Annotated in this window: 441 protein-coding genes, 15 tRNA genes, 9 rRNA genes, 7 pseudogenes, 1 CRISPR repeat array and 2 riboswitches (1 of these 475 only partly in view); of the genes and pseudogenes, 242 read left to right on the top strand and 230 right to left on the bottom strand. The window is 46.6% G+C overall.

Annotation, left to right across the window (positions count from 1 at the left end; all coding sequences use genetic code 11):
• Positions 1-1,724: direct repeats of the CRISPR family, unit length 28 nt; unit sequence GTTCCCGACCGCATAGGTCGCTTAGAAA (it extends 1,616 nt beyond the left edge of the window).
• Positions 1,725-1,948: 224 nt separating this feature from the next.
• From H3L97_RS02325 to lldD, 6 genes are all read right to left on the bottom strand, one after another.
• Complete coding sequence (locus tag H3L97_RS02325; RefSeq protein ID WP_097114704.1) at positions 1,949-3,388, bottom strand: LutB/LldF family L-lactate oxidation iron-sulfur protein; 1,440 nt, start codon at positions 3,386-3,388, stop codon at positions 1,949-1,951.
• Between the two features lie 74 nt (positions 3,389-3,462).
• Positions 3,463-4,029: a hypothetical protein gene (locus tag H3L97_RS02320; protein ID WP_097114703.1), complete on the bottom strand. Its 567-nt coding sequence runs from the start codon at positions 4,027-4,029 to the stop codon at positions 3,463-3,465.
• 127 nt (positions 4,030-4,156) lie between these two features.
• Positions 4,157-4,327, bottom strand: coding sequence for a hypothetical protein (locus H3L97_RS02315; RefSeq protein WP_179655863.1), 171 nt, complete (start codon positions 4,325-4,327; stop codon positions 4,157-4,159).
• Between the two features lie 129 nt (positions 4,328-4,456).
• The gene (locus H3L97_RS02310) at positions 4,457-5,155 is read right to left on the bottom strand and encodes a LutC/YkgG family protein (RefSeq protein ID WP_097114702.1); all 699 of its coding nucleotides are present in this window, start codon (positions 5,153-5,155) and stop codon (positions 4,457-4,459) included.
• Positions 5,152-5,895 (bottom strand): (Fe-S)-binding protein, encoded by a 744-nt coding sequence (locus tag H3L97_RS02305; RefSeq protein ID WP_097114701.1) that lies wholly within the window; start codon positions 5,893-5,895, stop codon positions 5,152-5,154. Before H3L97_RS02305 ends, H3L97_RS02310 begins: the two co-directional genes overlap by 4 nt.
• Before the next feature lie 570 nt (positions 5,896-6,465).
• Complete coding sequence (gene lldD, locus H3L97_RS02300; protein ID WP_097114700.1) at positions 6,466-7,620, bottom strand: FMN-dependent L-lactate dehydrogenase LldD; 1,155 nt, start codon at positions 7,618-7,620, stop codon at positions 6,466-6,468.
• Positions 7,621-7,752: 132 nt separating this feature from the next.
• Here lldD and ruvC point away from each other — a divergent pair, with 132 nt between their 5' ends.
• The gene (gene ruvC / locus H3L97_RS02295) at positions 7,753-8,283 is read left to right on the top strand and encodes a crossover junction endodeoxyribonuclease RuvC (RefSeq protein ID WP_097114699.1); all 531 of its coding nucleotides are present in this window, start codon (positions 7,753-7,755) and stop codon (positions 8,281-8,283) included.
• An 881-nt stretch (positions 8,284-9,164) separates the two neighbouring features.
• Positions 9,165-10,220, top strand: coding sequence for an NAD(P)H-dependent flavin oxidoreductase (locus H3L97_RS02290; protein ID WP_097114697.1), 1,056 nt, complete (start codon positions 9,165-9,167; stop codon positions 10,218-10,220).
• Positions 10,221-10,337: 117 nt separating this feature from the next.
• Here H3L97_RS02290 and H3L97_RS02285 read toward each other — a convergent pair whose 3' ends face one another.
• Positions 10,338-10,973 (bottom strand): YdcF family protein, encoded by a 636-nt coding sequence (locus H3L97_RS02285; protein ID WP_097114696.1) that lies wholly within the window; start codon positions 10,971-10,973, stop codon positions 10,338-10,340.
• 289 nt (positions 10,974-11,262) lie between these two features.
• On the opposite strand from H3L97_RS02285, the gene ampD reads away from it, so the two are divergent.
• The 10 genes from ampD (at position 11,263) to H3L97_RS02240 (ending at position 21,894) form a co-directional block, all read left to right on the top strand.
• Positions 11,263-11,829 carry a 1,6-anhydro-N-acetylmuramyl-L-alanine amidase AmpD gene (gene ampD / locus H3L97_RS02280; RefSeq protein WP_097114695.1) on the top strand — a complete coding sequence of 189 codons (567 nt, stop codon included), beginning with the start codon at positions 11,263-11,265 and terminating at the stop codon, positions 11,827-11,829.
• Positions 11,830-11,985: 156 nt separating this feature from the next.
• Positions 11,986-13,431: a cell division protein ZipA C-terminal FtsZ-binding domain-containing protein gene (locus H3L97_RS02275; RefSeq protein ID WP_097114694.1), complete on the top strand. Its 1,446-nt coding sequence runs from the start codon at positions 11,986-11,988 to the stop codon at positions 13,429-13,431.
• Positions 13,432-13,532: 101 nt separating this feature from the next.
• Entirely contained in the window at positions 13,533-13,655 is a 123-nt protein-coding gene (locus tag H3L97_RS12005) for a hypothetical protein (RefSeq protein ID WP_257011015.1), read from the top strand.
• A 293-nt stretch (positions 13,656-13,948) separates the two neighbouring features.
• Positions 13,949-15,487: ribosomal RNA gene (locus H3L97_RS02270) — 16S ribosomal RNA — on the top strand.
• A gap of 161 nt (positions 15,488-15,648) precedes the next feature.
• Positions 15,649-15,725 (top strand) — tRNA-Ile (locus H3L97_RS02265).
• Positions 15,726-15,746: 21 nt separating this feature from the next.
• Positions 15,747-15,822, top strand: a tRNA-Ala gene (locus tag H3L97_RS02260).
• Between the two features lie 483 nt (positions 15,823-16,305).
• A 23S ribosomal RNA gene (locus H3L97_RS02255) occupies positions 16,306-19,193 on the top strand.
• Positions 19,194-19,327: 134 nt separating this feature from the next.
• Positions 19,328-19,439 (top strand): 5S ribosomal RNA (gene rrf / locus H3L97_RS02250).
• The 16S, 23S and 5S rRNA genes sit together here with 2 tRNA genes alongside, the layout of an rRNA operon.
• Before the next feature lie 121 nt (positions 19,440-19,560).
• Positions 19,561-20,019: a ComEA family DNA-binding protein gene (locus tag H3L97_RS02245; protein WP_097115211.1), complete on the top strand. Its 459-nt coding sequence runs from the start codon at positions 19,561-19,563 to the stop codon at positions 20,017-20,019.
• 72 nt (positions 20,020-20,091) lie between these two features.
• Positions 20,092-21,894, top strand: a complete 1,803-nt coding sequence (locus H3L97_RS02240; protein ID WP_097115210.1) for an aminopeptidase P family protein — start codon at positions 20,092-20,094, stop codon at positions 21,892-21,894.
• Between the two features lie 43 nt (positions 21,895-21,937).
• On the opposite strand, the gene H3L97_RS02235 is transcribed toward H3L97_RS02240, so the two are convergent.
• Complete coding sequence (locus tag H3L97_RS02235) at positions 21,938-22,303, bottom strand: rhodanese-like domain-containing protein (RefSeq protein WP_097115209.1); 366 nt, start codon at positions 22,301-22,303, stop codon at positions 21,938-21,940.
• Positions 22,304-22,453: 150 nt separating this feature from the next.
• On the opposite strand from H3L97_RS02235, the gene H3L97_RS02230 reads away from it, so the two are divergent.
• Together H3L97_RS02230 and H3L97_RS02225 are read left to right on the top strand one after the other, a co-directional pair.
• Positions 22,454-23,428, top strand: a complete 975-nt coding sequence (locus H3L97_RS02230; RefSeq protein WP_097115208.1) for a putative transporter — start codon at positions 22,454-22,456, stop codon at positions 23,426-23,428.
• 200 nt (positions 23,429-23,628) lie between these two features.
• The gene (locus H3L97_RS02225; protein WP_097115207.1) at positions 23,629-24,168 is read left to right on the top strand and encodes a Spy/CpxP family protein refolding chaperone; all 540 of its coding nucleotides are present in this window, start codon (positions 23,629-23,631) and stop codon (positions 24,166-24,168) included.
• A gap of 56 nt (positions 24,169-24,224) precedes the next feature.
• Here H3L97_RS02225 and frr read toward each other — a convergent pair whose 3' ends face one another.
• Complete coding sequence (gene frr, locus H3L97_RS02220) at positions 24,225-24,782, bottom strand: ribosome recycling factor (protein WP_097115206.1); 558 nt, start codon at positions 24,780-24,782, stop codon at positions 24,225-24,227.
• Between the two features lie 136 nt (positions 24,783-24,918).
• Between frr and H3L97_RS02215 the strand changes: the two genes are divergently transcribed.
• Positions 24,919-25,356, top strand: coding sequence for a DUF4189 domain-containing protein (locus tag H3L97_RS02215; RefSeq protein WP_097115205.1), 438 nt, complete (start codon positions 24,919-24,921; stop codon positions 25,354-25,356).
• Positions 25,357-25,516: 160 nt separating this feature from the next.
• Here the strand turns inward: H3L97_RS02215 and H3L97_RS02210 are convergent, their stop codons facing one another.
• On the bottom strand, positions 25,517-26,347 hold the full coding sequence (locus H3L97_RS02210; RefSeq protein WP_097115204.1) for a helix-turn-helix transcriptional regulator: 831 nt from the start codon (positions 26,345-26,347) through the stop codon (positions 25,517-25,519).
• 117 nt (positions 26,348-26,464) lie between these two features.
• On the opposite strand from H3L97_RS02210, the gene H3L97_RS02205 reads away from it, so the two are divergent.
• Positions 26,465-27,301, top strand: a complete 837-nt coding sequence (locus H3L97_RS02205) for a cysteine hydrolase family protein (protein WP_097115203.1) — start codon at positions 26,465-26,467, stop codon at positions 27,299-27,301.
• 557 nt (positions 27,302-27,858) lie between these two features.
• Here H3L97_RS02205 and H3L97_RS11895 read toward each other — a convergent pair.
• From H3L97_RS11895 to fumC, 4 genes are all read right to left on the bottom strand, one after another.
• Positions 27,859-28,674 (bottom strand): hypothetical protein, encoded by an 816-nt coding sequence (locus tag H3L97_RS11895; RefSeq protein ID WP_224446326.1) that lies wholly within the window; start codon positions 28,672-28,674, stop codon positions 27,859-27,861.
• A 122-nt stretch (positions 28,675-28,796) separates the two neighbouring features.
• Positions 28,797-29,663: a DMT family transporter gene (locus H3L97_RS02190; protein WP_097115201.1), complete on the bottom strand. Its 867-nt coding sequence runs from the start codon at positions 29,661-29,663 to the stop codon at positions 28,797-28,799.
• A 2-nt stretch (positions 29,664-29,665) separates the two neighbouring features.
• Positions 29,666-30,109: a DMP19 family protein gene (locus tag H3L97_RS02185; protein ID WP_097115200.1), complete on the bottom strand. Its 444-nt coding sequence runs from the start codon at positions 30,107-30,109 to the stop codon at positions 29,666-29,668.
• Positions 30,110-30,204: 95 nt separating this feature from the next.
• A complete protein-coding gene (fumC, locus tag H3L97_RS02180) occupies positions 30,205-31,596 on the bottom strand; it encodes a class II fumarate hydratase (RefSeq protein ID WP_097115199.1) in 1,392 nt (463 codons plus the stop codon).
• A gap of 585 nt (positions 31,597-32,181) precedes the next feature.
• Here fumC and H3L97_RS02175 point away from each other — a divergent pair.
• The 11 genes from H3L97_RS02175 (at position 32,182) to H3L97_RS02125 (ending at position 47,725) form a co-directional block, all read left to right on the top strand.
• A 16S ribosomal RNA gene (locus H3L97_RS02175) occupies positions 32,182-33,720 on the top strand.
• A gap of 161 nt (positions 33,721-33,881) precedes the next feature.
• A tRNA-Ile gene (locus H3L97_RS02170) sits at positions 33,882-33,958 on the top strand.
• A 21-nt stretch (positions 33,959-33,979) separates the two neighbouring features.
• A tRNA-Ala gene (locus tag H3L97_RS02165) sits at positions 33,980-34,055 on the top strand.
• Between the two features lie 483 nt (positions 34,056-34,538).
• Positions 34,539-37,426: ribosomal RNA gene (locus H3L97_RS02160) — 23S ribosomal RNA — on the top strand.
• A gap of 134 nt (positions 37,427-37,560) precedes the next feature.
• Positions 37,561-37,672 (top strand): 5S ribosomal RNA (rrf, locus tag H3L97_RS02155).
• A 184-nt stretch (positions 37,673-37,856) separates the two neighbouring features.
• Positions 37,857-39,002: a CAP domain-containing protein gene (locus tag H3L97_RS02150; RefSeq protein WP_179655846.1), complete on the top strand. Its 1,146-nt coding sequence runs from the start codon at positions 37,857-37,859 to the stop codon at positions 39,000-39,002.
• Between the two features lie 82 nt (positions 39,003-39,084).
• Positions 39,085-41,064, top strand: a complete 1,980-nt coding sequence (locus H3L97_RS02145) for an autotransporter assembly complex protein TamA (RefSeq protein ID WP_097114502.1) — start codon at positions 39,085-39,087, stop codon at positions 41,062-41,064.
• Between the two features lie 695 nt (positions 41,065-41,759).
• The gene (locus H3L97_RS02140; RefSeq protein WP_097114503.1) at positions 41,760-42,446 is read left to right on the top strand and encodes a hypothetical protein; all 687 of its coding nucleotides are present in this window, start codon (positions 41,760-41,762) and stop codon (positions 42,444-42,446) included.
• 280 nt (positions 42,447-42,726) lie between these two features.
• Positions 42,727-46,599, top strand: a complete 3,873-nt coding sequence (locus H3L97_RS02135; protein WP_182073087.1) for a translocation/assembly module TamB domain-containing protein — start codon at positions 42,727-42,729, stop codon at positions 46,597-46,599.
• Positions 46,600-46,671: 72 nt separating this feature from the next.
• Positions 46,672-46,941: a hypothetical protein gene (locus H3L97_RS02130; protein ID WP_097114505.1), complete on the top strand. Its 270-nt coding sequence runs from the start codon at positions 46,672-46,674 to the stop codon at positions 46,939-46,941.
• A 43-nt stretch (positions 46,942-46,984) separates the two neighbouring features.
• A complete protein-coding gene (locus H3L97_RS02125) occupies positions 46,985-47,725 on the top strand; it encodes a hypothetical protein (protein WP_143269148.1) in 741 nt (246 codons plus the stop codon).
• 506 nt (positions 47,726-48,231) lie between these two features.
• On the opposite strand, the gene aqpZ is transcribed toward H3L97_RS02125, so the two are convergent.
• Positions 48,232-48,927 carry an aquaporin Z gene (aqpZ, locus tag H3L97_RS02120; protein ID WP_097114508.1) on the bottom strand — a complete coding sequence of 232 codons (696 nt, stop codon included), beginning with the start codon at positions 48,925-48,927 and terminating at the stop codon, positions 48,232-48,234.
• 631 nt (positions 48,928-49,558) lie between these two features.
• On the opposite strand from aqpZ, the gene H3L97_RS02115 reads away from it, so the two are divergent.
• Positions 49,559-49,804, top strand: a complete 246-nt coding sequence (locus tag H3L97_RS02115; RefSeq protein WP_182073086.1) for a hypothetical protein — start codon at positions 49,559-49,561, stop codon at positions 49,802-49,804.
• A gap of 145 nt (positions 49,805-49,949) precedes the next feature.
• Here H3L97_RS02115 and H3L97_RS02110 read toward each other — a convergent pair whose 3' ends face one another.
• From H3L97_RS02110 to mnmE, 4 genes are all read right to left on the bottom strand, one after another.
• Entirely contained in the window at positions 49,950-50,651 is a 702-nt protein-coding gene (locus tag H3L97_RS02110; RefSeq protein ID WP_097114509.1) for an MFS transporter, read from the bottom strand.
• Between the two features lie 247 nt (positions 50,652-50,898).
• On the bottom strand, positions 50,899-51,828 hold the full coding sequence (fmt, locus tag H3L97_RS02105) for a methionyl-tRNA formyltransferase (RefSeq protein WP_097114510.1): 930 nt from the start codon (positions 51,826-51,828) through the stop codon (positions 50,899-50,901).
• Positions 51,829-51,896: 68 nt separating this feature from the next.
• Positions 51,897-51,972, bottom strand: a tRNA-Lys gene (locus H3L97_RS02100).
• Between the two features lie 85 nt (positions 51,973-52,057).
• Positions 52,058-53,431, bottom strand: a complete 1,374-nt coding sequence (gene mnmE / locus H3L97_RS02095) for a tRNA uridine-5-carboxymethylaminomethyl(34) synthesis GTPase MnmE (protein ID WP_097114511.1) — start codon at positions 53,429-53,431, stop codon at positions 52,058-52,060.
• Positions 53,432-53,969: 538 nt separating this feature from the next.
• Between mnmE and H3L97_RS02090 the strand changes: the two genes are divergently transcribed.
• On the top strand, positions 53,970-54,659 hold the full coding sequence (locus H3L97_RS02090) for a sulfite exporter TauE/SafE family protein (protein WP_097114512.1): 690 nt from the start codon (positions 53,970-53,972) through the stop codon (positions 54,657-54,659).
• A 205-nt stretch (positions 54,660-54,864) separates the two neighbouring features.
• Here H3L97_RS02090 and H3L97_RS02085 read toward each other — a convergent pair.
• Positions 54,865-54,949 (bottom strand) — tRNA-Leu (locus tag H3L97_RS02085).
• Between the two features lie 317 nt (positions 54,950-55,266).
• Here H3L97_RS02085 and H3L97_RS02080 point away from each other — a divergent pair.
• Together H3L97_RS02080 and H3L97_RS02075 are read left to right on the top strand one after the other, a co-directional pair.
• A complete protein-coding gene (locus H3L97_RS02080; RefSeq protein WP_097114513.1) occupies positions 55,267-56,340 on the top strand; it encodes an AI-2E family transporter in 1,074 nt (357 codons plus the stop codon).
• A 13-nt stretch (positions 56,341-56,353) separates the two neighbouring features.
• Positions 56,354-56,899: an ATP-binding protein gene (locus H3L97_RS02075; protein ID WP_097114514.1), complete on the top strand. Its 546-nt coding sequence runs from the start codon at positions 56,354-56,356 to the stop codon at positions 56,897-56,899.
• 78 nt (positions 56,900-56,977) lie between these two features.
• On the opposite strand, the gene H3L97_RS02070 is transcribed toward H3L97_RS02075, so the two are convergent.
• Positions 56,978-57,757 carry an SDR family NAD(P)-dependent oxidoreductase gene (locus tag H3L97_RS02070; RefSeq protein WP_097114515.1) on the bottom strand — a complete coding sequence of 260 codons (780 nt, stop codon included), beginning with the start codon at positions 57,755-57,757 and terminating at the stop codon, positions 56,978-56,980.
• A 165-nt stretch (positions 57,758-57,922) separates the two neighbouring features.
• Here H3L97_RS02070 and H3L97_RS02065 point away from each other — a divergent pair, with 165 nt between their 5' ends.
• A complete protein-coding gene (locus H3L97_RS02065; protein ID WP_097114516.1) occupies positions 57,923-58,783 on the top strand; it encodes an AraC family transcriptional regulator in 861 nt (286 codons plus the stop codon).
• Positions 58,784-58,847: 64 nt separating this feature from the next.
• Here the strand turns inward: H3L97_RS02065 and H3L97_RS02060 are convergent, their stop codons facing one another.
• Complete coding sequence (locus tag H3L97_RS02060) at positions 58,848-59,462, bottom strand: cation diffusion facilitator family transporter (RefSeq protein WP_097114517.1); 615 nt, start codon at positions 59,460-59,462, stop codon at positions 58,848-58,850.
• Positions 59,463-59,532: 70 nt separating this feature from the next.
• On the opposite strand from H3L97_RS02060, the gene H3L97_RS02055 reads away from it, so the two are divergent.
• The gene (locus H3L97_RS02055; RefSeq protein WP_097114518.1) at positions 59,533-59,931 is read left to right on the top strand and encodes a MerR family transcriptional regulator; all 399 of its coding nucleotides are present in this window, start codon (positions 59,533-59,535) and stop codon (positions 59,929-59,931) included.
• 105 nt (positions 59,932-60,036) lie between these two features.
• On the opposite strand, the gene H3L97_RS02050 is transcribed toward H3L97_RS02055, so the two are convergent.
• The 7 genes from H3L97_RS02050 to H3L97_RS02025 form a co-directional block, all read right to left on the bottom strand.
• Positions 60,037-61,128, bottom strand: coding sequence for an MBL fold metallo-hydrolase (locus H3L97_RS02050; protein WP_218839686.1), 1,092 nt, complete (start codon positions 61,126-61,128; stop codon positions 60,037-60,039).
• Positions 61,129-61,298: 170 nt separating this feature from the next.
• Positions 61,299-61,760, bottom strand: a complete 462-nt coding sequence (locus tag H3L97_RS02045; protein WP_218839687.1) for a cyclophilin-like fold protein — start codon at positions 61,758-61,760, stop codon at positions 61,299-61,301.
• Between the two features lie 140 nt (positions 61,761-61,900).
• Positions 61,901-62,209 (bottom strand): DNA cytosine methyltransferase, encoded by a 309-nt coding sequence (locus H3L97_RS12000; RefSeq protein ID WP_280527960.1) that lies wholly within the window; start codon positions 62,207-62,209, stop codon positions 61,901-61,903.
• Positions 62,206-62,886, bottom strand: a complete 681-nt coding sequence (locus H3L97_RS02040; RefSeq protein WP_280527959.1) for a DNA cytosine methyltransferase — start codon at positions 62,884-62,886, stop codon at positions 62,206-62,208. Before H3L97_RS02040 ends, H3L97_RS12000 begins: the two co-directional genes overlap by 4 nt.
• Positions 62,887-62,889: 3 nt before the next feature.
• Entirely contained in the window at positions 62,890-63,726 is an 837-nt protein-coding gene (locus H3L97_RS02035) for an NgoPII family restriction endonuclease (RefSeq protein ID WP_097114521.1), read from the bottom strand.
• 392 nt (positions 63,727-64,118) lie between these two features.
• Positions 64,119-64,742 (bottom strand): DsbA family protein, encoded by a 624-nt coding sequence (locus tag H3L97_RS02030; RefSeq protein ID WP_097114522.1) that lies wholly within the window; start codon positions 64,740-64,742, stop codon positions 64,119-64,121.
• A 100-nt stretch (positions 64,743-64,842) separates the two neighbouring features.
• Complete coding sequence (locus H3L97_RS02025; RefSeq protein ID WP_097114523.1) at positions 64,843-65,691, bottom strand: MBL fold metallo-hydrolase; 849 nt, start codon at positions 65,689-65,691, stop codon at positions 64,843-64,845.
• Positions 65,692-66,097: 406 nt separating this feature from the next.
• Between H3L97_RS02025 and H3L97_RS02020 the strand changes: the two genes are divergently transcribed.
• Together H3L97_RS02020 and H3L97_RS02015 are read left to right on the top strand one after the other, a co-directional pair.
• Positions 66,098-66,772: an alpha/beta fold hydrolase gene (locus H3L97_RS02020; protein WP_179655848.1), complete on the top strand. Its 675-nt coding sequence runs from the start codon at positions 66,098-66,100 to the stop codon at positions 66,770-66,772.
• 76 nt (positions 66,773-66,848) lie between these two features.
• Positions 66,849-67,769 carry a LysR family transcriptional regulator gene (locus tag H3L97_RS02015; protein ID WP_097114525.1) on the top strand — a complete coding sequence of 307 codons (921 nt, stop codon included), beginning with the start codon at positions 66,849-66,851 and terminating at the stop codon, positions 67,767-67,769.
• Positions 67,770-67,859: 90 nt separating this feature from the next.
• Here H3L97_RS02015 and H3L97_RS02010 read toward each other — a convergent pair whose 3' ends face one another.
• Complete coding sequence (locus H3L97_RS02010) at positions 67,860-68,201, bottom strand: EF-hand domain-containing protein (RefSeq protein WP_179655849.1); 342 nt, start codon at positions 68,199-68,201, stop codon at positions 67,860-67,862.
• A 158-nt stretch (positions 68,202-68,359) separates the two neighbouring features.
• Here H3L97_RS02010 and secA point away from each other — a divergent pair, with 158 nt between their 5' ends.
• The 5 genes from secA to H3L97_RS01985 all read left to right on the top strand — a co-directional run bounded on the left by secA (position 68,360) and on the right by H3L97_RS01985 (position 75,680).
• On the top strand, positions 68,360-71,128 hold the full coding sequence (gene secA / locus H3L97_RS02005) for a preprotein translocase subunit SecA (RefSeq protein ID WP_097114527.1): 2,769 nt from the start codon (positions 68,360-68,362) through the stop codon (positions 71,126-71,128).
• A 362-nt stretch (positions 71,129-71,490) separates the two neighbouring features.
• Positions 71,491-72,210, top strand: coding sequence for an endonuclease/exonuclease/phosphatase family protein (locus tag H3L97_RS02000; RefSeq protein ID WP_097114528.1), 720 nt, complete (start codon positions 71,491-71,493; stop codon positions 72,208-72,210).
• Positions 72,211-72,623: 413 nt separating this feature from the next.
• Complete coding sequence (gene nadE / locus H3L97_RS01995) at positions 72,624-73,418, top strand: NAD(+) synthase (RefSeq protein WP_097114529.1); 795 nt, start codon at positions 72,624-72,626, stop codon at positions 73,416-73,418.
• A 242-nt stretch (positions 73,419-73,660) separates the two neighbouring features.
• Positions 73,661-74,146, top strand: coding sequence for a pilin (locus H3L97_RS01990; protein ID WP_097114530.1), 486 nt, complete (start codon positions 73,661-73,663; stop codon positions 74,144-74,146).
• Positions 74,147-74,249: 103 nt separating this feature from the next.
• A complete protein-coding gene (locus H3L97_RS01985; RefSeq protein ID WP_097114531.1) occupies positions 74,250-75,680 on the top strand; it encodes a sulfatase-like hydrolase/transferase in 1,431 nt (476 codons plus the stop codon).
• 252 nt (positions 75,681-75,932) lie between these two features.
• Here the strand turns inward: H3L97_RS01985 and H3L97_RS01980 are convergent, their stop codons facing one another.
• On the bottom strand, positions 75,933-76,442 hold the full coding sequence (locus tag H3L97_RS01980) for a pilin (RefSeq protein WP_097114553.1): 510 nt from the start codon (positions 76,440-76,442) through the stop codon (positions 75,933-75,935).
• 178 nt (positions 76,443-76,620) lie between these two features.
• On the opposite strand from H3L97_RS01980, the gene H3L97_RS01975 reads away from it, so the two are divergent.
• Positions 76,621-77,322 carry a hypothetical protein gene (locus tag H3L97_RS01975; RefSeq protein ID WP_097114532.1) on the top strand — a complete coding sequence of 234 codons (702 nt, stop codon included), beginning with the start codon at positions 76,621-76,623 and terminating at the stop codon, positions 77,320-77,322.
• A gap of 56 nt (positions 77,323-77,378) precedes the next feature.
• On the opposite strand, the gene topA is transcribed toward H3L97_RS01975, so the two are convergent.
• The 4 genes from topA to H3L97_RS01955 form a co-directional block, all read right to left on the bottom strand.
• Positions 77,379-79,706 (bottom strand): type I DNA topoisomerase, encoded by a 2,328-nt coding sequence (gene topA / locus H3L97_RS01970; RefSeq protein WP_097114554.1) that lies wholly within the window; start codon positions 79,704-79,706, stop codon positions 77,379-77,381.
• A gap of 144 nt (positions 79,707-79,850) precedes the next feature.
• Positions 79,851-80,582, bottom strand: coding sequence for a hypothetical protein (locus H3L97_RS01965; protein WP_097114533.1), 732 nt, complete (start codon positions 80,580-80,582; stop codon positions 79,851-79,853).
• 30 nt (positions 80,583-80,612) lie between these two features.
• Positions 80,613-81,233 (bottom strand): hypothetical protein, encoded by a 621-nt coding sequence (locus H3L97_RS01960; protein WP_143269151.1) that lies wholly within the window; start codon positions 81,231-81,233, stop codon positions 80,613-80,615.
• A gap of 184 nt (positions 81,234-81,417) precedes the next feature.
• Entirely contained in the window at positions 81,418-81,873 is a 456-nt protein-coding gene (locus H3L97_RS01955; protein WP_097114535.1) for a Smg family protein, read from the bottom strand.
• A 122-nt stretch (positions 81,874-81,995) separates the two neighbouring features.
• On the opposite strand from H3L97_RS01955, the gene H3L97_RS01950 reads away from it, so the two are divergent.
• A complete protein-coding gene (locus H3L97_RS01950) occupies positions 81,996-82,697 on the top strand; it encodes a lysophospholipid acyltransferase family protein (protein WP_097114536.1) in 702 nt (233 codons plus the stop codon).
• A complete protein-coding gene (locus tag H3L97_RS01945) occupies positions 82,694-83,638 on the top strand; it encodes a phosphatidate cytidylyltransferase (protein ID WP_097114537.1) in 945 nt (314 codons plus the stop codon). Before H3L97_RS01950 ends, H3L97_RS01945 begins: the two co-directional genes overlap by 4 nt.
• A 48-nt stretch (positions 83,639-83,686) precedes the next feature.
• On the opposite strand, the gene hemL is transcribed toward H3L97_RS01945, so the two are convergent.
• The 4 genes from hemL to H3L97_RS01925 all read right to left on the bottom strand — a co-directional run bounded on the left by hemL (position 83,687) and on the right by H3L97_RS01925 (position 88,637).
• A complete protein-coding gene (gene hemL, locus H3L97_RS01940; RefSeq protein ID WP_097114538.1) occupies positions 83,687-84,961 on the bottom strand; it encodes a glutamate-1-semialdehyde 2,1-aminomutase in 1,275 nt (424 codons plus the stop codon).
• A 106-nt stretch (positions 84,962-85,067) separates the two neighbouring features.
• Positions 85,068-85,835 (bottom strand): SDR family NAD(P)-dependent oxidoreductase, encoded by a 768-nt coding sequence (locus tag H3L97_RS01935; RefSeq protein ID WP_097114539.1) that lies wholly within the window; start codon positions 85,833-85,835, stop codon positions 85,068-85,070.
• A gap of 2 nt (positions 85,836-85,837) precedes the next feature.
• On the bottom strand, positions 85,838-87,094 hold the full coding sequence (gene rsmB / locus H3L97_RS01930; protein WP_097114540.1) for a 16S rRNA (cytosine(967)-C(5))-methyltransferase RsmB: 1,257 nt from the start codon (positions 87,092-87,094) through the stop codon (positions 85,838-85,840).
• Between the two features lie 178 nt (positions 87,095-87,272).
• A complete protein-coding gene (locus H3L97_RS01925) occupies positions 87,273-88,637 on the bottom strand; it encodes a DEAD/DEAH box helicase (RefSeq protein ID WP_097114541.1) in 1,365 nt (454 codons plus the stop codon).
• A 449-nt stretch (positions 88,638-89,086) separates the two neighbouring features.
• Here H3L97_RS01925 and H3L97_RS01920 point away from each other — a divergent pair, with 449 nt between their 5' ends.
• On the top strand, positions 89,087-89,260 hold the full coding sequence (locus tag H3L97_RS01920; protein WP_179655850.1) for a hypothetical protein: 174 nt from the start codon (positions 89,087-89,089) through the stop codon (positions 89,258-89,260).
• 50 nt (positions 89,261-89,310) lie between these two features.
• Here H3L97_RS01920 and H3L97_RS01915 read toward each other — a convergent pair.
• Positions 89,311-89,395: transfer RNA gene (locus tag H3L97_RS01915), tRNA-Leu, on the bottom strand.
• 207 nt (positions 89,396-89,602) lie between these two features.
• On the opposite strand from H3L97_RS01915, the gene H3L97_RS01910 reads away from it, so the two are divergent.
• Entirely contained in the window at positions 89,603-90,697 is a 1,095-nt protein-coding gene (locus tag H3L97_RS01910; protein ID WP_097114542.1) for a patatin-like phospholipase family protein, read from the top strand.
• 63 nt (positions 90,698-90,760) lie between these two features.
• Here H3L97_RS01910 and H3L97_RS01905 read toward each other — a convergent pair whose 3' ends face one another.
• Complete coding sequence (locus H3L97_RS01905) at positions 90,761-92,575, bottom strand: SEC10/PgrA surface exclusion domain-containing protein (RefSeq protein WP_097114543.1); 1,815 nt, start codon at positions 92,573-92,575, stop codon at positions 90,761-90,763.
• Between the two features lie 256 nt (positions 92,576-92,831).
• Between H3L97_RS01905 and H3L97_RS01900 the strand changes: the two genes are divergently transcribed.
• The 5 genes from H3L97_RS01900 to H3L97_RS01880 all read left to right on the top strand — a co-directional run bounded on the left by H3L97_RS01900 (position 92,832) and on the right by H3L97_RS01880 (position 100,355).
• Positions 92,832-93,869: a LacI family DNA-binding transcriptional regulator gene (locus H3L97_RS01900; protein WP_097114544.1), complete on the top strand. Its 1,038-nt coding sequence runs from the start codon at positions 92,832-92,834 to the stop codon at positions 93,867-93,869.
• 88 nt (positions 93,870-93,957) lie between these two features.
• Entirely contained in the window at positions 93,958-95,280 is a 1,323-nt protein-coding gene (locus H3L97_RS01895) for an MFS transporter (RefSeq protein WP_097114545.1), read from the top strand.
• A gap of 443 nt (positions 95,281-95,723) precedes the next feature.
• Positions 95,724-96,641 carry a CobW family GTP-binding protein gene (locus H3L97_RS01890; protein WP_097114546.1) on the top strand — a complete coding sequence of 306 codons (918 nt, stop codon included), beginning with the start codon at positions 95,724-95,726 and terminating at the stop codon, positions 96,639-96,641.
• Positions 96,642-96,931: 290 nt separating this feature from the next.
• Positions 96,932-98,824: a ribonuclease catalytic domain-containing protein gene (locus H3L97_RS01885; protein ID WP_097114547.1), complete on the top strand. Its 1,893-nt coding sequence runs from the start codon at positions 96,932-96,934 to the stop codon at positions 98,822-98,824.
• Positions 98,825-99,140: 316 nt separating this feature from the next.
• Entirely contained in the window at positions 99,141-100,355 is a 1,215-nt protein-coding gene (locus tag H3L97_RS01880) for a Slam-dependent surface lipoprotein (protein ID WP_097114548.1), read from the top strand.
• 243 nt (positions 100,356-100,598) lie between these two features.
• Here the strand turns inward: H3L97_RS01880 and H3L97_RS01875 are convergent.
• Together H3L97_RS01875 and sstT are read right to left on the bottom strand one after the other, a co-directional pair.
• Positions 100,599-100,675, bottom strand: a tRNA-Met gene (locus tag H3L97_RS01875).
• Between the two features lie 72 nt (positions 100,676-100,747).
• A complete protein-coding gene (sstT, locus tag H3L97_RS01870) occupies positions 100,748-101,980 on the bottom strand; it encodes a serine/threonine transporter SstT (RefSeq protein ID WP_097114549.1) in 1,233 nt (410 codons plus the stop codon).
• A gap of 211 nt (positions 101,981-102,191) precedes the next feature.
• On the opposite strand from sstT, the gene H3L97_RS01865 reads away from it, so the two are divergent.
• A complete protein-coding gene (locus H3L97_RS01865; RefSeq protein WP_097114555.1) occupies positions 102,192-103,307 on the top strand; it encodes a metallophosphoesterase in 1,116 nt (371 codons plus the stop codon).
• 246 nt (positions 103,308-103,553) lie between these two features.
• Here H3L97_RS01865 and H3L97_RS01860 read toward each other — a convergent pair whose 3' ends face one another.
• Positions 103,554-104,420 carry a GNAT family N-acetyltransferase gene (locus tag H3L97_RS01860; protein ID WP_097114550.1) on the bottom strand — a complete coding sequence of 289 codons (867 nt, stop codon included), beginning with the start codon at positions 104,418-104,420 and terminating at the stop codon, positions 103,554-103,556.
• A 156-nt stretch (positions 104,421-104,576) separates the two neighbouring features.
• Between H3L97_RS01860 and hslO the strand changes: the two genes are divergently transcribed.
• Complete coding sequence (gene hslO, locus H3L97_RS01855; RefSeq protein WP_097114556.1) at positions 104,577-105,467, top strand: Hsp33 family molecular chaperone HslO; 891 nt, start codon at positions 104,577-104,579, stop codon at positions 105,465-105,467.
• Between the two features lie 52 nt (positions 105,468-105,519).
• Here hslO and H3L97_RS01850 read toward each other — a convergent pair whose 3' ends face one another.
• Positions 105,520-105,987 carry a Fur family transcriptional regulator gene (locus H3L97_RS01850; protein ID WP_097114551.1) on the bottom strand — a complete coding sequence of 156 codons (468 nt, stop codon included), beginning with the start codon at positions 105,985-105,987 and terminating at the stop codon, positions 105,520-105,522.
• Positions 105,988-106,518: 531 nt separating this feature from the next.
• On the opposite strand from H3L97_RS01850, the gene H3L97_RS01845 reads away from it, so the two are divergent.
• From H3L97_RS01845 to H3L97_RS01820, 6 genes are all read left to right on the top strand, one after another.
• Positions 106,519-108,057, top strand: a 16S ribosomal RNA gene (locus H3L97_RS01845).
• A gap of 161 nt (positions 108,058-108,218) precedes the next feature.
• Positions 108,219-108,295, top strand: a tRNA-Ile gene (locus H3L97_RS01840).
• Positions 108,296-108,316: 21 nt separating this feature from the next.
• A tRNA-Ala gene (locus H3L97_RS01835) sits at positions 108,317-108,392 on the top strand.
• Between the two features lie 483 nt (positions 108,393-108,875).
• Positions 108,876-111,763: ribosomal RNA gene (locus H3L97_RS01830) — 23S ribosomal RNA — on the top strand.
• Between the two features lie 134 nt (positions 111,764-111,897).
• Positions 111,898-112,009 (top strand): 5S ribosomal RNA (rrf, locus tag H3L97_RS01825).
• Positions 112,010-112,213: 204 nt separating this feature from the next.
• A protein-coding gene (locus H3L97_RS01820; RefSeq protein WP_182073065.1) for an IS630 family transposase occupies positions 112,214-113,061 on the top strand; the annotation gives its coding sequence in 2 pieces (ribosomal slippage) (positions 112,214-112,529 and positions 112,529-113,061; 849 coding nt in all).
• Here the strand turns inward: H3L97_RS01820 and H3L97_RS01815 are convergent.
• The 9 genes from H3L97_RS01815 to H3L97_RS01775 form a co-directional block, all read right to left on the bottom strand.
• Positions 113,049-114,269: a GDSL-type esterase/lipase family protein gene (locus tag H3L97_RS01815; protein ID WP_097115120.1), complete on the bottom strand. Its 1,221-nt coding sequence runs from the start codon at positions 114,267-114,269 to the stop codon at positions 113,049-113,051. The two genes, H3L97_RS01820 and H3L97_RS01815, sit on opposite strands and share 13 nt — an antisense overlap.
• A gap of 60 nt (positions 114,270-114,329) precedes the next feature.
• Positions 114,330-115,607: an SGNH/GDSL hydrolase family protein gene (locus H3L97_RS01810; protein WP_097115121.1), complete on the bottom strand. Its 1,278-nt coding sequence runs from the start codon at positions 115,605-115,607 to the stop codon at positions 114,330-114,332.
• Complete coding sequence (locus H3L97_RS01805) at positions 115,594-117,021, bottom strand: MBOAT family O-acyltransferase (protein ID WP_097115122.1); 1,428 nt, start codon at positions 117,019-117,021, stop codon at positions 115,594-115,596. Before H3L97_RS01805 ends, H3L97_RS01810 begins: the two co-directional genes overlap by 14 nt.
• Before the next feature lie 121 nt (positions 117,022-117,142).
• A complete protein-coding gene (locus tag H3L97_RS01800) occupies positions 117,143-117,637 on the bottom strand; it encodes a hypothetical protein (RefSeq protein ID WP_097115123.1) in 495 nt (164 codons plus the stop codon).
• Positions 117,638-117,922: 285 nt separating this feature from the next.
• Entirely contained in the window at positions 117,923-119,173 is a 1,251-nt protein-coding gene (glyA, locus tag H3L97_RS01795) for a serine hydroxymethyltransferase (protein ID WP_097115124.1), read from the bottom strand.
• 294 nt (positions 119,174-119,467) lie between these two features.
• Complete coding sequence (fabZ, locus tag H3L97_RS01790) at positions 119,468-119,917, bottom strand: 3-hydroxyacyl-ACP dehydratase FabZ (RefSeq protein ID WP_097115125.1); 450 nt, start codon at positions 119,915-119,917, stop codon at positions 119,468-119,470.
• A 126-nt stretch (positions 119,918-120,043) separates the two neighbouring features.
• Entirely contained in the window at positions 120,044-120,577 is a 534-nt protein-coding gene (locus H3L97_RS01785) for a phosphoribosyltransferase (RefSeq protein ID WP_097115126.1), read from the bottom strand.
• A 108-nt stretch (positions 120,578-120,685) separates the two neighbouring features.
• Positions 120,686-120,865 carry a 50S ribosomal protein L32 gene (gene rpmF / locus H3L97_RS01780; protein WP_097115127.1) on the bottom strand — a complete coding sequence of 60 codons (180 nt, stop codon included), beginning with the start codon at positions 120,863-120,865 and terminating at the stop codon, positions 120,686-120,688.
• A gap of 35 nt (positions 120,866-120,900) precedes the next feature.
• The gene (locus H3L97_RS01775) at positions 120,901-121,398 is read right to left on the bottom strand and encodes a YceD family protein (RefSeq protein WP_097115128.1); all 498 of its coding nucleotides are present in this window, start codon (positions 121,396-121,398) and stop codon (positions 120,901-120,903) included.
• Positions 121,399-121,466: 68 nt separating this feature from the next.
• Here H3L97_RS01775 and H3L97_RS01770 point away from each other — a divergent pair, with 68 nt between their 5' ends.
• From H3L97_RS01770 to H3L97_RS01750, 5 genes are all read left to right on the top strand, one after another.
• On the top strand, positions 121,467-122,051 hold the full coding sequence (locus H3L97_RS01770; protein ID WP_097115129.1) for a Maf family protein: 585 nt from the start codon (positions 121,467-121,469) through the stop codon (positions 122,049-122,051).
• Positions 122,052-122,208: 157 nt separating this feature from the next.
• Positions 122,209-122,658, top strand: a complete 450-nt coding sequence (locus H3L97_RS01765) for a surface-adhesin E family protein (RefSeq protein WP_097115130.1) — start codon at positions 122,209-122,211, stop codon at positions 122,656-122,658.
• Between the two features lie 24 nt (positions 122,659-122,682).
• The gene (locus H3L97_RS01760; RefSeq protein WP_097115131.1) at positions 122,683-123,081 is read left to right on the top strand and encodes a hypothetical protein; all 399 of its coding nucleotides are present in this window, start codon (positions 122,683-122,685) and stop codon (positions 123,079-123,081) included.
• Complete coding sequence (gene rnhB / locus H3L97_RS01755; protein ID WP_097115138.1) at positions 123,081-123,674, top strand: ribonuclease HII; 594 nt, start codon at positions 123,081-123,083, stop codon at positions 123,672-123,674. The genes H3L97_RS01760 and rnhB overlap by 1 nt, the downstream gene beginning before the upstream one ends.
• Before the next feature lie 74 nt (positions 123,675-123,748).
• Positions 123,749-124,207, top strand: a complete 459-nt coding sequence (locus H3L97_RS01750; protein WP_097115132.1) for a hypothetical protein — start codon at positions 123,749-123,751, stop codon at positions 124,205-124,207.
• Positions 124,208-124,453: 246 nt separating this feature from the next.
• On the opposite strand, the gene H3L97_RS01745 is transcribed toward H3L97_RS01750, so the two are convergent.
• From H3L97_RS01745 to radA, 5 genes are all read right to left on the bottom strand, one after another.
• Positions 124,454-125,098: a DedA family protein gene (locus tag H3L97_RS01745; RefSeq protein WP_097115133.1), complete on the bottom strand. Its 645-nt coding sequence runs from the start codon at positions 125,096-125,098 to the stop codon at positions 124,454-124,456.
• A gap of 82 nt (positions 125,099-125,180) precedes the next feature.
• Positions 125,181-126,482 carry a tyrosine--tRNA ligase gene (gene tyrS / locus H3L97_RS01740; protein ID WP_097115134.1) on the bottom strand — a complete coding sequence of 434 codons (1,302 nt, stop codon included), beginning with the start codon at positions 126,480-126,482 and terminating at the stop codon, positions 125,181-125,183.
• 67 nt (positions 126,483-126,549) lie between these two features.
• On the bottom strand, positions 126,550-129,186 hold the full coding sequence (leuS, locus tag H3L97_RS01735) for a leucine--tRNA ligase (protein WP_097115135.1): 2,637 nt from the start codon (positions 129,184-129,186) through the stop codon (positions 126,550-126,552).
• A gap of 350 nt (positions 129,187-129,536) precedes the next feature.
• The gene (locus H3L97_RS01730) at positions 129,537-130,976 is read right to left on the bottom strand and encodes a KAP family P-loop NTPase fold protein (RefSeq protein ID WP_179655901.1); all 1,440 of its coding nucleotides are present in this window, start codon (positions 130,974-130,976) and stop codon (positions 129,537-129,539) included.
• Positions 130,977-131,061: 85 nt separating this feature from the next.
• Positions 131,062-132,444: a DNA repair protein RadA gene (gene radA / locus H3L97_RS01725; protein WP_097115137.1), complete on the bottom strand. Its 1,383-nt coding sequence runs from the start codon at positions 132,442-132,444 to the stop codon at positions 131,062-131,064.
• A gap of 202 nt (positions 132,445-132,646) precedes the next feature.
• On the opposite strand from radA, the gene H3L97_RS01720 reads away from it, so the two are divergent.
• The 4 genes from H3L97_RS01720 to H3L97_RS01705 all read left to right on the top strand — a co-directional run bounded on the left by H3L97_RS01720 (position 132,647) and on the right by H3L97_RS01705 (position 149,089).
• Complete coding sequence (locus H3L97_RS01720; protein WP_182073085.1) at positions 132,647-140,461, top strand: M10 family metallopeptidase C-terminal domain-containing protein; 7,815 nt, start codon at positions 132,647-132,649, stop codon at positions 140,459-140,461.
• 175 nt (positions 140,462-140,636) lie between these two features.
• Positions 140,637-147,503 carry an Ig-like domain-containing protein gene (locus H3L97_RS01715; protein ID WP_182073084.1) on the top strand — a complete coding sequence of 2,289 codons (6,867 nt, stop codon included), beginning with the start codon at positions 140,637-140,639 and terminating at the stop codon, positions 147,501-147,503.
• A gap of 144 nt (positions 147,504-147,647) precedes the next feature.
• Positions 147,648-147,998 carry a PepSY domain-containing protein gene (locus H3L97_RS01710; RefSeq protein ID WP_097114645.1) on the top strand — a complete coding sequence of 117 codons (351 nt, stop codon included), beginning with the start codon at positions 147,648-147,650 and terminating at the stop codon, positions 147,996-147,998.
• A gap of 179 nt (positions 147,999-148,177) precedes the next feature.
• Complete coding sequence (locus H3L97_RS01705; protein WP_097114644.1) at positions 148,178-149,089, top strand: metal ABC transporter solute-binding protein, Zn/Mn family; 912 nt, start codon at positions 148,178-148,180, stop codon at positions 149,087-149,089.
• A gap of 69 nt (positions 149,090-149,158) precedes the next feature.
• Here the strand turns inward: H3L97_RS01705 and tsf are convergent, their stop codons facing one another.
• Positions 149,159-150,013, bottom strand: a complete 855-nt coding sequence (tsf, locus tag H3L97_RS01700) for a translation elongation factor Ts (protein WP_034291261.1) — start codon at positions 150,011-150,013, stop codon at positions 149,159-149,161.
• Positions 150,014-150,098: 85 nt separating this feature from the next.
• On the bottom strand, positions 150,099-150,827 hold the full coding sequence (gene rpsB / locus H3L97_RS01695) for a 30S ribosomal protein S2 (protein ID WP_097114643.1): 729 nt from the start codon (positions 150,825-150,827) through the stop codon (positions 150,099-150,101).
• A 378-nt stretch (positions 150,828-151,205) separates the two neighbouring features.
• Here rpsB and H3L97_RS01690 point away from each other — a divergent pair, with 378 nt between their 5' ends.
• Positions 151,206-152,384, top strand: a complete 1,179-nt coding sequence (locus tag H3L97_RS01690) for a phosphoglycerate kinase (RefSeq protein ID WP_097114642.1) — start codon at positions 151,206-151,208, stop codon at positions 152,382-152,384.
• Between the two features lie 111 nt (positions 152,385-152,495).
• Here the strand turns inward: H3L97_RS01690 and H3L97_RS01685 are convergent, their stop codons facing one another.
• Positions 152,496-152,888 (bottom strand): DUF2147 domain-containing protein, encoded by a 393-nt coding sequence (locus tag H3L97_RS01685; protein ID WP_097114641.1) that lies wholly within the window; start codon positions 152,886-152,888, stop codon positions 152,496-152,498.
• A 390-nt stretch (positions 152,889-153,278) separates the two neighbouring features.
• Here H3L97_RS01685 and H3L97_RS01680 point away from each other — a divergent pair, with 390 nt between their 5' ends.
• The gene (locus tag H3L97_RS01680; RefSeq protein WP_097114640.1) at positions 153,279-154,163 is read left to right on the top strand and encodes a metal ABC transporter permease; all 885 of its coding nucleotides are present in this window, start codon (positions 153,279-153,281) and stop codon (positions 154,161-154,163) included.
• A 49-nt stretch (positions 154,164-154,212) separates the two neighbouring features.
• On the opposite strand, the gene ffh is transcribed toward H3L97_RS01680, so the two are convergent.
• Positions 154,213-155,580: a signal recognition particle protein gene (ffh, locus tag H3L97_RS01675; protein WP_097114639.1), complete on the bottom strand. Its 1,368-nt coding sequence runs from the start codon at positions 155,578-155,580 to the stop codon at positions 154,213-154,215.
• A gap of 326 nt (positions 155,581-155,906) precedes the next feature.
• Positions 155,907-156,368: a low molecular weight protein-tyrosine-phosphatase gene (locus H3L97_RS01670; RefSeq protein WP_097114638.1), complete on the bottom strand. Its 462-nt coding sequence runs from the start codon at positions 156,366-156,368 to the stop codon at positions 155,907-155,909.
• A 117-nt stretch (positions 156,369-156,485) separates the two neighbouring features.
• On the opposite strand from H3L97_RS01670, the gene dapD reads away from it, so the two are divergent.
• Positions 156,486-157,307, top strand: a complete 822-nt coding sequence (gene dapD / locus H3L97_RS01665; protein WP_097114637.1) for a 2,3,4,5-tetrahydropyridine-2,6-dicarboxylate N-succinyltransferase — start codon at positions 156,486-156,488, stop codon at positions 157,305-157,307.
• A 93-nt stretch (positions 157,308-157,400) separates the two neighbouring features.
• Positions 157,401-157,476 (top strand) — tRNA-Asn (locus tag H3L97_RS01660).
• A gap of 256 nt (positions 157,477-157,732) precedes the next feature.
• On the opposite strand, the gene H3L97_RS01655 is transcribed toward H3L97_RS01660, so the two are convergent.
• Complete coding sequence (locus tag H3L97_RS01655; RefSeq protein ID WP_097114636.1) at positions 157,733-158,338, bottom strand: helix-turn-helix domain-containing protein; 606 nt, start codon at positions 158,336-158,338, stop codon at positions 157,733-157,735.
• Positions 158,339-158,376: 38 nt separating this feature from the next.
• On the opposite strand from H3L97_RS01655, the gene H3L97_RS01650 reads away from it, so the two are divergent.
• Positions 158,377-158,541 carry a hypothetical protein gene (locus H3L97_RS01650; RefSeq protein WP_179655857.1) on the top strand — a complete coding sequence of 55 codons (165 nt, stop codon included), beginning with the start codon at positions 158,377-158,379 and terminating at the stop codon, positions 158,539-158,541.
• A gap of 25 nt (positions 158,542-158,566) precedes the next feature.
• Here H3L97_RS01650 and hemA read toward each other — a convergent pair whose 3' ends face one another.
• The gene (gene hemA / locus H3L97_RS01645) at positions 158,567-159,832 is read right to left on the bottom strand and encodes a glutamyl-tRNA reductase (RefSeq protein WP_097114635.1); all 1,266 of its coding nucleotides are present in this window, start codon (positions 159,830-159,832) and stop codon (positions 158,567-158,569) included.
• A gap of 103 nt (positions 159,833-159,935) precedes the next feature.
• Positions 159,936-161,753, bottom strand: a complete 1,818-nt coding sequence (recQ, locus tag H3L97_RS01640) for a DNA helicase RecQ (protein ID WP_097114634.1) — start codon at positions 161,751-161,753, stop codon at positions 159,936-159,938.
• Positions 161,754-161,832: 79 nt separating this feature from the next.
• Between recQ and H3L97_RS01635 the strand changes: the two genes are divergently transcribed.
• From H3L97_RS01635 to H3L97_RS01625, 3 genes are all read left to right on the top strand, one after another.
• Positions 161,833-162,219, top strand: coding sequence for a pyrimidine dimer DNA glycosylase/endonuclease V (locus tag H3L97_RS01635; protein ID WP_097114633.1), 387 nt, complete (start codon positions 161,833-161,835; stop codon positions 162,217-162,219).
• A gap of 541 nt (positions 162,220-162,760) precedes the next feature.
• Complete coding sequence (locus tag H3L97_RS11885) at positions 162,761-167,140, top strand: hypothetical protein (protein ID WP_244958351.1); 4,380 nt, start codon at positions 162,761-162,763, stop codon at positions 167,138-167,140.
• 102 nt (positions 167,141-167,242) lie between these two features.
• Positions 167,243-169,405 (top strand): primosomal protein N', encoded by a 2,163-nt coding sequence (locus tag H3L97_RS01625; RefSeq protein WP_097114632.1) that lies wholly within the window; start codon positions 167,243-167,245, stop codon positions 169,403-169,405.
• Between the two features lie 53 nt (positions 169,406-169,458).
• Here the strand turns inward: H3L97_RS01625 and lptG are convergent, their stop codons facing one another.
• Positions 169,459-170,526, bottom strand: coding sequence for an LPS export ABC transporter permease LptG (gene lptG / locus H3L97_RS01620; protein ID WP_097114631.1), 1,068 nt, complete (start codon positions 170,524-170,526; stop codon positions 169,459-169,461).
• Positions 170,527-170,779: 253 nt separating this feature from the next.
• Positions 170,780-171,787, bottom strand: coding sequence for a S49 family peptidase (locus H3L97_RS01615; protein WP_097114648.1), 1,008 nt, complete (start codon positions 171,785-171,787; stop codon positions 170,780-170,782).
• Between the two features lie 245 nt (positions 171,788-172,032).
• Between H3L97_RS01615 and H3L97_RS01610 the strand changes: the two genes are divergently transcribed.
• Complete coding sequence (locus H3L97_RS01610; RefSeq protein ID WP_179655856.1) at positions 172,033-172,182, top strand: hypothetical protein; 150 nt, start codon at positions 172,033-172,035, stop codon at positions 172,180-172,182.
• Positions 172,179-172,901 carry a metal ABC transporter ATP-binding protein gene (locus H3L97_RS01605; RefSeq protein ID WP_097114630.1) on the top strand — a complete coding sequence of 241 codons (723 nt, stop codon included), beginning with the start codon at positions 172,179-172,181 and terminating at the stop codon, positions 172,899-172,901. The genes H3L97_RS01610 and H3L97_RS01605 overlap by 4 nt, the downstream gene beginning before the upstream one ends.
• 175 nt (positions 172,902-173,076) lie before the next feature.
• Here H3L97_RS01605 and tatC read toward each other — a convergent pair whose 3' ends face one another.
• The 13 genes and pseudogenes from tatC to hrpA all read right to left on the bottom strand — a co-directional run bounded on the left by tatC (position 173,077) and on the right by hrpA (position 183,207).
• Positions 173,077-173,802 carry a twin-arginine translocase subunit TatC gene (gene tatC / locus H3L97_RS01600; RefSeq protein ID WP_097114629.1) on the bottom strand — a complete coding sequence of 242 codons (726 nt, stop codon included), beginning with the start codon at positions 173,800-173,802 and terminating at the stop codon, positions 173,077-173,079.
• The gene (gene tatB, locus H3L97_RS01595; RefSeq protein WP_097114628.1) at positions 173,799-174,242 is read right to left on the bottom strand and encodes a Sec-independent protein translocase protein TatB; all 444 of its coding nucleotides are present in this window, start codon (positions 174,240-174,242) and stop codon (positions 173,799-173,801) included. The genes tatC and tatB overlap by 4 nt, the downstream gene beginning before the upstream one ends.
• A 4-nt stretch (positions 174,243-174,246) precedes the next feature.
• A complete protein-coding gene (gene tatA, locus H3L97_RS01590) occupies positions 174,247-174,456 on the bottom strand; it encodes a Sec-independent protein translocase subunit TatA (RefSeq protein ID WP_097114627.1) in 210 nt (69 codons plus the stop codon).
• Positions 174,457-174,485: 29 nt separating this feature from the next.
• Positions 174,486-174,809, bottom strand: a complete 324-nt coding sequence (locus H3L97_RS01585) for a histidine triad nucleotide-binding protein (RefSeq protein ID WP_097114626.1) — start codon at positions 174,807-174,809, stop codon at positions 174,486-174,488.
• An 82-nt stretch (positions 174,810-174,891) separates the two neighbouring features.
• The gene (locus tag H3L97_RS01580) at positions 174,892-175,215 is read right to left on the bottom strand and encodes a phosphoribosyl-ATP diphosphatase (RefSeq protein ID WP_097114625.1); all 324 of its coding nucleotides are present in this window, start codon (positions 175,213-175,215) and stop codon (positions 174,892-174,894) included.
• Positions 175,216-175,256: 41 nt separating this feature from the next.
• Positions 175,257-175,652: a phosphoribosyl-AMP cyclohydrolase gene (gene hisI, locus H3L97_RS01575; protein WP_097114624.1), complete on the bottom strand. Its 396-nt coding sequence runs from the start codon at positions 175,650-175,652 to the stop codon at positions 175,257-175,259.
• 19 nt (positions 175,653-175,671) lie between these two features.
• The gene (locus H3L97_RS01570; protein ID WP_097114623.1) at positions 175,672-176,211 is read right to left on the bottom strand and encodes a CreA family protein; all 540 of its coding nucleotides are present in this window, start codon (positions 176,209-176,211) and stop codon (positions 175,672-175,674) included.
• Between the two features lie 387 nt (positions 176,212-176,598).
• Positions 176,599-176,700: pseudogene (locus H3L97_RS01565) on the bottom strand (DNA-formamidopyrimidine glycosylase); the annotation flags it as partial.
• A gap of 2 nt (positions 176,701-176,702) precedes the next feature.
• The gene (locus H3L97_RS01560; RefSeq protein WP_097114622.1) at positions 176,703-177,290 is read right to left on the bottom strand and encodes a hypothetical protein; all 588 of its coding nucleotides are present in this window, start codon (positions 177,288-177,290) and stop codon (positions 176,703-176,705) included.
• Between the two features lie 9 nt (positions 177,291-177,299).
• On the bottom strand, positions 177,300-178,178 hold the full coding sequence (locus tag H3L97_RS01555) for a DUF4747 family protein (RefSeq protein WP_097114621.1): 879 nt from the start codon (positions 178,176-178,178) through the stop codon (positions 177,300-177,302).
• A gap of 187 nt (positions 178,179-178,365) precedes the next feature.
• Entirely contained in the window at positions 178,366-178,563 is a 198-nt protein-coding gene (locus tag H3L97_RS11995) for a PIN domain-containing protein (protein WP_280527958.1), read from the bottom strand.
• A gap of 104 nt (positions 178,564-178,667) precedes the next feature.
• Complete coding sequence (gene vapB / locus H3L97_RS01545; protein WP_097114620.1) at positions 178,668-178,892, bottom strand: type II toxin-antitoxin system VapB family antitoxin; 225 nt, start codon at positions 178,890-178,892, stop codon at positions 178,668-178,670.
• 55 nt (positions 178,893-178,947) lie between these two features.
• Complete coding sequence (gene hrpA / locus H3L97_RS01540; protein WP_097114619.1) at positions 178,948-183,207, bottom strand: ATP-dependent RNA helicase HrpA; 4,260 nt, start codon at positions 183,205-183,207, stop codon at positions 178,948-178,950.
• Between the two features lie 266 nt (positions 183,208-183,473).
• Here hrpA and H3L97_RS01535 point away from each other — a divergent pair, with 266 nt between their 5' ends.
• The 3 genes from H3L97_RS01535 to H3L97_RS01525 all read left to right on the top strand — a co-directional run bounded on the left by H3L97_RS01535 (position 183,474) and on the right by H3L97_RS01525 (position 184,830).
• Positions 183,474-183,716 (top strand): hypothetical protein, encoded by a 243-nt coding sequence (locus H3L97_RS01535; protein ID WP_143269157.1) that lies wholly within the window; start codon positions 183,474-183,476, stop codon positions 183,714-183,716.
• Positions 183,717-183,827: 111 nt separating this feature from the next.
• Positions 183,828-184,715 (top strand): endonuclease/exonuclease/phosphatase family protein, encoded by an 888-nt coding sequence (locus H3L97_RS01530; protein WP_224446329.1) that lies wholly within the window; start codon positions 183,828-183,830, stop codon positions 184,713-184,715.
• A 39-nt stretch (positions 184,716-184,754) separates the two neighbouring features.
• Positions 184,755-184,830, top strand: a tRNA-Glu gene (locus tag H3L97_RS01525).
• Between the two features lie 57 nt (positions 184,831-184,887).
• On the opposite strand, the gene H3L97_RS01520 is transcribed toward H3L97_RS01525, so the two are convergent.
• The 7 genes from H3L97_RS01520 to gcvT all read right to left on the bottom strand — a co-directional run bounded on the left by H3L97_RS01520 (position 184,888) and on the right by gcvT (position 194,198).
• On the bottom strand, positions 184,888-185,448 hold the full coding sequence (locus H3L97_RS01520) for a hypothetical protein (protein WP_097114617.1): 561 nt from the start codon (positions 185,446-185,448) through the stop codon (positions 184,888-184,890).
• 348 nt (positions 185,449-185,796) lie between these two features.
• Positions 185,797-188,658, bottom strand: a complete 2,862-nt coding sequence (gene gcvP / locus H3L97_RS01515; RefSeq protein WP_097114616.1) for an aminomethyl-transferring glycine dehydrogenase — start codon at positions 188,656-188,658, stop codon at positions 185,797-185,799.
• Positions 188,659-188,915: 257 nt separating this feature from the next.
• Complete coding sequence (locus H3L97_RS01510) at positions 188,916-190,550, bottom strand: Yip1 family protein (protein WP_097114615.1); 1,635 nt, start codon at positions 190,548-190,550, stop codon at positions 188,916-188,918.
• 126 nt (positions 190,551-190,676) lie between these two features.
• Complete coding sequence (locus H3L97_RS01505; protein ID WP_097114614.1) at positions 190,677-191,843, bottom strand: MFS transporter; 1,167 nt, start codon at positions 191,841-191,843, stop codon at positions 190,677-190,679.
• On the bottom strand, positions 191,840-192,469 hold the full coding sequence (locus H3L97_RS01500) for an arylesterase (RefSeq protein WP_097114613.1): 630 nt from the start codon (positions 192,467-192,469) through the stop codon (positions 191,840-191,842). The genes H3L97_RS01505 and H3L97_RS01500 overlap by 4 nt, the downstream gene beginning before the upstream one ends.
• 76 nt (positions 192,470-192,545) lie before the next feature.
• A complete protein-coding gene (gcvH, locus tag H3L97_RS01495) occupies positions 192,546-192,929 on the bottom strand; it encodes a glycine cleavage system protein GcvH (RefSeq protein WP_097114612.1) in 384 nt (127 codons plus the stop codon).
• A 171-nt stretch (positions 192,930-193,100) separates the two neighbouring features.
• Entirely contained in the window at positions 193,101-194,198 is a 1,098-nt protein-coding gene (gcvT, locus tag H3L97_RS01490; RefSeq protein WP_097114611.1) for a glycine cleavage system aminomethyltransferase GcvT, read from the bottom strand.
• Positions 194,199-194,256: 58 nt separating this feature from the next.
• Positions 194,257-194,361: riboswitch (glycine riboswitch) on the bottom strand.
• A gap of 206 nt (positions 194,362-194,567) precedes the next feature.
• On the opposite strand from gcvT, the gene H3L97_RS11990 reads away from it, so the two are divergent.
• On the top strand, positions 194,568-194,702 hold the full coding sequence (locus tag H3L97_RS11990) for a hypothetical protein (protein ID WP_257011006.1): 135 nt from the start codon (positions 194,568-194,570) through the stop codon (positions 194,700-194,702).
• A gap of 10 nt (positions 194,703-194,712) precedes the next feature.
• On the opposite strand, the gene lpdA is transcribed toward H3L97_RS11990, so the two are convergent.
• Both lpdA and H3L97_RS01480 read right to left on the bottom strand, forming a co-directional pair.
• The gene (lpdA, locus tag H3L97_RS01485; protein WP_097114610.1) at positions 194,713-196,143 is read right to left on the bottom strand and encodes a dihydrolipoyl dehydrogenase; all 1,431 of its coding nucleotides are present in this window, start codon (positions 196,141-196,143) and stop codon (positions 194,713-194,715) included.
• Between the two features lie 50 nt (positions 196,144-196,193).
• Positions 196,194-196,343: a hypothetical protein gene (locus H3L97_RS01480; protein WP_179655853.1), complete on the bottom strand. Its 150-nt coding sequence runs from the start codon at positions 196,341-196,343 to the stop codon at positions 196,194-196,196.
• Between H3L97_RS01480 and argJ the strand changes: the two genes are divergently transcribed.
• Positions 196,342-197,559: a bifunctional glutamate N-acetyltransferase/amino-acid acetyltransferase ArgJ gene (argJ, locus tag H3L97_RS01475; protein ID WP_097114609.1), complete on the top strand. Its 1,218-nt coding sequence runs from the start codon at positions 196,342-196,344 to the stop codon at positions 197,557-197,559. The two genes, H3L97_RS01480 and argJ, sit on opposite strands and share 2 nt — an antisense overlap.
• A gap of 141 nt (positions 197,560-197,700) precedes the next feature.
• Here argJ and mutM read toward each other — a convergent pair whose 3' ends face one another.
• The 3 genes from mutM to H3L97_RS01460 form a co-directional block, all read right to left on the bottom strand.
• Entirely contained in the window at positions 197,701-198,519 is an 819-nt protein-coding gene (gene mutM, locus H3L97_RS01470; protein ID WP_097114608.1) for a bifunctional DNA-formamidopyrimidine glycosylase/DNA-(apurinic or apyrimidinic site) lyase, read from the bottom strand.
• A gap of 123 nt (positions 198,520-198,642) precedes the next feature.
• A complete protein-coding gene (locus H3L97_RS01465) occupies positions 198,643-198,978 on the bottom strand; it encodes a hypothetical protein (protein ID WP_097114607.1) in 336 nt (111 codons plus the stop codon).
• A gap of 594 nt (positions 198,979-199,572) precedes the next feature.
• Positions 199,573-200,373, bottom strand: a complete 801-nt coding sequence (locus tag H3L97_RS01460) for a YoaK family protein (protein ID WP_097113818.1) — start codon at positions 200,371-200,373, stop codon at positions 199,573-199,575.
• A 187-nt stretch (positions 200,374-200,560) separates the two neighbouring features.
• Between H3L97_RS01460 and H3L97_RS01455 the strand changes: the two genes are divergently transcribed.
• On the top strand, positions 200,561-202,210 hold the full coding sequence (locus H3L97_RS01455; protein ID WP_097113817.1) for a multidrug ABC transporter permease/ATP-binding protein: 1,650 nt from the start codon (positions 200,561-200,563) through the stop codon (positions 202,208-202,210).
• 217 nt (positions 202,211-202,427) lie between these two features.
• On the opposite strand, the gene H3L97_RS01450 is transcribed toward H3L97_RS01455, so the two are convergent.
• The 4 genes from H3L97_RS01450 to H3L97_RS01435 form a co-directional block, all read right to left on the bottom strand.
• Entirely contained in the window at positions 202,428-204,563 is a 2,136-nt protein-coding gene (locus H3L97_RS01450; RefSeq protein ID WP_097113816.1) for a heavy metal translocating P-type ATPase, read from the bottom strand.
• Between the two features lie 192 nt (positions 204,564-204,755).
• The gene (locus H3L97_RS01445; RefSeq protein ID WP_097113815.1) at positions 204,756-205,025 is read right to left on the bottom strand and encodes a type II toxin-antitoxin system RelE family toxin; all 270 of its coding nucleotides are present in this window, start codon (positions 205,023-205,025) and stop codon (positions 204,756-204,758) included.
• Positions 204,988-205,263, bottom strand: a complete 276-nt coding sequence (locus tag H3L97_RS01440) for a type II toxin-antitoxin system Phd/YefM family antitoxin (RefSeq protein ID WP_097113814.1) — start codon at positions 205,261-205,263, stop codon at positions 204,988-204,990. The genes H3L97_RS01445 and H3L97_RS01440 overlap by 38 nt, the downstream gene beginning before the upstream one ends.
• 71 nt (positions 205,264-205,334) lie before the next feature.
• Entirely contained in the window at positions 205,335-205,547 is a 213-nt protein-coding gene (locus tag H3L97_RS01435) for a heavy-metal-associated domain-containing protein (RefSeq protein ID WP_097113813.1), read from the bottom strand.
• Between the two features lie 313 nt (positions 205,548-205,860).
• Here H3L97_RS01435 and H3L97_RS01430 point away from each other — a divergent pair, with 313 nt between their 5' ends.
• From H3L97_RS01430 to H3L97_RS01415, 4 genes are all read left to right on the top strand, one after another.
• Positions 205,861-206,898 carry an ABC transporter substrate-binding protein gene (locus H3L97_RS01430; RefSeq protein WP_097113812.1) on the top strand — a complete coding sequence of 346 codons (1,038 nt, stop codon included), beginning with the start codon at positions 205,861-205,863 and terminating at the stop codon, positions 206,896-206,898.
• An 88-nt stretch (positions 206,899-206,986) separates the two neighbouring features.
• A complete protein-coding gene (locus H3L97_RS01425; protein WP_097113832.1) occupies positions 206,987-207,796 on the top strand; it encodes an FkbM family methyltransferase in 810 nt (269 codons plus the stop codon).
• Between the two features lie 438 nt (positions 207,797-208,234).
• Entirely contained in the window at positions 208,235-209,128 is an 894-nt protein-coding gene (locus tag H3L97_RS01420; RefSeq protein ID WP_097113811.1) for an ABC transporter permease, read from the top strand.
• Positions 209,129-209,133: 5 nt separating this feature from the next.
• Positions 209,134-209,928, top strand: coding sequence for an ABC transporter ATP-binding protein (locus H3L97_RS01415; RefSeq protein ID WP_097113810.1), 795 nt, complete (start codon positions 209,134-209,136; stop codon positions 209,926-209,928).
• 85 nt (positions 209,929-210,013) lie between these two features.
• Here H3L97_RS01415 and H3L97_RS01410 read toward each other — a convergent pair whose 3' ends face one another.
• Positions 210,014-210,334 (bottom strand): PepSY domain-containing protein, encoded by a 321-nt coding sequence (locus tag H3L97_RS01410; RefSeq protein WP_097113809.1) that lies wholly within the window; start codon positions 210,332-210,334, stop codon positions 210,014-210,016.
• A gap of 169 nt (positions 210,335-210,503) precedes the next feature.
• Positions 210,504-210,860 (bottom strand): hypothetical protein, encoded by a 357-nt coding sequence (locus H3L97_RS01405; RefSeq protein WP_097113808.1) that lies wholly within the window; start codon positions 210,858-210,860, stop codon positions 210,504-210,506.
• Positions 210,861-211,277: 417 nt separating this feature from the next.
• Here H3L97_RS01405 and H3L97_RS01400 point away from each other — a divergent pair, with 417 nt between their 5' ends.
• Together H3L97_RS01400 and H3L97_RS01395 are read left to right on the top strand one after the other, a co-directional pair.
• Positions 211,278-212,162: a LysR family transcriptional regulator gene (locus tag H3L97_RS01400; RefSeq protein ID WP_097113831.1), complete on the top strand. Its 885-nt coding sequence runs from the start codon at positions 211,278-211,280 to the stop codon at positions 212,160-212,162.
• Between the two features lie 151 nt (positions 212,163-212,313).
• Positions 212,314-212,889, top strand: a complete 576-nt coding sequence (locus H3L97_RS01395; RefSeq protein ID WP_097113807.1) for an opacity family porin — start codon at positions 212,314-212,316, stop codon at positions 212,887-212,889.
• A gap of 346 nt (positions 212,890-213,235) precedes the next feature.
• On the opposite strand, the gene mnmG is transcribed toward H3L97_RS01395, so the two are convergent.
• The 5 genes and pseudogenes from mnmG to lpxB form a co-directional block, all read right to left on the bottom strand.
• Positions 213,236-215,122 carry a tRNA uridine-5-carboxymethylaminomethyl(34) synthesis enzyme MnmG gene (gene mnmG, locus H3L97_RS01390; protein WP_097113806.1) on the bottom strand — a complete coding sequence of 629 codons (1,887 nt, stop codon included), beginning with the start codon at positions 215,120-215,122 and terminating at the stop codon, positions 213,236-213,238.
• A 269-nt stretch (positions 215,123-215,391) separates the two neighbouring features.
• Positions 215,392-216,036: a trimeric intracellular cation channel family protein gene (locus H3L97_RS01385; RefSeq protein ID WP_097113805.1), complete on the bottom strand. Its 645-nt coding sequence runs from the start codon at positions 216,034-216,036 to the stop codon at positions 215,392-215,394.
• Positions 216,029-216,367, bottom strand: coding sequence for a phenylacetate--CoA ligase (locus tag H3L97_RS01380; protein ID WP_097113804.1), 339 nt, complete (start codon positions 216,365-216,367; stop codon positions 216,029-216,031). Before H3L97_RS01380 ends, H3L97_RS01385 begins: the two co-directional genes overlap by 8 nt.
• Positions 216,368-216,623: 256 nt before the next feature.
• Entirely contained in the window at positions 216,624-217,187 is a 564-nt protein-coding gene (locus H3L97_RS01375) for a DUF4240 domain-containing protein (protein ID WP_097113803.1), read from the bottom strand.
• A 2,660-nt stretch (positions 217,188-219,847) separates the two neighbouring features.
• Positions 219,848-220,996 (bottom strand): annotated as a pseudogene (lpxB, locus tag H3L97_RS11880) (lipid-A-disaccharide synthase); the annotation flags it as partial.
• Between the two features lie 53 nt (positions 220,997-221,049).
• Between lpxB and H3L97_RS01365 the strand changes: the two are divergent.
• Genes H3L97_RS01365 through secB form a run of 3 tightly spaced genes read left to right on the top strand, consistent with a single transcriptional unit; the run spans position 221,050 to position 222,049 of the window.
• The gene (locus tag H3L97_RS01365; RefSeq protein WP_097113802.1) at positions 221,050-221,271 is read left to right on the top strand and encodes a hypothetical protein; all 222 of its coding nucleotides are present in this window, start codon (positions 221,050-221,052) and stop codon (positions 221,269-221,271) included.
• Between the two features lie 28 nt (positions 221,272-221,299).
• The gene (gene grxC / locus H3L97_RS01360; protein ID WP_097113801.1) at positions 221,300-221,560 is read left to right on the top strand and encodes a glutaredoxin 3; all 261 of its coding nucleotides are present in this window, start codon (positions 221,300-221,302) and stop codon (positions 221,558-221,560) included.
• 42 nt (positions 221,561-221,602) lie between these two features.
• On the top strand, positions 221,603-222,049 hold the full coding sequence (gene secB, locus H3L97_RS01355) for a protein-export chaperone SecB (protein WP_097113800.1): 447 nt from the start codon (positions 221,603-221,605) through the stop codon (positions 222,047-222,049).
• A 39-nt stretch (positions 222,050-222,088) separates the two neighbouring features.
• On the opposite strand, the gene H3L97_RS01350 is transcribed toward secB, so the two are convergent.
• On the bottom strand, positions 222,089-222,325 hold the full coding sequence (locus tag H3L97_RS01350; protein ID WP_097113799.1) for a hypothetical protein: 237 nt from the start codon (positions 222,323-222,325) through the stop codon (positions 222,089-222,091).
• Positions 222,326-222,403: 78 nt separating this feature from the next.
• Complete coding sequence (locus tag H3L97_RS01345) at positions 222,404-223,714, bottom strand: LysM peptidoglycan-binding domain-containing protein (protein ID WP_097113798.1); 1,311 nt, start codon at positions 223,712-223,714, stop codon at positions 222,404-222,406.
• Between the two features lie 185 nt (positions 223,715-223,899).
• On the opposite strand from H3L97_RS01345, the gene def reads away from it, so the two are divergent.
• The 4 genes from def (at position 223,900) to rpsI (ending at position 226,193) form a co-directional block, all read left to right on the top strand.
• A complete protein-coding gene (gene def / locus H3L97_RS01340; RefSeq protein ID WP_097113797.1) occupies positions 223,900-224,412 on the top strand; it encodes a peptide deformylase in 513 nt (170 codons plus the stop codon).
• A gap of 116 nt (positions 224,413-224,528) precedes the next feature.
• Positions 224,529-225,212: a Bax inhibitor-1 family protein gene (locus H3L97_RS01335; protein WP_097113796.1), complete on the top strand. Its 684-nt coding sequence runs from the start codon at positions 224,529-224,531 to the stop codon at positions 225,210-225,212.
• A 138-nt stretch (positions 225,213-225,350) separates the two neighbouring features.
• Positions 225,351-225,782, top strand: coding sequence for a 50S ribosomal protein L13 (gene rplM, locus H3L97_RS01330; RefSeq protein ID WP_097113795.1), 432 nt, complete (start codon positions 225,351-225,353; stop codon positions 225,780-225,782).
• A gap of 18 nt (positions 225,783-225,800) precedes the next feature.
• On the top strand, positions 225,801-226,193 hold the full coding sequence (rpsI, locus tag H3L97_RS01325) for a 30S ribosomal protein S9 (protein ID WP_097113794.1): 393 nt from the start codon (positions 225,801-225,803) through the stop codon (positions 226,191-226,193).
• Between the two features lie 1,544 nt (positions 226,194-227,737).
• Here the strand turns inward: rpsI and H3L97_RS11875 are convergent.
• Positions 227,738-228,547, bottom strand: a pseudogene (locus H3L97_RS11875) (phosphatidylserine decarboxylase); the annotation flags it as partial.
• 296 nt (positions 228,548-228,843) lie between these two features.
• On the opposite strand from H3L97_RS11875, the gene pgi reads away from it, so the two are divergent.
• From pgi to H3L97_RS01295, 6 genes are all read left to right on the top strand, one after another.
• The gene (gene pgi / locus H3L97_RS01315; RefSeq protein ID WP_097113793.1) at positions 228,844-230,517 is read left to right on the top strand and encodes a glucose-6-phosphate isomerase; all 1,674 of its coding nucleotides are present in this window, start codon (positions 228,844-228,846) and stop codon (positions 230,515-230,517) included.
• A gap of 93 nt (positions 230,518-230,610) precedes the next feature.
• Positions 230,611-231,336, top strand: a complete 726-nt coding sequence (gene aat / locus H3L97_RS01310; protein ID WP_097113792.1) for a leucyl/phenylalanyl-tRNA--protein transferase — start codon at positions 230,611-230,613, stop codon at positions 231,334-231,336.
• 113 nt (positions 231,337-231,449) lie between these two features.
• Entirely contained in the window at positions 231,450-232,181 is a 732-nt protein-coding gene (locus H3L97_RS01305) for a pirin family protein (RefSeq protein WP_097113791.1), read from the top strand.
• A gap of 156 nt (positions 232,182-232,337) precedes the next feature.
• The gene (locus H3L97_RS01300) at positions 232,338-235,091 is read left to right on the top strand and encodes a hypothetical protein (RefSeq protein WP_097113790.1); all 2,754 of its coding nucleotides are present in this window, start codon (positions 232,338-232,340) and stop codon (positions 235,089-235,091) included.
• 61 nt (positions 235,092-235,152) lie between these two features.
• Entirely contained in the window at positions 235,153-235,275 is a 123-nt protein-coding gene (locus tag H3L97_RS11985) for a hypothetical protein (RefSeq protein ID WP_257010982.1), read from the top strand.
• Positions 235,276-235,290: 15 nt separating this feature from the next.
• The gene (locus tag H3L97_RS01295) at positions 235,291-235,866 is read left to right on the top strand and encodes an SMI1/KNR4 family protein (RefSeq protein WP_097113789.1); all 576 of its coding nucleotides are present in this window, start codon (positions 235,291-235,293) and stop codon (positions 235,864-235,866) included.
• Positions 235,867-236,026: 160 nt separating this feature from the next.
• On the opposite strand, the gene cysI is transcribed toward H3L97_RS01295, so the two are convergent.
• A complete protein-coding gene (gene cysI, locus H3L97_RS01290) occupies positions 236,027-237,763 on the bottom strand; it encodes an assimilatory sulfite reductase (NADPH) hemoprotein subunit (RefSeq protein WP_097113788.1) in 1,737 nt (578 codons plus the stop codon).
• 159 nt (positions 237,764-237,922) lie between these two features.
• Here cysI and H3L97_RS01285 point away from each other — a divergent pair, with 159 nt between their 5' ends.
• From H3L97_RS01285 to H3L97_RS01275, 3 genes are all read left to right on the top strand, one after another.
• Entirely contained in the window at positions 237,923-238,243 is a 321-nt protein-coding gene (locus tag H3L97_RS01285) for an ArsR/SmtB family transcription factor (protein ID WP_097113787.1), read from the top strand.
• Between the two features lie 2 nt (positions 238,244-238,245).
• Positions 238,246-239,331, top strand: a complete 1,086-nt coding sequence (locus H3L97_RS01280; protein ID WP_097113786.1) for a hypothetical protein — start codon at positions 238,246-238,248, stop codon at positions 239,329-239,331.
• 132 nt (positions 239,332-239,463) lie between these two features.
• Positions 239,464-240,675, top strand: a complete 1,212-nt coding sequence (locus H3L97_RS01275) for an NADH:flavin oxidoreductase/NADH oxidase family protein (RefSeq protein ID WP_097113785.1) — start codon at positions 239,464-239,466, stop codon at positions 240,673-240,675.
• Positions 240,676-240,741: 66 nt separating this feature from the next.
• Here H3L97_RS01275 and H3L97_RS01270 read toward each other — a convergent pair whose 3' ends face one another.
• From H3L97_RS01270 to H3L97_RS01260, 3 genes are all read right to left on the bottom strand, one after another.
• Entirely contained in the window at positions 240,742-241,272 is a 531-nt protein-coding gene (locus H3L97_RS01270; RefSeq protein WP_097113784.1) for a hypothetical protein, read from the bottom strand.
• On the bottom strand, positions 241,265-242,455 hold the full coding sequence (locus H3L97_RS01265; protein WP_097113783.1) for an AAA family ATPase: 1,191 nt from the start codon (positions 242,453-242,455) through the stop codon (positions 241,265-241,267). Before H3L97_RS01265 ends, H3L97_RS01270 begins: the two co-directional genes overlap by 8 nt.
• A 100-nt stretch (positions 242,456-242,555) precedes the next feature.
• A complete protein-coding gene (locus H3L97_RS01260) occupies positions 242,556-244,310 on the bottom strand; it encodes an assimilatory sulfite reductase (NADPH) flavoprotein subunit (protein WP_097113782.1) in 1,755 nt (584 codons plus the stop codon).
• A gap of 318 nt (positions 244,311-244,628) precedes the next feature.
• Between H3L97_RS01260 and H3L97_RS01255 the strand changes: the two genes are divergently transcribed.
• Positions 244,629-245,030, top strand: a complete 402-nt coding sequence (locus H3L97_RS01255) for a hypothetical protein (RefSeq protein WP_097113781.1) — start codon at positions 244,629-244,631, stop codon at positions 245,028-245,030.
• Positions 245,031-245,102: 72 nt separating this feature from the next.
• Here H3L97_RS01255 and H3L97_RS12165 read toward each other — a convergent pair whose 3' ends face one another.
• Together H3L97_RS12165 and cysG are read right to left on the bottom strand one after the other, a co-directional pair.
• Positions 245,103-245,936 carry an elongation factor 1-alpha C-terminal domain-related protein gene (locus tag H3L97_RS12165; protein WP_179655788.1) on the bottom strand — a complete coding sequence of 278 codons (834 nt, stop codon included), beginning with the start codon at positions 245,934-245,936 and terminating at the stop codon, positions 245,103-245,105.
• A 124-nt stretch (positions 245,937-246,060) separates the two neighbouring features.
• Positions 246,061-247,473, bottom strand: coding sequence for a siroheme synthase CysG (gene cysG, locus H3L97_RS01245; RefSeq protein ID WP_097113779.1), 1,413 nt, complete (start codon positions 247,471-247,473; stop codon positions 246,061-246,063).
• Positions 247,474-247,878: 405 nt separating this feature from the next.
• Between cysG and H3L97_RS01240 the strand changes: the two genes are divergently transcribed.
• The 7 genes from H3L97_RS01240 to lptF all read left to right on the top strand — a co-directional run bounded on the left by H3L97_RS01240 (position 247,879) and on the right by lptF (position 254,241).
• Positions 247,879-248,934: a sulfate ABC transporter substrate-binding protein gene (locus tag H3L97_RS01240; protein ID WP_097113778.1), complete on the top strand. Its 1,056-nt coding sequence runs from the start codon at positions 247,879-247,881 to the stop codon at positions 248,932-248,934.
• Between the two features lie 181 nt (positions 248,935-249,115).
• Entirely contained in the window at positions 249,116-249,937 is an 822-nt protein-coding gene (gene cysT / locus H3L97_RS01235) for a sulfate ABC transporter permease subunit CysT (protein WP_097113777.1), read from the top strand.
• Between the two features lie 29 nt (positions 249,938-249,966).
• On the top strand, positions 249,967-250,818 hold the full coding sequence (gene cysW, locus H3L97_RS01230; protein WP_097113830.1) for a sulfate ABC transporter permease subunit CysW: 852 nt from the start codon (positions 249,967-249,969) through the stop codon (positions 250,816-250,818).
• A 65-nt stretch (positions 250,819-250,883) separates the two neighbouring features.
• Positions 250,884-251,375: a hypothetical protein gene (locus H3L97_RS01225; RefSeq protein ID WP_097113776.1), complete on the top strand. Its 492-nt coding sequence runs from the start codon at positions 250,884-250,886 to the stop codon at positions 251,373-251,375.
• 92 nt (positions 251,376-251,467) lie between these two features.
• Positions 251,468-251,902 carry an META domain-containing protein gene (locus H3L97_RS01220; protein ID WP_179655786.1) on the top strand — a complete coding sequence of 145 codons (435 nt, stop codon included), beginning with the start codon at positions 251,468-251,470 and terminating at the stop codon, positions 251,900-251,902.
• A gap of 41 nt (positions 251,903-251,943) precedes the next feature.
• Positions 251,944-253,026, top strand: coding sequence for a sulfate/molybdate ABC transporter ATP-binding protein (locus tag H3L97_RS01215; RefSeq protein WP_097113774.1), 1,083 nt, complete (start codon positions 251,944-251,946; stop codon positions 253,024-253,026).
• A gap of 114 nt (positions 253,027-253,140) precedes the next feature.
• Positions 253,141-254,241, top strand: coding sequence for an LPS export ABC transporter permease LptF (gene lptF / locus H3L97_RS01210; RefSeq protein WP_097113773.1), 1,101 nt, complete (start codon positions 253,141-253,143; stop codon positions 254,239-254,241).
• A 414-nt stretch (positions 254,242-254,655) separates the two neighbouring features.
• Here lptF and H3L97_RS01205 read toward each other — a convergent pair whose 3' ends face one another.
• Positions 254,656-255,375: a hypothetical protein gene (locus H3L97_RS01205; RefSeq protein WP_143269106.1), complete on the bottom strand. Its 720-nt coding sequence runs from the start codon at positions 255,373-255,375 to the stop codon at positions 254,656-254,658.
• 62 nt (positions 255,376-255,437) lie between these two features.
• Entirely contained in the window at positions 255,438-256,079 is a 642-nt protein-coding gene (locus H3L97_RS01200) for a hypothetical protein (protein ID WP_097113771.1), read from the bottom strand.
• A 360-nt stretch (positions 256,080-256,439) separates the two neighbouring features.
• Between H3L97_RS01200 and plsX the strand changes: the two genes are divergently transcribed.
• From plsX to gyrB, 18 genes are all read left to right on the top strand, one after another.
• On the top strand, positions 256,440-257,504 hold the full coding sequence (gene plsX, locus H3L97_RS01195; RefSeq protein WP_097113829.1) for a phosphate acyltransferase PlsX: 1,065 nt from the start codon (positions 256,440-256,442) through the stop codon (positions 257,502-257,504).
• Positions 257,504-258,274: a 1-acylglycerol-3-phosphate O-acyltransferase gene (locus H3L97_RS01190; protein WP_097113770.1), complete on the top strand. Its 771-nt coding sequence runs from the start codon at positions 257,504-257,506 to the stop codon at positions 258,272-258,274. Before plsX ends, H3L97_RS01190 begins: the two co-directional genes overlap by 1 nt.
• Entirely contained in the window at positions 258,271-258,546 is a 276-nt protein-coding gene (locus H3L97_RS01185; protein WP_097113769.1) for a hypothetical protein, read from the top strand. Before H3L97_RS01190 ends, H3L97_RS01185 begins: the two co-directional genes overlap by 4 nt.
• Positions 258,547-258,607: 61 nt before the next feature.
• Positions 258,608-259,291 (top strand): 2,3-diphosphoglycerate-dependent phosphoglycerate mutase, encoded by a 684-nt coding sequence (locus H3L97_RS01180; protein ID WP_097113768.1) that lies wholly within the window; start codon positions 258,608-258,610, stop codon positions 259,289-259,291.
• A gap of 103 nt (positions 259,292-259,394) precedes the next feature.
• On the top strand, positions 259,395-259,733 hold the full coding sequence (gene fdx, locus H3L97_RS01175; protein WP_097113767.1) for an ISC system 2Fe-2S type ferredoxin: 339 nt from the start codon (positions 259,395-259,397) through the stop codon (positions 259,731-259,733).
• Positions 259,733-260,248 carry a DUF6636 domain-containing protein gene (locus tag H3L97_RS01170; RefSeq protein ID WP_097113766.1) on the top strand — a complete coding sequence of 172 codons (516 nt, stop codon included), beginning with the start codon at positions 259,733-259,735 and terminating at the stop codon, positions 260,246-260,248. Before fdx ends, H3L97_RS01170 begins: the two co-directional genes overlap by 1 nt.
• A gap of 84 nt (positions 260,249-260,332) precedes the next feature.
• Positions 260,333-261,934, top strand: a complete 1,602-nt coding sequence (locus H3L97_RS01165) for a peptide chain release factor 3 (protein ID WP_097113765.1) — start codon at positions 260,333-260,335, stop codon at positions 261,932-261,934.
• A 188-nt stretch (positions 261,935-262,122) separates the two neighbouring features.
• Positions 262,123-262,914, top strand: a complete 792-nt coding sequence (locus tag H3L97_RS01160) for a PhzF family phenazine biosynthesis protein (protein ID WP_179655785.1) — start codon at positions 262,123-262,125, stop codon at positions 262,912-262,914.
• Positions 262,915-262,975: 61 nt separating this feature from the next.
• The gene (locus tag H3L97_RS01155) at positions 262,976-264,289 is read left to right on the top strand and encodes a hypothetical protein (RefSeq protein WP_097113764.1); all 1,314 of its coding nucleotides are present in this window, start codon (positions 262,976-262,978) and stop codon (positions 264,287-264,289) included.
• A gap of 47 nt (positions 264,290-264,336) precedes the next feature.
• Complete coding sequence (locus H3L97_RS01150) at positions 264,337-264,834, top strand: DUF1543 domain-containing protein (protein WP_097113763.1); 498 nt, start codon at positions 264,337-264,339, stop codon at positions 264,832-264,834.
• A gap of 103 nt (positions 264,835-264,937) precedes the next feature.
• Positions 264,938-265,222: a hypothetical protein gene (locus H3L97_RS01145; protein ID WP_097113762.1), complete on the top strand. Its 285-nt coding sequence runs from the start codon at positions 264,938-264,940 to the stop codon at positions 265,220-265,222.
• 134 nt (positions 265,223-265,356) lie between these two features.
• The gene (locus tag H3L97_RS01140; RefSeq protein ID WP_097113761.1) at positions 265,357-265,869 is read left to right on the top strand and encodes a hypothetical protein; all 513 of its coding nucleotides are present in this window, start codon (positions 265,357-265,359) and stop codon (positions 265,867-265,869) included.
• Positions 265,870-265,907: 38 nt separating this feature from the next.
• Entirely contained in the window at positions 265,908-266,189 is a 282-nt protein-coding gene (locus tag H3L97_RS01135; RefSeq protein ID WP_097113760.1) for a hypothetical protein, read from the top strand.
• A gap of 111 nt (positions 266,190-266,300) precedes the next feature.
• Positions 266,301-266,615 carry a hypothetical protein gene (locus H3L97_RS01130; RefSeq protein ID WP_097113759.1) on the top strand — a complete coding sequence of 105 codons (315 nt, stop codon included), beginning with the start codon at positions 266,301-266,303 and terminating at the stop codon, positions 266,613-266,615.
• A 42-nt stretch (positions 266,616-266,657) separates the two neighbouring features.
• On the top strand, positions 266,658-266,972 hold the full coding sequence (locus H3L97_RS01125; protein WP_097113758.1) for a hypothetical protein: 315 nt from the start codon (positions 266,658-266,660) through the stop codon (positions 266,970-266,972).
• Positions 266,973-267,030: 58 nt separating this feature from the next.
• A complete protein-coding gene (locus tag H3L97_RS01120; RefSeq protein ID WP_097113757.1) occupies positions 267,031-267,318 on the top strand; it encodes a hypothetical protein in 288 nt (95 codons plus the stop codon).
• A gap of 237 nt (positions 267,319-267,555) precedes the next feature.
• Complete coding sequence (locus H3L97_RS01115) at positions 267,556-267,777, top strand: hypothetical protein (RefSeq protein ID WP_143269105.1); 222 nt, start codon at positions 267,556-267,558, stop codon at positions 267,775-267,777.
• Between the two features lie 66 nt (positions 267,778-267,843).
• The gene (gene gyrB, locus H3L97_RS01110; protein WP_097113756.1) at positions 267,844-270,252 is read left to right on the top strand and encodes a DNA topoisomerase (ATP-hydrolyzing) subunit B; all 2,409 of its coding nucleotides are present in this window, start codon (positions 267,844-267,846) and stop codon (positions 270,250-270,252) included.
• A 56-nt stretch (positions 270,253-270,308) separates the two neighbouring features.
• On the opposite strand, the gene H3L97_RS01105 is transcribed toward gyrB, so the two are convergent.
• A complete protein-coding gene (locus tag H3L97_RS01105) occupies positions 270,309-270,845 on the bottom strand; it encodes a GNAT family N-acetyltransferase (RefSeq protein WP_179655784.1) in 537 nt (178 codons plus the stop codon).
• A gap of 236 nt (positions 270,846-271,081) precedes the next feature.
• On the opposite strand from H3L97_RS01105, the gene rsmI reads away from it, so the two are divergent.
• Entirely contained in the window at positions 271,082-271,954 is an 873-nt protein-coding gene (rsmI, locus tag H3L97_RS01100) for a 16S rRNA (cytidine(1402)-2'-O)-methyltransferase (RefSeq protein ID WP_224446413.1), read from the top strand.
• Between the two features lie 439 nt (positions 271,955-272,393).
• On the opposite strand, the gene H3L97_RS01095 is transcribed toward rsmI, so the two are convergent.
• Positions 272,394-273,452: a porin gene (locus H3L97_RS01095; RefSeq protein WP_097113753.1), complete on the bottom strand. Its 1,059-nt coding sequence runs from the start codon at positions 273,450-273,452 to the stop codon at positions 272,394-272,396.
• 27 nt (positions 273,453-273,479) lie between these two features.
• On the opposite strand from H3L97_RS01095, the gene H3L97_RS01090 reads away from it, so the two are divergent.
• Entirely contained in the window at positions 273,480-273,755 is a 276-nt protein-coding gene (locus tag H3L97_RS01090; RefSeq protein WP_143269104.1) for a hypothetical protein, read from the top strand.
• Positions 273,756-274,027: 272 nt separating this feature from the next.
• Here the strand turns inward: H3L97_RS01090 and H3L97_RS01085 are convergent, their stop codons facing one another.
• The 22 genes and pseudogenes from H3L97_RS01085 to pssA all read right to left on the bottom strand — a co-directional run bounded on the left by H3L97_RS01085 (position 274,028) and on the right by pssA (position 291,876).
• A complete protein-coding gene (locus H3L97_RS01085) occupies positions 274,028-274,714 on the bottom strand; it encodes a uracil-DNA glycosylase family protein (RefSeq protein WP_097113751.1) in 687 nt (228 codons plus the stop codon).
• A complete protein-coding gene (gene rimI, locus H3L97_RS01080) occupies positions 274,708-275,127 on the bottom strand; it encodes a ribosomal protein S18-alanine N-acetyltransferase (RefSeq protein WP_179655790.1) in 420 nt (139 codons plus the stop codon). The genes H3L97_RS01085 and rimI overlap by 7 nt, the downstream gene beginning before the upstream one ends.
• A 186-nt stretch (positions 275,128-275,313) precedes the next feature.
• A complete protein-coding gene (locus H3L97_RS01075) occupies positions 275,314-277,497 on the bottom strand; it encodes a RelA/SpoT family protein (RefSeq protein WP_097113749.1) in 2,184 nt (727 codons plus the stop codon).
• A 113-nt stretch (positions 277,498-277,610) separates the two neighbouring features.
• Positions 277,611-278,186 (bottom strand): hypothetical protein, encoded by a 576-nt coding sequence (locus tag H3L97_RS01070; protein ID WP_097113748.1) that lies wholly within the window; start codon positions 278,184-278,186, stop codon positions 277,611-277,613.
• Between the two features lie 207 nt (positions 278,187-278,393).
• Positions 278,394-278,837 carry a type II toxin-antitoxin system YafO family toxin gene (locus tag H3L97_RS01065; RefSeq protein ID WP_218839675.1) on the bottom strand — a complete coding sequence of 148 codons (444 nt, stop codon included), beginning with the start codon at positions 278,835-278,837 and terminating at the stop codon, positions 278,394-278,396.
• The gene (locus H3L97_RS01060) at positions 278,834-279,067 is read right to left on the bottom strand and encodes a hypothetical protein (RefSeq protein ID WP_097113747.1); all 234 of its coding nucleotides are present in this window, start codon (positions 279,065-279,067) and stop codon (positions 278,834-278,836) included. The genes H3L97_RS01065 and H3L97_RS01060 overlap by 4 nt, the downstream gene beginning before the upstream one ends.
• 476 nt (positions 279,068-279,543) lie before the next feature.
• Positions 279,544-281,289 carry a DUF927 domain-containing protein gene (locus H3L97_RS01055; RefSeq protein WP_097113746.1) on the bottom strand — a complete coding sequence of 582 codons (1,746 nt, stop codon included), beginning with the start codon at positions 281,287-281,289 and terminating at the stop codon, positions 279,544-279,546.
• A gap of 16 nt (positions 281,290-281,305) precedes the next feature.
• Entirely contained in the window at positions 281,306-282,358 is a 1,053-nt protein-coding gene (locus H3L97_RS01050) for a toprim domain-containing protein (RefSeq protein WP_097113745.1), read from the bottom strand.
• Positions 282,359-282,362: 4 nt separating this feature from the next.
• Positions 282,363-282,692, bottom strand: coding sequence for a hypothetical protein (locus tag H3L97_RS01045; protein ID WP_097113744.1), 330 nt, complete (start codon positions 282,690-282,692; stop codon positions 282,363-282,365).
• A 5-nt stretch (positions 282,693-282,697) separates the two neighbouring features.
• Positions 282,698-282,961, bottom strand: coding sequence for a hypothetical protein (locus H3L97_RS01040; protein WP_097113743.1), 264 nt, complete (start codon positions 282,959-282,961; stop codon positions 282,698-282,700).
• 196 nt (positions 282,962-283,157) lie between these two features.
• On the bottom strand, positions 283,158-283,454 hold the full coding sequence (locus H3L97_RS01035; RefSeq protein ID WP_097113742.1) for a hypothetical protein: 297 nt from the start codon (positions 283,452-283,454) through the stop codon (positions 283,158-283,160).
• Positions 283,455-283,600: 146 nt separating this feature from the next.
• Positions 283,601-283,972, bottom strand: coding sequence for a hypothetical protein (locus H3L97_RS01030; protein WP_097113741.1), 372 nt, complete (start codon positions 283,970-283,972; stop codon positions 283,601-283,603).
• The gene (locus H3L97_RS01025; RefSeq protein WP_097113740.1) at positions 283,969-284,193 is read right to left on the bottom strand and encodes a hypothetical protein; all 225 of its coding nucleotides are present in this window, start codon (positions 284,191-284,193) and stop codon (positions 283,969-283,971) included. The genes H3L97_RS01030 and H3L97_RS01025 overlap by 4 nt, the downstream gene beginning before the upstream one ends.
• A gap of 388 nt (positions 284,194-284,581) precedes the next feature.
• Positions 284,582-284,722 (bottom strand): hypothetical protein, encoded by a 141-nt coding sequence (locus H3L97_RS01020; protein ID WP_179655783.1) that lies wholly within the window; start codon positions 284,720-284,722, stop codon positions 284,582-284,584.
• Between the two features lie 314 nt (positions 284,723-285,036).
• Positions 285,037-285,267, bottom strand: a complete 231-nt coding sequence (locus tag H3L97_RS01015; protein WP_097113738.1) for a hypothetical protein — start codon at positions 285,265-285,267, stop codon at positions 285,037-285,039.
• A complete protein-coding gene (locus H3L97_RS01010; RefSeq protein WP_034294982.1) occupies positions 285,264-285,488 on the bottom strand; it encodes a helix-turn-helix transcriptional regulator in 225 nt (74 codons plus the stop codon). Before H3L97_RS01010 ends, H3L97_RS01015 begins: the two co-directional genes overlap by 4 nt.
• Positions 285,489-286,233: 745 nt before the next feature.
• Positions 286,234-287,418: pseudogene (locus H3L97_RS12195) on the bottom strand (tyrosine-type recombinase/integrase).
• A 217-nt stretch (positions 287,419-287,635) separates the two neighbouring features.
• A tRNA-Leu gene (locus H3L97_RS01000) sits at positions 287,636-287,720 on the bottom strand.
• Between the two features lie 129 nt (positions 287,721-287,849).
• Positions 287,850-288,874 (bottom strand): annotated as a pseudogene (queA, locus tag H3L97_RS00995) (tRNA preQ1(34) S-adenosylmethionine ribosyltransferase-isomerase QueA).
• Positions 288,875-289,115: 241 nt separating this feature from the next.
• Positions 289,116-289,784 carry a thermonuclease family protein gene (locus tag H3L97_RS00990; protein ID WP_097113736.1) on the bottom strand — a complete coding sequence of 223 codons (669 nt, stop codon included), beginning with the start codon at positions 289,782-289,784 and terminating at the stop codon, positions 289,116-289,118.
• Positions 289,785-289,952: 168 nt separating this feature from the next.
• On the bottom strand, positions 289,953-291,086 hold the full coding sequence (gene nhaA / locus H3L97_RS00985; RefSeq protein WP_097113735.1) for a Na+/H+ antiporter NhaA: 1,134 nt from the start codon (positions 291,084-291,086) through the stop codon (positions 289,953-289,955).
• Positions 291,079-291,876 (bottom strand): CDP-diacylglycerol--serine O-phosphatidyltransferase, encoded by a 798-nt coding sequence (pssA, locus tag H3L97_RS00980; protein WP_097113734.1) that lies wholly within the window; start codon positions 291,874-291,876, stop codon positions 291,079-291,081. The genes nhaA and pssA overlap by 8 nt, the downstream gene beginning before the upstream one ends.
• 315 nt (positions 291,877-292,191) lie before the next feature.
• Between pssA and dnaE the strand changes: the two genes are divergently transcribed.
• A complete protein-coding gene (gene dnaE, locus H3L97_RS00975) occupies positions 292,192-295,671 on the top strand; it encodes a DNA polymerase III subunit alpha (protein WP_097113733.1) in 3,480 nt (1,159 codons plus the stop codon).
• 135 nt (positions 295,672-295,806) lie between these two features.
• On the opposite strand, the gene queC is transcribed toward dnaE, so the two are convergent.
• Together queC and H3L97_RS00965 are read right to left on the bottom strand one after the other, a co-directional pair.
• Positions 295,807-296,472 (bottom strand): 7-cyano-7-deazaguanine synthase QueC, encoded by a 666-nt coding sequence (queC, locus tag H3L97_RS00970; protein WP_097113732.1) that lies wholly within the window; start codon positions 296,470-296,472, stop codon positions 295,807-295,809.
• Positions 296,465-296,683 carry an NF038104 family lipoprotein gene (locus H3L97_RS00965; protein WP_179655782.1) on the bottom strand — a complete coding sequence of 73 codons (219 nt, stop codon included), beginning with the start codon at positions 296,681-296,683 and terminating at the stop codon, positions 296,465-296,467. Before H3L97_RS00965 ends, queC begins: the two co-directional genes overlap by 8 nt.
• A gap of 207 nt (positions 296,684-296,890) precedes the next feature.
• Here H3L97_RS00965 and H3L97_RS00960 point away from each other — a divergent pair, with 207 nt between their 5' ends.
• From H3L97_RS00960 to H3L97_RS00920, 9 genes are all read left to right on the top strand, one after another.
• Positions 296,891-297,418: a disulfide bond formation protein B gene (locus H3L97_RS00960; protein WP_097113826.1), complete on the top strand. Its 528-nt coding sequence runs from the start codon at positions 296,891-296,893 to the stop codon at positions 297,416-297,418.
• Positions 297,419-297,422: 4 nt separating this feature from the next.
• Positions 297,423-298,025 carry a nicotinate (nicotinamide) nucleotide adenylyltransferase gene (gene nadD, locus H3L97_RS00955; protein WP_097113729.1) on the top strand — a complete coding sequence of 201 codons (603 nt, stop codon included), beginning with the start codon at positions 297,423-297,425 and terminating at the stop codon, positions 298,023-298,025.
• Between the two features lie 86 nt (positions 298,026-298,111).
• Positions 298,112-298,378, top strand: a complete 267-nt coding sequence (locus H3L97_RS00950; RefSeq protein WP_097113728.1) for a BrnT family toxin — start codon at positions 298,112-298,114, stop codon at positions 298,376-298,378.
• On the top strand, positions 298,365-298,619 hold the full coding sequence (gene brnA / locus H3L97_RS00945) for a type II toxin-antitoxin system BrnA family antitoxin (protein WP_097113727.1): 255 nt from the start codon (positions 298,365-298,367) through the stop codon (positions 298,617-298,619). Before H3L97_RS00950 ends, brnA begins: the two co-directional genes overlap by 14 nt.
• Before the next feature lie 13 nt (positions 298,620-298,632).
• Positions 298,633-299,106 (top strand): preQ(1) synthase, encoded by a 474-nt coding sequence (gene queF, locus H3L97_RS00940; protein ID WP_097113726.1) that lies wholly within the window; start codon positions 298,633-298,635, stop codon positions 299,104-299,106.
• Positions 299,107-299,135: 29 nt separating this feature from the next.
• Positions 299,136-299,582: a hypothetical protein gene (locus H3L97_RS00935; RefSeq protein ID WP_143269103.1), complete on the top strand. Its 447-nt coding sequence runs from the start codon at positions 299,136-299,138 to the stop codon at positions 299,580-299,582.
• 94 nt (positions 299,583-299,676) lie between these two features.
• Positions 299,677-299,958 carry a BrnT family toxin gene (locus H3L97_RS00930; RefSeq protein WP_097113825.1) on the top strand — a complete coding sequence of 94 codons (282 nt, stop codon included), beginning with the start codon at positions 299,677-299,679 and terminating at the stop codon, positions 299,956-299,958.
• A complete protein-coding gene (locus H3L97_RS00925) occupies positions 299,945-300,241 on the top strand; it encodes a BrnA antitoxin family protein (RefSeq protein ID WP_097113724.1) in 297 nt (98 codons plus the stop codon). Before H3L97_RS00930 ends, H3L97_RS00925 begins: the two co-directional genes overlap by 14 nt.
• Positions 300,242-300,340: 99 nt before the next feature.
• A riboswitch (PreQ1 riboswitch) is annotated at positions 300,341-300,386 on the top strand.
• Between the two features lie 2 nt (positions 300,387-300,388).
• Positions 300,389-301,063 (top strand): 7-cyano-7-deazaguanine/7-aminomethyl-7-deazaguanine transporter, encoded by a 675-nt coding sequence (locus tag H3L97_RS00920; protein WP_097113723.1) that lies wholly within the window; start codon positions 300,389-300,391, stop codon positions 301,061-301,063.
• Between the two features lie 242 nt (positions 301,064-301,305).
• Here the strand turns inward: H3L97_RS00920 and H3L97_RS12155 are convergent, their stop codons facing one another.
• Complete coding sequence (locus H3L97_RS12155) at positions 301,306-301,440, bottom strand: pentapeptide repeat-containing protein (RefSeq protein WP_371271234.1); 135 nt, start codon at positions 301,438-301,440, stop codon at positions 301,306-301,308.
• Between the two features lie 106 nt (positions 301,441-301,546).
• Between H3L97_RS12155 and H3L97_RS00915 the strand changes: the two genes are divergently transcribed.
• The 3 genes from H3L97_RS00915 to H3L97_RS00905 all read left to right on the top strand — a co-directional run bounded on the left by H3L97_RS00915 (position 301,547) and on the right by H3L97_RS00905 (position 304,279).
• Positions 301,547-302,155, top strand: a complete 609-nt coding sequence (locus H3L97_RS00915; protein ID WP_097113721.1) for a DUF4230 domain-containing protein — start codon at positions 301,547-301,549, stop codon at positions 302,153-302,155.
• An 81-nt stretch (positions 302,156-302,236) separates the two neighbouring features.
• Positions 302,237-303,292: a metallophosphoesterase gene (locus H3L97_RS00910; protein WP_097113720.1), complete on the top strand. Its 1,056-nt coding sequence runs from the start codon at positions 302,237-302,239 to the stop codon at positions 303,290-303,292.
• A 279-nt stretch (positions 303,293-303,571) separates the two neighbouring features.
• A complete protein-coding gene (locus H3L97_RS00905) occupies positions 303,572-304,279 on the top strand; it encodes an SAM-dependent methyltransferase (RefSeq protein ID WP_097113719.1) in 708 nt (235 codons plus the stop codon).
• An 86-nt stretch (positions 304,280-304,365) separates the two neighbouring features.
• On the opposite strand, the gene H3L97_RS00900 is transcribed toward H3L97_RS00905, so the two are convergent.
• From H3L97_RS00900 to H3L97_RS00870, 7 genes are all read right to left on the bottom strand, one after another.
• Complete coding sequence (locus H3L97_RS00900) at positions 304,366-304,851, bottom strand: Dps family protein (protein ID WP_179655780.1); 486 nt, start codon at positions 304,849-304,851, stop codon at positions 304,366-304,368.
• 206 nt (positions 304,852-305,057) lie between these two features.
• Positions 305,058-305,672 carry a biliverdin-producing heme oxygenase gene (locus H3L97_RS00895; protein WP_179655779.1) on the bottom strand — a complete coding sequence of 205 codons (615 nt, stop codon included), beginning with the start codon at positions 305,670-305,672 and terminating at the stop codon, positions 305,058-305,060.
• Between the two features lie 193 nt (positions 305,673-305,865).
• Positions 305,866-307,197, bottom strand: coding sequence for a YadA C-terminal domain-containing protein (locus H3L97_RS00890; protein ID WP_182073081.1), 1,332 nt, complete (start codon positions 307,195-307,197; stop codon positions 305,866-305,868).
• Between the two features lie 197 nt (positions 307,198-307,394).
• Entirely contained in the window at positions 307,395-308,195 is an 801-nt protein-coding gene (locus H3L97_RS00885; protein ID WP_097113822.1) for a DUF4198 domain-containing protein, read from the bottom strand.
• Between the two features lie 120 nt (positions 308,196-308,315).
• Entirely contained in the window at positions 308,316-308,957 is a 642-nt protein-coding gene (locus tag H3L97_RS00880) for an alpha/beta hydrolase (RefSeq protein ID WP_097113717.1), read from the bottom strand.
• 81 nt (positions 308,958-309,038) lie between these two features.
• Positions 309,039-309,848 carry a 4-hydroxy-tetrahydrodipicolinate reductase gene (gene dapB, locus H3L97_RS00875; RefSeq protein ID WP_097113821.1) on the bottom strand — a complete coding sequence of 270 codons (810 nt, stop codon included), beginning with the start codon at positions 309,846-309,848 and terminating at the stop codon, positions 309,039-309,041.
• A complete protein-coding gene (locus H3L97_RS00870) occupies positions 309,836-310,306 on the bottom strand; it encodes an outer membrane protein assembly factor BamE (RefSeq protein ID WP_306454127.1) in 471 nt (156 codons plus the stop codon). The genes dapB and H3L97_RS00870 overlap by 13 nt, the downstream gene beginning before the upstream one ends.
• A gap of 107 nt (positions 310,307-310,413) precedes the next feature.
• Here H3L97_RS00870 and fur point away from each other — a divergent pair, with 107 nt between their 5' ends.
• A complete protein-coding gene (gene fur / locus H3L97_RS00865) occupies positions 310,414-310,839 on the top strand; it encodes a ferric iron uptake transcriptional regulator (protein ID WP_097113716.1) in 426 nt (141 codons plus the stop codon).
• 332 nt (positions 310,840-311,171) lie between these two features.
• Here fur and H3L97_RS00860 read toward each other — a convergent pair whose 3' ends face one another.
• The 5 genes from H3L97_RS00860 to azu all read right to left on the bottom strand — a co-directional run bounded on the left by H3L97_RS00860 (position 311,172) and on the right by azu (position 315,090).
• Positions 311,172-312,032, bottom strand: coding sequence for an ABC transporter permease subunit (locus tag H3L97_RS00860; RefSeq protein ID WP_097113715.1), 861 nt, complete (start codon positions 312,030-312,032; stop codon positions 311,172-311,174).
• The gene (locus tag H3L97_RS00855) at positions 312,033-312,986 is read right to left on the bottom strand and encodes an ABC transporter permease subunit (RefSeq protein ID WP_097113714.1); all 954 of its coding nucleotides are present in this window, start codon (positions 312,984-312,986) and stop codon (positions 312,033-312,035) included.
• Between the two features lie 15 nt (positions 312,987-313,001).
• Positions 313,002-314,114: an ABC transporter ATP-binding protein gene (locus tag H3L97_RS00850; RefSeq protein WP_097113713.1), complete on the bottom strand. Its 1,113-nt coding sequence runs from the start codon at positions 314,112-314,114 to the stop codon at positions 313,002-313,004.
• Positions 314,115-314,201: 87 nt separating this feature from the next.
• A complete protein-coding gene (locus H3L97_RS11980; protein WP_257010979.1) occupies positions 314,202-314,333 on the bottom strand; it encodes a hypothetical protein in 132 nt (43 codons plus the stop codon).
• 208 nt (positions 314,334-314,541) lie between these two features.
• Positions 314,542-315,090 (bottom strand): azurin, encoded by a 549-nt coding sequence (gene azu / locus H3L97_RS00845; protein WP_097113712.1) that lies wholly within the window; start codon positions 315,088-315,090, stop codon positions 314,542-314,544.
• A 345-nt stretch (positions 315,091-315,435) separates the two neighbouring features.
• Here azu and prpF point away from each other — a divergent pair, with 345 nt between their 5' ends.
• Positions 315,436-316,608 carry a 2-methylaconitate cis-trans isomerase PrpF gene (gene prpF, locus H3L97_RS00840; RefSeq protein ID WP_097113711.1) on the top strand — a complete coding sequence of 391 codons (1,173 nt, stop codon included), beginning with the start codon at positions 315,436-315,438 and terminating at the stop codon, positions 316,606-316,608.
• Here the strand turns inward: prpF and H3L97_RS00835 are convergent.
• On the bottom strand, positions 316,605-316,820 hold the full coding sequence (locus tag H3L97_RS00835) for a hypothetical protein (RefSeq protein ID WP_143269102.1): 216 nt from the start codon (positions 316,818-316,820) through the stop codon (positions 316,605-316,607). The two genes, prpF and H3L97_RS00835, sit on opposite strands and share 4 nt — an antisense overlap.
• Before the next feature lie 244 nt (positions 316,821-317,064).
• On the opposite strand from H3L97_RS00835, the gene prpB reads away from it, so the two are divergent.
• From prpB to H3L97_RS00785, 10 genes are all read left to right on the top strand, one after another.
• Positions 317,065-317,946, top strand: a complete 882-nt coding sequence (prpB, locus tag H3L97_RS00830) for a methylisocitrate lyase (RefSeq protein WP_097113709.1) — start codon at positions 317,065-317,067, stop codon at positions 317,944-317,946.
• A 4-nt stretch (positions 317,947-317,950) separates the two neighbouring features.
• The gene (locus H3L97_RS00825; RefSeq protein WP_143269101.1) at positions 317,951-319,597 is read left to right on the top strand and encodes a S1 family peptidase; all 1,647 of its coding nucleotides are present in this window, start codon (positions 317,951-317,953) and stop codon (positions 319,595-319,597) included.
• Between the two features lie 2 nt (positions 319,598-319,599).
• Entirely contained in the window at positions 319,600-320,052 is a 453-nt protein-coding gene (locus tag H3L97_RS00820) for a hypothetical protein (protein ID WP_097113707.1), read from the top strand.
• Positions 320,053-320,143: 91 nt separating this feature from the next.
• Positions 320,144-321,298, top strand: a complete 1,155-nt coding sequence (prpC, locus tag H3L97_RS00815; protein WP_097113706.1) for a bifunctional 2-methylcitrate synthase/citrate synthase — start codon at positions 320,144-320,146, stop codon at positions 321,296-321,298.
• A 307-nt stretch (positions 321,299-321,605) separates the two neighbouring features.
• Positions 321,606-322,238 carry a LysE/ArgO family amino acid transporter gene (locus H3L97_RS00810; RefSeq protein ID WP_224446332.1) on the top strand — a complete coding sequence of 211 codons (633 nt, stop codon included), beginning with the start codon at positions 321,606-321,608 and terminating at the stop codon, positions 322,236-322,238.
• A 50-nt stretch (positions 322,239-322,288) separates the two neighbouring features.
• Positions 322,289-322,741: a GNAT family N-acetyltransferase gene (locus tag H3L97_RS00805; protein WP_097113704.1), complete on the top strand. Its 453-nt coding sequence runs from the start codon at positions 322,289-322,291 to the stop codon at positions 322,739-322,741.
• A 180-nt stretch (positions 322,742-322,921) separates the two neighbouring features.
• On the top strand, positions 322,922-323,272 hold the full coding sequence (locus H3L97_RS00800) for a 5-carboxymethyl-2-hydroxymuconate Delta-isomerase (RefSeq protein WP_034291960.1): 351 nt from the start codon (positions 322,922-322,924) through the stop codon (positions 323,270-323,272).
• Between the two features lie 10 nt (positions 323,273-323,282).
• On the top strand, positions 323,283-323,795 hold the full coding sequence (locus tag H3L97_RS00795; protein ID WP_143269100.1) for a hypothetical protein: 513 nt from the start codon (positions 323,283-323,285) through the stop codon (positions 323,793-323,795).
• A 49-nt stretch (positions 323,796-323,844) separates the two neighbouring features.
• Positions 323,845-324,717: an EamA family transporter gene (locus tag H3L97_RS00790; protein ID WP_097113702.1), complete on the top strand. Its 873-nt coding sequence runs from the start codon at positions 323,845-323,847 to the stop codon at positions 324,715-324,717.
• Between the two features lie 95 nt (positions 324,718-324,812).
• Positions 324,813-325,148 carry a hypothetical protein gene (locus H3L97_RS00785; protein ID WP_097113701.1) on the top strand — a complete coding sequence of 112 codons (336 nt, stop codon included), beginning with the start codon at positions 324,813-324,815 and terminating at the stop codon, positions 325,146-325,148.
• Positions 325,149-325,192: 44 nt separating this feature from the next.
• Here the strand turns inward: H3L97_RS00785 and H3L97_RS00780 are convergent, their stop codons facing one another.
• A complete protein-coding gene (locus H3L97_RS00780; RefSeq protein WP_179655778.1) occupies positions 325,193-325,561 on the bottom strand; it encodes a type II toxin-antitoxin system VapC family toxin in 369 nt (122 codons plus the stop codon).
• 2 nt (positions 325,562-325,563) lie between these two features.
• On the bottom strand, positions 325,564-325,779 hold the full coding sequence (locus tag H3L97_RS00775; RefSeq protein ID WP_097113699.1) for a hypothetical protein: 216 nt from the start codon (positions 325,777-325,779) through the stop codon (positions 325,564-325,566).
• A 118-nt stretch (positions 325,780-325,897) separates the two neighbouring features.
• Between H3L97_RS00775 and H3L97_RS00770 the strand changes: the two genes are divergently transcribed.
• Positions 325,898-326,287, top strand: coding sequence for a hypothetical protein (locus H3L97_RS00770; RefSeq protein WP_097113698.1), 390 nt, complete (start codon positions 325,898-325,900; stop codon positions 326,285-326,287).
• Between the two features lie 240 nt (positions 326,288-326,527).
• Positions 326,528-329,137 carry a Fe/S-dependent 2-methylisocitrate dehydratase AcnD gene (acnD, locus tag H3L97_RS00765; protein ID WP_097113697.1) on the top strand — a complete coding sequence of 870 codons (2,610 nt, stop codon included), beginning with the start codon at positions 326,528-326,530 and terminating at the stop codon, positions 329,135-329,137.
• A 168-nt stretch (positions 329,138-329,305) separates the two neighbouring features.
• Here the strand turns inward: acnD and H3L97_RS00760 are convergent, their stop codons facing one another.
• The 4 genes from H3L97_RS00760 to cdd all read right to left on the bottom strand — a co-directional run bounded on the left by H3L97_RS00760 (position 329,306) and on the right by cdd (position 332,300).
• Positions 329,306-329,713 (bottom strand): hypothetical protein, encoded by a 408-nt coding sequence (locus H3L97_RS00760; protein WP_097113696.1) that lies wholly within the window; start codon positions 329,711-329,713, stop codon positions 329,306-329,308.
• An 85-nt stretch (positions 329,714-329,798) separates the two neighbouring features.
• Positions 329,799-330,425 (bottom strand): HI_0552 family protein, encoded by a 627-nt coding sequence (locus tag H3L97_RS00755; RefSeq protein WP_097113695.1) that lies wholly within the window; start codon positions 330,423-330,425, stop codon positions 329,799-329,801.
• A 196-nt stretch (positions 330,426-330,621) separates the two neighbouring features.
• Positions 330,622-331,332: a purine-nucleoside phosphorylase gene (deoD, locus tag H3L97_RS00750; protein WP_097113694.1), complete on the bottom strand. Its 711-nt coding sequence runs from the start codon at positions 331,330-331,332 to the stop codon at positions 330,622-330,624.
• Between the two features lie 143 nt (positions 331,333-331,475).
• Positions 331,476-332,300, bottom strand: coding sequence for a cytidine deaminase (gene cdd, locus H3L97_RS00745; RefSeq protein WP_097113693.1), 825 nt, complete (start codon positions 332,298-332,300; stop codon positions 331,476-331,478).
• Between the two features lie 213 nt (positions 332,301-332,513).
• On the opposite strand from cdd, the gene H3L97_RS00740 reads away from it, so the two are divergent.
• From H3L97_RS00740 to deoA, 3 genes are all read left to right on the top strand, one after another.
• On the top strand, positions 332,514-333,791 hold the full coding sequence (locus H3L97_RS00740) for a NupC/NupG family nucleoside CNT transporter (RefSeq protein WP_097113692.1): 1,278 nt from the start codon (positions 332,514-332,516) through the stop codon (positions 333,789-333,791).
• 158 nt (positions 333,792-333,949) lie between these two features.
• Positions 333,950-334,666, top strand: coding sequence for a deoxyribose-phosphate aldolase (deoC, locus tag H3L97_RS00735; RefSeq protein WP_097113691.1), 717 nt, complete (start codon positions 333,950-333,952; stop codon positions 334,664-334,666).
• A 245-nt stretch (positions 334,667-334,911) separates the two neighbouring features.
• Positions 334,912-336,237, top strand: coding sequence for a thymidine phosphorylase (gene deoA, locus H3L97_RS00730; protein ID WP_097113690.1), 1,326 nt, complete (start codon positions 334,912-334,914; stop codon positions 336,235-336,237).
• A gap of 46 nt (positions 336,238-336,283) precedes the next feature.
• On the opposite strand, the gene rlmH is transcribed toward deoA, so the two are convergent.
• Complete coding sequence (rlmH, locus tag H3L97_RS00725; protein WP_097113689.1) at positions 336,284-336,754, bottom strand: 23S rRNA (pseudouridine(1915)-N(3))-methyltransferase RlmH; 471 nt, start codon at positions 336,752-336,754, stop codon at positions 336,284-336,286.
• A gap of 73 nt (positions 336,755-336,827) precedes the next feature.
• Complete coding sequence (rsfS, locus tag H3L97_RS00720; RefSeq protein WP_097113819.1) at positions 336,828-337,220, bottom strand: ribosome silencing factor; 393 nt, start codon at positions 337,218-337,220, stop codon at positions 336,828-336,830.
• Positions 337,221-337,471: 251 nt separating this feature from the next.
• On the opposite strand from rsfS, the gene nth reads away from it, so the two are divergent.
• Complete coding sequence (gene nth, locus H3L97_RS00715; RefSeq protein ID WP_097113688.1) at positions 337,472-338,107, top strand: endonuclease III; 636 nt, start codon at positions 337,472-337,474, stop codon at positions 338,105-338,107.
• Between the two features lie 38 nt (positions 338,108-338,145).
• Positions 338,146-338,718: a beta-class carbonic anhydrase gene (locus tag H3L97_RS00710; RefSeq protein ID WP_097113687.1), complete on the top strand. Its 573-nt coding sequence runs from the start codon at positions 338,146-338,148 to the stop codon at positions 338,716-338,718.
• A 266-nt stretch (positions 338,719-338,984) separates the two neighbouring features.
• Here H3L97_RS00710 and H3L97_RS00705 read toward each other — a convergent pair whose 3' ends face one another.
• Entirely contained in the window at positions 338,985-340,208 is a 1,224-nt protein-coding gene (locus H3L97_RS00705; RefSeq protein WP_097113686.1) for a sugar MFS transporter, read from the bottom strand.
• A 187-nt stretch (positions 340,209-340,395) separates the two neighbouring features.
• Between H3L97_RS00705 and tpiA the strand changes: the two genes are divergently transcribed.
• The 14 genes and pseudogenes from tpiA (at position 340,396) to H3L97_RS00635 (ending at position 351,897) form a co-directional block, all read left to right on the top strand.
• Positions 340,396-341,166, top strand: a complete 771-nt coding sequence (tpiA, locus tag H3L97_RS00700; RefSeq protein ID WP_097113685.1) for a triose-phosphate isomerase — start codon at positions 340,396-340,398, stop codon at positions 341,164-341,166.
• A gap of 7 nt (positions 341,167-341,173) precedes the next feature.
• A pseudogene (gene secG / locus H3L97_RS11860) lies at positions 341,174-341,503 on the top strand (preprotein translocase subunit SecG); the annotation flags it as partial.
• Positions 341,504-341,789: 286 nt separating this feature from the next.
• Positions 341,790-341,875 (top strand) — tRNA-Leu (locus H3L97_RS00690).
• A gap of 218 nt (positions 341,876-342,093) precedes the next feature.
• Entirely contained in the window at positions 342,094-343,311 is a 1,218-nt protein-coding gene (locus H3L97_RS00685) for a tyrosine-type recombinase/integrase (RefSeq protein ID WP_097113683.1), read from the top strand.
• Between the two features lie 870 nt (positions 343,312-344,181).
• On the top strand, positions 344,182-345,138 hold the full coding sequence (locus tag H3L97_RS00680; protein WP_097113682.1) for a hypothetical protein: 957 nt from the start codon (positions 344,182-344,184) through the stop codon (positions 345,136-345,138).
• A 110-nt stretch (positions 345,139-345,248) separates the two neighbouring features.
• Entirely contained in the window at positions 345,249-345,488 is a 240-nt protein-coding gene (locus H3L97_RS00675; protein ID WP_097113681.1) for a helix-turn-helix transcriptional regulator, read from the top strand.
• A 2-nt stretch (positions 345,489-345,490) separates the two neighbouring features.
• A complete protein-coding gene (locus tag H3L97_RS00670; RefSeq protein WP_097113680.1) occupies positions 345,491-345,934 on the top strand; it encodes a hypothetical protein in 444 nt (147 codons plus the stop codon).
• Positions 345,935-346,057: 123 nt separating this feature from the next.
• The gene (locus H3L97_RS00665; RefSeq protein WP_143269099.1) at positions 346,058-346,243 is read left to right on the top strand and encodes a hypothetical protein; all 186 of its coding nucleotides are present in this window, start codon (positions 346,058-346,060) and stop codon (positions 346,241-346,243) included.
• Between the two features lie 296 nt (positions 346,244-346,539).
• Positions 346,540-346,929, top strand: a complete 390-nt coding sequence (locus H3L97_RS00660) for a hypothetical protein (protein WP_097113679.1) — start codon at positions 346,540-346,542, stop codon at positions 346,927-346,929.
• 103 nt (positions 346,930-347,032) lie between these two features.
• Positions 347,033-347,224 (top strand): hypothetical protein, encoded by a 192-nt coding sequence (locus H3L97_RS00655; RefSeq protein WP_097113678.1) that lies wholly within the window; start codon positions 347,033-347,035, stop codon positions 347,222-347,224.
• A 403-nt stretch (positions 347,225-347,627) separates the two neighbouring features.
• Positions 347,628-348,239 carry a hypothetical protein gene (locus H3L97_RS00650; protein ID WP_182073080.1) on the top strand — a complete coding sequence of 204 codons (612 nt, stop codon included), beginning with the start codon at positions 347,628-347,630 and terminating at the stop codon, positions 348,237-348,239.
• 11 nt (positions 348,240-348,250) lie between these two features.
• The gene (locus H3L97_RS00645) at positions 348,251-349,324 is read left to right on the top strand and encodes a DUF7146 domain-containing protein (protein ID WP_097113965.1); all 1,074 of its coding nucleotides are present in this window, start codon (positions 348,251-348,253) and stop codon (positions 349,322-349,324) included.
• A gap of 4 nt (positions 349,325-349,328) precedes the next feature.
• Complete coding sequence (locus tag H3L97_RS00640) at positions 349,329-351,140, top strand: DUF927 domain-containing protein (RefSeq protein ID WP_097113966.1); 1,812 nt, start codon at positions 349,329-349,331, stop codon at positions 351,138-351,140.
• A 382-nt stretch (positions 351,141-351,522) separates the two neighbouring features.
• On the top strand, positions 351,523-351,897 hold the full coding sequence (locus H3L97_RS00635) for a hypothetical protein (protein ID WP_143269116.1): 375 nt from the start codon (positions 351,523-351,525) through the stop codon (positions 351,895-351,897).
• Positions 351,898-352,273: 376 nt separating this feature from the next.
• On the opposite strand, the gene H3L97_RS00630 is transcribed toward H3L97_RS00635, so the two are convergent.
• Positions 352,274-352,942, bottom strand: coding sequence for a CZB domain-containing protein (locus tag H3L97_RS00630; RefSeq protein ID WP_097113968.1), 669 nt, complete (start codon positions 352,940-352,942; stop codon positions 352,274-352,276).
• A gap of 216 nt (positions 352,943-353,158) precedes the next feature.
• On the opposite strand from H3L97_RS00630, the gene H3L97_RS00625 reads away from it, so the two are divergent.
• Positions 353,159-355,363: a UvrD-helicase domain-containing protein gene (locus tag H3L97_RS00625; RefSeq protein WP_097113970.1), complete on the top strand. Its 2,205-nt coding sequence runs from the start codon at positions 353,159-353,161 to the stop codon at positions 355,361-355,363.
• Positions 355,364-355,436: 73 nt separating this feature from the next.
• On the opposite strand, the gene H3L97_RS00620 is transcribed toward H3L97_RS00625, so the two are convergent.
• From H3L97_RS00620 to H3L97_RS00570, 12 genes are all read right to left on the bottom strand, one after another.
• A complete protein-coding gene (locus H3L97_RS00620; protein WP_097113971.1) occupies positions 355,437-356,252 on the bottom strand; it encodes a substrate-binding periplasmic protein in 816 nt (271 codons plus the stop codon).
• Between the two features lie 280 nt (positions 356,253-356,532).
• Positions 356,533-356,928, bottom strand: a complete 396-nt coding sequence (locus H3L97_RS00615) for a hypothetical protein (RefSeq protein ID WP_097113972.1) — start codon at positions 356,926-356,928, stop codon at positions 356,533-356,535.
• A 12-nt stretch (positions 356,929-356,940) separates the two neighbouring features.
• The gene (locus H3L97_RS00610; RefSeq protein ID WP_097113973.1) at positions 356,941-357,672 is read right to left on the bottom strand and encodes an LOG family protein; all 732 of its coding nucleotides are present in this window, start codon (positions 357,670-357,672) and stop codon (positions 356,941-356,943) included.
• Positions 357,673-357,717: 45 nt separating this feature from the next.
• Entirely contained in the window at positions 357,718-358,164 is a 447-nt protein-coding gene (locus tag H3L97_RS00605; protein WP_097113974.1) for a CopD family copper resistance protein, read from the bottom strand.
• Positions 358,161-358,883 carry an S-methyl-5'-thioinosine phosphorylase gene (locus H3L97_RS00600; RefSeq protein ID WP_097114081.1) on the bottom strand — a complete coding sequence of 241 codons (723 nt, stop codon included), beginning with the start codon at positions 358,881-358,883 and terminating at the stop codon, positions 358,161-358,163. Before H3L97_RS00600 ends, H3L97_RS00605 begins: the two co-directional genes overlap by 4 nt.
• Positions 358,884-359,065: 182 nt before the next feature.
• Positions 359,066-359,650 carry an aminodeoxychorismate/anthranilate synthase component II gene (locus tag H3L97_RS00595; protein ID WP_097113975.1) on the bottom strand — a complete coding sequence of 195 codons (585 nt, stop codon included), beginning with the start codon at positions 359,648-359,650 and terminating at the stop codon, positions 359,066-359,068.
• Positions 359,651-359,704: 54 nt separating this feature from the next.
• The gene (locus H3L97_RS00590) at positions 359,705-360,013 is read right to left on the bottom strand and encodes an XRE family transcriptional regulator (protein WP_097113976.1); all 309 of its coding nucleotides are present in this window, start codon (positions 360,011-360,013) and stop codon (positions 359,705-359,707) included.
• A gap of 4 nt (positions 360,014-360,017) precedes the next feature.
• Positions 360,018-360,392, bottom strand: a complete 375-nt coding sequence (locus H3L97_RS00585) for a type II toxin-antitoxin system RelE/ParE family toxin (protein WP_097113977.1) — start codon at positions 360,390-360,392, stop codon at positions 360,018-360,020.
• Between the two features lie 76 nt (positions 360,393-360,468).
• The gene (gene galE, locus H3L97_RS00580) at positions 360,469-361,485 is read right to left on the bottom strand and encodes a UDP-glucose 4-epimerase GalE (RefSeq protein ID WP_097113978.1); all 1,017 of its coding nucleotides are present in this window, start codon (positions 361,483-361,485) and stop codon (positions 360,469-360,471) included.
• 22 nt (positions 361,486-361,507) lie between these two features.
• Positions 361,508-361,636, bottom strand: a complete 129-nt coding sequence (locus H3L97_RS11975; protein ID WP_257010986.1) for a hypothetical protein — start codon at positions 361,634-361,636, stop codon at positions 361,508-361,510.
• Between the two features lie 117 nt (positions 361,637-361,753).
• Positions 361,754-361,954: a hypothetical protein gene (locus tag H3L97_RS00575; RefSeq protein ID WP_097113979.1), complete on the bottom strand. Its 201-nt coding sequence runs from the start codon at positions 361,952-361,954 to the stop codon at positions 361,754-361,756.
• Between the two features lie 44 nt (positions 361,955-361,998).
• Positions 361,999-362,958: a beta-ketoacyl-ACP synthase III gene (locus H3L97_RS00570; RefSeq protein ID WP_097113980.1), complete on the bottom strand. Its 960-nt coding sequence runs from the start codon at positions 362,956-362,958 to the stop codon at positions 361,999-362,001.
• Positions 362,959-363,071: 113 nt separating this feature from the next.
• Between H3L97_RS00570 and gloA the strand changes: the two genes are divergently transcribed.
• Positions 363,072-363,479, top strand: a complete 408-nt coding sequence (gloA, locus tag H3L97_RS00565) for a lactoylglutathione lyase (RefSeq protein WP_097113981.1) — start codon at positions 363,072-363,074, stop codon at positions 363,477-363,479.
• A 464-nt stretch (positions 363,480-363,943) separates the two neighbouring features.
• On the opposite strand, the gene H3L97_RS00560 is transcribed toward gloA, so the two are convergent.
• From H3L97_RS00560 to H3L97_RS00540, 5 genes are all read right to left on the bottom strand, one after another.
• Positions 363,944-364,753: a glycosyltransferase family 2 protein gene (locus H3L97_RS00560; RefSeq protein WP_097113982.1), complete on the bottom strand. Its 810-nt coding sequence runs from the start codon at positions 364,751-364,753 to the stop codon at positions 363,944-363,946.
• A gap of 258 nt (positions 364,754-365,011) precedes the next feature.
• Entirely contained in the window at positions 365,012-366,334 is a 1,323-nt protein-coding gene (miaB, locus tag H3L97_RS00555; protein WP_034291653.1) for a tRNA (N6-isopentenyl adenosine(37)-C2)-methylthiotransferase MiaB, read from the bottom strand.
• 149 nt (positions 366,335-366,483) lie between these two features.
• Positions 366,484-367,290, bottom strand: coding sequence for a substrate-binding periplasmic protein (locus tag H3L97_RS00550; protein WP_097113983.1), 807 nt, complete (start codon positions 367,288-367,290; stop codon positions 366,484-366,486).
• Between the two features lie 69 nt (positions 367,291-367,359).
• On the bottom strand, positions 367,360-368,457 hold the full coding sequence (locus tag H3L97_RS00545) for an acyltransferase family protein (protein ID WP_097113984.1): 1,098 nt from the start codon (positions 368,455-368,457) through the stop codon (positions 367,360-367,362).
• 206 nt (positions 368,458-368,663) lie between these two features.
• A complete protein-coding gene (locus H3L97_RS00540) occupies positions 368,664-369,083 on the bottom strand; it encodes a DciA family protein (protein ID WP_097113985.1) in 420 nt (139 codons plus the stop codon).
• 232 nt (positions 369,084-369,315) lie between these two features.
• On the opposite strand from H3L97_RS00540, the gene dnaK reads away from it, so the two are divergent.
• The gene (dnaK, locus tag H3L97_RS00535; RefSeq protein WP_097113986.1) at positions 369,316-371,244 is read left to right on the top strand and encodes a molecular chaperone DnaK; all 1,929 of its coding nucleotides are present in this window, start codon (positions 369,316-369,318) and stop codon (positions 371,242-371,244) included.
• Between the two features lie 99 nt (positions 371,245-371,343).
• Here the strand turns inward: dnaK and H3L97_RS00530 are convergent.
• Positions 371,344-371,419, bottom strand: a tRNA-Ile gene (locus H3L97_RS00530).
• Positions 371,420-371,592: 173 nt separating this feature from the next.
• Between H3L97_RS00530 and rpsO the strand changes: the two genes are divergently transcribed.
• Complete coding sequence (gene rpsO / locus H3L97_RS00525; protein ID WP_097113987.1) at positions 371,593-371,862, top strand: 30S ribosomal protein S15; 270 nt, start codon at positions 371,593-371,595, stop codon at positions 371,860-371,862.
• 64 nt (positions 371,863-371,926) lie between these two features.
• Entirely contained in the window at positions 371,927-372,466 is a 540-nt protein-coding gene (locus tag H3L97_RS00520) for a glutathione peroxidase (RefSeq protein WP_097113988.1), read from the top strand.
• Positions 372,467-372,525: 59 nt separating this feature from the next.
• Here H3L97_RS00520 and H3L97_RS00515 read toward each other — a convergent pair whose 3' ends face one another.
• Together H3L97_RS00515 and H3L97_RS11805 are read right to left on the bottom strand one after the other, a co-directional pair.
• The gene (locus H3L97_RS00515) at positions 372,526-373,116 is read right to left on the bottom strand and encodes a LysM peptidoglycan-binding domain-containing protein (protein ID WP_179655805.1); all 591 of its coding nucleotides are present in this window, start codon (positions 373,114-373,116) and stop codon (positions 372,526-372,528) included.
• 21 nt (positions 373,117-373,137) lie between these two features.
• Positions 373,138-374,145, bottom strand: a complete 1,008-nt coding sequence (locus tag H3L97_RS11805) for a LysM peptidoglycan-binding domain-containing protein (RefSeq protein ID WP_097113990.1) — start codon at positions 374,143-374,145, stop codon at positions 373,138-373,140.
• A gap of 62 nt (positions 374,146-374,207) precedes the next feature.
• Here H3L97_RS11805 and H3L97_RS00505 point away from each other — a divergent pair, with 62 nt between their 5' ends.
• Positions 374,208-374,942 carry a hypothetical protein gene (locus H3L97_RS00505; protein ID WP_097113991.1) on the top strand — a complete coding sequence of 245 codons (735 nt, stop codon included), beginning with the start codon at positions 374,208-374,210 and terminating at the stop codon, positions 374,940-374,942.
• A gap of 3 nt (positions 374,943-374,945) precedes the next feature.
• On the opposite strand, the gene H3L97_RS11970 is transcribed toward H3L97_RS00505, so the two are convergent.
• The gene (locus H3L97_RS11970; RefSeq protein WP_257010988.1) at positions 374,946-375,077 is read right to left on the bottom strand and encodes a hypothetical protein; all 132 of its coding nucleotides are present in this window, start codon (positions 375,075-375,077) and stop codon (positions 374,946-374,948) included.
• Between H3L97_RS11970 and mltA the strand changes: the two genes are divergently transcribed.
• From mltA to H3L97_RS00485, 4 genes are all read left to right on the top strand, one after another.
• A complete protein-coding gene (gene mltA / locus H3L97_RS00500; RefSeq protein ID WP_097113992.1) occupies positions 375,043-376,341 on the top strand; it encodes a murein transglycosylase A in 1,299 nt (432 codons plus the stop codon). The genes H3L97_RS11970 and mltA overlap by 35 nt on opposite strands.
• 349 nt (positions 376,342-376,690) lie before the next feature.
• Entirely contained in the window at positions 376,691-377,257 is a 567-nt protein-coding gene (locus tag H3L97_RS00495; RefSeq protein WP_224446333.1) for a biotin transporter BioY, read from the top strand.
• A gap of 74 nt (positions 377,258-377,331) precedes the next feature.
• On the top strand, positions 377,332-377,760 hold the full coding sequence (locus H3L97_RS00490; RefSeq protein ID WP_097113993.1) for a DUF6314 family protein: 429 nt from the start codon (positions 377,332-377,334) through the stop codon (positions 377,758-377,760).
• A 33-nt stretch (positions 377,761-377,793) separates the two neighbouring features.
• Positions 377,794-379,200, top strand: a complete 1,407-nt coding sequence (locus H3L97_RS00485) for a leucyl aminopeptidase (protein WP_097113994.1) — start codon at positions 377,794-377,796, stop codon at positions 379,198-379,200.
• A gap of 640 nt (positions 379,201-379,840) precedes the next feature.
• Here the strand turns inward: H3L97_RS00485 and H3L97_RS00480 are convergent.
• The 5 genes from H3L97_RS00480 to H3L97_RS00460 all read right to left on the bottom strand — a co-directional run bounded on the left by H3L97_RS00480 (position 379,841) and on the right by H3L97_RS00460 (position 387,398).
• Entirely contained in the window at positions 379,841-382,333 is a 2,493-nt protein-coding gene (locus H3L97_RS00480) for a glycogen/starch/alpha-glucan phosphorylase (protein ID WP_097113995.1), read from the bottom strand.
• Positions 382,334-382,403: 70 nt separating this feature from the next.
• The gene (glgA, locus tag H3L97_RS00475) at positions 382,404-383,813 is read right to left on the bottom strand and encodes a glycogen synthase GlgA (protein ID WP_097113996.1); all 1,410 of its coding nucleotides are present in this window, start codon (positions 383,811-383,813) and stop codon (positions 382,404-382,406) included.
• Between the two features lie 90 nt (positions 383,814-383,903).
• Positions 383,904-384,323 carry a hypothetical protein gene (locus tag H3L97_RS00470; protein ID WP_097113997.1) on the bottom strand — a complete coding sequence of 140 codons (420 nt, stop codon included), beginning with the start codon at positions 384,321-384,323 and terminating at the stop codon, positions 383,904-383,906.
• A 172-nt stretch (positions 384,324-384,495) separates the two neighbouring features.
• On the bottom strand, positions 384,496-385,812 hold the full coding sequence (gene glgC, locus H3L97_RS00465; protein ID WP_097113998.1) for a glucose-1-phosphate adenylyltransferase: 1,317 nt from the start codon (positions 385,810-385,812) through the stop codon (positions 384,496-384,498).
• A gap of 263 nt (positions 385,813-386,075) precedes the next feature.
• Positions 386,076-387,398, bottom strand: a complete 1,323-nt coding sequence (locus H3L97_RS00460) for a patatin-like phospholipase family protein (protein ID WP_224446334.1) — start codon at positions 387,396-387,398, stop codon at positions 386,076-386,078.
• A gap of 92 nt (positions 387,399-387,490) precedes the next feature.
• On the opposite strand from H3L97_RS00460, the gene H3L97_RS00455 reads away from it, so the two are divergent.
• Positions 387,491-387,685, top strand: coding sequence for a hypothetical protein (locus H3L97_RS00455; RefSeq protein ID WP_097113999.1), 195 nt, complete (start codon positions 387,491-387,493; stop codon positions 387,683-387,685).
• Positions 387,686-387,712: 27 nt separating this feature from the next.
• On the opposite strand, the pseudogene glgB reads toward H3L97_RS00455, so the two are convergent.
• Positions 387,713-389,974: pseudogene (gene glgB, locus H3L97_RS00450) on the bottom strand (1,4-alpha-glucan branching protein GlgB); the annotation flags it as partial.
• Positions 389,975-390,329: 355 nt separating this feature from the next.
• Here glgB and H3L97_RS12120 point away from each other — a divergent pair.
• Entirely contained in the window at positions 390,330-390,647 is a 318-nt protein-coding gene (locus H3L97_RS12120; RefSeq protein ID WP_143269117.1) for a hypothetical protein, read from the top strand.
• Positions 390,587-390,892 (top strand): hypothetical protein, encoded by a 306-nt coding sequence (locus H3L97_RS00440; RefSeq protein ID WP_182073079.1) that lies wholly within the window; start codon positions 390,587-390,589, stop codon positions 390,890-390,892. The genes H3L97_RS12120 and H3L97_RS00440 overlap by 61 nt, the downstream gene beginning before the upstream one ends.
• Before the next feature lie 7 nt (positions 390,893-390,899).
• Here the strand turns inward: H3L97_RS00440 and H3L97_RS00435 are convergent, their stop codons facing one another.
• The 5 genes from H3L97_RS00435 to ispD form a co-directional block, all read right to left on the bottom strand.
• On the bottom strand, positions 390,900-391,691 hold the full coding sequence (locus tag H3L97_RS00435) for a Cof-type HAD-IIB family hydrolase (RefSeq protein ID WP_097114003.1): 792 nt from the start codon (positions 391,689-391,691) through the stop codon (positions 390,900-390,902).
• Between the two features lie 70 nt (positions 391,692-391,761).
• Positions 391,762-392,430 carry a ribose-5-phosphate isomerase RpiA gene (gene rpiA, locus H3L97_RS00430; protein ID WP_097114004.1) on the bottom strand — a complete coding sequence of 223 codons (669 nt, stop codon included), beginning with the start codon at positions 392,428-392,430 and terminating at the stop codon, positions 391,762-391,764.
• Between the two features lie 38 nt (positions 392,431-392,468).
• Positions 392,469-392,948, bottom strand: coding sequence for a 2-C-methyl-D-erythritol 2,4-cyclodiphosphate synthase (gene ispF / locus H3L97_RS00425; RefSeq protein WP_097114005.1), 480 nt, complete (start codon positions 392,946-392,948; stop codon positions 392,469-392,471).
• 16 nt (positions 392,949-392,964) lie between these two features.
• The gene (locus H3L97_RS00420; protein WP_097114006.1) at positions 392,965-393,339 is read right to left on the bottom strand and encodes a hypothetical protein; all 375 of its coding nucleotides are present in this window, start codon (positions 393,337-393,339) and stop codon (positions 392,965-392,967) included.
• 39 nt (positions 393,340-393,378) lie between these two features.
• Positions 393,379-394,071: a 2-C-methyl-D-erythritol 4-phosphate cytidylyltransferase gene (gene ispD, locus H3L97_RS00415; RefSeq protein ID WP_097114007.1), complete on the bottom strand. Its 693-nt coding sequence runs from the start codon at positions 394,069-394,071 to the stop codon at positions 393,379-393,381.
• Positions 394,072-394,211: 140 nt separating this feature from the next.
• Between ispD and H3L97_RS00410 the strand changes: the two genes are divergently transcribed.
• Positions 394,212-395,696 carry a DUF2130 domain-containing protein gene (locus H3L97_RS00410; protein ID WP_097114008.1) on the top strand — a complete coding sequence of 495 codons (1,485 nt, stop codon included), beginning with the start codon at positions 394,212-394,214 and terminating at the stop codon, positions 395,694-395,696.
• Between the two features lie 73 nt (positions 395,697-395,769).
• Here H3L97_RS00410 and H3L97_RS00405 read toward each other — a convergent pair whose 3' ends face one another.
• Complete coding sequence (locus tag H3L97_RS00405; protein ID WP_097114009.1) at positions 395,770-397,284, bottom strand: polyamine aminopropyltransferase; 1,515 nt, start codon at positions 397,282-397,284, stop codon at positions 395,770-395,772.
• A gap of 352 nt (positions 397,285-397,636) precedes the next feature.
• Between H3L97_RS00405 and H3L97_RS00400 the strand changes: the two genes are divergently transcribed.
• The 3 genes from H3L97_RS00400 to H3L97_RS00390 all read left to right on the top strand — a co-directional run bounded on the left by H3L97_RS00400 (position 397,637) and on the right by H3L97_RS00390 (position 401,476).
• A complete protein-coding gene (locus H3L97_RS00400) occupies positions 397,637-399,010 on the top strand; it encodes a tyrosine phenol-lyase (protein ID WP_097114011.1) in 1,374 nt (457 codons plus the stop codon).
• Between the two features lie 174 nt (positions 399,011-399,184).
• A complete protein-coding gene (locus H3L97_RS00395) occupies positions 399,185-400,411 on the top strand; it encodes an aromatic amino acid transporter (protein ID WP_097114012.1) in 1,227 nt (408 codons plus the stop codon).
• 135 nt (positions 400,412-400,546) lie between these two features.
• Entirely contained in the window at positions 400,547-401,476 is a 930-nt protein-coding gene (locus H3L97_RS00390) for a transporter substrate-binding domain-containing protein (protein ID WP_097114013.1), read from the top strand.
• 353 nt (positions 401,477-401,829) lie between these two features.
• Here the strand turns inward: H3L97_RS00390 and H3L97_RS00385 are convergent, their stop codons facing one another.
• Together H3L97_RS00385 and H3L97_RS00380 are read right to left on the bottom strand one after the other, a co-directional pair.
• Entirely contained in the window at positions 401,830-402,234 is a 405-nt protein-coding gene (locus H3L97_RS00385) for a hypothetical protein (RefSeq protein ID WP_097114014.1), read from the bottom strand.
• A 74-nt stretch (positions 402,235-402,308) separates the two neighbouring features.
• Positions 402,309-403,484, bottom strand: a complete 1,176-nt coding sequence (locus H3L97_RS00380) for a glycoside hydrolase family 19 protein (protein ID WP_097114015.1) — start codon at positions 403,482-403,484, stop codon at positions 402,309-402,311.
• Between the two features lie 278 nt (positions 403,485-403,762).
• Between H3L97_RS00380 and H3L97_RS00375 the strand changes: the two genes are divergently transcribed.
• From H3L97_RS00375 to rtcR, 8 genes are all read left to right on the top strand, one after another.
• A complete protein-coding gene (locus H3L97_RS00375; RefSeq protein WP_097114016.1) occupies positions 403,763-405,109 on the top strand; it encodes a Na(+)-translocating NADH-quinone reductase subunit A in 1,347 nt (448 codons plus the stop codon).
• A 2-nt stretch (positions 405,110-405,111) separates the two neighbouring features.
• Positions 405,112-406,344, top strand: a complete 1,233-nt coding sequence (locus tag H3L97_RS00370; RefSeq protein WP_097114017.1) for an NADH:ubiquinone reductase (Na(+)-transporting) subunit B — start codon at positions 405,112-405,114, stop codon at positions 406,342-406,344.
• Positions 406,337-407,107, top strand: a complete 771-nt coding sequence (locus H3L97_RS00365; RefSeq protein WP_097114018.1) for a Na(+)-translocating NADH-quinone reductase subunit C — start codon at positions 406,337-406,339, stop codon at positions 407,105-407,107. Before H3L97_RS00370 ends, H3L97_RS00365 begins: the two co-directional genes overlap by 8 nt.
• Complete coding sequence (locus H3L97_RS00360; RefSeq protein WP_097114019.1) at positions 407,107-407,733, top strand: NADH:ubiquinone reductase (Na(+)-transporting) subunit D; 627 nt, start codon at positions 407,107-407,109, stop codon at positions 407,731-407,733. Before H3L97_RS00365 ends, H3L97_RS00360 begins: the two co-directional genes overlap by 1 nt.
• Positions 407,734-407,735: 2 nt before the next feature.
• A complete protein-coding gene (nqrE, locus tag H3L97_RS00355; protein WP_097114020.1) occupies positions 407,736-408,332 on the top strand; it encodes an NADH:ubiquinone reductase (Na(+)-transporting) subunit E in 597 nt (198 codons plus the stop codon).
• Positions 408,333-408,572: 240 nt separating this feature from the next.
• Positions 408,573-409,796, top strand: a complete 1,224-nt coding sequence (gene nqrF, locus H3L97_RS00350; protein ID WP_097114021.1) for an NADH:ubiquinone reductase (Na(+)-transporting) subunit F — start codon at positions 408,573-408,575, stop codon at positions 409,794-409,796.
• A gap of 168 nt (positions 409,797-409,964) precedes the next feature.
• Complete coding sequence (locus tag H3L97_RS00345; protein WP_097114022.1) at positions 409,965-411,017, top strand: FAD:protein FMN transferase; 1,053 nt, start codon at positions 409,965-409,967, stop codon at positions 411,015-411,017.
• A complete protein-coding gene (gene rtcR / locus H3L97_RS00340; RefSeq protein WP_097114023.1) occupies positions 411,014-412,621 on the top strand; it encodes an RNA repair transcriptional activator RtcR in 1,608 nt (535 codons plus the stop codon). Before H3L97_RS00345 ends, rtcR begins: the two co-directional genes overlap by 4 nt.
• A 387-nt stretch (positions 412,622-413,008) precedes the next feature.
• Here the strand turns inward: rtcR and H3L97_RS00335 are convergent, their stop codons facing one another.
• The 3 genes from H3L97_RS00335 to H3L97_RS00325 form a co-directional block, all read right to left on the bottom strand.
• Positions 413,009-414,514, bottom strand: a complete 1,506-nt coding sequence (locus H3L97_RS00335) for an OmpP1/FadL family transporter (RefSeq protein WP_097114024.1) — start codon at positions 414,512-414,514, stop codon at positions 413,009-413,011.
• Positions 414,515-415,209: 695 nt separating this feature from the next.
• Entirely contained in the window at positions 415,210-416,166 is a 957-nt protein-coding gene (locus H3L97_RS00330) for a peptidylprolyl isomerase (protein ID WP_097114025.1), read from the bottom strand.
• 237 nt (positions 416,167-416,403) lie between these two features.
• Positions 416,404-418,713: an LPS-assembly protein LptD gene (locus tag H3L97_RS00325; protein ID WP_224446335.1), complete on the bottom strand. Its 2,310-nt coding sequence runs from the start codon at positions 418,711-418,713 to the stop codon at positions 416,404-416,406.
• A 61-nt stretch (positions 418,714-418,774) separates the two neighbouring features.
• On the opposite strand from H3L97_RS00325, the gene amgK reads away from it, so the two are divergent.
• From amgK to H3L97_RS00250, 15 genes are all read left to right on the top strand, one after another.
• A complete protein-coding gene (gene amgK / locus H3L97_RS00320; RefSeq protein WP_097114084.1) occupies positions 418,775-419,788 on the top strand; it encodes an N-acetylmuramate/N-acetylglucosamine kinase AmgK in 1,014 nt (337 codons plus the stop codon).
• A gap of 88 nt (positions 419,789-419,876) precedes the next feature.
• Positions 419,877-420,260: a hypothetical protein gene (locus tag H3L97_RS00315; protein ID WP_097114026.1), complete on the top strand. Its 384-nt coding sequence runs from the start codon at positions 419,877-419,879 to the stop codon at positions 420,258-420,260.
• 45 nt (positions 420,261-420,305) lie between these two features.
• Entirely contained in the window at positions 420,306-420,857 is a 552-nt protein-coding gene (locus H3L97_RS00310) for a hypothetical protein (protein ID WP_097114027.1), read from the top strand.
• A gap of 16 nt (positions 420,858-420,873) precedes the next feature.
• Complete coding sequence (locus tag H3L97_RS00305; RefSeq protein WP_097114028.1) at positions 420,874-421,206, top strand: zinc ribbon domain-containing protein YjdM; 333 nt, start codon at positions 420,874-420,876, stop codon at positions 421,204-421,206.
• A 182-nt stretch (positions 421,207-421,388) separates the two neighbouring features.
• Complete coding sequence (locus H3L97_RS00300; protein ID WP_101597825.1) at positions 421,389-421,571, top strand: hypothetical protein; 183 nt, start codon at positions 421,389-421,391, stop codon at positions 421,569-421,571.
• On the top strand, positions 421,568-422,455 hold the full coding sequence (locus tag H3L97_RS00295; RefSeq protein ID WP_101597826.1) for a rolling circle replication-associated protein: 888 nt from the start codon (positions 421,568-421,570) through the stop codon (positions 422,453-422,455). Before H3L97_RS00300 ends, H3L97_RS00295 begins: the two co-directional genes overlap by 4 nt.
• A 61-nt stretch (positions 422,456-422,516) precedes the next feature.
• Entirely contained in the window at positions 422,517-422,783 is a 267-nt protein-coding gene (locus H3L97_RS00290) for a hypothetical protein (protein ID WP_097114029.1), read from the top strand.
• Positions 422,784-422,852: 69 nt separating this feature from the next.
• Positions 422,853-423,086 (top strand): hypothetical protein, encoded by a 234-nt coding sequence (locus H3L97_RS00285; RefSeq protein ID WP_097114030.1) that lies wholly within the window; start codon positions 422,853-422,855, stop codon positions 423,084-423,086.
• Positions 423,087-423,166: 80 nt separating this feature from the next.
• A complete protein-coding gene (locus H3L97_RS00280; RefSeq protein WP_179655806.1) occupies positions 423,167-423,424 on the top strand; it encodes a hypothetical protein in 258 nt (85 codons plus the stop codon).
• Positions 423,405-425,096: an IgG-binding virulence factor TspB family protein gene (locus tag H3L97_RS00275; protein WP_097114032.1), complete on the top strand. Its 1,692-nt coding sequence runs from the start codon at positions 423,405-423,407 to the stop codon at positions 425,094-425,096. Before H3L97_RS00280 ends, H3L97_RS00275 begins: the two co-directional genes overlap by 20 nt.
• Complete coding sequence (locus H3L97_RS00270; RefSeq protein ID WP_224446336.1) at positions 425,096-425,380, top strand: DUF2523 domain-containing protein; 285 nt, start codon at positions 425,096-425,098, stop codon at positions 425,378-425,380. The genes H3L97_RS00275 and H3L97_RS00270 overlap by 1 nt, the downstream gene beginning before the upstream one ends.
• A 3-nt stretch (positions 425,381-425,383) precedes the next feature.
• Positions 425,384-426,442, top strand: a complete 1,059-nt coding sequence (locus H3L97_RS00265) for a zonular occludens toxin domain-containing protein (protein WP_097114033.1) — start codon at positions 425,384-425,386, stop codon at positions 426,440-426,442.
• A gap of 7 nt (positions 426,443-426,449) precedes the next feature.
• A complete protein-coding gene (locus H3L97_RS00260; protein WP_143269119.1) occupies positions 426,450-426,752 on the top strand; it encodes a hypothetical protein in 303 nt (100 codons plus the stop codon).
• 142 nt (positions 426,753-426,894) lie between these two features.
• The gene (locus H3L97_RS00255; protein ID WP_097114035.1) at positions 426,895-427,878 is read left to right on the top strand and encodes an IS110 family RNA-guided transposase; all 984 of its coding nucleotides are present in this window, start codon (positions 426,895-426,897) and stop codon (positions 427,876-427,878) included.
• A gap of 320 nt (positions 427,879-428,198) precedes the next feature.
• Entirely contained in the window at positions 428,199-429,101 is a 903-nt protein-coding gene (locus H3L97_RS00250; RefSeq protein ID WP_097114036.1) for a tyrosine recombinase XerC, read from the top strand.
• A 13-nt stretch (positions 429,102-429,114) separates the two neighbouring features.
• Here the strand turns inward: H3L97_RS00250 and nqrM are convergent, their stop codons facing one another.
• Genes nqrM through H3L97_RS00235 form a run of 3 tightly spaced genes read right to left on the bottom strand, consistent with a single transcriptional unit; the run spans position 429,115 to position 430,235 of the window.
• On the bottom strand, positions 429,115-429,312 hold the full coding sequence (gene nqrM, locus H3L97_RS00245) for a (Na+)-NQR maturation NqrM (RefSeq protein WP_097114037.1): 198 nt from the start codon (positions 429,310-429,312) through the stop codon (positions 429,115-429,117).
• Positions 429,313-429,361: 49 nt separating this feature from the next.
• Positions 429,362-429,796, bottom strand: a complete 435-nt coding sequence (locus H3L97_RS00240; RefSeq protein WP_097114038.1) for a putative toxin-antitoxin system toxin component, PIN family — start codon at positions 429,794-429,796, stop codon at positions 429,362-429,364.
• On the bottom strand, positions 429,786-430,235 hold the full coding sequence (locus tag H3L97_RS00235; RefSeq protein ID WP_143269120.1) for a type II toxin-antitoxin system Phd/YefM family antitoxin: 450 nt from the start codon (positions 430,233-430,235) through the stop codon (positions 429,786-429,788). The genes H3L97_RS00240 and H3L97_RS00235 overlap by 11 nt, the downstream gene beginning before the upstream one ends.
• A gap of 1 nt (position 430,236) precedes the next feature.
• Here H3L97_RS00235 and H3L97_RS00230 point away from each other — a divergent pair, with 1 nt between their 5' ends.
• The 8 genes from H3L97_RS00230 (at position 430,237) to speD (ending at position 434,913) form a co-directional block, all read left to right on the top strand.
• Positions 430,237-430,620: a DUF350 domain-containing protein gene (locus H3L97_RS00230; protein WP_097114040.1), complete on the top strand. Its 384-nt coding sequence runs from the start codon at positions 430,237-430,239 to the stop codon at positions 430,618-430,620.
• Positions 430,621-430,655: 35 nt separating this feature from the next.
• On the top strand, positions 430,656-430,928 hold the full coding sequence (locus tag H3L97_RS00225; RefSeq protein WP_097114041.1) for a hypothetical protein: 273 nt from the start codon (positions 430,656-430,658) through the stop codon (positions 430,926-430,928).
• 72 nt (positions 430,929-431,000) lie between these two features.
• A complete protein-coding gene (locus H3L97_RS00220; RefSeq protein ID WP_097114087.1) occupies positions 431,001-432,020 on the top strand; it encodes an SPFH domain-containing protein in 1,020 nt (339 codons plus the stop codon).
• A 104-nt stretch (positions 432,021-432,124) separates the two neighbouring features.
• Entirely contained in the window at positions 432,125-432,340 is a 216-nt protein-coding gene (locus H3L97_RS00215) for a hypothetical protein (RefSeq protein WP_097114042.1), read from the top strand.
• Positions 432,330-432,746: a type II toxin-antitoxin system VapC family toxin gene (locus tag H3L97_RS00210; protein WP_097114043.1), complete on the top strand. Its 417-nt coding sequence runs from the start codon at positions 432,330-432,332 to the stop codon at positions 432,744-432,746. Before H3L97_RS00215 ends, H3L97_RS00210 begins: the two co-directional genes overlap by 11 nt.
• Before the next feature lie 51 nt (positions 432,747-432,797).
• Positions 432,798-434,324 carry a DUF4178 domain-containing protein gene (locus H3L97_RS00205; RefSeq protein ID WP_179655807.1) on the top strand — a complete coding sequence of 509 codons (1,527 nt, stop codon included), beginning with the start codon at positions 432,798-432,800 and terminating at the stop codon, positions 434,322-434,324.
• A 32-nt stretch (positions 434,325-434,356) separates the two neighbouring features.
• Entirely contained in the window at positions 434,357-434,539 is a 183-nt protein-coding gene (locus H3L97_RS00200) for a hypothetical protein (protein WP_097114045.1), read from the top strand.
• Positions 434,536-434,913 carry an adenosylmethionine decarboxylase gene (gene speD, locus H3L97_RS00195; protein WP_097114046.1) on the top strand — a complete coding sequence of 126 codons (378 nt, stop codon included), beginning with the start codon at positions 434,536-434,538 and terminating at the stop codon, positions 434,911-434,913. The genes H3L97_RS00200 and speD overlap by 4 nt, the downstream gene beginning before the upstream one ends.
• Positions 434,914-434,921: 8 nt before the next feature.
• Here the strand turns inward: speD and alr are convergent, their stop codons facing one another.
• The gene (gene alr, locus H3L97_RS00190; protein WP_097114047.1) at positions 434,922-435,980 is read right to left on the bottom strand and encodes an alanine racemase; all 1,059 of its coding nucleotides are present in this window, start codon (positions 435,978-435,980) and stop codon (positions 434,922-434,924) included.
• Positions 435,981-436,165: 185 nt separating this feature from the next.
• On the opposite strand from alr, the gene rpsP reads away from it, so the two are divergent.
• Genes rpsP through rplS form a run of 4 tightly spaced genes read left to right on the top strand, consistent with a single transcriptional unit; the run spans position 436,166 to position 438,078 of the window.
• Positions 436,166-436,414 carry a 30S ribosomal protein S16 gene (gene rpsP, locus H3L97_RS00185; protein ID WP_097114048.1) on the top strand — a complete coding sequence of 83 codons (249 nt, stop codon included), beginning with the start codon at positions 436,166-436,168 and terminating at the stop codon, positions 436,412-436,414.
• Positions 436,415-436,423: 9 nt separating this feature from the next.
• A complete protein-coding gene (rimM, locus tag H3L97_RS00180; protein ID WP_097114049.1) occupies positions 436,424-436,933 on the top strand; it encodes a ribosome maturation factor RimM in 510 nt (169 codons plus the stop codon).
• Entirely contained in the window at positions 436,933-437,682 is a 750-nt protein-coding gene (trmD, locus tag H3L97_RS00175; protein ID WP_097114050.1) for a tRNA (guanosine(37)-N1)-methyltransferase TrmD, read from the top strand. The genes rimM and trmD overlap by 1 nt, the downstream gene beginning before the upstream one ends.
• 27 nt (positions 437,683-437,709) lie before the next feature.
• The gene (gene rplS / locus H3L97_RS00170) at positions 437,710-438,078 is read left to right on the top strand and encodes a 50S ribosomal protein L19 (RefSeq protein ID WP_097114051.1); all 369 of its coding nucleotides are present in this window, start codon (positions 437,710-437,712) and stop codon (positions 438,076-438,078) included.
• Between the two features lie 231 nt (positions 438,079-438,309).
• On the opposite strand, the gene dnaQ is transcribed toward rplS, so the two are convergent.
• From dnaQ to H3L97_RS00155, 3 genes are all read right to left on the bottom strand, one after another.
• Complete coding sequence (dnaQ, locus tag H3L97_RS00165; protein WP_097114052.1) at positions 438,310-439,161, bottom strand: DNA polymerase III subunit epsilon; 852 nt, start codon at positions 439,159-439,161, stop codon at positions 438,310-438,312.
• A 61-nt stretch (positions 439,162-439,222) separates the two neighbouring features.
• Positions 439,223-439,435 carry a hypothetical protein gene (locus tag H3L97_RS00160; RefSeq protein ID WP_097114053.1) on the bottom strand — a complete coding sequence of 71 codons (213 nt, stop codon included), beginning with the start codon at positions 439,433-439,435 and terminating at the stop codon, positions 439,223-439,225.
• 12 nt (positions 439,436-439,447) lie between these two features.
• A complete protein-coding gene (locus H3L97_RS00155) occupies positions 439,448-440,125 on the bottom strand; it encodes a C40 family peptidase (RefSeq protein ID WP_097114088.1) in 678 nt (225 codons plus the stop codon).
• Positions 440,126-440,355: 230 nt separating this feature from the next.
• On the opposite strand from H3L97_RS00155, the gene H3L97_RS00150 reads away from it, so the two are divergent.
• Together H3L97_RS00150 and hpaR are read left to right on the top strand one after the other, a co-directional pair.
• Positions 440,356-441,990, top strand: a complete 1,635-nt coding sequence (locus tag H3L97_RS00150) for an NAD(P)-binding protein (protein WP_097114089.1) — start codon at positions 440,356-440,358, stop codon at positions 441,988-441,990.
• A gap of 379 nt (positions 441,991-442,369) precedes the next feature.
• The gene (gene hpaR, locus H3L97_RS00145; protein WP_097114054.1) at positions 442,370-442,810 is read left to right on the top strand and encodes a homoprotocatechuate degradation operon regulator HpaR; all 441 of its coding nucleotides are present in this window, start codon (positions 442,370-442,372) and stop codon (positions 442,808-442,810) included.
• A gap of 543 nt (positions 442,811-443,353) precedes the next feature.
• Here hpaR and ykgO read toward each other — a convergent pair.
• Complete coding sequence (gene ykgO / locus H3L97_RS00140) at positions 443,354-443,479, bottom strand: type B 50S ribosomal protein L36 (RefSeq protein ID WP_097114056.1); 126 nt, start codon at positions 443,477-443,479, stop codon at positions 443,354-443,356.
• A 26-nt stretch (positions 443,480-443,505) separates the two neighbouring features.
• On the bottom strand, positions 443,506-443,772 hold the full coding sequence (locus tag H3L97_RS00135) for a type B 50S ribosomal protein L31 (RefSeq protein ID WP_097114057.1): 267 nt from the start codon (positions 443,770-443,772) through the stop codon (positions 443,506-443,508).
• 189 nt (positions 443,773-443,961) lie between these two features.
• Here H3L97_RS00135 and H3L97_RS00130 point away from each other — a divergent pair, with 189 nt between their 5' ends.
• Both H3L97_RS00130 and pcnB read left to right on the top strand, forming a co-directional pair.
• On the top strand, positions 443,962-444,192 hold the full coding sequence (locus tag H3L97_RS00130; RefSeq protein ID WP_097114058.1) for an HP1242/YdcH family protein: 231 nt from the start codon (positions 443,962-443,964) through the stop codon (positions 444,190-444,192).
• A gap of 184 nt (positions 444,193-444,376) precedes the next feature.
• Positions 444,377-445,708, top strand: coding sequence for a polynucleotide adenylyltransferase PcnB (gene pcnB / locus H3L97_RS00125; protein ID WP_097114090.1), 1,332 nt, complete (start codon positions 444,377-444,379; stop codon positions 445,706-445,708).
• Between the two features lie 208 nt (positions 445,709-445,916).
• Here pcnB and H3L97_RS00120 read toward each other — a convergent pair whose 3' ends face one another.
• The 3 genes from H3L97_RS00120 to grpE all read right to left on the bottom strand — a co-directional run bounded on the left by H3L97_RS00120 (position 445,917) and on the right by grpE (position 446,955).
• Positions 445,917-446,144: a PIN domain-containing protein gene (locus H3L97_RS00120; RefSeq protein ID WP_097114059.1), complete on the bottom strand. Its 228-nt coding sequence runs from the start codon at positions 446,142-446,144 to the stop codon at positions 445,917-445,919.
• On the bottom strand, positions 446,137-446,349 hold the full coding sequence (locus tag H3L97_RS00115; RefSeq protein ID WP_097114060.1) for a hypothetical protein: 213 nt from the start codon (positions 446,347-446,349) through the stop codon (positions 446,137-446,139). The genes H3L97_RS00120 and H3L97_RS00115 overlap by 8 nt, the downstream gene beginning before the upstream one ends.
• A gap of 66 nt (positions 446,350-446,415) precedes the next feature.
• Complete coding sequence (gene grpE / locus H3L97_RS00110; RefSeq protein WP_097114061.1) at positions 446,416-446,955, bottom strand: nucleotide exchange factor GrpE; 540 nt, start codon at positions 446,953-446,955, stop codon at positions 446,416-446,418.
• Positions 446,956-447,162: 207 nt separating this feature from the next.
• On the opposite strand from grpE, the gene H3L97_RS00105 reads away from it, so the two are divergent.
• The 4 genes from H3L97_RS00105 (at position 447,163) to H3L97_RS00090 (ending at position 449,074) form a co-directional block, all read left to right on the top strand.
• Positions 447,163-447,309 (top strand): hypothetical protein, encoded by a 147-nt coding sequence (locus tag H3L97_RS00105; RefSeq protein WP_182073078.1) that lies wholly within the window; start codon positions 447,163-447,165, stop codon positions 447,307-447,309.
• Entirely contained in the window at positions 447,306-448,049 is a 744-nt protein-coding gene (locus H3L97_RS00100; RefSeq protein ID WP_179655808.1) for a hypothetical protein, read from the top strand. The genes H3L97_RS00105 and H3L97_RS00100 overlap by 4 nt, the downstream gene beginning before the upstream one ends.
• A gap of 85 nt (positions 448,050-448,134) precedes the next feature.
• Positions 448,135-448,479: a YraN family protein gene (locus tag H3L97_RS00095; RefSeq protein ID WP_097114064.1), complete on the top strand. Its 345-nt coding sequence runs from the start codon at positions 448,135-448,137 to the stop codon at positions 448,477-448,479.
• A gap of 1 nt (position 448,480) precedes the next feature.
• The gene (locus H3L97_RS00090) at positions 448,481-449,074 is read left to right on the top strand and encodes a phosphoheptose isomerase (protein ID WP_097114065.1); all 594 of its coding nucleotides are present in this window, start codon (positions 448,481-448,483) and stop codon (positions 449,072-449,074) included.
• Positions 449,075-449,101: 27 nt separating this feature from the next.
• On the opposite strand, the gene hpaC is transcribed toward H3L97_RS00090, so the two are convergent.
• Positions 449,102-449,605: a 4-hydroxyphenylacetate 3-monooxygenase, reductase component gene (gene hpaC / locus H3L97_RS00085; RefSeq protein WP_097114091.1), complete on the bottom strand. Its 504-nt coding sequence runs from the start codon at positions 449,603-449,605 to the stop codon at positions 449,102-449,104.
• Between the two features lie 78 nt (positions 449,606-449,683).
• Positions 449,684-450,163, bottom strand: coding sequence for an FKBP-type peptidyl-prolyl cis-trans isomerase (locus tag H3L97_RS00080; RefSeq protein WP_097114066.1), 480 nt, complete (start codon positions 450,161-450,163; stop codon positions 449,684-449,686).
• Between the two features lie 478 nt (positions 450,164-450,641).
• Between H3L97_RS00080 and H3L97_RS00075 the strand changes: the two genes are divergently transcribed.
• On the top strand, positions 450,642-450,926 hold the full coding sequence (locus H3L97_RS00075) for a hypothetical protein (RefSeq protein WP_097114067.1): 285 nt from the start codon (positions 450,642-450,644) through the stop codon (positions 450,924-450,926).
• 68 nt (positions 450,927-450,994) lie between these two features.
• Here H3L97_RS00075 and grxB read toward each other — a convergent pair whose 3' ends face one another.
• The 6 genes from grxB to H3L97_RS00045 all read right to left on the bottom strand — a co-directional run bounded on the left by grxB (position 450,995) and on the right by H3L97_RS00045 (position 454,525).
• Entirely contained in the window at positions 450,995-451,642 is a 648-nt protein-coding gene (gene grxB / locus H3L97_RS00070) for a glutaredoxin 2 (protein WP_097114068.1), read from the bottom strand.
• Positions 451,643-451,716: 74 nt separating this feature from the next.
• On the bottom strand, positions 451,717-452,466 hold the full coding sequence (locus H3L97_RS00065) for an ABC transporter permease (RefSeq protein WP_097114069.1): 750 nt from the start codon (positions 452,464-452,466) through the stop codon (positions 451,717-451,719).
• Positions 452,467-452,577: 111 nt separating this feature from the next.
• A complete protein-coding gene (locus H3L97_RS00060; protein ID WP_097114070.1) occupies positions 452,578-453,084 on the bottom strand; it encodes a hypothetical protein in 507 nt (168 codons plus the stop codon).
• Positions 453,085-453,092: 8 nt separating this feature from the next.
• Positions 453,093-453,959, bottom strand: coding sequence for a hypothetical protein (locus H3L97_RS00055; RefSeq protein ID WP_097114071.1), 867 nt, complete (start codon positions 453,957-453,959; stop codon positions 453,093-453,095).
• Positions 453,960-453,974: 15 nt separating this feature from the next.
• Complete coding sequence (locus tag H3L97_RS00050) at positions 453,975-454,124, bottom strand: hypothetical protein (protein ID WP_179655809.1); 150 nt, start codon at positions 454,122-454,124, stop codon at positions 453,975-453,977.
• Positions 454,121-454,525, bottom strand: a complete 405-nt coding sequence (locus H3L97_RS00045; RefSeq protein WP_097114072.1) for an Lrp/AsnC family transcriptional regulator — start codon at positions 454,523-454,525, stop codon at positions 454,121-454,123. Before H3L97_RS00045 ends, H3L97_RS00050 begins: the two co-directional genes overlap by 4 nt.
• Positions 454,526-454,628: 103 nt before the next feature.
• Between H3L97_RS00045 and H3L97_RS00040 the strand changes: the two genes are divergently transcribed.
• Positions 454,629-455,129 carry an isochorismatase family protein gene (locus H3L97_RS00040; RefSeq protein WP_097114073.1) on the top strand — a complete coding sequence of 167 codons (501 nt, stop codon included), beginning with the start codon at positions 454,629-454,631 and terminating at the stop codon, positions 455,127-455,129.
• A gap of 111 nt (positions 455,130-455,240) precedes the next feature.
• Here the strand turns inward: H3L97_RS00040 and H3L97_RS00035 are convergent, their stop codons facing one another.
• Both H3L97_RS00035 and H3L97_RS00030 read right to left on the bottom strand, forming a co-directional pair.
• Complete coding sequence (locus H3L97_RS00035; RefSeq protein ID WP_182073077.1) at positions 455,241-455,402, bottom strand: hypothetical protein; 162 nt, start codon at positions 455,400-455,402, stop codon at positions 455,241-455,243.
• A complete protein-coding gene (locus H3L97_RS00030) occupies positions 455,380-456,546 on the bottom strand; it encodes an ABC transporter substrate-binding protein (protein WP_097114074.1) in 1,167 nt (388 codons plus the stop codon). The genes H3L97_RS00035 and H3L97_RS00030 overlap by 23 nt, the downstream gene beginning before the upstream one ends.
• A gap of 148 nt (positions 456,547-456,694) precedes the next feature.
• On the opposite strand from H3L97_RS00030, the gene H3L97_RS00025 reads away from it, so the two are divergent.
• Positions 456,695-457,024: a DMT family transporter gene (locus H3L97_RS00025; protein ID WP_034291135.1), complete on the top strand. Its 330-nt coding sequence runs from the start codon at positions 456,695-456,697 to the stop codon at positions 457,022-457,024.
• Positions 457,025-457,128: 104 nt separating this feature from the next.
• On the opposite strand, the gene H3L97_RS00020 is transcribed toward H3L97_RS00025, so the two are convergent.
• From H3L97_RS00020 to dnaA, 4 genes are all read right to left on the bottom strand, one after another.
• Entirely contained in the window at positions 457,129-457,968 is an 840-nt protein-coding gene (locus H3L97_RS00020; RefSeq protein WP_224446337.1) for an ABC transporter ATP-binding protein, read from the bottom strand.
• Positions 457,969-458,072: 104 nt separating this feature from the next.
• A complete protein-coding gene (dnaN, locus tag H3L97_RS00015; protein WP_097114075.1) occupies positions 458,073-459,179 on the bottom strand; it encodes a DNA polymerase III subunit beta in 1,107 nt (368 codons plus the stop codon).
• Positions 459,180-459,235: 56 nt separating this feature from the next.
• Positions 459,236-459,622, bottom strand: a complete 387-nt coding sequence (locus H3L97_RS00010) for a hypothetical protein (RefSeq protein ID WP_097114076.1) — start codon at positions 459,620-459,622, stop codon at positions 459,236-459,238.
• A gap of 37 nt (positions 459,623-459,659) precedes the next feature.
• Complete coding sequence (dnaA, locus tag H3L97_RS00005; RefSeq protein ID WP_097114077.1) at positions 459,660-461,273, bottom strand: chromosomal replication initiator protein DnaA; 1,614 nt, start codon at positions 461,271-461,273, stop codon at positions 459,660-459,662.
• Between the last annotated feature and the right edge of the window lie 100 nt (positions 461,274-461,373).

Below are 461,373 nucleotides of genomic sequence, written 5' to 3'. Positions count from 1 at the left end.
GGTGCAGTTCCCGACCGCATAGGTCGCTTAGAAATGAAATCGGCGATATTGGCTTATGTGCCTTTGCGTTCCCGACCGCATAGGTCGCTTAGAAAAATCGGAAGCTGAATTGATTGAATTAAATAAAGTTCCCGACCGCATAGGTCGCTTAGAAAGTTGCCACAAAATCCGCCAAGCTGCTGCCCATGTTCCCGACCGCATAGGTCGCTTAGAAAGAATTTACCAACACGGCGGTGGCGGTCATAGATGTTCCCGACCGCATAGGTCGCTTAGAAAAACGATGTGGGCAACACGGGCGTGGGCAAAAAGTTCCCGACCGCATAGGTCGCTTAGAAAAAATTGGGGCGATGTGAAGGGTGCGAAAGTCCGTTCCCGACCGCATAGGTCGCTTAGAAATGAAAAGCTGCCCGATGTTTATTTCATTTTTTGTTCCCGACCGCATAGGTCGCTTAGAAATGTAATTCAATCTTTGCCAATGGCGTACTCAATGTTCCCGACCGCATAGGTCGCTTAGAAAATTTCGGGGCGCAGTTTGACCGCCAAACTGGGCGTTCCCGACCGCATAGGTCGCTTAGAAATTTCAGGCAGCCTAGCCGCCTTTGCGTTGTTAGTTCCCGACCGCATAGGTCGCTTAGAAATTAACGAAACTGTTATCAGCAAATACAATATCGTTCCCGACCGCATAGGTCGCTTAGAAAATGACAGCACCGTTGTTTGCTTTACGTAATTCCGTTCCCGACCGCATAGGTCGCTTAGAAATTGACGAGTGATGCGCAAAACGAAGCCTTGACCGTTCCCGACCGCATAGGTCGCTTAGAAAAGCGCAAGAACAAATTGCGCCAAATGTGGTATGTTCCCGACCGCATAGGTCGCTTAGAAATTCGCCGTATACTGCGGCGTAAACAAAAGCAAGTTCCCGACCGCATAGGTCGCTTAGAAAGTCAGAAATTTGCTCGCCCACAACCATGTACCGTTCCCGACCGCATAGGTCGCTTAGAAATGAAAACCAGCGTCTTTGAAATCTTCCAAAGAGTTCCCGACCGCATAGGTCGCTTAGAAACCAAAAAAAAACGCCCAAACAGCCGCCAACATCGTTCCCGACCGCATAGGTCGCTTAGAAAACTTCGGGCGCAAGCACCGAAACCGTATCACATGTTCCCGACCGCATAGGTCGCTTAGAAAAATATCAGCAAAGCGGCGGTCAATCCGTACTAGTTCCCGACCGCATAGGTCGCTTAGAAAGAAAGCGTCAGCACGTTTTGAAATTCGCGCCCGTTCCCGACCGCATAGGTCGCTTAGAAACGAACAACTTTATCAATTCCGCTTTGATAAATTGTTCCCGACCGCATAGGTCGCTTAGAAAATAACCGTACCTGCCGATTTTGCCCCAGTTGTGTTCCCGACCGCATAGGTCGCTTAGAAAGCGATTTGGTTGATAAAATTTTCAACGGTATCGTTCCCGACCGCATAGGTCGCTTAGAAATTTTTCGCCCCATTTGTACCGCCTGTACGCCTGTTCCCGACCGCATAGGTCGCTTAGAAACAATGAAGTGGTTTTAACATATTCAGACCGCAAGTTCCCGACCGCATAGGTCGCTTAGAAAATTGAGAACGCACAATCAAGATTGGGTTATGTGTTCCCGACCGCATAGGTCGCTTAGAAAGTTAAAGTAATCTCGCTATTACTCATTTACTGGTTCCCGACCGCATAGGTCGTTCAAAAAATTCAGTCTGAAATTTTTGCAAAACTCGGCTTGTGGGGTCAGATTTCATCTCTGCCTTGTTTGGGGTTGCTGGCATTTTCATTTTTATCAATCAATGAAAGAAGGGGCGGATATGAAATCTGCCCCTATGTCAGTTATGAAAGTGGGTTTTGCAAAGGTTTCAGGCTGCCTTAAACGTGTTTGATGCGTTTTTAGGCAGCCTGAATGTGTTTTATCTCATTGGTTTATTGCTTTTTTGCGCGTTCCGCCATCATTTGGTGCAAGGTTTTTTCGGCTGGTTTCATGGGTGTGCGGAATTTTGTCCAATCCAACTGCCAAGCTGGTGTCAAACCCCTAAATGTGGTCGCCGCCCAACCAAAGGCACGATACGCTTTTTTCCCCGAAAAAATCCCATCAAACACACGCCACGCCAATTCTTCGCCAAATGAATGAGACGCGCCTTGCCCTTTAATGGGGTGCGACACGGTTTCATCGGGGCTGCGTTGGGCTTCCACACGCAAGCGTTGCATTTGCTCGGTAATGGGAATGCGTACAGGGCAAACTTCCACACACGCACCACACATGGAGCAAGCGGTCGGCAAATCGCGCGTTTTGTCCAAACCCAACAAATGGGGCGACAAAATTTCGCCAATTGGACCGGGGTAAGTCGTGCCATAAGCCGCGCCACCAATGCGCGTGTACACAGGACAATGGTTCATGCACGCGCCGCAACGGATACATTGCAAAGTTTGGCGCATTTGGTCTTCGGCATAGGCTTGGCTGCGACCGTTGTCCAGCAAAACCAAGTGCATTTCTTGGGGGCCGTCCAGCTCTTCGCAACGGCGTGGGCCTGTAATCATGTTGAAATAAGTGGTAATGGGCTGACCAATCGCGCTGCGCGGCAACAGGCTGTATAAGGGCGGAATGTCGGACAATTTTGCCACCACTTTCTCAATCCCCGTAATCGCAATATGCACGGGCGGTACGGTGGTGGACAATCTGCCATTGCCTTCGTTTTCAACCAAACACAGCGTGCCTGTTTCGGCTACGGCAAAATTCACGCCACTCAAACCCACATCTGCGGTGCGGTAAATGTCGCGCAACGCCATACGCGCAAAGCCTGTGAGTTTGTCCACATCATCGGTTAATTCGGTGCCAATTTGCTGGTGGAACAATTCGCTAACCTGTTGTTTGGTTTTGTGAATGGCGGGCATGACGATGTGGGTGGGTTTTTCGCCTGCCATTTGCACGATGTATTCGCCCAAATCGCTTTCAATGGCTTGGATATTTTGGTCGGCAAGATAATGATTTAACTCAATTTCTTCGCTGACCATGGATTTGCCTTTTACCATCAGCTTGCCATTTTTTTCTTGCATGATGCCGTGTATGATTTGGCAGGCTTCAAGTGGGGTTTCTGCCCAATGGACTTTCACGCCCAGTTTTTGCAAATTGCTTTCCAGTTGTTCCAGCAATTCAGGCAGCCGCGACAGCGAACGCTTGCGAATGTGCTCACACAAATCGCGCAATAATTGCAATTCTTGCTCGTTGGACAACACGTTTTTGCGGCGTGTCATCAGCATATCCATGGCGGTGCGCAGGCTTTTGCGTAGCGGCGCATCGGCAAGGGCTGTGCGGGCGTTTTGCTTGAAGGTTTCGGGGATAAAGTGGACGGTTTGGGGTTGCATGGTTTTTATTCCTTTATATTTGATTTATTTTATAAAAATGGGGTTTCAGGCTGCCTGAATATTTTATTTATTCTTTATTCTTCCCAAATTAAACAATCATCTAGATTATTTGATTGAGAGACCTTATTTTTTTCTTGGACTTCTTGAATTTCTTGAATTTCTTGGATTTGTTGCTGAATATTTATTAAGTTTTGATATTTGTGCTTACATTCCTGTTCAAATATGATGGCTCTTTTTGGCGTTCCTCTATTATCTGCATGGAGGCTATTAATAAACTTATCTTTTTCTCGTTCAATAAATTCATCAATTTCTTTGATAATTTTAGGCAAAATATCATGATTTAATTGAGTAATATATTCATCATCAATTAAAACCCAGTCTATTGTTTGTGGCTTATTAGTTTCTTTATGGCGAATTTCTCCACAATTTAATGGATAAGATAATCCATATTCACTATCTATTTTCAAATGATAAATATTAAAATATTGTCCTTTTGTGTTAGAAGATAGTTCATTGAATTTATAGTTAAGAATGAATAGGATATAGTTTTTATTTGATATTTCTTTCAAGTAATGTTGTAGAATGATAGAATCTACTGTTGTTAAAGGGAGTGAGTTTTGTTTGTAATCTAATTTTTGCATATTTAGTTACTCCTAAAATATATTTAAAATATTTGTTTTCTAATTCCGTAGGTCGGATACTTGTATCCGACATTCTTAATCATTTGATTAAATTGGAAATGTCGGATTTGAAAATCCGACCTACATTTTAAGGCAGCCTGAAAATGAAAATATTGTCATGCCGAACCAATTTTGACAAATCATTCAACGGTTTATTTTGCTTAACATCTTGTTGTAATCGCGCAATCAACGCCATTTTCATCGCATTATCCAAATGCTGAACCATTTGATAATGCTGTTCCAAAATCAATGCGGACATTTTGATACTCCTAAAAAATCGTTTCAGGCAGCCTGAAAGTCCCAGCGGACGGCAAATTGTAGGGTGCGTACCACGCACCAAATCCCAAATCATTTCAATATTTTGGTGCGTAGTACGCACCCTACATCATCAATCCGCCAAATCGCTCTCGCTCACCCCATCGGGCAAAATCGCCAACACCACCATGTCTTTCGGGCCATGCGCCCCGTATGCCAATGTGAGCTGAATGTCTGCCGTTTTGGAAGGACCCGATACCAGCACCACATTGGTGGGCATACCGTCCACCATTTTCTCGCCGTGCATGGCAGCGTGGAAGGTGTCGTACATTTTGCTCGCGTCAAACAGGCAAATGTGCACGGGCGGCACAAGGCTTTGGCTGCGCGGCTCGGCTGGCGTGGGGAACAACATCAGCGTGCCTGTGTGGGCAATGCCGCAACGCACATCGGTAAAACCTGCCTGAATGTCTTGGAAAAAGGTGTCTTTCCAATCTTCAATGGGGCGGTCAAAATGGCGCACTTCACATTTGCCTGCTGCTTGAACGGCTTGCGTTGCCAGTTTGCCATTGTCGGTGTCTTTGGGCAACAAAATGTTTTGCAAGCCTTTTTGTTCAATGACTTGGTTTAAGGCTGCCGTCCAATTATCGCGTGTTACCCAAAAAATTTCGGTTTTCACGGCTTTCATTGCGTTTGCCCAATGTTTCAATCGCGCGGTATCGCTTTCCCATGATGGCGACATTTGTTCATAGTATTCAAATACTTCTGGCTCGCGGATTGGGCTGGCGTTGGCTTTTTTGAGTTTGTTTAAAATATTGTAACGTGCGGCACTCATGCTTTGCCTCCTGTGCGTTGCAGCAAAAAGCTGGCGATGTGTTGGGGGCGTGGCATATTGGGTTCGTCTTTGGCGATTTTGCCGCCAATATTGAGCATACAGCCACAGTCTGCGCTGACAATGGCAGCCGCTTGGGTGTCTTTGAGTGCTTGGACTTTGTCGGCAACCATTGCGCCTGAAATGTCGGCTTGTTTCACGGAAAATGTGCCGCCAAAGCCGCAACATTCGCTTTCGTGGTCGTGGACGATGCGTTCTACATTGTTCAGGCTGTCTATCAATTTCCAACCTGTTGTGTGTACGTCCATTTCGCGCCGTGCCGCGCATGATGTGTGTACGGCAACTTTAATTGGTTCGCCTTTGTCTTCGGGCGTGTAGCCGATGTTGATGAGAAAATGGGTAAATTCCACCACGCGGTCGGCGATTTGGTTGGCTTTTTGTTCAAATTCGCTGCCTGCAAACAATTTGCGCCAATGGTGCGCCATCATGCCGCCGCACGAACCTGACGGCACGACAATGGGATAATTTTCAGGGAACAAATCCAGTTGCGCTTTGGCGACTTCAAAGGCTTCTTTGGGGTGTCCCGATGAGTAGGCAGGCTGACCGCAGCAGCTTTGCGCCATGGGAAAATGCACTTTAATGCCTTGTTGTTCAATTAGGGTAATGGCGTCCATGCCTGCTTCGGGCATGAACACGTCCAGCACGCAAGTGCCGAAGAAATAAATATCGGAAGGTTTGTTCATGGCTTGTGTCCATTTCTTTGTTTTTGTTGGAGATTGTGTTTGGGTGCAATTTTGAAATTGCGTGTAGGCATTGGGGGCTATTGATAATTTGTTTCGCGGTTGTTTTTTCGTCAAAAATCGCCAATTTCTGCGTCAAAAATACGCGCCAATGGACAGCATTGGCTCGCATTTTCTCCTTGAATTTGATAATTTTGTCTGAAAAAACAACTCCGCGCCCAAATTGTCAATAGCCCCTATTTTAGCCGAATTTGGATTATTCAGGCTGCCTGAATCCCATCTCAAACAAAGTCGCTGTGAACAATCAGCCACAAGAAAAAATGTGATGGCGACATAATGTCGCATTTTTGATAGAAAAATAAAGGGGATAAGGTGTTTTCAGGCAGCCTTTCACCGCCCTACAAAAAGTAAGCCAAATAAATGAATGTTCAACGGTTTCGTTTTAAACCCATATTTCAGGCAGCCTAAAAATGTAAGCTACTGAAATAAAATAAAAGTTACCGTTTTGATTCAAATTGATTTGGCTTGTTTTTTCAAATTTTGTAGTGGAATGAAAGGCTGCCTGAAACCTGCTTATTCAGACAAAACCGCTTGATTTTGCACCAAGCATTCTGCCGTGATGTCGCTGATTTTGGCGCAACTGGTTAGGGTCATTGCCACGCGCATTTCTTTTTCAAATAAATTCAACAAATTACTCACGCCTGCTTCGCCTGCCGTTGCCAAAGCATACACCCATGCGCGACCAATCATGGTGCAATCTGCGCCCAAAGCCAACATACGCACCACGTCCAAACCATTGCGTATGCCCGAATCTGCCAAAATTTTGATGTCGCCCTTAACCGCATCGGCAATCGCAGGCAGCGCGCGTGCCGATGACAGCACACCGTCTAATTGTCTGCCACCGTGGTTGGACACCACAATGCCATCTGCACCAAAACGCACCGCGTCTTTTGCGTCTTGTGGGTCTAAAATGCCTTTGATGACCATTGCGCCGTCCCAAAAATCGCGTATCCATTGCAAATCTTTCCACGAAATAGACGGGTCAAAATTGGCGGCCAAATAGCCAATGTAATCTTCCAAGCCCACTTCTTTGCCCATGTATTTGGAAATGTTGCCCAAATCATGCGGTTTGCCGTTTAAGCCCACATCGTACGCCCATTGTGGGTGTAAGGCTGCCTGAATATAACGGCGCAAAGCCGCGTGCTGTCCGCTCATGCCCGAGTGGGCATCGCGATAACGCGCCCCTGGTGTGGGCATGTCCACCGTAAACACCAAGGTGGAACAGCCAGCCGCTTTGGCGCGTTCCAGCACATTGGTCATGAAACCACGGTCTTTCAACACATAAAGTTGAAACCACATGGGGCGTTTGATGGCAGGCACCACTTCCTCAATCGGGCAAACCGAAACGGTGGAAAGCGTAAACGGAATCCCTTTATTATCAGCCGCTTTGGCAGCCTGAACCTCGCCGCGCCGTGCATACATGCCCGTTAAACCCACAGGCGACAAAGCCACAGGCATACTCAATTTTTCGCCAAACAATTCAATGCCCAAATCCAATTGCGACATGTCTTTGAGCACACGTTGGCGCAAAGCAATGTCTGCCAAATCAGACACATTGCGTGCCAAAGTGCGTTCCGCATAAGCCCCACCGTCAATATAGTGAAACAAAAACGGTGGCAAACGGCGGCGTGCGCCTTCGCGGTAATCGCTGGCAGATGAAATAATCATGTTCATTTCCTTTATGTGAATTATTTTGATTATGAATTTTATTATCATTTAAAAACGATTGCAAAGACATTTTCAGGCAGCCTGAAAAGCCATTGCGTATAATCGTTGTTTTGCTTTATTGAATCACACAACATGACACCAACACGCATTTTGGGCATAGACCCTGGTAGCCGCATCACAGGATTTGGCGTGATAGACATAGTCGGACGCGATTATCACTATGTGGCATCGGGCTGCATACGCACCATTGCCAACGATGAATTGGCAGGACGCATCGCCATTATTGTGCAACACATAGACGAAATCATTGAAACCTATCGCCCCAATCAGGCAGCCATTGAGCAGGTTTTTGTGAACGTGAACCCCAAAGCCACGCTCATGTTGGGGCAAGCGCGGGGGGCAGCCATTGCCGCCTTGGTGATGCGCGGTTTGCCCGTGTACGAATACACCGCTTTGCAAGTCAAACAAGCCGTGGTGGGGCAGGGCAAAGCCGCCAAAGAGCAAGTGCAACACATGGTGGTAAATATGCTCCAATTATCGGGAACGCCCCAAGCCGATGCCGCCGATGGATTGGCGGTTGCCCTAACCCATGCTTTGCGCGGACATGGTTTAGCAGGGCGTTTGGGTGGTTTGGCGATTAAAGGCGGACGCTTTCAAATTTAAATTTGCCCTCATCATTTTGCAAACCCTCTTTCTTTTTGATTTTTCCTGATTTTGATTTCTCGCCCAAATGAATGTTTGGGCGATTTTGTTTTTCAGGCAGCCTGAAAAATTGCCCCCATTTTGCCTTCAATTTAGTTTAAATATACAAAATAATCAATATTGATGAATAAAATGAACATAAGTGAAAAATCACAATTAAACCATATTTATCATCAAAATAAAAATTTCATTTAAAATGAAATAAAATGGCATTTTATGTTGTTTGATGATTTTTTCAAATAAATATTGAAAATTTGGTGCAATTAAATCATTTTTAAAAATCAAATAAATCATTTAAAATAATGAAGTTAAGTAAAAATAGTTTTAAACAATGGAAATTGGGATTTTTATTTTAAAATTGCTTTTTTGATATGAAAATTGATTTCATTAACTTAATTTGATTAAATAATGTGCAAAAAAATCGTTTGTGATTTGTTTGAATGGGAATGGTTATTTAAAGCCATTTTTACTATAAAAATGCCATTTTCAAGACAAATTAAACGCATTTTTTGTGATTTTTTGGAAAATGGCAGAACGGGTTTGGATTGGAATTGGGTTTCAAATTTAAAATCATTGTAAAAATAAATTAAATTGTTTTTAAAGTAAAAAATGAAAATTTGATTTTCAATCACATCTGATTTTATTTTTTATGATGAATGAAATAAATTGGTTTAATTAAATCATTTTTAAACTATTTTACGGTTGAAAATGAATTTATTTAAAATAATAGTGAGAATTATTTTAAATAAATAATAAAGTGATTGGAAAAATGCGTGTTGTCGCCCAAAAATGAAAGCTATAAAATGTGGCGTTACGATAAATTTTGGAGTTAAGGAAACATCATGGCTGCCCCTTCTTTGATTGAGCGATTTAATTTGCGTTTGCCCATTGTGCAAGCACCCATGGCTGGCGGTGCCACCACGCCCACTTTGGTGGCGGAAGTGTGTCAGGCAGGGGCTTTGGGCTTTTTGGCGGCAGGTTTTTTGTCGCCCGAACAAATCGTGTTGCAAGCCGATGAAATCATGGCGAAAACCAATCGGGCTTTTGGCATCAATTTGTTTGTTTTGTCGGAAGAAGAAAGCAAAAATGTCAAAGGGGATTTGCCTGCGTGGCTGGCTGAAATGTATTGGCAGCGTGGCTTGCCTTTGCCTGCGCCTGAACAGGCTGCGCCTTTGTTTGAACAGCAATTTGACGCGCTATTGGCGGCGCAACCTGCGGTGGCTTCATTCACTTTTGGCATCATTTCTGATGAGCATGTGCGCGAATTGAAAAAGCGCAATATTGCGGTGGTTGGCACGGTCAATCATGCGGAAGAGGCGCGACAATGGGCGGATTTGGGTGCAGACGCGGTGGTGGTGCAGGGCGGAGAGGCAGGCGGTCATCGCGGTGGCTTTATGCCGCAATATGTGGCTCAACCCATGGGTTTGCGCCCTTTGCTGACGCAATGCCGACAAAGTGTCCGCATTCCTTTGTGGGCGGCTGGCGGTTTGATGACGGGGCAGGCAGTTGCTGCCGTGCAAAACATGGGGGCAGAAGCCGCACAAATGGGTACGGCTTTTTTAAGCACCCACGAATCGGGCATACACCCTGCTTATAAAAATGTGTTGCTGGATGTGCAGCGCGGCATTACGGTGCATACGAAATTGTGGTCGGGCAAAATGGCGCGTGGCATTGTGAATCGCTTTTTGCGTGAAAACATGGCGCATGAAAATGAAACTTTGCCCTATCCCTTACATCATGCGATGACCCAAGCTCTGCGCGCCCAAGCTGCCAAAGAAGGTGATGTGGAGTACATGGCATTGTGGGCTGGGCGTGGCGTAACATTGTGCCGCGATTTGAGCGTAGCCGATTTGTTGAATGAATTGGAAACGGAATACATGCAAGCGGTGTCGCGTTAATTGGTTTGTTGAAAATGGAAAAAGGCTGTCTGAAAATGCGTTCAGGCAGCCTTTTTTGGGATTGTGGGGTGGCAAAATGTTTCACATGAAACCTTTTTCAGGCAGCCTGAAACCGCATCACGCATTAAAATGAAACGATATGCCCATTTTGCTGCCCATTTGGTAAACGCGAAACAGGCTCAAATAAAACACTTCGCGCCAAAAAAATTCACTGCGCTGATTGCTGCCCACATAGCGGCTGGTGGGCGTGGGCGAGGCATAGGCTGGCACATTAAAATGTTGGGCAATGCTCATGGCGCGCGCCATGTGGTCGGGGTCGCTGACCAAAATGACTTGCTTGATGGCGTGTTGTTGCATGAGCTGTTTGGCATTGCGAATGTTGTAGAGCGTGTTGCGCGATGCGTTTTCCACGATGATGTCTTTGGGTGGCACGCCGTGTTTGATGGCAAACATTTTGCCCACTTCCGCTTCGGTGGGGTAGCCCTGTTTGGGTGTGCCACCTGTGAAAATGATTTTTTTAACAAATTGATTTTGATAAAGATAAATGCTGTGCTGAATGCGTTCGCGGTAAACGGGCGAGGGCTTATCGCCCCATGCTGCTGCGCCCAAAACCAAAGCCGCGTCTGCATGATAATCGGACGTGGCGCGTGTGGCGTAATCGTACACCTGCCACGCGCTCCACCCCACCAGTAATGCCACGCCCAGCACCAAAATACCCGCCAAACGCAACAGAAATTTGCCTGTTTTTAACATATTTTCCTTTTAAATCAATATGTTTTTGTTTTTCAGGCTGCCTGTTTTTGCCTTGCAATAACCAGCGTGCTGCCTGAAACGAAATTTTAAGAACCTGAGTTCGTAAGATTGATGACTTGATTTTATTGACCATTCTTGCGAATACAAGGCGGCTTTTCACGCCAATATTGAACATATGGGCATGGAAAGCCAACGCAGTAGGCGCATGAAGTGGCGATAAAAGCAAGCGATTAAGATTATGAACGCAGGTTCTAATATAATGGCGTTTTCAGTTCCATCAAGTCAAATCATGTTTTCACAAAATGCTTGGCAAAACGGCAGATGGCAGCCTGCCACACAAAAAGTTTCCCCAAACTGCTGTCCGCGTCCCGATAATGAACCAATCACGCTGATTGTGTTGCACAACATTTCACTGCCGCCGTTTGAATACGGCACAGGCGCGGTGGAAAAGCTGTTTACCAACCAAATTTCAGGCAGCGAACACCCCTTTTTCACACAGTTGGTGGATTTGCGCGTGTCCAGTCATTTTTTTGTTACCCGATTGGGCGAAGTGGTGCAATTCGTATCGTGCGATGAAATGGCGTATCACGCAGGCGTATCGCAATTTGCAGGGCGCGAGAAATGCAACACATTTTCCATCGGCATCGAGCTGGAAGGTTGCGATTTTGAGCCATTTGCCGCCGAACAATATGCCGCATTGCACGATTTGCTGTTGGCAATTTGCGCCCATTATCCCATTGATGCCATTACAGGACACGAACACATCGCCCCCAATCGCAAAACCGACCCCAGCGCGTTTTTAGAATGGGAAAAATTGCCCCTACAAAATCTCATCAACAAAAACAATGCGGCTTGAAAACCACATTTCCCACAGAAAAATCGTTTTCAGGCTGCCTGAAAAGGCAAGATAAGTTATAATTCCCAGCTATTTACCTTTTAATAATGATATTTAAAAACAAGATGCCTGTACATTTTGGCGTAATTTTTTGTTTTAAAATGAGATTTAATCGTAATGAACGACACACTACTTATCATCATAGCCTTTTTGCTGCTGGTGCTGATTGCCGTGTTTGCCTATAACATGATTCAGGAAAACCGCTATCGAGCCAAAATCCGCGACCAATTTGGACACGCCGACCGAGACGCATTGTTGGGCAACAAAACCCAATCCGTGCGCGATGGCAAACAAGATAAACTGAAACCCAGCAAAATCAAAAAAGCGGCAAACAAACCCAGTAAACCCACCAAAAACAATCCGCCCGCACCCAGCCTTGCCACGCCCGTGGTCAGCAGCCTGCCCATTGAAGACAGCAAGCCCGTGCCAAGCACCCTGCCGCGCGATGTGCCAGCACCCAAATTGATAAAATCAGCCAACCCCAGCGTTTCCGTTGATGACACAATCGGTTTGGCAAACGAAGGCAGATTCAACTGGGCAATAGCCAGCAGCCAAAGCACAGACGATGAACCCAACGAATCCATTGAAGACAGCATTGAAGTCAGCCTGCCTGAAAATCCCATTGCCGATTTGGTGGGGTCGTCCAATCGCGAATTGGTTTCGCCCATGAATCACACGCCCATTTCCACGCCTGCGCCCATTGTGCAGCCCGAACCCATCAAACGCGAAGTATTGGTGGATTTGCACGATTTAAGTCGCAGCCAATTATCGTGGTTTGATGCGCGTGCCGATTACATGGCATACGTTTCCTTGCGCGAGCCACAAGAATTGTATGCCGTGCCACGTTTGTCCAATCGTTACCGCTTTCAAATTGTCGGTTGCACCATGGACGGTCTGTTTCAGGTAGCCGAACCCATTCCAGGGGTCATGTATCAAGCCTTTGCCATTGGTTTGCAAGCCATCAGCCGCAACGGTTTGGCAAACGAGCGCGAATTAAGTTTGTTTGGACACCAAGTCAAAAGTTTTGCCGACAAAATGAACGGCGAAATTTTGCTGACCGATATTCCCGCCTTTTTAGAAGTCGCACAGCCACTTGACCAAATTTGCGAGCGCGTAGACCAAACCATTGCCATACATTTGGTATCGCGCATCAGCATTTTGGGGATAGAATTGCGTTCCACTTTGGAAGATTTGGGTTTCCAACTGATGCAAGATGGCACGTTCGGTTTTTGCGAAGTGGGTGGCGAAGTCAAATACAGCGCAGTAACACTAGACGGCAGCCAGTTTACATCAAGCCTATTGGCAAGCCAGCCCTACAAAGGTTTCAGTATGCTGTTTGACATCACGCGCGTACCGCATGGCGAAAGCAATTTTGACGAATTCATGAATTTGGCAGTGCGCCTGTCGTCCAAATTAAACTTGGAGTTGGTAGATGACCAAATCAACGAACTCTCAACCGAATGGCTCAAAGACGTACGCAGCTATGTGCTTGACCGCCAAAGCGAAATGCTGAAAGTGGGCATAGAGCCAGGGGGCGTGTTGGCGCAGCGTTTATTCTCATAAAGCAGCAAATGACGTGGGTGTTTACACCCACGTTTTTTATTGATGTGCTTATTTTATTGGAAAAGGGTTTTTCAGGCAGCCCTCCCCAAAGGAGCAGAGTATTGAATGTGTACATGGCGTCTTGCCGCCATACCCACGCTTTGTGTGTGTGGCGCGAAGCGGTTGCTGTTTTGATTGTGGGTGTGGGTAGGGTGCAACTTGTTGCACCATTTCAGGCTGCCTGAAAGTTGATGGTCAAAATAAATTTCGTGATAAATCAAAATATTTTGCAGTTTTTGTCAAAAAAAAGTTTGGCGATGCTTGACCAGTTTGGGCATATTGGGCATAATTCGGTTCTTCGCTGCTACGGCAGAGTTGATTGAGATAAGTTAAGTTCTTTAAATGAAAGATTACCGATAAGTGTGAGTGTATTGAGCCTCACACTGTTTTGAGAGTTTATAAGATTGAATGTGTTTTTCATATTTATTTTCTTGTTAATTTCTTTGAAGCAGACCAGAAGTTAAGTAAGTTAGAGATTGAACATAAGAGTTTGATCCTGGCTCAGATTGAACGCTGGCGGCATGCTTTACACATGCAAGTCGAACGGCAGCACGAGTACTTGTACTTGGTGGCGAGTGGCGAACGGGTGAGTAATGCATTGGAACGTACCGAGTAGTGGGGGATAACTGTCCGAAAGGATAGCTAATACCGCATACGACCTGAGGGTGAAAGCGGGGGACTTTTAGGAGCCTCGCGCTATTTGAGCGGCCAATGTCTGATTAGGTAGTTGGTGGGGTAAAGGCCTACCAAGCCGACGATCAGTAGCGGGTCTGAGAGGATGATCCGCCACACTGGGACTGAGACACGGCCCAGACTCCTACGGGAGGCAGCAGTGGGGAATTTTGGACAATGGGGGGAACCCTGATCCAGCCATGCCGCGTGTCTGAAGAAGGCCTTCGGGTTGTAAAGGACTTTTGTCGGGGAAGAAAAGCGGATTGATAATACCAGTTCGTGATGACGGTACCCGAAGAATAAGCACCGGCTAACTACGTGCCAGCAGCCGCGGTAATACGTAGGGTGCGAGCGTTAATCGGAATTACTGGGCGTAAAGCGAGCGCAGACGGTTTGTTAAGTCAGATGTGAAATCCCCGAGCTCAACTTGGGAACGGCGTTTGAAACTGGCAAGCTAGAGTATGTCAGAGGGGGGTAGAATTCCACGTGTAGCAGTGAAATGCGTAGAGATGTGGAGGAATACCGATGGCGAAGGCAGCCCCCTGGGATAATACTGACGTTCATGCTCGAAAGCGTGGGTAGCAAACAGGATTAGATACCCTGGTAGTCCACGCCCTAAACGATGTCAATTAGCTGTTGGGGCACTTGATGCCTTAGTAGCGTAGCTAACGCGTGAAATTGACCGCCTGGGGAGTACGGTCGCAAGATTAAAACTCAAAGGAATTGACGGGGACCCGCACAAGCGGTGGATGATGTGGATTAATTCGATGCAACGCGAAGAACCTTACCTGGTCTTGACATGTGCGGAAGGCTTTAGAGATAGAGCTGTGCCTTCGGGAACCGCAACACAGGTGCTGCATGGCTGTCGTCAGCTCGTGTCGTGAGATGTTGGGTTAAGTCCCGCAACGAGCGCAACCCTTGTCATTAGTTGCCATCATTAAGTTGGGCACTCTAATGAGACTGCCGGTGACAAACCGGAGGAAGGTGGGGATGACGTCAAGTCCTCATGGCCCTTATGACCAGGGCTTCACACGTCATACAATGGTCGGTACAGAGGGTAGCCAAACCGCGAGGTGGAGCCAATCCCAGAAAACCGATCGTAGTCCGGATTGCACTCTGCAACTCGAGTGCATGAAGTCGGAATCGCTAGTAATCGCAGGTCAGCATACTGCGGTGAATACGTTCCCGGGTCTTGTACACACCGCCCGTCACACCATGGGAGTGGGGGATACCAGAAGTAGGTAGGGTAACCGCAAGGAGCCCGCTTACCACGGTATGCTTCATGACTGGGGTGAAGTCGTAACAAGGTAGCCGTAGGGGAACCTGCGGCTGGATCACCTCCTTTCTAGAGAAAAGAAGAGGTTGAATGCACTCACACTTATCGGTAATCGTATTATAGATGCAAGAATTAAAAAGCAGATTAAAGAAGAAATGATAAGGTTTAAGATTGTTTATTTTTAAATTTTAAATTTTGATGTTTCTTTGATTTGTTTTAAATAAGTTCATGGGTTTGTAGCTCAGGTGGTTAGAGCACACGCTTGATAAGCGTGGGGTCGTAGGTTCAAGTCCTACCAGACCCACCAGTTGCAAAACAAAGGAATACTGGGGGCATAGCTCAGTTGGTAGAGCACCTGCTTTGCAAGCAGGGGGTCATCGGTTCGATCCCGTTTGCCTCCACCAAGATTCAGGCAGCCTGAAAGTGGAATAAAAATAAAATAAAAAACTTTTAAAAAGAGTTAAGCTTAAAAAGTTTAATTTTTTATTTTTGATTATTTTTCTTTTTTAAATTGCAAATTAAAGCGAGTTTGTGTAGAATGGCTAGCTTGCTTGTTTTAATTTGCAATTTGCTGATGATTTTATCAGTTAATTGATTGCATCGCTCTTTAACAAATTGGAAAGCCGAAATCAACAAACAAAGACAATTTTGGTTTGATTTGGTTTGAAATCAGTTTGCAAACTGATTTCAGGCAGCCTGAAACAAAACTCAGGTTAAAAAGAATTGAACAACAGTATTTGGGTGATGATTGTATCAATACCCGTCTTGAAACACAAAAGGCAAGATGGGTATCACAACAAAGCAGTAAGCTTTATTGTTTGAGAATCTAAGTAGAATATGGTTGTCAACGCTGTATTCTGCAAAGTCAAAGGTTCTTCAAATGATAGAGTCAAGTGAATAAGTGCATCAGGTGGATGCCTTGGCGATGATAGGCGAAGAAGGACGTGTAAGCCTGCGAAAAGCGCGGAGAAGCTGGCAAAAAAGCAATGATACCGCGATGTCCGAATGGGGAAACCCACACAGCAATGTGTATCCCAGTCTGAATACATAGGACTGGCGAAGCGAACCGGGAGAACTGAACCATCTAAGTACCCCGAGGAAAAGAAATCAACCGAGATTCCGCAAGTAGTGGCGAGCGAACGCGGAAAAGCCTGTGCGTGATAATGGCACTGTTAGGAGAAGGACTTGGAAAAGTCCGCCACAGTGGGTGATAGCCCCGTATCCGAAAACAGTATCATGGTACTAAGCGCACGACAAGTAGGGCGGGACACGTGAAATCCTGTCTGAATACGGGGGGACCATCCTCCAAGGCTAAATACTCATCATCGACCGATAGTGAACCAGTACCGTGAGGGAAAGGCGAAAAGAACCCCGGGAGGGGAGTGAAATAGAACCTGAAACCTGATGCATACAAACAGTGGGAGCACCTTTAATGGTGTGACTGCGTACCTTTTGTATAATGGGTCAACGACTTACATTCAGTAGCGAGCTTAACCGAGTAGGGGAGGCGTAGGGAAACCGAGTCTTAATAGGGCGATCAGTTGCTGGGTGTAGACCCGAAACCGAGTGATCTATCCATGGTCAGGATGAAGGTGCCGTAACAGGTACTGGAGGTCCGAACCCACGCATGTTGCAAAATGCGGGGATGAACTGTGGATAGGGGTGAAAGGCTAAACAAACTCGGAGATAGCTGGTTCTCCCCGAAAACTATTTAGGTAGTGCCTCATGTATCACTTCTGGGGGTAAAGCACTGTTATGGCTAGGGGGTCATTGCGACTTACCAACCCATTGCAAACTCAGAATACCAGAAAGTGCAATCATGGGAGACAGACATCGGGTGCTAACGTCCGGTGTCAAGAGGGAAACAACCCAGACCGCCAGCTAAGGTCCCAAATGACAGATTAAGTGGTAAACGAAGTGGGAAGGCACAGACAGCCAGGATGTTGGCTTAGAAGCAGCCATCATTTAAAGAAAGCGTAATAGCTCACTGGTCGAGTCTTCCTGCGCGGAAGATGTAACGGGGCTCAAATCTGTAACCGAAGCTGCGGATGCTAGTTTACTAGCATGGTAGGGGAGCGTTCTGTAAGCCTGTGAAGGCAGCTTGTAAAGGCTGCTGGAGGTATCAGAAGTGCGAATGTTGACATGAGTAGCGATAAAGCGGGTGAAAAGCCCGCTCGCCGAAAGCCCAAGGTTTCCTACGCAACGTTCATCGGCGTAGGGTGAGTCGGCCCCTAAGGCGAGGCAGAAATGCGTAGTCGATGGGAAACGGGTTAATATTCCCGTACTTTGATTCAATGCGATGTGGGGACGGAGAAGGTTATGCTGGCAATCTGTTGGAATAGATTGTTTAAGCCTGTAGGTGGAAGGAGTAGGCAAATCCGCTCCTTCTTAACACCGAGACGTGATGACGAGTGTCCACGGACACGAAGCAGCAAATACCACGCTTCCAGGAAAAGCCACTAAGCTCCAGTTGAATCAAAACCGTACCGCAAACCGACACAGGTGGGCAGGATGAGAATTCTAAGGCGCTTGAGAGAACTCGGGAGAAGGAACTCGGCAAATTGATACCGTAACTTCGGGAGAAGGTATGCCCTGTAAGGTTAAGGACTTGCTCCGTAAGCCTATCAGGGTCGCAGAGAATCGGTGGCTGCGACTGTTTATTAAAAACACAGCACTCTGCTAACACGAAAGTGGACGTATAGGGTGTGACGCCTGCCCGGTGCTGGAAGGTTAATTGAAGATGTGCAAGCATCGGATCGAAGCCCCAGTAAACGGCGGCCGTAACTATAACGGTCCTAAGGTAGCGAAATTCCTTGTCGGGTAAGTTCCGACCCGCACGAATGGCGTAACGATGGCCACACTGTCTCCTCCCGAGACTCAGCGAAGTTGAAATGGTTGTGAAGATGCAATCTCCCCGCTGCTAGACGGAAAGACCCCGTGAACCTTTACTGTAGCTTTGCATTGGACTTTGAAGTCACTTGTGTAGGATAGGTGGGAGGCTTTGAAGCAGAAACGCCAGTTTCTGTGGAGCCGTCCTTGAAATACCACCCTGGTGGCTTTGAGGTTCTAACCCAGACCCGTTATCCGGGTCGGGGACCGTGCATGGTAGGCAGTTTGACTGGGGCGGTCTCCTCCCAAAGCGTAACGGAGGAGTTCGAAGGTTACCTAGGTCCGGTCGGAAATCGGACTGATAGTGCAATGGCAAAAGGTAGCTTAACTGCGAGACCGACAAGTCGAGCAGGTGCGAAAGCAGGACATAGTGATCCGGTGGTTCTGTATGGAAGGGCCATCGCTCAACGGATAAAAGGTACTCCGGGGATAACAGGCTGATTCCGCCCAAGAGTCCATATCGACGGCGGAGTTTGGCACCTCGATGTCGGCTCATCACATCCTGGGGCTGTAGTCGGTCCCAAGGGTATGGCTGTTCGCCATTTAAAGTGGTACGTGAGCTGGGTTTAAAACGTCGTGAGACAGTTTGGTCCCTATCTGCAGTGGGCGTTGGAAGTTTGACGGGGGCTGCTCCTAGTACGAGAGGACCGGAGTGGACGAACCTCTGGTGTACCGGTTGTTTCGCCAGAAGCATAGCCGGGTAGCTAAGTTCGGAAGAGATAAGCGCTGAAAGCATCTAAGCGCGAAACTCGCCCAAAGATGAGACTTCCCCTGTGGTTTAACCACATTCAAGGGTCGTTGTAGACCACAACGTTGATAGGTCGGGTGTGGAAGAGTGGTAACACTTGCAGCTAACCGATACTAATTGCCCGTAAGGCTTGACTCTATCATTTGAATAACTTTAAACAGTTCTACTACAAATGACAAAGCTTACTGATGACTCAGTCATCACCAAAAATACAAAATCAATACAAACACAAAACCTTTGTTTTATTGGCTTCCCAATTTACCCCCTTTACGTTTGGCGACCACAGCGGTTTGGACCCACTCCTTCCCTTCCCGAACAGGACAGTGAAACATCCCTGCGCCGATGATAGTATACTCCGTATGCGAAAGTAGGTCATCGCCAAACTCCTTATTCTCTACCCCAGCTCCTTTTATTTTATTAGGTGCTGGGGTTTGCTTTTTAGTATAAAAAACTTGATTTGTGCCATTTTTTAATTTAGTATGGGCAAGTAATTTAGGAGACTGACATGAATTTGGTGCGTATTTTTGCCATATTGGGTTTGGTATTTTCTTTGGCTGCCTGTGGCGGTGAACAGCAAGCAAATCAACAAAATAATACTCAACAGGTGGGACTGGTGTCAAACGCCAATGTCTCGGCTGATGATTCTGAATCTGAAGAAAAACCTGTGAAAAAAGTCAAAAAAGAGACTTATGTGCCAGCTGAACCCGTTAACTTGAATACTGCTACGGCAGAAGAATTGGTGGCTGCCTTAAAAGGTACTGGGGTAGGTAAAGCAAAAGTTGCAAAAATCATTGAATATCGTGAACAAAATCATGGTTTTAAATCGATTGATGAATTGATGGAAGTGAAAGGTATTGGCAGTAAAACATTAGAAAAAATGCGGAATCGGGTTGTCATTACCAATCAGGCAGCACCCGCCAATTCAAAAAGCAAAAAAGTCGCACCAATTAGTCAAACCGAATGAAAATAAATGATATGATTATGGCTGTCTGAAATATTTCAGGTAGCCTTTTTTATTTTAATTGAGGAAACAATGATGAAATTCCAAACTGTTAATGAAAAAATCAGCCATTTGCAATCCATTATGCAAAAAAATCAGGTTGATATTCTGATTGTTCCCACTGCTGACCCGCATTTGTCGGAGTATTTGCCTGAATATTGGCAAGTGAGAAGTTGGTTATCTGGATTCACAGGTTCGGCAGGCACATTATTGATTCATAAAGAAAAAGCGATTTTATGGGCAGATAGCCGTTATTGGGAACAGGCTCGACAACAGCTTTCAGGCAGCATCATTGAATTGGGTAAAATGTTGCAAGCCAATGATGTATTGGATTGGATTATTCAAAATACAGAAAAGAATCAAGTTGTTGCTGTGGCTGATGACATGATTGCTTTGTCTCAATATCAACATTACCAAAATGTTTTGTCGCGCCATGATATTGTTTTTAATGCAATTTCTGATTTGGTTGATGAAATGTGGCACGATAGACCAGCCTTGCCCATGGCACCCATCTATCCACATTTGGCACAATTTGTTTTTGAAAGCAGTTTGGACAAAATCAATCGCATTCGTGAAAAAATGAAGGCGGTGAATGCCGATTATCATTTGGTTTCTTCGCTTGATGATGTGGCGTGGATAAGCAATTTACGGGGCAGTGATGTGTCGTCCAATCCTGTATTTTTGGCACATTTATTGATTGGTTTGGATTCTTGTATTATTTTTCTGCATAAAAATAAATTAAATGATGAAAGTATTGAATTATTAAAACAGGCGCATATTCAAATTCGGGATTATGCGGATTTAGATGATGAACTGGCTCAATTAACAGGTGTTTTGTGGGTGGATTCGGGCAAAATGGCGGTTCGTACTCTTGCGAAATTGCCTGAAAATGTGATTTTGTATGAGGCGAGCAATCCCAGTTCTTTGTTTAAATCACAAAAAAATCCACAAGAAATTCAATGTATTCGCAATGCAATGGTAAAAGATGGTGTGGCTTTGTGTGGTTTTTTTGCGGATTTGGAGCAGCGATTTGCAAATCAACAGCGTGTTTCTGAAAATGACATTGACGGTATGTTGATTCATTATCGCAGCCTGCAAGCGCATTATGTTTCGCCCAGTTTTGACACGATTGCGGCGTTCAATGGTAATGGTGCAATGCCGCATTATCGTGCGCCAGAGCAGGGCAGCAGTTGGATTGAGGGCGATGGTTTGCTGTTGATTGATTCGGGGGCGCAATATCAAGATGGCACAACCGATATCACGCGCGTTATGCCAGTTGGTAATGTAAATATTCAACAAAAACAAGATTTTACTGTGGTGTTGAAGGCGCACATTGCGTTGGCGACCACCGTTTTCCCCGAAAATATGCCTGCGCCGATGATTGACGCAATTGCGCGTAAGCCGATGTGGTTGCGACAATGTGAATATGGTCATGGCACGGGACATGGCGTGGGTTATTTTATGAATGTGCATGAGGGCCCGCAAAGAATTGCTTATCAGTCGGCTGTGAATGCGGATAATGTGTTGAAGTTGGGCATGATTACGTCCAATGAACCGGGTTTGTATCGTCAGGGCAGATGGGGGATTCGCATTGAAAATTTGGTGGTTAATCAAAAAGTTGAATCGCCTTTGGAAACGGAATTTGGTTCGTTCTTGTATTTTGAAACTTTGACTTTGTGTCCGATTGACACCCGTTTGATTGATGTGGCTTTGTTGAATGATGAAGAAATTTCATGGGTAAACCAATATCATCAAATGGTACGCGATAAATTGTCGCCTTTGGTTGAGGGCGATGCTTTGGCGTGGTTGTTGGCGCGAACCGAAGCGATTGCACCTTAAAATTCAGGCAGCCTGAGAAATGTGTTTTCAGGCTGCCTGAATTTTATTTTTGCTTAATCAAATCTTGATATGCACCCAAGTTTTTCACATTGGTAAAGCCCATGCCTTTGAGGGTTTGCAAGGCTTGTTCAGAGCGGTTGCCACTGCGACAATACAAATGAATTTCGCTGTCTTTATCGGCACCTGTTTCGGCAATGCGTTGGGCGATTTGGTCGTGTGGAATGTTGGTTGCGTCTGCCAAATGTCCGTCTTTAAATTCATCGGCGGTGCGTACGTCAATCAACACGACTTTTTTGTTGGCATTGGGCGCAACGCTTTGGCTGGGGGCGATGGTTTGGGTGGCGGGTTTTTCGGCTGGCGAACACGCGCTCAATGCCGCCAAAATGAGTAGGGGCAAATATTTTTTCATGGTGTGATTCCTTGTTGTGGCACTAAAATGATGATGATAAAGGATAAAATCTTCATTTTTTGGCACAAAAAGCGCAAATTGTGGGCGATTTTTCCCATTCAGGCTGCCTGAAAACGCGCTACAATCGCATTTTTGTTTGGAAATTTCACCATGTTTCGCAGTTTCTTTTTGAATAAGCGTTGGTCGCTTTGGTCTTTGGGTGGTTCGCTGCTGATTTTGTTGGCAACGTGGTATAAAGTGGAATTGGACGTGCAAATCAATCAATGGTTTGGCGAATTTTACGATGCCATTCAAAACATTCTGAAAACGCCCAATAGCGTTACGTTTCCCGAATTTTTGGCACAATTAATGAAGTTTGCGAAAATTGCGGGCATTTACATTGCATTGGCGGTGTTGATAGACTTTTTTGGGCGACATTATATTTTCCGTTGGCGCACGGCGATGACCGACCATTATTTGGCGCATTGGGAAAAGGTGCGCCACATTGAAGGCGCATCGCAGCGTGTGCAAGAAGACACCATGCGTTTTGCGCGGATTATGGAAACTTTGGGCGTGAGCTTTTTGCGGGCGGTGCTGACTTTGGTGGCATTTTTGCCGATTTTGTATGAATTAAGCCAAAAAATCAACACCTTGCCTTGGATTGGTGCGGTAGATGGCTCTTTGGTTTGGGTGGCGTTGGTTTTTTCTATTGTTGGCACGGTGGTGCTGGCTGTGGTGGGCGTGAAATTGCCAGGGTTGGAATTTAACAATCAAAAAGTGGAAGCTGCGTTTCGCAAAGAATTGGTGTTGGGGGAAGATGACCCCAGCCATGCCCAACTGCCCACATTGCGCCAACTGTTTGACGATGTTCGCAAAAACAATTATCGTCTGTATTGGCATTATATGTATTTTGATTTGGCAAAGTGGTCTTATTTGCAATTTGCGGTGGTGGTGCCGTATATTGCGCTTGCACCGAGTTTGATTGCGGGTGCGCTGACTTTGGGCGTGTTGCAGCAAATTGTGCGTGCATTCAATAAGGTGCAAGATGCGTTTCAGTTTTTGGTGCAATCGTGGACGACCATTGTGGAATTGTTATCCATTCACAAGCGTTTGAAAGAATTTGAGAAGCAGATTTCATCGCTTTAACCCAATCATACAAACAAGCGTGCAGGCTGCCTGAAAAAATGTTTTCGCAAACAAATGTTTGTGGTTTTCAGGCAGCCATTTTTGCGTCATGGTGCTTTTGCAAACGCTTTACAGCCACAAAAATCCATTTAACACAAGGCGGTGTATGATTCGTTTCATCAATTCAACGCAAATATGCCAACCACAGAAAGGAAAACATCATGAAAAAATTGACCGCATTAACCGTAGCCCTGATGATGAGCGCAGGTGTTGCCATGGCAGCCAGCCACATTGAGCCAGCCCCCATGGAACGCGGTGGCAAACACCATCACGGTAAAATGCACGGCAAAAAAGACGGCTTGCCATTCGGTTTTGCCGAGTTGAATTTGAGCGATGAGCAAAAAGCCAAAATCAAAGCGATTATGGAAGCCGACCGCCCACAGTCCCCACGAAACGATGAGCAAAAAATTGCCCAATGGCAAAAACGCATGGAAAATCAACGCGAACAAGAACGCAACCTGATGAGCCACAAACATTTTGACGAAAATGCCGCCCGCAAAATGATTGCCCAACGCCAACAAGAACGCGAACAACAACGCCAGCAAAATGGCGAACGTGAATTGCAAATGCTGAAAAAACGCCACGCGGTGTTTCAAGTGCTGACCCCAGAACAGCAACAACAGTATCAAGCCAATCAAGAAAAGAAAATGGCTGAAATGGCAAAACGCCACGCCGAACGCCCCATGTTTGAGCGCAAATAATTCATTTTAAAACCATTCAGGCAGCCTGAAACGCATTGTTCAGGCTGCCTGAATGATTAAATCGCCATCAAATCTTCTTCTTTGTGGGCGAGCATTTTGTCAATTTCGCCGATGAATTTGTCGGTTAATTTTTGTACGGCTTCTTCGCCACGGCGGGCTTCGTCTTCTGATACTTCTTTGTCTTTCAACAATTTTTTGATGTGCTCATTGGCATCGCGGCGCACATTGCGAATGGACACGCGACCGTCTTCGGCTTCGCCACGCACCACTTTAATCAAGTCTTTGCGGCGTTCTTCGGTCAGCATGGGCATGGGTACGCGAATCAAATCGCCCACCGATGAGGGGTTTAAACCCAAATTGGAATCGCGAATGGCTTTTTCAATTTTGCTTGCCATATTGCTTTCAAAAGGTTTCACACCAATGGTGCGCGCGTCCAACAGGGTAACGCTGGCGGCTTGGCTCACAGGCACCATATTGCCCCAGTATTCCACTTCCACTTGGTCAAGCAAACCCGTGTGGGCGCGACCTGTACGCACTTTTGCCAAATTTTCGCCCAATACTTCTAGCGAACGTTGCATTTTGTTTTCGGCTGATTTTTGAATGTCGTTAATCATGATTGTGAACCCATTTTTGTCAAAAACCAGAATGTTAGCGTGATTGCGCCCCCCCGACAAGTCTTTTCAGGCAGCCTGAATATATAAAAAAATCCCCTGTACGATTATAATCTTGCCTTTTTGGGAAAAATTTGTCATGTTCAAGAAATGTGCATGGTTATTGTATGCCATCAGTTTGCCGATTATGGCGGCAGACACCTACGGTTATTTGGGATTTTGGCACCACGCCAATGCCAGCAGTGCCGCCACCCACACCCGCACCACCGCCGAAAACGCCACCCTCGCCCAAGCACAACAACAATGGGACGATTTTTGCCGCGAAATGAATTTCAGGCAGCCTGAACAAGAAAATGGCTGTTTTGGCGCAACATTGTTGCACAATCAATGTGCGGCGGCGGCGTTTGACACACGGCGCGGCTTGCTCAAACCCAACAATGTGTACATTGCCGTGGGCAAAAACATGAGGCAAGTGCAACACGAAGCCCAGCAACAATGCGAACAAGCCGCACAAGGCGAATCGGCTTGCGAAGTGGAAACCGCATTTTGCAGCAACAGCGATTTGTATCAAGAATAAGAACCTGTGTTCATCGTCTCAATGGCTGGCTTTTATCGCCACTTCATTTGCAAGCATGGTCAATAAAATCAAGCCATCAATCTTCTGATGAACACAGGTTATAAAATTTCAACATGGATTTGTGGCGTGCAGGCTGTCTGTACGCCACAAATTTTTTATTTTATATCAATGACATCGTCTGCCAAGTTTGCAACCATTCCTTGGGCGTTTGCCCCAATTTACGCACAAACACGCGCGTTAAAGCCGCATTGTGGCTGTATCCCACCTTTTCCGCCGTCAAAGCCACCGACAAGCCGCGCCGCAACCACATTTGCGCCACCTGAATGCGCCAATTTGCCACATACTCCATGGGCGAAACCTTCATCATCTCCTTGAAATAAGGCACAAATTTGGCGCGCGACATACACGCCTGTTCCGCCATCGTGTCCACATGCCAATCCCATTCGGGGTGCTGATGAATGTTGATGAGCAAAGGCGCAAGGCGACTGTCGGTCAAACCGCGCAACAAGCCAATTTGCAGCAAATTGTTTTGCAAACAAAAACGCAGCACCTGTATCATCAAATACGCACTCAAATGTTGCATGGCTGCCTGAAAGCCACATCGCGTGGCTTGATGTTCCTGAAAAATGCTTTGCGTGATGTGGTTCAAATGTTCATCTTGTTTTAAATACAAAGGGATAATCCGATTTAAACCATCAATCAAAGGGTTGCACACCTGTTCACCAAAATCAAAATCAATGCACAACACGCTCAAATCGTCCGACAAAGGCTGAATGCTGTGCAGGCAGCCACTGGGCGAAAACAACACACAAGGCTCTTCAATCAACAAAGGCGTGTGCTGATTGTGATTGACCATGCAGCGACCCCGTTCAATCAAATGCAAATAGCCTTTATTGGGTTCATCAAATTGCCCCGTTCGGCACAACAATCCCTTAAAAAAAACGTGTGTGCGAAACGGAAAATGGGTAAACAAATGGGTAATCGCGTCCATAAAAAATCAATTCGGTTAAAAAAAGCAGACGTTCGGTTAAAACAACAAAGGCGGCAGTCATTATACTTCGCCCCAGTTTTTCATGTGATTAAACCCTTAAATGGAAGGAACAAACAAATGGCTAACGAAAAAACCGAACAAATCAACGAACAACGCCGTGCCGCCTTGGGGGGCGGTGCCAAATTGGCAATGGCTGCCAGCGTGTTGGGCGCAATGGGCATTGGCGCATCAGCGCAAGCCGCACCTGCCAAAAAAGGCAATATTTATGCCGAACCCGCACAATATGGCTTAAAACGCCCTGGTATGAAAATTGACCCCAATCGCGTGGCTTTGGTGGTGGTGGACCCACAAAACGACTTTTTGAGTCCCAATGGCGTGATGTGGGAAGTGCTGAAAGACAGCATTCAAGAAAACAACACCGTTGAAAACATTGAAACATTGTTTAAGGCAGCCAAAGCCGTAAACATGCCCGTGATTGTGTCGCCCCACTATTACTATCCCACCGACCACCAATGGGAATTTATGGCACCAGGCGAAAACTTCATGCACAGCACCAATATGTTTGCCCGCAAAAGCGCGTATTCCATGGACGGCTTTGAAAATTCAGGTGCAGACTTTGTAGAACGCTACAAACCCTATATTTTTGACGGACAAACCACCATTGCCTCGCCCCACAAAATTTTCGGGCCCGAAACCAACGATGTCGTTTTGCAACTGAGAAAACGCAAAATTGACCAAGTGATTTTGGCAGGCATGGCAGCCAACTTGTGCATTGAATCGCATTTGCGCGAATTGGTGGAACAAGGCTTTGAAGTGGCGGTGGTAAAAGACGCAACCGCAGGACCCCGCATTCCAGAGGGCGACGGCTATTTGGCGGCATTGGTCAATTACCGCATCATCGCCAACGATTTGTGGACAACCGCCCAAGCCGTACAAAAAATGGGTGCGCGATAAAAACAGACATTTTCAGGCAGCCTGAACGCGAAACGTGGCGTTGCGCCGCCACACCCACGCTAGGGGTGTGTGGCACATTTCAGGCAGCCTGAAACCTTTGCAAAACCTACTTTTAAACTGACGTAGGGGCGGATTTCATATCCGCCCTGTTTAGACTTGCAGAAATTTTTATTTTTATCAATAACGTGAACTCGGGATAAGTCACTGTTAATTTGCCAACAAACCAGCCCTCTCTCCCTATGGGAGAGAGTTGGAGAGAGGGCTTGTTGAGCAGCGCACCCTCTCCCCAGCCCTCTCCCACAGGGAGAGGGAGCAAAGTGACTTAAATTTATCAATCACTTTTATCCCGAAATCGCGTTATCAATAAATTGAAAAAAGGGCAGATATGAAATCTGCCCCTACGAATTGAGTTTTGCAAAAGTTTCCGCCTGAAAAACAACAACGGCATGAAATACCAAAAATTTCATGCCGTTTTATCTTAACGCGCGTTTGGGATAAAAGTGCCTGCTGCCACCTGTAAATTAGCAAATTCCAGCAAAGTAGCTGCATTAGGGATATTATTGGATATTTGGAGTCTCCTGTTTAACGTTACGGGGTTTTAAAACTTGATTTACAAATCTTGGTAATATATTGTCAGATGTATCTTTATTCTCGCATGTAATAGCAAATGCCCAAGGCATTCTGCCCCCACCTTTGCTGCCTAAACCTTTTTCAAAAGCATAAATGATTTTTTCAGCGATGATTTCATTGTTTTTTCTATCAATAATTTGAATGGTTACGCCTGCCACCCAATGTTTACGTAATTTTGGGTCAATATTATGTTCAAAATTAACAGCATAACGCGATGGATTTTGGGGATTTAAGGTTTGTATCAATGGTAACCTGTTATTGTTATCAACATAACGGATAACATTTTTTTCATTTTTCTGTAAAATGTCAATGTACATATATTCAGGAAGACCATACACACCTAAAAAATTACCAATAAATTCATTATCGGTAGAAGAACGCAATACCGCATCGTCCCACATCGGGTCATGATGTTTGGCATCGCGTGAAATGCCGTCATCTTTTATCACTTTCAACAACATAATCCCTTCCACATTATCCACCGTGCGATAAATCTTTTCGCCTGCTTTTTCGCATTGCTGTTTAAATAGTGCTTTGGCTGTTTGGTATTTGCGTTGCCATTCTTCGGCTTCTTGCTGTTCGGCTTTACTCGGCGCAAATGCCATCATCAGCAGCATGGGGATAATCCGCACAAACAGCACAATAATCCCTGCGCTTACGCCAATCGAGTTCAATATTTTGCGGTTTTGGCTGTTGCCTTTTTTAAATGCCGTTGGTACAAATATTGCCAATAAAAACAACATGGTTGCCCAGTAGCCCCATGTGAGTAGCGTGGTAATGCCATCTAGGAATTGTTGTAAATCGTAGGTGGTAAACATGGTAATCGCTTATTTCACTTCTTGAAATTAAATTTAATGGAGCTGTTTCAGGTTGAACGCATTTTCAATGGCACACGATACACCACCAACGCCAACAAAATCAGGCTGCCACCCAAGATTTTTTGCCACGTCAAAATTTCATTCAGCAGCCAAACGCTCAACAGCACCGTCCAAACGGGTTCTAAAATCATAATCATGGCGGCATTGCCGATGGGGCAAAGTTTCTGCCCCCAAGTTTGCAGAAAATAACGAAAATTCGTTATCAGCAAAATGGAGACCGCCACCCAAAGCCAAGTTTGCACCGACACCGCGCTTTGCCAGCTTTCAAACAACAGCGAATACGCGCCACACACCACGCCAGCACAAGCCAGTTGCACGGTTGCCAATGCCAAAGTCGGTACATTTTTGGCATATTGATTGTTCAGCACAAAAAAACACGCGCCCATCAACGATGACGCGGCAAACAAGCCACTGGAAAAAGAGAATTGCGCCAAAGGTTTACCTGCATTCAATGCGTACACGCCCAAAATCGCCAATGCCAGCGAGAGCCAAAACATCGGAATCGGGCGATTGCCAAACAGCAACCACGACAACAAAGGCGCAATCAACAGCGATAAACTCATCAAAAACGCGCCTTCGCCAAAATGCTGGCTGTGTGTAATGGCTTGTATCCACAAGAAAATATTGGCGGAAAATGCACCACCCACCGCCAAAGCGTGTCGCCATTGAATGCGATTCAGGCTGCGTATCGCGCCATGCGAAAACGGCAAAAACAACGCCGCTGCCACGCCAAATCGGATTGCCAAAAAACCTGCTGGCGGCAATTCGGCTATCGCAAATTTGGACGCGAACCAGCCGAATGCCGCCAACAAAGTGACCCAAAATAAAGCCAATTCGCCTTGATATTTCGCCATTTTCAGGCTGCCTGAATGAATTTTTCGCGGTGCGCGGCAACGTATTCGCAAGCGATTTGCCAATCTTGTTCGGCACAATCGTAGTAATCTGCGTCCAATTCTTCAAAATCGTTGAACTGTTGGCGCAGCGTGCCAATTTCGCTGCCTGATTCGGCAAGTTGTTCAATTTGCTCGCCATATTTGCTGTATAGGGCGCGTGCTTTTTCCAAGATTTTGGGCGTGGATTTGATGCGCCAACGCCGTAAACTGTCGGCAATCGGGTTCATCAGCACATATTCGCCATAGCCCGATGCGATTAAATGCACAAAACCGCCGTCTTGAACATGGCTGTCCATAAAACAAAAGGCGAGCAGGGTGTGTTGTTCATCGTTGAGTGCGTCATCGCCTTCGTGTTCCCATTTATCCAAATATTGCGATGATAATTCAAAAAGTTGTTCAATTTGCATGATGTTCCTTGTGAATGTGTTTCAGGCAGCCTGAAACGCCAAAAACGGCATAAAACATCACATTTTATGCCGTTTTGCTTTATTCATTCAATGAATTATTTAGGCGCAACCATTTCTTCGGGTTTCACCAACTCATCAAATTCCTCGCCCGTGAGCAAGCCCAATTCAATGGCGGTTTCACGCAAAGATTTGTCGTTTTTGTAGGCGGTTTTCGCAACTTTTGCCGCGTTTTCGTAGCCGATTTTGCGGTTCAATGCCGTTACCAACATCAAAGAATGGTGCAAGAAATAATCAATTTTTTCAGGCACCGCCTCAATGCCCACCGCGCAATGTTCATTAAAGCTGTTGCACGCATCGCCCAACAAACGCACCGATTGCAACAAATTGTACGCAATCACAGGCATATACACATTCAACTCAAAATTGCCGCTCGCGCCAGCCATGTTAATCGTAACGTCATTGCCGAACACTTGGCAGCAAACCATGGTTAAAGCCTCAGCTTGGGTGGGGTTCACTTTACCAGGCATAATGGACGAACCAGGTTCATTTTCAGGAATGCGGATTTCGCCCAAACCGCAACGTGGACCCGAAGCCAACCAACGCACATCGTTGGCGATTTTATTCAGGCTGCCAGCCAGCGTTTTCAACGCGCCAGACGCATAAACGCAAGCATCGCGTGCCGCCAAAGCCTCAAATTTATTGGGCGCAGTAACAAAAGGCAAACCCGACAATTCAGCCAGTTGCGCGGCAGCCTTAACCGCATATTCAGGGTGGCTGTTCAAGCCCGTACCAACAGCCGTGCCACCCAAAGGCAATTCATACAAATCGCGCAAAGCATCATTCAAACGAACCAGCGCATGGTCCAACTGATTCACATAGCCCGAAAATTCCTGACCCAAAGTCAAAGGCGTGGCATCTTGCAAATGCGTGCGACCGATTTTCACAATGTTGGCAAATTCTTTGGCTTTCGCGTCCAAAGTGTCGCGCAAGGTTTTCACAGCAGGAATCAGCAAACGGTTGATTTCAATCGCCGCCGCAACATGAATCGCAGTAGGGAAAGAATCATTGGTGGATTGCGCGTGGTTCACATGGTCATTGGGGTGAACAGGTTGATAAGCTGCCAAGCCCGTGCCAGCCAATTCATTGGCGCGGTTGGCGATGACCTCATTCATATTCATATTGGATTGCGTGCCAGAACCCGTTTGCCAAACCACAAGCGGAAATTGACCCGCCAATTTGCCAGCCAGTACATCATCGGCAGCCTGAACAATCAAATCCGCCTGTTCTTGCTTAATGCGACCCAAGCCAGCATTGGTGATGGCGGCGGCTTTTTTCACCAAAGCCATCGCATTAATCAAAGGCAAAGGCAAAGTTTCGCCACCGATTTTAAAATTATCGCGGCTGCGTTGGGTTTGTGCGCCCCAATAGGCTTCGTTGGGAACGGCGACTTCGCCCATGGTATCGTGTTCAATGCGGGTGTTGCTCATAAATTTTCTCCTGAAATAAAACGGAACGCTGGAAAATCAAAATGATTATCACATTATAACAATGGCAGGATTTTTCGCAAAGTTTTGTTAAATTCTTTTTTGCTGGTGTGATGGTGGGTGGTGGCGAAATCCAGATTTCAGGTAGCCATTCCAAAAAGAGCAGAGTATTAGGGAGTGTACATGGCGTCTTGCCGCCATACCCACGCTTTGTGTGTGGCGCGAAGCGGTTGCCGTTTTGATTGTGTGTGTGGGTAGGGTGCAACTTGTTGCACCATTTCAGGCAGACTGAAAGTTGATGGTCAAAATAAATTTCGTGATAAATCAAAATATTTTGCAGTTTTTATCAAAAAAAAGTTTGGCAATGCTTGACCAGTTTGGGCATATTGGGCATAATTCGGTTTTTCGCTGCTACGGCGGCAAAGAAATGTTTAGTTGGATTTTTTAGTTCTTTAAAAAATGATTACCGATAAGTGTGAGTGTATTGAGCCTCACACTGTTTTGAGAGTTTACAAGATTGAATGTGTTTTTCATATTTATTTCTTGTTAATTTCTTTGAAGCAGACCAGAAGTTGTAAGTTAGAGATTGAACATAAGAGTTTGATCCTGGCTCAGATTGAACGCTGGCGGCATGCTTTACACATGCAAGTCGAACGGCAGCACGAGTACTTGTACTTGGTGGCGAGTGGCGAACGGGTGAGTAATGCATTGGAACGTACCGAGTAGTGGGGGATAACTGTCCGAAAGGATAGCTAATACCGCATACGACCTGAGGGTGAAAGCGGGGGACTTTTAGGAGCCTCGCGCTATTTGAGCGGCCAATGTCTGATTAGGTAGTTGGTGGGGTAAAGGCCTACCAAGCCGACGATCAGTAGCGGGTCTGAGAGGATGATCCGCCACACTGGGACTGAGACACGGCCCAGACTCCTACGGGAGGCAGCAGTGGGGAATTTTGGACAATGGGGGGAACCCTGATCCAGCCATGCCGCGTGTCTGAAGAAGGCCTTCGGGTTGTAAAGGACTTTTGTCGGGGAAGAAAAGCGGATTGATAATACCAGTTCGTGATGACGGTACCCGAAGAATAAGCACCGGCTAACTACGTGCCAGCAGCCGCGGTAATACGTAGGGTGCGAGCGTTAATCGGAATTACTGGGCGTAAAGCGAGCGCAGACGGTTTGTTAAGTCAGATGTGAAATCCCCGAGCTCAACTTGGGAACGGCGTTTGAAACTGGCAAGCTAGAGTATGTCAGAGGGGGGTAGAATTCCACGTGTAGCAGTGAAATGCGTAGAGATGTGGAGGAATACCGATGGCGAAGGCAGCCCCCTGGGATAATACTGACGTTCATGCTCGAAAGCGTGGGTAGCAAACAGGATTAGATACCCTGGTAGTCCACGCCCTAAACGATGTCAATTAGCTGTTGGGGCACTTGATGCCTTAGTAGCGTAGCTAACGCGTGAAATTGACCGCCTGGGGAGTACGGTCGCAAGATTAAAACTCAAAGGAATTGACGGGGACCCGCACAAGCGGTGGATGATGTGGATTAATTCGATGCAACGCGAAGAACCTTACCTGGTCTTGACATGTGCGGAAGGCTTTAGAGATAGAGCTGTGCCTTCGGGAACCGCAACACAGGTGCTGCATGGCTGTCGTCAGCTCGTGTCGTGAGATGTTGGGTTAAGTCCCGCAACGAGCGCAACCCTTGTCATTAGTTGCCATCATTAAGTTGGGCACTCTAATGAGACTGCCGGTGACAAACCGGAGGAAGGTGGGGATGACGTCAAGTCCTCATGGCCCTTATGACCAGGGCTTCACACGTCATACAATGGTCGGTACAGAGGGTAGCCAAACCGCGAGGTGGAGCCAATCCCAGAAAACCGATCGTAGTCCGGATTGCACTCTGCAACTCGAGTGCATGAAGTCGGAATCGCTAGTAATCGCAGGTCAGCATACTGCGGTGAATACGTTCCCGGGTCTTGTACACACCGCCCGTCACACCATGGGAGTGGGGGATACCAGAAGTAGGTAGGGTAACCGCAAGGAGCCCGCTTACCACGGTATGCTTCATGACTGGGGTGAAGTCGTAACAAGGTAGCCGTAGGGGAACCTGCGGCTGGATCACCTCCTTTCTAGAGAAAAGAAGAGGTTGAATGCACTCACACTTATCGGTAATCGTATTATAGATGCAAGAATTAAAAAGCAGATTAAAGAAGAAATGATAAGGTTTAAGATTGTTTATTTTTAAATTTTAAATTTTGATGTTTCTTTGATTTGTTTTAAATAAGTTCATGGGTTTGTAGCTCAGGTGGTTAGAGCACACGCTTGATAAGCGTGGGGTCGTAGGTTCAAGTCCTACCAGACCCACCAGTTGCAAAACAAAGGAATACTGGGGGCATAGCTCAGTTGGTAGAGCACCTGCTTTGCAAGCAGGGGGTCATCGGTTCGATCCCGTTTGCCTCCACCAAGATTCAGGCAGCCTGAAAGTGGAATAAAAATAAAATAAAAAACTTTTAAAAAGAGTTAAGCTTAAAAAGTTTAATTTTTTATTTTTGATTATTTTTCTTTTTTAAATTGCAAATTAAAGCGAGTTTGTGTAGAATGGCTAGCTTGCTTGTTTTAATTTGCAATTTGCTGATGATTTTATCAGTTAATTGATTGCATCGCTCTTTAACAAATTGGAAAGCCGAAATCAACAAACAAAGACAATTTTGGTTTGATTTGGTTTGAAATCAGTTTGCAAACTGATTTCAGGCAGCCTGAAACAAAACTCAGGTTAAAAAGAATTGAACAACAGTATTTGGGTGATGATTGTATCAATACCCGTCTTGAAACACAAAAGGCAAGATGGGTATCACAACAAAGCAGTAAGCTTTATTGTTTGAGAATCTAAGTAGAATATGGTTGTCAACGCTGTATTCTGCAAAGTCAAAGGTTCTTCAAATGATAGAGTCAAGTGAATAAGTGCATCAGGTGGATGCCTTGGCGATGATAGGCGAAGAAGGACGTGTAAGCCTGCGAAAAGCGCGGAGAAGCTGGCAAAAAAGCAATGATACCGCGATGTCCGAATGGGGAAACCCACACAGCAATGTGTATCCCAGTCTGAATACATAGGACTGGCGAAGCGAACCGGGAGAACTGAACCATCTAAGTACCCCGAGGAAAAGAAATCAACCGAGATTCCGCAAGTAGTGGCGAGCGAACGCGGAAAAGCCTGTGCGTGATAATGGCACTGTTAGGAGAAGGACTTGGAAAAGTCCGCCACAGTGGGTGATAGCCCCGTATCCGAAAACAGTATCATGGTACTAAGCGCACGACAAGTAGGGCGGGACACGTGAAATCCTGTCTGAATACGGGGGGACCATCCTCCAAGGCTAAATACTCATCATCGACCGATAGTGAACCAGTACCGTGAGGGAAAGGCGAAAAGAACCCCGGGAGGGGAGTGAAATAGAACCTGAAACCTGATGCATACAAACAGTGGGAGCACCTTTAATGGTGTGACTGCGTACCTTTTGTATAATGGGTCAACGACTTACATTCAGTAGCGAGCTTAACCGAGTAGGGGAGGCGTAGGGAAACCGAGTCTTAATAGGGCGATCAGTTGCTGGGTGTAGACCCGAAACCGAGTGATCTATCCATGGTCAGGATGAAGGTGCCGTAACAGGTACTGGAGGTCCGAACCCACGCATGTTGCAAAATGCGGGGATGAACTGTGGATAGGGGTGAAAGGCTAAACAAACTCGGAGATAGCTGGTTCTCCCCGAAAACTATTTAGGTAGTGCCTCATGTATCACTTCTGGGGGTAAAGCACTGTTATGGCTAGGGGGTCATTGCGACTTACCAACCCATTGCAAACTCAGAATACCAGAAAGTGCAATCATGGGAGACAGACATCGGGTGCTAACGTCCGGTGTCAAGAGGGAAACAACCCAGACCGCCAGCTAAGGTCCCAAATGACAGATTAAGTGGTAAACGAAGTGGGAAGGCACAGACAGCCAGGATGTTGGCTTAGAAGCAGCCATCATTTAAAGAAAGCGTAATAGCTCACTGGTCGAGTCTTCCTGCGCGGAAGATGTAACGGGGCTCAAATCTGTAACCGAAGCTGCGGATGCTAGTTTACTAGCATGGTAGGGGAGCGTTCTGTAAGCCTGTGAAGGCAGCTTGTAAAGGCTGCTGGAGGTATCAGAAGTGCGAATGTTGACATGAGTAGCGATAAAGCGGGTGAAAAGCCCGCTCGCCGAAAGCCCAAGGTTTCCTACGCAACGTTCATCGGCGTAGGGTGAGTCGGCCCCTAAGGCGAGGCAGAAATGCGTAGTCGATGGGAAACGGGTTAATATTCCCGTACTTTGATTCAATGCGATGTGGGGACGGAGAAGGTTATGCTGGCAATCTGTTGGAATAGATTGTTTAAGCCTGTAGGTGGAAGGAGTAGGCAAATCCGCTCCTTCTTAACACCGAGACGTGATGACGAGTGTCCACGGACACGAAGCAGCAAATACCACGCTTCCAGGAAAAGCCACTAAGCTCCAGTTGAATCAAAACCGTACCGCAAACCGACACAGGTGGGCAGGATGAGAATTCTAAGGCGCTTGAGAGAACTCGGGAGAAGGAACTCGGCAAATTGATACCGTAACTTCGGGAGAAGGTATGCCCTGTAAGGTTAAGGACTTGCTCCGTAAGCCTATCAGGGTCGCAGAGAATCGGTGGCTGCGACTGTTTATTAAAAACACAGCACTCTGCTAACACGAAAGTGGACGTATAGGGTGTGACGCCTGCCCGGTGCTGGAAGGTTAATTGAAGATGTGCAAGCATCGGATCGAAGCCCCAGTAAACGGCGGCCGTAACTATAACGGTCCTAAGGTAGCGAAATTCCTTGTCGGGTAAGTTCCGACCCGCACGAATGGCGTAACGATGGCCACACTGTCTCCTCCCGAGACTCAGCGAAGTTGAAATGGTTGTGAAGATGCAATCTCCCCGCTGCTAGACGGAAAGACCCCGTGAACCTTTACTGTAGCTTTGCATTGGACTTTGAAGTCACTTGTGTAGGATAGGTGGGAGGCTTTGAAGCAGAAACGCCAGTTTCTGTGGAGCCGTCCTTGAAATACCACCCTGGTGGCTTTGAGGTTCTAACCCAGACCCGTTATCCGGGTCGGGGACCGTGCATGGTAGGCAGTTTGACTGGGGCGGTCTCCTCCCAAAGCGTAACGGAGGAGTTCGAAGGTTACCTAGGTCCGGTCGGAAATCGGACTGATAGTGCAATGGCAAAAGGTAGCTTAACTGCGAGACCGACAAGTCGAGCAGGTGCGAAAGCAGGACATAGTGATCCGGTGGTTCTGTATGGAAGGGCCATCGCTCAACGGATAAAAGGTACTCCGGGGATAACAGGCTGATTCCGCCCAAGAGTCCATATCGACGGCGGAGTTTGGCACCTCGATGTCGGCTCATCACATCCTGGGGCTGTAGTCGGTCCCAAGGGTATGGCTGTTCGCCATTTAAAGTGGTACGTGAGCTGGGTTTAAAACGTCGTGAGACAGTTTGGTCCCTATCTGCAGTGGGCGTTGGAAGTTTGACGGGGGCTGCTCCTAGTACGAGAGGACCGGAGTGGACGAACCTCTGGTGTACCGGTTGTTTCGCCAGAAGCATAGCCGGGTAGCTAAGTTCGGAAGAGATAAGCGCTGAAAGCATCTAAGCGCGAAACTCGCCCAAAGATGAGACTTCCCCTGTGGTTTAACCACATTCAAGGGTCGTTGTAGACCACAACGTTGATAGGTCGGGTGTGGAAGAGTGGTAACACTTGCAGCTAACCGATACTAATTGCCCGTAAGGCTTGACTCTATCATTTGAATAACTTTAAACAGTTCTACTACAAATGACAAAGCTTACTGATGACTCAGTCATCACCAAAAATACAAAATCAATACAAACACAAAACCTTTGTTTTATTGGCTTCCCAATTTACCCCCTTTACGTTTGGCGACCACAGCGGTTTGGACCCACTCCTTCCCTTCCCGAACAGGACAGTGAAACATCCCTGCGCCGATGATAGTATACTCCGTATGCGAAAGTAGGTCATCGCCAAACTCCTTATTCTCTACCCCAGCTCCTTTTATTTTATTAGGTGCTGGGGTTTTGCTTTTTTGTTTATCCATTCAATTTATCCATCAATTTAAACCACATGATTTTAAAAAGATTTTGACCTTTTTAGCGCAAGCTCACATGATTTTAAAAATAAATCTCTATAATGTGCTGCCTGAAAGGAAAAATCATGCAATTTAAACACATTATTTGGCTAATGATGCTTGGTTTTGTGGCTGCTTGCGGTGGTTTACAGCCGCAAAATGCCCAAGCGAAACCTGCTTTATCTTCCACTTCTTCTGTTTTGTGGCTGCCTGCTGATGGTTTTGGGGTTCAACCGCCACCTTCGCAATACCATGCGAAAATCAGACAAATCATTCAATATACCAATCAATTACGCGCTGAAAAAGGGCTGCCTGCACTCAAATACAATGCCAATTTGGCGGCTCATGCACAACGCCGTGCGGAGGAAGTGGTGGGGCGATTTGATTTAAACCACTACCGTCCTGATGGAAATATCACATGGAATCAGGGTATTGTGGGCAATGCGGGCGAAAATTTGGCAGGTGGCGATGAAAGCGCACAAAAAACGGTATTACAACAATGGCGCAACAGCCCCAGTCATTATGCCAATATCATCAATCCAATTTACACCCAAATTGGCGTGGGTTTGGTGTATGTGGCGGGGAGCAAATATGGCTACCATTGGGTACAAATTTTTGGTGATGATAAAACGAAAAGCCAGTATTCGTTTGACTTATCGCCAGCCGCGCAACAGCACCGTTTGTTGGCGGTCAGTGCGAACATTACCACTGCGAAACCCAGTGAGGCTGTTAATTGGCTGTGGGTTGGCAGCAAGCAAATTCCTGTGAATAAGTCTGCGAATGATTCTTGGCTGACTTTTTTGCATGAACAGGATTTGGTGCGGATAAATGGCTATGCCAATACGCGTTTTGGCGTCATCAAAACGGGGAATGGACGACAGAAGGTGTATTATTTTGGCAAAAACACGGATTATGAAAATATGCCGCAATCGGGTTCAGGCAGCTACAAAGGCAAAGCGGTGTTGGTCAATCAACAAGCGGTGCAAACCGATGATTTATCAGTACAATTTCAAAGTTATTTGGGTCAGAAAAAATTGGTGGGCACATTGTTTGCAGGCAAACAGAAAATCATGGATTTGGATTTGAATGTGCGCGGTACTTCGTTTCACAGCCCTGCACATTCGGCGGTGGAAATTCAGGGCGCGTTTTTTGGTAAACGTGGCGATGAGTTGGGCGGCGTGTTTTATGACCACCGCACGGGTTGGTATGGCGCATTTGGCGCGAAACGTTGATTTTTGTCGTGCGGCAGGCAGCCTGAATGCTTTTAATGATAAAATATTCCCTGTTTTTTATCTTTGATTTTGTGTTGTTGCCATGAAATTTCGCCTGAATTTGCTTGCCCTTGCCCTGATGTTGGCGTTTCCCTTTGCGCGTGCCGAGAGCGTTCGTCCCACCAAACAGCTTGTGAAAACGGTGGCTGCCGAAGCGGCTTTGGAAACGGCAGAGCAAATTGCGACCCACATTCAGGCAGCCAGCGAAGTGGCTGCACCCAATGAAAATGCCAAACCCAGCAAAAAAAACAAATTCAACTGGAAATTTTGGCAAAAAAAACAGCCCGATGACGACACGCAGCCTGAAAACGAAGAACCCACCGTGTTTGAACCCACGCACCCCGTTGAAATTCGCGTGGACAACGAAGACATGAAAAAATTGCTCAACGAACATTTGCCCCTGTTGAGTTATCAGCGCAAAGAAAAATTGGACGCAGAACAAATCGGCTATCTTGCCGAAGATGCGCCAAGTGATGCGAAAAAATTGTTGCGTACCGAAGGCTATTTCAATGCCAATATTCAAATCAAGCCGAAAAATCAAGGCTTTATTTTGGAAGTGGATTTGGGCAAACGCACCCAAATTGACAACGTGAACGTGGCAATCGTGGGTGACATCATGCAGGATACGGATTTGGGCAAATACTACAAAACCGCATTTTCCAACTGGAAACAGCCTGTGGGCGCACATTTTCGTCAAGAAGATTGGGCAAGCAGCAAAGCCGCCGTGTTGTCGGCGGTAACGCGCAAAAAATACCCATTGGCAAAATTCGCCCAAACCCAAGCCACCATCAACCCCAATACCCAACAAGCCGATTTAAACGTGGTGGTGGACAGCAATCGCCCCATTTATTTTGGCGATTTTCACATTACAGGCAGCCGCCGCTATCCCGAAAGCATCATACGCGGTGCCGCCAATTTCCGTGCTGGCGATGCTTACGATTTGGACAAATTGCTGGATTATCAACAGGCTTTAGAAAACAACAGCCACTATTCAGGCGCGTCTGTGCAAGCCGATTTTGACCGCATTGAGGGCGACAGGGTGCCTGTGAAAGTGTCGGTGTCGGAATTGCAAAGGCAGAAATTGGAAGCAGGTTTGCGCTTTGATTCGGAATATGGCGTGGGCGGCAATGTGGGTTATGACCACTACAATTTGTTCAATCGCGGCTATGTGGGTTCGGTGGTGTGGGATATGGACAAATACCAAACCACCTTGGGCGCAGGCATCAGCCAGCCACGCAACCAAAAAGGGCGTTATTTAACCTCCAATTTGACCTACAACCGCAGCACCACGCAAAAATTGGAAAAGCGTTCCATCAGCACAGGCGTTTGGCAGGTGCATGAACGCCCCAATCACGAATGGCGTTTTGGCACAGAATTTGTGATGGAAGACAGTCGCATTCCCGACAGCAAAGTCCATTTGGGTAAAAGCCACGCCACCATGCTCACCGCCGCGTGGAAAATGCACAATATGGAAACACAAATGCGTCCTGCCAATGGCTATTATCTTGATGCGAAAGTGGGCAGCACGCTGGGCAAGGTGTTGTCATCGGCAATGATGGCGCGTGCTTATGGTGGGGCAGGGTATTATTTTACCCCTGAAAACAAAAAATGGGGCACATGGGTGGCGCGTGGCAACATTGGCTATGTTTACACCAACCAACAAGAAGCGGCAGGCAAAGTGCCAACCAGCTTGATGTTCCGCACAGGCGGTGCGGCAACCGTGCGCGGCTATGAATTGGACAGCATTGGTTTACGCGCCCCCGATTCCAACGCGGTGTTGCCCGACCGCGCCATGGCGGTGGCAAGTGGCGAATACCAATATCCCATTAAAGATGATTTTGCTTTGGCGGTGTTTCACGATGTGGGCGGTGTGTCGCGCACGTTTCAGAGTGTGAAATGGAAACATGGCTCGGGCTTGGGCGTGCGTTGGTTCAGTCCTGTTGCGCCGTTTTCGTTTGATTTGGCGTATGGGCATCAAGACAAACGGGTGCGTTGGCACATCAGCTTGGGAACGCGGTTTTGAAACAGCTTTGATTGGCTTGCAAAAGTAAGCCAAATCCATGTTTTATCAGGAAAATGGTGCAAAAAGTTGCACCCTACATTTAAATGAATGAACCCTAAATTGAAAAATGGGCGGATGTGAAATCCGCCACTGCGTCAGTTTAAAAGTGGGTTTGCAAAGGTCTCAGTCTGAAACCTTTGCAAAACTCAGTTCATAGGGGCAAATTTCACATCTGTCCTGTTTAGACTTGCAGAAATTTTTATTTTTATCAATAATGTGAACTCGGAATAAGTCACTGTCAATTTGCCAACAAACCTGCCCTCTCTCCCTATGGGAGAGAGTTGGAGAGAGGGCTTGTTGAGCAGCATACCCTCTCCCCAGCCCTCTCCCACAGGGAGAGGGAGCAAAGTGACTTAAATTTATCAATCACTTTTATCCCAAAATCGCGTTATCAATAAATTAAAAAGGGCAGATATGAAATCTGCCCCTACGAATTGAGTTTTGCAAAGGTCTCAGGCTGCCTGAAAATGTTTTTTAGGGATAAACCGTTGGGCATTGATTTATTTGGCTTACTTTTTTAAAAAGTAAGTCGCCGAAGGCAAAAATGTCATTTTGTCGCATATCCCGTCAGGCTGCCTGAAAAATTCCCACAAACAAAACGTGGCTTAACGCTATAATTTGGTTTTTTGCAAAAATGCGTTTGTGTTTCGTTTTGTATGGTTAATCTTTATCAAATTCTCGAATTGCCGATTGACGCGACCACGGTTGAAATCAATGTGGCATTGCGAAAATACCAACAGTTGCCCCACGCCAATCCCAAAATCGTTCGCGCTGTGGACGAATGGCTGCTGGTGGGCGCAACCCGCAAACGCTACAACGCCCGTTTACGCGCTGAATTTCCCGAATTTTTTCAAAATGATGAATATGAAATAGAAGAAATTGCCGAAGAATACGACACCGAAAGCGAATGCGAATACGATTTTTTTGACACCTACACGCCCAAATTGTGGTCGCCCAACAAGGTGGCGGTGGCGGCGGTGGTAATTTCGCCTGTGTTGGGGGCGGTGCTGACGGCAATCAACTGGCGCGAATTGGGGCGCGATGATTGGGCTACACCCCAGCAATTATGGGCAAAACGTTTTGTTTATGCTCATTTTGTTTTGGCGATACTGGCAATTTTAACCAGTTGGGTGTGGGTGCTGTTTTTGGGTTCGGTGCTGGCGGTGTGGTGGTGGTGGCATGGTGGCGGTCGGGCGCAATACCGCTTTGTGAACGCGCATTTTGCCGATTTTGTGCCGCAATCGTGGCGCACGGCTTTGATTGGTGCGGTGGTGGGGTGGTTTGTGTATTTGTTGGCGGCATTTTTTATGTTGCTGTTTGCGGTGTTGTTGGGTTTGGCATAATTGAACTTGGGATAAATAACTGTCAATGTGCCAATAAACCAGCCTTCTCTCGCTGTGGGAGCGCATTGGGGAGTCGGTTTTTTTAAACAGGCATACCCTCTCCCCAGCCTTCTCCCACAGGGAGAGGGAGTGAAGTTGCTTAAATTGATTAATGACTTTTATCTTTTTAAATGATGTGATTGGCTGGACTGGCTTTCAGGCAGCCTGAAAATGTGTTTTGCGTGATGACTGATACGATTGTGAATACCCCCCCGCACCCAAAAAACGGAAACGCACGCCTTTGCGTTTTGTGGCATCGCTGTTGAGCTTGACGCTGACGCTGTTGGTGTTGGCAACGGTGGGCGGTGTGATTTGGTTGCTGGGCAGCGAAAATGGTTTGCGTTTTGTGCTGTTGCGTTTGCCGCAGTTGGCGGCTTTGCCTGTGGCTGTTGAGGCGCAAAGTTTGTCGGGCAGCTTGTGGCGTGGTTTTTCAGGCAGCCAAATTCGCATTCGCACCGAAAGTGCCGATATTGAATTGTCGGCTTTGGTGTGGGATTGGCAAGCCGATGAGTTGAAAAATCGCCATTTGCACATCAGTCGTTTGGCGGTGGGCGATGTGCACATTTCGCCCAAAAATGTGCCGCCTCAACCGCAATCTGAACCGCCAAAGCTGCCTGAAAGCCTGACGCTGCCCCTAACGGTGGCGGTGGACAAACTGGAAGTGGGGCAAATCACGCAGGGCGATGACAAAACCATTTTGCTTTCTCGCGCACAATTATCTTATCAATACAATCATTTAAAGCATGATGTGAACATTGCTGCGCTGCAAACGCCGTGGTCAAACAGCACGGGTCAATTATCGCTGGCAAGCGCATCGCCTTATGCTTTGCGTGGCGACATGACGCTGGCTGGTGTGTTGGACGGCATTGCGGTAAACGGCGATTTGCGGCTTTCAGGCAGCCTGAACGATGTGGCGTTGGCAAGCAAACTCACAGGTTTGGGCATACACATTCATGCCGATACGCAAGTTCAACCTTTTGCCCCCACTTTGGGCGAAAAAATTGGGCACATTCGTTTAAATGGCGAAGGGGTTAATCCACGCGCGTTTTTGCCGAATTTGCCCAAGGCGAATTTGTCGTTTTCTGCCAATGTGTTGCCCAATTTGAATGCGGACAATATGGGCTTGAATGGCGATGTGGTTTTGCACAACAAACACGCTTTGCCTGCCGACCAAAATGGCATTCCCGTGCGCCAGTTGCAGGGCAAATTTGCCATCAACCAAAGCGGTGCGGTGGAAATTGACCATGTGCATTTGGCTTTGATGAAAAAGGGCGAAGTGTCGCTACACGGCGGCATTTATGCCCAAAAGCAAACTTTGAATGTGCAAGCCAGCCTGAAAAATGTGGTGGCTGCCGATTTGCTCAACAACCCATTTGCGGCAACGCTCAATGGCAACATTCACGCCACTGGCACGTTCAGCCAGCCTGTTGCCCAATTTGATTTGGCAAGCGAACAAGCCAAGGCAACGGGCAAGGTTCAATTACACACCGATGCGAAAAATGGGCAACAAACCGTGCGGATAGAACAGGCAATGATTCAACCACACCATGGCGGCAAATTGAATCTTTCAGGCAGCCTTGAATTGTTCCGCGACCAAAAATTGCAAGCCAAAATCGCCAGCGAGCAATTCAATCCGCGCAAATTGCACCCCAGTTTGCCCGAAGGCAGCATCAATGGCACGGCTGATGTGTCGGGCGAGCTGGCAAAATTGGCGTTTCGCAGCACCATGGCGTTTGCGCCATCGCAATTATCGGGAACGAATTTGTCGGGCGGCGGCAAAGTGTCTTATGAAAACAACCATTTGAGTCAAGCCGATGTGTCGGTGGTGCTGGGCAGCAATGTGTTGAAAACCCAAGGTGCGTTTGGCAAAAAAGGCGATACTTTGGCGGTGGATTTGAACGCGCCCAATGTGGCACAATTTGGCTTTGGCATGAGCGGCTTGTTGCAAGCCAAGGGACACATCACGTCCACCGCCGATGGTTTCACGCAAGTGGAAGCCAAGCTGGACGGACAAATTCGCCAATTACACATTCCGAATGCCGTGAAGGTGCAACACCTTGATTTTAAACTGCACGGCTCGCCCGACCCCTTGCGTCCTTTGGAGATTGCGCTCAATGGCAACGGCATTGTCGCGGGCAATACCGCCATAGACCGCACGCAAATTGCCCTCAATGGCACTTTGCGCCAACACCAATTAAGCGGTTCAGGCAGCCTGAAAGTGGACAATAAGCCGCTCAACATCAATGTGGCAGCGCGTGGCGGTTTGAGCGAAAGCCAACAATGGGCTGGTGTGGTGGACAAATTGGATTTGTCGGGCGGCTTGAATTTGCATTTGCACAATCCCATGCGGCTGGAAGCGAGCCAACAGCGCGTTGCCATGAATGCGGCGCGTTGGCAAGCCTTGGGCGGCAGCTTGGTGTTGGACAATTTTGTGTGGGACAAACAGGCTGGCTTAACCACCAAAGGTCGCGCCGACAACATTCATTTCAGCGAACTGCATAATTGGTACAAACCGCCCATTGAGCATAATTTGGTGTTGGCGGGCGATTGGGATTTGGCATACAGTCAAAGTCCGCGCGGTTATTTGAATTTGCGTCAGCAGGGGGGCGATGTGGTGTTGCCCACCGCGCGTAAACAAAACCTGAATCTGCAAAATTGGCGGCTCAACACCCAATTTAACGCCAATGGCATCAACAATAAATTGAGTGGCGACACGCGCTATGGGCAAATTTCAGGCAGCCTTGACATTTTGCAAGCCTTTGGCAATGCACCTTTGAGCCAAGCCCCCATACACGGCAAATTCGTGTTTCATTCGGCAGATTTGGACACGCTCCGCAGCCTGTTGCCTGTGGGTCAAACCGTGCGCGGCAAACTCACGGGCAATGTGGACATCAACGGCAAACTTGCCGACCCCCAAATCAACGGCACACTCAATGGCGAAGGCTTAAACTACCGCAACCGCGATGTGGGCATTGTGCTGGCAGATGGCAGCCTGAAATCGCATTTTGAAGGACAAAAATGGATTGTGGACGCACTCCAATTCAAACGCGGCAAAGGCAACATCACACTCACAGGCACCGCCAGCTATCAAAACAATGCGCCCGATGTGGACGCAAAAGTGGTGTTTCATCAATACCAATTGCTGGACCAACCCAATCGCCGCCTTACCGTTTCAGGCAGCACCGATTTGCAATACACCCAATCGGGCATTGCCCTTTCAGGCAGCCTGAAAACCGATGAAGGGCGATTTGGCTTTCAAGAAAGCAGCGCACCCACACTAGACGATGACGTGGTGGTATTGGGCGAAACCCAAGCAGCCCCCAGTAACACCGTTCCGCTCAACATCAATTTGGTGTTTGATTTAAACAACCAATTTTATTTTAGCGGCGAAGGCTTAAACGTCAATTTGGGCGGCAAACTCACGCTCACCGCCAAGCCGCAGCAAGAAATGCAAGCCGTAGGCAGCGTTCATGTGGTACGCGGACGCTACCAAGCCTATGGACAAGATTTGTTGATAAAAAAAGGCATCATCTCCTTCATCGGGCCACTTAATAAACCCAATCTCAACATTCGCGCCGAACGCCGCAATTCGCCAGTGGGCGCAGGCGTAGAAGTATTGGGCAATTTGGACGTGCCACGCATCAGCTTGGTGGCAAACGAACCCATGAGCGAAAAAGACAAACTTTCATGGCTGATTTTAAATCGCGCCAGCAGTGGCAGCAGTGCCGATGAAGCCGCCATTGCCACCGCAGCAAGTGCATGGCTTGTAGGCGGTTTAAATGATAAAATGGGATTGGTAGATGATTTTGGCTTAACAAGCGGACAAACCCGCAACGCCAGCACAGGCGAAATGAACCCCGCCCAACAAATGATTACCTTTGGCAAACAACTGTCGCGCGATTTGTATTTGGGCTATGAAGCAGGTTTGGGCAATGCCAGCCAATCGGTTAAGCTGGTGTATCAATTAAGCCGCTCATTCCGCGCCATTGCCCGCGCAGGCACCGAATCATCGGGCGCAGAAATCAAATATGTGAAACGATTTGACGGCTTTTCTGAAAAAGAACGCCAAAAAATCAAAGCATTAGATGAAGCAGAACAAGCCCAATCCCAATAAACCCGATTCAGGCTGGTGTTGTGCCAGCGCAACAGGCTGCCTGAATCCCCAAACCCAAAAGGCAAATGGATTATGATTAACCAATTTGAAATCAGTAATTACGTCAAAAAGCAAATTCAAACCTATTTGAGCAACAAAGAATGCGACTTGGCAACCGCCATGAACGATGAAACCATGAATGCCGATGTTGCCGCCATTTTGCACGATGGTTTTCCGACCATGGTCAAAAAAATCTATTCGCTGCCCAAATTTCAAAGCTTTTTTTGGGAAAAACGCGAATTGTTGCAACAGCACATCGCCAACCGTTTGGCAGCCGCCGATAAACCGCGCAAAGGCAAATAAAAAGCCCTTTCAGGCAGCCTGAAACGCCATGATTGATGAAAAAATGAGTCAAATTCCCTTATTTTTACTGCTTTTGTTGGCAATGCCAACATGGGCGCACACCGTTTGTCTTTACGATGAACACAGCAGGCGAACCGACCGAATTGAATACGAATCACGTTTTACCGCAGACCGTGCAGCACCCAACGAATATCATGTTCAAATGAAAGACGTGCAAACAGGCAAAATCCTGTTGCCATTGAGTGCAAATTACACCGAAAGTTTTTGGTTTTTCAATTCACACCCTGAAAAGGCGTGTTTTTCACACCGCACTTGGTTACGCAATAACCGTACCAATAAGATAGAAGCATTTGATGCCAAAGGCAATTATTTGGGATACGAACCCATGACCACAGGCGATGGCTATTTGATAGACGAAAGCGATGATGGCTTTTTACCCATCAGAAATGGCAACAAATTCGGTTTTGCCGATGTAAAAACAGGGCAACTTCGCATTTATCCGCAATATTTTGCCGTGAACCCATTTGAAAACGGTCGCGCCAAAGTCAGTTATTCGGGGGTGGTCAAATCGCATTCCAACACCGATTGGATACCTGTTTATTTGTCCGACCAATGGTTTTACATTGACCAACAGGGCAATCGGCTGCCCGAATCCGCGCCGCAAGACGATTTGAACCAGCCCCATCTTTACAGCCAATACGACATGGTGGGGGAAGGGTGGCGACAACGTTTGCTTTGGGGCGATTGGGGTAAGCACATTCGCCATTTTTGGGCAGAAAAATGATTTTCAGGCTGCCTGAAACAGCAAAACCCACTTTTAAGCTGACGTAGGGGGGGATTTTATATCCGCCTTTTGTAATTTATTGATAACGCGAGTTCGGAATAAAAGTGATTGATAAATTTAAGTCACTTTGCTCCCTCTCCCTGTGGGAGAGGGCTGGGGAGAGGGTATGCTGCTCAACAAGCCCTCTCTCTCACGTTTTCCCATAGGGAGAGAGGGCGGGTTTGTTGGCAAATTGACAGTTACTTATCCCGATTTCACGTTATTGATAAAAATAAAAATTTCTGCAATTCTAAACAGGGTGGATATAGAATCTGCCCCGTTTGTGCTTGCTGGCATTTTCATTGTTATTGTGAACCAAATACACAATAAGGCATCATGATGTAGGTTGCAACTTGTTGCACCAAGTTCATGTTTTATCTGAAAAATGGTGCAACAAGCTGCACCCTACACCACAAAAAAGGGACGAATCATTGATTCGTCCCCTATTTGATTTCAAAATCAAAAGATTAGGCTTTTTTCTCTTCGCTGGCGATGAATTTGTAGCACAATGCGCCAATCACGCCGCCCACAATCGGTGCAACCCAAAACAACCACAGTTGCCCAATCGCCCAAGAACCTTGAAACAACGCCACGCCCGTAGAACGCGCAGGATTCACCGAAGTGTTGGTAACAGGAATGCTAATCAAGTGAATCAAAGTCAATGCCAAACCAATCGCAATGGGGGCAAAGCCTGCTGGTGCGCGTTTGTCGGTTGCACCCATGATAATCATCAAGAAAAATGCCGTCAGCACCACTTCAATCAAAAATGCCGAAATTAGGCTGTAACCGTGTGGCGAATGTTCGCCATAGCCATTGCTGGCAAATCCTGCTGCCGCATTGAAACCTTCTACACCCGATGCAATGGTGTACAACACCGCACCTGCTGCAATCGCCCCCACCACTTGCGCGGCAATGTAGGGCAACAAATCTTTTTTATCAAAACGACCGCCCACCATCAAACCCACCGATACGGCTGGATTGAAGTGTCCGCCTGAAATGTGTCCCACCGCATAAGCCATGGTCAAAACCGTTAAGCCAAATGCCAGCGATACGCCTGCGTAACCAATGCCCAATTCGGGAATGCCTGCCGCCAACACCGCGCTGCCGCAACCACCAAATACCAACCAAAATGTGCCAAAAAATTCGGCAAAATACTTTTTCATGATGTTTCAAACTTTCAAAAATAGATTGAAAAAAGATTGCTCGCCACACAAAAATGGCAAAACGGCGCACATCATAGCCATTTTTCAAGGGTGCTGGCAGGGGGATTTACACGCTTTTGCTTGATTTCACGGTAAAGCGCATTTCAAGTGGCTTTGCAGCACCCCACAACATAGACAGAAACCTTTGCAAAACCTACTTTTAAACTGACGTAGGGGCGGATTTCATATCCGCCCTTTTTTCAATTTATTGATAAGAATGAAAATTTCTGCGAACCTAAACGGGACAGATATGAAATCTGCCCCTACAAACCGCGTTTTGCAAAGGTTTCAGACAGCCACACACCAAAACGCATTGAATATTCAGCAAATGGATTGTGTGGCGCGGTTACTGGGTTGGTATTTGGTTTTTTGCTGCCATTGTAAACATGGCAAAAGCAGCCTGAAAACGCATTGTTGATGTTTTCAGGCTGCTTTTTTTGATTTTATCCCCGATGAATGGGGCAATTATTCCGACACAAAAATGTTAAGTATGATTACAAAAGATGACGGTCTTAATCCCCGATGAATGGGGCAATTATTCCGACAATCCACAAAAGAATTACGTACCAAATTCACACAGTCTTAATCCCCGATGAATGGGGCAATTATTCCGACGTTCTACGTTCCGCACATTCACCCCTGCTATGGCGTCTTAATCCCCGATGAATGGGGCAATACTTACTTCAACTTGACTGCTGATGGCATTGGTTTCGTCTTAATCCCCGATGAATGGGGCAATTATTCCGACCGCACCCTTGTGTTTTTCTTTCGTAAAATCAATACATTGCAAGCCAAAATTTTTAAGCCAAAAATCTTCACAAACGAATATACTTTTTAACAAATTCTTAACACCAAATGCAATCGGAATCCAACTTTTCAGTCGGAATAATTGAAGTGCGGATATTACACTTCTTTACATCATTTGGCAAGTTTTTGCAGGCAGCCTTGCGCTCATTTGCCCAATCTGGCTGCCTGAATCGCCTTTATGCAAACCAACTTGGGTGCGCCCAATCTAATTGAATCGCCAAATACATCAACAACATAATCAACAACACATACGCCACCAAAGCCACCGCCACCCAAATCAGGGTTTTTTGCCACGATTGGCGGTTGTAATCATTGCCTATGGCATTGTCCACAAAATCCATGTGTTTTTTGCCCAATGTGAAAAACCACGCCAGCCAAACCACAAGGTGCAGCCACCAACCCCAATCCACACCCGTTAAAATCGCAATCATCGCCAGCACCAAGCTGCTGCCCAACACGGCATATGCCACTTGCATATTGATTTGTTTCGCTTTTTCATCGCCCAACTCCTGCCAATTCAGCGCGGTCAGCCACGCGCCCAAGGCTGGCGTTAAAATCAGCGATGCCAACATGATGGCTTTGGGTTGCCACAATATTGGCACATAATATTCATCGTTTTCAATGGCTTGTGCTGGTGTTTCGTCCACAATCAATACGTCATCGTGATGGGGCGTGGCTGCCTGAAAAACCTCGGGCTGTTCGGCGCGCAAACGCGCATCGTAACGCGCACGCACATCGGCAACCAGCAGCCATTCTTCGGTGGCGCGAATGATTTTGGCATGGGCTTGGGGCTGTGTGCGATAGTGTTGCAATGCCGCTTGAATTTCCACACGGCTGGCGTGGGGCGAAATGTGCAAAATTTGATAGAGATTTATCATATTCAATCCAATGACTTAAAATTGAGTGTGGGTTTTCAGGCTGCTTTCCTGTACACGATAAAAATATGGACAGAAACCGTTATCGTGCCCGCATTTTACGCCCTCTCCCCATGGGAGAGGGGCGGGGAGAGGGCGAAATGCCATAAACTTGAACGGTTTTCCCTACCCTCTCCCATGGGGAGAGGGAACGAGGTTTGTGCTACATTAAAAATTTCTGTCGTGTACCGAAAGGCTGCCTGAAACGCATTCACGCAAAAAATTCGCCCACCGCCACATCGCGCCCAGCCAAAAAATCTTTGCTATTCAAACGTTTTCCGCCAGCCGCTTGCAATTCGCTTATGCAAATTGCGCCATCGCCACACGCCACGATGATGCCGTTGGCGTTTGCCGCCAGCACCGTGCCAGCCGCGCCATTTTGCGCCACCGCGTGTGCCGCCCAAATTTTCATCGGCTTGCCCTGCCACAGCGTCCACGCGCAAGGCACGGGGTTGAACGCGCGGATTTTTCGCGCCACGATTTCGGCAGATTCTTGCCAGTTGATTTGCGCCTCGTCTTTGGACAATTTTTGTGCGTAAGTGATGCCATTTTCAGGCTGCGGCACACTTTTCAGGCTGCCTGAAACCTGCAAACGCTGCAAATCCGCCACAATCGCTGCCGCGCCCAATTTCATCAATTCATCGTGAACTTCGTTGGCGGTGTCGGTGTTTTTGATGATGTAGCGGTGTTCGCTGACGATTGCGCCCGTGTCCAAACCCGCGTCCATTTGCATGATGCACACGCCCGTTTCCGTATCGCCCGCTTCAATCGCGCGTTGAATGGGCGCAGCACCGCGCCAACGCGGCAGCAAAGACGCATGAATGTTCAGGCAGCCATGTTGGGGCGCATCCAGCACATCTTGCGGCAAAATCAAACCATAAGCCGCCACCACCATCACATCGGCTTGCACATCGCGCAAGATTTGCAAAGCCTCATCGTTGCCACGCAATTTTTCAGGCTGCTCAACGCGCAAACCGTGCGCCAAAGCCGCCAATTTCACAGGGCTGGCTTGCAACTGCATACCGCGACCTTTGGGGCGGTCGGGTTGGGTCAAAACCAAAGGCACATCAAAGCCAGCGTCCACAATCGCATTTAAGGCAGCCGCCGCAAAATCGGGCGTGCCAGCAAAAATCACTTTCATATTCAACACCTTATTTAAAATTTGAGATATGAAAAAAGCCCGAACAAAAGTTCAGGCTTTTAAAAATTTGGTGGGTCGTGAGCGATTCGAACGCTCGACCAACGGATTAAAAGTCCGCTGCTCTACCGACTGAGCTAACGACCCAAATGAAAGAACGCATTATAGAAACAACACGCCCATGCGTCAAGCCCCATTTTTGCTTTTTTGCTTAAATGATTATTTTGGCAGATTATTTTCCAATGCAAAACCGCGAAAAAATCACGCCCAACAAATCATCAGCCGTAAACTCGCCCGTGATTTCATTGCACGCCACCTGCGCCAAACGCAAATGTTCTGCCAACAATTCAATTTGATGGTTGCCGCAAGCTGCCGCGTTGTCCAGCTCGGTTTGCGCCAGTTGCAGGGCGTGAATGTGCCGCGTGCGCGCCAAAAACAAGCCTTCGCTTTCGCCTTGCCAACCAATTTGTTGCAGCAGCGCGGTTTTCAGCAAATCCAAACCTGCGCCTGTTTTGGCAGACAGCTTGATGATGGTGCTTGCGCCCGTTTCGTTTTTCAGGCTGCCTGAACGATTTTCCACGCTCGGATTGTCATTTTTCAAATCAATTTTATTATGAATTTCAATGCGTTTCAGGTTTTCAGGCAGCCTGAACAGGATTTCACGCGTGGTGTCGTTCAAGCCCTCGTTTGGGTCTATCAAAATCAGGGCGACATCGGCATTTTGCACCGCCTTTTCGCTGCGCTGTATGCCGATTTGTTCCACAATATCATCGGTTTGGCGCAATCCAGCCGTGTCGGTGATGTGCATGGGTACGCCATCTAGCGTGATGTGTTCGCGCACCGTGTCGCGCGTGGTGCCTGCGATGTCGGTAACAATCGCCACGTCATCGCCCGCCAACGCATTGAGCAAACTGGATTTTCCGACATTGGGTGCGCCCACCAGCACCACATTCATGCCTTCGCGCAAAATCGCGCCTTGTTGGGCATGGGCGAAAATGTTTGCCAACTGGGTTTGCAGGCTGGCTAATTTGCCTTTTGCGTCAGCCGCTTGCAGAAAATCAATGTCTTCTTCGGGAAAATCCAGCGTGGCTTCCACCAGCATACGCAAGGTAATCAAATCGTCCACAAGCGCATGAATTTGTTGCGAAAACACACCTTTGAGCGAACGCATTGCCATACGCGCTGCGGCTTGGCTGGACGCGTCAATCAAATCCGCCACGCTTTCGGCTTGCGCCAAGTCCATCTTATTGTTGAGAAAAGCGCGTTTGGAAAATTCGCCAGCCTCTGCCAAGCGTGCGCCCAATTCCACGCAACGTGCCAACAGCATTTGCAAGACGATTTGTCCGCCATGTCCTTGTAATTCAAGCACATCTTCGCCTGTGAAACTGGCTGGCGCGGCAAAATACAGCAGCAAGCCGTTGTCTATTGCGCTGCCGTCTGCGGCAAGAAAATCGGTGTAGAGTGCGGTGCGCGGTTGGGGCGTTTTGCCGCCTGAAATGGCTTGGGCGAATGGGATTAAGTCTTTGCCCGATATGCGGATGATGCCCACGCCGCCGCGTCCGTTGGCGGTGGCGATGGCGGCAATGGTGGGGGAATGTGCGTTCATCAAAAAAGCTGCCTGAAAAATGAAATTGGCGCGATTTTAGCATTTTTGGGTGCAAAACGCGCTGGCAATGCAAAAGCAGCCTGAAAAGTCCAAGTGGACTGGATTCAGGCTGCTTTTGATTTTATCCCCGATGAATGGGGCGATTATTCCGACTCAAACTGTAACTGCTTACAACTTCGCTGGTGTGTCTTAATCCCCGATGAATGGGGCAATTATTCCGACTTGCTGTTTAACTCTCACACAAGGAATTAAAAAAGTCTTAATCCCCGATGAATGGGGCAATTATTCCGACTGCACCCTTGTGTTTTTCTTTTGTAAAATCAATACATTGCAAGCCAAAAATCTTCACAAATGAATATACTTTTTAACAAATTCTTAACACAAAAATCCAATCGGAATCCAACACTTCGGTCGGAATAATTGACGTGCGGATATTACACTTCTTTACACGATTGGGCAAGTTTTTTTCTGGCTGCTTTGAAAAAAGCTGCCTGTAATTTGAATTACAATAGCCATTTTTTGATTGATTGAAACCACCATGTTGCAAGAAACCACTTTGCTGACTTTGTTTTTATTGGGATTTTTGGGCGGCACGCATTGCGTGGGCATGTGTGGCGGTTTGAGCAGTGCGTTTGTGTTGCAGTTGCCGCCGCATATTTCGCGCATTAAGTTGATTTTATTGTTGAATTTGGGCAGATTGGGCAGCTATGCCCTGATTGGTGCGCTGATGGGGGCGTTGTCGCAAAGCACTTTGTTGTTGAATGAAACGCGCTTGTTTCAAATGATTTTATTTGTGGCGGCAAATGTGTTGTTGCTGTTGATGGGTTTGTATTTGGCGGGGATTTTTGCTGGCGCGGCACACATTGAGCGCATTGGCAAACCGATTTGGCGCAAACTCAATCCGCATTTAAACCGATTTTTGCCGATTCAATCGCTCACAGGCAGCGTGGTGGTGGGGGCGTTGTGGGGCTGGTTGCCTTGTGGTTTGGTGTACAACGCGGCTTTGTATGCGTTGAGCAGCGCGTCTGCGGGGCAGGGGGCGTTGTATTTGCTGGCGTTTGGGGTGGGGACGTTGCCGAATTTGTTGGCGATGGGCATTTTTGCGGTGCAACTGCGCGGTTTTTTGCAAGCCAAAGCGGTGCGTTTGGTGGCGGGATTGTGGGTGGCAGCGTGGGCGTGCTGGCAGTTGTGGACGGTGTTTCAGAACCTGTATTCATCATCTCAATAGCTTGCTTTATCGCCATTTCATGCGCCTACTGCGTTGGCTTTCTATGCAATATGTTCAATATTGGCGTAGAAAGCCGCCTTAACAATAAAATCAAGCCATCAATCTTGCGAACACGGGTTTTCAGGCTGCCTGAAAACGGTTTGTGCCACACCCCCAATCCCACAAAATCAAAAACCCTGTTCGTGTGAACAGGGTTTGGGGTATTTGGTGCCCAGGGTCGGACTCGAACCGACACACCTTGCGGCGGGGGATTTTGAGTCCCCTGCGTCTACCAATTTCGCCACCTGGGCGGTGGGTTGAAGTGGTGCATTATACGGTATTTTGAAAATCTGTAAATGGGTTTGGGTTAAAAAATAATTTGAGTTTTGTTTTTAAAATGAATTTTTTTGTGTTTGATTGGGAAAATGCCTTTTCAGGCTGCCTTCATTGCCTTACAAAAATGGGTTTTGCTTTGGGCGATTGGCTTTTTCACAAAGTAAGCCAAATGCGTTCAAGCTGAACGGTTTGGGTTTCAAAAAACATTTCAGGCTGCCTGAAAACGCATTTTACGCCACAATTTCGGTTAAAATGCCCCTTTGTTTTTAAACAGACAAGGGCGAAAACGCTTATGTATCTTCCCAATAAAAGACGTTGGCTGCCGTGGTTGGCAGGCTTTTTGGTGTTGGCTTTTTTGGTTATTGCGTTTCATTTGTTGCGCGATGTGTTGGCACCGTTTATCACGGCGGCGGTGTTGGCGTACATTCTCAACCCTTTGGTGGGCAAATTGGAAAGCAAGGGCGTGAAACGCACCCGTGCTTCTATGTGGGTAATGGCTTTGTCGTTTGGGCTGCTGCTGGGGCTGCTGTTGGTGATTGTGCCTATGCTGGTTAAGCAGGTGCAGAGCATTGTGGCGAAAATGCCCATGTTGTTGAAATGGATACAAAATATCGCCCTACCTTGGCTCAACAGCAAATTGGAAGGACACATCACGCTCAACAATGATACGCTCATTGCGTGGTTGCAAGACAATGCCAGCAACATTCAAAACGCCATTCAAAACACGCTTTCGGTGGTCATGCAACAGGGCGGTTCGTTGGCGGGCAGCATTGGCAATTTGGCGTTGTTGCCTTTGATTTTGTATTATTTTTTGTTGGATTGGGAACGCTGGGCGGCAGGTTTGCGCTTGATTGTGCCACGCCGCTACATTGACACCTATTCGCGCATTTCAGGCAGCATGGACACGGTTTTGGGCGAATTTTTGCGTGGGCAATTAACCGTGATGTTGATTATGGGCTTGATTTACGGTTTGGGCTTGATGATGGTGGGGCTGGATTCGGGTTTTGCGATAGGCATGGTGGCGGGGATTTTGGTGTTTGTGCCGTATTTGGGGGCGTTTACGGGTTTGCTGTTGGCGACTTTGGCGGCGGTGCTGCAATTTGGTTCGTGGGCGGGCTTGTTTGCCGTATGGGGCGTGTTTGCGGTGGGGCAGTTTTTGGAAAGTTTTTTCATTACCCCCAAAATTGTGGGCGACCGCATTGGTTTGTCGCCATTTTGGGTGATTTTTGCTTTGATGGCGTTTGGCAATTTGTTGGGATTTGTGGGCATGCTGGTGGCGTTGCCTTTGGCGGCGATTTGCTTGGTGCTGCTGCGCGAGGGCAAAACGGCGTATTTGGACAGCCGTTTTTATCGCCGAACCAAATAGCCATCTCAATATCATGAAACAATACATCTTGTTACGCGGACACGAAGGTTCGGGCAAATCCACATTTGCGGCACAATATATGGCGTGGTTCAAGCGCGTTTATCCGCATGCTTATGTGCTGTGTTTGGACAACGATGAGGCTTTGTATGATGAAAATGGGCAATATCATTTTGATTTTCCCGCATTTCAGGCAGCCCACCAAGCCAATATGCAACGCCAACAAAACACTTGGGCAATGGGGCTGGCTGAACCACACCGCGATATTTTGCTCATCAACGCCAACCCCAATCAAAAAGCACAAACCTGCCTGAAATGGCTGCAACAGGCACAACAGCACGGTTTTGAAACGGTGGTGTATCGCCTGCACAATTTTTTTCCCAACGCGCACGGCGTGGCAGAACATGAAGTGTGGCAAAGCTACGCGCGATTGAACGCCAACCCCGTGGCAGGCGAAAAGCACCTTACGCCCGTGCAAGCCATGACCGCCGCGCAACGCGCCCAATGCCAAGCGCAAGGCATGATGGTGGATTTTGATTTTTGTGATTTTCAGGCTGCCTGAAAGTTTATTTTGCCCATTTTAAAAAGAAAAACACCGCTTTTATTTAAAAAACGGTGTTTTTACCATACCCTTTAAACCTTATACCAAGTGATACAAATGATTAAATTGTGGGTCAAGCAAACTCAATGTAAATTGCTCGTGATTGACTAAGCCCACCACCTTATCGCTGGCATAAAGCTGGTACAAAAAGTCTGCCATTTCTTCGGCGGTATTGAATTTATTGAAATAAATGCTGTCATCGCCATAGGTAACGGTCTCGTCTTGCATCGCAGTTTTGGCAAAATCGGTTTTGGTACTGGCTGGGGCAAGCACTTTGACTTGCAATTTTGCCCCTGTCATTGCCATTTCGTGTGCCAAACCTTCACTAAACGCACTGACAAAATATTTTGTTCCACAATAAGCAGTTGCAAGCGGAGCAATGTTATAGCCAGCCCCTGATGAAATATTGATGAGCTTTGCCCCATCCTCATCGGAAAAATCTTTGACAAATAAAATGGACAACACCGTCAAGGCTTCCACATTGAGCCTAATCATACTCAAAACACGGCTAATGTCGTGCTCTTTGACGGTTTCCAAAATGCCAAACCCTGCATTGTTAATCCAAGTTTCAATCGGATATTGGGTCAAGTCTTGGTACAATTTTGGCAATTCATCAATTTGGCTCAAATCAAAAGGTTTGACTACCACATCAATATTGGGAAATTGTGCCAAAATGCTGGCTTTGATGTCGTTCAACTGATTTTCACGGCGTGCCACCAAAATCAAGTTTTTGCCTTTTGAAGCAAACAATTTGGCACTCGCTTCGCCAATACCACCGCTTGCCCCTGTAATCACAATGTATTTGTTTTGGTTTTGCATAAGATACTCCAAAATGGGTTTGAAAAAGAAGTTGCTATTTTAAAGAATGACTGGCAAATGACGGTAGGTTGATTTTATCAAAGATTTGCCTAATCCTATCAAAAATGCCAAAAACCATCATTTTCTGCTACAATACGCTCTGTTTTGATAAAAATAGGCAATACCATGCACGCTTTAATCCAAGAAATGTTAGGCTTTTTACAAAAAGATGAAATCAAAGCATTGCCAGAAGTGGGCTTGACCTTGTATCGCTGTGATACGCCCATTCCGCAGATTAGCTATCTGCAAGAACCTGCGGTGTGTTTTATTTTGCGTGGACAAAAAACGGTGTATTGGGGCGAAAATTGTTTAAGCTATGGCGATGGGCAATATATGTGTTATTCGGTGGAATTGCCGATTACAGGCGAAGTGCTTGGAGCGAGTGAAAATTATCCTTATGTGGGCATTCAGATGAAATTAAATGCCCCCATTTTATTGCAACTGATGATAGATTTGGGCAAGTCGTCTGCCCATTTCTCATCGGACAGCCCTGCTCAAATTGGCACGATTAACGAGCCGATGATAAACGCTTTGCACCGCTTGGCAAATTTGGCGTGTTCACCTTCTGATGTGGCGATATTAGCCCCACTCATTCAGCGAGAATTACATTATCATTTGCTAAAAAGTGAAATGGCGGACAGGCTTTATCAAATGGTTGCAGTGGGTGGTAATGTCGCCAAAATCGCCCAATCGATTGCTTTTTTAAAGGCAAATTTTCGGCAAACCTTGACCATAGAAATGCTGGCAAATCAAGTCAATATGAGTGTGCCGAATTTTTATCGCCATTTTCGCCAAGTTACCGCCATTAGCCCCCTGCAATATCAAAAATCGTTGCGATTGACCGAAGCCAGACAACGCATCAAACAAAAACAAGGCACACTTGCCCAAATCGCTCACGATGTCGGTTATGAAAGCTCCAGTCAGTTTAGCCGTGAATATAAAAGAATGTTTGGGATAAGTCCGAGTGCGGATTTTCAGGCTGCCTGAAAATATTTTGCAAAATTTAAAAAGAAAAACACCGCTTGAACATCAATCCAAATGGTGTTTTAAATTAACTGACTTTTAATTCCGCCCAAGCCCTTTTGATGATTTCTTGACTGGCTTGTAATGCCAAAAATGCCAAAACAAAAGCCACAATTAAATCAGGATATTTTGACCCAAAAAAATAAACCGCTATACCAGCCAAAATCACCGCTACATTACCAATGGCATCATTTCTGGAACACACCCACACACTTCGGACATTGCTGTCGCCATCACGAAATTTTAACAATATCAGCAATGCTGACACATTTACCAATAATGCCAAAAATCCCACAATGCTCATTTCAGAATAACTGGGAATTTCCCCATAAAACATACGATAAACGGTAGTAATTAAAATAAATAAACCAAAACTGCCCATCGTTAGCCCCTTGACCATAGACGCTTTGGCACGGTAACTTAACGCCATTGGTAAAACAATCAAACTTATCAAATAATTGGCACTATCACCCAAGAAGTCTAAACTGTCCGATAACAGCGAAGTTGAACCTGATTTTATCCCCATTACAATTTCTACAAAAAACATTGTTAAATTCAATATCAAGACAATCCACAAAGCTTTTTTGTATTTGGGCGATTGATGAGTAGGCTGATTTGAACCGCAACAATTTTGGCACGGCATTTTTTACTCCTGTTTTAAGATGAAATTTGCTATACTATAAACTCCGTAGCCATTACAGGGTCAAGCCAAAATGTCAAAATTTTTTAAAATAAAACAAGCCAGCGAACAGACAGGCGTACATTTGGAAACCATTCGTTATTATGAAAAACAAGGTTTAATCAGCCCCTCTCACCAACAAAATGGCTATCGTGTATTTGACGAACAAACACTTGCTCAATTACGCTTTATCAAAGCCTGTCGCAATATCGGTTTTTCTTTAAATAACATCAAAACACTGTTGCACTTGCAGCAAAATCCCACCAACCAATGCAATGAAGTTGATGAACTTGCCAAGCAACATTTGGTGTATTTGGACGAGCAAATTACACAATTACAAGAAGTGAAAAATTTTTTAATGCAATTCGTGGGTTGTGAAAATAAAACAGTTGATAAGTGCCAAATTATTCAAGGCATTAAAGAAAAAGAATAGGGGAATATTTTTCAGGCTGCCTGAAAATATTTTGCAAAATTCCCAAATAAAAAACACCGCTTGCTTGATATGAATATCAAATTCAAACGGTGTTTTTATTGTTCATTATTCCACCCTTTCCCACCATTTTTCAAAATCAGGATTATCATCAAGGTAGAATACTTCGCCTATTTTGGGAGTAAAAAGCGGTAAATTTTCTTGTTCAGCAGATTGGCTTAACAGCTTCATCGGCTCGTCCCAAGCGTGTTTGGCAAGGATAAATTTGCTGTTATGTACCGCCAATAATTTTTTGGGATTTAAATCTTTGACCGCTTGAATGAAATCATTAGGCAAAAAATGAATATTCGCCCAGTCTTTATCATATTGCCCATTTTCCATAATCGCCACATCAATATTAGGAAATTGCTTGGCAATGTCTTTAAAAAACACATCATAACCGCTATCGCCACCGATATAAATGGTTTTATTGCCCGCTTGCAACATAAACGAAGCCCACAGCGTTTGATTTTGTTTTAAAGCACGCCCTGATGAATGGCGTGCAGGCAAGGCAGTAATGTGCAAGTCGCCCAAAGTGATGTCCTGATACCAATCCAGCTCAATGAGTTGCGTGGGCGAAAAGCCCCAGCGTTCAAAATGAGCACCGTTACCAAGCCCTATTATCACTTGCCCAATCCTATCTTTCATTGCTTTAATTGTGTCATAATCCAAATGGTCATAATGGTCGTGGGTAATGATTAAATAATCCACTTTTGGCATATCGTTGGGCATATAAATATCCGCTCCCTTAAAAGGCTTTCCGCCAAATGGCAGGGGCGTTGCCGATACCAACACAGGGTCAATCAAATAAGTTTTTTGATTTAAATGTAGCAAATAAGACGAATGTCCAAGCCAAACAAAATAATCTTTATTTTTGGGTAAAGTATTTAAATCGGTTTTAATGGACGGTATGGGCGATTTTGGGGCGACATTTTTATCTTTTTCAAATAAAAAACGGTATAAACCTTTGATAATAGAAGTATCGCCTGTCCAAGTGGGCGTGTCGGATAAATTATGAAATTGACCGTTTTTATAATGCGGTGAAGTTTGGATTTTGGCAAGGCGTTCGCCTGTTGGGTTTGCCCCAAATAAGGGTAATTGCAAATACGCCACGACAACAAGCACCAAAACGGTGATGATGATTAAAAAAACGATAAACATTTTTTTCATTAAATTCTCTCAAAAATTGACCGCTTATTTTAGTATTTTTGGTGGTGTGTTTCTTGCCTAATTGGATTAAAAATTTGCCTAATTGGATATTTTTTCAGGCAGCCTGAAAGTTTATTTTGCCCAAAAAACACCACTTGAATTTCCCCCAAGCGGTGTTGTGTTTATGGATTGCCCCATTTGACTTGTGCCGTACCACGCCCCAAAACGTTTTTTAAGTCGTCCGTTTGGCGGATTTTGCCGATTTTGGTGTAGCGATAATTGCTGTCAAAACTTTCATAAAAAATCACAACCGTATCGCCTTGCCAAAGCAGGACATCGCCAATCTGGATACGCCCGATTTTTTGGTCGTTCGTTGGCAAAGATTTGGGCAAAGTGGCAAATTTTTCATTGTTTAAATGGTCGTCCATTGCCAAATCAAGCGGTAACAGATTGGCAAAAGCGGTGGCGGTTTCGTTATTTTCTAATTGTAAATCAAAGGTTTGGTTGTTGATTTGTAAAACAATGGCGGACTGGTTCATCAAAATTTCCTGTTTGGGGGCGGTGTGGTTTTTTGGCTCGGCATTGCAGGCGGTGATGAATGTGGCATTGACCGCCATTAAAATAGCAAATAAATGGACTTTCATTTTTTATCTTTAACATTAAAAAGTTGAAGTATTATAACAAATTAAGTGCTTAATTTCATTTTCAGGCAGCCTGAAAAGTTTATTTTGCAAAATTTTGACAAAAAAAACACCGCTTATCATCACGATAAACGGTGTTTTTATTATAAAACCTGCTTAATTTTCTGTGCAATTTCATAAGCCAAATTGACAGGCACAGCATTACCAATCATTTTATAAGCATCATTTAAATTTTGATAAATAAATACAAAATCATCAGGAAAGCCTTGCACCCTTGCCACTTCTCGCACTGTCATTCGCCGATACAAATGCTCTTTGCCTGCCACAAATTCAAATTTATCGGCTTCTACTTTTTGCATTTTGGGGGCTTGTGGGTGTAATTGGCATTGTCTGCCAGACGCTTGCACAGTAAAACCTTGTTCATTCCATGCTTTGACACGATTTCGGCTCATAAAAATGGGCGAAAACCCACCAATAAAATATTCATTATGATTAACAGCTTGTGGATTTTTTTATTATTTTCCAATGCAGGAATGGCGGTTTCTTGCAAATCCCAAATAATGTCTTTTAAAGTAATTTTATCTTTATCATCAATGGTTGAACCAATCGGAAATTCAAAATGGATATTTAAATCTTTTCTAAATCCAATATAAAAAACCCGCTTGCGTTCTTGTGCCACGCCATAATCTTTGGCATTAACCATTGTTAAAGTAACATCATAACCGCATTCATCAAAGTGTTTTAAAATATTTTGCACAGCAGTATTATGGCGATTGGCAAGCATTCCACTGACATTTTCCGCCAAAAAGAATTTGGGCTGTTTATTTTTTAAAATACGAATATAATCAAAAAACAATTGCCCACGAGCGTCATCAATGCCCCGTAATGCCCCTGCTTCTGACCACGATTGACATGGCGGCCCGCCAATAATGCCGTCAATATCATCGGGAAAATCGCTTTCTTTAATTTGGCGAATGTCGCCTTCTATCAGTTTGGTTTTGGGGTGATTGGCTTTAAAAGTTGCCCAAATGCTTTTGTCGTATTCATTGGCAACCACAATGTCAAATCCTGCTTTTTCAAAGCCCAAATCCAAACCGCCACAACCGCTAAATAAACTAATTATTTTCATTTTTTATCTACCATAACAAATCAATTTGGCGTTTTTTAATTGTGCAGGGTTATTGGGATTTTTGATTTTTATGTCTGTAATGATTAAGTTGTCATTTTGCAATTTTAATAATTCATCGGTATTATGAAATTGTTGCCATTTTTCATCATTGATAATACACATAAAATTAAAATTTTTAGTTAAATCTCTTTGATAAACATAATTAAAAACCGCCCAAGGATTTTCAATGCCCCACATTCCACGCACTCGCAAATAAGTAACGCCAAGCGGGTCAATTTTATTTACTCGCCCCAATTCATTGGTTTCGGCAAATTCAACCCCAACAATGCTTTCAACGCCTGTTTTTATGGTAGATTTGATTTTTAAATAACATTCTTCATCAGCACAATAATCTTCGCCATAAACCATACACAAATGTTTTAATTCATTTTGTTTATTAACCACGCCAACCGCATAAATCAAATCTTTTACTTCCCAATTTTCGGCATTACGACAAGCGGTTGAAATCATATTGCTATTTACCAATAATTTGGCTTTGGGATAACTGCTGTTTAATGCCAAAGCCGAATTGGGACTTTCAATCTTTTTGACTTCAATCGCATCACCATTTTTTAACATCATATCGGGCGGATTGCTGTGATTGCCCAAATAGGAAAACACTTCGCTGTGGCGTTGTATCCGTTCATTTTCGGACAAATGAAAAGTCCCAGAAAACACATCTTTAATGTAATTTTCCAAGGCGTCGCCTGCCAAATTGGCACGATTGCGATTTTGATAATGAGCCACAAGTTCATTAACAGGGTTTTGAACAATGTGAATAATGGCGTTGATAATGTTCATATTTTTATAAAATAAAGACAAAAATTGGGCGGTTATTTTAGCATTTTTACAATTAAAAATCCATTTTCAGCCAGCCAAAAACACCGCTTGTCTTTCCCAAGCGGTGTTTCCCTTAACCTTTCAACCCATAGCCAGAGACGAATTGCAAGGCGAGTTTGATTTTTTTGTTTGAATTGTCAAGATAATTGGTCATTTTGGGTTCTCCCATTCAAAAGTATGGGGATATTATAGAATTTTATTATTGATAATTGAATGGTTAAAAATGGAAAGTTGATTTTTAAAAATGGAAAGATAAAAATTAAGAAAATGGATTTTCAGGCTGCCTGAAAGTTTATTTTGCCCATTTTGAAAAGAAAAACACCGCTTGAATTGCTCAAACGGCATTTTAATGATTAAACACCTTTTAAAAACTGCTCAATATTATCCGCCACATTATCTGTATCTTGATATAAAAATTGGCTTGGTACATTCACAAATTGTCCGTCAATATCGGCGATTAAACTGGGTACGCCACGCACGCCAAATTGACTTGCCAATAATTGCCCTTGCCTAATCAAGTCATTTGCCAAATTGATACTGTTATCATCGGTTAATTGATTGGCGATGTCAGTTTGTCCAAATGCAATTAAGCCATTTTTTACCACAGTAATATCGCTGGTATCCAAACCGTCCACATAACGCCGTTTTTGAAATTGTGATAAAGTCGGCAATAATGCTTTTGGTTCATTTTGTTTTAATAAAGCACAAGCAATGGTTAAAGCAAAGGAATCAAATTTTCCGCCTTTTAATAATAATTGACGGTAATTTTCGCTAAATGGCAAACCTGTCATCTGACTGATTTTCATATCATTTGCCCACGCATAATTGGCAAACTGCTCATCAATGATTTTGCCTGTATTGGCAAATAATCCTGTGGCATAACCATCAACTTCGTGCGTTTTGGCAAGATTGGCAATGCCTTTTGATGATGCATAACAAAACCCACATAAAGGGTCAAATAAATAGATAAATTTCATATGGTCTCTTTTAATAAAATCTCGTTTAAAAAAATTACCCAAGCCAAAACTTTGGTAATCATTTTGGATAAATCAATTTTAAAAATTTAATTTCAACTTTTTACCACTTCATTTCGCCTTTATTCACTTTTGCTCCCAATTCCAAATTACCCAACGCTTGATATTTTGGATAAGCGACTTTCATTTTGGCGATGACTTGTCCGCTATTTTGACTGCTTGCCAAAACTTGTTCATATTTTTTCAAATAGGCTTTATTGGCTTTTAATAAATCAACGGTCATTTTGGTATTGGGTGTGGCGTGTCCTGCAATCACAACTTTGGGTTGTAGGCTTGCCATTTCGTCAAGTTGGGCAATCCACGCTTGGTGTTCGGCTTTTGTTTGTGCGTCCGCCGTCCAAAGGTGCATATTGCCAAACACCGACACATTGCCTGTAATGGTTTTTAAAGATGGAATCCACACATAAGGGCGATGTGCCAAAATGCCTGTCGTACCACGAATTTCAATGTTTTGCCCGTCCAAAGTTAAGGTATTGCTGTCTAATTTTTCAGGCAATACCACCGCTTTTGGGGCATTATTCCCCATTTTTGGCGACCAATAATTGACTTTGCCTTCTACTTTGGCGTTGATTTTTTCCAATACGGCAGGGGTTGTTACCACTTTGGCATTGGGGAAAATTTCTTTTAAGGTTGCCACGCCAAAATAATAATCAGGGTCGGCATTGCTTACCAAAATCGTGGTCAATTCTTTTTGGCTGTCCAAAATATTGCCCGCAATACGCAAGGCATCAGCACGGGTAAAGCCAGCGTCAATTAAGACCGCTTCTTTTTCGCCAAGCACCAAATTGGACTGCACCGAAAAGCTGTTTTCATCGGCAGAATAGGTTTTGATTTCTAGGGCGTGGGCAAAATTGGCACTCAGCAAAAGTGCGGTAAGTAATAATTTTTTCATAAAAAATTTCAAAAGGTTAAAAGATTGATTTAATGTGGTGTATCATACGCCCTTAATTTATATTTGGAAGTACTTACAAAAAAGTAAGTATGAAAATAAATTTTAAGATATTGATTTTAAATGATTATTTAAAAACATTTTAAAACCCACAACACCTTCAACCATATTTAAAATTTGGCAAATGCGATTGTTCATAAAAATGCTCGTGTGATGAAAAGATGGTGTATTTTAATCGCATTCTGAATTTGCTAAAATAACACCAATCACAAAGCACTTTTACCAAACTAGCACAAATGAACCCCAAAATTGGTTTACAACCCAAATAAAATCAAACAAAATAACCTTTTTATGGTTATAACCCTAAAAAGTTAATAGAATAATATAAATATTGATGGTGAACATACAAATGTTTAAAAAATACTTGATTTCGTATCAAAATGAGATTTTGTCTGCCAGACATTATGTGGGTGTTGGCGATACAATCATATTATTGCACGGTGCAGGGGAAACCAATCAATCCGTATTAGAGCCTGTGGCAAAAATATTACAAAACCACAATTACAATGTGATTAGCTTTGATTATTCAGGACACGGAGAAAGCAGTCGTCATAATTCATCATCTGTTGCTATTAAAACAGAGCAAGCATTAACAGTTATTAATTATTTTAAGTGTTTAAATATCCATTTATTTGCTTGGAGTATGAGTGGGCAAATTGCAGTAAATTTATTGAAATATTTTCCAAATATTCAATCGCTTACTTTATTTTCCCCTGCTTTATATGCCAAAGATATTATGGATATTGAATTTGGTGAAAATTTTAAACTCGCATTGAGAGAACAGGGTAACTGGCATAGAACAAATGCCAAAGATTTATTACCAAGATTTCAAGGAAAATTAACTTTAATTCGCCCAAAGTATGACCCAGTTATCCCAAATGAAGTCAGTCAAATCTATAAAGAATATAGCAATCCTGATTTATTTCAAGAAATTATTTTAAAAAATGCTCCACATACTTTGGGGGCTTGGTTTAATGAAAATCCACAACGATTTGCCACTATTTTTGAACAAATAAAACCATAAAAAATATTAGCAAGCAAAAGTATTAGCTATGTTAAAATAACACCAATCACAAAATACCTTTACCAAATCAGCACAAATGAACCCCAAAAACACCACCTTTTACGCCCTAGAACTCTTTTTAGCCGTTGCCAAAGAAAAGAATTTTTCCGAAGTGGCTCGTCAGTACGATGTGGCAAGTTCGGTCATTTCTCGGCAAATCAAACAGCTTGAAGATGATTTTGGGCAAACGCTGTTTTACCGAAACACCCGTGCGATGAGTTTGACGCAGGCTGGCGAGATTTTTCGTGAACACGCCCAAGCGATATTGAGCCAATTTGACACACTCAATCAAACCCTACATCAAAAAAACGCAGAACCAAACGGCATCATCGCCATCAATGCCCCTGTATTTTTTGGGCAAAAGCACATCACACCGCATTTGGGCGAGCTTGCTAAGCGTTATCCCAAATTGCAAATCCACCTTACCCAAACCGATGATTTTATTGACCCTTATGGGGAAAAGGCGGACATTATTGTCAGAGTCGCCGTGCCGATGGACAGCAATTTAAAGCAAAAAATCATTGCTCGCCAACGCCATTTTTTGCTTGCCTCGCCTGCTTATTTGGCAAAAAACGGTACGCCCCAAACGCCTGATGAGCTTGCGATACATCAGGGGCTTTTTTATCGTGGGGAATTGGGCGTGTTGCGTTTTAAAAATTTAAATACAAATCAAATACTTGAAATTGGAGAGAAAATGGTCAGCAACAATGCGGACAGTTTGATTCAAATGGCAATGGATGGTGCGGGCATTGTGATGATGCCTGATTGGGCGGTGGCTGATGAAGTCAAAACAGGCAAACTTGTGCCGATTTTGCCCCACATTCCGATTGCCAGTGGCAATGAGGAGATTGTGCTTGCCATTTTGACGCCACAAAGTGCTTATCGCCCTGTGAGCGTGCAAGCGGTCATTGATTTTTTGGTGGAAAAATGGGACGGTGGGAAAAGCTGGCAGGTGTGATTTTTTTTCAGGCTGCCTGAAAGTTTATTTCACTAATTTTAAAACAAAAACACCGTTTGAAATCAAGTTCAAACGGCGTTGCTGACAAAATTACTGTTGATTTTGCGATTGTTCGGACATTTTTTGCATGGTTTCTTCCCAGTCGGCGCAGGGGTCGCGTTCATAACGCACTTTGTTTGCCAATTCGCGATGGCTTAAAAAGCCATTTTTGTTTTTATCCAAACGTTTGAAATCGCGCAAATTGCCCAAACGAAATGCCACAAAGTAGCGGTCAATTTGGGCATTTTGCCATTCTTTTGGGCTTAATTTGCCGTCTTGATTGGGGTCGTTGCTGATGATGAATGCGGTTTCGGGCGATATTTGTGAGCAGGCGTGGCTGTGTTGTGCCAGCGTGATGAAAAATAAGCTGATTAGAATCAATGGTTTTTTCATTTTATTTTGTTTGTGAATTGAAAAACAGCGATTATAACCTGTTTCAGGCAGCCTGAAACGCGCTTGCCAGCGTGTCCATTGAAAAAAGCACATTTGCCCATAAATAGGGCGAATGCTGTGTTAAAATTCACACCAAATTTTAAATTCAAGGACTTCAAATGTTAGCCAATATCGCCAAAAAAATATTCGGCAGCCGCAACGACCGACTGCTCAAACAATATCGCCGCACCGTTGCCAAAATCAACGCGCTGGAAGCCGATATGCAAGCCCTGTCGGACGCGCAACTGCAAGCCAAAACCACCGAATTCAAACAACGCATTGCCCAAGGCACATCGCTGGACGACATTTTGCCCGAAGCCTTTGCCGTGTGCCGTGAAGCGTCTCGCCGCGTGTTGGGCATGCGCCATTTTGATGTGCAACTCATTGGCGGCATGGTGTTGCATTATGGCAAAATCGCCGAAATGCGTACGGGCGAGGGCAAAACGCTGGTTGGCACGCTGCCTGTGTATTTGAACGCGCTGTCGGGCAAGGGCGTACACGTTGTTACCGTGAACGATTATTTGGCGGAACGCGACGCGGGCATTATGGCACCGCTCTACAATTTTTTGGGTTTGGAAGTGGGCGTGATTTTGAGCAATCAAGAGCCATTTTTCCGCCAAACCGCCTACAATGCCGACATTACCTATGGCACCAACAACGAATTTGGTTTTGACTATTTGCGCGACAACATGGTGGACGACCCATACAATCGCGTACAGCGTGAGCTGAATTTTGCTGTGGTGGACGAAGTGGATTCCATTTTGATTGATGAAGCGCGTACACCCCTGATTATTTCAGGTCAAGCCGATGATAATGTTCAGCTTTATCAAATCATGAATCAAGTGCCATCTATGCTCCATCGCCAAGAAAAAGAAGATGGCGAGGGCGATTATTGGGTGGACGAAAAAAACCATCAAGTGATTTTGTCGGAGCGCGGACACGAACACGCCGAAGAAGTTTTAACGCGCATTGGCTTGTTGCAACAGGGCGATTCGCTGTATTCGGCGGGCAACATTATGCTGATGCACCATTTGATGGCAGCTTTACGCGCCCACAGCCTGTTTCATTTAGACCAACATTATGTGATTAAAGATGGCGAAATCGTGATTGTGGACGAACACACAGGGCGTTTGATGGACGGTCGCCGTTGGTCGGAAGGTTTGCACCAAGCGGTTGAGGCGAAAGAAGGCGTTGAAATCAAAAAAGAAAACCAAACTTTGGCGAGCATTACTTTCCAAAATTATTTCCGTTTGTACAACAAATTGTCGGGCATGACGGGTACGGCAGACACGGAAGCCTATGAATTTCAAAGCATTTACAATTTGGAAACGGTCATCATCCCCACCAATAAGCCCATTCAACGCAAAGATTTTAACGACCAAATTTTCCGCACCGCTGAAGAAAAATACGAAGCGGTGGTCAAAGACATCAAAGAATGTTACGAACGCGGGCAGCCTGTATTGGTCGGCACAACCACGATTGAAAATTCGGAGCTGGTGTCGCAATTATTGGACAGAGCAGGTTTGCCGCACAATGTGTTGAATGCCAAAGAACACCACCGCGAGGCTTTGATTGTCGCGCAGGCTGGCAAACCAGGCATGATTACCGTTGCCACCAATATGGCAGGTCGCGGTACAGACATTGTGTTGGGCGGCAATGTGAAACATCAAGCCAACGCCATCCGTGCCGATGAAACGCTGCCTGAAAGCGAAAAAGAACGCCTGATTACCGAGTTGGAACAAAACTGGCAAGCCGAACACGACCGTGTGATGGCGGCTGGCGGTTTGCACATCATTGGTACAGAACGCCACGAAAGTCGCCGCATTGACAATCAGTTGCGCGGTCGTGCAGGTCGTCAGGGCGATGCGGGTTCAAGCCGTTTTTACTTGTCGTTTGAAGACCCTTTGTTGCGCCTGTTTGCTTTGGACAGAGCCGCCGCGATTTTAGACCGTCTTGCGCCTGAACGCGGTGTGCCGATTGAGGCGGGCATACTCACGCGCCAAATTGAAAACGCGCAACGCAAAGTGGAAGGTCGCAACTTTGATATGCGTAAGCAGGTTTTGGAATACGATGATGTTGCCAACGACCAGCGTAAAGTCATCTACCAACAACGCCACGAAATTTTGACCACGCCCGATATTTCCGAAATCAGCCGCGAAATGCGCGAATACGTGATTGGCAGCTTGATTGACGCACACATGCCGCCAGACAGCATGGAAGAACAATGGGATATTCCTGCCCTGATGTTGAAATTGGAAGGCGAATACCGCATTTCTGCCGACATTGCAGGCTGGCTGAAAGCCGACAACACGCTGGAAAACGAAGACGTGAAAGAGCGCGTGTTGAAAATGGTGGAAGACGATTACCAAGCCAAAGTGGAATTGGCAGGCAAAGAAGGTTTCAATAAATTTGAACGCGAAGTGATTTTGCATGTGATTGACACGAATTGGCGCGAGCATTTGGCGGCAATGGATTATTTGCGTCAAGGCATTCATTTGCGTGGCTATGCACAGAAAAATCCCAAGCAAGAATACAAACGCGAAGCCTTTGAAATGTTTAAAAATTTGTGGGAAACCGTGCAGCGTACCGTTGCCATGATTTTGGTGTCTGCCCAAGTGCAGGCGCATGAAAATGTGGCAGAAGAATTTGCGCCGCAACAGGTGTCCATGCACGAAGTTCAGGCAGACGCGCCCAGTATGGAAGAGGTGTTGTCGGGTTCGCGCAATGAATTGGCAGTGGACGCTTTCAAGCCTGCCCCCATTTTGGACGAGGATTCGGAATTTTCGCCTGCCGCGCTTGCTGCCGCAGGCAAGGTGGTGCATCGCAACGACCCTTGTCCATGTGGCAGTGGCTTGAAATACAAACAATGCCACGGTAAATTGGGTTAATTGCCCTAAATAGGCTGCCTGAAAACCGTTTTTTGGTGTTTTCAGGCAGCCTTTCATTACCCTACAAAAAATGGGTTTTGCCTTCGGCGACTGACTTTTTAAAAAAGTAAGCCAAATACATTGAAGTTGAACGGTTTCTTTTCAAAACAATATTTCAGGCTGCCTGAAAATGTAAGTTGCTGAAATAAAATAAAAATGGCTATTGTATTTTAAATTGTTTGGCTTACTTTTTTAAAAAGTACGCCTAGCGGTGGGCAACAGTCGCCAGTGCAGCGACAGAGCGCAAACCCCAATACACCCCTTTTTATTTTTTGTGGGGTCGTGAAAGGCAGCCTGAAACATCATTCTACAAAAAAATCATCATGAAAATATTGAGTTACAACATTCAGGCAGCCATTGCCGCCGACAGCTATTTGAGCTACATCACCCGTTTGCACCGACAATTTTATCCCTGCCCCAGCAAAGCGCAAACCCTACGCCACATCGCCGACTACATCAGCGCGTTTGACATGGTGTGTTTGCAAGAAATTGATTTGGGCGGCTACCGCAACGGCTTTCAAAATCAGGTAGAACAATTTTTGGCGCAAACCCCATTTTGCCACTACATTTGCCAAACCAACCGCGTGGTGGGCAAAATTTCACGGCACGGCAACCTGATTTTGAGCAAAACCCCCTTGCGCGAAGTGGCAAATGAACCCTTGCCGTCCAAAATCAAAGGGCGCGGTATGCTGGCGGCGGCGGTGGACACGCCCATTGGCGAAATGGTGGTGGCAAACGTGCATTTGAGTTTGGGCTTGAGCGACCAACTCAAACAAATCCGCCACATACGCGAACGGCTCAAAACCCACGACCATGTGTGTTTGATGGGCGATTTCAACTGCCCACCCGAAGCAGAACAATTACACGTTTTAACCGATTTTGGCTACACCCGATTGGGCGAAAACAGCCCCACCTATCCAAGCTGGAAACCCAGCCAAACCCTAGACCACATTTTCGTCAAAGGCAGCCTGAACGGACGCAGCAGAGTAGGGCAATTTACCTCGTCCGACCATTTGCCGATTATGCTGGAATTGGATTTTTGAGTTTTCAGGCAGCCTTTTTCATTGCCCTATAAAAATTGAAAAGCGTTGCGCTCTGTCGCCGCGCGGGCGACTTACTTTTTGAAAAAGTAAGCCAAATACATTAATGCGCGTTCGGGGTAAAAGTTATTGATAAATTTAAGCAACCTAGTCCCCTCTCCTGTGGAAAAGGGTTAGGGAGCGGGTTCTTCGCCCAATAAACCCTCTCTCCAACTCTCTCCCAAGGGGAGAGAGGGCTGGTTTGCTGGCACATTAAAAGGGGTTGATTCCGAGTTCACGTTACATTAAAGCTGAACGGTTTCCGTTTCAAAAACACATTTCAGCCTTTCTCTACGCTGCAAAATTTTGAAAAGCTGCCTGAAACAGAATTGTGCCGTCATTGACCCATTTTTTATTTTAAAAAACAAAGGATTAAAATGCAAACCCAAGCCATCATCAACCACATCGTTTTATGGTTAAAAAATTACGCCACCCAAGCCAAAGTCAAAGGCTATGTGGTGGGCATTTCAGGCGGCATAGATTCAGCCGTGGTTTCCGCATTGTGTGCCAAAACAGGGCTGGATACCCTGTGCATCACGCTGCCAATCCGCCAAGCCCCCGACCAGCTCCAACGCGCCAACGCCCACATCGCCCAACTTTGCGCCCAGCACCCCAACGTTCGCGCCCACAACCAAGATTTAACCCCCACCTTTGAACAATTTGAGCGCAGCGTTTCAGGCAGCCGCCCCCAAGATGACGCATTGGCAATGGCAAACACCCGTTCACGTTTACGCATGACCGCCCTGTATTATTTCGGACAAATCAACGGCTTACTCGTAGCAGGCACAGGCAATAAAGTAGAAGATTTCGGTGTAGGCTTTTTCACCAAATACGGCGATGGCGGCGTGGACGTTAGCCCCATAGCCGATTTGCTCAAAACCCAAGTATATGAATTGGCAAAAGAATTGGGTATCCATGCCGACATCATCACCGCCACCCCCACCGATGGCTTGTGGGACACCGAACGCACCGATGAACAACAAATGGGCGCAAGCTACCCCGAATTAGAATGGGCAATGGCACAAGTTGCCCAAGGCAAATCACGCGAACAATTCACAGGCAGACAGCAAGAAGTGTTTGACATCTATGTGAGACTGAATCGCATGGCGCAACACAAAATCCAGCCCATACCCGTGTGCCACATACCCACAGATTTGTTTCAGGCAGCCTGAAACGCCAAAACTGACAAAAAACGTCATATTTTGAGTAAAAAAGTGAAAAAATGCGATACTGACAAAAAATGTCATATTTTGTTATATTTTTATAAAACAATAGGTTGATAATTTTTTAGAGTATCGCAAAAGATTGGTACAAACTGTGCTTAAAGAAAACCATGCAGTAAGCCAAATGCAAGCTGCATATATCGGCAACGATACAAAAATTTCACTCTTAATTTTTTATAGGACTAAAAATCATGAAAACTATGCAAAAAGGTTTCACTTTGATCGAATTGATGATCGTAATCGCAATTATCGGTATTTTGGCTGCAATCGCATTGCCTATGTACCAAGACTACATCTCTAAATCTCAAACCACTCGTGTAGTAGGCGAGTTGGCTGCTGCCAAAACGGGTATTGATGCAGCTTTGTTTGACGGTAAAGTACCTGTTCTGACTTACAAACCTACCGCAGCTTCTGAGCATTCAGTTGGTTTATATAGTTCTAGCAACCAACCACGTTCTAACTTGGTATCTGCTATTACTTTGACTGGTTTTACTGCTAATGGTGCTGGTAGCGTAAGTGCAACTTTGGGTAAAAATGCCAACAAAGACATTCATACTGCTGTGATTACTCAAAGCCGTAACGGTGATGGTGTATGGTCTTGCCTCGTAGAAGGTAAAGGTACTGGTTGGAAAGACAAATTCATTCCTACTGGTTGCACTAAAAAAACTACTAGTTAATTAAATTAAAACCCATTAGGGTTATGGTTTATCAACCGAACAATTTACTTGCTAAATTGTTCGGTTTTTTTATTAATTAATCTCTTAATCATTTGGTAAGAATATGCAAAGCATTCAATCCTTTTTCCACAAAGACCATAAATTGCCCAAACTATCTGGCAAAGAATGGTTGAATTTATGGCTGTTTATTTTTGCACCCAATGTTTTATTTTTGGCTTTGGCGTGGTACACCAATACAGCTCGTCCTATTTTGAATTGGGATTACCTTTGGATTGGTATATTGTGGTTGATGCCGTATCGCATTTTGCGTATTTTTGCCAGCCTGATTTTTGTTTTGGCTATTTTGTTTGATTTTCTGATGCTGTTGATTCAGATTTTTCCATTTTTAGATATTTCTGCCATACAATATTTCTTACCTTTTTTGACTGTTGCACCCAAATCTTATTTATTGGGATTGGGTATATTATTTTTATATGTGTTACTCATGCCTTATGTCATGTTGAGATGGGGTAGGCAACATCATCGTGGTTATGGTGTTATTTTATTTCTAAGTTTATTGGGGTTAGGCTATCATTTGAGAGATGTAAAATATATTGATTTTTCAGCCATTATGGGTAGAAGTAATTATTTCTTATCCCAGAGTCAAAGTTATTTATATTATGATGCCAGTAAAAGTGATTTTATTTTGGCTGCTAAACGTGACCCGATTTTATCGCCCATGTCTGCTGATAAAGAGAAGGCGAGTAGTCGTTTTTTGCAACCACAATCTGATAAAATTTTGTTTGTTATTGCTGAATCATGGGGCGCAAGCCGCAAATCAGAAATGACACAGATGATTTTACAAAAGGTCTATGAGCAGAAATCGCGTTTTGACTTTATTCAAACAGGAATATTTGATTTTTCAGGTTCAACGGTACAAGGCGAATTGCGTGAACTATGTGGTTTGGCTGTGGAAAATGGTTATGCTTTAAGTCGTTTAGCTGCCCAACCTTTTGAGAAATGTTTGCCTAATCAATTGAAAAAACAAGGTTATAAAACCATTTCTATGCATGGAACAAGTGGGTTATTGTATGACCGTACTGGTTGGTATCAAAAGGCAGGTTTACAGCAAAATTTATTTGGTGAAAATTTTCATGACTTAAAACGATGTTCAGCATTTAATGGTGTATGTGATAGTGAGTTGCGACAGGTAGTAGGCAAAATTTTTGCACAATATACTAAACCTGATGATAAATTGTTTTTCTATTGGCTGACATTGACTTCACATCATCCATACGATTTAGATGATGTGCATAATCATCGTTTTAATTGTGAGCTATGGGGAATGAAACCTAATGGTGAAGTCTGTGGCAATTTTAAATTGCAAACACAGTTTTTTGATGATTTTGCTATGTTGATTCAGCAACCTGAAATGAAAGGGGTAGAAGTGATCGTGGTTGGTGATCATATGCCTCCTTTATCTGATGGTGAGGACATTTATCCTTTTGTGCGTTGGCAAGCAGTAAGTTGGCTGCATTTTAAAATTAAGGCGTGATATCTTAGGATAATGCGAACTTTGGATAAGAAATTTCATAAAAATTAAAGGACTTTTGTGATAATCTCTTGTTTGCACATAAGCGAACATCACGAAAGTCCTTTAACGTGGATTATTTTACTGGGCGTTTAGTTATGGTTGGCTTTTCACAAATGTCGCATGAGCGATTTCAAAACCTAATAAGCCAATGCTCTGTTTGAAAAAAAAGTCTTTATGACCAATGAAGTCAAAAAGATGTATCCCGAGTTTGTTTTAAGGTAATGTTGTACAGTTAGCGGGTAGAAATTTGTCTTTCCAAGCAGCCACCGCACGCTTATCAATCATGCATTGCCAATTATCAGGTGTGCGGCGCATGATCAGTTTCAATCCCGTCAAGCCTTTGTATGATTCTTTGCCAAATACGGCTACTATATCCAAATGGCTGTTGTTATCGGTTTTGATGTCTACAGTGGCGATTTCCATCAAATTGGATTGGGGATTATCGCCATGAATGCCGATGTAGATGAATTTGCCGCCTTTGCCATCGCTGCGTGTGCCAGCATGGTCTTGCGGATTGATGGAAGGCGTGTTGCCATTGCCAACAATGTCTTCAACAATACTGCGAATGCTGCTGACTTCATAATATACACGGGTGATTTGTGCTTTGGTAACATAGTCTTGATACATCGGTAGCGCAATCGCTGCCAACACGCCAATAATGGCAATGACTATCATCAATTCAATCAGGGTAAAGCCATTTTGTTGATGGGGTTTGCTTATCATCATTTTTTTATGCTTTCAATTGGGAATTTAAAATTTTGAAAATACGGTAAAATTCAGGTATGGCTGCCTGAAAAAAGTAGCAGCATAGGCTAATAGCAAATTCAATGCCAATTTGGTATATTTGTATATTTGTATTTTAAGTTATTGTTTTAATATTATTTTTTAGGAGTTTGAGGCAATGAAAAAAGCCTATCCCATTGACAAAGCGGTTATTATTGTCAAAATTAAGGCAACTGTCATTCATTTTGTGTTTTCGCTGCTGGTGTTTTTGGCGGCATTGGCGTGGATACGTTGGGTTTTGTATCCCGATTTTCACTTTGATTTGAATGGTGTGTGGTATGGTTTGCGTTTGATTGCGGGGGTGGATTTGGTTTTAGGTCCTTTGATTACGCTGCTGGTTTACCATTCTGCCAAGCCCATGCGCGAAAAAGTGGGCGATTTTGCCATTGCAGGCGTGGTGCAAATCATCGCTTTGAGTTATGGCTTGCACACCATGTATCAGGAACATCCACGCATGATTGCATTCAATGATTATGGCACGGCGGTTACGGTAACACAGCGTGAATTTGGCGAATCGTCCGAGCTGCCTGAAAATTTGGCGGAATTTGATAAATTGGCAGGTGTGCCTATTGCTGCGATTCATCCTGAGAATGGGGTAACCCATTACGCGAAATTGGATTTGAGCAGCTTGCAAAAAGCCGATGAAGCAACACGCCGAACTTTGAATTATGAAGATGACAAGCAAACCCTAGCCGATTTGGAAAAACAACACGGCAAATTGTATGTGTTTGGGGTAATGGGCAAATATCAGGGCGCGTTTGTGGCGATGGACGCAGCGCAAAATCTGATAGCCACATTTGGACAACGTGATTTGCATTGATGTTTTCAGGCAGCCTGAATGCCGTCCGCTAGGACTTTCAGGCTGCCTGAACTGTTTTACTCTTCCGATTGATTTTTGCCAGCAGGCGGTTCAAGCTGTTCTTTCCAGCCGCATTCTTTCTGCGGACACACACGCTCCACGCCCCAACGCTTGGTTACTTTCCGCATGGTAATTGCCCAGCCGCATTGTGGACACGGCTCGTTGAGCGGCAAATGATTGACCGCATATTTGCAATCGGGGTAGCTGTCGCAACTGTAAAACGTTGTGCCAAAACGCGATTTGCGTTCCACCAAATGCCCTTTGCCGCATTGTGGGCAGGGGACGCCTGTGGTTTTCGGTTTTTCCAAAGGCTCAACGTGTTTGCATTTCGGATAATTCGCGCAACCGATGAATTTGCTGCCTGAACGCGCCGTTTTGTACACCAACTGACCGCCACATTTGGGGCAACTTCTGCCTTCCAATTCAGCTTGTTGTGCGGCTTCTTGGGCAACGCGCTCGGCGGCTTGTTCGGCGGTTTCGTTCACATTGCGCGTGTAGCCGCATTCGGGGTAGCCCGCGCACGCCACAAAACGCCCTGCGCGTCCGAATTTGATTTGCAATTTGTGTTTGCCGCATTGTGGGCAGGTTTCGTCCAATTCTTGCGTGGTGAATTTGGCGCGTTCAATGCCTTCTTTTTCAACAACTTGCTTGTGGAAACCTTTCCAGAATTTTTCCATTACAGGAATCCAAGCGCGGCTGCCGTTGGCGATTTCATCAAGCTGGTCTTCCAATTTTGCCGTGAAATCGTAGTCCACATACTGCTCAAAATGTTCGGTCAAAAACTTGTTCACAATGTCGCCCGTGTCGGTGGGCTGGAAACGGCGTTGTTCCACCGTAACGTATTCACGGTCTTTTAAAGTCTTAATGATACTGGCATAAGTAGATGGACGACCAATGCCAAATTCTTCCAAAGCCTTAACCAAAGTCGCCTCGTTAAAACGCGGTGGTGGCTGGGTAAAATGCTGTTCGCCATACAATTTGTCCACAGGCAGCGTGTCGCCCACCGCCATTTCAGGCAGCTTTTTGCTTTCTTCGGCTTCATCGTCTTCGTCTGCGCCTTCTTGATACACGCTCAAAAAGCCAGCAAAAACCAACACTTGTCCAGTCGCGCGGAACACGCCATCGCCCACGTTAATGTCCACCGTTGTTGCGTCAAATTTCGCGTCCACCATTTGACACGCCACCGTGCGCTGCCAAATCATTTGGTACAACTTGAATTGGTCGGGCGACAAAAACGGTTTCACACTTTCGGGCGAACGGTACACCGAAGTGGGGCGCACCGCCTCGTGAGCCTCTTGCGCGTTTTTGGACTTGGTTTTGTAGATTTTGGGCGAAGATGGCAGAAAATCCGCGCCAATTTTGTTGTCAATATAATGGCGGATTTCGGTCAGCGCGTCTTGCGACAGGGTTACGCTGTCGGTACGCATATAGGTAATCAAGCCGACTGCGCCTTGTCCCACGTCTATGCCTTCAAAAAGCTGCTGGGCGGTACGCATGGTGCGGTCGGTGGTAAAGCCGAGTTTGCGTACCGCGTCTTGCTGCATGGTGGAGGTGGTGTAGGGCGCGGCAGGTTTGCGTGTGGCTTTTTTCTTAACCACATCAGCCACTTGTGCGGTTTTGCCTTGCAATTGGGCTAACACGTCTGCTTGCGCTTGTTCGTTGGGCAAGGAAAATTGTTCCAACTTATTGTTTTGCCATTGAATTAATTTGGCGGAAAACTTGGTGCGCCCTTTGTGGCTGTCCATGTGGACTGTCCAATATTCTTGCGTTTCAAAGGCGCGGATTTCGTTTTCGCGTTCGCAAATCAGGCGAAGAGCAGGGCTTTGCACGCGCCCAGCCGACAAGCCGTAGCGGATTTTTTTCCACAAAAGCGGCGACAAATTGAAACCCACCAAATAATCCAAAGCACGGCGGGCTTGTTGCGCGTCAATCAAATTCACGTCCAAGCCGCGCGGATTTTGTAAGGCTGCCTGAACGCCTTTGGGCGTAACTTCATGAAAAACAACACGTTGGATTTTGTCGCCCACGTTTTTCATGCCGCGTTTGGATTTCAAAATTTCATAAATGTGCCATGAAATCGCTTCGCCTTCGCGGTCGGGGTCGGTGGCGAGATAAATGGTGTCGGCTTCTTTGGCGGCGGCTACAATGGCATCAACGTGCTTGCTGTTTTTGCTGATGATTTGGTATTTCATGGCAAAATTGTCATCGGGATTGACCGCGCCGTCTTTGGGAATCAGGTCGCGGACATGTCCGAATGAGGCAAGCACTTCAAAATCGCCGCCCAAGTATTTTTTTACAGACTTGATTTTGTTGGGGGATTCTACAATTAATAGGTTTTTGGACATGGTTTTTTGTTCTTGTTTCAATTTAAATAAATAGGTTGGCTTGTAGGGTGCGTATTACGCACCATTTTCTTTTGTTTTCAATATTTTGGTGTGTGGTACATACCCTACCTTGGGCTGTTTTTTAAATTGGTAATTTTGGGCATTTTATTTTCCTTGCTGTGGTAAATAATACAATGGGTTTTGTTTACATTGTGTTTGGAACAAATGTCTGGCATTAGATAGTGTGATGTAGTCAATGCCAGAGCGGGCTGTTAAAACACTGATATAGTAATAAGGTTTATCTCTGAAATAATCATCTTGATTAAACCAACAATAAATAAAATGGCTTTGATATTCGGTATGGGGTATCACATAGCCTTGCTGATAAAAATGGTCTTCAAAGTTTTCTTTGATAAGTGGCACAGCAACATTGGGCGATGGCAAATATTTGGGTAATTTACCTTGTCCCAAATTGCCATCAAATCCTTTAAGTACATTTTGGGAGTTGATGGTTTTCCTAATCAATGCTTTATTGCTGTCAATGCTCATACTTCTGGCGATGCCAGTCCCCCATTTTTTAACATATAACGATGGTTTTTTGGCATGAAGCTGGTATTTGTCTATTGCCTGACGATGTTTTTGTCCATCAGGGTAATCTGTTTCATCAAAAATGGGAATGCCCCAAATTTTTGCCAATTTTTTGCTCGGTATTTTAAACAGGCAATCGCCATCTAAATTGCTGTGCATTTGATACAGCAAATCGTCAATGTCTTTAATTTTTTTCAGGTTTTGGCAATTTTGGTAGGGCGATGTGCTTGGTTCAGCCGCCAATGCAGCAGGACTGGCACACCATAAACTTGCCATGCCAAATAAAGCCAATAATTTTGTATGGGTCATGATTTCTGCGCTTTCAGGCTGCCTGAAACCTTATTTTGCACCGCTTGCGCTGTCTTCTTCGGGCAAATCCATAATGGCAATGCTGACGATTTTGGCGTGGTCTTGGTAGGCGGTGGAAATTTGTGGGTAGGTTTTGTCTTTTTCATCAAAAATGCCTGTGTCGTCTATGCGGAACGACAATTCAGGCGGTTGTGCTGCAAATTCAACGGTTTGGCGGGCTTCAATTTCGCTCAACATGATTTGTTCTACATTGCCATAGTGTTTGACCACATCGTTTACGCGCATTTCGGGGTGAACACCTTCGGCGGTTTGGCAGGCTTTGGACTGGGTTTCCAAATAGCTGATGGGGCTGTTGTCGGCTTGTTGGTTGTCTTCGGTGTAGGCGAAAACTTCCACGGCTGGATTGAGCTTGATGGCGGTTAATTCGGTGCCATCGGCATCGGGTTCGCGCGAAAATTGGGCTTGGGGAAACTGCTGTTTCACTTGCTGCAAGGTGGTGCCTAGGGGGATGCCTGCTATGCTGTTTTCGTCTATTTCACATAGCGGTTTGGGCTTTTGTGGGGCAGAGGCGGTGGTTTGGCTTGGCTGGTTTGTCTCGCCACACGCGACAAGGCTCAATAAAATCAAACTGATTAAAGGTGCTTTTATCATAATAAAAATGGCTTCTGTGTTCTTTTTATATTGTGGGCAAATTTTTTGGGTTTTGGCAAGCGGTATCTGCACGTTTGGGTTGCTTGAATGGTGCAAGCCCTTTCTTTTTCAAGTGAAAAAACAGTCGTCAGCATAACGACTGTTTGGAATGATGGCTCGATTTTCAGGCAGCCTGAAAACGCATTCAGTGCATCACGTTGTCGCCATAAAATATGCCCATTAAATCATCGCCAATCAACACGGAAATTTCGCAATTGTATGCCCACAGCACCAGCACCACCAAGGTTTTGGCAACGTCTAGCGTGATTTCGTCATGGGGCAGGTGCATGAGCGCGTGAATGATGTATTCGCGTTGTGCCAAATCAATGGCTTTTTCGTGGCTCAAATGGTGCAAAAAGCCGCGAATTTCGGGTGTGAGCGCGTCCAGCTCATCGGGGGTGTACACGCGCATGAGGGTGTGGGGATTGATGGGACTGGCTGATTCGGGCATTTCGCCCAAAAGGTGCATAAACATCAAGGTTTTGCCTATGTCTTCTTCGGCAAAACCTTCGTCTTCCAGCATCATGCCCAAATCTTCGGGCAGGGGGCAGGCGTGCAAATCGGCAAAGTTTTCAATCAAAAAAGCAACAACGTCTAACATAATCGGGCAAATCACGAGGGGTTGAATTAAGTGTGTATTTTAGCGCGTTTTTTCGCTTTCAGGCTGCCTGAACCGCAAAAACGCGATAAAATGCGCCTGTTTTTTCGCATGGGGCAGCAAAAATGTCAAATTCATTGCATTGGCTGGCGCGTTTGATTGACCGCAGCTTGTCTTTATTTGTGTCGTTGCTAACGGGGGTGCGCCCCAAGTTTTCAGGCAGCCTGAATTTTTCGCCTGAAAAGAAGGTGTATTATGCCAATCATGCCAGCCATGGCGATTTTGTGCTGGTGTGGATTTCGCTGCCGCAAAAATGGCGCGAAGTGGTGCGACCTGTGGCAGGTGCCGATTATTGGTTGGGTGGCAAAATACGCCGTTTTATCATTCAACAAGTGTTCAACGCGCTGTTGATTATGCGCAATGGCAACGACCCCAAAGCCATTACCGCACAAATGACCGAAGCCTTACAAAATGGCGATTCGCTCATCATTTTTCCCGAAGGCACGCGCAACACCGATGATGATGTGGTGTTGTTGCCCTTTAAAAGCGGCATTTACCACTTGGCGCGTGAAAACCCCGATGTGCAATTTGTGCCGATTTGGATAGACAACATCAACCGCGTGTTGCCCAAAGGCAAGTTGATTCCCGTGCCGATTATTTGTGATGTGCAAATTGGCGATGAATTGCGCTTGCACCCCAACGAAAGCAAAGATGAATTTTTACAAAGGGCGCGTGATGCCATGCTTGCGCTTGCCCCCAAGCACAAGCGTGATTTGGCTTTGCCACAGCCTTTGTCAAAACAAAAAACACAGGAAAATCAATCATGAACAATGCTTTACCCATTCAGGCAGGCTTTGTGTTTGCGGGTGTGTTTGCGGTGTTGTTGTTGGCAACCTTAATCGGCAACCATTTGAAAAACAAGCACATACTCAATCCCAACCCCGTGATTAACAATATGAATGCGCGCATTTCATCGTGGTGGGTCATGATGATGGTGCTGCTGTTTGCCTTTTGGTTTGACCACATTGGGGCGACACTGTTGTTTTTCTTTATTTCATTGGCGGCATTGCGCGAGTTTATGACGCTCATTTACCAAAGGCGTGGCGACCACAACGCGATTGCTGCCTGTTTTTATGTTTTGCTGCCTTTGCAATATTATTTTGTGCTGACAAATTGGTATGGCATGTTTGCGGTGTTGATTCCCGTGTATGCGTTTTTGATTTTGCCGATTATTTCGGGTTTGTCGGGCGACACGGTGGCGTTGTTTGAGCGCAGTGCCAAAATTCAATGGGGCGCGATGATGAGCATTTTTTGCCTGTCGCACGTTCCTGCGATTATGACTTTGAATATTCCCGAATTTGCGGGGCGCAATATTTTGCTGTTGATTTTCATGATAGTGGTGGTGCAAAGCAGCGATGTGTTGCAATACATTTTTGGCAAATTGTGGGGCAAAACGCCTATAGCCCCCGCACTTTCGCCCAACAAAACGGTGGTTGGCACGGTGGGCGGCATGGCGAGCGCAACGATTTTGGCGGCATGTTTGTATCAGATTACGCCATTTACGCCATTTCAGGCAGCCTTAATTGGTTTTGTGATGTGTGTGATGGGGTTTTTGGGCGGATTGGTCATGTCGGGGATTAAGCGCAGCTACGGTGTGAAAGATTGGGGCAAAATGATACACGGACACGGCGGTATGCTTGACCGTGTGGACAGCATTTGTTTTGCCGCGCCTGTGTTTTTTCATATTGTGCGGTATTTTTGGGCGTGATGGTGTTTTCAGGCAGCCAAAAAATTCATTTGGCTGCCTGAAAAAACTTTATTTCATTTGTGCAAACACGTGTTTGGCAATCTCAATCGTTTCCTCAATCAATTCAGGCGTGTGTGCAGCAGACACAAAACCCGCTTCATAAGCCGAAGGTCCAAATGCCACATTTTTGTTCAACATCGCATGGAAAAATTGTTTGAAACCATCAACATTGCTCGCCATCATATCGGCATAAGTTTGGGGGAATTGTTGGGCGAAATACAAACCAAACATACCGCCCACGCTATCGGCACAAAAATCCACGCCAGATGCTTGTGCTGCCGATGTTAAACCTTGCGCCAGTTGTTGGGTTCGGGCAGACAGGTTTTCATAAAAATCAGGGCGTTGAATAATCTCCAAAGTTTTCAAACCAGCCGCCACCGCCACAGGGTTGCCCGACAAAGTGCCTGCCTGATACACCCCACCCAAAGGCGAAATGCAATCCATAATCTCTTTTTTGCCGCCAAATGCCGCCAAAGGCATACCGCCACCAATCACTTTGCCCATGGTGGTCAAATCGGGCGTGATGCCGTGCAAGGATTGTGCGCCGCCCAATGCCACGCGAAAACCCGTCATCACTTCATCGTAAATCAGCACCGCACCGTTTTGTTCGGTAACTTGGCGCAGGGTTTGGACAAACTCGGGCGTGGCGCGAACCAAATTCATGTTGCCCGCAATCGGCTCCAAAATCACGCCTGCAATTTGCTCGCCCAATTCGTCAAACGCCTGTTTTAAGGCTGCCACATCGTTGTAGGGCAACACAATGGTGTGTTGGGTCAAATCGCTTGGCACGCCAGCCGAACTGGGGTTGCCGAATGTGAGCAAACCCGAACCTGCTTTCACGAGCAAACTGTCGGAATGCCCATGATAGCAGCCTTCAAATTTCACAATTTTGTCGCGCCCCGTGTAGCCACGCGCCAAGCGAATGGCGGTCATGGTCGCTTCCGTGCCAGAGCTGACCAAACGCAAACGTTGTACGCTTGGCACGATTTTGGCGATTTCTTCGGCAATGGCAATTTCGCCCTCGGTGGGTGCGCCAAACGACAAACCGCCCAGCGCGGCAGCCTGAACCGCCTCCACCACTTCGGGGTGGGCGTGTCCGACAATTGCCGTTCCCCAAGAGCCAACATAATCAATGTATTGTGTGCCGTTTGCGTCCCAAACGTGTGCGCCTTGCGCTTTGGCGATAAAGCGTGGAATGCCGCCCACGCTGCCAAAAGCGCGAACAGGCGAGTTTACGCCAGCAGGAATGATTTGTTTGGCGCGTTCAAAAAGTTGTTCATTCATAATTAAGCTACCTGAATGTTGAATTTCGTTGATAAAAGTGTGTTGATAAAATGGGTTTTGTGATTGAAATCATGGGCGCATTGTGTGATTGCAATGCGCCTGTTTTTCATTTGTTTGCCAAAACTTTTGCGTCCAATTTGTGTCGCATGATTTTGCCCACCGCCCATTGCGGCAGCATATTCAGCAGCGCACATGCCACACGCATTCGTTTGGGGAAAATCGCCACATCACGCCGCGCGTTTAAGGCTGCCATGATTTCGTTTACCGCGCGTTGTTCGCTCACGATAAAGGGCTTGTGCGTGGCGTTGCCACCGTTGAGTTGGCGCAATTTGGCGGTGTCCACATAGCCGCTTGCCACCGCCAGCACCGCCACTTGGCGCGGCGCAAGTGCCGTGCGATAGGCTGCTGCCGTGTGCCACATGGCGCGTTTGCATTGCGCGTATAAGCTGGTGTAGGGGTAGTCCACCAATGCGGCAATGGAGCTGAAACACACCAAAGCCGCTTCTTTGCCCGCCACACGCTGCGCCGCCCACGCAAAGGCTGCCTGAAACGCTTGCACATTGATTGCCAGCATGGTGGTACTTTCTTCTGCCGACAAATCAAAACGGCGTTCGTTGGCATACACCCCTGCCGCGTAAACCACACGCTCAAACGGTGCGAGCGCGTCCAATTTGGCAAACAGGGCTTGACGTTGCCCTTCATCGCCCAAATCGGCGCGGTACACGCCCCATTCAGGCTGCTGGGCTTGCAAATGCGCCACCTTGTCTGCCGAACTGCCCACCACGCTGATTCGCCAACCCAAATGGGCGTGTGCCTGTGCCAAAGCCAAGCCCATGCCACTGGTTCCGCCCAAAATCAAAATGTGGCGTGACATGATTATTGCTTCAAAATCAATGCGTAATAAAAACCATCTTGTTTTTCGCTGGGCAAGAGGGTTTGTTCGGTTTGTAAAACCGCATTGGCGTGGCGTTGCAGGAATTTGGCGCATTGCAAGCCGTTTTCTTCTTCAAAAATGGAGCAGGTTGCCAGCAACATTCGTCCGCCCGATTTGAGCGTGTGCCACAATTCGTCCAGCATGGCTTCTTGCTGACGTGCGGTTTTGAGCGCGTCTGTGGCGCGGCGCGACCATTTGATGTCGGGATTGCGCTTTATTGTGCCTGATGCGGTGCAAGGCACGTCTGCCAAAATCGCGTCAAACGGTTTGCCGTCCCACCAATCCGACACGTTTTCGGCAGGCGCGCAATGCAAGGTGGCTTGAAAACCCAGTCTGTCCAAATTTTCTTGTACGCGATTTAAGCGTTTGCGGTCAATGTCCAGCGCGGTAACATCGCAATCGGCACATTCCAAAATATGCCCTGTTTTGCCACCAGGGGCGGCGCAAGCGTCCAAAATGCGTTCGCCATTTTGTGGATTGAGCAAGGCGATTGCCTGTTGCGCCCCCCAATCTTGCACCGACACCGCCCCTTCGTAAAATTGCGGCAACTGGCTGACAGGCAGGGCTTCGTTGAGACGCAGGGCATAATCGCCCAAGGGTTTTGCCTCAATGCCATGTGTTTGTAAAATTTGAAGATAATCTTCCGCATTCATTTTGCGGCGATTCACGCGCAAGGTAAGCGGTGGACGCGATTGAAACGCCATCGCCACATTGTGCCAATATTTGGGATATTGATTTTTAAGATAAGTTTGCAACCAAATGGGCAGATTGTGTCGTGCGACATCATGGGTTTTGCACAATTTGTTTAAATGCGCTTTTTCGCGCTGAAATCGGCGCAAAATGGCGTTGGCAAACGAGCGGTATTGTCCGCGTCCGATTTTGGCGATGTGGTTCACGGTTTCATTGACCACCGCGTGTGGCGCGTTTTGGGTATGGTTGAGCTGATACATTGCCACCAGCAGATAATGTTCCAACTGTTTGTTGTCAATCGGCTTATTGAGCAGCTTGCCGAGCATGAATTTCAGGCTGCCTGAAAAACGTTGGCAACCGTAGGCAATGTCTTGCAGCATGCCTTTGTCTTGCGCCGACAATTCGGGGTGTTGCGCGATGATGTGTGCCAATTCATCAGACAGATTTTTGCCGCTCTCAACGGCAAGCAGGGTGTGGGTGGCGAGAATTTGAACTTGGGATAGCGACATGATTTTGATTGAAAATGAAAAAATGGGAAATAATGTGGGGCAGGGGAAGATGAAAATGCGGTTTCAGGCAGCTTTTGGGGTGTTTCCCCCGCCCTAACCCTCCCCCGCCAGCAGGGGAGGGAACAGATTTCAGGCAAACAAAAAAAGTTTTGGTGTGTGCCGAAGGCAGCCTGAAACCTTATTCAGCCCCAAAATGGCGTTGCAATAAGGCACAAGTGCGCCGTTCACGTCCGCGTCTGCGCGAGCTGATGGGGGGCGGAGGCGTTTTCACAGACAGGGCAGGGGGCGTGCTTTTGTGTGGTTTGGGTTGATGTTGATGGGGCGTTTTGCTGTGTTTGGCGGGCGGCGCGGATTCGTTCAGGCTGCCTGAAACGGCATTTTCGCCCTGTTGCCAGCGCGGTTCAAAGCCCTCAATGCGAGAAATGGGCAATTCGGTTTGAATCAATTCCTGTATGGATTGATACATTTTTTGTTCATTTTCGTCCATCATGGAAATGGCGATGCCGTCTGCGCCAGCCCTGCCTGTACGCCCAATGCGGTGGACGTAATCTTCCGCCTGAACGGGCAATTCATAATTGACCACAAAAGGCAATTCGGCAATGTCCAAACCACGCGCCGCCACATCGGTTGCCACCAACACGCGCAGGCTGCCTGATTTGAATTGGTTCAACACGTCCAAGCGCGTTTGTTGCGATTTGTCGCCGTGAATGGCGTTTGCCGACAAGCCGCGCCGTACCAAATCACGCGCCACTTGGTCGGCAGATTGTTTGGTTTTGCAAAACACAATCACTTGCGTCATGTGCAAATCCACAATCAAACGTTCGAGCAAATCGCGTTTGCGGTAAGCGTCCACCGCAATAACGTGTTGTTCCACATTGGCATTGGTGGTGTTTTGCGCGGCAACTTCCACCACTTCGGGGGCGTGCATGAAATCTTGCGCCAATTTGCGAATGGCAGGCGCAAACGTTGCCGAAAACAGCAAAGTTTGCCGTTGGCGCGGCAGCATTTGCATGATGTTGCGAATGTCGTCAATGAAACCCATGTCCAGCATGCGGTCGGCTTCGTCCAAAACGACAATTTCCACTTTGTTCAGATTGATGTGTTTTTGTTTGACATGGTCAAGCAAACGCCCCACAGTTGCAATCACGATTTCGCAGCCTGCACGCAAATCTTGGGTTTGCTTGTCCATGTTTACGCCGCCAAACAAAACCACATGGCGCAGGGGCAAGTTTTTTTTGTATTGGCGGGCGTTTTGTTCAATTTGTAGGGCGAGTTCGCGTGTGGGGGTCAGCACCAGCATGCGCACGGGGTGCATGGCGGGCGAAGTGCTGCTGTTGGCGTAGCGTTTTAAGCGTTCCAAGCTGGGCAACATGAAGGCGGCGGTTTTGCCTGTGCCAGTTTGGGCGGCGGCGAGCAAATCGTGTCCTGCCAATGCTTTGGGAATGGCGGCTGCTTGAATGGGGGTGGGGGTGTGGTAGCCTTGTTCGGTTAAGGCGGCAATGATTTCATTGCTCAAACCGAGTTCGGAAAATAATTGGCTCATTTTTTTGTGCTTTCTGTATTTTGGGAATCGGGCAGCGTGCGTTTTCAGGCTGTCTTACAGTACACGACAAAAATCTTTCAGGCTGTCTGCAACCTGTCCCCTCCCCTGCTGGCGGGGGAGGGTTAGGGTGGGGGTGGCTCTTTGCGTTTCTAACCCCCACCCCAGCCCTCCCCCTTACATAGGGGGAGGGGGCAGGCTTGTGGCAATATCAAAAAATGTCGTGTACTGAAAGGCTGCCTGAAATGAGAACCTGTGGATAGTTGTGGGGTTTATTTAGAACCTGTATTCACAATCTTAATGGCTTGCTTTCGCCTACTGCGTTGGCTTTTCACGCCAATATGTTCAATATTGGCATAAAAAGCCGCCTTGTATTCGCAAGAATTATCCATAAAATCAAGCCATCAATCTTATGAATACAGGTTCTTAACGTGGGTTGGGGATAAAAATCATTGATAAATTTAAGTAACTTGACTCCCTCTCCCTGTGGGAGAGGGCTGGGGAGAGGGTTGCTGTTCAACAAACCCTCTCTCCAACTCTCTCCAATGGGGAGAGCGCGCTGGTTTGGTTACTTATCCCAAGCTCGCGTTATTTTAACAGATTTGTGCGCGGTGTTTTCAGCCTGAAACAGGACAAAGAAAAAACCCTGTTCGTGTGGAACAGGGTTTGTGGCATTTGGTGCCCAGGGTCGGACTCGAACCGACACACCTTGCGGCGGGGGATTTTGAGTCCCCTGCGTCTACCAATTTCGCCACCTGGGCTGGTGTTGAAGATTGGTATTATACTGACTTTTGTTTTTTTGTAAATGGGCTGGTGGTGTGTTTTTTGTTTTGTGATTGTTTTGTAATGAAATTTTGTTTGATGCGAGTGCTGGGACGTGCCGCTTCCTTTGGCGTGGGTGTGGCGGCGCAACGCCACGTTTGCCATAATGTGTTTTTGAATTTTGTTGGGTAAGGTGGGGCTGTTTGATGAAACCGTACAATAATTTGTTGATGTTTTCGGGGGGCGGCTCGCGTTTGGCGTATTTTTTGGGCTGCTATGCGGCTTTGTTTGACCACCAGCGTGCGCCTGATGTGATTGTGGGCAGTTGTGGTGGCAGCCTTGCGGCTTGGCTGGTGTCGCAAGCGCCTGAACCTGAACGGCTTTGTGATTTGCTCACTTCGGTGGCGTTTTATCGGGTGGCGCGGTCGGTGTGGCTGCCGCGTAGGGTGGGGGCGGCGGCTTGGTTTCAGGCTGCTTGGCGGTGGTGGCAAACGGGCAATCGGGCGCGTTTGCGGCGCGTTCATGAGGGCGATGATGTGGCAACTTTGTTGGCGCATTTGCAAACTTACGCGCTGTTTGAACCGATTGGGCTGCTTGAACGTTGGCTGGACGATGTGGCTGATTTGGCTCAAAGTTTGCCCAAACGCCATGCTTGTGTTGCGCCTGATGTGTTGATTTCAGGCAGCCGAATGCTTGAATCGCCTTGTGGGGCGGTGTTGTGGCAACAGCTTTGGTTTGCGCCGCCAAAGGTGTGCGATTTTTGGCGTAATCATCCGCCTCTTTGTGCGGTGGCACGCCATGCGCCTTGGCGGATTGCGCGTTTGGCTCATGTGTGTGAACGGCATGTGCCGATGTTGGCGGTGGCGGTGTCAATTTGTGATATGTATTATCAAGCACCTGTTTATGTTGATGATTTGGGTTGGTGCATGGGGGCTGTGCTGGATTTGCAGCCTGTGGAGCGGGCTTGTGATTTGGCGCACACGGTGTGGACGGAACACAAAATGCCTTATTCGGCGGTGGCACACGCGGCGATTGGGCGCGTGTTTGGGACGAATGCCCATTGCCGTCATGCGGAAATGGCGTGTTTTGAGTCGCCCAATACGCGCATTCATCGTTTGCCGTTTGCCGATAATGCGGTGGTTTTGCGTGGCGATGTGGCAACAAAAACGTGGGATTGGCGTTCAGGCTGCCTGAAAGTGGATTGGGGCAGCCACGCGCAATTTGTGCAGATGATGTTGGCGCAATGGCAATATGGCTACACGCGCACGGCGGATTATTGTGCGCGTTTGGGGTCATGTTAAACGACCTCATCCAAATGTGGATAAGGGCAGATAGATGATTATCTGCCCTACGAATACAGGTGCTTACACAATTTCAAAATGAATGTTTTCGGCTTGCAAGCCTTTTGCCAGTTGAGCAAATGCCACGGGCGCAAGGCTGCCTGAAACGCCATCTGCGTCATAGCTGACCAAACCCGTGTTGCTGTCGTAGGCGATGTGTTGGTTCAAGTTGGACAAATCGGCATTCAATGCACCAAATGCTTTGTGCGACAATGCTAAAGTGTCGTTGGCTTGAAATTCATCGGATAATTGCCGCACATCGCCTTCCAAAAGCTGGCTGAACGTGAATTTTTGCGTGATTTTGGGGGTGTGGTCATTGCTGTCGCCAAATTGTGTGGTGGCAAGGTGGCTGTTGTCATCGTCCACCAGATGAATCATGCGCGATGATGTTTTGCTGGCTGGCATGGACGTGATTTCGGGGGTGGCAATGGTGGTAGTGAATTTGGCTTTGTCATCAATGTATGCACGATGGTCGGTGGCTTGGATAAAGTGCAAATTCCAGCCTTCTTTACCAATATTACTGGTATCTACGCCGAAATAATCGGTTGCTGCATTTTGTTCATGAGAATTCATGGCGTTCAGCAAAGATTTGGCATGACCATGATTTGAATCCGCATCGTTAAATAACATGCTAATCACGATATCATAAAAATGTTTTTTAAGTTCATCTAGTGTTAAGGTTTTGATATTTGAGCCAAACCAGCCTGCATTTTCGTAGAAATTATTGTTGGTGTTTAAGCCATATTTTGCGGCTGCTCGTGTAATGCCTGCAACAAAGTGTCCTTTGAGCATATGAATGGTTTTGCCATGGGCGGTATATTCATCGCCCACATCACGCGCAAAATCCATTGCGCCATCGGTTACTTTCAATAAACCCACGCCAGCCGCTTTACGATGTGGATTGAGCAAGCCAGCCACAAACAGCGACAATTCAGTCTGCACTTCGCGCGACAAATTGTTCAAATCGCTGATGATGATTTTTTTGTTGGCTTCGTTGGATTGATATTGGTTCATTTCCATGCCACCTTTGGCGGCTTGGGTAATGGCGTTCAAATCGCTGCCTGAAAGCACTTTGTGGGTGTAGGCGGTGGGCAATTTAATGCTGTTGCCATGCAAAATGTCTTTTGTGGCGGGTGTGGTGGGGGTGCTTGCAGGGGTGTCGTTTTTATCGGGCGTGTTGTTGCTGGCAGGACTGTTGTTGGCAGGACTGTTGTTGGCAGGACTGTTGTTGGCAGGACTGTTGTTGCTGGCGGAGCTGTTGTTGCTGGCGGAGCTGTTGTTGCTGGCGGAGCTGTTGTTGCTGGCAGGGGTGTCGTTTTTATCGGGCGTATTGTTGCTGGCGGAACTGTTGTTGCTACCCAAATGGGCATGATTGTCCGCACCCGAATGGTTTGAATTGCCCTTTTTGTTTTTGTCATCAGAATCATTGCGTAATGCCACCGCAGCCGCTCCCACGCCGCCCAAAACAGCCAAACCAGCCAGCACCCCACCCACGCCCGATGAGTGGCTGACTGTGGACGCTTTAACCGCGCTGCTGCTTGCCACATGGCTGTTTGCCGCTTCGCCAAAATAGCCACTGCCCATGCTGCCGCTTGTGGGGGCGGTAAAGTAGGTGGTGTAATCATTTAAGATGAAATCGGGGTTGGCAGATGTGCCTGCCACATCAATCAGCAATTTGCCATTTTCAACGCGCGTGGTGTAGTCGTGTACCAAATTGCCTTGTTCATCAATCAGTTGATAGCGTGTGTTGGCTTGGGTGTTGTATTGCACGCTGTGGTGCGATTGGGCGGACAATTCGCGGATTGAACCACCTTGTTTAATCAATAATTTCACTGCCATGGTGTTGAGCCTCTATTTTGTTGTATGGGGAAATGGGGTTTCAGGCTGCCTGAAAAAAATCATCTTATCTTAAATTAACTTAATCATTCAAATATTCCCATTGTGGTGTGAATAAATTGTGCCTTTTTGGTTACACATCAACTGTTTCTGCCAAAATTGCGCCAAAATCGCAAGAAAAGGTTGTGCTTAACAAAAAGTTACCCTAAAATCGCGTCATTATTTATGACACCGATGTCATTTTTCTCGGTAGCCAAATATGACAACCATTTACGATGTGGCACGGCTGGCTGGCGTTTCGCCCAAAACCGTTAGCCGTGTTTTGAACAATGATGCACCCGTTAAAGATGCCACGCGCCAAGCCGTACAGCAAGCCATGGCGGAATTGGGCTATGTGCCATCGTTGGCGGCACGGGCGTTGCGCTCGCAGCGTTCGGGCTTGATTGGCGTGATAACGGGCAACATCGCCCCCATGCCGCAGGAAGTCAATTTGCGCGGCTTGCCCGACACTTTTTTGGTGCAAGGCACACAAAAAGCCGCCAACGATGCAGGCAAAACACTGATGGTTGCCGACACAGGTGGCACCGCCGATGGCTTTGTGCAGTTGGTGCGCTTGTTTCAGCAATATCGCGCCGAAGGCATAATTTATGTTTCTGAATTTCATCAAGAAATTGAGCTGCCCACGCTGCCTGAATGCTGCCCCATCGTGCTGTTGAATTGCTTTGACCAAAAACACACCCCAGCCGTGTTGCCCGATGACGCATTTGGACAATACGAATTGGTTTGCCAAATTTTGGCGCAAGGTCATCGGCGCATTGCTTATATCACGCTGCCTGAAAACATCATTGCCACACAACTGCGTTTACAAGGCTACCGCGCTGCACTTGCCGAAGCCAATATCGCTTTTGATGAAAAACTGGTCGCCACAGGCTACACCGACCGCAGCAACAACATTCAAGATTTGTGGCAAGCCCTAGACCGTGTACTCAACCAGCCCAATCCGCCCACGGCTTTGTGTTGCGGCAACGATGAAATGGCTATGCGCGTTTACGGTATGTTGCGTACGCAGGGGATTCGGGTGCCGCAAGCCATGTCGGTGGCAGGCTACGACAACCACAGTCAAATTGCCGAAGCCCTGTATCCCGAACTGACCACCGCCGAATTGCCCTATGTGGAAATGGGCAGAAAAGCCGTTAAATTATTATTGGAAAAACAACAACATCAAACCACACCACATTGTGTGCAAGGCGAAACCATTTGGCGCAATTCGGTGTTGCCGCGCCATTGGGGACAATGAGATTTACAGTACACGACAATTTTTGATGTTGCACCGAACCGCCCTTTTTCCCAACCATTAAAAAAATCCTCAATATCATGGAGATAACATCATGAACGCTCAACAAGTCCACATGACTTTGCGACAAATCATGCTGATGAATTTCGGTTTTTTTGGCATTCAATACAGCTTTGGTTTGCAACAGAGTGCAGTCGGGCCCATTTATTTGTTTTTGAATGCCGATGCGGGGCAATTACCGATTTTGAATTTGGCAGGCCCCATTACAGGCTTGATTGTGCAGCCCATTATTGGCGCGATGAGCGACCGCACTTGGGTTGAAGGCAAAGGCGTGTTTACAGGTCGCCGCCGTCCTTATTTTATGTGGGGGGCGATTGGTTGCAGCATTGCGCTGTTGCTGTTTCCGCACGTTACCGCGCTGTGGATGGCGGTGCTGATGTTGTGGATTTTGGACATTGCCAACAACACGGCTATGGAACCCTATCGCGCCTTTGTTGCCGATGCCATGCCCACCGAACAGCAAAACAAAGGCTTTTTAATGCAATCGATGTTTACGGGATTGGGGGCGGTGTTGGCGTATTTGTCGCTGCCGCTTTTCCAAAAAGTGATTTCGGGGCAGTCTGACGCGGGCATTCCGTATTGGGTTTACGGTTCATTTTATTTGGGGGCGGTGTTGTCGATTGGTTCGGTGCTGGTGTCGGTGCTTTCCACGCCAGAGCCGCGTTTGTCGGAACAAGAAATTGCCGCCATTCGTGCCAAACCCTCTGGTTTTGTCAATGCTTTAACAGACATTGCTGTGGCAATCAAAGAAATGCCCAAGCCTTTGCGTTTTTTGGCTTTGATTTATTTGTTTCAATGGTACGCTTTGTTCATTTATTGGCAATTTGTGGCGTTGTCGGTGGCACAATCGGCATTTGGTTCTACCGATGTCAAATCCGAAGCCTTTCAGGCAGCCGTGGCGTGGAATGGTTACATGGGCGCGTTTTACAATTTCATCACATTCCTGTCGGCATTTGGCTTGATGGCTTTAACCAAAAAATATGCCGCCAAATACGTTCACGCGGTGGCATTGTTTTGCGCGGCGGTGGGTTTGATGGCGTTGCCGTTTATTGAAAACAAGTTCATGTTGTTTGTGCCGATGTTGGGCATGGGCGTGGCGTGGGCTTCCATTATGGGCGTACCGTTTTTGATTGCGGTTGCCGAAGTGCCAAAAGCGCGTTATGGCGTGTACATGGGCATCATCAACATGATGATTGTGATACCGATGTTTATCCAAACTTTAACTTTTGGCACCATTTACGACAATCTGTTGGGCAGCAATCCTGCCAATGCCATCATGATGGCGGGTGTGATGTTGGGCATTGCTGGCATTTTGAGTTTGTTTATCCAAACCAAACAAAGCCCAATAAAATGATTTTCTTGCTTCACAAACAAACACCATAACCACAAGAAAAGCAGACCAAGCTGCCTGAAACACGCATTCAGGCAGCTTGGTTTGTTTTTTGCCATGACAAAATAGGGGGCGATTTGATTCAATGGGTTCATCTTTTCAGGCAGCCTTTCAGTACACGACATTTTGTAGCACATTGTCGGGCATAAATGCCCGACCTACGGAAATGATTTTTTGTCGTGTACCGAAAGGCTGAAATCTTTGCAAAACTCGGTTTGTAGGGGCAGATTTCATATCTGACCCGTTTAGGTTCGCAGAAATTTTCATTCTTATCAATAAATTGAAAAAAGGGCGGATATGAAATCCGCCCCTACGTCAGTTTAAAAGTAGGTTTTGCAAAGGTTTCAGGCTGCCTGAATGCCGCAAAATCCACTAAAATTCCACCTTTTATTGCATGGAACACCAACATGAAAACCCAAGTACACCTGTTTTCAGGTTTTTTAGGCACGGGCAAAACCACCGCCATTCGCAGTTTGATTGCACAAAAACCCGAGTCGGAACAATGGCTCATCATCGTCAATGAATTTGGCGAAATTGGCATTGATGGTGCGGTGTTGTCCAACAATGGCATTCCTGTGGCAGAAATTTCAGGTGGCTGCCTGTGTTGCACATCGGGCGGCGACCAAATTGGCGAAACCATACGCAAAATGTTGCACAACAATCCAGCCCATCGCATCATCATTGAGGCAAGCGGCTTGGCACACGCAGCAGGCGTGATTGATGAACTCAAAGCCCCCGAATTTGCCAATGTGTTGGAAATTGCCGCCGTGTTCACGCTGGTGGACGTGCGCCAGTTTATCAATCCCGATTATGCCCGACACGCGCTTTATCAAGACCAAATTGGCGTGTGCGATGTGCTGCTGGCAAGCAAAACCGATTTGTGCAGCCCCGAACAACTGGCTCAATTTCACGAGCAAGCCGCCAAACTCTTCCCCCCAAAAACCCTGATTGCCGAAGTGAAAAACGCGCAAATGAACCCCGAATGGCTCAATTTGCCCGTGAGCGAAAAACCGCGTTATCGGCTCAAAACGCTGCCTGAAAACAGCATGGGCTTTCAATCGCAAGGTTTCACATTTGCCGCAGGACGCAATTTTGATGGCGAACGGCTTACCCAATTTTTTGACGATTTGCCGCAGTTGGCGCAAGGTTTGGTGCGCGCCAAAGGGGTGTTTCAGGTGCTGGATACTTGGGTGTGGCTCAACTGGGTAGATGGCGGTTGGGGCGCGAATCAGGTTTCGTGGCGGCGCGACAGTCGCTTTGAATTGATTGCGCGTGAATTTGATGCCGATGAAATTGAACGCCGATTGAATGCGGCTTTGGAATAACAAGTTTCAGGCAGCCTGAAACCTTTGTAAAACCTACTTTTAAACTGACGTAGGGGCGGATTTCATATCCGCCCTTTTTTCAATTTATTGATAAGAATGAAAATTTCTGCGACCCTAAACGGGGCAGATTTCACATCTGCCCTCATTTTTATTTTCATCAATAAATTGAGAAAGGGCTGGATAGAAAACCGCCCCTACGTCAGTTTATAAAGTCGGTTTTGCACAGGTTTCAGCCTGAAAATCGCTTTTTCCGCTACAATGCACCTTCCCATTAACCAAGCAAAATCATCATGGCAAACATTTTTTATGAAGAAAGCGGACAATTCAAAGCCGCCCAAATCGTCCAAAAAAACGATGCAAGCTACCAAGCCGATACGCAACACGGCAAGCGCGTCAAAATCAAAACCAGCAACGTGTTTTTTGAATTTAACGGCAATATGGACGATTTCATGCAGTCCGCCCAAGCCGAAGCCAACGATATGGACACCGAATTGCTTTGGGAAAGCGTGGGCGCAGACGAATTTTCGTTTGAATCTGCCGCGCAAGAATATTTTGGCGCAAAACCCAATACCATTCAACAGGCTGCCACGCTGATGGCTTTGTATGCCGCGCCCATGTATTTTCACAAAAAAAACAAAGGCATTTTCAAAGCCGCGCCCGAAGATGTGTTAAAACAAGCCCTTGCCGCCATTGAGCGCAAAGCCCAACAAGACGCACAAATGCAATCTTGGGCAGACGCGCTGGTTTCAGGCAGCCTGCCCGATGAAATTGCCACCGAATTGCCGCAAATTTTGCACGCGCCCGACAAGCAATCGCTGGCATACAAAGCCTTTCACAAGGCGGCAGACGCGCTGAAAATGTCTGCCTATGAATTGGCGAAACACACGGGCGGCATCACTTCTGTGCCGCAATATTTGTTGCAACGCTTTGAAATCAAATATTTTCCGCGTGGCACGAGTTTTCCGCAAATTGACGTGCCAACGCTGCCTGAAAATTTGCAAGTGGCTGATGTGCAAGCCTTTTCCATAGACGATTTGTCCACCACCGAAGTGGACGATGCGCTTTCGGTGCAAGATTTGGGCAATGGCGTGAAACGGGTTGGCATACACATTGCCGCGCCTGCTTTGGGCATTCAGGCAGCCAGCGAAATGGAAGACATTGTTTTGCAAAGGTTAAGTACGGTTTATTTTCCTGCCAACAAAATCACCATGCTGCCTGAAAATTGGGTTGGCGCATTCAGCTTGGACGAAGGCAAAAATGTGCCAGCGTTCAGCATTTATTTTGATGTGGACGCGGATTACCAGCTTTCCGAACCCGAAAGCCGCATTGAACTTGTGCCGATAGTCGCCAATTTGCGCATTCAAAACATTGAGCCGTTTTTCAACAGCGAAACGGGCGTGGGCAATGCCGATAATCCGCAATTTCCCTTTCATGCCGAATGTTTGTATCTGCTTGAATTGGCACAGCAATTACAAAAACAACGCGACCGTTTCCCCGACCCCAGTTTGCCCAAAAAATACGATTATGGCATTGATTTTGATGAAAATGATAAAGTCATCATCACGCGCCGCGAACGCGGTTCGCCAATAGACACTTTGGTCAGCGAAATGATGATTTTGGCAAACACCAGTTGGGCAAAATTGTTGCACGACAAGGAGTTGGGCGGTCTGTTTCGCGTGCAGCCGAGCGGACGTGTGCGCATGTCCACGCATTCCGAGCCGCACATTGGCATGAATGTGGCGCATTATGGCTGGTTCACATCGCCCCTGCGCCGCGCTTGCGACTACATCAACCAAAAACAATTACAGGCAGCCTTAAACGGCAGCGCACCGCGTTTTGCCAAAAACGACAGCGATTTGTTTGTTGCGCTCAATAATTTTGAAACGGCATACACGGCATATCGCGCGTTTCAAGACATGATGGAAAGCTATTGGGCAATGGTGTGGTTGCAGCAAGAAAATGTGCGTGAAATCAATGCGGTATTGTTGAAAGACGATTTGGTGCGGCTGGAAGGCGTGCCTTTGGTGGCAAGGGCAACGGGCATTCCCATGGAAATTGCGCCCAAATCCATGCTGAAATTGGCGGTGCAAGAAGTGGATACGGAAACGCAATTTGTGGCGTTGAAATATTTGGCTGTGGTGCCGAATGCCGCGCCTGTTGCGGAAGACGATGAGAGCGCGTAAAGCACAATGTGTTTGGGGCTGCTGATGGGTTTTATCCTGTGCATGGTTTGTTGTGGGAAAGCCCAAGGCAGCCTGAAATGCCAATTCGCGCTATAATAACGTGAGTTTGGGATAAAAGTGATTGATAAATTTAAGTAACTTGACTCCCTCTCTCTGTGGGAGAGGGCTGGGGAGAGGGTATGCTGCTCAATAAACCCTCTCTCCAACGCTTTCCCACAGGGAGAGAGGGCGGGTTGATTGGCACATTTACAGATACTTATCCCGATTCACGTTAATAACATCATTCAACCCCTTAATCTCACAAAGGAAATTCATCATGCACTTTAATGCCATTTTCTCTCTTATTATGTTGGGGACGCTTGCCGCTTGCGGTGGTGGTGGCAACTCATCATCGCCCACGGTTCAATCCACCCCCACATCGCAAAAACAACCCACGCAACCCACCCAGCCCAAGCGCGTTTCACAGCCCGTTTCAGACAGCCAGCGCGTTGTCGCACAAACCCTGCCCATTCAGGGCTTTACCGTGAAACCTGCCGCCGCCGCGTTGCAGGCAGAATTGCAAAAAGCCATTCAATACACCAACCAATTGCGTGCCGAAAAAGGTTTGCCTGCCTTAAAATACGATGCCAAACTCGCCGCCTATGCCCAGCAACGCGCGGAAGAAGTGGTGGGACGATTCGCCCACACACGTCCCGATGGCAACGAATCCTTTCACGATAAAGTTCTCAAACAAGGTCGCATGGGCGAAAATTTGGCAGCAGGTGCCAACTCCGCCCAGCAAACCGTGATGGAACAATGGAAAAACAGTTCAGGGCATTATGCCAATATCGTCAGACCCGAATTCAGCAAAATTGGCATGGGTTTGGTGTATGTTTCAGGCAGCCAATACGGTTATCATTGGGTACAAATTTTCGGTTCCGACAACATTGAAATTGCCGATTACGCCTTTGACAACAGCGCAGCCGCCAAACAAAATCGCCTATCAGACGTGAGCGCACACATCACCACCGCTCGCCCCAGCGAAGCCAGCCAATATTTGTGGGTGGACAACACACAAATCTACCTCAACGATTTTCCCAGCAATGGCGCGTGGAAAGAATTTAACAAAAATGGCTATCATGCCGAAGTGAATGGTTATCAAGATACCCGTTTTGGCGTGGTCAAAAAAGGCAATGAAAATCAAAAAGTCTTCTATTTTGGCAAACACACCGAATACGACAATATGCCACAAACAGGTTCAGCCCACTACACGGGCAAAGGCGTGATTGTGGACAAACAAAACACCAACAAAAACGTGGACGCACAATTTACCGCAGATTTTGGCAACAAAAAACTCAACGGCACGCTGTCTGAACGCGGACAAAAGGCGGTGGACATCAAAGCCAACATTCGCGGCACATCGTTCCAAAGCCCCAGCAATGCGGCGGTGGAAACACAAGGCGCATTTTTTGGCGAACGTGCCAAAGAATTGGGCGGCGTGTTTTACGAACACAGCACAGGCAAATATGGCGCATTTGGCGCAAAACAATAAACAAAGGGGATAGATGGGTCATCTATCCCCTTAAAAAACGTGGTCAATTTGCCAACAAGCCAGTTCTCTCCCCCTGTGGGAAAGCGTTGGAGAGAGGGCTTATTGGGCGGCATACCCTCTCCCATAGGGATAGGGAGTCAAGTTACTTAAATTTATCAATTACTTTTATCCCGAGTTCGCGTTAAAAAACACGCTACCAGCCAAAAAATAAAACCGCCTTGTAAAAACAAGGCGGTTGAAATTTGGTTGCGGGAGCAGGATTCGAACCTACGACCTTCGGGTTATGAGCCCGACGAGCTACCATGCTGCTCCATCCCGCGTCAGAAACTTGAACTATACAGATGTTTTTTTGCCGTGTCAAATGTTTTTTGTTTCAGGCAGCCTGAAAAGCATCATTTGGCTGTTTTGGCTTTTTCGGCAATGTCGGCGGCGGCGGTAAACAACACATCGGTAGATGAATTGAGTGCCGTTTCTGCCGAATCTTGAATCACGCCGATGATGAAACCCACAGCCACCACTTGCATTGCCACGTCATTGGGAATGTTGAACAAGCTGCACGCCAAGGGAATCAACAACAATGAACCGCCTGCCACACCCGATGCGCCACAGGCACTCACTGCCGCAATCACGCTCAACAATACTGCCGTCATGAAATCCACGGCAATGCCTTGTGTGTGTACCGCCGCCAAAGTCAGCACGGTAATGGTGATTGCCGCACCTGCCATATTGATGGTCGCGCCCAAGGGAATGGATACGGAATAGGTGTCTTCGTTCAAATTCAATTTTTTTGCCAAAGCCATGTTTACGGGAATATTGGCTGCCGATGAACGTGTGAAAAATGCGGGTATGCCACTTTCACGCAGGCAAGTCATGACCAAGGGATAGGGGTTTTGCTTGGTTTTGGCAAACACGATAATCGGATTCAGCACAAATGCCACAAAAGCCATACAGCCCAGCAATACCAAAATCACTTTACCGTATTCGGCAATCATTTTCACAAAGCCTGTTTCGGCAACGGTTACGCTCATCAAACCGAAAATGCCAATGGGAGCAAGGCGAATAATCCAACGCACAATGGCTGACACGGCATGAGAAACATCACTTAAAACCTGATGTGTGGCTTGCGAAGCGCGGCGCAGGGCAAAACCCAATAAAATCGCCCATGCCAAAATGCCAATGTAGTTTGCGCCCACCAATGCGCCAAATGGGTTGGCAACCAAATTCATCAGCAGGTTTTTCAACACGGCGGCAATGCCTGTGGGGGCTTGAATGCTCACATTTTCGCTGCTCACCAAAGTGAGTGTGCTGGGAAACATCATGCTGCCCACCACCGCCACCACCGCCGCACCAAATGTGCCAAGCAAATACATCACCAAAATGCTACCCATATTGGTTTTGTTGCCCTCGCGGTGTTGGGCTACGGCAAGCGTTACCAACACAAACACCAAATAGGGCGCAACGGCTTTCAATGCGCCCACAAATAAATCGCCCAAAATGCTGGTAACGGCAGTGGCTGACGGCACAATGGTGCCAACCAGCATACCCAGCACCAAGCCGATGATGATTTGTATAATCAAACGATTGCTGTTTTGCGGTTCAACCGTTTGTGGGGTTGGGTTATCCATAACATTTTTCCTTTTTAAATGATATTGTGGGAAAGAAACAGGCGTATTTATACCAAAATTTAACATTTTTTAAAAGAAAATTGCGTTTCAGGCAGCCTGAAAATCATACAATCGGCAGTTTGGTGTTTTCAGGCTGCCTGAAAACACATTGATGGTTGAAAACCTGTAATCTTACGAACACAGGTTATTATTTTTGATGAAATTTTATTTTATGTCTCAATTTCCGATTATCTTTTTTACCGTGTGGGCGGCAGTGCAATTTTTGAGTTTCAACTTGGCGCGAGGCTTGGCGTGGCAGGGCAAAATGCGCCATGTTTGGGCGCGAAGAGGCTTATTGCTGATGGTGTTGGCAATCAGCAATGGATTGATGTTGTTGGCATTTTTGCGTTTGCACCACCACATTTTTCGCATCAATGCCATTTGGCTGACGGTGTTGTGGTTTGTGTTTTTGGCAACCGTGCTGGCGTGGATTGTGGCGAACATTTTGCGCCGCAGCCGCGTGGCACGTTACCAAAATGCCGATTTGTTGCAAGCCGATTTACGCAAAATTGCCCCCGTGCTGGTGGTGGCGATGTTTGGTTTGGGCTGGTTCAATGCCTATGTGCCTGCCGTAAGGCGCGTGGTCATTGAAATAGACAAACCCATGGCGCAGCCTGTACGCATCGCCATGGTTGCCGACACACATTTGGGCGTGCTGGTGGGCAAACGCCAATTAGACAAATTGGCAAACATTTTGAATGAAGAAAAAGTGGATTTGGTGCTCATGCCAGGCGACATCATGGACGATGACATTGCCGCCTACACCGCCGAAAACATGAAACCGCATTTACAAAAAATTCGTGCGCCATTGGGGGTGTTTGCCACCTTGGGCAACCACGATGTGCGCGAAGGCAAACACATCACACAAGCCATTGAAAGTGCAGGGATTCGCGTATTGCGCGATGAAGCGGTGTGGGTGGACAACCGTTTTTGGGTAGTGGGTCGCCCCGACAATTTGGATGCCGAACGTTTGCCCACCGCCCAATTATTGCAAAAAGCCAACGTCCAACAACCGATTTTTCTGTTGGACCATCGTCCAGATGGGGTGTTGGCACACGCCAAATTGCCCATTGATTTGCAAGTATCGGGACACGTTCACAATGGGCAGATTTTCCCTGGTAATTGGGTGGTGCGGTTTTTGAATGAAATCCACTATGGCTATGCAAAACGCGGCAACACGCATTTTGTGGTTACATCGGGCTATGGTTTTTGGGGGATACCGTTTCGTTTGGGTTCGCAAGCGGAAGTGTGGATTATTGATGTACAAGGCAAAAAAACGGTTGGCTGAACATGGTTGCACCAGCACAATAAAAGACGTTGAGTTTGGGATAAAAATCATTGATAAATTTAAGTCACTTTGCGCCCTCTCCCTGTGGGAGAGGGTTGGGGAGAGGGTATGCTGCTCAACAAGCTCTCTCCAACGCTTTCTCATAGGGAGAGAGCTGGTTTGTTGGCAAATTGACGGTTACTTATCCCGAGTACACGTTAAAAAAGGGTGGACGTGAAATCCACCCTTGTTGCCATTTGAACCTGTTTACCGCAACAAATCCACTTGGCAAACAAAATGATATGCACCAATTTCAAAGCCATGTTGGAAATAAATGCGGTGTGCGGTGGTGCGTTCGCCGCCCACATTGCTGTCAATGTGGATTTCGGCAATGCCTGCCAAACGCGCGATGTTTTGCACTTCCGACAACAGGCGTGTGCCATAACCGTTGCGGCGATATTGTGGCAAGGTAATCAAATCATCAATGTGAATGTGGCGACCGCTTACCAAATTCATCTCTTCACGAAAACCGCATACCGCCACCGCGTTGCTCATGCCGCCTTCAAAAATGCCCAGTAAACGATAGCCTTGTTTGCGTTGAATTTCATTTACTTGCTCCACAAAGCTGTTGATGTCTTGCAATTTGGGGCGCAACACGCTTAATGCGGCAAAAGCCGATGCGGTTTCGTGTGGCATGATTTCACGCAAAACGGGCGCATCGGCTTGCGCTGCAACCGTTTGGCTGCCTGAAACCGCCATTTCATGTGGTTCAGGCTGCTGTGTGGTGGGGGTGTCGTGTTGGGTTGATGGGGGTGGGGTGTGTTGGCTGGGTTCTATGCCCATTTCTTGCAACAACGCGCCGTATTCCAATACGCGCAAATCGTTGTCTGCCGCAAAATCCATCAAAAAGCGGAACATATTGGGATTGATGTCGGCTAATTTGGGGTCGATGGCAACGCAGCGCACTTTGTCCAACACAATGGGTTGCACCCATTCGTGGTAGGACAGGCGGTTTTCTTTATTGAAAGATGACAAAATGCCACATAAGCGTTCCGCCCAATCACTGGGACGGAAAACTTTACCTTTACTGGTTGTGCCGTGAATGATGATTTCGTCCATTTCGCAGGTTAGCATGGCGGAACTCGGAATTTAAGTTATGAAAATAATCCAATTATACCGTATCGCGCCCAAAACGAAAAAATATTGTTGCAAACACAGTTGGCTTATTGCCCCTTGATTTTCAGGCAGCCTGAAACCATATTGTTGCATTATTTCACAGAAAGATTTTTGATGATGCAAAGCAACCAACGCACCCGATTCATTTTTGATGATATGCCCATTCGCGGTTTGCACGTTCACGCCCACGAAGTGTGGCAACACATTGTGCAACGCAAACATTATCCTGCTGCCATTCAACGCGCTTTGGGCGAATTGTTGGCGGCAGGCGCATTGTTGTCCAGCAATTTAAAATTGGACGGCACGCTGATTGTGCAAGTGCAAGGGCAGGGGATTTTAAAACTTTTGGTGGTAGAAGCCACTTCCGACCAAACCCTCCGCGCCACCGCCCGTTGGGACGAAACCGCCCAAATTGACCCACAAGCCAGTTTAAACGATTTATTGGGACAAAATGGCATGTTTGTGCTGACCTTGCAGCCCAAAGACGGCGAACAATGGCAAGGCGTGGTGCCTTTGGAAGGCGAAGGCATTGCCAATATGTTGATGAATTACATGGCGCGTTCCGAGCAATTGCAAACGCACATCGCCTTGGCAGCAGACGAAAACAACATTGGCGGCTTGCTGTTGCAACGTTTGCCCGAAGCCGAATTGAACGATGAAGCATGGCAACACATCACCACGCTGGCTGAAACCCTCACTGCCACCGAATTGCTCAATTTGGACGCGCAAAACGTGCTGTACCGCCTGTTTCACGAAACCCCACCGCGCGTGTTTGCACCCGAATCATTGGAATTTGCCTGTACCTGTTCGCGCGGTAAAGTGAGCGATATGCTGTTGCTTTTGGGTGGCGAAGAAGTGGGCAATGCCGTTGCCGAAGAAGGCAGCATTACCGTAGATTGCGATTTTTGTAATGAACACTACACCTTTGACGAACAAGACGTGAACGCCCTGTTTGGTATGGATATTGTGGCAGCCGTTCGCACCGAAAAAGCGCGTTTGCAATAATTTCAGGCAGCCTGAAACACCAATTCAGGCTGCCTGAAAAAGTTTTAAAGCATTACAGATTTTGGCATTCCGCGCAAACGCCCGTTAAAACAACATGTTCCTCTTTCAGCGCAAAACCCGAGCGTTTCACACCTTCACGCAAGGCTTGCCATTCATGGTTCAAACTTTGCTCATCAACCGCGCCACATTTTTCGCATACCAAAATAAAGCTGCTGTTGTGGTTCAATTCATTGTGGCAATGACCGCCACATTCATGTTGCGTGTGGCTGCACAAAATATAGCCATTAACCGCAGGAATTTTGTGCAACACCCCCAAATCCGCCCAAAAATCCAAAGCCCGATAAGCCGTAGGTGGTGCAACCACACTGTCGCTCACACGCTGCATTTGCGCCAATACAGTATAGGCTTTAATCACGCCGTCCAGTTGCAACACAATGTCCAAAACCTGTTCACGCAAAGGCGTAACTTGTGCGCCACGTTGTTGGCATTCGGCAAGAATTTTGTTTTTGGTGGTGTTCATGGGTTTCAGTTTCAAAGCAAAGATAAAGATAAACAGCAATCATACCACTTTTACCAAACAAAAGCGTGGGTAGCAGTGTTTCAGGCAGCCCTCCCAAAAAGAGCGGAGTATTTGGGAGTGTACATGGCGTCTTGCCGCCATACCCACGCTTTGTGTGTGGCGCGAAGCGGTTGCCGTTTTGATTGTGTGTGTGGGTAGGGTGCAACTTGTTGCACCATTTCAGGCAGACTGAAAGTTGATGGTCAAAATAAATTTCGTGATAAATCAAAATATTTTGCAGTTTTTATCAAAAAAAAGTTTGGCAATGCTTGACCAGTTTGGGCATATTGGGCATAATTCGGTTTTTCGCTGCTACGGCGGCAAAGAAATGTTTAGTTGGATTTTTTAGTTCTTTAAAAAATGATTACCGATAAGTGTGAGTGTATTGAGCCTCACACTGTTTTGAGAGTTTATAAGATTGAATGTGTTTTTCATATTTATTTTCTTGTTAATTTCTTTGAAGCAGACCAGAAGTTAAGTAAGTTAGAGATTGAACATAAGAGTTTGATCCTGGCTCAGATTGAACGCTGGCGGCATGCTTTACACATGCAAGTCGAACGGCAGCACGAGTACTTGTACTTGGTGGCGAGTGGCGAACGGGTGAGTAATGCATTGGAACGTACCGAGTAGTGGGGGATAACTGTCCGAAAGGATAGCTAATACCGCATACGACCTGAGGGTGAAAGCGGGGGACTTTTAGGAGCCTCGCGCTATTTGAGCGGCCAATGTCTGATTAGGTAGTTGGTGGGGTAAAGGCCTACCAAGCCGACGATCAGTAGCGGGTCTGAGAGGATGATCCGCCACACTGGGACTGAGACACGGCCCAGACTCCTACGGGAGGCAGCAGTGGGGAATTTTGGACAATGGGGGGAACCCTGATCCAGCCATGCCGCGTGTCTGAAGAAGGCCTTCGGGTTGTAAAGGACTTTTGTCGGGGAAGAAAAGCGGATTGATAATACCAGTTCGTGATGACGGTACCCGAAGAATAAGCACCGGCTAACTACGTGCCAGCAGCCGCGGTAATACGTAGGGTGCGAGCGTTAATCGGAATTACTGGGCGTAAAGCGAGCGCAGACGGTTTGTTAAGTCAGATGTGAAATCCCCGAGCTCAACTTGGGAACGGCGTTTGAAACTGGCAAGCTAGAGTATGTCAGAGGGGGGTAGAATTCCACGTGTAGCAGTGAAATGCGTAGAGATGTGGAGGAATACCGATGGCGAAGGCAGCCCCCTGGGATAATACTGACGTTCATGCTCGAAAGCGTGGGTAGCAAACAGGATTAGATACCCTGGTAGTCCACGCCCTAAACGATGTCAATTAGCTGTTGGGGCACTTGATGCCTTAGTAGCGTAGCTAACGCGTGAAATTGACCGCCTGGGGAGTACGGTCGCAAGATTAAAACTCAAAGGAATTGACGGGGACCCGCACAAGCGGTGGATGATGTGGATTAATTCGATGCAACGCGAAGAACCTTACCTGGTCTTGACATGTGCGGAAGGCTTTAGAGATAGAGCTGTGCCTTCGGGAACCGCAACACAGGTGCTGCATGGCTGTCGTCAGCTCGTGTCGTGAGATGTTGGGTTAAGTCCCGCAACGAGCGCAACCCTTGTCATTAGTTGCCATCATTAAGTTGGGCACTCTAATGAGACTGCCGGTGACAAACCGGAGGAAGGTGGGGATGACGTCAAGTCCTCATGGCCCTTATGACCAGGGCTTCACACGTCATACAATGGTCGGTACAGAGGGTAGCCAAACCGCGAGGTGGAGCCAATCCCAGAAAACCGATCGTAGTCCGGATTGCACTCTGCAACTCGAGTGCATGAAGTCGGAATCGCTAGTAATCGCAGGTCAGCATACTGCGGTGAATACGTTCCCGGGTCTTGTACACACCGCCCGTCACACCATGGGAGTGGGGGATACCAGAAGTAGGTAGGGTAACCGCAAGGAGCCCGCTTACCACGGTATGCTTCATGACTGGGGTGAAGTCGTAACAAGGTAGCCGTAGGGGAACCTGCGGCTGGATCACCTCCTTTCTAGAGAAAAGAAGAGGTTGAATGCACTCACACTTATCGGTAATCGTATTATAGATGCAAGAATTAAAAAGCAGATTAAAGAAGAAATGATAAGGTTTAAGATTGTTTATTTTTAAATTTTAAATTTTGATGTTTCTTTGATTTGTTTTAAATAAGTTCATGGGTTTGTAGCTCAGGTGGTTAGAGCACACGCTTGATAAGCGTGGGGTCGTAGGTTCAAGTCCTACCAGACCCACCAGTTGCAAAACAAAGGAATACTGGGGGCATAGCTCAGTTGGTAGAGCACCTGCTTTGCAAGCAGGGGGTCATCGGTTCGATCCCGTTTGCCTCCACCAAGATTCAGGCAGCCTGAAAGTGGAATAAAAATAAAATAAAAAACTTTTAAAAAGAGTTAAGCTTAAAAAGTTTAATTTTTTATTTTTGATTATTTTTCTTTTTTAAATTGCAAATTAAAGCGAGTTTGTGTAGAATGGCTAGCTTGCTTGTTTTAATTTGCAATTTGCTGATGATTTTATCAGTTAATTGATTGCATCGCTCTTTAACAAATTGGAAAGCCGAAATCAACAAACAAAGACAATTTTGGTTTGATTTGGTTTGAAATCAGTTTGCAAACTGATTTCAGGCAGCCTGAAACAAAACTCAGGTTAAAAAGAATTGAACAACAGTATTTGGGTGATGATTGTATCAATACCCGTCTTGAAACACAAAAGGCAAGATGGGTATCACAACAAAGCAGTAAGCTTTATTGTTTGAGAATCTAAGTAGAATATGGTTGTCAACGCTGTATTCTGCAAAGTCAAAGGTTCTTCAAATGATAGAGTCAAGTGAATAAGTGCATCAGGTGGATGCCTTGGCGATGATAGGCGAAGAAGGACGTGTAAGCCTGCGAAAAGCGCGGAGAAGCTGGCAAAAAAGCAATGATACCGCGATGTCCGAATGGGGAAACCCACACAGCAATGTGTATCCCAGTCTGAATACATAGGACTGGCGAAGCGAACCGGGAGAACTGAACCATCTAAGTACCCCGAGGAAAAGAAATCAACCGAGATTCCGCAAGTAGTGGCGAGCGAACGCGGAAAAGCCTGTGCGTGATAATGGCACTGTTAGGAGAAGGACTTGGAAAAGTCCGCCACAGTGGGTGATAGCCCCGTATCCGAAAACAGTATCATGGTACTAAGCGCACGACAAGTAGGGCGGGACACGTGAAATCCTGTCTGAATACGGGGGGACCATCCTCCAAGGCTAAATACTCATCATCGACCGATAGTGAACCAGTACCGTGAGGGAAAGGCGAAAAGAACCCCGGGAGGGGAGTGAAATAGAACCTGAAACCTGATGCATACAAACAGTGGGAGCACCTTTAATGGTGTGACTGCGTACCTTTTGTATAATGGGTCAACGACTTACATTCAGTAGCGAGCTTAACCGAGTAGGGGAGGCGTAGGGAAACCGAGTCTTAATAGGGCGATCAGTTGCTGGGTGTAGACCCGAAACCGAGTGATCTATCCATGGTCAGGATGAAGGTGCCGTAACAGGTACTGGAGGTCCGAACCCACGCATGTTGCAAAATGCGGGGATGAACTGTGGATAGGGGTGAAAGGCTAAACAAACTCGGAGATAGCTGGTTCTCCCCGAAAACTATTTAGGTAGTGCCTCATGTATCACTTCTGGGGGTAAAGCACTGTTATGGCTAGGGGGTCATTGCGACTTACCAACCCATTGCAAACTCAGAATACCAGAAAGTGCAATCATGGGAGACAGACATCGGGTGCTAACGTCCGGTGTCAAGAGGGAAACAACCCAGACCGCCAGCTAAGGTCCCAAATGACAGATTAAGTGGTAAACGAAGTGGGAAGGCACAGACAGCCAGGATGTTGGCTTAGAAGCAGCCATCATTTAAAGAAAGCGTAATAGCTCACTGGTCGAGTCTTCCTGCGCGGAAGATGTAACGGGGCTCAAATCTGTAACCGAAGCTGCGGATGCTAGTTTACTAGCATGGTAGGGGAGCGTTCTGTAAGCCTGTGAAGGCAGCTTGTAAAGGCTGCTGGAGGTATCAGAAGTGCGAATGTTGACATGAGTAGCGATAAAGCGGGTGAAAAGCCCGCTCGCCGAAAGCCCAAGGTTTCCTACGCAACGTTCATCGGCGTAGGGTGAGTCGGCCCCTAAGGCGAGGCAGAAATGCGTAGTCGATGGGAAACGGGTTAATATTCCCGTACTTTGATTCAATGCGATGTGGGGACGGAGAAGGTTATGCTGGCAATCTGTTGGAATAGATTGTTTAAGCCTGTAGGTGGAAGGAGTAGGCAAATCCGCTCCTTCTTAACACCGAGACGTGATGACGAGTGTCCACGGACACGAAGCAGCAAATACCACGCTTCCAGGAAAAGCCACTAAGCTCCAGTTGAATCAAAACCGTACCGCAAACCGACACAGGTGGGCAGGATGAGAATTCTAAGGCGCTTGAGAGAACTCGGGAGAAGGAACTCGGCAAATTGATACCGTAACTTCGGGAGAAGGTATGCCCTGTAAGGTTAAGGACTTGCTCCGTAAGCCTATCAGGGTCGCAGAGAATCGGTGGCTGCGACTGTTTATTAAAAACACAGCACTCTGCTAACACGAAAGTGGACGTATAGGGTGTGACGCCTGCCCGGTGCTGGAAGGTTAATTGAAGATGTGCAAGCATCGGATCGAAGCCCCAGTAAACGGCGGCCGTAACTATAACGGTCCTAAGGTAGCGAAATTCCTTGTCGGGTAAGTTCCGACCCGCACGAATGGCGTAACGATGGCCACACTGTCTCCTCCCGAGACTCAGCGAAGTTGAAATGGTTGTGAAGATGCAATCTCCCCGCTGCTAGACGGAAAGACCCCGTGAACCTTTACTGTAGCTTTGCATTGGACTTTGAAGTCACTTGTGTAGGATAGGTGGGAGGCTTTGAAGCAGAAACGCCAGTTTCTGTGGAGCCGTCCTTGAAATACCACCCTGGTGGCTTTGAGGTTCTAACCCAGACCCGTTATCCGGGTCGGGGACCGTGCATGGTAGGCAGTTTGACTGGGGCGGTCTCCTCCCAAAGCGTAACGGAGGAGTTCGAAGGTTACCTAGGTCCGGTCGGAAATCGGACTGATAGTGCAATGGCAAAAGGTAGCTTAACTGCGAGACCGACAAGTCGAGCAGGTGCGAAAGCAGGACATAGTGATCCGGTGGTTCTGTATGGAAGGGCCATCGCTCAACGGATAAAAGGTACTCCGGGGATAACAGGCTGATTCCGCCCAAGAGTCCATATCGACGGCGGAGTTTGGCACCTCGATGTCGGCTCATCACATCCTGGGGCTGTAGTCGGTCCCAAGGGTATGGCTGTTCGCCATTTAAAGTGGTACGTGAGCTGGGTTTAAAACGTCGTGAGACAGTTTGGTCCCTATCTGCAGTGGGCGTTGGAAGTTTGACGGGGGCTGCTCCTAGTACGAGAGGACCGGAGTGGACGAACCTCTGGTGTACCGGTTGTTTCGCCAGAAGCATAGCCGGGTAGCTAAGTTCGGAAGAGATAAGCGCTGAAAGCATCTAAGCGCGAAACTCGCCCAAAGATGAGACTTCCCCTGTGGTTTAACCACATTCAAGGGTCGTTGTAGACCACAACGTTGATAGGTCGGGTGTGGAAGAGTGGTAACACTTGCAGCTAACCGATACTAATTGCCCGTAAGGCTTGACTCTATCATTTGAATAACTTTAAACAGTTCTACTACAAATGACAAAGCTTACTGATGACTCAGTCATCACCAAAAATACAAAATCAATACAAACACAAAACCTTTGTTTTATTGGCTTCCCAATTTACCCCCTTTACGTTTGGCGACCACAGCGGTTTGGACCCACTCCTTCCCTTCCCGAACAGGACAGTGAAACATCCCTGCGCCGATGATAGTATACTCCGTATGCGAAAGTAGGTCATCGCCAAACTCCTTATTCTCTACCCCAGCTCCTTTTATTTTATTAGGTGCTGGGGTTTTGCTTTTTTGCTTATCCATGCAATTTATCCATCAATTCAAACCATCAAACCACATGAACAAAAAACAAAATGCCGTTTTTGACGGCATTTTGTTTTTTGAATTATAGTCAATTCAAAATAAAATAGTACAATACCCTAATTTTTAGGATTAAAAAATGGCACATTCAACAGAACTGCGAAATAAAGCATTAAGCTATTATGAACAATGCAAAAATATCAGTAAAGTCGCCCAAGCTTACCAAATATCCAGAAATACGCTTTACCTATGGATACGCTTGAAAGCGCAAACAGGCAGCTTAAATCATCAAGTAAAGGGGCAAAATGCCAATAAATTGAACAGCCAAAAATTGGCTGAACATATACAACAACACCCTGATGCTTATTTGCATGAAATAGCTGAACATTTTAATTGTTCAAAATCAGCCATTTTTTATGCACTCAAAAGAATGGGTATCACGCGTAAAAAAAGACCACCACATACAAAGAACAAGACCCAAATAAAGTAAAAGATTATTTAAATCAACTGGCTGAATTTTTTGACTATCAGCGTGTTTATTTGGATGAAACGGGATTTGATACTTACTTATTTCGTCCTTATGCGCGTAGCCCAAAGGGGCAGGTCATCAAAGCCCAAATCAGTGGTAAAAAGTACCAACGCTTATCGCTTGTTGCCGCACAAGTCGGCAACAAACTGATTGCCCCTATGATTTATCAAAACACAATGACCAGTGCTTTTTTTGAAACATGGTTTGAGCAATGTTTATTGCCTATTTTAAATAAAAAATCTGTCATTATTTTGGATAATGCACGATTTCATCGTATGGGTATTTTGCGTGAAATGGCGCACAAATGGGGGCATAAAATCTTGCCGCTTGCACCTTATTCACCAGAGCTTAATCCCATAGAACGGACATGGGCAAACATCAAGAGATATATGCGAGCCATTTTACCTAGTGGAAGGCATTTTACTGATACGTTAGTGTCCTATTCTTATTTTAACTGACTATATTTTTTGATGCTCAAATTGAACAATGCGCGACTCAATTCTTTGGCGAGAAATTGGTAGCCTTGTGGGGTAAAGTGTACGCCATCGTTTTGTGCCAATTTGTCATTTATCCAGCGATTCATGCTGCATTCTCCGCCCATTGCGTCTTGCCATGACCAGTAGAGCAGGTGTTTTTCTTTTGCGATTTGGTGCTGCATTTTTTGTATTTCGCTCAAACGTTTGGGGCGTGTACCGCATACGCCATCGCGGTTTTTGAGTGATTCGGGTGCGCCAATCATCAAAATGGCGGCATGGGGTAGGGTTTGTTGGATTCGGTCAATGTTTTCTTGCCAAATTTTTTGGGTTTGTGCCACGTTGATTTGGTCGTTAAAGGCTTCGTTGGTGCCATAGGCGAGAATAATTAAATCGGCTTGGGTTTCTACTAAATCGTTTTCCCAATCGGCTCGCCATTTTTGCCAGTGGCTTAATTGTGTGCCGTTTAGTCCGAAGGCGGAAACGGTTACGCCACTTTTTTGGTTTTCAAATTGAATGGCTCCGATTTCCCACAATGCGTTGTCGGCTGCCTGAATGCGAATGGGCGGTTGGGCATTGAGGGTGAAATATTGCCAGTTGTTGCCGTGTAAACTGTATGCGAATGTGGCTTTTTGTGTGGCATCGGTGATTTTGAGTGGGCTGTCGCTGAAAATGGGGCGCATGGCTAAGCTGATTTGTTGTGTGCCTGTGTCTTTGGGGTTCAGCACCAAACTTTGTTGTGTTTTGGAACGTGCCAATATGCCGCCAAGTGGAAAGGCGGCGGTGTCGCGGCGTGCGTTGAGTAATTGCCAATTGCTGCCTGAATAGTCCACCACGGTGCTGCGTTGCCCTGATACGGCGGCGGGATACACCCAACCTATGCCTGCGTTGCCCCATTTTTGTTGCAAATGTTGCCGTAGGGTGTCGGTGAAATAGCCGCCTGCGGTGTGGGAATCGCCTAATTGTACGATGCGAAATTGGGTGGCTTTGCCTTGTGCCAAGTCGCGTAATTTGTCTTGCCATGCTTGGCTTTGGGGGCTGTAATTGATGATGTTTGAGCTGGGTTTGTTGCTGATTTGTGGGTTGGGGCGTGTGCTTGGATTTGGGGTTTGTGGGGTGGGTTGTGCTTGGGCGTTGAGTATGCCCAAGGTGGTCATCAACGCGGCAATGTATTTTAGGGGAAATGAGAACATGGTGGCTTTCTGCTTATATTGCTTTTCAGGCAGCCTGAAACATGGTGGCTGCCTGAAAAATCATTGAACTTGAATGTAACTTTTTAAATAATTGGACATGAAAATTTGCCCTGCGGTGTTGAGATGAATGCCGTCTTTGGTGCGAATGCGGACGGTTTCGCCATCTATGGTCATGCTGTCTTGATAGTTTTCGGTGTCGCTCAACAGCATATCGGTGGGCAACCAAATGACGGTTGGCAATTTGCCCACCAATTCGTTGCCCAAAATGTGATTCAGATGGCGCACACCTTTATTCAAATCAACGCGGCGCATATACGGCACGCCCAACCAAATGATTCGCGCCTGATTTTGCTCGGCTGCCTGAACAATCCGATTTACGCGATTCAAATATTCCGCGTTCCATTCTGGCGATTGAAATTTCAAATACGCTCCGCCTTGTGGATTGGGAAAATCCCAAGGGTCGTTCGCGCCCAATAGCACGACAATCAGTTTGATATTGGGTTCTTTTTGCAAGGTTTGCTCAATGGTGGTGGGCCAGTCAAAAAATTTGGGGTATGCCAAACCTGTGCTTTGTTTGCTCAAATTGAGCGAATCAATTTGATGTTCGCTTTTGAGCCTGCGTTGAAGGTGTGGCGCAATGCCCTGCATGATGGAATCGCCCACAAACAATACCTTCTCGCCCGAATGCAACAACACAATCTGTTCGCCATTTTGTGTGGGAGGATTGGGGGCAGATGCGGTTTCAGGCTGCCTGTTTGGGGTGGTTTCGGTACTGGGGGATTGGGGTGGTTGTGTTGTAGGGGGCGAATCGTTTTCTGCTGCCACATCATTTTCCGCATTGGGCGATGAATCGCTTGCCAACCAGCCATTGACCACATCTTGCGCCTTTGCCCCCATTTGCCACAGCGCAAAATGGTTCAAAGGTTCAAGCGGACTGGCTTTGTGATACGTTTGCTGCCAATACGCATTGATGGACTGATGGCTGAACCACACCGACAACACCACTGCCCCCAACAAAGCCCCATACACCCGCCAATGCGATGATGATGGCGACTTGGGCGGTGGCGCAACAGGCGGCGTGGCTGCCTGAACATCGCTGGGTGGCGTTTCAGGCAGCGTTGCCTTTTCGGGCGGTGGGTTGGGCGCAGGTTCAGACGACAAATCCACTTCCACATTCAACGTTTCGGGGGGAAGGGGGTCGGTGTCGTCCAATTTCCACTCTTTTTCGGTGGCAGGGGGCGCGTCTGTATCGTCCAAACGCCATTCGCGTTCGGTTTCGCCATTTTGAATCGGAAATTTGACGATGGTAGGTTCAGCATTTTTATCAGAAGTTAGCATAAATAAACCCCGGTATTCCTGATGGCGCAACCGCCATTAAAATCATCATGATTGCCGCTAAAATAAACGACCAAGTCCAATAAGGCAAGCGTTCCAAACGCAACACGGCTGCCTGAAACAGCGCATTCATTTTCGGATACGCCGCCACCACCGCCACCATCAACGCAATCATGCCCAAAGCCGACCACGCCATGTGTGCCTGCTGCCCACCGCCCAACAGCGCGGTAAACATCTGCCCCGTTTCGCCCAAATTGTGGGTGCGGAAAATGATGAAACTCACGCTCACAAACAAAAACGTCAGCCCCACCGCCGCCCAAGTGCCAAAGCGATTTTGAAAATAATGTTTGCCCAATGTGCGTTCACACGAATTGACCACCACAAACGCCACCCCATGCAAAGCCCCCCACAGCAAAAAATTCCAGCCATAACCGTGCCAAATGCCCGAGAGCAACATCGCCAACATCACATTGACTTGCGTTCGCACAAAACCTTGGCGGCTGCCGCCCAAGGGAATGTAGATGTAATCGCGTATCCAAGTGGACAATGTGATGTGCCAACGTTCCCAAAAATCACGAATGTTTACCGCGCGCAGGGGCATATTGAAGTTTTCAGGCAGCCTGAAACCCAGCAGCATTGCCATGCCCAACACCAAATCAGTATAACCCGAAAAATCCAAAAACAACTGAAACGTGTAACCCAACACCGCCGCCCACGCGCTCAACGCATCATATTGCAAAGGGTTTTCAAACACAGGATTGACCCAGTTTTCCGCCAACATACCGCTCAACCACCACTTTTTTGCCAAGCCCAGCGCAATCAACGCCAAAGCCAGAGCAGGGCGCACCATTTGACGCGGTTGCGTGGTTTGCACCTGTTCGGTAAAGCCCATTTGCGTGCCATAAATGCTTTTCAGGCTGCCTGCGCGAATAATCGGGCCCGATGTGATGGTGGGAAAAAACGAAAAATGCAGCAACAAATCGCCGCGTATCATGCCCACATTTTCGCGGCGATAAATGGCGAGCAAATAGGCAATCGCTTGAAAAGTATAATAAGAAATGCCCAAAGGCATCACCCAATCCGCCACATTGTCGCCAAAAGCAGCCTGAAAAGCAGGGCGGAAAAAATCAAAATATTTAAACAAACCCAAATTCGCCAAAGCCAAAACAATGCCACCGCTCAACCACATTTTGCGCGATTTGGCGTGTTCAGATGATTGTATTTTAAACGCAATTTGCCAAATTGCCAGCGCAAACCACACCACCGCCAAAGCCACAGCCCAATGCACGGTGCATAAATACAGCAAACTGGCAGCCAACAAAGCCCGATTTTGCCAACGTGGCGAACGGTGCAGCGACCAATAAATCGGCAAAAAAATCAAAAAGCACAAAGCAAATTCTATGGAAAGAAGCGGCATAAAAAATTCATCAAAAATAATCGGTTGAATGGGTTTTCAGGCAGCCCATTTGCAGGAAATGGCTGCCTGAAACGACCCATAATCTTAACACATTTTAAAACACATTTCAGGCTGCCTGAAATCACGCCGCACGGGTTTGGGATAAATGTTTGCGAATCACAAACATTTGAATGAGAAAAATAAAATTCAGCAATACCGCACCACACAACCACATACCCAGTATCATCGCCACCAACATACGCCAACTGTGTTCGTCAAACGGCAACAGCGCAAACAAAATCACATTAATCACCAGCACCGCCAGCAACAAAATCCCATTGGCAATGCGTATGCTGTTTTTCCAATTTTGCCAGCGTTGAGCCCAAGTTAAATGGGTTGGGGTATTATTTAAATTATTGTTTTCAAATGATAAAAAATAAATCACCATCAAAATCAAAAATAGGTCGCCCCGTGATTTGTCCACCAGCAAATAATAAAAAAACATGATGATGATAAACAATTTCAATGCCACCGCTTGCTTTGCCAATTTTTCGTTTAATTTGTGGCGTTCGGCTTCGTTGCGTGTGTGGCGTACGCCCGAAAATTGTTCGTAGAGTTTATCCAAATATTTGTTCATGTTGTTTTTCTCCATTGTGGTTGTGTTTCAGGCAGCCTTACAGTACACGACATTTTTTGATATTGCCACAAACCTGCCCCCTCCCCCTATGTAAGGGGGAGGGCTGGGGTGGGGGTTAGAAACGCAAAGAGCCACCCCCACCCTAACCCTCCCCCGCCAGCAGGGGAGGGGACAGGTTGCAGACAGCCTGAAAGATTTTGTCGTGTACTGAAAGGCAGCCTGAAAAGCGAAATTGCCACTTTTCAGGCTGCCTGAATGCGATTTTTCAATTAAAAAAATCAATCATTACGCACCATAAACAGGACGTTTGTCGCACAAGGCTTTGGCTTTTTCTGCCACTTGCGCCAACACGGTTTCATCGTTGGGGTTTTCCAACACATCTGCCACCAAATTTGCCAATTCACGCGCATCGGCTTCATCAAAACCGCGCGAAGTAATCGCAGACGCACCCACGCGAATGCCACTGGTTACAAACGGTTTTTCAGGGTCGTTGGGAATGGCGTTTTTGTTGATGGTGATGTGTGCTTTGCCCAAAGCCTCTTCTGCCGCTTTGCCCGTGATGTTTTTCGGGCGCAAATCCACCAAAAACAAATGGCTTTCGGTGCGACCCGACACAATGCGTAAACCGCGTTTTACCAATTCTTCTGCCATTGCCGCCGCGTTGATTTTCACTTGTTTGGCGTATTGTTTGAATTCAGGTTCAAGGGCTTCTTTGAATGCCACCGCTTTTGCCGCAATAACGTGCATGAGTGGACCACCTTGCAAACTTGGGAAAATGGTTGAATTCAAAATCTTTTCATGCGTATTGTCGCGGCACAAAATCACGCCACCGCGAGGACCACGCAACGTTTTGTGTGTGGTGGTGGTGACAAAATCGGCAAATGGCACAGGATTGGGGTATTCGCCACCTGCCACCAAACCCGCATAATGCGCCATGTCCACAAACAAATACGCGCCCACTTTGTCGGCAATTTCGCGGAATTTCTCCCAATCAATTTGCAAGGCATAGGCAGACGCGCCTGCCACAATCATTTTCGGCTTGTGTTCCAAAGCCAAACGTTCCACTTCGGCATAGTTCAGCACTTCGTTTTCGTCCAAACCGTAAGTGATGGCGTTGTACAATTTGCCTGAAATGTTCACGCTGGCACCGTGTGTCAAGTGTCCGCCATGCGCCAAGCTCATGCCCAAAATCGTATCGCCGGGTTTCAACACGGCTGCGTACACGGCTTGGTTGGCTTGGCTGCCTGAATGCGGTTGCACGTTGGCGTATTCTGCGCCAAACAGTTTTTTCACGCGGTCAATCGCCAGTTGTTCTGCCACATCAACGTGTTCACAGCCGCCATAATAGCGTTTGCTGGGGTAGCCTTCGGCGTATTTGTTGGTCAGTTGGCTGCCTTGTGCTTCCATCACGGCACAGCTCACATAGTTTTCAGACGCAATCAGCTCAATGTGGTCTTGCTGGCGTTGTACTTCGGCAGCAATCGCGGCGGCTAATTCGGGGTCGTATTTTTCAATGGTAACGCTTTTTGAGAACATGATTGTGGTGTCCTTTGCAGGGTTGTTGAAAAAAGGGAGGGTATTTATGGTGAACCAAATACAAACTGGAACATCATATAGGGGGCAACTTGCCCTAGGGGCTAATGACAATTCGTTTCGCGATTGTTTTTTCATCAAAATCGCCAACTTCTGCGTCAAAAATACTCGCCAATGGGTGGCATTGACTCGCATTTTTTCCTTGAATTTGACAATTTTGCCTGAAAAACCAACTTTGCGCCCAAATTGTCATTAGCCCCTATTTTTAATGAGGTTTCAGGCAGCCTGAAAATTTGCTTAAACTTTCCGTTTGGCGCACATGATTTCGGCTTCTACCGCCAATTCGCCATCAACAAAGGCGGTGGCTTTGAATTTGCCAATGCCGCGTTTGCTTTGCAGCAATTCAATTTCAAACACCAACTGGTCGGCAGGAATCACTTGGCGTTTGAAACGCGCATTGTCTATGCCCGCAAAAAAGTAGATTTCATCGGGATGGCGACCGCCTTCGGTCAAAATGGCGAGCGCACCACAGGCTTGTGCCATCGCTTCAATAATCAGCACACCTGGCATAACGGGAAAATCGGGGAAATGCCCTTGAAATTGCGGTTCGTTCATGCTCACGTTTTTGATGGCGGTTAAAGATTTGCCGCTTTCAAATGCCGTGATTCGGTCAAGCAGCATAAAAGGGTAGCGATGGGGAATCAGTTTTTGAATGTCTTTGGCTTCAATGGGTAAAGTGATGTTCATGTGTTTTCCTGAAAATGTTTTGAAGTAATCTGCCTATTGTGCCATTATTTTGCGATTTGGGCAGCATAATTCGCACAATAGGCTGCCTGAAAACGCATGAATTTCAGGCAGCCTGTTGATTTTATTTTATGATTTGTGCGATGCGCGCGCATTGTGTGCGTCAATGTCAATCGCGTCCCAAGGGTAGTTAATCCACCAATCTTCCACTTCAATGCCCGCAAAATAATGGACATTTTGGGGGATAATGCCGCGTTTTTCCTTCAATTTATTGTGAATCACGGCAAAGCCCATTTCATTGAATTGTTGGGTTTTTTGCAATTCGTTCAACACAAATTCAGCGGTAACGCGGCTGTCGTCCACTTCGTCCACCACCAAAATGTTTTTGCCCAAAATGGTGTCGGGAATGGGGTCTAGCCATTGTACTTTTTTGATTTCATTGGCGGTTTCGCCGCTTCCCGATTCATCTAAATAATAGGCGGTGCTGACCGTGTAAATCGGAATTTCCAAAAAAGAGCGCAACATACGCGCAGGAATGAAACCGCCACCGCCAATGGCAATCATGGCGTGAAATTGAACATCGGCGTTTTGGATTTGTTCGGCGATGTTTTTGATGGTGCGATGAATGTCATCGTAGGTGTACCAAATTTTTTTAACAGACATGGGCAATAACTCCAAGATATTTTTCAGGCAGCCTGAAAAGAAAACATGAACGAAAAAAGCCAGCCGATATTGCAAAACGCGCAATCGCTGGCTTTTTTGATGACAAAATTAATCCTCTTTGGTTTTCACAACTTTGCGACCACGGTACATACCGTTGGGCGAAATGTGGTGTGGGCGATGAACTTCGCCAGTTTGACTGTCTACCGACAAGGCAGGCGCAGTCAGCGCGTCATGCGAGCGGTGCATACCGCGACGAGAGGGGGATTTTTTGTTTTGTTGAACTGCCATTTCAAGCTCCTGAAATTAAAATAAAAATAGAAATATCAACCTTTTTTCAAACCTGCCAACACCGAAAAGGGGTTGGGTTTGTCTTGATTGACCGCGTCCAATTTGCGATTGCCACAATCATCGTGTTTGGGCGAAATGGGCAATGCCATCAGAATTTGGTCTTCCACCAAAGAGAGCGCGTCCAATTCGGGGCAGAGCAGCATGCCTTCCAATTCTTCATCGGCGAGCATGGCTTCGTCCAATTTTTCTTCGTTGGCAAACAAGACAATGCGAACTTGTTCATCAAGTGGAAAATCGCTTGGCTGCATACAGCGTTGGCAATGCAATTTCAGGCTGCCTGAAACAGCCAAATCCAAAAACGGGCGTTGCCATCTGTCGGTGCCACCGCGCAGGGTGTAGTGCAATTCAGATGACAAGTCGGCAATATCGGGCGACCAAATGCGTTTGTCCAAATGTTGCAGGCTTACCGTGCCGTTGATGGTTTCTGCTTGGGCGGCAAACGCTTGGGGGTCAATCAAAATTCGGTTTAACATAAACGGAGCATGATATAATTTTATGACTTTATCGTCAAGATTTTTCAGCGTTTCAATGGGATTAAACCATGCAAAAAAATGTGATTTTGGCTTCCACATCGGTGTTCAGGCAGCAGCAGTTGCGCACTTTGGGCGTGGATTTCATTGCCGCCAAGCCGATGTTTGACGAAACCCCTTTGGCAGGCGAAACCGCACACGACACGGCTTTGCGTTTGGCGGTGGGCAAGGCGCAATCGTTGGCGGCGATTTATCCGCAGCATTTGATTATTGGCGCAGACCAAGTGGCTTGGTGCCACAACCGTCAGCTTGGCAAACCGATGTCGGTGGAAAAGGCGGCGGCGATGTTGCGCGAATTGTCGGGGCAACACATTGAATTTTACAGCGCAATTTGTGTGTTGGACACGGTTTCAGGCAGCCTGAACAGCCATGTGGACACCACCATCGTGCAAATGCGCGAATTGAGCGATGCCCAAATTGCACGTTATTTGGCGCGTGAATCCGATGCCATTTACTGTGCAGGCGCGGCAAAAAGCGAAGGCTTGGGCGCAGCATTGTTGCAAAAAATAGACAGTACCGACCCCAATGCCTTGATTGGTTTGCCGATTTTTTGGTTGGTGTCGTGCTTAATGGCGCATGGCGTGGAAGTGATTTGAAGGCAAAAGCGTTGTTTTTTTGCCTAAATGGGTGGGTTGAAATGATTAAATGTTGTAAATTTACCATAAAATTGGCGCATTTAATCCACAATCATATTATCATGGATAAATTTTATCGGTGTTTTCAGGCAGCCTGAACACCAAGCGAAAGGATTGTATGTTAAAAAACAGTATTTTATTGTTTTGTACGACATGGATTTTGGCGGCATGTGTGAGCGGTGGCGCACCCAAGCAAATGGCAGCAGGCGTACCGCCCATGGCAGGTTCATGGCAACATTTGGGCGCAACCAACAACGGCAATATACTGGTTTCTTACGACACCGCAAGCATACGCAAAAATGGCGATTTCATGCTGTTGCGCGACCGCAAAATTGTCATCAATCCTGCTTTGGAAAGATACGATGACAACACCCCACGTTACAAAGTGGCGGTAAACGATTGGGAATTTCATTGCCGCAACCAAAGCTATCGTTTGGCGGCAACACAATTTTTAGATGAAAATGGCAAAATCTTATTGGCACAACGCTTTACCCCTGTGGAAATTCGCCCCATGCCCATTTCAAATGGCTCTATTTCACAAAAACAATATGCCTTGGTTTGCCGGTAATTTTGAATTTGAATAGGAAACAAAATGAATATGAATGCAAAATCGGTGGTGGTGGCTTTAACCATGATGTTGATTTCATCAGCAGCAATGGCGGTCAATCCTGCCGCTCTGTTGGGCGGTTCGTCCATCAACAATTCGCGATTAGATGATTTGAAAGCGGCACAACAGGTTTACCAAAATCTGCTTGATGAACACGCGCGTGAAGAAACCCACATCAAACGCCTAACCCGCCGCTTGGAACGCGCCGAACGCAAATTGGAAAAAGCCCAATTTAATGTGAACAAATTGCGCGCCGAATTGATGTTTACGCGCGACATTCAACGCCGCCAAGCCAGTGAATTGAAAGTGGCTGGCGAAAGATTGAATCGCGCATGGCAAGCGGCTTATGGCACGCCTGAATACCGCGTTGCCGCCAAAAAATGATGGCGGTGTTGCCCCACCATGCTGGTGTTGATGAGGCGGGTCGTGGCTGCTTGGTGGGCAGTGTGTTTGCGGCGGCGGTGATTTTGCCGCACAATTATGATTTGCCGCATTTGACCGATTCCAAAAAGCTGTCTGAAAAAAAACGCGATGTGCTGGCGGTGCAAATCAAACAGCAAGCTGTGGCATGGTGCATTGCCAGTGCCAGCCCCGATGAAATCGCACAACTGAATATTCTGCACGCCACCATGTTGGCAATGCAAAGGGCGATTGAGGGCTTGGCGGTGCTGCCTGAAAAGGTGTGGATAGATGGCAATCGCATTCCCCCCAATTTAAATGTGCCTGCCGAAGCGGTGGTGCAGGGCGACAGCAAACTGGCTGCCATTTCTGCCGCGTCCATTTTGGCGAAAACGGCGCGTGATGGGGAAATGTATGCCTTGCACGAGCGGCACCCGCAATACGGTTTTGCACAACACAAGGGTTATGGCACGGCGGCGCATTTGGCGGCATTGCGGCAATTTGGGGTGCTGCCTGAACATCGGGTGGGTTTTGCGCCTGTGAAAATGCTGTTGGCGCAGCAAACTTTGTTTGATTGAGTTCACGTTTTGTGAAAAGCTGTCTGAAAACAAAAATTTACTGTTTTCAGGCAGCTTTTCTGTTGCAATTTTGTATGGTAAAAATGATGAGTGCTTGGATTTATGTGATAAGCGATTCGCAAAGGGAAAACCAAGTTTGCATAAGTTATGTGGAGCAAGACCCCACACAATGGCAAACGCCACAAAATGAATCAATGCAGTTGGAATATGCGGTTAAGGGGCAAAATCCACATCGTGCCAAATTGTTGATACACCAACATTTGCATTTGTGCAAATGCTTGCCCGATGACAAACACGATGATTGGTTTGAATGCGGGCTTGCTGATGCGATTATGTTGGCGCAATGGGCGAGTGGCACACCGCGTTTGGCGGAAATGTATGCACATAATGGTTTGATTTTTCAGCAAGAACAAAATCTCATTCAATTAAAAAAACGGAAAAAAGCCCGTTTGATTTTGGGGATAAAATATGCGGCAACGGTGCTGTGTGTGGGCGTGGCGTGTTGGGCGTTTCGGTGGTGGTGGACGCATTGAGTTTTTCAGGCTGCCCTTATTCAGTAAAATCCACGTTTTTGTTTGACTTACTTTTTGAAAAAGTTAAATTAAAACGGTAACTTTCTTTGTGGTTCAGCGACTGAATATGGTGAACCAAATGAAAAATGGGGCATCATGTAGGGTGCAACTTTTGCACCAAATCCATGTTTTATCAGGAAAATGGTGCAACAAGTTGCACCCTATACTTATCCTATTTTCATAAATGGTATTTCAGGCTGCCTGAAATCATTTGCGTTGCGCCATTTTGTGTTTCACAAATTCAAAAGTCATCGGCATGATGGACACGACAATAATCCCCAGCACCACTTTACCAAAATTGTCTTTCACAATCGGTAAGTTACCAAAGGCGTAACCCACATAAGTCAGCAGCCCTACCCATGCGATTGCGCCTATGATGTTGTAGCGAATGAATTGCGCGTAATCCATTTTGCCCATGCCCGCCACAAAGGGGGCAAAGGTTCGCACAATCGGCACAAATCGCGCCAAAATGATGGTTTTGCCACCGTATTTGGCGTAAAAATCGTGGGTTTTGTGCAGATATTCTTGTTTGAAAATGCGTGAGTGGGGATTGGCAAACAGCTTTTCGCCAAAATATTTGCCGATTGTGAAATTGACGGCATCGCCTAAAATGGCGGCTGCCAACAATATCGCCACCATGATGTGCACATTCAATGCGCCTGCCGATGCCGCCGCCACCGCACCTGCGGCAAACAATAGGGAATCTCCCGGTAAAAAGGGCGTTACCACCAATCCCGTTTCGCAAAACACAATCAAAAACAAAATGGCATAGAGCCACACACCGTATTGGGTGGACAGTGTGATAAGGTGTTGGTCTATATGCAAAATAAAGCTGATGATTTCATTTATCATGTTTCAGGCTGCCTTTGGGGTTGAAAAACGTTTCAGGCAGCCTGAACAACATTGGGGCTGCCTGAAAACGCATTTTGATGATTTACGCTTGCCACACCAACAAAGCATGATTGCGTTTACCGCGTTTCACAATCGCATATTTGCCAAAACGCTTTTGTGCCTCGCCTATCATGAATTGGTCATCGGGTTTTTCGGGCGAAAAGTCGGGGTTGTTTGCCGTAACGGGTTCGCCGTTAATCAGCACCGCGCCGCTTTGCACAAAACCACGCGCCTCTTTGTTGGATTGCGCCAAACCCGATTGCACCAATGCCGCCACCACATTCAGGCTGCCTGAAACTTCGGTAACGGGCAAACCGTCCAAAGCCAACTGTGCATAATCTTGTTCGGTCAAGCCGCTTTCATCGCCCGAAAACAGGCTTTCGGTGATGCGTTGGGCTGCCTGTAAAGCCGCTTCGCCGTGAATCAAGCGCGTCATTTCTTCGGCTAAAATGCGTTGGGCTTGTGGTTTGGTTTTGCTGGCTTGGTCTTGTTTTTCAATTTCATCAATTTGCTCAATGCTTAAAAATGTGAAATATTTCAAAAATTTGTACACATCAGCGTCAGCCACTTTCAGCCAGAATTGGTAAAATTGGTAGGGCGAAGTTTTGTTTGCGTCCAGCCACACTGCGCCGCCTTCGGTTTTGCCGAATTTGGTGCCGTCCGATTTGGTAACAAGCGGCAAAGTCAAGCCGTGTACCGATTTTTGGTGCAAGCGGCGTGTGGTTTCCGTACCCCAAGTGATGTTGCCCCATTGGTCGCTGCCGCCAATTTGCAGTTGCACGTTGTGGCGTTGATTTAATTCAGCAAAATCATATCCTTGCAACAATGCGTAAGCAAATTCGGTAAACGAAATGCCTTGGTCTTCGCGTTCAATGCGTTGTTTGACCGATTCTTTTGCCAACATCGCGTTTACCGAAAAATGTTTGCCGATGTCGCGCAAAAAATCCAAGCAATTCATTTTGCCAAACCAGTCGGCATTGTTTGCCATGATTGCCGCGTTGTCGCCATCAAATTTTAAGAATGGTTTCAACTGATTGCGTATGCTTTCTACCCAACTTGCTACGGTTTCGGGGGTGTTCAGGCTGCGTTCTTGGGCTTTGAAACTGGGGTCGCCAATCATGCCCGTTGCGCCGCCCACCAATGCCACAGGCGTATGCCCCGCGTTTTGAAAACGGCGCAACACCAACACAGGCAGCAAATGCCCAATGTGCAAGCTGTCGGCAGTGGGGTCAAAACCGCAATACAGCGCGATTTTGTTTTCGTCCAATAATTTGGATAATTCTTGAATATCAGTGGTTTGGGCGATTAAGCCGCGCGCTTGTAAGTCTTGTAATAATGCGTTCATGTTTTTTTCCTGTGATTCAGACAGCCTTCGCGTTTCAGGCTGCCTGAAAGTTTTTTAAATCAATCCATTAAACCACAATGTTTACCAATTTGCGATTGGGCGGCAAGATGATTTTCTTCGCCGTTTTGCCTTCCATGAATTTTTGTGCGCCTGCGGTGGCGAGTGCGGCTGCGATGATGTCGTCATCGCTGGCATCGGCGGCAATCATCAATTCATCGCGCAATTTGCCGTTCACTTGAACCACCACTTTGATTTCGCTTTGCACGAGTGCGGTTTCATCGGCTTTCAGCCAGCTTTGTTCGTATAAAGGTTTGTTTTGATTCAGTTCTGCCCACAAAGTTTCACAAATGTGCGGCACAATGGGCGACAACAAAATCAACACCGCTTCCAACACTTCACGCGCCACCGCTTGACCGTTTTCGCCAGTGCAATCGGTTTTGTCGTATTGATTGAGCAATTCCATCACTGCGGCGATTGCCGTGTTGAATTGCTGACGGCGGTCGTAATCATCGGTAACTTTGGCGATGGTGCTGTGCAATTTGAAACGCAAATCTTTCAGGCTGCCTGAAAGTGAATTATGCTCGCCTGCAAATGCGTTTACCGAATTGCCGCCTTGTTTCACAAACTCATACACCGTGCGCCACAAACGGTTCAAGAAACGATATGCGCCTGCCACGCCCGCGTCTGACCATTCCAAAGTTTGCTCGGGCGGAGACGCAAACATCATGAACAAGCGTGCCGTGTCCGCGCCATAAGCGTCAATGATTTGTTGGGGGTCCACGCCATTGTTTTTGGATTTGGACATTTTTTCCACGCCACCCATTTGCACGGGCAAGCCGTCTGCATTCAAAATCGCGGCGATGGGGCGACCTTTTTCATCGGTTTGCACGGTAACATCGGCTGGGTTAAACCATTGTTTTTTGCCGTCTTCTTTTTCGCGGAAATAAGTGGCTTGCAACACCATGCCTTGCGTCAATAATTGCTTAAACGGCTCGCGCACAGGCACAATGCCCTCATCGTTCATCAATTTGGTAAAGAAACGCGCGTAAAGCAAATGCAAAATCGCGTGTTCAATGCCGCCAATATACTGGTCGGCTTGCCCCCAATAGGCTGCCGCGTTCGGCTCAACCATGCCGCCTTCAAATTGGGGCGACATATAACGGAATTGATACCAGCTTGATTCCATAAAGGTATCCATGGTATCGGTTTCGCGTTTGGCGGGTTTGCCGCAGTTGGGGCAGGTGGTTTCGTAAAACTCGGGCATTTTTGCCAAAGGCGAACCCGCACCATCGGGAACGACATTTTCAGGCAGCACCACAGGCAAATCTTGTTCAGGCACAGGCACATCGCCACAATCATCGCAATGCACAATCGGAATCGGGCAACCCCAATAACGTTGGCGCGAAATGCCCCAATCGCGCAAACGGTATTGCGTTTTAGGCTCGCCCAATCCCAAAGATTGCAATTTTTCGCCCATTTTTTCAAAGGCTTGAACATAATTCAAACCGTCAAATTCGCCCGAATGGATTAACACGCCATTTTCTTTGTCGCCATACCAATCTTGCCAATTTTGGTCGTCATAAGGCAAATTGTTCACATTAACCACTTGTTTGATTGGGAAACCGTATTTACGCGCAAACGCAAAATCGCGCTCGTCATGCGCTGGCACAACCATCACCGCACCATCGCCATAGCCCCAAATCACATAGTTTGCCACCCACACAGGCAGCGTTTCGCCATTGAGCGGATTGATGACGTAACGTCCTGTTGGCAAACCTTTTTTCTCCATGGTTGCCATATCCGCTTCTGCCACCGAACCTGCTTTGCATTCCGCGATAAAGGCTTGCAATTCAGGATTGTTTTCGGCTGCGGCTGTGGCAAGTGGGTGTTCCGCCGCCACCACCACCGCGCACGCGCCAAAAAGCGTGTCGGGGCGTGTGGTATAAACTTGAATGTATTGAGAAAAATCATCGGGCAAACCCGCTTGGCTGTTTTCAGGCAGCCTGAAACGCACCGTCATGCCTTTGGATTTGCCAATCCAGTTGCGTTGCATGGTTTTGACTTGCTCGCCCCAATCCAAGTCGTTCAAATCGTTCAACAAATCTTCGGCATAATCGGTAATGCGGAAATAGTACATGGGGATTTCGCGTTTTTCCACCAACGCGCCACTGCGCCAACCGCGACCGTCAATCACTTGCTCGTTTGCCAACACGGTTTGGTCAATCGGGTCCCAGTTTACCGTGCCTAACTTGCGGTAAACAATGCCTTTTTTAAACAATTTGGTAAACAAAAGCTGTTCCCAACGATAATATTCGGGGCGACAGGTTGCCAATTCGCGCTCCCAATCCAGCGCAAAACCCAATGATTTTAATTGGTTTTTCATGTAATCAATATTGGAATACGTCCATTCGGCAGGGGCAACTTGGCGGTCAATGGCGGCATTTTCGGCAGGCATACCGAAAGCGTCCCAACCCATAGGTTGCAACACATTGTATCCTTGCATTTTTTTGAAACGCGAGCGCACATCGCCAATGGTGTAATTGCGGACGTGCCCCATGTGCAATTTGCCGCTTGGGTAGGGGAACATGGACAGGCAGTAAAATTTGGGTTTGTCTTTGTTTTCAACGACATTGAAAGCGCGTTCTTGTTCCCATTTGGCTTGGATTTGGGGTTCAATTTGGGAAGGTTGGTATTGTTCTTGCATGATTTTGTTTCACATTTCAAATAAATAAAAAATAATGGCGGATTATAGCAGTTTCCGTGTTTTTCAGGCTGCCTAAACGTACACGACAAAATGAACGTTTTTGCCTTCGGCGACTTACTTTTTAAAAAAGTAAGCCAAATACATGAACGCTGAGCGGTTTGCGTTTCAAAAAACATTTCAGGCTGCCTGAAAGCAAATTGTAATGAAAAACAATAAGTAATAGAATGCGTGGGTGCGAGCACCCACCCTACGCTTGCTTTGGGCGTGGGGGCTGGGGTGCATTTCGCTACGCTGCATTTATCGCCAGCCTACGCGTAATTTGGGGTTTCAGGCTGCCTGAAAATGAATGATTAAATTACCGTTAAAATTTCTTCTATTTCATTTTCAAGAGAAGTAATTAAAGTATTAGTATGACTCAAAATTAGTGCTGGATTTGCTTTTCTAAAAAAATTGTTAACACATAACTGGCTAAGTGTCGGTTCCGACGTCGTATCAATAGGGTGTCTATCATAATTTTCAATATTCACACGACATAATGATAATAAAATGTAAAACATCATTAAATCCACATTATCGTATTTTGGTACAAAGCCATCATCAATAGGTAGAAATTTTTTAATATCTGCACCACCTTTAATAAACCTAGCCAATTCATTGGCATCGGCACGCCAATTTAATAAATCTTGTAGTAAGCTTGGTTTGAGACAATGTAGTAAAATGGTTGTAATTACAAGAATTTTATGGGTAAAATCATAATTTGTACCACCTTGTAAATAAAAATAAATTTCCAAATTGCGGATTATTGTTTCTATTTCTCGCAGACTAACTGAATTACTATCTAAAATAGTATCAATTAATGTGAGATAATAATTAGAATATGAAGAATTTGAAAAAGCTTGTTTTAGATTATTACTCTGTTCCACTTTATCCCAAAAATATTGAATTGAAACACTAGGGTCATTGGGTGAGCTTTTTTTAGGCAATGTATAAACCAAACGGATAAACTTATCCAAGTATTTATGGCTGTCCACAATATCGCCATAACGATGATTGACGGCAGCTCTTAACTGGGCTAGATTTGTAATTAAAACAATTTTAACTTCTGGAATATCAAATACATGCTTAATAATTTCCAGCATATCAATCGCATAATCGGGGCGACATCTGTCCAATTCATCAATGAACAGAATAATCGGTTTGGTGCTTGCCACTTCTTTTAAAGTTTGTTGCAAAGCCTGTAAATTTTTTTCGCTTTCAATTTGTTCTTGCAATAAGGTGGCAGTTACCAATTCAATGCTTTTATCTACACCTGCATCAATGGCTTTTTCGCCCAATTCTTTTCCCGTATCATCAAGAATAGCTTCCCATTCGTCTGATAGTAGCTCAATATCTTGTTTCAATAAATGACCAAGACCTGCTTTAAGCAATGTTTTAAATGAAAATTTTGCACCTGCGGCAAACTTATTTATCAAAGTTTTACGTTGTTCTTGGGCTGCGACATCATCATTATTAACAGGGCAACAAACCTTGATGATTTCCGCCAACAATACCAGTAAAGGTTCGCCTGTGTGGTCGGTACGGAATGCATCAATATAAACCAAATGATGTGTATCGGGCGATGTTTCGTTCATCAAGTTAATCAGCTTTTGGCAAAAAATGGATTTACCCGTTCCCCAAGCTCCGTCAATAATCATGGGCGAAACATCAAGGTCTGATTGAAGCAAACGACTGATTTTCTCCGCAAGGGGGCGGCGATTGAAATCATCTTGGTCAGCAAAAGTGGCATTCATAATTATATCCTTATATTTTAAATAAAAATTTTGTGGCAAATTGGGTGCGCGTGGCGCACCCTGCATTTTTCAGGCAGCCTGAATATCATTCATCAACCAAATCCCGACACAAGCTCACCGCCTCGTGCAAATTTTCCACACCGTAAATCTTTAATTTTGGAAACTCTTTTTCATTGCGCGGCAAATTGGCTTTTGGCACGATGGCGCGTTTGAAACCCAATTTCTCGGCTTCTTTCAGGCGTTCTTGTCCGCGCGGTACGGGGCGGATTTCGCCACTCAAACCAATCTCGCCAAACGCCACCATTTTTTCGGGCAATGGCTTGTTGCGGAAACTGGAAACCATCGCCAACACCGCCGCCAAATCTGCGGCAGGTTCGCCAATTTTCACGCCACCCACCGCGTTCAAAAACACGTCTTGGTCAAAACAGGCGATGCCTGCGTGTCGGTTCAGCACCGCCAGCAACATCGCCAAGCGGTTTTGTTCCAAACCTACGGTTAATCTTTTGGGGGTGAAACCGTGCGCGTCATCTACAAGTGATTGTATTTCAACCAATAATGGTCTTGTTCCTTCTTGCGTTACCAATACGCATGAGCCTGCCACATCGTCCCGATAACTCGCTAAAAAAATCGCGGACGGATTGGATACGCCTTTCAAACCCGTTTCGGTCATGGCGAACACGCCCAGTTCGTTTGCTGCGCCAAAGCGGTTTTTGATGGCGCGTATCATGCGGTGGTTGGAATGGGTGTCGCCTTCAAAATACAAAACGGTGTCCACCATATGCTCCAAAACGCGCGGACCTGCGATTGCGCCATCTTTGGTAACGTGTCCGACAAAAATCATGGCGATGCCCATTTGTTTGGCGATGCGCGTGAGCTGGGCGGCACATTCGCGCACTTGCGACACCGAACCTGGGGCTGATGTGATTTGGTCGGAATACATGGTTTGAATGGAGTCAATCACGACAACGTGGGGGGCGTGCTGTTTTAAGGCTGCCTGAATCGCTTCCAAACGGATTTCGGCAAGCAAATTCACGCCATCGGCATTCAAACCCAAACGTTGGGCGCGTAGGGCGACTTGTTGGGCGGATTCTTCGCCTGAAACGTACAAAACTTGGCGTGTTTTTGCCATTAAAGCAATGGTTTGCAAAAGCAGGGTGGATTTGCCGATACCCGGGTCGCCACCCAATAAAATCACTGCGCCATCTACCAAACCGCCACCCAAAACACGGTCAAGCTCGCCCATGCCTGTGGCTTCGCGTGGGACTTCTGTAGCGGTTACTTCGGCTAATTTTTGCACTTGGGTGGTTTCGGCTGCCCACGATTGGAAACGGGCGTTTTTGGGTTCGGGCGCTGCAATGTTTTCTTGGAGCGTGTTCCATTCGCCACAATGGGGGCATTTGCCCACCCATTTGGGCGATGTGCCGCCGCATTCGGTGCATTGGTAGAGGGTTTTGGGGGCTTTTGCCATATTGTTGTTTTTCCTGTGAAATGAGGGAGGCTGCCTGAAAAGGATAAGGGCGTGATTTTAGCGCAAAATACCGCTTTGGTATGGCACCAAAATGGATTTTCTTGAAATGAAACATCAAGATATGTAGTTTCATGTAACTAATTGATGTGAAAAATGTTACAATTAACACACCTGTATTTTGCCAAAATCAAGGAGAAAAAACATGAAAATCAAACTGAAAATCACCCAAAACGGCAACAGCCAGCTCATCACATTGAATTCAGATGAGATTCGTCACCTGCATTTTAACCCACAAGCGCAATACCAATTTTTGGACGAGCAAAATCGCCAAATTGAAAACATGATTGTGGAAAATCAAGGACAAAGCATTGCATTCAGCCTGCCTGAAAACACACAACCCATCGTGATTTTGAATGAAAGCCAAGGTTTTCAGGCAGCCGTGCATTTGCCACAAGCGGTGGCACAAACAAGCGCAGTCAAAGCTACCGAAGTGGGCATATTGTCTTTAAAAACAGCAGGTTTGTCTTTGGCGACTTTGGTGGGTGTGGGGGCGGCTGCCAGCGCAATCGCCGCCAAATCAGGCAAAAAATCAGACGAGAAAAACACCACTTCGTTTGATGACAAGGTGTCAGCAAACGAAGCCGAAGAGTCGCGCAAAGCCGAAGAGTCGCGCAAAGCCGAAGAGTCGCGCAAAGCCGAAGAGTCGCGCAAAGCCGAAGAGTCGCGCAAAGCCGAAGAGTCGCGCAAAGCCGAAGAGTCGCGCAAAGCCGAAGAGTCGCGCAAAGCCGAAGAGTCGCGCAAAGCCGAAGAGTCGCGCAAAGCCGAAGAGTCGCGCAAAGCCGAAGAGTCGCGCAAAGCCGAAGAGTCGCGCAAAGCCGAAGAGTCGCGCAAAGCCGAAGAGTCGCGCAAAGCCGAAGAGTCGCGCAAAGCCGAAGAGTCGCGCAAAGCCGAAGAGTCGCGCAAAGCCGAAGAGTCGCGCAAAGCCGAAGAGTCGCGCAAAGCCGAAGAGTCGCGCAAAGCCGAAGAGTCGCGCAAAGCCGAAGAGTCGCGCAAAGCCGAAGAGTCGCGCAAAGCCGAAGAGTCGCGCAAAGCCGAAGAGTCGCGCAAAGCCGAAGAGTCGCGCAAAGCCGAAGAGTCGCGCAAAGCCGAAGAGTCGCGCAAAGCCGAAGAGTCGCGCAAAGCCGAAGAAGCACACAAAGCCGAAGAAACGCGTAAACAACAAGCAGCCGAAGAAACGCGTAAACAACAAGCAGCCGAAGAACTGAAAAAAAATCCCCCAGAAATCCAATTTGACAACATCACAGACGACAACATCATCAATATTGAAGAAGCCAAAGCCCCTGCCATTGCCTTTTCAGGCAGCCTGAAAAACGCCCAGCAAGGCGATGTTTTAACCGTCAAAATTGGCGAAACCAGCCACATCGTTCCCATTGTTGCTGGCAAATTCAGCGTCAATATTGACGGCAAAACGCTTGCCATTCACCGTGAAATTGGGGCGGAATTGACCCGAAACGGCGAAAAAATTGCCGAAAAAACCCACACCTATCAAGTGGATACACAAATTGACACGCCACAAATCATCTTCCGCCCGATTACCGATGACAACATCGTCAATTTGAACGAGTCCAAAGGCAAAATCACGGTCGGTGGCACGGTGCAAAACGCCAATGAAGGCGATGAAATTGTCGTATCTTGCGGTTGCCCTACTTGCACAGGCACACAATGGGTTGATATTAAAACAAAAATTGTGGGTGGCACATTCAGCGTGGATTTCAATGGCGCAGATTTGGTCGCAAACAATGGCAAAAACATCATCAAAGCCAGCGTCAGCACTGCCGACAACGCCAAAAACACCGCCACAGGCACCGCCCAGCACCAATACGAAGTGGATATTGAACCGCCCAAACCCAGCTTTGTTTATGAAAAAGTGGGCAACAATGGCGTGATAAATGCCCAGTTAGCTAAAAATGACATTGTTTTAAAAGGCAAAGTGATTGATTTGGGCGAAAATGAAACCGTTGCCGTGAAAGTGTCGGTCAATGGTAGGGATTATGTTGCCAGCAAAAATGGCGAATATTATCAAATATCTATCGCAAGTTCGGAATTGGCAAATGGCTTACCCGTCAAATGGCATTTGACCGCTAAAGATAAAGCAGGCAATGAAACGATTATTGAACAAAATCAAAGTTATACTTACGATGTAACTTTGAATCAACCCACGATTGACATTGCCAATAATCATCAAAAAATCAATTTGTTGAGCAAGGATTTGTCCCTTTCAGGCAGCCTGCAATTTGATGATGATGTGGATTTGGCCAGCGTAAAAGTCAAAATTGTTTATCAAAATCAAGACTATGCCGCCCAAGTTGATGTCAATCGCAAAACTTGGTCGGCAAGCCTGCCCCAAGATGTGATTAAGCAAAATGTGGGCAACAATGATTTTAGCGTGCAAGTGAGCCTTGCTGATAAAGCAGGAAATATTGCAACAAATCAAGAAATTGGGTATTTTACCGTGCTGGCAGATACCCCCAATTTGCCGACACCGCCAGCAAGCGAAAACAGCATTAAAATCACGCAAATGGGCGAAATTGACCCCAGCGATATGGTGCGTTTAAGGGGCAAACTCAAATTGGAAGGTTTGGCTGCTCAATATCATAATCCTTTGCAATTTCAATCGTTTGTGGCGACTTTGAACGGCAAAGAATATGCGGTTGGCATGAATAATCAAGACCAAAGTTTTTATTTGGACATCAGCCTTGCCGATTTGCAGGCTGCCAAAAGTCAGGAAATGGCGTTTCAAATCAAGGGCGGTTTAAGCATTTATCATTTGGAAAACAATTATGTTCGCAATCAAGATTTGCCCAAATTGGATAAAACCGCCTTTGTGTGGGACGACAATCCTTATTTGACAACAGACAGCTTGGTTAAAAATGACTTTGTGGGCAAAACCACTTTGGTACAAGGCGAAGTTTCAGGCAGCTTAAAAACGGGCGACAGCGTTACTTTGCAAATTGGCAATCAGCAAATCCAAACCAAAGTGCTGGATAATCAAAAATTTGAAGTGGCAGTAGAAAACAGTATTTTAAAACAAGCTGATACTGTCATCGCCACCGCAGGCAATGCCCAAAGCCAATATACTTACCAAAGCCAGCCTGACCGTGTTTTAAAAGGCGATTTTGTGGCAAACTTCGCCACTGCCAATAAGGAAATCCCTTATTTTATCAAAGCATTAGAGTATCCGCTGCAACAAATGGGCTATCTGAAAAAATTGCCCTATGGTGCAGGTGGCGAAATCAGCTACGCTTTTCACAACGAATACTTCAACGCCCTAGATTGGACAGAAGAAAACCGCAAAGCAGTACGCAAGGTTTTGGATATTTATGAGCATTATACCAATCTGAAATTTGTGCAAATTGCCGATAATTCAGGGTTTAATCAAGGTGCAACGATGGGTGCGGACATACAATTCCATCATCGTCCCCTGCCTGTGGCAAGTGGGGTGGCAGAATATGGTGGCAAAGTTTCCCTCAATACCAAAGTGAAGGATTTCAATATACGCAGCAGTTTTTTCACGGTGTTGCACGAAGTGGGGCATTCTTTGGGGGCGAAACACACATTTGAAGGTGGCGCGGTTTTGCCTTCAACAACAGAAGACCATCGCGGTTTAAGCGTGATGTCTTACACAGGCACCAAAATGGACAACAACCGTTGGAATTTGAGTCTGTACGATGTTGCGTTTATGCAATATCGCCATGGGGTAAATCCGACCCAACGCATAGGCAACGACACCTACACCTTCAAATCCTTTAATCCGCAAGTTTCTGATGGTAATGTGTATATTTGGGACGGCGGTGGTGTGGATACTTTTGACGCATCTTTGGAAAAACAAGGTGTTACCGTAGATTTAACCCCAGGTTCGTGGATACATCGTGGCGAAAAAACCGAGCATTTTGTGGTTAATCATTCAGAAGAATTGGGTGCCGAGCAATATTTCACAGGACACGATGGGGAAGTGAAAGATGATTGGCGATTGTTTTTCTCTAAAATCAGTAAATTGGACTATGCCGAAGGGCAAGCCTTTATCGGCTACGGCACACAGATTGAACGCTTGATTGGTTCAAATTATGATGATGTTTTAAAAGGCAATGTTGCCGACAACGACATTTATGGCGGTGCAGGCAACGACAAAATTTCTGGCGATGCTGGCAATGATTATTTGGACGGCGGTAAAGGTGCGGACGAGTTGGTAGGCGGTGTCGGTGATGATATTTTTGTGGTGGACAATGTTGGCGATAAAGTCATTGAAAATCAAGATGAAGGCACAGATACGGTTTATGCCCATATTGATTACACGCTGCCTGAAAATGTTGAGAATCTCACGCTTTTTGGCACAGCCAGTAAGGGTGTGGGCAATGGGATGGACAATCGGATTGTCGGCAACGGTCAAGTCAATACCTTAACAGGCGGTGGTGGTCGTGATACTTTTGTCTTTAATGATGTATTAGACGGCAATGTGGATACAATTACCGATTTTAGCGTGGGCGAGGACAAGATTGAGCTCAATCCATTGGTTTTTGCGGGTTTAACGGCACAGAATTTGGCGGAGCGTATTGCCTACGATAGCCAAACAGGTCATTTGACTTATGACCCAGATGGCTCTGGCAAAGCCGATGTCATTCACTTTGCGACTTTGGCAAATAAGCCGAATTTGACGATTGACGGCAATCATTTTGTGTTGTCGTCAGGCGTGAGTGTGCCTGTTGCACCGCCAAGCCAGCCAGCCCTTGTAGAGATTGCTTTTGACCCAATCACAGACGACAACATCATCAATATTGAAGAAGCCAAAGCCCCTGCCATTGCGTTTTCAGGCAGCCTGAAAAATGCCCAGCAAGGCGATGTTTTAACCGTCAAAATTGGCGAAACCAGCCACATCGTTCCCATTGTTGCTGGCAAATTCAGTGTCAATATTGATGGCAAAACGCTTGCCATTCACCGTGAAATTGGGGCGGAATTGACCCGAAACGGCGAAAAAATTGCCGAAAAAACCCACGCCTATCAAGTGGATACACAAATTGACACCCCACAAATCATCTTCCGCCCGATTACCGATGACAACATCGTCAATTTGAACGAATCCAAAGGCAAAATCACGGTCGGCGGCACGGTAGAAAATGCCAACGAAGGCGATGAAATTGTCGTATCTTGCGGTTGCCCCATTTGTACAGGCACACAATGGGTTGATATTAAAACAAAAATTGTGGGTGGCACATTCAGCGTGGATTTCAATGGCGCAGATTTGGTCGCAAACAATGGCAAAAACATCATCAAAGCCAGCGTCAGCACTGCCGACAACGCCAAAAACACCGCCACAGGCACCGCCCAGCACCAATACGAAGTGGATATTGAACCGCCCAAACCCAGCTTTGTTTATGAAAAAGTGGGCAACAATGGCGTGATAAATGCCCAGTTAGCTAAAAATGACATTGTTTTAAAAGGCAAAGTGATTAATTTGGGCGAAAATGAAACCGTTGCCGTGAACGTGTCGGTCAATGGTAGGGATTATGTTGCCAGCAAAAATGGCGAATATTATCAAGTATCCATTGCAAGTTCGGAATTGGCAAATGGCTTACCCGTCAAATGGCATTTGACCGCCAAAGATAAAGCAGGCAACGAAACAATTATTGAACAAAATCAAAGTTATACTTACGATGTAACTTTGAATCAGCCCACGATTGACATTGCCAATAATCATCAAAAAATCAATTTGTTGAGCAAGGATTTGTCCCTTTCAGGCAGCCTGCAATTTGATGATGATGTGGATTTGGCAAGCGTGAAAGTCAAAATCATTTATCAAAATCAATATTATACTGCCCAAGTTGATGTCAATCGCAAAACTTGGTCGGCAAGCCTACCCCAAGATGTGATTAAGCAAAATGTGGGCAACAATGATTTTAGCGTGCAAGTGAGCCTTGCCGATAAAGCAGGAAATGTTGCAACAAATCAAGAAATTGGGCATTTTACCGTGCTGGCAGATACCCCCAATTTGCCCACACCGCCTGCAAGCGAAAACAGCATTAAAATCACGCAAATGGGCGAAATTGACCCCAGCGATATGGTGCGTTTAAGGGGCAAACTCAAATTGGACGGCATCAATGCCCAATATTACAATCCTTTGCAATTTCAATCGTTTGTGGCGACTTTAAACGGCAAGGAATACGCCGTTGGCATCAACAACAATAACAGCGAACAACGCTTTTATTTGGACATCAGTGTGGCGGATTTGCAGGCAGCCAAAGGTCAGGAAATGGCGTTTTTGGTTAAAGGCGGTTTGAGCGTTTATTATTTGGAAAACAATCGCATTATGTTCCAAAATTTGCCGCAATTAGACAAAACCGCCTATGTTTGGGACGACAACCCCTATTTGGCAACAGACAGCGTGGTCAAAAATGACTTTGTGGGCAAAACCACTTTGGTGGAGGGCGAAGTTTCAGGCAGCCTGAAAACAGGCGACAAGATTACTTTGCAAATTGGCAATCAAAGCATTGAAACAAAAGTGCTGGATAATCAAAAATTTGCCGTAGCGGTGGAAAACAGCATTTTAAAACAAGCCGATAAAATCATCGCCACCGCCGATAACGCCCAAAGCGAATACACTTATCAAACGCCCCATCGTGCCTTGTCGGGCGATTTGGTGGTGCGCGCAGGACACCGTTATGAAGATGCCCCTTATTTTATCAAATCCATTGTTTATCAAGGAGTTAATGGGCATTTGAAAAAACACCCCGTGATTGGAGAAGGCGGTGGCAAACTCACTTACGCCTTTCACAAAGAATATTATGGCGCGTCCGAATGGACAGAAAACAACCGCAATGCCGTGAAAAAAGCGTTTGACATTTTGGGGTCGTACATCAATGTTCAATTTGAACAAATTGAAGACAATTCAGGTTTTGACCACGGTGCAACGGTTGGGGCAGACATTCAAATGCACCACACGCCCATCAGCAATGCAGGGCAGGCGTGGGCAGGTGGTGAAGTCATGATTAACAGCACCCGCAAAAATTTGAACATTCGCAACGGTCAATTTTTGTTGTTGCACGAAATCAGCCATTCTTTGGGAACCAAGCACCCCCATGAAGGTGAGGTAACTTTGACTCGTCCACTGGAAGACCAAACGGGCTTAACCGTGATGTCGTACAACACCACCAAAATGGACCCGAATTTTTGGGATTTGCGGATTTTTGACATTGCCTATTTGCAATACCGCTATGGTGTCAATCCAAACAAACGCATAGGCAACGACACCTACACCTTTAAAACATTCAATCCGCAGGTTTCCGATGGCGACATTTACATTTGGGACGGCGGTGGCGTGGATACTTTTGACGCATCTTTGGAAAAACAAGGTGTTACGGTGGATTTGACCCCTGGTTCGTGGATACATCGTGGCGAAAAAAGCGAACGCTTAGTTGTGGAAAAAATGGAGCAAATTGGCGAAAACACGTATTTTGATGAACACGGTGTTTCCTTGGCAGACCCTTATGCCTTGTTTTCCAAAACCTTTGGCAAATACACCTTTACCGAAGGGCAAGCCTTTATCGGCTATGGCACGCAACTGGAACGCTTGATTGGCTCAAATTATGATGATGTTTTAAAAGGCAATGTTGCCGACAACGACATTTATGGCGGTGCAGGCAACGACAAAATTTGGGGCGATGAGGGCGATGATTATTTGGTGGGCGGCAAAGGCAACGATGTTTTGACAGGTGGCGATGGCAAAGATGTGTTTGCCTACAAACTCTCTGATTTTGTTGATGGTTTTGTGGATACGATTACCGATTTTGAAATTGGCGTGGACAAAATTGAATTGGCAATTTCAGGCTTAAATCAAGACAATTTGGCGCAAAAAGTGTCGTACAATCAAGCAACTGGGGCGTTGTCGTATGATGGGGTGCAGTTTGCCACGCTGGAAAATAAAGCGGCTTTGACGCTGGACGAAACGCATTTTATTTTGGGCTAATGCGTTTTCAGGCAGCCTGAATGTGCCATTTGCCCATGGGCTGTGATTTGAAGTGTTGTTTTTCAGGCAGCATGAATGGCTTAAACCGTTCAGGCTGCCTGAAATGTTTTGAAAATCAAGGAAAAAATATGTAAAATTAAAAATCATTTATTCACATTAAATCAAAGGCTTTGTCATGAAAATCAAATTGAATATCAGCAAAAATGGTCAGCTTGTTCAAAGCGTGGATTTGCCCATTCAAACCACCGAACATTTGAACTTTGAAGAAACCGCCCAATACCGCTTTTTCAGCGAAGACAATCAAAGTTTGCCCAATGTCCGCTTTGAACAACAAGGCGATGAAGTGTGGTTTTGGCTGCCTGAACAAACGCCACAAGAACCCCCCATTTTGATTTTGCATGAAGGAAACGGCTTTGTGGCGGCATCGCATTTGCCCCAAACCGCGCTCAAAGCCAGCCAAGTGGCAGCCAGTCATAATTGGCAGTTTGTCGGTTTTGTGGGCGGATTGGCTTTGCTGGGCGGTGGCGTGGCATTGGCAAGCAGCCGTTCGGGTAAGGACAAAAATCCCCAAAATCATGACAAAGCCAGCGAATCCAACCCAACATCGGCACAAAATCATGCCACCAGCACATCAGAAAGCCAATTACAGGCAGCCTTAAAGCAAATGCAAAGCGAGTTGGACACCGCCAAACATCAAGCCAATCGCGCCCAATCCAATGCGGAAATTGCCCAAATTCAAGCACAACGCGCCGAAAATGCCATTAAAGCCAGCGAAACGCTGAAAGCAGAAACCGAACGCGCCAAAGCCCAAGCCATAGCCGCACAAAATCAAGCCGAACAAGCCAAAAATGACGCACAAACCGAAAAAACGCTGGCTGAAAATGCCAAAAATGACGCGCTGAACGCACAAAATCAAGCACAAGCCGCTCAACAAGCCGCGCAAGCGCAACAAATTGCCGCCGAGCAAGCGCAAAAAGCCGCAGAATCCGCCCAAGCCAAGGCGCAAATCGCGCAAGAGCAGGCTATTGCCGCACAAAAACGGGCTGAAAATGAAAAAGCATTGGCTGAAAATGCCAAAAATAAGGCAGAGTCGGCACAAAAAGCGGCTGAAATTGCCCAAGCTCATGCCCAATCGGCAGAGCAAATTGCCGAAAAAGCCCAACAAGCCGCGCAAATCGCCCAAGCGCAAGCCCAGCAAGCGCAAAAAACAGCAGAAGACATGAAGTCAGAAACGCAAGCGGAAAAAGCGTTGGCAGAGCAAGCCAAACAAGCCGCAGAATTGGCGCAAGCCAAAGCGGAAACCGCACAGAAAGCGGCAGAAATCGCCCAATCCAACGCGGCAAACGCGCAAAAAGCAGCAGAACAAGCGAAAGCAGACGCGCAGGCCGAAAAAACGCTGGCTGAAAACGCGAAAAACGCGGCAGAAGTCGCCCAATCCAACGCGCTAAACGCACAAAAAGCAGCCGAACAAGCAAAAGCAGACGCACAAACCGAAAAAACGTTGGCTGAAAACGCGAAAAATGCGGCAGAAGTCGCCCAATCCAATGCGCTCAATGCACAAAAAGCCGCCGAGCAAGCAAAAGCAGACGCGCAAGCCGAAAAAACGCTGGCTGAAAACGCGAAAAACGCGGCAGAAGTCGCCCAATCCAACGCGCTCAATGCACAAAAAGCAGCCGAGCAAGCAAAAGCAGACGCGCAAGCCGAAAAAACGCTGGCTGAAAACGCGAAAAACGCGGCAGAAGTCGCGCAATCCAATGCGTTAAATGCACAAAAAGCCGCAGAACAAGCGAAAGCAGACGCGCAAGCCGAAAAAACGCTGGCTGAAAATGCGAAAAACGCGGCAGAAGTCGCCCAATCTAACGCGGTAAATGCGCAAAAAGCAGCCGAACAAGCAAAAGCAGACGCGCAAGCCGAAAAAACGTTGGCTGAAAACGCGAAAAATGCGGCAGAAGTCGCGCAATCCAACGCGCTAAATGCGCAAAAAGCCGCAGAACAAGCAAAAGCAGACGCGCAAGCCGAAAAAACGCTGGCTGAAAATGCGAAAAATGCGGCAGAAGTCGCCCAATCCAACGCGCTCAATGCACAAAAAGCCGCCGAGCAAGCGAAAGCAGACGCGCAAGCCGAAAAAACGCTGGCTGAAAATGCGAAAAACGCGGCAGAAGTCGCCCAATCCAACGCGCTCAATGCACAAAAAGCCGCCGAGCAAGCCTTGAAAGACGCACAAACTGCCCAAGTGCAAGCCCAGCAAGCACAAAACGTGGCGGAAAACCTGAAAGCGGAAACGCAAGCCGAAAAAGTGTTGGCGGAAAATGCCAAAAAGGCAGCGTTGGCAGCACAAGAACAGGCTGAAAAAGCCCGAGATAAAGCGATTGAGGCGCAACAAAACGCTGAATTGGAAAAACAGGCAGCCGAAACCGCCAAACAAATCGCCCAAGATGCCGAATCCAAAGCCAAAGCGGCACAAGATAAGGCGCAAGCCTTGGCGAATGAGGCTGAAATGGTGAAAAATCAGGCGGTTGAAGCGCAAAAAGCCGCCGAAGCCGCGCGTGATAAAGCCATTGATGAAAAAAATGCCACGCAAAAATTGTATGATGAATTGAAAGCGGAATGGCTTGCCGAGGCGCGTGCCAATCCGCCTAAAATCCAATTCAACCCCATTGCGGGCGACAATATTTTGAACAAAGCTGAAAGTGAATCCATGCAAACGCTTTCAGGCAGCGTGGAAAATGCGCGTGGTAAAGATGTGTTGAACCTGAAAATTGGCGATGAAACGCGCCCTGTGGCAATAGAAAATGGTGTGTTCCGCACCGAGGTTTCAGGCAGCCTGTTGAAGGAAAAACCTGTTATTGTTGCCGAAATTCAACGCCATGGCGAAATGATTGTCAGCAAAACTGCGCCCGAATATGAGGTGCAAACCGAAATCCGCGACCCCATTATCACTTTCAATCCGATTACCGAAGACAATGTCATCAACCAAGTGGAAAGTGAATTGCCTGCCATTGCGGTGTCGGGCACGGTGCAGCATTTTCATTTGGGCGACAAATTGAGCGTGGAAATTGGCGAAGCCGTTCCGCTTGAAGTGGACATTGCCGACAATGGCACGTTCACATTCAATGTGGCGGGCAACACTTTGCTCAATCACGCCAGCATTAAAGCCAGCCTGAAAACCACCGACAGCGCAGGCAATGTTGCCCAAGTCAGCCAAGTGGCAGACTATGAGGTAGATGTTACGCCGCCTGCCGCACAAATCATTTTGAACCAGATTGCCAACGACAACATCATCAACAAAAGCGAAAGCGAACAAGCCGTTACCACCATTACAGGCAGCGTGAGCCAGTTGGACAAAGCCAATGATGTGGTGATGATGGTGTGTTCGTGCAGTTCGTGTTCATCGCCGCGTTCGCGTGAGTTTGTGGTGGCAATTCGGGACGACAACAGCTTTGCGGTGGACGTGAGTACCGAAGAGCTGTTGAAATACGATACCGTAGCCGTGTTCGCCAAAGACAAGGCACAAAACAAAGGCGATGTGGTAACACAAAAATACCGTCAAGATGTGATTTTGAACAAACCCGTGATTACCCTAGATGCCATACCGCTTGTGAATCGCAATGTTTTGAATCAAAACAATTTTAAATTATCAGGCAGCATTACCCGCGATGATGATGTACCCGATGCGAAATTGAATATTGTCATTAAAATCAATGAAATTGACCACAAGCCCACTTTGCTTAGCGAAAACGGCAGCTTGCGCTGGGAATTGCCCATCAACCAACAGCAACTGAATGCGTGGGACAAACAAACCGTGAACGTACGCGCCGAAATCAGCGTAAGCGATTTGGCGGGCAACACCGCCACAGGCGAAAGTGTGAGCGGTCAGTTTGATGTGAAATTGAGCGCGGCATTGGATATTGAACTGGAAGATATTGGCAGAATCAACCCCAATGAAGATTTGACCGTTATAGGCAAAGTAACAGGCGAATTTAAGCCCAATGACCAAGTTACCATTCAGGTTGGCAGTAATGGCTTTCGTAAAAATGTTGAGATTGATGCCAGCACGGGGCAATTTACAGCCATTATTGATAAAGACCATTTGTTGGGCAACAACACCATTCATGCCACAATCAGCACAACCGACAGCGCAAACAACCCAATTAGCGCAGAAGGGCAAGCCACATACAGCGTACCGCAAGATGGCGACATCAATATTGTGTTGCAACACATCACGGGCGATGAACACATCAATGTGAGTGAAGCGCAATCGGACAACGTGCGCGTTTCAGGCAGCCTGAATGGGGAATTTGCCCACACGCAAAAGGGCAAAGAAATCGCCATGCGCATTCACGGCACCGAATACAAAGCCACGGTGGGCGAAGATTTGTCGTTTGCGTTTGAAGTGCGCGGTGCGGATTTAATTGCCCACCGAGGCTACGCGCTTACCGCCAGCTTGAACGACCACGGCAAAATTCATCAAAGCAACAATTTGAGCTACACCGTTGCGCCCGAAGCGATTGCCAAAATTCATTTGGACGATGTGAAACTGGATTTGGCACAAGAGCTGGGGTCGGTGCGGTTGTCGGGTAAGTTGGATTTCAGTAACAGTTTGTTTGCACAAGGGCAAAATGAGAATTTTGTTCGCGCCATAAAACTGAAAATTGGCGACCAAACCTTTAATGTGGGCATTAAACAAGATGAGCATACATTCTTTTTGGATTTGACGCATGAACAATATCAGGCGTTGAAAGGGCAGCCTATTTCTTATGAATTGATTGCTTATCATTCAGGTCATGGATATTTACAAGGACATGAGTATGAGAGTGCCAAGTACAAAAATTATGATGCGATTTATAATCGTGGTCGCAATTACTTACCCCATGTTATGGATGTCAATGGTCAAAAACAATTGGTTTTAAATAAGATGAGTGATGAATTTGCACAAAATGAATTGAAAAAAGTTCAGGTTGTATTTGATGAAACGCAAATTCAACTTACTCAACAACTTCAAATAGGCACTCAGCATGAAACAACAGTTTCAGGCAGGGTTAGTGGTGCTGCCCAATCAGGAGATGAAATCAGTATCACGATTGGTAATGCACATTACACCACACGCGTTAATGAAGATTTAAGTTTTGCCATTCAAGTGAAAAATGATGATTTAAAAGCTGTGTCAAATATTCAGGCAGCCTTAAAAATTCAAAATGCCAAGGGCGAGAACATCAGTCTAATGGATACCGTATCTGTATTACAAAATCGTGATGTTGGCGATTTGTTTGTGAATCCTCATGAATACACTACTGATAGGGTTGTTCAACACTCTGATGTAAATCATAACTTTGCCTATTTTATTGATGCAATTGATATGAGAAGTCAATATGGCTTTCTCAATTGGAATAAAACACCATTTGGAGGAAATACTGCTGAACCTGCGGTTATTAAATATTATTTTGCGAAAAAAGAAGATTATGTTAGCGATAATCCAGTATCAGCTGGCAAGCGGGTAATACCAGGTACTCAGGAAGATTATTCTGCTGAATTGAAAGCCGCTATTCATGATGCGTACGCATTTTATGAATCAGTAAGTAATTTAAAATTTCAACATACGGAGCATCGTGAAGAAGCAGATACGATATTAATGTCTGCGAGATTAAATGGTGGACACAGTGGTACAGGCTGGGACGGTGAGAAACTGATTTTAAATACACTGTATAATGAAGTAGATGAATTTAAAAAATACATCAATTTCCACGAAATTTTTCATACCCTTGGTGCAACACACATTGATGTGAGTAGCTATGATAAATTCAATCAGTGGTCTTACGCAAAGGCTGAACGAACAACTGAGGTCAGTGTTATGTCGTATGGCGACCACTTTGCAACACAATCTGGGCGCAATAATTTGGGTTTATATGATTTGGCATACTTACATTGGCGTTTTGGGGTGAATAAAAATCGCAATACAGGTAATGATGTTTATCGCTTTAATCAATATAATCCGATGATGCCTGATGGCAATATTTACATTTGGGACGCTGCTGGTGTAGATACTTTTGACGCTTCCAAAGAAAATGAAGGGGTTAATGTGAATTTAACTCCTGGGTCTTGGATTTATCGTGGTCAAATTTCAGATACTTTTCTAATTAAAAATAAAACTCATACTGAATATGGTGGAGAATTGGGTAAACCTTTAACAGAATATTTTACTGAGTTTGGCAATGAGTATATTGAAAGTGAAATAAATGGTGAGGAGTGGAAAATTAACAATGATATGTACACAAAATGGGGCTTTGCCATTACCAAAAACACCTACGTTGATGGACAAGCCTTCATCGGTTATGGCACGCAAATTGAAAACCTGATTGGTTCAGCCCATGACGATGTGTTAAAAGGCAATAAAGCCGACAACAACATCTACGGTGGCGATGGCAACGACCAAATTTGGGGCGATGAGGGCAACGATTTCCTAGACGGTGGCGCGGGCGCAGACCAAATGTACGGCGGTTTGGGCAACGACATTTATGTGGTGGACAACCTTGCCGATACCGTAACCGAATTGGACAATCAAGGCACCGATACCGTTTATGCCCACATTGACCACTACCGTTTGTCTGATTTTGTGGAAAATCTGACTCTGTTTGGCAATGCGTTACACGGCACAGGCAACGATTTGGCAAACACCATCATCGGCAACGATGGCAACAACGTGTTGCAAGGCTTGGGCGGCAACGACCGTTTGGACGGTGGACGCGGCAGCGATACACTCACAGGCGGCGATGGTGCGGATACGTTTGTGTTCAGCAGCCTGTTGGACGGTTCGGTGGACATCATTGGTGATTTTGACGTGTCGCAAGACAAAATTGAACTGGCTTTGAGCGCATTCAGTGGCTTAAATGCCCAAAATCTTGCCGAGCGTGTGAAATACGATGCCAGCAACGGTCATTTGTCTTACGACCCAGACGGCAATGGCAATGCGGACGCGATTCACTTTGCCACTTTGGAAAACAAAGCCGCTTTACGCATTGACGAAACGCATTTTATTTTGGGTTAATGCGTTTTCAGGCAGCCTGAAAAGGCATTCAGGCTGCCTTTATCATTGTTTTACAAGCGTAAAAATGTGTCAATCCACTTTGCGGATTGGGTATTTTCGCTCAAAATAGCCGTTTGACACACAACATCATTTTGTTTAATTATCATGAATCACATCAAAAAAATCAGCCTTTTGGCTTTAACTGCCTTCACTTTTGTTTCCGCCCCAGCTTGGGCTGATGACGATTGGGACGATGATGACGATGACCGCCGCCGTCCACGCGCCGCCTATGTGCACAAACACAGCAATGGTGCACCCAAAATCAGCCGCGAACGCGCCATTGCCATCGCCAAAAGTCGCTACCACGGCGCGCGCGTTACCGATGTGGATTTGGAACGCAAACGCGGTCGCAGCCACTATCAGGTGGATTTGAAAGACGGTCGCTACGATTATGAAGTGTGGATTGACGCACAATCGGGCAAAATCACACACAGCAAAAAAGAATTAGATGATTGATTTCATTTAAAACATTTCAGGCAGCTTTGGGTTAAAAGGCTGCCTGAAATCATTTTTGTGCCACACTTTTTGCCAAGAACGGTTGTTGCCACAGCAAATTTTGTTACACTATAACATTTGTTTTGCGCTACAATGTTTGTCTTTAATTTGCCCACCATCAATGAAATGAAAGGATAAACATGAAATTGAAAACCCTTGTTGTTACCGTAGCCGTGTTGTTTTCAGGCAGCCTGAATGCCGAAACTTTATCGGTGGTCAGCAGTTTTAGCGTGCTGGGCGACGTGGCAAAACAAATCGGTGGCGAGCGCGTCAGCATCACCAATTTGGTGCCAGCCGATGGCGATGCCCACGCCTATCAATTAAGCAGTGCCGATGCCAAAAAAATCGCGTCAGCCAAATTGGTGTTGCTCAACGGTTTGGGTTTGGAAAATGGCGATGTGATGCGCGCCGTGAAACAAAGCAAAGTTGCCTATGCCGAAGCCACCGCAGGCATTTCGCCCATTAAAAACGAAGAGGGCGCACACCACCACCATCATGGCGAAGACGGACACCACCACGACCATGGCGAATTTGACCCCCACGTTTGGCACGACCCCGTGTTGATGCAAAAATATGCCGCCAATGTAACCGCCGCCTTAATCAAAGCCGACCCTGCTGGCGCGAGCCACTATCAGGCGCGTTTCAAAGCCTATTCGGGGGAATTGGTTAAGCTGGATGCGTATGCCCGCAGCCAGTTCAACGCCGTGCCACGCGAACACCGCAAAGTTTTGACAGGACACCATTCATTTGGCTATTTGGGCAAACGCTATGGCGTAACCTTCCTTGCGCCACAAGGGGTGAGCACCGAAGCGCAACCCTCCGCCAAAACCGTAGCCGCCATCATTCGTCAAATCAAGCAACAAGGCATTCAAGCCGTGTTTACCGAAAACATCAAAGATGGACGCATGGTGGAACGCATTGCCCAAGAAACAGGCGTGAAAGTGGGCGGCAAACTGTATTCAGACGCATTGTCCCAAGAAGCCAACGCCCGCACCTATGTGGATATGTTCCGCTACAACGTGCGTGCCATGAGCGGCGCAATGAAAAAATAAGAAAAAACAAAAATGCTGCCTGAAAATACCATTTCAGGCAGCATTTTTGATTTTAAATCAAATGAATGATTAAACTTTTGCAGCCGCAGCCACTTCTGCCGCGTAGTCCACAACCGCTTTTTCAATGCCATCGCCCACTTTGTAGCGTGCGAATGACAAGATTTCTGTGCCATTTTCTTTGGCGTATTGGGCAACGGTTTGGTCTGGGTTCATCACAAATGCTTGACCGTTCAAAGACACTTCTGCCAAGAATTTTTTGATGCGACCTTCAACCATTTTCGCAGCGATTTCAGCAGGTTTGCCAGATTCAATCGCTTGTTGGGTGTAGATGTGGCGTTCTTTTTCAACGGTTTCCGCGTCCACTTGGTCTTCGCGCACGCATTGTGGTTTAGCCGCAACGATGTGCATGCCGATTTTACGCGCCACGTCTTCGCTGCCTGTGTATTCCACCAACACGCCTTCGGTTGCCAAAGCACCGTGAATGTAAGCCACCAATTCGCCAGAAGTTTCAATTACTTGGAAACGGCGTACAGACATGTTTTCGCCTAATTTGGCAATCACGGCTTTGCGCTCGTCTTCCACCAAAGCCGCCAATTCTTCAACGGTAGCGGGTTTTTTTGCCACCGCAGTTTTGGCAACAAAATTGGCAAATTCAACAAAACCAGCGTCTTTTGCCACAAAGTCGGTTTCGCAGTTTACTTCAACCAATGCGCCCACTTTGCCTTCAATCGCGTAAGCCAACACGCCTTCGGCAGCCGTGCGACCTGCCAATTTACCTGCTTTTGCACCTGATTTAATGCGCAAGATTTCTTCGGCTTTTTCAAAATTGCCTTCGGCTTCTACCAAGGCTTTTTTGCATTCCATCATGCCCAAGCCAGTTGCGGCGCGCAAATCGGCAACCATTTTTGCAGTAATTTCTGCCATATTGTTCTCCAAAAATATCAATTCAAATGAAATTCAAAACAGGCTGCCTGAAACCGTTTTCAGGCAGCCTGAAAAGACAAAAGTCTTATTCAGCAGCTTGTTGTGCAGCCGCTACGGTTTCCGCAACCGCTTGGTTTTTGCCTTCCAGCACAGCATCAGCGATGCCACGGCAGTACAAACGAATGGCTTTGGCGGAGTCATCGTTACCAGGGATAACGTGTTTCACACCGTCTGGGCTGTTGTTGGTGTCCACAACGGCAATCACGGGAATGCCCAATTTTTCGGCTTCCACCAAAGTACCGTGTTGGTAGCCAGTGTCAATCACGAAAATCGCGTCTGGCAAGCCTTTCATGTCTTTGATGCCGCCCAAAGAGCGTTCCAATTTTTCCACTTCGCGGGTCATGTCCAACAATTCTTTTTTGTTGTAACCGCTTGATTCGGCGTTTGCCAACAAAGCGGCTTTTTCTTCCAAGCGTTTGATGGATTGTTTTACGGTTTTGTAGTTGGTCAGCATGCCGCCCAACCAGCGATGGTCTACATAGGGCATACCTGCGCGTTGTGCTTCTTCTTTGATGATTTCACGCGCTTGGCGTTTTGTGCCAACAAACAAAATCGTGCCTTTGTTGGCAACCAAACGGCGCACCACTTCTTGTGCTTCTTGGAACATGGGAACGGTTTTTTCCAAGTTGATGATGTGGATTTTGTTGCGCGCGCCAAAAATGTATTGTGCCATTTTTGGGTTCCAGTAGCGGGTTTGGTGACCGAAATGTACGCCAGCTTCAATCATTTGGCGCATGGTGATTTGAGAAGACATAATTCAAATTTCCTAATTAAATTAAGGGTTAAAAAGCATACACATTTCTGCCAGAATTTTCAAAAACGCCTTTTCAGGCTGCCTGAAAACACCCTTAACGCGAAATGTGCTGTGCGTCAAAGTGCCTTTTCCATTGCGAAAAAGACCGCGCATTATAGCGATAAATCTTTTATGCGACAAGGTTTTTTTCAGGCAGGCAAATCGCGTTATAATTTGGGATTTTCAGGCTGCCGCGCTATACACAACCCACAGCAACTTATTCCCTCCCCTGCTTGCGGGGGAGGGGGTAAATGGTTGGCAACATCAAAAATTGTCGCATGCTGCAAGGCTGCCTGAAACCGCATTTTCCCAAACCAAACCAAAACAAGGACAAAACCCATGAGCTTTTTGAAATTGACCGACCAAGATTTGCAAGGCAAAACCGTGTTAATCCGTGCCGATTTGAACGTGCCTTTTAAAGACGGCAAAATCAGCGATGACACGCGCATTCGTGCGTCTTTGCCCTCCATTCAATACGCGCTGGACAAGGGCGCAGCCGTGATTGTGATGACGCATTTGGGTCGCCCCACCGAAGGCGAATTTCACCCCGAAGACGATGTTGCACCCGTTGCCGCGCATTTGGGCGGATTGTTGGGCAAAAAAATCAAAGTGTTGAACGATTGGCGCGACAATCCACCCAGTCTGAAAACGGGCGAAGTGGCTTTGTTGCAAAACGTCCGCATCAACAAAGGCGAAGGCAAAAATGACCCCGAATTGGGCAAAGCCTACGCCAGCTTGTGCGATGTGTTTGTGAACGATGCGTTTGGCACGGCTCATCGCGCCCAAGCCTCTACCGAAGCGGTGGCGCAATTTGCGCCTGTGTCGGTGGCAGGGATTTTGATGGCGGCTGAATTGGACGCGCTGGGCAAAGCCTTGAAAAATCCCGCTCGCCCCATGGTGGCGATTGTGGCAGGCAGCAAAGTGTCCACCAAATTGACGATTTTGGAAAGTTTGGCGGATAAAGTTGACCAACTCATCGTGGGTGGTGGCATTGCCAATACGTTCTTGTTGGCGCAAGGCAAACCGATTGGCAAATCGCTGGCTGAACCCGATTTGGTGGACGAAGCGAAAAAAATCATCGCCAAAATGGCGGCAAAAGGCGGTGTTGTGCCTTTGCCCGTTGATGTGGTAACGGCAAAAGAATTTGCCGAAACCGCCCCAGCCGAACACAAAGCCATTGAAGACGTTGCCGCAGACGACATGATTTTGGACATTGGCGCACAATCCGCACAACAGCTTGCCGAAATCATCAAAAACGCAGGCACAATCGTGTGGAATGGACCTGTGGGCGTGTTTGAGTTTGCCCAATTCGCCAGCGGTACAGAAACCGTTTCACGCGCGGTGGCGGAAAGTGCAGGTTTTTCTATCGCTGGCGGTGGCGACACTTTGGCAGCGATTGCGAAATTTGGCATTACCGAGCAAATTGGCTACATTTCCACAGGCGGCGGCGCGTTCTTGGAATTTTTGGAGGGCAAGGCATTGCCAGCCGTGGTTGCTTTGGAAAAATTTGCCCAGTAAGATGATGAATACAGGTTTTCAATCATCGCATGGTTGAAATGTGAAAATTCAGGCTGCCTGAAACGCTTTTTGGTGCGTTTCAAGCAGCCTGAATGGTTTGATGATGTGGGTTTACATGCGTTTCCAAGTTTGCGTGCGACCCAGCAGCGAAATGCCCACAAAACCACGCACTTCCAAGCGATTGCCTTTTACCGTGGCTTTGGCTTTATAGGTTTTGCCCGATTGAGGGTCTCTGATTTGACCGCCCGAATATTCATTGTCGCTGTCTTGTTTCAAGCCCGTTAAAATGGTTTGACCGACCAAGTTTTTTTGTTTGCAAATCGCGCAAGTGGGTTCCACGCCCACCACCGTGCCTTGAAAGCCGTTGCCTGCTTTGCTGATTTGAATGTGGGCTTTGGGTTTACCGTCTTTTTCGTCAAAGGTTTGCCATTTGCCTTCAATGCTGGCGGCAGCGACCATGCTGCTGATGCTTGCCAACAATGTGGCGAATAAAATGCGTTTCATCAATGCGATTCCTGTGTGTTGATATGGAAAATTGGGCATTCTATTCTAAAACTGGGGGCTTTGCCAATTTTTTACTTTTTCAAACGCAAAGTGTGGCGCAAGCCGATTGAATGTTATGCTGTAACAAGGCTGCCTGAAACGGTATAATGGCGGTTTTTCAGGCAGCCTTTCAGTACACGACATTTTTTGATATTGCCACAAACCTGCCCCCTCCCCCTATGTAAGGGGGAGGGCTGGGGTGGGGGTTAGAAACGCAACGAGCCACCCCCACCCTAACCCTCCCCCGCCAGCAGGGGAGGGGACAGGTTGCAGACAGCCTGAAAGATTTTTGTCGTGTACTGAAAGGCAGCCTGAAACCCCATTTTCCCTTTTATTTTGATAAAAATCATCATGTTTCACGAATATTTCATTGCACCCTTTACCGAATTTTCTTTCATGCGCTACGCTTTAACCTCGGTGGTCTTTTTGGCATTATCGGCTGCGCCCGTTGGCACATTTCTCGTGATGCGCCGCATGAGTTTGATTGGCGATGCGTTGAGCCACGCCGTGTTACCAGGGGCAGCGATTGGCTACATGGTGGCAGGATTGAGTTTACCAGCCATGAGTGTAGGCGGCTTTGTGGCAGGCATGTTGATGGCATTTTTGGCAGGCTTAATCAGCCGCTTTACCGAATTGAAAGAAGACGCCAATTTTGCCGCCTTTTATTTGAGCAGCTTGGCGATTGGCGTGATTTTGGTCAGTTTGGGCGGCAACAATGTGGAATTGTTGCATTTGCTGTTTGGGTCGGTGCTGGCGGTGGATTTGGTGTCGTTGCGTTTGATGGGGGTGGTGGCGAGTTTGACGATTTTGGCATTGGCAATCATGTTTCGCCCCCTGATGATGGAAAGCATAGACCCCCTGTTTTTACGCGCCGTTAAAGGCAAAGGTGGCGTGTGGCACGTTGCGTTTTTGGTTTTGGTGGTGATGAATTTGGTGGCAGGATTTCAAGCATTGGGTACATTGATGTCGGTGGGCTTGATGATGTTGCCAGCGATTGCCGCGCGATTGTGGGTACGCGGCATGGGGGCATTGATGGCGGTAGCGAGTTTGGGGGCATTGGTGTGTGGTTATGCGGGCTTGTTGTTGTCGTATCATCACCCAGCCAATATTCCGTCAGGACCAACGATTATTTTATTTTGTGGGATTTGGTATCTGTTTTCCGTGGTTTTTGGGGCAAACAGTGGCATTTTCATCAAAATTTGGCGCAAAAAACACCGCAAATTCAAGGCAGTCTGAAAACCAACAGGTCGGATTTTAAAAATCCGACCTGCTGTCATTTGGCATTTTAGCGCATATTGGGGAACAAGCCCTTCATGCCTTTTGCCATACGCATCAATTTTTGCATGTTTTTGCCGCTAAACATTTTCATCATTTGTTGCGATTGTTCAAATTGTTTCAGCATTTTGTTCACTTCCTGAACCGTGGTGCCAGCACCTGCCGCAATGCGTTTTTTGCGACTGGCTTTGATGATGTCGGGGTTGGCACGTTCTTTTGGGGTCATGGAATTGATGATGGCTTCAACGTGTGCCATCGCTTTTTCTGCTGTGCCTTCGGGGATTTGTTTGGAAATCTGCCCCAATTCCCCTGGCATTTTGGAGAGCAAATTCTCAAAACCGCCCATGTTGCGCATTTGTTGAATTTGCGCTTTAAAGTCATTCAAATCAAAGTCTTTGCCGCGATGCAATTTTTGCGCCATTTCTTTGGCAATTTCTTCGTCAATGCCTTTTTGCACATCTTCAATCAAAGTCATCACATCGCCCATGCCCAAAATGCGGCTGGCAATGCGTTCGGGGTGAAACGGCTCCAAACCATTGATTTTTTCGCCCACGCCAATGAATTTAATCGGTTTGCCCGTGATTTGGCGCACCGACAATGCCGCACCACCACGCGCATCGCCGTCCATTTTGGTCAAAATCACGCCCGTTAAAGGCAGGGCTTCGTTAAAGGCTTGGGCGGTGTTTACCGCGTCTTGACCCAACATCGCGTCTACCACAAACAGGGTTTCAATCGGCTTGATGGCGGCATGAATGGCTTTGATTTCATTCATCATTTCTTCATCAATCGCCAAGCGACCTGCCGTGTCCACCATCAAAATATCGTAAAAATGTTTTTTGGCATAATCTTGCGCCGCCAACGCAATTTCAACGGGTTTTTGCGATACATCGGACGGGAAAAAATCCACTTGCACTTGTTCTGCCAGCAATTTCAACTGTTCAATCGCGGCAGGGCGGTACACGTCTGCCGATACGAGCAGGATTTTCTTTTTCTTGTCTTGGTCTTTGATGAATTTGGACAATTTGCCCACGGTGGTGGTTTTACCTGCACCTTGCAAACCTGCCATCAAAATGGTGGCAGGCGGCGTGGCTGCCAAATTTAATTGGCTGTTTTCTTTGCCCATCAGTTCAATCAGGGCTTCGTTCACGATGCCGAAAAAGGCTTGGTCGGGCGTGAGCGTGTCGGCAAATTCCTTGCCCAAAGCGCGTTCTTTCACTTGATTGACAAAGTCTTTCACAATCGGCAAAGCCACGTCTGCTTCCAGCAATGCCAAACGCACTTCGCGCAGGGCTTCTTTGATGTTGTCTTCGCTTAATTTGGATTGTCCGCGTATGTCTTTGAATACTTTTGAGAAACGTTTGGTTAAATTGTCTAACATGGTTGATTCCTTAAAAAAATGATTTTCAGGCTGCCTTTTTGGGTTTTTTGCCTTCGGCGACTTACTTTTTAAAAAAGTAAGCCAAATAAATAAAAGCCCAACGAGTTTGTTTTGAAAAAACATTTTCAGGCAGCCTGAAAGTGATTTTTTTCATACAACAAAGTCATTTGTAAAAATTTTCAGGCTGTCTGCATTTTAAATTTGAAACAGCAACAGAATGTGGGTTGATTATTTGGCTTACTTTTTTAAAAAGTAAGTCGCCGAAGGCAAAAAAATCCCAAAAAAGCGGTCTGAAATGCAAAAAACGTGCCATTTTAACACGTTATTCACATTTCGCCTTTTTGCAATTTGTCGCACAAAATGGCGCAGCATTGCGACACAATTTCGCGCGTTTGCACAAAATTGCCTGTGTACCATGGGTCGGGAACGTGGTCGTGTGGGCTGTTTTCAGGCAGCAAATCGGTGATTTTGAACAATTTGTGCGGATTTTTGCCAAAACGTTTTTGCATATCGCGCAAATTGTTGTCGTCCATAACCAACACATAATCATACACTTGCATACAATCGTCTGGCACTTGGCTGCTGACAAAATCGCGTGAATCAATGTTCATGCCGTCCAAAATATCGGCTGTGCCGCAGTGCATGGTTTCGCCATTGTGCCAACCCGATGTGCCTGCACTTTTGCAGGCTGCCTGAATGCCGCGTTGCGCCGCCATATCGCGGAACACATATTCTGCCATGGGCGAACGGCAAATGTTGCCCAAGCACACAAATAAAATGTTTTTCATCAATTTTTCTTTCTGATTTGAAAAAACAAAACGTTATTTTAGCGTGTTTCAATCTGATTGATGTGATTTTGCGTTACAATTCCATTTTTTGTGAATCCATTTTTTAAAGGAAAAACCATGTCTTTACAACAAATCATTGAAACCGCGTTTGAAGACCGCGCCAACATCACCCCCGCAACCGTAACGCCCGAAGTGAAAGAAGCCGTGTTGGAAACCCTGCGCCAACTGGATTCAGGCAGCCTGCGCGTTGCCGAGCGCGAAAGCGTGGGCAAATGGAAAGTGAACGAGTGGGCAAAAAAAGCCGTGTTGCTCTCATTCCGCATTCAAGACAACGTGATTTTGGGCGATGGCGTGAACCAATTTTTTGACAAAGTACCAACCAAATTCGCCACTTGGACACAAGCCGATTTTCAGGCAGCAGGTTTCCGTGCCGTACCAGGTGCGGTGGCACGCCGTGGCAGTTTCGTGGGCAAAAACGTGGTGCTGATGCCATCGTATGTGAACATCGGCGCGTATGTGGACGAAGGCGCAATGGTGGACACTTGGGCAACAGTTGGTTCTTGCGCCCAAATCGGCAAAAACGTGCATTTGAGCGGTGGCGTGGGCATTGGTGGCGTGTTGGAACCCTTGCAAGCCAGCCCCACCATCATTGAAGACAACTGTTTCATCGGTGCGCGTTCCGAAATTGTAGAAGGGGTGATTGTGGAAGAAGGCAGCGTGATTTCCATGGGCGTGTACATCGGACAATCCACCAAAATCTACGACCGCGAAACAGGCGAAATCCATTATGGTCGCGTGCCAGCAGGTTCGGTGGTGGTTTCAGGCAGCCTGCCTAGCCAAGACGGTAGCCACAGCCTGTATTGTGCCGTGATTGTGAAAAAAGTGGACGCGCAAACCCGCGCCAAAACCAGCGTAAACGAATTATTGCGCGGTGTGTAAAATTAAATTTCTTATCAAAACAAAATCTTAAAAAAATAACCAGATTGGGTATTTGACAGATTTTTTATTTCGCGTATAATTCGCTAAATCAATTCCCTGATAGCTCAGTCGGTAGAGCGACGGACTGTTAATCCGCAGGTCGCTGGTTCGAGCCCAGCTCGGGGAGCCAAATTTAAACCGCCTAAACAATCGTTTAGGCGGTTTTCTTTTGCCCATTTGGAATCGTGTTCAGGGTTGTTCCATGTGTCCAAAATATCCGCGTATTGTGCCAATGAACAATTTTTGATTTGCACTTTTTGAGATTGGGGATTTGCGACCGCCCACCCCAAAAGTGGGCGGTGCAAAATACAAGACTTTTTTGTTTAAATTCACATGATTTCATCGCGGAGCATGGCTCAACGCAGCCTGAAAGCAATATTTTCACATTAATTGAATGAATTGCCGCCACCGCGCCAAATCACTTTGCCTAAAATTTCATCGCCCACATTTTCAAAGACATCAGAATAACGTGTTTTATCTAAATTATCGCTCCGATAAAGCCAGCGTTGTGAATCCAAAATCAATCGTCTGATGATGATGGTGCCACTTGTGCGTTTGATGACAAAAATGCCGTTTTCTGTTTTGTTGGTTTCCAAGCGATTAAAAATGACATCATCAAAAATGGTAATGGTTGGCGACATGCTCTCATCGTTTGCTTTGATGAAATCCAAATAATCACAATCCCAATATTTTGATAAACAAAAGGTTTTCTTTAAGCCCATGTCGCTGTTTGTGTGGGTGATGAAGTCTGAATGGCTTGGGTGGGGAGATTGGGTTAATGTGTGCGGTGGATTTTTGCCGTACAACAGCCATTCGGGACTCACGCCAAGAGCCAAAGCCAAATCCACAATTTTTCCAGAGCCTTGGCTCAATCCCAGTTCAATTTGTGCAATGGTGCCTTGGCTGACTTTGGCGCGTTTGGCTAATGCCGATTGGCTTAATGCCAATTCTGTTCTGCGTTCTTTTACCCTTTCTGCAAAACTTGTACCCATGATGATTTATCCTAATTGTGATAAATTGGGAAGTCTAAATGTTTGTTCAATTATTTTTTTATTTAACAGTTATTAGTTTTCTTATTTTAGAAGGGCGATTTTGTTTTTGGGTGTATGCTCAAAATGGTGTTGCTGAAAAATTCAGGCTGCCTGAAAACAACCACATGGGTCTTTCAGGCAGCCTGAATTGGGGAATAAGATGAATTGCACCACCCGCCATTTATCTCATTAAATCAAACGATTGCTTGAAGGCTTGGCGTGATGCAAACGGTAAATTGCCGACACCGCGTCCACCAAACCCGAATCTTCGCCTTTGTTGAGCAAACGAGTGGGGGCGTGGAGCAGCTTGTTGGTTAATTGCACCGACAGGCGTTCCAACACCTCTTCGGGGCTGGCACCGCGAGCGAGTTGTTTCATTGCATTTTCAAGCACTTGTTGGCGAGCGCGTTCGCCTTCGTTACGCAAAGCGCAAATCAAAGGCACACGTTGGCGACTTTGTTGCCAGCCAATGAATTCTGCCACTTTTTGCCCCACCATGTGTTCGGCGGCGGCGGCGGCTTCGCGGCGTGAGGCTTTGCCGTTTTGCACGATGGCGGCGATGTCGTCCACCGTGTGCAAATGCACGCCTGAAATTTGTGCCACTTGGGGGGCGATGTCGCGTGGAACCGCCAAATCCAGCATAAACATGGCTTGATTTTGGCGTTGGTTCATGGCATTTTGCACCATTTGCGCATCAATAATGGGCAGATTTGATGCGGTAGAGGCAATCACAATATCATAATCTGCCAAAATATCAGGCAAATCTTGGAGCAAACGCACATCTTGGGCAAGTTGCAAGCGTTGGCACAGATTTTCGGCGCGTGGCAAACTGCGATTGGCGATGGTAATGCGTTGTGGATTTTTGGCGGCAAAATAAGTTGCCACCAATTCAATCATTTCGCCTGCGCCCACAAACAGCACGTTTTTCGCGCTCAAATCGCCAAATTGTTGCTCTGCCATTTTCACGGCAGCCGATGCCATAGACACGGTGCTGTCGCCCACGCTGGTGTGGCTGCGTACTTCTTTGGCGGTGGCAAATGTTTTTTGAAACAAACCGTTGAGCCATGTGCCCAAGCAGTCTTCTTGTTCGGCAACGCGCAAAGCGTCTTTCATTTGACCCAAAATTTGTGGTTCGCCCAGCACCATGCTGTCCAAGCCACAAGCCACGCGAAAGGCATGGCGAATGGTTTCGCTGCAACCGTGTACATACAAATAGGGGCGAATTTCGGCTGCCTGAAAACCGTGGTAATTTGCCCACCAATCAATGATTTGTTCGGCATCGCCCACGCAATACAATTCGGTGCGATTGCAAGTGGACAAAATCAGGGCTTCGGCGGCGGCGGTGTCCGCCAAATTGCGGACAGCGTGGGGCAAATTTTCGGCAGAAAAAGCCAGTTGCTCGCGTATGGCAACGGGCGCGGTTTGGTGGTTTAAACCAATGGTGGTCAGTCGCATGGTGGTTTTGTGTTTATTGTGATGATGGGCAATTATAGCAAAATTTTTGCCGAGTAAACATTTAGTGCTTGATTATGCTGGATAAAATGGAAATGGTTCTCATTTAGTCTGATTTCAGGCTGCCTGAACCCCAATCTGCCACGATTTGTAAAATCTCATCGCCCAATTTATCGATTTTGGCGGCACCCAAGCCATAAATTTGGCTTAAATCGGCATGGTTTTCAGGCAGCGTTTGCACGATGTCGCGCAGGGTTTTGTCGCCAAAAATCACATAAGCGGGCACATCGTCTGCTTTTGCCCTTTGCAAACGCCATTGTTTCAAAGCCTGATACAAACGCTCTTCGCGTTCGGTACGCAGCCAAGTGTCGGTTTTGGCGACTTTGGTGGCGGCTTTTTCGCGTTTGAGTGGGCGCAGCAGCACTTTTTCTTCGCCGCGTAAAATGGGTTTGGCGGCTGGGGTTAAAATCAGGGCTTGATGATTGTGTATGTCATTGTTTAATAATCCCAATCCGATACATTGTCGCACCACATTGCGCCAATCTTTGTCGCTCAAATTGGCACCTATGCCAAAGGTGGACAAGGTGTGATGCCCCATTCGTTCAATCCAATCGTTTGATTTGCCACGCAAAACATCAATCACATAGCCTGCCGCAAATTGCTGCCCCACGCGATAGACGCAACTCAATAATTTTTGGACAATTTGTGTGCCGTCAAATTTTTCAGGGGGGTGCAAACAATTATCGCAATTTCCGCAAGGTGCCGATTCTTCGCCAAAATGCCGCAACAAAAGTTGGCGGCGACAGGCAGCCGTTTCGCACACATCAAACATGGCATTGAGTTTTTGTAATTCAATTTGTTTTTGTAAATCAGATGCTTGGCTTTCCATAATGCGCTCTTTGAGCAACACCAGCACATTCATGCCATAGCACAGCCAACTGACCGCAGGCAGCCCATCTCGCCCAGCGCGTCCGCTTTCTTGATAGAAATGTTCAATGCTTTGCGGCATATCCAAATGGGCAACAAAGCGCACATCGGGTTTGTCTATGCCCATGCCAAAGGCAACGGTGGCGACCACAATGATGTTGTCTTCGTGGGTAAAACGATGTTGATTTTCTTGGCGAATTGCCAAAGGCAAGCCCGCGTGATAGGGCAGGGCATTCAAGCCGTGTTCACACAAAAAGGCGGCAACGTCTTCCACACTTTTGCGGCTCAAACAATAAACAATGCCGCTTTGTCCGTTCATTTGTTTTTTGATGAAATCCAGTAATTGCTTTTTGCCATTGTTTTTTTCTATGACTTGGTAATAAATATTGGGGCGGTCAAAGCTGGACACAAATTCGGGCGCGTTTTCCAGTTTGAGATAATGTTTCATGTCGGCACGGGTTTCGGCATCGGCGGTGGCGGTGAGGGCAATGCGCGGAATGTGCGGATAACGCTCGGCAAGTATGCCAAGTTGTTGATATTCTGGACGAAAATCATGACCCCATTGGCTGACGCAATGGGCTTCATCTATGGCAAACAGGCTGATTTGGGTGTTGTCCAAAAATTTTAAAAAGCGTTCGGAAACAAGGCGTTCGGGGGCAACGTAAAGCAATTTTAGGCTGCCTGAATGAATGTCGTCTGCCAATTGGCGCACGGTTTCGGGGGGCGTGCCACTGTGTACCGCCGCCGCGTGTACGCCTGCTGCGCGTAGGTTTGCCACTTGGTCGTCCATCAGCGCAATGAGTGGCGACACGACTATGGCGACCCCATTGCGTATTAGGGCAGGTATTTGATAACAAAGTGATTTTCCGCCACCTGTGGGCATGAGTACCAATGCGTTGTCGCCACGCAAAAGGGTTGCCACAATTTCGGCTTGTCTGCCGCGAAAATGGGGATAACCGAAAGTTTCTTGCAAGATGTGTTGGGCTGTTTGCGACATTTCAGGCTGCCTGAATTTTCAAAAATGGGGCATTTTAACATGATACAATCGCGTTTTTTTCGCCCACAGCACCCACAATATGACACGCATCAACCTTGTTCCCCCCAGCGAATTGTGCGACCAACATTTGCTCGCCGAACACTGTGAACTCACACGCATTCCCAATGCGGTTGCCCAAGGACGTTACCATTTGCGTGGGCAGCCTGCCGATTACAAATTGGGTGAAGGTCATGTGCGTTTTTTCTTTGATAAACTGTTGTTTTTACAAAAAAGGTATGCCGCGTTGCACCAAGAATGTTTGGCGCGTGGCTTTAATGTGCAAAACCGTTGGGCAGACAATTTGCCGCAAAATCCCGATTTGTGGCGCGATTATCAGCCCACCGAAACGGCATTGGCAGCCAATCGTGCGCGGATTGCCGAGCGCATGCCTGCCAAAGCGCGGTTTACGCCACATCGCGTTAAATAGAAGAGGTGCGATTTTGTTTTTCAGGCTGAAACCTTTGCAAAACTCGGTTTGTAGGGGCAGATTTCATATCTGCCCCGTTTAGGTTCGCAGAAATTTTCATTCTTATCAATAAATTGAAAAAAGGGCGGATATGAAATCCGCCCCTACGTCAGTTTAAAAGTAGGTTTTGCAAAGGTTTCAGGCTGCCTGAAATGTTTTTTATCAGCACAAAATCGTTGAGCATTCATTGATTTGGCTTACTTTTTTAAAAAGTAAGTCGCCGAAGGCAAAATTCATTGTTTGTGGGGTAGCGAAAGGCAGCCTGAAAAAGCGTTTTACCCAATGTTTATGCTTTGTAAAACTGACTTAAATTTCTTTAATTTTGACAAGAGCGGATTGGGTTTTTTCTCTTATTTATCAAAGTATTCAATTTAAAAAGACCGATTTTGTGCCATTGTGCGCGTGGGTTGGACAGGCTGGTTTGGGGCGTGGTGGCATTCAAATTGCTTTATCCAATCAATCTGACACAAAATGATTATTTTTTTAAATAGGACTTCTCAAAATGGCAAACTACACCTTACGCATTACCCAAAATGGTCAAAGCAAATCAGGACAATTAACCGACAACGGTCGCGCTCAATTACAAGCCGAACGCAATACCGAATACCAAATTTACGATGAACAAGGTCAGTTAATCACCCACCCCGTTGTGGAACGTTCGGGCGACAACTTGCTGGTTTACGCCAACAAAGAAAAAGACGGCGAACCCGAATTGATTTTGATTGATTACTACGACAAAAATCCCGTACAAAACATGGATTACGTTGCCGATGCAGGCAACACCTTGATGACCAGCGATAAAGCCATTGCGGCAGTACCCTTGTTTGCCTCGGAAGTGGCGGCGGCGGTGGGCAGCGCATTGGTGGCAGGCGTAACCGCCGTGGCTTTGTGGAATCGCGATAAAGACGGCAGCAGCCCCAGCAAAAACACCGAATCCAACACACCCGAAAAAACGGCAGAATCCAGTACCGCCACTTTGAGCGTGAGCATTGATAAAATTGATGATATTCAATTATCTGACGTTAAGCAAACCTACACGCTTTCAGGCAGTATTGCGGGTTTGCAGCAAGGCGATAAAGCCGATGTTTGGGTATCGGTAAACAATAAAACGCCACAAAAAGCCACCGTGGTGGGCAACACTTGGACGTTGGCAGTAAACGGCACCGATTTGGCAAATGAAAAAGGTACATTCAATGTGGCAGCCAGCGTGTTGGCAATCAATCCCGAAACAGGCGCAACCACGCATGGCAAGGAAGCTGCCGTTAATCGCTATAATGTGTTGGATAACAGCCAGCCTGTTGATACCCAACCCACGGAAACCAAACCTGCGGAAACCAAGCCAGCAGATACCAAACCTGCGGACACAAAACCAGCAGATACCAAACCTGCGGACACAAAACCAGCAGATACCAAACCTGCGGACACAAAACCAGCAGATACCAAACCTGCGGACACAAAACCAGCAGATACCAAACCTGCGGACACGAAACCAGCAGATACCAAACCTGCGGACACAAAACCAGCAGATACCAAACCTGCGGATACAAAACCAGCGGATACAAAACCAGCGGATACCAAGCCTGCGGACACAAAACCAGCAGATACCAAACCAGCAGACACAAAACCAGCAGATACCCAACCCACCACAAAATTGAATGACCCAAGCGTAACCATTATCAAAATTGACCCGATTAACCAAGAAAATCGCAACGAAAAATCGTTGATTACAGGTAAAGTCAATCCCAATAATGCCGATTTGGATAAGGTTGAAGTGTATCTGATGATTGGCAATACCAAAGTGCCTGCCACGGTATCGCCCGATAAGACCATCTGGTTTGCCGAAGTGGAAAATGGCACGCTGGTTCAAAATCAGGGCGAAAACAAAATCGTGGCGCACGTTGAAATTGCCAAAGGCGACCAAACCGCACAATCCGATAACACCAAAGGCAAAATCACGGCTTGGAACGACACCACCACCCCAAACCCCGACAGCAATGTGGACACTTATTTTGTGGATACGCGCATCAGCAAACCCACCATTACCATTGATAAAGCACCTTCCGCCATTGTGAAAGGGCAGGAAGAAGAAACATACACCGTTTCAGGCAGCCTGAAAAACATTGACAGCGATGTGGACGTGAACGACATTGCCGTTACCTTGCAAATCAATGGCAAACCAGTTAGCGAGCCAATTCAGATTAGCCCCAGCAAAGATGCTTGGTGGGTTAGCCTGCCTGTTGCCGAATTGACCAGCAAAGACGGCAACAACGAAATCATCGCAGGCGTGAGTGTGCAAGACCAAGTGCAAAACAGCAATGCCAGCGATGCCGCGCCAGCGCAATACATTGTGTTGAACGAACCCGATGTAACCGTTCGTCCGATTGCGCCCATCAACCAAGCCAATCAAAACGGCACCACCACCTTAACAGGCAAAGTTGATGTGAACAATGACAAGGTGGACAATGTGGTTGTGAAAGTGTCCATCAACCAAGGCGAACCCATTGTTGCCCAATTAAGCGATGACAAAAAATCGTGGATTTTGCCCAATGTACCCAATAAAGATTTGATTGGTGATTCAAACGCGCCCCACACCATTGTGGCAACAGTAGAAATCCAAAAAGGCACAGCCAAGGCGGAAAACAACAATATTTTGAGCAAAATCACCGACCCCGCAGAAAATACGGCAGAATTTGTGGTGGACACCCAAATCAGCAAACCCACCATTACCATTGATGATGTGAAAGACATCACACAAGGCAAAGAGCAAGACAGCTACACCATCACAGGCACATTGGGCAATATTGATGCCGATGTGAAACTGGAAAACATTGCCATTTCTTTGCAATTGAAAGGTACTGATGATATTAACAGTGGTACGGCAAATGTTGTTACCACGACACCCAATAGCCCTTTAAGCATTGATTTGGCAAAGAAAACTTGGTCATTCAAAGTGGATAAAGATTGGTTAAAAACCAATGTGTTGGGCGAAAAAACCTTAACTGCCAGCATTCAAGTTACCGACCAAGCAGGCAATACCGCCGTTAATCAGCAGCCCGATGCCAAAGCCACTGACACATTTAAGGTGCTGGCTGACCCCAGTGCGCCTGCTGCTTTGAATAAACCCAGCATTACCATTGAAGCCATTCCCCCATTCAATGCCGAAAGCAAAAAGAGTATCCTTACGCAGATTGTGGGTAAATTCAATGTGAACAATGAAAATGTGCTGCCCGATGAAGTGCAAATTACGCTTGAAGTGAATGGTCAAAAGGCATTTGCCGTGGACAAGGATTCCATCAATATCGCCAATGGCAGTTGGACTGCATTGATGGATATTGCTACCTTGACGAAACAGGAAGGTAATGTGCCAATTAAAGCCATTGTAACCATTAACAAAAATGGGCAAACCGTGTCTGCCGACAACACCGAAAGCCCCATTTCGGCAAACAATGTGAAAGAATTTGTGGTGGACACCCAAATCAGCACGCCTGAAATTGACATTAAGCCTTTGCCCAATATTGAAAAAGGCAAAGAGCAAGACCAATACACCGTTTCAGGCAGCCTGAAAAAAATTGACAGCGATGTGGACGTGAAAGACGTTACCGTTACCTTGCAAATCAATGGCAAAGACGTTGATGTGCCTGTAACCGTGTCTGCCGACAAAACTTCGTGGAGCGCAAATGTGAAAGGCAGCAATTTGGCTGCCAATGTGGGCGACCAACAAAGCGTGTCTGCCCATGTGAGCGTGAAAGACCACGCCAACAACATCGCCACCGCCACACCTGCCCAAGCCAACTACAATGTAACGGCTGCCAAACCTGTGCTGCCTGAAATCAAGATTGATGCGATTACGGAAGATGAAATTGCCCTGTTGAATCAATTTTTCGGTGCAAGCCAAAACAAGGAAATTACGGGTAAATTGGTCAATGTGCCTGCTGGTGCCGCACCTGTTGTTGAAGTAACGGTGGGTGGCAAGTCTTATAAAGCAACGGTTACTGGCGATACTTGGCGCGTTGAAGTCCCCAAATCCACTTTAACCGAGCGCAGCAAGCATGAAGTGGTGGCAAAATTGACGGTTAATGGCGCAAGCGATACCGATACGGCAGCGTTTTATGTGATTGACCCCGACATTACCATTAACAACAACCCAATTCACATTACCCAAAGCAATTTAAATGGCACCACCACTTTAACGGGTACTTATGATGTGAATGGCGCAGACAAAAAAGAGGTGTTGGTGCAAATTGGTAAAGGCACAACGGGTTCGGGCATGGAAACGGTGCTGAAATCGTTCAGCAGCCAAGATGCGGATAATCCTGTGATTTTGAATGACGACAACACTTGGACAATTACCGTTAAAAACAGCGATTTGGCATTTGAAGTGGGCGACAGTAAAACATTGGCGGTGGGTGCCAAAGTGGTGTTTACCGAAGGCACGCAAACTGGCGATAAATTCACCAGTTTTGGCTACCAATCCGATGTTGTCGCGCCCAAAACTTCGCCCTTTATCATCAGCAATTTGGTGGACGATGATGGCAGCCACAACCTTGGCTTAATCAGCAGCAGCATTGATGTTTCTGCCCACAATGGCAGCGTTTCAGGCAGCGATGGTGTGAAAGACACGTTTGTGTTCAGCAAAGTGTTGGACGGCAGCATTGCCCAAATCGCCCATTTCAACGCCCACGAAGACAAACTGCAACTGAGCAGCGAAGTGTTCAGCGCATTGAGCAACACCATGAGCGATTTTGCCGATTACGTTCAATACAATGCCGCCACTGGCGCGTTGAGCTATGACGCTGACGGCAAAGGCGATGGCGCAGCCACCCAATTTGCACAATTAAGCAAAGATTTGGATATTGACCAAAGCCACTTTATCATTGCTTAATTTTTGGCTTTGAAACATTCAGGCAGCCTGAAACGGGTTTTTCAGGCTGCCTGAATTTTTTGTTTATAATGCTTACCCTTTGTGCTTTTTTGCTTTTGCGCCATGATTTATCATCACATTGTTTTAAATACGATTTTGCCGCCATTGACGTATTCTTATCATCACGCTTTGCCGCTTGGTTGTCGTGTGGTGGTGAAATTGCGTGGCAAGGCGCAAATTGGCATTGTGTGGGCAAGTGGCATTTTGCCCGATATTGCACCTGAAAAAATCTTGCCCATTCAACAGGTTTTTGAAAATGAAGTGAGGCTGCCTGAAACATGGCGCGATTTGATTGCTTTTGCCGCGCGATATTATCACTACCCCATTGGGCAAACGGCGTTTACCGCGCTGCCCAGTTTACTCAAAGAAATCAAGGCTGTGGATTTGCCCACGCCACCTGTTTTTTACGCGCTCAACGATGTGGGCAAGCAGCAAAATCCCCCAGCCAAACACCATGCGAAAAAGTTTGCTTTGTGGCAAAGTTTGCTTTCAGGCAGCCACACTTTGGCGGAATTGAAAAAAATCCACCCCAAAGCTGCCGATTTTATCCATGAATATCAACAAAATGGCTGGCTGGACGCCAACACACACGCCCTGCCCAGCATTCCGCCTTCGCAGCACATTTTGAACGATGAGCAACAGGCGGCATCGCAAGCGGTTCAAGCTCATCTATTTGAATATCAAGCGTTTTTGTTGCACGGTATCACGGGGGGCGGCAAAACGGAAGTGTATTTTGACATCATGGCAAGCGTGTTGGCGCAGGGCAAACAGGTGCTGTTTTTGCTGCCTGAAATCAATCTGACCCCACAATTATTGCAGCGCATTGCCGCGCGTTTTCCCGATATGCCCACCGCCGTGTTGCACAGCCAAACCGCCAGCAGCCAACGGGGACGCGACTACCTACGCGCCATGTTGGGGCAGGCGAAGTTGATTATTGGGACGCGCTTGTCGGTGTTCACGCCGATTGCGGATTTGGGCTTGATTGTGGTGGACGAGGAACACGATTCTTCTTTTAAACAAGACAATGACTTGCGTTATCATGCGCGTGATTTGGCGGTGTGGCGGGCGCGTCAGGCAGGCTGCCCGATTGTGTTGGGCAGCGCAACGCCCAGCTTGGAAACGTGGCACAAAGCCCACGCAGGCATTTTTACCTTATTGACTTTGTCGCACCGTGCCAATGTTGCCGCGCGGCTGCCTGAAATTCAGATTTTGGACGTGCGCCGTTTGCGTTTGGACAATGGTTTGTCGCCACAAGTGTTGCAACTGTTGCAAAACAATGTGCAACAAGGCGGCTTGTCGCTGGTGTATTTAAACAGACGCGGTTTTGCCCCTGCCTTATTTTGTGGCGATTGTGGACACACTTTTGGTTGCCCCCATTGTTCTGCCAAAATGGTGTTGCACCAAAGGGCAGGACAGTTGCGTTGCCACCATTGCGATTTCAGGCAGCCCATTCCACAATCGTGCGCCGAATGCGGCAATCAAGATTTAACCGCCATTGGACAAGGCACCCAGCGCATTGAAACCACCTTACAACAATACCTGCCCCACGCCCAAATCGCCCGTGTGGACAGAGACAGCACCAGCCACAAAAACGATTGGGCAGAATTGTATGCGCGTATTGAACACCGCCAAATTGACATACTCATCGGCACACAAATGCTGGCAAAAGGGCATGATTTTGCCAATTTGAATTTGGTGGTGGTGTTGAATGCCGATGGTTCATTGTTCAGCAGCGATTTTCGTGCGCCCGAACGCCTGTTTGCCGAACTCATGCAAGTGTCGGGCAGGGCAGGTCGTGCCGAGAAAGCGGGCAAGGTGGTCATACAAACCCAGTTGCCCGAACACGCCGTGTTTCAAGCGATACGCCAACAGGATTTTGCCCAATTTGCCACGCCCGAATTGGCACAACGCCAACAATTTGCCTTGCCGCCTTTTGGTTTTCAGGCAGCCGTGCGCGCCGATGCAGCCAAAATGCAAGATGCGGTGGATTTTTTAAATGAAATTCGTGATGTGATTGCGCCCCTGATGCCTGAAAGCGTGTTTCAACTGGGTGCGATTCCCATGCTCATGGCACGGCTTGCCGAACGCGAACGCGCCCAAATTTTCATAGAAAGCACCGACCGCGTGGCATTGCATCGCGCATTAAGCCTGTGGCAGCAAAGCCTGTTTGCCCATGCCCAAGCCCACATTCGCTGGCACATTGATGTGGATTGCCAAGAAATGTGAAAAAGCTGCCTGAAAACCCATTCGCAAAGGTTTTCAGGCAGCTTTTTTGGGTTTTATCGGATTTCGTGTTTGCGAATCAAATAAATCGCCCAAATCGCAAACGCCGCCGTGGGCAGCACCGCCGACAAAAATGCAGGCACACCATATAATTGGCTGGTAAAACCAAACAATCGCCCTGTAAAGAAAAACAGCAGTCCCAAACAAATGCCGCCAAACAATTTCAAGCCCATATTGCTGTGTCGCCCTGAATTGGGGGTAAACGCCAATGCCACCAACGCCATCACCATGGTGGCAATGGGATACACCAGCTTGTTCCACCACGCCACATCATAAGCCTGTGTTTGTTGGCGATTTTCTTTCAGGTAGCCAATGTAGCGCGTTAGGGCGGTAAACGACATTTGTTCGGGTTTTACCAGCAACACGTCCAGCAGTTGATTGCCCACGGGGGTTGCCCATTCGCGTTGGGGTTCATGCACCGTTTGTACGCGATTTTCGCCCAACACACTGCTTTTCACATTGTGCAAAATCCATTTGCCATCAGATACTTGTGCTTTTTCGGCAAAGAGGGCTTCGGTCAGTTTGAATTGTTCGTTGTATTGCCAGATTTTCACGCCCACCAAAGTGTTGTCGGGCAGCATGGACGATACGTTTACCATGCTGTTGGCTTGTTTGACCCACACGCCAGTTTGGGTGGTGGCAATTTGCCCTGTTTTGGCGGTGGATTTGAGCGCGTCTGCTTGGCGACTGAATTGGGGTGCCAGCCATTCGCCCAGCAAAATGGTTGCCACGGCAAAAATCGCGCTGAATTTGCCAATCATGCCAATGATTTGTGTGGTGCTTAAACCACTGGTTTTAATCACCGCCAATTCGCTGTTGGCAGACAGTTGGCTCAACGCCACCAAGCCACCAATAAGGGTTGCCAAAGGCATAAGCTGATAGGCGCGTGCAGGCATTTGCATGAACATGTATTGTAGGGCAGTCCAAATGGTGTAGTTGCCTTCGCCGATGTTGCCCACTTCGCTCAAAAAATCAATAAAGCTGTACAACGCCAAAATGGACAACAATGCGTACAGCGACATCACGCTCAATCGCGTAATCAAATAACGGGTGATGAGTTTCATGTTTTTTTATGCTTTGAAATGGATTTTCAGGCAGCCTTTCAGTACACGACAAAAACTTTTGGGTTGCCTGAAATCTGTTCCCTCCCCCGTCTGGCGGGGGAGGGTTAGGGTGGGGGTGGCACGTTGCGTTTCTAACCCCCACCCCAGCCCTCCCCCTTGCATAGGGGGAGGGGGTTAGATGGGTGGCAACGTCCAAAATTGTCGTGTACTGAAAGGCAGCCTGAAAATCGTTTGGCTGCCTGAAAAACACGTTTTACCAAATTTTTTGCGTCCAGCTTTCCACTTGTGATTTGACTTCCGCGCCCAAGCTGCGGCTCAACAGGCGCGAAAAATCATCTTCACGCGGTGTGTAATCCACCAAATCGGGGGCTTTAACCACATCGCGTGCCACGCTGTACACATTGCCCAAATCGTCAATCAAGCCCACTTCTTTCGCTTCTGCGCCTGTGTAAACGCGACCGCTAAACACATCGGGGTGTTGATTGAATTTGAGTCGTTCGCCACGTCCTTGTTTCACGGCTTTGATGAATTCGGTGTGGATTTGGTTGAGCATATTTTGCCAAATGGCTTGTTGTTCAGGCGTTTCGCTGCTGAATGGGTCGCCCATGCCTTTGTTGCTGCCTGCGGTGCGTTGGCGGCGTTTGATGCCGATTTTTTCCATCAATGCGGTTGCGTCAAAGCTGCTGCCAATCACGCCTATGCTGCCAACAATGCTTGATGGGTCGGCATAAATTTTGTCTGCCGCCGCCGCAATGTAGTAGCAACCCGAGGCGCACAAATCTTGTGCCACAAGGTAAACGGGAATGTTGGTATGTTGCTTTTTCAAGCGCAAAATTTCTTGAAAGGCAATGTTGGACACCACAGGCGAACCCCCTGGGCTGTTTGCCAAAATCACGATGGCTTTGGCGTTTTTGTTGTTGTAGGCGGCTTCCATGCCATCGCGCAAAATTTGGACGTGGTCGGTGTATTTGTCGCCGCCAATTTCGCCGCTCAATTCAATTACGGCGGTGTGTTCGCCGCGCATTTGGGCAAGGCTGTTTTTGTTGCTGTCGCTGTTTCTGCCGCCGTGCATGATGCCTGCCATGAAACTCAAAAATACCAACAAATACACGCCGCGCCAAATGGCTTTCCAAATGCGGTTGCGTTTTTGTTCGCGGTAGGCTTCCATCAGCACATCGCGTAGGGTTTGGCGTTCCCAGTTTTCGTCTAGTGGCAAGCGTTGGGGGCGTTTGGATTCGGGGGATTCGGGATAATGGGACATGGATTTTTGCTCGTTAATCATTGGGTGGGGATTCAGGCTGCCTGAAATCCAAATAGCGCGTATTTTAAATGATTTTCGGGCAGTCTTTTAGTGTGCGACAAAAAATTTTTGGATTGGGATGGCGCAAATGAAATGCACTGGCGCAACTTGTTTGAGATGGTGTTATACAGTATCATTGTTTTCTTGATTTTTTTGTGAAAATGGGTTTTCAGGCAGCCTGAAAATCCCAACCCAACACCCATTTTATGAAACAACATTCTTTATTATTGAGCAGCTTAGCCCAAAGGCTGGCATTGGCTTTCACCCTGCTGGCAATGCTGTGGGGCGTGTATTTTTGGGCGGTGTCCGACAGCACCGTAAACGATGAACCCGTGGCAGAGCAGGTGGCACCATGAGCATTGTGCTGGAAAATGTAACCGTGAGCTACCAATCGCGCCCAGCCGTACATCATGTGGACATGACTTTCCCAAGTGCTTGTATGTACGCCATTTTTGGACCCAACGGTGCGGGCAAATCCACCATGCTCAAAGCGATTATGGGGCTGCTGCCGTGCAGCACAGGCGCGGTGCGTTGGCAAAATATGCAACGCCGCGACATCGCCTATTTGCCCCAACAATCCGATGTGGACAGGTCGCAGCCCATGAGTGTGTTTGAACTCACCGCAATGGGTTTGTGGTATGAAATTGGCTTTTTTGGTGGCGTGAACGCGGCACAACGCCAGCGCGTTCAGGCAGCCTTAAACCGTGTGGAAATGGGCGATTTTGCCCATCGTGCGATTAGCGAATTGTCCAATGGGCAATTTCAGCGCGTTTTGCTGGCGCGAATGCTGGTGCAAGATGCCAAATTTCTGCTTTTAGATGAACCCTTTAACGCCGTTGATGCCAAAACCACCTACGCCCTGTTGGAAGTGTTGCGCCAAGAAAACCGCAATGGCAAAGGCATTGTGGCGGTGTTGCACGATTATGAGCAGGTACGCGCTTATTTTCCGCATACCTTTTTGATTGCACGAGAAAAAGTGGCTTGCGGCAAAACCGAAGACGTGTTGTGCGATGAATTGTTGCTCAAAGCCAACGCGCTGGCTCATGCCGCAGAAGACGATGCGTGGTGTGAATAAGAACCTGTGTTCATCAACTCATGGTGTGAAACTTTTGCAAAACTCGGTTCGCAGGGGCAGATTTCACATCTGCCCTGTTTGGATTTGCAGCAATTTTTACGCCATGTAGGGTGCAACAAGTTGTACCCTATATCAGTTTAAAAGTCGGTTTTGCAAAGGTTTCAGGCTGCCCAGTTTATCCCTTGCTGCCCATGCGGCACACCAAAATGCCCACTTCATACAACAAAATCATCGGAATCGCCAACATCACTTGAGACAACACATCAGGTGGCGTAAAAATCGCCGCAATCACAAATGCCGCCACAATCACATAAGGTCGCGCAGCCTGTAAAGTCGCCAAGGGCATGACCCCCATGCGATTGAGCAACACCACCGCCACAGGCACTTCAAACGTCATGCCAAATGCCAAAAACAGCGTCAAAATAAACGACAAGTATTTGTCAATATCCGTTGCCATGCTCACCCCCAAAGGCGTGGCACTGGCAAAGAATTGAAACATCACAGGAAACACCAAAAAATAGCAAAACGCCATGCCCAGCACAAACAAACTCACGCTGGACACAATCAAAGGCGCAATCAGGCGTTTTTCATTTTGATACAAAGCAGGCGCAACAAACGCCCAAATTTGGTACAAAGTATGCGGCAATGCCAGCAAAAATGCCGCCATCAACGCCACTTTAATCGGCACAAAAAAGGGCGCAACCACATCGGTGGCAATCATGCTGGTGTTTTCAGGCAGCACCGACATCAACGGTTGCGCCACAAAAGCATAAAGTTGTTGGGCAAATGGCACGATTGCCACAAAACACAACACAATGCCCAGTAGCGTCCACACCAAACGGCGGCGCAATTCCAGCAAATGCTCCATCAAAGGTTGCGTATCTTGTTGAATTTCATTCATTTTCGCACCCTTAGTTTAACCGTTGGGCGATAACGCGGACGCAAATCACGTTTGCGCGACAAAGCACGTTTTTTCAGCGATTTAACCTGCCAAGCCGAAACATGGGGCAGGGGGTAGTGCGTTTGCGCCTGTTCATCAATGCCAAAATCGGCAGGCGTTTTCAATTCAGGCAGCCTGTCCCAAGCATTCACTTGCGATTGCACTTCATGCAAATCTTGGCGAATGCTTTGGGCTGTTTGCGTCATATCTTGTTGAATTTGAGACAATTCGCTGTAATCGGCGTGGGCAGCCAACTCGTTTTTCACATTGGCAGACATGCGCTGAATTTTGCCCACCCACTCGCCCGCAAATCGGGCAACTTTGGGCAAACGTTCAGGTCCCAGCACGATGAGTGCCACCACGCCCGCCAACATCATTTCGGAAAAACTGAAATCAAACATGATGTTAGGCTTGCTTGTCGTTGTCGCTGCGGTGTTCAATCACATTGTCGTCTTTTTGGGGGGATTCGGGCTGGTTGCCCTGATTGAGCCCCGCCTTAAAATCGTGAACCGCACCGCCCAAGTCCTTGCCAATATTGCGCAATTTTTTGGTGCCAAACACCAACACCACGATTGCCAGCACAATCAGCCAATGCCAAATTGATGTGAAACCCATAATTTTCTTTCCTTAATTCATGATTAAAATCAAACGGTTTTGCCCATAATGTGAATGTGCAAATGGAATACTTCCTGCCCACCGCCTTTGCCCGTATTGATTTGCGTTTTAAAGCCATTGCCCAATCCCGCATCAGCGGCGATTTGTGGCACTTTGAGCATCATTTTGCCCAACAGTGTTTCGTGTTCAGGCTGCGCGTGTGCCAGTGAATCAAAATGCACTTTGGGAATCAACAGCAAATGCACGGGCGCGGCAGGGTTGATGTCTTTGAAACACAACATATTTTCATCTTCATAAACCACTTTGGCAGGAATTTGCTGTTTGATGATTTTGCAAAAAATGCAATTTTCCATGATTTTTTCCTTTCAGGCAGCCTGAAAAGCTGCTTTTGCGTCAAAAAAACGATATTTTAATGCGATTTTGCCATGGTGTTGTCTATTTTTCGGCACGATTGGCTTTTTCAACCAAACCCGATAGCCCCTGCCGCCGCGCCAATTCTTGCAACACCTCTTCCACGCGCAAACCGTGGTGTGCCAGCAAAATCATGCTGTGAAACCACAAATCGGCGGTTTCGTAAATCAGGTGTTCGCCGCCGCCGTCTTTGCTTGCCATCAGCACTTCGCCTGCTTCTTCGATGACTTTTTTCAAGATTTTGTCTTCGCCTTTGTGCAAAAGTTGGGCGGTGTAGGACGTTTCGGGATTGGCGGATTTGCGTTCTTCCAGCACATTTTGAATTTGCGATAAAATTTCAGACATGATTGTTTTCCTTAATAAAAATGCTTTTCAGGCTGCCTGAACATTCATTCATGCACTTGACCATAAATTTCGCGTTCGTCTTTCAACACGGCATCGCGGATTTGCCAGTTGCCGTGTTCCCAAACGCGATAAAAACAGCTTTCGCGCCCCGTGTGGCAAGCCATGCCGCCCACTTGCTCAATTTGCATGATAATCGCATCGCCATCGCAATCCAAACGCAATTCGCGCACACGTTGCACATGACCCGATTCTTCGCCTTTTTGCCATTGGCGTTGGCGGCTGCGGCTGTAATAATGCGCCAAACCCGTTTGCGCGGTTTGTTGCAAGGCTTGCGCGTTCATATAGGCAACCATGAGTACGCGCCCCGTTTGCCAATCTTGGGCAATGGCGCACACCAAGCCGTTGGCGTCCCATTTTACCGCGTCAATCAGAGCATTCATTGTTTTTCCTTTTGTTTCATTATCTTGCCGTTTCAATCAAACACGCGCCCACTTGCTGCTGGCTGGGTGTCAGTGCCGAGGCAGCCTGAGCCGCCACCGTGCCATGACACGAAAACGCGCTCAAAGAATTTTTGGGCGAACCCTCAATGATTTTATCGCTGTAAACCAAATAGGCGAGTGCTTTGCGTTTGGGGTCGTAATAGCGCACAATTTGCAGGCTTTTGAAGGCAAAGCTGGCATTGCGTTTGAACACTTTGCGTGGTTTTGCCAGCGCGTTTTCATTAAATGCAATTTGGGGCGCGGTTTGCACGCACGATACAGACGCATCGCTGGCATCTTCTTCTAAATTAACGGTTTCTTTCAAGCCGCCTTTTTTGGCATACGACAAAAAGCAGGATAAGCCTTGCACATCGGGGTCGTCAAAGGCTTCAATTTCAATGCGGTCGTTTTTGCCAAGCATATTGAATACGGTTGATGCTTCGCCGATTTTGTCGCTGTCTTTGCCACAAGCCGCCAAAGTGAATGCCAAAAGGGTAGGGATAAGCCATTGGTTTTTCAAGATGATTCCTTTAAATTGAAAGTTTCAGGCAGCCTGAATCACATCAAGCCACAAAACCGAAATCATAACGCAAAATATAGTCGTTTAAAATACAAATAGTACAGCGTTGCCAACGCCCTTATGTACCATCCGTACACGGCGGGCGTTGTCGCCTTGTTCTATTTTAATTTTAAACGACCATAAAATTATAGGGGAAAGGGATGCCCACATCATTGCGTTGCGGCTGTGATATGATGGGATTGCTTTTGCAGTCAATGTATTGATGGGGGAAAGAGCGGTTTGGATTGACAAAGCAGAAGTAGGTTGGGTTAAAAACCCAACACATTAACCATTGAAAATAAAGGAGATTGTGTTGGGTTTGTAATTTAACCTACTTGCTTTGCTCACCAAATCAGGTGGCATTTGCCAGCGCGATTTGGCTTGACGAACAAGGGTTTGGGCGATTTTTTTGCCGCGTAGAGTGGTTTCTACTTCGGGGAGTTCGGGCATGGTTATTCCTTTGTATTATTTGTATTATTACTTTGATTTTTATGTTCCATTGTTTCAAATTGAGAATATATAGAAGCCAGTCTATATAATGCAAAACTAGTAGCAAAAGCCAGTAGAATACTGTATAAGAAAACGGTGTAGCCTAACGCGGCAGTTAATTTGGTTATTATGATATAACATGTACAATCTTTGTTAATTGTTTTAATCATATTAGGCATCATATCTAATGATTTAGCAATCAAAGAAATAATTATGGAGCATATTTGTATAATGACAAAATGTAGAAATGAACTTACTACTTCCATATAGGGGGAGTAACCTTTTTCATCTTCGCATGCCATAAGACTTCTAAATTTATCATTACCATAACCTAAAAAAATTGCAAAGCCACCTAATGTAAATCCGAGTATATTTGGAATAATGGATAAACTATTATCCCACCATTTCTCTATCCACCAAAATGGTAGTGTCAATATTGTTAAAATTATGGAAATATGAAAATAAGGTGAAGTTAAAATAGCCTTTATTCCACCATAATTTTTCCAATATCTTTGTATTGTGCGGATAAATCCTTGCCATTGTTTAAACATTTCTTAACCTCATAATTTAAAACTCCTTAAAGCTTCGCGTTCTGCTCCTGTATTATTATCTACAGTGATAGCTTCTTTCATAGGCACCTGTGTTGTAGAAAGTTCAACGGTTTTTCCTTCACTATCTTTACCAGTTCCTTGGACAAAACCATTATGAGCAGCAATGCGAGCCATTGATTTTAATTCTTCATCGGGCTCAATATGGTCTCCATTTCCAATATAAGTTTCTTCAACTCTTTTTACATTTAATCTGTTATAGCGTTCTAATAATTTACATTCCATTTCTTCCAAATCATCAGGATTAGGTGGGGTAATTTGTAAATATAATTTATTTAATTTTGGTAATTTGAAAATTTGTTCTAAAGCATCTGTACGGGGAATGACAGTTACTTCAATGGAATCAAATTTTAATTTAATATCAGGATTATCAAATAGCTTATCAAATAATTTTTTTACAAAATTAGGAGACAAAGTATCATCTTTTTTTGTATGAGAATTTCTAGATTTACTAATATAGAATAGTTTATGTGAGTTCCCATCAATATTTTTTGGGTAAAAAATAAATGGAAATAATGCACCATTTGGACGAATATTTTTTGGTATTTCAGGTTCCTCCCCTTTCTCTAATAAATGTCCAGAAGTAAGGTTAATCCATTGGGAGTGTTCATCAATATTTGAAAATTTAACAATTTCTCCTTCAATTCCAGATAACCAGTCTCCGTTCTCAATATGCGGTCGCAAGCCCGAAATCATCAAATGTTCATTACCACTTACAGGAATCGCAATTTGATTAACTTCTCTCAATAATTGAATATATGTTTCAGGTGTATGTGGTTGAGTAACAATATTAATACCTGAAATTTGAATAACTTTTGTTGAACGCGCCATTTTTAATATCCTTAAATAAGTTTTAATTAATTTGATTATTTGATTCGTTTACTTGTTTGTTTTTTAATATTTTGATAAGCGAAGTTTCATTTTCAGGCTGCCTGAAAACTCAGCCCACCCACACGCTCAAATTCACGCAAATTATTGCTGACCAAAACCAGCCCACGACTGCGTGCATGCCCCGCAATCAGCACATCATAATGCCCAATGGGTGTGCCTTTTTGGCTAATTCCGCGCGAATTTCAGCCGAATGCGCCGCCGCATTCTCATCAAAATCCAACACTTCCAAACGCGCTGCCAAGCTCTCAATCAATGCCAATGATTTTGTGGGCGTGTCCGATTTTTCCGCACCATACAACAATTCACTTAACACAATGCTGCTCATACATAAATGGTGTTGATGTTACTGGAATTTTTCACGCACAATTACAGGATTATTTTTAATCGTGTAAATGCAAATATTGGTGTCTAACATATAGCGCAACATGATTAAAAACTTTCGCGTTCGGCTTGAAAAGTCGGTTCACGGTCGGGGAAATCAACTTGCGGTAATTGCGCAAACCAGTCGTCCCACAAATTTTCGCTGGGCGTGAGTAAACGGGTTTTGCCCAAAACCACCACTTCCACTTTTTTCACGCCATCGGGAAAGGCAACGGCTTTGGGTAAACGTACGGCTTGCGTTTGATTGCTTTTAAAAAGCGTTGCTTGCGTCATGGTATATGATACGTTTGGTTAAGTGTAACACAATTTTTTCAGGCAAGCCTGAAATTTATTTCCCCAAATTCTCCCATTCTTTCAACAATCTTTTAATAGAAATGGGTTTAGGCGTTTTCAACTCCTGCGCAAATAATGATACACGCAATTCTTCAATTTGCCACCCAAAATCTTTCAGGCTGCCTGAAACGGGCATATTCTGTTTTTGCAAATTTTCCACCTTTTCAGACCACATGTTTTCCAGTTGCTGAATGTCCGCCTCACGCGCCATGTCGCGGCTGGGGTTGCCCGAATATTTGTCCATGCGCAAACTCATCGCGCGCAAATACACAGGCAAACGCGCCCATTGCGCCCAAGGCGTTGAACTGGCAAAGTTTTCCCCCAATAATTTCTGCACACGCGCACGCAAAATGGGAGCAAGTGGGTGTTTGCCGTTTGCCAATTTCGCGTTCAATTCGGCATACGCCGCCGCCGTGTCTTGCAAATAGCGCGTCAAAGCCTCGCGCACGGCTGGCAAACGGCTGCGCGCCCTTTTGATTTGTTCTTTAAAGGTTTTTTCATCGCGCGGCAACTCGTCATCGCCAATAAACGCACGGTCGCACACCGCCTGCGCGATGTCCTCTTTCAGCGCGTCCGCCGACAAATGTTTCAGCAACATCGCCAGTTGCGTGAACCCCTGAATGCCCTTGTTCAAATCTTTAACTTGTTCTTTTAATTGCAATTTCATCAACTCAATCACGCCTTGACGGTGGGCGATTTCCGCTGCCAATGCGGTGTCAAACAGGCGCAAGGCAATGTTGCCGTTTTTCTCTTTTTGCAAACCCAAATAGCCTGTAAGCTGTTGTTTTCCCCTTGCAAATTTGATGGATTCGGGCAAAGTGCCAATGTCCCAAGTTTTCAGATTTTCGCGCTCAAATTCTTGCGTGTTGTCGCGGAACGATAAACTGGCAACTTGTCCAAGTTCTTGTTGTAATTGGATTAAATCGCGCCCCATCGCCAATTCTTGACCGCCATCGTCCACTATTTTCAAATTGAAATAACAATGTTCAGGCAGCCTGAAACGCGCCCATTCGTCCAAATCAATCTGTTCCAAAAGGCGCATATCGCCTGCTTTTTTGGCGATGGCGTGGGCGAGCTGCGGCAAAATGGGGGCGGATTTGTCGGGGTTTTGGCTCAAAAATTCGGTAATGAAATCAGGCACAGGCACACAAATTCGGCGGATTTGTTTGGGTAAAGCCTTGATAAGTAATTGTAATTTTTCACGCTCCATGCCAGCGACCAGCCATTCCAGTTGATGTGGATTGATGCGGTTCAGCACGGTTAAGGGCAGGGTCAGTGTTACGCCATCCATGATGTGATGCGGCTCAAATCGGTAGGACAATTTGAATTTGCCGTCTGCGTTTTTCCAAAATTTGGGGAACTGCTCTTCCGTGATGTGGGCGGCAGCGTGTTGCATTAAATCTTCTTTGTTTAAAAACAAAAGCTTGGGATTTTCGCGCTCGGCTTGTTTCAACCACGCTTCAAAAGTGCGAATATCGGCAATCGGCACGTTCAGGCTGCCTGAAACTTTTGAATTTTCAGATACTTGCCCCCTATCCCTTTGGGAGGGGGTTGGGGAGAGGGATTCTGCCAAATTAATGGTTTTCCCTCTCCCTAGCCCTCTCCCAAATGGAGAGGGAACAGATTTCGTTGGCTCAACCGTTTTCAGGCTGCCTGAAACATAATATTTTGGAATAATATTATGATAAAATTCATACACAATCTCATCATCTACCAACACATCTTGTTTACGCGCCTTGTGTTCCAAGTCGCTGATTTCGCGCATCAATTTCTGATTGTGCACAAAAAAATCCGCTTTCAAATCACAATCTTGCGCCACCAATGCGCCACGAATGAACAACTCACGCGCTTCATCGGGCGCAACACGCGCATACGCCATCGGTCTGCGCGGCAACACCGTCAAACCGTAAAAGGTAACGCGCTCGCTCGCCACCACTTCGCCGCGTTTGCGCTCCCAATGCGGCTCAAAATAGTGATAACGCACCAAATGGGGCGTTTCCTGCTCTATCCATTCGGGCTGAATTTGCGCCACATCACGCGCGTAAAGCCTTGTTGTTTCAGTGAGTTCTGCCGCCATTACCCATTTCGGTTTCGCCTTAAACAGCGCGGACGCGGGGAACAAATGAAAATGCGAACCGCGCGCGCCCATATAATCATGATTTTCAGGCGTTTTCATGCCCACATTCGCTACCAAACCCGTTAGCAAAGCACGATGAATTTGCTCGTAACTGGCTTGTTTTTTCGCATGAATTTGGGCGCGATGATTTTTTTTGTGGATTTGTTTTTGCTTGGCTTGCGCGGCAATGTCGGCATTTTTGTCCAACTCCATTTCCTGATACAAAGACAGATTTTCAGGCTGCCTGAACGCATTTTCGCGCGTGGTCAAACCCATTTCCACCACAATATCAAGCAGTTGATGATGCAATTCGCGCCATTCTCGCATGCGCACAAACGACAAGAAATATTGATGACACCAATCAAATAATTGTTTTCGCGTGGCTTTTTTGTCGCGTTCGCGCTGATACGAATCCCAAATATTCAAATACGCCAAAAAATCCGATTGCTTGTCGGCAAAACGCTCGTGGGCTTTGTTGGCGGTTTCGCGCAATTCAAGCGGACGTTCGCGTGGGTCTTGCACCGACAATGCCGACACAATAATCAACATTTCCGCCATACAATCATGCACTTGTGCGGCTAACAAAATGCGTGCGATTTTGGGGTCTATGGGCAAACGCGCCATTTTTTCGCCTAGCTCGGTCAGTTGCCACTGCCCCCTCTCCCCTTGGGAGAGGGCTGGGGAGAGGGAATTTTCAGGCGTGTGCTGTCCTCTCCCTAACCCTCTCCCAGAGGGAGAGGGAGTGAATTTGATTTCATCTACCGCGCCCAATTCCTGCAAAATCTGATAACCGTCATTGATGAATTTGCTTTCAGGTGCTTGAATAAATGGGAATTTTGCCAAATCGCCCAATTTCAGGCTGGCTGAACGCAAAATCACCGCCGCCAAATTGCTGCGGATAATCTCTGGGTCGGTAAATTCAGGTCGTGCCAAAAAATCTTCTTCGGAAAACAAACGGATACACACGCCAGACGACACGCGCCCACAACGTCCAGCGCGTTGTTTGGCTGCGGCTTGTGAAATTTTTTCAACGTGCAACTGTTCCACTTTTGCCCGTGCCGAATAGCGTTTGACTCGCGCCAAACCCGTGTCTATCACAAAACGAATGCGCGGCACGGTCAGCGAAGTTTCCGCCACATTGGTCGCCAAAATAATGCGCCTTTTCGTGCCTGTGGGGTGGAAGATTTTGTGCTGTTCTTGCGCCGATAAGCGTGCAAAAAGCGGCAAAATGTCGTCATTTTTGCGTAAAGGCGATTTTCGCAAGGCTTCGGCAGCTTCGCGGATTTCGCGCTCGCCTGCCAAAAACACCAAGATGTCGCCCTCGCCATGATTTGCCAATTCGTCTGCCGCGTCCACAATCGCGTCTGGGATTGCCATTTCGGTTTCATCTTCATCTAACTGCTTGATGGGACGATACAAAATTTCCACTGGATAGGTGCGCCCGCTCACTTCAATCACGGGTGCGTTGTTGAAATGTTGTGAAAATCGGTTTGCGTCTATGGTGGCAGACGTGATAATCACTTTTAAATCAGGGCGTTTGGGCAAAAGCTGTTTCAGGTAGCCCAGCAGAAAATCAATGTTCAGGCTGCGTTCGTGGGCTTCGTCAATGATAATCGTGTCGTATTGATTGAGAAAACGGTCGGATTGGGTTTCGGATAATAAAATGCCGTCTGTCATCAATTTAATGAAAGAATGTGGCGAAGTTTGCTCATTAAAACGCACTTTATAGCCAACGGCTAGCCCGATTTCGCTGTGCAATTCTTCGGCAATGCGCTCCGCCACCGAGCGTGCCGCCAAACGTCTGGGTTGGGTATGCCCGATTAAGCCACCGATGCCACGCCCCATTTCCAAACAAATTTGCGGAATTTGGGTGGTTTTGCCCGAACCCGTTTCGCCACAAATAATCACAACTTGATTTTCGGCAATGGCGGTGCGGATTTCATCGCGTTTTTCGTAAACGGGCAAATCGGCATTGAGTTCAACTTTTGGGCGATTTTCGTGTTTTTTCAGGTAAATTTCGTGGGATTTTTGGTATTTTTGTTGCACTTTTTCCAAGCCGCCGAATTTTTCAGGCTGCCTGAATGCGTTTTTCAGAAAATGGCGGTCTTTGCACAGAATTTGGGTGAAATCGGGTTTCATCGTCTTTATTTCAAAACAATCATTAAAAATGGGCGCAATTATAGCAAAAGGCTGCCTGAAAAAAGCGTGTATGCACGGTGTTTCTTTTTAAGAATATTTCTTATTATTTTGAAATTGGTTGATATTTGTGATAATTATTTCTTTTTAGGAAAAACTGTTTTTACGAAATGGGGCTTAATCGCGGCTGGGTCTGTGCTTATAATGCGCCCTTCGTCAAACAAGGCGAAACACACACACATACATCAAAAAACACAATGGAAAAAATCATGAAAAAATCTGCTTTATTTTTATTTGCTGCCGTTTTGTCTGCCAACGCTTTGGCATCGTATTCTGTGCGCGATGATGTTCGCGCTGAACCGCAAATTGCACATGGCAAGATTCCCAGCTTGCAAGCTGTTCAGTTTAAAGGTTTTAAAACGCCACGCAATCACGATACTTTAAAATGGAAATACGTTGGCGAACACACACCTGCCAATTTGACCATTGAAAAACACATCAGCGACAAATAATCGCACTGTTGCACCCCAAAGCTGCCTGAAAACGTAAAGTTTCGTTTTCAGGCAGCTTTTTTGGGGCATTTGGCACTAAAATATCGCCCAAAACCATTTTATTCAGAGATTATGCTTATTCAATTGTTTTTCCGATTTGTTGGGCGGCGTTTGCACAGTTTGGCGATTGTTTCGGTGTGTGGCATTGTGTTGGGGGTTTTGGGCAGTTGGTTTTGGTTTGCCGAATTGTTTAGCCATTTTTTGCCTTATTACACTTTGATTTTCATTTTGGCAACGCTGTTTGGCTCGGGGGTGGCGCGTTCGGTGTGGGCAACGTGTGCGGTGTTGTGCAGCGCGTGGCTCATCAATCCGCATTGGCAAGATGAAAGCGATTTGCCACGCAAATGGTCGCTGCTTTGGTACAACGTGAATGTGAACAACCCCCAACCCGAAAAAGAAGTGGCATTCATTTTGCGTCAGCAGCCTGAAATGTTGGCGTTGGCAGAAATCAATTTGGACGACAAACGCTGGGCGGTGTTGCAAGAGCATTATCCGCATGGTTGTGTGCAACGTGAACACAGCCCATTTGCTTTGGCGGTGTTGTCCAAAACGCCCTTGCGCCATTGTGCGGTGCATTACATACGCGACATACCCTATATTCGTGCGGTAACGCAAGATGCCACCGCGATTTATGCCTTGCACCCACCGCCACCACTCAATGGGCATTTGGCAGACATTCGGCAAGAATATTTGTACACCGTGGCACAACACATTGCCACCGACCCCAATGTGTTGATTGTGGGCGATTTGAACAGCACACCGTTTTCGCCCGTGTTTCGGCAATTTTTGCAAATAACGGAGGCGGAATTGCACACGCGCAATTATTTGCCCACTTGGCAGCCATTTGCTTTAAACATTGACCACGTTTTGTCGCACAGCAGCACTTTGGACGAGGTACACATACAACCTTTGCCATGGCAATATTCCGACCACCGTCCGATTTTGGTGCATTGGCATTGACAAAATGTTTTTTGCTGCTATAATGCCAGCTTTCCCAACGCGCCCATCGTCTAGAGGCCTAGGACACTGCCCTTTCACGGCGGCAACCGGGGTTCGAATCCCCGTGGGCGTGCCAATATTCTGAAAGCTGCCTGAAAATCGTTTTGGTTTTCAGGCAGCTTTTCTTTTGTTTTTATTTTGACAGTAGTCGTTTGCGATTCACCATTTTTTGTTTGTGCGCGGGACGAGCCGCTCTAAGACTGCAATGAAAACACAAGCACATGGCATTTTCACGACTCCGTTCAAAGCGATTGTCTATTCTCCGCAATGTGGCTTTTGTCAATCTGATTGCTTTTTCGCAAAAGGCACACGCACCGTTTTGTTTTGCCCAGACACTTTGTTTCATGCTGCGATAGGCTTCAATGTCATCATAGATTGCCCAATACACCAAAAGCAGTTTCTCTTTAACGCTTGGGGCAACCCTTAAAGCATTGATTGTGCGTACTGTGGGAATTTCTGCATTTTTGTTTAAATTGCAATCCATGTGTACGGCAAACAGATTGGCATCGCTTTCCACTTGCCATTCAATTTCGGGTTTGGGAATCCATTTGTAGATGGCGCGAGGGATAAAATGTTCCACCGACCATTTTTCATGACTTAAAATGGGTTTATTACATAAAATACAAATGCCATTGCTGTTTTGATGGGCTGCTTTTCGTTTGTTTGATAAAACAATCACCGTGTATTCCCCCATTCTGTTTCAGGCTGCCTGAAAATCAGGTCGGATACTTGTATGCGACATTTTTCAAATGAAAACAAATTTTTATCCAATCTGAAAAGATGCCACATTCAAGAATCCGACCTACCATTTAACGTTGTGTAAAGGTTTCAGGCTGCCTTTCAGTACACGACAAAAACTTTTGGGTTGCCTGAAATCTGTTCCCTCCCTCGTCTGGCGGGGGAGGGTTAGGGTGGGGGTGGCACGTTGCGTTTCTAACCCCCACCCCAGCCCTCCCCCTTGCATAGGGGGAGGGGGTTAGATGGATGGCAACGTCCAAAATTGTCGTGTACTGAAAGGCTGCCTGAAAATCACACCACGTGATTAGTCTTCATACTCGCTCATTGGTGGGCAAGAACACACCAAATTGCGGTCGCCAAACACATCGTCCACGCGCTTCACGCTGGGGAAGAATTTGTGTTCACGAATGTATGCCAATGGGTACACGGCCGTTTCGCGGCTGTATGCGTGTTGCCATTCGCCAGCGATTTCTTCGGCGGTGTGGGGGGCATTGACCAATGGGTTATCGTCTTTTGCCCATTCGCCATTTTGGACTTTCAGGGCTTCTTGTTTGATTTGTTTCATGGCGGCGATAAAGCGGTCAAGTTCGGCTTTGCTTTCGGACTCGGTTGGCTCAATCATCAAAGTGCCTGCCACGGGGAAAGACATGGTGGGCGCGTGGAAACCATAGTCCATCAAACGTTTGGCGATGTCCACTTCGGTGATGCCGCTTTCGGCTTTTAAGGGGCGCAAGTCCACAATGCACTCGTGTGCCACGCGACCGTTTTTGCCTGTGTACAAAATGGGGTAGTCTTCTGCCAATTTTTTTGCCATGTAGTTGGCGTTGAGCAAGGCAAATTCGGTGGCTTGACGCAAACCGCGTTTGCCCATCATGGTGATGTATGTCCAAGTAATCGGCAAAATGCTGGCTGAACCATAAGGTGCGGCAGATACCGCGCTCATGCCTGCGCTTGCACCCACAACAGGATTCACAACATGGTTGGGCGCAAAGGGGGCTAAATGCGCTTTCAAGCCGATAGGACCCATGCCCGGCCCACCGCCACCGTGTGGGATACAGAAAGTTTTGTGCAAATTCATGTGCAACACGTCTGCGCCCACTTCGGCTGGCTGCATGATGCCCACTTGTGCGTTCATGTTGGCACCGTCCATGTACACTTGACCGCCATTGTCGTGAATGATTTGGCAAATTTCGCGAATGCCTTCTTCATACACACCATGCGTGGACGGATAAGTAATCATCAATGCGCCCAAGTTTTCGCGATGTTGTTCGGCTTTGGCGCGTAAATCGGCAATATTGACGTTGCCCAATTCGTCTGTGTCCACCGCCACGACTTTCATGCCCAACATTTGTGCGGTGGCGGGATTGGTGCCGTGCGCGGATTTGGGAATCAAACACACATCGCGGTTGGGCTGACCGTTGGCTTTGTGGAAACGGCGAATCGCCAACAAGCCTGTGTATTCGCCTTGTGCGCCTGAATTGGGTTGAATGGCAATCGCGTCAAAACCTGTGATGGCTTTTAATTGGTCTTGTAATTGCCCAATCATTTCCAAATAGCCTTGCGTTTGTTCGCTGGGCGCAAAGGGGTGAATGTGGGCAAATTCTGCCCATGTTACAGGCAGCATTTCGGCGGTCGCATTCAATTTCATGGTGCAAGAACCCAATGAAATCATGCTGCGGTTCATTGCCAAATCGCGGTCTTCCAGTTTTTTCAAATAGCGCAACATTTCGTGTTCGGTATGGTATTTTTGGAACACGGGGTGTTGCAAAATGCGGTCTTGGCGCAACAGGGTTTCAGGCAGGCGGCTGGGGGCTTCGGCTGGAACGCTGACGCTGGTTTCGCCTGTAAACGCCATGTACAACACGCCCAAATCTTCCAAACTGCTTTCTTCGTGGAAGGCAACGGTTAAAACGGTGTCGCTGGCGCGGCGAATGTTGTAGCCATTTTGCAGGGCGTTTTGGTAGATGTGTTGGGCGGTGTCGGCATTGCCGCAATCCACCGCAACGGTATCAAAAAACACCTTGTGGACGATTTTCAGGCTGCCTGAATGCTGTTCCAGCGCATTGGCAAACGCGCTCGCCAAGGCGTGAATGCGGTTGGCAATGCGTTTGACGCCTGTTTCGCCATGATACACGGCATACATGCCCGCCAAGTTTGCCAACAAAACTTGCGATGTACAAATATTGGAATTGGCTTTTTCGCGGCGAATGTGTTGTTCGCGCGTTTGCAAAGCCATACGCAAAGCGGGTTTGCCCGATGCGTCTTGCGACACGCCAATAATGCGACCTGGTGCAGAGCGTTTGTCGGCATCTTTAAACGTGAAATAGGCGGCGTGGGGACCCCCAAAGCCCATGGGTACGCCAAAACGTTGCGTGTTGCCCAAAGCCATGTCTGCGCCCATGCTGGCTGGCGATTTCAACAACACCAAGCTCATCACATCGGCAGCCACTGCCACAACCGCACCTTTGGCTTTCACGGCAGCGATAATGTCTGTTAAATCAACAACATCGCCATCTTTGCCAACGTATTGGAAAATCGCGCCAAAATATTCGCCTTGCGCGGCTGCCTGAAAATCGCCCACCACAATTTCAAAGCCAAAATATTCGGCACGGGTTTGAATCACGTCCAAAGTTTGTGGATAAATGCGTTCGTCCACAAAAAATTGATTGGATTTGGATTTGCTCACGCGTTTTGCCATTGCCATGGCTTCGGCGGCGGCGGTGGCTTCGTCCAACAATGACGCGCCAGCCAATTCGTGTCCGCTCAAATCAATGCACATTTGTTGGAAATTGAGCAGGGCTTGCAAGCGACCTTGCGCGATTTCGGCTTGATAGGGCGTGTAGGCGGTGTACCAAGATGGGTTTTCCAACACATTGCGCAAAATCACATTGGGCAAACGGGTGGGGTAGTAGCCCAAGCCAATGTAAGATTTGAAGATTTGGTTTTTTTGTGCGATGTGTTTCAGTTTTGCCAAGGCATCGGCTTCGGTCATGCCATCGGGCAAGCCCAATTCGGTTTGGGGCATGCGCACGCTTTGTGGCACGGTGTTGTTGATGAAACTGTCCATGCTTTCTTCGCCCAATTCCGCCAATAATGCGGCTTGGTCGCCAAAGCTGATGTGGCGCGAAGCAAATTCGCTGTGATTGAATAAATCGTTGAAATTCATGATTTTTCCTTTGTTGGGACGGGGTAGGGGGTTTCAGGCTGCCTGAAAGGTACACGACAAAAATCTTTGGGCTACCTGAAATCTGTTCCCTCCCCTGCTTGCGGGGGAGGGTTAGGGTGGGGGTGCACGTTGGGTTTCTAACCCCCACCCCAGCCCTCCCCCTTGCATAGGGGGAGGGGGTAGATGGGTGGCACCATCTGGGATTGTCGTGTGCTTTCTTTCAGGCTGCCTGAAACAAAATTCAACATCAAAATGCGTTACAAACTGCTGCCATCGCTCAATTTCACGCCTGCTTTCAGGCAGCCTGTACCGTTTTCGGGGGTAAAATGCAGTTGTTCCACTTTCAATTCGCCTGTAAAAATTTGCACGGCTTGTTGTTTGCTCAACGCAATGCCCACCGCGCCGCATTCTACGGGGCGCAAATCTTTGCTGCGGAACAGTTTAACGTGCAGCACATTTTCAAACACATCGCCAGCTTGGGTGTCGTCATGCGACAAGTGTGTCATGGCAACGTGGGTTTTGGAGCAGAAAGTGTTAATCTTTTCAACCGATTGACCGCGAAAATCCACGCGCCCCGTTCCCCATTGATACAAATTGGGGCGATTGAGCGATTTCATTTCACAGCCTTTGTTTAAAATATCGGGTTCGGTGGGCGTGGGGGCTTTGGTTAGGGTGTATTCATTGTCCAGCATGGGAATGGTGTTGTCATCAACCAAGCGCACAAACACGCTGTTTAATTTTTGAATGTAGTCTTTGTTGCTCAAACCATTGTCTTCACGGCTCATGGGGAAGGTTTCGTTGAACAAAACCTGTTCTTTTTTATCGCTTAAAATCAAATAGATGTTGCTGCGTTGGTCTTGTTTGATGGTGTAGTTAAAATCTGCCGTGCGCCCATTGGGTGTGCCGACATACATCAAATTATTGCAAATGTGGTCGCCATGATGAAAATTGAGCCACTCGTATTTGTCTTCCAAAAAACGCGGCGGCAACAGCACGGGATAATTGCGTTTGAGCGCGGTTTCGCAACTGACGCTGGCATTGGGTTGCGCCCAAGGGTTGTGCAAGTCAAAATCGCGTTTGACGGCAATTTGGCTGCTTTGGGTAAAGGGGATATTCAGCAAGGGCTGGGCAATGGTGGCGTGTTGGTTGCCTTTGGTGGGGGTGCCACTGCCATTTGCTGGGGGTTGCACCGCGCCCCATTCGGAATTTTGTCCATCGTCATCGCTGCTGCCGACAATGGCATCGGCGGTGTGCCACACGGCGTGGATTTTGCGGTGTGAATTGGCGTGTTGCGCCCAAATCACGCAAGCCAAACTCAATACAATGCCTGCGCTGGCAAATTTTAAGCCGCCTTCGGGGTAGCGCATTCGGATTGTGGTGGCAAACAGCAAATAGCCCGATACCAACCAAAAAAACACGCCCACGCCAATGTTGCTGTGAAAATCGCTGCCGCGTAGGGCAATCAAGGCAATTATCATCAAAACAAATGCCAATAAGGCTTTGAGTATGGGCAATTTGGTGCGATGTAGGGTGCTGAACACGCGCATAAACCACAAGGTTGCCACTGGAAAAAACCAAAAACCCACCACGCTGGGGTGTCCCAACCATGTGATGATGGCATACCAGCCCAATACGCCGTCTTGAAAGGGCAACACCATGGCGGCACCAAAACTGCCCAAGGTTAAGCCGATGAGCAGCAGTTTGAGCCAATCTTGGTGGGCAAGTTGGGGGTCGTCATTGCGAACGGTGCGTTTGTGGGGGCGATTTTTGGGGCTGATGTTGCTGGAATTGTTGTGTGTGTTCATATTTTCAAAACGGTGTTTTTGTATTTTATGGAATGGGGATTGGGTTTCAGGCTGCTTGTTACTGCGCGACAAATTTTTGCTTACCACTTACCTGTTCCCTCTCCCAAAGGAGAGGGAGCAGATGGCAGTATTTCAACGATTGTGGGCAATATTTTATTTTTGTGGGGTAAAGGCTGTCTGAAACCGCATGATTCGGTGGTGCGATTATACCTGTTAAGACCTTGATTCCGCCATGCCCCACCATGCCGTTGCCATGCCTAATAATTGTATGCCCAACAGGGTTGCCACCACAGCCTGCCACGAGCCGTATTGATACGCCCAGCCGCACAACCACGCGCCCACCGTGCCACCGCCATAATATGCCATATAATACAAACCCGTTGCCAATGAACGCCCTGTTTGAATGCGGCTGGCAATGTAGCTGATGGTGGCAGATTGGGTTACAAACACCCCCGATGACATCAAAATCAACGCCACCATAATCGCCCAAAGCGGCGATTGCAGGCTGCCTATCACGCCCAATGCGGAAAGACTCATCGCCAAAACAATGGTGTGGCGGTTGCCCAAACGCGCAATCAAACGCGCCGACAAGGGCGTAATCACCATGCCGATTAAATAAACGGTAAAAATATTGGCAAGTTGCCCACTGTTGAGCCGATACGGTTCGGCTGCCAAATGCAAATTCACATAAGTAAAACAACCCACCAGCGAAAACAACACACACGCCCCCAACACACACGCTGCCAATAAACGTTTGTTGTGCAAATGACTGCGTAGGGTGTTTAAGCCTGCCTGAATGTGGGTGTTGGCAACAAAATGGCGCGATTCGGGCAAATATCGCCACACACACGCGCCGCTCAATACGCACAATCCTGCCAATAGGGCAAATCCCCATCGCCAACTCAACCATGCGTCCACATGCCCCACCACAAATCGCCCCAAAAATCCCCCCAACACCGTGCCTGACACATACCACGACATCAATTTTGCCATTTGGCTGCCTGAAAATTCTTCGCCAATATAGGCAATCAACACCACCGTACAGGCAGGCACCGCCAAACCTTGCAAAAAACGCAAGGCAATCATCGTTTCAATTTGATTGACCCATGCCAAAGCCAAAGTGGGTATTGCCAATAAAAACAAAGCACTGGCAATTAAACGTTTGCGCCCCCAAGCGTCCGACAGCAAACCGATAAAAGGCGACAACAGCGCAATGCTCAAAATGGTCGCGCCCACCGCCCAGCCTGCTTGAACTTCGCTGGCGCGCAAATCGCCCATCAGCACGGGCAAAATCGCTTGCACCGAATACACTTGCACAAAAGCCGTAATGCTGATTAAACCAATCGTCAATAACAGGGCAGGGGATAGGCGTGGATTCATCTCAAACCTTGTTTTTTCAAAAAGTCTGCCATTTTTTCGGCAAAATAACGATAACCTGCATCGTTGCCGTGAATTTGGTCGGATTTCATGGATTTGTCGCCCAACACATCAGCCCACACGCCTTTGAGTAGGGGGATTTGGTGCTGTTTTGCCAAATCGTCATACAATTCATGTTCGCTGACCATGCCAATCAACGCGCCTGCCGTGAAATAAGGAATCGCCACCAACACCACAGGCACTTTGGCTGCCTGAATGTGCTTGATGATTTGTGTGATGTTGTTGCGTGTTGTGCTTTCAGGCAGCTTACGCAAAAAATCGTTGCCGCCAATGCTCACCAGCACCAATTTGGGATTGTGTTGCGCCATCAAATTGGGCAAACGCGACAAGGCTTGTTCGCAGGTGTCGCCCGAAATGCCGCCATTGACCACATTCCAGCCCGTGATTTGTGCCAGTTGATTGGGATAGTCCGCGCCTTTGCTTGCGCCATAGCCTGCTGTGAGCGAATCGCCCAAAGCCAAAACCGTGCTGCCTGAACCCAATTTGGCGTATTTTTTGCTGTTGCCACCGCAGGCGGCTAAAAGGGTCAATGCACCGATGTGGCATAAAAATTGTCGTCTGTTTAACATTATGGTGGTTGATTTTGAAAAATAGGCTGCCTGAAACCGTGTTCAAGCACGATGTTTCAGGCAGCCTGAAAACCAATTAACCGATTTCAGCAGCGTATTGTTCTGCGTTCAACAAGCCGTCCAAATCGGCAGGATTGGCAGGTTTGATTTTGAAAAACCATGCCGCGCCATAAGGGTCGGAATTGGCGGTTTCAGGGGCATTGACCAAATCTTCGTTAATGGCTACCACTTCGCCAGCAATGGGCGCGTACACGTCAGAAGCGGCTTTGACCGATTCCACCACACCCGCTTGGTCGTCTGCTGCCAAGTTTGCGCCAATTTCGGGCAATTCTACAAACACAATGTCGCCCAACAATTCTTGCGCGTGGTGGGTAATGCCTACGGTAACGGTGCCGTCAGATTCAGGGCGCAACCATTCGTGGCTGGCAACGTATTTCAAATCGGCTGGGATATTGCTCATGGTGTGTTCTCCATAAAGGTTTTAAAATAAAGGGAAAAGGGGTTTTCAGGCAGCCTGAAACACGGTATGTGTAGGGTGCAACTTGTTGCACCAAATTCATCAATACAACGGTGCATCAAGATGCACCCTACACGCGATTACCCAAGATTTTTCAGGCAGCCTGAAACCAAATCAATCAAACTGCTTTTGCCCATTGCGAACAAAAGGCAATTTCAACACGCGCACATCGGTTAAAGTGCCGCGAATGTCCACCTGCGCCGAATTTTCGGTGGCAACAGGCACACGCGCAATCGCAATAGACTGTTTCAAGCTGGGCGAGAATGTGCCACTGGTAATCACACCAGTGCCATGTGGCGTAACCACTTCCATGCCTTCGCGCAACACACCGCGTGTTTCCAGCAACAAGCCCACTTGTTTCACATCAACACCTTGATTTTTCAACGCAACAAGCGGTGCTTTGCCCACAAAATCGCGGCTTTCATCTTTCAAATCCACCGTCCAGCCCATGCCAGCTTGCAAGGGGCTGGTGTCATCGTCCATGTCGTGTCCATACAAATTCATGCCTGCTTCCATACGCAAAGTATCACGCGCACCCAAGCCGCAAGGTTGCACACCAACCGATTGTAATTGTTTGAAAAATTCATTGGCGTGATTTTCAGGCAACATCACTTCCACACCGTCTTCGCCCGTGTAGCCCGTACGCGCCACAAACCAATTATCGCCCAAATCCACGCCCTGAAACGGTTTCAACGCACGAACTTGCTCCGCCCATTCGGGTTTCAGTTGCAACAATTTATCAATCGCCTTGGGACCTTGCACCGCGAGCATGCACAAATCATGGCGAGGCTTGATTTCAATGCCAAATGCTGCACCAATTTTGGTAAATTGCGCCATATCCTTTTCGCGCGTGGCAGCATTAGAAACAATGCGATAAGCCGTTTCCGCCTCATTGGCGCGATACACGATTAAATCATCAATGACCCCACCGTTGTCGTTGAGCATGGCGGTGTATAAGGCTTTGCCGACAAACGACAATTTTGCCACATCGTTTGCCAATAATTTTTGCAACCACGCTTTGGCTTGTTCGCCCGTGATGTCAGAAATGAGCATATGCGACACGTCAAACATGCCCGCATCGGTACGCACGGCTTCGTGTTCTTGAATTTGAGAGCCGTAATTAACAGGCAATTCCCAGCCAGCGAAATCAACCAATTTGCCGCCAGCGTCTTTGTGGGCTTGATGAAAGGGGGTGGTTTTGGGGGCAGACATGAAATTCTCCAAAATGCAGAAACGAAAAAAGTGCAGCGTAAGCGCAAAACGCACCTACACGACCCCATCTGTCCGTTTTACCTGAGATTTTCGTTTTCAGGCAGCCTGAAAACTTTGCCCCTTCGGTGAACGCGCCATTGCGTTGCTCTCCAGATTTGTGTGAACACGGGCAGTCCATTTACCTGAGCGATTTTAGGGTTTTTGCGCCTTCGGTGTGGTTCAGGCAGTCTGAAAATTCAAGCAGACCGCAAGCCAACTCTCCTGCCAATGCGCGGACGATTATTACAGAAAGTTTACACAAGGGCAAGTTATCTTGACAAAATCTTGACAAAGCGCAACGCCAAGCGCGGGCATATTTGAGGTGCAAACGTGGCGTATCGCCGCCACACCCACTCTTTGGGATTGTGGCGCACCGCGTGGGGTGCAGCAAATCCAGAGTGGGTGTGGCGGCGATACGCCACGTTTGCGTCTTTTCAGGCAGCGCGTTTTGTGCAGGCTGCCTGAAAATCACATTTTAGCCATGCAAAGCACGTTTGTCTGCCGCCAAAGCCGCTTCGTGCAACACTTCCGACAAAGTGGGGTGTGCGTGAACAATACGCGCAATGTCTTCGCTGCTGGCTTTAAATTCCATGGCGGCAACCGCTTCGGCAACCAACTCGCTGACCATTGGACCAATCATGTGTACGCCCAAAATGCGGTCGGTTTTGGCGCAAGCCAGCACCTTCACTGTGCCTTTGGCTTTGCCCAAGCCCAATGCGCGACCGTTTGCCCCAAAGCCTGATGTGCCTTTTTTGTATTCAATGCCTTCGGCTTTGAGTTGCTCTTCGGTTTTGCCCACCCATGCGATTTCGGGGTCGGTGTAAATCACCCAAGGAATGGTGTTGAAATCCAAATGGGGTTTTTGACCTGCAATGCGTTCGGCAACCGCCACGCCTTCATCGCTGGCTTTGTGCGCGAGCATGGGGCCGCGTACCACATCGCCAATCGCCCACACATTGGGCAAGTTGGTTTGGCAATTTTCGTTCACAACCACAAAGCCGCGTTCGTCCACCGCCAAGCCCACGTTTTCAGGCTGCAAACCTTTGGTGTTGGGAATGCGACCGATGGCAATAATCAGTTTGTCGTACAAATCGGTGCGTGTTTCGCCATTGACTTCGTAGGTTACGGTTACGCCGTTGGACACATTGTTGATTTCTTGAATTTTCACGCCCAATTCAATGTTCAAGCCTTGTTCTTTGGTAAAGTATTTGAAGGCTTCTTTGGCGATTTGCTGGTCGGCGGCTGCCATGAATGTGGGGGCGGCTTCCAAAATGGTTACGTCTGCGCCAACGCGTTTCCACACCGAACCCATTTCCAAACCAATCACGCCAGAGCCGATTACGCCCAATTTGGCTGGCATTTGGGTTAAATTCAATGCGCCTTCGTTGTCCAACACGTTCACATTGTCAATTTGCACCAAGGGCAGGGGGCGTGGCACAGAGCCTGTTGCCACAATAACGTGTTTGGTTTCAATGGTTTGAACGCCTTCGGCGGAATTGATGTCAATTTGCCACAAATCGCCATTTTTGCCTTTGAACGAGCCGTATCCAAAAAAACTTTCCACTTTGTTTTTTTGAAACAGGAATTTGATGCCTCCTGTTAATTTGGTAACAATCGCGTCTTTGCGTTCAATCATTTTGGCTGCGTCAAATTGTACGCCGCTTACGCTGATGCCGTGTTCGGCAAAATCGTGTTGCGCCGCGTGAAAATGCTCTGATGATTGCAACAGGGCTTTGGACGGAATGCAACCCACATTCAGGCAGGTGCCGCCCAATGCGGGGGCGTTGCCTGCTTTGTTTACGCCTGCGTCAATACACGCGGTTTTGAAACCCAGTTGCGCGGCGCGAATTGCTGCCACATAACCACCTGGACCTGCACCAATGACCACTACGTCAAATTGAGACATATTGATTTTCCTTATCTGTGTGAAAATGGAATAACAAGGGACTACATATTCTATTTTAATACATTGCGCTCAAAGAAAAAAGGCTGCCTGAAAACATTGTTGGGGTTTTCAGGCTGCCTGAAAAAAATTGCCGTGCCTGTTGGCTTGCAGGTACAATCGTCCACGTTTTTTGTGAACTTTTGAAAAGGAACCATCATCATGGCTGTGAATCTTGTCGCCAAAACCCCCGAGCAACTCATTCCCATTGACGGTGTGCAAATTTACCTTGCCCAAGCGGGCATTAAAAAGCCCAATCACAATGATTTGACCTTAATGGTGTTCAATGCCGATTGCCAAGTGGGGGCGGTTTTCACGCAAAATCAATTTTGTGCTGCGCCTGTGCACATTGCCAAAAAGCATTTGTATGATGCCGATGGCGTGCGCGCACTCATCATCAACACGGGCAATGCCAACGCTGGCACAGGCAGCCAAGGGCGCGAACACGCCATGTTGATGTGTGCCGCCGCCGCCGCGCAAGTGGGTTGCAAACCCAGCCAAGTGTTGCCCTTTTCCACGGGCGTGATTTTGGAACCTTTGCCGATTGACCAAATTCAGGCAGCCTTGCCCAAAATGAAACCGAGCGATTGGGCAAATGCCGCCCACGCCATCATGACCACCGACACCGTTGCCAAATCCGCCAGCAAAAGCGGTTTGATTGGCAACAATCATTTTGTTCACGCCACAGGCATTGCCAAAGGTGCAGGCATGATTTGTCCAAATATGGCGACCATGCTGGGTTTCATCGCCACCGATGCGAAAGTTTCACAGCCCATTTTGCAACGCTTAACCGAAGAAGTGGCAGACGCATCGTTCAACAACATCACCGTAGATGGCGACACCAGCACCAACGACAGTTTCGTGATTGTGGCAACAGGTCGCTGCCAACAAAATGAAATTGACAACATTGCCGACCCTCGCTATGCCCAGTTGCGCGATTTGCTCACCGAAGTGGCATTGGAATTGGCACAAGCCATTGTGCGTGATGGCGAAGGCGCAAGCAAATTCATCACCATTCAAGTCAATCAAGCCGCCAGCCGCGATGATGCGCGTAACATTGCCTATGCCATTGCCCATTCGCCACTTGTGAAAACCGCCTTTTCAGCCAGCGACCCCAATTTAGGGCGCATTTTGGCGGCAATCGGCTATGCCAAAGCGCAGTTGAACATTGATAAAGTGGACGTTTATTTGGGCGATGTGTTGGTGGCACAAAACGGCACACGCGCCGCCAGCTACACCGAAGAGCAAGGTCAGCGCGTGATGAATGAAGCCGAAATCACCGTGCGCGTGAATTTAAATTCAGGCAGCGAAAACGCCACCGTGTACACCTGTGATTTGACCAAAGAATATGTGGCGATTAACGCCGATTATCGCAGTTAGTCATGATGTGGGTTTCAGGCTGCCTGAAATGTTTGTTTAAAACGAAACCGTTCAGCGTTAATGTATTTGGCTTACTTTTTTAAAAAGTAAGTCGCCGAAGGCAAAAAACTTTTTTGTAGGGTCGTGAAAGGCAGCCTGAAATCACGTTTGACAATTTGGGCAATAAAACGTACCGCGTTGTCCCAAAACCGATTTTTCAATCAACGCGCCGCATTTCAGGCAGCCTGAACCCGCCCGACCGTACACCTTGTATTCTTGTTGGAAATAGCCGCTTTTGCCTTCGCTGTCCACAAAATCGCGCAGGGTGCTGCCGCCTGTTTCAATGGCGCGTTGCAGGATTTGTTTGATGGCGGCAACCAAGTTTGCACAATCATTTAAATTCAACGATTTGGCAGGGCGATTGGGCAACAAAGCTGCCTGAAACAGGCTTTCATTGGCGTAAATATTGCCCACGCCCACCACAATCGCGTTGTCCATCATCATCAATTTGATGGCGCGATTTTTGTCTTTGATTTTGTTGAATAAATATTGCGGCGTAAACGCATCGGAAAGCGGCTCAACGCCCAAATTTTTCAATAAATCATGATGTTGCGCCACACCAGCCAGCCACAAAATCGCCCCAAAACGGCGCGGGTCGTGGTAGCGCAACAGCGTGCCATCTTCAAAAACAAAGTCCACATGGTCGTGTTTGGACGGCTCGGGCGCATTGTCGCGCCAAATCCGCAGGCTGCCCGACATGCCCAGATGTATCATCAATACACCCGTATCCATTTGAATTAAAATATATTTGGCGCGGCGCGTGCATTCGCGCACAGTTTGCCCTTGTAAAATTTCTGCCAAATCGGGCGGCATTTGCCAGCGCAATTTGGCTTGACGAACAAGGGTTTGGGTAATTTTTTTGCCTTGAATGTGGGGCGCAATGCCGCGCAGGGTGGTTTCAACTTCTGGGAGTTCGGGCATGATGTTTTTTTGAGAAATGAAAAGCGTGATTTTAGCAGAATGTGGCGTTCAGGCAGCCTGAACGCCATTTATGAAAAAGGGCGGATATGCCATTTGTGCAATCCGCGCCTTGTTTTTGAATGATTATTTCACAATTTCCACAGGGCCGTGGTCATCGCAATGGTCGCCGTGTTGGTGGTGCAAGCGACCGTTTACAATGTAATCAATGTGGTCGCCATGGGGTACGGCTTCGTGTCCGCAGCCTTCGCCGTGAACGTGGTCGCCACAATGGTGGGCGGCATTGCATTCGGCAGGGTTGGTTTCGTTTACGTCCAAAGCGTGTTCATCGTAATGACCGTTGTGTTCGTGGTGCAAATGACCGTCATGCAAATAGTCAATGTGGTCGCCGTGTTTGATGGCGGTGTGTCCGCAATTTGCGCCGTGTTGGTGGTCGTGATGTTCGTGGGTTTTGCAGGTCATGGTTGTTCTCCAAAATGGGTGTGTGAATGTCAATGTGGGCATTGTACAAAATCGCCCCTTTTATTGCAAGTAATTTGTTGATTTTAAAGTATTTTTGTTTTGATATAGCGTAACATGCAAGCATGGGTTTGTTGATTTTGTGGGATTTTTTTCAGGCAAAACTTTTAGATTGAAACTTTTGCAAAACTCGGTTTGTAGGGGCAGATTTCATATCTGCCCTGTTTAGAATTGCAGAAATTTTTATTTTTATCAATAACGTGAACTCGGGATAAGTCACTGTCAATTTGCCAACAAACCTGCCCTCTCTCCCTATGGGAAAGCGTTGGAGAGAGGGCTTGTTGAGCAGCATCCCCTCTCCCCAGCCCTCTCCCACAGGGAGAGGGAGCAAAGTGACTTAAATTTATCAATCACTTTTATCCCGAAATCGCGTTATCAATAAATTGAAAAAAGGGCAGATATGAAATCTGCCCCTACGAATTGAGTTTTGCAAAACTTTTAGATTGTGTGTAACCTGTTCCCTCCCACGCTGGTGGGGGAGGGGTAAATGGGTGGCAACACCGTAAATTGTCGTGTATTTTCAGGCTGCCTGAACGCTCATTGCCGATGGCGCAAATACCACCGCCAACGAATTTTCACATCGTGAGCAATGGAATGCGCCCCCAACATCAACAAAACCGCCGCCACAGGCAAAGTAAAATGGTGTCCCACCGCATGATACCCCCAAGCCCCCACCACACCGCCCAGCAAAAAGGCAAACATCATGCCCAGCAGCAAACGCATTTTGGGGCGATTGACACGCACATTGGGCAAACGCGGATTGCTTTCTTTTTGATAATAAAGGGCTTTGGCAAGCTCCACGCCCAAATCGGTTGCCGTGCCCGTCATGTGGGTAGAACGGATTGCGCCGCCCGATAAAACGCTCATGACCGTATTGTGCATGCCCATAATCCAACATAAAAACAACACCGTAGGCGAAACCATAATGCTGCCCCATTTGGCTAAACCGTAAGCAAAAAAACCAAACAACAACAAATAAAACGCTTCCAACCACATTGCCAAACCATAGCTGCTGCGAAAACGGTGGCGTTTTGCCCACAATACCGTCCAATGCGCGTGTGCTGCCCCCAACACAAAACACAATACGCCCAACAAGGCGGTGGCGGCATTTTGCCATTGCCCTAAAACAAGGTCGTCTGCCGCGCGTGAAATCGCGCCTGTAACGTGCGATGTGTAGCTGGCAACGGCAAAAAATCCGCCTGCGTTAATCGCGCCTGCCAACAATGCCATCAGCTCGCCCAACAAGCGAAAGCGAAAATCGGAAATGGGTCGCGCGTCCAAATAAGGTTTGTCGGCTTGCCAAAATGGGCGTGAACGGGGTGGGGCGGTTTTTTTCATTTTTTTGTTTTTCCAATGGATTGTGGGAGATGGGTTTTCAGGCTGCCTGTAACCTGTTCCCTCCCCTGCTGGCGGGGGAAGGCTAGGGTGGGGGCGTGGCAATATCAAAAAATGTCGTGTACTGTAAGGCTGCCTGAAACCCCCCAAACGGTTACAATACCGCTTTTTTCAGGCAGCACCACATATCATGGACATCATCAAACTCATCTACACCCATCATCGCCAAGCCTTTTTGCAGATGTTTGCGCTGACCTTGTTGTCGGGCGCATTGGGCATTGGCACTTTGTCGTACATCAACCATTATCTGTTGCAAGACAATCAACTTCATGGTGGTTTGGGGGGATTTGTGTTGCTGTTGCTGTTTTATTTTGTGGCGGCGAGCGTGGCGCAAATCCAACTGGCGCGTATTGGGCAAAATTTCATCTACCAAACCCAAACCCAGTTTGTCAAACGCATTATGGACAGCCACGATGCCCAAATTCAACACATCGGCAAAGCCAAAATTTTAGCCAGTTTGAGCAGTGATGTACGCAGTTTATCGTTTGCGTTTACAAGGCTGCCTGAATTGGTACAAGGGGCGTTGTTTACCTTGGCGTGCAGCCTGTATTTGATGATTTTATCGTTTAAACTGTTTGTGGTGGTGGCGATTTTGATGACCGCCATGATTGCAGGCACACATTTTGTGGTCAAACGCCATTACAGCAGTTTCCGCCAAATGCGTCATGCCGAAGACGACATTCAAAGCCACTACGAAACCACCTTAAACGGACACAAAGAATTGAAACTCAACCGTTTTCGTGCCGAACGCTTTTACCGCGAAACCTTTTTGCCCCAAGCCCAAATGCGCCGCGATGCCCACATTCAAGCCGACAGCTACCACGCCATCGCCATTAATTGGGGCAACAGCGTGATGTTGGGGGCGGTGGGCGTGATTTTCTATTTGTCCATGCAATACCATTGGGCGAGTTTGTCCGATGCCGCCACCATTACCATGATTGTGCTGTTTATGCGCGCACCGCTCACGGCGGCGATTGGCGCATTGCCCGCCATCATGCAAAGCCAAGTGGGTTTGCAAGCCCTCAAAAATTTGGGATTGGTGGATTATCAGCCGCATTTTCACAGCGATTTCAGGCTGCCTGAAAACTGGCAACGCATTCGTTTGCAACAGATTACCTATGCCTATCCCGTGCAAGGCGGACAGCATTTTTCATTGCAACCCATTGATTTAACGATTGAACGCGGCGAAACCCTGTTTTTGATTGGCGGCAACGGTTCGGGCAAATCCACTTTGTCGCTGGTGTTGTCGGGTTTGTACACGCCCACATCGGGTAAGATTTTTGTTGATGATATTGAAATTACAGAAGAAAATCGCGAAGCATATCGCCAACTGTTTGCCAGCGTGTTTACCGATTTTCATATATTTGAACAACTTATGGACGGCATGGGCAACGATGTTGCCGATGAACAAATCAGTGCGTGGCTCAACCATTTGCAACTGAGCGACAAAGTCAAAATTGAACAAAAACGCATTTTAAACAGCAAATTATCGCAAGGGCAACGTAAACGGCTCGCCCTGATGATTGCCGCGCTGGAACAACGCAGCATCATGATTTTGGACGAATGGGCTGCCGACCAAGACCCCCAATTTCGCCGTGTGTTTTACGAAAATCTGTTGCCTTTATTGAAAAATCAAGGCTATACCGTGTTTGCCATCAGCCACGATGACAAATATTTTCATCACGCCCAGCGCATTGTGTCCATGAAAAATGGCGTTTTACAACAATTAGATAGCGAATCTGCCAAAAATGTTGCCGATGAAAACAGTCGCGCGGCATAACCTTGGGGCAAGTTTCAGGCTGCTTGACAGTACACGACCAAAATTGTTTGGCTGCCTGTAATCTGTTCCCTCACCCGTCTGGCGGGGGAGGGTTAGGGTGGGGGTGGTACTTTGGGTTTCTAACCCCCACCCCAGCCCTCCCCCTTGCATAGGGGGAGGGGGCAGATTAAAAGCAGGTTTTGTCAAGATTTCAGGCAGCCTGAATCTGTATTTCCCATTATTTCATGCGTTTCAAACGCAAAGCATTGCCCAGCACCGACACGGAACTCAACGCCATCATCGCGCCTGCCAACACGGGCGTGAGGTAGCCCATTGCCGCCAACGGTATGCCCAATACATTGTAAATTAAAGCGAAAAACAGATTTTGTTTCATCACGCCCACCGTCTGCCGCGCAATGTGCAAACCGTCTGCCAATGCCGCCACCGATGGGCGCACCAACACGGCATTGGCACTGTGTTCGGCAATGTCGGTGCTGCCGCGCACGGCAAAACCCACGTCTGCCAACGCCAAAGCGGGCGCGTCATTGATGCCGTCTCCCACCATGGCTATGGTTTGGTTTTTTTGTTTCAGTTTTTGGATAAATTCAACTTTTTGTCTTGGTTGGCAGTTGCCGTGGGCGTTGTGTTCAGGCAGCCCGATTTGTTGGGCGATGTGGTGTACGGTTGCGGCATGGTCGCCACTTACGATGTACACTTCGTGGTGCTGGCGCAATTTTTGCACGGCGGCGCAACTGTCGTTTTTGAGCGTGTCTGCCAAAGCGAATGCGCCAAGTGTTTGATGATTCAGCGAAACCGCCACAATGCTGCTGTTTGCCCAATGATTTTGCGACAACAGCGTTTCAGGCAGCCTGAATCCGCAAAATTCAGGCGTACCGATTCGGATTTCGCCTTGCGATTTGATTTGCGCGACCATGCCTTCGCCAGCCACCGTGTTCACATTTTCCAATTCAAAATCAAGCATTTCTTCTGTTTTGCTGGCAGCCTGAACAATCGCTTGCGCCAAAGGGTGAGCCGAATGGCGTTCCACCGCTACGGTCAATTCAAATAATTGTTTTTCTGAAATATTTTCCGCGCACCAAATGCCGACCACTTCGGGTTTGCCTTGTGTGAGCGTGCCTGTTTTGTCCAACACCACCGCTTGCACCGCACCTGCGCTTTCCAAGGCGGCTGCGTCTTTGAACCACACGCCGCGTTGTACCGCCACGCCCATGCCTGCCATCATCGCGGCTGGCGTTGCCAAACCCAAAGCGCACGGACACGCCACCACCAACACCGCCACGCCACGCATTAAGGCTGCCTGAAAATCGCCCAACACAATGAAATTAAACACAAAAGCCAACAACGCCACCACCACCACCACAGGCACAAACACCGCCGCTACCTTGTCCGCCAAACGTGCCATGGGTGCTTTGCTGCCCTGCGCTTGCGCCAAAGCCGCCGCCATGTCGCCCAACAGCGTGTCTGCGCCCAAACTTTCAGCGCGATAATCCACGCTGCCTGAAAGCACCGAACCTGCCAACACCTTGTTGCCAATGGTTTTGTGTACAGGCTGGCTTTCGCCCGTTAAGTGGCTTTCGTCTGCCCAAGCCTCGCCTGCGATGACTTCGCCATCAGCCGCCACGCGCGTGCCGTGTACGCCACGCAAAACATCGCCTTTTTGGATTTGATTGAGTGGCACAGTTTGCCAATTTTCATTTTTGTAAACAAGCACTTCTTTGGGCGTGAGCTGCAACAATGCCCCCAAAGCGTTCAGGCTGCCGCGCTTGGTTTTCGCTTCCCAGTGTTTGCCCAGCGACACGAATGCCAACACCATCACGCCCGCCTCAAAATAAACATGATGAACGCCATTTGCCGACATTGCCAGAGAATAGACGAAAATCGCCGAAGTTCCCAGCGTAACCAGCACGTCCATATTGGCAGCGCCAGCGCGTAAACTCGCCCAAGCACCGCGATAAAACGGCAGGGCGAAATAAGTTTGCGCCACCGTAGCCAGCACAATTTGCACCCAAAGCGGTGGCATAAGCGCGTGCGAACCAAACAGCATGCCCACCATACCCAACATAAATGGCGCGGTCAAAGCCAGTAAAGCCCACACGCGCCAAGTGGATTGGGGCGTGGGGTTTTCAGGCAGCGTTGATGATGTGGGTAAGGCTGCCTGAAATCCTGTTTTTTCAATGATTTGAATGAGTTGTTCAGGCGAGGTTTGTGTGTCGTCAAAGTGGATTTGTGCGGTTTCGCTGGCAAAATTCACGCTGGCAGCTTGAACAAAATCTTTTTTGTTCAACACCTTTTCAATGCGATTGGCACAGGCTTGGCAAGTCATGCCTTTGATTTGAAATTGGATTTGGGGCATGGGTTGGTTTCCTAAAAATGATTTCAGGCTGCCTGAAAAGGATTGTTCAGGCAGCCTTTGTTGAAGAATCTGTATTCACAATCTCAATAGCTTGCTTTTCACGTCAATATGTTCAATATTGGCATGAAAAGCCGCCTTGTATTCGCAAGAATTGACCATAAAATCAAGCCATTAATCTTATGAATACAGGTTCTAATTCAAACTGTTGTAAACGGTATCACGCCGCCCAATTTTGATGACCAAAACCACCAAACGGTCGTCAATCACTTGGTAAAGCAAACGGAATCCCGATTTTCGCAATTTGATTTTGTACAAATCGTTTGCGCCACGCAATTTGTTTTTGGGAATACGCGGATTTTCAAGGATTTTTTCCAGTTTTTTCACGAACTGATGGGCAATGTCGGGGCTGAGTTTGTCAAATTCTTCAAGGGCTTTTTCGTTGAATTCGAGTTCGTAAGTCATCTAGGGTTACTTTCACGGTGGGTTCATTTTCCCGTTCGGCTGCGATTTTCAACAATGCTTGGTCGTCAATCAAATCCATCATTTTTTCATAGAGTTCGGCAGGGACGCAGTAAAAGGCAGGTGTATTGCGGTTTAAAATCGCCACCACTTCGCCATGCCCATTTCCTACTGTTTCCATGGGATTTTTTTTCAAATCGCTGATACTGGCAACATAACGGCTGAGTACTTGGTTAAGCATAATACAAGACCTTTTTAAAGACCTATTTAAGATATTTTTAATTATATGATTAAAAATGAATTGGCGCAAATTCAGGCTGCCTGAACATTAAACCCCGCATTTTCCACCGCGTCCACCAATGCCGCCACATCGGTTTGTGCCGCGTCAAATTGCACCGTTGCCGTGCCGTTTTGCCAATCCACTTGCACATCGCCCACGCCATTGATTTCGCGCAACACGCGATTGACGCTGTTGGCGCAACCGCCGCAGGTCATGCCGTCAATTTTCAGATGAATGTTTTGCATTTGCTTTTCCTTAAAAATGTGAAAAATGGTGCAACTATACGCCCATTTGCGCCAAAATAACACCTTGTTTTAAAAAGAATGCTTATTGCTTGTGTGAATTGAATTGATGAATTTTTATTGCAATAAAAATCATTTTTAAAATATTTTATTTTAAGTGAAAAACAAATTTCATCATAATGTGCCACAAAATGCCTTTGGTGTGGTGTGCCACGCGCTGCTTTTTTCCGTTATGATTTGCCCATTTTTTGTTAAACATCATTTTGCTGCCCCAAAGACCCCATTCAGGCAGCCTGAAATCAGGAAAATCATCATCATGAACAAACGCCAATTCATTTTCAGTGCCATTGCTGCCACCGTGTTAGCCGCTTGCGGTGGACAACAACAAAATTCATCTGCCCCCGAAAAAGCCGCGTCCACGCCTGCCGCAGCGCAATCCAGCGCACCTGCTGCCGATGTGGGCAACAAACGTCTTGCCATCACCGCGATTGTGGAGCACCCCGCTTTGGACGAAGTGCGTCAAGGCGTGTTGGCGCAACTGAAAGCCGAAGGCTTTGAAGAAGGCAAAAATTTGACCGTGGATTTTCAATCGGCACAAGGCAACCCTTCCACCGCCGCACAAATCGCCAAAAAATTTGCTGGCGACAAGCCTGATGCGGTCATTGCCATTGGCACGCCCAGCGCACAAGCCATGGCGGCTGCCAGCAAAGACATTCCCCTTGTTTACGCTGCCGTAACCGACCCTGTGGCGGCAAAATTGGTGTCATCGTGGGAAGCGTCTGGCACAAACGTAACGGGCGTGTCTGACCAATTACCGCTTGAACCGCAAATTGATTTGATGAAAAAACTTGTTCCCACTTTAAAAACAGTGGGTTATGTTTACAGTCCCAGCGAAGTCAATTCCACCATCGTGCTTGACCAACTGAAAACCGAACTTGCCAAACACAATATGGAATTGGCAGCCGTGCCAGCACAACGCACCACCGATGTTTTGAGCGCGGCACGCAGCCTGAACGGTAAAGCACAGTTGATTTACACGTCTTTGGACAACAATGTGGTTTCATCTTTCCCGTCCATGTATAAAGCGGCGACTGAAATGAAAATTCCCGTGTTAGCATCGGATTCGGGTTCGGTGCCACGCGGTGCAGTGGCGGCTTTGGGCGTGAACTACACCGACATCGGCACGGAAACAGGCAAAATCACCGCGCGTATTTTGAAAGGCGAGGCGGCTGGCGCGATTCCATCGCACAAAATGAGCAAATTTGACCTGCTCATCAGCCCCAAACACGCACAAGAACAAGGTATTGCTTTTTCAGATGAAATCAAACAAGCTGCCACCAAAGTGATAGAATAAAGCCTGTTCAGGCAGCTTTTCAAAGTTTTGTAGGGCAATGAAAAGCTGCTTGAAAACCCAATCCACAATTTATTTGGTATTTTTTCTGATGAGCAGACACATTTCCCGACCTTTGCCCTTTGTTTTGGCAGCCACCGCCACAGGCAGCATGATAGTAAATCATAAAGATTTCAATACCTTTGCCAATGGTGTAAGCTATGGCGTGGGCTATCAATTTTTGAACACGGCTGCATTTGACCCCCAAGAAGTGAATAACATCATACAACTGCTGCATTTGCGCCGCCAATATTTTGGCGATGGCGTGGTGGCTTTGGATTGTGGCGCAAACATTGGCGCACACAGCATTGCGTGGGGCATTGAAATGACGCATTGGGGCAAAGTCATCGCCTTTGAAGCGCAAGAACGCCTTTATTACGCGCTGGCTGGCAATGTGGCGTTGAACAACTGTTTTAATGTACGCGCCATGTATGCTGCTGTTGGCAATCCACAATCCAATCAAGCATATTTAAACATTCCTGTTGTTGATTACACGCGCCCATCATCGTTTGGCAGCTTGGAATTGCAAGCGCGTGAAAACACCGAATTTATTGGGCAAAACATTGATTACAACAACACGGTTGCCGTACCCTTGATGGCTTTGGATTCGTTGAATTTGCCGCGTTTGGATTTGATGAAAATTGATGTAGAAGGCATGGAAATGGACGTGTTGCAAGGCGCATGGGCAAGCATTGAGCAACACAAACCCATTTTGCAAATTGAAATTTTGAAATCCAACCCACAGCCAATTATGGACGCATTGAGTGAATTGGGTTATCACTTCTTTCATTTTGAAATCAATTTGTTGGCAATTCATCAAGATGACCCAGCTTTGCAACACATCAACACCCAAAAAACATAATTCAGGCAGCCTGAACAACGGGGACGATGACATTTCATCTTATTTCCTTTTCGGTTGAAACCCCACTATTGATGGCGGTAGAATTGGGTTTTTATTTGGTCGGGGCATCATCTCGTCCAAATCAGGGCAACACATAGGGCGATGCTTGATGTGTTGCCCTGTGTGTTGAAACAAACTACACGATAATGATGATAATATTGCCAGTCATCTGCTCCCTCCCCCTTGAAAGGGGGAGGGTTGGGGTGGGGGTTGAAAATGAAGATTTATGTGAAATTGAATTTCAAAAATTTTCCCCCACCCTAACCCTCCCCTGCAAGCAGGGGAGGGAACAGGTTTCAGGTAATTCAAACATTGTTTGTCCCATTCTTTCAGGCAGCCTGAAACCGCATTTGCCCCCATTATTTAAACTTAAAAATTTTTGAAATTTAAGGAAACACCATGTCCTTATTGGCACTTTTTGGCACATTTGAAACAGGATTGGTTTTCGCGCTCGTGGCATTGGGCGTGTTGCTCTCGTTTCGCATTTTGGATTTCCCCGACTTAACCGCAGACGGCAGTTTCCCCTTGGGGGCGTTTGCCTGTGCGGTGTGCATGACGCTGGGCGTGAACCCCATTTTGGCAATTTGCGTGGGTTTTGCCGCAGGCGCGTTGGCAGGGTTGCTCACCGCCTTTTTGCACGTTAAATTGGGCATTTTGCAGCTTTTATCGGGGATTATCGTGATGACCGCGCTCTATTCCGTCAATTTGCGCGTGGGTGGTGCGCCCAACGTTCCCCTGCTTGGCACCGACACCGTGTTTGATTTGTTTAAGCCGATTTTGGGCGCAGGCATTTGGCAAAACACTTTGATTTTACTGGTTTTAACCCTGTTGATTAAATTTGCGCTCAACTGGTTTTTCAGCACCGAAACGGGTTTGGCAATGCGTGCCACAGGCGCAAATCCACGCATGGCGCGCGCACAAGGCATTTCCACCCATTTTATGATTATGCTGGGCATGGCATTGTCCAATGGCTTGATTGCTTTGGCTGGCGCATTGTTCGCGCAACTGGTGGGTGGGGCTGATGTGAGTGCAGGTCTTGGCACGATTGTGTTTGGCTTGGCTGCCGTGATTTTGGGCGAAGCCCTGTTGCCCAGTAAAAAGATGTGGGTGATTACCTTGTCGGTCATCATCGGTTCGGTGGTGTATCGCCTGTTTATCATGGTGGCGATGGGCAGCGAGACTTTATCGTCTTGGGGCTTGAAAACGCAAGATTTGAATCTGATTACTTCGGTGTTGGTGGTGGGCGTGATGTTGCTGCCCCAAATCAAAGCCAAATTAAAAACAAGGAGATAAACGCCATGATGAAAGCAGACAACCTCAAACTCACGTTTAACGCTGGCACGCCGATTGAAAATCCCGCCTTGCGTGGCATGAGTTTGCACATCAAAGACGGCGAATTTGTTACCGTGATTGGCAGCAATGGCGCAGGCAAATCCACTTTTTTGAACGCGATTAGTGGCGATATTTTGGTGGATTCAGGCAGCATACGCATTGACGGCACCGATGTTACCCGATTGCCTGCACATCAACGTGCAGGTTTGGTGGCACGGGTGTTTCAAGACCCCATGGCAGGCACTTGCGCCAATTTGAGCATAGAAGAAAACATGGCTTTGGCGTTCAAACGCGGTCAAACACGCAGCCTGAAAGGGGCTTTAAACAAAGCCAACCGCGAATTTTTCCGCGAAAAACTGTCGCTGTTGAAACTGGGTTTGGAAAACCGTTTGAGCGACCGAATCGGCTTGCTTTCGGGCGGACAACGCCAAGCCGTGAGCTTGCTGATGGCAAGTTTGCAGCCCAGCAAAATCCTGTTGCTGGACGAACACACCGCCGCGCTTGACCCCAAAACCGCCGCCTTTGTGCTGGAACTGACCGACCAAATCATCAACGAAAACAAACTCACCGCCATGATGGTAACGCATTCCATGCAACAGGCTTTGGAACACGGACACCGCACCGTGATGTTGCACCAAGGGCAGGTGGTGCTGGACGTTTCAGGCAGCCAACGTGCCAATATGGGCGTACGCGATTTGCTGGATATGTTTGAAAAAACGCGCGGCGAGAAAGTAACCGATGACGCGCTGTTGTTGAGTTAAAATGAAATTTCAGGCAGCCTGAAACGGTCAAAATCCCATTTCAGGCTGCCTGAATCACGTTTTATGAACGTTGTAAACGACCCCATCAATAATCGCGTTTGGCGTAAATCACTTTGCCCGTTTTCGCATCAACGCGCACATCAAATTCACGACCTTTCGCGTCAATCACTTCCACATCAAAAAATGCGCCGTGGTATTTTTTTTCAAATTCCACATCGGTAACGTGTGCGCCAGCACCGATTTTGGCGCGAGCGGCTTGTGCCGCTTGTTCGTGGCTGATGTAGTTGTGTTGATTTTGTGAGAAGTGGATTTCATCGTCATCATGCCAATCATCGGCAAAAGTGGGGGCGGCGATGCTCATGCTGGCGGCGGCAAATAAAATGGCAAAAGTTTTTTTGTTCAACATGGTGTATTTCCTTGTGTGTGAATGAAAAAGAATTTTTGATGTGCGCATGATACATCCGCAAAATTAGCCGAAAATTAGGGCAGCCTGAAATGGGGGCGTTCAAATGAAAAGAAAAAGCCCAAATCTTTTCAATTTGGGCTTTTTGTTGATTTACGGTGTGTGAGTGTGCTTATTTCAAGTTGTTTTCAGCATCAACCAAAGAGCGGCGAGCCAAAGCCAAGTTGGATTTAGAGCGATCCAAAACGGAATACAAGAACAAGCCATCTTGACGAGACAAGGGGCGCAACAAGTGGTATTGTTTGCCCAAGGTAATCAAGATGTCTTCAATATTGTCTTTCAAACCCAGCATTTGCATGGTTTTCATTTTGGCACGCATTACTTCGGTGTTACCAGCAGCCGCGATTTCCAAGTCAATGGCAGCAGAACCACCACCAGCCAACAACATGCCGCTAGAATAGTCCACAACAGCAGCAGCCAAAGCACCGTCAACATTCAGCATTTCAGATACGGTTTTATCGTAATTCATAGTAAATGACTCCAAAAAGATTGTGATAATTAAAAAAATACCAAACCAATATCGTATGATACATGGTATTGTTAAGGTATGCAGATACTGATACATGCCTTGCGCATAACCAGGTTCCCACTTACCAGCTCTTTTGGCTGACTTGTTTTGCTGCCTAGAAACTGCATGGTATGTGCAATAAATGCACAACCTAACGGTTACCAGGTTCCCACTTACTGGTCTTAAACTTTTGCTTAAATCCAGCTTGTTTTGCTGCCTAGAAACTTGACTGTATTATATGGCTTTCGTGTCGTGTCGTAAAGGTGCTTTTGTTTTTTTGGGTGCAATTTTTGCTTTTTGTGAAATGCGGTGTAGTCAAAAATGGCGGCAATACGCGATACAATCTGGATTGTTTTTTTGGATAAATGGGCATTGAAAATGGATACTTTATTGAGTATGCGCGTGTTTTGCCAAGTGGTGCAAAGTGGCAGCTTTACCCGTGCTGCCGAATTGCTTGATGTGTCGGTGCCAATGGCGAGCAAACATGTGTCGCATTTGGAAAAGGTGGTTGGCACGCAGTTGCTTTATCGCAATAACCGCAATTTGAAATTGACCGAACAGGGCGAAAATTATTATCGTGAATGCACTTTGGCTTTGGAAATTTTGACGCAGGCTGCCCATCAAGCCACTTGCAGCAGCCAAACTTTGAGCGGCACTTTGCGTTTGAGTGTGCCTGTGTGGTTTTCATGCAACAGTTTTGCCAAGCTGCTGACGGCATTCAGGCAGCAATATCCCGATATTGAATTGCAATTAACCCTGACCAACAAACACGTTGATTTAAATAGCGATGGCGAAGATTTGGCTTTGCGTTTGTCGCACAGCTTGTCGGAAAATTTGATTGCGCGGCGTTTGGGCAATGTGTCGTTTTTGCTGCTGGCGGCTCCCGATTATGTGGCGCAACGCGGGCTGCCTGAAACCCCCGATGATTTGCGCCAACATTGGGGCGTGTTGCCCAGCTATACCGATATGTCGCACCTGACGCTGTGGCGTGATGGGGCGCAATCGGTTTTTGAACTGGCTTCGGTGGTGCGCGCCAACAACACTTTGATGACGGCAGAAATGATTCGTGCAGGGGCGGGTGTGGGCTATATGCCCATGTGGTTGGCGCAAGATGATTTGCAGGCAGGGCGTTTGATTCATGTGTTGCCCGAATACAGGCTGCCTGAAATTCCCCTTTATGCCGTATACACCAACCGCCAGTTTTTAAACGCAAAAGTACGCGCATTCATTGATTTTTTGGTGCAGCATTTGCAAACGGTGTGAGTTTGTTAAGATGTCCCCGTGCTGTGTAATATTTCATCATTTGGGGCATTTGGGGTGATTTGCCCCTTTACGCGCCCCATTTCTTTGCCTAGAATGCACTCATTCCCTGATTTGGGGCAGACATTTTTTCTTTATAAGAAAGGTTTTCATCATGAAAAAATCCACTTTTACCGCAATCATGTTGGCAGTTTTGGGCGCAACCGCTTCTGGCGCAGCGTTGGCTGACGAAATCACAGGCGCATATGTGCAAGGCGACATCGGTTTGACCCACATGCGCACCGATACCAAACGCGAATGGAATGGCACAGGTGATGCCAAAAACAATCTGAAAGATTCTTATAAAGAATCAGGCTTCATGCCTCGCGTGAGTGCAGGTTATGACTTTGGCGACTGGCGCGTAGCGGGCGACTACACCCACTACAAAGACGTGAAAGAAGACGGCATCAGCAGCAAAGTACGCGGTGCTGGCGTGTCTGCCATTTACGACATTCCTTTGAACTACGCGGTGCAACCTTATGTGGGCGCACGTTTGGGCGTGAACAAATTGAAACAATCTGCCGCCAACGCAACGGCTGACGAAACCAAAGTAGGCGTGGGCGCAATGGTTGGCGCAAACTACAAAATTGACCGCAACTTGACCGTGGACGGTGGCTACCGCTACAACCGCATTACTTCTGATGTGAATGCACATGAAGTGGGTGTGGGTTTGCGTTACACATTCCACTAATCCCATCAATCTGTTTCAGGCAGCCTGAAACGCCAAAAAGCCATTTGATGTTTGAAATCAAATGGCTTTTTTGTTGTGGCAATCAGGCTGAAACTTTTGCAAAACCTACTTTTAAACTGATGTAGAGGCGGATTTCATATCCGCCTCTTTTCAATTTATGTAAAAATAGGACAAGTGTAGGGTGCAACTTGTTGCACCATTTTCCTGATAAAACATGGATTTGGTGCAACAAGTTGCACCCTACATGGCGTCCCAAAAATAAAAATTTCTGCAAGTCTAAACAGGGCAAATATGAAATCTGCCCTTGCGAACCGAGTTTTGCAAAGATTTCAGGCTGCCTGAAAACTCATTTCGTGTCTTTAAACCCGCGTTTCACATGCACCATCAACAGCGCAATGCTCGCAGGCGTAACCCCCGAAATGCGGCTGGCTTGCCCCACCGTTTCGGGTTGGTGCAAATTCAATTTTTGTTGCACTTCTGCCGATAAACCTTTGACTTTACTGTAATCCATGTTTTCAGGCAGCCTTAAAGTTTCAATATCGCGTCTGCCGTCAATTTCCTCGTTTTGGCGGTCAATGTAGCCCTGATATTTCACTTGAATTTCAACCTGTTCCGACACATCGTCTGCCAACGCATTTTCAGGCAGCGCGTTGGGCAAACTCATCAAATCGGCATAATTCACATTCGGGCGGCGCAACAAATCGTGCAAATTTGCCTCACGGCTCAATTTTTGCCCCAACACGCGGATTTGTTCGTCTTCCGCCAATTTTTGCGGCGTGTACCATGTGGATTTAAGGCGTTGAATTTCCAGTTCAATTTGTTCACGTTTGCGTTCAAAGGCTTGCCATTGCGCTTCGGAAACCAAACCGATTTTGTAGCCGTTTTCCGTCAAACGCATATCCGCATTGTCTTCGCGCAACTGCAAGCGGTATTCGGCACGGCTGGTAAACATGCGATATGGCTCGTTCACGCCTTTGGTAATCAAATCATCAACCAACACGCCCAAATATGCCTGTTCGCGGCGGAGCAACAAGGGGTCTTGTTCGCGCACAAATTGCACCGCATTCGCGCCAGCCAACAAACCTTGCGCGGCGGCTTCTTCGTAGCCTGTGGTGCCGTTGATTTGCCCTGCGAAAAACAAGCCTTGCACGGTTTTGGTTTCCAAGCTGGCTTTGAGATTGCGTGGGTCAAAATAATCGTATTCAATCGCGTAACCAGGGCGCAAAATATGTGCGTTTTCAAGCCCTTTCATGCTGCGAACCAAAGCCAACTGAATGTCAAACGGCAAGCTGGTGGAAATGCCGTTGGGATAATATTCGTGGGTGGTTAAGCCTTCGGGTTCAAGGAAAATTTGGTGGCTGTCTTTGTCGGCAAAGCGGTTGATTTTGTCTTCAATAGACGGGCAATAGCGCGGGCCCACGCCCTCAATTTTGCCCGTAAACATGGGGCTGCGGTCAAAACCTGAACGGATAATCTCGTGTGTTTTCAAGTTGGTATGGGTAATCCAGCAGGAAATTTGCTTGGGGTGCATAGCCGCATTGCCGCGTACCGACATCACAGGCACAGGCGTGTCGCCAGCTTGTTCTTCCAGTTGGGAAAAATCAATGGTGCGACCGTCAATGCGTGGCGGTGTGCCTGTTTTTAAGCGGCTTTGGGGCAGATTCAATTCTTTCAGGCAGCCTGAAAGCCCTTGTGCGGCAGGGTCGCCAGCGCGTCCGCCCGCATAATTTTCCAAACCGATGTGGATTTTGCCCGCCAAAAACGTGCCAGCCGTCAAAACCAAAGCGCGACATGGAAACACCACGCCCATAGCCGTTTTCGCGCCCGCCACGCGGTCGCCCTCCAACACAATATCTTCCACCGCTTGCTGGAAAATTTCCAGATTTTCTTGATTTTCCAGCATTTCACGAATGGCGGCTTTGTAGAGAATGCGGTCGGCTTGGGCGCGTGTGGCGCGGACGGCTGCGCCTTTTGATGCGTTCAAACGTCTGAATTGTATGCCCGATTTGTCGGTTGCCAACGCCATTGCGCCACCGAGCGCGTCCAATTCGCGCACCAAATGCCCTTTGCCGATGCCGCCAATGGAGGGGTTGCAGGACATTTGTCCCAAAGTTTCAATATTGTGTGTTAAAAGAAGGGTTTGTGCGCCCATGCGTGCGGCGGCGAGTGCGGCTTCGGTGCCTGCGTGTCCGCCACCAACCACAATCACGTCATATTTTTTGGGGTAAATCATATTCTTGTAAATTCAAATAAAATCAATGAAAAATAGCGTGGATTTTAACAGAAAATGGGCTTTCAGGCTGCCTGTAACCTGTCCTCTCTCCCGCTTGCGGGGGAGGGTTAGGGTGGGGGTTCGTTGATTTTCAAGACAATTAATTTATTCCACAAATTTTCCCCCACCCTAGCCCTCCCCCGTTGGAGACGGGGGGAGGGGACAGGTTTGTGGTTATTTCAAAAAATTGTCGTGTACTGAAAGGCAGCCTGAAACACAATCCACATCATTCAAGGCTTTTTTGGCAAAGTCAAATTGGGCAAATTCCAACCGCGATACACCGCCAGCATTCGGATTGAAAAAATCAGTACCAGCGTGGAAAGGCTGTTGAGCCACTCGCTCACGCCCCAATGCAGGAGCAGCAGATAATACGCGCTGCCCAATACAGAGGCGGTGGTGTAAATTTCTTTTTGAAAAACCAAAGGAATTTGCTGGCAAATGATGTCGCGCAACACACCGCCAATCATGGCGGTAAACGCGCCCATCAGCATCACAATCGGTGGCGACATGTGAAACGACACGGCTGCCTGAACCCCAATCACGGTAAATGCCGCCAAACCCAATGCGTCAAACCAACGCATGGCGCGGTCAAGTCGTTCAACCGTATGGTAAAAAATTTGCACCAATGTGGACACCAATAAAATCACATACAAATAATTCAAATCGTGCAGCCAAAAAATGGGGTGGCGGTTGAGCAGCAAATCGCGCAAAGTGCCGCCGCCCACGCTGCCAATCAGCGACACAATCCATGCGCCAAACATGTCCATATTGCAGCGTTTTGCCAACACGGTGGCGGCAACGGTGCAGGCAAAAACGCCTATCATATCCAATACATAAATAATGCTGTGGGCGGTGGCAAGGGGTAATTCAGTCATCGATGATTTCCCAGTTGTGGTCTTGAATGTGAACGTGTTTGCCAAAGGGTTGGTCGTTGTGTTCGCGTTCTTTTTCAAAACGGTTTAAAAATTCAATCATTTCTTCGTGGGAAATGGGCGAGTGGCTCAATTCGTCTATGGATTGCACTTCGGGCGCGTAGGCTTTGTTGGTTTGGGGCAGGGCGGTGGCTTGTGGTGTGTATTGCGCGTCAAAACGCTGCCATGCTTCGTGGAGCAGGGTCAGTAAAGTGGCGTTTTCTTGGGCAAAGGCACGGAGTTTGTCCAAATCGGCTTGCGGTTGCCATGATTGTAAATGTTCGGGCAATATCATGATTTTCTTTCAAAATGTTTTTCAGGCAGCCTGAAACCTTTGCAAAACCTACTTTTAAACTGACGTAGGGGCGGATTTCATATCCGCCCTTTTTTCAATTTATTGATAAGAATGAAAATTTCTGCGAACCTAAACGGGGCAGATATGAAATCTGCCCCTACAAACCGAGTTTTGCAAAGGTTTCAGCCTGAAAGCAACAAAACAAAACGACTGACCATTTTGCAACAATCAGTCGTTATCCAAATGAAACGGGCATTTATCCGCGCCAATATTGGGCAAACAATCGGGGGCAAATGCGTTGCATACTGCGGTGGTCGTTTTCGTCCCAATCCAATTCTTCGGTGCTGTTGAGGTAATAATCGTGAGCCAAATAGCCGTCTAAATCGCGCCCTGTGTGCCGTTGAAACAAAATCGGGGCAATATCGGGAAAATCGGCAAAACCATAGCGAAAATCAGGCTGGCATGCCACCAATCCAACCAAATCATCTGGCTTGTGCAAGGCGGCACGGTACACGGTTTCGCCGCGTGAAATCAGCCAATAGCGAAAGTGGTCAAATTCATCGGCATTGTGGAAACCGCCGCTCATCAAATAACCTGCACAGGCAATGTGTGATGTGTCGGTTTGGGCAAACAGTTGGTTCAGGCGATTTTGAAAAAACACGATTTCTTCGGGATTAAAATGCCGCAGGGCTTGTAGGAGCGCGTCAATTTGAATGCCTTGTTGTTTGTCGTAACTGGTGGTTAGGGCTTCGGCTGCCGCTAGGGTAACATCGATGAGATTCCAAAAGGAAAGCTCGGACATGTATGAATCTTCGGACATGATTTTTCCAATATCTTTTGCATGGTTTTTTAGAAAAAGAGCCTTTGGTTGGCGGCGGTGTAGCCTGCTTTGGCAGGATAGCGGCGGCTGAAACGCGGTGTGTGTTGGTACACTTTTTCTGATGTGGTTTCAGGGTGCGCGTCCAAAGGTTCTGTTGGGGTGTCTTCGGGCATGTGTTCAACCAAAACCATGGGTTGTGGCGCGGGCGTTTCTTCCATGGGCAGATGAGACGATGCCAATGCTTGCCACACCGCAGTAGCCAAATCTTCGGCAGGGGCGGTGGTTTGTGGGGCGCGGACAATGTGTTCGGCAATGTCGGGCGTTGCCCATGATTGGTAGGCTTCGCGGACGATTTCGGGCTGCTGAACAACAGGTTCAACCAATGGTGGCGCAACGATTTCAGGCTGTTGAATTTCAGGCTCAACAAATTGCGGTAAAACAATTTCAGGTTGCTGAATCTCGGTTTCAATTAATTGAACTTGAACAGTAGATGGCTGCTCAACAATGGGTTCAATCATTTCAGGCTGCTGAATTACAGGCTCAACAAATTGTGGCGCAACGATTTCAGGCTGCTGAATTTCGGGTTCAACCAATGGTGGTGCAATGATTTCAGGCTGCTGAATTTCGGGTGCAACAAATTGCGGTGCAACGATTTCAGGCTGCTGAATTTCGGGTGCAATAAATTGCGGTGCAACGATTTCAGGCTGCTGAATTTCAGGTTCAACCAATGGTGGTGCAACGATTTCAGGCTGCTGAATTACAGGCTCAACAAATTGTGGCGCAACGGTTTCAGGCTGCTGAATTTCAGATTCAACCAATGGTGGCGCAACGATTTCAGGCTGCTGAATTTCGGGTGCAACAAATTGTGGCGCAACGATTTCAGGCTGCTGAATTTCGGGTGCAACAAATTGTGGCGCAACGATTTCAGGCTGCTGAATTACAGGTTCAACAAATTGTGGTGCAACGATTTCAGGTTGCTGAATTACAGGCTCAACCAATGGTGGCGCAATGATTTCGGGTTGCTGAATTACAGGCTCAACAAATTGCGGTGCAACGATTTCAGGCTGCGGAATTTCGGGTGCAACAAATTGTGGCGCAGCGATTTCAGCTTGCTGAATTTCGGGCTGCTCATCGTATTCGCTTTCCAAGCGCACATCAGATGTGTTTTGGAACATCATCGCATATTTATACGCAAACGAAGATTTGGGCAAAATCGGTTGTGTGGCTTCGTTGGGGCGCGCACGTTGCGGTTTCAAAATGCGTTCGGAGCGCGTGTTGATGGGCGCAGGCTCGGCGGCTGGCGCAACATCGGCTGGGCTGGCTGAAACGGGCGTTTCGGTAGAATCTGTTTGATTTTGTTGCAATTCTTCTTTTGAAAACAGCGTGGGTTTGCCTGTGTTGGGGTCTTTTATCACAATGAAATCTTCTTCATTGAAATTCAAGCTGATTTCAGGAATCACAATGTCTTCGGCAACGGGAATGGCAATCACCGTTTCTGAACGCACTTCGCCCAAAATGTCGTTCAAATCCACTTCGGTTTCGGCTGGGCGATGGGCTTGCTGGTTGCGATGACGCGCAAAAATATTGGGGCGCGAACGTGTCGCGTCCGAATTGGCAGGGGTGCGTTCAGGCTGCCCAGATGCTGACGATGAATGCACCTGTGCCTGATTTTCAGGCAGCGCAGCCGCCGATGACGCGCCCTTGCTGTTTAAATGACGCGCAAAAATATTGGGACGCGATTGTGCCGTTTGCACCGAATCGGGTTTTTGCGTGGTGTTCAGTGCCACTTCGGGGCTGGTGTCGTGCGGTTCGGCAAAGGATACGGCAATGGCGTTTTCCGCTTCATTGTCTGAATCGGGGTGAACGCGCGGCGTGGGGTTTTGTGGCGCAGCAAAGGCTGCCTGAATTGCCTGTGCGGGCGTTTCAGGTTGCTGTGTGGCGTTGGCGTTTTGACGGTATTTGTCAAAAATATTCGGTTTGCTGGGCGCGTCTTTTTTGGTCAGATTGTCTTTAACTGTGCCGTCATGGTTCATGTATTTGCTGAAAATGTTTTCTTTGGGCGCGGTTTGGCTGCTGGCGGTGTGGGACGCGGTGGTTGGGTTTTGCTGCTCGCGGTATTTGTCAAAAATATTGGACGTTTTGGGATTTCTGCCCTTGGCATTGGGCACAATGTCTGCCGTGCTAACGGGGGGCGCATCGGGCAAATCGTCCACTTCCAAAATCAAACGATTGGGGTTGTCGGGCGAAGGCACGGCTTTGGGTTTGCGTTTGGTGGAATCAAAATCTTCAAAATCGTCCAAATTCAGATTGTCAAAATCATCGTGTTGCAAACGCGGTGTGGCGGCATAGCTTTCCGATTCGGCAGCCTGCTTTTTGCCAAACAAGCGTGCCAAAAGCCCCAATTTTTTGGGGGGCTGGGCAATGGGGGTGTCTTCTACTTCTTGAAACATATCGGCAGACTTATGGGCAAGTGTGTGGGTTACGCTGGGAATGTGGGAATGGTGGGCGTAAACTTGACCGTCATCGCCAATCACGCCCACTTCTGAAAAATGCGGTTTTTCAGGCAGCTTTTCGGGTAGGGCTTGTTTTTTTTGCTGATTCAGTTGGTGTTGCGTGGGCGACAGGGCAATGGGTTCGGCATCGTTTTGCGGCAACAAACCTGCTTCATACAACACCGCATTGGCAGCCAATTCATCGGTGTTTTTCAGCAGCATTTTGTGCAGGCGGGTAAACGACATTTCCAATTGCGCCACTTTGTTGGGATTGCGATACCAATCCAACACGGCTTGCGCCAATTTTTCGCCTGTGGCATCGTGCTGCAACAATTCGGGTACCACTTCTTTGCCCAGCAAAATATTGGGCAAACCAACGTGTTGCACCTTGATTTTGTGTTTGACCAAGGCGTAGGTCATGGGCGAAATTTTGTAGCTGATGACCATGGGGCGTTTGCACAAAGCCACTTCCAAGGTTGCCGTGCCGCTTGTTACCAGCACCACATCGGCAGCCGAACACGCCAAATCGGTTTTGGCTGCCTGTAAGCGAATCGGCAAGTGTTTGAAAAAGTCTTTGCTCAACAAATCTTGCAGCATTTCGCGTATGGTGGCAGTGGGGTAGGGGACGATAAATTGTGCCGTGGGCAATTCGCGCAGCAACAATTTGGCAGCCTGAAAAAACAAAGGTGCCATATACTCAATTTCACTGACCCTGCTGCCGGGTAAAATGGCAATGATGGGGATTTGGGTATCCAGTTTTAAAATTTCACGCGCCGATTGTTTGTCGGGTTGCAAAGGCAAAATTTGCGCCAAGGGGTGTCCCACAAACAGGGCTTTGCCGCCTGCTTCTTCATACAATTTGGGTTCCATGGGAAACAGGCACAGCACTTGATTGACTTGTTTCACAATTTTGTGAACGCGCTCCGCTTTCCACGCCCAAACCGATGGGCTAACATAGTGCAAAGTGGGAATGCCTGCCGCTTTGAGTTTTGCCGCCACATGCAAGTTAAAATCGGGCGAATCAATGCCCACAAACACATTGGGGCGTATGAATTTCAGTTCTTCAATCAAATTGCTGCGTATGCTCAAAATTTCAGGCAGGTTAGACAATACTTCAAAATAACCGCGTACCGCCAATTTTTCTTGTTCAAACAGGCTTTCAAAGCCTTCGTCTTTCATGCGCGTGCCGCCAATGCCCACAAATCGGGCTTGTGGGTATTGGCGTTTAATGGCTTCAATCAAATGTGCGCCCAGCAAATCGCCCGAGGCTTCGCCAGCACACATCGCAATAATGATTTTTTGTTGTGATGTGGTCATATCAATCAAATTCAGCAAAGAAAGTTTCAGGCAGCATGAAATTGAGAACCTGTATGCATCATCTCAATAAAATCCGCCTTGAATTTGCAAAAATTGCCAATAAAATCAATCTGTCAATCTTGCAAATACAGGTTCTTAAAAAATGGCGTTCAGGCAGCCTGAATGTGGCTTATCGGTGTGTGAAAGGCAGCCTGAAAAATCATCTGCAAGAAAAAAATTATGCAAAGGGGGATTGTACAAAAAAAACTTGTCTCTATATAGGGGCTATACCGTGAATATTTTTGTTAAACAGGAGTCAACACCATGGCACACGTTAAAATGTACATCAAACCCTATTGCCCCTATTGCGCCAAAGCCCAACAATTATTGTCTGAATTGGGCGTGCAAAATGTGGAAATCATTCGTGTGGACAATTCCGATGAATTGTTCCAAGAAATGAAAAACCTTTCTGGGCGACACACCGTTCCGCAAATTTTTATTGGCTCAACCCATGTGGGCGGTTTTACCGATATGTATGCCTTGCACCAACAAGGCGGTTTACAAGTTTTGTTAAATCAAGAATAATTGCCATTTTATTTTAATCAACCTTGTTAAGAAAGCAGCAAAATGAGCGAACAAGCCCAACCCGTTTTCAGCATTGAAAAATTGTATGTGAAAGATTTGTCTTTGGAAGTGCCACACGCACCCAGCATTTTCTTGGAAGCCGAAACCCCCGAAGTGGATATGCGCGTTGCCACTCACAGCCAAAAAGTGGAAGAAGAATTTTACGAATGCGGCATCACCGTTACCATCACCGCCAAGCTGAAAGACAACCGCGTGGTGTTTTTGAGCGAAGTGAACCAAGCTGGCATTTTCCGCTTGTCCAACATTCCCGAAGAAGACATCAAAATTTTGTTGGGCGTGGCTTGCCCCAATATTTTGTTCCCCTATGCGCGTGAAACCGTGTCTTCAACCGTAACCCGTGCAGGTTTCCCACCCGTGTTGCTCGCGCCCATCAATTTTGACGCGATGTACCATCAACAACAGGAAGAAGAAGCGGCTGCCGCACAATAAGCATTCATTTTTCCACCAAAAGGCTGCCTGAAAACGCCATTATTCGTTTTCAGGCAGCTTTTTTTCGTTTTCAAGTTGAAGGCGTTGGGCGTGGTCTTGTTGTTCTTGCCATTTCATGATTTTGTTGCGCCGCCGCGTGATTGCCACCCAAATCACAAAAGCGGTGGGCAAAATCGTCCAAAAAATCAAATAAATGACCACTCGTGCCAAGCTCGGTTGGGCAATGGCAAACATGAACGTGGTAAAAACATAGCCTATCATCACAATGTGCCACATGGTTTTTCCTTTTGTAAAACAAAGCTGCCTGAAAATGAAAACGTCATTTTCAGGCAGCCTGATAAAAAGCGTCAATGATTATTTGCTGCTTTTGGGTTTGAAGATGGCAGGCAAATCGCCCGAAGTCAAAGGCTCAAAATTCGTGTTGTCGGAAATCATGCTTTCAGAAGGCTGGGCTTCGTCAAAGGTATCCACATCGCGTCCAGGTTCGCGCAGGGTGTCGCCAATGTCCACATTGCCCATGCTTTCCAAAATGATTGCCGAAGACACATTTTCGCCCGTGCGGTAAATCATTGCCAAGCCCATTTCTTCTGACGGAATGTTCACATATTCAGCCGCTTTTTCGGTGGGGCTTTGCCATGCCGATTTGACCACGCGACCGTTTTTGTAAATGCTCAACACCGTGCCAGCGTTCAAGCCATCGGCTTCGCCTTTGTTCAAGATTAAGGTTTGACCAAAACCCGCTTGGCTTACACCGTCCATCACGCTCACGATTTTGGCGGTAATGGGGGCATCGGGTTCGTGTGGCATGATGTTGAAGGCGGGCATGACTTCATCTTTGCGAATCAAATAATCGCCTTGACGAATTTCAGAGATGGTGTCGCCAATAATCAAGGGGCTGGCTGAACGCACTTTTACCATTTTTGTGCCGTTTTTCACAAAATATTCATCGTTTTGCAGATGTTTGCGTTGGCGGTCGGTTAGGGTAGGTAATTGCTCATCGCGGTTTTGGTAAGCCGTGTCGTTGGTGGCGATGGTGTAGGCTTGACCTGCAAATTCCACCAAATTGCCCAAATCTTTACCCGTGATGGGGTCTTTCAGGCTGCGTACCACGCGGAAAATCAAATATTCGCCATCTTCCACAGGTCCATCGGCATAAACGCGGTCGCTGTTGCCATACAGCACGCGCGATTCAGGGCCCGACACAATGCGTGGTGCCACTTTTAATTGCGTGTCGGTCATGAATTGTGGCTGTTTCATAAACATGCGGTAGAAGTTCACATTCAAAGTGGGAATGCCATAGCCCGAACCCAAATCACGCATTTGAGGGTGCAATTTCACTTTGGGAATGCCGCCCACGCTGCCTGCACCCGCACTGGCACGCAATACAGGACGACCGTTTACCCAAGTCAAATGCAAAACTTGCCCAGGGTAAATCAAATGCGGATTGCGAATGCTGCGCTTGTTCACATTCCATAATTGAGGCCATTTGTAGGGGCGATACAAATATTGACCCGCAATGCTCCACAAAGTATCGCCTTGTTTCACAACATAGCGAGTGGGCGCATTGGGTTTGATTTTCAAAGCATTGGATTTGCTGGCAGCCAATGCAGGCGCAGAAATAGCAAGACTTGCTGCACACAGCAAGGTTATAATGTGTTTTTGCATGGAAACAGTCCTAACAAATAATCAAGGGTTTGGGCGGTGCGAAACGCAACCCCATTCCCAAATGGGCGAAATAAACCGAATAATAGTGCATTTTCATGGAATCACGCCACTATTTATGTTATTTTATGTGAATTGATGGCAAGTTTGCCACACACTTTTAAAATTGAACAAGGAGATTTGACAAAATGGCATTGCTCCCCATCTTAAAATACCCCAATGAACGTTTACACATTGTCGCGCAGCCTGTAAAAGAAATTGACGAGCGCATCAAAAAATTGACGCAAGACATGGCAGAAACCATGTACGAAGCACGCGGCATCGGCTTGGCAGCCACCCAAGTGGACGTACACGAACGTGTGGTGGTGATTGATTTGAGCGAAGAACGCAACGATTTGCTGGTGTTGATTAACCCCGTTATCACGCACAGCGAAGGCACCACCACTTATGAAGAAGGCTGCCTGTCCATACCCAGCATTTACGACAAAGTGCAACGCGCCGAACGCGTTCGCATTGAATACCAAGACATCAACGGTGCCAACCAAACTTTGGACGCAGACGGCTTGCTCGCCATTTGCATTCAACACGAAATTGACCACCTCAACGGCAAATTGTTCATTGAATATTTGTCGCCCATGAAACAAAATCGCATCAAAACCAAAATGAAAAAACGCGAACGCGAAGAAGCCAAACAGCAATAAAATGTAAAGCCCATTTAAAAAAACTTTTCAGGCAGCCTGAAACAATAAAGCTGCCTGAAAACATTTTTGCTGTTACAATGCCCCTTTTCAAAACCACTTAATAATAAGGAAAACATATGGATAATATGACTCAATACAGCCACAGTACCCAAGTTTCATCGCAAGAAGTGGTGCTGCAGAAAACATACAGCCTGTTGGCAATGTCGTTTTTGCCTTGCGCGGCGGGTGCTTTTGTGGGTTTTGCCGTGAATCCCTTTGCCATGGTGGGCAATTATTGGGTGATTTTGGGCATTTTCGTTGCGTTTTTTTACGGCATGAATTTCATGATTGAAAAAAACCGCTACAACAACACAGGCGTGATTTTGTTGATGGTGTTCACATTTGGCATGGGCATCATGCTGACCCCATTATTGGGTCGCGCCATTGGATACAGCAACGGCGCAAGTTTGATTGGCATTGCCGCCGTCATGACCGCCGCCGTGTTTTTTACCATGGCAGCCATGGCGCGTAAAGCCAACATCAACACCAACGCAATGGGCAAATTTTTGGCCACAGGTGGCATCATTTTGATGATTGCCGTTGTTGCCAACTGGTTCTTGCGTATGCCCATGTTGTCGCTGACCATTGCAGGCGTGTTTGTGTTTTTCAGCAGCATGGTGATTATGTGGCAAGTTCGCGTGGTCATTGAAGGCGGCGAAGACAGCCACATCAGCGCAGCATTGACCATTTTCATCAGCATTTACAATTTGTTTAGCAGCTTGTTGCAACTGTTGATGGCATTTGCAGGCAACGATGACTGATAAGCCATAAACCATAAAACAACATTCAGGCAGCCAGAACGCATATTCAGGCTGCCTGAAACGTTTTTGGCATTGACATCAAGCCGATTTTGCCTTAAAATCGTTGGTTTCTATTATCAAATTTTTTGGACTCATTCTATGAAAACCTTTTCAGCGAAACCGCACGAAGTGCAACGCGAATGGTTTGTAATTGACGCAACCGATAAAGTGTTGGGTCGCGTTGCAGCCGAAGTTGCCAGCCGTTTGCGTGGCAAACACAAACCTGAATACACCCCACACGTTGATACAGGCGACTACATCATCGTGATTAACGCCGACAAATTGCGCGTAACAGGCAACAAAAACGAAGGCAAAATTTACTATCGCCACTCTGGTTATGCAGGTGGTTTGTACCAACGCACTTTCCGCGAAATGCAAGAGCAATTCCCAGGTCGCGCATTGGAAAAAGCCGTAAAAGGCATGTTGCCAAAAGGTCCTTTGGGTTACGCCATGATTAAAAAATTGAAAGTGTATGCAGGTGCCGAACACCAACACGCAGCACAACAACCCAAAGTTTTGGAATTGAAATAATTGTAAGGACACAAATAAATGAACGGTAAATATTACTACGGTACAGGTCGCCGCAAAAGCTCTGTGGCTCGTGTGTTCTTGCAAAAAGGCACAGGTCAAATCATCGTAAATGGTCGCCCTGTTGATGAATTTTTCGCGCGTGAAACCAGCCGCATGGTGGTACGCCAACCTTTGGCTTTGACCGAAAACTTGGAAGCGTTTGACATCAAAATCAACGTAACAGGTGGTGGCGAAACAGGTCAATCAGGTGCCGTACGTCATGGCATTACCCGTGCTTTGATTGACTACGATGCAGCTTTGAAACCCGCATTGTCTGCTGCTGGTTTTGTTACCCGCGATGCGCGTGAAGTTGAACGTAAAAAAGCTGGTTTGCGTAAAGCTCGCCGCGCTAAACAATTCTCTAAACGTTAATTTCCACGTTTTATCCAATACAAACGCTCCGATTTTCGGGGCGTTTTTTTCTATGGTACAAACCCTGTATCTGTTGATGCTTGTTTCAAATTATGGTCAATGCATTTAAAAATAACGTGAACTTGGGATAAGTAACTGTAAATGTGCCAATAAGCCAGCTCTCTCTCCCTGTGGGAAAGCATTGGAGAGAGGGTTTGTTGAGCAAGCACACCCTCTCCCCAGCCCTCTCCCATAGTGAGAGGGAGCAAAGTTACTTAAATTTATCAATAACTTTTATCCCGAACTCGCGTTAAAAATACAGTTGCTACATGGTATCCCATTTAGAAAGTGTAGGGTGCAATGTGTTTCGCAAGCAAAATAAATGGTACAAAAACTTTTACCTGTGCTTTCTGCTGTTTTGTTGAATCCAATAAAAAAGGTGGAAATCACATTCCACCCTTTTTGGCAATCAATTTGGTTTATTTATCGTCTACGCGAATGACCACTTCACTTGGCTCAATGGTTTGCCAAGGCTCTGGCACGGTGGCAAACGATTCACGGCGAACAATCGGTTCACGCGCCGCAATTTCTGCCAAGGCTTTGGCTTCGGCTTGGCGGAAACGCTCGTCTTTTTCGGTGGTTGCAGGTTGCGGCTGACGGAATTTTTCGGCTTCCTCGTGTGCGCGTTGGGCGGCTTCTTCTGCCAATCGCTGACGCACCGCTTGTTCTTCGGCTTCAGCTTCTGCCAAAATGCGGGCGCGTTCGGCTTCTTCTTCGGCGCGTAAACGGGCTTGCTCGGCTTGGATACGGGCTTGTTCTTGTGCAATGCGCTCCGCTTCTGCTTTTGCGGCTTGCTCGGCTTGGATACGGGCTTGTTCTTGTGCAATGCGCTCCGCTTCTGCTTTTGCGGCTTGCTCGGCTTGGATACGGGCTTGTTCTTGTGCAATGCGCTCCGCTTCTGCTTTTGCGGCTTGCTCGGCTTGGATACGGGCTTGTTCTTGTGCAATGCGCTCCGCTTCTGCTTTTGCGGCTTGCTCGGCTTGAATACGCGCTTGTTCTTGTGCAATGCGCTCTGCCTCAGCTTTTGCGGCTTGCTCGGCTTGGATACGCGCCTGTTCTGCTGCAATGCGTTCTGCCTCAGCTTTTGCGGCTTGCTCGGCTTGAATACGCGCTTGTTCTTGTGCAATGCGCTCTGCCTCAGCTTTGGCAGCTTGCTCGGCTTGAATACGGGCTTGTTCTTGTGCAATGCGCTCCGCCTCTGCTTTGGCAGCCTGTTCAGCTTGGATACGGGCTTGTTCTGCTGCAATGCGCTGCGCCTCAGCTTTTGCGGTTTGTTCGGCTTGAATGCGTGCTTGTTCTTGTTTGGCGGCTTGCTCGGCTTGTTCTTGTGCAAGACGCTGGCGCACTGCCTCTTCTTCTGCTGCGGCGGCTGCGATAATGCGTTCGCGCTCTGGGGTTTCGGCTTGACGCTCTGCTTGGCGTTCGGCTTGGATTTTGGCTAAACGCGCTGCGACTTCCCATTCTTCTTTGGCAATGCTGCCTGAATGGGCGGTGGGGTTTTCTTGTTGAAATTGTGCGGCAACACGCGCACGAATTTGCTCGTCTAAATCATTTTCAGATGAAAGTCTTTGACTTTGTTCTATTTTGTCGGCTTTTAAACGCGCTGCTGGCGAAGTGCTGTGTTTGTTTTCAATTTGGACTTTGCTGGGGTCAAAATTGGGGTCTTGTTCCAAAGGCAGAAACGCCAAAATGGTTTCGGTGGCGCGCACTTTGTCGCCAATCGCCACGTTGGGGCTGGCGTCCAAAGGCAAATACACATCTACGCGCGAACCGAAACGAATGAAACCGTAGCGTTCGCCGCGCACCAAGCTGTCGCCTTTATTGACATAGCACAAAATGCGCCGTGCCACCAAGCCTGCAATTTGCACAAAGGTGATGTCGCGTCCTGATGTGGTGGTCATTAAAATGGCGTTGCGTTCGTTTTCGCTGCTGGCTTTGTCGAGCGATGCGTTGATTTTGCTGCCTGCGGTGTAGCGCACATCGGTGATTTTGCCTTTGGCGGGCGCGCGTTGTGAATGCACGTCAAACACATTCATGAACACGCTGATTTTTAAGGTTTCCACATTGCGATAGGGGTCGATGGCTTTTTCCACCACCACCACGCGCCCATCGGCTGGCGACAAAATCGCATCGGGTGCTTCGGGAATGTTGCGCGCTGGGTCGCGGAAAAAATTCAGCATAAACAAGGTTGCCAACCAAAATGGCAATGACCACCAGCCGCCAAGCAGCATGATAATCACGCTGACCACTGCGCCGCCAATGATAAAAGTCCAACCTTCTTGGGCGATAATGGTGTGGGGATAATAACGATTCATTTTGTTTTTCCTAGCAATGGCTGCCTGAAACGCTTTCGGCAACGACATTTGTCAAAATCAAATAGCTTGGGATTATAGCCCAAAATGGGGTGTGTTGCCTATGATGTTGTATTGTTTCAGGCTGCCTGAAACGCGCTGAATCTTTTGTGCGGTAAAATGCGCGTTATTGGCTTGAATATTCAGTTGGCATTTGCGCGGTTTGAGTTATACAATCGCATTTTCAGGCTGCCTGAAAACCATTCTCACAAACATCAAAACGAAATTTTATTACAAATTCTCAATGAAGGAAAAACATCATGACGCACCCAACCGATTTCCCCGCATGGCAAGATTTGCAACAAAACTTTGCCGACACGCAACACATTCACATGCGCGAAATGTTTGAGCAAGACCCTAACCGTGCCACGCGCTATTGGCTGGAAGTGGGCGGCATCAACGTGGATTATTCCAAAAACCGCATTAACGACAATATTTTAAACAATTTGGTGGCGTTGGCAAAACAAGCTGGGCTGCCTGAAAAAATGAAACAAATGTTTCACGGCGACAAAATCAATAAAACGGAAAACCGTGCCGTGTTGCACATCGCGCTGCGCAATCGCACCAACAGCCCCATTATGGTTGATGGCGAAGACGTGATGCCCAAAGTCAATGCCGTTTTGCGCAAAATGGGCGATTTTTCCCACGCGGTGCGTTCGGGCGAATGGTTGGGCTACACCAATCAGGTGATTACCGATGTGGTGAACATTGGCATTGGTGGTTCGGATTTGGGCCCGCTCATGATGTGTACCGCGTTGAAATCGTTTGGACACCCACGTTTGAAAATGCACTTCGTTTCCAATGTGGACGGCTCACAACTGCGTGATGTGCTGGAAAAAGTCCACCCCGAAACCACCTTGTTCATCATCGCCTCCAAAACCTTTACCACCCAAGAAACGATTACCAATGCCAACACCGCGCGACAATGGTTTTTGAAAGAAGGCAGCGAGCAAGACATCGCCAAACACTTTGTTGCCGTGTCCACCAACAAAAAAGCGGTGGCGGAATTTGGCATTGACACCGAACACATGTTTGAATTTTGGGATTGGGTAGGTGGACGTTACAGCTTGTGGTCGGCGATTGGCTTGCCGATTATGCTGTATTTGGGCGAAGAAAATTTCATTGAAATGCTCAATGGCGCACATCTGATGGACAATCATTTTATCAATGCGCCTTTGGAAAACAACCTGCCTGTATTATTGGGTTTGATTGGGATTTGGTACATCAATTTTTACGGCGGCGGCAGCCATGTGATTGCGCCATACGACCAACACTTGCACCGTTTACCCAAATTCATTCAACAGCTTGACATGGAATCCAACGGCAAACAGGTGCAAATGGACGGTGCAGCCGTTGCCACCGAAACGGGCCCGATTATTTGGGGCGAAACGGGCATTAACGGACAACATGCCTTTTTCCAATTATTGCATCAAGGCACGCACATTGCGCCCATTGATTTGATTGCCAGCTTGGAAAAACGCGGCAATTTGCAAGGACACCATGAAATTTTGTTGAGCAATGTGTTTGCCCAAGCCGAAGCCTTTATGCGCGGCAAAACCGCAGACGAAGCGCGTGCCGAATTGCAAGCCGCAGGGCTGCCTGAAAACGAAATTGAAGCCCTTGTGCCGCATAAAGTGTTCAGTGGTAATCGTCCTACCAATATGATTTTGTTGAATAAAGTGAATCCGCGCAATTTGGGCAGCCTGATTGCGATGTACGAACACAAAGTGTTTGTGCAAGGCGTGATTTGGGGCATCAACAGCTTTGACCAATGGGGCGTGGAGCTGGGCAAACAGCTTGCCAAAACCATTTTGGCAGAACTCACAGGCGCGATTGACCCGCAAAAACACGATGCGTCCACCACGCGCTTGATTCGTTTGTATCGCCAAGCGAATTGCGCGGAAGATGGAACGTGTGAGTTGTTTCGTGATTAAATGATTTTTTGAATATTCAGGCAGCCTGAAACGTGATGATTGCGTTTTCAGGCTGCCTGAAAACATCAATCAACACCAAATCATTGAAAAACCATGACCATTTATCTGTACACCGCCAACCAAATCCCCGATTTTTCCCCCTATCGCAGCCCCAACGACCCTCACGATGGCTTAATTTGCCTGACCGAAACCATTGAACCGCAACACCTTTTAGCCGCCTATCCACACGGTGCGTTTCCGTGGTATGAAGACGATGAAAACCGCGTGTATTGGTTCACGCAAAACCCACGCGCGGTGTTGCTGCCTGAAAAGTTGCACATTCGCCAATCGCTGCAAAAAACCTTGCGCCGCCAAGCCCATAAAATTACCGTAAACCATTGTTTTGATGATGTGATTGAACAATGTGCCACCATCAAGCGCGCAGGGCAGGGCGGTTCGTGGATAAGTGCGCGTTTTCAGGCAGCCTACCGCGCCCTACACCGCATGGGACATGCCCATTCATTTGAATGCTGGCTGCCTGAAAATGGCGATTGGGCATTGGCAGGCGGCTTGTATGGCGTGCAAATTGGCAGCGTGTTTTATGGAGAATCCATGTTTTCTCGCCAAGCCAACGCATCACAAATGGCATTTGCCCATGCCGTCCCCTTTTTGCGCGAATGCGGCATACGCTTGATTGATTGCCAGCAAGATACCGACCATTTGCGACAATTCGGCTCACAGTTGATGAATTTGCGTGATTTTAAAGACCATTTGCGGCAATACAATGCCCAGCCTTTAACGCGCCCCATTGTGCGTGAAATGCTGTTTCAGGCAGCCTGAATGGGATTGGTGTTTCTTGTTGGGAAAAACAGTTTTGAAAATCGCCCCATTTATTGATTTTTGAAGAAAACATACAATGCAGATTCTCAATCAATCACACAAAGGATTTCATCATGCAAACCCTTTACCACGCAGCCGATACACGCAGTTTCGCCAATCACGGCTGGCTGAAAAGCCACCACACATTCAGTTTCGCCAATTATTACGACCCCGAACGCATGAATTTTGGCGTATTGCGCGTGTTGAACGATGATTTTGTTATTGGCAATCAAGGCTTTGGCACGCACCCACACCGCGACATGGAAATCATCTCCATACCCCTATCGGGCGATTTGGCGCACCGCGACAGCATGGGCAACGGCAGCGTGATTCGCCATGGCGAAGTGCAAGTCATGTCGGCAGGCACAGGCATTACCCACAGCGAAATGAATCCCAACCCCGACACGCCCGTACAATTTTTGCAGATTTGGGTGCTGCCGCGCCAAAATCGTGTCGCACCGCGCTATCAACAGCAAAACATTGCCGAAAAGCAAAAAATCAATGATTTTCAACAAATTGTGTCGCCCAATCCCGATGATGATGGCGTGTGGATTCATCAAGACGCATGGTTTTCATTGGCGAATTTCCGCGATTCACATCAGCAAACCTACACCATCAAACAAGCCGAAAATGGCGTGTATGCCTTTGTGATTAAAGGCAAAGCCAAAATCGCAGGCGTGGATTTGAACGAACGAGACGGCTTGGGCATTTGGGATACGGCAAATTTTGACGTACAAGCCATTGGCGATGCCGAAATTTTGTTGATGGACGTGCCGATGAATCTTGCCACGCACACGCAACAATGATGTTTCAGGCAGCCTGAAAAGGACTTCGCGTCCAGAAAATATAAAAAAACCGTTTAATTTCAATAATTAAACGGTGTTTTTTTTTCAGGCAGCCCTTCCTAAATACGGTATAATTCATATTTTCTTGATTATCATCAATTATCATCAATTATCATCATGTCTCTATTTTCAAAAGATTTTTTAGCAGAATACAACACCACCCAAATCAATGATGAAGTTTTGGGGACACTTCATGCTTTTCTCAACGGCACAGCAAAAACAGGCTGGCTGTTTGAACGCGAAATCAAAGCCTGCAAACTGGATTACACCCTTGCCAGTTTAAAGCGCATTGATGCCATGTTAGACCGCATTCGTGAAAGCCAAACCCTTGAACGAGAAACATTTTTAGCCAACAGAAAACCTGAAAACAGTCATTTTTTGGTTTTATTGGCATTTTATTGTGGTGAAATGCGCGGACGTTTGGCGGGCGTTGCACCCATTTGGCAGACTTACGAAAGCCACATCGCTGAAAATCCCGCAATGGCTCATATTATGCCGCCCGTGCCAGAATACCGTTTTGTTGCTACCTATCATCGTGCCAATGATATTTATCAACATTTTCCGCTTGTTGCCATTTTTGAACGCCTGTTTCCTGAATATGATGAGCCTGAAAAATCGGTTTATTTTTCCACCATCACGGGCAATCATGCGAATTTCGCCCCAGACGAAGTTGTGCCACCTGCGTTTCAATCTTTGCCGTTTGATTTGCAGGCTGCCTGTCAAGATTTGTCGGCACATTGGCAAAGTTATTTGCAGATTTTGCCGCCCAAATGGCTGTTTGGCGATGAGTTGATGAGCCAAATCAAAGCTGTGCCAACGCTTTACCAAAAAGGTCGCGTGGTGTGGGGCGCGTTGGTGCAAGCCAACAATATGCTTTTTGAAGCAGATAATCCCGCCAGTTGCCCTGCCGAGATTATTTATGACAAATCAGGGCGTACGCCACCGCATTTATTGCACGAACTTGCCCAAACTTTGTTGTCATTTAAAAAACAAATTCCTGATGACATTCCGCCAAAGCTCAAACAATACGCCCAGCACCTACAAAACGAACGCACCCGTTTTTCAAGCGAATTGCCTGCACCGCCAACAACCGTCATGTCGCTTTATGCCAAGACGATATTTGTGTGGCGACCGCATTTGCCTGATGCAATGCTGACTTTGCCGATTTTCCCGATTATTATCAATGATGATAATGATGAAGCGATGATTTTGCCTGCAAAATTTTGGGCGCATACCGAGTATTACCAAAAATGGATTGCTAACCCAAAAGATTTCATTCAAGAAATTGTGCCGATGTGGGCGCATTTGCCCAGCGAAAAAGCCAGTCGTTTTTGGGAAAATTACGAGGAATTGCTCACGCCACAAAGCGATGTGCTTGCCAAATTATTTAACCCCAATGCGCCACCACACAATCCCAACGATTTCAGGCAGCCTGAACCGCCCGAAACAGGCAAACCCAGTTTTCTGATTCGCTTGCGAAACGCTGCCCAAAAAGATTATCCGCGCTGGATGGAAATATATGATTTAAATGAATTTCAAGACCCCGAAACCCGCGCCAGTCTCGCCAAAGACCAGTTGCCGCCCAGTTTGTATCAAGCTCTGAAAAAATGGGATTTAAGCCCGTTTTTGCCAGATTTGGAAAAAGCGTTTCAGGCTGCCAATTTACCCAAAACCAAGCCTTTGCCCAAAGTTTTGGCAGCCTTAAAACAGCCCCAGTTATCGCCCACGCAGACGGCGAGTTTGGTGCAATTTTTATTGCAACAAGGCGATGTTTCATTGTGTAAATTGTTGGAAAGCGAAGGAAAAACAACACAATACCCCCATAACACAACCGCTTTATTGTATTTGGCAATTTTGTATTTGACGGGCAAACACGTTCCGCAAACCATTGAAGAAGGACTTTTTTGGCTGAATTATGCGGCAAAACTGGGCGATGGTCGTGCTTTGCGTTGGCAAACCAAGTTGGCTTTGGATTGCCCTAGCCTTGTGCCCATCTTGTTTAAAGATTTTTTACGAAAAGAAATGGTCAATTTCAATTTGGTTTTGACCAATGAAGGCTGTTCGCCTTTGGCGATTAATGAGGCGGTCAAGGCGTACGCACAAAATCCCAAAGCACAAAAATGGCTGGCTCGCCGTCCGCTCCAAACCGCCTACGAACAAGGCGATAAAATTGCCGAACAGCTTTTAAAAACTTATTTGGACAATGGCACTTTGCCCAGCCAAGATGAAGATAAGTTTATTAGCGTGCAATTTTGGGTCATTGATTATTTGTTGCGCCACAAAAATCAGGATTACACTTATCTGATTGATAAAAATAAACAATATGAAAAGCTTGACGGCATCATTGAAGACGATGACGATTATGCGACTGACGAACCCCCAGCTTGGCACAAATGGGCAAAATGGGCGGTGGCAATGGTGGTGATTTTTGGCATTAAAACGTGTGTATCGGATTGGCGAACAAGTAAACCCAAACCCGCGCCAGTTGCCGAGCCAACCGTTTCAGGCAGCCTGAAACCGCAAACCACGCCCACCGCAGCACCCGCCACAACCGCCCATAGCCAAACGGCAGAAAATATTGGCAATAACGCCGTTTCGGTAAGCGATGCGGTGTTTGTGTTGCAACAAAAATTGCCCAAAACAGCGTTTACAGGTCAGCACGAGATTGAAGCTATTCATTATTTTGATAATCAATATGTTACCGTGAAAATCAAAGACAAAAGTCGTGGCAGGATGAGCATTCGGGCAGCCAACGGTTTGTATTGTCGTGAGCCATTATTTGACGGTTTGCGGGCGGCAAATGCGGTGGTGATTTTTGATGTGCAGACGCAGGACGATTTGCGCTATGAGAACGATGTGTATTGCCAATAGGTTTCAGGCAGCCTGAATTGCCATCAACCTACTCTCTCCCTCTATGAAAGAAAGGGGGAGGGTGGGGTTAGAGACCCAACGTGCCACGCCTCGCCAAATGGGTAGGGGACAAATGGCAGGCAGCCTGAAAATCATTTGCCCATCATTTTATTTTGAATTAAGCTACACAAATCATCATCTCTAATAGGAAATTTCAACCATGAATGATTTAATCAAAAATTTATTAAGCGTCAAAAGCGAATATGACGGATTTGTTGAATATCCAGAAATGATTCAAGGATACACCGAAAAGGAAATTAAAAAAATTGAACAAAAATACAATTTGCCCATTCGTGGACAATTTAAAGAATTTTTAATGACAATGGGCAAACATTCTGGTGGATTATTAGATGGAGATGATATTTATGTTTATCGTAAAGGTGGCGAAGAATATTTTACTGATGAATACAGACAAAGCATGAATGAAATCTATGATGATGAAGTGGATTTTGGCGATTTTGCCCAAAACATCATTAAATTATTTGGGAAAATAGATTTTGAAGAGAAGAAATTCTTTATTTTTGCAAATGTGAATGAGCATATTCATAAATATTTTATGTTTGCCAATGATGATGACGATATGGTCTATGAATGGGACGGCAATACAGATGAAATCAAGAAGATGGGTACACTATTTGAATTTTTAGTACAAATCCGACAATGGCGATATACTGCTAGAAAAATAGATAAGTTCGATAAATATTTTAAAGAATTGGTTACAGGAAAATTATTGTAATCGCAGTATCACACCCTTTTTTCAGGCAGCCTAAAAGGACACAACAAACTTCATGTAGGGTGCGTACCACGCACCAAATTATCAAATCATTTGAATGATTTGGTGCGTGGTACTTGCTGGTAAAATTATCGTGTATTTTACAGGCAGCCTGAAAACAAATTTACTGCCAAAAATCATTCGGCGCGTTCAACACAGGTTTCACAATATTCGTGCGAATCGCAAAATCGCCAAATCCTTCATCTGCCAAACGATTTTTTGACCAAGAGGCTATCCAATTATCCAAAATCGCCAAAATCTCGTCTTCCGTGATGTTTTCCTTGAACAAACGCGGAATGCGTGTGCCTTCGCGGTTGCCGCCAACGTGCAAGTTGTAGCGTCCCACCGCTTTGCCCACCAAACCGATTTCCGCCAACATCGCCCGTCCGCAACCGTTGGGGCAGCCTGTAACGCGCAAAACAATGTGTTCGTGTTGCATTTGGTTTTTTGCCATCATTTCATCAATTTTATCAACAAATTGCGGTAAAAACCGTTCCGCTTCCGCCATCGCCAAGGGGCAAGTGGGCAAGGAAACACAAGCCATTGAATTTTCACGTTGTCGGGTCATGCTGTCGCTGATTAAACCGTGTTCACGCGCAATGTGTTCAATCACATCTTTTTGATTTTCGGGAATATTTGCCACGATTAAATTTTGATTGGCGGTTAAACGAAAATCGCCCGTGTGGATTTCGGCAATTTTGCGAATGCCTGTTTTTAAAGGCTTATTCGGATAATCCAGCAAACGCCCGTTTTCAATAAACAAAGTCAAATGCCAACGCCCGTCTTCGCCCTGAACCCAGCCAATGCGGTCGCCACGAGACGTGAAATGATAGGGGCGAATCGCGCCAAATTTCGCGCCCATGCGGTTTTCCACTTCGGCAATGAAATTATCTAACCCTTTGTTGATTAAGGTATAACGGGTTTTGGCGTTTTTGCGGTCGCTGCGGTTGCCCCAATCGCGTTGCACGGAAACCACCGCCGCCGCACAATCCAAAACCTTGTCCAAGCCGATGAAACCGAATTCTTTGGCGGTATTGGGAAAGGTTTTGTGGTTGCCGTGTTCCATAGACAAACCGCCACCTACCAACACATTGAATCCAATCAATTTTCCATTTTCGCCAATGGCAACAAAATTCAAATCGTTGGCGTGCAAATCCACATCGTTGTGCGGTGGAATGACCACGGTGGTTTTGAATTTGCGCGGCAGATAATTTTTGCCCAACACGGGTTCAATTTTGTCGCCACTTTTCACGTTTTCAGGCAGGGTGTGGGGTTCGGTGGTTTCGGTGCTGGCGACTTTTTCGCCGTCCAGCCAAATTTCGGCATAAGCCTTTGTTTTGGGTAATAGGGTTTCGCTGATTTTTTTTGCCCATTCATAGGCTTCGCGGTGCAGGCTGCTTTCTACTGGGTTGGACGTGCAAAGCACATTGCGATTGACATCGCCTGCGGTGGCAATGCTGTCCAAACCGAGTTGGTGCAACCATTGGTGCATGGGCTTGATGTTGTGTTTCAACACGCCATGAAATTGAAAGGTTTGGCGATTGGTCAGGCGGATTGAACCGTAGAGCGTGTGTTCGCTGGCGAATTGGTCAATGCCAAGCCATTGTTTTGGCGAGATAATGCCAGCAGGCAGCCTGCAACGCAACATCACATTTTTATTGGGTTCCAATTTTTGTTCAAGGCGTTCGGCGCGAATGTCGCGGTCGTCTTGCTCATACATGCCGTGAAAGCGAATGAGCTGGAAATTGTCGCCCTGAAAACCGCCTGTGAGCTGTTCGCCCAAATCTTGGCTGATGGTGCCGTGCAAATAATCGCTTTGGGCTTTTAAGCGTTCGTTGTCGGAGGGTTTGAGTGTGGTCATGGTGTTGGTTCCTGATTGTGAAGTTTACATGATAATTGATTGATATATCATATAAAAATATTGTTTTCTTATTTGTTTTATAAGTTAAAATTCTAAATTGATTTTTTGGTTATACCGCTTTATAATCAGTTGATATTTTTAAACTCATAATCCAAAAATATGAACGAACAAGCCCACGCAATGACCTTGCTCAAAGACTGCATTCCCATTTTTACCGTGCTTTCGGACGAAAACCGCCATTTGATTTTAAAATTATTGCTGGAAAATGGGGCGATGAGGGTCAATGACATTACCGAAAATTTGCATTTGTCTCGCCCTGCGGTGTCGCACCATTTAAAAATTATGCTATCCGCCAATGCCGTCAGCGTAGAACAAATCGGCAAAGAACGCTTTTACAGTTTGGCGATGAAAGATGAAATTGAAAAAATGGGCGAACTTGTGGCATTGATGAAAAAATATTGTCCGAGTAATCAAGGTTAAATATGATTAAATATAATAATGAATTGATTAAAGATTTTACCAATTTTGCCGAATTATTTTCTTTTGAAGAGTGGGAAAATAGGCATTTTCCTATTTATGGCGAAGTTGTGGAATATCATTTGGTTGATATTGCTCATCAAAAAATTATTGTACAGAATTGGCATTGTAATATTCGTTTGGTGGATTATGATGATGACGCTTTTATTGAGCAACACCCAGAAAACGAATTAGAATTATCTGATACAGAAGAATTTGAAAGCTTTAATCAATGGTTTTATGATTATAATAAAAGAAATATTGATATAAAGTCAGAAAAAATTGCCATAAAACAAATGCGTGAATTTCTATCAGTTAATCCAAATGAACAAACAATAGAAATTGCCATAACCATTTCATCAAATCAAACGCTTTATTTAAAAGATGTTCCAAAATCAGCTTGGTTGCCTTTCTGTATTCCCACACCAAAAGACAATAAATTTAGCACTCGCTCTAATCCTATATTTTCTTGGTTATTTTTATCCAAAAAAAGATTTTTTCAATTTTTGGAATGGTATCAAACTTATGAAAATTTTAGAGAACAATCTGTTAAACATATTTGTCAAGATATAGACAATAAGATTAATGAATTAAAACTCAATGAAAAATATGGTTTAATATCAAAAAATATTGAAATTGACGGTTATTTTCAATTTTATCAGCCCTCCAATCATCATCAATTATTTATTGATATGAAAAAACATATTTGGCGTAGTATTGAAAGTCAAATTAATTTATTTATTTGGCAAAAATATGCGATTTATTTTTCTATTATTTTGATGTTTGGCTCTTTAATATTGGAATATTCAAAACCTGATTATTTGGGGTTTTGGAATTGGCTTTTTATCACTTGGTTTTGTAGTTTAATAACGGGGGTGCGTGTCTTGAAAATTTTACAAAAATGGCGAACCAATCGGCAGATTGATAAAATGTTTGGTTACATTCCAGATAATCATTTACGCTGGCAATCGCTTTGGGATTGGCATCAAAAAATGGTGTTGGGATTATTGGTGCTTTGTTCTATTTGTTTGATTTATAATAAATATTTTTAATAAATTACAGTTTTGGTAGAGCATACCACACCTTTTTTCCTTTCAGGCAGCCTGAAAACTCTTGACTTCCCTAAAAAATCGCTTATAATATGTTTAAATTTTTAAACATATAAACTTAAAAGAGGCATTCTTATGCTATTCCAACTTTTCACTTTCCCCAACGGCACCACCACCAAAAACCGCTTTTTCAAATCCGCAATGGAAGAACAGCTTGCCATAGACAATCAGCCGACCCAAGCCCTTGTCAATTTGTACCGCACTTGGGCATTGGGCGGGGCGGGCGTGCTGGTTACGGGCAATGTGATGGTGTCGCCAAACGGCAAAGGTTCGGTGGGCGATGTCGTGGTGTCGGACGACCGCTCGCTTGCTATGCTCAAAGCGTGGGCAGATGCTGGCAAAACCGCCAACACATTGATGATTATGCAAATCAACCACGCAGGCAAACAATCGCCCAAAGCGGTCAATCGTGAACCTGTCGCCCCAAGTGCCGTGCCACTGGTGGGAATGGACGGTTTTATCAATCCGCCAAGAGCCTTGCAAGCGGTTGAAATTGAAAAAATTATTGGCGAATTTATCACAACCGCCAAAATTGCTGAACAAGCTGGATTTAGTGGTGTGCAAATTCACGCTGCGCACGGTTATTTAATCAGCCAATTTTTGTCGCCACACCACAATCAGCGAAACGATGATTGGGGCGGAAGTTTGGCTAACCGAATGAATTTTTTATTAAAAATTTATCAAGGCATTCGTGAAAATGTCCGTCCTGATTTTTTGGTGGGCGTGAAATTAAATTCAGCCGATTTTCAAAAAGGCGGTTTTGATGAAAATGACAGTCTTGCCGTTGTTGCCAAACTGTCGGAATTGGGCATTGATTTTATTGAAATTTCTGGTGGAAACTACGAAAGCCCTGCTATGCTGGCTGAAAAATCCAGCACCCGTCAAAGGGAAGCATTTTTCCTAGATTATGCCGAAAAATCCCGAAAAATCAGCCAAGTTCCGCTCATCATCACAGGTGGATTTAGAAGTGAAATGGCAATGAATGATGCTTTAAAAAGTGGCAATTTAGATTTAATCGGCATTGCTCGTCCGCTTGCCTTAATCCCTGATTTGCCCAATCAAATCCAAAATGGCACATACCAAACGCTGACCACCAACCGCATTAAAACAGGCTTGACACCGCTTGATAAAAAAGTGGGAGCGGTTTTGGAAATGGATTGGTATATGGCTCAAATGCGTTTGATTGGCGAAGGTAAATCGCCCAATCCCAAATTGTCGGCTTGGAAAGTGTTGTTCAACACGATTGTGGCGAATGGGAAGGCTGGGCTTTCTACGGGGCGAAGTTAATCAAAAAACACCGTTTAAATTTTGATTTTAAACGGTGTTTTTTTATTTTCAGGCTGCCTGAAAACACTAACGTCTGTGCAAAACTAAATTATTCTGAATAAAATCATTTAAATCAGACGAATTTAAACTGAATTGGCTACCACTTCGCATCCACATTTTGTCTCTATCATGATTACAGGCTGTCAATTTATTTTCCAGTTGATTGACTTTATTGAATTTATTTTTAAATTCATCTGCATTAACTGCATCAAAATGCTGAAATAATTGCGCTGGACGGCAACCACAACTGAAACACAATTCATCTTCAAAATTTTGGATTTGCCAAATAATATGTGGTTTCAATTTGCAATGTTTTTTGATTTGTAACACATTGGCAATAAAGCGATTTTGTTCATTTAAAACATCAGTATCAGCAATAATGATGATTTGTTCATCTTGTTGAATGCCACGCAATAAACCACTCATGGTATTGGCTTTGGCTTGCCATAAATTGAAAATTTTTGCTCTACCCAAAAATCCCATTTTTCGCCAAAAATTTAACTCGTTTTCTCCTTCTACCAAAACCGTGATTTTAGGTGGATTTTTCACTTTATTCATCATCTTCCCCCCACATCAATTCATCCAACAAATGCGTAGATGGCACAGTACGGAAATAATTATTGCGAACATAACCTTTTAATTTTCTATCATTTTTTGAGAAACCCAATTTTTCAGGCTGCTCGGCTTGGCAATAACCATTTTCCTTATGTAAAAACACAAAACTGTGTGCGGGCAAATTCAAATCCAGCACATCATAATTGTGCGTGGTATAGAAAAATTGCGAATGTTTATTGAGTTTTTGAATAATCAAATTCAAAATTGTCATTTCCAATTCGGAATGGCTGGACGCGAGTTTCTCGTCTAGGAAATAAGTTGCACTGCTGGAAGTATTCACATTTTTTAAAATTCGCAAAATAAAATCCGCAACACTTAATACATCATAAGTCCCTTTAGAAAAGCGATTTTTTTCTCTTTCAGTAAATGTTTCTCCATCATCAGTTACTTTAACTGTATCACCATTTTCAAAGAAAACAGTATAGCCCTCAAAAATGCTCTCCCCATCTTTTTTTTCCGTTATTAGTGGACTAACATCTACAATTGTAGTATCAAATGTTTGTAAAATGGGTAGTAATTTATTTAAATTATTACTGTTTAATGTACTCCCTAATTGGAAACGATTATTATCATTTTTTACAAATTTATAAGAAAAAGGAGCAGTAAATGTTTTAGTCATTTGAGTTTGGTTTAAAAGCGATAATATATCATTTGAAGAATTGTTTAAATCAATTGGTTCGGATTTTTTTTGCTTTAGTCGTTTTTGTACTGTCAAATTGGTATCATTAGGCAGTAATTTAATTTGATATTCTTTTTTATTAGTGATTTCTTGTTCCTTAAATTCAATAAAAATGTATTGAAAAATATTTAAATCAGGAATCACAAATTCTATTTCAATTTGAGCTGATTTTCTCTTATCACAAATAGCTTCATAGAGTTGTATTGGCAATCTAGATAAATTTCTATTGATATAGGTTTGAATACCCCAAATCACTTTTCCCAACGAAGTTTTTCCACTCGCATTTGTCCCCATTAAAATACACACGCGCTTAAATTTAAAGCTCGGTACATCTTCCAAATATTCATAATCCACAAACGATTGTGGCTGTTTGCGTGGATAAGTCAAATCCAACTCAAAATCTTGAAATCCATAAAGATTGTCAATTTTTAAACGGGTAATAATCATAATATAAAATCCAAATTCTGGAATAAAGACAAAATGATTATAACCGAAAAACCAAAGAAAAACAGGATAAAGCCTAAACTTTACCCTGTTTTTATGTTAATCAATACACATCACGCTGATACCGCTTATTCTGGCGCAATTCGTCCAGCCACTCTTCCGCGTCATCGCGCGACATTTTCCCTTGTGATTCAATCACATCAATTAAAGCGCGTTCCACGTCTTTTGCCATTTTGCTGGCATCGCCACACACATAAACGTGTGCGCCATTTTGCAACCATTGCCAGAATAATTGGGCATTTTCCCTAATCTTATCTTGCACATAGATTTTTTCCGCTTGGTCGCGCGACCACGCAAAATGGTATCGGTGCAAATAGCCGTCTTTGGCAAATTGTTGCCACTCGGTTTGGTACAAGAAATCTTCGCTGGCGTGTGGATTGCCAAAAATCAACCAATTTTCGCCAGTTGCTTCGCTGGCAGCACGCTGTTGCACAAAGGCGCGAAATGGCGCAATGCCCGTGCCAGCACCAATCATGATAATGGGCGTGGCAGGATTTTCGGGCAGCCTGAAATGCGGATTTTGTTCCACAAAAACATGAATTTGTCCATCTTCTGCGGCACGTCTCGCCAAAAAACTGGATGCGCCACCCTCGCGGATTTTGCCATCGTGTTCGTAACGCAACGCACCCACCGTCAAATGCACCTCCTCGCCCACCTCGTCTTGCGCGGACGAAATGGAATACAAGCGCGGCGCAATCGGTCGCAACAAGCCAAGTAATTGTTCTGACGACAATTTTGTCGGATATTTTTGCACAATCCCCACAATCGGATTGGCTTGCACAAAAGCATTGACATCATCGCCAATCACTTGATTTAAATCAGCATTTTGGGCGATTGCCGCATAATTTTTCACAAATTGGGGCGTGTTTTGCGTGATTTCCATTTTGTGAACCAGTTGGTCGCGCAGATTTTCATCGTCTGCCAAACCCACCGCATTCAAAATTTCATCAACCAAATCAACATCATTGCTGAACCAAACGCCCAAGGCATCGCCAACTTGATAAGTCATGCCCGAACCCGACAAATCCAATTCAATGTGGCGCACATCTTTGTCCGAACCGCGCCCTGTGATTTTTTGGCGCGTTAAAAGCGTGGCGGCAAACGGTTTTTCTTTGGAAAACGCATTTTCGGGCGAGGAACTCGCATTCAGGCTGCCTGAAAGATTTTGGCTGGCATTTTGATTTTGTGAATTTGCCAATACTTTGATTTGCAAACCGATTTGTTCAACCCAATTTTGCGCGGCAGCCTGAAAATCCAAATCGCATTCCGTCAAATTCATCAAACGGCTTGCGCCCAAATCCGCCAATTTCGCGTCAAATTCACGCGCAGCACCGCAGAATTTCGGATAAGAACTGTCGCCCAAACCCAAAACAGCAAAACGCAATTCATTCAATTTGGGGGCTTTTTTGCCGTGCAAGAATTTGTGCAAACTTACGGCTTCTTCGGGCGGTTCGCCCTCGCCTTGTGTGGACGTAATCAGCAAAACAATGTCGTTTTCTGCCAAAGACTTGGGCTTGAAATCCGCCGCGTGGCTGTGTTGATGCGCCACACCCAAAGCGGTCAATTTTTCGCTTAATTGTTGGGCAACGCCACGCGCATTGCCCGTTTGCGATGCGGAAACAATGTGAATATTTAAAGATTCGGCGTTTGCACTTGATGTCATATTCAGGCTGCCTGAAAGCGTGTCGGGGTGCGTTTCGCCATTGGCTTTTGCCCAGCAATAGCCCGACAGCCACGCCAACTGAACAGGCGTGAGCGCGGCAAGGTGGGGCGTGAGTTCATTTGGAATGGGGTTCATGGTATTCCTTTGATTTTTTTATCTATAATAAAAATTCAACAAAATAAAATTGACAAACAAAATACTGAAAATTAAAATTTCCATTTTCATCAACCGTTTCAGTCACAATGACTGCCGATTTTACAAATATTGTATTATTGCGCCATGCAGGGACAATAAGGGTTTGGTTTCCTAGTAAAATTGGAGTATGAACCAATCAGGTTACTAACGGTCTTGAACATTTGGGCTACAACTGTGTTCAGGGCATTTCCATGCAGTATCCATATTCATTCAGCCAAAGCTGAATATGGTGTAACAAACTCTTAATTGAGGTTGATTATGCCTATTCGCAAAACACCATTACACGAAAACACTTTATCTCATTACCAAAATCACAGTTTTGAATATATGCTCCTTGCTTGGTTATTGAATGGCGGCTGGGAAGCCAGTAAACCCGGCGTTGATTTGGGTTCAAAAACCGATGTTCAAGTCAGCGATGGTATAAAACTTTATCGCATTCAAGTCAAATGTTTAGACACGCCTGATGACAACATTAAAGTGGAAAACAAATGGAAAAATGCGCCTACACCGATTGATTATGTGGTCTATTTTTCCAAACGTGCCAAGTGGGGCTATATTCTGCCAGCCTTTCAAGGCACAAAAAAATCTTTAAAATCAGAAGGACACATTCGTTTTGAACAAAATCCAGAAGATTTTTTAAGAGCATTTGAAAACGTGTGAAATGTAGGGTGCAACTTGTTGCACCGTAAACCAATTTGAAGTTGGTGCAACAAGTTGCACCCTACATTTTCCTTAAATTTCAAACGTATCCAACACATCTTCCCCCGAAATCATGCCTGCCGCCACCGTGTGATTTGTCGCTTCATCAATCAAAATAAACGCGCCAGTTGCCTGATTTTCTGCGTAAGTGGTGGCACAAATCGGCTGTTGCGTGGCAATGCTGACACGCGCAATATCATTGATTTTTAAAGTATCTGCTGACTGGGCGCGGCTTAAAGTTTGCACGTCCCACACATATTCAATTTGCTTGATTTTTGCCGCGACCGTCTGCGTGCCGTGTTTGAGCCAATATTTTCGTGCAGGATTGAGCGGCGTATCGTCAAACCAACACAAAGCTGCCTGAAAATCAAGCTCTTGGCGTGTAATGGATTGTTCGCGCCTTTGCCCAGTAAGCCAAGCGTTTGCGCCTTGTAATGCGCGATTGAGCGGTTCAATTTTGCGGATAAAACAACATCGTTTGCGTAAATCCACGCTTTCGTAAAAGGCAAATTCGCCAAAATTTTTCACATAATCATCGCTATCCTTTTGATTTGGATAGTAAAATTCAAATGGAATATTGGGATAATCCGTTTGCAATTTTTGGGCAAGGCGCAAAGTTTCCGCGTTCAATTTGCCTGTTTCCAAAACAAAACTCACGCAATTTGCGCCCATTTGCGCCAGTTCGTGCAAAATTACGGTGTCTTCCACCGCCAAGCTGTTTGCCAATTTAACATTTTGATGATGTTGAAAAATGTGTTTCAGGCGATTTTGTAGCGTGGCGATTTTTTCAGGCAGCCTGAAAAGGGTTTCATCAGGAATGTGGGGGATTTGCCATAAATTGGGTTTGCGTAGGATATTGTTTTCCATATTATTTTTTCTTGTTTCACGATGATTTGTAGGTCGGGCATTTATGCCCAACATGATGAATCACGGCGCATTGTGTCGGGCATGAATGCCCGACTACGAAAACGGTTGCCGTCCGCTAGGACTTTCAGGCAGCCTGCAAAATCCGTTCGCGTTGTGGCAAACGGTATTCGCCAAACCAACGCAATTCTTCGTGCAAAGACACCGTTTCGCCAATGACCATCAAAGATGGGCTTTGTGCCAACTTTGCCAATTCAGACAAATGTTTAAGCGTACCAATGTGAACGCTTTGTTCAGGCAGCGTGCCTTTGTTGATGATGGCGACTGGCGTGTCGGGATTTTTGCCGTGTTGCAATAATTGTTCTTGTAATTCAAAGGCTTTCATTGCACCCATGTACACAACGATGGTTTGGTTGGCTTGTGCCAAAAATCGCCACGATTCGGGGGTTTGTTCGGCTTGGTTGCAGCCTGTAATCAGCGTTACCGATTGCGAAAAATCGCGGTGTGTCAATGGGATACCTGCGTAGGCGGTGGCTGAGGTTGCGGCGGTAACGGCTGGCACCACGTCAAACGGAATACCTGCTTGTTTTAAAACGCTTAATTCTTCGCCACCGCGCCCAAACACAAAAGGGTCGCCCCCTTTGAGCCGCACCACACGCTTGCCTTCTTGTGCCAGTTTAAGCATTAAATCATTGATTTCATTTTGTTTTAAATGATGATGTTTGGCGCGTTTGCCCACATAAATTTGCTCGGCATCGCGGCGAACCAAATTCAACACATCTTGTGAAACAAGGGCATCGTACAAAACGACATCGGCTTCTTGAATGCGTTGTAAGCCTTTGATTGTTAAAAGACCTGCATCGCCCGAACCCGCCCCAACCAAAGAAACGCTGCCTGAAATGGGTTGATGATGGTGCAAATGTTGTTCAACAAAATCATGGGCTTGTTCAATTTGTTGCTGTTCGCACAAACGCTGAAAATCGGTGTGATTGAACAGGCTTTCCCAAAAATAACGGCGTTGTGTGATATGAGACAGTTGTTTTTTAACGGGATTTCGCCATTTTTGCGCGATTTGTGCCATAACGGAAATGTGTTGGGGCAACAGGCTTTCCAGTTTTTCGCGCAACAAGCGAATCAAAACAGGCGACACGCCCGAGCTGGAAATGGCAATTTGCACGGGGCTGCGGTCAATAATGGACGGAAAAATCATGTCGCAATGCGCCAAATCATCTACGCTGTTTACGGGGCGATTTTTTTGGCTGGCTGCCTGAAAAATGCGTTGATTGAGCGTGGGGTCATTGGTGGCGGCGATGGTAAAATAGGCATTATCCAGTTGATTTTCATCAAATTCTTTGGCAAGCCAAATGAGTTGATTTTCTTGAACCTGCTGTTGAATTTCATCGCACAAAGTGTGTGCCACCACCAAAACACGCGCTTGGGCTTGACGCAACAGCGCGATTTTGCGCGTGGCAACATCGCCACCCCCCACCACCAAAACGGGTTTGTCGCGCAAATTGAAAAATAAGGGCAGGTAGTCCATGTTTTGTGTTCCTGTATTTTTTATTTGAAATCAGCATATTGTTAAATTGACAACCATCTGACCCTCTCTCCCTCTGGGAGAGAGATGGAGAGAGGGCTGGTGGGGCGGCAAACCCTCTCCCCAGCCCTCTCCCGCAGGAGAGGGAGCGAAATTGCTGTCGTTTTTGGTGTTTTTCATCTTACAGGCTGCCTGAAAAGTGATAGAAATACCATTTATCCATTTAAGATATAATTTTTAAGTCTAACTATTGAATTTAAATCATTTTTTGATGAAAAAATTGCCATTTTGCCGCATAGAATTAAATTGAATATTCAATATTGAATAAGGGTATTTTGTGAAATGTGTGATTGTGTCTAATATGATTGTGCTTTTTGTTTAACCCTTTTCAGAAAAAGAGGCAACATCATGATTTTTAAAAATAAAACTTTATTTGCCGTTTTGGGTTTGGGTTTTGCGCTGGCAGCCTGCGGTGGTGGCAGCAAGGCGCAAAACAATCCACCAGAGCAAGGTGCCGCCCCCATTCAGGCAGCCAACGCCACGCAAATTTTGAATGTGTCTTACGATGTGATGCGTGATTTTTATAAAGAATTTAACCCATTGTTTATCAAGAATTATCAGGCGCAAGGCAAACAGGTGGACATTCAACAATCGCATGGCGGTTCAAGTAAGCAGGCTTTGTCGGTGGCAAATGGTTTGAAAGCCGATGTGGTTACGATGAACCAATCGTCTGATATTGAATTGTTGGAGAAAAAAGGTTTGGTTTCAAAAGATTGGCAACAAAAATTGCCGAATCATGCCGTACCGTTTACCAGCACCACCGTGTTTTTGGTTCGCAAAGGCAATCCGAAAAACATCAAAAATTGGGCAGATTTGACCCAGCCTGATGTGAAACTGGTCATTGCCAACCCCAAAACTTCGGGCAATGGTCGCTACACTTTCTTGGCGGCTTACGGCTATGCCTTGAAAGAAAACGCGAATAATCACGATGCCGCCAAAGTGTTCACGCAAAAATTGTTTGCCAATGCTGTCGTTTTGGAAGCGGGCGGACGCGGCGCAACCACATCTTTCATTGAACGCAAAATGGGCGATGCGCTGATTACCTTTGAAAATGAAGCGAATTTAGCCGCGCAAACTTTTGGTAAAGGCGAATTTGAAATCATTTATCCCAGCTATTCCATTGCGATGGAAAGCCCAGTTGCCGTTGTGAATGGCGTGGCTGATAAAAAAGGCACGGCGCAAATTGCCCACGATTATTTGGCGCATTTGTGGAGCGATGAAGCACAAGAATTGGCAGCAAAATTGTATTTGCGCCCCAGCAAGGCGGAAATTTTGGCAAAACACGCAGCGCGTTTTCCGAAAGTGGAAACGTTCCGCGCCAATGATGTGTTTGGTTCTTGGGATGAGATAATGAAAACGCATTTTGCCGATGGCGGTGTGTTTGACCAAATCAATAAGCGTTGAGTTTGTGTTTTCAGGCAGCCTGAAAGCATTTTTGATGTGCCACAAATCTCATTCCCTCTCCTGTGGGAGAGGGTTAGGGAGAGGGTAAAAACCGTTGAGTTTGTGGCACTTTTGCCCTCTCCCCAGCCCTCTCCCACAGGAGAGGGAGCGAAATGCTGGCACGATAAGGATTACCACCAAAATGAAATTACTAAAACAATACAGCGTCTTACCTGCTTTTGGATTGAGCTTGGGCATCAGCATTTTGGCTTTATCGTTGATGGTGTTTTTGCCGCTTGCGATGTTGCTTTACACCGTTTCGGACATGGGTTGGCAGGCGTTTTGGCACACGGTGGGCGATGAACGCACCCTGTTTGCCATGACTTTGACGCTGAAAATGTCGCTGTATGCCACGCTGACCAATGTGTTTTTTGGTACTTTGGTGGCGTGGGTGTTGGTGCGTTATGATTTTTGGGGCAAAAGTGTGGTGAATGCGCTGGTGGATTTGCCCTTTGCCTTGCCCACTGCCGTTATGGGGGTGGCATTGGCGAGTTTGTACGCGCCCAATGGTTTGATTGGGCAGTATGTTCCTTTCAAAATTGCCTTTACCCCCATTGGGATTTGGATTGCGCTGATTGTGGTGAGTTTGCCCTTTGTGGTGCGTGCGGTGCAACCTGTGTTGGCAGAATTGTCGCCCGAATACGAAGAGGCGGCTGCCACTTTGGGAGCTGGGCGTGGGGTGGTGTTTCGCAGGGTGTTGCTGCCTGAAATTTTGCCTGCTGTGGTCATGGGTGCGGGCATGGCGTTTGCGCGGGCAACGGGCGAATACGGTTCGGTGATTTTCATCGCAGGCAATATTCCGATGGAATCGGAAATTTTGCCCCTGATTATTGCGGGCAAATTTGAGTTGTTTGACATTCAAGGGGCGAGCGCGGTGGCATTGATGATGCTCATGATTTCATTTTTGATTTTGTTTGCGTTGAACATTTGGCAATGGCGATTGAATCGGCGTGTGGGTGGCTGAATGGTTCAGGCAGCCTGAAAGGATTTTTTATGGACAACCAACATTTAACCGAACCCCCTTATTTGCGCTGTGTTCTGATTGCGGTGGCATTGCTTTTTTTGGCGATGATGTTGCTGGTGCCATTGCTGTCGGTGTTTTATTATGCGCTGGAAGGTGGCTGGCGGCTCTATCTTGCCGCGCTGACTGACCCTGAAGCCTTGCACGCGCTGAAATTAACGCTGACCATTGCGGCAATTGTTGTGCCATTGAATGTGATTTTGGGTATGGCAATGGCGTGGCTGCTGACCCGTTTTGATTTTTATGGTAAACAATGGCTGAGTACCTTATTGGATTTGCCATTTTCCGTATCGCCTGTGGTGGCGGGTTTGATGTTTGTGTTGCTGTTTGGCGCAAATTCGGCAATGGGTGGCTGGCTGGAATCGCACAACATACAGATTGTGTTTGCATTGCCCAGCATGATTTTGGCAACTTTGTTTGTTACCTTTCCCTTTGTTGCCAAGTCATTGATTCCCATCATGCAAACGCAGGGCAGCAGCGAAGAACAGGCAGCCTTAATCTTGGGTGCGAATGCGTGGCAGATGTTTTGGCGCGTTACTTTGCCCAATGTGAAATGGGCGTTGCTGTATGGCATCATTTTGACCAATGCGCGGGCGATGGGCGAATTTGGCGCGGTGAGCATGGTGTCGGGGCATATTCGCGGTCAAACCAACACTTTACCTTTGCAAGTGGAAATTTTGTACAACGAATACCAGTTTACGGCGGCATTTGCCTTGTCCAGTGTGTTGGCGTTTTTGGCTTTGCTGACTTTGCTGTTGCAAAATTTTTTGGATTGGCGACAGCGTAAAGCTTTGGCAATGGCGGCGCGAGAGACACATCAATAATGTCATGAAACGCCTTTTCAGGCAGCCTGAAAAGCCTACACGCTACATAAAAAGAGTATTTTCCTATGAATTTTAATGACATCAAAAACACCATTCTGCAACATGCCGAACAATATAGTGGCGCAGCAAAAATTCTGTTTACAGTTGAATCGCTTATTGAAGAACAGCAAATCATTGAACGCTTAACTTATCCTGTATTTATGGATTTGACGATTGATTTTATTGAGAAAAAATTTCAGCAGCTCAAATTTGCCAATTTGGATAGCTTATTGATAGATTTAAGATTTGCCAAAGGATATTTGGCGAAACAAATTTCTGCCAAACAATTGGAAGACCGCCGTGTGATTGCGTGGAAGTTGCACGATAAATTAAGCAATCCAGCCCAATACGCGCAACGATTGACCATTGGTTTGCTTTATCCGTCCATTTTGGATAACCAACCCGACCCCAGCGACCAAGATACCGCGCTTGGCTATATTTTGGATTATTTAAGCTGTATTAACGATGAATTGGTGATTTTGTATTATTGGAAATTGTATAAAAATTTGTCCAATTAAATCCGTAAATTCGGTGCGTGATACGCACCCTACAAAATGGCGAAAAATCATTTTCAGGCAGCCTGAAAAATATTTGAAAATAATGAATGAAAATGAAAAAATTAACTCACTTCTTGATAATTTTAATGCTTGGTGCATGTGCGCCAACCCAGTCAGCCCCCAATCTCTCATTGGACGGCACACATTGGCAATTTGTGAAACTGATTCACGCCCACGATAAAAATCTACATCATCTTACGCCACGCACACGAATTGTTTTTTCGGTCAAAGACGGTGGCATTGGGATTGATGCAGGCTGCAATGCAACGGGTATGGAAAAATTTCAATTTGATGAAAAAAATCAAACCATTGAACCTACTGACAAACTCACTGCCACTTCAACATTGATGTATTGTGGTACGACAAGTGATTTGGAAATGGCTTTATCGCACTTTTTCAGTAAAGGCAATCACTATGAATTTAAAGATAATTTTTTAATTATTTCTGATAAAACAGGACAAATCATTCAATTTAAACAAATTAAGTAATTTTCAGGCAGCCTGAAAACAAAAATATGGGAAAATAAACCATGTCTATCCAAATCAAAAACCTGAACAAACATTTCGGCAAATTCCACGCCTTAAAAGACATCAACCTAACCGCCGATTCAGGCAGCCTAACCGCCTTGCTGGGGCCAAGCGGTTGCGGCAAAACCACGCTGTTGCGGATTATCGCGGGCTTGGAAACCGCCACCAATGGACAAATTCTGTTTGACAATCAAGATGTTTCCCACACGCCTGTACGCGAACGGCAAGTGGGTTTCATGTTTCAACATTACGCGCTGTTTCGGCACATGAATGTGGCAGACAACATTGCTTTCGGTTTAGAAGTGAAACCACGCGCCACACGACCCAATAAAATTCAAATTAAACAAACAGTTGATGAATTGCTGAAATTGGTGCAGTTAGAACATTTGGCAAAAGCCTATCCAGCACAACTGTCGGGTGGACAACGCCAACGCATTGCACTTGCACGCGCTTTGGCAACCCAGCCCAAATTGCTTTTATTGGACGAACCTTTTGGGGCATTGGACACGAAAGTCCGCAAAGAATTGCGTGCTTGGTTGCGGCAAATTCAGCAAAAATTGGGCATCACCACCATTTTGGTTACGCACGACCAAGAAGAAGCATTGGAAATGGCAGACCAAATTGTGATTATGAATCATGGTGTTGTGGCGAAAGTTGGCACAGGACAAGATTTGTATCATGCACCAAATCATGTGTTTGTGCATGAATTTTTGGGCGAAACCAATGCCTTTGAATTTGCCAAAATTGAGCAAGGCAAATTGCACATTGGTGCTTACCGCGAAACGCTCAATCCCCCCATTCACGAACGGCAAAATGTGGTTGCCTATGTGCGCCCCCATGCCTTGTATTTGTACACCACGCAGCCTGAAAATGCCATTGGTTTGGCAAAAGTGGTGCAAATTCATCATCTTGGTGCGATGGTGCGCGTGGCAACGCAGCTACCCGAATCGCCCAAATGGTTTTGGTCGGCATTGTCGCCAGCGCAATGGGACGATGTGAATGTGCAAGTGGGCGATGCGGTGTGGTTGTTGCCGCAGCAAACCAGCGTGTTCAGGCTGCCTGAAATGGTGGAATATGTGATTTGATATTTTTTTAAGTTTCAAATGTTTGCGTGGCAATCGGCGCGTTCAATGAGCGTACTTTCAGGCAGCCTGAAATTCGGTTAGAATGCCACGCAATTGCATTGACACGATGACACCATGATTTTTCAAAAACAATTTATCAAAGAAACCACGCTCACCGCCATGGCAATTTTCTTGGTTGTCTTGGCGATTTTGGTTTTCACACAAGGCATTAACCTGCTCGGACGCGCAGCCGATGGGCGCGTGGCAATTGACGCAGTAGCGGCACTCATCGGCTTTTGGACGTTGGGCATGACCCCATTGTTGCTGGTTTTAACCGCCTACATCAGCATTTTAACCGTACTCACACGCTATTGGCGCGACAGCGAAATGTCCATTTGGTTGGCAAGCGGTTTGGGTTTGCGATTGTGGATTAAGCCCGTGCTGGCATTTGCCGTGCCATTGGCGATGGTGGTGGCGGTCATGCAACTGGCGGTATTGCCATGGGCAGAATTGCGCAGCCGAGAATACGCCGAATTGTTGAAACAAAAACAAAACCTATCGCTGATTGAATCAGGCAGATTTGCCGAACTGGGCAAAAAAAACGGACGCATTTATTTTGTAGAAACCTTTGACACCCAAAAAGGCGAAATCCGCAACGTCTTTTTGCGCGAAACAGACCCAAACGGGCGCGACAGCGTGATTTTTGCCAAACAAGGGTATTTTGATTTGAGCAACAACCAACGCAAATTGGTATTGCAACAAGGCTACCGTTATAGCGGCAAAGCAGGGCAGGGCGATTTTGACGAAGTGGCATTTGAAAACCTGTCGCTCATCATCAACACCACCCCCAAATTAATCAGCCCCATAGACCACCGCCGCACCATACCCAGCCGCGATTTATTGGGCAGCCCGCAACCCAAATACCAAGCCGAATTGATGTGGCGCGTTTCCATGCCTTTAACCGTGATTTTATTGAGTTTATTGGCGATTCCCATTTCCTATTTCAATCCGCGCACGGGCAATTCGTATCACGTTTTGGTGGCGGTGGGATTTTTCTTGTTGTATCAAAACGGTTTAACCTTGCTGCGCGATGCGGTGGAAGACGGCAAAATCCCATTTTGGGTGGGATTTTTGCCCATGCACCTGTTGATTTTGGGGTGTTTTGTGTTGTTGCTGCGTATGCGTTCGGTGCCAGCGCAACCCTTTTGGCGTGGCTTAAAAAACGCATTCAAATAAGCAGGGCGTTGCAGTCTGAAACTTTTGCAAAACTCAATTCGTAGGGGCAGATTTCATATCTGCCCTGTTTAGATGTGCAGCAATTTTTATTTTTGGGACACCATGTAGGGTGCAACTTGTTGCACCAAATCCATGTTTTATCAGGAAAATGGTGCAACAAGTTGTACCCTACACTCGTCCTATTTTGAAATGAATGAACCCTAAATTGAAAAGAGGCAGATATGAAATCCGCCCCTACATCAATTTAAAAGTGGGTTTTGCAAAGGTTTCAGTCTGCCTGTGTTTCAGCCAAATAAACGTAATCAGTTCAGTAGGGTGCATATCACGCACCAAAATGAGTCATCATGAAAACAATGATTTTGCCCAGCATATTTAAATTTAATAAGTGTAAAAAATGGTGCCGTGGTACGCACCCTACTGAATTAAAATCCCATTATCCAGATTAAGAGGGTTATAATCTTTTTTTATCTTATAGTATTTTTCATAATGGCTAAGCAATGATTTTAATTCATCTGGATTAGCAAAAACCAATCTGTTTAATTTACACCTATCATAGGTCATAAATTTAAATCGGGAATTTTCTTTTTCAAATTGAACTGTTGCTTCTTTTATAAAAAACAATCTTTTTTCAGAAGTTAGGGGATATGTACAAATTACATCAAAACAATTACATTCATAGTATTTCCCCTTATACTTTAAAAAAATCACATGCTCAGAAGTAGATGAACTTATGGTTACAGTTCTCACTTCTTTTCTTGCAAAAATATGAACATAATTAATTTTTTGTTCTATATCAAAAAATGAGATTGCATTTTGACTTTTCATTTGTAAGGTATCTGTTATTAAAATAATAGGAGCCCAAATTTTAAAAACATAGCCTAAAAAAGTCAGCCCTATTTTATCTACCCATGTCCAGCCTTCTTCAAATTGGCGTGTGCATGCTTTATAAACAGAGAATAAAAATATTAATAATAAAAGCAATAAAGGTAAGGGCATATTTAATACTCCAAAATATAAGTTTGCGAGTCGTATTTTACAGGCTTTGGACGATACCAAATAAAATGGGTCAAAATAAAATACATCAATGCCAAAGTCAGGAATTTGTATTTCCAGAATTGGGATAGAATCATACAAAACAGTGATTGCTTTTTACTTAATTTTCTTTTCATTTTGTTTCCAAAATCAATTTTGACATTTTATTTTCCTTTAAATTTTAAAATAAAATATATGGAAAATAATAATATAGCAGTTGTATTCAGAATGAGTAACAAAGTCTTTTTCGTCCCACAATCACAAATATTGCGAATGTAATATTGTAATTTATTTTGAATATTTTTAGGTAATTCATAAACTTCTTTTTTCCACACCAATTTGGTAATAAAACATTTGTTATTCCCAATGTCTATCATGTGCAATTCATCAAATTGTGTGCCACGCCATAGTGTTCTTTTGTCTTTTGTAATATCCAGTGTGCAGCTTTCTCCCCTTGATGCCAAACGGCAACCGCATTGCCATTTTTGTCCATTAATTTGAAATTCTGCAATCGCAGAAGTGTAGGTCGCATTGGATTTTTTGGGTGGGGGATTGGCAGGCTGTGGAAAATCTGTGCTGTGTCCATTGTAAGTCATGATAATCGTATCATGCTGTTCAGTATTGAAAATTTTGGGCTTTTGGTAGCGAACATCAAAAGGGCGAAACATCAAAAAATGTGCATATACCCACACAATCGCAAAAAGTACACACAGGATTTTTTTAAGATATTTAAATAATTCGTCATCGTATTGATTACGCTCTTCCCATCTTATTCGCTCTTTCCTGCTCATCAATTTTTTATTCATCAATTTATCTTCTCCATAAAAGCAAGTGTAGCACTCACGCAGTTGGTGTTTTTTCGTATTTTATTGTTTTCCATTGAATGTTCCTTTTCAGGCTGCCTGAAAATTTTCTGCTCATTGTTATGGTGTGGTTCATTTTTGTCAAGCAATGGGATAGGGTGTTTTTTTAAAAACATCAATATATTTCAATGGTTTGATTTCAGGCTGTCTGAAACATGAATGTGATTCAATATTATTTTTTAAGCCTGCCGCCCTTGTGTTGCCGTGTGCTTTCAGGCTGCCTGAAACGCCAAAATCGCCCCAAAATGCGCTAAAATGTGCATTTTTAATGGGCAAAATGCCATTTATCTTGCAAAAACAATCATGATTACACTCGCCATTGATGCCATGGGCGGCGACATCGGTTTAGCCGTAACCGCCCCTGCTGCCACCGCTTTTTTAAACCAACAACCCCAAGCCCGATTGATTATGGTCGGCGATGAAACCCAAATTCAGGCTGCCTTAAAAGCCGCCAACGCCCCATTAGATCGCATTGAAATCGTCCACACCACCCAAATTGTTGCCATGGACGAAGCCCCACAAGCCGCTTTGAAAAACAAAAAAGATTCGTCCATGCGCGTTGCCATTGAACAGGTCAAAAACGGCAAAGCACAAGCGGCTGTGTCGGCTGGCAACACGGGTGCGCTTATGGCAACCGCCCGTTTTGTCTTGAAAACGCTGCCGAATGTGGAACGCCCCGCCATTGCCAAATTCTTGCCCGCGCAGGGCGAACATTTAACGTTGATGTTGGATTTGGGCGCGAATGTGGATTGCTCTGCCGAACAGCTTTTTCAATTTGCGGTGCTGGGCAGCGAATTGTTCAGCGCATTGAATCCACAACAAAAAACGGCGCGTGTGGGCTTGCTCAATGTGGGTACGGAAGACATTAAAGGCACAGAAGTGGTCAAACAAACTTTTGCGCTGTTGCAAGAAAGCAGCCTGAATTTTGTCGGCAATGTGGAAGGCAACGCCGTGTTCAGTGGCGACATTGATGTGGTGGTGGCAGATGGTTTTGTGGGCAACATTGTTTTGAAAACGATTGAAGGGGCGGTCAAATTCATGGGCGGTGCCATCAAGCAGGAATTTCAACGCAATGCTTTAACCAAATTGGGTGGCATGGCGGCTTTGCCTGCACTCAATGGTTTCAAAAAACGACTGGACCCACGCCGTTTTAATGGTGCGATTTTTTTGGGTTTGCGCGGCATTGTGATTAAAAGTCATGGTGGCACAGACGCGGTTGGCTTTGCCTATGCTTTGGAAGAAGCCTATCACGAAGCGCAAACCAACAGTTTGGACAAAATCGCCTCGGGCGTGGCGGCGCAGTTGGAGGCGTTTAATGAACGCAAATTGTTGAAACAACAAGAACAAATGGCAGATGGGGAAGTGTGATGATACGCGCTTTGTGGCGCATTGTGCGCCTGCTGATGTGGCTGTTGCGCACGGCTTTTCAATTCAAAAATGGGGCAAACAGGCTGCCTGAACACCAACAACAGCATTTGCGCGACATTGCCGCACAAGGCTTGGCAATTTTGAATGTGAAAGTGGACATTGCCGCCACATCGCCACCGCAACAGGGCGTGTTGATGGTGGCAAATCACGTTTCGTGGTTGGACATTTTGGCGATTATGGCGCATTTTCCTGCCAGTTTCATTGCCGCCAAAGAGCTGAAAAACTGGTTGATTGTGGGCAAAATCATCGCCAGCGCAGACACGGTGTTCATAGACCGCAGCAACCGCAAAGACATTGAACCCATCAATGCCGCCATCGCCCAAGCCTTGCAACAGGGCAAGAATGTGTGTTTTTTCCCCGAGGCGCGAACCAGCTTGGGTAATGGTGTGTTGCCGCTCAAAGCGGCTTTGTTTCAGGCTGCCATCAATGCCAATGCGCCTGTACAGGTGTTGGCTTTGCGTTATTATGATGAGCAAAATCAACGCACCAGCCAAGTCACTTTTTCGGATACGCCTTTTTTTGTTTCGTTGTGGCGCATTGCGCGGCTGCCTGAAATTCATCTTAAAATCAATGAAATCACCTTGCCGCCACCGCAAACGCTGCCTGAATGCGACCGCTTTGTGTTAAAAGACAAAGCGCAAGATTATTTGCGCGAAGTGGTGTGTGCCGACAGCCCCAATCCCGATTTGCTCATCAAGGAAAAGCCATGAACATCAATCTGATACGTTGGGTCGCGATTGTGATTTTGCCCCTGATTTTGGCGATTTACGTTCAGGCAGCCCAGCCTGCCAACGCCGCCGATGTGTTGGTAAACGGCATTATTTTGGCGTGTGCCAATGTGTTTTTGTTGAAATGGGTGTTGTTTGCCTACATTGGGGCGCGTTTGAAAGCCGATAAAATCACGCAAAAACACGCACTGTGGCAATTTGTACCCTTGATTTTGTTTGCGATTTACATTGTTTATTATTTTCAGGCTGCCTGAAAAAATGAAAATCCGTTAAAATGCCGTTTTTCAATCATTTATTCAACAACAAGGAAACAATATGGAACTGGTATTTATCCGCCACGGTTTGAGCGAGTGGAACGCCAAAAACCTGTTTACAGGCTGGCGCGATGTCAAATTGAGCGAACAAGGCATTGCCGAAGCCCAAGAAGCAGGACGCAAAATCAAAGCTGCAGGCTATGAATTTGACCTTGCCTTCACATCGGTGCTGACCCGCGCCATCAAAACCTGCAATATTGTTTTGGAAGAATCCGACCAACTGTGGGTGCCACAAATCAAAACATGGCGTTTAAACGAACGCCACTACGGACAACTGCAAGGCTTGGACAAAAAACAAACCGCCGAAAAATATGGCGATGAACAAGTACACATTTGGCGCAGAAGCTACGATACTTTGCCCCCCTTGTTGGACAAAAACGATGAATTTTCCGCCCACAACGACCGCCGCTATGCCCACCTGCCCAGCGATGTGGTGCCAGATGGCGAAAATTTGAAAGTAACTTTGGAACGCGTGTTGCCATTTTGGCACGACCAAATTGCGCCAGCCGTGTTATCGGGCAAGCGCGTGTTGGTGGCGGCGCACGGCAATTCGCTGCGCGCTTTGGCAAAACACATTGAAGGCATTTCCGATGACGACATCATGGGCTTGGAAATTCCCACAGGTCAGCCCTTGGTTTATCGCTTGGACGCACAACTGAATGTGATTGAGAAATTTTATCTCTGAAAAACAAAAAATTGATTCAGGCTGCCTGAAAACAGAATAATTTGGTTTTCAGGCAGCTTTTTCCGTATAATTCAGATTTTTAAATCATTTAAGAAACACAATCATGCCAAAAATCACCATTTTACCCCACGCCGAACTCTGCCCCGAAGGCAAAATCATTGAAAATGTGCCTGCTGGTCAAAACGTGTGCGATTTGCTGCTCGAACACCACATTGAAATTGAACACGCTTGCGATAAATCATGTGCTTGCACCACTTGCCATGTGATTATTCGCAAAGGATTCAGCAGCTTAACCGAACCCACCGAATTGGAAGAAGATTTGCTTGACCAAGCATGGGGTTTGGAAGCAGAATCGCGTTTAAGTTGCCAAGCCATTGTTGCCAATGAAGATTTGGTCGTGGAAATCCCCAAATACACCATCAACCACGCTCGTGAACACTGATGAAAAAAACACTTCTTTCCCTGATTTTGCTGGCAAGCAGCCCATTTTTGTCTGCTCAAACATACAGTTTGAATTTCCAAATGCCCAGTAGCAACGTGATTTGCGGTGGCGATTTGCCCGCCGATGAAAGCCAAAATCGCGCCGCATGGCATGGCGTGGCTTGCACCATGGTTACACCCTTGGTGCTGCCCCAATATGAACTTGCCGACCAATGCAGCAACGGTTGGGGATACGAATTCATTTTGCCCGCACAGGGTGCCGCCGACCGCCCTTGCCACACCCATTTGCCCGTGCAATTTGACGCACCCGTGTTGAAATACGGTGCAGAAATGCGCGGTCAGGGCTGGTCGTGCAAAAGTGAATATTCAGGATTGACTTGCACCAATCAAGACGGAAGCGGCTTCAAATTGCGCAAAAGCGAGCAAACTTTGTTTTCAGGCAGCAGCACCAACGAAGAAATGCCGCAGCCTGAAACCGAATCCGCCAGCGAAGTTGCGCCACCCGAATCCGAATAAATGCCCGTTTATTTTCAGGCAGCCGAAGTGATGTTCAGGCTGCCTGAAACCTTTTTTATCTTTGATTGAATTTGAGAAAAAACCATGTCAGCAGAATTATTAGCACACGTTCAAAAACGCCGCACTTTTGCGATTATTTCCCACCCCGACGCGGGCAAAACCACCTTAACCGAAAAATTGCTGCTGTTTTCAGGCGCGATTCAGAGCGCAGGCACGGTAAAAGGCAAAAAAACAGGCAAATTCGCCACTTCCGACTGGATGGAAATTGAGCAACAGCGCGGCATTTCCGTTGCGTCCAGCGTCATGCAATTTGAATACAAAGACCACACCGTCAATCTGCTGGACACCCCTGGACACCAAGACTTTTCCGAAGACACCTACCGCGTACTCACGGCGGTGGACAGCGCACTGATGGTGATTGACGCGGCAAAAGGCGTGGAAGCGCAAACCATTAAATTATTGAATGTTTGCCGCATGCGCAACACGCCCATCGTTACCTTCATGAACAAATACGACCGCGAAGTGCGCGACAGCTTGGAATTGCTGGACGAAGTGGAAAACATTTTGAAAATCCGTTGTGCGCCCGTAACTTGGCCCATCGGCATGGGCAAAAATTTCAAGGGCGTGTACCACATTTTGAACGATGAAATTTACCTGTTTGAAGCAGGTGGCGAAAAATTGCCCCACGAATTTGACATCCTCAAAGGCATAGACAATCCCGAGTTGGATAAAAAATTCCCTATGGAAATTCAACAACTTCGTGATGAAATTGAGTTGGTGCAAGCCGCGTCCAACGAATTTGATTTGGGCGAATTTCTTTCAGGCAGCCTGACTCCTGTGTTTTTCGGTTCAGCGATTAACAATTTTGGCGTGCAAGAAATTTTGAATTCGCTGATTGATTGGGCGCCTGCACCCAAACCACGCCATGCCACCGTGCGCGATGTGCAACCCGAAGAGCCAAAATTTTCAGGATTTATCTTTAAAATTCAAGCCAATATGGACCCAAAACACCGCGACCGCATTGCCTTTTTGCGCGTGTGTTCGGGCAAATTTGAACGCGGCATGAAAATCAAGCACTTACGCATCAACCGTGAAATTTCAGCCAGCAGCGTGGTTACCTTTATGTCGCACGAGCGCGAGTTGGCGGAAGAAGCCTACGCGGGCGACATCATCGGCATTCCCAATCACGGCAACATTCAGATTGGCGACAGTTTTTCCGAAGGCGAAATGTTGGCGTTTACAGGCATTCCGTTTTTCGCGCCCGAATTATTCCGCAGCGTCCGCATTAAAAATCCGCTTAAAATGAAACAGTTGCAAAAAGGTTTGCAACAGTTGGGCGAAGAAGGCGCGGTGCAGGTGTTCAAACCGCATTCGGGCGCGGATTTGATTTTGGGCGCGGTGGGCGTGTTGCAATTTGAGGTGGTAACGGCACGATTGGCGGCAGAATATGGTGTGGAAGCGGTGTTTGACAATGTGTCGGTGTGGTCGGCGCGTTGGGTTTCCTGCGATGACAAGAAAAAATTGGCGGAATTTGAAAAAGCCAATGCCGCCAATTTGGCGACAGACGCAGGCGGCAATTTGGCGTATCTCGCGCCCAATCGCGTGAATTTGAATTTGACCCAAGAGCGTTGGAAAGACATTGTGTTCCACGAAACGCGCGAGCATTCGGTTAATTTGAATGATTGATTTTTCAGGCTGCCTTTTATTACCCTACAATTTTTTGTTTGCCACTCACCTATTCCCTCTCCCCAGCCCTCTCCCAAAGGAGAGGGAGCAGATGGTGGTATATTAACGATTGTGGGCAATGTTTTATTTTTGTAGGGTAACAAAAGGCAGCCTGAAATCCCAAGCCCCCATTAATTTTAGGAAAAAACATGCCCCAAACCATACGCCAATTTACCGTTGATGCCTTTACCAATCAAATATTTAAGGGCAATCCTGCGGCGGTGTGTTTATTGGATAATTGGCTGGACGACCGCATTTTGTTGCACATTGCCCAAGAAAACAATTTGTCCGAAACCGCCTTTATTGTGCCGCAAGGCGATGAATTTTTATTGCGCTATTTCACGCCCAAAGCGGAAATTGATTTATGCGGACACGCCACGCTTGCCAGCGCGTTTGTGTTGCATCACATTTTGGCAAATCCGCCTGAAAATGTGGTTTTTCACACCCAAGTTGGCAAATTAAGTGTGCAAAAACAAGATGATTTGTTTTTAATGGACTTTCCTGTATTTGAATTGCAAAAGCTGGAAAATGTGGCACAAATTGGCGCGATTTTGGGCGTGATGCCGAAAGAAGTGTATTTGGGGCGCGATTTATTGTGTGTTTTTGATGATGAAAATGTGGTCAAAAATTACCAAGCAGACCATGCCAAAATCGCACAATTAGACGGACTTTTGTGTCATTTTACCGCCCAAAGCACGCAATTTGACTGCATTTCACGTTCATTTGCCCCTAAACTTGGGATTGGCGAAGACCCTGTGTGTGGCAGTGGGCATTGCCATATTTTGCCTTATTGGGCAAAGGTGTTGGGCAAAAATCGCTTAATCGGCTATCAAGCCAGCGCAAGAAGTGGCATTTTGCATGGCGAAATCAAAGGCGAACGCATGATTTTGGGTGGGCAAGCGGTGTTGTTTGCCAAATCGGAAATTTATGTGAACGTGTGATTTTCAGGCTGCCTGAACGCCATTTTGATGATGAAATTCAATCCATTGAAAAGGAAAAACCATGTTTCGCCATCATGTTTTTGGGAACGACCGCATGCTATTGTGTGTGTTTCTGCTTTGTTTGTTGGGTTTTTTCTGGTTGGGCAAGGCATGGGATATGGCTTTGTTGTTGTATTTACAGGTTTTTGATGTGCCAAGTCATGCCACAACATGGTTGTGGGACGGTTTGTGGTTTGCCATTTGGAGCGTGGCTTTGTGGTGGGTGGTACGCAAATTGTGTCAAATTAAATTGTGGCGTTACGACCCCAATTCGCGTCAATTAATTTTGGGGCAATGGCACATCAACACATGGCATGATTTGGAAATTCATCATATCAATCAATTTGTTGGCATTAAAGCAGAGGCTGTTTATTCGGCGCACACCGCACAATATGGGCGCATGATTTTGTTGCACCAAGATGGCGTGAGCGAAACGGAAATTAACCGCATTTTCCCCAATCAAGGGGGCAGCCTGAATCTCCAATCTGAATATCAAAAAATCTCCAAAATCATGCAGTTGCCGATGTTGGGTTTGAGCCACATTGACCACGCGGCACAAGGCGAACGCGCTGCTTACCCCACGCATTTTCGGGCAGCCGCAGCACAAACCGCGCTGGCAGCCCACGCCCAACGCCCCAGTAATGGCATATTGATTTTGCGTGGCATTTGGGCAACGGTGTGGGCGGCGATGGGCGGTGGTTTGTTTTATGCGGCTTTTGGGCTGGCTGAAAATGGGTTTTTGGTGTTGCTTTGGGCAATATTGGGCTGGGCTTTTACGGCTTATGCTTGGTCGGGGGGCTATGCGACTTGGAAAATGTATCAATATAATCAATTAGATAAAACTTTTCCCCAAAAAGATGTGCCACAAATTCATCGCCATTTGGTGCGGCAATCGGCTGAATTTGCGTTGTTTTCACGCAAAAAGTTGTTGATGAACACCGTTTTGCTGGTGTTGATTGGTGCATTGATTTTATTGCTAAATGTGTTTGGGTCGTCTGGCGAGTCGGTTTTTTCGGGCATGCTGTTGGTGTTGCTGATTGTTTCTGCTTTGGTGGACATTTGGCGCAATGCGTTTTTGTCGCGCAAATTGACGTTTGACGCGTCCACCAACCGTTTGACCTACCACAAAATGAACCCTTTTCTGCGTTGGCTGCCTGAAAAAACGCAAGCGATTGATGAATTTATCGGCATATCGTGGGAGGTGAACAATGAAATTTGGTTGATTGGTGTTGCAGGCAGCCACGATGTGTTTTTGGGCAAAAGCGATTCGGCAGAAAAAATCATCAACCAAATCCACCAAAAAACAGGCTTGCCCATTGTGAAACGTGTGCGTTAATGAAGTTTCAGGCAGCCTGAAATCCAAAAAAACAAAGGAAAATCAACATGAAACTCTACCAATTTTATTTGGGCATACAAATGCCACACGCCAATTTGGAAATGCACGATGTGCAATTTGCCGTTGCGCCCACGCCCCAAGCGGCTTTTGCCGATTTGAAACGCATTTGGGCGCACACCGATGCGCGTTTGCACATAGACGGTTGGCGCGAAATCAACTGGGTGGCTGGCTACGATATTGTCTTGCAAAATCAAGCCCATGAATTGCCTGAAAAATTGTTTTTTGTGAATGTGGGGGCGTATCAAGAGGGCGATTTGGCGGAATTGCACGCCTTTGATTTGTTTGTGGCAAGCGATGAGCAAGACGCGAAACGCCAAGCCCTTGCCACGCTGTTGCCGCACGCCAATCAGCAGCACAAAGACAATTTGAAAGATGTGGACAATATTTTGCAGCTCAATCAATTTCACGATTGGTTTGTCCATTTGCGCCCCAATCCAAATGGTCAAGCAAAAGCGATTGAATTTCAAGGTTATTTACCCATTTGATGATGTGTGTCATGGGGCAAAATGGCGGAAACAAATAGGGTGTGTTTTGGGTTAAGTCGCGGTATAATAATGCGTTTTTCAGGCAGCCTGAAAAGGAAAAAACATGAATGAATTTTGGGAAACCTTCAAAACCGTATTGGTGTGCCTTATCCCGATTTACGCTTTTTGGCATCTTTTAACCGTGTATTTCAAAACCCGAAATGGCGCGCAACCGCTTTCGCCTGTTGGGGCGTTATTGGTCGGTAATCCCGAAGTCAAAATGTGGTTGGAACAAAACTTAACGGGCGAACGCATTGCGGATATTAAAGCCATTCGCCAACAATGGGGTCTGGATTTGACGCTGGCGGTTGAAGTGTTGGATGCTTATTTTTTGCAAAAAACAAATTGATGTTTTCAGGCAGCCTGAAACCGCGTAGGGTGCGTACCACGCACCGAATTTGCCACGATTTGAAATTTTTGGTGCGTGATACGCACCCTACAAAAGAGCCACGATTTTCAGGCAGCCTGAAAAGGAAAACAAGCATGAAAACAGCATGGATTAACCCATTTATCATGATAGCCATGATGATGTTCAGCCCAAACATCATGGCAAAAACGGTCAAATTAACAGGCGTAGCGACTTGCCAATTTGACATGACCAACGACACAGATTATTGCAGCCGCTCAAACAAAGCCCAATATCGCCGTGCATTGGCAAATCAAAAACCCAATTTCAATCGGCATTATATTTTGTTGGAGGTTGAACCGCGTGCTTATGCCGCAATAGACACGCGAAATGGCGTGGTTTATCCACTTTTTCACACGATTGAAGACCACGAAAACGGTAAAAAAGCCAAAATCCAATTCAGCGTCAATGAACCGCAAATGTGTGTGTGGGGTGTCGCAATGGCTTATCAAAGCGTTATTGCCACCGATGATTATGGCGAAGAGGCAAACAAAGGCAAAAATCCCGTGTGTTTCGGCATATTCCGCGATGAATATTCGCCCAAATATGGCTATGAATTTCGCCACGACTGGACAACACCCAAAAAATAAAATGCGGTATTTTCAGGCAGCCTGAAAGGAAAAAAATCATGCTCAATTTAAGCCACAAACAAAGAAAATGGTTGATGTACGGCAATGTTGTTTTGGCGATGATTTTGCTGATTGCGCCGTTTTATCGTTATGAGCGTTGGTATTTTGCCGTCATCATGTCGGGTTTGAATGGCGGATTTTATTTGAGCGTGGGTTTGGCGTTGTATTTTGCCGAGCATAAAAACCGATTATCCGCAAAACAATGGCAATATTTGCTGGGCTTGATATTGGCGATATCGATACTTGGTACTTTGGGGCAAATATTTTTACCGCGAAATTAGTGCGTAGGGTGCGTCCCACGCACCGAATTTGCCACGATTTGAAATTTTTGGTGCGTGATACGCACCCTACAAAAGAGCTGCCATTTTCAGGCAGCCTGAAAGGTTTAAGGTATGAAAAAAATCAAAGAAAAACTGTTCAGCCAGCCTGAAAACTCCCATGCGTTAAGCCCGATACAAAGAAAATGTTTTGGCTTTGGGAGTATGGTATTGGGCGTATTGATGTGTGTGATAACATTAAGTAAAACATACAGTTGGCAATTTACCCTGACGGCGATATTTTTGAATGTGGCATTTTTTGCCAATGTGGCGATTTTTGCATTTGCCAATCACAAATTATCCGAAAAACAACGCCGATTGATGTTGATGGGCGGCGTGATTTTGGCAATATTGGGCAATGTTTTTATCCAAATTATCCCCAAAAATTAAATTTGTCATTTTCAGGCAGCCTGAAAGAAAGGCAAAACAATCATGTTAAAAAAATTACGCAACAAAATCATCAATCAAAATAAAGTTGAACCACTCACGCCCGAACGACAAAAATCCTTGTTGATATCGGCAATCGCGCTGGGCTTGTTTGTTTCGCTGGCGGTTTGGACATCGGGTTTGGGCATATTTGCCAAAAGCATTTGGGTATTTGCGGTCATCAGTATTAGCGTGAGTACCGCCATGTACGCAGCCACCAACCACAAATTATCCGATAAACAACGTCAGCGTTGGCACAATGCCAATTTGTTTATTGCCTCGCTTTTGGGATTTATTTTGGTATGGATACCGAAAAATTAGTTTCAGGCAGCCTGAAAATGTTGGCTTAAAAACCAACCTACAACAGAAAGAAAACATCATGTCGCGCAAACCATTGAGAAATCTCACGCCCAAAGAACAAAAAATCATGGGCTGGACAAGTTTAGCCGTTTGGTTGATTTTGACTGTTAACTTGTGGAGTAAGTCGTACAGCAGCGCATTTAAAACTTGGGTAACCGTCGGCAATACAGCCGTATTTTTAACGATTGCAGTTTATGCGTTTGCCAATTTGAAATTATCAGAAAAACAACGATGGACTTGCATGATTGCTATGATTATTTTTGCACTTTTAATCAATGGCATGTATCAGTTTTTGCCAAGAAATTAGTTTTCAGGCAGCCTGAAAAGGATTCTAATGAATAACAAAATAAAAACTACCCTATTTACCATGCTTTGCAGCGTAACATTTCAAGCAGCCGCACAAGATATTCCGCGTACATTTCAAGGCGAATGGCTTTATTAGCAATGGGAAAAAGGGCGTGAGCAAGCGATAACGTCTGCTTTAATACGCCAATATTGTCAATCGGGCGTTGCAGTTTTTGCCGATGATGAAATCTATTTAACGGTGGAAAAACAATCAGTACATCAACAATATATTGAAGGCGCAAGCGAACACAGTCGCCCAAAATTTACGCTGCGAACGCCTCTTAAAATCGCTGGTACAATGGTGGTGGGAAATTATCAGTTGCGCGAGCCATTTGAATTCATTTTGAAAGACAGAAATACATTAATTGTCAAAAAATTAGATAGTTCTCCGCAAGCTAAAACATTTTATCGTTGCAAATAATTGCAGGCTGCCTGAATACCAAAATAAGCAAACGAATTTTCAATTTAATCAACAAAGTAAACCAACATGACCGAACAAACGCAACAAAATCCCCAAGAATACGGCGCAGACAGCATTCAAGTATTGGAAGGCTTGGAAGCCGTCCGCAAACGCCCTGGTATGTACATTGGCGACACCCAAGACGGCTCGGGTTTGCACCACATGGTGTTTGAAGTGCTGGACAACGCCATTGACGAAGCCCTAGCAGGGCATTGCGACCAAATCACGGTCGCCATCAACGCGGACGAATCCATCACCATTGAAGACAACGGACGCGGCATTCCCACAGGCATACACCCCAAAGAAGGGCGTTCCGCCGCCGAAGTCATCATGACCATACTCCACGCAGGCGGCAAATTCGACAACAACAGCTACAAAGTATCAGGCGGCTTGCATGGCGTGGGCGTGTCGGTGGTAAACGCGCTTTCAGATTGGCTCAAACTCACCATTTGGCGCGAAGGCAAAGAGCATTTCGTGGAATTTAAGCGCGGCGACACCGTAGAACCGCTCAAAGTGGTGGGCGAATGCGCCCCCGAAAAACACGGCACGCGCGTCCAATTTCTCGCCAGCGAAGACACTTTTGGCACGGTGCAATACAAATTTGAAACGCTCGCCAAACGAATCCGCGAATTGTCTTTTTTAAACAATGGTGTAAAAATTGAATTGCTCGACAAACGCGATGGCAAAAGCGAAAATTTTGCCGAAAGCGGCGGCGTGGTCGGCTTTGTGCAATACACGACAGGCAGCAAAAAACCCTTACACGACAAAGTGTTCTACGCGATTGGCGAAAAAGATGGCATGACCGTAGAATGCGCGATGCAATGGAACGAAAGTTACCAAGAATCCGTGCAATGTTTTACCAACAATATTCCGCAACGCGATGGCGGCACGCATTTAACCGCCTTGCGCCAAGTCATGACGCGCACCATCAACCAATACATTGAAGCCAACGAAATCGCCAAAAAAGCCAAAATTGACACATCAGGCGATGACATGCGCGAAGGTTTGACTTGCGTGTTGTCGGTTAAATTGCCCGACCCAAAATTCTCTTCACAAACAAAGGATAAGCTGGTTTCCAGCGAAATCTCGCCTGTGGTAAACGAGGTTTTGTCGCAAGCCTTGCACGATTTTTTGGAAGAAAATCCCACCGATGCGAAAATCATTTGCGGCAAAATCGTGGAAGCCGCCCGCGCCCGCGAAGCCGCCCGCAAAGCGCGTGAACTCACACGCAGAAAAGGCGTGATGGACGGTTTGGGTTTACCAGGTAAATTGGCGGATTGTCAGGAAAAAGACCCTGCATTATCAGAGCTTTATTTGGTGGAGGGCGATTCGGCAGGCGGTTCGGCAAAACAGGGGCGCGACCGCAAATTCCAAGCCATTTTGCCGCTTAAAGGCAAGATTTTGAACGTGGAACGGGCGCGTTTTGAACGCATGCTTGCCAGCCAAGAAGTCGCCACGCTGATTACCGCGCTTGGCACGAGCATTGGCAAGGAAGAGTTTAATCTAGAAAAATTGCGCTACCACCGAATCATCATCATGACGGACGCGGACGTGGACGGCGCACACATTCGCACGCTGTTGCTCACGTTTTTCTATCGCCAAATGCCTGAATTGATTGAGCGCGGCTATGTTTACATCGCCCAGCCGCCTCTCTACAAAGCCAAACACGGCAAAACGGAACGCTACCTGAAAGACGAAACGGAAAAAGACGAATTTTTGTTGAGTTTGGCTTTGGAGGGCGCGAAGTTGGTTTCAGGCAGCCGCGTTTTGGAAGGCGCGGAATTGGCGAAAATCGCCAAGCAATTTTTGCGCGCCCAAAACACGATTGCCGAAGAAAGTCGTGTGATTGATGGGGCGGTGTTACGCGCTTTGATTGACATTGAAGCCATTGATTTGAGTAATGAAATCAATGCGAAAAAGGCGGTGGACGCGCTTTCAGGCTGCCTGAAAAATCAGGAAATCGCTTTGGAATATGTGGCGGGCAACGATGGCGGTCATTTCATCAAAATCACGCGCCAGTTGCACGGCAATGTGGCGATTTCCTATCTTGACCAAAAATTTGTGGACAGCAAAGCCCACCAAGTCATTCGCAAAACGGCTGAACAGCAGCGCGGTTTGATTGGCGAAAATGGCGCACAATTGCATAAAAATCAAGATGTTCAAGATGTGAAAGATTTTGAGCAGGCTTTGAACATTTTGTTGCAAAACGCGCAAAAAGGCATGATGATTCAACGCTATAAAGGTTTGGGCGAGATGAACCCCGAGCAGCTTTGGGAAACCACCATGAACCCCGAAGTGCGCCGTTTGCTCAAAGTGCGGATTGAAGACGCGATTGCGGCTGATGAAATTTTCGTTACGCTGATGGGCGATGAAGTGGAGCCGCGCAGGGCGTTTATTGAAAGCAATGCGTTGGTGGCGCAGAATATTGATATTTAATGGGAAAAAGGTTTCAGGCAGCCTGCATTTAATTTTCAGGCTGCCTGAAATGTTTTTTACACGCGCGGCAAAGTGCGAATGGGGTAGCAGTAAAACGCAAACGGTCGCAGCAAAGCCACATATTCCGCCGCCGTCAAATCGCCCTGACACACCAGCACATCAGACCGCAAACCGCGTTCAGTATAAACAAAATCCGCATGGCGAAAACCGTGTCGCGCGTAAAACCGCTCACGTTGCGTTTCATGCCCATCGGGCAGGGGCAAATTCAATGCCAATCGGTGTTTGGGGAAACGCTGTTTGAGCCAATCCATCATCAATCCGCCATAACCGCGTGAGCGATATGGTTGCGCTATGGCACAATAGTAAATAAAAACAATGTCTTTCCCAACCAGCAGATATAGCCAGCCGCGCAATTCATCGTTTTCCAGCAAAGCCCAAAATTGCACAGTCGGACGCAAGGCATTGAGTTGCAAAACCCAAAAGGGCAAAGGTTTACTATGCCCAAATGCTTGATAATAAATGCGTTTGGCAGCCTGAACGTGTGGCGAAGTCAAACCGATTTGCTCAAAATGATGTGTTTTATCGTTGTTCAAATTGAAAATGAAAAAAGTTGATTTAATTCAATATGGTAAAGGATTGATGCCATGATGACAAGTTGAACCCACCCAAATGGGGTTTGGCGGTACGCGATAAAATATCAGAACCATGTATCAAATTGTCAGGCTGCCTGAAAGCATGATGTGGTTTACTTTTTTAAAAAGTCGGTTGCCGCAGTCAAAAATGTTCATTTTGACGTTAAAATTCGGTTTTCTTTTTTCAGGCAGCCTGAATCATGCAAAAACATTTCCAAAAAGCCCTAAACAGCCTTGCGCCCAGCACGCTTTACATTGTTGCCACGCCCATTGGCAATTTGGCGGACATTACCCTACGCGCCCTAGCCATTTTGCAGCAAGCCGATTTGGTTTGTGCCGAAGACACGCGCGTTTCCGCCCAATTATTGTCGGCTTACGGCATTCAAGCTAAGCTCATTTCCGTGCGCGAACACAACGAACAGCAAATGGCAGACAAAATCATTGCCGCATTGTCGGCAGGGCAGCGTGTGGCACAGATTTCAGACGCAGGCACCCCAGCCATTTGCGACCCTGGTGCCAAGTTGGTGGCAAGGGTGCGTGAAGCAGGTTTTGCGATTGTGCCAGTGGTGGGGGCGAGCGCGGTGATGGCAGCGTTGAGCGTGGCAGGGGTGGCAGAGCCGCATTTTTATTTTCATGGATTTTTGCCCGCCAAATCGGGCGAGCGCGTGAAATTATTGCAAAGTTGGGAAAATGCCGATTATCCAGTGGTGGCATTTGAAACACCACATCGGATTGCCGATACCTTGCGCGATGTGGCAGCCATTTTGCCGCAGCGCAAACTGATGTTGGCGCGTGAAATGACCAAAACATTTGAAACATTTTTGCAAGGCAATGCCGAAACATTGTGCGAAAAATTGGCAGCCGACAACAATCAAACGCGCGGCGAAATGGTATTGGTGTTGCACGCCAGCGAAAAAGTGCAGCATGAAACGCTGCCTGAACACGCACAAAATGTGATGAAAATTTTGGCAGCCGAATTGCCCACCAAACAAGCCGCCGATTTAGCCGCCAAAATCACAGGCGAAAGCAAAAAAGCACTGTATGATTTGGCGATTTCTTGGAAAAATTGAATATTCAGGCAGCCTGAAACCTTTGCAAAACTCAGTTCATAGGGGCAAATTTCACATCTGTTCTGTTTAGACTTGCAGAAATTTTTATTTGTATCAATAACGTGAACTCGGGATAAGTAACTGTCAATTTGCCAACAAACCTGCCCTCTCTCCCTATGGGAGAGAGTTGGAGAGAGGGCTTGTTGAGCAGCATACCCTCTCCCCAGCCCTCTCCCACAGGGAGAGGGAGCAAAGTGACTTAAATTTATCAATCACTTTTATCCCGAAATCGCGTTATCAATAAATTAAAAAAAGCAGATGTGAAATTTGCCCCTATGAACTGAGTTTTGCAAAAGTTGCAAAATGGCTTTTTGCTCATCACTTAAATTATAAAGCAAATGGCTTGTGATGTTGCCACCACAAGCCATTTTTTGATTCACATTAAACCAATGGGTTTAAATTAGAATTTGTGTTTCAAACCAACACCAGCCAAGCTACGTTGGGTTTTGTCATCGCCTTTGCCTTCTTGGTAGAAGCCAACTTGACCATTTACAGTCGTGCGTTTAGACAAGGCGTAATCAGCACCTACGATACCTTGGTAGTATTTGCCATCGCCAGCGTAAGGATTGCCACGGTGGTCGCTGATTTTGAAGCCGTGAGCAGCAGAACCTTTCAAGCGCAAGCTGGGCGTTACTTTGTAGGCAACGGTTGCAGCCACTTCGTTAGATACATCATATTTTGAATCAACGTTTACAGCGCGGTTGTAGCCAATACCAGCCAAAACTTGTTCGTTTTCGTAGCCTACGTTAGCAACAGCTTGGTAGCCTGCTTTTTCTTTGATGTTGGGGTTGGCTGCGTCCAATGTACCATTGTTTTTACCGTTTTTCACATAGCCACCTGCTACGTCAGCGAAGAAACCGCTGTTTTCGTAGGTTGCACCCAAACCGTAAATGGTGGAATCACGACCTTCAGTTTTGCCAGAGTTGTTGTCGCTAGGAGAAACGTAAGCAGTTGCAGAGAAACCAGCCATATTTGGGGTGGTGTAGCTTACTGCCACAGCACGTTTAGATGCGTCAGTACCGCGTGTGTAGTTACCCAAACCCAAGTAGTCGCTGCTGTATTCCCACTCGTCCAAACGACCTACTGCGTCATCTACGGGTGTAGAGAAGTAACCTGCTTTAACTGTACCGATGGTGTCGCTTTGCAAACCGATGAAAGAATTGCGTGTACCAAAACCACGAGCGATGCTGCCATCTTCATTACGACCACCAGCGATGTCTACACGTTGTTCTACTTGCCAAATGGCTTTCAAGTCGCCATTCAGGTGTTCATGACCTTTAAAACCAATGCGTGAACCGTAATCCACAATAGCAGTAGTGGTGTCTTTTGATTTCTCGCCACCCATTTTGTCGTAGAAATCAACTTCAATACCGCCTTTTACTTGACCGTACAAAATCACGTCAGCAGAAGCAGCAACAGGCAATGCAGCCAAAGTCAAAGCAATCAGGGTTTTTTTCATTTCTGTATTCCTTAAAACTGTTTAAGAATGAATAAACGGCTTGTGCCGTTAAGCTTTTTACTCAATGGTCAAGGGGTCATGTTGCGCCCTTCAACCTTTTGCGAATGCCTAAATATAATGCCTTTGGGCAAAAAAAACAAACTTATTCTGCTTTTTTTACGGTTGTTTGTGTGGGTCTGTGGTTTTTTTTTAACATTTTTTGGGTTAATTTGTTTGATTTTGTTGTGTTTTTATTTTTGGGGCGGTGGTTTTTTCTTTTTTTGGGGCAATGTTGTTTTTTTACAAAAAAGGCTTGCAGGCTGAAACTTTTGCAAAACTCGGTTCGCAAGGGCAGATTTCATATTTGCCCTGTTTAGATTTGCAGAAATTTTTATTTTTGGGACACCATGTAGGGTGCAAATTGTTGCACCAAGTCCATGTTTTATCAGGAAAATGGTGCAACAAGTTGCACCCTACACTTGTCCTGTTTTTACATAAATTGAAAAGAGGCGGATATGAAATCCGCCTCTACATCAGTTTAAAGGTAGGTTTTGCAAAGGTTTCAGGCTGCCTGAATGGGGTGGGGCAAAGGCTTTTTATGCGTTGTGGGCTAAATGGGCTTGGAGGCGTTGTAGGGTTTCCCATGCGGGGCGGCGTAGGGTGCTGTCGCGCTGTATGCGTAGGGGGTGGGAAATGATGAACACGGGGGTGTCGCCTGCCATTTGTGTGATGAGGGCTTGCATATTGGGGCGTTGGAAATCATCGCCCAGCAGCAAAATGGCTTGGGCTTGGACGGTGTTTTTTTCGTGCTGAATTTCATTGAGGGCGGCGGCAAACATTTCGGGTGTGGGGCTGATGTGTTGTGGTGGCAGATTTTTTATCCAGCAACTGTATTGCACTTGCGCGATGGGTAATTGAATGGCGGCAAACATTTTTTGCAATAATGCGCCGTCTTCGCCGCTAAACAGGCGATTAGCGCTGATGTCTTGCCATGTGGGACACGCGCTCAATACGAACAGGCGGGCGGGGTGCAGGCTAATCTGAAAATGGGTTGTGGGTTGGGTGGCTTGAATGGGTTTGGCGATTGGAGTGGGGGTGGATTCGGTTTTTTGTAAAAAGGCGATGAGTTGTTGTCGGGCTTGTGGATTGGGGGTTTTGTGTTTTTTTTCAGGCTGCCTGAATGTGTTGGGGGTGGGTTGGGCGATGATTTTTGCGCTGTTTTTCAGCCACATTGCGCCCAAGCCGAGTGCTTCGTGCAGATGAATGTATCGGGAATTTAGCATGATTTTTCCATGATGATGGCGTGTTCGTTGCCGTAGTAGTTGTTGCGTTGGGCGATGATGTGAAAGCCGTGTTTGGCATACAATTTTTGTGCGGCAAGGTTGCTTTGGCGTACTTCTAAAAAAAAGCGGTTGTTGGGGTTGGCTGCCAGCATTGTGTTGATGAGTTGGCTGGCGAAACCTTGTTGGCGATGGTTTGGGGCGGTGGCAATCAGGTGCAATTCGGTTTCGTTAAACAGGGTTTGCCACACGATGAAGGTGCAGATTTCGCCTTGTGTTTCGCCTAGCCAAATGTGGGTGTGGGGCGATTGCAGGCTGCCTGAAAATTGGGCGATTTGCCAAGGGTGGGGGTTGTTGTATTGGTCTATGTGTGCCAAGCTGGGCAAGTCGTGGGCTGTGGCGGGGCGTATGTGCAGCATGGTAAATGGGGGGGGTTAAATGGGTTAGGGGCTAAATGGGGTGCGAACACCTTAAAAATAAGATAAGTGTAGGGGCAACTTATTGCACCATTTTCCTGATAAAACATGGATTTGGTGCAACAAGTTGCACCCTACTTGGTATCCCATTTTGTATTTGATTTACCTATCAGGCAGCCTGAACGCTCACAAACGCACCACGCTGTTTACGCCTTTGACTTCGGCTAGGCTGGCTAAAATTCGTGGTAATTCAGCCACTTGTTTCACTTCCAATGTGAAACGCATGCTCGCTTCCAAATCGCGCGTTTGGGTGTGAACGGCGGTTACGTTTACCTTGTGTCGCGCCAAGCTGTCTGAAACATCGCGCAGCAAACCGTTGCGGTCTTGGGCGCGGACTTCAATGTCTATGGCATAAATTTGCCCAGCATTCAAATTTGCCCAACTGGCAGGCATCACTTTTTCGGGCGATTGCCGTGCCAAATGCTCAAAATCGCTGCAACCTTGTCGGTGTATGGACACGCCTTTGTCGCGCGTTACAAATCCCACAATCAAATCGGGCGGTGCGGGTTTGCAACATTTGGCAAGATTGGTCAGCAAGCCGCCTTCGCCATCGACCAACACGCCATTTTTGCCGCCTGCCTGAATTTTGGATTTTTTCACAATCGTGTTTTCGCTAATGGGCGTGGGGGGCGGCACGTCCAAAGCACCTGCTGCTTTTTGAATGGCGCGTGGCGACACTTCGCCTTGCCCAATGGCGGTGTACAAATCGTCAAGCTGCCTGAAACCCAATTCTTCGCACAAATGCTGTTGATTGGGTTTGGGATTGATTTTGGCGATGACTTTATCAAATTGGTTTTTACCGTCTTCGCGTATGGCTTCGGCATTTTGCTGGCGGATAAAGGCGCGGATTTTGCTGATGGCTTTGCTGGATTTAACCCAACCTTCGTGCAACCAGTTTACAGACGGCACGCCTTCTTTGGCGGCAATGATTTCCACGCGCTGACCGTTTTCCAATGGGGTGGAAAGTGGCACGATTTTGCCGTCCACTTTTGCGCCGCGACAACGGTCGCCCAAATCGCTGTGCAAAGCATAGGCAAAATCAATCGGTGTGGAACCCGCAGGCAGCGAAAACACTTTACCGTGTGGTGTGAGAACGTAAATGGTGTCGTTGAACAATTCGGTTTTGAAGGCGGCTGCCAAATCTTCTTTGCCGCTTTCTGCCATGTTTTCGCGCCAATCCAAAAGTTGTCGCAACCATGCGATTTTTTGTTCGTAGGCGGCATCGCCTTGTCCGCCTTCTTTGTATCGCCAGTGGGCGGCTACGCCAAATTCGTTGAATTCGTGCATTTCTTTGGTGCGGATTTGCACTTCTATGCCTTTGTCTTCGGGCCCCACGATGACGGTGTGCAGGGATTTGTAGCCGTTGCCTTTGGGATTGGCGATGTAGTCGTCAAATTCACCGGGAATGGGTTGCCACAAAGAATGCACAATCCCCAAAGTCGTATAACATTCGGGTATGGTGTTCACCAACACGCGCACGGCGCGAATGTCGTATAAGCCGTCAAAATCCAATTTTTTCTTGACCATTTTTTTGTAAATGGAATAGATGTGTTTGGGGCGACCTGCCACATCGCATTCTATGCCTGCTTGATGGACGGCATTTTTCAGGCTGCTTAAAAAGTTTTCTATGTATTCTAGGCGTTCGGTGCGTTTTTCGCCCAATAATTTGGCGATGCGTTTGTATTCATCGGGGTTGTAGTGGCGGAATCCCAAATCTTCAAGCTGCCATTTGAGTTGCCACACGCCCAGTCGGTTGGCGAGTGGGGCGAAAATGTCCAGCGTTTCTTTGGCAAGGGCGCGTTTGTTGGGGCTGTCGGGGATTTGTCCCAAATATTGCATGGTGCGCGTGCGCAACGCCAATTTGATGATGACCACGCGAATGTCTGACACCATTGCCAGCAGCATTTTGCGCATGGTTTCGGCTTGTTGGGCGCGTTCTTCGGGGGTGGCGAGGCTGTCCACTTTGGCAAAATGGGTGAGCTTTTGCACTTCGTCTATGCCTTTGACCAACATGGCGATGTTTTTGCCGCATTGTTCGCTGATGGTGTTTTCCCAATCGGGTAGGTGGGCGGAAATGTCGGTGAGCAGCGTGGCGGCAACGCTTTCGGGCAGCAAATCCATTTCGGCAACCATTTGGGCTGCACCCAAAAAGCGTGGCAGCAAGGGTTCGCCTGCTTCGGTGCTGACGGCGTTTGCGGGATAATGCTGTTGTGCCAATTTGAAGGCTGCCTGAATGGATTGTTTGTCGTTTTCAGGCAGCGTGTTGCTGTATTCAATCAACCAATTTTGCAAGGTGGGATAATCGGTCATAATGACATTCCTTAATACAGGGCAAGAATGCTGGGATTGTAGCCCCATGTTTTTGTCTGTTCAAGCAAAAAAACCGATGATTTGGGGTCATCGGTTTTCAAGCAAAATGGGGGTTATTCCACCAAAAAGGCGGCTTCGGCAGCCACTTCAATTTGCGGCATGAGCAAACGCGCTTGGTGCAAAATCAAGCCGACATTATTTGACGCCACATCGGCTTCGGTGCAGGCAAACACGAAAACGCGATGGTCGTTGCTGTGGGCGCGCAACAGCACATACAGGCTGCCTTCGCCGCGAATGACCATTTCGTTAAAATTGCTTTTGTCCACATCTTGCGCTTTAAATTGTTTGAATGCGGCAGACATTTTCAACAAATTGGGTGCGGTAAACAATTCGGCAACGGTGGCGGCAACCAAGGTCAAAATTTCTGATGGAAAGGGCGTACTGGTTTCAATGCCGATTAAGCGATTGTGTTGGGTGTCCACATAGGCGATGGCTTGGCAGCCTTGAATTTCAGCCAAGCTGCGTTTGAGAATTTCGCTCAATGCCGCCGACATGGGGGCAATGCTGACGCTGGGTTTGGAATCGGGTAGGGTAGGGGTGGGAGTGGGGCTGTGGTGTTTGAAATAATAAGCCGCCACCAACAGGCATGCGATAACAAGCAATGTGATAATCAGTTGAGAAACAAGCATTTTATTCTTCTTTTGAGTTGAACATTCATTTTCAGGCAGCCTGAAAACAAGGAAAGGTATTTTAACGCAATTTCTTTTTTATGCAAAGGAAACAAGCACAAGGCGAAAACAGTGGGGAGAGGGTTTGAAGTTGTTGCTTGGAGGCGGTCAATGTGATGAACCACAAAAAACAGCCTTCTTCAGGATTCAGGCTGCCTGAAAATTCAATTAGGCAATGATTTCGTGATGATAAATGTATTGCTCGGCAATTTTGGCAAAATTACGCATGATTAAGCGGTGTTGTTCGGTTTTCATTTGGGCGATTTCATGTGCGAATGGCTCGTTTAAAATGTCAATCAACAAAAAGCGGTTGCCGTCTTGCACATACACCAATGCGCGGTTGCTGGTACGCCTTGCACCTGTTTGCCAGTTGCGTTGCCATTTGGCTAATTGGGTGGTGTCGGTAAGCGGCAATAAATGCACATGGCGCAAAACATACGGCTCGCCATTCACTTGTGGCGTGGTGTACGCGCCGTCTTTGCCAAACAGGTAGAAATCATTTTCGCCTGTTTCCCCTGTGCTTTTCCATTGCCTAAATTCGCTGATAAACACATCGGCGTGGCGCAATGATGTACGCAAATTTGCGGTTATGTCCACACGCAATATCATCATAACTCTTTCATGCCATAACGTTGCAAAATGGCTTCATCATTGAATTGGGGCGATGTATTGATTTCGGTCATCAATGCGATTGTTTCGGGGGATAATTCGGGAATGGCTCGCTCTGTTGGGTTAAATTGTGCTACGGCAGCAGCAATCACTTGTTCTTGTGTTTTGCCTGTTTGGGCTGCCAAAAATGCGATACGCTCGCTTAATTGTGGGGGAAGTGTGATTGTGGTCATGGTGCTGTTTCCTTGTTGTTCTTGATTTGATTTTAGAATAGGGGCTTGTGCCGTGCAAGCGAAAAAAACCAGTCGTCAAATCACATTTGATGACTGGTTACGCATTTTCGAGTGGCATGGTGGGGGTATTTTTTGGGGTGTTTTCTGATACCCCCAAATATACCCCCTGCATTGGGTTAATTCAATAAGGTTGCATTAGGCGATTTTAGACAGGGATAGGCGATAAAATACCATTTACTTGAATTTAAGTGATTGAAAGCATAAAAATAATTAGACACGATTAGACAAAAATAGACGTAAAAAACAGCCTTATTCAGGCGCCAGAGAGACACAAATTAAGTAACTAAACATTTTATTTTAAATAGAAAATTTAATAAAATTTTTCTTTTTACCAACAAATTTACCAACATTATGCAAAAGTCATGCAATTTTTTTGGCTGGTGTTGCGTGAATTATACGATACACCAGCCACGCTGTTAATCATCAAATAGGCTTTCAATATTTGGCAACTCCATACCCAATAACACATAATACCGCCCTTTTTGAAAGCGTTGTTGTTTCCAGCCTTTGCCGCTTTTGGGCTTTTGCAACCAGCCTACTTTATGCAAAACCAAGCAGCCTTGTTGCGTATCGGTATGGCGTAAAACTTCATCTTCAAACACGCTAGGCACTATCCAAAACTCTTTACGCTTGGCTTTCTCGTTTATTTCGCGGAAATAGCCCGCGTGGTCGTGATTAACAAAAGGATTATTCCATTCTACAAAACGGCTGCTTTCGCCATACAACTGCATAAAGTTTTCTGTTTGGTCTAAAATGGCGCGGGTTTCATAATCCATATTGCCATTGATTGAAAACCAGTCATCAAAACATTGCTTTATGCCCGCCATACCCACACCAGCCGCAAGCCCTGTAATCTCATTTGCCAATTCCAAAGCCGCCGCCACAATCGCAAAACGCCGTGCCACACGCAAGGCTTGCCCATTCAATTCAGGCAAAATTTGCATAAACGCATTGCGGGCAGCCTGTATGCGTTCCACGTCCAAAGTAAGCAGTTTTTCAATCCATGCCGCGCCCGCCGCGCCGTGTTGCTGATTTATGGTGTGTAGTAGGTGGTCGGACAATGCCGCGCCATTGTGAAAACCGTGTAAATGGTCGTACACCCCATAGCGTACCATTGCGGGCAAACTGGGCAAACGTACCGATTGCCCCGCCTCCCACTTCATGCCGCCGCGTTCAATGTAATTTTTTAAATCGTATTCGCCTGTTGAAAAAATCAAAATGCGCCATTCGGATTGTTGGCGGTTGCCGCCGTCTTTTGCGCCTTGCAATTTGGATTTGCCGTTGATAACGGAATAGGTGGTTTTGGCAATGATATGCGGCTCACATTCGGCGATTTCGTCCAACACCATGAAATTGTCGTTGCGGGCAAGCGCGGCATTGGCAAAACCCAAAGCTGTACCATTCCATGCGTTTTTAATCTTTTCAGGCTGCCCCCAAACCGATAAGCCCACTTTGGCGGCGGTGGTTTTGCCGTCTGAACTTTTGCCGTAAATGTGGAAACCGCCGTTTTGTTCACCCAATATTGCCAACAAGGGCGCGGCTAATGCTGTACCGATTGCCAAACACAAACGGCTGTTGCCCGCCGCATATCGGCTAACTTGCGCTTGCCATTCTTTCAGGCTGCCTGAAACGCAAAAGGCGGCGGCTTGACTGGTGTCGCCATTGTATAGGGTTTGTGGGGTGTTTTTGTTTTTATTGTTTTGTTTTGTAATGATTTTTCCGCTTGGTAAAATGTAATCTGTACCATGCCAACCTGCTTTATCCACAATATAAAAGGGGCTGGTGTCGCCTTGTGTTTGCAAATAATCGGCAAGCAATTCACGTTTGCGCCGCCCTGCGTGAACGGTAATGCCGCGTTGTTGCAAACTTTGAAAACCTGTATTGGTGCCAATATCCGCCATTCTCAGGGCGGCTGTTTGGGTTTGGTGTGAAAAGCTGTCTTGCCATGCAATTACGCGATAATGATTGCCCGCCGTGTCTGTACCGCGCCCAATAATGCGGATTGGGTCGGATAAACGAACAGGCGGCTTTTCGCTTACATTGCCGTTGCTGTCTGTGGCAATGCTGATGTGGTAAACACCGTTGCGGGTGCAATCATAATAGGGCTGAATGCTGGCTTGTTCAAATTCGTTCAATGGATTGTTTTGTGATTGTTTTTCCATGATTTTTCCTTTTTGTTTATGATTGTGGCTGTGAATGGCGGCGGTGGTATTCGTCTAGTGCGTCTAATCCCGCCGTTTCAGGCTGCCAAATGTGGGCGGTTAAGCCCTGTTTAATGGCGCGTACTGCCAAATCATGTGCCGCCCGAAAACCTGCTCTGTTGTGGTCGTTGTCGGCGCAAATGTAGATTTCTTGTACACCAGCAGGAATTTCAAAGCCACGCATACCATTGGCACTCAATGCGGCTACGGTGGGCAAACCAAATAGGGCGCGGGCGGCTAATGTGGTTTCCACACCTTCTGCGATTAACAGCCGCCCTTTATCGTCTGCCCGTTCCATGTGTACCGCCGCCCCTTTCAGGCTGCCTGAAAAGCGGGAAAACATCTTTTTGGCGGGCAATGGCTCATTGGTTTGCGGGTGCGTGATATTGAGTTTGCGCCATGTGTTGCCGTCTTGTTGTAAATAGGTTTGGTGCAAGCCCTGTAATTCGCCATTGGGCAATGTGATTGCTGCCACCATGCAAGCAAACCGCCCCATGTGCAAAGGCTGATTAGTCCGTACATCTTGCGCCCAATAATCTGCTACCGTTTCCCGAATGGCGGCGGCGGGCAATGCCCATTCAGGCAAACCACGCCCCGCCAAATACGCCATAATCGCGCCATTGCGTGTTACCGCATGGGCAGCCTGAAAACGTTGCTGCAATTCGGATAAGCGGTCAATGGTGGGTTTGGGCGATGATGTGGCGGTTTGGCGCGGCTGGTGTGGCATGGGTGCATGGTTATTCATGCCCAATACGGCGGCAACTTCTTTCACGCTCTCATTGAAATTCAAGCCAAACACCAGCATAAGCAAATCAAAGCCACTTCCGCCTTGCGGTGTGCATTGGCTGCAAATAAAGCCGCCATTGCCCTGAAAATCGGTGTAGCGGTAACGGTCTTTGCCGCCACACGCGGGGCAGGGTTGATGTTTGCGTTTATCGGTCAAATGGGCGGGCATACCAAGCGCGGCGTGAATGGCTTGCCAATTGCATTGCGCGGCGGCTTTAATATCCTGCAAAGTGTGTTGAAACATGGTCTTAATCCTGTGTGGTAAAAATATAGCGGGCGGGGTTGGCTTGGTCTTGTGTGATAACGGTTTCGGCTGATGTGTTTTCATCATCATTGTTTTCAGGCTGCCTGAATGTTTCAGCGCGTGAAAATTTGGCGGCTAATTGCGTTTCAAGGCGGGCATAAATGCGTTGCTCCACATCAAGCTGCCTTTCCAAATAGGCAATCTCGTTTTCACATTCGGCGGCGTATTTGCGCCATTGTTGCAATTCGTGGCGACAAGCCAAACCAAGCCAAATGCCGCCCCAAAACAGCCCAATGATAAATGCCAGTAAAATATGCAAAGAGTTGATTTCCATGATTTTTATACCTTGTTGATTTCGGTATGGGTTTCGTGAATGACGGTTTGCGTGTGGCGGTGCGTGATTTTTACACCGTAACGTGTCGGCTCTTGGCTGGTGTGAACATCGTTTTGCACCATAACGCGGCTGCTTTGTCGCCAAACACGCGGCAAAGGTGGCAGCAAAGACACGATTTTTGCCAGCATGGTCGGACTGGGTTCACGCCGCCCTTGTGCGTATGGCGAAGTGCTGCGGCGAATTGGGGTAGAACGTTTATTTGTGAACATTTTGAATTTTCCTGTGGTTTTATGGCTGCTTAAAAATAGAGTACTTATTACTGCTGCCCTGCTGACAAAACAGCCCTTTTCAATCAAAAACACTTTGGGGGGATAGGGTTAGGCGATAGGGTAGGGCGGTTTAGGCAGCCTGAAAGGGGATTTTCAGGCAAAGCAACACGCCGCCGCCCTGCTCCTTTTATTTTGTTTACTGTTTAATGACTGGCAATAAATCGCCCCTGAAATAAGCTGCCAGTTGTGCCATGCCTTTGTGCGTGATGTGAATGCGTGATACTTGGCAGCCGTATTCATTGCCGCCACATTCCTGATAAGCCAAATCCAAATTCACGGCGGCTGGCGTGGCGTGAAATGGGAAAATACCGCGTTCAATCCAGCCCAAAAATTGCAAGGCGGCTTTCAGTTCTTTCACGCTCACGCCCAAAGCGGCGGCGGGCGCATTCAATGGTGGGGTGTAGTGGGTGGGTTTTTGGTGGGGTAACGTCATGGTTTCAATCCTTGTTTCAGGCAGTCTGAAAATTACAAATCATTTAAAATCAAATACTTGTGAAATATTCAGCTTGCAAGAAAGCTGCCTTGCTGGTGTGGCAGCAAAGCGGCTTTACTCAAATTGTGGAAAGGGGGGATTACGAATTAGCAGCCATTGGGCGGCGGGAAAGTGTCATCTGCCACAATGGGTGCGGCGGCAATATGGGCTTTACGGATATGGGGTGTGATTGTGTCCAGCGTGTACGCCATTTCTTGCACCGCCCGCCCGAAAACCATTAACGCCGTATGGCTGGTGTTGTAGGGGTCGTCCATGTAATCAATGCGTTCCATGCCCAACATTTCGGCGATGTTGCCCAAATGGTAAAGGCTCATAAAAACATTGTCTTGCAATACTTGAATATCGGCGGCGGTGTATTCGCCATTGCTGCATTTTTCGGAAATGGCGCGGTTGGCAATATCCAAAAATGTGCCTAATCCGCATGAATGGCTTTTGAATGGGGGATTGCGTTCAGTCATGACACACCCCCGCCAATCACACGGCACACCAGCCAAACACCACACATGCCGCCTTGAATGACAAAACGGTCATGTTGGTAATTGCGGGCGCAATATTCGGTGTATGCGCTGGCTTTTTTCAGGCAGGAAAAGCGGCGTACAGTTTGCACGGTTAATGTGCCAATGGCGCGGCGGTGTGTGGCGCATTGGCGCGGGCGGGGAAAAATAGGGGATTGAGACATGAGAATTTGCCTTTTCACGTTAGGTTATTCAACCCGCTTACGCTGCTAAACGCAAGGCGGGAAACAAAAGGGCGGGTTAGCAGACTGGAAACGTGTACCAGCGAGCCATAAGGCTCCCCGCCCCCTGTTTCCCATAAAAAAGGCAAGACAAGGGGAAATGCAAACCATGAAAATGCCGCTTGTGGTTCTCTGGTGTGCAAGACACGCGGGAACGCTGGGGCGGCTGGTTTGCCACGTTTTCAGGCTGCTAAACCTGATTGCTTGATTGAAAGCAATGCGGTTATTTTGCGCCCTGTTGTTGGGTTCGTCAAGTGTTTTTTGGGGCAATCGCTGCCAATGGCTTAAATTGGCGTTTGTAGGCGATTTACTGTGTGGGTGGTGTGCCACATCATGCGCGGGCATAAATGGCGTTTTGGGCGCGTTTGGGTGCAATGGCGGGGCATGGTTGCGATTTGGGGTGTTGCGCCGCCGTTTTTCTGTTTTCAGGCAGCCTGAAAAATGTGCCTGAAAAAAGTGTATATATATGCAAAAGGTGGTTGTTATGGTTGTTAGGTTGTTATGAGCGACTTAATTCATTGTTTTAAAATGAAATAGTCATAACAACCTTGCTGAAAATAGGTTGTTATAAGCCGTTTTTGGTTGCTATGAATATTTGTAAGTATTTGATTTTAAAAATATAACAACCATAACAACCACATATCAACCAACATAACAACCTATCGGGCTGCTTAATTTAATGTTTTTAATGGATTTTTTTACGCATAACAACCATAACAACCTATTTTTAACAAAATACGCGATTGCATTTTGTCAAAAAAATTAAGCGATTGATTTTTATCAAATTCACGATTTTTGCGTGGTTTCAGGCAGCCTGAAAGCCATTTTTAGGGGCTGGCATTGCGCGGGAAAGGTTGTTATGCACCCTTTGGGGTTGTTATGCGTGTCTGCCATTGCCACGACTTGCCACCTTTGCGGGGCGGTCTGTTCAATCACAAACACGCCCGCATTTTCGGGGTTGGTGTGGTCGTCCACCCAATCGCAAGCTGCCTGAAAATCATCAAAAACAGGGTTCATGCGCGGTTTTCCGTGTTTAAGCGGTTGTTTTCGGCGCGTGTGGCAATCCACAAATCAATTTCGCTTTCCAGCCAACCAATTGCCCGCGCCGATAAACGAATGGGGCGCGGGAATGTGTCATCATGGCGGCGGTCGTTTGGGTTCAATTTCGCCCAAATCATGCTGCGTGAAAAGCCGCATTTCTTGGCGGTGTCATCAATGCGTAAAATGGTGTCTTTCATTTTCTTGTCCTTTGGGTTTGGTTGATAAAAAAATACGCTGGTGTGCGTTCTTGCTTTTTTAAAAATTACAAAAATTTTTCACGATTGTAAAGCCATGAAAGGAAAGGATAATTTTGCATTCGTTTTGTCATTTTTTCGCGGGATTTTTGACACTTTTCTATGCTGGTCAAAAGTCGGTCAAAAACTGCATGGATTAAATTTAGAGAAAAAATGAAAAAGATGTTTCCCTGAACCTGAAAACGGGCAGATACAAGAATGTAAACAGTAAGTAAACAGGGGTTTTAGGTTACTTGTGGAAATGATTTGAGATGTACCGTTTAAGTACCCAACTTATGAGATTTTTGAACGAAAAATACTGAAAAAATGTCTCAATTTTTCCATGTTCTTTAATGCTCAAAGTAGTAAAGTTGGTCTTTTTTATCGTCATGCTGTTTTTCAAATGATTAAATTATTTGAGTATTTTTTTTGATGTTTTTTGTGGTTTTTTTGTTTGAGTGGGGGTGGTAATCATTTTTCGGGGAATTGGGCGCGGTGTATTGCCGTGTTTTGCCGTGCATGGAAAAACACGTTAATCCACACCAGCCGCCGCGCCATTTTGATTTTTTTCGCGCAATTTCTATCACTTTTCTGTCAAATTATGATGATGATTTGATTAAAAAATCATCAAAAACGCGCATTTTTTGGCATTCAGGCTGCCTGAAAACGTGAAAAAGCCCACCTATTGAATGGGCGGGCTGGTGTTGGTTTAATTTTCGGTCGGGTAGTGGCTTTTCAAATAATCGCTGTACCATTGCATAAATTCTACGCGCTCATTCCAATATTCGGCGCGATTGTAGGCAGCGCGTACTTTGTTTTCATCAATATGGGCTAATTGTCGCTCTATGCTGTCGGGATTAAAGCCCTGCTCATTCAAAATGCTGCTTGCCAAGCTCCTAAATCCGTGCGGCGTGGCAATGCCTTTGTAGCCCATTGTGTTGATGATTTTGCCTAATGTGTTTTCGCTGATGTAGCCGCTTTTGCTGCTTGAACTGGGAAACATAAACGGCGTATGCCCCGTTATGCCGTGCAATTCGCGCAACAATTCAACCGCCCAATCTGAAAGCGGAATGATATGCGGGCGCGGGCGTTTCATTCTTTCGGCGGGGATTGTCCAAGTGGCAGCCTGAAAATCAATCTCACACCACAAGCCGCCGCGCAATTCATGATTGCGTACAAACACCAGCATAATCAATAAAATACCTATGATGTTTTGCCTTTCGGCTGGTGTGGACAATAGGCGGCGATAAAATTCAGGCAGCCTTTCACGCGGCAAAGCGGGCATATTAACCGTTTCATTTTGAGCCAAATAGCCTGACAACACGGCGGCGGGGTTGCGGTCGGTCAATTCCAACATGGCGGCGTATTTGAATACCGCGCCTATCCATTCCCTGATTTTCTTTGCCGTAACCAATGCGCCGCGCTCTGCGATTTTGTCTAACACCGCTTTCACATCTTGCACACCAATTTTATCAATCGGCAAGCCGCCAATTTGCGGGAAAACGTCCATTTCCAAACCATGCCATACGCGGGCGGCATGATTGGGTTTCCATTTGGGCGTTTGTTTTTCGTGCCATTGCGCGGCGATGGCGTGAAAGGTGTTTGCGCGGGCGGCGGCTCTTTCGGTTTTTTGTTGCTGTTTGGCGGCGGCGGGGTCTATGCCTTGTGCGATTTGTTGCTTGGCGGTTTCGCGGGCGGCGCGGGCTTGCGTTAATGCAATGGTGGGATAAGTGCCAATAGAAAGCGTTTTTTGTTTGCCGTCAAATCGGAAATTCAGTTGCTAATACTTGCCGCCGTTTGGGTGTACCACAAGGCACAAGCCGCCGCCGTCTGAAAGTTTTTGAATTTTGTCGCTGGGTTTGGCGTTTTTGATTTGGCGGTCGTTGAGTGGCATTTTTCGGCTCTGTTGGTAAAAATGAAATCGTTACCAACAATTTTACCAACACAAAATGGTTGATACAATGAAACGAAAAAGCACAATATGAGACGATTTTTAAGTGATTGTTTGTTGTGATTTTTGAAAAAAGTGTTTGAAATAAATGATTTGGTTGATTGTATGAAACGAATTGAAACGAAAAAAAAGCAACCTAAAAGGTTGCTTTTTTGTAGTTTGGTGCGGACAGAGAGACTCGAACTCTCACGCCTTGCGGCGCTGGAACCTAAATCCAGTGCGTCTACCAATTTCGCCACGTCCGCGCGCTCTTTTATAGGAGATTGGGACATTATACTGCAAATTGGGGCTTGCGCCAATGGTCTTTTGGTGTGCTGCCTGCATCGGTGGGCGCGGCTCGGCGTGGGTGTGGCGGCGCAACGCCACGTTCGCCCTTAATCTGCTCGCGCCAATATCATGGCATCGCCGTAGCTGAAAAAGCGGTATTGATGCTCAATCGCGTGCTGGTAAATTTGGCGAATGCGCGCGCTGCCTGAAAATGCCGATACCAACATCAGTAAGGTGGATTTGGGTAGGTGAAAATTGGTAATCAAACAATCAATCACTTGAAATTCAAAACCGGGTGTGATGAATATGTTGGTGTCGCCTTGACCTGCTTTCAGGCTGCCTGAACGTGCTGCCGATTCAATCGCGCGAAGTGATGTGGTGCCTACCGACCACACTTTGTTGCCCCGCGCTTTGGCTGCCTGAATTTGGGCAACTGTTTCGGCTGGCACGTCAAACCATTCGCTGTGCATTTGGTGTTCGGCAATGTTTTCTACGCGCACGGGCTGAAAGGTGCCTGCGCCAACGTGTAGGGTTACTTCGGCAAAAACGATGCCTTTGTTTTTGAGGGCGCAAAGCAGCTCTTCGGTAAAATGCAATCCTGCGGTGGGGGCGGCAACTGCGCCTTGGTGTTTGGCATAAACGGTTTGGTAGCGTTCATCGTCATCGGCTTGGGCGGTGCGTTCTATGTAGGGGGCAGGGGCAATGCGCCGTGTTGTTCGAGCAGCTCGTACACGTTCAGGCTGCCTGAAAATTGGATTTTGAACAATTCGCCCACGCGCTCCACCATGGTGGCGTGGATTGTGCCGTCAAAAATCAGCTCTGCGCCTGCTTTGGGCGATTTGGACGAACGTATGTGTGCCAATGCGGTTTGCGCGTCCAACACGCGCTCAATGAGGGCTTCAATTTTGCCGCCGCTTGCTTTTTGTCCAAACAGGCGGGCTTTCATCACTTTGGTGTTGTTGAACACCAGCACATCGCCTGCATTCACATAATCCAATAAATCGGCAAATTGTTTGTCTTCAATTTGTTGTGCTTGGGTGGCGACCAGCAATCGGCTGCTGCCGCGCACTTGGGGGGGATTTTGCGCGATGAGTTGTTCGGGTAAATCAAAATCAAATTCGGAAATGTGCATGGGGGGATTCTCGTTGTTTTTATGGGGGGGATTGGGTTTCAGGCAGCCTTTCAGTACACGACATTTTTTGATATTGCCACAAACCTGCCCCCTCCCCCTATGTAAGGGGGAGGGCTGGGGTGGGGGTTAGAAACGCAAAGAGCCACCCCCACCCTAACCCTCCCCCGCCAGAAGGGGAGGGGACAGGTTGCAGACAGTCTGAAAGATTTTTGTCGGGTAATGCAAGGCAGTCTGAAAATCATCACTCATCGTCTTGTTGATGATTTTGGCTGTTGCCCTGTGCGGCACGTTGTTGTGCGCGATATTCCCAAGGGGCTTGCGGTTTTTTGCCGTTTTGCCACAAGCCGATTTTTTGTTTTTGGGCTTGTTCAAAAGCGGCGTTGTATTTATTGTATTCGCTTGATTTTTGAGATTTTTTGGCATAGCTTTGATAATGCCATGCGTTGCCATTTTTGACCTGTTCATAATTCACGTCCAAGCCATTGATGCTGATGACGGCAACTTCGCGTTGGTATCTGTCCACATCGGTAACGTAAACCTGAACTTGCTTGCCATTGATGAGGTTTTCAAGGGCTTGGCGACTGGCAATGCCGTGGGCTTGTTTGGTTTCGGGCGCGTCAATGTAGGCAAAGCGGATTTTGTGCGTTGCACCGTGTGTGTCGGATACGGTGGCGGTGTCGCCATCTGCCACTTTGATGACTTTGGCGGCATAGGTTTGCCCCTTTTTGGCTGCGCCTTTGGGCGATGAGCCACCGTCAAATTGATTGACCACGCAAGCGGTTAAAACCGCCACGCCCAATGCTGCCCATTTCTTTTTTGTCCAGTTTTTTGGATTGGCAATGTGTTTGATGACCATGTGTTTGATTACCATGTGTTTGATGACCATATTGCCGATGTTTTTTTTTGCCATAAAATACCTAAATGATTATTGCATTTTAAAAATCGTGTTTCAGGCTGCTTTTCAGTACACGACAAAAATTGTTTGCTTGCCTGTAACCTCTCCCCTCCCCCTTGCATAGGGGGAGGGGAGTCGGTTTGTGGCAACATCAAAAAATCGTGTTTCAGGCTGCCTGAAAGCCTATTTTTGCCCCGCTTTGTGCAACACCACACACCCTGCCACACCCGACAGCAGCGACCCCAAAAACACCCCCACTTTGGCTTGATTTTGCCAATCCACACCAGCAAAAGCCAGCAAGCTGATAAACAAACTCATCGTAAAACCAATGCCGCACAACAATGCCACGCCATAAATTTGTGGGAAAGTGGCGTTTTCAGGCAGCCTTGCCCATTTCAATTTGTGCAGCAAAAACACCGCCGCCAAAATGCCGAACTGCTTGCCCACCAACAAACCCAAAGCAATGCCCAACACCACAGGCGACACCAACATCTGCCACGAAAACTCGGCAAACGACACCCCCGCATTGGCAAAACCAAAAATCGGCACAATCGCCAAAGCCACCCAATAATGCAAGGCGTGTTCCCATTTTAACGCCAGCGAATCAAAGGCATGGTCGCGGTGTTGCAAGGGCAGCGTCAATGCCAACAACACCCCTGCCAAAGTCGCGTGTATGCCCATGTTCAACACCAGCACCCACAAAATGATGCCGCCTATGATATAGGGCTTGCTGCGGTAAACCCGTTTCACATTCAAATAAAACAAGAACGCCAGCACCAACATCGCCAAAATCGCATAAAACCACACGATTTTTTCGGTGTAAAACACGGCAATAATCACAATCGCTGCCAAATCGTCCATAATCGCCAAGGCGGTAACAAAAATTTTCAGCGAAATGGGAACGCGATTGCCCAACAATGCCAATACCCCCAACACAAACGCAATGTCGGTGGCGGTGGGAATAGCCCAACCTTGGGATTGGGGCGGTTGGGTGCCGTTTATCATCAAATAAATCAATGCAGGCAGCAGCAAACCGCCCAAAGCGGCGGCGGCTGGCAAAATGCGTTTGCTGGGGCTGTTTAATTCGCCTTGCTGCCATTCGCGTTTGACTTCCAAGCCCACATACAAAAAGAAAATTGCCATTAAGCCATCGTTAATCCAATGCAGCAGGCTCAATCCCAGCCATTTGCTTTGCAAGGCGGCAAAATAGCTGCCACTGAACGATGTGTTGGCGGCAATTAAACCGAATATGGCTGCCAACATCAACACCATGCCTGCGGCAGATTCGCTGCGAATGAAATCGTTTAATTTATTCATGGTTGTGCTCGTTGCAAAGTGGGTTTTCAGGCTGCCTGTCGGTTTGCACGTTGAGTGTGGTGCCATTGAATTTGCGCCACGCATACATCACATAACCCGATAAACTGTATCCCAAGAAAAAGGCAAACAGCACCAACGATGGCTCGGTGGCGGCAATCATCAGCACCAAAACCAAAATCACCATGGTCATAAATGGCACTTTGCGTTTGACGTGCAATTCTTTGAAACTCCAAAATGGGATTTGCGCCACCATAGACAAACCCGCAAACAGGGTAATGAGCAATGCCACCCATTTAATGCCACCAAATCCGCCATAAGCATCGTCCAGCCAAATTAAGCCTGCCACCAATGCTGCTGCCGTGGGGCTGGGTATGCCAATAAACCAGCGTTTGTCCACTTTGCCAATCAAGGTGTTGAACAACGCCAAACGCAAAGCCGCACACGCGCAATACACAAACGCCACGCCATAACCCAATTTGCCAAATTCGTAAAGTTGCCAGTTGTACACGATTAAGGCTGGGGCAACGCCAAAGCTGACCATGTCTGCCAAGCTGTCTAATTGTTCGCCAAATGCGCTTTGGCTGTTGGTGAGGCGAGCCACGCGCCCGTCCATACCATCAAGCAGCATGGACACAAACACGGCAATGGCGGCGGTTCCAAAACGGTCGTGCATGGATTCGGTAATCGCGTAAAACGCTGAAAACAGTGCCGCTAGGGTAAAGGAATTGGGCAATAAATAAATGCTGTTTTGACGGATTTTGTTGATGGTTTTGGGTTGAGGGTGGGTCATTTTGAAACTCGGCTGGGGTTGAAATTGGCAGTCATTATAACAAAAAAGACTCGGTGCTTTTGGCGACTTTTCAGGCAGCCTGAAACCTTTGCAAAACCCACTTGCAAGCTGACGTAGGGGCGGATTTCATATCCGCCCTTTTTTCAATTTATTGATAAAAATGAAAATTGCCACAAGCTCAAACGGGGCAGATATGAAATCTGCCCCTACGAACCGATTTTTGCAAAAGTTTCAGCCTGAACGGGCTTTTTGGGGTGGAAAAAACGTTTTCTGTTAAAATGGACGCATTTTCCACCCAGCCCCATTGCCACGATGATGAGCGAACCCATTTACATTCCCCTGCGCACACATTCCGAATATTCCATTACCGATGGCATGGTGCGCCTAGACGAATTGGCGGAAAAAGCCGTTGAATATCAATATCCCGCCTTGGCTTTAACCGATTTGATGAACACCTTTGGTTTGGTCAAATTTTACAAAGAATGCCGAGGTGCAGGCATCAAACCCATTTTGGGTGCCGATGTGCGTGTGGAAAATTTGGCTCACCCCGAGCAAGCCCATCGCGCCTTATTGTTGGTACGCAATATGCAAGGTTATGTGCGCCTGTCGGAGCTGCTCACGGCGGCTTATGAAGCCGATGACCGCCACCTTCATCTGCCACAATTACGCGAAACATGGCTGGAACAGGGCGACAATTCGGGTTTAATCTGCTTGTCGGGCGCGCATTGGGGCGAAGTGGGCAGCCAAATTTTGTTGGGACACGATGCCGCCGCCCAAGCCGCCGCCCAAAAATACGCCAAATGGTTTCCCAACGCCTTTTATTTGGAATTGCAAAGGCTGCCTGAAAAACCCGATACCCACAAATGCGTTTCAGGCAGCCTGAAATTGGCGGCGGCGTTGGATTTGCCTGTGGTTGCCACGCACCCCACACAATTTTTGTCGCGCGATGATTTCATGGCACACGACACGCGCGTGTGCATTGCAGGCGGCTGGACGCTTGCCGACACCAAACGCCCCAAAGAATTTTTTGCCAGCCAATATTTCATTTCGCCCGAAGAAATGCAGCAGCGTTTTGCCGACATTCCCGAAGCCTTGGCAAACAGCGTGCAAATAGCCAAGCGTTGCAATGTGGAATTGGTGTTGGGCAAAAATTTCCTGCCCGATTTTCCCACGCCCAATAATATGCCCATTGACGAATACATCGTCCAATTATCAAACGAAGGCTTGCAAGCGCGATTGAAAACCCTGTTTCCCAATGAAGCCGAACGCGCCATCAGGCAGCCTGAATACCAAGAACGGCTTGATTTTGAATTAAAAACCATCATACAAATGGGCTTTTCAGGCTATTTTTTGATTGTACAAGACTTCATCAACTGGGCAAAAAACAACGGTTGCCCCGTAGGGCCGGGGCGCGGTTCAGGCGCAGGTTCACTGGTGGCATACGCCTTAAAAATCACAGATTTAGACCCCATCAAATACGCATTGCTGTTTGAACGCTTTTTGAACCCCGAGCGCGTGTCCATGCCCGACTTTGACATTGACTTTTGCCAAGCCAACCGAGGGCGCGTGATTGAATATGTGCGTGAAAAATATGGCAAAGATGCCGTTAGCCAAATTGTAACCTTTGGTACTTTATCGTCCAAAGCCGTGATACGCGATGTAGGGCGCGTGTTGCAGTTGCCGTTCAGTTTGTGCGACCGCCTTTCCAAGCTGGTGCCCGTTGTGCAAAACAAACCTTTGGCTTTAAAGGCAGCATTGGCAGCCGAACCCGAAATTGAACGCATTATTGCAGAAGAAGAAGCCGAAGAACTGCTCAATTTGGCATTGAAATTGGAAAATTTGACGCGCAACTTGGGTATGCACGCAGGTGGCGTGTTAATCGCCCCTGGTAAAATTTCCGATTTTTGTGGCGTGTATCAAGCCGATGAATCCTCATCGCCCGTGTCCATGTATGACAAAGGCGATGTGGAAGAAGTCGGCTTGGTCAAATTTGACTTTTTGGGTTTGCGCAATTTAACCATCATTGAAATGGCGCAAAATTTCATCAAACAAACCACAGGCAAAATCATTGATGTAAACGATGTCAATGTTGCCCCACTTGATGACCAAAAAGCCTACCAAATTTTCCGCGATGCCAACACCACCGCCGTGTTTCAGTTTGAATCCACAGGCATGAAAAAAATGCTCAAAGAAGCGCATACCACGCAATTTGAAGAGCTGATTGCTTTTGTGTCGCTGTATCGCCCCGGCCCCATGGCAAACATTCCCGATTTTGTGGCGCGCATGAAGGGCGAAGCATTTGAATATTTGCACCCTTTGCTGGAATCGGTGTTGTTGCCCACCTATGGCATTATGGTTTATCAGGAACAGGTAATGCAGGCAGCCCAAGTTTTGGCGGGCTACTCTTTGGGGGGGGCGGATTTGTTGCGCCGCGCCATGGGCAAGAAAAAAGCCGCAGAAATGGTCAAACAGCGCGATATTTTTGCCGAAGGTGCAGCCAAAAAAGGCATTTCACGCGAAAAAGCCGATGAAATTTTTGATTATATGGAAAAATTTGCCGAATACGGTTTCAACAAATCGCATGCGGCGGCTTATGCTTATGTGTCGTTTCAAACTGCGTGGCTTAAAGCGCATTATCCTGCCGAATTTATGGCGGCAACCATGTCCAGCGAGTTGGACAACACCGACCAGCTTAAAGCGTTTTACGATGATGCACAAAGCAAACTCAACAAAATCAAATTTTTACCGCCTGATGTCAACGAATCGTTTTACCAATTCATTCCCAATGCCAACAGGGAAATCCGCTACGCCTTGGGCGCGATTAAAGGCACAGGCGAGGCGGCAGTCAATGCCATTGTGGCGGAACGCGAACGCGGTGGCAAATTCACCAGTTTCTTGGATTTTTGTGCGCGTGTGGGCAAACAGCATGCCAATCGCCGTGTGTTGGAAGCCTTGATTCGCGGCGGTGCATTTGACAATATTGAACCCAATCGCGCCATGTTGTTGGGCAACATTGATTTGGCATTGCAACACGCCGACCAAACCGCCAGCAACGCCAATCAAGGCGGTTTGTTTGATGATTTAGACGGTGCGGTGGAGTCGGTCAAATTGATTGAGCTGCCTGAATGGTCGCCCAGCCAAAAATTGGAAGAGGAAAAGCTGGCAATCGGCTTTTATTTGAGCGGACACCCCTTTGCGCCCTACGAAACGGAAGTGCGCCAAATTGCGCGAACGCCATTGGGCAGGCTGCGTCCCACGCGATTTGGCAATACGACTTGGGTTGGGGGCTTTGTCACATCGGTGCGTACCATCAATGGCAAAAAAGGCAAATTTGTGGTCATGCAATTAGAAGACACCACAGGCAAACAGGAATTGTTGATTAGCGGCAAGTTGTTGGAACATGTGCAACAAAATGCGCGTGAACTGTTGCAAGCCGACCAAGTTGTGGTGTGCGAATGCGCCATTCGTGAAGACAAATTGGCTGGAAAAGAGGGCGAATTGCGTTTGTCGGTGGTGCAACTGATGACGCTCAATGAAGCGCGGATTTTGCGGGTTAATTGTTTGCACATTTTGGTGTCGCCACAACACGATGTGGACAAGCTGGCAACATTGCTGGCACCGCACACCGAAATCAAAGATGAAACGCAAAAGCGCATTCCCATTCGTTTTTATTATGAAGATGAGCAAGTGCGTGGCGAAATGCTGCCTGCTGCATTGTGGCGCATTCATGTGAATGGCGATTTGCTCAATCAACTGACTGATTTAATGGGCGAAGAATATGTGTGGATAAATTGAGTTTTCAGGCTGCCTGAAATCTGTTCCCTCCCCCGTCTGGCGGGGGAGGGTTAGGGTGGGGGTGGCACGTTGAGTCTCTAACCCCCACCCCAGCCCTCCCCCTTACATAGAGGGAGGGGGAGGTTCGTGGCAACATCACGATTCGCGTTCTGCCAAATATTCGCGCAAACCTTTTTCGCGCAACTGGCAACTGGGGCATTCGTGGCAACCGCCTTGCACACCCAAATAGCAAGTGTGGGTGTGTTGGCGAACATAATCAAACGCGCCCAACTGGTCTGCCAAAGCCCATGTTTCTTTTTTGGTTAAATACATCAAGGGTGTGCGGATATTGAAATCGTATGCCATCGCCAAATTCAGGCTCACATTCATGGATTTGACAAACACATCGCGACAGTCGGGGTAGCCCGAAAAATCGGTTTCGCATACGCCCACGAAAATCGTTTTGATGTTTTGTGATTTGGCATAAATGGCGGCATAGAGCAAAAACAGGGCATTGCGTCCGTCCACAAAGGTGTTGGGCAGGCTGCCTGAAACGTCAATTTGGGCATTGCTGTCCATTAAGGCATTGTTTGTGATGCTGGAAATGAGCGACAAATCCAACACGGTTTGTTTGATGCCCAAATCTTGCGCCATCCATGCGGCGCGTTCCAGCTCAATGGCGTGGCGTTGTCCGTAGTGGAAAGTGATGGCTTGCACGTTTGCCGCGCCAAATTCGGCAATCGCTTGAAACAGGCAAGTGGTGGAATCTTGTCCGCCCGAAAAAATCACCAGAGCGGCTGGTGTGGTATGGGGATTATTCATCGGATTGTTTTGCTTTCTTTTTTTTCTTGTCATCATCGTCATCGCCATCGGGAATGACGGCTTCAATCAATGTGCCTGTGCCTTTTACGGCGATTTTGCCTGCGGTTAAAACGGTGCTGGCGGCTAAATCCACCGCGCTGGCAACCACGCAACCTTGCAAAGTCAGGCTTAAAAAAACCATGAAAAATATGGGTTTGAAATTTTTTATCATGTTGGTTTCTGTGGGGAAAAGGTTTCAGGCTGCTTTAACGGTACACCATGATTTTTGCCGTTGCCAGCAATTTACCCCCTCCCCGCAAGTGTGGGAGGAGACAGATTACAGGCAGCCTGAAAACAGCCAAAACCGCGAATCATACCAAAAAAGCGTATAATGCGTGTTTGCTTGATGGAGTTTTTTAAAAATATGCACAATATCAGAATGTTAAAAGAATACCGCTTGGCGGTTTGGACGGTTTTATGGGTATCGGCTTTGGGCGTGGCGGCATCGTTTACCGCGCAATATGCGTTTGGCATGAACCCTTGCGTGATGTGCATTCAGCAGCGCGTGGCATTGATTGGCGTGGCGGTGCTGGCATGGGCGATGTTGTTGTTGGATTTGGAAGTGATTAACCGCAAAATTGCCGCTTTTGTGGCGATTGCCGCGCCAGCCGTTTTCGGTTTGTACATTGCTGCGAAACAAATTCATCTGCAAAGTCTGCCACTTATGGAGCAGCCCAGTTGTGGCGCACCGTGGACATTCCGCTTGCGTGGCGCACCATTTTTTGAGTGGTACGAGCCGATTATTCGCGGCACAGGCGCGTGTGGCGAAGTGTACAAAGTGTTGGGCGTGCCTTTGGCGTGGTGGAGTGCGGCATTTTTCAGTGCGGTGTTGATTTTGTTGCTTGCGTCTTTGTGGATAAGCAGCCTGCCTGAACCGAAAAAATACATTGCCCGTTTTGATGATTAAGTTTATGAAAAAAATAGGATTATTTGGCGGTACATTCAACCCCATACACAATGGACATTTGCACATTGCCGAAAAATTTGCCCAACAATGCGGTTTGGATTGCGTGATTTTTCTGCCTGCTGGCGAGCCGTATCACAAAAACACCGATTTGTTGCCCGCCGAACACCGTTTGAAAATGGTGGAATTGGCGATTTCAGGCAGCCCCCAATTTGCCGTGAGCGATTGCGATGTGGTGCGCGAAGGGGCAACTTATACCATTGATACCATTCAGATTTTCAAACAATATTATCCCAATGCCCAATTTTACTGGCTGCTGGGCATGGACAGTTTGCTGAAATTGCACACTTGGAAAAATTGGCAAAGTCTTGTTCGGCAAGTGAAAATGGTGGTCGCCAACCGAACAGGCGGCAATTTGGCGCAAGCACCGCGCGAATTGCATTCGTGGTTGGGCACGGCGTTGCAATCGGGCGATTTGATTTTGCTCAATGCGGAAAACAGGGACATCAGTTCCAGCGAAATTCGTGCAAATTGGGCGGCTGGCAAAAACAGGCGAAATGGGCTGCCTGAAAAAGTGGCAGATTATATTGAACAAAATCAATTATTTTGAATTTTCAGGCAGCCTGAAAAACATTTGGACATCATCAAAATGATTGCTAAAATATGCTTAATAGGTATATTTTAAGCGCAATTAACATGTTTGAATTTGAATACGACCCAAACAAAAGCCAAAGCAATCACACCAAACACGGCATTGATTTTGAAACCGCACAATATTTGTGGCAAGACCCCCAATTATTGAGCATTCCCATTCAAACAGAGCCTGAAATCCGTCATCTTGCCATTGGCATCATTGGCGAAAAACATTGGTCAGCCATTTACACGCATCGCAATGGCAAAATTCGTTTAATTTCAGTTCGCCGTTCACGTGATAAGGAGAAAATGCTGTATGAAACCCATTGATACCGAAGTTTTTGAGCGAAAGTTTGATGACAATCAAGAAGATATTTTAGAATATTTGGATTTGAGTCAAGCCACACGCGTTCATCAAAACAAAATCGCCACACGCCGCGTAAACGTGGATTTTCCATTGTGGATGCTGGAAAGTTTAGACCGTGAAGCGGCAAATTTGGGGGTTGCACGTCAAGCCTTAATTAAAATGTGGCTGTCGCAACACCTGCCACCTAATCAACAAAATATTTGATTTAAAAGAGAAAATCATGCGAAACGAACAAGAGTTACACGGCTTAACCCTGCTGGGCAACCAAAAAACCGAATACCGCAGCGACTACGCCCCCGAAGTGCTGGAAGCCTTTGACAACAAACACCCCGACAACGATTATTTTGTCAAATTCGTTTGCCCCGAATTCACCAGCCTTTGCCCGATGACGGGGCAACCTGATTTTGCCACCATTGTCATTCGCTACATTCCCGATGTGAAAATGGTGGAAAGCAAATCGCTGAAACTGTATTTGTTCAGTTTCCGCAATCACGGCGATTTCCACGAAGATTGCGTGAACATCATCATGAAAGATTTGATTAAATTGATGAACCCCAAATACATTGAAGTGTTTGGCGAATTCACACCGCGTGGCGGCATTGCCATACACCCCTTTGCCAATTACGGTCGCGCAGGCACACCGTTTGAGCAAATGGCGCGTGAACGATTGTTTGCCCACGATATGCAGTGATTTTTCAGGCAGCCTGAAATGGATATTGAATGATGAGAAATCATATTACATTAACATTGGCATTATTTGCAGGTTGGTATGGTGTTTTGCTGCTGTGTTTGTTTATTGCACAAACATTCGCTGTGTCAGCCATGCCCCATGATTTGATTTCACATTTATTGAGCATGATTTTGGTTGCCATACCTGCCGTGTATGCAGGCTGGCGCGCACACCAATTCCAACTGATTGACACAGAAGAACATCGCCATATTGCCACACGAATTGCCGTACAAGCGGTACAACTTTCCATCGGCTTAATCATTGGCATTTACATTGGTTTCACATCGGTGGACGCGCTGGTTGAACAAGGTTGGCAAATGGTGGGCATTGTAAAAGGCTTGATTGTTTTGGTCGGCTTGCTGATTGCTTACATCATAACGGGTTTGTTTGCCTATCTGATTGCCAAGCCATGTGTTCTGCTTTTTTTGCCTAAATGATTTATGGTGCGAAAGCCTGATTTTCAGGCTGCCTGAAAAACCATACAGCTTGAAGTTGTGATGATTTTGTCGTTATAATTTTGGCATGGAAAACATGATTTTTGAATGGGACGAGAACAAGGCGGAAAGCAATTTCCGAAAACATGGCATCAGTTTCGCCAATGCTGCCAAAGTTTTTGATGACCCAAATTGCATTACCCAACAAGACCGATTTGAAAATGGCGAATACCGTTGGCAAACAATCGGTATGGTTGGTTCAGAACAATTATTGCTGGTCGCGCACACTTATCTTGATGATGATGAAAATACCGTTGTTCGCATTATTTCCGCGCGTAAAGCAACCAAGCAGGAAAGGAAAAACTATGACAATCATTAGATACAAAGCCAACGAAATCCCCGAACCCACAGCAGAAGATATGGCGCGTATGGCAGCCATTCGTGATGAAGACATTGATTACAGCGACATTCCCCCTTTAACCGATGAATTTTGGGCAAATGCCAAACGGTTTAACGAACTGTATCGCCCACAAAAACGACAAGTTACCGTGCGGATTGACGCTGATGTGTTGGCGTGGCTCAAACAAGATGGCAAAGGCTACCAAACACGTTTGAATGAAATTTTGCGACAAGCGATGTTGTCCACCAAATCGGCTGGTTAATTTTGTTTTCAGGCTGCCTGAAAACAAAATTTGCATTATAATCCGTTTCCCTTTTTCACGGCTGCCCGATGTGTTCAGGCAGCCTGAAATCTTTTCTTCAACCACGCGGTTCGTAACCCTCCCGCGATAACAAAACTAGGAATTTTGATGTACACATTCACTTTTCAACAGCAAAAACACGCCCTGTTTTGGCTGATTTTGTTTCACATTGCCGTGATTGCCGTGAGCAATTATCTGGTGCAATTTCCCTTTACCATCACGCTGCCCAATGGCTTTGAAGTGCATTCCACTTGGGGGGCATTGTCGTTTCCCTTTATTTTTTTGGCAACCGATTTGACGGTACGCATTTTTGGCAAACAATTGGCACGGCGGATTATTTTCTTTGTGATGTTGCCTGCATTGTTGTTGTCTTACGCGCTGTCGGTGCTGTTTGTGCAAGGACATTGGTCGGGGTGGGGGGCTTTGTTGGCGTTTAATCTGTTTGTGTTTCGCATTGCGCTGGCGAGTTTTGCCGCCTATGCTTTTGGGCAATTGATGGACATTGTTGTGTTCAACAAATTGCGTAGCTTGAAAACATGGTGGATTGCGCCCACCGCGTCCACATTTGTGGGCAATGCTTTGGATACTTTGCTGTTTTTCGCGATTGCCTTTCACGGCAGCAGCGATGAATTTATGGCGGCAAATTGGCAACACATTGCTTTTGTGGATTATTTGTTTAAACTGGTGATTTGTACGGTGTTGTTTGTGCCAGCTTATGGCGTGCTGTTGCGATTTTTGACGCGCAAACTCACGGCATGGTCGCAGCCTGTGTTGCATGCTTAATGTGAACTCGGAATCAGTCACTGTCAATGTACCAATAACTTTGCTCCCTCTCCCTATGGGAGAGGGCTGGGGAGAGGGTATGCTGCTCAACAAACCCTCTCTCCAACGCTTTCCCTCAGGGAGAGAGGGCGGGTTTGTTGGCAAATTGACAGTTACTGATTCCGAGTTCACGTTTTTGATAAAAAAACAGAACAGATGAAACCTTTGCAAAACCTACTTTTAAACTGACGTAGGGGCGGATTTCATATCCGCCCTTTTTTCAATTTATTGATAAGAATGAAAATTTCTGCGAACCTAAACGGGGCAGATATGAAATCTGCCCCTACAAACCGAGTTTTGCAAAGGTTTCCAGATATGAAATCCGCCCCTACAAACAGAATTTTGCAAAGGTCTCAGGCTGCCATTTTTTGCGCTTTTTTACAAACAAAAACGTCTCTATCCACCTGATTTGTTTAAAATTCGCGCTTTTTTCAGGACAAGGCAATGAAAAACATCATTTCACTGTTGGTTTTGGGTGCGGTTGCATTTTGGTTGGGACAGCAGCATTTCAGGCAGCCTGAAAACCCATCGCCCAGCCACACCATTTCGCAGCAAGAAACCATTTTGTCGCAAATTCGCGAATTGAATCAACTGCACAGCGTGGCGTTTCATCTGCAAAGCATCATCAAAACCGAAAAACAAGGCAACTGGTTCGCATTGTGGCAAGACAGCCAAAAAGGGCTGTTTGTGGCAAAAGGGCGCGTTCAGGCAGGCTTGGATTTGGACAAATTGTCGGCAAAAGACATACACATTTTGCCCGACAAAGTACTGGTGAATTTGCCACCTGTTGCCATTTTGTCGGCAGATTTGGAAGACATTGAAGTGTTTGATTTGAAAACAGGTTTGTTTAATGTGTATCGGGCGGATTGGTCGGTGCTGCAAACCGTGCAAGCGCAAGCCAAACAGCAAATCGTGCAACAAGCCTGTCAAAACGGCATTTTGCAACACGCCCAACAGCGCAGCGCAGAACAAATCCGCCAATTATTGCGTTTAAGCAACCCCAATGTGGAGGTTTATGCCAGCCCACAAATCGCGGCTTGCACCGTGAAGTAATGTGGCAAAAGGCTGCCTGAAAAACTTTTTCAGACAGCCTTTTGTTATAATGGTGCGACTTCCATTTTTACCCCAATCATCATGCCCCTAATTCAAACGCTCCCCAGTGGCAAACTGGACATCATTGGCGACATACACGGACAATATGAAGCCCTGCAAAATCTGTTGCATTATTTGGGCTATTCGCCAGAAGGCAAACACCCACAAGGCAGAAAAATCATCTTGGTAGGCGATTTGATTGACCGAGGACCCGATGCCCCTGCCGTGTTAAACTGGTTCATGCACGCGCAAAAATTGGGCTACGCATTCATGGTGTTGGGCAACCACGAAATCAATCTTTTAAGCAATGAACCCAAAGACGGTTCAGGCTGGTTTTTCAACAGCCGCGCCGAACGCGATGCAGAAAACTACGCCCCATGGAACAGGCTGCCTGAAAACCAAAAAAAAACCATTATCCAATTTTTAAAACAACAACCATTGGTGTTGCAACGTGCCGATTTGCGGATTGTACACGCCGCGTGGTTGCCCAAAGCCATTGAACAGTTGGCGCAACGCAATCACGAAGATTTGCTCGCCCTGATTCAAGAATGGGAAGAGCAATACCATTGTTGCGTGAAACACGCACCGTGGTTTGATGATTATTTGGAAGAACAACGCCTGCACGCGCATGATTTGGAAAACCCCAATATCACGCCCACCATGTTGCCCCACACCGCGCAACACGATGTGTACAAAAGCCAAGCCAATCCCATTCGCGCCTTAACCTGTGGTGTGGAAATGGTGTCTGCCGTACCGTTTTTTGGGAGTGGGCGGTGGCGATTTTCCATTCGCCATTCGTGGTGGGACGATTACCACGACCCCATTCCCGTGATTATTGGGCATTATTGGCGACAATGGCAGCCACAGCGTCCGCCACCCAAACACCGTGAAAATGTGTTTACCGTGCCATCACATCATTGGCATGGGGCGCGTGGCAATGTGTTTTGTTGCGATTTTTCGGTGGGCGCACGTTGGCGCGACCGCAAAAAAGCCATTGCGCCCAGCCAATCCGAACACCGTTTGGCGGCATTGCGTTTTCCCGAAAAAACGCTGGTGTTTGACAACGGCGAAACGGTGGAAACGGTTTATGGTGTGTGAAAACGCCTTTTCAGGCAGCTTTGCCCTTATTGATGGTCAATCAAATACAAAATGAGACAAGTCACTGTCAATGTGCCAGCAAATCAGCCCTCTCTTCCTGTGGGAAAGCGTTGGAGAGAGGGTTTGTTGAGTAGTACTCCCTCTCCCCAGCCCTCTCCCATTGGGAGAGGGGGAATTTACTTAAATTTATCAATCACTTTTATCCCGAAATCGTGTTGTTTTTAAATGAATTAACCAATATCTTTCCCCATCAAGCAGGGGACAAAGGAAAGAAAAACCATGCCCAGTTTGTATTTGATTCCCACCCCCTTGGGTGCGCCCGACTCGCCCTGCCTGTTGCCACACGAACAGGCGCAAATCGCCCACATCACCGATTTTGTGGTGGAAGCCGAAAAAACCGCGCGCGCCCATTTGAAACATTTTGCGGTCAGCACCCCAATCCGTGATTTGAATTTGCAAACGCTCAATGAACACACACCGCCCAACCAAGTTGCCGCCCTGTTGCAACCCTTGCGGGAAGGGCGCGACATCGGTTTATTGAGCGAAGCAGGCTGCCCCGCCATTGCCGACCCAGGTGCCGATTTGGTGGCGGCGGCACATCGTGAAGGTTTTGCCGTCAAGCCGCTTGTGGGTGCGTCCAGCATTGTGTTGGCGTTGATGGCATCGGGGGCGAATGGACAAAGTTTCGCTTTCAAAGGCTACATTCCTGCCGACAAAGATGGGCGTTCAGGCAGCCTGAAAGCCTTGGAAAGCCGTTCGCGTCAAGCCAACGAAACACAACTGTTCATAGAAACCCCCTATCGCAATGACGCGCTGTTGGCAGAAGCCTTGGCGGTGTTGCAGCCTGAAACGCGCCTGTGTGTGGCGTGCGATTTGACCCTGCCCACGCAAGAAATCATCAGCCAAACCATCGCCCAATGGCGCAAAATGGACAGCTTACCCAATTTAAAAAAACGCCCAGCCTTGTTTGTGCTGTATGCCGCGTGATGAAGAAACCGTGTTCATCATCTTAATTTTCAAAAGAAAAAGCACCTTGTTGAAAACAAAGTGCTTTTTTCATGATATGCGGCAGATTATTCTTCCAACAAAGAACGCAACATCCACGCGGTTTTTTCATGTGTTTGCAAACGAATGGTCAGCAAATCGGCGGTGGGTTGGTCGTTGGCTTCGTCCACAATCGGGAACAATTCGCGGCAAGTGCGGGCTACGGTTTCTTGGTCTTCCACCAACTGACGAATCATTTGGGTGGCATCGGTGTCGCCAGAGCCTTCTTTCACGGTTGCCAAAGCCGAAAATTCGCTGTATGAACCAGGGGCAAGATAGTCCAAAGCGCGAATGCGTTCGGCGATTAAATCCACCGCCAAAGCCAATTCATTGTATTGCTCTTCAAACATCAAATGCAAAGTGCGGAACATTCTGCCTTTTACGTTCCAGTGGTAGTTGTGGGTTTTCAAATACAAAGTGTAGGTGTCTGCCAACACTTTGGACAAACCGTGTGCAATGGCTTGGCGTTGTTCATCGCTCAAACCAATGTTGATTTTGCTGGTGGGAATGCTCATTTCAATCTCCATAAAAAAAATTTATGATATAAAAATGGGGCTGAATTGTCAATGTTTTTCAAGTGATTGGCTTTCAGGCTGCCTTTTATTGTCCTGCAAAAAATGGCTTTTGCCTTCGGCGACTTACTTTTTAAAAAAGTAAGCCAAATCAATGAATGCTCAACGGTTTCGTTTTAAACCAACATTTCAGGCAGCCTGAAATGGGATTAGGCTGCCTGTGGCACTTCAAAAATTTCGCGCAACAGCACTTTATAAAACGCAAACGCATTCAAAGCACCTTTTAAGGCATCTTCCTTGTCTTCTTCGGAAACGTTCAAATTGTTCAAATGCGCCACAAATTCGCGCCAATGTTTACCGCGCCCATCGGCGTGTGGCGCGAGATGGCGTGCGCCGTGTTCGGCACTCATATTCAGGTGATTTTGTGCGTCTTTGTACAAAAATGCTGCGCCCAAATTGGAGCCTTCGGCACAATACAGCCAGCCCAAGGCTTCTGCGCCTGTGGGTTTGGGCAATGCGGTTTGCCACGTTTTGGCTTGTGCGCCCAAATCTTGCAAATCTTGCAACACGGTTTCGTAACGCGCCAATTCTGCCAAATTGGGGATTTGTTGATTTAATTTGGGGTCTTTGTAAATGTCGTCCACGATTTTGTGGAACACCGATTGTAATTGTAAGAACTTGATATAATTATTATTATTGGCAAAGGGTTGCACCGACATCACCAAGTTGTCCACGCTATCGTGGGTGGCACGGCTGTTGGTTTTTAAATAAAGTGCAAAGGTGTTTTCGGTGGGCACATCGGTGGTGTCGTGATGATGAGACATATTCAATTCCTTTATCAAACAATCATGAATGGAGGGTTTTTAATTAAAACAATGAATATCATAAAGGTTAAATATGGTAAATGATTTGGGCTTTTGTGGCAAGTTTTTTGGCAATGATAATGATTTTCAGGCAGCCTGAAATGATTTCGGGCTGCCTGAAATAAATCAATTCAAATTATTGATAATCAATAACTTACCATTCGTAGTTCACACCCACATTGTAAGCTGCGCCGCCACTGCGTGGGCTGGTGGCAATGCCTGCTTTGATGGCGGTTTTTTCATCAAAACGGTAGCCACCGCCCACGGCAATGGCAACTTTGGATTTGTAGCCACCCACGGCTGCGGAAACGTTGAATTTACCAATGCTGTATGGTTGGAACAAGCCCGTTAAGGCTGCTTGCGCGGCTAAACCTTTTTCGGTTTTGTCTTCCAAATCGTCAATGCGTTGGTTGATTTGGGTAAGTTGATTGTTTTGTCTTGCCACTTGGGTGTTTAAATTGGCGATGTCGGTGCCGTGTTGCACCACGGTGTTTTCTACTGTGGTAACGCGGTTGCCCAAGGTATCCAAATCGGCTTTATCGGCTTTGGTGTTTTCCAAAACTTGGGTGTTGGACAAGGCGGTGTTGGCGGTATTGCTGATGCTTGCCAATGCGGTTTTGTCGGCTTTGGTGTTTTCCAAAATTTGGGTATTGGACAGGGCGGTATTGGCGGTGGTTTGAGCGTCAGTGGCTTTGGTGTCGGCAGCTTGCGCGGTGGTTTGAGCAGCGGTGGCTTTGTCATCGGCAGCTTGTGCGGCAGTTTGAGCGGCTGTTGCTTTGGTATCGGCAGCTTGTGCGGCAGTTTGAGCAGCGGTGGCTTTGGTGTCGGCAGCTTGTGCGGCAGTTTGCGCTGCGGTTGCTTTGGTGTCAGCAGCTTGTGCGGCAGTTTGAGCAGCGGTGGCTTTGTTATCGGCAGCTTGCGCGGCAGTTTGTGCTGCGGTGGCTTTGTTATCGGCAGCTTGTGCGGCAGTTTGAGCAGCGGTGGCTTTGTTATCGGCAGCTTGTGCGGCAGTTTGTGCTGCTCTGGCTTTGTTATCGGCAGCTTGTGCGTCAGTTAAAGCCTGAGAGGCTTTTCTATCAACCTCATTCAGATTAAACTGGTTGGTTTTGTTTTCAATAATGGTTTCTGCCAAAACCGCTTCAATATCCGCAATTTTATCGCTATTGCTTTGCCCAATGATTTTGAAACCATCGGCAATATTTTGAAAAGTTTGAATATCGCGTGGGCTCAAACCTTGTGCGGTCAAGACACGTTTGTATCCGACTACATAAGAGTCAATAGCCATTGCGCTGGCTTGGTTGCCTGCTTTGGCATCGGTTTTATTGTTGGCAATTTGTGTGTTTAATTGTGCTTTTTCTGCAACCACGCTTGCGGCATCTTTGTTTTTAATTGTATCAATCAAGTCTGCTTGAACATGACCGATTGCCAATGTGCCCATCAATACGGAAGCGGCTGTTTGTGTTGCGTTTTTGTGATTTTTTTTCATGGTTTTGTGTCCTTAATTGGATTGGTATTTTTGTTGGTGGGTGTTGCCCTTGTTGAGGCGATACAGGCAGCATGGCTACCGTGTGCCACGCATTATAGGTTGAATACTTACACAAAGATATGTTGCAAAATGTAAAAAAACAACAAAACCGCCTTTCAGGCAGCCTGAAAAGCGGTTTTTATCAAAAAAACCACATTTTAATGATGTGCGTGTCCAATTTGGAAAGTAAGGGTGCTGTAAGTGGCTTCTTTTTGGCAAACTTTTTGGTCGGCAAAGTCGGTTTTGTATTCCACATTGGCTTTCCAGAAACCTTGACGCAATGGAATGATGTTCACTTCGCCTTGGTCGTTGGTTACATCGGAAAAGGCTTGGGCTTCCACTTTGTGTGATTTGCTGCGGTCGCTGGTGTCAAAGCCGTCAAAGGTGGCGGTCAGCGTTACATTGGGCAAGGGTTCGCCTTTGTACAGCACTTTCACTTTGAATTTGTCGCCAACGTGCACATTGGCAGGATTGTCCAACGGCACAATTTCCAGCAAATGACCCAATGGTTTGCTGATGATGTCTTTGCTGGCACTTTCGTGTCCCACATTGGCAATGTGTTTGCCATACATGCGGGTTTGTTCGCAATAGGTGGCATCGGTCATTTCGGTCATATTGGTGCGTTTCCAGCCTGCGGCGTTTTTGCTCCAAAAGGTGGGTTGGTATTCGCCAACCACCAAATAGCTGCCGTCTTGTACGGGTTTTTTGCTTTGGTATTGGTAGTTGTATTTGCCTTTTTGCACCAATTCTTCTTTGCCTTTGTCGGTAATCAGCGTCATGGGTTTGAAGATGTTTAAGCGTTCTTTGGCGATTTCTTCAAACTCGGGAAATTCGCCGTAGCCCAATTCGGCTTTCAAAATTTCGCCACCGTGCGTGTGGTCGGCAGACACCCAAACGCGGTGTGCGTGTGCAGACAAACTGATGGCGCAAATCATGGCTGCCAATGCGATTTTTTTCATGATGAAATCTCCTGAAATGTTTGCAAAAATCAAAATGTGAATGTTATACAATAACATGATTTTTGTAAAGATTGGGCTGCCTGAAATGGACATCAACCCACATTTCAGGCAGCCTGAAAATCAAAGCATGGGTGCAACAAAACGATTAATCGTATCGCGCAACACAATCAGTTTGCCGTGAAAAAAATGCGAACTTTCAGGCAGCACCACAATCGGCAAATTCTGTTCGGCACACCATTGGAGTGGTTTGGCGAGTTCCACCACTTCATCATCGGCACCGTGAATGACCAAGGTTTTGTTGATGTTGGGAACGTGTGGTGCGGCTGCCTGTTTGGTGTAATGCCCCACCGCCGCGCCAATGAGCAGCAACAAATCAGGCTCACGCTGCTGTGCGGCAAAAGTGGAAACGTAGCCGCCAAACGAAAAACCGACAATCGCCAATTTACTGGCATGAGGGTGTTGGGCGCGCGCGTGGTCAATCAGGGCAACGAAATCATCGGTTTCGCCTTTGCCGTGGTCGTAGCTGCCTTCGCTGTTGCCTGTGCCGCGTGAATTGGGCAAATAGCAATGAAAACCCATTTGCGTCAAGCATTTGGCGGCAGTTTGTATCACTTTGTTGGTGAATGTGCCGCCTTGTGTGGGATTGGGGTGATGTATGACCGCCACACCGCGTTCTGCACCGATTGCGGGCAGATACAGGGTTTCCAGTTTGCCTGTTAATCCTTGAATAAAAAGAATGTTTTGATTGTTTAAATTCAACATGGTTTTGTCTCAATTTGATTTGAAGGGGGGATACGCAATCTGCCCCCACGCATGGTTTTTCGTTTTCAGGCTGCCTGAAAATCAGTTTTTCAAACCCAACACATCTTGCATATCAAACAAACCCGTGTCGTGATTTGCCAACCACACCGCCGCACGAACTGCACCTGCGGCAAAGGTCATGCGGCTGCTGGCTTTGTGGGTGATTTCCACGCGCTCGCCATCGGTGGCAAACAATGCCGTGTGGTCGCCCACCACATCGCCTGCGCGAACCGTTGCAAAACCAATGGTTTGGCTGTCGCGCGCGCCTGTGTGTCCTTCGCGACCGTACACCGCGCATTCTTTCAAATCGCGTCCCAAAGCGTTGGCAATCACTTCGCCCATGCGCAAAGCCGTGCCGCTTGGCGCGTCCACTTTGTGTCGGTGGTGGGCTTCAATGATTTCAATGTCGTAGCCTTCGTTCAGCACACGCGCCACCGTGTCCAAAATGTGGAAAGTCAAATTCACGCCCACGCTGTAATTGGCGGCAAACACAATGGCGCGTTTTTGCGCGGCTGCCTGAATTTTCGCTTTGCCCGCATCATCATAGCCTGTGGTGCCGATGACCATTTTGATTTGATTTTGCTCACAAAATTCAATCAAAGGCAAAGACGCTTCGGCACGGGTAAAATCAATGACCACATCGGCATGGTTTAAGGCAGCCTGAAAATCCGCCGTGATGTTCACGCCCGTTTTGATGCCCACCGCATAGCCCGCGTCCAAGCCCAAACTTTCCGAGCCAGCGTGTTCCAACGCGCCCACCAGCACCGCGTTGGGGTTCGCGTCCACCGCTTGTACCAAAACTTTGCCCATGCGACCGTTTACGCCAGCAATGGCGATTTTTACTTGTTGAATTTGAACCATGATTTTTTCTCTTGTTGGGGTTGATTTTGTTGGGCGATTTGCTCACGCGCATAATCCAAAGCCGAGCCTTCTACACGCGAAACCACATTGCCTTGAAAATAAACGGTTAAATTGCGACTTTCTTTCACTTTACCGCCGCGCAAAACCTCATAATTGTAGTCCCACTGCGTATCGCGGAAAGACGGACGCAACAAAGGCGCACCAATGTAAAGTTGAACCTGTTCGCGCGTCATGCCAGCCTGAATTGCCAACACCGATTTGGGTTCAAGTGGCACACCTTGAATCACAGGCAATTTGTAATACGGTAATTTTTCAACCAATTTGGGCGTACAAGCCGTTAAACTTGCCAACATTGTGGCGGCAATCAAGACTTTTTTCACGTTTTTTGCCTTTCTTGTTGAGGGTTTGCCTTGCGATTTTTGCGATGTGGCATTGAAAAGTTTTATCATTTAGCCGTGTGCAAGGCACCAAAAAATGCGTATTATAGCGGTAATTTGATTTTTTTGATTTTTTTCAGGCTGCCTGAAAAATCATTTTTGTAAAAAGGAAAAACAAGATGAACAACATTACCCAATTAAAAGACAATGGCTTAAAAGTAACAGGACCTCGTCTGAAAATTTTGGATTTGTTTGAAACCCACAGCGAAGAACATTTGAGCGCAGAAGATGTTTACCGCATTTTGCTGGACGAAGGCATTGAAATTGGCGTGGCAACCATTTATCGCGTTTTGACCCAATTTGAACAAGCAGGCATTTTGTTGCGCCACCATTTTGAAAGCGGCAAAGCCGTGTACGAACTCAATCAAGGCGGACACCACGACCACATCGTGTGCATGAAATGTGGCGATGTTGCCGAATTTCACAACGAAGAAATTGAACGCCTACAAGAAAAAATCGCCAGCGAAAACGGCTACCGCATTGTGGACCATGCTTTGTACATGTATGGCATTTGCACCGATTGCCAGAAAAAAGAGAAACGTTGATTTTCAGGCTGCCTGAAATTGGGACACAACGCGGTTCGTAGGGGCGGATTTCATATCCGCCCCGTTTTCGTATCATGATTGTGGAAAAGGGCGGATATGAAATCCGCCCCTACATCGGTTAAGCCATTTCAATCAAAAAAAGCTGCCTGAAAAATTTTCAGGCAGCCTGAAACCTTTGCAAAACTCGGTTTGTAGGGGCAGATTTCATATCTGCCCCGTTTAGGTTCGCAGAAATTTTCATTCTTATCAAGAAATTGAAAAAAGGGCGGATATGAAATCCGCCCCTACGTCAGTTTAAAAGTAGGTTTTGCAAAGGTTTCAGCCTTTTTCGTTTACCCTGCTTTATAAGCGGCTTGCATTTCACGTTCGCGCTTGGTGGCTTGGCGCAACATCAAATAATTGATGCTGATGACCAAAGTGCCCACCACCGCAATCATGATGGTTGCCAGCACATTCATTTGTGGGTCAAGACCGCGCCGCACTTTACCGAAAATCAGTTGGGGCAGGGTAACTTCGCCTGGGCCTGCCAAAAATGAGGCAATCACCAAATCGTCCAACGACAGCGTAACCCCCAGCAAAAAGCCAGATGCAATCGCAGGCGCAATCAAAGGCAGCGTAATCACAAAAAAGATTTTCATCGGACGCGCCCCCAAATCCATGGCGGCTTCTTCAAGCGATTGGTCAAGCTCCATCAGGCGCGCGCGAATCACCACCGTAATGTATGCCATACACAGCGTGGTGTGTCCCAAGAAAATCGTGAAAAAACCACGGTCAAATTCCACGCTGCCACCAAACAGGCTTTGCAACAAAGTTTGCACCTGAATAATCAGCAGCAACATCGACAAACCCGTAATCACATCAGGCATGACCATCGGCGCAGACACCATGCCCGCAAACAAGGTTTTGCCACGAAAACGCTTAATCCGCGCCAAAGCATAGCCCGCCATCGTACCCAAAATCACCGCCGCCAACGATGAGGCAGCCGCAATTTTCAACGACAACCACATCGCACCCAAAATATCGTCATTTTGGATAAGTTCGCCATACCAACGGGTTGAAAAACCGCCCCACACCGTAACCAGTTTGGAATCGTTGAATGAATAAATAACCAAAATAATCAATGGGATATATAAAAAAGCCAATCCCAAAAAGAGCATGATTTTCAAAAACCACGACATTTTTGCTTGATTCATTTAATGCTTCCCTTCTTCCATTTGGCGTTCTTCAAAACGCTGGAACAATGCCATAGGCACAACCAGCAACAACACCATGATGACCGCCACCGCCGAAGCCAATGGCCAGTTGTTTGCGTCAAAGAAAGTCATCCACAGGGTTTTGCCTATCATCAGATTGTCGGGCCCGCCCACCAGCTCGGGAATCACATATTCGCCCACGGCAGGAATGAACACCAACATGCTGCCTGCAATAATCCCCGATTTGGACAAAGGCAGGGTAATCGTGAAAAACGCTTTAATGGGGTGTGCGCCCAAATCGGCGGCGGCTTCAAGCAGTCTGCTGTCCAATTTCACCAACTGGGTATAAAGCGGCAAAATCATAAACGGCAAATAGGCATACACCATCACCAAATTCAGCGAAAAGGTGTTGTAAAACAAATTTAAGGGTTCGGAAATGATGCCCCATTTGATTAAGTAATTGTTGATGATGCCGTTTTGTCCCAGCAAGCCCATCCACGCATACACGCGCAGCAAAAACGATGTCCAAAATGGCAACATAATCGTCAGCAGCAAACCGTTGCGAATAGACGGGTGGGCGCGCGAAATGGCATACGCCATCGGATAGCCTATCAACAAACAAATCAAAGTGGTGGTCAAAGCCGTTTTGATGGACAGCCAATAGGTCAGCAAATAAATGTTGTCGCCCTGTTTGCCATCGTCAAAGGGGTTGATTAAGGCTGCCAGCGATGAACCCAAATCGGCAAAAATATCTTTGTAGTTTTGCCACACAATGTGCAGGCTGCCGTCTTCTTGCAACAAAGGCGTAAACGGGGGAATGGACAATTCCTGTTCGGCAAAACTGATTTTAAAAACAATGAAAAACGGCACAAGAAACAGCAACAGCAACCAAACATACGGTATGCCGATGACCAACTTGCCGCCCCATGTTTTGCGGGTAGTAGGTTGAGACATTTCAGGCAGCCTTTCTTATCGTGTTAAAGGTGTGGGTTGGTTTTCGGGCCAATCCAAATACACTTCATCGCCCCAAGTTGGCGGTTCAATGTTGCGTACATACCAATAGGGGGCAGGCACTTGGCTTTTGATGATGCGTCCGTTTTCCATTTCCACATGGTAAATCGCAAAGCTGCCCAAATAGGCGATTTCTTTCACTTTGCCTTTTGCCCAGTTGTGGGTGTCGCGGTGGGCGGGTTTTTCTTTGTGCAAATCAATGTCTTCGGGGCGGATTGAAATCCAAATGGTTTGACCGTCTTCTGCGGTAAATTTTTGGTCGGTGTACACTTTGCTGGGCAATTCGGGGCAATCAATCAGCGCGTGGGCATCGTCTTTGTGAACGAGTTTGCCTTCAAAAATATTGGTTTCGCCAATGAATTCTGCCACAAATTTGCTTTCGGGATAGTCGTACACATCAGCAGGTGTGCCAACTTGTTGCAATTCGCCATGCGACATAATCGCCACGCGGCTTGCCATGGTCATGGCTTCTTCTTGGTCGTGCGTTACCATGATGCAGGTTACGCCCACTTTTTCCAAAGTATTGACCAATTCAAATTGGGTTTGTTGGCGCAATTTTTTGTCCAATGCGCCAAGTGGTTCATCTAAAAGCAACAATTTGGGGCGTTTTGCCAAGCTGCGTGCCAATGCCACGCGTTGTTGTTGTCCGCCCGACAGTTGGTGCGGTTTGCGTTTGGCGTATTGGGGCATTTGCACGAGGCGCAACATTTCTTCTACGCGACTGGCGATTTCGTCTTTGGGCAATTTGTCTTGTTTCAAGCCAAAGGCGATGTTTTCTTCCACCGTCATGTGGGGAAAGAGCGCGTAGCTTTGGAACATCATGTTGATGGGGCGGTCGTAGGGGGCGAGGTGGGTAATGTCTTGACCGTCCAGCAAAATTTGTCCTTCGGTGGGTTTTTCCATGCCCGCGAGCATACGCAGCAGCGTGGATTTGCCACTGCCTGAACTGCCCAGCAGTGCAAAGATTTCGTGTTGATGAATGTCCAAATCAAGCGGTTTGACCGCCAGATTGTCGCCGTATTTTTTGGCTAATCCTTTGATTTGTAGATAAGGTTGCTTGTTGTCGCTCATGGGCATACTCCAATGAAATAAAAACAGGGCTGTTTTGATTGCTTTGGACAGTTTCTCATTGATTTATTTGAAAATCTTTGTGTCTGTTTAATGGCGTTCAGGCAGCGTACCAATTTTAAAGCGCGTGATTTTATTCAACAACATCACACGGGGCAAGCGATATTGTGTGATTTGTGTGAAATTGGGTTTCAGGCTGCCTGAAACGTTACCAAAACGCATTTTCAGGCAGCCTGAAAGCAACTTAATCCAACGCACGTTAGGGATAGAAGTGATTGATAAATTTCAGTAACCCACTTCCCTCTCCTGTGGGAGAGGGGTAGGGAGAGGGTTTTTCGTCCAACCAACCCTCTCTCCAACTCTCTCCCACGGGGAGAGAGAGCGAGTTTGCTGGTACATTAAAAGGAACTTATCCCAAGTTTGCGTTAATTTAATCCACGATTTTCACTTTGCCCGTCATCATGGCAACGTGTCCAGGGAAGGTGCAGAAAAATTCAAAATCGCCATTTTTCAATTTGTCGGTTTTGAAGGTGAAGGTGCTGGATTCGCCACCGCCCACCATTTTGCTGGCGGCAATCACGCGGTTGTCGTTGGGTTTGAGGTAATCGTTTTCCAATTTGGCACTTGCACCGTCTGCCACAATGGCGGCTTTGTCGGCGGCGGCAGCGATGACCACATTGTGTCCCATGGCGGCTTTGGGGGTTTTGCCTGTGTGGTTGAGTGTGATGCTGGCTTGGGCGCAGCTTGATTTGATGGCAATTTCTTGCGTGTCAAACTTCATGGCATCATCGCTGTTGATGACGATTTGGCATTCGCTTGGCACGTTGGTGGCAGAGGGCGCGTTGGATTCAGATGCAGCAGCAACAGGGCTGGCGGCAACAGGCGCAGGTTGAGCGGCAGGTTGAGTTTGAGCGGGTTCATTGCCACCACACGCGCTCAACGTGAAAGCGGTGGCGATAAGTGCCAAATACATTTTCATGGTTTTACTCCAAAAATGGGTGGAAAAAGTGCATTTCAGGCTGCCTGAAAAGGCATTTCATTGCAAATAAAGCCATTTTACGCCTGTTTGCAGGCTTTGTGTTGGTTCAGACAGCCCTGTTGTACACAACAAAATGAAAGTTTTTGCCTTCGGCGACTGACTTTTTAAAAAAGTACACCTAGCGGTGGGCAACAGAGCGCAAATCCCAACTATCCCCCTATTTTATTTTGGTTGCGTACGGTAAGGCAGCAAAGGTATTCAATTACTGTTAAATTTGCGTTAGAATGATTTAAATATTGTAAATCAGAAAAACACTTTTTGTTCAACAAAATGGAGAGAAGAACCATGCCACAAATCAAAATTCCAGCCGTTTACGTTCGCGGTGGCACGTCCAAAGGCGTGATTTTCAAATTAAGCGATTTGCCCGAACGCGCCCAAAACGCAGGCGAAGCACGCGACAAATTGCTTTTGCGCGTACTGGGCAGCCCCGACCCCTACAAACAACAAATTGACGGCTTGGGCAATGCCAGCTCGTCCACCAGCAAAGCCTTGATTTTAAGCAAATCCACGCAGCCTGAACACGATGTGGACTATTTATTCGGGCAAGTTGCCATTGACAAACCCTTTGTGGATTGGAGCGGAAATTGCGGCAACATGACGGCAGCAGTGGGCGCATTTGCCATTGCACAAGGCATTGTGGATAAAGAAAAAATCCCCGAAAACGGCATTTGCACCGTCCGCATTTGGCAAAAAAACATCGGCAAAACCATCATCGCCCACGTTCCCATTCAAAATGGCGAAGTGTTGGAAACAGGCGATTTTGAATTGGACGGCGTAACTTTTCCAGCCGCCGAAGTCGTGATTGAATTTTTAGACCCTGCCGATGGCGAAGGTGCCATGTTCCCCACAGGCAATGTTGTTGATTTATTGGACATTCCCGACATCGGACAAATCCCCGCCACGCTCATCAATTCGGGCATTCCCACCGTGTTTGTGAACGCGGCAGACATCGGCTACACAGGCACAGAATTGCAAGCCGACATCAATGGCGACCCTGAAAAATTGGCGTTTTTTGAAAAAATCCGCGCGTATGGCGCATTGAAAATGGGCTTGATTGCCAATCTGGACGAGGCACAAACGCGCCAACACACGCCCAAAGTCGCCTTTGTTGCGCCAGCGCAAAGCTACACCGCATCAAGCGGAAAAATGGTGGAAAAACAAGAAATTGATTTGCTGGTACGCGCATTCTCTATGGGCAAATTGCACCACGCGATGATGGGAACCGCGTCCGTAGCGATTGCGACTGCGGCAGCCGTGCCGAATACTTTGGTCAATTTGGCGGCTGGCGGTGGCGAGCGCGAGGCGGTGCGTTTTGGACACCCATCTGGCACTTTGCGCGTGGGCGCGGCTGTGGCGCAACAGCCCAATGGCGAATGGACGGCAACCAAAGCCGTGATGAGCCGTTCGGCGCGTGTGATTATGGAAGGTTGGGTGCGTGTGCCTGATGATTGTTTTTAAATAAAAAAATGGTTTTCAGGCAGCTTGATTGTGATATGGGGGCAGATTGGTATCTGCCCTTTTTTTGTGTAATTGGGTTTTGCCTGAAATGGTTGGGCTTGCCAGCGCAAAGCGTGGGTGTGGCGGCGCAACGCCACGTTACCGCAGTTTTGCAAAGGTTTCAGTTTGTGAAAATCACGCGATTGTGTGTTTTTGTTAAGAAAAAACCACACGCAATTTATGGTTATTTTTGATTTGATTTTGTGAATGAAAATGGTTGTTTGATTGACGAAAACGCAATTTTCAGGCTGCCTGAATGTGTTTATTGTAAAGATTTATTAAGATTTTATTTGTTATTGTGAAATACAATTTTACGAAAGCGGTTTTTTTGAATTACATTGCACTACACGTTGGCGATGTGGTGAAACAACACATTCAAAACGCAACATAAGAAAAACATTTTTAGGAGCAAAATCTATGGCTTATCAATCTGCTGGCTTGCGTTTCCGTCAAGCCGTTCAAGAATCCAATCCATTAGCCGTGGTGGGCTGCGTGAATGCGTATTTTGCGCGTTTGGCAACCGCGAGCGGTTTCAAAGCAATTTATTTGTCGGGCGGCGGCGTGGCGGCTTGTTCGTGCGGCATTCCCGATTTGGGCATCACCACGATGGAAGATGTGTTGATTGACGCAAAACGCATTACCGACAATGTGGACACGCCACTTTTGGTGGACATTGATGTGGGTTGGGGTGGGGCATTCAATATTGCGCGTACCATTCGCAATTTTGAACGCGCTGGTGTGGCGGCGGTGCATATTGAAGACCAAGTGGCGCAAAAACGCTGTGGTCATCGTCCCAACAAAGCCATTGTTTCACAAGCAGAAATGGTAGACCGCATTAAGGCTGCCGTAGATGCGCGTGTGGACGACAATTTCGTGATTATGGCGCGAACCGATGCGTTGGCGGTGGAAGGTTTGAATGCGGCGATTGAACGCGCCCAAGCCTGTGTGGAAGCAGGTGCGGACATGATTTTCCCCGAAGCGATGACCGAATTGTCCATGTATCAACAATTTGCCAAAGCGGTGCAAGTGCCTGTTTTGGCGAACATCACCGAATTTGGCGCAACGCCGCTCTACACCCAAGCAGAGCTGGCTGAAAATGGCGTGAAATTGGTGCTGTATCCCCTGTCTTCGTTCCGAGCGGCAAGCAAAGCGGCTTTGGGTGTGTATCAAGCGATTATGCGCGATGGCACGCAAGCCAATGTGGTGGACACCATGCAAACCCGCGCGGAACTCTACGAATTTTTAAATTACCACGATTTTGAAAATAAGCTGGACGAATTGTTTAGCCAAAACAAATAATTCATTGCCCCCAAATCCCCTCTCCCATTGGGAGGGGGCTAGGGAGAGGGAAAACAGACATTTTTTGAAAATGCGCTGTTGGCTTTTTGTAAACTTTTTTCAGTTAGTAAGAAAGCTGTTTTTATTCACTTATCATTTTAAGGATATTTATGATGAAAATTTTAAATTTAAAAAATTGTTTCCTTGTGCTGCGATTATTTCAGCATTGTTTGTGAGTCCTGTTTCATTGGCAAATGAAACAGAATCTGAAACGATGACCCAAGCTGAAGCATTGGCAATTGATGCCAAACATTATGCGGCTGCTTATGGTGTAGATGAAACTGAAGCCATGCGCCGTTTACTGATTATGCACGGTTCAACAGAAGAAATTGAAGCATTAGAAAAAACGTACCAAGACCGTTTGGCTGGTGTGTATTTTGATAATGGCGCAAATTTTGGCTTGAACTTTGTTTTGACTGGTGATGAAACGCCACAAGAACGCAAACTAATTCGTAAAGCACAAAAAGCTGAACGTAAAGCCGAAAAACAAGCTGCGAAAGAAGAAAAAAAGGCGGCTAAACAACAAGCCAAAGATGAGAAAAAACAGCAAAAAGCTGACCAAAAAATGCAGAAACATTATGCAAAGTGGGGCATTACGGAAGTTGATGTCAATAAAGCCATTTCTATGATTGAACAACCTACCGAAGCTAAAGTGAAATTTCGTGCAAAAGCAAAAGATAAACGTGAAAAGCAGGTTGAAAAATTAGGTAAAAATTTAGATAAATTGAATAAACAAATTGGTAATTTAGTGGGTACTTATTTTGATGTACGAGATGAGAAATTCGTTATTCAAATTAATGAAAAAGACAATGCTAAATTTGGCTTAACAGCAGAAAAAGTAAATCAAATTGCAACCACAATTTTAAATGAGCCTGTTAAAGTTGAAAATGTACCAGCATACTTTACTAATCAATCTATCAAGGGGGGTACAAGTTTACAAGGAAATTTAGGAATTTGTACATCAGGATTTGTCGTAAAAGACCGCACCACAGGGCAAATTGGTATTGTAACAGCTGGGCATTGTTCAAAACATTCTACTTTTACTTACACAGATAGAGATGGGACAATCGTACAAATGAAATTGGTTCGGTCGGAAGAAAGTGAAAAAAGTGATATGGCTTTTTATGTACCTGTAACAACAACGAAAGCTAGTCCATCATTTTATCCTGATAGTGGTAATAAACCACGTAATTTGGTTGGTTGGAAATCTGTTTCCGCAACTAATGAAAAAGGGTTTTTAACGACAGGTAGTTTTTTATGTATGTATGGACAAACTACTGGTGTACAAAGTTGTGGGGAAGTTGTTGATAAAAATTTTGCTCCTAGAACGTTTAATGCCAACGGGCAAGAAGTTGGTTGTGGTAAAGCAGGACAGCCATTTATTGCTTGTGGTAAAAACTTTGTCCTTATTCAACCTAAAGAAAAATCAGGTCAAGCAGGTTTAAAATGTGCAGCTGGGGACAGTGGAGGTCCATGGTTTGCATATGGTAATGCTTACGGTATCTATAAAGGCGGAGTTCCAATTGATGAGAACGGATACTGTTCACACGCAGTTTATACTCCTATTATTCGTATCAATGATTTAGATTTAACCCTATATTATGGTAAATAACTATGAAAAATTGGATTTATTTGTTACTAATTGTATTTACAGCCTGTACACAACCAAATACATTAGAAAATAAATCTAATACAAACATTAATCATATTAAGAAAGAAATGGAATTGCCCACTTATCCACCTTTACTAGAAGGCGTATTGATGCTAAGTCTGGGAACAAGTGGGCAGTTAAAAATGGTTAATGGTTGTGTAGGATTAAACTATTCTGATAGGGACAAAATTTTTGATATTTTGCTTATTTTTCCACAAGGAACAAAAATAATTAATCAAGGAAAATCAATTCAATTTTTTAATAGTAAAGATAAAGTTTTTCATGATGGTGATTTTGTCATAACAGGAGGGGATATTCCATCGGAAGAAAGACCTAGCAATATTAATATTCCGAGTCATTGTCATGGAAAAAAATATTTAGCTGCTCCTAATATGCACTTAAATAAAAAACACTGATTAAATTTTCAGGCAGCCTGAAATGTTCCCCCAAGCAGTAAAAACTCATCTTTCCACTTTCTTTTTCACTTTTGTTTAAAGGAACACAACCATGAGTACCGAAACCCAAACCCCTGCTTTCAAACCCAAAAAATCCGTAGCCCTGTCGGGCGTGGCAGCGGGCAACACCGCGCTTTGCACCGTAGGTCGCTCAGGCAACGATTTGAGCTATCGCGGCTACGACATTTTGGATTTGGCAAAACATTGCGAATTTGAAGAAGTCGCCCATTTGCTCATTCACGGACATTTGCCCAATCAATTTGAATTGGCGGCTTACAAGCAAAAATTGAAATCATTGCGCGGTTTGCCCATTCGCGTGATTCAGGTATTGGAAAGCCTGCCTGCCCACACGCACCCCATGGACGTGTTGCGTACAGGCGTGTCCATGCTCGGCTGTGTGCACCCCGAACGCGAAAGCCAACCCGCCAGCGAAGCACGTGATATTGCCGATAAATTGATTGCCTGTTTGGGCAGTATGTTGTTGTATTGGTATCAATATTCGCACAACGGCAAACGCATTGAAGTGGAAAGCGAAGAAGACAGCATTGGCGGACATTTCTTGCACATGTTGCACGGCAAACGCCCCAGCGCAAGCCACATCAAAGCCATGCACGTTAGCCTGATTTTGTATGCAGAACATGAGTTTAACGCCTCCACGTTCACCAGCCGCGTGATTGCAGGCACAGGTTCAGACATTTACTCTGCCATCACAGGTGCGATTGGCGCACTCAAAGGGCCCAAACACGGTGGTGCAAACGAAGTGGCTTACGACATTCAAAAACGCTATCGCAGCGCAGACGAAGCCGAAGCCGACATTCGCGAACGCATTGCGCGTAAAGAAATCATCATCGGATTCGGACACCCCGTTTACACCATTTCCGACCCACGCAATGTGGTGATTAAAGAAGTGGCACGCGATTTGAGCAAAGAAACAGGCGATATGCGCTTGTTTGACATTGCCGAACGCTTGGAAACGCTGATGTGGGACGAGAAAAAAATGTTCCCCAATTTGGATTGGTTCAGCGCGGTGTCGTATCAAAAATTGGGCGTGCCAACCGCGATGTTTACACCATTGTTTGTGATTTCGCGCACAACAGGTTGGAGCGCACACGTTTTGGAACAACGCGCAGACGGCAAAATCATTCGCCCCAGCGCGAATTACACAGGACCCGATGACACGCCATTTGTGCCGATGGGCGAGCGTTGATTTTGTAGGGTGCATACCACGCACCAAATCATTGAAATATCATGAATTTGGTATTTTATGCGAAAAAATGTAGGGTGCATATTACGCACCAAAACCTTGAAAATTTGGGGGAAGGGTGTGTGGTACGCCACCCTACATTTGAAAATCATTTTGTTCTTTCACAACCGATAAACATCATTTTTCCGCCAACACGATTCAGTTGTGCCATTTTCTTCCACTCATCATCTTGATTCAAAAACCCGAGTCGCCCTAAACCCATTTTGTAGTATGATTACAAAATGATTAAATCAAACGGAAAAAAGACAAAATGATGTGGCAAATGATTTTAAAAGGCGCGATGATTTCTGGCGGATTGATTATGGCGATTGGGGCGCAAAACGCTTTTGTGTTGCGACAAGGACTGTTGAAACAACACGTTTTGGCGGTAGCAATGATTTGTTTTCTTTGCGATTTTGCTTTGATTAGCGTGGGCGTGTTGGGGTTGGGTGGCGCGATTGCGCGTAGCCAAACGGCTTCGGTTGTGCTGGCGATTTTGGGGGCGATGTTTTTGTTGTGGTATGGTTTTCGGTCGTGTCGCAGCGCGTTGGCGCAACAACATGACGCTTTGCAAATATCTGAAAATGCAGAAGTTTCAGGCAGCCTGAAACAAACCGCGCTTGCCACGCTCGCCATTACCTTGCTCAATCCGCATGTTTATTTGGATACGGTGGTGTTGATTGGCAGCGTGTCGGGCAGTTTGGCGGCGCAGGAAAAACCGTATTTTCTGTTGGGTGCGGTAAGCATTTCATTTATTTGGTTTTTTGGATTGGCGTATGGGGCGCGTTTGCTCAAACCGATTTTCGCCAAACCACGCGCTTGGCAGATTTTGGAAATGGCGATTGCGCTGATGATGTGGTGGTTGGCGTATGGTTTAATTCGCTTTGTTTTGAATGCGTTATAATGAAAAACCATTTTTCAGGCAGCCTGAACACATTTTGAGGAAACACAAAAATGCACATTCGCTTTGCAACAGAACAAGACGTTCCCCAACTATTTGAATTGATGAAAGAATTGGCGATTTTTGAACATTATATTGACAGCTTTGCCATTACGCCAGAAATCGTGTTGCAAAGCGGTTTTCGCAAAAATCCGCCCGATTTTCACAGCTTGGTGGCAGACGACAACGGCACGATTGCTGGTATGCTGGTGTATTATTTTTTGCCCTACACCGCGCAAAATCGCCCCAATATTTATATGAAAGAACTTTATGTATCAGAAACTTATCGTGGACAAGGCGTGGGCGAAAAATTGATGTACGCCTTGCACGAAGTCGCGCAACAACATGGCTGTTCGCAAATCAAATGGACGGTTGCGCCGTGGAATGAAGGCGGTTTGCGCTTTTATCAACGCTTGGGCGCACATGAAAACCGCGATTGGCTCAATTATGAATGGAACGTGAAATGATGTTTCAGGCAGCCTGCAATCTGTTCCCTCTCTCCCTTTGGGAAAGCGTTGGAGAGAGGGATTGTTGAGCAGCAACCCTAGCCCTCTCCCACAGGGAGAGGGAGCAAAGTTACTTAAATTTATCAATTACCTTTATCCCGAACTCGCGTTATTTTAACTTGATTTTAAAGAGAAAAAAACATGCCTCATTTGCTTGTAGAATACGCCAACAACATCGCTTTGCCCCTTGACGAAACGCTCAACGCCTTGCACGAAACCCTTGTTCAGAGCGGACAATTTGACCCACAAGACATCAAAATCCGCGCCCAATCCCATGCCGATTACCGCGTGGGCGGCACAAAAGCAAGCGGTTTTGTGCATTTGACTTTGCATTTGATGGCGGGGCGCAAGGCAGAAATCAAAGCCGAATTAAGCCAAAATCTTGCCCAAACCATTGCCGCCAAGCTGCCTGAATACACGCCCACAGGCACACAAATTACCGTGCAAATGCAAGATATTGAACGAGAAAGTTACCACAAAATCATTTTGTAAACAGATGAAAATGTCCAAAATCATCAAAAAGATTGTATGGCTTGGCGTGATGATGTTGGCAACGCAACCCAGTTTTGCCAAAAATAAAAAATTTAAACAAAATAATGGGATAGACAATATTGTTGCCCTATCCGAGCGTTTGGAGCGCGAAAACGACCCCAATTATGGCGACATGTACATTCAGCGCAAACCCAAGTTTCAAATTGTTGTTTTGTTTGCGGATAATCAAAATCGCCAAGCGTGGCTGAAATCATTAAGCCCAAAAATGCGCCGTCATGTGGTGATTCGCCAAGCGAAAAAGTCGCGCCAACAGTTTTTGCGTGAACAAGATGAATTGTCTGAAACTTTGCGACAAGCAGGCGTGAAAGAATTTGTTTTGCGCTACGATATTGAATTGCAAAAATTTTTATTGGACGTTGGCAACCATGCCGACCGCGACACGGCGCGTCAAATTGCGGATAAATTGAATCATCGTGATTTGGCAATTAAAGTTGGCAATTTGCCCGTGCCAGAGCGCAGATAGGGTTTTCAGGCAGCCTGAAAACCATGAACCATTTGAAAAATATTGAAAAATGACTTTAAAAGACCGATTGCTGATTGCTGCTGTGGTGGGCGTGTGGGGCGTGAATTTCTTTTTTATGCGGATTGCGCTGGACGAATTACCGCCTATGGTATTGGGGGCATGGCGTTTTGTGTGCGTGTTGTTTCCTGCGGTTTTTGTGATTAAAAAACCGCCTGTTGCATGGAAATGGCTGATTTTATACGGATTAACGATTAATTTTGGGCAATTTGCCTTGATGTTTACCGCATTGAGTTGGGGTTTTCCGACTGGTTTGGCGGCATTGATGATACAGGCGCAGGTGTTTTTTACCGTGCTGATTGCAGGCGTGATGTTGCGCGAACCCGTGTTGGCACACCATTTGTGGGGCATGGGAACGGCGGCGATGGGTTTGGTGTTGATTGGCGTGGGGCATTATCAGGGCAGTTTGCCGATAGTGGCGATGTTGCCTGTGCTGGGGGCGGCGGTTTCGTGGGCGTGTGGCAACATTATTGTGAAGAAAATTGGCGCGGTACAACCGTTGGCATTGGTGGTGTGGGGCAGTTGGGCGGCGTTGGTGGCGTTTGCACTGACGGCGGTGGCGATGTATGGCGCGGACGGTGTGGCGAATGCGGTGCGCGGTATCAGCGTTAAGGGATTGATTGGCGTGCTATTTTTGGCGTATGTGTCCAGTATGGTGGGCTATACGGCTTGGGGGGCGTTGTTGTCGCGTTATCCTGCTGGCAAGGTTACACCGTTTGCGTTGTTGGTGCCTGTGGTGGCGTTGTTGGTGGGTTATCTGCTTTTAAATGAAAGACTTGGGCTGTGGAATTGGGGTGGTATGGCTTTGGTAATGGGGGGATTGGTGTGCCATGTGTTTGGGGGGAAATGGTTTGGGCGGAAGTAAATGTCGTACCGAATTGGCATAATATTTCAATTATATGAAGAAAGTATTTTTCAGGCAGCCTGAAAATTTGAATTTGAATAAACAAATTTAACAAAATGAAAAGATTACAAATTGACGTCCAAAATCCGTCTTGTTATGTGGCGATTTGGGCTTTGGGTTTGTTGCAAGCGATAAAAGCGGAAATAATCCCTTTTGAAGCAGGGATTTGGACATTTGCCCGACCCAAAATTATTCAAGAGCTTGAATCGCATTGCGTTCCAGAATTATGCGATATTTTGCAAACATTAGACGAATTGGACGCGATGAATACATTATGCGGAAAAGAAAAAGTATTTGATTATATTGATGAAATAATTAAACAATTACACCTTATTTTGGCAAAATATTCACAAGAATATCATTTTGAATTGATGATTGAAACCGCAAAATAAAATGGGAAAAATGTTTCAGGCAGCCTGAAAACCTAAAAAAACCGTTAATTTCCCATTGGATTAATCAGTTTTAATGGCAAATGTTTAAAATCTTTTTCGTTGCGGCTGACCAAAATCAAACCGTGTTGCAAAGCGGTGGCGGCAATCAGTGCATCGGGTGTTTTGGTTTTCTTTTGGCGGCGAATTTCGGCGGTTTTTAAAACGATGTCGCGGCTTACGTCCAGCCAAGTGAAATTGTCTTCCAAAAAGCGGTGCATGGTTGCCAAAGTCTCATCATTCATGGGAAAGGACAAAACTTCGGCAACGGTAATGGTGGAAATGGCAAGTTGATTGCGATGATTGTCCAAAAAATACACGGCTTGGGGCATATTTGCCAAATGATAAATAATGATATTGGTGTCAATGAGATACATTTTTAATCCCATTCGCTGCGAATTTGGCGTTCGTATTCCAAGCCGTCAATGCCGTAATCTTTTAATAAACCTGCGGCAGCCATTAAGGAATCTTCGCTGGGGCGTTTGAAACTGCCAATTAATTTGCCATGATGAATGAATTGTACGATTTCACCTTGTTTAACCGATAAAATTTGCTCTTGAATCGCTGGCGGTAATGTGCTAATTTCAATTAACATTTTGATTTTTCCTATAAAAATAAACCTAAAATGGGATTATCGGTTTTGAGGCAATGGCTGTCAAGCGATGAAAAAATGTTTCAGGCAGCCTGAAAATCAGATTACAAGGATAATTTAAATGATTATTTGGGCTAAAATAACGCAATTTTTTGAAAATAAAAGAAATTTGGTACATTTTGGATACAATAAAGACATAATGGGCTTATCCCAATTAAGTAAGAATATCAATAAGATTATTGAGTTAAAAGAATATTTGTATCGGTTGAATATTCCCAATAATACTTTTGCGATTATGGACGATATTGGACAAGCAAATGATGCGATTTGTATCAGTTGTGAAGATTATCAAGAAAAAACCATTTTTTATGTTTTTTATTCTGAACGGGGCAACAGATACGATGTTGTTTCATTTTTAGATGAAAAGGACGCTTGTCAATTTTTCCTGTATTCATTAAAGAAATTATTGTATTCAGGCACGATAACGCGACATATTGCCAATAAACTTTAATGGTAATGGATTGAAATACCGAGTTCACATCATACACCAAATTATTGAAAAATTAAAAGAAATAGTAAAATATCTTTTCAGGCTGCCTGAAAATCAAAAAATGTAGGTTGGGTTGCAAACCCAACATCATAAAATCACGAAATCACGGCAAAAATGTAGGGTTTACAACCCAACCTACGCTCCCAATTTTGCAGTACCCCCCTCGTTTTACCCACAAGAAAAACACAAAGGAAATAAACCATGAATCCAAATCAAATCTACAAAAAACCCTTACCCAACAGTGATTTGCATTATTTTGATGCAAAACAAGCGATTGAAGACATTCAGGCAGGCGCATACGACAAATTGCCCTACACCAGTCGCATTTTGGCGGAAAATTTGGTCAATCGTGCCGACAATGTGGATTTGCCCACTTTGCAATCTTGGTTGCGCCAATTAATTGAAAATAAGCAAGAATTGGATTTTCCATGGTATCCCGCGCGCGTGGTTTGCCACGATATTTTGGGGCAAACCGCGCTGGTGGATTTGGCAGGTTTGCGCGATGCCATTGCCGAAAAAGGCGGCGACCCCAGCAAAGTCAATCCAGTTGTGCAAACCCAGTTGATTGTGGACCATTCGCTTGCGGTGGAATGCGGTGGCGATGACCCCAACGCCTTCGCCAAAAACCGCGAAATTGAAGACCGCCGCAACGAAGACCGTTTCCATTTCATCAACTGGACAAAAACCGCCTTTGAAAACGTGGACGTAATCCCCGCAGGCAACGGCATCATGCACCAAATCAATTTGGAAAAAATGTCGCCCGTGATTCAAGTGAAAAATGGCATGGCGTTCCCCGACACTTGTGTGGGTACGGATTCGCACACCCCCCATGTGGACGCGCTGGGCGTGATTTCCGTGGGCGTGGGCGGTTTGGAAGCGGAATGCGTGATGTTGGGCTTGCCGTCCATGTTGCGTACGCCTGATATTGTGGGCGTGGAATTGACAGGCAAACGCCAACCCACCATCACCGCCACCGATATTGTGTTGGCTTTAACCGAATTTTTGCGTAAAGAGCGCGTGGTGGGCGCGTTTGTGGAATTTTTTGGCAAAGGCGCAAGCAGTTTGTCCATTGGCGACCGCGCCACCATTTCCAATATGACCCCCGAATTTGGCGCAACCGCCGCCATGTTTTCCATTGATGAACAAACCATTGATTATTTGCGATTAACTGGGCGCGATGACGAACAAGTCAAATTGGTGGAAAACTACGCCAAAACCGCAGGATTGTGGTCAGGCAGCCTGAAAAATGCCGTTTATCCGCGCGTGTTGCAATTTGATTTGTCCAGCGTAACACGCAATATGGCGGGCCCGAGCAACCCACACGCCCGCTTTGCCACCGCCGACTTGGCAGCCAAAGGCTTGGCGCAACCCTACGAAACCCCAACAGACGGCAAAATGCCCGATGGCGCAGTCATCATTGCCGCGATTACCTCTTGCACGAACACCTCCAATCCGCGCAATGTGGTGGCGGCAGCATTGTTGGCACGAAACGCCAACCGTTTGGGTTTAAAGAAAAAAGATTGGGTCAAAACCTCATTTGCCCCTGGTTCAAAAGTGGCAGAATTGTATTTAAAAGAAGCAGGTTTGCTGCCTGAAATGGAAAAATTGGGCTTTGGCATCGTTGCCTTTGCCTGCACCACTTGCAACGGCATGAGCGGTGCATTGCGCCCTGAAATTCAACAAGAAATCATTGACCGCGATTTGTACGCCACCGCCGTGTTGTCGGGCAACCGCAATTTTGACGGACGCATTCACCCCTACGCCAAACAAGCGTTTTTGGCAAGTCCGCCATTGGTGGTGGCGTATGCGATTGCAGGCAGCATTCGTTTTGACATTGAAAAAGACGTGTTGGGCGTGGCAGAAGACGGACGCGAAATCCGCTTAAAAGACATTTTCCCCAGCGATGAAGAAATTGACGAAATCGTGGCAAAATTTGTGAAACCCGAACAGTTTAGACAAATTTACGAACCCATGTTTGCCGCCAACGACACCGAAAAATCGCCATCACCCCTGTACGCATGGCGCGAAAAATCCACCTACATTCGCCGTCCGCCCTATTGGGAAGGCGCGTTGGCAGGCGAACGCACTTTACGCGGCATGCGCCCCTTGGCGATTTTGCCCGACAACATCACCACCGACCATTTGTCGCCTTCTAACGCGATTTTGCCCAACAGCGCGGCAGGCGAATATTTGGCAAAAATGGGTTTGCCCGAAGAAGACTTCAATTCCTACGCGACCCATCGTGGCGACCATTTGACCGCCCAACGCGCCACCTTTGCCAATCCCAAACTGTTCAACGAAATGGTCAAAAACCCAGATGGCACAACCCAGCAAGGCTCTTTGGCGCGTGTGGAACCAGACGGCAAAGTGATGCGTATGTGGGAAGCGATTGAAACCTATATGAATCGCAAACAACCACTTATCATCATTGCGGGCGCGGATTATGGGCAAGGTTCCAGCCGTGACTGGGCGGCAAAAGGCGTGCGTTTGGCAGGTGTGGAAGCGATTGTGGCGGAAGGATTTGAGCGCATTCATCGCACCAATTTGATTGGCATGGGCGTGTTGCCATTGCAATTCAAAGAGGGTGTAAACCGCCACACTTTGCAACTGGACGGCACGGAAACCTTTGATGTGATTGGCAAACGTGAGGCGCGTTGCGATTTGACTTTGGTCATTCATCGCTCAAATGGGGAAACGGTGGAAGTGCCTGTTACCTGTCGTTTGGATACGGCAGAGGAGGTGCTGATTTATGAGGCAGGTGGCGTGCTGCAACGTTTCGCGCAGGATTTTTTGGAGGGGAAAGTGGCTTGATTTTGCGTTGAAATGTTGAAATAAAAATTCAGGCAGCCTGAAAACACCTAGCGGTGGGCAATTCAGGCTGCCTGAATGATTATTTGGGTAGGTTGGGTTGTCAAACCCAACATTTTTGTTATCGTTAAAGAGTTGGGTTTTGCAACCCAACCTACATGACGACATGGCTTAAAAATTATAAACATAGTTTTTTTTGTAGATGATTAAATCTACTTCTATGTATTGAACAGTAAAGCATTTATTTGGTTCCAAATGGGGGAGTTCTTTATTTTTGGTATTAGGTATTTGAATATAGTATGTATATAACGTGGCGTCTTCTATTTTAAATGCGACATTATTTCTTATGCCAGTATTAATTTGATATAAACAACCTGTCTTAATATTAAGTTTTTCTTTAGCATATTGTTCGGCTAAATAGTCAGGTAACCAATTCACAATAATCATACCAAAAAAAACCATAGTAATTAAAATAGTAGTTATGGCAATACAAATTCTTTTTTTCCATAATTCATATGGATTTTCTAACTCTGTATCAATATTTTTATCATTTATAAAAATATATTCATATTTTTCCATGATTTTCTTTATATTTTTAAGATAATAGCAAACGCATCAAGCGTAGGTAGGTTCGGAAAGCCAACTTAGGCTGATTGCGACACATTCAGGCTGCCTGAATGTGAATTTGTTCATACAAAGGCAGTAATTGCTTTATCGTTGCCACAATAAATTCAAGGCTATTGTGCTTTGCCAAATCATCGCGTTCCAAATGTTTGCCGATACAGAAAAAATCGTTTGGGTCGCGCAAATTCAAGGCGTTTTCAGGCAGCGTGGCGAGTTGCGGATAATCGGCATATTCATCATCATTGCCATGCCAAATGTCAAAATTGCCCCAAGTGGGTGTGTCTAAAATATCAAGCCATTGATTGTATTGCGCCAAACTGTATGCCGAACGGTTGGCGCGATACGCGTGCCAATCCAACGAGACGGTCAAACGTTTTCTGTTTAAAATCAATGATAAAATCGCTGCCGAATTTTCATATTGGGCGTATTTGAAATAGGCGAAAAAATGGGCGCGAACTTGCCAGCCATTGCACCAGCGTTCAATGTGTGGCGGTGCGAAGGGTTCGCCCAATTCGCAGGCTGCCTGAACAATCTCATCGCGCCAATCTTGCCATGCGTTTTTGTAGGCGGATTTTAGGGGTTCTATGCGTTCGGGGCAGTATTGTTTTAATTGGGCAAATTGGAAAAAGGGTTGCTTGAATAAATCGCAATGTGTGGGTGTAAGCATGGGCTTGAAACCTTGTTTACATGATGAATGTGTTTTCAGGCTGAAACCTTTGTAAAACCACTACCATCGTCATTCCCGCGTAGGCGGGAATCCAAAGTTGAGTTACACAAACTTTTGTTTCTTAAAGTTAAAAGTGGATTCCCGCCTACGCGGGAATGACGGCAGTTTTTCTGTTTCAGGCAGCCTGAAATTCAAATCACAATGTTATCGCTGCGTCCAAAGCAATTTGAATCATGTCGTTAAACGTTAATTGACGTTCTTCTGCGCTGGTGTATTCTTCGCGCACAATGTGGTCGGACACGGTGCAAATGGTTGCGGCTTTTGCGCCAAATTCGGCTGCCACACCGTAAATGCCTGCGGCTTCCATTTCCACGCCCAAAATGCCATATTTGCGTAAGGTTTCCGTCATTTGCGTGTCGGGGTGGTAGAACAAATCGCTGGAAAACAAGTTGCCCACTTTGGCGGCAATGCCGTGTTGCGCGGCTGCCTGAACCAAAGCCTGCACAATGCCAAAATCGGCTGTGGCGGCAAAATCGTGGTCGCGGAAACGAATGCGATTGACTTTGCTGTCGGTGCTTGCGCCCAAGCCGATGACCACATCGCGCACATGCACATCGTCCAACACCGCGCCACATGAGCCTACGCGAATGATGTTTTTCACACCGTATTCGGTAATCAATTCTTTGGCGTAAATGGAGCAGGAGGGAATGCCCATGCCGTGTCCCATAATGGAAATGCGTTTGCCTTTGTAAGTGCCTGTGTAGCCAAACATATTGCGTACGGCTGTTACTTGCTCGGCGTTTTCCAAAAAGGTTTCGGCAATGTATTTGGCGCGAAGTGGGTCGCCAGGCATCAAAACGGTTTGGGCAAATGCGCCAGCAGGGGCGGAAATGTGTGGGGTTGCCATGTGTATTTTCCTTTAAAATAAAGTGGGTTAATCATTTGAAAATGTAGGGTGCAACTTGTTGCACCAAACCCATAATTTAACGGGAAAATGGTGCAACAAGTTGCACCCTACATCATATTTTTCAGGCGGCATTGTAACCGCAATCATTTCAACGTCAAAATCCGCAATGGCACAGACGACAATGCCGACCACAATGCCTGTGTGTGTGCCGCGTGTCCGCCATGTTCGGTGCAAATCAACACCGCCTCGCGCACTTGATTTTCGTGAAAGCCGCTCAATCGCAACAGATTCAATGCCACTTGCAAAGGCGGCAAAGTGGGGTTGTATGCCGCGTTTTCGGCATAGCCGCCTGCAAAAATCTCGCCCGATTCAACGCGCAACGCCACGCCCGCATAGGCTTGGGAATAAGGCGCGTAGCTGCGGTTCAATTCGCGCAAAGCTGCCTGAAAAACCGCATCATCTTGCGCCCCATTTTCAGGCAGGCTGAAACCGTGATTTTGCGCGTCCAAAAATCGCACCGTCATGTCCAAATCTTTGGGACCAAAGCTATCGGGCAAATATTGGCTCAACAGATTGTTGCGGCTGTGGGGCAGGTGGATTTGCAAATCTTCCGCACCGCGCAATTCATTCAAAAATTGGCGACAATGTCCGCAAGGCGTGTAATTGACCACAATATCGGTAATGCGTTTTGCGCCACGCGCCCAAGCATGGGCAATCGCACTTTGTTCGGCATGGACGGTTTGCCCCATTGCCGCGTGGCTGCATTCTTGGTTTGCGCCAAAATAGAAGTTGCCCTCATCATCAATCGCGCACGCGCCCACTTTAAAATGCGAAACAGGCACAACCGCTTGCTCTATCCCATTGACCAATAACGAAAATGCCAAATCAATCAAATCATCTGAATGGTTGGCGTGGGCAGCCTGAAAAGCCAAAACATCTTGATGAGAAAAATAACTCTGTAATTTCATAAATTTACTTTCAAAAGACAAAATCAAATATTAAATCATGTTAATTTTAATCAAAAAGCATGGAAAATAACTTAACACTACATTGCAATAAAACGCATTTCAGTATAGCATTGTTGCCGATTTGATAAAGCGGATTTTGCGTTTTTTTGGCATAAAATGCCACTTATCAAATTTAATTTGAGAAAAGAGATTTTACGATTTGGAGTTTCCGTTATGGGTATTTTAAACAGTTTATTGGGCATGGTCGCTTTGTTGGCGATTGCGTTTGCCCTGTCCAAACACAAAAAATCAATCAACAAACGCACCGTTGGGGTGGCATTTGCCATTCAATTTGGTTTGGGCGCATTGATTTTGTATGTGCCAGCAGGACGTGCCGTGTTGGAAATGGTGTCCAATGGCGTGGCAAAAGTGTTGAGCTATGGCAATCAGGGCGTGTCGTTTTTGTTTGGCGGCTTGGTTGATGGCAAAATGTTTGAATTGTTTGGTGGCGGCGGATTTGTGTTTGCATTCCGCGTGTTGCCGATGATTATTTTCTTTTCGTCTTTGATTGCGGTTTTGTATTATTTGGGCGTAATGGGTTGGGTCATCAAAATTTTGGGTGGCGCATTGCAAAAGGCTTTGGGCACATCTCGTGCCGAATCCATGTCTGCTGCCGCCAATATTTTTGTGGGGCAAACCGAAGCGCCTTTGGTGGTCAAACCCTTTATTGCGAAAATGACCACATCTGAATTGTTTGCCGTGATGACGGGCGGCTTGGCGTCCATTGCGGGTTCGGTGTTGGGTGGCTATGCGGCGATGGGCGTGCAAATGGAATATTTGATTGCGGCATCGTTTATGGCGGCTCCTGGGGGCTTGCTGTTTGCCAAAATCATCATTCCCGAAACCGAAAAACCCCAAGACGACCCCAATGTGAAATTGAGTTTCACAGCCGAAGGCGAAACGCCCCCTGCCAATGTGATTGACGCGGCGGCGGCTGGCGCATCAACAGGCTTGCAAATTGCGCTGAACGTGGGTGCGATGTTGATTGCGTTTGTGGGCATTATTGCTTTGTTTAATGGCATGGTGGGCGGCATTGGCGGCTTGTTTGGCGTGGAAAACCTGACTTTGGACAAAATTTTGGGTTACGCTTTTGCGCCTTTGGCTTGGGTGATTGGCGCACCTTGGGCGGAAGCGCAAGCGGCTGGCTCGTTCATCGGTCAAAAAATCGTGATTAACGAATTTGTGGCGTACACCGAATTCATCAATTACACCAAAGACAGCGCACAAATCGCATTGAGCGACAAAACCAAAGCCATTGTTTCTTTTGCATTATGTGGTTTTGCCAACTTGGGTTCTATTGCGATTTTGGTGGGCGGTTTGTCCATCATGGCACCCAACAGACGTGGCGACATTGCGCGTTTGGGCGTGTATGCTTTGATTGCGGGCACTTTGTCCAATTTGATGAGCGCGACCATTGCGGGCTTGTTTATTGGTTTAAGTTCAACCATGTAAAAGCACATTCAGGCTGCTTTTCCGTACACGACAATTTTTGATGTTGCCATGAACCTACTCCCTCCCCCTTACATAGGGGGAGGGAACAGATTTCAGGCAGCCAAACCATTTTTGTTGTGTATTGTAAGGCTGCCTGAAATGTTTTTTAGGAAAGAAAAATGTTTACAAAAAATCAAATTGTTCAGGTTATGGATTTGACTTCACTCAACGAAACCGATACGCCAGCGACCATCATCGCCTTGTGCGACAAAGCGCGAAATGCTTTGGGCGATGTGGCGGCGGTGTGTGTTTATTTGCCGTTTGTGGCGTTGGCAAAAAGCAGGCTGCCTGAAACGGTGGCGGTGGCTACTGTGGTCAATTTTCCAACAGGCGATGAGCCAGCCGAACAAGTCATTGCCGATACCCAACAGGCACTTCAAGACGGTGCCAATGAAATTGACATGGTGTTTCCCTATCGTGCATTCCAGCAAGGGCAAGCCGAAGTGGGGCGCGATTTAACCGCCAAAATCGCCCAAATTTGCCACGAAAAGGGCGCAAAATTAAAAGTGATTTTGGAAACAGGCGCACTCAACGATGAAGAAATCGCCCAAATCGCGCAAATTTGCATTCAGGCAGGCGCGGATTTTTTGAAAACCTCAACAGGCAAAATCCCACAAGGCGCGAGCTTAAATGCTGCCGCGATTTTGTTGCAAGCCATTCAAAAATCAGGCAAACAGGATGGTGTGGGCATCAAATTATCGGGCGGTGTGCGCGAAATTCAGGCAGCCCACGATTTCATGCAACAAGCGGCTGATGTGTTTGGCACAGATTGGGTGCAAGCAAAAACATTCCGCATTGGCGCGTCTGCTTTATTGGATAATTTGTTGAAAAATTAAGGAAAATGATTTCAGGCAGCCTTTCAGTACACGACAAAGAATCAAATACAGCCTGAAATCGTTGATATTCAAGCCATTTGCTCCCTCTCCTTTGGGAGAGGGCTGGGGAGAGGGAAGAATTGTTGAGCATTGTCGGTTTTACCCTCTCCCTAACCCTCTCCCACAGGAGAGGGGACAAAATGGTGTACTGAAAAAACAGCCTGAACCATTTTCTATTTTAAAAACAATTTTTAGGGAGAACCCAAATGGCATTTTTAATGCAAGAAATCATTCGCAAAAAACGCGACAATCAAATTTTAAGCAATGAAGAAATTCAATTTTACATTCAAGGTGTTACCAACGAAACCGTGAGCGAAGGACAAATTGCCGCGATGTGCATGGCGGTGTTTTTCAACAAAATGAATTTGGACGAACGCACCGCGCTCACTGCCGCCATGCGCGATTCTGGCGACACGTTAAAATGGCAAGGTTTTGATTTAAATGGACCTTTGTTGGACAAACACTCCACAGGCGGTGTGGGCGATGTGGTTTCGCTCATGCTTGCACCCATGTTGGCGGCGTGTGGCGCGTATGTGCCGATGATTGCAGGGCGCGGCTTGGGACACACGGGCGGCACTTTGGATAAATTGGAAAGCATTCAAGGTTTTGATATTTTTCCGTCTCCGCAAAAAATGCAGGAAATGGTCAAGCAAATCGGTTGTGTGATTGTGGGACAAACGGGCAACCTTGCCCCTGCCGACCGCAAAATCTACGCCACGCGAGACGTTACCGCTACGGTAGAAAGCCTTGATTTGATTACGGCTTCCATCTTGTCCAAAAAATTAGCCGAAGGCTTGGACAGCTTGGTTATGGACGTGAAAGTGGGCAATGGCGCGTTTATGCCGACCTATGAATTATCACGCGCTTTGGCGCAATCCATCGCGCAAGTTGCCACCCATGCAGGCTGCCAAACCACCGCTTTACTCACGGATATGAATGAGGTTTTGGCTTCCAGTGCGGGCAATGCGGTGGAAGTGCGCGAGGCGGTGCGCTATTTGCGTGGCGATTACCGCAATCCGCGTTTGCACGAGGCAACCATGGCGTTGTCGGCAGAATTGCTGGTAAACGGCAAATTGGCGCAAACGCGCGAACAGGCACGCGAAAAATTGCAAACGGTGTTGGACAATGGTTTGGCGTTGGAGTATTTCAATCGCATGGTGGTGGCGCAGGGCGGTGCGGCGGATTTTGGCAATCAATTTGAAACTTTATTGCCCAAAGCCAATGTGATTAAGCCTGTTTTCGCGCCCCAAGCGGGTTTTATCAGTGAAATGAACACGCGCGATATTGGTGTGGCGGTCATCAATTTGGGGGGCGGCAGACGTGTTGCCAGCGACAAAATTGACCACAGTGTCGGTTTTGACGAAATTTTGCCGATTGGCACGAAAGTGGACACGCAAACGCCCATCGCCACCATTCACGCGAAAAACGAGCAAGATTGGCAAATTGCCGCCAATGCGTATTTAAATGCGGTGAAAATTGGCGAAAATGCACCAAGTGAACGTCCGATGGTTTATGAAACTTTGACGGCATAAAAAATGGTTTCAGGCTGCCTGAATGGGATTTCAGGCAGCCTGAATTTCATTCCCGATGATACGGGTGATTGTGCAAAATGGACACGGCTCGGTAAAGCTGTTCGGTCAGCAGCACGCGCACCATGCCGTGTGGCAGGGTAAGGCTAGACAGCCGCATCATCAAATTGGCTTTTTGTTTGAGTGTGTCGGTCATGCCGTCTGCGCCGCCGATGATGAAACAAACGTGTTCGCCATTGTGTTGCCATTGGCGCATGTGTTCGGCTAATTCTATTGATGTGGGGGCTTTGCCGCGTTCGTCCAGCACCACCAAAAATGCGCCTTGGGGCAGGTTTTCCAGCAGGCGTTTTTCTTCGGCGAGCATGCCTTGGGCGGCGTTGATGCCTGCGCCGCGTTTTTCGGGTTTGATTTCTTTGAGTGTGTAGTTGATGTCGCGCCCAAAGCGTTTGGCGTATTCGTTTACGGCTTCATCAACCCAGCGCGGCATTTTTGTGCCAACGGCTAAAACGGTTATGTTCATGATTATCCTATAAAAATGATTTCAGGCAGCCTGAAAAACCACGATTCAGGCTGCCTGAAAATGCAACGGCACATCAATTATCGGCGGCGTGCCAAGGTTTGTTTGCGCCAGCGTGATAAGAAGGTTTTTCGCCGCCCCACAAGGCTTCAATGTCGTAAAAATCGCGCACAGCAGGCAGCATAACGTGTACCACCAAATCGTCTGCGTCCACCAAAGCCCATTCGCCAGAATCTTGACCTTCGCTGCTCAAAATGGCAAAGCCAGCCTCTTTCAAATCCACCGACACATTGTTTGCCAAGGCTTTAACTTGGCGCGTGCTGTCGCCACTGGCAATAATCATGCGGGCAAACAGCGAAGTTTTGGCAGAAGTATCCAGCACCACAATGTCTTTGGCTTTGATGTCTTCCAAGGCATTGACGGCAACATCAACCATTTTTTGTAAATTTTGCAATTCTTGTTCGGTCATTTTGAATAAAAATCCATTTAAAATATTGAAAAAACGCGCCATTATAGCGTGTTTTTGCATTTCAGGCAGCCTGAAAATGCCCACGCAAAATGCCACTTGCCACATCATTGGTGGGCAGCGATAATGACACCATCGTTGTTGCCACCTTTGCCCCCAATCACACACGAATTTTGCCAAGGGGGTATTTTTGCGACCATGCAGCAAGAGAAATCCATTTTAATCATAAAAATCAATATCTTGAAAGAAGTACCATGAACAAAACCACACGCCAAGAAATGTTTGAACGATTGCGCGATGCCAATCCGCACCCCACCACCGAATTGAACTACTCATCGCCATTTGAATTGCTCATTGCCGTGTTGCTGTCGGCGCAAGCCACCGATGTGGGCGTGAACAAAGCCACCGCCAAATTGTTTGCCGTAGCCAACACACCGCAAGCCATGCTGGATTTGGGCTTGGAAGGCATTATGGCATACACCAAAACCATCGGTTTATACAAAACCAAATCCAAACACATCATTGAAACCTGTCAAACCCTGCTGGCAGAACACGGCGGCGAAGTACCACAAACCCGTGAGGCTTTGGAAAAACTGTCGGGCGTGGGGCGCAAAACCGCCAATGTGGTGCTGAACACCGCTTTTGGGCAGCCTGTGATGGCGGTGGACACGCACATTTTTCGCGTATCCAACCGCACAGGTTTGGCAAAAGGCAAAGACGTACGCGAAGTGGAAGACAAATTGATGAAAAACATACCCAAAGCCTTTTTGATGGACGCACACCATTGGCTGATTTTGCACGGACGCTACACTTGCAAAGCACAAAAACCGCAATGCCAAAGCTGCCTGATTCACGATTTGTGTGATTATGGCGCAAAAACAACCGTGTAGTATAATCCCCACTTGTCTTTGTTTAGAGTGATTTGCCCATGTCTGAATTGAATAAAATTCTGAATTACAATCAAGAATTTGTACAAGAACACAAATACGCCGATTTTGTAACCAACAAATTTCCCGAACGCAAACTTGCCATTTTGTCGTGCATGGACACGCGCATGACCAAACTTTTGCCAGCCGCTTTGGGTTTGCAAAATGGCGATGCCAAAATCATCAAAAATGCAGGGGCGGTGGTAACGCACCCTTGGGGTTCGGTGATGCGTTCGCTGCTGGTGGCGGTGTTTGAGTTGAAAGTGGAAGAAATCATGGTCATTGCCCACTACGATTGCGGTATGCGCGGCTTAAACAGCACGGGTTTTTTGGAAAAAGCCGAACAGCACGGCATTCCCAACGAACGTGTGGGCATGTTGCGCGATGCAGGCATAGATTTGGATAATTGGTTGCAAGGATTTGAAAATGTTGATGAAAGTGTACGCCATACCGTCAGCCAAATCCGCCGCCACCCGCTTATGCCTGCCAATATTGCCGTGCATGGTTTGGTGATTCACCCCACCACAGGAGCTTTAACCTTGATTATTGATGGCAACACCGCTTGTGCCTTGTAATGCCATCAATCAAACAGAAAGAAACCTTTGCAAAACTCGGTTTGTAGGGGCAGATTTCATATCTGCCCCGTTTAGATTCGCAGAAATTTTCATTCTTATCAATAAATTGAAAAAAGGGCGGATATGAAATCCGCCCCTACGTCAGTTTAAAAGTAGAGGTTTTGCAAAGGTTTCAGAAAATGAGACATTGGATTGACCATTAAAAGCATTCAGGCAGCCAAAATGCACGTTTTGGCTGCCTGAATGTTGATGGTCAAAATGCCAATTTAGGCTTTGGCGATTTCGTCTGCTTTATGCCCTTTGGTGGCAAAAAACACGATGTAGCAATAGCAAAGTGCCGATACCAAAAATGCAGGCAGCAAACCCACCGTGTCGGCAGCAAAACCTTGTACCACAGGAATCAACGCACCGCCCACAATGGCAGTACAAATGATGCCCGATGCTTGACCCGTAAATTTACCCAAACCTTTTGTTCCCAAAGAAAAAATGGTTGGGAACATAATGGAATTGAACAAACCCACCGCCAGCAAGCTCCACATTGCCACTTTGCCGCCAAACAAAATTGCCAACAAAATCAACACCACCACCGCACTCGCATTAAACGCCAAGCATTTGGCTGGCTGAAACTTGTTCATAATCGCCGAACCCGCAAAACGCCCCACCATCGCACCGCCCCAATACAGCGACAAATAAAACGCACCCTGTGCATGGCTGATGCCCGCAATGTGTTCCAACACATTAATCATCATCGAGCCAATCGCCACTTCGCCGCCCACATAGCAGAAAATGCCAATTGCGCCCAAAATCATGTGTTTGTATTGCCAAACGCTGGTTTTGCCATCGTGATTTTGTTCCGTTTCCGCTTGGGCGATTTGACGCGCGTCAGGCAGCTTGATGAATGCCACCGCCACCGCCAGCAAAATCATGAATCCCGCCAAACCCAAATAAGGTATTTGCACCGATGAAACGCGCTGTTCCAAGCTGGCGGTTGCGTCCACAAAAATCAATGCCGCACCAATGGGGGGCGCAATGGTGGTTGCCAGCGAATTGAACGCCTGAATCAAAGTTAAAGTGGTGGATTCTTTCCCGGGTTTTGCCAACAAGGTAACATAAGGGTTGCCCGCCACTTGCAGCAACACAATGCCCGTTGCCAAAATAAACAACGCCCCCAAAAAAATCGGATAAGACGCACTGCCAGCCGCAGGGTAAAACAAAATGCAGCCCAAAGCCGCCACCAAAAATCCACCAATCACACCGCCTTTGTAGCCGATTTTTTCAACCAGCTTGCCAGCAGGAATCGACATGAGCGCGTAGGCCGTGAAAAAGCAAAATTGCACCAACATCGCTTGGGTGTAGTTCAAATTAAAAATGTTTTTTAAATGGGGAATCAAAATATCGTTTAAGCAAGTAATGAAACCCATCATGAAAAACAGCGAAGTCAGCACCGATAATGCGACCGTATTGTTTTGTTGTTGTGTTTGTGAAGACATTAAATCGCTCCGATTTTTAAGATGAAAGTGCTTATCATAGCGAATAATGTCCAACGATGTCATTTCTTTACATTACATGGACTTTCAGGCAGCCTGAACGCGGTTTCTTACATGGAATTACAATTCTAGGCAGAAATATTGTACAATTTCGCCCATTCGCATCCACCTATTTTCGGAAACAAACATCATGGAACAAAACATTTGGCAGCAAAAATGGGTCATTGGTAATTGGAAAATGAACGGACAATTACAAGACAACAATGCCTTGGTACACAAATTGCGCAGCCTGCCTGAACACAACAACGTGTGCATTGGCATCAGTCCGCCCACCGTGTATTTATTGCAAGTGCATCAAGCCGTCCAAATTGTTTTGAAAAACAAGATTTTCACTTGTGCCCAAGACGTAAGCCGTTTTGCCGAAAAAGGCGCGTACACAGGCGAAGTGTCTGCCGAAATGATGAAAGACGTGGGTGTGGACATTGTGCTGATTGGGCATTCCGAACGCAGCCTGTATTTCAACGAAAAAAATGACGTACAACGCCAAAAAATAGAAAACGTGCTGAAAGTGGGCTTGATTCCCCTATTGTGCGTGGGCGAAAGCCTTAAAGAGCGAGAAGACGGGCGCGAAAAAGAAGCCGTAGCCTATCAACTGTCTGTATTTAAAGGATTAAAAACCCAAAATTTTGCCGTGGCTTATGAACCCGTATGGGCGATTGGCACAGGCAAAGTTGCCACAAAAGAACAAATTGCCGATATGCACCAATTTATTTACGATGAAATCTTGTCATTATGCGGTAATGATGCTAATATTCGCGTCCTTTACGGTGGCAGCGTAAACGACAAAAACGCCGCCGAAATTTTTAGCGTACCGCATGTAGATGGCGCATTGGTGGGCGGAGCCTCACTCAAATACGATTCCTTTACCGCCATCATCAACGCTGCCCAATCAGCCGAATAGAAAACCCATGGAAGCCTTTAAAACCATCATCTGGATTATCAACATCTTTTCATCACTTACCATTATTGCATTGGTTTTAATGCAGCATGGCAAGGGTGCAGACGCGGGTGCCAGTTTTGGTGGTTCAGGCAGCGCACAAGGTGTGTTTGGTTCAAGTGGCAATGCTAACTTTTTAACCCGAATGACATCGATTGCCGCCATGGTTTTTTTCGCATCGTGTTTGGCACTTGGCTATGTAAACAGCAAAGCCAGCAAAAACAAAGGCATGGATTTCAGTGGCATTCAACAAAGCCAAGCCACATCGCAACACAGTGCGCCTGCTGCTGAAATACCTAAATTGGAAGCCACAACAGCCTCCGCCGAGGCAAGTAGCGCGGTAAGCAGTGGTGTTGGTCAAGCTGCGATTGCAGCAGGTGCAGGTGCTGCCATTGGCAAAGTGGCTGCCGATAAAGTCAGCGAAAAAAACAACCAAGCCGACAACAAAAACAGCAGCAAAAAGACCGAAACGGATAAGAAAAAATCCAGCAGTACAGACAAAAGCAAAGGCAGCAATAAAACGGCTGCCAAAACAGAAAATAAAAAGACCGAAAAAAGCAAATGAGTTTTTCGGAAACAATTTAAGCGCGGATATGGTGAAATTGGTAGACACGCCATCTTGAGGGGGTGGTGAGCGCAGCTCGTGCGAGTTCAAGTCTCGCTATCCGCACCAAACTCAAAAAAGCAGCCTGAAAATGGCTGTTTTTTTACGGCTATTTTTGTCTATCTACGTCTATCAAATATTTGTTTATAAATGGTATTTTTATTGAGTGGTATCATGCACAATGGAAAATGTGGCTACATTCGTCTATTTTCGTCCTATTGAATCAACATGAAATTTACGGTATTTTTTACGGTATCTGAAAAACAGCCTGAAAAAATACCGTAAAAATGCCCCTGAATGACTTACAAATAAAGCGTTGCAAGCCAGCCGCCAAAGCCTATAAGCTGAATGATGAAAACGGCTTGTATCTCTACATCACACCAGCAGGCGGAAAATCTTTCCGTTTTGATTACGCCATGAATGGCAAACGTGCCACTTTAACGATTGGCAAATATCCAGCCGTTTCATTGAGCGAAGCACGAGCAGCAGCCGAACGCGCACGAACCCAAATCGCCAATGGTATCAATCCAGCAGAAGTCAAAAAGCAAGCCAAACAAGAGCAGAAAGCACGTTTACTCAATACTTTTGAGCATTTGGCAAGACAATGGCACGCTGCCAATTTGCACCGTTGGAAAACGGATAATGCTGCCCGAATTATGGGCTATTTGGAAAAAGATGTTTTCCCCCATATTGGCGATAAACAGCTTGCTGATGTACGCGTGGCAGATGTGAAAGATGTGATGTTGCGCGTGATTGGGCGCAATGCTGCTGCAACGGCTGAAAAAATCCGCCAATGGATAGCTGCCGTTTACGCTTATGCTGCCATTTTGGAATTGACCGACCGCAACCCAGCACGGGTATTACATGGCACATTTGAAAAACCAAGCACACAACACTTGCCAGCCCTACCGCAAGATGAGCTTGTGAACTTCTATAAGGGTTTGATGACTGCCCACATTGACCCAAAAAGCAGATTGGCGATATTGCTGCTGATGTTGTTGTTTCCGCGAAGTACGGAGTTTCGTGGTGGCAAATGGTGTGAGATTGATTTTCAGGCAGCCATTTGGACAATACCAGCCGAACGCATGAAACACGAAAAGAACAAGCCCAAACCGCCCCTTGTGATACCGCTTTCCACATGGGCGATTGAGCTGCTACATGAATTGCGTGAGCTGACGGGTAATACACCCTATCTGTTTCCCAGCCGTACCGCGCAAAATGGTGTGATGAGTGAAACCACGTTGAACAATATTATCAAGAAATTGGGTTACAACGGTATTGCTACGCCACATGGATTTAGGAGCTTGGCAAGCAGTGTGTTGAATGAACAAGGTTTCAACCCTGACGCGATAGAGCGGCAACTTGCCCATATTCCCCATGACAAAATCCGCGCTGCCTACAATAGGGCAGAATACATGGCGGAGCGTACCGAATTTATGCAATGGTATTCGGATTATTTGAAACAGCATTACACCCAAGCCATGCAACACATTCAGGCTGCCTGAAAGAGCATACAAGCCCCTTACGATTGTTTCGTAAGGGGTTTTTGCTGGTGTGGCGCGGTGTGAACGCGTTGGCAATTTGGGTAAGCCCATAGGGTGTGAGCAGGCAGAATATGGAAAGCAAAGCCCCCTACGCGAACCCTTTTAGGTAAAGTAGTGGGAATTGAATTAACAAAATATATTAAATATTTATTTAAATCAAATATTTAAATATCATAATCATGATTTTTTGTTGTGGGAATTTACTGGGAATTGAGTGGGAATTACTGGGAATTGGTGGGAATTGGTGGGAATTATTTTTAAATCAATGTGTTAGGTACTTTCCAGCCTTTCAACCATACGGGGCATTCAAACCCCTTTTTGTGTGAAGTGTGGGCGTGCCATTACTTCCTTCCTGACTGCTGCCAGCCCTATCATTTTGGGGTGTAGGGGGTATTCAAAAGTCCACAGGCTATGGGATATGGACACCGCCAGTACCCCCATTCACAGAAAAAAATCCCCTGTAAACGTGTTAAAGTTAAAGGGAATTGTTAAAAATCAATGATTTGATATATGATTAAATACATTAAACTTTGTTTTATAAAGGTTTTTTTTGAAGTGTGAGCGGTGGTGTGTGTGGTTTTAACGTGGATTGGCGCATTTAGGCAGCGTGGCGATATTTTAATTTAACATTTTGAAAAACATGGGATTTTGAGCAATTTTATTGCGTGGCATGTGGGGGGTTCAGGCAGCCTGAAAGGCAGGACACAGAGCTTGCCCCATTCCCTGCTTGCTATGTGGCAAATGAAACAAAAATCTTTTTAAAAACATGATTGTTGATGTGTGTGGACGATGTTAGAATGCGTTGGATTTTTAGGGATAGGAACAACACACATGAAACCTGAATTAAAAGAAAGCCTTGAAGAAAATCGTCTCAAAAAGCGCAATCTTTTATCAGCCGAAATGTTGGCTGTCGCGCGTGAATATAATGCCCAAAAACGCGAAATCATAAAGCAGGAAATAAACGATACAGAGAAAAGAATGGGTGGCTGGTTTTCTGCTTTTAGTGGTACAGAATTGGCAGCATTGAACGCAGCAAAAGCAGCACCGAATGGCTGGCAAAGAATTGAACAAGACTTGTTTTCTGCTATGCGTGATGAGATGACAAGAATAAGTAAGCCAGCGCATACATTGCAAGAGATGGCAAGAATAGGTAAGCCAGCGCATACATTGCAAGAGATGGCAAGAATAGGTAAGCCAGCGCATACATTGCAAGAAATGACAACACTATCAGCAGAAGAAGCCCAAAAACGGTTAGATGACGTAAAGAGAGAGCTTGAAGAAAGACGTCTTGCAGAAAATGTTGCAAGAATGCGTGAACACATACAAATGGCAAAGCAAAATTATGAAATTGGCAATCAAATCATGGCTGTTCGGGCATTATTTGGCGATATGCCGTTTGATGAAATCATGGTAATTTTGCAAAAATTTATTAAAAAATACAATAAGAATCAATCCAATAAGTCTAAAACACCAACCGCAGTACAGCCAGTTGAGAAGTCCATTCGGGAATTGGCGCGTGAAAATGGCAGCAAAGGCAGAGAAAAACAGTTGCAAAACAATGTGAAAGAAAAGTTTAGATTGGGTAAGTTTCAGGAATTATTTCAAATATGGGCAGCGCGTTTGCAATCGCAAGAATACGGCGCACAAGCCAAATTCATTGCCATTGTGCAAGCCCATTATGATGAATACATTGATGATTTAATTAAGAAAGATGTAAAAATGAGTGAAAAAGATAAAGTATTAAGCCATGACGCAGTTCGCCGATGGCTGAAACGCATTCCATCTTAAAAACCACCTTTACAGGCTGCCCGTAAAGCCTTATGAGCCACCCATGCCGTTATGTTGTACAAGCATAACGGCTATTATTTTGCCTATCGTAAACACATGGAGAGCCACTAATGACTACTCAAACAATCCGAATTTTGAAATTGCCCGAAGTCATGCACATGACCGCTTTGAGCCGTTCTGCCATTTATGCCAAAGCCAACCCAAAAAGCCATTTGTATGACCCCGAATTCCCCACATTGATTAAATTATCCGCTAAATCAAGCGGCTGGGTAGAAAGCGAAATCAACGAATGGCTGCTCAAACGCATTGAGCAGCGCAACCAACAACACCAAACAAGAAAGGCAGCCTGAAAATGAATATGCTCTTAATCAGTAATCACAAACACACCAGCGATGGGCGCATTCAGTATATGTCTATGTTTACGCCTGATGAATTGCGTGGCTTTGCCAAGCAGGGCAAAAGTTGGCGCGATGTTGCCGTAGCCCAAACCCTGCCTGAAAAAACCGTTGTGGGATATGAAAAAGCCTTGTTTATGCGTTGTGTGGCATTAGCCCATAAATACAATGCCTTGATGTTTTTCATGCCCTTGCCGCGTGAAAACGAATGTGAACAAGACCAAATCGCCACCCTTTGCCAGTTGCATGATGTGATTGTGTCGCAGCAAACAGGCGAATTGAGCTTGAAACAATGGCGCAAAATCATTGAACGTACGCAAATTATGCCCGTGGGGCAGCCGTATCAGCCGCAATCGCCCTATCATCGTATGGCGAAAAAGCTCAATCCGATGTTGTCGTGAAGATAAAGGCATTCAGGCAGCGATAAAACGCGCTCAAATTGCGTTGTGGTGTTTGGGTGGTGTGTTTGTTTATCCAACAGGACAAAGCCTTTTAAAACGCCAATAAGCCTGCTTTATAGGCTTTTGGTAACACCGTTCAGGCTGCCTGAAAAAGTGAAAGGGCATTATGCCGAAACACAATGCCCTTGGTACTCAACGGTACTCATGCTTGCGATTATGGCGGTGTGTGGCGAAATTGTCAATTTCAGGCTGCCTGAAAACGCCCGATTGCACCAATACACCAAACAAAATCATCATGAAAAACAATGATTTTAGGATTTAACTACAAAACAAGCATTGAACACCACGAGAATTGAAGTTATATTTTTGGTTCTCTCAAAAATCATAAGTACCCAAACGGCATGGGTTGAAAAGCCGTTTTTTATCGCCTATTTCTTTTTCAGGCAGCCTGAAACACATCTGCACGTTTCATGCGCCCCTTTCAAAAAAGTTTATGGCGGTATCTGCCAACCGCAAGGCGCAGACTGGACTACTTATGACCAGAGAGAGTACCGCCCCCAATTTGGGCTTTCTTAAATTCTCTAAAAACATAAGGAATTGCAATCATGCAAAATCAATCATCTGACAAAATCATCATCAATCAAACCGAAATCAATGCCATTTTGGACACCAGCGCAAGTACAGGCTTGGTTGGCTTGCTGAAAAACGCGCATTTGTTGGCGATTGCCAATCAAAGCTGTTCTGCTGTCCCCCCTGAAAGCATTTCAATGCTGCATTCGTATATTGAAACCACAGCCGTTACTTTGGGCGATACTTTAAATGCCTTGTCTTTTGTTGTTGCGAATGGCAAGTATGGCAATGCGACTGAATACATCACACCGTTATTATTGGCTGATTTTGCCGCAGTTGTTGGCGAATTGCTGCCCTATTTGGTGGAGCTTGGCACTTCGCTGAATGCGTCCCCTATTCTGCCTGCACAATCCCCCCAATACTAAACCCCATTTGAATTTTTAAACGCGCCTTGCTGCCACACCAGCAAGGCAGGCTTTTTACAGCCATATCATTTAATCAATATTTTGATTTTAAAGGATTTTGAAAATGAATAAGCCCGATTTATCTCACACAATCGCCCATTTGCAAGGCGGTGTGGACGCTCTGGAATGCGTGGTGGTTTTGATGTGCCATGCCGATGAAACTTTGAGCCTTGATGATGTGTTTCAGTTTGTTTGCGATACGCAACATGCCCTAACAGCGCAAATGGCGCAAGAGCAGGGCAAATCATACAAATGAAATCCACCAGCAGGGTAACGAAACATCAAAAATGGTAACGAAACCTGCCCATTTTGTTACGAAACCCCAAAAAGGGCGGTAACGAAACCCCAAAAATGGTAACGAAACCTGCCCATTTTGTTACGAAACCCCCAAAAGGGCGGTAACGAAACCCCAAAAATGGTAACGAAACCTGCCCATTTTGTTACGAAACCCCCAAAAGGGCGGTAACGAAACCCCAAAAATGGTAACGAAACTGCCCCACCATGTAACGAAACAGGTAACGAAACCACCCCAAAAGGTAACGAAACCTTGTAACGAAACCCCCAAAAACCGCCCTACCCCATTGGGGCAGTAACGAAACCCCACTTTTTCCAGTTTCGTTACCACACCAGCAGCAGGGTAGGGCAGAAAGGCACACCCCATGACCCTTGAACAAATCATTGGTGTAACGCTGTTTTTTGTTTTGGCAGCTTTATCATTGGCAGCAGCTTTTGCGCTTACAGTCAAACACTATGGCATTGCCAAACAAAATGAAGAATTGCGCGAATATGTGGCATTTTCCGAAACAAGGCGACAACGCACCATGCAATACCTATTGGAAACCGTTTGCCGCCACGACCAAGAATTTATTGATTATCAAGTCAATCGGCGTTTGGGCTATGTTGCGCCACCGCGTGAAACACCACCGCTACGCATACACAATTACACCACGCCACCACCGCGCCAAATCCCACAACGCGAACCACGCCAAGCATTCAGGCAGCCTGAAACGCACCACAAGCCACCACAACGTGAACGTGTGATTGTCGTAACCGAGCCACGCCGTGAACCGCCACCGCGCCAACGTTTGCCATTTTGGGGGCGTGATGACGATGATGTGATTGATGTTAGCCCAGTCGCACCCAATCCACACCGTGCCATGCCGCAAATACCGCTACTTGGCGCACCCAAACGCAAGGGTGGCAGACCACGCAAACACGCAGACGGTGCAGCACGAAAACGCGCCTACGACCAACGGCAACGCGAAAAATAAGGAACCAACACATGATGAATCAACCCAAATTCACTTTAAGTGATGTGAAACACGCTGCTAATGGGCGGTGGGTGGAAATTTTAACTGCTTTGGGTATTCCTAAAAATTTATTAAACAAAAACAAACATCAACCTTGCCCTGCTTGTGGTGGGAAAGACCGTTTTCGCTTTACCGACAATGGGGGGCGTGGCTGGTGGATTTGCAATCAATGCGCCCCACAAGGCGGTAGCGGTTTTGATTTGCTTATGCTGGTGTTTGGTTGCGATTTCAACGAAGCCTTAAAGCGCGTGGCGGAATGTTTGGGCATGGGTGGTACGCGCCACGCCCACGCATTCAGGCTGCCTGAAAAACGCCCCACGCCCCAAAACGCGCCACGACAAGACGAGCAGCAACGCGAAAAACTCACGCAAATTTGGACGAGCAGCAAAGCATGGCAAACGCACAATGTGATTGTGGATTATTTGCGTGGGCGCGGCATTCCACAGCCTGAAAATTTGCCAATTTGTCATAAAGCCTTGCGTGTTCATGTGGCTTTACCGTATTGGCACAATGGCAAATGTTTGGGGCGTTTTCCTGCAATGGTGGGTGCGTTTCGGGCGAATGATGGCGAATTATTGGGCTTACATTTAACCTATTTAATGAAAAAACAAGGTGTTGTAAGCAAAATTCAGTTGCGCGATTTTGCCACGCAACAGCCTTTGGACGCGAAAAAGCACCGTTCTATGTATTCAGGCGCGTTAATGGGCGCGGCAATCCCCCTTTTCAGGCAGCCTGAACAGGAATTAAAGGGCGTTTTGGTGGTGTGTGAAGGCATTGAAACCGCAATCGCCATACACAGCATAAACGGCTTGAATGTGTGGGCGTGTGGCGCGGCAAACCGCATAGCAGGTTTCAGGCTGCCTGAATGGGTTAAACGCCTGATTATCGTAGCAGACAATGACAACAACCAAACAGGTTTACAGGCAGCCCAAACGCTGCAAAGGCGTTACCACAGCGCATTGAAAGGCAATATTCGCATTTGGCTGCCTGAACACGACAACGATGTGTTAGACCTGCTGGCACGACAAACCCAAAATCAAGGATAAAATTATGGAAAACAAATATCAAAACAAAGAATTGGCAGACTTGGCAAACATGGGCAATGACGAACAACACAGCGATTTGAAACCCTATTTTGAATGCTTGCCAACAGGCTTGTATTATCATGGCGTGGGCGTGGATAAACACGGTATCACATTTGCCAAACCGCGTGTACGCATTGCCGACCCATTCCGCATTGTCGGGCGTGGGCAGAGCGATGAGCGCGAATACCGCATTATTGAATATCAACGCAATGGGCGCGGTGTGAAAAAAGTGGCAGCGTTTCCATTGGGCTTGGTGGGGCGCAATGACGGTTTAAGTTATTTGCGTGAAAATTTAAGCATTTGCATTAAAGACCGCTACAAAGCCGAATTGTGGGATTATGTACAATGGGACGGGGAGTGTACCGAATGGCAAATCACATCACGCGGTGGCTGGTGTGATGAAAGCTGCACCGCCTACGTTTTGCCAAATGGCGAAGTCATCGGACACGCGGAAAGCAAGGTTATCTACACAGGCGACAACAGCCGTAAAGCCGCTTATACCGTTTCAGGCAGCCTGAAAGATTGGCAAAATGAGATTGCGCGGTATGCGCGTGGTAATTCGCGTTTGCTGCTGGCTTTGGGCGTGGTGTTTGCCGCGCCATTATTGGGCGTATTGCGTGAAGAGAGTGGCGGTTTTCATTTCTTTGGCAGCAGTTCAATCGGCAAAAGCATTGCTGGCATGGTGGCGGTTTCCGCGATGGGCGAGCCAACAGGCTTAAAAGTCCAATGGAAAGGCACAAGTTTGGGCTTTGACAACCACGCAGCCGCCAACAATGACGGCATTGTGTTTCTTGATGAAATTGGCGAGGCAGACCAAAAAACGGTTAAAGACGTAGCCTATTCCATTTTCAACGGCGTGTCCAAATTGCAAGGCGCGAAACAAGGCGGCAACCGCGTACAGCAAACATGGCGCGTGTTAGCCATTTCCAATGGCGAATATGACGCAGAGCATTACTTGAAACAAGACGGTTTGGAATGGAACGCAGGGCAAGCCGTGCGATTGCCAGCGATTTCAGCCGATGTGGGCAAGGGTTTCGGTTCGTTTGATACCCTGCATGATTTTGACAATTCGGCTGAATTGGCAATGCACTTGGAAAGCCGTGCCAAACGCATTTATGGCAGCGCATTTCGCGCCTATTTGCTTGAATTAACGAAAAATATGCGCCAGCAGCCTGAAAAAACCCTAGCCCGAATTAACCAACTTCGCTTGGAATTTGGCGCAATGTTGCCGCCCAATATGGATAGCCAGCCTAAACGCGTGGCAAAACGCTTTATTTTGGTGGCAGCCGCGTTGGAATTGGCAAGCGAATGGGGCGTAACAGGCTTTGAAAAAGGTGTTGGCATGGCTGGCATACGCGCCTGTTTCATGGATTGGTATGCACGAGACGGCAAGGGCAACCGTGAAGAAAACCAAATCCTACGCAACGCAATCCACTTCATGCAAGAGCATGGGCATGGCGAACGGCTTTACCTGATTGACAGGGGCAGTTATCCCGTAGAGCCAGCCACAGGGCGCAACCACGCTGGCTATCGCCTAAAAAGCAATGGGCGCATTTACATCAATGACACGGTATTTGAGCAGGAAATTTGCAAAGGTTTTGATGTGAAATTTGTTTGCAAGGTGTTGCGTGATTGCGGCTGGCTGGTGTCGGAAAGCCCACAGCGCAATAAGATGAAAATCACAAAAGAAATGAGTAGCTTATTGCACTTGGCAGAAAATACGCGAATGTATTGTTTACAAGGTTTTCAACCACCTGAAATTGAGCCAAAAGCATAAAATGCAGCCTGAAACCGTGATGATTGAGCCGAATTATCACGGTTTTCATTGATTTTAAAATATTGAATTTATTCAATTTATTATCTAATATATTGTTTTTAAATAAATTCCCAATCAATTCCCAGCAAATTCCCAGTAAATAAATTTTTAAGTTATTGAATTTAAATTTAATTCCCACAATTCCCACAATTCCCAGTACTTTTTGCATATATATGAAAAAACTTTTTCGCAAATGTTATAAAATAATTTAAAATCAATGTGTTAAAATTTTGAATTTGTCATTTTGTGAAATTTTCAGCTCTGCCACACAAAAAAACGTGGGAATGGTGGGAATGGTGGGAATTTTGGGAATGACACCCAGCAAACCAAAAAATGAAAGTGAGTGAATATGATTGACGGTATTGTGAGCGGTAGATTGGTATTAGCCCCCAAAATCATGCGAACCAACAGGGGCAGTCAATATTTGATTGCCAAAATCACGGTTTTTGCTTATCGTAACAGTAATCTTGATGTGCAAGAATTGGACGGCGATGTGATTGCCTTTGACCCACTTGTGATTGACGAGTTAATGCGTCAAAACACAGGCGATGTCATTTCCATTGCAGGTATCATCACACCGATTTTGCAACAAAAAAGAGCCATTGGGCAGGATTTGCCTGTTACCTTGTACATCACAGCCAAGAAAATTTATGCTGATTATGTGCATGGGCAAGCAAAAGGCAAAGGTGGCTTGTTTCAACTTTTGGGCGTGAAATAGAGATGACGACAACAAATTTACGGTATTTTTTACGGTATTTTGTAAAATTGGATTTTTAGGGATTTTTAAATTCAATAAGTTAAGCATTGAATATAAGTCCCGCTATCACCAAACTCAAAAAAGCAGCCTGAAAATGGCTGTTTTTTTATGTTTGGGTGAAATGAAACAGACATTAAACACACGGTTTGGGTTTAGAAAACATTTCAGGCAGCCTGAAACCTTTGCAAAACCTACTTTTAAACTGACGTAGGGGCAGATTTCATATCCGCCCCTTTTTCAATTTATTGATAAAAATAAAAATTTCTGCAAGTCTCAACAGAGCAGATATGCAATCTGCCACGACAAACCGAGCTTTGCAAAAGTTTCAGCCTGAAACTCATTCACAAACGTTATCGCCAGCCGCTTTCACTTTTTCGTGTAATTGCATCAGCGATGTTTGGACGCTTTCTGAATACACCAACAAATCGCGGCGCAACAAGGCGATGGCATCGGCAAACCGCTCCTTGCGATGATGTTCCACCACTTCGCCAGCGCATTCGTGAAAGCGTTTGTGGGCTTCAATCAAGGTGTGGTATTCGGGGTAGGGTGAAAATATTTTTTCATTTTTATACAGCCATTTGCCCAATTCACACAGGCGGTCATCGCTTGCCAATTTGGTTTTGTAGATACTGGGGTTTTCGCCACGCAATGCCCGTTCCAGATTACCAAGCCAGTTGCGGTGGGCGGTCATGGTTTTGTCCAGCATTAAGCCGCAAAATTCCACTTCGTGTTTTAAAATCACATCGTCAATTTGGGCGGGTAGGGGCGATGCTGTTGTTTCTGCTGGTGTTGTGGTGGTTGTTTCCGTTTGGGGTTCGGGTTCAGATTGCGGCTCAACTTGCACTTGGGGCAAGGGTTCGTCGGCGGTGGTTTCTGTGGGGGAAACGGGTTGGGCGGCTGGGCTGGTGTTGTCGGGCGATAAATCGTTTTCTTGTGAAATGGATGTATTTTGCGCGATATGGGGGTTGGGGTTGAGCCAAGTTTTTAATTTTTTGAATAGGGACATGATGTTTACCGAAATGGAGCAAAAATGAGCGAAACATTATAAAAGAAATCATTTTATTGTGCTGATTTTTTTAAAGGTATTGTTGGGTTTTTTGGGGAGGCGAAATATTTTCATGATTAACACACTACACTCTGCTTTTACCACTGTGAAATCAAACATCAAAACGCGCAAAACACGGTAAAATAGCCGCATTGTTTTTTCAGGCAGCCTGAAACCATGTTTTTTCAAGATTCCAATCCCGATTTATTCCGCAATCTCAATACGCAGCAACGCCAAGCCGTTGAATGCAATCCACAAACTTCCGCGCTGATTTTGGCTGGCGCAGGCAGCGGCAAAACGCGCGTTTTGACCACGCGCATTGCGTGGCTGTTGCAACACGCCCACGCAGGGGTGCATAACATCATGGCGGTTACGTTTACCAACAAAGCCGCCAAAGAAATGCAAACGCGCCTGTCTGCCATGTTGCCGCACAATTTACGCGCCATGTGGTTGGGGACGTTTCATGGCATTTGCCACCGTCTGTTGCGTTTGCATTACCGCGATGCGAATTTGCCGCAAACCTTTCAAATTTTGGACAGCAGCGACCAAACCGCCATCATCAAACGCCTTTTGAAACAAATGGATATTGATGAGAAAGTGCTTGCACCGCGCGTGTTACAAGGTTTCATCAACGCGCAAAAAGAAGCGGGTTTGCGTTCAGGCAGCCTTGACGCGCCCGACCCCTACACCCAACGTCTGATTCGCTGCTATGCTGAATATGAGCAGCTTTGTCAGCGCGAAGGCGTGGTGGATTTTGCCGAATTGCTGTTGCGAAGTTACGAGCTTTTGAATGCCAATGCCACACTTTTGGCGCATTATCACAGCCGTTTCACGCACATTTTGGTAGATGAATTTCAAGACACCAACAATTTGCAATACGCTTGGCTCAAATTGCTGGCAGGCGGTGGCGCGGCGGTGTTTGCCGTGGGCGATGATGACCAGAGCATTTACCGTTTTCGCGGTGCAAATGTGGGCAATATGGCGCAATTTTTGCGCGATTTTGGCGTGAGCGAGCCGATTAAATTGGAACAAAATTACCGTTCGGTGGGCAATATTTTGACCGCCGCCAATGCCGTTATCCAAAACAACAGCGACCGCTTGGGCAAAAATTTGCGTACAGACGCGCCCGATGGCGACAAAATTCGCGTGTTTTCTGCATTCAATGATTTGGTGGAGGCGGAATTCATTGTTTCTGAAATCAAAATGTTGCAACGCGAAGGGCATGATTTGAACCAAATCGCCTTGCTCTATCGCAGCAATGCCCAATCGCGCGTGTTGGAACAAGCCCTGTTTCAGGCAGCCGTGCCATACAAAATTTATGGCGGCTTGCGCTTTTATGAACGCCAAGAAGTGAAACACGCGCTGGCGTATTTGCGTTTGGCGATTAACCCCGATGACGATAACGCTTTGTTGCGCGTGATTAATTTTCCGCCACGCGGCATAGGCACGCGCACCATTGAAAACATTCAGGCAGCCGCACAAACAAGCGGCACAACCCTGTTTCAGGCAGCCTGCACCATGGGCAAAAAAACCGCCCCATTCATTGATTTGATTGAACAATTACGCGGACAAGTGGGCGTGGTTTCGCTGCCTGAATTGGTGCAAAGTGTGTTGGATTTGTCGGGTTTAATCACGCATTATCAAAATCAAAAACAAATCGCCGAACAAGAGCGCGTGGAAAACCTGCACGAATTGCTCAACGCAGCAACGTATTTTCGCGTGGAAGACGTGCAACTGGACACGCTGCCTGAAAATTTGGCAGACCATGCCGCCTTGCCCATCATCGCCTTTTTGAGCAATGCGGCTTTGGAAAGCGGCGAAAATCAGGCAGGCAAAGGCGACAGCGCGGTGCAAATGATGACCGTTCACGCGGCAAAAGGTTTGGAATTTGACGTGGTGTTTTTGTCGGGCATGGAAGAGGGGCGTTTCCCCAGCGAATTGAGTTTGAACGAAGCGGGCGGTTTGGCGGAGGAACGGCGTTTGATGTATGTGGCGATTACGCGGGCGCGACAACGGCTTTATGTGAGCATGGCGCAACAGCGCATGTTGCATGGCGTTTCGCAATTTGGCGTGCCATCTCGTTTTGTGGACGAGCTGCCTGAAAACGTGTTGCAACATTTATCGCCCAAACCAAAATCCAAAAACAGCCAAGAAAACAGCCATTTAAAATTTCATCAACACGCGCCAGCCGTTTCCAATCAAGAATTGCCACGCGATTTTGACGGCTTTTTGATTGGCGAAAATGTGCGTCATGGCAAATTTGGCGTGGGCGTGATTATTGACGCGGTGGACGGCGGCTCATCTGCCAAATTGACCATCAACTTTGGCGTAGACGGCATTAAGGTGCTGGATACGGCATTTGCCAAATTGGCAAAATTATAGTCAGAAACTTTTGCAAAACTTGGTTTGTAGGGGCAGATTTCATATCTGCCCTTTTTGCAAACCGATTATGGCTTTAATATTGTCGCCATTTGCGTTTGATTTGTTCCAATTCGCCGCTTTTTTTCAATTCAGCCAGCGCAGCGTTGATTTTGCCTAAAAATTCATCGTTGCCTTTGCGTACGCCAAACACCAAATTCGCGCTGTCGGGGTGGTTTGAATCGGGCAATTCTTGAATGTGGAAAGCGTATTGTTTCAAGGTATCGCTGTGGGCGTAGTAGCGAATGGCGGTGCAGTCGCTCACAAAGGCTTGCGATTGCTTTTTGACCAAGCTGGTTAAACCTAAATAGGTGCTGCTTTCACGCACAAAATTTTCAGGTTTGACGCTGAATGAGTCGGTCAAATCTTCCATCAAATCGTCTTCGGGAATGACGGTAACTTTGCCTTTTGCCCATTGTTGTGGTGGTGTATTGGGCAGGGTAGCAATGCAATCGGGTGTGTGGTGATACGATTCGCTCAATGACACTTTGTCCAACTCGGCATCTTCTTTGGAAAAGCCGCTTGCCACTACCATGATGTCGCGTTCGGGCAACTGGTTGAAAATGTCGTCCCACGCATAGGCATGAAATGTGAATTGCACGCCTATTTTTTTGCCAATCGCATTCAAAATGTCCACTTCTATGCCCACGGGGTTGTTGCTGCCGTCCATAAAAATGTAGGGCTGGTAATCCAAATCGGAAGACACCTTCACTATCGGCAATGATGATGTGGATTCTGCCGCCGATGTTGCGCTGGCGGAGACTGGGGTGGGATTGGGGGCATCAGGCTGACAAGCCGTTAATGCCAATGCCAGTGTGGTTAAGCGTAAAGTTTGTTTTAAAATCAATTTCATACAAGTCCTTATTGTTTGTCTGCCCCAATTATGTTTGGGTTTGGTGATAAAAAATAGTAGGCTGAAACCTTTGCAAAACCTACTTTTAAACTGACGTAGGGGCGGATTTCATATCCGCCTTTTTTCAATTTATTGATAAGAATGAAAATTTCTGCGAACCTAAACGGGGCAGATATGAAATCTGCCCCTACAAACCGAGTTTTGCAAAGGTTTCAGTCCAGAATCAAGAAAAGCAGCCTGAATGGGCGTTTCAGGCTGCCTGAAAACCACATTTGTCCTTTTATCGCTTGCTCAAATTCAAAACCTGTTTAAAAACATCGCTTTCAATTAAGGCGGTTAAGGCGATTTCCACATCATCGGCGGTGTGGCAAGCGTATTCTTCATCGGCAAAAGACAATTTCACAGGAAAGGTGTGAAAGGGGTGCCCATACGTCCAGTTTGCCAAAATGGAGACAAATTGATGTTGCGCGTTATACAGCACGATTTGACCGCCGTCATCGTTGGGGTCGTTGGGGTCGTTGATTAAGTGGCGGAAATGCACGCCCAAGCCTTTGTAGGCAAGCACCTGATTTGCCTGAGTTTTAAATTCTTCCAAAGCGGCAAACACGCTTGGTTCAGGCAGTCTGTAACCGTGTTGATTGACAATATCCAACAATTTGCTTTGATAATCAGCCATGATTGTTTTCCTTTACAGTCCTAAAAAATCATTATCGTGTGGGAAGACACAATAATCATCATTGCAATTTTCGTAATAATGGAAAATGCGTTGCACAATTTCATCTTCATCATCAATGATTTGAATCAAATCCAAATCATTGGGGTTGATGAATTTTCGTGCCAACATGGTATCACGCAACCAATCCAACAAACCACCCCAAAACGCGCTGCCCACCAAAATAATGGGGCGTTGTGGCACTTTGTGCGTTTGCACCAAAGTCAGGTTTTCAAACAATTCGTCCAGCGTACCAAAGCCCCCTGGCATGGCAACATAGGCAATCGCGTGTTTGACAAACATCACTTTGCGCGGAAAAAAATGCTGAAACAACACCGATAAATCCTGATACGGATTGGGTTTTTGCTCGTGCGGCAACACAATGTTCAAGCCCACCGCAGGGCTTTTGCCTGCAAACGCGCCTTTGTTGGCGGCTTCCATGATGCCTGGCCCGCCGCCCGAAATCACGGCAAAACCCGCGTCCGACAATTTGCGCGACAGGCTTTGGGCAAATTGGTAATCGGGGTGGTCGGTGGGGGTGCGCGCGCTGCCGTAAATGCTCACGGCTGGCTGTATGGCACGAAGTTGCTCGCCTGCCTGTAAAAATTCGGACACAATGCCCAAAATGCGGTGGCTTTCTTTGGCGTGCAATGCCAGTTTTTCGTTTTCACTTAAAGGCAGATTGGGCAATTTTTGGTTTAAAGACATGGGGTTTTCCTTTTTGGAGATGGGGCGCATTCAGGCAGCCCAAATTTACCACGAAACATAAAACATGGTTTTTGCCAACAACACAATGCCCACCATTTGACACAACACCGCCGCGTGTATGTATTTAGACCACGCCACCGTGAGTGTGCCACGTTTCATTTTGGACACGGCAATCACAAAATGCACCAACACGCTGCCAGCCAAACACAATTTCAATAATAATTGCGTCCCAAAGCTGCTGGCAAACGGGTCGCGCAACACCTCGCCATAACGCGCCGCCATCACACCGCCCGACACAAACACCCCCAACACCACGAAAGGCATGACTTGACGGGCGCGTTGTGAAATGGCGCGTTCCACTTCGCGGCGTGTTTCGCTGGAAAGGCGTTTGCTGTGCAACACGCTCAACACCAAAGCCTCAAAAAACACACCGCCCACAAAGGTAATGGCACAAAACACATGCACAATGTGCGCCAAAGCGTAGCTGTTCATGATGATAACGCGCTGATTTGCAACAATAAATCTCGGATTTTGCCCATTACCGTGGCGTGATGTGGGTTGCTGCTGGTAAAGGGCGATTCGCCCACCGCGCCTGCGCCCACAATCCCACAAACATGCACATACGCCAAATGCAATTCACGCGCCAACACCGCTTCGGGCATACCTGTCATGCCATACACATCTGCGCCATCGTTGTGCATGCGGCGGATTTCTGCGCCTGTGGGCAAACGGGTGCCTTGTATGCAAGCGTACACCGCTTGTTGGTGGATTTGTGGGGCTAAATTCATGATTTTTTCGCGCAAATCGGCAGCGTAAGGCTGCCTGAAATCGGTGTATTGCACTTCTTGTCTGCCATCGGCAAAGGTGTCGGCGCGACCTGATGTGTAGTCAATCAAATCGTGTGGCAACACCAAATCGCCCACAGGTAGCGTGTTTTCCTGCAAAGCACACACCGATGAGACCGACAAAATCTGTTTTGCCCCCACTTCTTTCAAAGCCCAAATGTTGGCACGGTAGTTGATTGCTTCGGGCGAGAGCGTGTGATTCAAACCTTGGCGCACCAACAGCACCACATCGCAATCGCCAATTTTGCCAAACAGCAAGGGCGAATCCGATAAACCATAAGGCGTACGCACGACTTGGCGGCGGTGTATCACAAATTCGGATAATTTGGCTAAACTGCTGCTGCCGATAATGGCTAATGCGTTCATTTTTTGTTCCCTTTTCATTGTAGAATGGTTTTTCAGTTTGCTTGAAAAGATGAATTGCGCTAACTTGCTCCCTCCCCCTATGCAAGGGGGAGGGCTGGGGAGGGGGTTAGAAAGCCAACGAGCCACCCCCACCCTAACCCTCCCCCGCCAGCAGGGGAGGGAACAGATTGCTGGCAAGTATTTCAGGCAGCCTGAAAATCGGCAAACTCGTCCAAAAAGTTTTTCAACATATCGTGTCCATGTTCGGTGAGCAAGCCTTCGGGGTGGAATTGCACGCCTTCAATGGGATAATCGCGGTGGCGCACGCCCATGATTTCGCCATCTTCCGTCCACGCGGTGATGATGAGGTGTTCAGGCAGCGTTTCGCGTTCAATCACCAAACTGTGGTAGCGCGTACAAATCACAGGGTTGGGCAAGTCTTTGAATACGCCCACATTTTCGTGAAACACGGGCGAAGTTTTGCCGTGCATCAGCGTTTTGGCGCGAATCACTTTGCCACCAAAGGCTTCGCCTATGGTTTGGTGTCCCAAGCACACGCCCAAAATGGGGATTTTGCCCGCAAAATGCTGCATGGCAGCAACGGAAATGCCCGCTTCTTTGGGCGAACAAGGACCAGGCCCAATGACCAAATAGCGCGGATTGAGCGCGGCAATCTCGTCCAGCGTGATTTCATCGTTGCAGCGCACCACCACTTCTTGCCCCAGTTGTGCCAGATATTGCACGATGTTGTAGGTGAAACTGTCGTAATTGTCTAAAAATAAAATCATGATTTTGAAATGTCTTTTTTGTTAAATGCTTTTTCAGGCTGCCTGAAAACCGAATCAAATATGTGAAAAATTGCTGATTTTCACATCGCCATCATCAAATTTGGCGGTGATTTCCAATGTGCCGCCCATGGCTTCAATGTGGCTGCGTAAAGTGGAAATGTACATATCGGTGCGGCGTTCCATTTTGGCAATGGCGGGCTGTTGAACATTCAAAATTTCAGCCAATACCTGTTGCGACAAGCCACGCGCTTGACGCAATTCATGTAAAGGCATTTCTTGAATGTGTTGTTGCGTTAATTGTGTGGCGCGTTCTTGGGCTTGGGCAGACATTTTGTTGCGTAATGTGGAAAAATTTTTTGCCATGATGTTATCCTTTTTTCGGTGAAACAACGTTTTCGGCTGCCAATGTAGCCAAATGATTTTGAAATAATTTTTCAGCAATGGGTACATGAATTTCATACCAACGGTTGTTGCCCGTTTTGTCGCCACCCAGCAGCAAAATGGCATGGCGAACGGGGTCAAAGGCGTACAAAACGCGATAGGGTTTGCCTTGATGTTGAATGCGTAATTCACGCATTTGTCCAAATTGACTGCCTTGAATTTGGCTGCAATGTGGAAAACGCAAATTGATGCCATATTCTTCCAATAAACCGACTGTGGCGGCAACCGAAACCTGTTCATCTTCGTTTAGGTTTTCCCACCATTGTTCAAATTCATCGGTGTATTCCACTTCGCATGACATGATTGTGCTTTCTTTATTCCGTAAAAGGAATAAATCATAACACAAAACGGACTTTCATTTTCAGGCTGCCTGAAACTCAATCATCATACCCATTGGGATTGTGTGATTGCCAACGCCAAGCGTCTGCCATCATGGTCGCCAAATCGCGTTCGGCACGCCAACCGAGTTCGGTGGCGGCTTTGGTGGGGTCGGCATAACACACGGCAATGTCGCCAGCGCGGCGTGGTTTCATCGCGTATTTCACGGTTTGCCCAGACGCTTGTTCAAATGCTTTCACAATGTCCAACACGGAATAGCCCACGCCTGTACCCAAATTGTAAATGTGAACGCCAGCCGTTTTGGCTTTTGCGTCAAGGGCTTTCAAATGACCCATCGCCAAATCCACCACATGAATGTAATCGCGTACGCCTGTGCCATCGTGGGTTGGATAATCATCGCCAAATACGGACAGTTCCGCCAATTTCCCTGCCGCCACTTGGCAAACGTAGGGCAACAAATTATTCGGTATGCCGTTGGGTTGTTCGCCAATTTTGCCGCTTTCGTGTGCGCCAATCGGGTTGAAATAGCGCAATAAAATCACGCTCCAACGGCTGTCGGCTGCCTGTAAATCCATCATCATGCGTTCCATCATGTATTTGGACGTGCCATAGGGGTTGGTTGTGCCGCCTGTGCGCGTGTTTTCGGTGATGGGGACGACTTCGGGGTCGCCATAAACCGTTGCCGATGAGCTGAACACAATGCTGAACACGCCTGCTTTTTGCATTTCTTCCAGCAAAATCAGGCTGCCTGAAACGTTGTTGTCGTAATAACGCAAGGGTTGCGCCACGCTTTCGCCCACCGCTTTGAGCGCGGCAAAGTGCATGACGCTGTCAATGGCGTGCTGCGAAAAAATCTTTTGCAATAAGGCTCTGTCGCGAATGTCGCCTTGGTAGAAGGTGGGCGTTGTGCCTGTGATGTCGTGAATGCGGTTCAACACTTTGGGCGATGAATTGGATAAATTGTCCAAAATAATGGGCGTGTGTCCTGCGTTGAGCAACGCCACAACGGTGTGCGCGCCAATAAAGCCTGTGCCGCCTGTTACGAGTATGTTCATGGTTTTTCCTTTATTTTTTATTTTAAAAATGGGTTTTCAGGCTGCCTTTCACTACCCTACAAAAATAAACATTGCCCACAATCGTTGAGATGACGCAACCTGCTCCCTCTCCTTTGGGAGAGGGCTGGGGAGAGGGAAAATCGTTGAGCATCGCCAGTTTTCCCCTCTCCCTAACCCTCTCCCAAAGGAGAGGGGACAGATGGGTGGCAAGCAAAAATTTGTAGGGTAATGAAAGGCTGCCTGAAAATTTGGATTAAGAAACGTCATGCTATTCATCGCGCATTGCCCTTTGATATGCCACAGGGTCGGTGTTTTCAAATGCCGCGATTTGGGATGTGGTTTTGAAAAAATCCGTTAATAAAACATCATCTTGCTTTGCCCAGCGTGTAATCAATTCGTTGATGCTCACGCCTTGTGCTTGATGAATAATGGCTTGTTCAATGTGTGGTGGTAAATCCAATGTCAGCATATTTTCCCTTTCAGGCAGCCTGAAACCAAAATTTCACAAAAAAATCAATATTGAATCAACACCGCGCCCCACGCAAAACCGCCACCTATGCCTTCCAACAACAATTTTTGTCCGCGCTGAATGCGACCGTCTTGAATGCCCGCGTCCAAAGCCAAAGGTATGGACGCGGCTGATGTGTTGGCGTGTTCTTGCACGGTCAAAATCACTTTGTCCATGCTCAAATTCAAATGTTTGGCGGTGGCTTCAATGATGCGGCGGTTGGCTTGGTGGGGAATGAGCCAGTCAATTTGCTCTTTGCTGTGATGGGATTCGCGCAACACTTGGTCGGCTACGGCAGAAAGTTGCTTCACGGCAAATTTGAACACGCCTTGCCCGTCCATTTTCACAAAGGGCGAACCGCAAATTTGCCCTTCGCACATTTGCGCTGGCACTTGCAGCAAATCCAAATGCGCCCCATCGGCGTGCAAACGGCTGTGAATGATGCCCGCTTCATCGCTCGCGCCCAGCACCACCGCGCCTGCGCCATCGCCAAACAACACGCAAGTGGCACGGTCGTTCCAATCCACAATGCGGCTGAAAATGTCTGCGCCAATGACCAAGGCTTTGCTTACCATGCCGCTTTGAATGTAGGCTTGGGCGGTGGTCAGCGCGTACATGAATCCAGCACACACCGCTTGCACGTCAAAAGCGGGGCAGCCTGCTATGCCCAATTTGTGTTGCACAATGGTGGCGGTGGCAGGAAACTGCATATCGGGCGTGGTGGTTGCCAACACGATTAAGTCAATTTCATCGGCAGACATTTTGGCATTGTGCAAGGCTTTTAAGGCTGCCTGAACCGCCAAATCGCTGGTTTTTTCGTGTTCGGCGGCGATGTGTCGCGCTTTAATGCCTGTGCGCGTGGTAATCCATTCATCTGATGTGTCAATGCGTTGGGCTAAATCGTCATTGCTAACGCGGTTGGAGGGCAAATGGCTGCCTGAACCCAAAATTTTGGCATATTGCATGGCGTGTATCCTTGTCAATGGTTTTTTGTTAAACAAGATTGTAGTGCAAAATGCGGATTTTGTTTGTGCTAAAATGCGCGTTTTCACAATAATTGATAAAAAGGAACACAAAAATGCGTATTTTGCACACCATGTTGCGCGTGGGTGATTTGGATAAGTCGTTGAATTTTTATACAGAAGTTTTGGGCATGAAATTGTTGCGCCGCAAAGATTATCCCGAAGGCAAATTCACATTGGCATTCGTGGGCTATGGCGAAGAAAGCGAAACCGCCGTATTGGAACTGACCCACAACTGGGACACCAGCAGCTACGACATCGGCACAGGCTACGGACACATCGCCATTGAAGTGGACGATGCCTATGCCGCTTGCGATGCGGTACGCGCCAAAGGCGGCAAAGTGGTGCGCGAGGCAGGGGCAATGAAACACGGCACCACCGTCATCGCCTTTGTGGAAGACCCAGACGGCTACAAAATTGAATTCATTCAAAAACAAAGCGGTGCGGATACTTATTCTGCTTAATCGGTCAAAATGTTTCAGGCAGCCTGAATGTGATTTTCAGGCTGAAACTTTTGCAAAACCCACTTGCAAGCTGACGTAGGGGCGGATTTCATATCCGCCCTTTTTTCAATTTATTGATGAAAATGAAAATTGCCACAAGCTCAAACGGGGCAGATATGAAATCTGCCCCTACGAACCGATTTTTGCAAAAGTTTCAGGCTGCCTTTTACTGTTTCCACCAAAAAGTTTTTTTGCCTTCGGCGACTGACTTTTTAAAAAAGTAAGCCAAATAAATCCATGCTCAACGATTTGCGTCTCAACAGCACTTTCAGGCAGCCTGAAAACAACAAAATACTGTTTTTCATCAATAAAATAGATGTATTTTAAGGTGTTTGGCTTACTTTTTTAAAAAGTAGGTCGCCCGCGCGAAATCCCAAAACACCCCATTTTATTTTTTGTGGCGCAGCGAAAGGCTGCCTGAAACCTCATTTTTGCAGAAACACATCAACGCCATTTTCACAGCGCGTCAATTTTTGCGATAAAGTTTGGCTTAACAAGGCTTCATTGCGCGGCAAAGCGGCGCGGTCGGATTCCTTGTGCCACAAATGATACGCCACGCCAGCCCAGCGCAAATTGGCACGTTGCATCCCAGCGTGTTGCAAACGGGCGGCAAATTCATCGTCTTCGCGCCCCCAGCCCACAAATTCATTGTTAAAACCATTGATTCGCAAAGCGTCTTCACGAAACACCGCCAAATTGCACGTTTTAACCGACTTTTTGCTTTTGCCCAAACACCGCGCCCAATAGCGACTCAAAAACGGCAAACGCCAAGTGGCGTGTTTTTTCAAAACCCCAGCGTGGCTGCCTGAAATCACACAGGGATTGGGCAAAGGTTGCGCCAAAATTTCAGCCGTCAAATCTTCCGTCAGCAAAACACGGCTGCCTTGAACCCAAAAGCCTTTTTTGGCAATACGCAGGTGGTCGGCAACAAATTCGGGGTGCAGGAGCATATCGCCATCAATCATGATGATGTAATCGCACTTTGCCAATGCCAAAGCCCGATTGCGACTTTGCGCGGCACGAAAGCCATCGTCAGGTTGCCATGCGTGGTGCAGGGGCATGGGCGATTGCTTGGCGGCTGCCTGAATCACTTGCGCGGTGCGTTCGTCCGAGCCGTCATCGGCGATGATGATTTCATCGGGCAAGCGGCTTTGTTGCATTGCCGATTGCAAAACGTGCGCCAAAGCGTCAGGGCGATTGTAAGTTGTGATAATCAAAGCAACCGTAAACGACATAAATCAATCCTTTTTACAAACAAATGGTTTTTCAGGCTGCCTGCGTTGAAAAAATCAATACAGACAGCCTGAAAATTGTGATTCTAATGCGAGTTTGGGATAAAAGTCATTGATAAATTTAAGTAACTTTACTCCCTCGCCCTGTGGGAGAGGGCTGGGGAGAGGGCATGCTGCTCAAAGCCCTCTCTCCAACGCTTTCCCACAGGGAGAGAGGGTTGATTTATTGGCGCATTGACAGTTACTTATCCCGAGTTCACCTTATTCCACCAATTCGCCACGCAAACTGAACGTAAACGCTTCCGTGATTTCAATTTCCACCATTTGGTTAATCAGCGACACATCGCCAAAAAAATTGACCACGCGATTATTGGCGGTACGCGCTTGCAACATATCAGGGTCTTTTTTGGACACGCCTTCCACCAAGCAGCGTTGGATTGTGCCGAGCATGGTTTGGTTGATGCGTGCCGTTTCCGCCTCAATCACTTCGTTCAAGGCTTCCAAGCGGCGGACTTTTTCTTCGTGGGGCGTATCGTCTGGCAGATTCGCGGCTGGTGTACCAGGGCGTGGGCTGTAAATGAACACAAAACTCAAATCAAAAGCAATGTCTTTAACCAATTTCAAAGTTTGCTCAAATTCGCGTTCCGTTTCGCCTGGGAAACCGACAATGAAATCCGAACTCAAACACAAATCAGGGCGAATGGCACGCAATTTGCGGATAATGGATTTGTATTCCAAAGCCGTGTAGCCGCGTTTCATCGCGCTCAACACGCGGTCGGAGCCGCTTTGAATCGGCAAATGCAAATGCGACACCAATTTGGGCAAATCGCGGTAGCATTCAATAATCGCGTCTGAAAATTCGCGTGGGTGGCTGGTGGTGAAACGAATGCGCTCAATTTCAGGAATTTCATGCACAATCCGCAATAAAGTCGCAAAATCGCAAATTTCGCCATCGTCCATTGCACCGCGATAGGCGTTCACGTTTTGTCCCAACAGGTTGATTTCTTTCACGCCTTGTTGCGCCAAGCCCGCAATTTCCGTCAAAACATCATTGAGTGGACGCGAAAATTCTTCGCCGCGCGTATAAGGCACCACACAGAAACTGCAATATTTGGAGCAGCCTTCCATAATGGAAATGAACGCGCTGCCGCCTTCCACACGTGCAGGGGGCAGGTGGTCAAATTTTTCAATTTCGGGGAAAGAAATGTCCACTTGCGACAAGCCTGTGGTTTCCTTGTCCATAATCATTTTGGGCAAGCGGTGCAAAGTTTGAGGGCCAAACACCACGTCCACATAAGGGGCGCGTTGCACAATGGCTTCGCCCTCTTGGGATGCCACGCAACCGCCTACACCAATGATTAAATTGGGATTTTGTTTTTTCAGATGTTTTACGCGACCCAAATCGGAAAACACCTTTTCTTGCGCTTTTTCGCGCACCGAGCAGGTGTTGAACAAAATGATGTCGGCTTGTTCGGGTTCGGAAACCTGTTCCAATTCATCGCCTTCGGCTAATACGGAGAGCATTTTTTCGCTGTCGTATTCGTTCATTTGGCAGCCAAAGGTGCGGATAAAAACTTTTTTCATGGTTTGTGCTTTCGTCAGGTAGCCCGTAATTGCGGGGCTGATTCATCTGATTAAAAAAAATTTTTCAGGCTGCCTGAAAAACAAAAAGGCTGCCTGAAAAGGAATAAAACCGCGTATTATAAGGATTTTTATTGCAAAATCAAAATGATTTATTGCCATCTTTGCAAAATGCGTTCCAATTCGCCATTGGCTTTCAAATTGGTAATGCCTTGATTGATTTTTTGCAACAATTCGGTTTGGTCTTTGCGTACGCCAAAGATGATGTTTTCATTGGCATCCACATCGCTTTCAGTGCGTGGCAATTCTTTCAAATGGAATTGGTCTTTTTTATCGATAAATGATTGTCTGATGTAATAGCGAATCACGCTGCAATCGCTCATCATGGTGGGTATGGTGCCAGCCAAAAGTTGTTGCAAACCCTGATATTGACTGCGAACATACACAATATTGTCTCGCGCCACACCAAAGTTTTGCATTAAGTCTTCTTCTTCATCGTCTTCTTCGCGCAGGGCGACTTTGCGTTTGTGCCAATTATCCAAATTGCTGGGTTTGCTGGCTACCACGCAATCGGGCGCGCGCATATAAGGTATGCTGGCAACAATTTCTTCGGTGTTGTAATCGCTTTTGACCAAGCCACCGCCCACCATATCGGCATTGCCGCCTTTCAAATCGGTAAACATGACATCCCACACATAAGGCACATGGGTGATTTTGATGTTTTGGTCTTTGGCAATGGCTGCCAACACATCGGCTTCCAAACCGCTAATGGTGTTGTCGGGATTGTAAATATTGAACGGGGGATAGGGCTGGTTGGTGGTGCGAATGCGGTATTCTGCCACCGTTTGTTCGGCAGGCGCAGACGCGGCGGCAGGTGCAACTTCTTTTTCTTTGCCACACGCGCTCAATCCCAAACCCAAGACCACAGATAAGGCAATGGTTGGTATTTTAAACAACATAAATGGTTTTTTCCTTGTTAGATTGATTTTTTTGAAAAATGGCGTTTCAGGCAGCCTGAAAATCCGTTTTTATGATTTAAAAATCATTTTTTTGATGTGGCGCACATAAATTTCCGCCAATATGCCCGATACCAACAAAATCAAAGCGGCATACACGCTGACTTCCCACACGGGCAATTCGGTTTTGTGTAAAAAGTCCCGAAACCACACACCAAAAAAGCCCAAAATAATCCAATGGATACAATAAACCTGATTGATGTTTCTGCTTAAATTGAACATGGGCAAAAAAACTTTTTGCGGCAAAATCCGCAGCAACCAATGACACACGCCAAACCAGCCCACCACAAACATCAAAATGAAACTGGCATCAAGCAAATTCATGTAATAGTGTGAATTGGTTATTTCGCTGTTGTACATGCCCCATTCGGCATTCAGCGCAAACGCCATGTAGCCCACGCCCAAAATCATGCCAATGGGGGTGGCGTAGCGATAGAAACGGTCTTTATCGGCACATTTTTGCCACAACAAACCAAACAGATAGCCAAAAGTGGGAAAAATCAACCAATTCAAAAATGGGAAAAACGTTTCATCGCTGGCTGCCCAAAAATAGCCCAAAAATTGTTTGCCGATGTGGTTGTCTATGCTCATGCCCTGCAATGCCATGCCGAGCAATGAACACACCACCGCAACGATTGCCAACACTGTGGGGCTAAACCGATATTTAGCCGCCAAAGCAAAATACAAAAACGCCAAACCCGCAAATTGCAATATATCAACACTGACCAACCATGCAATTTCCGATTCGTAATCAAAATCTTGTGATAAGCCCACCGCTTTCCACACCGCAGGCAGCACAAAACGCACCACATTGAGCAAAAAACCAATGATGAGCAACTCAATGCCCCGTTTGGCAAAATGGCTGGCGGTGGCGTGTTTGGTGTACACCAAGCCAATGCCCAATGCCACCATAAACACGGGCGCAGCAAAAGGACCACCAAATACCTTTTCAATCAGCGTGGGCATAAGGGCTTCGCTGACCGATTCGGTTTCTTCCAGCGTATGCACCCAAGCCATGAACACAATCGCCAAGGCTTTGGCAAGGTCAAATTCAAGCTGCCTGCCTGTGTTGATTTTTTCGTTGGTAGAACAGTGTTTGAGTGTTGTCATGATTCAAATCCTGTGGTTGGGCAAATGTTTTCAGGCAGCCTGAAAACATTTTGGTGGCAAATCAACATTCATCGGTGGCAGTTTTGTGGCAAAAATCGACAATTTTTGTGCAAAAACCAAGGTTGTGTCTGAATGTTGGGTCATTTGCCACATTCAGCAATTTGATTGCCAAACTTTGGATTTGGGCTGGGCGATGAATTTTTCTTTTATGAACGATGTTGCGCCACCAAATTGCGTAAAGCCTGTGCCAGAGCAGGGGCGTGTGCCACCTGTTGTGCCGTGTGTTCAAACATATCCAGCACATTGGGGCTGAAATGACAATGTTTTTCGCGTGGCGGTTTGGGGGTTTCAGGCAGCATTTTCACGTCAATTTTGCCAATTTCATCGCCCAAATCCTGAATTTGCGGCAACAGCGCAGGCAACATCATTTTCAAACGCGAAGCCGCCATATTGTTTTTCGCAAACACCACCAACACCCCATTTTGCACACACGCCACGCGACAATGTTCACGCAAATTGGCGGGCAAAATTGCCTTCAACCGCTCGTCCAACTGAATAAAATAACGTGTACTTTGCCACAAATGCCGCAAAGCAGGCGAAGTTTGTGCGTATTGACCCAAATCCATAAATCATGCTGCCTGAAAAATTTAATTGATAAAACAAAGAAAACGCCCACCGAGCGCAATATTTTGCCGATTTTACCCTTGAAAAGCGGTTTGTGTCGCCTTATTTAGCGAAACATTGGGAACGGAACACATTTTCAGGCAGCCTGAAAACAGCAAAGCACTTGAAAAAAATCGTGTCGCACCCCACATGACAAACATCAATATAGAAAACCCATTTTTAGGAGCAAAGACTATGGCAAAAGTAATCGGTATTGACTTGGGTACCACCAACTCATGCGTGGCAATTTCCGAAAACGGACAAACCAAAGTAATTGAAAACGCAGAAGGCGCACGCACCACCCCTTCCATTATCGCGTATTTGGACGGTGGCGAAATTTTGGTGGGCGCGCCCGCCAAACGCCAAGCCGTTACCAACGCAAAAAACACCATTTATGCCGCCAAACGCTTGATTGGTCATAAATTTGAAGACAAAGAAGTACAACGCGACATTGAAACCATGCCCTTTGAAATCATCAAATCGGCAAATGGCGATGCGTGGGTTAAAGCACAAGGCAAAGAATTGTCGCCCCCACAAATTTCCGCCGAAGTGTTGCGCAAAATGAAAGAAGCGGCAGAAGCCTATTTGGGCGAAAAAGTAACCGAAGCCGTGGTAACCGTACCCGCCTACTTCAACGACAGCCAACGCCAAGCCACCAAAGACGCAGGTCGCATTGCAGGCTTGGACGTGAAACGCATCATCAACGAGCCAACCGCAGCCGCACTCGCATTCGGTATGGACAAAGTATCAGGTGGCGACCGCAAAATCGCGGTTTACGACTTGGGCGGTGGCACGTTTGACATTTCCATCATTGAAATTGCCGATATTGATGGCGACAAACAATTTGAAGTTTTGGCAACCAATGGCGACACCTTCTTGGGCGGCGAAGACTTTGACCAACGCATTATTGACCACATCATTGCCGAGTTCAAAAAAGAACAAGGCATTGATTTGAAAAACGATGTGATGGCTTTGCAACGCCTGAAAGAAGCCGCAGAAAAAGCCAAAATTGAATTGTCTAGCGGTCAGCAAACCGAAATCAATTTGCCTTACATCACAATGGATGCAACAGGTCCCAAACACTTGGCAATGAAAATCACCCGCGCCAAGTTTGAGGCTTTGGTAGAAGATTTGGTGGCACGTTCCATTGAACCTTGCCGCATTGCGTTGAAAGACGCAGGTTTGTCTGCCAGCGAAATTGACGATGTGATTTTGGTGGGCGGTCAAACCCGCATGCCCAAAGTGCAAGAAGCCGTAAAAGAATTTTTCGGCAAAGAACCACGCAAAGACGTGAACCCAGACGAAGCCGTTGCCGTGGGCGCAGCCATTCAAGGCGAAGTGTTGGGTGGTGGTCGCAATGACGTGTTGTTGTTGGACGTTACCCCATTGTCTTTGGGCATTGAAACCATGGGCGGTGTGATGACCAAACTCATCAACAAAAACACCACCATTCCCACCAAAGCATCGCAAGTGTTCTCCACTGCCGAAAACAATCAGGCTGCCGTAACCATTCATGTGTTGCAAGGCGAACGCGAACGCGCCTCGGGCAACAAATCTTTGGGTCAATTCAATTTGGGCGACATTCCGCCAGCACCACGCGGCGTGCCACAAATTGAAGTTACCTTTGACATTGACGCAAACGGCATTTTGCACGTTTCCGCCAAAGACAAAGGCACAGGCAAAGCAGCCAACATCACGATTCAAGGCTCTTCGGGTTTGAGCGAGGAAGAAATTGAACGCATGGTTAAAGACGCAGAAGCCAACGCCGCCGAAGACAAAAAATTGGTGGAATTGGTGCAAAGCCGCAACCAAGCAGAAGCCTTGATTCACTCTGTGAAAAAATCTTTGGAAGAACATGGCGACAAATTGTCTGCCGATGAAAAAGCCAAGATTGAAGAAGCCCTTGCTGCCACCGAAGAAGCCGTAAAAGGCGATGACAAAGCAGACATTGACGCGAAAACCGAAGCCTTGGGCAATGCCAGCCAAAAATTGGGCGAATTGGTTTACGCCAACATGGGTCAAGATGGCGAAAACCCTGCTGCTGACGCGACATCATCTGCCAAGAAAAAAGACGATGACATTGTGGACGCAGAATTTGAAGAAGTGAAAGACAAAAAAGACTAATTGGTCTTGACGGTCAATTCAGGCTGCCTGAACTGGGTTTTCAGGCAGCCTGAAACACAAAAAACCGCGTGAAACATTTGATTTCACGCGGTTTCAATTTGGTGGGTCGGGTGGGTTTCGAACCCACGACCAAGGGATTATGAGTCCCCTGCTCTAACCCCTGAGCTACCAACCCAATGGATTAAGAAACGCAATATTATAGCCTTAAATTTCATCATCGCCAAGCAAAAAATCCACCCACAAACGCAAAAAATTGTGGCATAATTCGTTTTTTCGGAGTTTGCACAGGTTTTTTGGCTTGGCAAACTTGTCTTGCCGCAAGGCGCAATTTTTTTAGGAATAAACAAAATGGCTCTGACCGTAGAACAAAAAGCGCAAATCGTTAAAGATTTCCAACGCAAAGAAGGCGATACTGGCTCTTCCGAAGTGCAAATCGCATTGCTGACTTTCCGCATCAACGACTTAACCCCCCACTTTAAAGCCAACCCCAAAGACGTACACAGTCGCCGTGGTTTGCTGAAAATGGTTAGCGCGCGCCGCCGCTTGTTGGCTTACTTGCGCCGCACCGATGCCGAAACTTACCGCAACGTGATTACCCGCTTGGGCTTGCGCAAATAATCCAAAAGCTGCCTGAAAATGTCGCAAAACGTTTTCAGGCAGCTTTTTTTGTGAGAAATCAATCATGTCTGCCATTTACGATTTGACTTTACGCACCGCCAAAGGCGACAACCTCAATTTGGGCGATTTTCGCGGCAAGGTTTTGTTGATTGTGAACACCGCCACGCGCTGCGGTTTAACGCCACAATATGAACAATTACAAGCCCTGCACACCAAATACGGTGAACAAGGTTTGGTGATTTTGGATTTTCCCTGCAATCAATTTCGTGAGCAAGCTCCTGAAAGTATTGATGAATATGCCCAAATTTGCCAAATGAAATTCGGCACGCAATTCACGATTTTTGACAAAATTGATGTGAATGGCGACCACGCCCACCCTTTGTATGTGTATTTGAAACAACAGCAGCCCAATGAAAAAAGCAGCAGTAAATTCAAAGATTTGCTGATTAAGTTGGCATCGTTGGGCGAAACGCGCGGCGAAAGCGACATCAAATGGAATTTCACCAAATTTTTGGTCAGCCGAAATGGTGATGTGGTGGCGCGTTTTGCCCCCAGCACCACGCCATTTGAAATGGAAGACGAGATTGTGTCGTTATTGGCATAATCTTGCGTAAAAATGGTTGAAATCCCGTTTTCAGGCTGCCTGAAAACAGGATTTTTGATTTATTCCTTGCCAAATTCTTGCATGCTCACACCGTTGTCATCGCGCAAATCAAACACGGGGTGCGCCAACACCAAAATCTGCCCCACAATGATTTTGTCATCGCGCAAATGATTGAGGATTTTCAATTTTTCCACGCTGATTTTGTTTTTGAGGGCGATTGCCGATAGGGTGTCGCCTGCCACCACGGTGTGTTGGGCAATGTTTTGATTTAAGGCGAATTTTTGGCGCAAATGCCGTTCACGCGCGCGCATTTTGTTGGATTCGCAGGCGGCAATCAACACGGGAACGTGGGCGGAATGATGATGTGGGTCGGCAGGGGCGCATTCGGTTTCTATCCACGTTTGCCACAATTTTTGTGATTTGACAAAATGTTGTTGTATGGTGCGGTCAAAAGCCAGTTTTTGTTGAACTTGTTTGACGGTTTGTGTGAGTTTTTTTTCTATGTCTTGATGATGTTGGGCGATGCAATTTGCCAATTCCATGCTGGGTTTGAGTGATTTGCATGGGCTGTCGTCCCATTCGTTGATTTCGGTTTCTTGGGCGATGGCAAGGCTGCTGCAACAGCATAATGTCATGAACAATTTTTTCATTTTCATTTTTTGGGGTGTGGTTTAGCGGCGTTGTGCGATTTGCTGGGCGAGGGTGCGGATTTCGTTGGCGGCACCCAAGCCATATTGTTGCATACTGGTTTGGTTTTTGTCGCTGGCATCAAAGTTGGGATTGACTGTGCCTTCTGATGCGCGACTGGGCCCGAGCAAATGTGCCATTTTCATGTAGGCGGCAATTTTGGCTAAATTGCCTTGCATGGCGCGTTTGGCGGCGGGGGTGGCGTATTGAATGTTGTTGTTGGTGTAGGCAACAAAGGCTTGGTGCTGAATATGGGGGTTGTTGAGAAAGTGCTGTTTGCTGTGTCCTGCTGCCCAGTTGCTGCTGTCGGCGATGAAGGCTTTGTGTATGCTGGCGTTGGCACCGTTTGCCAATTTGCTGCCGTGAATTTGTACGGCGGCTTGGTAGCGGCTGCGTTGGATTAAGCCTGCTTCCACCAAGGCGGCTGCGCCAAATTGGTACAAGCCAAGGTAGCCGTAGTCGTTTTCAATTTGGTGGCGGAAACGGGATTCGGTGTAGGCTACGTTGGCGGCGTAGGCGCGGGTTTCGTTGTCGCTCATGCCTGTGATGATGCCGCCTGTGAAGTTGATGCCAAATTGGATTTTTTGTTGGCTGATGCTGTCGGTGGGGGCTGGGCTGCTGCTGGGTGGGGTGTAGGAGGTGGCGTTGGTGTTGGGCGATGTGCGATTGATTTTTAAAATTTGACCCAATTTCAACACATTGTTTTTGAGCGCGTTGAGGGTTTTGAGCAGCGCAACGGTGATGCCGTATTTGCGGGCAATGGAAAACAGGGTTTCGCCTGCCTGAACGGTGTGGGTGCTGCCTGAAATGGGGTTGTTGGCGGTGGGTTTCGGGCTGCTGGCTGGGTTTTTTTGGACGATGAGGGTTTGCCCAATTTTCAAGTTGTTGTCTTTTAAGCCATTGAGTGCTTTCAGTTCATCTACGCTTAAACCGTATTTTTTGGCGATACCAAATAGGGTTTCGCCTTTGGCGACTTTGTGTGTGCTTGCCATGGTGGGGGTCTCGTTGAACAATCAGGCGGTCATTCTAATGGCATTTGGGTTGATTGGGCAATATGGCGATTTTTAACGGTATTTCACACAATGGTGTTTTACAATGCCTGATTTTGTGTGGGGGATACGAAATGCGTTGGGCTGTGTGGTTTTTTTTGGCGGCGATGATGCCTGTTCAGGCAGCCACCTACATTTGCGTTGTCAATGGCAAACCTGTTTATACCACGCAAAAAGTGGGCAGTTTGTGCGAAATTTCCGACATGAACGGCATAGGCGAAACGGGTAGGGCGGTGTTTGCGCCTGCACCCAAGGTGTCGGACGATGTGGCTTTGCCCCCCGAAAATGCCGCCGCGCTGCCTGAAATTGCGCCCCAAGAAAACGATGAGTTGTATCATTTGTGGCATGAATTGGAATATGGTGCTTACGATAAAGTGCCGATTGCGCCTGCTTTGTCTTTGCCACGCAGCCTGCCTGAAAAGCCGACTGTGGCAATGCCCAACAAATCGTCTTCTCATCAAAAAACGCCCGTTCAGGCAGCCACCGCGCCAAATCGGGTTCATGTTGCGCCCACTTTGCCGCAAATTCAGCGTTTCAACCGTGTGGGGGTGGGCATGTTGAATCGCCGTCAAATTTTGCAACAGGAATTGCAGCGCGAACAGGCTGCGCTCAACATTGCGCGTGAGCAGCTCGCCGCCGCACGCAAACGCAACGATGCCACCAGCGTACAAACATTGAGCAATGCGGTGCTTGACCGCGAACGCAATGTGTTGGCTTTAATGCGTGAAATCAAACGTTGAATTTCAGGCAGCCTGAAACGCAATTTCGTGCAAATATTCTTGGAATAATGCGTCATTTTGGCGATAATGTGCGTGTTTTTTCTTTCTTGTGGATTGTGTGATGAAATTACGCCATTTGACTTGTTTACTGCTCACGGCTGCTGCTTTGGCGGCTTGTACCAAAAAATCGCCGCCCAATTCCGTTTCGCCCACGTCCAATGCGGTTTCAGGCAGCCTGCCTTTGGGCTACGCGCACCGCAGCCCCGATGGGGTGGCAAGCTACACGGTGGTGGGCTTGAATCACATTCCCAACTGGCAAAATCAATCGTTTTCAGGCAGCCTGAGTGCCTTTCAAAAAGGCTGCCCCAAATTGCAAAACAAACCCGCTTGGGCAAACGTTTGCCGCATTGCCATGCAAACACACAACGACAATCAATCGGCAAAATCCTTTTTTGAACAAAACTTTACCGCATGGCAAGTGCGACACAATGGCAGCGAAAGCGGCACGGTAACAGGCTATTACGAACCCGTGTTGCACGGCGACAAATACGCCACGCCCACCGCCCGTTTCCCCATTTACGGTGTGCCAAACGACATGGTTTCGGTGAGTTTGCCCAACCATTTGCGCGGCAGCAAGGGCATGGTTCGCATCACACAAACAGGGCAAAATGCGGGCAAAATAGACGCAAATGGCGCATTTTCAGCGAATTTGGCGCAATTTCCCATAGGCGAACGCAGCAGCACAATTAAAGGGCGATTTGTCGGCAACCAATTTGTGCCATACTACACGCGCCACGACATCAATGGCGGTGCGCTCAACGGTCGCGCCCCCATTTTGGGCTACGCCAACGACCCTGTGGAATTGTTTTTCATGCACGTTCAAGGTTCAGGCAGGTTGCGTACGCCCAATGGCGAATTTATCCGCTTGGGTTTTGCCGATAAAAATGAATATCCCTATGTTTCCATTGGCAAATACATGGCAAATCGCGGCTATTTGCCTTTGGCGCAAACTTCCATGCAAGGCATCAAATCTTGGATAAGCCAAAACCCACAATATTTAGCCGAAGTGTTGGGACAAAACCCCAGCTATGTGTTTTTCAGGCAGCTAGACGGCAACAGCACCGATGGACCCATAGGCGCATTGGGTGTGCCATTGTCGGGCGAATATTCGGGTGCGGTGGACAAGCAATACATCACTTTGGGTGCGCCCATTTTCGTATCCACCACCCACCCCGACACGCGCCAAGCCTTGCAACGCCTGATTATGGCGCAAGACACAGGCAGCGCCATCAAAGGCGCGGTGCGTGTGGATTATTTTTGGGGATATGGCGACACGGCTGGCGCAACCGCAGGCAAAATGAAAAATGCAGGACAAGTGTGGCAACTGTTGCCACATGGCGTGATGCCGAATCAATATTGATTGAATCCATTTTTTATTGGGTAGTTGCAAGGCTGAAACTTTTACAAAACTCGGTTCGCAAGGGCAGATTTCATATTTGCCCTGTTTAGACTTGCAGAAATTTTTATTTTTGGGACACCATGTAGGGTGCAACTTGTTGCACCAAATTTATGTTTTATCAGGAAAATGGTGCAACAAGTTGCACCCTACACTCGTCCTATTTTTACATAAATTGAAAAGAGGCGGATATGAAATCCGCCTCTACATCAGTTTAAAAGTAGGTTTTGCAAAGGTTTCAGGCTGCCTGAATTTTGGGTACAATATTTTTCTTTTTTATTAACCACCCTGTTTATTTAGGAAAGGTGTTTACATGATGTATGCACAATTATCTGCTACAAAACAATGGGCTGCCAAAAATAAAACGGCGAGCTTCATTTTACAAACCGTGATTGGTGCCAATTTGGTGGCATTGTTGGCGCAAATTGCCATTCCCACGCCATTTGTGCACATTTCGGGGCAATCGTTGGGTGTGTTGCTGCTGGGCTTTGCGCTGGGACGCAATGCGGCGGTGGCAGCCATGTTGTTGTATTTATTGGAAGGCGCAATGGGCTTGCCCGTGTTTGCAGGCGGACGCGCAGGTGTGGGCGTTTTGATGGGCGCATCGGGGGGCTATTTGATTGGCTTTGTGGCAATGGCGGCGATTTTGGGCATGGCAAGCGACAAAGGCTGCCTGAAATCGGTGTGGCAAAGCGTGGCAGCCGCGATTGTGGCAACGGCTGTGATGTATGCCTTTGGTTTATTGCAACTTTCCTTTTTTGTGCCACAAGGCACGGTGTTGCAAAACGGCTTAATCCCCTTTATTTTGGGCGATTTGATTAAAGCGTGCTTGGCGTGTGGTTTGGTGATGCCCGCCTATCGCTTTTTTCAAAAATTGTGATTTTTCAATGATTTGATTTTTTCAGGCAGCTTGACGATGGTTTTCAGGCTGCCTGAATTTGATTGGGGCAAATCATGCTGTTGGGCATTCAAAACCGATTTCGTCAAATCACGAGTTTAACGTTCACATCGCGCAGCCAAGCAGGTTCGCAAATGAACTGGCACATGAACGGCACAGGCACAGTGGCGGTGCGCGAAACCCCACAAAGCCTTGATTTTGATGAAACCATTACCTTATCAAACGGGCGCATTGCCCATGACAAAAAGCGTTGGCGTTTTTCAGGCAGCCAACTTTATTTTGACCGTTTTCGCAATGGCGATTATGAGCAAATATTTGAATTTGCTTATCAAAATGGCGAATGGGTGTTGCAAAAACATTATTGGTGCGACCCCGATGATTACCACGCCAGTTTACAAATTGAACCACAACTTATTGTTTTCACAATATATGTTCACAGCAGCCGCAAAAATGAATGTTTGCGCTATGAATATGTGGCAAAATAAACGTTTTCTTGTTCTTGTTTTTGGAGTTGTTCCATGAATTTCACTTTATCAAAAAATCCAACACAAAAATCACAACTGTTTGTTTGTACAGAATTGAGTCAGCTCAACGATGAACACGCACAAATCGTGTTTGGCGAATTGGGCGAAAAAGACAGCTTTGCCAGTGCCAATTTGATTGTTTCAGGCAGCCTGAAAAACATTGCCGTGTTGCGTTTTGCCGATTTGAAAACCGAAACCTTGCAAAAAGCCGCCAAAGAAGCCGCCGTATGGTTGGCAAAACAAGAAAGCGCGTCTGTGCAAATTCAACCATTTTGCCATGTGGACAGCCCCCGTGTGGTGGAAACGCTGGTGGCGGCAGTGGGCGAGGCGGTTTATCGTTTTGATTATTATAAAAAAGAAAGCAATCCTGCCAAATTGCAAGCCATTGAATTTGTGCATGAAAAGCACGAAAATGAAATTCAGGCAGCCTTAATTCAAGCGCAGGCTTTGTTGGCAGGCGTGAATTTGTGCAAAGACTTGGGCAACACCGCCCCCAATGTTTGCACGCCCACTTATTTAGCCGAAACCGCCGCCGCCGAAGCCCAAGCCCTTGGCGCAGACGCCAAAATCTTGGGCAAAGATTACATTCAAGCCCATATGCCCTCTTTTTGGGGCGTGGCAAAAGGCAGCGTGCAAGAACCCAAATTATTGGAATTGAAATACTTTGGCGCAGCAGACCAATCAGCTGAACCCATTGTGTTGGTGGGCAAAGGCTTGACCTTTGACAGTGGCGGCATTTCGCTCAAACCAGGTGAGGCGATGGACGAGATGAAATACGATATGTGCGGTGCAGCAACCGTGATTGGCACATTCATCGCGGCGGTTAAAGCCAAGCTGCCCATCAACTTGGTGGTGGTGGTTGCCACTTGCGAAAATATGCCAGACGCAGCCGCCGCCAAACCAGGCGACATCGTTAAAGCCATGAACGGCACCACCATTGAAAACCTGAACACAGACGCAGAAGGGCGTTTGGTGTTGTGCGATGCGCTCACTTATGTGGAACAAAATTTCAAACCCAAAGCCGTGATTGATGTGGCAACTTTAACGGGCGCGTGCATCATTGCACTGGGTCATGTGGCAAGCGGCTTGATGGCAAACAATCAAGAACTTGCCGAAGCATTGTTGCAGGCAGCCCGCGACAGCAACGACAAAGCATGGCAAATGCCCTTGTTCCCCGAATACAAAGAGCAACTGAAATCCAATTTTGCCGATTTGCAAAACATTGGCGGTCGTCCTGCTGGCACGATTACGGCTGGCACGTTCTTGGCGCATTTTGCCGAAAACATGACTTGGGCGCATTTGGACATTGCTGGCACAGCATGGAAATCGGGGGCGGCAAAAGGGGCAACAGGTCGCCCAGTACCTTTGTTGGTGCAATATTTGCGCAATCAAGTGAAATGAGTTTTAGGGTAAACCAAATACAAACTGGGGCAATGTAGGGTACAACTTATTGTATCCAATCCATGTTTTATCAGGAAAATGGTGCAACAAGTGGCACCCTACACTTGTCTTATTTTGAAATGAATTAACCCTAAATTGAACAAGGGGCGGATATGAAATCCGCCCCTACGTCTTTCACATCTGTCCTGTTTAGACTTGCAGAAATTTTTATTTTTATCAATAACGTGAACTCGGGATAAGTCACTGTCAATTTGCCAACAAACCTGCCCTCTCTCCCTATGGGAAAGCGTTGGAGAGAGGGCTTGTTGAGCAGCATACCCTCTCCCCAGCCCTCTCCCACAGGGAGAGGGAGCAAAGTGACTTAAATTGATTAATCACTTTTATCCCGAAATCGCGTTATCAATAAATTGAAAAAAGGGCAGATATGAAATCTGTCCCCTACGAACCGAGTTTTGCAAGGGTTTCAGCCTGAAAAGATTAAACCATTGAATAAAATGGAAGTAAGCTTTGTTTTTTGATTTATTTGGCTTACTTTTTAAAAAGTAAGTCGCTCGCGCGGCGACAGAGCGCAAATCCCAACACACACCATTTTATTTTTTGTAGGGTAGCGAAAGGCTGCCTGAAACCCACTTCAAATCCATTAAGCCAAACGCGGCAATTCCTGTTCCGACACAGGCTCAATGCGCCAAATCTCACGGCAATAATCTTCAATAGAACGGTCGGACGAGAAATAACCCATATTCGCCATATTAACCAATGCCGCACGATACCATTTTTCAGGCTGGCGATACAATTTGTCCACTTGCGCCTGCGCGTTCACATAGCTGCGGAAATCCGCATAACGTTGAAATTCATCGCGATTGTGCATCAATTTGTGGTAGCGATGTGGCTCATCGGGCGAAAACGCACCTTGCGCGATTTGATTGACCACTTGCGCCAATTCAGGGTCATTGTCAATAAAATCATAGGGATTGTAACCGTTGCGATACAGCGTTTGCACCTGCTCTACCGTGTTGCCAAAAATGAAAATGTTTTCCGCGCCAACGTGTTGCAAAATTTCCACGTTTGCACCGTCCAAAGTGCCAATGGTTAAAGCCCCGTTGAGCGCAAATTTCATGTTGCTCGTGCCAGAGGCTTCCTTGCCCGCCAGCGAAATTTGTTCCGACAAATCCGCCGCAGGAATAATCAATTCCGCCAAACTCACGCTGTAATTGGGGATAAACACCACCTTAATCAAATCGCGCACACGTTCATCGTGGTTGATGAAATAGGCAATGTCATTGATTAAACGAATGGTTTGTTTTGCTTCGTTATAGGACGATGCCGCCTTGCCCGCCAAAATGAACACACGAGGCTGCCAATCGGCATTCGGGTTATTCAAAATTTGGTTGTAGCGATGCACAATGTGCAACACATTCATAGACTGGCGTTTGTAGGCATGAATGCGCTTAATTTGCACGTCAAACAAAGCGTTTGGGTTAATCGTGATGTTCATTTCGCGCTGAATGTACTCCGCCAAACGCACTTTGGCAGCGTGTTTCACATTGGCAAATTCGTTTTGAATGTCTTTGTTGTCCACCAATTTGTTTAATTGATTCAACTGATTCAAATCGGTCAGCCAGCCTGAACCGCCCAAATGCTTGTCCAAAAAACGCGCCAATTTCGGATTGGCAACCGCAATCCAACGGCGTGGTGTAACACCATTGGTTACATTGGTAAAACGCTCGGGGAACAAAGCCGCAAAATCCGCAAACAAGGACGAAACCATTAAATCAGAATGGATTTTCGCCACACCATTGACTTTGTGAGACGCAATCACAGCCAGCCAAGCCATGCGTACTTGGCGTTGTTCGCCCTCTTCAATAATGGAAACGCGGCGAATGAAATCGTCATCGTAGCCTTGTGGACGCACCACGTTTTCAATGAAATGATGATTGATTTTGTAGATGATGTCCAAATGACGCGGCAACAGTTGCGCCATCATGTCCACCGACCATTTTTCCAAAGCCTCGCTCATTAAAGTGTGGTTGGTGTAGGAGAAGATTTTTTGGCACATCGCCCACGCTTGGTCAAAGGGCAGATAGTAATCATCAATCAAAATCCGCATCAATTCGGGAATCGCCAACACGGGGTGGGTGTCGTTAAGGTGAATTGCCACGTCTTCGGGCAGGGTGTGTATGCTGTCGTAGCGGCACAAATGTCGCGCAATGATGTCCTGCACCGATGCGGAAACCAAGAAATATTCTTGTTTTAAACGCAATTCTCGCCCTACCGCAGTCGCATCATTCGGATAAAGCACGTTGGCGATGGTTTCATTTTTCATTTGCGCTTCCATAGACGAGAAATAATCGCCTTCGTTAAAGCTCGCCAAATTGAACAAATCGCCCGTGTGTGCCGTCCACAAACGCAAAGGATTGGCAATTTGTCCACCAAACGCAGGCACAATTTCATCGTAAGCCACCGCATTGATTTGCTCGGCAGGCTTCCAGCGCGGTGGGTAATGAGAAGTGTCCAAAGTGCCACCAAACGACACAGGGAAACGCTTGGCAGGACGCGCAAACTGCCATGCCATGCCGTTGTCCAGCCACAAATCGGGTTTTTCAATTTGTTTGCCGTCCACAATTTCTTGTTTGAACATGCCGTATTGGTAACGAATGCCGTAGCCCACCGCAGGCACGCGCAAAGTTGCCAATGAATCCAAAAAACAGGCTGCCAAACGCCCCAAACCGCCATTGCCCAAAGCGGGGTCGGCTTCTTGTTCGCTGATGTCGGCTAAATTCAAGCCCAATTCTTTGAATGCTTGCTCAAATGCGCCATATAAGTCTTGGTTAATCAATGAGTTGGTAAAAGCGCGCCCCATCAAAAATTCCATAGACAAATAATACACGGTGCGTTTTTTGAATTTTTCGTGGATTTGTCGGGTGGAGAGGAAGTTTTCGGTACTCAAATCACGCGCGGCGAACATGGCGGCATTGAGCCAATCGGCTGGTGTCGCGTCTTTGGGGTCTATGCCCAAAATGAAAATCAGTTTGTAAACAATGGATTTGCGTACCAATTCGGCATCGGGTTTGGGGTTGATGTAGTCGTAGGTGGTCAGCAGGTTTTTTGCTGCTGTGGGGGTGGTTTTTGCCATAAATACCTCTGGTTTGAATGAAATAAAATGTTGTTTTTTGTTGAAAATGGCTTTTCAGGCTGCCTGAAAATCAAGCGTAAATCGCGCGATAGGCTTGTGCAGCGCGTTGCCAACCGTAATCTTGTTGCATGGCATTGGCGCAGTATTTTGACCACAAAGCCTTGTTTTGCCAAGTGTTTAAGGCTGCCTGAAAACACGCGCTCAAATCGTCCACATTGGCGTGTTCAAACACAAAGCCCGTTTCGCCATGCGCCACCGTGTCCGCCAAACCGCCCGTTTTGCGTACCAAAGGCAAAGTGCCGTATTTCAAGCCATACAGTTGCGTCAAACCGCAAGGCTCAAAACGGCTCGGCACGGCAATCACATCGCCGCCGCCCACCAAACGGTGTGCCAATTTTTCATCATAACCAATGTGTACGCCCACTTGTTGCGGATACTGTTGCGCCAAGTCATTGAATGCACGTTCCAATTCGGGTGAACCGCTTCCCAAAAGCGCAAATTGCAAATGCGGATTTTCAGGCAGCAAACGGTGCAAACTCGCCCACAACAAATCCGCGCCTTTTTGCTCGGTCAAACGCGATACCATGACGGTCAAAAGGTTTGCCGCATTTTCATTTAAGCCGAAATGTTTTTGCAAAGCCAGTTTGTTGTTTGATTTTAAATGAAATTGTTGCAAATCATAATTTTGTGGGATATTCGGGTCGCTGATGGGATTCCAGATTTGCGCGTCCACACCGTTTAAAATGCCGCTTAATTTGCCTTGCATTTGGCGGTGTCGCAGTAAACCGCCCATGCCGTATGAACCCAAATCGCCTGTGATTTCATGGGCATAGCTGGGGCTGACGGTGGTAATGTGGTCGGCATAATACAAGCCTGATTTTAAAAACGATAATTGTCCATAAAATTCAGCACCTTCGGCTTGCAGCACCCATTCAGGCAGCCACAAATCGCGCCAATGATGGGGGTAAAAACAGCCCTGATAGGCAATATTGTGAATGGTAAACACGCTTTTCACATCGCGCCTGTGCCACGCGGTTAAATAGGCAGGGGCAAGACCCGCTTGCCAATCGTGGGCGTGCAACACATCGGCTTTGCCCCAAAGTGGGTCTATGCCCGTGGCAATGGCGGCAGCCGCCCAGCCCAAAATGCCGAAACGAATCACATTATCGGCATAATCTTGATAAAATTCATTGTGATAGGGATTGCCGTGTCGGTCGTAAAGATGGGGCGCATCAATCAAATACAAGCCTATGCCCTGAAATTCGGCATAGCGAATCACAACATAGCCGCCAAACGTATCGCGCCGCGCCACTTCTGCTGTAAACGGCAATTTTTGTCTCACATCATGGTAATAGGGCAAAACCACGCGAACATCATCGCCATTTTGCTGTTGCGCCAAAGGCAATGCGCCCAGCACGTCAGCCAATCCACCTGTTTTGATTAAAGGATAAAGCTCGGAGGTGGCGTGTAAGATTTTCATTATTCAAATCCTTGTTGATTAAATATTTTATTGGGGGAAGTGTTTTCAGGCTGCCTGAAAATGGTTTACGAATGGACAAATGCTTGCATTTCATTTTTTCATATCAATCATTGCCAAAAACAGTAAATATAAACCGCAAGTGTAACTCATGCCCTGCATAAATTGTTGTGCGAGCTGGCTGTGGAAACAGTAAGTGCCGCAGACCCATGATGTGTTTTCCGCAATCCATGTTATCCATATCATAAAAATACCGATTGTCCAAAGCAATAATCGGCTGAAAAACAGTTGCTTATTTTCAAGAATGCCTTTCAAATCAAAAAAGACGATGTATTTTTGTGGCTTTAAATGGGAACGGTACATTTTGTATATGCACATCGCCAAGCAGACAAATGCAATGATAAGCAACTGATATTTAAAATGAAACAGCAAAAACACCACATTCAAAATAAAAGGATAATGCCATAAGTAACGATTGAGTAAGTTATTGATTATATTTCTATCATTCATCATAAAAATCAATATTTTGCTGGGAAAGGCTTTCAGGCTGCCTGAAATATTTTTTGGAAAAGAAACCGTTCGGCATGAACTTATTTGGCTTACTTTTTTAAAAAGTCGCCGAAGGCAAAAACTTTGATGGTGTCCTGTACCGTAAGGCAGCCTGAAAACCCCATTTCTCAAAAAATCAAATCATGGGTTCTTGCTGCGATTGGGCGCGTTCCGATTCTGCCCATTTTTCCAATATGGTGGGCGTAATCAAAGTAACCTTGCCGCTTGAACTCACGCGGAAACCACGCGCTTTATCGTGTTCTTTGTCCATGCCAATTACCATGCCGTCTGGGATTTGGCATTTGCGTTCCACAATGCAATTTTGCAAACGGCAATTTTTGCCAATTTGCACATCGGGCAAAATCACGGCTTGATGAATGGACGAACCGTCTTTCACTTCAATGTTGTCAAACAACACGCTTTCGGTAATGGTGGCATTGGTAATCAAACAACCCCCTGCAATCAAGGAGTTATCCAAAAGATGTTTGCCGCGCTCATCGTTGAAAAACTTGGTGGGCATGGATTGTGTGGGCAAGCCGCGTATTGCCCAATCGCGGTCAAACAAATTCAAATGCGGTTGTGCCGTTACCAAATCCATGTGGGTTTGCCAATAGCTGTCCAAAGTGCCAACATCGCGCCAATAGGCTACGCCCTCGTTGGTGCGCCCTTTGCACGATTTTTCAAAGGGGTGGGCATACAACACGCCTTCGTGCATGGCGCGTGGCATCAGGTGTTTGCCAAAATCCAAATCTTTCTTTTCGCCTTTGTTGATTTCGTCTTCCAAAACATGGGTTAAATAATCAAAATCAAACACATAAATGCCCATTGATGCCATTGAAGTATCGGGTTTTTCGCGCATGGTGGGTGGGTCTTGCGGTTTTTCCACAAAGGCTTGTACTTGCAGTTTGTCGTTTACCGCCATAATGCCAAATTCGCGGGCTTCTTCTTTTTTCACTTCAATGCTGCCGACTGTGCAACGTGCGCCACTTTGGATGTGTTCTTGAATCATCTTCATATAATCCATTTTGTAAATGTGGTCGCCAGCCAAAATCAGCACATATTTGGGGCGATAATGTTCTTTCATAATGGGCAGATTTTGCCACACCGCGTCTGCCGTGCCGCGATACCACATGTCTTCGCCCATTTGCTGACGTGCAGGCAGCATGTCCACAAACTGACCGCGTTCGCGTGGCAAAAATGACCAAGCGTGTTGCAAGTGGCGCAACAGGCTGTGTGCCTCATATTGGGTAATCACGCCAATGCGCAACAGATTGGAATTTAAGCAATTAGACAGCGTAAAATCAATAATGCGCCAATTCCCGCCAAAATAAACGGCAGGTTTGGCGCGTTGGTCGGTCATTTCGTGCAAACGCGAACCGCGTCCGCCAGCCAAAATCAGCACAAGGGTTTTGCTGGCAATATCGTTGGGGGATTGGGTTTGTGGGGTATTCATGGCTGCACTCCGAAATTTTGCAAATCAAAAACAAAAATTAACAAAACGATAACACACAATCATAACACTTTGCCGAAAAAGGCATAATCCCCTTTACCAATTTTGAATGCCGCATTCAATTATTTTGATGTGGCGATGGGTTTCAGGCTGCCTGAAAATTTTTTATGCGCAACACATTACCCCTACAAAGTTGAGCACCTGCGTTCATCGTATTCGTAAAATAATGGGTCAAATCAAGCCTTTCATCTTGCGAACACGGGTGCTTATTTCATCTCACGCAATAATTTATCAAATTCTTGATTTTGTTTGAGTAAAATGCGTGCCGATTGTTTCAAAATATTCACATCGCTGTGCGGCAAATAAAATGAAGTGGGCAAATTCAAAGCCTTGCGCCGCAAATCGCCTTGTGGCAAATCCAGCAAATTCACGCTGATAAAATGAATGGGGATATTGGGATTTTGTTTGCGCCACGCTTGGGTGAATGCGTCCATGCGTTTGAGCGATTCTTGTGAGTTTTGGTCTATGGGAATGTTGATAATCGCCGACATCACATCGCCAAATTGTGGCACATTGGCGGTGTGGCTGATGGTATTGTCCACCTGATTTTGTGCGTTTACATTGATGAAAATCAATCGTTTAAAGCGATTTTCTTGCAGGCGTTGAATCACTTCCTGCCCCAAGGCTGAATCGGTTAAATCCAACACGCCACGCATACCCAAATTGTCGGTTAAGCCACCGTCCAGCAGGTGAATATAGGGTCGGTTTTGGCTGTCGTTGTATAAATCTATACGGTTTTTCAAGCTTTTATCGGCATAGCTTTGGTGCGATTGGTTTAATTTTGGGGGGAGGGTGTAGGCGCAATTACCGCCATGATTGTTTAACACGATGGGCGAAAACACAAACGGCACGGCACTGGACGCGGCAACCGCCCGCGCAATTTTCAAATCGGATAAATTCAAACACAAAACATCAAAGTTTTCTTGAATAAAATCAATGCGATTACCTAACGCCATATCGGTTGCGCTGATAACGGCAAATGGGCGGTTGGCGCGATTTTTTGCCAAATCGCCAAACGTGGTATTGCCAAATAGGGTGTTTTCCAGTTGCTCTTGCAACAAATCGCTGCGCCCAAATTGTGCCGATGCCAAACGTGGCATATTCGCAAACGATAAAGCCTGTTTGGTAATAAGGTGTTGGAAGTTTTGTTTCAGAAATTTTTGTTCAAAACGGGGTATGGTTTCTGCGCCGTGTAGGGCGTAATAGGCTGCCAACACGCTGCCGCCCGACACGCCATAAACCACATCGGCTGCTTGAACCAAATCGGTTTTTTGTCCGTTGATGTGTATGGGGTGTTGTTGTAAAGTTTCAAGCACGCCATAGCCCAGCGCGGCTGCGCGTGTGCCGCCACCTGAAAACATCATGACGATGAGGGTATCGTCTTTCAGGCTGCCTGAAACGGCATTTTCAAAGCGATAACCTTGCGTTTTATCAATGTGGTCTAGGGTTTGGGTGGGCTGAAATTGCACCAGCGAACACGCCGACAAAATCATTAGGGCAAACCATGTTGTGATTTTTTTCAACATCATTTTCAATTATTTATTAAAAAACAAACCCAGATTTTAACATACATACATCAGTGTCTGTTAAAATTTTGTTGTTTTATTTCAGGATAATTTTCATGCGAATTTACAGCCACATTGTTTGCCCCAAATGCCGTTTTTTGTACTGCCACCATATCGCGCCACAGCAATTATTGTGCAGCCAATGCCTGTATCAATGGCAGGAACAGCCGCGACCATGGATACGCCACGCCACTTGGCTCAATGGCAAAATGGTGCAAAATCCAAATGTGAAAGACAAAAATCCCCAATGATTCATCATCAGGCAGCCTGAAAACCCCTTACTTGCCCTTTTTCATTTTGCCGATGGGTTTGGGAGCCGATTGTGCCAATTTGGTGGCTGGGTGTGCCGATTTGTTGGGCGCAATTTGCTTGCTTTTTGGGCAAGATAAATACACGGTTGCCAATGGTGGCAAAGTCAAACTCAAAGAATGTTTTTTGCCATGCGATTCAAGGTTTTCCGTTTTCAGGCTGCCTGAAAGTTGAATTTCGCTGCCACAAAAATCATCATCATCTGAATTTAAAATCACTTCATATTCGCCCGCCACATTCACGCCAAAACGGTAATTTTCGCGCACCACAGGCGTAAAATTGCTGATGACAATCAAACGGTTGCCTTCACGGTCTTGCCGCTCAAACACAAAAACCGAATTTTCCGCATCGTCCGCCACCAGCCACGCAAAGCCATCGCGCCATTGGTCAAGTTGATAAAGCGGCGTATGTGTTTGATAAACATGATTTAATTTTTTCACAAAATCCTGTACGCCCTTGTGCCATTTGCCGCCATGTTCGGGTTCAAGCAAATGCCAATCAAGGCTGCCTGAAAAATCCCACTCGCGCCCCTGTGCAAACTCATTGCCCATAAACAGCAATTTTTTGCCAGGATAGCCATACATAAAGCCATAATATGCCCGCAAATTGGCAAATTTCTGCCAACAATCGCCCGCCATTTTGCCCAACAGCGAAGCCTTGCCATGCACCACCTCGTCATGCGACAAAGGCAAAATGTAATTTTCGCTGTATTGATACATCATGCCAAAAGTCATCAAATTGTGGTGGTGTTTGCGATGAATGGAGTCTTCTTTCATGTAACGCAGCGTGTCGTTCATCCAACCCATATTCCATTTGTATTGAAAATTCAAGCCTTCCGACTTGGTTACATTGGGGAAGGCGGTGGATTCCTCCGCCATGCCCACCGCGTGCAGATTTTGCGCTTGCAACATGGTGTTGGTTTCTTTTAAAAATTCAATGGCTTCCAGATTTTCACGCCCACCGAAACGATTGGGAATCCACTCGCCATCTTTGCGCGAATAATCGCGGTACACCATAGACGCGACCGCGTCCACGCGCAAGCCATCAAAGCCAAAATATTCTATCCAATACAATGCGTTACCTGTTAAAAAATTGCGGACTTCATTGCGCCCAAAATTGTAAATCAGCGTGTTCCAATCTTGGTGATAGCCCTCGCGTGGGTCTTGGTGTTCGTACAATGCCGTGCCGTCAAATTGGATTAAGCCGTGCTCATCGGTGGGAAAATGCCCCACAACCCAGTCTAAAATCACCGAAATGCCCTTATCGTGCGCCTTTTGCACCAAAAATTGCAATTCTTGCGGTGAACCAAAACGGCTGGTTGGCGCATACAAACCCGTTGCCTGATAGCCCCACGAACCGTCAAACGGGTATTCTGAAATCGGCAACAATTCAATGTGGGTAAACCCCATTTCTTTTACATAATCAATCAGTTGCTCTGCCAATTCGGTGTAAGTGAGCCACGCATTGTCCGCTTTTCTGCGCCACGAACCCAAATGCACTTCGTAAATGCAAATGGGGGCATCTATGGCATTGTTTTTTTGGCGAAATTGGGGTACGGGCATTTTTTCAGGCAGCCCGCGCAACACAGACGCGGTGGTGGGGCGCAATTCGGTGGCAAAAGCATAAGGGTCTGATTTGACTCGGATATTGCCATTTTTGTCCCGAATTTCAAATTTGTAGAGGGCATTGAATGGCACATGCGGAATGAAAATCTCCCACACGCCCGTGTCGTGGTGGCGGCGCATCACATGAACGCGCCCGTCCCAATCGTTGAATTCGCCAATCACGGAAACGCGCTGGGCATTGGGCGACCAAACGGCAAAATACGCGCCTTGTATCCCATTGATTTCACGCAAATGTGCGCCCAATTTTTCGTAGGGGCGCAAATGTTTGCCCTGCGCCAACAGCCAATGGTCGGTGTCGCCCAAAAAGCTGCCAAAACGGTAGGGGTCTTCTTGAATAATGGTTTGATTATTTTGGATAATTTGCAATAAATAGGGATTGCTGTCGGTTGGGCTTTCAGGCAGCCTGCACGCCCACAAACCGCGCTCATCGATTTTTTCCATTTTACAAACAATGCTTTGGCTATTGCGCGACAACACGCTCACCGCCTGTGCCTGTGGCAGCAGGGCGCGTATCACTTCGCCTGTGCCTTCTATTTTGTGTTGCCCCAAATAGGCAAACACATCGCCATGTGATGATTGAAATAGGTCATTGATTATTTTGCGTTCTTTTGCATTTGGCGTGGGGTAGGAAAGGGTGGGCATGGGTTTTATCTCATCAAAAAATGAAATCGTGATTTTAACGAATATTAAGAATCTGCGTTCATAATCTTAATGGTTTGCTTTGTATTCGCAAGAATTGTCAATCAAATCAAGTCATCAATTTGACGAACACAGGTTCTAAGTCAATTTAATGATTTGGGAAATGTTGATTTTGCCTTATTTAAGAATGATTGTGATAAAATTTCTTATTTGATTGGGTTTGTATTGATTTGAAAGGAAAATTTGATGAATAAAATGCTTTTGGCTTGTGCAACGGTGGTTTCTTTGGCTGCCTGCAATGCAAGTGGCAATGAACATGCCCATGCGCATATTGCTTTTGTCGGCACAAAATGTTTTGCATAATGAATTTGGAAAATATTCAAAAAATCAAATAGATGAAGTAAAAAATGCAAATTGGCTGACCCTTATCAAAACCAATCGCAAAATGGACGTGAATGGCACGGTGGACAAAGTGGATTTTGATGCCTACGCCAAAGCGGTGGGCAGACAAAAAACCACCCAGCCTTTGATGGCATGGATTTATCCACAGGCGAGAACAATTTGTTTGGCGATGCCAATGTGGATAAAAAGCATTTTACCGAATTTGGCGCGACACACAGCACGGTTTCAGGCAGCCTGAAAGCCGACCCCCACATTGTGAAAATGATGAACGCGATGAATTTTCAATCCAAAACAAAATATTACCGCATTCGTCATGGCGTGAACGACCGCGATACGTCTTTGGCGATTCCTGCTTTGCTTGCGCTCAAATTGCAAAATGAAAACAAAGATGTGGATTTCAGTTTACCTTGGGGGCAGGGGCATGGTGGCGATGATGATTTAGATGAATTGTTTGCGTGGGCAAAACGCATTACCAGCAATTAAATTATTTTTAATCAATGATTTGTAAATCCACCAAGGCACGATAAATGCCATCATCATCAATATTCGGGGCAATGTAATCGGCAATGGCTTTGAGTTCAGGCTCGGCATTGCCCATTGCCACGCCCAAATGCACGGCTTGAATCATGTCCACATCGTTCAAGCCATCGCCAAATGCCATAGTATCTTGAATTTTCAATGACAATTTGTCCAAAGCCGCCAAAATGCCACGCGCTTTGGAGCCGTTTTTGTCCAAAATGTCCACACCAAATTCATGCCAACGGATTGTTTTCACGTTGGGGGGCAACAGGGCTTCAATTTGGGCAGACAAAGCCGCAGGATAAAATCCAAGCATTTGATAAACATCGTATTTTTGATACGCCAGCGCGTCCACAAAATAGGGCAAATTCAAATCTTGCGCGGCTGCCTGAATGTGGGCATTGTTGCGCGACACGAAAATACCGTTGCGGCAAACAAAGGCGTAATCCACATTTTGTGATTGCAAGGCGGTGGCGATGTGTTCTATCCAATCGCGTGGCATGGCAAATGAAATCAGCTCTTTACCTTTAAATTCAATGTATTGCCCGTTTACGGAAATCAGCATTTCTATGCCGCATTCGGCGATGAGGGCGCGTATGCTTTCAGGCAGCACCGCCAAAGTCCGACCTGTGGCAATGGCGGTGATGATGCCGCGTTGATTCAGTTTTTGCAGGGCGAGCCGTGCGCTGTCGGGAACGCGGTTTTCGTTTTTCAAATACAGGGTTTGGTCTATGTCAAAAAAGGCGATTTTGGGTTGGAACATGGTGTTTTTCCTTAAAACAAAACTGCCTGAAAAGGGTTCAGGCAGCTTGGGTTGGTGATGAATGGGGCATTTAATGTGGCGTAATCAACTCAACCACACCATTTTCACGCGCCAAAATCAGCAAATCGGCAGGGCGTTCGGCAAATAAACCGTTTTCCACAATGCCTGTGATTTCATTTAATTGGCGTTCCATGGTCAAAGGTTGCGACAAATCCAAACCGCGCACGTCCACAATTTCATTGCCATGCAAAGATTTGAAACCAATACGCAATTCAGGCTGCCCACCCATTTTCACAATTTGGCGCGACACCATAGAACGTGCCATGCCCACCACTTCAAGCGGCAAAGGAAATTTGCCCAAACGCGACACATATTTGCTTTCATCGGCAATGCAAATGAATTTTTCCGATAATTTTGCCACGATTTTTTCAGGCAGGTGTGCGCCACCGCCACCTTTAATCATTTGCAGCGAATGGTTGATTTCATCGGCACCGTCAATGTACACCGCCAATTTCATCGCTTCGTTGGGGTGGATTTCGGGAATGCCATATTGCGCCATCAGTTCGGCACTTTTTTGTGATGTGGACACGGCACCTTTGATTTGTTTGCCGCTTTTGCCCAATGCTTCAATGAAAAAATTGACCGTGCTGCCTGTACCAATGCCAATGTATTCATTTTCAGGGACAAATTCCACCGCTTTTTCGGCTGCCAAGCGTTTCATTTCATCTTGTTTGGACATGATTTTTCCTTCAATATGGGTTTTAGCGTAGCTAAAAATCAAATTTCGCTTAATAAGACAATGGCTTGGGCTTCCATGCCTTCCATGCGACCCAAATAGCCCAATTTTTCATTGGTTTTCGCTTTCACGTTTACCGAATCAAGGGGCAAGCCCAAATCATCGGCAATGTTTTGGCGCATGGCATCAATGTGGGGGCGCAATTTGGGTTGTTGCGCGATGATGGTGCTGTCCACGTTGATGACTTGCCAGCCAGCCTGTTGCACCGCTTGATATGCCACACGCAGCAATTCGCGGCTGTTGGCATCTTTGTGTTCGGGGGCGGTGTCGGGGAAAAATTTGCCAATGTCGCCCAAAGCAGCCGCGCCCAAAAGCGCATCGGTAATGGCGTGCAGCAAAATGTCTGCGTCAGAATGCCCCAGCAAACCTTTTTCAAAATCAATGTGAACCCCACCCAAAATCAGGGGGCGATTTTCAACCAACTGGTGTACATCGTAACCTTGTCCTACGCGAATTTTCATTTTTATCTCTTTGATTTTATTGTTTGTTGTGTATGTGTTTGGGTTTGATTTTGCGGCGGGCTGCCTGAATTTTTTGTGCCACTTCATTGGCGGCTTCTTGCAGATTGTCTTTGGCTTCGCCGCGCACTTTGTCCATCATGTATTTGGCTTCGGATAAATGCGATTTGGGATACAAACGCCGATAAATCCGCAAGGCAAAAATATCTTGTTGCAGAAAAACCAATAACTTAAAATCGTCAAAACTTTCTTGCACATGGGGGTAGCCCAATTGTTTTTCTTGCTTGGCAAGCAAGCGGCGAATGATGAACCAAATAATCAGAAAAAACAACAAAAAACCCACCAAGGTGCCACTGACCACCGCGATGCCCAAATCTATTTCATTGATGTCCATTATCAAAATTGTCTTTCGGTGATTTCAGGCTGGCTGAAATCACATTTGCGTTAATAAAAATGCCACCAAAGCCGCATCGTCTGCGCGTGTGAGTTTGATGTTGCGGCTGTCGCCTTCCACCAGCATGGGCGATATGCCGAGTTGTTCCACCGCGCTGGCTTCATCGGTAATGTGGTTCAAATTCACGTTTGCCAAGGCGCGTTGCAACAAAGCTGCCTGAAATAATTGGGGCGTTTGCGCTTGCCACATGCCCACGCGCGATACGGTACGCGCAATGTGTTGGTGGGCATTTTGCTGTTTGAGCGTATCGGCAACAGGCAATGCCAAAATGCCGCCATTGTAGTTGTGTTCGGTGTGGTCAAGCAGGCGATTGAGTGCCGTTTGGGGCAAGCAACACCGTGCCGCATCGTGTACCAAAATGCTGTCGGACAAGGTGGCAATGCCCAAATCCACCAATTCATTCACGCCATTAAACACGCTTTGGGCGCGACTGCTGCCACCCACGCGATGTACGCTGCCATTGTGTGGCAGGTTAATCAGCACATCAAAATAGCTGTCATCGGGCGAAATGACCACGGCAATGTGGTCAATGCGCTCATTGGCGGCAAACACATCAAGGGTATGTTGCAAAACGGTTTTTTCGCCAATTTGAACATATTGTTTTGGCAATTCCGAACCGAATCGGCTGCCAATGCCTGCGGCAGGAATCAGGGCAATGCGGCGGGTGTTCATGTTTTTAGGAAATGGATTTTTTTAAAATTTAACGTTATTTTAACTGAAATAGACTGATTTTTAAATCATATTTTTTTGTTAAATGGCTTTTTCAGGCAGCCTTTTTTGTGAATAATACGAATTTTTGCGAGAAACACACCATGCACGACATCAAATGCCCCCATTGCCACACCGCCTTTACCATAGACGAAAACCACTATGCCGACATTCAAAATCAGGTTCGCACACGCGAATTTGAATTGGAATTGCAAAAACAAATCAAACAGTTGGAACAAAAATACCACAGCGATTTGCAATTACAACACGCCCAAAACCAACAGCATTTTCAGGCAGCCTTAAACGAAAAAGAACAGCACATTTTGCAGTTGAAAGCCGAAAGCCAACGCGATTTTCAGGCAGCCTTATCGGAAAAAGAGCAGCAAATCATTCATTTGCAAGCGCAAATTGCCAATCACGAAAGTGAAAGCCGCTTGGCAATGAACCAAGCCGAAACCGCATTAAAACAAGAAATTGCCGCCAAAAATGCCGAACTTCGCGCTTGGCAAGAAAAATTTGACAGCCAAATTGCCGCGCTCCAACAAAATTTGACGGCACAATTTGAACAAGAATTGATGAAAAAAGAGAATGAATTGCGTGAAATAAAGCAATTTTCTGAAAATAAATTGAATTTGCACAAAATGGAAACGCAAAACCTGTTGCTGGAAAATAAATCAGCAAAAGAACAAGAAATCAATCACTTAAAATCACAACTTGAATTGCAGAAAACCCAAAACGAGTTGGCAAAACAAAATTTGCAGCAACAATATGAAATGCAGCTCAAACAAAAAGATGAAGCCATTGAATTTTATCGAGATTTTAAAGCCAAACAATCCACCAAAATGCTGGGCGAAAGTTTGGAGCAGCATTGTGAAATTGTGTTCAACCAAATTCGGGCAACGGCTTTTCCCAATGCTTTGTTTCATAAGGATAATGACGCGCGTTCAGGCAGCAAAGGCGATTACATTTACCGTGAATTGGACGAAAATGGCACGGAAATCGTTTCCATTATGTTTGAAATGAAAAATGAAAACGATGCCACCGCCACCAAAAAGAAAAATGAACATTTTTTCAAAGAGTTGGACAAAGACCGCCGCGAAAAAAATTGTGAATATGCGGTGCTGGTGTCGCTGCTGGAAAACGATAACGACTTGTATAATAGCGGTATTGTGGACGTGTCGCACGAATACGAGAAAATGTATGTGATTCGTCCGCAGTTTTTCATTCCTTTGATTACGATTTTGCGTACAACTTCATTTAAGGCTTTGAAATACAAGCAGGAAATGCAAAAAATGAAAGCGCAAAACATTGACATCACCAATTTTGAAAATGAATTGGACGAGTTTAAAACCAATTTTTCGCGCAATTATGAATTGGCAAGCCGCAAGTTTCAGGCTGCCATTGAACATATTGATAAAAGTATCAAAGAGTTGGAAAAAACCAAAGCGGAATTGTTGTCGTCTGAGCGCAATTTGGAGCTGGCAAACCGCAAAGCCGATGATTTGACCGTGAAAAAACTCACACGCAAAAACCCAACCATGAAAGCGAAATTTGACGCATTGAAACAGCTTGATTTGAATGAGGAATGATTTTTTAGGTTGCCTGTAAACTGTTCCCTCCCCCGCAAGCAGGGGAGGGGGTAGGTTGGCAGCACGATAAAATTCAGCGTATCACTTCCGCCCAATCTTGCTCAAAATAGGCAACCAATTTTTGGTTGTTCAAATAATTGGGTTCCACATTGCGCCGTGCCATATCGGGTGGAAAATCAAACATTTGCCGCAAAGTGGTGGCGTTGAGAAAATGGCTGGGAACGTCCACTTTTTCAGGCAGCCTGAAATCGTTTTTCGCGCTTGCCAGCACAAAACCCCATTCGCCAAAACTGGGTACATAAGCGTGATAGGGCGCGGTGTGCAGCCCTGCCGCCTCCAAAGTCGCCACCACCGACCAATACGCATTGGGCGCAAAATAGGGCGAAGTGGATTGAATCACGATTTTGCCCCCTTCTGCCAAATGCCGTGCCGTCAAGCGATACATCGGCACGGAATACAGTTTGCCCAGCGCAAAATTGGACGGGTCGGGCAAATCCACAATCATCACATCAAATTTTTCTTGATTTTTTTCAAGCCATTGGGCGGCATCGTCATTGATAATCCGCATTTTGGGGTGGTTGAGCGCGTTTTGATTGAGCGCGGTCAATTTGGGGGCAGTCTGAAAGGTTTGGGTCATTTCAGGGTCTAGGTCAATCAGGGTAACGCTTTGAACTTGTGGGAATTTCAGCACTTCACGCGCTGCCAAGCCGTCTCCGCCACCCAAAATCAACACGCGCTGGTGTTGCGCTGCCATTTGCATGGCGGGAATGACCAACGCCTCGTGATAACGCTTTTCATCGCGCGATGAAAATTGCAAATTGCCGTTAATGTACAATCGGATATCGTCTTTCCATTGCGTTACCACCAAGCGTTGATAGGGCGAATGGCTTTCGTAAACCACAGGGTCGCCAAAATATTTCTGCTCTGCCGCAAACACCAAACGGTTGGCATACACAAATGCCAGCAACAACATCATCAAAACAAAATAAGCACGAAAATTCAATGATTTGAAATTGGGCAAATGCTGCCTGAAAACCCGTGCCGTCAGCCACGCCACCGCCGCATTGAGCAAACCAAACAGCAAAGCCGAACGCGCCATGCCCAATTTGGGCGCAAGCACAAGCGGAAACAACAACGATACCGCCAATGCCCCCAAATAATCAAAAGTCAAAACACGCGATACGATTTCTTTAAAATCAATATCTTGATGATTGAGTACGCGCATCACAAGCGGAATTTCCATGCCCACTATCGTGCCAATGATGAAAACCAGCGCGTAAAGCAAAGTGCGAAATGGCGCAGCCGCAAAACCAAACGCCACAAACAAAAACAAGGCAGAAATGCCACCCAATAAACCCACCAGCAATTCAATTTCTATGAACCGTGTGAGCGTGTCTTGGTCTGAAATGTAGCGCGTGATGTGCGCCCCAATCCCCATTGAAAACAAATACAAACCAATGATAAACGAATATTGAAAAATGCTGTCGCCCAACAAATAGCTTGCCAATGCCGCCATAATCAGCTCGTAAGCCAAACCGCAGCTTGCCACGATAAACACAGACAAAATCAGGGTGCGTGAAAATTTCATAAGCCGAAAAATCGCAAAAATAAACGCGATTTTAGCATTTTTCGCATTTCAGGCTGCCTGAAATGCAATGTAGCTCAATGTAGGCGAAAATGGCAAAAATCGTGCTGAATTTGCACCAATTTTGGCATTTTCAATGTGAAAATAAACCCATTTTGAAATTGATGATGGCGAAAAAAATTTTCATCTTTTTGATTTTTAAGATGATAAAAATATTGCAACGGTGTCGCTTTCAAGCATACAATTACTTAAATTTTGTTACCGAATGTAATTTTTGGTAAACGGTTTTTTCCCATTGTTCAGGCTGCCTGAACGTCCTTTTCTCATTTATTCAATCCTTTACAGGAGCTTTATCATGAGTCATTACCCAGCCGAACCGTACAAAATCAAAGCAGTTGAACCCATCGCCATGACCACGCGCGAGCAACGTCAAGAATACATGAAAAAAGCAGGTTACAACACGTTCTTGCTCAATTCTGCCGAAGTGTACATTGACTTGCTCACCGACAGCGGCACCACCGCCATGAGCGACAAACAATGGGCTGGCTTGATGATTGGCGATGAAGCCTATGCAGGCAGCCGCAATTTCCATCACTTGCAAGAAGTGATTCGTGAATATTATGGTTTCAAACACGTTGTGCCAACCCACCAAGGTCGTGGTGCAGAAAACCTGTTGTCCATGATTATGATTAAAGACGGTGATTATGTTCCCGGTAATATGTATTTCACCACCACACGCGCCCACCAAGAACGCAATGGCGCCACTTTTGTGGACATCATCATTGACGAAGCCCACGATTCACAAATTGAAATCCCCTTCAAAGGCAATATTGACCTGAACAAATTGCAAAAATTGATTGACGAAGTGGGCGCAGACAAAATCCCCTACATTTGTTTAGCCGTAACCGTGAATTTGGCTGGCGGTCAGCCCGTGAGCATGCAAAACATGCGTGAAGTGAAGGCATTGTGTTCTCAACATGGCATTAAAGTGATGTTTGACGCAACCCGTTGCGTGGAAAACGCCTATTTCATCAAAGAACGCGAAGCCGAATACAAAGACAAAACCATCGCCGAAATTTTGAAAGAAATGATGAGCTATGCAGACGGTTGCACCATGAGTGGCAAAAAAGACTGCTTGGTCAACATCGGTGGTTTCTTGTGTTTGAATGACGATGATTTGTATCAACAGGCTTGCGAATTGGTGGTGTTGTTTGAAGGCATGCCCTCTTACGGTGGCTTGGCTGGACGCGACATGGAAGCCATGGCGATTGGCATCAAAGAATCGGTGGATTTCCACTACATTGAACACCGCATTGCACAATGCCGTTATTTGGCAGACAAATTGACTGCCGCAGGTGTGCCGATTGTGAAACCCGTTGGCGGTCATGCGGTGTTTTTGGACGCGCGCGCTTTCTTGCCCCATGTGAGTCAAGAAGAATTCCCCGCGCAGGCTTTGGCGGCAGAATTGTACATTGAATCAGGCGTCCGCAGCATGGAGCGTGGTATTGTGTCGGCAGGGCGTGATAAAATCACGGGCGAAAACCACAAACCCAAATTGGAATTGGTGCGTTTGACCATTCCACGCCGCGTTTACACTTATGCTCATCTTGACCATGTTGCCGATGGCATCATCAAGTTGTATCAAAAACGCGACCAAATTAAGGGTTTGAATATGGTTTATGAACCGAAGTTGTTGCGTTTCTTTACTTCGCGTTTTGAGCCAAAATGATTGTTTTGATTGAATTAAATTGAAATGAATTTGGGAGCAGTTGGTTAAAATGTTGTGGCATAGACTGGCTGTTCCCTTTTTGTATCTGTATATTTGGGATTTTGGGGTGAAAATGGGTTTTCAGGCTGCCTGAAAAGCCCCCACCTTTAATTTGGACACAGGAGTGGCATCATCATGAACAAAAAATTGGGCAGTACATTATTGGTTGCTGGCACGATGATTGGTGCGGGTATGCTGGCAATGCCGCTGACTTCGGCTGGCATTGGTTTCACATGGACGGTGATTTTGTTATTGGCACTGTGGCTTTTGCTGACATACAGTGCCTTGTTGTTTGTGGAGGTGTTCCAAACCACCGATTCAGAGGCGAGCATTGGCACGTTGGCAGGACAATATTTTGGTAAATGGGGCAAAATTGTAACCAATATTGTGTTGTTGGTGTTTTTGTATGCTTTGTTGGCGGCATACATTGCGGGTGGTGGCGGCATTGTGGCGCAACAGGTGGCAAATTTGCAGGGTGTGGAAAGCGCAGGCGATGGCTTAAAAATTGTGTCGGCGGTGGTGTTTACCTTGATTTTTGGGGGATTTGTGGCGATTAGCACCAAAGTGGTGGACGCGGTAAACCGATTGTTGTTTGTGGCGATGTTGGTGGCGTTTGCTTTGGTGCTGGTGTTGATGTTGCCGAAATTGTCTTTGGGTTATTTGCTGGAAATGCCTTTGGATTATGCTTTGTTGGTTTCAGCCAGCCCTGTGTTTTTCACATCGTTTGGTTTTCACGGTTCGATTCACAGCTTAAACCGTTATTTGGAAGGCAATGTGGCGGCGTTGCGCGGTTCGGTGGTGATGGGTTCGTTGATTACTTTGGCGGGCTACATTGTGTGGCAACTGGCAACACATGGGGTTTTGAGCCAAGCCACTTTTACCGAAATCATCACACAAAAACCGAATTTGCAAGGTTTGGTGGAAGCGATTCGGGTGGTAACGGGCAGCAATGTGGTGGCTGGGGCGGTGGCGTTGTTTTCGGCATTGGCGTTGATTACTTCGTTTTTGGGCGTGGCATTGGGTTTGCTGGAATGTTTGGACGATTTGCTGGTTAAATCTTGCAATAAGCGTTTGAATCGTTTGGTTTTGTCTGTGATGACTTTTTTGCCATCGTTGTTGTTTGTGCTGTTTTACCCCGAAGGTTTCATTAAGGCTTTGGGTTATGCGGGGCAGATGTTTGCGTTTTATGCGGTGGTGCTGCCTGCGGCTTTGGCGTGGCAGGTTCGCAAAAAACACCCCAATTTGCCATATCGTGTGAAGGGGGGGTATGCTGCTTTGTTGGTGTCGGCGGTGTTGGGTTTGATTATTGTGCATGTGCCGTTTTTGATTAAATGGGATTGGTTGCCTGCGGTGATTGGTTAAAAAAGCGGTTTTCAGGCTGCCTGAAACAAAGTTCAGCGTAGCCAAAACCCATCTTAAAATAATCAAAAAATCTTTAGTAAACGGATAACATTATTTTACAATCATCTTTCCCTTTTACTTTTTTGGAGAACAATCATGTTGAAAAAACTGATGTTGAGTGCCAGCTTGGCGTTGATTTTATCTGCTTGCGGACAACAAAACGGCAGTGCCAGCGAACAAAAAACCAATCCGCCTGCTCTCAGCACAGCCAGTGCCGCGCAAGCCGATGGTGCAGCATCGCAAGCTGCCTCTGCTCCTGTTGCCCTTACAGGCAGCCTGATGGAAAAAATCAACAAAAAAGAAACCATTTTGGTTGGCACAATGGGTACTTACGCCCCCTTTTCCTATCACGAAAAGGACGGCACTTTAACAGGTTATGATGTGGAAGTAACCCGTGCCGTTGCCGCCAAATTGGGTGTGAAAGTGGAATTTAAAGAAACCCCATGGGACGCGATGATGGCAGGCTTAAAAGCAGGGCGTTTTGATTTGGTGGCAAACCAAGTTGCGCTCACATCGCCCGAACGCCAAGCCCAATTTGACAAAGCCGAACCATACAGTTGGAGCGGCAAAATGATAGTCGCGCGTAACGACCACGCCCCCATCGCCAAATTGGAAGACATCAAAGGCATGAAAACCACCGTGATGTTGGGTTCCAATTACGATGAAGTGGCGAAAAAAATGGGCGCAGATTTGGTGCATACCGACACCATGGCGCAAGGCTTGCTGAATGTGCAACAAAAACGCGCCGACATTACGCTCAATGACGAATTGTCGCTGCTGGATTATTTGAAGAAAAATCCTGACGCAGGTCTGAAATACGTTTGGCGTACCCCTGCCGAAGAAAAATTGGGCGCAGGCTTGGTGATGAACAAAGGCAATGATGAAGCCCTTGCCAAAATCAGCAGCGTGATGAACGAGTTGAAAGCAGACGGCACATTGAAAAAATTGGGCGAACAATTTTTTGGCGAAGATGTGAGTGTACGCCCCGATGTTGGCGCACAATCTGCCAGCGCAGAACAAAAATAATATTTTGATTTTTCAAATGTTTCAGGCTGCCTGAAAGCGCATTTTGGCTTTTCAGGCTGCCTGAAAATCATTTTGAATTTTTATCATATCTGTATTTTTTGCATGACCACTGTATGTGATACATAGAAAAAACATAAAATAATAAGAGATAGGTGTTTTTGCATGATTGGACTTGCTTTATAGATAAATGTTGAAATCATGATTGTATCCGAGTATTATCAATGAAATTCATCAAGAGAATATTCGGACTGTTTTTTTGTATTTTAGATTATTTTAATAATGGAATTTGTCCTTTATTGTTTTGATATTGTGTAACCAAGGATAATGTATTCTTTAAACCAATAGTGATGTGATTATTGAATATTTGAAAAATTTTTATGAATTTTAATACATGCTAATCTTGATACGAATTCTTTATCATTTAGGGTTGTAATTTCAATGCCAGCTACGGGATTATCAGCACCTGCATAACGAAAATCTGCGTTATAAATGGAATACTGATAATTGTTATTTTGAAAACGCATAATTGATATATGGTTCTCATTTAAACTGTTTTGAAAAATTTGCTGATAATTGTGCTTAATCGTTAGTTTTAATTTACCATTTTTATAAAATCGGTAAATATAATGGGACTTTTGGGGTGTGGAGTGGATGCTGACTTTTCCATTGTGGTCGGTGTTGCACAAAAATTCCAAGGTTTCTTTGGCAAAGGTAAACGGTGTTAAGCCAAGTAATAAAAGTGATAAATATTTTTTCATAAATGTTTCCTTAAATCTTTTAATCCAAGCCGTATGATTTAAAACAATACAGCTTGGATTTTGACTGGTATTATTTAACGATAAAGTGGAATAGAACCTTTACCTGAAAGATATCGATTGATAAAGTTTAAAGTTTCTTCCATACCTCGTCCATGATTGACTGTTAAACGTGATTTTCTGAAATCACCTTTTAAAGCTAATGTGCTGGCTTGTGAGCCTTTTTTCCAAAACCATGCAGATGCACGAGCAGCTAATATAATATCTGTCGCAATTAAATTGGGATTAGTCATGATATCAGGACGTTTGGCGTAGTTGGCAAATCCTTGATAATTTCCCCTACCTGTTAATTGAATTGCGCCGCGCCCACGAAATTCCCAACCATCATTTGGTTTGTTATTACCAATCATATTGCGATACATAATATTGATTTTATCTTGTTCTGATAATTTGTTAAATTCACTTTCTGCATTCATCCCTTTTTGTGCTGCCCAATTTTTTGTATTTTTGTTAATTGTTTTCCAGTTTTTGAATGTGTATTTTAAGCCTTGACCTTCTGATAAACTTTTAAAACCCATAGTTTCATGTTCAACATTTGCTAAAAAGGCAGCACGGTCATTTTTCTCTTTAATACTAAATTCATCCATTGCTTTATAAAGTTCATCAATGAATTTGTCTTTGGGAAATTGTGGTTTGGGTGCTGGCGATGTAATGGTTGTTTTTACTGCAACCGTAACACTTTTACTCGCTTTCGGGTCGCATTTTCCTGTTGCTTTAATGGTAAATGAGCCTACTTTGGGCATGGTAAATGAATAGGTAGTTGGGTTAATTGCCACTTTTTCCAATTTTTTATTGTCGTTGGCAGACCAAGCGACATCTTGATTGGCTGTGATAATCACACGCTCGCCACCTTTTAAGGCTGCCAGTTCTTTGGCGGTAGTGGCTTTGCCATTGAGTGTGGCGGTAAATTCAATTTCGGTGCAAAGTGCGTAATGGTAGCTGTATTCGGCAGCTTCATAGCAGCCGCCAAAATAGCTGCAACTGTGCAACATACATACATCTTCCAATTCAGAATTTTTTTCAATGAAATGCCCTTTGCCGCCGCGTTCAGCAATCAATTTTTCACAATGTTGTTTTGCTGTCATACCGTTTGGTAATACATCTTTTGGATTAAGCGTATCACGTCCAGCAGGGCTGCGACCACCATAAATAATGGTAACTTCATTTGTGGGTTTACGGTATTGTTTAGCCATGATGACTTTCCTTTTTAAAATTTAAGTTGAGATGTTTGCTTTGAAAGCATGGCTAATGTAATGTGATTGGTGTTTTTTATCTAGTTGTTTTTAATTGAATTATATTGTACTGCATTTGGAAATTTTGTGTTTTGGTATTGATAATTAAGTAGGCATAAAAATTCGTTCAGGCTGCCTGAAATGCCATAAATCCCACCTGAACCGTAAAAATATGGTAAGCCATGTCCATTTGGGTTAAAATCGGGCGATTTGTTTCAAAATTACACGGAACCGCAACCATGATTAACATCAAAAAAGGCTTGGATTTGCCCATTGCTGGCAAACCCGACCAAGCCACAATACACGACAGCCCACCGCCGCGCCAAGTCGCCGTGTTGGGCGAAGAATACATGGGCATGAAACCGACCATGAAAGTCCAAGAGGGCGACACGGTCAAAAAAGGTCAAGTGCTGTTTGAAGACAAGAAAAATGCGGGCGTGGTGTTTACCGCACCCGTATCGGGCAAAATCAGCGCGATTCATCGTGGCGAAAAGCGCGTGTTGCAAGCGGTTGTGATTGATGTGGCTGGCGATGAGCAAATCACGTTTGCCGCATTTTCAGGCAGCCAAATTGCCGAATTGAGCGCGGAAAAAGTACGCGAACAGTTGTTGCAATCGGGTTTGTGGACAAGTTTCCGCACACGCCCATTCAGCAAAATCCCCGCGCCAAACAGCACGCCCAAAGCGATTTTTGTGAACGCGATGGACACCAATCCACTCGCCGCCAATCCTGTGGCAATCATCAATGAACGCGCAGACGATTTCATCAACGGTTTAACCGCCATCAGCCGTTTAACCGAAAACAAAATCCACGTTTGCAAACAAGCAGGTGCAACTTTACCCAGCGTTCAGGCAGCCAATGTGCAAGTGCATGAATTTGGTGGCGTACACCCCGCAGGTTTGGTTGGCACGCACATTCATTTTATTGAACCCGTGTCTGCCCAAAAAACCGTGTGGCACATCGGCTATCAAGATGTGTTGGCGATTGGGCATTTGTTCACAACGGGCGAATTGGATTGCCGCCGCGTCATTTCGCTGGCAGGGCCGCAGGTGGAACAGCCACGTTTAATCCGCACCATTTGGGGCGCGAAAGTGTCCGATTTGGTTTCAGGCAGCCTGAAAAGTGGCGAAAACCGCATCATTTCAGGTTCGGTTTTGAATGGCGCGATTGCCGCAGGCGTACACGACTTTTTGGGGCGTTACCACAATCAAATTTCCGTGATTGAAGAAGGTCGCGCCAAAGAATTGCTCGGTTGGGTGGTGCCAAGTGCGGAAAAATTCACGATTACGCGCACCACATTGGGGCATTTTTTGAAAAACAAATTGTTCAATTTCACCACAGCCGTAAACGGTGGCGAACGCGCCATGGTGCCGATTGGCACTTACGAACGCGTGATGCCTTTGGATTTGTTGCCCACATTATTGTTGCGCGACTTAATCGTGGGCGACACCGACAGCGCACAAGCCTTGGGTTGCTTGGAATTGGACGAAGAAGATTTGGCATTGTGCAGCTTTGTTTGCCCAGGAAAATACGAATACGGCACGCTGTTGCGTAACGTATTGAATACGATTGAGAAAGAAGGTTAAACATGGGCTTGAAACATTTTTTAGAAAAAATTGAACCCCAGTTTCACAAAGGCGCAAAATACGAAAAATGGTATCCGCTTTACGAGGCGGTTGCCACCGTGTTTTACACACAAGGCACGGTAACGCGCCAAGCCAGCCATGTACGCGATGCTTTGGACAGCAAACGCATGATGATTTTGGTGTGGTTGGCATTGTTTCCTGCCATGTTTTATGGCATGTACAATGTGGGGGCGCAATCCATTCAGGCAGCCAACCATTTGGATTTGTTGCAAGCCAACATCGCCAATAATTGGCATTTTGCTTTGGCAAACGCGATTGGCGTGAATTTAACCGCCAGCGCAGGCTGGTTCAGCAAAATGCTGTTGGGTGCGATTTTCTTTGTGCCAATTTATTTGACCGTGTTCATTGTGGGCGGTTTTTGGGAAGTGTTGTTCGCCACAGTCCGCAAGCATGAAATCAACGAAGGCTTTTTCGTTACGTCCATTTTGTTTGCGCTGATTGTGCCGCCCACTTTGCCTTTGTGGCAAGCCGCTTTGGGCATCACATTTGGCGTGGTGGTGGCAAAAGAAGTGTTTGGCGGCACAGGCAAAAACTTCATGAACCCCGCTTTGGCAGGACGCGCCTTTTTGTTTTTTGCTTACCCCGCACAAATTTCAGGCGATAAAGTTTGGACGGCTGTGGACGGCTTTTCAGGCGCAACCGCCTTGTCGCAATGGGCAAGCGAAGGCGCGGCTGGCTTAAAAAACACCATCACAGGCGCACCCATTACTTGGATGGACGCATTCATCGGCAATATCCCTGGTTCGGTGGGCGAAGTGTCCACCTTGATGTTGTTGATTGGTGGGGCGTTCATCGTATTCACGCGCATTGCGTCTTGGCGCATTATTGCTGGCGTGATGTTGGGCATGGTGGCAACTTCTTTGCTGTTTAACGCGATTGATTCGCAAACCAACCCCATGTTTGCCATGCCTTGGTATTGGCATTTGGTGTTGGGCGGCTTTGCCATTGGCATGATTTTTATGGCAACCGACCCCGTGTCTGCCGCCTTTACCAATGTGGGCAAATGGTGGTATGGCGCATTGATTGGCGTGATGTGCGTGTTGATTCGCGTGGTCAATCCCGCCTATCCCGAAGGCATGATGTTGGCGATTTTGTTTGCCAACTTGTTTGCTCCGATTTTTGACAATTTGGTGGTTCGCGCCAACATCAAACGCAGAAAGGCACGTCATGGCTAAATTTGATAAAGACAGTTTCGGCGGCACAATGGGCATTGTGTTGGCGATTAGTTTGGTTTGTTCGGTGGTGGTGGCAGGCGCGGCGGTTGGCTTGAAACCCACACAAAACGAAAAGAAATTGTTGGACAAACAGAAAAACATTTTACAGGCAGCAGGTTTGCTTTCAGGCAGCCTGAATGCCGATATTAAGCAAATTTACGCCCAACGCGTGGAGCCGCGCGTGGTGGATTTGGCAACGGGCGATTATGTGGACGTGAAAGATTTTGACGCGCGCGCCGCCGCCAAAGACCCCAAACAAAACGTGGTCATTCCCAAAGACCAAGACATTGCCAATATTCAAAGTCGCGCCAAATATGCAGAAGTCTTTTTGATTAAAGACGAGAGCGGCAAAGTGGAACAAATCGTGTTGCCCATGCACGGCAGTGGCTTGTGGTCCATCATGTATGGTTTTGTGGCGGTGCAAGCCGATGGCAACACCATCAACGGCATCACCTACTACGAACAAGGCGAAACCGCAGGTTTGGGTGGGGAAATTGCCAACCCATTGTGGCAAAAGAATTTTGTTGGCAAAAAATTGTATGCCGACAATGGCGAAGTGGCAATTAAAGTGGGCAAAGGCGCATCAGCCGACCAAGCACACGGCGTAGATGGCTTATCAGGCGCAACCATGACCAGCAAAGGCGTGAACAACTCCTTCAAATACTGGTTCAGCGAAAACGGTTACGCCCCTTATTTGAACAAAATTAAGGCAGGAGCAAAATAATGGCTGATTCCAAACGATTGAAAGAATTATTCTTTTCGCCTTTTATTAAAAACAACCCCATTGCCTTGCAAGTGTTGGGCGTGTGTTCCGCGCTGGCTGTAACCACGCAAATGAAAACGGCGGTGGTTATGGGCATTTCGGTGGCGTTGGTTACGGGCTGTTCCAGCTTTTTCATCTCATTGATTCGCAACTACATTCCCAACAGCATACGCATTATCGTGCAAATGGCGATTATCGCGTCTTTGGTAACGTTGGTGGACCAAGTTTTGCAAGCCTTTGCGTATGAATTGTCCAAGCAACTGTCTGTTTTTGTGGGCTTAATCATCACAAACTGCATTGTCATGGGTCGTGCCGAAGCCTTTGCCATGAAAGAGCCACCTGTGGAAAGTTTTGTAGATGGCTTGGGTCAAGGCTTGGGCTATGGCATGATGTTGATGATTGTTGCCAGCATTCGTGAATTGGTGGGTTCGGGCAAATGGTTTGGCATTGAAATTTTCCAAACCGTGCAAAATGGCGGTTGGTATCAAGCCAATGGTTTGTTTTTGCTTGCGCCCAGTGCGTTTTTCATCATCGGTTTTTTGGTGTGGGGATTACGCACTTGGAAACCTGAACAAGCGGAGAAATAAACATGGAACAATTATTGAGCATTTTTGTTAAAGCCGTGTTTATTGAAAATATGGCATTGTCGTTTTTCTTGGGCATGTGTACCTTTTTGGCGGTGTCCAAGAAAATTTCCACCGCATTTGGTTTGGGCGTGGCGGTAACGGTGGTGTTGGCAATTTCGGTGCCAGCCAACCAGTTGGTGTATTCGCTGGTGTTGAAAGACAGCGCGTTGGCACAAGGTGTGGATTTGTCGTTTTTGAAATTCATCACATTCATTGGTGTGATTGCCGCGATTGTGCAGATTTTGGAAATGATTTTGGACAAATATTTCCCTGCACTTTATAACGCTTTGGGCATTTTCTTGCCGCTCATCACGGTAAACTGTGCGATTTTTGGTGGTGTATCGTTTATGGTGCAACGCGATTATGGCTTTGTGGAATCTGCCGTGTATGGCGTGGGCGCGGGCTTGGGCTGGATGTTGGCGATTGTTGCTTTGGCAGGCATCACCGAAAAATTGAAATACGCCGATGTGCCAAAAGGCTTGCGCGGTTTGGGCATTACCTTTATCAGTGGCGGCTTGATGGCTTTGGGCTTTATGTCGTTTTCGGGTATTCAGTTGTAAAATAAGGGAAAATGGCTTTTCAGGCTGCCTGAAAATGGCAACGTGCCACGATTTTGTCCCTCCCCCTATGAAGGGGGAGGGTTAGGGTGGGGGTTAGACCTTCGCATTTAACGCAATCATTTTGTTTGTGCAGTAACTTCCCCCACCCCAGCCCTCCCCCGCAAGCAGGGGAGGGGTAAAGGGGGCTAACCTTTCAGGCAGGCTGAAACACCAAAAATCCTTATTTTGGGAGAAAATTCAATGGAAATTATTTTAGGCATTGTGATGTTTACCGTGCTGATTGTGGTGTTGGCATTGATGATTTTGTTTGCCAAAGCCAAATTGGTCAATTCGGGCGACATCACCATCAACATCAACAACGACCCCGAAAAGGCAATTACCCTGCCTGCTGGCGGTAAATTGTTGGGTGCTTTGGCGAGCAAAGGCATTTTTGTGTCATCGGCTTGTGGCGGTGGTGGCTCTTGCGGTCAATGCAAAGTGAAAGTGAAAAGCGGTGGCGGCGACATTTTGCCCACCGAATTGTCGCACATCAGTAAACGTGAAGCCGCCGAAGGTTGCCGTTTGTCTTGCCAAGTAAACGTGAAAAGCGACATGGAAGTGGAAGTGTCAGAAGAAGTGTTTGGCGTGAAAAAATGGGAATGTACCGTCATTTCCAACGACAACAAAGCGACTTTCATCAAAGAGTTGAAACTGGCGATTCCCGAAGGCGAGGAAGTGCCATTCCGTGCAGGTGGCTACATTCAAATTGAAGCCCCAGCGCACACGGTTAAATACCAAGATTATGATATTCCAGAAGAATATCACGAAGATTGGAACAAATTCAATTTGTGGCGTTATGAATCCAAAGTGGATGAGCCGATTATCCGTGCCTATTCCATGGCATCGTATCCCGAAGAAAAGGGGATTATCATGCTCAACGTGCGCATTGCCACGCCACCACCCAATAATCCCGATGTACCACCAGGGCAAATGTCGTCTTACATTTGGTCTTTGAAAGCGGGCGATAAGGTAACGATTTCAGGACCTTTTGGAGAATTTTTTGCCAAAGACACGGACGCGGAAATGGTGTTCATTGGTGGTGGTGCAGGTATGGCACCGATGCGTTCGCACATTTTTGACCAGCTTAAACGTTTGAAATCCAAACGCAAAATCACGTTCTGGTATGGCGCACGTTCCAAACGCGAAATGTTTTATGTGGAAGATTTTGACCAGCTTGCGGCAGAATTTCCCAATTTCAAATGGCACGTTGCCTTATCCGACCCTCAACCTGATGATAATTGGGACGGCTACACGGGTTTCATTCACAATGTGGTTTATGAAAATCATCTGAAAAATCATGAAGCCCCAGAAGATTGTGAATTTTATATGTGTGGTCCACCGATTATGAATGCGTCTGTGATTAAAATGCTCAAAGATTTGGGCGTGGAAGACGAAAACATCTTGTTGGACGATTTTGGCGGCTAAATTCAGACAGCCTGAAAAGAAAAAATGGGGAAAAGTGGTTTGCTTTTCCCTGTTTTTGTTTTCAGGCAGCCTGAAAAGTACACGACAAAATGAACGTTTTTGGTCGTGTTGTATAAGGAGAACGGTGCAATAAATTGCACCCTTGTATTATTTTGAAATTCATCAATCATGAAACAAAAACTTAAACTTTTTTTCGCAGCAATCGCCAGCACTGTGCTGATTGCCTGCCAACCGCAACCCCAAGCCGAAATGACCACGCTCAACGGCAAAACCATGGGGACGACTTACACCGTCAAATACATCGCGCAGCCCCATCAAAAGCTGCCTGAAAGCCACACGGTGCAGCAACAAATTGACGATTTATTGAAAGAAGTGAATCGGCAAATGTCCACTTATGACAAAAATTCCGAAATCAGCCAATTTAACCAAATGCCTGCCAGCGCAAATGCCATGCCGATTTCTGCCGATTTTGCCACCGTGTTGGCAGAAGCCATACGCTTGAATGGCGTAACCGAAGGCGCATTGGACGTTACCGTGGGGGCTTTGGTCAATTTGTGGGGCTTTGGCGCAGACAAAAGCGTGAACAAATCGCCCACGCCAGCAGAATTAGCCAAAGCCAATCAAATGGTTGGCTTGGACAAACTGCTTTTCAGGCAGCCTGAAAACGCCAAAGCCACTTTGGGCAAAACGGTGGACGGCGTGTATGTGGATTTGTCGGCAATCGCCAAAGGTTTCGGCGTAGACAAAGTGGCGCAGCATTTGGACAGCTTGGGCGTGGCAGATTATTTGGTGGAAATTGGTGGCGAATTGCGCGGTAAAGGCAAGAATATTCAAGGAAAAACATGGGCAGTTGGCATTGAACAGCCCAGTTTGGCGCAACAGCAAAACAGTCAAGTGGTGGTGGCTTTGGACAATCGCGCTTTGGCAACTTCGGGCGATTACCGCAATTTTCACACCGATGAAAGCGGCAAACGCTTGTCGCACATCATCAATCCCAAAACGCAGCAGCCGATTAGCCACAATCTCGCCTCCATCAGCGTGGTGGCAGACAACACCATGACGGCAGATGGCTTGGCAACGGGCTTGTATGTGTTGGGCGAAACCGAAGCCTTGCGCGTGGCGGAACGCGAAAAATTGGCGATTTTCTTGATTGTAAAAACCCCCAATGGTTTTGAAACCAAACAATCATCTGAATTTGATAAATTTTTGATAAAAAAATGAAAAAACAAAATGTCGTCATCGGATTTTTGGGGACGGTGCTGGACGCGGTGCAAAGTCGTGGTGATGGGCGTTGGCGCAAATGGCGACCCAATATCGCCATGAATCAGCGCGATGATTTTCACATACATCGCATGGAATTGTTTATTCAGGAAAAATTTTGGGGCTTGGCAAAACAGGTTCGGGCGGACATTCAGCAGGTTTCGCCCGAAACCGAAGTCAATTTTGTGCCGCTTGAATTGGCAAATCCGTGGGATTTCAGTGAAGTGTACACCGCTTTACACGATTGGTCGTCTGCTTATCATTTTGATTTGGATAATGAAAACTATCTGACCCACATCACAACAGGCACACACGTTGCCCAAATTTGCTTGTTTTTGCTGGTGGAAAGTCGGCAAATTCCGTCTGTGCTGCTGCAAACGTCTCCCCCAAAAAATCAGAATAAAAGCATGGACACAGGCGATGTGGGCGCGATTGAAATCATTGATTTGGATTTGGCGCGATACGATGCTTTGGCGCAACGTTTGGCGGCGGTGCGCGATGACGCGGTTTTGTATTTGAAAAGCGGCATTTCTACCCAAAATCCGCAGTTTAATCAAATGATTGCTGAAATTGAACAGGTGGCACTCAATTCGCCATCGCCGATTTTGTTGAGCGGTGCAACGGGCGCGGGCAAATCCATGTTGGCACGGCGCATTTATGAATTGAAAAAGGCGCGGCATTGGGTTTCAGGCAGCTTTGTTGATGTGAATTGTGCGGTTTTGCGTGGCGATGGGGCTGCCAGTGCCTTGTTTGGACACAAAAAAGGCGCATTCACAGGCGCAGCCGACAAACGCGATGGCTGGCTGAAAACCGCCGACCAAGGCGTGTTGTTTTTGGATGAAATTGGCGAATTGGGCTTGGACGAACAAGCCATGTTGCTCAAAGCCATTGAAGAAAAACGCTTTTATCCTGTGGGCAGCGACAGCGAAGTCAGCTCATCGTTTCAACTGATTGCGGGCACCAACCGCGATTTGCGCCACGAAGTGCGGGCAGGGCGGTTTCGGGAAGATTTGTTTGCGCGCATCAATATTTGGCATTATCGTCTGCCCAGCCTGTGCGAGCGGCGCGAAGACATTGAGCCGAATATTGTGCATCAACTGGCGTTGGTGTCGCAGGAATTGGGGCGTGCCACGCGCTTTAATCGTGAGGCGCAGGCGGCGTATTTGGATTTTGCGCTTTCCGAACAGGCACTTTGGCGTGGCAATTTTCGTGATTTGGCGGCGAGCATCATGCGTTTGGCAACGCTGGCACCGCAGGGACGCATTTCGCTGGAATTGGTGCAAGCGGAAATTGAGCGGTTGAAATATTTGTGGCAAGATGTTGAAAATCCGCAAAAAACGCATTTCAGGCTGCCTGAAAAAGTGAACGCGGCACAATGGGACGAATTTGACAAAATGCAGTTGGCAAATGTGCTGGCGGTGTGTCGCCAACACAAAAATTTGGCAGACGCTGGGCGGGCTTTGTTTGGCGTATCGCGTTTGGCAAAAGCCAAGCCCAACGACAGCGACCGCTTACGCAAATATTTGGCAAAATTCGGTTTAACATGGCAAGATATTGATGTGTGAATGCGGCAACAGGCTGAAACTTTTGCAAAACTCGGTTTGTAGGGGCAGATTTCATATCTGCCCTGTTTAGAATTGCAGAAATTTTTATTTTTATCAATAACGTGAACTCGGGATAAATCACTGTCAATTTGCCAACAAACCAGCCCTCTCTCCCTATGGGAAAGCGTTGGAGAGAGGGCTTGTTGAGCAGCATACCCTCTCCCCAGCCCTCTCCCACAGGGAGAGGGAGCAAAGTGACTTAAATTTATCAATCACTTTTATTCCGAAATCGCGTTATCAATAAATTGAAAAAAGGGCAGATATGAAATCTGCCCCTACGAATTGAGTTTTGCAAAAGTTTAAGGCTGCCTGAAAGGTTTCAGGCAGCCTGTTTTGCTTTAAATGGCATTATTTAAAGCGATAGGTGTATTGTGCGCCCACAATATTGGCATAATTTTTGAAATTGGCAGACGAGGCACCTTTGGTATCCACACTTTTGATGTTGGTCAAATCGGCAGCCGCGCTGCTGTTGCGGGTGTCGTTGATGTGAATGTGGCTGTATGCCAAATCAATTTCGTGGCGTTTCTTAAAGCTGTATTTGCCGCCCAGCGAAAACCACACGCGGTTGCCATCGGGCAGGGTGTTCATGCGGTAGCTGGCGTTGCGAACGGGGCTTTGGTCAAATGCCACACCTGCACGCAGTTGCAAAGGTTCGCTGTGTTGGTAAGAACCACCCAATGCCACGCGATAGGTGTTGCGCCAATTTGGGGTGATGGTGGTGGTGTCGCGCGTGCCATTTTTCTTGTTTTCAAACAATAAATTGGCTTCTTTGAAACGGCTGTGGCGTGTCCATGTTACATCGCCAAACAGATTCACGCGGTCGCTGGCGCGGTACATGCCTTGCAGCGAGGCGGATTCGGGTGTGATGATTTCCACTCTGGCTTTTTCGCTGGCTTTGTAGCCTGCTGCGTCAAATTGCGCCAACACGCTTGCAGGCAGCGAATCGGATTGCCAATTTGCAGTGCCTTCCAATTTGTGTTTGACTTTGGAACGGTAGTTGATGCCCACACGCGCTTTGTCGTTGATGTCGTACAAATAGCCCAAATGGTAGCCCACGCCCCAATCATCGCCTTTTAATTTGGCATAGCCTTCCACTTTGCCCACATTGGCGGCGGCTGCCTGATAAGCCGAACCTGCCGCTTGCAAGGCTTGACCTGCCGCCACAATCGCGGTGGCATCGCCCGAGGCTTGTGCGCTTGCCAAATTGGCGCGGGCTTGGGCAACGGCATTGGCGGCAGTCAATGCGCTGGCTGTGCCCCAGTCGGCGTATTTACGCAATTTGGCGGAAGTGTGTTGCGCCACCACGCCCACGCCAAATGCGTGTTGCTCATTGGCTTTAAAGGCGATGGTGGGTTCAATCGCAATGGTTTTCAAACCCAAGCGATTCATGTTGTAGCGCAACACCGAATCTTTTTGGTATTCGGTTTCCGAGCCAAATGGCACATACACGCCCAAACCCAAAGTAACATCATCACTCAATTTGTATGCGCCATACACATGGGGGGCAACCACCGTATTTTTGGTGATTTTGCCACTGGTGCTGCCTGAAACGGCAACCGCGCCTGTGGGCAAACGTTCGGTGCCAATGTGATTGGCTTGGGCATTGCTGTATTCAATGGTGGGCATAACCGCATTGACCGCGCCCGTGATTTGGTGGCTGTCCAGTTTGCTCAAACCTGCGGGGTTGGTAAAAATGGTGGTGGCATCGGCGGCTTCTGCGCCTGCGGCATTGGCGGTGCTTTGAGCCGTTACCGATTGTGTACCAAAATGGTAGCCCGATGCCCAAGCGTGGCTTGAACCCATTGCCACCAGCACCACAAATGCCAGTGGTTTCACAGTTGATTGAAAACGCATGATTTTCCTCTATATGTATGAACCTGTATTCACAATCTGAATGGCTTGCTTTTGTCGCTACTTCATGCACCTACTGCGTTGGCTTTTCACGCCAATCGTCTCGCTATTGGCATAAAAAGCCGCCTTGTATTCGCAAGAATTATCCATAAAATCAAGCCATCAATCTTATGAATACAGGTTCTATGATAAATACCAAAAAATGAAAATTCCATTTGCGGTGCAAATAGAATTTGCGCTCCATTGTAAAAGATTCACATCAGGCACGACAATATACTCTAAACGCATTTTTATGTAAAAAAATGCAAAGGCTGAAACTTTTGCAAAACCCACTTGCAAGCTGACGTAGGGGCGGATTTCATATCCGCCCTGTTTAGAATTGCAGAAATTTTTATTTTTATCAATAACGTGAACTCGGGATAAGTAACTGTCAATTTGCCAACAAACCTGCTCTCTCTCCCTATGGGAAAGCGTTGGAGAGAGGGCTTGTTAAGCGGCATACCCTCTCCCCAGCCCTCTCCCATAGGGAGAGGGGGCAAAGTGACTTAAATTGATTAATCACTTTTATCCCGAAATCGCGTTATCAATAAATTGAAAAAAGGGCAGATATGAAATCTGCCCCTATGAATTGAGTTTTGCAAAAGTTTCAGGCTGCCTGAAATCAGGCAGCCTGAAAGGAGGTGGTTGATAACCTGTTCTTAATATTCGCGAATTACCATATTTTGCTGTAATTGTCCCACAAATTGCTGCTGTGCCTTTTGCTGCTCTTGGCGCAACAGGCGCACGCGAACGGCTTCGCGCTGGATTTTATCGGGATTGGTTTCGGTGCGTTTGCCCAATAATTGAAACACTTGCCAGTTTTGGCTGCCTTGAATGGGTACGGTGGCTTCGTTCACATTCATGGTTTTTAAGAAATGCGCCACACGTTGCGGTTCACTGTGTTCGGTTACTTCCTGAATGCCGCCATTGGCTGCGGCTGCTTCTTGTGAAAAACGCTTTGCCATCTCGCCAAAATCCGCACCCTGTTGCACGGCGGTAACAATTTGACGCATGCGGTTGCCCACGGCGGTGTCGGTGTTGTTTTTGTTCACATTCAGCACAATGCGGCGTATGGTGTAAACCGTGTAGGGGCTGCCTTGTGGCAGGGGCGTGCCGTTTTGTTGGGCTTTGTTGATGTAGTTGTTGATGTCGGTGTCGCTCACATTGATGTCGTCCAAAATTTTGGCTTGCATGTGCTCCATCAGCAAATCTTTTGCCACTTCAATGCGATAATTTTTTTGCGAAAAGCCCAAACGTGCTGCCTGTTGATACAAAGCTGGCACGGTGGTGCGATTTAAGGCAGCGCGGCGATTCAATTCATTGTCAATTTGTGCTTCGCTCACGCGCAGGTTTTCTTTGGTGGCGGCATCAACCAGCAAAATGCGTTCTACCAAACTTTGTTTGGCGGCTTCAAGCAGTTGGGCGGGTGCCACGCCTGTCATGTCGCTGCTGCTGGCTAGGGTTTTGGCGGCGCGTTCCATTTCGCCATAAGTGATGATGTTGCCATTGACTTCGGCAACAATGCGGTTTAAGGCTTTGATTTCTGCCGCAGCAGCCTGAACGCTGCCCGCCAAAGCCAATGCCACAACCATGGCACGAATCGATTGATTTAACATAATAAAATTCCTTTACGATGGTGATGATGGGTTTTCAGGCAGCTTTTCAGTACACGACATTTTTTGATATTACCACAAACCTGCCCCCTCCCCCTATGTAAGGGGGAGGGCTGGGGTGGGGGTTAGAAACGCAACGAGCCACCCCCACCCTAACCCTCCCCCGCCAGCAGGGGAGGGGACAGGTTGTAGGCAGCCTGAAAGATTTTTGTCGTGTACTGTAAGGCAGCCTGAAACAACTCAACGTGTATTCACATTATTGGTTTTGTGATACCCCGGTATGCCCAAACGCAATTTTTCATAAGTATCGCTGCCCAATGAGCTTAAATCTTTTAATTGCAAAGTAAAATACACCGCGTTTTTGTATTGATTCAAGCCCGTGATGTAGCGTTGCGCCACCAAGCTGGCACCCCAACAACCGCAACCGTTTTTGTATTCCAAGCCGATGGTTTGTTCCAAAGGGGTGCGTGGTGCGATATTGTAATTCAGCCGCGCCACCGCATACAAATTGGGATTGAGCGGATATTGCATTGCCAAATCAATCTGTTTCAATTTTTCATAATAGCCCGTGTAAATTTCTTCATTGCGACCGTATTTAAAACGCGCACTGAACACTTTGCCTGCCTGTGGGTTGTAGCGCACACCTGCTGCCCAATTTTGGGTTTGTTTCGCGCTTTCGTTGTAGTGAACGTGGCTGTCTACAAACCAATTTTTGTGGATTTGTCCACCTGCAAAGGCGGCAATGTCGCTGCGTTTGCGCGGGGTTTTTTCCAGCGAGCCGTTGAGCAGCACATCATCGGTGTTGAAATAATGTTTTTGCCCTATGCCTGCGCGGAATTTTTCTGCGCCATTGTGGGCGTTCAACACGCGCGTTTGCAAGCCAAATGCCAAGCTGTTGCTGCTGTTGATGCGGTCGTTGCCTGAATAGATGTTTTCGCGGAACAGTTGGTCGTAGCTGAAATCGGTGCTGCCACTGTCAAAATTGGGCAGATGATTTTGCGATTGGGTGGCGATGTAATTGTAAAAAAGGCGCGGTTCTAATGTTTGCACATAGCGTTGGCGATTTAGGGTCAGTTCACGTTCAAACACCACGCCCGAATCCACATTGACCATCGGTAAAACGCGCGTTTCGCGGCGTTCTTGGCTGCCTGAATGTTTTTTCAGCCAATATTGGGTGGCGTGTACGCCCACTTTGGGGCGAACGTGCGCCCAACGGTTGCCCCAATCCCATTTGACGCTGGGGTAAACCACGGCGCGTGTGCCGCTTTGTTTGCGGCTGTGGTCAAATCGTGTGAGTTGGGCGGTGAAATCGTAGCGGGCTTTGCCGTGATTTTTGTGCCATTGGCTGCTGATTTCAGGCAGCAGGGCGTAGGGTTTGTCTTTTTTGCCTGCTGAATCGGTTAGGGTTTGGTATTTTTGTACCACAATTTGGGTGCGAACGGGTTCGCCCCACACGGGTTGGCTCTGGTGGGCAAGCCAAGCACGGCGATTTAAATGGGTGTTGGCGGCGATGTCGTAGCGTCCATAAAAATCGCGGTAATAATCATCGTCTGAAACTTGGTTGAGGTCTATGCCGCCGCGCCATTGGGGGTTGATTTGGTGCCGATGTTGCCATTTGATTTCGTAGCGATTGTTGTATGGGCTACGGCGGTCGTGGGGCAAATAACGTCCGTTCAGGCTGCCTGAATATTGTGCTTGCAAATAGCGCAATTCGCCACCCAAAGCCGCCCCACGCGCGGTAATCACGCTGGGGGTAAGGGTGGCATCATAATTGGGTGCCAAATTCAAATAATAGGGCAATGCCAATTCGGTGCCGTCCGAACCCACTTTGAGCGTAGGCACGAGCAAACCGCTTTTGCGGTTGCCGCGTGTGGGAAAATCCGCCCACGGCGTGTACAAAATCGGCACACCACCAAACACCAATTTGGCGTGTTTTGCCACGCCTATGCCAGTTGTTTGGTTGTTTTTCAATTCGGCTGCCTGAATGTACCACGAATGGTCGCCTGCCGCGCAGGTGTTGAATTTGACGTTTTTCATGCGCGAATGGTTTTTGTCTTCCAAACTCAATTCGCCCGACACGCCTTGCAAACGCCTGCCTTCGTGTACCGCCTCAAATGCACTTTCTTGGGCATTGCCCACTTTTTTGGCGAGATTGTAGCGCAGGTGTTTGCCCTTAACCGTTTGCCCATCTGCCCGTGTGAGTGTGAAATCATCGCCAGCCACCACTTCTTCGGTGCGTTGGTCGTATTCCACCCAATCGGCATTGAGGGTTTCGTTGTTGCGTTCCACAATCACATCGCCTTCGGCGCGGTGTAGGGCGTTGGTTTGACCAGTGGCGCGGTCGGCGGTCAAGCGTGTGGCGTTTTCAGGCAGCGTTTCGCCGCCACTGCCTTTGGCGGCTGGCACGGCATAGCGCGTTGCCGCATTTTGCGGCGCATGGCACGACAGGCTGGACTGCGACCAATCCATTACCGAATTGGCATACGCGCTGCCTGAAAATGCAACACCCAAAGCCAAAACCAATGGCTTGCTGACAACAGAACGAGACAAAATAATACCCTATTTCAGATTTACGGTTAAAATGGCGATTATTTTAACCGAAAAAACCATCATGCAACGACAAAACGAATTAAAAAATTGGTTGGCAAGCCAATTTCCCAATCGCCCATTTGAACTGACCTTTGCGGCGGCAGATGCCGATTATCGCCGCTATTTTCGTGCCACATTCAACGATGGCAGCACGCTCATTTGCATGGATGCGCCACCCGAAAAAATGCGTGAAAGTGTTGCCAACTATTTGAAAGTGCGCGATTTGTTTTCCCATTTGAACGTGCCACAAATCATTGCCCAAGATTTGGATTTGGGCTTTGTGGTGCTGAACGATTTGGGCGACATGCAATATTTAAAAGCCCTGCAACAGTATCCCGACAATTTGGAAGCACACAAAATGCTGCTTTTGGAAGCGATTGATGTGCTGATTGAATTGCAAAAAGCCAGCCAACCCAACGTTTTGCCCGAATACGACCGCGAAATTTTATTGCGTGAAATCAATTTGTTTCCCGATTGGTTTGTGAAACACGAATTGGGCAAAAATCTCACATTCAAACAAAAACAATTATGGGAACAAGGCATTGCCGCATTATTGCCCGTGATTGAGGCGCAACCGAAAGTGTATGTGCATCGCGATTTTATTGTTCGCAATTTGATGTTTACAGGCAGCCGCGTGGGGGTGTTGGATTTCCAAGACGCGCTTTATGGGGCAATCAGCTACGATTTGGTGTCGCTGCTGCGCGATGCGTTTATTGAGTGGGAAGAAGAATTTGTGTTGGATTTGGTCATTCGCTATTGGGAAAAAGCGCGTGCTGCCGATTTGCCCGTTCCTGCCAATTTTGATGAGTTTTATCGCTGGTTTGAATTTATGGGCGTGCAACGTCATTTGAAAGTGGCGGGCATTTTTGCACGGCTGTGGTATCGCGATGGCAAAGATAAATACAAACCTGAAATCCCCCGATTTTTGAATTACTTGCGCCGCACCACGCGCCGTTATCATGAGCTTGCGCCACTTTACGCGCTGCTGTTGGAGCTGGTGGGCGATGAGGAATTGGAAACGGGCTACACATTTTGATTTTCAGGCAGCTTAAAAAGCATTAACATTAAACCTTTTGATATTAACCATACTTAAACAATGTAAACATTAAGGAGCCAGCATCATCATGAGCAACACCAGCACACTAAGCATAGAACAAAGCCTGCAACTGATTGTCAAAATGGAAGGCGCAATGGCGGCGGCGGTTGTTGATGCCAACACAGGTTTCATGTTGGGGGCGATGAGCAAATCCAGCACCATTGATTTGGAATACGCCTCTGCCAGCAACACCGAGCTGTATCACGCCAAACAACGCATCATGAAATCGCTGGGCATTAAAGAGCAAATTGAAGATTTTTTGATTACTTTGGAAACCCAATACCACATTTTGCTGCCTGTACAACACCTTGACGGCATTTTCATTTATTTTGTGTTGTCCAAAGACAAAGGCACGTTGGCTTTGGCGCGCCGCCGTTTGAAAGACATTGCAGCGCAAATGCAGATTTTGTAAAACTTTCAGGCAGCCTGAAAACCCATTGAAGCAAGGAAAAACACCATGAGCAATGCCTATCCCATACCCACCGAAATTTCCGACTTGCCAGTGCGCCCTAGTGTGCCAGTGGTTTTGGTGCTGTTGTCGGCGGGTGTGATTGAGCTGATTGATGTTGCCACGCGCCGCCAGTATCGCATGAACACCACCGTTCATGTGGGTGCGGCTTTGGAATTGATTAAGCATTGCCCCTTTTCCCATGCGCGTGTGGCGGTTGATGACGAAAATGTGGCAGCCGAAATCTTGCAAACCGCCCTGCGTACAAGCGGTTTTGTGGACAACGACCAAGCCTGCGTGTTGGTCATTCGCCCTGCGCCGCAATTTGTGAACGACATCAGCAAAACCGAGTTAATCAGTTTGAGCGCGATGGTGGCAAAATCGGGTTTTCAGGTTGCCGAAACGCAATTTTTCTTGAAACCTGCGGTGGAAGATGAAGATTGGATTTATTTTCAAGCCCTGCAAAATCAACAAGATGAAATTGAAACCCTGCCTGAACCCGAATACACCCAAGAAGGCTTTATCAACCGATTCCGCCATTGGATAGACAAAAATTTATAAATAGGAACACTTTAAAATGAATGATTTACCTGCTTGCCCACAATGCACTTCGGGCTTGACCTACCACGATGGCAGCCAATTTGTTTGCCCCGAATGCGCCCACGAATGGCAAGCCGTTTCAGACAGCCACGAAGATGAAATCACCGTCAAAGATGCCAATGGCACCGTTTTGCAAAATGGCGACAGCGTTGTTTTGATTAAAGATTTGAAAGTCAAAGGCAGCAGCATGGTCATCAAACAAGGCACCAAAGTCAAAAACATTCGCTTGCAAGATGGCGACCACGACATCGGCTGCAAAATTGATGGCACAGCCATGAATTTGAAATCGGAATTTGTGAAAAAAGTTTAAATCAAAATACAGGCTGCCTGAAAAGTGCCAACCGCTTTTCAGGCAGCTTATATTTCGCCCCATTACAGGGGCAAGCAATCATTCATTGATTGAACAGTATCTTAGGCGCACTCCATGAAGTGTAGCTTGCATTCTTTTTAAGCTTAATCAGCCCTTGTAATTTTAATTACAGGGGCTTTTTTATGTCTGAAACATTTGTCCAAATTTTGCCATGCGAACGTTCCAAAGGCGGTTACGCCATTTGGTTGCATTTTCAAGGCAAAAAATGCCTGATTAACCTGTTTATGCAACTGAAAGATGCGCGGTATTTTGCCTTGCACATTGCGACATCTTTTGAAATTGAGTTGGTGGACGAAACCTTATGAGCGCAGCAAATTCCTTTCCTTGTCTAAATAGTAACAACTCAATCGGTACTCGCCAACCGATTGAAACAAGGGAAGTTTTATTTGAGCGTTCAAAAATTCAGAAACTGAACGAATTTTCCACCAGCAATCGTAAAAGTGCCTACGCATTGGAATTGAACGTTAAAAGTTTCATTGAAAAATTTGGCATTAACCACGTTGGTTTTTTAACTCTGACTTTCAAAGACCATGTAACAGACGCCAAAGAAGCGCAACGCCGATTTAATTCGTTGCGAACCAATTTTTTGAAAAAGCATTACCCGAATTACATTCGTGTGATTGAACGCACTAAGTCGGGGCGCATTCATTACCACCTGATTGTAGCCACCAAAGAAGACATACGGCGCGGACTGAATTTTCAGGAAATTGCCAAACGCAATTACCAATCTGCGAACTTGTCAATTCGTATGCACTGGCAGCGTTTACGCAATAACTTGGATAAATACGGTTTTGGGCGTGCTGAATTGCTGCCCGTTAAAACCAACAGTAAAGGACTTGCCCGATATGTTGCCAAATATATAGGCAAGCACATCAACAACCGCCAAGAATGCGACAAAGGTGTTCGCCTGTGCCAAACCAGCATAGACAAACGTGCATTCTGGAAAGTAGCAACCAGCCATTTTAGCTTTTTAAGCAAAGGCTCGGCAGAGTGGCGCAGAAAACTGGCTTTATGGGTTGATTGGCTCAATCAGTATTTGGCTTATCGCCATGGTCAGGATTTTAAACCGATAACCGTAGATGATTACGGAGAGCGTTTAAAGCAAGAACTTTGCCCACAATGGGCGTTTAAAAATCGTGAAGTTATTAAAAATATTGATTTTGTTTTGAGAACACACGGCACGTTCTGACGGGACGTGTGTTCTCAAAACCTAATTATTTAATGATTTTTTAACCAACTAGGAGACAACCATGTCCGAAGAAAAACAAATTGAACAAGGCTTGTACATTACAGGCTCGTTTGAACGCATTAAAACCGATACACGCAAAGGCAAGGACGGAGATTTTGTCGTTCATTCTGTTGAACTGCTGGTGCGTTCCGAACAGGCAACCAAAGTTTACGAACTGAAAATCAAAGACCCTAACAAATTTAATGGGGTTAAACGCGGTCAGTTGGTTACTTTGCCAGTTTACGCTCGCGCCTACAATGGCTTTGTTTACTATAACTTGGCTGAATAAAAATCCCTGTTTGCCTGTGTCTGGCACAGCATAGGCAAACCATTTCAACCGTGCCAATGGAGAGTTCAGATGAACGCAATCAAAAAAATGGCGAATGCCGTCAATACCAAAACGACCGCTTTTGCGGTAGCCGTAACCACCATGCCTGTGTTTGCCATGGCAAATACTGACCCTGCTGTTGTGGCAGCCGAAAAAATCGAAGGTTTGACAACTGGTGTGGCTCTTGTAGGTGGTGCTATTTTGGGTGTTACTTTGGCTGCTGTCGGTTTCTTTGTGATTAACCGCATGGCTAAACGCGCTTAATTGAAAGGGGGCTACCAATGTCAGGCTACCGTGTTGGTTTTCAATGTTTTGGTAGTGTGGAAGCTGCCACGGATTATCAAATGTCATTGGTAGTCCCCACAATTACGGCAGACGGCTCACTTGTTTACCCTGTTAAGAAGGGCGACAAGTGGCACTTTGCAGGGCAGGAAGTGAATTTAAGCTTTGCCAGTTGCGACCCTGCGAAAGATTTTGAGGACGGTGCAATGATTTCAGGCAGCCTGATTGTGCTGTGTGCCGTGGCATACGGTTTCCGCATTTTGAACGATTTTATTAAACGCATGATGATTGAGAAATACCATGAAAGCGAAACGATATGAGCATTTATTTTTACATTGGTTTGGCTACATTTTTGCCGTTTTGGCTGCTGTTTCGGTAGGTGTGGCGAAAGCGGACGCGATACCACAACCAATGACGGTTCAGGAAGCGATTGCGCGCACACCTACTAATAAAAGTTTTAATATTGATGTAAATAATGGTACTGGTAGTTACAATAAAGGAAATTTAAATGTAACTTTCAATACAAATCAAGGTAAAAGTTTACAATTTAATAGTTTAAGCCCACTTTCCGACCCTATGAAAGGTGGAAAACAGCTAAATGTTGTTATCAAAGACCCTTATGGTAATCAAGCAACAGGTAAAATCAACACACAAACCAAATTACCAGCAAACAGTGCATTAAATCAAGCTGCGACTGGTTATCTTTATGGCGTAGTTGCTGGCAGTATCGTGAACTCGCCTAATGCCAAACAAGCTGCTCGCGAATTGGCGTATGGTAATTATGGTTCGGCTGCTGCGAATGCTGCTGCTGCGTTTGATGTATTTAATATTGGTAGTGGTTTGTATGGTTTATTTGATGAATATGCCAATGCAAAAGCAGCAATCGCAAATCCATTGCATGAAGCAGCAAAAGTAAAAGCAGAACAAGCAGCAGCCCAAGCAGCACAATCTCAATCACAAAATGGGCAGAATAATTTTAATGATTTTGTGGCAGACACTACAACTGGCTTACCAAAATCATATCCAAAATTAGCATTTTTAAAGGGTCATTTAAATAAGGTAATGATAGTTCCACATTGGTTTTATATGGATGGGGGCTTTTATGGTGATGGCTATGTATATGAAGTTGGTGAAAATACATTGGTTATTGGTAATCCAAATTCGAATGACCCAGATTCGTCATATAAATTAACAAACGTTAAGACTGTTCAAATTAACAAAGACAATTATCATCAGTACAAAGATGAAATTGATGAAGCAATAAGAGATGCAACACCTGCTGTTACGCTTGAAGATTTTTTACTTAATCAATCAGAAATTCAAGCAGTCATTGCCAATGCTTTAAACAAAATGCTTGACAATCAGCAGGAGAATACAGCAGCGATTAAAGATTTGGTTAATTTGCTTTGGCAAAATGGGCAATTAAACCCCAATAACACCCAAACGACCGTTGAAGGTACAGCAGCAGATAACACCTTTTTAACTGCCCCCTACACACCGCAAGGCAGTAATCAGGCACAACAAACCCAGTTTATCATCAATCCTGACGGTACGATAAGCACATCAATCGTTCCTCGACCAGACCTTGCACCGAATACGGCACAAGCCCCTACTCGGCAAATTGTCAATCAAACATCTTCACAAACACAATCAAATGCACAAAATCAGCAAGAACAAAGCAATCAACAAGAAGAACGGCAAGATATTTGCAAGCAAAATCCCAATAGCTTGATGTGTGCCGAAATGCAAGAAGTGGATTATGAAGATGTGGAAGTACCGAATAATGAAGTTAAAGTTGAGTTTAAGCCAGCCGATTTGTTTTCTGATAACGGTGTTTGTCCACAGCCAAAGCAAATTGTGTTTTATGGTAGCACCTATTTTTTATCGTATGAGCCAATGTGCGATTTTGCCAATGGCGCGCGTCCAATGATTATTTTATTGGGCATTGTGATTGCCATGAGCATGGTTTATGCCACCGTTAAGGAGATGTAATGAAAGCAATCGTTTCAATGATAATCAGCGCACTCATGACTTTTGCAGGAAAAATCCTGACGGCTTTGGGTGTGGGTTTCATCACATACAAGGGTTTGGACTTCATGCAACTGCAATTTGCCAATTACATCAAACAACAGCTTGGCAATATTCCGTCTGACGCATTGCAAATTTTTTACATGGCAGGTGGTGGCGTGTTCCTGAATTGGATATTTGGCGCGGTTGCGTTTATCGCCACAATCAAGAGTACATCACGTTTAACGGCAACAATGAAGAAAGGCTAATTTATGCTTTATTTGATTACGGGTAAGCCTGGCTCTGGCAAAACATTACACATGGTTTCTATGCTGTTAAAGCGCAAGGATTTGCAAAATCGCCCCTTGTACATTGACGGTATTCCCGATGTGGACGTGTCCAAAATTCCACATGAAAAGCTGCCTGAAAACTGTACGGGCGAAAACTGGCATGAATGGCTGCCCACAAACGCCATTTTGGTTGTGGACGAATGCCAACGCTACTGGCGACAACGTCCCAACGGTTCAAAAGTTCCCGAAGCCGTGCAAGCGATTGAAACACACCGACATCGTGGGGTTGATTTGTTCTTTATTACCCAACACCCACGCTTGATTGACATGAACATCAAAAGCTTTGTGGAAAACCACAAGCATTTTGATAAAACCCAACTGGGAACGCGCAGAATGTGGGAATGGCAGCGTTGTGGTAATCCCGACAACAAAGGCGATATTGCAGACGCCATGGCAAAGCCATACACATTAGACAAAAGCGCGTTTGACGCGTACAAGTCCGCCGAATTGCACACCAAGATTAAGGTTAATCGCAGTTTTTGGTTTTGGTTGTTTCCGTTGATTGTGGTGGCAGCTATTGCCATGACCGTTTATGCGTTAAGCTACAACAAACAAATTTTGTTTGAGCAACCCAAAAAGGCAGCAGAAACGGCTGCGGTAGCAGCCAGCCAACCGACCAAGGCAGACGGGGAAGCGCAAGCAGCACCGTCTGACGTGGGCGGTGGGCGCATTGCAGTGGCATCTGAACCTGTGCCGAATGATGACCAAATTAAAGCTATGGATTTTAAGCCCAATATTGACGGTAAGCCGTGGACTGCCCCCATTTATCATCCGATGAACAAACAAGTCAAAACCATGCCTTATCCTGTGGCTTGTGTGAAAAATGGTTCACGTTGCACCTGCTACACGGAGCAGGCTACGCCCATTCATGGCTTGGATAAGGGCATTTGCCTTGACTTTGTGGAAAATGGGATTTATAACCCCTACTTGCAAAATGAGCAGCAGGCGCAAGTTAGGCAGTCTGAAAATCCAACGAAATGAAAGGGGATTGACGATGTTTCATGAAATATTCAATCATGAAGATAAAAATGTTTTAGTTCATGTATCTAGCGATGCGTTAAGAGAAAAAGCATTGATTTTGGCAGAAGTTTCTACTTCTCTTAATTCTGTTAATCATAATACTTTGGGAGCATTGGTATTGGATAAATACCAAATTGAGAGATTGGGGACATTCTTAACCGTTCTAGAGCCCTATCTTGAAAATCCTGCTGATGTTGAAGTTTGCAAAAGCATGATTAAATCTTTGGGGTATTTGATTAATTACGTTGAAAATAGTACATTTACATCGTAGTTTTGCAGCACCGCCCTACTTTACCGCACCAAGCAGCTAGGCACATAGCCTGTGAAAAAGAAAGGTAAGTAGGGCTTTCTTCCACTTGAAACCTGAACAGTATCGTAGGCGTTTGTGCCTGTATATAAGCAAAGGTAATGCTATGAATTATTTAGGAATTGATGTCAGCAAGGCAAAAATTGATTGCTGCTTGATTGTCGGTGAACGCTACTTTCACCGTGTATTTAGCAATAATGTTGCTGGATTTGAAAAATTGTGTGAATGGCTGCTCAAATATGGGGCTGATGTGCATGTTTGCATGGAAGCCACGGGCGTTTACAGCGAAAATGTTGCTGAATATTTGCACGACAAACAATTTATTGTATCAATCGTTAATCCATTGTCCATTAAAAAATTCATTGAAATGGAACTGATTGCGGTCAAAACCGACAAGCAGGACGCGAAAAACATCGCGATTTACTGCAAACGCAATGAGCCTAAACCGCACATTTTTCCTACGTTGTCGGAGCGCAAATTAAAAGCCTTAACCCGACAACTTGACCATTTGAAAGAAATGCACACGGCGCAGAAAAACCGTCTGTTGGTTGCACATGAAGCGACACAAGCATTTATTCAAGACACAATACAGCATTTGGAGCAGCAAATTGTTGATGTTAAGGCTGCCATTGAGCAGCACATTAACGCTGAACCCAGTTTGAAAGAAAAATCCCAGCTTTTAAAGACGATTAGGGGAATAGGCTCGGCAACTGTTCCCCACTTACTCACATTATTTGCCGAGCGTTCATTTCAGAACGCGAAAAAGGTCGTATCCTATTTGGGGCTAAACCCGATTGTGAAACAGTCGGGGCAAAAAAAGACCAAATATATTGCCATTAGCAAGCAGGGAGACAAGCATATTAGAACGGCATTGTATATGCCAGCGATGGTGTGCGCGTTTAGGCTGCCTGAATACCGCGATTTTGTACAAAGATTGAAAGCCAAAGGCAAAACCAATAAACAAATTATTTGCGCGATTATGCGAAAATTGGTGGTGTATTGCTATATTGTGTTGAAAACTGGCGAACCGTTTAAGCAAATTTGCGACGTTGCGCGGAGCTGTAAGGCTGTCAAGGGGGAAGTTTTGTAAAGATTTTTCCCAAAAAATCTTTACGAATACCCCCTTGATAGACTGAAAGCGACCCCACACTCTGCCGTAAGGGCAGGTGGTCAAAGCGCGTGTTTTTTGCGCTTTGTCCCCCTGCCCGCGCGGCGTCGCAAGTGAGACTGGGGGGCGTGGGGGGCTAGACCCCCACATAACTTTGACTTACCACAAAATAACCGTCATAGCCACGAGACTATGACGGTGTTTTTGCTGAATTTTATACCTTTAAATTTCAATAAGTTAAAAACTTACTGAAATTTTATGATTGACAAGGTTCATAACAGTATCTTTTTTGGAAAAATGAAATGGCAAATCACCCTTTTTTTCAATCGCTTGACGCATTTTTGTTGCAACATCAACAACAAAACAAATCCCCCCACACGCTCCAAGCCTATCGCCGCGATTTGCAACAGTTGGCAAATTTGCTGCCTGACAACGCCCCCAATCCGCTCACGCGCAGCCAACTGGTTGCCGCTTTGAAAAAATTGTCGCAACAAAACCTGCATTCGCGCAGTTTGGCACGCAAACTGTCGGTGTGGCGGCAATATTGCCAATATTTGCACCAACAAGGCGCATTGGCAAACGACATCAGCCTAGGCTTGAAAGCCCCCAAAGCCCCCGAACGGCTGCCCAAAGCCATTGAGCGCGAACAGCTCAACCATTTGCTCAACCAAACGCAGCCTGAAAGCACATTAACCGTGCGCGATTTGGCGTTTATTGAATTGTTTTATGGAAGCGGTTTGCGTTTATCCGAATTGAATGCTTTGAATTTTCAAGATATTTTGCTGGACGCAGGCTGGGTCATGGTGCAAGGCAAGGGCAATCGCCAACGCCAAGTGCCCCTTACCCCAAAAAGTGTGCAGGCTTTGCGCGAATATTTGCCCATGCGCGTGGCACAAGCAGATGAAAACGCCCTGTTTACCAGTCGGCACGGCAAGCGTTTGACCACGCGGCAAATTGCCAAGCGTTTGGATTTGTGGGCAAAAAATCAAGGCAGTAACCAACACATTTCGCCACATATGTTGCGCCACAGTTATGCCAGCCATTTGTTGCAAGCGTCTCGTGATGTGCGGGCGGTGCAAGATTTGTTGGGGCACCGCAGCTTGTCCACCACACAAATTTACACCAAATTGGATTTTGACCATTTGGCGCAAGTGTATGACGACACACACCCACGCGCCAAACGCAAGAAAAAATCAGATGATTAAGAACCCGTGTTCGTTAAGATTGATTGGCTTGTTGTTCCAACATTTTGCGGCGTTTGGCGCAGGGCGTGTCGCAATCGCAGACTTTTTCCATGCCCAAAGCGGCAATGCCACCGCAACTGCCCTTGATTTCGCGGCGTTTGAAAATGTAGCCCAGTGCCATGGCGAAAATTACCGCCAAGAAAAATACCAATGTAATCAAAAAAGTTTGCATGATGTGTCTTTCTTCAAATAAAAGGGTTTGTGATGGGGTTGCAGGCAGGCTAGGGCGTGGGTTTGTCTAAAAATGCCCTTGCGGTAATGATTTCCACGCCATGATAGGGATTCATGGCAAGCAAATCTTTTTTGTCGCCTGTAACCAAATAAATGGCGTTTGCAGATAATGCCAGTGATAAAAATTTGTTGTCTTTGGGGTCGGTGCAATCGGTAACTTCATGTATGACTTCAATGATTTGACTGGCTCGTTCCACCAAGGTAATGAATTGCTGCCTGTCATCGGGATTGGCAAAATATTTTAAAAATTTGGGGCGGTTTATCACTTCCACAAATTCATTCATGGTTTCGTGTGAAGCGCATAAAATGTATTCATCTTTTGCTTTTTCAATCACTTGGCGTAAAATGGAATGGGGCAAAATGACCGCACTAATCAAAATATTGGTATCAATGACCACATGGCGTTTGAAAGGCTTATTGGGCATTTTGTTTCAAATTTTCCTGATAAATGGCTTCACGTTCTTCTTCAATCAAGCGGCTGATTTCAGCCAGCTCTTCATAGCTAGCGGGTGGGGTATGGCGAGCGCGTTCGTTTAAAAAAGCACAAAATTGGTTGGCATGGTATTGGCGCATGGCTGCCATGCCTTCGTCATAATTCACCAACATCATGGTGGGGCGACCCGATTGGGTAATCACCACAGGTTCGTGGCTTTTGACCCTGTCTGCAATTTCGCCAAATTGGGCTTGAATTTTTTGTGAGCTGACAATGTACATGATATTTTCTCCGCAAAATAAGTCAATCACATCGCCATTGTAGAGAACACCACCAAAAGCCGCAATCACAAATCGCCACGCAGCCGTTTTTCGGTTGAAGTGTCCGCATTGATGGCGGTAGAATGCGGCATGATTTTTTGGAGAAAACAATATGGTTTTTTTGTATTTTGCTTATTTAATCGTGGCATTGGTTATGGTGGGGATTTTTGCCCTTGTTTACGAAAAAATCACGCCACCGCGTGAAATCCTGTTGATTAAAAACGGTAATTTGGCTTGTGCCTTGTCATACGGTGGGGCGATTATTGGTTTTTGTACCGCGCTGGTGTCGGCAATGGCGCACAGTGTGGGTTTGTTGAATTTTGTGTTGTGGGGGATTTTGGCGGCGGCGGTGCAAATTGGCTTGTTTTTTGTGGCGATTCGCATTATTCAGGGCGCGGTGGCGGAATTGGAAGCCAATAATGTGGCGGTGGGGGCATTTTTGTGTGCTTTGTCCATTGGGATTGGTTTGCTCAATGCGGCGTGTTTGATGGGCTAAAAGCATTTTTTTAGGCAGCCTGAAAGGGAAATCAAATGGATTTTATCCACGCTTTTTGCACGCTTTTTTTGAAATATGCGTTCAGTTTTTTCAGCTTTTTTGGTTTGAGCGAAAACGAAGAAACTTTTTGCTACCACACGGCGCGAAAACTTGTCCCGATTTTGACTTTGGGCTTGTTTCGCGTGGAAAGCTATGAAAATTCACAATTATTGGATTGGCGCACCTTATCCATTTCATTTGCCGAAAATTTGGGCTTTGTATTTTGGCTGTGTATTTTTATGACGATTTTGGCGGCATTGGGCTGGTAAATTCGCCTTTTCAGGCAGCCTGAAACCCTGTTTTTAAATTAAAAATGATTGAAAATAAAGGAAAACATCATGATTATGAATTTTATCCGCAAACAATTTATTGACGTGATTCAATGGGAAAACCCCGATGAAAACACGCTGGTGTGGCGTTTCCCCGTTGCCGACCAAGAAATCCAAAACGGTGCAAGCCTGACCGTGCGCGAAAGCCAAGCCGCCATGTTTGTGGACGAAGGCGTAACCGCAGACGTGTTCCGCGCAGGGCGTTACACGCTGACCACGCAAACCTTGCCCGTTTTGACCAATTTGAAAAATTGGGACAAACTCTTCCAATCGCCATTTAAATCAGATGTTTACTTTTTCAACACGCGCCAACAAATCGGCAGACGTTGGGGAACCGCCCAACCCGTTACCGTGCGCGACAGCGAATTTGGCATTGTGCAACTGCGCTCGTTTGGCATGTATTCGTATCGCATTGCCGACCCTGCCGTGTTTTTCAACGAAGTGTCGGGCGTGGTGGAAAGCTATTCGGGCGAACAGCTTGAATTGCAATTAAAAAACATTGCCATGACCCAACTTGCCACCGCCTTTGCCACATCGGGCGTGCCGTTTTTGGACATGGCGGCAAACCAAGTTTTCTTGTCGCAAAAAATGGTGGAATTGCTGAAACCTGAATTTGCCAAATTGGGCTTGACGCTGGAAAATTTCACGGTAGAAAGCATTACGCTGCCTGAAAAAGTCCAAGCCGCTTTGGACAGCCGCATGAGCATGGGCATTGTGGGCGATTTGGGCAAATACACGCAATTTCAAACCGCGCAAGCCATTCCGATTGCCGCGCAAAACGAAGGCGGCATGGCAGGGATAGGCGCAGGTTTGGGCGTGGGCGCGGGGATTGGTCAGGCGATGGCTGGCGCAATGGCAGGCATGATGTCGCCACAAAATCAGCCAAATCAAACCGTTCAGGCAGCCGCGCCCCAAAGCGATGAGCCACAAGCCAAATTGACCAAACTCAAAACCTTGTTGGACAATGGTTTAATCTCGCAAGACGATTATGACGCGGCGAAAGCGGAAGTGTTGAAACAGTTGATTGGGTAAATTTGTAGGGTGTGTGCCACATACCAAGTTTTTGAATGTTTGGGAAATTCGGTGCGCACTACACCCGTTTTCAGGCAGCCTAAAACGCATTTTTGGAGCAAAACATGATTATTGATTTACCTTTGCACGTTGAACAAATGATTGTCCACGAAGCGCAAAAACAAGGCGTGAGCGTGGCGGAATTGATTACGCAAAAATTCAAATCCGATTACCCCAAAGGCGACATTCGCCGTCTCAAAGGGATTGTGAAAACCGAAAAAGTCGCCAGCATAGATGAAATCAATCAAGCCATTGAACTTGGGGCGGTGTATGGCGAATAAAACGGGCATAGACACCAATGTTTTGGTGCGCTATTTAACGCAAGATGATGATGTTCAAGCCAAAATCGCCAGCGATTTTCTGGAAAATTTAACATTGGAAAATCAAGGTTTTATCAATAATGTGGTGATAGTGGAATTGATTTGGGTTTTGTCTCGCCATTATCAAAAATCACGCGAATACATCGCCATGATTTTAGATGAAATATTGTGTATACCTGTTTTTTCTTTTGAAAACAAAATCTTATTAATGGAGATTTTGCATGTTTACAAAAACAGCCATGCCGATTTTTCAGATATTTTAATTCGCAAAATCAATGAATTAAATGATTGCCAACAAACCGTAACCTTTGATAAAAGGGCGTACAAACAAGCTGGCATGATGGCATTAACATCTGATTTAAAATAATTTATTTTTTGTCCGCTAGGACTTTCAGGCAGCCTGAAAGGTAAATGAATAATGTCCGAACCCCTTTTTCACACATCTTGTCCCAGTTGCGGTGCGCCCGTCCACGTTCATTCCGCCACGGCGGTTACGGTGGTGTGCGGCTATTGCAACAGCATGCTGGTGCGCCAAGACGACAGTTTGCACGACACAGGGCGCGATTCGGCATTGCTGACCGATTTTTCGCCCCTGCAAATTGGCACAACAGGGCGTTTTGCCGCGCAAGGTTTCACGCTGATTGGGCGATTGCAAGCGCGTTATGAACAGGGCGTTTGGAACGAATGGTATGCGCGTTTTGATGATGGCTCACACGGTTGGCTGTCGGAAGCGGGCGATTTGTATGTGTTTGTTCGTGAAAGTGATTTGACCGTATCGCCCCCCAAATTTGGCAACATACGCGCAGGCGAAACCACCTTGCAAATCGGCAAAATTTTTGTTGCCAGCGATGTGCGCGACATTGTGTTGGAAAATGCTGCCGCGCAAGGCGAGTTGCCGTTCAGGCTGCCTGAAAAACTGGAAAATCGCGTTGCCGATTTTCGTGCCGAAAATCTGTTTTTAACGCTGGATTATGCCACCGAACCGCCCCAATTATTCATGGGCAAAACCGTGCAACTGGCTGATTTGGTGTTGCAAAATCTCAAAGATGAACGCCAAATCCAACAACAGGCAGGCAGCCTGAAAGGTTTGCGCCAAGCCGAAAATTGCCCCAACTGTGGCGGTTCAATTCATTGGGTGGGGGGCGTAACCCAAAACGTGATTTGCCAACATTGTGGCAGCGATTTGGACACGTCCGAAACCCAAGCCCAGTTGCGCCAAGCCAACGCCATGCGCCAAGCACAAGATGCGGCATGGCGCTTGCCATTGGGCAGAGTAGGCAAAATTCGCGGCACAAACTACACCGTCATTGGCGCGGTACGCAAAGAAGAATTGGCGAGCTTGGACGCTTACGCCATCATGCACCATCAAAGCGTGTCTGCCGTGCCACAAGGTTGGTGGGTGGAATATTTGTTGTATTCGCCCCAAAAAGGCTTTTTGTGGTTGGTGGAAGTGCCTGATGATGGTTGGTACGTTTCCACCACGCTCAATCATTTTCCCATTTTAGACAAAAATTTACAGCCACAAGGCGCAAGCAAACTCTATGCCTATGGCGGTCGCGTGAGTTATGCCGCAGGCGCGTTTTACTGGCACATACGCGCAGGCGATGTGAACCACTACACCGATTACGCGCAAGGTGGCGCAAAATTGTGTGCCGAATTGTCGCCAAATGAATGGGCGTGGAGCCGCAGCGTGGCAATGACACCGCATGAATTGAGCGCGTTTGGATTGAGTGTCAATCAGCAAGCCCGCCCCATTAAGGTTAAGACAGGGCAAGATGAACCCATTCCCAGCCAATGGCGTTGGATTGCGGTGGGGGTGTTTGTCATCATCAATTTGCCTGCTTGGTTGGGCATGTCGGGCGATGATTTGGTGTTTTCGGCGATTGTCAGTTTTGTTGTTTTGCGTTTTGTGTTCAGCTATGGCAAGCAAGATGAAGATGAATAAGACATTGTTTGATATTTAAAAAAGGAGATGAAATGGGCAGAACGGGTTTTGTTTTGATTGCGGTGTTGGCGATTGTGGTGGGCACGGTCATCAATTACAGCATTGCCAGCGACAGCAGTCATGGCGGTGGTGGCGGTCGCCTTTCGCGCGGTTATGCGGGGGGCGGTGGCAATTATTCGGGCGGTTCGGGTGGCTGGGGCGGTGGACACAAATGACATCGCACATTGCCGCTTTGGGGCAACACATTTTGTTGGATTTATACGCTTGCCCCGTTGAGATTTTGCGCGATGTGCCAACTTTGCAAAACGCGCTGATTCAGGCAGCCCACGCCGCGCAAGCACAGATTTTGTTTCAACATTTTCATCACTTTGGTGGCGATGCTGGTGTAACGGGTGTGTTGCTGCTGGCAGAATCGCACATCAGCATACACACTTGGACGGAACACCAATTTGCCGCTGCCGACATTTTCGTATGTGGCTCACACAGCAATGCGCAGCTTGCCAGTGAAGTGTTGATACGCGGCTTGCAAGCTCAACATCATGATTTGAAAATGCAATTTCGGGGCGATTTGCGTTTTCAGGCTGCCTGAAAAGTGATTTAGCTGATGTAAACTTTTTTGGCGCGTTTCACATTGCACACCACTTCATAAGCAATCGTGCCAGCCGCCGCCGCCACTTCGTTTACCGAAATCACATCGCCAAACAATTCCACCACATCGCCCACACCTTCGTGGCTGTCGTTCAAATCCACCGTCAGCATATCCATGGAAACGCGCCCGATGATTTTGGTACGCAAACCCTTTACCGCAACAGGCGTATCGCTGGACGCGCGGCGCGGATAACCATCGGCATAACCACACGCCACCAAACCCACGCGTGTGGAGCGTTTGGTGTAAAAAGTCGCGCCATAGCCAATGGGTTCATGCGGTTGCAACACACGTTCTGCAAAAACTTGGCTGCTCAAACGCATAACGGGTTTCAGGCTGCCTGAATGCTCCGACACAGGCGCAATGCCATACAGTGCCAAGCCAGCCCGTCCCCAATCGCGGCGTGTTTCAGGATAGCGCAACATGGCAGCAGAGTTGGCAAGACTGCTTTCGCCAGTCAAGCCATCGCAAGCCAAATCAAAGGTTTCCACTTGCATGTCGGTCATGCCGCGTTCGGTTTCATCGGCGCAAGCAAAATGCGTCATTTTCACAATTTTTGCCACTTTATTGCTTTGCGACAAAGCCGTGTGTGCCGCCGCAAAATTGTGCGGAAAAAAGCCCGCGCGGTGCATACCCGAATCCATTTTCAGCCAAACGGTAGCAGGTTTTTGCCAATCGTGAGCCAAGAGTTGTTCCAACTGTGCTTGATGATGCACCACCGTCCACAAATCCCATTTATCAACCAAATCATATTCTTGTGCTTCAAACACCCCTTCCAGCAGCAAAATGGGTTTGGTGATTTGGTTTTCGCGCAACTCAATCGCCTCTTCCAAACACGCCACCGCAAAACCATCGGCAATGTCGTGCAAGGCTTGGGCGCAGCGCACCGCACCGTGTCCATAAGCATTTGCCTTGACCACCGCCAAGAGCTTGTTGCCATGGATTTTTTTGAGCGTAAGGTAATTTTCACGCAGATAATTTAAACGAATTTCGCAAATAAGTGGACGCATGATGATTTCCTTTCAGGCAGCCTGAAAACAAAAGATAAAGGGGAAAGATGAACAATTTTAATGCTTTTCAGGCAGCCTGAAAACAGAATTTGCCCCAAAAAATCAAATAACACTTGCCTAAACCCCATCAAACACACTAAAATAGACAGTTTGATTATTGACCTAATTTTTCAAGGATTTTAAACATGGTAGTGATTCGTTTAGCCCGTGGCGGCTCCAAAAAACGCCCTTTTTACAACATCATCGTAACCGACAGCCGCAGCCGCCGCGATGGTCGTTTCATTGAGCGCGTGGGCTTTTACAACCCCGTAGCCAACGACAAACAAGAGCGCGTTCGCATTGCCGCCGACCGTTTGAACCACTGGATTGGTCAAGGCGCACAATTGAGCGAATCTGTGGCGAAATTGGTTAAAGAACAAAAAGTTGCAGCTTAATTAACCACAATGAGCAACACAGAAAACTGGGTGGCAATGGGCTACATCAAAGGCGCATTTGGCGTAAAAGGCTGGCTGAAAGTCCAGCCCAGCACCGAATACACCGATAGCCTGTTGGATTACCCACAATGGCGTTTGAGCAAAGGCAAAGACGTGCAAATGGTGGAAATTGAGGCAGGCAAAGCCGCAGGCGATGAGCTGCAAGTCAAATTCAGCCATGTGAACGACCGTGATGTTGCCGCCTTGTTGCGTGGCTACACCATTGAAATTCCACGCGAATCATTTGCCGAAACCGAGGAAGACGAATACTATTGGGCAGACTTGGTTGGCATGAACGTCATCAACCGCGAACAAATCGCCTTGGGCGAAGTGGTCAAATTGATGGAAACAGGCGCACACGATGTGTTGGTGGTGCGTGGCGAACACGGCGAAAAGCTGATTCCCTTTGTTTCACAATACATTGACGAAGTGCAGAAAGCGCAAAAAATCATCATTGCCGATTGGGGCTTGGATTACTGATGAAAATTCAAGCCATTACGCTTTTTCCCGAGATGTTTCAAAGCATTACCGAATATGGCGTAACAGGTCGGGCGCACAAGCAGGGCATTTGGCAATTTGCCGCCATCAACCCACGTCAGTTTGCCGATAATAAATTGGGCTACATTGACGACCGCCCTTTTGGTGGCGGTGTGGGCATGGTGATGATGGCAGAGCCATTGCTTAAAGCCATTGATTTGGCAAAACAAAATTGTTCAGGCAGCCTGAACAGCAGTCGTGTGATTTATTTGAGTCCACAAGGCGCACCGCTCACACACAATAAAGTGAAGTCATTGTCTGAATTGGATAATTTGATTTTGTTGTGTGGTCGCTACGAAGGCGTAGATGAGCGCGTGTTGCAACACGGTGTGGACGAAGAAATCAGCATAGGCGATTTTGTGGTGTCGGGTGGCGAGTTGCCTGCCATGATGTTGATGGATGCGGTTTTGCGCCTTGTTCCCAAGGTGTTGGGCGAAATGGCCTCGGCAGAGCAAGATTCTTTTGCCGATGGTTTGTTGGATTATCCACATTACACGCGCCCAGCAGTTTTTCAAGGCATGGCGGTGCCAGAGGTTTTGACTTCGGGCAATCATGCTTTGATTGCGGCTTGGCGGTTGGAACAATCGCTGCGCCGTACTTTCTTGCGCCGACCCGATTTATTGGCAAAGCGCGTTTTACTCCCACAGGAAATTCAACTTTTGCAAAAAATTCAAAGCGAAAGCACTGAATAATCCATATTATATTAAGGAACTTTTCACATGAATTTGATTGATATTTTAGAGCAAGAAGAAATCGCTCGTTTGAACAAAGACATTCCCGAGTTTGCCCCTGGCGACACCGTGGTGGTGTATGCGCGTGTGGTAGAGGGCAACCGTACCCGTTTGCAAGCCTATGAAGGCGTTGTGATTTCACGCAAAAATCGCGGTTTGAACAGCAACTTCATCGTGCGCAAAATTTCCAATGGCGAAGGCGTTGAGCGTACTTTCCCATTGTATTCGCCTCGCGTAGAAAAAATTGAAGTGAAACGCCGTGGTGATGTACGCCGTGCGAAATTGTACTACTTGCGTGGCTTGACGGGTAAAGCAGCGCGCATTAAAGAAAAATTGCCTGCGCGTAAACAAGCTTAATTTTTCGCATAAGCAAAAACCATTTAATCCTTTGGGGTTAAATGGTTTTTTTGTTTTCAGGCTGAAACCTTTGCAAAACTCGATTTGTAGGGGCAGATTTTATATCTGCCCCGTTTAGGTTCGCAGAAATTTTCATTTTTATCAATAAATTGAAAAAAGGGCGGATATGAAATCCGCCCCTACGTCAGTTTAAAAGTAGGTTTTGCAAAGGTTTCAGGCTGCCTGAAAAGTTTAATTGGCGGCAAATTCGTCCAAATATTCGTCTTCATCATCGTCATCATCGGGTTCGGGCGGAGGCGGTTCGGTGGCGATGATTTCGTTGTCGGCAAGGGCGTATTCGCTGAACTGGCGATACACGCATTTGCCGCCTGATGATTTGTCTAAACCTGATAAATATTGGTGATGTAAGCTGTTTTCTTCTTCATCGGCATTGATGATTTTCAGGTATTCGGGGCGGGGTTCAGGCTGGCTGAATGCGATTTCTGATGTGGCGGTGGTGTGGTCGCTTGGGTTTTCTTCTTCTAAATCATCAACCAAGCTGTATTGGGTGCGCGTCATGGCAAGGTAAACTTCGCCCAGCAGTTCGCAGTCTATGAGTGCGCCGTGGAAAATGCGTTTGCTCCTGTCCACGCCCAAGCGGTTGCACAATGCGTCCAGATTGTTTTTTTGTCCTGCATAGCGTTGGCGTGCCATTTCCAGCGTGTCCACCACTTCGCAAATGGTTTCTACGCGCGGCAAGCCGACTCGCGCAAATTCGGCATTGAGAAAGCCCACGTCAAATTTGGCGTTGTGGATAATCAGCTCGGCACCTTGAATGTAATCAAAAATGTGTTGGGCGACTTCGGCAAAGGTGGGTTTGTCCAACAATTTGTCCAGCGTTAAGCCGTGTACTTTGGCGGCATCTTCGGGAACATCGCGTTGGGGATTGATGTACAAATGCAAATTGTTGCCCGTGTATTGGCGATTGACCATTTCCACGCCTGCAAATTCCACCATGCGGTCGGGGTTTTCGGCTGCGCTGTGTTCAAAGCCTGTGGTTTCGGTGTCAAGGAAAATTTGTCGCTTGTGTTGATGATTTTGCATGGTTTTTCCTTTGAAAATGAGATTCAGGCAGCCTGAAATGCGATTTCGGCTGCCTGTGTGTTCAACGATAGGGGTTTTCCAAATGGGCGACCAAATCCAACAGATATTGTCGGACTTGCTGTTCATTGCAACCCATGAGTAGGGCATCTTCCAATGCGTCTTGGGCGATTTGGTGCAATTCGGTCATGTTTTGGGTCATGACTTTGATTTTTTCGGTACAGGCGATGATTTCGCCATTGTCGCCGTGCCATTTGGGTATTTGGGGCATTGCCATGATTTCAATCCATCAGTTGCGAATGAAATTTTGTGCGTTATTGCGTTTAACGCGGCGGGCGGTTGCGTAGCGCGCGCTCCAATATTTGTTGTTGAGGTTGGTGATTTCAATGCGTTTGCCCGTGCGTGGCGCGTGAATGAAACGACCGTTGCCCACATACATGCCAACGTGTGAAATGCGTTTGCCCGATGTGCGGAAAAACACCATGTCGCCAGCCTGTAAATTGGCGCGGCTGACTTGTACGCCTGCGGTGGCTTGTTGGGCGGCGGTGCGCGGCAGGTTTACCGCAAACGCTTTTTGAAACACATATTGCATGAAACCACTGCAATCAAAGCCGCGTGGGGTGGTGCCGCCAAAACGGTATGCCACGCCAATAAAGCCCATGGCGTTGGAAATCAGGTTGTCGGCATCGCTTTTGCTGTTGGCAGGTGGGCTGCTGAATGTGGCGGTGTTGCTGGGGGCAGCAATGTTGAAACGGCTGCTGCTTGCATTGGTGTTTGCGCTGTTTTGAATGAGTCGGTTTAAGCCTTCTTCATCGCGTTGTGGGGCGGGGCTGCTTTGTTGCTGTCGCTGGCGCAAAAGTTGATTGAGTGGGTCGTCTGGTTCGGCGGCAACTTGGGTTGCGCTGCCCAAAAGCATCAGGCATAAAGCAATGCGTAAGGTGCTGTTTAGGTTTTTAAATTTGTTCATTTTAAAATTTTTTGGGAAAAAATATTCGGAATTATAGCCCAACTCCATTGGGCAAATTGTTGTGGACTGTTATATTTTGTAAACGAATTGTATGCGCGATTTTGCCAAAAAGCCAGATGATTTGGGCGCAAAAGGGTGGCATTTTGGCGCAAAATGGGGGTGTTGCCCTTGCAGGCAGGCTGCCTGAAAGTTTATCGTGCCGTATAATGGTGTTTTTGGATTCAACGCCCATGCCCACGCGCCGACAATTTTTGGGCAGTGCTGCCGTTTTGGGGGCGGCTGCTGCCACATCTGCGATTTTGTCTCACCATTTTTATCCGCCTATGAGTGTGCGTGTGCAACGTGTGGGTTTGCCTTTGGCGCACCAGTTGCGCGACCGTGCTTTTGCCCACATGGTGCCGCAACGCGATTTTGTTTGCGATACGGTGATTGTGGGCAGTGGGGCGGCGGCTTTGTCGGCAGCGTGGTATTTGCACCGTTCGGGCAAGCGCGATTTTTTGATTTTGGAAGGCGTGGAACGCAATGGCAATGCCGCCGCCTACACCTTTTCAGGCAGCCTGAACGCGCCCACGGGCGCACATTATTTGCCCCAACCTTCTGCCGAAAGCGTGTTTGTGCGCGAATTGTTGGCAGATTTGGGCATTTTGCGCCATAACGCGCAGGGCAGGGCGGTGTACGATGACATGGATTTGGTACACGCCCCCGATGAACGCCTGTTTTATCAAGGCAAATGGCAATACGGCTTAATGCCACACGATGCCGACAGCCAACGATTCGCCCAATTCATCGCCCAAATCAAACACAGCCACGGCACAGACGGCAAAAAACACTTCGCCATTCCCATTGCCGAAAGTTCGCAAGACGACACTTGGCGCAAATGCGACACGCAAACTTTCGCGCAATGGTTGGCGCAAGAAAATTACACATCGCCCGATTTATTGTGGTATTTGGATTATTGTTGCCGCGATGATTATGGGCAGGGCATAGCGCAAGTATCCGCCTATGCAGGATTGCACTATTTTGCCGCGCGTGGCAACGACCAAGCCGCCGTACTCACATGGTCTGACGGACTCAATCATTTGGCAGAAAAAATGCGCCAACACATGGGTTTGCAAGAAAAACAAGATTTGCCCCCATCGTCCCATTTGCATTTCAGGCAGCCTGAAAGCTGGGCAGCCAGCGCATTGCACATCAAAGAACACAACGATTTTGTGGACATGACCGTCTATCATCACACCAGCCAAACCACCGCCCGCATTCGCGCCCAAAACGTCATTGTCGCCACGCCCCTGTTTGTGGCGCAACACATCGTTGAAAACATGAAAAACTATGCGGGAGACGGTTTCAGGCTGCCTGAAAGCGCACCGTGGCTCATTGGCAATTTTGTGTTAAATGCCTTTCCGCCCGAGCTGCCACACAGCGAATTGGCGTGGGACAATGTGGTACACGGTTCAAGCCATTTGGGTTATGTGCTTGCCACCCACCAAAGCCTGCGCGTGGCAAAACCCGAACAAACCATTTTCACCACTTACACCGCGCTCAATCACGACACACCGCAAAATGTGCGAAAATGGCTGTTGCAAGCCAGCGATGCAACCCTGCTGCATCATGCCATGCACGATTTGCTGACCGTTTACGGCAAACATTTCCCCCGCCATGTGCAACACGCCGAATTGACCGTACGCGGACACGCCATGGCAGTGCCAAAAGTGGGCTATTTAAGCCAAAGCAGCCTGCACCAATTAAGGGCGCACAGCTCACGTTTGCTGTTTGCCCACAGCGATTTAAGCGGCTATTCCGTGTTTGAAGAAGCCGTGTATTGGGGCGTGCAAGCCGCACAAAAATTGCTGAAAATGCCATTTTGAGTATCCCTACCATTGTCTTGTTCTTGTTTGTTCATCAGTTGTATTGTTAATAACTGATTTAATGCCAATTTAAAGAAATGGTTGGAAAAAAGCGATTTTTTTGTAAGTTATTGATTTTCATTTTTTTTTTTTTTTTTTTTTTGCGTCTATTTTTGCTGGCTTAACATATTTGACTCATTTGTTTCATGTTTTAACGATTTGATTAGGCTTATAATTTTAGTAAAAAAGAGCTGACAAAACAGACGAAAATAATTACAATGGTAGAACAAATATTTAAAGATGTTTTATCACGATGGCAGTATCCTGAAAAAAGCGTTTTTTGATATTGTAAACCACGCTTTTTATTTGGATATTGCCATTATTTGAATTGAGAGAAAAAATGAGTGACAATGAGCAGCACCTGTCCCTGAATGTTGCCTTGGTGCAAGCACGCGATGCCGTTATGGCGTATTTGCGTCCTGCTTTAAATGAAGCAGGCATTACCGAACAGCAATGGCGCATCATTCGCGCTCTGTCTGACAACACCACTTTGGATTTTCAAGATTTGTCGGAGCAGACCAGCATTTTGCGCCCCAGCTTAACGGGCATTTTGAATCGTTTGGAACGCGCAGGTTATGTGATGCGCCTCAAACCCGCCAGCGACCAACGCCGCGTTTTTGTCAAATTAACCAGCGAAGGCGCGAAACTGTACAGCAAAACCTTACAGCGCGTGAACGAAGGTTTTACCGCCTTGGAAAACGAATTTACCACCGCCAAATTGGAAGAATTGAAGAGCCTGTTGAACGAATTGACCGAAATCGCATCACGCAAACATCATTAAGCCCCAACAAAACCAATAAAATAAAGCCACAGTCAAAATCAACTGTGGCTTTTGGCGTTTTCAGGCTGCCTGACATTTGATATTGCCACAAGCCTGCCCCCTCCCCCTATGTAAGGGGGAGGGCTGGGGTTAGAAACGCAAAGCGCCACCCCCACCCTAACCCTCCCCCGCCAGCAGGGGAGGGGACAGGTTGCAGACAGCCTGAAACTTTTGCAAAACTCGGTTTGTAGGGGCAGATTTCATATCTGCCCTGTTTAGAATTGCAGAAATTTTTATTTTTATCAATAACGTGAATTCGGGATAAATCACTGTCAATTTGCCAACAAACCTGCCCTCTCTCCCTATGGGAAAGCGTTTGAGAGAGGGCTTGTTGAGCAGCATACCCTCTCCCCAGCCCTCTCCCACAGGGAGAGGGGGCAAAGTGACTTAAATTTATCAATCACTTTTATCCCGAAATCGCGTTATCAATAAATTGAAAAAAGGGCAGATATGAAATCTGCCCCTACGAACCGATTTTTGCAAAAGTTTCAGGCTGCCTGAAAATCAACGCTGACGCGCTTTAAAACGCGGATTGGATTTGCAAATCACATAAACTTTACCTTTGCGGCGCACAATTTGGCAATCGCGGTGGCGTTGTTTGGCGGCTTTTAAAGATGACAAAACTTGCATATTATTTCTCCTTAAATAGACTTGGCTTATTTTTTCAGGGCATTCATCATGCTGCCATAGCGTTGGTTGAATTGGCTGGCGCGACCTTCTTTGCTGTGTTCGCGCTGTTTGCCCGTGTAGGCGGGGTGTGATGCCGATGAAGTATCCACATAAAACACGGGGTATTCTTTGCCGTCTTGCCATTGGCGCGTTTGGTTGGTGGGGGCGCACGAGCGAATCAACCAGCCAGTTTCTGCGCTGCTGTCGTAAAACAAAACGGTGCGGTAATTTTCGGGGTGAATGTTGGCTTTCATGTTTATTCCAATTTTGTATCAAGGTAAAGTGTTATGGTATAACATTTTAAAAAAACGCGCAAGACACCGCAAATTGTGCTGTTCAAAAGGGCGAATTTTCGCTACAATAAGTGCATTCCCAAACACGCAAAAACATTTGAAATAAAGCGGTTTTCCCCTTTTTTTAATCTTACAACAAAGGATTACACTATGTTTCCAGAATATCGCGATTTGATTAGCCGTTTGAAAAACAACGATGCCCATTTCACCCGTTTGTTCAACGAACACAATGAATTGGACGACAAAATCACAGGCTTGGAAAACAATCCTGTTACCGAATCTTCTGCCGAGCAAGAAATTGCCGTTTTGAAACACAAAAAATTGGCTTTGAAAGATGAATTGTACGAAATCTTGAAAAAAGCCGATGCAGAAGGCAAATAAGTTTTAACTTTGCCCACAACGCCCAGTTTTGCACAAATTGGGCGTTGTTTTTTGGTATCAAAATTGCTTTGAAATTGTGTTTTTCAAAATGGGCAGTCTGAAATCTTTGCCAAGCAAATTGGTGTGCAGTTTGTTGGGCAAAGATGGTTTCAGGCAGCCTGAAATTGACGAGAGCCTTGAAAATATGTTGAAAAAAATCATTGGCAATGTGTTGAACAAACGCCGTGCCAAAAAACTCAAAATTGCTTGCCAATACCACAATTTGCATTTGCCTGCCGAACACACGCCTGCTGCCCATGTGATTCGTGAGCTGACATCGCATGGCTATGAAGCCTATTTGGTGGGCGGTGCGGTGCGCGATTTTTTGCTCCACGTTGCGCCCAAAGATTTTGACGTGGCAACCAATGCCACGCCCGAGCAGGTGTGCAAATTGTTTCGCCGCAGCCGTGTGATTGGCAAGCGTTTTCCGATTGCGCATGTGATGGTGGGGCGCGATACGGTGGAAGTCAGCACCTTTCGCAGTGGCGTGGCGCGACAAAACGAGGCAGGGCGCATTGTGAAAGACAATGCCTATGGCACGATTGAGCAAGATGCGGTGCGCCGCGATTTCACTTGCAATGCTTTGTATTATGATATGAATAAAAAGCAAGTGATTGATTTCCATAATGGTATGGACGATATTCAACAAAAACGCTTGGTGATGATTGGCGAACCTGTGGCGCGTTATCAGGAAGACCCTGTGCGTATGCTCCGCGCGGTGCGTTTGGCGGGCAAATTGGATTTTGTGATAGACGAAACCACCGCAGCACCCATTGCCGAGCAAGCCCATTTGTTGCAAAAAGAACCTGTTGCGCGTTTGTTTGATGAGTTGGTCAAAATCATCGTGTCGGGACACGCGCAAGGCTGCCTGCAACAATTACGGCATTTGGGCGTGGACGCGAGCGACATTCACCCCCTGCTTTTTGCGTTGCAAAATGCGCCCCGTCATGGCGTGATAGAACAGGCTTTGTTGGGAACCGACAAGCGCGTGCGTGCAGGGCAGAGTGTGTCGGTGGGATTTGTGTTGGCGGCTTTGATGTGGGATAAAATTTTACCCAATTATCAACAAAATCAATCAAATGGTGCCAGTGAGGTCAATGCGATGTTGGCTGCCATTTCTGCTTTTCGTGATGAAATGGAGCGCGGCTGGGGTGTGCCTCAAACCATGTCGGCAACCATGCGTGAAATTTGGGCGTTGCAGCCGCATTTTTTGTATTTGCGTGGCAAGCGTCCGTTTAAATTGTTGAGCAATCCGCGTTTTCGTGCGGCGTATGATTTTTTGTTGATTCGCGCCAAAGTGGGCGAAGTGGAATCGGCATTGGCAGATTGGTGGACAAAATTTCAATATGCCAAAGACGATGTTCGCAACGAAATGGCGTATTCAGACAGCCTGAAAATTCAAGGCGAGGCCACCGCACCCAAAAAGAAACGCCGCAAGCCGCGTAAAAAGGCGAATGCCAAAAGTGTGGGGGAGTGAGATTTTGGGCAGCTTGTTTGTGTGAAAAGCTGCCTGAAAATCACCACAATGCTTTATCATAAAAATGACTGATTTTATTGTCTTTTGTGATAAGTGTATTGTGATTGAGCATGGCATTTGCCAAAATTAAGCGGTCAAATGGGTCGCGTGTGAATGTCAAATTTTGAGCGATTTGAACGGTGTGTTGCCATGGTTTTTGACAAATTTGTCAATCCAAAACATCGCATAATGTATTGAAAACTTGCTCTGCGTTGGCGTTTATGCGTTCAATTTCATGTAAAAATCCCAAGTCTAACAATACCATTGGTGAAATCAATAAGCGATTTTGGTAATTTTCCAAAGTGGCAATCACGTTATGGGATAAACGTTGCGTTTGGGATTGATACAGCCACACCAAAATGTGTGTATCCAAATAAACGTCATTTTGGTCAATCATGTTGCCATTCCTGTTCCCAGTTGATGTTTACAATGTCATCGGGATTGCCGTTGATGGCATTGGGGTGGGCAACCAATTGAGACAAATCGCGTTTTGGCAGGCTGCCTGAATGCTCTTTGACGGCAATTTCCGCACCAAATCCCGAAATCATTTTCATGAAAACGGGAACAAATTCATCTTTAATTTGCAAGGTAATTGTTTGCATGATTGTTCCTTAAAAATGGGTTTCAGGCAGCCTTTTTGCGTGAAAAGCTGCCTGAAAAATGGTATTTTAAGATGGATTTTTGGCTTTTGCCACCGTAACCGCCGCCGCGCGCAACACACGTTCGTGCATGGTGTAGCCTTTTTTCATCACGCCAACAATCGCGCCTGCTTCCACATCGGGAACGGCAATTTCATTCAAGGCTTGGTGCTGGTGTGGGTCAAGTTTGTCGCCTTTTTGGGGATTGATTTCCTTGATTTGGGTGGCTTCAAACGCTTTGTTCAGTTCGTTGAGCGTCATGCTCACGCCCATTTTGAGCGCGTCAAAATTGCCGCTTTGGTCAAGCAATGCCATTTCCAAATAGTCTTTAATGACCAGCATTTCGGTGGCGAATTTTTGTGCGGCAAATTTGTGGGTATTTTGCAATTCTTCTTGAAAACGGCGGCGCAGGTTTTGTTCGTTTGCCAAGCCGCGCAGTTGTTCATCTTTGACCATACCTTCCAATTCGGCAACGCGTTCTTGCAAGGCTTCGTAGCTTAAAGGCGCTCGCGTTTCGCTGTCCAATACTTCGGGGTTTTCGTTTTCAATATTTTGATTTTGTTCAGACATTTTGTTTCCTTTGCAAAATGGGTTGGAAAATTTTATCTTTCTGATTACAAATAGGGGCGAAAACCGAATTTTCAAGGTTTTAGGCTGCCTGAAAAAGCAAATGCCTTGATGGGATTTGCTTTTTATGAAGAGCGGATATGGGTTATACTTTTCCCTTTTCAGGCTGCCTGAAATATTTTTGATTAATCTTGATTTAGGAGTTAAACAATGAGCGATAATTCTTTGAACAGCCAACAGCCAACAGCCAACAGCCAACAGCCAACAGCCAACAGCCAACAGCCAACAGCCAACAGCCAACAGCCAACAGCCAACAGCCAACAGCCAACAGCAAATCTTTCTTTGAAGCAAATTTGAAAGATTCAATTCAGCATGTTTTGCATTTTTGTAGAAATTTGACTCCAATTATTCTTTTTAGTACAACTGGCTGTTATCTATTGAGTGGAAGTAAGGCTTTTATTGAGAGGGAATATTGGAGTGGTGTGGTAGTGTTGATAGCGGCAGTCATATTGTTTATTTTGAATATTATAGAATTTTGTATTAAGATTAAAAAGTCTTTTGCTGATAATGTAGAAAATACTAATAATATAGCCAAATTTTCTAATCAAAATGCAGTTGCTAAAAATTCCATAAAAAATATAATAAAAGGTGTGATTTTAGTATTTTTTATCATGTTGCCTGTGGCTTTGTCTATGTTGATTGTGATAAGTGTAATTTCCGAAAGATTTTTTAAAAAAAATGATATAAAAAATAATTCAGATGTTTCATATGTAAATGAGCATCGCTATGTTAATGATTATGAACTAAATTATTCTAATAAGAATTTTAGGGTGGTTTATCCAAATTATACTTGTATTTTACCTTTTGAAATACAAGAGGTTTGGAAAAATAATTTATCATATGAAATTGCTGAAGAGCTAGAAAACCAGATTTTACCTGATGAAAAAGCACGCACATTGCAGCATAAAAGAATGGCTGAGCACATTCAAGAAATTAAAAATCAAGCAATTTCATCTGGTGTTTCTGTTGAGATAGGCAATTTAATCATTACTTGCCAGCCTGAAATGCCAAAAGAACAAGACAATAAACAAAAATAAGCAAATTCTACGCACCGCCGTTATTCATATTTCATGAAAAGCTGCGGTGCGTTATACTTTACGCTTTTTCAGGCAGCCTGAAACCATGAAACTCAACCACCCCACAGGGCAAGCCGCCGAAAACCGCGCTTTGGTGTTTTTGCAAGAACAGGGCTGTCGGCTCATCGCCCGCAACTGGCATTGCCCTCACGGAGAAATTGACCTGATTGTGCAACAGGGCAACATTTTGATTTTTGTAGAAGTCAAATACCGCAAAAGTTCCGCTTTTGGTGGCGCGGCATACAGCATTGTCCCCAGCAAATTAGCCAAATTGCAACGCAGCGCAGAATATTATTTACAAATCAATCAATTAAATACAATGTGCCGATTGGACGCGGTTTTGCTGCAAGGCAATGAATCGCCACAATGGATTCAAAACATAACAGGATAACATCATGAATTTAAACGAAAGAATTGCCGCTCATTTTGATGAAAGCATTAAAGTGAAACAGCTTGCCCAAGAAGTGTTGAGCGAAGCCACCGCCGAAGCCGCTTTGCTCATGTTCAACGCGCTTGCCAATGACGGCAAAATTTTGGCTTGTGGCAATGGCGGTTCTGCCGCAGACGCGCAGCACTTCGCCGCCGAAATGACGGGACGTTTTGAACGCGAACGCATGGAACTTGCCGCCATCGCGCTGACCACCGACACATCTGCCCTAACCGCCATTGGCAATGATTATGGTTTTGAACACGTTTTCAGCAAACAAGTTCGTGCTTTGGGTCGGGCTGGCGATGTGTTGATTGGCATTTCCACATCGGGCAATTCGGGCAACATCATTGAAGCGATTCAGGCTGCCCACGAACGCGATATGCGCGTTATCGCTTTTACAGGGCGTGATGGCGGCAAAATCGCTGCCATGTTGCACGATGGCGATGTGTTGCTCAATGTGCCTTATCCGCGCACCGCTCGGATTCAGGAAGTGCATATTTTGCTGATACACGCCATTTGTGATGCCATTGACACGATGTTGTTGGAAGGTTATTGAGTTTTTCAGGCAGCCTGAAAACGCCCATCAACGCTCAAATGTGCCAAATGTGCGGCGAAAATACACCAAAGCATTGTCAATATGCGGATTGAGCGCGATTTCATCAATTTGCACATAAAATACGCCATGTGTGCCAACTTCATGATTTGCCACAATTTTACCATGCAAATGCGCCAAAGCCCCATCAACTTGCAACTGCCCATTTTTGCCGCGATGCCAAATGTGCTGTTCAAAACGCGCCTCGGGCGTGAGTTTGGTTAAACCTGCAAAATGTTCTGCCACATCAATCTGTTGTGATGAAAGCACATTCACACACAACACGCCATTGGCTTGCAAAATGGGGTAAATTTGTGCCTGACGGTTTACGCACAGCATGAGTGTGGGCGGCTCATCGGTAACAGACGACACCGCCGTCATGGTAATGCCAAAACGCCCCGTTGCGCCATCGGTGGTAATCACATGAACCCCTGCCGCACACACCGACATGGCTTCACGAAACAATAATTGTGTTTGTGATAAATTGGTTTGCATGATTTTGGTCTGCATAAATTTTCAGGCAGCCTGAACATGCATTCAGGCTGCCTGAAACATTGTTTTTAAACAAATCAATCAGTGATGATGACCGTGTGCGCCATGGCTGTGTCCATGAGCGATTTCTTCGGCGGTGGCATCGCGCACGGCTTCAACCGTGGCACGGAAACGAATGACCATGCCAGCCAAGGGGTGATTGCCGTCCACCACCGCTTTGCCGTCTGCCACATCGGTAACGCGATACACAATCACGCCACCTGTTTCAGGGTCATCGGCTTCAAACATCATGCCAGGTTCCACTTCCACAGGGAAAACGCTCAAATCTTCAATGCGAATCAATTCTTGTTCATGTTCGCCAAATGCGTCATCGGGCTGCATGGTAACGTCCACCACATCGCCCACTTTTTTCTCGTGCAAGGCTTCTTCAACCACAGGGAAGATACCATCGTAGCCACCGTGCAAATATTCAATGGGTTCAACGGTTTTATCAATCAGTTGATTGTCTGCATCAAACATTTCGTAGTGCAAAGTTACCACGGTATTTTTTTTAATCGTCATGATTTTTCCTTAAAATGGACAGCCGAAATTGGCGTAAAAACCCAAGCAGTATAACACAAACGCTGGCAAACCGATAATTGCTCATGGCAAATTCACATTATCTGGGTGGGGTTGGGCAAATGCGTGTAGTGAAATAAAATGAAGAGGGCGCATTTTAGTTGTAATAAAGCAACATTCAGGTTGCCATTTTTTGCCCGTCTGAAACAATCTTTTTGCGATGTGTGATTTTTTTATTTTTTAAAACAATATTTTGGAATAAATTGCATTTAGTCAAATCCGATTGGCATTGCGTTTGCCCAAAATACAAATGTAAAGAATGCATTGAGCCATATTATCGTGATTGCGTACTTTTTTAAATTAAGGCAGAATACGCCCCTTTCCGAATGCGCGATTGTGTGTCCGCGTCATTTTCAAAATGGCTTGGCGCATAAAAACCCATTTATTAACTTAATCTTACATTACACAAGGTACATTTATCATGAAAAAATCCCTTTTGGCTGCTGCTTTCTTGTCTTTGTTTGTAGCGGCTTGCGGTAACGAACAAGCAAAACAAACCACCCAAAACGCCACCAACGAAGTGAAAGCGGCTGCCAGCGAAGTGAAAGCTGAAATGGCTTCTGCAACTGCGGCTGCGGCATCTGCTGCTGCTGAAGCGGCAAGCAATGTTGAAGCGGCTGTGGCTTCTGGCGTGGCTGCTGCGGCAAGCGAAGTACAAGCTGCTGCCAGCGAAGTGAAAGCGGCTGCTGCTTCTGCTGCACAATAATTTGCTGTTTGACAAAAAACCGTCTTGTTTGACAAGGCGGTTTTTTGTTTTTCAGGCTGCCTGAAACATCACAAAGCGCGGTCAAAATACAAATCCATTTTGGCTTTTTGCGCCATGTTTTGCACATAATGCAATGTTTTTTCTGGGAAAACAATGCCTTTTACCATGCTCAAATTGCGTAAAATGGGGAACAAAACGATGTCGTCCAAACTCAATGTTGCGCCATTTGCCCAATCGGGCGATTGAATCAGCGCGTCCAAATCGCGCAAATCGGCATTGATTTTTGCCAAATATTCGGGCGTTTTGTGGCGATTTTCTGCAAAGCTGCCAATGAATTTTTCTTTTTTATCAATAAAATACTGTATGGATTCGGGCGTGGCAAATTCAGGCAGCCCCAATTCCACATCGCGCGGCATAATCAGGCGATTGATGTATTCGCCCACGCGCTGCAACCACGTTTGCACGGCGGCGCGTGTGTCTGCCAAAGGTGGGTTGCCTGATAATGCGTTGATGTAATTGACAATGTCTAAACTTTCGCCCATGTGCGAGCCGTCTGCTTTTTGCAAAATGGGAACTTGTTTTGCGCCAATCAGGGCGATGGGCGTGGTTTCATCGTCATTGAGCAAGACGATTTCTTCCACCGCCATTTGGCGCAAACCGAAAATCATGCGCGCGCGTGAGCAAAAGGGGCAATGGTCGTAAATGTATAATTTCATTTTGGTTTTTCCTGATTGAAGGGTTTTAAAGTTGTCATTTTAATGGAAAATGCGTGTTTCAGGCTGCCTGAACATTAACTTCGTTGCCAAAACCGCGCTGCATACCGCGCCATGCTGTCCAAAGCCCAACCAATGATGCCAATCAACACAATCGCTGCCATCAGTTCGGCATACGCCAAACGGTCGCGCGTGTCCAAAATGAAATAGCCCAAACCTTCGTTCACGCCCAACATTTCGCATGGCACGAGTACCACCCACACAATGCCAATCGCCAAACGCAAACCGTTCAAAATGTCGCCCAACACGGCAGGCAGCATGATTTTCAACAACATTTCCGATTGGGTCGCGCTCAATGAACGCCCCAATTCCAGCCATTGTGGGTTGATGTTTTTCACGCCTGCCGCCGTGTTCAAAATAATCGCCCACACCGCCGCAAACGCCAACAAAAAATAAATCGGTGCATTGCCTATGCCAAACAGCATGACCACCACAGGCATCCACGAAAGCGGTGAAATCATGCGTAAAAATTGGAATGCGGGGCTGGCGGTCTGCTCTGTTTTGCGCGACAAGCCCAGCGCGAAACCCACAGGCACGCCAATCAGCAAGGCAAAACCCAAACCCACGCCCACACGTTGCAAGCTGGCGAAAATGTGTTCCCAAAGCTGTCCGCCAAGCAATAGTGTTTTCAGGCTGCCCAGCGCGGCGGCGGGCGCGAGCATATTTGCCAATGGCATGGTTTGCGCCAAAATCAGGCTGCCGATTTGCCACAGCGCGAGCAAAATCAATAAACCCATTATGCCCAAAACAGTGGATTGATTTTTCATAATCTTTTTCAATTTTGTGTGATGTTGATGGCGCAAATCATACACAAAAGCGGATTATGGCGTTAGATTGTTTGTTTCTAATGGATAGAATGAGAATGGGGTTTGGTGTGTTCAGGCTGCCTGTAACCATATTTCAATTGATTTTTTAGCTGACAATAAATGATGGTAAAAATCTGCTTTTTCATCAGCGTCCCAATCTTTTTCTTGACACCAATCACAAACATCATATAAACCGTTCAACCAATCAGGATAATAAATGATGTTTTTTTCTGTGATTTTGGGGTAATCAGTTAAAAAATGTTCTTCAATTTGTGATAATTGATAACAAAATTCGCATTCAGATAAGCCATTCTCCATATATTGTTGAATAAAAGAAAGCAAATATCTGGCTAATACTCTTTCCACATGGACGCTATTTTCTGAAAAATCAGGATATTGAGATTTTAAATAATCACGAATGGGATAAAAACCATATTCGCCATTTCCATGCCATTCAAAAAAATTTATTGGAATTTCATCAACTTCATAATTGGCAATGTATTTATCAAACCAATCCGACAAATCCGACTTTGGGATAAATCCCAACAAAAACAAAACCAATTTATCGTTTTCATTCATATTTTGGATTACCTTTCAGGCTGCGACCACGCCCACACGCTGCCGTCTGCCAGCAAAAAATACGCCGTGTGATTTTGCACCGCGCTGCGCACAATTTTGGCTGGCAATTCGGGCGACAGCTTTTTCAGGCTGCCTGAACCGTCCAGCGCGAAAACATGGCGAAAACCCATTTGCGGAATCAGCGCATATTCGGGCAGCACCGCCGCAATTTGCGTGTCGTGTGAACCGATGGCGTGGTTGCTGAAACCTTCGCCCAATTCCTGTTCAATCAAACGCTTGCCTTGCATTTCATAGCGCACCAAGCGTCCCACAATATGCGGCATTTGCACGGCATACAGTTGATTTTGAAACACAAAGGGCGATTGCCAACGATGAGACGGCAAAGGCGCACTTTCGGCAACAATCTGCCAATTTTGCCCTTGCAACGCCAACACCGCCACCCGCGCCCCTGCGCCATCGCCTGAAATGACCGCCACGATTCTGTCGCCCCAAACCGCCAAAGTGTTGTTTTCAAAAACCAAGTTTTCAGGCAGCCTGAACGCTTGGGCGGCAGGTTTCAGCGTTTGCGCGTCCAAAGTGTAGAGCGTTTTGGCTTCAATTTCATCGCCCAAAACGCCGTGTGGGTAGGTTTGGCTGTCGGGGTCGCCCAGCAGTAAGATGTTGTTGCCAAAGGAAATGGGGCGGCTGTCGGGCAACAAGATGATGTGTTTGGCAATTTTTTGATGCGCCATTTCCGTATTGCCCGAAAAAGGCGATTGTGTGGTGCGTGTGATTTGCGGCAACGTATGTTCCGATTGCGCGACAAAATTCGGCTCGGCACGACAAGCGTTTAAAATCAATAATAGGGGCAATAAAGTTAATTTTTTGAAATTCATGGTTTTTGCTTTTGGTTAAATTTTCAGGCTGCCTGAAATGATTTTGCGCCATTTTGTAGGGTGCGTACCACGCACCGAATTGGCTGAATATTCAACGATTTTGGTGCGTAGTACGCACCCTACATTTTGCCGTCCGCTAGGATTTTCAGGCAGCCTGAAATTCATTTCACACGCCGAATGCTGCTGTTTAAACGATAACCACCGTGTTGCAGCAATTCATTCAAAAATTGTTCCAATTCTGCCATATTCTCTGTTGCGTAAACAATGTGATAGCAAATGTCGCCACTGGTTTTGTCCACGCTTTCCACATTGGGTTTGCCGCGCAACCAATCTTCAAATGCTTGAAAATGCGTGTGTTTCATCATCACACCGATGAAATGGCGTGGTCGGTTTTCGCGGATTGTGAAACCGTCAATCACACCGTTTTCTTGCATTTGTTTCACGCGCTCGGCGGTGGCTTGTCCGCTCAAATGCACGGTTTTGCCCAATTCTTGCCAACTTATGCGGCTGTTTTGGCGCAAAGTTTGCAAAATGGCTAAACTGATTTTGTCGTCAAATTTTTTCATTTCTTACAATTTCTCTGTTTGAGGCGATGATTTCGTGGATTTTACGCTGTAAAGCCCTGATTGGCACGGCTACAATTTCATTTTTTATCAACAGGAATATGCCATGAAAACCGCTTTGCTCGTGATTGACGTACAAAACGACTATTTTGCCAGCGCAAATGGCAAATTTGACCAATTTAATGTGGACAATGTGGCGCAAAACATCGCCAGCCACATTCAGGCAGCCAACGCGCAAGGGCAACTTGTGATTGGCGTGCAACACATTATGCCAGCCGATTATCCTTTGTTTGCGAAAGGTTCGCATGGTGCGGCGTTGCACGATTCGGTTGCCGCTTTGCTGGCAGACAAGCCGCTTGTGCAAAAAGCCCATGCCGACAGTTTTTTAAACACCAATCTGATTGATATTTTGCAAGAAAATGGCATTGAACAAGTGGACATTTGCGGCATCATGACCCAAAATTGTGTTACGCATACGGCTTTGTCGCCTTTTGCCAAAGATTATCCAATTCGTGTTTTATCAACGCTTTGTACTGCGCCAACGGAATTGATTCATCAAATTGCTTTGGGTGCATTGCAAGACCGCGATTGGATTGAAGTGGTGTAATTGTGTGGGGGAACAAGATGGGTTCCCCCTATTTTTTCAGGCTGCCTTCCCGTACACAACAGAAATTTTTAATGTACCACAAACCTTGTCCCCTCTCCCTGTGGGAGAGGGTTAGGGAGAGGGAAAATCGTTCACGTTTATGGCATTTTGCCCTCTCCCCGCCCCTCTCCCACAGGGAGAGGGAGCAGAATGCTGGTACGATAACGATTTCTGTCCATATTTTTGTCGTGTATTTTCAGGCAGCCTGAAATCAAATCTTAAATTGTTCCACACGTTGCAAACTTTGTAAACCAAATTGTTTCATTAAATCATGCTGTTGCAAAGATTTTTCCACAAAGCGCGTGTCAAACAATTCTTGGGACGCGATTTCAGGCTGCACATCTTGCAAAAAGGTGTTCACGCCAGCCAAATGCGTTTCTTTGAGCAATTTAATCAGCAATTCGCTGTACGATTGAAATGGAAAAGGTTGAAAATCAATGCGTTTTTGCTGCCAATCGGCATGGCGGATTGCACCGTTGCGCTCGTATTTTGCCCATTGCACGGGTTCAGGCTGCAACACGTTTCGCAACACCGCCACATCGTGTGGGGTGTATTTGTTGATGCCTTGTTTTGCCAGCAATTCTGCCGTTTCCACGCGATTGTGTTTCGCAAACGCGGCAGCCTGAACCAGCGCGTTAATCACATTTTGCACCCAATCGGAGCGCGTGTTGATGTCGTGGTCGTGCATCATCGTCAGGCAGCAAGCGTGTTCGCGCCAAATGTCGCCCGAAAAACGCAAAATCTTGCCCACGCCTTTGGCTTCCGCCAGCGCGTTAAACGGCTCGGCAACGATGAAACCCGCAATCTGTTTCGCCGCCAAAGCAGCCACCATGTCGGAAGGCGGCATCACGGTCAGGCGGACTTGCCCAAGTTGCGGATTTTTCTCCACAATTTGCAAACCAGCTTGTCGCAAAAGCTGTTGCACCACCACATTGTGTATGCTGTACCAAAAGGGTATGGCGATGGTTTGTCCTTGTAAATCAGTGATTTGATTGATGTCTGGGCGCACGGTCAAAGCCGAGCCGCAAGTGTGGTTCCACATCAAAGCGCGGACGGGCGCAAGGCTGCCATAGCGCATCCACACGCTCATGGGCGACAAAACGTGTATCAGATTCACTTGCCCACTCAAAAAGGCTTCCACCAAACTCGCCCAACTGCGGAATAAAATCGGCTTGACGGTTTCAATATTGTTTTTTTGAAACAAGCCTTTACCGTGTGCCACCAAAAGCGGTGCAGCGTCCAAAATCGGCAAATAGCCAATGGTGAGCGGTGCATTGGCTTGGGCGGCAGCGCGTTGTTGGCAGGCTTGCAACAGGGGCATGGCGGCGGTGGCGGTGAACAGGGCGGAAAGTTTCAGAAAATCGCGGCGTGTTTGCATGATGTTGATTTTTTGATGAATAAGTTGGCGGAAAAAGTTTCAGGCAGCCTGAAAAAGGTGTTTGCGCTGAAAATAAAATATTTGTCAAGAATATGATTTTAAATGGAAAAATCATATAATCCCATTTTAAATCTTATCAGGATAAAAAATGAACCATTGGATTTTATTAGCCATTTCCATTGCTTGCGAAATTCTCGGCACAACCATGTTGAAACAAAGTGATGGTTTTACCAAATTGCTGCCCACTTTGGTGGCAATGTGTGCGTTTGGCGTGGCGTTTTATTTGGTGTCGCTGGTGTTTCGCGTATTGCCTGTGGGGATTGTGTACGCGATTTGGTCGGGCGTGGGCATTGTCGCCACCGCTTTCATTGCGTGGGTGGTGTTTGGGCAAAAGCCTGATTTGCCAGCGATTTTGGGCATGGCAATGATTATTGGGGGTGTGGTGGTCATCAATTTGTTTTCCAAAACGGGGCATTGAAATCAAAAAATGTCGTCCACAAAAAAATCAAACCAATCAAATTGTTATGAGTGAATGAAATGGTAAACGGTGTCCACCCCACACATTTTCAGGCAGCCTGAAACTCAAATCACAAATTCCACCGTTTGCGCTTGATTGGCATATTGTTGCGCCGAATGCAAAGTTTGCACAATTTCCGTGCGCATATTTTGCAATTCCGCCAAACGTGTTGTACGCGGAAACGGCAATTCAGGCTGCCACGTTCCCGCAATGCGCCCATTGCCGCCCACCAACACAATGCGGTCGGACACCAACAAAGCCTCATCAATATCGTGTGTTACCATCAACGCTGCCGTGTTGTGGTGCTGCACAATTTGGCGCAACATGGTTTGCATTTGCTCACGAATCACCGCGTCCAAAGCCGAAAATGGCTCGTCCAGCAACAAAACTTGCGGCTGGCGCACAATCCCACGCGCCAAAGCCGCCCGTTGCGCCATGCCCCCCGACAATTCAGACGGATATTTGTTTGCCGCATTTGCCAAACCTACTTCTTGTAAAGCAGATTCAATGCGTTGATTTTGTTCATCTTTGCTGATTTTGGGCTGGTGGGCAAAATCCAAACCAAACGCCACATTGTCGCGCACATTCAGCCATGGCAACAAAGCCGCGCTCTGAAACACCAAACCCACGCGAGGGTGCGGTTTCGTCAATTTTTCGCCAAACAGCGACACGCTGCCTGAAAGCGGCTGATTCAGCCCCGCCAGCACGCGCAGCAGCGAAGATTTCCCCACGCCACTCGCCCCCAGCAAGCTGACCAATTCGCCAGCCTGAATGTGCAAATTGAAATCGTGCAAAATGGTTTTCAGGCTGCCATTTTGTTTGTAACCCAATGAAATATTGTGAATTTCCAAAGTATTCATGATGATTTTGATGAATGAAATTTCAGGCAGGATACGCGATTTCATTTCTGAAAAAAAAGATTTTGTGATTATGTGATTTAGATGATTTGCTTATAAAAAAGCTGCCTGAAAGGGAATCCTCCTTTTCAGGCAGCCTGAATTGATTAAAATCAAATCTTCATGGGCATGGCAACATATTTGAAATTGGGCTGATTGGGGACAGTCAATAAAGTGGATTTATTGATATCATTACCAAACGCCAGTTGCACATCATCGCTGTGGATGTTGCGGAGCATATCGGTTAAGTAATTGATGTTAAAGCTGACTTCCAGTTCATCGCCTTGATACGCAATTTCCAATTCTTCTTGTGCCTCTTCTTGCTCATTGTTGGTGCAAGACACGCGCAGCAAACCTGCTGACGCAAACAATTTCACACCACGGAATTTCTCATTTGCCAAAATTGCCGAACGCTCCAAAGCACCCAACAAAGCCGTGCGTGAAATCACGAAAATGCGGTCATTGTCCAAAGGAATCACGCGGTTGTAATCGGGGAATTTGCCGTCAATCACTTTGCTGACAATGACCGTGCCATTGCAAGTAAAGCGCACCTGATTGTTCAGCAGCTCAACCGTGATGTTTTCATTGGCTTGGTTGAGCAATTTGTTCAATTCCAACACCGTTTTGCGTGGCAAAATCACATCGGTTTTGGCAAAATTGCCCTCAATCGTTTCGCTGGCATAAGCCAAGCGGTGTCCATCGGTGGCAACCAAGCGTAATTGGTTGTCTTCCACCTGCATGAGTAAACCATTCAAATAAAAGCGAATGTCTTGAACCGCCATGCTGTATTGCACTTGTGAAATCAGGTTTTTCAGGGCTTCTTGTGTCAATGAAAATGCGATTTGTGCGCTGCTTTCCACATTCATGGTGGGGAAATCGTCCGCAGGCAGCATTTGCAAATTGAAACGCGATTTGCCCGCTTTCAAAGTTAAGCGATTGTCGGCTTGTTCCAGTTGCACGATTGCGCCATCGGGCAGGGCGCGTAAAATGTCCTGCAATTTTTTGGCATTGGTGGTAATGCGGAAATCGCCTTTGTCGTTTTCCATGCCTGTGGTGTGGATTTGGATTTCCAAATCGGTGGCAAGTAATTGCACCACACCATTGCGGCTTTCCAGCAACACGTTGGACAAAATCGGCAGCGTGTGTTTGCGCTCCACAATCCCCGTTACGGCTTGTAGGGGTTTGAGCAGGCTATCGCGGTCGGTTTGTAAAATCAACATTTTGAATTTCCTTTAAATTATTTAGCTACATTTCTTTTCAGGCTGCCTGAAAATATTTATTGATCTTTTATTTCAAATTCTTGTAAATGAAGTAATGGATATGGGCTAACAATATATGTAATACCATTTTGATTTTCTTTAAAAATAAAACCAAGCTCACATTCAGAATTTGCATTTGGAATGGTAAATACATGAACATCACGGGTATCACTTTTATGAAAGCCTGCACATTGGGCTGCATTTAGTGCGTCTTTATAAATATATAAAATATCTTCAACAGGATTGCTACAATGTTTAATAATATCAGTATTATGCACCGAATAATTTGCTTTTTTTGTTGAATGATGAGGGATATCAAATTTCTTAACTAATTCACTTAATTCATAAGTACCAATAAAATGGTCAACTTGATTAGTAGGCGAATAAACATAATATTTTGACATTTAAATTACTCCCTAAAAGCTTTCAGGCTGCCTGAATTTAATTCTGTATCAAAATCAACAATTTTTCATAATCCTGACCCAATTCAGGCTCTTCCACGCGCAGTTGGGCGATGGTTTTGACCGCGTGCATGACGGTCGTGTGGTCGCGCCCACCAAAAGCATCGCCAATCGCAGGCAGGCTCATGTTGGTCAATTCTTTCGCCAACGCCATCGCCATTTGACGCGGACGGGCAATGTTGCGCGTGCGTTTTTTGCCCAGCAAATCGCTCATGCGAATGTGGTGGTAATCCGCCACCGCTTTCATAATCAATTCAATGGTAATCGGTTTGTAATTGCTCGCCACAATGTCTTGCAGCGCGTCTGTTGCCAAATCAATGTCAATGGTGCTGCGCTTTTCAAAGCGGCAACGCGCCAACACGCGATTCAATGCGCCTTCCAATTCGCGCACGTTTTGTTTCACGTTTTGTGCGATAAAAAGTGCCGCATCTTCAAACAGTTCAATGCCAGCCGCTTGTGCTTTACGCTCCAAAATGTCAATGCGCATTTCCAATTCGGGCGGTTCAAGTTTAATGGTCATGCCCCATGAAAAGCGCGAAATCAGGCGTTTTTCCATGTTTTCCAAGCTGGACGGCAACTGGTCGCAAGTCAAAATGATTTGTTGGTTGCGCGAATGGAAATGCTCAAACAGGAAGAAAAATTCTTCCATGGTGCGGTCTTTGCCTTGAATGAATTGAATGTCGTCAATAATCAATAAGTTATAATGTAAATACTGTTGCTTGAATGCGTCCCACGTTTTGTTGCGAACGGTTGCCATAAAGGTTTTCAAATACTCATCGGAGTGCATATAGCGCACTTTGGCTTTGGGATTGAATTTCAGCAATTCGTTGCCAATGGCTTGAACCAAGTGGGTTTTGCCCAAACCTGTGCTGCCATACACGAAAAAGGGGTTGTACATGCTGTCGCCAGGTTTTTCGGCAATGCTTTTGGCAACGGCGGCGGCAAGGTGGTTGCCTTTGCCCTCTACCAATGTGTCAAAGGTGTATTCGGGCGACAAATTGGTTTGCGCCAAGCGTTGAGCGGCATCGTCTTTGGCTTTGGCGGCTTCAATGGCGGAAACTTTTGTTTTTGTTGTGGGATTTTCTTCGTGGCTGGGGGGCGTTTTTTTGCTGGGGCGCAGATTTTTCATGCGTTCTGCCAACATTTCTTGCGCGGAACGTTTGGGCGAAGTGGCTGGCGTTTTCAGGCTGCCTGAAACGTCTTTTGCCACTTCATGGGTTTGGGGCGATGGTTGTTGGTCTTCAACAATGTTTGGGGTTTCAATTTCAAGGGTTTTGTTTGCATTTTGCGGGGTTTTCAGGCTGCCTGAAAGCGTGTTTTTAGGGCTTTCTGCTGCCATTTCATAATGCGTGCCTGTGCCAACTTTAAACAGCAACTCGGGCGCATTGGGGGCGATTTCGGCGCGGATTTGTGCCAATTTGGGCGCGTATTGCGAACGCAACAAATTGATGGCAAACTGATTTTTGGCATAAATGACCCATGCGCCATCTTCCTCGCCCACGGTAAGGGGGACGATGGTGTTTTTGAACTGCTGTTCGCTCAATTCTGTGTGCAGGCGGCGCAGGGTTTGCGCCCAAAAATCGGCTAGTTTCATGACGTTCTCGCGTGGGTTAATGTTGCCATTCAATGCCTTATCTTTAAAAGCAAATATTCAGGCAATGGATTTTGTGATTATAGCCGAAAATGGCGCAAAC

Origin of the sequence: Alysiella filiformis, from assembly GCF_014054525.1 — a bacterium.
In the GTDB taxonomy this organism is placed as follows: Bacteria; Pseudomonadota; Gammaproteobacteria; order Burkholderiales; family Neisseriaceae; genus Simonsiella; species Simonsiella filiformis.
The sequence above is the reverse complement of the archived record's forward strand: the minus strand, read 5'-3'. Positions and strand labels throughout refer to the sequence as shown.

Excerpts from the sequence above, each read along its gene's own strand:
- H3L97_RS00710 (WP_097113687.1), top strand. The coding sequence starts at position 338,146 with ATGTCTGAATTGAATAAAATTCTGAATTACAATCAAGAATTTGTACAA.
- H3L97_RS00215 (WP_097114042.1), top strand. The coding sequence starts at position 432,125 with ATGATTATTGATTTACCTTTGCACGTTGAACAAATGATTGTCCACGAA.
- H3L97_RS00570 (WP_097113980.1), bottom strand. The coding sequence starts at position 362,958 with ATGCAATATGCCAAAATTTTGGGTTCAGGCAGCCATTTGCCCTCCAAC.
- H3L97_RS00520 (WP_097113988.1), top strand. The coding sequence starts at position 371,927 with ATGTCTGCCATTTACGATTTGACTTTACGCACCGCCAAAGGCGACAAC.
- H3L97_RS00385 (WP_097114014.1), bottom strand. The coding sequence starts at position 402,234 with ATGAAAAAATATTTATCACTTTTATTACTTGGCTTAACACCGTTTACC.
- H3L97_RS00895 (WP_179655779.1), bottom strand. The coding sequence starts at position 305,672 with ATGTCTCATCATCACGACACCACCGATGTGCCCACCGAAAACACCTTT.
- ffh (WP_097114639.1), bottom strand. The coding sequence starts at position 155,580 with ATGTTAGACAATTTAACCAAACGTTTCTCAAAAGTATTCAAAGACATA.
- H3L97_RS02050 (WP_218839686.1), bottom strand. The coding sequence starts at position 61,128 with ATGTTTATCGTTTTTTTAATCATCATCACCGTTTTGGTGCTTGTTGTC.
- vapB (WP_097114620.1), bottom strand. The coding sequence starts at position 178,892 with ATGACGCAAGCAACGCTTTTTAAAAGCAATCAAACGCAAGCCGTACGT.
- H3L97_RS01500 (WP_097114613.1), bottom strand. The coding sequence starts at position 192,469 with ATGTTAAACAGACGACAATTTTTATGCCACATCGGTGCATTGACCCTT.
- H3L97_RS11975 (WP_257010986.1), bottom strand. The coding sequence starts at position 361,636 with ATGCTCAACGATTTTCCCTCTCCCCAGCCCTCTCCCAAAGGAGAGGGA.
- tatB (WP_097114628.1), bottom strand. The coding sequence starts at position 174,242 with ATGTTTGATTTCAGTTTTTCCGAAATGATGTTGGCGGGCGTGGTGGCA.
- H3L97_RS02000 (WP_097114528.1), top strand. The coding sequence starts at position 71,491 with ATGAAAATATTGAGTTACAACATTCAGGCAGCCATTGCCGCCGACAGC.
- H3L97_RS00480 (WP_097113995.1), bottom strand. The coding sequence starts at position 382,333 with ATGGCAAAAACCACCCCCACAGCAGCAAAAAACCTGCTGACCACCTAC.
- H3L97_RS00410 (WP_097114008.1), top strand. The coding sequence starts at position 394,212 with ATGCACGACATCAAATGCCCCCATTGCCACACCGCCTTTACCATAGAC.
- H3L97_RS02010 (WP_179655849.1), bottom strand. The coding sequence starts at position 68,201 with ATGAAAAAACCATTGATTCTAATCAGCTTATTTTTCATCACGCTGGCA.
- H3L97_RS01760 (WP_097115131.1), top strand. The coding sequence starts at position 122,683 with ATGAATATGAATGCAAAATCGGTGGTGGTGGCTTTAACCATGATGTTG.
- H3L97_RS00435 (WP_097114003.1), bottom strand. The coding sequence starts at position 391,691 with ATGTTCCAACCCAAAATCGCCTTTTTTGACATAGACCAAACCCTGTAT.
- H3L97_RS01800 (WP_097115123.1), bottom strand. The coding sequence starts at position 117,637 with ATGAACAAATATTTGGATAAACTCTACGAACAATTTTCGGGCGTACGC.
- secA (WP_097114527.1), top strand. The coding sequence starts at position 68,360 with ATGTTAGCCAATATCGCCAAAAAAATATTCGGCAGCCGCAACGACCGA.
- prpC (WP_097113706.1), top strand. The coding sequence starts at position 320,144 with ATGAGTACCGAAACCCAAACCCCTGCTTTCAAACCCAAAAAATCCGTA.
- miaB (WP_034291653.1), bottom strand. The coding sequence starts at position 366,334 with ATGAAAAAAGTTTTTATCCGCACCTTTGGCTGCCAAATGAACGAATAC.
- H3L97_RS00805 (WP_097113704.1), top strand. The coding sequence starts at position 322,289 with ATGCACATTCGCTTTGCAACAGAACAAGACGTTCCCCAACTATTTGAA.
- tpiA (WP_097113685.1), top strand. The coding sequence starts at position 340,396 with ATGGAACAAAACATTTGGCAGCAAAAATGGGTCATTGGTAATTGGAAA.
- hpaC (WP_097114091.1), bottom strand. The coding sequence starts at position 449,605 with ATGCAAACCAATTTATCACAAACACAATTATTGTTTCGTGAAGCCATG.
- H3L97_RS01720 (WP_182073085.1), top strand. The coding sequence starts at position 132,647 with ATGAAAATCAAACTGAAAATCACCCAAAACGGCAACAGCCAGCTCATC.
- dnaE (WP_097113733.1), top strand. The coding sequence starts at position 292,192 with ATGAGCGAACCCATTTACATTCCCCTGCGCACACATTCCGAATATTCC.
- H3L97_RS01750 (WP_097115132.1), top strand. The coding sequence starts at position 123,749 with ATGGTAAAAATGATGAGTGCTTGGATTTATGTGATAAGCGATTCGCAA.
- acnD (WP_097113697.1), top strand. The coding sequence starts at position 326,528 with ATGAATCCAAATCAAATCTACAAAAAACCCTTACCCAACAGTGATTTG.
- fabZ (WP_097115125.1), bottom strand. The coding sequence starts at position 119,917 with ATGAACATCACTTTACCCATTGAAGCCAAAGACATTCAAAAACTGATT.
- nadE (WP_097114529.1), top strand. The coding sequence starts at position 72,624 with ATGCAAACCCAAGCCATCATCAACCACATCGTTTTATGGTTAAAAAAT.
- H3L97_RS00160 (WP_097114053.1), bottom strand. The coding sequence starts at position 439,435 with ATGGCAATGCCCCAAATACCCAAATGGCACGGCGACAATGGCGAAATC.
- H3L97_RS01990 (WP_097114530.1), top strand. The coding sequence starts at position 73,661 with ATGAAAACTATGCAAAAAGGTTTCACTTTGATCGAATTGATGATCGTA.
- H3L97_RS01555 (WP_097114621.1), bottom strand. The coding sequence starts at position 178,178 with ATGGCGCGTTCAACAAAAGTTATTCAAATTTCAGGTATTAATATTGTT.
- tatC (WP_097114629.1), bottom strand. The coding sequence starts at position 173,802 with ATGAATGAAATTCAACAAGATACGCAACCTTTGATGGAGCATTTGCTG.
- H3L97_RS01120 (WP_097113757.1), top strand. The coding sequence starts at position 267,031 with ATGTCGCGCAAACCATTGAGAAATCTCACGCCCAAAGAACAAAAAATC.
- H3L97_RS00790 (WP_097113702.1), top strand. The coding sequence starts at position 323,845 with ATGACTTTAAAAGACCGATTGCTGATTGCTGCTGTGGTGGGCGTGTGG.
- H3L97_RS00575 (WP_097113979.1), bottom strand. The coding sequence starts at position 361,954 with ATGCTGACATTGGATTTACCACCACACATTGAACAAGCCATTATTCAT.
- H3L97_RS02125 (WP_143269148.1), top strand. The coding sequence starts at position 46,985 with ATGAGTCAAATTCCCTTATTTTTACTGCTTTTGTTGGCAATGCCAACA.
- H3L97_RS01160 (WP_179655785.1), top strand. The coding sequence starts at position 262,123 with ATGCCCCAAACCATACGCCAATTTACCGTTGATGCCTTTACCAATCAA.
- H3L97_RS01015 (WP_097113738.1), bottom strand. The coding sequence starts at position 285,267 with ATGAACCCTGTTTTTGATGATTTTCAGGCAGCTTGCGATTGGGTGGAC.
- speD (WP_097114046.1), top strand. The coding sequence starts at position 434,536 with ATGACATCGCACATTGCCGCTTTGGGGCAACACATTTTGTTGGATTTA.
- H3L97_RS02065 (WP_097114516.1), top strand. The coding sequence starts at position 57,923 with ATGCACGCTTTAATCCAAGAAATGTTAGGCTTTTTACAAAAAGATGAA.
- leuS (WP_097115135.1), bottom strand. The coding sequence starts at position 129,186 with ATGCAAGAACAATACCAACCTTCCCAAATTGAACCCCAAATCCAAGCC.
- glgC (WP_097113998.1), bottom strand. The coding sequence starts at position 385,812 with ATGAATACCCCACAAACCCAATCCCCCAACGATATTGCCAGCAAAACC.
- H3L97_RS01885 (WP_097114547.1), top strand. The coding sequence starts at position 96,932 with ATGGCAAACATTTTTTATGAAGAAAGCGGACAATTCAAAGCCGCCCAA.
- rpsB (WP_097114643.1), bottom strand. The coding sequence starts at position 150,827 with ATGTCTTCTCAAATCACCATGCGCCAAATGATTGAAGCTGGCGTACAT.
- H3L97_RS00200 (WP_097114045.1), top strand. The coding sequence starts at position 434,357 with ATGGGCAGAACGGGTTTTGTTTTGATTGCGGTGTTGGCGATTGTGGTG.
- fumC (WP_097115199.1), bottom strand. The coding sequence starts at position 31,596 with ATGAGCAACACCCGCATTGAACACGATACCATGGGCGAAGTCGCCGTT.
- H3L97_RS01045 (WP_097113744.1), bottom strand. The coding sequence starts at position 282,692 with ATGGAAATCAACTCTTTGCATATTTTACTGGCATTTATCATTGGGCTG.
- H3L97_RS00810 (WP_224446332.1), top strand. The coding sequence starts at position 321,606 with ATGATGTGGCAAATGATTTTAAAAGGCGCGATGATTTCTGGCGGATTG.
- cdd (WP_097113693.1), bottom strand. The coding sequence starts at position 332,300 with ATGAAATTACAGAGTTATTTTTCTCATCAAGATGTTTTGGCTTTTCAG.
- H3L97_RS00860 (WP_097113715.1), bottom strand. The coding sequence starts at position 312,032 with ATGAATCAAGCAAAAATGTCGTGGTTTTTGAAAATCATGCTCTTTTTG.
- H3L97_RS02040 (WP_280527959.1), bottom strand. The coding sequence starts at position 62,886 with ATGAAAATAATTAGTTTATTTAGCGGTTGTGGCGGTTTGGATTTGGGC.
- H3L97_RS01865 (WP_097114555.1), top strand. The coding sequence starts at position 102,192 with ATGTCTCAATTTCCGATTATCTTTTTTACCGTGTGGGCGGCAGTGCAA.
- H3L97_RS00390 (WP_097114013.1), top strand. The coding sequence starts at position 400,547 with ATGTTGAAAAAACTGATGTTGAGTGCCAGCTTGGCGTTGATTTTATCT.
- mutM (WP_097114608.1), bottom strand. The coding sequence starts at position 198,519 with ATGCCCGAACTCCCAGAAGTTGAAACCACCCTGCGCGGCATTGCGCCC.
- rpsP (WP_097114048.1), top strand. The coding sequence starts at position 436,166 with ATGGTAGTGATTCGTTTAGCCCGTGGCGGCTCCAAAAAACGCCCTTTT.
- dnaN (WP_097114075.1), bottom strand. The coding sequence starts at position 459,179 with ATGTTGATTTTACAAACCGACCGCGATAGCCTGCTCAAACCCCTACAA.
- H3L97_RS01455 (WP_097113817.1), top strand. The coding sequence starts at position 200,561 with ATGGACATCATCAAACTCATCTACACCCATCATCGCCAAGCCTTTTTG.
- dnaA (WP_097114077.1), bottom strand. The coding sequence starts at position 461,273 with ATGAAACTAGCCGATTTTTGGGCGCAAACCCTGCGCCGCCTGCACACA.
- H3L97_RS01910 (WP_097114542.1), top strand. The coding sequence starts at position 89,603 with ATGAAACCGTACAATAATTTGTTGATGTTTTCGGGGGGCGGCTCGCGT.
- H3L97_RS01265 (WP_097113783.1), bottom strand. The coding sequence starts at position 242,455 with ATGATTATTACCCGTTTAAAAATTGACAATCTTTATGGATTTCAAGAT.
- H3L97_RS02140 (WP_097114503.1), top strand. The coding sequence starts at position 41,760 with ATGGTTAATCTTTATCAAATTCTCGAATTGCCGATTGACGCGACCACG.
- rplM (WP_097113795.1), top strand. The coding sequence starts at position 225,351 with ATGAAAACCTTTTCAGCGAAACCGCACGAAGTGCAACGCGAATGGTTT.
- rpmF (WP_097115127.1), bottom strand. The coding sequence starts at position 120,865 with ATGGCAGTTCAACAAAACAAAAAATCCCCCTCTCGTCGCGGTATGCAC.
- brnA (WP_097113727.1), top strand. The coding sequence starts at position 298,365 with ATGAAACCCATTGATACCGAAGTTTTTGAGCGAAAGTTTGATGACAAT.
- H3L97_RS00925 (WP_097113724.1), top strand. The coding sequence starts at position 299,945 with ATGACAATCATTAGATACAAAGCCAACGAAATCCCCGAACCCACAGCA.
- H3L97_RS02185 (WP_097115200.1), bottom strand. The coding sequence starts at position 30,109 with ATGCAAATTGAACAACTTTTTGAATTATCATCGCAATATTTGGATAAA.
- plsX (WP_097113829.1), top strand. The coding sequence starts at position 256,440 with ATGATTACACTCGCCATTGATGCCATGGGCGGCGACATCGGTTTAGCC.
- H3L97_RS00760 (WP_097113696.1), bottom strand. The coding sequence starts at position 329,713 with ATGGAAAAATATGAATATATTTTTATAAATGATAAAAATATTGATACA.
- H3L97_RS00025 (WP_034291135.1), top strand. The coding sequence starts at position 456,695 with ATGAACCATTGGATTTTATTAGCCATTTCCATTGCTTGCGAAATTCTC.
- H3L97_RS12165 (WP_179655788.1), bottom strand. The coding sequence starts at position 245,936 with ATGGAAAACAATATCCTACGCAAACCCAATTTATGGCAAATCCCCCAC.
- H3L97_RS11995 (WP_280527958.1), bottom strand. The coding sequence starts at position 178,563 with ATGAGCAGCATTGTGTTAAGTGAATTGTTGTATGGTGCGGAAAAATCG.
- H3L97_RS01705 (WP_097114644.1), top strand. The coding sequence starts at position 148,178 with ATGAAATTGAAAACCCTTGTTGTTACCGTAGCCGTGTTGTTTTCAGGC.
- H3L97_RS01030 (WP_097113741.1), bottom strand. The coding sequence starts at position 283,972 with ATGACTGAACGCAATCCCCCATTCAAAAGCCATTCATGCGGATTAGGC.
- H3L97_RS00120 (WP_097114059.1), bottom strand. The coding sequence starts at position 446,144 with ATGATTGACCAAAATGACGTTTATTTGGATACACACATTTTGGTGTGG.
- H3L97_RS00240 (WP_097114038.1), bottom strand. The coding sequence starts at position 429,796 with ATGCCCAATAAGCCTTTCAAACGCCATGTGGTCATTGATACCAATATT.
- lptF (WP_097113773.1), top strand. The coding sequence starts at position 253,141 with ATGATTTTTCAAAAACAATTTATCAAAGAAACCACGCTCACCGCCATG.
- H3L97_RS00610 (WP_097113973.1), bottom strand. The coding sequence starts at position 357,672 with ATGTCTTTAAACCAAAAATTGCCCAATCTGCCTTTAAGTGAAAACGAA.
- H3L97_RS00080 (WP_097114066.1), bottom strand. The coding sequence starts at position 450,163 with ATGACGATTAAAAAAAATACCGTGGTAACTTTGCACTACGAAATGTTT.
- H3L97_RS02110 (WP_097114509.1), bottom strand. The coding sequence starts at position 50,651 with ATGATAAATCTCTATCAAATTTTGCACATTTCGCCCCACGCCAGCCGT.
- H3L97_RS12120 (WP_143269117.1), top strand. The coding sequence starts at position 390,330 with ATGCGCATATTGCTTTTGTCGGCACAAAATGTTTTGCATAATGAATTT.
- H3L97_RS01585 (WP_097114626.1), bottom strand. The coding sequence starts at position 174,809 with ATGGAAAATTGCATTTTTTGCAAAATCATCAAACAGCAAATTCCTGCC.
- H3L97_RS01035 (WP_097113742.1), bottom strand. The coding sequence starts at position 283,454 with ATGACGTTACCCCACCAAAAACCCACCCACTACACCCCACCATTGAAT.
- H3L97_RS00420 (WP_097114006.1), bottom strand. The coding sequence starts at position 393,339 with ATGGACATCAATGAAATAGATTTGGGCATCGCGGTGGTCAGTGGCACC.
- H3L97_RS01890 (WP_097114546.1), top strand. The coding sequence starts at position 95,724 with ATGAAAACCCAAGTACACCTGTTTTCAGGTTTTTTAGGCACGGGCAAA.
- alr (WP_097114047.1), bottom strand. The coding sequence starts at position 435,980 with ATGCGTCCACTTATTTGCGAAATTCGTTTAAATTATCTGCGTGAAAAT.
- hpaR (WP_097114054.1), top strand. The coding sequence starts at position 442,370 with ATGAGTGACAATGAGCAGCACCTGTCCCTGAATGTTGCCTTGGTGCAA.
- H3L97_RS01345 (WP_097113798.1), bottom strand. The coding sequence starts at position 223,714 with ATGCAAAAACACATTATAACCTTGCTGTGTGCAGCAAGTCTTGCTATT.
- H3L97_RS00400 (WP_097114011.1), top strand. The coding sequence starts at position 397,637 with ATGAGTCATTACCCAGCCGAACCGTACAAAATCAAAGCAGTTGAACCC.
- H3L97_RS00265 (WP_097114033.1), top strand. The coding sequence starts at position 425,384 with ATGCTTTATTTGATTACGGGTAAGCCTGGCTCTGGCAAAACATTACAC.
- H3L97_RS01395 (WP_097113807.1), top strand. The coding sequence starts at position 212,314 with ATGAAAAAATCCACTTTTACCGCAATCATGTTGGCAGTTTTGGGCGCA.
- lptG (WP_097114631.1), bottom strand. The coding sequence starts at position 170,526 with ATGAAACTCATCACCCGTTATTTGATTACGCGATTGAGCGTGATGTCG.
- hisI (WP_097114624.1), bottom strand. The coding sequence starts at position 175,652 with ATGAATGCTCTGATTGACGCGGTAAAATGGGACGCCAACGGCTTGGTG.
- H3L97_RS02215 (WP_097115205.1), top strand. The coding sequence starts at position 24,919 with ATGTTCAAGAAATGTGCATGGTTATTGTATGCCATCAGTTTGCCGATT.
- H3L97_RS02305 (WP_097114701.1), bottom strand. The coding sequence starts at position 5,895 with ATGAACAAACCTTCCGATATTTATTTCTTCGGCACTTGCGTGCTGGAC.
- H3L97_RS01300 (WP_097113790.1), top strand. The coding sequence starts at position 232,338 with ATGTCTCTATTTTCAAAAGATTTTTTAGCAGAATACAACACCACCCAA.
- H3L97_RS00800 (WP_034291960.1), top strand. The coding sequence starts at position 322,922 with ATGCCTCATTTGCTTGTAGAATACGCCAACAACATCGCTTTGCCCCTT.
- ykgO (WP_097114056.1), bottom strand. The coding sequence starts at position 443,479 with ATGCAAGTTTTGTCATCTTTAAAAGCCGCCAAACAACGCCACCGCGAT.
- H3L97_RS00620 (WP_097113971.1), bottom strand. The coding sequence starts at position 356,252 with ATGAAATTGATTTTAAAACAAACTTTACGCTTAACCACACTGGCATTG.
- H3L97_RS01220 (WP_179655786.1), top strand. The coding sequence starts at position 251,468 with ATGAAAAAATTAACTCACTTCTTGATAATTTTAATGCTTGGTGCATGT.
- rpsO (WP_097113987.1), top strand. The coding sequence starts at position 371,593 with ATGGCTCTGACCGTAGAACAAAAAGCGCAAATCGTTAAAGATTTCCAA.
- topA (WP_097114554.1), bottom strand. The coding sequence starts at position 79,706 with ATGTCCAAAAACCTATTAATTGTAGAATCCCCCAACAAAATCAAGTCT.
- H3L97_RS01255 (WP_097113781.1), top strand. The coding sequence starts at position 244,629 with ATGCCTATTCGCAAAACACCATTACACGAAAACACTTTATCTCATTAC.
- H3L97_RS00135 (WP_097114057.1), bottom strand. The coding sequence starts at position 443,772 with ATGAAAGCCAACATTCACCCCGAAAATTACCGCACCGTTTTGTTTTAC.
- H3L97_RS01965 (WP_097114533.1), bottom strand. The coding sequence starts at position 80,582 with ATGACCCATACAAAATTATTGGCTTTATTTGGCATGGCAAGTTTATGG.
- H3L97_RS00505 (WP_097113991.1), top strand. The coding sequence starts at position 374,208 with ATGGCGATTTTTAACGGTATTTCACACAATGGTGTTTTACAATGCCTG.
- grxC (WP_097113801.1), top strand. The coding sequence starts at position 221,300 with ATGGCACACGTTAAAATGTACATCAAACCCTATTGCCCCTATTGCGCC.
- H3L97_RS00365 (WP_097114018.1), top strand. The coding sequence starts at position 406,337 with ATGGCTAAATTTGATAAAGACAGTTTCGGCGGCACAATGGGCATTGTG.
- H3L97_RS00885 (WP_097113822.1), bottom strand. The coding sequence starts at position 308,195 with ATGAAAAAAATCGCATTGGCAGCCATGATTTGCGCCATCAGTTTGTCT.
- H3L97_RS00020 (WP_224446337.1), bottom strand. The coding sequence starts at position 457,968 with ATGAAATCGCGTATCCTGCCTGAAATTTCATTCATCAAAATCATCATG.
- H3L97_RS00770 (WP_097113698.1), top strand. The coding sequence starts at position 325,898 with ATGATTATTTGGGCTAAAATAACGCAATTTTTTGAAAATAAAAGAAAT.
- H3L97_RS01745 (WP_097115133.1), bottom strand. The coding sequence starts at position 125,098 with ATGATAAATGAAATCATCAGCTTTATTTTGCATATAGACCAACACCTT.
- H3L97_RS00590 (WP_097113976.1), bottom strand. The coding sequence starts at position 360,013 with ATGGCAAAAAATTTTTCCACATTACGCAACAAAATGTCTGCCCAAGCC.
- H3L97_RS12000 (WP_280527960.1), bottom strand. The coding sequence starts at position 62,209 with ATGAGCCGAAATCGTGTCAAAGCATGGAATGAACAAGGTTTTACTGTG.
- H3L97_RS01900 (WP_097114544.1), top strand. The coding sequence starts at position 92,832 with ATGACAACCATTTACGATGTGGCACGGCTGGCTGGCGTTTCGCCCAAA.
- H3L97_RS00335 (WP_097114024.1), bottom strand. The coding sequence starts at position 414,514 with ATGCGTTTTCAATCAACTGTGAAACCACTGGCATTTGTGGTGCTGGTG.
- gcvT (WP_097114611.1), bottom strand. The coding sequence starts at position 194,198 with ATGTCTGCCCCCAAAACCACCCCCTTTCATCAAGCCCACAAAGACGCT.
- H3L97_RS00060 (WP_097114070.1), bottom strand. The coding sequence starts at position 453,084 with ATGAATGAAAACGATAAATTGGTTTTGTTTTTGTTGGGATTTATCCCA.
- H3L97_RS01040 (WP_097113743.1), bottom strand. The coding sequence starts at position 282,961 with ATGTTCACAAATAAACGTTCTACCCCAATTCGCCGCAGCACTTCGCCA.
- deoC (WP_097113691.1), top strand. The coding sequence starts at position 333,950 with ATGTTTACAAAAAATCAAATTGTTCAGGTTATGGATTTGACTTCACTC.
- H3L97_RS00205 (WP_179655807.1), top strand. The coding sequence starts at position 432,798 with ATGTCCGAACCCCTTTTTCACACATCTTGTCCCAGTTGCGGTGCGCCC.
- H3L97_RS01280 (WP_097113786.1), top strand. The coding sequence starts at position 238,246 with ATGATTAAATATAATAATGAATTGATTAAAGATTTTACCAATTTTGCC.
- H3L97_RS01145 (WP_097113762.1), top strand. The coding sequence starts at position 264,938 with ATGAATGAATTTTGGGAAACCTTCAAAACCGTATTGGTGTGCCTTATC.
- H3L97_RS01655 (WP_097114636.1), bottom strand. The coding sequence starts at position 158,338 with ATGGGTACAAGTTTTGCAGAAAGGGTAAAAGAACGCAGAACAGAATTG.
- H3L97_RS01770 (WP_097115129.1), top strand. The coding sequence starts at position 121,467 with ATGCAAAAAAATGTGATTTTGGCTTCCACATCGGTGTTCAGGCAGCAG.
- H3L97_RS01090 (WP_143269104.1), top strand. The coding sequence starts at position 273,480 with ATGAATAAACGGCTTGTGCCGTTAAGCTTTTTACTCAATGGTCAAGGG.
- gloA (WP_097113981.1), top strand. The coding sequence starts at position 363,072 with ATGCGTATTTTGCACACCATGTTGCGCGTGGGTGATTTGGATAAGTCG.
- H3L97_RS01380 (WP_097113804.1), bottom strand. The coding sequence starts at position 216,367 with ATGATATTGCCCGAACATTTACAATCATGGCAACCGCAAGCCGATTTG.
- lpdA (WP_097114610.1), bottom strand. The coding sequence starts at position 196,143 with ATGTCTCAATTTGACGTAGTGGTCATTGGTGCAGGTCCAGGTGGTTAT.
- H3L97_RS02015 (WP_097114525.1), top strand. The coding sequence starts at position 66,849 with ATGAACCCCAAAAACACCACCTTTTACGCCCTAGAACTCTTTTTAGCC.
- rpiA (WP_097114004.1), bottom strand. The coding sequence starts at position 392,430 with ATGTCCAAACAAGATGAAATGAAACGCTTGGCAGCCGAAAAAGCGGTG.
- H3L97_RS00345 (WP_097114022.1), top strand. The coding sequence starts at position 409,965 with ATGAAACAAAAACTTAAACTTTTTTTCGCAGCAATCGCCAGCACTGTG.
- H3L97_RS01505 (WP_097114614.1), bottom strand. The coding sequence starts at position 191,843 with ATGAATCCACGCCTATCCCCTGCCCTGTTATTGACGATTGGTTTAATC.
- H3L97_RS01560 (WP_097114622.1), bottom strand. The coding sequence starts at position 177,290 with ATGTTTAAACAATGGCAAGGATTTATCCGCACAATACAAAGATATTGG.
- azu (WP_097113712.1), bottom strand. The coding sequence starts at position 315,090 with ATGAAAATGTATTTGGCACTTATCGCCACCGCTTTCACGTTGAGCGCG.
- hrpA (WP_097114619.1), bottom strand. The coding sequence starts at position 183,207 with ATGAAACCCGATTTCACCCAAATTCTGTGCAAAGACCGCCATTTTCTG.
- H3L97_RS00305 (WP_097114028.1), top strand. The coding sequence starts at position 420,874 with ATGAATGATTTACCTGCTTGCCCACAATGCACTTCGGGCTTGACCTAC.
- H3L97_RS01715 (WP_182073084.1), top strand. The coding sequence starts at position 140,637 with ATGAAAATCAAATTGAATATCAGCAAAAATGGTCAGCTTGTTCAAAGC.
- H3L97_RS00675 (WP_097113681.1), top strand. The coding sequence starts at position 345,249 with ATGACTACTCAAACAATCCGAATTTTGAAATTGCCCGAAGTCATGCAC.
- H3L97_RS00950 (WP_097113728.1), top strand. The coding sequence starts at position 298,112 with ATGTTTGAATTTGAATACGACCCAAACAAAAGCCAAAGCAATCACACC.
- H3L97_RS00615 (WP_097113972.1), bottom strand. The coding sequence starts at position 356,928 with ATGGCTGATTATCAAAGCAAATTGTTGGATATTGTCAATCAACACGGT.
- H3L97_RS01690 (WP_097114642.1), top strand. The coding sequence starts at position 151,206 with ATGAGCTTTTTGAAATTGACCGACCAAGATTTGCAAGGCAAAACCGTG.
- H3L97_RS00105 (WP_182073078.1), top strand. The coding sequence starts at position 447,163 with ATGAGCGATAATTCTTTGAACAGCCAACAGCCAACAGCCAACAGCCAA.
- H3L97_RS00900 (WP_179655780.1), bottom strand. The coding sequence starts at position 304,851 with ATGAGCATTCCCACCAGCAAAATCAACATTGGTTTGAGCGATGAACAA.
- H3L97_RS02320 (WP_097114703.1), bottom strand. The coding sequence starts at position 4,029 with ATGCAAAAATTAGATTACAAACAAAACTCACTCCCTTTAACAACAGTA.
- H3L97_RS01140 (WP_097113761.1), top strand. The coding sequence starts at position 265,357 with ATGAAAACAGCATGGATTAACCCATTTATCATGATAGCCATGATGATG.
- H3L97_RS01905 (WP_097114543.1), bottom strand. The coding sequence starts at position 92,575 with ATGGCAGTGAAATTATTGATTAAACAAGGTGGTTCAATCCGCGAATTG.
- H3L97_RS00230 (WP_097114040.1), top strand. The coding sequence starts at position 430,237 with ATGGTTTTTTTGTATTTTGCTTATTTAATCGTGGCATTGGTTATGGTG.
- tyrS (WP_097115134.1), bottom strand. The coding sequence starts at position 126,482 with ATGAACGCATTATTACAAGACTTACAAGCGCGCGGCTTAATCGCCCAA.
- frr (WP_097115206.1), bottom strand. The coding sequence starts at position 24,782 with ATGATTAACGACATTCAAAAATCAGCCGAAAACAAAATGCAACGTTCG.
- H3L97_RS00115 (WP_097114060.1), bottom strand. The coding sequence starts at position 446,349 with ATGCAAACAATTACCTTGCAAATTAAAGATGAATTTGTTCCCGTTTTC.
- H3L97_RS00795 (WP_143269100.1), top strand. The coding sequence starts at position 323,283 with ATGTCCAAAATCATCAAAAAGATTGTATGGCTTGGCGTGATGATGTTG.
- H3L97_RS11805 (WP_097113990.1), bottom strand. The coding sequence starts at position 374,145 with ATGGCAAGCACACACAAAGTCGCCAAAGGCGAAACCCTATTTGGTATC.
- H3L97_RS00705 (WP_097113686.1), bottom strand. The coding sequence starts at position 340,208 with ATGTCTTCACAAACACAACAACAAAACAATACGGTCGCATTATCGGTG.
- H3L97_RS02070 (WP_097114515.1), bottom strand. The coding sequence starts at position 57,757 with ATGCAAAACCAAAACAAATACATTGTGATTACAGGGGCAAGCGGTGGT.
- H3L97_RS01430 (WP_097113812.1), top strand. The coding sequence starts at position 205,861 with ATGAACAAACGCCAATTCATTTTCAGTGCCATTGCTGCCACCGTGTTA.
- H3L97_RS02290 (WP_097114697.1), top strand. The coding sequence starts at position 9,165 with ATGGCTGCCCCTTCTTTGATTGAGCGATTTAATTTGCGTTTGCCCATT.
- ampD (WP_097114695.1), top strand. The coding sequence starts at position 11,263 with ATGTTTTCACAAAATGCTTGGCAAAACGGCAGATGGCAGCCTGCCACA.
- H3L97_RS00545 (WP_097113984.1), bottom strand. The coding sequence starts at position 368,457 with ATGACAACACTCAAACACTGTTCTACCAACGAAAAAATCAACACAGGC.
- H3L97_RS01185 (WP_097113769.1), top strand. The coding sequence starts at position 258,271 with ATGAACATCAATCTGATACGTTGGGTCGCGATTGTGATTTTGCCCCTG.
- cysG (WP_097113779.1), bottom strand. The coding sequence starts at position 247,473 with ATGGACTACCTGCCCTTATTTTTCAATTTGCGCGACAAACCCGTTTTG.
- queC (WP_097113732.1), bottom strand. The coding sequence starts at position 296,472 with ATGAATAATCCCCATACCACACCAGCCGCTCTGGTGATTTTTTCGGGC.
- H3L97_RS02245 (WP_097115211.1), top strand. The coding sequence starts at position 19,561 with ATGAATTTGGTGCGTATTTTTGCCATATTGGGTTTGGTATTTTCTTTG.
- H3L97_RS02130 (WP_097114505.1), top strand. The coding sequence starts at position 46,672 with ATGATTAACCAATTTGAAATCAGTAATTACGTCAAAAAGCAAATTCAA.
- rplS (WP_097114051.1), top strand. The coding sequence starts at position 437,710 with ATGAATTTGATTGATATTTTAGAGCAAGAAGAAATCGCTCGTTTGAAC.
- H3L97_RS00270 (WP_224446336.1), top strand. The coding sequence starts at position 425,096 with ATGAAAGCAATCGTTTCAATGATAATCAGCGCACTCATGACTTTTGCA.
- H3L97_RS01385 (WP_097113805.1), bottom strand. The coding sequence starts at position 216,036 with ATGACTGAATTACCCCTTGCCACCGCCCACAGCATTATTTATGTATTG.
- H3L97_RS01950 (WP_097114536.1), top strand. The coding sequence starts at position 81,996 with ATGTCAAATTCATTGCATTGGCTGGCGCGTTTGATTGACCGCAGCTTG.
- cysT (WP_097113777.1), top strand. The coding sequence starts at position 249,116 with ATGAAATTACTAAAACAATACAGCGTCTTACCTGCTTTTGGATTGAGC.
- H3L97_RS11980 (WP_257010979.1), bottom strand. The coding sequence starts at position 314,333 with ATGCGTTTTGGTAACGTTTCAGGCAGCCTGAAACCCAATTTCACACAA.
- glyA (WP_097115124.1), bottom strand. The coding sequence starts at position 119,173 with ATGTTCTCAAAAAGCGTTACCATTGAAAAATACGACCCCGAATTAGCC.
- trmD (WP_097114050.1), top strand. The coding sequence starts at position 436,933 with ATGAAAATTCAAGCCATTACGCTTTTTCCCGAGATGTTTCAAAGCATT.
- H3L97_RS02150 (WP_179655846.1), top strand. The coding sequence starts at position 37,857 with ATGCAATTTAAACACATTATTTGGCTAATGATGCTTGGTTTTGTGGCT.
- cysI (WP_097113788.1), bottom strand. The coding sequence starts at position 237,763 with ATGACCACACTCAAACCCTCCGACAACGAACGCTTAAAAGCCCAAAGC.
- H3L97_RS02055 (WP_097114518.1), top strand. The coding sequence starts at position 59,533 with ATGTCAAAATTTTTTAAAATAAAACAAGCCAGCGAACAGACAGGCGTA.
- H3L97_RS01465 (WP_097114607.1), bottom strand. The coding sequence starts at position 198,978 with ATGACCTGCAAAACCCACGAACATCACGACCACCAACACGGCGCAAAT.
- H3L97_RS00250 (WP_097114036.1), top strand. The coding sequence starts at position 428,199 with ATGGCAAATCACCCTTTTTTTCAATCGCTTGACGCATTTTTGTTGCAA.
- H3L97_RS01650 (WP_179655857.1), top strand. The coding sequence starts at position 158,377 with ATGTTTGTTCAATTATTTTTTTATTTAACAGTTATTAGTTTTCTTATT.
- tatA (WP_097114627.1), bottom strand. The coding sequence starts at position 174,456 with ATGGGTTTCACATCAATTTGGCATTGGCTGATTGTGCTGGCAATCGTG.
- H3L97_RS02080 (WP_097114513.1), top strand. The coding sequence starts at position 55,267 with ATGTATCTTCCCAATAAAAGACGTTGGCTGCCGTGGTTGGCAGGCTTT.
- H3L97_RS00990 (WP_097113736.1), bottom strand. The coding sequence starts at position 289,784 with ATGGCAAAAAAAAACATCGGCAATATGGTCATCAAACACATGGTAATC.
- H3L97_RS01960 (WP_143269151.1), bottom strand. The coding sequence starts at position 81,233 with ATGATAAAAGCACCTTTAATCAGTTTGATTTTATTGAGCCTTGTCGCG.
- rsmB (WP_097114540.1), bottom strand. The coding sequence starts at position 87,094 with ATGTCGCTATCCCAAGTTCAAATTCTCGCCACCCACACCCTGCTTGCC.
- H3L97_RS01610 (WP_179655856.1), top strand. The coding sequence starts at position 172,033 with ATGAAACAACATTCTTTATTATTGAGCAGCTTAGCCCAAAGGCTGGCA.
- H3L97_RS00905 (WP_097113719.1), top strand. The coding sequence starts at position 303,572 with ATGCCCAGTTTGTATTTGATTCCCACCCCCTTGGGTGCGCCCGACTCG.
- H3L97_RS11885 (WP_244958351.1), top strand. The coding sequence starts at position 162,761 with ATGGCAAACTACACCTTACGCATTACCCAAAATGGTCAAAGCAAATCA.
- H3L97_RS02205 (WP_097115203.1), top strand. The coding sequence starts at position 26,465 with ATGGCTAACGAAAAAACCGAACAAATCAACGAACAACGCCGTGCCGCC.
- H3L97_RS00095 (WP_097114064.1), top strand. The coding sequence starts at position 448,135 with ATGAAACTCAACCACCCCACAGGGCAAGCCGCCGAAAACCGCGCTTTG.
- nth (WP_097113688.1), top strand. The coding sequence starts at position 337,472 with ATGAACAAAACCACACGCCAAGAAATGTTTGAACGATTGCGCGATGCC.
- H3L97_RS01150 (WP_097113763.1), top strand. The coding sequence starts at position 264,337 with ATGAAACTCTACCAATTTTATTTGGGCATACAAATGCCACACGCCAAT.
- grpE (WP_097114061.1), bottom strand. The coding sequence starts at position 446,955 with ATGTCTGAACAAAATCAAAATATTGAAAACGAAAACCCCGAAGTATTG.
- H3L97_RS00460 (WP_224446334.1), bottom strand. The coding sequence starts at position 387,398 with ATGATGTTGAAAAAAATCACAACATGGTTTGCCCTAATGATTTTGTCG.
- H3L97_RS00130 (WP_097114058.1), top strand. The coding sequence starts at position 443,962 with ATGTTTCCAGAATATCGCGATTTGATTAGCCGTTTGAAAAACAACGAT.
- H3L97_RS01405 (WP_097113808.1), bottom strand. The coding sequence starts at position 210,860 with ATGAATTACGATAAAACCGTATCTGAAATGCTGAATGTTGACGGTGCT.
- H3L97_RS02275 (WP_097114694.1), top strand. The coding sequence starts at position 11,986 with ATGAACGACACACTACTTATCATCATAGCCTTTTTGCTGCTGGTGCTG.
- H3L97_RS00585 (WP_097113977.1), bottom strand. The coding sequence starts at position 360,392 with ATGTCATGCGAAGTGGAATACACCGATGAATTTGAACAATGGTGGGAA.
- glgA (WP_097113996.1), bottom strand. The coding sequence starts at position 383,813 with ATGAAAATCTTACACGCCACCTCCGAGCTTTATCCTTTAATCAAAACA.
- prpF (WP_097113711.1), top strand. The coding sequence starts at position 315,436 with ATGCCACAAATCAAAATTCCAGCCGTTTACGTTCGCGGTGGCACGTCC.
- H3L97_RS01445 (WP_097113815.1), bottom strand. The coding sequence starts at position 205,025 with ATGACTTACGAACTCGAATTCAACGAAAAAGCCCTTGAAGAATTTGAC.
- H3L97_RS00915 (WP_097113721.1), top strand. The coding sequence starts at position 301,547 with ATGAAAAACATCATTTCACTGTTGGTTTTGGGTGCGGTTGCATTTTGG.
- H3L97_RS01375 (WP_097113803.1), bottom strand. The coding sequence starts at position 217,187 with ATGTCCGAAGATTCATACATGTCCGAGCTTTCCTTTTGGAATCTCATC.
- H3L97_RS00050 (WP_179655809.1), bottom strand. The coding sequence starts at position 454,124 with ATGAATTTCAGGCTGCCTGAAAATCCTAGCGGACGGCAAAATGTAGGG.
- nqrE (WP_097114020.1), top strand. The coding sequence starts at position 407,736 with ATGGAACAATTATTGAGCATTTTTGTTAAAGCCGTGTTTATTGAAAAT.
- H3L97_RS01730 (WP_179655901.1), bottom strand. The coding sequence starts at position 130,976 with ATGAATGCCACTTTTGCTGACCAAGATGATTTCAATCGCCGCCCCCTT.
- H3L97_RS02090 (WP_097114512.1), top strand. The coding sequence starts at position 53,970 with ATGTTGCAAGAAACCACTTTGCTGACTTTGTTTTTATTGGGATTTTTG.
- H3L97_RS01535 (WP_143269157.1), top strand. The coding sequence starts at position 183,474 with ATGAAAAAATCTGCTTTATTTTTATTTGCTGCCGTTTTGTCTGCCAAC.
- H3L97_RS01440 (WP_097113814.1), bottom strand. The coding sequence starts at position 205,263 with ATGCTTAACCAAGTACTCAGCCGTTATGTTGCCAGTATCAGCGATTTG.
- H3L97_RS01010 (WP_034294982.1), bottom strand. The coding sequence starts at position 285,488 with ATGAAAGACACCATTTTACGCATTGATGACACCGCCAAGAAATGCGGC.
- tsf (WP_034291261.1), bottom strand. The coding sequence starts at position 150,013 with ATGGCAGAAATTACTGCAAAAATGGTTGCCGATTTGCGCGCCGCAACT.
- fur (WP_097113716.1), top strand. The coding sequence starts at position 310,414 with ATGAACAACATTACCCAATTAAAAGACAATGGCTTAAAAGTAACAGGA.
- H3L97_RS00155 (WP_097114088.1), bottom strand. The coding sequence starts at position 440,125 with ATGAACAAATTTAAAAACCTAAACAGCACCTTACGCATTGCTTTATGC.
- H3L97_RS00315 (WP_097114026.1), top strand. The coding sequence starts at position 419,877 with ATGAGCAACACCAGCACACTAAGCATAGAACAAAGCCTGCAACTGATT.
- H3L97_RS02225 (WP_097115207.1), top strand. The coding sequence starts at position 23,629 with ATGAAAAAATTGACCGCATTAACCGTAGCCCTGATGATGAGCGCAGGT.
- H3L97_RS01130 (WP_097113759.1), top strand. The coding sequence starts at position 266,301 with ATGAAAAAAATCAAAGAAAAACTGTTCAGCCAGCCTGAAAACTCCCAT.
- H3L97_RS00935 (WP_143269103.1), top strand. The coding sequence starts at position 299,136 with ATGATGAGAAATCATATTACATTAACATTGGCATTATTTGCAGGTTGG.
- H3L97_RS01350 (WP_097113799.1), bottom strand. The coding sequence starts at position 222,325 with ATGTGGCACATTGTGATGATAGGCTATGTTTTTACCACGTTCATGTTT.
- rnhB (WP_097115138.1), top strand. The coding sequence starts at position 123,081 with ATGGCGGTGTTGCCCCACCATGCTGGTGTTGATGAGGCGGGTCGTGGC.
- H3L97_RS00330 (WP_097114025.1), bottom strand. The coding sequence starts at position 416,166 with ATGTTAAATCAATCGATTCGTGCCATGGTTGTGGCATTGGCTTTGGCG.
- H3L97_RS00030 (WP_097114074.1), bottom strand. The coding sequence starts at position 456,546 with ATGCAAACACGCCGCGATTTTCTGAAACTTTCCGCCCTGTTCACCGCC.
- gcvP (WP_097114616.1), bottom strand. The coding sequence starts at position 188,658 with ATGAATTTCAACGATTTATTCAATCACAGCGAATTTGCTTCGCGCCAC.
- H3L97_RS01075 (WP_097113749.1), bottom strand. The coding sequence starts at position 277,497 with ATGACCGATTATCCCACCTTGCAAAATTGGTTGATTGAATACAGCAAC.
- H3L97_RS02035 (WP_097114521.1), bottom strand. The coding sequence starts at position 63,726 with ATGAACATTATCAACGCCATTATTCACATTGTTCAAAACCCTGTTAAT.
- H3L97_RS01095 (WP_097113753.1), bottom strand. The coding sequence starts at position 273,452 with ATGAAAAAAACCCTGATTGCTTTGACTTTGGCTGCATTGCCTGTTGCT.
- H3L97_RS01285 (WP_097113787.1), top strand. The coding sequence starts at position 237,923 with ATGAACGAACAAGCCCACGCAATGACCTTGCTCAAAGACTGCATTCCC.
- H3L97_RS02190 (WP_097115201.1), bottom strand. The coding sequence starts at position 29,663 with ATGGCGAAATATCAAGGCGAATTGGCTTTATTTTGGGTCACTTTGTTG.
- H3L97_RS00670 (WP_097113680.1), top strand. The coding sequence starts at position 345,491 with ATGAATATGCTCTTAATCAGTAATCACAAACACACCAGCGATGGGCGC.
- H3L97_RS02075 (WP_097114514.1), top strand. The coding sequence starts at position 56,354 with ATGAAACAATACATCTTGTTACGCGGACACGAAGGTTCGGGCAAATCC.
- H3L97_RS00010 (WP_097114076.1), bottom strand. The coding sequence starts at position 459,622 with ATGTCAAAATATTATGTTTATTCGCCTACTAATCAAGTTGACCATTTT.
- galE (WP_097113978.1), bottom strand. The coding sequence starts at position 361,485 with ATGAACATACTCGTAACAGGCGGCACAGGCTTTATTGGCGCGCACACC.
- H3L97_RS00285 (WP_097114030.1), top strand. The coding sequence starts at position 422,853 with ATGAACGCAATCAAAAAAATGGCGAATGCCGTCAATACCAAAACGACC.
- rimM (WP_097114049.1), top strand. The coding sequence starts at position 436,424 with ATGAGCAACACAGAAAACTGGGTGGCAATGGGCTACATCAAAGGCGCA.
- H3L97_RS01925 (WP_097114541.1), bottom strand. The coding sequence starts at position 88,637 with ATGAGCCAATTATTTTCCGAACTCGGTTTGAGCAATGAAATCATTGCC.
- H3L97_RS02285 (WP_097114696.1), bottom strand. The coding sequence starts at position 10,973 with ATGTTAAAAACAGGCAAATTTCTGTTGCGTTTGGCGGGTATTTTGGTG.
- H3L97_RS02025 (WP_097114523.1), bottom strand. The coding sequence starts at position 65,691 with ATGAAAAAATTATTACTTACCGCACTTTTGCTGAGTGCCAATTTTGCC.
- H3L97_RS01125 (WP_097113758.1), top strand. The coding sequence starts at position 266,658 with ATGTTAAAAAAATTACGCAACAAAATCATCAATCAAAATAAAGTTGAA.
- H3L97_RS01685 (WP_097114641.1), bottom strand. The coding sequence starts at position 152,888 with ATGAAACGCATTTTATTCGCCACATTGTTGGCAAGCATCAGCAGCATG.
- H3L97_RS00780 (WP_179655778.1), bottom strand. The coding sequence starts at position 325,561 with ATGTATCTCATTGACACCAATATCATTATTTATCATTTGGCAAATATG.
- H3L97_RS02060 (WP_097114517.1), bottom strand. The coding sequence starts at position 59,462 with ATGCCGTGCCAAAATTGTTGCGGTTCAAATCAGCCTACTCATCAATCG.
- H3L97_RS00075 (WP_097114067.1), top strand. The coding sequence starts at position 450,642 with ATGAAAAAATCCCTTTTGGCTGCTGCTTTCTTGTCTTTGTTTGTAGCG.
- H3L97_RS00395 (WP_097114012.1), top strand. The coding sequence starts at position 399,185 with ATGAACAAAAAATTGGGCAGTACATTATTGGTTGCTGGCACGATGATT.
- H3L97_RS01070 (WP_097113748.1), bottom strand. The coding sequence starts at position 278,186 with ATGCTTGTTTCTCAACTGATTATCACATTGCTTGTTATCGCATGCCTG.
- gcvH (WP_097114612.1), bottom strand. The coding sequence starts at position 192,929 with ATGAGCAATATCCCAGCCGATTTGAAATACGTTGCCAGCCACGAATGG.
- H3L97_RS02020 (WP_179655848.1), top strand. The coding sequence starts at position 66,098 with ATGTTTAAAAAATACTTGATTTCGTATCAAAATGAGATTTTGTCTGCC.
- H3L97_RS00630 (WP_097113968.1), bottom strand. The coding sequence starts at position 352,942 with ATGTCCCTATTCAAAAAATTAAAAACTTGGCTCAACCCCAACCCCCAT.
- H3L97_RS01710 (WP_097114645.1), top strand. The coding sequence starts at position 147,648 with ATGAATCACATCAAAAAAATCAGCCTTTTGGCTTTAACTGCCTTCACT.
- ispD (WP_097114007.1), bottom strand. The coding sequence starts at position 394,071 with ATGAACACCCGCCGCATTGCCCTGATTCCTGCCGCAGGCATTGGCAGC.
- H3L97_RS00965 (WP_179655782.1), bottom strand. The coding sequence starts at position 296,683 with ATGATAAAAAATTTCAAACCCATATTTTTCATGGTTTTTTTAAGCCTG.
- H3L97_RS01295 (WP_097113789.1), top strand. The coding sequence starts at position 235,291 with ATGAATGATTTAATCAAAAATTTATTAAGCGTCAAAAGCGAATATGAC.
- gyrB (WP_097113756.1), top strand. The coding sequence starts at position 267,844 with ATGACCGAACAAACGCAACAAAATCCCCAAGAATACGGCGCAGACAGC.
- rpsI (WP_097113794.1), top strand. The coding sequence starts at position 225,801 with ATGAACGGTAAATATTACTACGGTACAGGTCGCCGCAAAAGCTCTGTG.
- pgi (WP_097113793.1), top strand. The coding sequence starts at position 228,844 with ATGACGCACCCAACCGATTTCCCCGCATGGCAAGATTTGCAACAAAAC.
- pssA (WP_097113734.1), bottom strand. The coding sequence starts at position 291,876 with ATGACCCACCCTCAACCCAAAACCATCAACAAAATCCGTCAAAACAGC.
- H3L97_RS01460 (WP_097113818.1), bottom strand. The coding sequence starts at position 200,373 with ATGAAAAAAACCGCCCCACCCCGTTCACGCCCATTTTGGCAAGCCGAC.
- mnmG (WP_097113806.1), bottom strand. The coding sequence starts at position 215,122 with ATGATTTACCCCAAAAAATATGACGTGATTGTGGTTGGTGGCGGACAC.
- nqrM (WP_097114037.1), bottom strand. The coding sequence starts at position 429,312 with ATGCAAACTTTTTTGATTACATTGGTATTTTTCTTGGCGGTAATTTTC.
- H3L97_RS00655 (WP_097113678.1), top strand. The coding sequence starts at position 347,033 with ATGAATAAGCCCGATTTATCTCACACAATCGCCCATTTGCAAGGCGGT.
- H3L97_RS00960 (WP_097113826.1), top strand. The coding sequence starts at position 296,891 with ATGTTAAAAGAATACCGCTTGGCGGTTTGGACGGTTTTATGGGTATCG.
- ruvC (WP_097114699.1), top strand. The coding sequence starts at position 7,753 with ATGACACCAACACGCATTTTGGGCATAGACCCTGGTAGCCGCATCACA.
- dnaQ (WP_097114052.1), bottom strand. The coding sequence starts at position 439,161 with ATGCAAAATCATCAACACAAGCGACAAATTTTCCTTGACACCGAAACC.
- H3L97_RS01980 (WP_097114553.1), bottom strand. The coding sequence starts at position 76,442 with ATGATAAGCAAACCCCATCAACAAAATGGCTTTACCCTGATTGAATTG.
- amgK (WP_097114084.1), top strand. The coding sequence starts at position 418,775 with ATGCAACGACAAAACGAATTAAAAAATTGGTTGGCAAGCCAATTTCCC.
- dapD (WP_097114637.1), top strand. The coding sequence starts at position 156,486 with ATGTCTTTACAACAAATCATTGAAACCGCGTTTGAAGACCGCGCCAAC.
- dnaK (WP_097113986.1), top strand. The coding sequence starts at position 369,316 with ATGGCAAAAGTAATCGGTATTGACTTGGGTACCACCAACTCATGCGTG.
- H3L97_RS00255 (WP_097114035.1), top strand. The coding sequence starts at position 426,895 with ATGAATTATTTAGGAATTGATGTCAGCAAGGCAAAAATTGATTGCTGC.
- H3L97_RS02030 (WP_097114522.1), bottom strand. The coding sequence starts at position 64,742 with ATGAAATTTATCTATTTATTTGACCCTTTATGTGGGTTTTGTTATGCA.
- H3L97_RS00550 (WP_097113983.1), bottom strand. The coding sequence starts at position 367,290 with ATGTTGTTTAAAATACCAACCATTGCCTTATCTGTGGTCTTGGGTTTG.
- H3L97_RS02235 (WP_097115209.1), bottom strand. The coding sequence starts at position 22,303 with ATGAAAAAATATTTGCCCCTACTCATTTTGGCGGCATTGAGCGCGTGT.
- H3L97_RS00645 (WP_097113965.1), top strand. The coding sequence starts at position 348,251 with ATGATGAATCAACCCAAATTCACTTTAAGTGATGTGAAACACGCTGCT.
- H3L97_RS02240 (WP_097115210.1), top strand. The coding sequence starts at position 20,092 with ATGAAATTCCAAACTGTTAATGAAAAAATCAGCCATTTGCAATCCATT.
- H3L97_RS01605 (WP_097114630.1), top strand. The coding sequence starts at position 172,179 with ATGAGCATTGTGCTGGAAAATGTAACCGTGAGCTACCAATCGCGCCCA.
- nqrF (WP_097114021.1), top strand. The coding sequence starts at position 408,573 with ATGGAAATTATTTTAGGCATTGTGATGTTTACCGTGCTGATTGTGGTG.
- hemA (WP_097114635.1), bottom strand. The coding sequence starts at position 159,832 with ATGCGACTGACCACCATTGGTTTAAACCACCAAACCGCGCCCGTTGCC.
- H3L97_RS00045 (WP_097114072.1), bottom strand. The coding sequence starts at position 454,525 with ATGAAAAAATTTGACGACAAAATCAGTTTAGCCATTTTGCAAACTTTG.
- H3L97_RS00405 (WP_097114009.1), bottom strand. The coding sequence starts at position 397,284 with ATGAAATTTTCACGCACCCTGATTTTGTCTGTGTTTATCGTGGCAAGC.
- H3L97_RS01260 (WP_097113782.1), bottom strand. The coding sequence starts at position 244,310 with ATGAACCCCATTCCAAATGAACTCACGCCCCACCTTGCCGCGCTCACG.
- H3L97_RS00455 (WP_097113999.1), top strand. The coding sequence starts at position 387,491 with ATGCGAATTTACAGCCACATTGTTTGCCCCAAATGCCGTTTTTTGTAC.
- H3L97_RS00595 (WP_097113975.1), bottom strand. The coding sequence starts at position 359,650 with ATGATTTTATTTTTAGACAATTACGACAGTTTCACCTACAACATCGTG.
- H3L97_RS00295 (WP_101597826.1), top strand. The coding sequence starts at position 421,568 with ATGAGCGCAGCAAATTCCTTTCCTTGTCTAAATAGTAACAACTCAATC.
- radA (WP_097115137.1), bottom strand. The coding sequence starts at position 132,444 with ATGGCAAAAGCCCCCAAAACCCTCTACCAATGCACCGAATGCGGCGGC.
- H3L97_RS01270 (WP_097113784.1), bottom strand. The coding sequence starts at position 241,272 with ATGAATAAAGTGAAAAATCCACCTAAAATCACGGTTTTGGTAGAAGGA.
- lldD (WP_097114700.1), bottom strand. The coding sequence starts at position 7,620 with ATGATTATTTCATCTGCCAGCGATTACCGCGAAGGCGCACGCCGCCGT.
- mltA (WP_097113992.1), top strand. The coding sequence starts at position 375,043 with ATGAAATTACGCCATTTGACTTGTTTACTGCTCACGGCTGCTGCTTTG.
- H3L97_RS00210 (WP_097114043.1), top strand. The coding sequence starts at position 432,330 with ATGGCGAATAAAACGGGCATAGACACCAATGTTTTGGTGCGCTATTTA.
- H3L97_RS01765 (WP_097115130.1), top strand. The coding sequence starts at position 122,209 with ATGTTAAAAAACAGTATTTTATTGTTTTGTACGACATGGATTTTGGCG.
- H3L97_RS02045 (WP_218839687.1), bottom strand. The coding sequence starts at position 61,760 with ATGAAAGTCCATTTATTTGCTATTTTAATGGCGGTCAATGCCACATTC.
- H3L97_RS01850 (WP_097114551.1), bottom strand. The coding sequence starts at position 105,987 with ATGAACACCACCAAAAACAAAATTCTTGCCGAATGCCAACAACGTGGC.
- hemL (WP_097114538.1), bottom strand. The coding sequence starts at position 84,961 with ATGAATGAACAACTTTTTGAACGCGCCAAACAAATCATTCCTGCTGGC.
- H3L97_RS01400 (WP_097113831.1), top strand. The coding sequence starts at position 211,278 with ATGGATACTTTATTGAGTATGCGCGTGTTTTGCCAAGTGGTGCAAAGT.
- rtcR (WP_097114023.1), top strand. The coding sequence starts at position 411,014 with ATGAAAAAACAAAATGTCGTCATCGGATTTTTGGGGACGGTGCTGGAC.
- H3L97_RS01945 (WP_097114537.1), top strand. The coding sequence starts at position 82,694 with ATGAACAATGCTTTACCCATTCAGGCAGGCTTTGTGTTTGCGGGTGTG.
- H3L97_RS01135 (WP_097113760.1), top strand. The coding sequence starts at position 265,908 with ATGCTCAATTTAAGCCACAAACAAAGAAAATGGTTGATGTACGGCAAT.
- H3L97_RS00740 (WP_097113692.1), top strand. The coding sequence starts at position 332,514 with ATGGGTATTTTAAACAGTTTATTGGGCATGGTCGCTTTGTTGGCGATT.
- H3L97_RS01275 (WP_097113785.1), top strand. The coding sequence starts at position 239,464 with ATGCTATTCCAACTTTTCACTTTCCCCAACGGCACCACCACCAAAAAC.
- H3L97_RS11895 (WP_224446326.1), bottom strand. The coding sequence starts at position 28,674 with ATGTTGTTTTTATTGGCAATATTTGTACCAACGGCATTTAAAAAAGGC.
- H3L97_RS00685 (WP_097113683.1), top strand. The coding sequence starts at position 342,094 with ATGCCCCTGAATGACTTACAAATAAAGCGTTGCAAGCCAGCCGCCAAA.
- H3L97_RS01200 (WP_097113771.1), bottom strand. The coding sequence starts at position 256,079 with ATGAATAAAAAATTGATGAGCAGGAAAGAGCGAATAAGATGGGAAGAG.
- H3L97_RS00150 (WP_097114089.1), top strand. The coding sequence starts at position 440,356 with ATGCCCACGCGCCGACAATTTTTGGGCAGTGCTGCCGTTTTGGGGGCG.
- H3L97_RS01810 (WP_097115121.1), bottom strand. The coding sequence starts at position 115,607 with ATGCTAACTTCTGATAAAAATGCTGAACCTACCATCGTCAAATTTCCG.
- H3L97_RS01880 (WP_097114548.1), top strand. The coding sequence starts at position 99,141 with ATGCACTTTAATGCCATTTTCTCTCTTATTATGTTGGGGACGCTTGCC.
- H3L97_RS01420 (WP_097113811.1), top strand. The coding sequence starts at position 208,235 with ATGTCCTTATTGGCACTTTTTGGCACATTTGAAACAGGATTGGTTTTC.
- H3L97_RS00910 (WP_097113720.1), top strand. The coding sequence starts at position 302,237 with ATGCCCCTAATTCAAACGCTCCCCAGTGGCAAACTGGACATCATTGGC.
- H3L97_RS01425 (WP_097113832.1), top strand. The coding sequence starts at position 206,987 with ATGAGCAGACACATTTCCCGACCTTTGCCCTTTGTTTTGGCAGCCACC.
- H3L97_RS00890 (WP_182073081.1), bottom strand. The coding sequence starts at position 307,197 with ATGAAAAAAAATCACAAAAACGCAACACAAACAGCCGCTTCCGTATTG.
- H3L97_RS01060 (WP_097113747.1), bottom strand. The coding sequence starts at position 279,067 with ATGACCACAATCACACTTCCCCCACAATTAAGCGAGCGTATCGCATTT.
- H3L97_RS00300 (WP_101597825.1), top strand. The coding sequence starts at position 421,389 with ATGTCTGAAACATTTGTCCAAATTTTGCCATGCGAACGTTCCAAAGGC.
- H3L97_RS02145 (WP_097114502.1), top strand. The coding sequence starts at position 39,085 with ATGAAATTTCGCCTGAATTTGCTTGCCCTTGCCCTGATGTTGGCGTTT.
- H3L97_RS00280 (WP_179655806.1), top strand. The coding sequence starts at position 423,167 with ATGTCATTGGTAGTCCCCACAATTACGGCAGACGGCTCACTTGTTTAC.
- H3L97_RS00495 (WP_224446333.1), top strand. The coding sequence starts at position 376,691 with ATGATGTATGCACAATTATCTGCTACAAAACAATGGGCTGCCAAAAAT.
- H3L97_RS00930 (WP_097113825.1), top strand. The coding sequence starts at position 299,677 with ATGATTTTTGAATGGGACGAGAACAAGGCGGAAAGCAATTTCCGAAAA.
- H3L97_RS00360 (WP_097114019.1), top strand. The coding sequence starts at position 407,107 with ATGGCTGATTCCAAACGATTGAAAGAATTATTCTTTTCGCCTTTTATT.
- H3L97_RS00290 (WP_097114029.1), top strand. The coding sequence starts at position 422,517 with ATGTCCGAAGAAAAACAAATTGAACAAGGCTTGTACATTACAGGCTCG.
- H3L97_RS01955 (WP_097114535.1), bottom strand. The coding sequence starts at position 81,873 with ATGTTAGACGTTGTTGCTTTTTTGATTGAAAACTTTGCCGATTTGCAC.
- H3L97_RS01065 (WP_218839675.1), bottom strand. The coding sequence starts at position 278,837 with ATGATGATATTGCGTGTGGACATAACCGCAAATTTGCGTACATCATTG.
- H3L97_RS00040 (WP_097114073.1), top strand. The coding sequence starts at position 454,629 with ATGAAAACCGCTTTGCTCGTGATTGACGTACAAAACGACTATTTTGCC.
- H3L97_RS02315 (WP_179655863.1), bottom strand. The coding sequence starts at position 4,327 with ATGTCCGCATTGATTTTGGAACAGCATTATCAAATGGTTCAGCATTTG.
- H3L97_RS01410 (WP_097113809.1), bottom strand. The coding sequence starts at position 210,334 with ATGTTGAACAAAAAAACTTTTGCCATTTTATTTGCCGCCGCCAGCATG.
- rlmH (WP_097113689.1), bottom strand. The coding sequence starts at position 336,754 with ATGAACATAACCGTTTTAGCCGTTGGCACAAAAATGCCGCGCTGGGTT.
- H3L97_RS01190 (WP_097113770.1), top strand. The coding sequence starts at position 257,504 with ATGATACGCGCTTTGTGGCGCATTGTGCGCCTGCTGATGTGGCTGTTG.
- H3L97_RS01680 (WP_097114640.1), top strand. The coding sequence starts at position 153,279 with ATGTTTCACGAATATTTCATTGCACCCTTTACCGAATTTTCTTTCATG.
- H3L97_RS01975 (WP_097114532.1), top strand. The coding sequence starts at position 76,621 with ATGAAAAAAGCCTATCCCATTGACAAAGCGGTTATTATTGTCAAAATT.
- hslO (WP_097114556.1), top strand. The coding sequence starts at position 104,577 with ATGATGCAAAGCAACCAACGCACCCGATTCATTTTTGATGATATGCCC.
- H3L97_RS00650 (WP_182073080.1), top strand. The coding sequence starts at position 347,628 with ATGACCCTTGAACAAATCATTGGTGTAACGCTGTTTTTTGTTTTGGCA.
- H3L97_RS00490 (WP_097113993.1), top strand. The coding sequence starts at position 377,332 with ATGCTGTTGGGCATTCAAAACCGATTTCGTCAAATCACGAGTTTAACG.
- H3L97_RS00370 (WP_097114017.1), top strand. The coding sequence starts at position 405,112 with ATGGGCTTGAAACATTTTTTAGAAAAAATTGAACCCCAGTTTCACAAA.
- H3L97_RS01815 (WP_097115120.1), bottom strand. The coding sequence starts at position 114,269 with ATGTTCTCATTTCCCCTAAAATACATTGCCGCGTTGATGACCACCTTG.
- H3L97_RS00785 (WP_097113701.1), top strand. The coding sequence starts at position 324,813 with ATGAAAAGATTACAAATTGACGTCCAAAATCCGTCTTGTTATGTGGCG.
- H3L97_RS01055 (WP_097113746.1), bottom strand. The coding sequence starts at position 281,289 with ATGGAAAAACAATCACAAAACAATCCATTGAACGAATTTGAACAAGCC.
- rsfS (WP_097113819.1), bottom strand. The coding sequence starts at position 337,220 with ATGACCGAACAAGAATTGCAAAATTTACAAAAAATGGTTGATGTTGCC.
- H3L97_RS02325 (WP_097114704.1), bottom strand. The coding sequence starts at position 3,388 with ATGCAACCCCAAACCGTCCACTTTATCCCCGAAACCTTCAAGCAAAAC.
- H3L97_RS01935 (WP_097114539.1), bottom strand. The coding sequence starts at position 85,835 with ATGTCACGCCACATTTTGATTTTGGGCGGAACCAGTGGCATGGGCTTG.
- H3L97_RS00225 (WP_097114041.1), top strand. The coding sequence starts at position 430,656 with ATGGATTTTATCCACGCTTTTTGCACGCTTTTTTTGAAATATGCGTTC.
- H3L97_RS01025 (WP_097113740.1), bottom strand. The coding sequence starts at position 284,193 with ATGTCTCAATCCCCTATTTTTCCCCGCCCGCGCCAATGCGCCACACAC.
- H3L97_RS01365 (WP_097113802.1), top strand. The coding sequence starts at position 221,050 with ATGCATCATCTCAATAAAATCCGCCTTGAATTTGCAAAAATTGCCAAT.
- H3L97_RS01085 (WP_097113751.1), bottom strand. The coding sequence starts at position 274,714 with ATGCTAAATTCCCGATACATTCATCTGCACGAAGCACTCGGCTTGGGC.
- argJ (WP_097114609.1), top strand. The coding sequence starts at position 196,342 with ATGGCTGTGAATCTTGTCGCCAAAACCCCCGAGCAACTCATTCCCATT.
- H3L97_RS00660 (WP_097113679.1), top strand. The coding sequence starts at position 346,540 with ATGCAAAATCAATCATCTGACAAAATCATCATCAATCAAACCGAAATC.
- H3L97_RS01520 (WP_097114617.1), bottom strand. The coding sequence starts at position 185,448 with ATGGGGGAATACACGGTGATTGTTTTATCAAACAAACGAAAAGCAGCC.
- H3L97_RS01240 (WP_097113778.1), top strand. The coding sequence starts at position 247,879 with ATGATTTTTAAAAATAAAACTTTATTTGCCGTTTTGGGTTTGGGTTTT.
- H3L97_RS00855 (WP_097113714.1), bottom strand. The coding sequence starts at position 312,986 with ATGTCTCAACCTACTACCCGCAAAACATGGGGCGGCAAGTTGGTCATC.
- H3L97_RS00065 (WP_097114069.1), bottom strand. The coding sequence starts at position 452,466 with ATGAAAAATCAATCCACTGTTTTGGGCATAATGGGTTTATTGATTTTG.
- H3L97_RS00515 (WP_179655805.1), bottom strand. The coding sequence starts at position 373,116 with ATGAAAAAATTGTTCATGACATTATGCTGTTGCAGCAGCCTTGCCATC.
- H3L97_RS01615 (WP_097114648.1), bottom strand. The coding sequence starts at position 171,787 with ATGTCCCATTATCCCGAATCCCCCGAATCCAAACGCCCCCAACGCTTG.
- H3L97_RS01775 (WP_097115128.1), bottom strand. The coding sequence starts at position 121,398 with ATGTTAAACCGAATTTTGATTGACCCCCAAGCGTTTGCCGCCCAAGCA.
- def (WP_097113797.1), top strand. The coding sequence starts at position 223,900 with ATGGCATTGCTCCCCATCTTAAAATACCCCAATGAACGTTTACACATT.
- H3L97_RS00880 (WP_097113717.1), bottom strand. The coding sequence starts at position 308,957 with ATGTTGAATTTAAACAATCAAAACATTCTTTTTATTCAAGGATTAACA.
- H3L97_RS00605 (WP_097113974.1), bottom strand. The coding sequence starts at position 358,164 with ATGAACAGCTACGCTTTGGCGCACATTGTGCATGTGTTTTGTGCCATT.
- H3L97_RS00870 (WP_306454127.1), bottom strand. The coding sequence starts at position 310,306 with ATGATAAAACTTTTCAATGCCACATCGCAAAAATCGCAAGGCAAACCC.
- H3L97_RS01165 (WP_097113765.1), top strand. The coding sequence starts at position 260,333 with ATGTCAGCAGAATTATTAGCACACGTTCAAAAACGCCGCACTTTTGCG.
- H3L97_RS01530 (WP_224446329.1), top strand. The coding sequence starts at position 183,828 with ATGCTTATTCAATTGTTTTTCCGATTTGTTGGGCGGCGTTTGCACAGT.
- H3L97_RS01170 (WP_097113766.1), top strand. The coding sequence starts at position 259,733 with ATGAAAAAAACACTTCTTTCCCTGATTTTGCTGGCAAGCAGCCCATTT.
- sstT (WP_097114549.1), bottom strand. The coding sequence starts at position 101,980 with ATGGATAACCCAACCCCACAAACGGTTGAACCGCAAAACAGCAATCGT.
- cysW (WP_097113830.1), top strand. The coding sequence starts at position 249,967 with ATGGACAACCAACATTTAACCGAACCCCCTTATTTGCGCTGTGTTCTG.
- H3L97_RS01225 (WP_097113776.1), top strand. The coding sequence starts at position 250,884 with ATGAATTTTAATGACATCAAAAACACCATTCTGCAACATGCCGAACAA.
- H3L97_RS00310 (WP_097114027.1), top strand. The coding sequence starts at position 420,306 with ATGAGCAATGCCTATCCCATACCCACCGAAATTTCCGACTTGCCAGTG.
- H3L97_RS01335 (WP_097113796.1), top strand. The coding sequence starts at position 224,529 with ATGGATAATATGACTCAATACAGCCACAGTACCCAAGTTTCATCGCAA.
- H3L97_RS00470 (WP_097113997.1), bottom strand. The coding sequence starts at position 384,323 with ATGATGAATGATAGAAATATAATCAATAACTTACTCAATCGTTACTTA.
- nhaA (WP_097113735.1), bottom strand. The coding sequence starts at position 291,086 with ATGAATAAATTAAACGATTTCATTCGCAGCGAATCTGCCGCAGGCATG.
- H3L97_RS01635 (WP_097114633.1), top strand. The coding sequence starts at position 161,833 with ATGACACGCATCAACCTTGTTCCCCCCAGCGAATTGTGCGACCAACAT.
- H3L97_RS00680 (WP_097113682.1), top strand. The coding sequence starts at position 344,182 with ATGAAACCTGAATTAAAAGAAAGCCTTGAAGAAAATCGTCTCAAAAAG.
- H3L97_RS01180 (WP_097113768.1), top strand. The coding sequence starts at position 258,608 with ATGGAACTGGTATTTATCCGCCACGGTTTGAGCGAGTGGAACGCCAAA.
- H3L97_RS00625 (WP_097113970.1), top strand. The coding sequence starts at position 353,159 with ATGTTTTTTCAAGATTCCAATCCCGATTTATTCCGCAATCTCAATACG.
- H3L97_RS01480 (WP_179655853.1), bottom strand. The coding sequence starts at position 196,343 with ATGATGATGGTTCCTTTTCAAAAGTTCACAAAAAACGTGGACGATTGT.
- fmt (WP_097114510.1), bottom strand. The coding sequence starts at position 51,828 with ATGAAAGTGATTTTTGCTGGCACGCCCGATTTTGCGGCGGCTGCCTTA.
- H3L97_RS02210 (WP_097115204.1), bottom strand. The coding sequence starts at position 26,347 with ATGGACGCGATTACCCATTTGTTTACCCATTTTCCGTTTCGCACACAC.
- H3L97_RS00560 (WP_097113982.1), bottom strand. The coding sequence starts at position 364,753 with ATGTCGTTTACGGTTGCTTTGATTATCACAACTTACAATCGCCCTGAC.
- H3L97_RS00820 (WP_097113707.1), top strand. The coding sequence starts at position 319,600 with ATGAAAAATTGGATTTATTTGTTACTAATTGTATTTACAGCCTGTACA.
- H3L97_RS00375 (WP_097114016.1), top strand. The coding sequence starts at position 403,763 with ATGATTAACATCAAAAAAGGCTTGGATTTGCCCATTGCTGGCAAACCC.
- aqpZ (WP_097114508.1), bottom strand. The coding sequence starts at position 48,927 with ATGAAAAAGTATTTTGCCGAATTTTTTGGCACATTTTGGTTGGTATTT.
- H3L97_RS00540 (WP_097113985.1), bottom strand. The coding sequence starts at position 369,083 with ATGGATTTGGGTCAATACGCACAAACTTCGCCTGCTTTGCGGCATTTG.
- aat (WP_097113792.1), top strand. The coding sequence starts at position 230,611 with ATGACCATTTATCTGTACACCGCCAACCAAATCCCCGATTTTTCCCCC.
- mnmE (WP_097114511.1), bottom strand. The coding sequence starts at position 53,431 with ATGAACGCACATTCCCCCACCATTGCCGCCATCGCCACCGCCAACGGA.
- H3L97_RS00275 (WP_097114032.1), top strand. The coding sequence starts at position 423,405 with ATGAAAGCGAAACGATATGAGCATTTATTTTTACATTGGTTTGGCTAC.
- H3L97_RS01805 (WP_097115122.1), bottom strand. The coding sequence starts at position 117,021 with ATGCCGCTTCTTTCCATAGAATTTGCTTTGTGCTTTTTGATTTTTTTG.
- H3L97_RS02115 (WP_182073086.1), top strand. The coding sequence starts at position 49,559 with ATGAATGGGGCAATTATTCCGACGTTCTACGTTCCGCACATTCACCCC.
- H3L97_RS01670 (WP_097114638.1), bottom strand. The coding sequence starts at position 156,368 with ATGAAAAACATTTTATTTGTGTGCTTGGGCAACATTTGCCGTTCGCCC.
- H3L97_RS00640 (WP_097113966.1), top strand. The coding sequence starts at position 349,329 with ATGGAAAACAAATATCAAAACAAAGAATTGGCAGACTTGGCAAACATG.
- H3L97_RS02310 (WP_097114702.1), bottom strand. The coding sequence starts at position 5,155 with ATGAGTGCCGCACGTTACAATATTTTAAACAAACTCAAAAAAGCCAAC.
- H3L97_RS01305 (WP_097113791.1), top strand. The coding sequence starts at position 231,450 with ATGCAAACCCTTTACCACGCAGCCGATACACGCAGTTTCGCCAATCAC.
- H3L97_RS01415 (WP_097113810.1), top strand. The coding sequence starts at position 209,134 with ATGATGAAAGCAGACAACCTCAAACTCACGTTTAACGCTGGCACGCCG.
- prpB (WP_097113709.1), top strand. The coding sequence starts at position 317,065 with ATGGCTTATCAATCTGCTGGCTTGCGTTTCCGTCAAGCCGTTCAAGAA.
- H3L97_RS00850 (WP_097113713.1), bottom strand. The coding sequence starts at position 314,114 with ATGAGCGACAACAAGCAACCTTATCTACAAATCAAAGGATTAGCCAAA.
- ispF (WP_097114005.1), bottom strand. The coding sequence starts at position 392,948 with ATGAAAATTCGCGTAGGACAAGGTTACGATGTACACCAGTTGGTTGAA.
- H3L97_RS01450 (WP_097113816.1), bottom strand. The coding sequence starts at position 204,563 with ATGCCCCAAATCCAATTTCAAATCAAAGGCATGACTTGCCAAGCCTGT.
- deoD (WP_097113694.1), bottom strand. The coding sequence starts at position 331,332 with ATGGCAACCCCACACATTTCCGCCCCTGCTGGCGCATTTGCCCAAACC.
- H3L97_RS01050 (WP_097113745.1), bottom strand. The coding sequence starts at position 282,358 with ATGTTTCAACACACTTTGCAGGATATTAAAGCCGCCGCGCAATGCAAT.
- fdx (WP_097113767.1), top strand. The coding sequence starts at position 259,395 with ATGCCAAAAATCACCATTTTACCCCACGCCGAACTCTGCCCCGAAGGC.
- pcnB (WP_097114090.1), top strand. The coding sequence starts at position 444,377 with ATGTTGAAAAAAATCATTGGCAATGTGTTGAACAAACGCCGTGCCAAA.
- H3L97_RS00600 (WP_097114081.1), bottom strand. The coding sequence starts at position 358,883 with ATGAACGCATTAGCCATTATCGGCAGCAGCAGTTTAGCCAAATTATCC.
- H3L97_RS01985 (WP_097114531.1), top strand. The coding sequence starts at position 74,250 with ATGCAAAGCATTCAATCCTTTTTCCACAAAGACCATAAATTGCCCAAA.
- grxB (WP_097114068.1), bottom strand. The coding sequence starts at position 451,642 with ATGAAATTATACATTTACGACCATTGCCCCTTTTGCTCACGCGCGCGC.
- H3L97_RS00920 (WP_097113723.1), top strand. The coding sequence starts at position 300,389 with ATGTACACATTCACTTTTCAACAGCAAAAACACGCCCTGTTTTGGCTG.
- H3L97_RS01435 (WP_097113813.1), bottom strand. The coding sequence starts at position 205,547 with ATGCAAAACATTCATCTGAAAATTGACGGCATGACCTGCGGCGGTTGC.
- H3L97_RS02230 (WP_097115208.1), top strand. The coding sequence starts at position 22,454 with ATGTTTCGCAGTTTCTTTTTGAATAAGCGTTGGTCGCTTTGGTCTTTG.
- H3L97_RS01860 (WP_097114550.1), bottom strand. The coding sequence starts at position 104,420 with ATGCTAACCTGCGAAATGGACGAAATCATCATTCACGGCACAACCAGT.
- H3L97_RS00055 (WP_097114071.1), bottom strand. The coding sequence starts at position 453,959 with ATGAATTTCAAAAAATTAACTTTATTGCCCCTATTATTGATTTTAAAC.
- H3L97_RS00485 (WP_097113994.1), top strand. The coding sequence starts at position 377,794 with ATGAATTTCACTTTATCAAAAAATCCAACACAAAAATCACAACTGTTT.
- deoA (WP_097113690.1), top strand. The coding sequence starts at position 334,912 with ATGGCATTTTTAATGCAAGAAATCATTCGCAAAAAACGCGACAATCAA.
- nadD (WP_097113729.1), top strand. The coding sequence starts at position 297,423 with ATGAAAAAAATAGGATTATTTGGCGGTACATTCAACCCCATACACAAT.
- H3L97_RS00380 (WP_097114015.1), bottom strand. The coding sequence starts at position 403,484 with ATGGCTAAACAATACCGTAAACCCACAAATGAAGTTACCATTATTTAT.
- recQ (WP_097114634.1), bottom strand. The coding sequence starts at position 161,753 with ATGTCGCAAACAGCCCAACACATCTTGCAAGAAACTTTCGGTTATCCC.
- H3L97_RS00775 (WP_097113699.1), bottom strand. The coding sequence starts at position 325,779 with ATGTTAATTGAAATTAGCACATTACCGCCAGCGATTCAAGAGCAAATT.
- H3L97_RS01215 (WP_097113774.1), top strand. The coding sequence starts at position 251,944 with ATGTCTATCCAAATCAAAAACCTGAACAAACATTTCGGCAAATTCCAC.
- H3L97_RS01625 (WP_097114632.1), top strand. The coding sequence starts at position 167,243 with ATGATTTATCATCACATTGTTTTAAATACGATTTTGCCGCCATTGACG.
- H3L97_RS01785 (WP_097115126.1), bottom strand. The coding sequence starts at position 120,577 with ATGTCTGTTAAAAAAATTTGGTACACCTACGATGACATTCATCGCACC.
- secB (WP_097113800.1), top strand. The coding sequence starts at position 221,603 with ATGAGCGAACAAGCCCAACCCGTTTTCAGCATTGAAAAATTGTATGTG.
- H3L97_RS01155 (WP_097113764.1), top strand. The coding sequence starts at position 262,976 with ATGTTTCGCCATCATGTTTTTGGGAACGACCGCATGCTATTGTGTGTG.
- H3L97_RS00755 (WP_097113695.1), bottom strand. The coding sequence starts at position 330,425 with ATGCTTACACCCACACATTGCGATTTATTCAAGCAACCCTTTTTCCAA.